The sequence below is a fragment of the Amycolatopsis roodepoortensis genome (assembly GCF_014873915.1).
In the GTDB taxonomy this organism is placed as follows: Bacteria; Actinomycetota; Actinomycetes; order Mycobacteriales; family Pseudonocardiaceae; genus Amycolatopsis; species Amycolatopsis roodepoortensis.
The window spans coordinates 1,654,635-1,990,285 of the sequence record NZ_JADBEJ010000001.1 but is presented as its reverse complement, the minus strand read 5'-3'; the positions used below and the strand labels follow the sequence as shown (position 1 = coordinate 1,990,285).

The 335,651-nt window shown below is 68.5% G+C and carries 310 protein-coding genes and 2 pseudogenes (1 of these 312 only partly in view); 149 read left to right on the top strand and 163 right to left on the bottom strand.

Features of this window, described 5'->3' with window-relative positions:
• Both H4W30_RS09080 and H4W30_RS09075 read right to left on the bottom strand, forming a co-directional pair.
• Nucleotides 1-309 (bottom strand): helix-turn-helix domain-containing protein (locus tag H4W30_RS09080; protein ID WP_192742361.1); only part of this gene is annotated, 309 nt, incomplete at its 3' end.
• 529 nt (nt 310-838) lie between these two features.
• Nucleotides 839-994 (bottom strand): hypothetical protein, encoded by a 156-nt coding sequence (locus tag H4W30_RS09075; RefSeq protein WP_192742360.1) that lies wholly within the window; start codon nt 992-994, stop codon nt 839-841.
• A gap of 272 nt (nt 995-1,266) precedes the next feature.
• Between H4W30_RS09075 and H4W30_RS09070 the strand changes: the two genes are divergently transcribed.
• Complete coding sequence (locus H4W30_RS09070; protein WP_192742359.1) at nt 1,267-2,286, top strand: hypothetical protein; 1,020 nt, start codon at nt 1,267-1,269, stop codon at nt 2,284-2,286.
• A gap of 11 nt (nt 2,287-2,297) precedes the next feature.
• On the opposite strand, the gene H4W30_RS09065 is transcribed toward H4W30_RS09070, so the two are convergent.
• The gene (locus H4W30_RS09065; RefSeq protein WP_192742358.1) at nt 2,298-3,167 is read right to left on the bottom strand and encodes a 1-aminocyclopropane-1-carboxylate deaminase/D-cysteine desulfhydrase; all 870 of its coding nucleotides are present in this window, start codon (nt 3,165-3,167) and stop codon (nt 2,298-2,300) included.
• A gap of 643 nt (nt 3,168-3,810) precedes the next feature.
• Between H4W30_RS09065 and H4W30_RS09060 the strand changes: the two genes are divergently transcribed.
• From H4W30_RS09060 to H4W30_RS09045, 4 genes are all read left to right on the top strand, one after another.
• Entirely contained in the window at nt 3,811-5,118 is a 1,308-nt protein-coding gene (locus tag H4W30_RS09060; protein WP_192742357.1) for a hypothetical protein, read from the top strand.
• Nucleotides 5,108-6,541 carry a type IV secretory system conjugative DNA transfer family protein gene (locus H4W30_RS09055; RefSeq protein ID WP_192742356.1) on the top strand — a complete coding sequence of 478 codons (1,434 nt, stop codon included), beginning with the start codon at nt 5,108-5,110 and terminating at the stop codon, nt 6,539-6,541. The genes H4W30_RS09060 and H4W30_RS09055 overlap by 11 nt, the downstream gene beginning before the upstream one ends.
• Before the next feature lie 151 nt (nt 6,542-6,692).
• Nucleotides 6,693-7,553, top strand: a complete 861-nt coding sequence (locus H4W30_RS09050; RefSeq protein ID WP_192742355.1) for a replication-relaxation family protein — start codon at nt 6,693-6,695, stop codon at nt 7,551-7,553.
• Nucleotides 7,550-8,233 (top strand): hypothetical protein, encoded by a 684-nt coding sequence (locus H4W30_RS09045; RefSeq protein ID WP_192742354.1) that lies wholly within the window; start codon nt 7,550-7,552, stop codon nt 8,231-8,233. Before H4W30_RS09050 ends, H4W30_RS09045 begins: the two co-directional genes overlap by 4 nt.
• A gap of 141 nt (nt 8,234-8,374) precedes the next feature.
• Here H4W30_RS09045 and H4W30_RS09040 read toward each other — a convergent pair whose 3' ends face one another.
• On the bottom strand, nt 8,375-9,889 hold the full coding sequence (locus H4W30_RS09040; protein WP_318780563.1) for a recombinase family protein: 1,515 nt from the start codon (nt 9,887-9,889) through the stop codon (nt 8,375-8,377).
• A 122-nt stretch (nt 9,890-10,011) separates the two neighbouring features.
• The gene (locus H4W30_RS09035; RefSeq protein ID WP_192742352.1) at nt 10,012-12,792 is read right to left on the bottom strand and encodes a M36 family metallopeptidase; all 2,781 of its coding nucleotides are present in this window, start codon (nt 12,790-12,792) and stop codon (nt 10,012-10,014) included.
• A gap of 154 nt (nt 12,793-12,946) precedes the next feature.
• On the opposite strand from H4W30_RS09035, the gene H4W30_RS09030 reads away from it, so the two are divergent.
• From H4W30_RS09030 to H4W30_RS09015, 4 genes are read left to right on the top strand one after another with little or no spacing between them, the layout of a single operon-like run.
• Complete coding sequence (locus tag H4W30_RS09030) at nt 12,947-13,861, top strand: RNA polymerase sigma-70 factor (protein ID WP_192742351.1); 915 nt, start codon at nt 12,947-12,949, stop codon at nt 13,859-13,861.
• A 13-nt stretch (nt 13,862-13,874) separates the two neighbouring features.
• Nucleotides 13,875-14,633 carry an SDR family oxidoreductase gene (locus H4W30_RS09025; RefSeq protein WP_192742350.1) on the top strand — a complete coding sequence of 253 codons (759 nt, stop codon included), beginning with the start codon at nt 13,875-13,877 and terminating at the stop codon, nt 14,631-14,633.
• 55 nt (nt 14,634-14,688) lie between these two features.
• Complete coding sequence (locus H4W30_RS09020; protein WP_192742349.1) at nt 14,689-17,769, top strand: GH92 family glycosyl hydrolase; 3,081 nt, start codon at nt 14,689-14,691, stop codon at nt 17,767-17,769.
• Nucleotides 17,766-19,862, top strand: coding sequence for an FUSC family protein (locus tag H4W30_RS09015; RefSeq protein WP_192742348.1), 2,097 nt, complete (start codon nt 17,766-17,768; stop codon nt 19,860-19,862). Before H4W30_RS09020 ends, H4W30_RS09015 begins: the two co-directional genes overlap by 4 nt.
• Nucleotides 19,863-19,911: 49 nt before the next feature.
• Here H4W30_RS09015 and H4W30_RS09010 read toward each other — a convergent pair whose 3' ends face one another.
• Both H4W30_RS09010 and H4W30_RS09005 read right to left on the bottom strand, forming a co-directional pair.
• Nucleotides 19,912-20,556 (bottom strand): DUF4360 domain-containing protein, encoded by a 645-nt coding sequence (locus H4W30_RS09010; RefSeq protein WP_192742347.1) that lies wholly within the window; start codon nt 20,554-20,556, stop codon nt 19,912-19,914.
• 228 nt (nt 20,557-20,784) lie between these two features.
• Nucleotides 20,785-21,366, bottom strand: a complete 582-nt coding sequence (locus H4W30_RS09005; protein WP_378234884.1) for a DUF4360 domain-containing protein — start codon at nt 21,364-21,366, stop codon at nt 20,785-20,787.
• A gap of 464 nt (nt 21,367-21,830) precedes the next feature.
• On the opposite strand from H4W30_RS09005, the gene H4W30_RS09000 reads away from it, so the two are divergent.
• Nucleotides 21,831-22,820: a malate dehydrogenase gene (locus H4W30_RS09000; RefSeq protein ID WP_192742345.1), complete on the top strand. Its 990-nt coding sequence runs from the start codon at nt 21,831-21,833 to the stop codon at nt 22,818-22,820.
• 12 nt (nt 22,821-22,832) lie between these two features.
• Here H4W30_RS09000 and H4W30_RS08995 read toward each other — a convergent pair whose 3' ends face one another.
• Nucleotides 22,833-23,216 (bottom strand): MerR family transcriptional regulator, encoded by a 384-nt coding sequence (locus tag H4W30_RS08995; RefSeq protein ID WP_192742344.1) that lies wholly within the window; start codon nt 23,214-23,216, stop codon nt 22,833-22,835.
• A gap of 52 nt (nt 23,217-23,268) precedes the next feature.
• Here H4W30_RS08995 and H4W30_RS08990 point away from each other — a divergent pair, with 52 nt between their 5' ends.
• Nucleotides 23,269-24,105, top strand: a complete 837-nt coding sequence (locus H4W30_RS08990; protein WP_192742343.1) for an NAD(P)-dependent oxidoreductase — start codon at nt 23,269-23,271, stop codon at nt 24,103-24,105.
• On the opposite strand, the gene H4W30_RS08985 is transcribed toward H4W30_RS08990, so the two are convergent.
• A complete protein-coding gene (locus tag H4W30_RS08985) occupies nt 24,102-25,538 on the bottom strand; it encodes a helix-turn-helix domain-containing protein (protein WP_318780562.1) in 1,437 nt (478 codons plus the stop codon). The genes H4W30_RS08990 and H4W30_RS08985 overlap by 4 nt on opposite strands.
• 180 nt (nt 25,539-25,718) lie before the next feature.
• Between H4W30_RS08985 and H4W30_RS08980 the strand changes: the two genes are divergently transcribed.
• The 4 genes from H4W30_RS08980 (at nt 25,719) to H4W30_RS08965 (ending at nt 31,155) form a co-directional block, all read left to right on the top strand.
• Complete coding sequence (locus H4W30_RS08980) at nt 25,719-26,732, top strand: amidohydrolase family protein (RefSeq protein ID WP_192742342.1); 1,014 nt, start codon at nt 25,719-25,721, stop codon at nt 26,730-26,732.
• Between the two features lies 1 nt (nt 26,733).
• Nucleotides 26,734-27,450 carry an iron-sulfur cluster assembly protein gene (locus tag H4W30_RS08975; RefSeq protein WP_192742341.1) on the top strand — a complete coding sequence of 239 codons (717 nt, stop codon included), beginning with the start codon at nt 26,734-26,736 and terminating at the stop codon, nt 27,448-27,450.
• A complete protein-coding gene (locus H4W30_RS08970) occupies nt 27,447-28,472 on the top strand; it encodes an NAD(P)-dependent alcohol dehydrogenase (protein ID WP_192742340.1) in 1,026 nt (341 codons plus the stop codon). The genes H4W30_RS08975 and H4W30_RS08970 overlap by 4 nt, the downstream gene beginning before the upstream one ends.
• A gap of 232 nt (nt 28,473-28,704) precedes the next feature.
• Nucleotides 28,705-31,155 carry a DUF6493 family protein gene (locus H4W30_RS08965; RefSeq protein WP_192742339.1) on the top strand — a complete coding sequence of 817 codons (2,451 nt, stop codon included), beginning with the start codon at nt 28,705-28,707 and terminating at the stop codon, nt 31,153-31,155.
• Here H4W30_RS08965 and H4W30_RS08960 read toward each other — a convergent pair.
• Nucleotides 31,138-32,271, bottom strand: coding sequence for an SWIM zinc finger family protein (locus H4W30_RS08960; RefSeq protein ID WP_192742338.1), 1,134 nt, complete (start codon nt 32,269-32,271; stop codon nt 31,138-31,140). The two genes, H4W30_RS08965 and H4W30_RS08960, sit on opposite strands and share 18 nt — an antisense overlap.
• A 285-nt stretch (nt 32,272-32,556) precedes the next feature.
• The gene (locus H4W30_RS08955) at nt 32,557-33,426 is read right to left on the bottom strand and encodes a TetR/AcrR family transcriptional regulator (RefSeq protein WP_192742337.1); all 870 of its coding nucleotides are present in this window, start codon (nt 33,424-33,426) and stop codon (nt 32,557-32,559) included.
• Between the two features lie 88 nt (nt 33,427-33,514).
• Between H4W30_RS08955 and H4W30_RS08950 the strand changes: the two genes are divergently transcribed.
• A complete protein-coding gene (locus H4W30_RS08950) occupies nt 33,515-35,314 on the top strand; it encodes a right-handed parallel beta-helix repeat-containing protein (RefSeq protein WP_192742336.1) in 1,800 nt (599 codons plus the stop codon).
• Here H4W30_RS08950 and H4W30_RS08945 read toward each other — a convergent pair whose 3' ends face one another.
• From H4W30_RS08945 to H4W30_RS08930, 4 genes are all read right to left on the bottom strand, one after another.
• A complete protein-coding gene (locus tag H4W30_RS08945) occupies nt 35,315-36,181 on the bottom strand; it encodes a helix-turn-helix domain-containing protein (protein WP_192742335.1) in 867 nt (288 codons plus the stop codon).
• Between the two features lie 23 nt (nt 36,182-36,204).
• Nucleotides 36,205-37,020 carry an alpha/beta fold hydrolase gene (locus H4W30_RS08940; protein ID WP_225948834.1) on the bottom strand — a complete coding sequence of 272 codons (816 nt, stop codon included), beginning with the start codon at nt 37,018-37,020 and terminating at the stop codon, nt 36,205-36,207.
• Between the two features lie 88 nt (nt 37,021-37,108).
• Nucleotides 37,109-37,705, bottom strand: coding sequence for a hypothetical protein (locus H4W30_RS08935; RefSeq protein WP_192742334.1), 597 nt, complete (start codon nt 37,703-37,705; stop codon nt 37,109-37,111).
• Between the two features lie 106 nt (nt 37,706-37,811).
• Nucleotides 37,812-39,194, bottom strand: a complete 1,383-nt coding sequence (locus H4W30_RS08930) for an aminotransferase-like domain-containing protein (protein ID WP_192742333.1) — start codon at nt 39,192-39,194, stop codon at nt 37,812-37,814.
• Between H4W30_RS08930 and H4W30_RS08925 the strand changes: the two genes are divergently transcribed.
• Nucleotides 39,193-40,416 carry an aminotransferase class V-fold PLP-dependent enzyme gene (locus H4W30_RS08925; RefSeq protein WP_192742332.1) on the top strand — a complete coding sequence of 408 codons (1,224 nt, stop codon included), beginning with the start codon at nt 39,193-39,195 and terminating at the stop codon, nt 40,414-40,416. The two genes, H4W30_RS08930 and H4W30_RS08925, sit on opposite strands and share 2 nt — an antisense overlap.
• Before the next feature lie 53 nt (nt 40,417-40,469).
• Here the strand turns inward: H4W30_RS08925 and H4W30_RS08920 are convergent, their stop codons facing one another.
• From H4W30_RS08920 to H4W30_RS08905, 4 genes are all read right to left on the bottom strand, one after another.
• Nucleotides 40,470-42,512 carry a M3 family metallopeptidase gene (locus tag H4W30_RS08920; RefSeq protein ID WP_192742331.1) on the bottom strand — a complete coding sequence of 681 codons (2,043 nt, stop codon included), beginning with the start codon at nt 42,510-42,512 and terminating at the stop codon, nt 40,470-40,472.
• Between the two features lie 102 nt (nt 42,513-42,614).
• On the bottom strand, nt 42,615-43,325 hold the full coding sequence (locus H4W30_RS08915; protein WP_126733119.1) for a histidine phosphatase family protein: 711 nt from the start codon (nt 43,323-43,325) through the stop codon (nt 42,615-42,617).
• Between the two features lie 62 nt (nt 43,326-43,387).
• Nucleotides 43,388-44,227, bottom strand: coding sequence for an undecaprenyl-diphosphate phosphatase (locus H4W30_RS08910; protein WP_034318569.1), 840 nt, complete (start codon nt 44,225-44,227; stop codon nt 43,388-43,390).
• Nucleotides 44,227-45,273: an LLM class F420-dependent oxidoreductase gene (locus H4W30_RS08905; RefSeq protein ID WP_192742330.1), complete on the bottom strand. Its 1,047-nt coding sequence runs from the start codon at nt 45,271-45,273 to the stop codon at nt 44,227-44,229. The genes H4W30_RS08910 and H4W30_RS08905 overlap by 1 nt, the downstream gene beginning before the upstream one ends.
• Nucleotides 45,274-45,410: 137 nt before the next feature.
• Between H4W30_RS08905 and H4W30_RS08900 the strand changes: the two genes are divergently transcribed.
• The 3 genes from H4W30_RS08900 to H4W30_RS08890 all read left to right on the top strand — a co-directional run bounded on the left by H4W30_RS08900 (nt 45,411) and on the right by H4W30_RS08890 (nt 47,721).
• Complete coding sequence (locus H4W30_RS08900; protein WP_185927109.1) at nt 45,411-46,376, top strand: aldo/keto reductase; 966 nt, start codon at nt 45,411-45,413, stop codon at nt 46,374-46,376.
• Nucleotides 46,377-46,489: 113 nt separating this feature from the next.
• Entirely contained in the window at nt 46,490-47,503 is a 1,014-nt protein-coding gene (locus tag H4W30_RS08895; RefSeq protein ID WP_192742329.1) for a YncE family protein, read from the top strand.
• Entirely contained in the window at nt 47,500-47,721 is a 222-nt protein-coding gene (locus H4W30_RS08890) for a DUF5703 family protein (protein ID WP_016334446.1), read from the top strand. The genes H4W30_RS08895 and H4W30_RS08890 overlap by 4 nt, the downstream gene beginning before the upstream one ends.
• On the opposite strand, the gene H4W30_RS08885 is transcribed toward H4W30_RS08890, so the two are convergent.
• From H4W30_RS08885 to H4W30_RS08865, 5 genes are all read right to left on the bottom strand, one after another.
• Nucleotides 47,714-48,457, bottom strand: coding sequence for an SRPBCC family protein (locus tag H4W30_RS08885; protein ID WP_192742328.1), 744 nt, complete (start codon nt 48,455-48,457; stop codon nt 47,714-47,716). The genes H4W30_RS08890 and H4W30_RS08885 overlap by 8 nt on opposite strands.
• Entirely contained in the window at nt 48,458-49,054 is a 597-nt protein-coding gene (locus H4W30_RS08880; protein WP_007029600.1) for a winged helix-turn-helix domain-containing protein, read from the bottom strand. It lies immediately after the preceding gene.
• Between the two features lie 31 nt (nt 49,055-49,085).
• Nucleotides 49,086-49,976 (bottom strand): alpha/beta fold hydrolase, encoded by an 891-nt coding sequence (locus H4W30_RS08875; protein ID WP_192742327.1) that lies wholly within the window; start codon nt 49,974-49,976, stop codon nt 49,086-49,088.
• On the bottom strand, nt 49,976-51,298 hold the full coding sequence (locus H4W30_RS08870; protein WP_037338283.1) for a M20/M25/M40 family metallo-hydrolase: 1,323 nt from the start codon (nt 51,296-51,298) through the stop codon (nt 49,976-49,978). Before H4W30_RS08870 ends, H4W30_RS08875 begins: the two co-directional genes overlap by 1 nt.
• 95 nt (nt 51,299-51,393) lie before the next feature.
• Nucleotides 51,394-52,629 carry an MFS transporter gene (locus H4W30_RS08865; RefSeq protein WP_192742326.1) on the bottom strand — a complete coding sequence of 412 codons (1,236 nt, stop codon included), beginning with the start codon at nt 52,627-52,629 and terminating at the stop codon, nt 51,394-51,396.
• A 146-nt stretch (nt 52,630-52,775) separates the two neighbouring features.
• Here H4W30_RS08865 and H4W30_RS08860 point away from each other — a divergent pair, with 146 nt between their 5' ends.
• From H4W30_RS08860 to trpC, 5 genes are all read left to right on the top strand, one after another.
• Nucleotides 52,776-53,612 (top strand): helix-turn-helix domain-containing protein, encoded by an 837-nt coding sequence (locus H4W30_RS08860; protein WP_192742325.1) that lies wholly within the window; start codon nt 52,776-52,778, stop codon nt 53,610-53,612.
• A gap of 475 nt (nt 53,613-54,087) precedes the next feature.
• Nucleotides 54,088-55,242, top strand: a complete 1,155-nt coding sequence (locus H4W30_RS08855) for an NAD(P)/FAD-dependent oxidoreductase (RefSeq protein WP_192742324.1) — start codon at nt 54,088-54,090, stop codon at nt 55,240-55,242.
• Nucleotides 55,243-55,294: 52 nt separating this feature from the next.
• Entirely contained in the window at nt 55,295-56,254 is a 960-nt protein-coding gene (locus tag H4W30_RS08850) for a cucumopine synthase-related protein (protein ID WP_192742323.1), read from the top strand.
• A gap of 48 nt (nt 56,255-56,302) precedes the next feature.
• Complete coding sequence (locus tag H4W30_RS44500; protein WP_192742322.1) at nt 56,303-57,484, top strand: cytochrome P450; 1,182 nt, start codon at nt 56,303-56,305, stop codon at nt 57,482-57,484.
• Between the two features lie 20 nt (nt 57,485-57,504).
• Nucleotides 57,505-58,314, top strand: a complete 810-nt coding sequence (gene trpC / locus H4W30_RS08840) for an indole-3-glycerol phosphate synthase TrpC (RefSeq protein ID WP_192742321.1) — start codon at nt 57,505-57,507, stop codon at nt 58,312-58,314.
• A 7-nt stretch (nt 58,315-58,321) separates the two neighbouring features.
• Here trpC and trpD read toward each other — a convergent pair whose 3' ends face one another.
• Nucleotides 58,322-59,389, bottom strand: a complete 1,068-nt coding sequence (gene trpD, locus H4W30_RS08835) for an anthranilate phosphoribosyltransferase (protein WP_192742320.1) — start codon at nt 59,387-59,389, stop codon at nt 58,322-58,324.
• 107 nt (nt 59,390-59,496) lie between these two features.
• On the opposite strand from trpD, the gene H4W30_RS08830 reads away from it, so the two are divergent.
• Complete coding sequence (locus tag H4W30_RS08830; RefSeq protein WP_192742319.1) at nt 59,497-60,882, top strand: aminotransferase-like domain-containing protein; 1,386 nt, start codon at nt 59,497-59,499, stop codon at nt 60,880-60,882.
• On the opposite strand, the gene H4W30_RS08825 is transcribed toward H4W30_RS08830, so the two are convergent.
• Nucleotides 60,860-61,444, bottom strand: a complete 585-nt coding sequence (locus H4W30_RS08825; RefSeq protein WP_192742318.1) for an anthranilate synthase component II — start codon at nt 61,442-61,444, stop codon at nt 60,860-60,862. The genes H4W30_RS08830 and H4W30_RS08825 overlap by 23 nt on opposite strands.
• Entirely contained in the window at nt 61,441-62,889 is a 1,449-nt protein-coding gene (locus H4W30_RS08820; protein WP_318780561.1) for an anthranilate synthase component I family protein, read from the bottom strand. Before H4W30_RS08820 ends, H4W30_RS08825 begins: the two co-directional genes overlap by 4 nt.
• 142 nt (nt 62,890-63,031) lie before the next feature.
• On the opposite strand from H4W30_RS08820, the gene H4W30_RS08815 reads away from it, so the two are divergent.
• The 8 genes from H4W30_RS08815 (at nt 63,032) to H4W30_RS08780 (ending at nt 73,686) form a co-directional block, all read left to right on the top strand.
• The gene (locus H4W30_RS08815) at nt 63,032-64,360 is read left to right on the top strand and encodes a class II 3-deoxy-7-phosphoheptulonate synthase (protein WP_192742317.1); all 1,329 of its coding nucleotides are present in this window, start codon (nt 63,032-63,034) and stop codon (nt 64,358-64,360) included.
• A gap of 137 nt (nt 64,361-64,497) precedes the next feature.
• Nucleotides 64,498-64,728 (top strand): hypothetical protein, encoded by a 231-nt coding sequence (locus H4W30_RS08810; RefSeq protein WP_192742316.1) that lies wholly within the window; start codon nt 64,498-64,500, stop codon nt 64,726-64,728.
• Nucleotides 64,729-66,126: 1,398 nt separating this feature from the next.
• Entirely contained in the window at nt 66,127-69,003 is a 2,877-nt protein-coding gene (locus tag H4W30_RS08805; RefSeq protein ID WP_225948831.1) for a type 2 lanthipeptide synthetase LanM family protein, read from the top strand.
• A gap of 12 nt (nt 69,004-69,015) precedes the next feature.
• Nucleotides 69,016-69,210: a hypothetical protein gene (locus tag H4W30_RS08800; RefSeq protein WP_192742314.1), complete on the top strand. Its 195-nt coding sequence runs from the start codon at nt 69,016-69,018 to the stop codon at nt 69,208-69,210.
• 89 nt (nt 69,211-69,299) lie between these two features.
• The gene (locus H4W30_RS44495; protein ID WP_192742313.1) at nt 69,300-72,188 is read left to right on the top strand and encodes a helix-turn-helix transcriptional regulator; all 2,889 of its coding nucleotides are present in this window, start codon (nt 69,300-69,302) and stop codon (nt 72,186-72,188) included.
• Nucleotides 72,189-72,191: 3 nt separating this feature from the next.
• Nucleotides 72,192-72,431: a glutaredoxin family protein gene (locus H4W30_RS08790; RefSeq protein ID WP_126733136.1), complete on the top strand. Its 240-nt coding sequence runs from the start codon at nt 72,192-72,194 to the stop codon at nt 72,429-72,431.
• A complete protein-coding gene (locus H4W30_RS08785; protein ID WP_192742312.1) occupies nt 72,428-72,640 on the top strand; it encodes a putative acetyltransferase in 213 nt (70 codons plus the stop codon). Before H4W30_RS08790 ends, H4W30_RS08785 begins: the two co-directional genes overlap by 4 nt.
• Before the next feature lie 59 nt (nt 72,641-72,699).
• The gene (locus H4W30_RS08780) at nt 72,700-73,686 is read left to right on the top strand and encodes a YihY/virulence factor BrkB family protein (RefSeq protein ID WP_225948830.1); all 987 of its coding nucleotides are present in this window, start codon (nt 72,700-72,702) and stop codon (nt 73,684-73,686) included.
• Nucleotides 73,687-74,004: 318 nt separating this feature from the next.
• On the opposite strand, the gene H4W30_RS08775 is transcribed toward H4W30_RS08780, so the two are convergent.
• Together H4W30_RS08775 and H4W30_RS08770 are read right to left on the bottom strand one after the other, a co-directional pair.
• On the bottom strand, nt 74,005-74,886 hold the full coding sequence (locus H4W30_RS08775) for a manganese catalase family protein (RefSeq protein WP_192742310.1): 882 nt from the start codon (nt 74,884-74,886) through the stop codon (nt 74,005-74,007).
• Between the two features lie 33 nt (nt 74,887-74,919).
• A complete protein-coding gene (locus H4W30_RS08770) occupies nt 74,920-75,375 on the bottom strand; it encodes a DUF4383 domain-containing protein (protein ID WP_192742309.1) in 456 nt (151 codons plus the stop codon).
• Between the two features lie 186 nt (nt 75,376-75,561).
• On the opposite strand from H4W30_RS08770, the gene H4W30_RS08765 reads away from it, so the two are divergent.
• Together H4W30_RS08765 and H4W30_RS43665 are read left to right on the top strand one after the other, a co-directional pair.
• Nucleotides 75,562-76,044, top strand: a complete 483-nt coding sequence (locus tag H4W30_RS08765) for a hypothetical protein (RefSeq protein WP_225948829.1) — start codon at nt 75,562-75,564, stop codon at nt 76,042-76,044.
• Nucleotides 76,041-76,241 (top strand): hypothetical protein, encoded by a 201-nt coding sequence (locus H4W30_RS43665; protein WP_225948828.1) that lies wholly within the window; start codon nt 76,041-76,043, stop codon nt 76,239-76,241. The genes H4W30_RS08765 and H4W30_RS43665 overlap by 4 nt, the downstream gene beginning before the upstream one ends.
• 1 nt (nt 76,242) lies before the next feature.
• Here the strand turns inward: H4W30_RS43665 and H4W30_RS08760 are convergent, their stop codons facing one another.
• The 3 genes from H4W30_RS08760 to H4W30_RS08750 form a co-directional block, all read right to left on the bottom strand.
• Nucleotides 76,243-77,601 carry an aldehyde dehydrogenase family protein gene (locus tag H4W30_RS08760; protein WP_318780569.1) on the bottom strand — a complete coding sequence of 453 codons (1,359 nt, stop codon included), beginning with the start codon at nt 77,599-77,601 and terminating at the stop codon, nt 76,243-76,245.
• 81 nt (nt 77,602-77,682) lie between these two features.
• Nucleotides 77,683-80,016: a chitobiase/beta-hexosaminidase C-terminal domain-containing protein gene (locus H4W30_RS08755; RefSeq protein WP_192742307.1), complete on the bottom strand. Its 2,334-nt coding sequence runs from the start codon at nt 80,014-80,016 to the stop codon at nt 77,683-77,685.
• A 189-nt stretch (nt 80,017-80,205) separates the two neighbouring features.
• Entirely contained in the window at nt 80,206-80,661 is a 456-nt protein-coding gene (locus tag H4W30_RS08750) for a hypothetical protein (RefSeq protein ID WP_192742306.1), read from the bottom strand.
• A gap of 170 nt (nt 80,662-80,831) precedes the next feature.
• Between H4W30_RS08750 and H4W30_RS08745 the strand changes: the two genes are divergently transcribed.
• From H4W30_RS08745 to H4W30_RS08735, 3 genes are all read left to right on the top strand, one after another.
• Complete coding sequence (locus tag H4W30_RS08745) at nt 80,832-81,659, top strand: peptidoglycan-binding protein (protein WP_192742305.1); 828 nt, start codon at nt 80,832-80,834, stop codon at nt 81,657-81,659.
• Between the two features lie 121 nt (nt 81,660-81,780).
• Nucleotides 81,781-82,404: a cyclodeaminase/cyclohydrolase family protein gene (locus H4W30_RS08740; protein WP_126735132.1), complete on the top strand. Its 624-nt coding sequence runs from the start codon at nt 81,781-81,783 to the stop codon at nt 82,402-82,404.
• A complete protein-coding gene (locus tag H4W30_RS08735) occupies nt 82,401-83,234 on the top strand; it encodes a bifunctional 5,10-methylenetetrahydrofolate dehydrogenase/5,10-methenyltetrahydrofolate cyclohydrolase (protein ID WP_192742304.1) in 834 nt (277 codons plus the stop codon). Before H4W30_RS08740 ends, H4W30_RS08735 begins: the two co-directional genes overlap by 4 nt.
• A gap of 199 nt (nt 83,235-83,433) precedes the next feature.
• Here H4W30_RS08735 and H4W30_RS08730 read toward each other — a convergent pair whose 3' ends face one another.
• Nucleotides 83,434-84,006 (bottom strand): TetR/AcrR family transcriptional regulator, encoded by a 573-nt coding sequence (locus H4W30_RS08730; RefSeq protein WP_192742303.1) that lies wholly within the window; start codon nt 84,004-84,006, stop codon nt 83,434-83,436.
• Nucleotides 84,007-84,056: 50 nt separating this feature from the next.
• Here H4W30_RS08730 and H4W30_RS08725 point away from each other — a divergent pair, with 50 nt between their 5' ends.
• On the top strand, nt 84,057-84,860 hold the full coding sequence (locus H4W30_RS08725) for a class I SAM-dependent methyltransferase (RefSeq protein WP_192742302.1): 804 nt from the start codon (nt 84,057-84,059) through the stop codon (nt 84,858-84,860).
• A gap of 44 nt (nt 84,861-84,904) precedes the next feature.
• On the opposite strand, the gene H4W30_RS08720 is transcribed toward H4W30_RS08725, so the two are convergent.
• From H4W30_RS08720 to H4W30_RS08710, 3 genes are all read right to left on the bottom strand, one after another.
• Nucleotides 84,905-86,350, bottom strand: coding sequence for a cellulose binding domain-containing protein (locus H4W30_RS08720; RefSeq protein ID WP_192742301.1), 1,446 nt, complete (start codon nt 86,348-86,350; stop codon nt 84,905-84,907).
• Nucleotides 86,347-88,674: a cellulose binding domain-containing protein gene (locus H4W30_RS08715; RefSeq protein ID WP_318780560.1), complete on the bottom strand. Its 2,328-nt coding sequence runs from the start codon at nt 88,672-88,674 to the stop codon at nt 86,347-86,349. The genes H4W30_RS08720 and H4W30_RS08715 overlap by 4 nt, the downstream gene beginning before the upstream one ends.
• 99 nt (nt 88,675-88,773) lie before the next feature.
• On the bottom strand, nt 88,774-89,961 hold the full coding sequence (locus H4W30_RS08710; RefSeq protein ID WP_192742300.1) for an MFS transporter: 1,188 nt from the start codon (nt 89,959-89,961) through the stop codon (nt 88,774-88,776).
• A 48-nt stretch (nt 89,962-90,009) separates the two neighbouring features.
• Here H4W30_RS08710 and H4W30_RS08705 point away from each other — a divergent pair, with 48 nt between their 5' ends.
• Nucleotides 90,010-90,999 carry an ArsR/SmtB family transcription factor gene (locus H4W30_RS08705; protein ID WP_192742299.1) on the top strand — a complete coding sequence of 330 codons (990 nt, stop codon included), beginning with the start codon at nt 90,010-90,012 and terminating at the stop codon, nt 90,997-90,999.
• Here the strand turns inward: H4W30_RS08705 and H4W30_RS08700 are convergent.
• Nucleotides 90,985-91,350, bottom strand: coding sequence for an RNA-binding S4 domain-containing protein (locus tag H4W30_RS08700; protein ID WP_034318646.1), 366 nt, complete (start codon nt 91,348-91,350; stop codon nt 90,985-90,987). The two genes, H4W30_RS08705 and H4W30_RS08700, sit on opposite strands and share 15 nt — an antisense overlap.
• 173 nt (nt 91,351-91,523) lie before the next feature.
• On the opposite strand from H4W30_RS08700, the gene H4W30_RS08695 reads away from it, so the two are divergent.
• Nucleotides 91,524-93,065 (top strand): GMC oxidoreductase, encoded by a 1,542-nt coding sequence (locus H4W30_RS08695; RefSeq protein WP_192742298.1) that lies wholly within the window; start codon nt 91,524-91,526, stop codon nt 93,063-93,065.
• A gap of 42 nt (nt 93,066-93,107) precedes the next feature.
• Here the strand turns inward: H4W30_RS08695 and H4W30_RS08690 are convergent, their stop codons facing one another.
• Nucleotides 93,108-93,587, bottom strand: coding sequence for a carboxymuconolactone decarboxylase family protein (locus H4W30_RS08690; RefSeq protein ID WP_192742297.1), 480 nt, complete (start codon nt 93,585-93,587; stop codon nt 93,108-93,110).
• Entirely contained in the window at nt 93,584-94,663 is a 1,080-nt protein-coding gene (locus H4W30_RS08685) for an NAD(P)H-dependent amine dehydrogenase family protein (RefSeq protein WP_192742296.1), read from the bottom strand. Before H4W30_RS08685 ends, H4W30_RS08690 begins: the two co-directional genes overlap by 4 nt.
• A gap of 353 nt (nt 94,664-95,016) precedes the next feature.
• Here H4W30_RS08685 and H4W30_RS08680 point away from each other — a divergent pair, with 353 nt between their 5' ends.
• From H4W30_RS08680 to H4W30_RS08670, 3 genes are all read left to right on the top strand, one after another.
• Nucleotides 95,017-96,153, top strand: coding sequence for a Cmx/CmrA family chloramphenicol efflux MFS transporter (locus H4W30_RS08680; protein ID WP_192742295.1), 1,137 nt, complete (start codon nt 95,017-95,019; stop codon nt 96,151-96,153).
• Between the two features lie 61 nt (nt 96,154-96,214).
• Nucleotides 96,215-96,811, top strand: coding sequence for a formylglycine-generating enzyme family protein (locus H4W30_RS08675; protein ID WP_192742496.1), 597 nt, complete (start codon nt 96,215-96,217; stop codon nt 96,809-96,811).
• 81 nt (nt 96,812-96,892) lie between these two features.
• Nucleotides 96,893-97,156: an amphi-Trp domain-containing protein gene (locus H4W30_RS08670; RefSeq protein ID WP_192742294.1), complete on the top strand. Its 264-nt coding sequence runs from the start codon at nt 96,893-96,895 to the stop codon at nt 97,154-97,156.
• 115 nt (nt 97,157-97,271) lie between these two features.
• On the opposite strand, the gene H4W30_RS08665 is transcribed toward H4W30_RS08670, so the two are convergent.
• Nucleotides 97,272-97,997 (bottom strand): SDR family oxidoreductase, encoded by a 726-nt coding sequence (locus H4W30_RS08665; RefSeq protein ID WP_192742293.1) that lies wholly within the window; start codon nt 97,995-97,997, stop codon nt 97,272-97,274.
• Nucleotides 97,998-98,090: 93 nt separating this feature from the next.
• Between H4W30_RS08665 and H4W30_RS08660 the strand changes: the two genes are divergently transcribed.
• A complete protein-coding gene (locus tag H4W30_RS08660; RefSeq protein ID WP_192742292.1) occupies nt 98,091-98,774 on the top strand; it encodes a TetR/AcrR family transcriptional regulator in 684 nt (227 codons plus the stop codon).
• A 1-nt stretch (nt 98,775) separates the two neighbouring features.
• Here the strand turns inward: H4W30_RS08660 and H4W30_RS08655 are convergent, their stop codons facing one another.
• Both H4W30_RS08655 and H4W30_RS08650 read right to left on the bottom strand, forming a co-directional pair.
• Entirely contained in the window at nt 98,776-99,624 is an 849-nt protein-coding gene (locus H4W30_RS08655; protein WP_192742291.1) for a fructosamine kinase family protein, read from the bottom strand.
• Nucleotides 99,625-99,712: 88 nt separating this feature from the next.
• Nucleotides 99,713-100,531 carry a helix-turn-helix domain-containing protein gene (locus H4W30_RS08650; protein ID WP_192742290.1) on the bottom strand — a complete coding sequence of 273 codons (819 nt, stop codon included), beginning with the start codon at nt 100,529-100,531 and terminating at the stop codon, nt 99,713-99,715.
• Between the two features lie 58 nt (nt 100,532-100,589).
• On the opposite strand from H4W30_RS08650, the gene H4W30_RS08645 reads away from it, so the two are divergent.
• Nucleotides 100,590-101,453 (top strand): alpha/beta fold hydrolase, encoded by an 864-nt coding sequence (locus tag H4W30_RS08645; protein ID WP_192742289.1) that lies wholly within the window; start codon nt 100,590-100,592, stop codon nt 101,451-101,453.
• Here the strand turns inward: H4W30_RS08645 and H4W30_RS08640 are convergent.
• Nucleotides 101,450-101,827 carry a hypothetical protein gene (locus H4W30_RS08640; RefSeq protein ID WP_126735117.1) on the bottom strand — a complete coding sequence of 126 codons (378 nt, stop codon included), beginning with the start codon at nt 101,825-101,827 and terminating at the stop codon, nt 101,450-101,452. The two genes, H4W30_RS08645 and H4W30_RS08640, sit on opposite strands and share 4 nt — an antisense overlap.
• Before the next feature lie 162 nt (nt 101,828-101,989).
• On the opposite strand from H4W30_RS08640, the gene H4W30_RS08635 reads away from it, so the two are divergent.
• Both H4W30_RS08635 and H4W30_RS08630 read left to right on the top strand, forming a co-directional pair.
• Nucleotides 101,990-102,745: a thioesterase II family protein gene (locus H4W30_RS08635; RefSeq protein WP_192742288.1), complete on the top strand. Its 756-nt coding sequence runs from the start codon at nt 101,990-101,992 to the stop codon at nt 102,743-102,745.
• A gap of 12 nt (nt 102,746-102,757) precedes the next feature.
• The gene (locus H4W30_RS08630) at nt 102,758-103,009 is read left to right on the top strand and encodes a hypothetical protein (RefSeq protein WP_225948827.1); all 252 of its coding nucleotides are present in this window, start codon (nt 102,758-102,760) and stop codon (nt 103,007-103,009) included.
• Here the strand turns inward: H4W30_RS08630 and xylA are convergent.
• Nucleotides 102,993-104,162, bottom strand: a complete 1,170-nt coding sequence (xylA, locus tag H4W30_RS08625) for a xylose isomerase (protein ID WP_192742287.1) — start codon at nt 104,160-104,162, stop codon at nt 102,993-102,995. The genes H4W30_RS08630 and xylA overlap by 17 nt on opposite strands.
• 93 nt (nt 104,163-104,255) lie before the next feature.
• Here xylA and H4W30_RS08620 point away from each other — a divergent pair, with 93 nt between their 5' ends.
• Nucleotides 104,256-105,431 carry an ROK family transcriptional regulator gene (locus tag H4W30_RS08620; protein ID WP_192742286.1) on the top strand — a complete coding sequence of 392 codons (1,176 nt, stop codon included), beginning with the start codon at nt 104,256-104,258 and terminating at the stop codon, nt 105,429-105,431.
• Here H4W30_RS08620 and H4W30_RS08615 read toward each other — a convergent pair.
• Both H4W30_RS08615 and H4W30_RS08610 read right to left on the bottom strand, forming a co-directional pair.
• Nucleotides 105,388-105,849 (bottom strand): hypothetical protein, encoded by a 462-nt coding sequence (locus tag H4W30_RS08615; RefSeq protein WP_192742285.1) that lies wholly within the window; start codon nt 105,847-105,849, stop codon nt 105,388-105,390. The genes H4W30_RS08620 and H4W30_RS08615 overlap by 44 nt on opposite strands.
• A 294-nt stretch (nt 105,850-106,143) precedes the next feature.
• On the bottom strand, nt 106,144-106,626 hold the full coding sequence (locus tag H4W30_RS08610; protein WP_192742284.1) for an Lrp/AsnC family transcriptional regulator: 483 nt from the start codon (nt 106,624-106,626) through the stop codon (nt 106,144-106,146).
• A gap of 135 nt (nt 106,627-106,761) precedes the next feature.
• Here H4W30_RS08610 and pdhA point away from each other — a divergent pair, with 135 nt between their 5' ends.
• The 6 genes from pdhA to H4W30_RS08580 all read left to right on the top strand — a co-directional run bounded on the left by pdhA (nt 106,762) and on the right by H4W30_RS08580 (nt 112,530).
• A complete protein-coding gene (gene pdhA / locus H4W30_RS08605; protein ID WP_192742283.1) occupies nt 106,762-107,853 on the top strand; it encodes a pyruvate dehydrogenase (acetyl-transferring) E1 component subunit alpha in 1,092 nt (363 codons plus the stop codon).
• Nucleotides 107,850-108,848 (top strand): alpha-ketoacid dehydrogenase subunit beta, encoded by a 999-nt coding sequence (locus H4W30_RS08600; RefSeq protein ID WP_192742282.1) that lies wholly within the window; start codon nt 107,850-107,852, stop codon nt 108,846-108,848. Before pdhA ends, H4W30_RS08600 begins: the two co-directional genes overlap by 4 nt.
• Complete coding sequence (locus H4W30_RS08595; protein WP_192742281.1) at nt 108,841-110,034, top strand: dihydrolipoamide acetyltransferase family protein; 1,194 nt, start codon at nt 108,841-108,843, stop codon at nt 110,032-110,034. Before H4W30_RS08600 ends, H4W30_RS08595 begins: the two co-directional genes overlap by 8 nt.
• 81 nt (nt 110,035-110,115) lie before the next feature.
• Nucleotides 110,116-111,384 carry an MFS transporter gene (locus tag H4W30_RS08590; RefSeq protein ID WP_192742280.1) on the top strand — a complete coding sequence of 423 codons (1,269 nt, stop codon included), beginning with the start codon at nt 110,116-110,118 and terminating at the stop codon, nt 111,382-111,384.
• The gene (locus H4W30_RS08585; protein WP_192742279.1) at nt 111,338-111,688 is read left to right on the top strand and encodes a VOC family protein; all 351 of its coding nucleotides are present in this window, start codon (nt 111,338-111,340) and stop codon (nt 111,686-111,688) included. The genes H4W30_RS08590 and H4W30_RS08585 overlap by 47 nt, the downstream gene beginning before the upstream one ends.
• A gap of 74 nt (nt 111,689-111,762) precedes the next feature.
• Nucleotides 111,763-112,530: a PE-PPE domain-containing protein gene (locus tag H4W30_RS08580; protein WP_192742278.1), complete on the top strand. Its 768-nt coding sequence runs from the start codon at nt 111,763-111,765 to the stop codon at nt 112,528-112,530.
• Between the two features lie 96 nt (nt 112,531-112,626).
• Here H4W30_RS08580 and fusA read toward each other — a convergent pair whose 3' ends face one another.
• Complete coding sequence (fusA, locus tag H4W30_RS08575; protein ID WP_192742277.1) at nt 112,627-114,663, bottom strand: elongation factor G; 2,037 nt, start codon at nt 114,661-114,663, stop codon at nt 112,627-112,629.
• 389 nt (nt 114,664-115,052) lie between these two features.
• Here fusA and H4W30_RS08570 point away from each other — a divergent pair, with 389 nt between their 5' ends.
• The 3 genes from H4W30_RS08570 to H4W30_RS08560 all read left to right on the top strand — a co-directional run bounded on the left by H4W30_RS08570 (nt 115,053) and on the right by H4W30_RS08560 (nt 118,292).
• Nucleotides 115,053-116,069: a sigma-70 family RNA polymerase sigma factor gene (locus tag H4W30_RS08570; protein ID WP_192742276.1), complete on the top strand. Its 1,017-nt coding sequence runs from the start codon at nt 115,053-115,055 to the stop codon at nt 116,067-116,069.
• A gap of 67 nt (nt 116,070-116,136) precedes the next feature.
• On the top strand, nt 116,137-117,552 hold the full coding sequence (locus H4W30_RS08565; RefSeq protein WP_192742275.1) for an MFS transporter: 1,416 nt from the start codon (nt 116,137-116,139) through the stop codon (nt 117,550-117,552).
• The gene (locus H4W30_RS08560) at nt 117,549-118,292 is read left to right on the top strand and encodes an isocitrate lyase/PEP mutase family protein (protein WP_192742274.1); all 744 of its coding nucleotides are present in this window, start codon (nt 117,549-117,551) and stop codon (nt 118,290-118,292) included. The genes H4W30_RS08565 and H4W30_RS08560 overlap by 4 nt, the downstream gene beginning before the upstream one ends.
• Nucleotides 118,293-118,366: 74 nt before the next feature.
• Here H4W30_RS08560 and H4W30_RS08555 read toward each other — a convergent pair whose 3' ends face one another.
• Nucleotides 118,367-119,503 (bottom strand): serine hydrolase domain-containing protein, encoded by a 1,137-nt coding sequence (locus tag H4W30_RS08555; protein WP_192742273.1) that lies wholly within the window; start codon nt 119,501-119,503, stop codon nt 118,367-118,369.
• Nucleotides 119,504-119,716: 213 nt separating this feature from the next.
• On the opposite strand from H4W30_RS08555, the gene H4W30_RS08550 reads away from it, so the two are divergent.
• Entirely contained in the window at nt 119,717-120,211 is a 495-nt protein-coding gene (locus H4W30_RS08550; protein ID WP_192742272.1) for a hypothetical protein, read from the top strand.
• Here H4W30_RS08550 and H4W30_RS08545 read toward each other — a convergent pair.
• Complete coding sequence (locus H4W30_RS08545; protein ID WP_225948825.1) at nt 120,208-120,561, bottom strand: hypothetical protein; 354 nt, start codon at nt 120,559-120,561, stop codon at nt 120,208-120,210. The two genes, H4W30_RS08550 and H4W30_RS08545, sit on opposite strands and share 4 nt — an antisense overlap.
• 79 nt (nt 120,562-120,640) lie before the next feature.
• Between H4W30_RS08545 and H4W30_RS08540 the strand changes: the two genes are divergently transcribed.
• The 4 genes from H4W30_RS08540 (at nt 120,641) to H4W30_RS08525 (ending at nt 122,781) form a co-directional block, all read left to right on the top strand.
• Nucleotides 120,641-121,036: a GntR family transcriptional regulator gene (locus H4W30_RS08540; protein WP_192742270.1), complete on the top strand. Its 396-nt coding sequence runs from the start codon at nt 120,641-120,643 to the stop codon at nt 121,034-121,036.
• Entirely contained in the window at nt 121,033-122,058 is a 1,026-nt protein-coding gene (locus tag H4W30_RS08535; protein WP_192742269.1) for a DUF1648 domain-containing protein, read from the top strand. The genes H4W30_RS08540 and H4W30_RS08535 overlap by 4 nt, the downstream gene beginning before the upstream one ends.
• Before the next feature lie 27 nt (nt 122,059-122,085).
• A complete protein-coding gene (locus H4W30_RS08530) occupies nt 122,086-122,355 on the top strand; it encodes a PASTA domain-containing protein (RefSeq protein WP_257486408.1) in 270 nt (89 codons plus the stop codon).
• Between the two features lie 75 nt (nt 122,356-122,430).
• A complete protein-coding gene (locus H4W30_RS08525; RefSeq protein WP_225949187.1) occupies nt 122,431-122,781 on the top strand; it encodes a DUF5997 family protein in 351 nt (116 codons plus the stop codon).
• Between the two features lie 114 nt (nt 122,782-122,895).
• Here H4W30_RS08525 and H4W30_RS08520 read toward each other — a convergent pair whose 3' ends face one another.
• From H4W30_RS08520 to H4W30_RS08495, 6 genes are all read right to left on the bottom strand, one after another.
• Nucleotides 122,896-123,648: a LysR family substrate-binding domain-containing protein gene (locus H4W30_RS08520; protein WP_192742267.1), complete on the bottom strand. Its 753-nt coding sequence runs from the start codon at nt 123,646-123,648 to the stop codon at nt 122,896-122,898.
• Between the two features lie 83 nt (nt 123,649-123,731).
• Nucleotides 123,732-126,455, bottom strand: coding sequence for an AbfB domain-containing protein (locus H4W30_RS08515; protein WP_192742266.1), 2,724 nt, complete (start codon nt 126,453-126,455; stop codon nt 123,732-123,734).
• Nucleotides 126,456-126,464: 9 nt separating this feature from the next.
• Entirely contained in the window at nt 126,465-127,457 is a 993-nt protein-coding gene (locus H4W30_RS08510) for an ABC transporter permease (protein ID WP_191252469.1), read from the bottom strand.
• Nucleotides 127,454-128,410 carry an ABC transporter permease gene (locus H4W30_RS08505; RefSeq protein ID WP_192742494.1) on the bottom strand — a complete coding sequence of 319 codons (957 nt, stop codon included), beginning with the start codon at nt 128,408-128,410 and terminating at the stop codon, nt 127,454-127,456. The genes H4W30_RS08510 and H4W30_RS08505 overlap by 4 nt, the downstream gene beginning before the upstream one ends.
• A 34-nt stretch (nt 128,411-128,444) precedes the next feature.
• The gene (locus tag H4W30_RS08500) at nt 128,445-129,920 is read right to left on the bottom strand and encodes a sugar ABC transporter ATP-binding protein (protein ID WP_192742265.1); all 1,476 of its coding nucleotides are present in this window, start codon (nt 129,918-129,920) and stop codon (nt 128,445-128,447) included.
• Between the two features lie 2 nt (nt 129,921-129,922).
• The gene (locus H4W30_RS08495) at nt 129,923-130,990 is read right to left on the bottom strand and encodes an ABC transporter substrate-binding protein (RefSeq protein WP_192742264.1); all 1,068 of its coding nucleotides are present in this window, start codon (nt 130,988-130,990) and stop codon (nt 129,923-129,925) included.
• 161 nt (nt 130,991-131,151) lie between these two features.
• Here H4W30_RS08495 and H4W30_RS08490 point away from each other — a divergent pair, with 161 nt between their 5' ends.
• The 5 genes from H4W30_RS08490 (at nt 131,152) to H4W30_RS08470 (ending at nt 135,863) form a co-directional block, all read left to right on the top strand.
• Nucleotides 131,152-132,150, top strand: coding sequence for a LacI family DNA-binding transcriptional regulator (locus tag H4W30_RS08490; RefSeq protein ID WP_034318806.1), 999 nt, complete (start codon nt 131,152-131,154; stop codon nt 132,148-132,150).
• 90 nt (nt 132,151-132,240) lie between these two features.
• Nucleotides 132,241-133,344 carry a sensor histidine kinase gene (locus H4W30_RS08485; RefSeq protein WP_192742263.1) on the top strand — a complete coding sequence of 368 codons (1,104 nt, stop codon included), beginning with the start codon at nt 132,241-132,243 and terminating at the stop codon, nt 133,342-133,344.
• Nucleotides 133,341-133,982: a response regulator gene (locus H4W30_RS08480; RefSeq protein ID WP_192742262.1), complete on the top strand. Its 642-nt coding sequence runs from the start codon at nt 133,341-133,343 to the stop codon at nt 133,980-133,982. The genes H4W30_RS08485 and H4W30_RS08480 overlap by 4 nt, the downstream gene beginning before the upstream one ends.
• Nucleotides 133,983-134,094: 112 nt before the next feature.
• Complete coding sequence (locus H4W30_RS08475; RefSeq protein WP_192742261.1) at nt 134,095-134,493, top strand: hypothetical protein; 399 nt, start codon at nt 134,095-134,097, stop codon at nt 134,491-134,493.
• Nucleotides 134,494-134,495: 2 nt separating this feature from the next.
• Nucleotides 134,496-135,863, top strand: coding sequence for a DJ-1/PfpI family protein (locus H4W30_RS08470; protein ID WP_192742260.1), 1,368 nt, complete (start codon nt 134,496-134,498; stop codon nt 135,861-135,863).
• On the opposite strand, the gene H4W30_RS08465 is transcribed toward H4W30_RS08470, so the two are convergent.
• From H4W30_RS08465 to H4W30_RS08455, 3 genes are read right to left on the bottom strand one after another with little or no spacing between them, the layout of a single operon-like run.
• The gene (locus tag H4W30_RS08465; protein WP_192742259.1) at nt 135,799-136,158 is read right to left on the bottom strand and encodes an antibiotic biosynthesis monooxygenase family protein; all 360 of its coding nucleotides are present in this window, start codon (nt 136,156-136,158) and stop codon (nt 135,799-135,801) included. The two genes, H4W30_RS08470 and H4W30_RS08465, sit on opposite strands and share 65 nt — an antisense overlap.
• Before the next feature lie 58 nt (nt 136,159-136,216).
• Nucleotides 136,217-136,867, bottom strand: a complete 651-nt coding sequence (locus tag H4W30_RS08460; protein ID WP_192742258.1) for a response regulator — start codon at nt 136,865-136,867, stop codon at nt 136,217-136,219.
• Nucleotides 136,864-138,114 carry a sensor histidine kinase gene (locus H4W30_RS08455; protein WP_192742257.1) on the bottom strand — a complete coding sequence of 417 codons (1,251 nt, stop codon included), beginning with the start codon at nt 138,112-138,114 and terminating at the stop codon, nt 136,864-136,866. The genes H4W30_RS08460 and H4W30_RS08455 overlap by 4 nt, the downstream gene beginning before the upstream one ends.
• A 120-nt stretch (nt 138,115-138,234) precedes the next feature.
• On the opposite strand from H4W30_RS08455, the gene H4W30_RS08450 reads away from it, so the two are divergent.
• The 4 genes from H4W30_RS08450 to H4W30_RS08435 all read left to right on the top strand — a co-directional run bounded on the left by H4W30_RS08450 (nt 138,235) and on the right by H4W30_RS08435 (nt 142,800).
• On the top strand, nt 138,235-139,008 hold the full coding sequence (locus H4W30_RS08450; protein ID WP_192742256.1) for an ABC transporter ATP-binding protein: 774 nt from the start codon (nt 138,235-138,237) through the stop codon (nt 139,006-139,008).
• Nucleotides 138,993-140,570 carry a hypothetical protein gene (locus tag H4W30_RS08445; protein ID WP_192742255.1) on the top strand — a complete coding sequence of 526 codons (1,578 nt, stop codon included), beginning with the start codon at nt 138,993-138,995 and terminating at the stop codon, nt 140,568-140,570. Before H4W30_RS08450 ends, H4W30_RS08445 begins: the two co-directional genes overlap by 16 nt.
• A gap of 61 nt (nt 140,571-140,631) precedes the next feature.
• Nucleotides 140,632-141,399 carry a DUF1206 domain-containing protein gene (locus H4W30_RS08440; protein WP_225948822.1) on the top strand — a complete coding sequence of 256 codons (768 nt, stop codon included), beginning with the start codon at nt 140,632-140,634 and terminating at the stop codon, nt 141,397-141,399.
• 51 nt (nt 141,400-141,450) lie between these two features.
• The gene (locus tag H4W30_RS08435; protein ID WP_192742253.1) at nt 141,451-142,800 is read left to right on the top strand and encodes a DUF2252 domain-containing protein; all 1,350 of its coding nucleotides are present in this window, start codon (nt 141,451-141,453) and stop codon (nt 142,798-142,800) included.
• A gap of 18 nt (nt 142,801-142,818) precedes the next feature.
• Here the strand turns inward: H4W30_RS08435 and H4W30_RS08430 are convergent, their stop codons facing one another.
• From H4W30_RS08430 to H4W30_RS08420, 3 genes are all read right to left on the bottom strand, one after another.
• Nucleotides 142,819-145,389, bottom strand: coding sequence for an FtsX-like permease family protein (locus tag H4W30_RS08430; protein WP_192742252.1), 2,571 nt, complete (start codon nt 145,387-145,389; stop codon nt 142,819-142,821).
• Nucleotides 145,390-145,393: 4 nt separating this feature from the next.
• Nucleotides 145,394-146,134 (bottom strand): ABC transporter ATP-binding protein, encoded by a 741-nt coding sequence (locus H4W30_RS08425; RefSeq protein WP_192742493.1) that lies wholly within the window; start codon nt 146,132-146,134, stop codon nt 145,394-145,396.
• Nucleotides 146,135-146,249: 115 nt separating this feature from the next.
• Nucleotides 146,250-147,656, bottom strand: a complete 1,407-nt coding sequence (locus H4W30_RS08420) for an amidase (protein WP_192742251.1) — start codon at nt 147,654-147,656, stop codon at nt 146,250-146,252.
• A 159-nt stretch (nt 147,657-147,815) separates the two neighbouring features.
• Here H4W30_RS08420 and H4W30_RS44490 point away from each other — a divergent pair, with 159 nt between their 5' ends.
• Both H4W30_RS44490 and H4W30_RS08410 read left to right on the top strand, forming a co-directional pair.
• Nucleotides 147,816-149,138, top strand: coding sequence for an MFS transporter (locus H4W30_RS44490; protein WP_192742250.1), 1,323 nt, complete (start codon nt 147,816-147,818; stop codon nt 149,136-149,138).
• The gene (locus tag H4W30_RS08410) at nt 149,135-149,704 is read left to right on the top strand and encodes a nuclear transport factor 2 family protein (protein ID WP_192742249.1); all 570 of its coding nucleotides are present in this window, start codon (nt 149,135-149,137) and stop codon (nt 149,702-149,704) included. The genes H4W30_RS44490 and H4W30_RS08410 overlap by 4 nt, the downstream gene beginning before the upstream one ends.
• Before the next feature lie 336 nt (nt 149,705-150,040).
• Here H4W30_RS08410 and H4W30_RS08405 read toward each other — a convergent pair whose 3' ends face one another.
• The 5 genes from H4W30_RS08405 to H4W30_RS08385 form a co-directional block, all read right to left on the bottom strand.
• A complete protein-coding gene (locus tag H4W30_RS08405; protein ID WP_192742248.1) occupies nt 150,041-150,682 on the bottom strand; it encodes a response regulator transcription factor in 642 nt (213 codons plus the stop codon).
• 85 nt (nt 150,683-150,767) lie between these two features.
• Entirely contained in the window at nt 150,768-152,006 is a 1,239-nt protein-coding gene (locus H4W30_RS08400; protein ID WP_192742247.1) for an amidase, read from the bottom strand.
• Nucleotides 152,003-152,263 carry a hypothetical protein gene (locus tag H4W30_RS08395; protein ID WP_192742246.1) on the bottom strand — a complete coding sequence of 87 codons (261 nt, stop codon included), beginning with the start codon at nt 152,261-152,263 and terminating at the stop codon, nt 152,003-152,005. The genes H4W30_RS08400 and H4W30_RS08395 overlap by 4 nt, the downstream gene beginning before the upstream one ends.
• The gene (locus H4W30_RS08390; protein WP_192742245.1) at nt 152,260-152,760 is read right to left on the bottom strand and encodes a flavin reductase; all 501 of its coding nucleotides are present in this window, start codon (nt 152,758-152,760) and stop codon (nt 152,260-152,262) included. Before H4W30_RS08390 ends, H4W30_RS08395 begins: the two co-directional genes overlap by 4 nt.
• Nucleotides 152,761-152,830: 70 nt before the next feature.
• Nucleotides 152,831-154,318 carry a PAS domain-containing sensor histidine kinase gene (locus H4W30_RS08385; protein ID WP_192742244.1) on the bottom strand — a complete coding sequence of 496 codons (1,488 nt, stop codon included), beginning with the start codon at nt 154,316-154,318 and terminating at the stop codon, nt 152,831-152,833.
• A 159-nt stretch (nt 154,319-154,477) separates the two neighbouring features.
• Between H4W30_RS08385 and H4W30_RS08380 the strand changes: the two genes are divergently transcribed.
• From H4W30_RS08380 to H4W30_RS08350, 7 genes are all read left to right on the top strand, one after another.
• Nucleotides 154,478-155,617 (top strand): acyl-CoA dehydrogenase family protein, encoded by a 1,140-nt coding sequence (locus H4W30_RS08380; RefSeq protein WP_192742243.1) that lies wholly within the window; start codon nt 154,478-154,480, stop codon nt 155,615-155,617.
• 38 nt (nt 155,618-155,655) lie between these two features.
• Nucleotides 155,656-156,027, top strand: coding sequence for a hypothetical protein (locus H4W30_RS08375; protein WP_192742242.1), 372 nt, complete (start codon nt 155,656-155,658; stop codon nt 156,025-156,027).
• Nucleotides 156,028-156,032: 5 nt separating this feature from the next.
• On the top strand, nt 156,033-157,340 hold the full coding sequence (locus tag H4W30_RS08370) for an aromatic ring-hydroxylating oxygenase subunit alpha (protein ID WP_192742241.1): 1,308 nt from the start codon (nt 156,033-156,035) through the stop codon (nt 157,338-157,340).
• Nucleotides 157,333-157,827 carry an aromatic-ring-hydroxylating dioxygenase subunit beta gene (locus H4W30_RS08365; protein ID WP_192742240.1) on the top strand — a complete coding sequence of 165 codons (495 nt, stop codon included), beginning with the start codon at nt 157,333-157,335 and terminating at the stop codon, nt 157,825-157,827. Before H4W30_RS08370 ends, H4W30_RS08365 begins: the two co-directional genes overlap by 8 nt.
• Nucleotides 157,824-158,573 (top strand): SDR family NAD(P)-dependent oxidoreductase, encoded by a 750-nt coding sequence (locus H4W30_RS08360; RefSeq protein WP_192742239.1) that lies wholly within the window; start codon nt 157,824-157,826, stop codon nt 158,571-158,573. Before H4W30_RS08365 ends, H4W30_RS08360 begins: the two co-directional genes overlap by 4 nt.
• 15 nt (nt 158,574-158,588) lie before the next feature.
• Nucleotides 158,589-159,542, top strand: coding sequence for a PDR/VanB family oxidoreductase (locus H4W30_RS08355; protein ID WP_192742238.1), 954 nt, complete (start codon nt 158,589-158,591; stop codon nt 159,540-159,542).
• Nucleotides 159,543-159,634: 92 nt separating this feature from the next.
• Nucleotides 159,635-160,858, top strand: a complete 1,224-nt coding sequence (locus H4W30_RS08350) for a cytochrome P450 family protein (RefSeq protein ID WP_192742237.1) — start codon at nt 159,635-159,637, stop codon at nt 160,856-160,858.
• 185 nt (nt 160,859-161,043) lie between these two features.
• Here H4W30_RS08350 and H4W30_RS08345 read toward each other — a convergent pair whose 3' ends face one another.
• Together H4W30_RS08345 and H4W30_RS08340 are read right to left on the bottom strand one after the other, a co-directional pair.
• Nucleotides 161,044-162,549 (bottom strand): FAD-dependent oxidoreductase, encoded by a 1,506-nt coding sequence (locus H4W30_RS08345; RefSeq protein WP_192742236.1) that lies wholly within the window; start codon nt 162,547-162,549, stop codon nt 161,044-161,046.
• A 1-nt stretch (nt 162,550) separates the two neighbouring features.
• Nucleotides 162,551-163,468, bottom strand: coding sequence for an AurF N-oxygenase family protein (locus H4W30_RS08340; RefSeq protein WP_192742235.1), 918 nt, complete (start codon nt 163,466-163,468; stop codon nt 162,551-162,553).
• A gap of 108 nt (nt 163,469-163,576) precedes the next feature.
• Between H4W30_RS08340 and H4W30_RS08335 the strand changes: the two genes are divergently transcribed.
• Entirely contained in the window at nt 163,577-164,440 is an 864-nt protein-coding gene (locus tag H4W30_RS08335; RefSeq protein WP_192742234.1) for an alpha/beta fold hydrolase, read from the top strand.
• On the opposite strand, the gene H4W30_RS08330 is transcribed toward H4W30_RS08335, so the two are convergent.
• A complete protein-coding gene (locus H4W30_RS08330) occupies nt 164,424-164,750 on the bottom strand; it encodes a putative quinol monooxygenase (protein WP_192742233.1) in 327 nt (108 codons plus the stop codon). The two genes, H4W30_RS08335 and H4W30_RS08330, sit on opposite strands and share 17 nt — an antisense overlap.
• Before the next feature lie 65 nt (nt 164,751-164,815).
• Here H4W30_RS08330 and H4W30_RS08325 point away from each other — a divergent pair, with 65 nt between their 5' ends.
• Both H4W30_RS08325 and H4W30_RS08320 read left to right on the top strand, forming a co-directional pair.
• A complete protein-coding gene (locus H4W30_RS08325) occupies nt 164,816-166,015 on the top strand; it encodes a sensor histidine kinase (protein ID WP_192742232.1) in 1,200 nt (399 codons plus the stop codon).
• Nucleotides 166,003-166,650 (top strand): response regulator, encoded by a 648-nt coding sequence (locus tag H4W30_RS08320; RefSeq protein ID WP_192742231.1) that lies wholly within the window; start codon nt 166,003-166,005, stop codon nt 166,648-166,650. The genes H4W30_RS08325 and H4W30_RS08320 overlap by 13 nt, the downstream gene beginning before the upstream one ends.
• Before the next feature lie 2 nt (nt 166,651-166,652).
• Here the strand turns inward: H4W30_RS08320 and H4W30_RS08315 are convergent, their stop codons facing one another.
• Entirely contained in the window at nt 166,653-167,099 is a 447-nt protein-coding gene (locus H4W30_RS08315; protein WP_192742230.1) for a VOC family protein, read from the bottom strand.
• Between the two features lie 109 nt (nt 167,100-167,208).
• Between H4W30_RS08315 and H4W30_RS08310 the strand changes: the two genes are divergently transcribed.
• Entirely contained in the window at nt 167,209-167,403 is a 195-nt protein-coding gene (locus H4W30_RS08310) for a hypothetical protein (protein ID WP_192742229.1), read from the top strand.
• On the opposite strand, the gene H4W30_RS08305 is transcribed toward H4W30_RS08310, so the two are convergent.
• The 12 genes from H4W30_RS08305 to H4W30_RS08250 form a co-directional block, all read right to left on the bottom strand.
• A complete protein-coding gene (locus H4W30_RS08305; RefSeq protein ID WP_192742228.1) occupies nt 167,372-168,286 on the bottom strand; it encodes a serine hydrolase in 915 nt (304 codons plus the stop codon). The genes H4W30_RS08310 and H4W30_RS08305 overlap by 32 nt on opposite strands.
• A gap of 227 nt (nt 168,287-168,513) precedes the next feature.
• A complete protein-coding gene (locus H4W30_RS08300; protein ID WP_192742227.1) occupies nt 168,514-169,782 on the bottom strand; it encodes an MFS transporter in 1,269 nt (422 codons plus the stop codon).
• A gap of 141 nt (nt 169,783-169,923) precedes the next feature.
• Nucleotides 169,924-171,594 carry a PucR family transcriptional regulator gene (locus tag H4W30_RS08295; RefSeq protein ID WP_192742226.1) on the bottom strand — a complete coding sequence of 557 codons (1,671 nt, stop codon included), beginning with the start codon at nt 171,592-171,594 and terminating at the stop codon, nt 169,924-169,926.
• A 76-nt stretch (nt 171,595-171,670) separates the two neighbouring features.
• Nucleotides 171,671-172,777 (bottom strand): o-succinylbenzoate synthase, encoded by a 1,107-nt coding sequence (gene menC / locus H4W30_RS08290; RefSeq protein ID WP_192742225.1) that lies wholly within the window; start codon nt 172,775-172,777, stop codon nt 171,671-171,673.
• Entirely contained in the window at nt 172,774-173,658 is an 885-nt protein-coding gene (locus H4W30_RS08285) for a GNAT family N-acetyltransferase (RefSeq protein ID WP_192742224.1), read from the bottom strand. The genes menC and H4W30_RS08285 overlap by 4 nt, the downstream gene beginning before the upstream one ends.
• Nucleotides 173,659-173,689: 31 nt before the next feature.
• Entirely contained in the window at nt 173,690-174,832 is a 1,143-nt protein-coding gene (locus tag H4W30_RS08280; protein WP_192742223.1) for a M20 family metallopeptidase, read from the bottom strand.
• The gene (locus H4W30_RS08275) at nt 174,829-176,304 is read right to left on the bottom strand and encodes an amidohydrolase family protein (protein ID WP_192742222.1); all 1,476 of its coding nucleotides are present in this window, start codon (nt 176,302-176,304) and stop codon (nt 174,829-174,831) included. Before H4W30_RS08275 ends, H4W30_RS08280 begins: the two co-directional genes overlap by 4 nt.
• A gap of 161 nt (nt 176,305-176,465) precedes the next feature.
• A complete protein-coding gene (locus H4W30_RS08270) occupies nt 176,466-177,797 on the bottom strand; it encodes a GH1 family beta-glucosidase (RefSeq protein ID WP_192742492.1) in 1,332 nt (443 codons plus the stop codon).
• A 32-nt stretch (nt 177,798-177,829) separates the two neighbouring features.
• Complete coding sequence (locus tag H4W30_RS08265) at nt 177,830-178,669, bottom strand: carbohydrate ABC transporter permease (protein ID WP_192742221.1); 840 nt, start codon at nt 178,667-178,669, stop codon at nt 177,830-177,832.
• On the bottom strand, nt 178,662-179,618 hold the full coding sequence (locus H4W30_RS08260) for a carbohydrate ABC transporter permease (protein WP_192742220.1): 957 nt from the start codon (nt 179,616-179,618) through the stop codon (nt 178,662-178,664). The genes H4W30_RS08265 and H4W30_RS08260 overlap by 8 nt, the downstream gene beginning before the upstream one ends.
• Nucleotides 179,618-180,931: an ABC transporter substrate-binding protein gene (locus H4W30_RS08255; protein ID WP_192742219.1), complete on the bottom strand. Its 1,314-nt coding sequence runs from the start codon at nt 180,929-180,931 to the stop codon at nt 179,618-179,620. Before H4W30_RS08255 ends, H4W30_RS08260 begins: the two co-directional genes overlap by 1 nt.
• Nucleotides 180,932-181,063: 132 nt before the next feature.
• The gene (locus tag H4W30_RS08250) at nt 181,064-181,720 is read right to left on the bottom strand and encodes a GntR family transcriptional regulator (RefSeq protein ID WP_192742218.1); all 657 of its coding nucleotides are present in this window, start codon (nt 181,718-181,720) and stop codon (nt 181,064-181,066) included.
• A 101-nt stretch (nt 181,721-181,821) separates the two neighbouring features.
• Here H4W30_RS08250 and H4W30_RS08245 point away from each other — a divergent pair, with 101 nt between their 5' ends.
• Entirely contained in the window at nt 181,822-182,253 is a 432-nt protein-coding gene (locus H4W30_RS08245) for a VOC family protein (RefSeq protein WP_192742217.1), read from the top strand.
• A 319-nt stretch (nt 182,254-182,572) separates the two neighbouring features.
• Nucleotides 182,573-183,052, top strand: coding sequence for a cupin domain-containing protein (locus H4W30_RS08240; protein ID WP_192742491.1), 480 nt, complete (start codon nt 182,573-182,575; stop codon nt 183,050-183,052).
• A 4-nt stretch (nt 183,053-183,056) separates the two neighbouring features.
• Here H4W30_RS08240 and H4W30_RS08235 read toward each other — a convergent pair whose 3' ends face one another.
• Complete coding sequence (locus tag H4W30_RS08235) at nt 183,057-183,464, bottom strand: RidA family protein (protein WP_126735045.1); 408 nt, start codon at nt 183,462-183,464, stop codon at nt 183,057-183,059.
• 94 nt (nt 183,465-183,558) lie between these two features.
• On the opposite strand from H4W30_RS08235, the gene H4W30_RS08230 reads away from it, so the two are divergent.
• On the top strand, nt 183,559-183,948 hold the full coding sequence (locus tag H4W30_RS08230; protein ID WP_192742216.1) for a winged helix-turn-helix transcriptional regulator: 390 nt from the start codon (nt 183,559-183,561) through the stop codon (nt 183,946-183,948).
• Nucleotides 183,949-184,000: 52 nt separating this feature from the next.
• Here H4W30_RS08230 and H4W30_RS08225 read toward each other — a convergent pair whose 3' ends face one another.
• Nucleotides 184,001-184,852 (bottom strand): maleylpyruvate isomerase N-terminal domain-containing protein, encoded by an 852-nt coding sequence (locus tag H4W30_RS08225; RefSeq protein ID WP_318780559.1) that lies wholly within the window; start codon nt 184,850-184,852, stop codon nt 184,001-184,003.
• A gap of 210 nt (nt 184,853-185,062) precedes the next feature.
• Between H4W30_RS08225 and H4W30_RS08220 the strand changes: the two genes are divergently transcribed.
• A complete protein-coding gene (locus H4W30_RS08220; RefSeq protein WP_192742215.1) occupies nt 185,063-186,511 on the top strand; it encodes a DHA2 family efflux MFS transporter permease subunit in 1,449 nt (482 codons plus the stop codon).
• A 117-nt stretch (nt 186,512-186,628) separates the two neighbouring features.
• On the opposite strand, the pseudogene H4W30_RS08215 reads toward H4W30_RS08220, so the two are convergent.
• The 3 genes and pseudogenes from H4W30_RS08215 to H4W30_RS08205 form a co-directional block, all read right to left on the bottom strand.
• A pseudogene (locus H4W30_RS08215) lies at nt 186,629-187,642 on the bottom strand (acyltransferase family protein); the annotation flags it as partial.
• A 57-nt stretch (nt 187,643-187,699) separates the two neighbouring features.
• Complete coding sequence (locus H4W30_RS08210) at nt 187,700-189,094, bottom strand: sensor histidine kinase (RefSeq protein WP_192742214.1); 1,395 nt, start codon at nt 189,092-189,094, stop codon at nt 187,700-187,702.
• Nucleotides 189,087-189,764, bottom strand: a complete 678-nt coding sequence (locus H4W30_RS08205) for a response regulator transcription factor (RefSeq protein ID WP_192742213.1) — start codon at nt 189,762-189,764, stop codon at nt 189,087-189,089. Before H4W30_RS08205 ends, H4W30_RS08210 begins: the two co-directional genes overlap by 8 nt.
• Before the next feature lie 235 nt (nt 189,765-189,999).
• Here H4W30_RS08205 and H4W30_RS08200 point away from each other — a divergent pair, with 235 nt between their 5' ends.
• Nucleotides 190,000-191,736 (top strand): glycoside hydrolase family 6 protein, encoded by a 1,737-nt coding sequence (locus H4W30_RS08200; protein ID WP_192742212.1) that lies wholly within the window; start codon nt 190,000-190,002, stop codon nt 191,734-191,736.
• Between the two features lie 48 nt (nt 191,737-191,784).
• Here the strand turns inward: H4W30_RS08200 and H4W30_RS08195 are convergent, their stop codons facing one another.
• Nucleotides 191,785-193,245, bottom strand: a complete 1,461-nt coding sequence (locus H4W30_RS08195) for an SDR family oxidoreductase (protein ID WP_192742211.1) — start codon at nt 193,243-193,245, stop codon at nt 191,785-191,787.
• Nucleotides 193,246-193,257: 12 nt separating this feature from the next.
• Nucleotides 193,258-193,731: a MarR family winged helix-turn-helix transcriptional regulator gene (locus H4W30_RS08190; protein WP_192742210.1), complete on the bottom strand. Its 474-nt coding sequence runs from the start codon at nt 193,729-193,731 to the stop codon at nt 193,258-193,260.
• Nucleotides 193,732-193,837: 106 nt separating this feature from the next.
• On the opposite strand from H4W30_RS08190, the gene H4W30_RS08185 reads away from it, so the two are divergent.
• Together H4W30_RS08185 and H4W30_RS08180 are read left to right on the top strand one after the other, a co-directional pair.
• On the top strand, nt 193,838-195,868 hold the full coding sequence (locus H4W30_RS08185) for an MMPL family transporter (protein ID WP_192742209.1): 2,031 nt from the start codon (nt 193,838-193,840) through the stop codon (nt 195,866-195,868).
• Between the two features lie 29 nt (nt 195,869-195,897).
• The gene (locus H4W30_RS08180) at nt 195,898-196,119 is read left to right on the top strand and encodes a hypothetical protein (RefSeq protein ID WP_192742208.1); all 222 of its coding nucleotides are present in this window, start codon (nt 195,898-195,900) and stop codon (nt 196,117-196,119) included.
• Here H4W30_RS08180 and H4W30_RS08175 read toward each other — a convergent pair.
• Nucleotides 196,106-197,296 carry an MFS transporter gene (locus tag H4W30_RS08175; RefSeq protein ID WP_192742207.1) on the bottom strand — a complete coding sequence of 397 codons (1,191 nt, stop codon included), beginning with the start codon at nt 197,294-197,296 and terminating at the stop codon, nt 196,106-196,108. The two genes, H4W30_RS08180 and H4W30_RS08175, sit on opposite strands and share 14 nt — an antisense overlap.
• 66 nt (nt 197,297-197,362) lie before the next feature.
• Between H4W30_RS08175 and H4W30_RS08170 the strand changes: the two genes are divergently transcribed.
• Nucleotides 197,363-198,343 carry an ArsR/SmtB family transcription factor gene (locus H4W30_RS08170; RefSeq protein WP_225948821.1) on the top strand — a complete coding sequence of 327 codons (981 nt, stop codon included), beginning with the start codon at nt 197,363-197,365 and terminating at the stop codon, nt 198,341-198,343.
• A 3-nt stretch (nt 198,344-198,346) separates the two neighbouring features.
• On the opposite strand, the gene H4W30_RS08165 is transcribed toward H4W30_RS08170, so the two are convergent.
• The 5 genes from H4W30_RS08165 to H4W30_RS08145 form a co-directional block, all read right to left on the bottom strand.
• A complete protein-coding gene (locus H4W30_RS08165; protein ID WP_192742206.1) occupies nt 198,347-198,649 on the bottom strand; it encodes a DUF1905 domain-containing protein in 303 nt (100 codons plus the stop codon).
• A gap of 50 nt (nt 198,650-198,699) precedes the next feature.
• Nucleotides 198,700-199,326: a TetR family transcriptional regulator gene (locus tag H4W30_RS08160; RefSeq protein ID WP_192742205.1), complete on the bottom strand. Its 627-nt coding sequence runs from the start codon at nt 199,324-199,326 to the stop codon at nt 198,700-198,702.
• 175 nt (nt 199,327-199,501) lie between these two features.
• On the bottom strand, nt 199,502-200,710 hold the full coding sequence (locus H4W30_RS08155) for an NAD(P)/FAD-dependent oxidoreductase (RefSeq protein WP_192742204.1): 1,209 nt from the start codon (nt 200,708-200,710) through the stop codon (nt 199,502-199,504).
• Between the two features lie 2 nt (nt 200,711-200,712).
• Nucleotides 200,713-200,907 carry a ferredoxin gene (locus tag H4W30_RS08150; protein ID WP_192742203.1) on the bottom strand — a complete coding sequence of 65 codons (195 nt, stop codon included), beginning with the start codon at nt 200,905-200,907 and terminating at the stop codon, nt 200,713-200,715.
• Nucleotides 200,904-202,304, bottom strand: coding sequence for a fatty acid desaturase (locus H4W30_RS08145; RefSeq protein WP_192742202.1), 1,401 nt, complete (start codon nt 202,302-202,304; stop codon nt 200,904-200,906). Before H4W30_RS08145 ends, H4W30_RS08150 begins: the two co-directional genes overlap by 4 nt.
• 192 nt (nt 202,305-202,496) lie before the next feature.
• On the opposite strand from H4W30_RS08145, the gene H4W30_RS08140 reads away from it, so the two are divergent.
• The 3 genes from H4W30_RS08140 to H4W30_RS08130 all read left to right on the top strand — a co-directional run bounded on the left by H4W30_RS08140 (nt 202,497) and on the right by H4W30_RS08130 (nt 204,948).
• Entirely contained in the window at nt 202,497-203,507 is a 1,011-nt protein-coding gene (locus H4W30_RS08140) for an SdiA-regulated/phytase-like domain-containing protein (protein WP_192742201.1), read from the top strand.
• Nucleotides 203,508-203,599: 92 nt separating this feature from the next.
• Nucleotides 203,600-204,496: a hypothetical protein gene (locus tag H4W30_RS08135; protein ID WP_192742200.1), complete on the top strand. Its 897-nt coding sequence runs from the start codon at nt 203,600-203,602 to the stop codon at nt 204,494-204,496.
• Nucleotides 204,493-204,948 carry an ester cyclase gene (locus H4W30_RS08130; RefSeq protein WP_126735028.1) on the top strand — a complete coding sequence of 152 codons (456 nt, stop codon included), beginning with the start codon at nt 204,493-204,495 and terminating at the stop codon, nt 204,946-204,948. Before H4W30_RS08135 ends, H4W30_RS08130 begins: the two co-directional genes overlap by 4 nt.
• Nucleotides 204,949-204,955: 7 nt before the next feature.
• On the opposite strand, the gene H4W30_RS08125 is transcribed toward H4W30_RS08130, so the two are convergent.
• Complete coding sequence (locus tag H4W30_RS08125) at nt 204,956-205,708, bottom strand: ZIP family metal transporter (RefSeq protein WP_192742199.1); 753 nt, start codon at nt 205,706-205,708, stop codon at nt 204,956-204,958.
• Nucleotides 205,709-205,963: 255 nt separating this feature from the next.
• On the opposite strand from H4W30_RS08125, the gene H4W30_RS08120 reads away from it, so the two are divergent.
• Complete coding sequence (locus H4W30_RS08120) at nt 205,964-206,425, top strand: DUF4383 domain-containing protein (protein WP_192742198.1); 462 nt, start codon at nt 205,964-205,966, stop codon at nt 206,423-206,425.
• A 52-nt stretch (nt 206,426-206,477) separates the two neighbouring features.
• On the opposite strand, the gene katG is transcribed toward H4W30_RS08120, so the two are convergent.
• The 4 genes from katG to H4W30_RS08100 all read right to left on the bottom strand — a co-directional run bounded on the left by katG (nt 206,478) and on the right by H4W30_RS08100 (nt 211,439).
• Nucleotides 206,478-208,712 carry a catalase/peroxidase HPI gene (katG, locus tag H4W30_RS08115; RefSeq protein ID WP_126735025.1) on the bottom strand — a complete coding sequence of 745 codons (2,235 nt, stop codon included), beginning with the start codon at nt 208,710-208,712 and terminating at the stop codon, nt 206,478-206,480.
• A gap of 32 nt (nt 208,713-208,744) precedes the next feature.
• Nucleotides 208,745-209,176 (bottom strand): Fur family transcriptional regulator, encoded by a 432-nt coding sequence (locus H4W30_RS08110; RefSeq protein WP_192742197.1) that lies wholly within the window; start codon nt 209,174-209,176, stop codon nt 208,745-208,747.
• 240 nt (nt 209,177-209,416) lie between these two features.
• Entirely contained in the window at nt 209,417-210,874 is a 1,458-nt protein-coding gene (gene hpaB / locus H4W30_RS08105; protein WP_192742196.1) for a 4-hydroxyphenylacetate 3-monooxygenase, oxygenase component, read from the bottom strand.
• Nucleotides 210,875-210,905: 31 nt separating this feature from the next.
• Entirely contained in the window at nt 210,906-211,439 is a 534-nt protein-coding gene (locus H4W30_RS08100) for a flavin reductase family protein (RefSeq protein WP_192742195.1), read from the bottom strand.
• A 59-nt stretch (nt 211,440-211,498) separates the two neighbouring features.
• On the opposite strand from H4W30_RS08100, the gene H4W30_RS08095 reads away from it, so the two are divergent.
• Complete coding sequence (locus H4W30_RS08095) at nt 211,499-212,188, top strand: IclR family transcriptional regulator (protein ID WP_192742194.1); 690 nt, start codon at nt 211,499-211,501, stop codon at nt 212,186-212,188.
• A gap of 18 nt (nt 212,189-212,206) precedes the next feature.
• Here the strand turns inward: H4W30_RS08095 and H4W30_RS08090 are convergent, their stop codons facing one another.
• A complete protein-coding gene (locus tag H4W30_RS08090) occupies nt 212,207-213,580 on the bottom strand; it encodes an MFS transporter (RefSeq protein ID WP_192742193.1) in 1,374 nt (457 codons plus the stop codon).
• A gap of 148 nt (nt 213,581-213,728) precedes the next feature.
• Between H4W30_RS08090 and H4W30_RS08085 the strand changes: the two genes are divergently transcribed.
• From H4W30_RS08085 to H4W30_RS08055, 7 genes are all read left to right on the top strand, one after another.
• The gene (locus H4W30_RS08085) at nt 213,729-215,210 is read left to right on the top strand and encodes a fumarylacetoacetate hydrolase family protein (protein WP_192742192.1); all 1,482 of its coding nucleotides are present in this window, start codon (nt 213,729-213,731) and stop codon (nt 215,208-215,210) included.
• Complete coding sequence (locus H4W30_RS08080; RefSeq protein WP_192742191.1) at nt 215,192-215,863, top strand: GntR family transcriptional regulator; 672 nt, start codon at nt 215,192-215,194, stop codon at nt 215,861-215,863. The genes H4W30_RS08085 and H4W30_RS08080 overlap by 19 nt, the downstream gene beginning before the upstream one ends.
• Before the next feature lie 16 nt (nt 215,864-215,879).
• Nucleotides 215,880-217,385: a 5-carboxymethyl-2-hydroxymuconate semialdehyde dehydrogenase gene (gene hpaE / locus H4W30_RS08075; RefSeq protein WP_192742190.1), complete on the top strand. Its 1,506-nt coding sequence runs from the start codon at nt 215,880-215,882 to the stop codon at nt 217,383-217,385.
• Between the two features lie 31 nt (nt 217,386-217,416).
• Nucleotides 217,417-218,511, top strand: coding sequence for a 3,4-dihydroxyphenylacetate 2,3-dioxygenase (gene hpaD / locus H4W30_RS08070; protein WP_192742189.1), 1,095 nt, complete (start codon nt 217,417-217,419; stop codon nt 218,509-218,511).
• A 117-nt stretch (nt 218,512-218,628) separates the two neighbouring features.
• The gene (gene hpaH, locus H4W30_RS08065) at nt 218,629-219,414 is read left to right on the top strand and encodes a 2-oxo-hept-4-ene-1,7-dioate hydratase (RefSeq protein WP_126735016.1); all 786 of its coding nucleotides are present in this window, start codon (nt 218,629-218,631) and stop codon (nt 219,412-219,414) included.
• Nucleotides 219,399-220,166, top strand: a complete 768-nt coding sequence (locus tag H4W30_RS08060; RefSeq protein WP_192742188.1) for an HpcH/HpaI aldolase family protein — start codon at nt 219,399-219,401, stop codon at nt 220,164-220,166. Before hpaH ends, H4W30_RS08060 begins: the two co-directional genes overlap by 16 nt.
• Nucleotides 220,167-220,175: 9 nt before the next feature.
• Nucleotides 220,176-221,114 (top strand): prenyltransferase/squalene oxidase repeat-containing protein, encoded by a 939-nt coding sequence (locus tag H4W30_RS08055; RefSeq protein WP_192742187.1) that lies wholly within the window; start codon nt 220,176-220,178, stop codon nt 221,112-221,114.
• Between the two features lie 156 nt (nt 221,115-221,270).
• On the opposite strand, the gene H4W30_RS08050 is transcribed toward H4W30_RS08055, so the two are convergent.
• Together H4W30_RS08050 and H4W30_RS08045 are read right to left on the bottom strand one after the other, a co-directional pair.
• Nucleotides 221,271-222,524 (bottom strand): HNH endonuclease signature motif containing protein, encoded by a 1,254-nt coding sequence (locus tag H4W30_RS08050; RefSeq protein ID WP_192742186.1) that lies wholly within the window; start codon nt 222,522-222,524, stop codon nt 221,271-221,273.
• Between the two features lie 330 nt (nt 222,525-222,854).
• Nucleotides 222,855-224,201, bottom strand: a complete 1,347-nt coding sequence (locus H4W30_RS08045) for an MFS transporter (RefSeq protein WP_192742185.1) — start codon at nt 224,199-224,201, stop codon at nt 222,855-222,857.
• A 39-nt stretch (nt 224,202-224,240) separates the two neighbouring features.
• Here H4W30_RS08045 and H4W30_RS08040 point away from each other — a divergent pair, with 39 nt between their 5' ends.
• Nucleotides 224,241-224,795, top strand: coding sequence for a hypothetical protein (locus H4W30_RS08040; protein ID WP_192742184.1), 555 nt, complete (start codon nt 224,241-224,243; stop codon nt 224,793-224,795).
• Here H4W30_RS08040 and H4W30_RS08035 read toward each other — a convergent pair.
• The 16 genes from H4W30_RS08035 to H4W30_RS07960 form a co-directional block, all read right to left on the bottom strand.
• On the bottom strand, nt 224,773-225,177 hold the full coding sequence (locus tag H4W30_RS08035; RefSeq protein ID WP_126735010.1) for a hypothetical protein: 405 nt from the start codon (nt 225,175-225,177) through the stop codon (nt 224,773-224,775). The genes H4W30_RS08040 and H4W30_RS08035 overlap by 23 nt on opposite strands.
• A gap of 105 nt (nt 225,178-225,282) precedes the next feature.
• The gene (locus tag H4W30_RS08030) at nt 225,283-229,017 is read right to left on the bottom strand and encodes a glycoside hydrolase family 2 TIM barrel-domain containing protein (protein WP_192742183.1); all 3,735 of its coding nucleotides are present in this window, start codon (nt 229,015-229,017) and stop codon (nt 225,283-225,285) included.
• Nucleotides 229,018-229,039: 22 nt separating this feature from the next.
• On the bottom strand, nt 229,040-230,497 hold the full coding sequence (locus H4W30_RS08025; protein ID WP_225948818.1) for a family 43 glycosylhydrolase: 1,458 nt from the start codon (nt 230,495-230,497) through the stop codon (nt 229,040-229,042).
• Nucleotides 230,498-230,499: 2 nt separating this feature from the next.
• Nucleotides 230,500-233,034: an alpha-L-arabinofuranosidase C-terminal domain-containing protein gene (locus tag H4W30_RS08020; protein WP_192742181.1), complete on the bottom strand. Its 2,535-nt coding sequence runs from the start codon at nt 233,032-233,034 to the stop codon at nt 230,500-230,502.
• Between the two features lie 89 nt (nt 233,035-233,123).
• Complete coding sequence (mmsB, locus tag H4W30_RS08015) at nt 233,124-234,371, bottom strand: multiple monosaccharide ABC transporter permease (protein ID WP_192742180.1); 1,248 nt, start codon at nt 234,369-234,371, stop codon at nt 233,124-233,126.
• A 3-nt stretch (nt 234,372-234,374) separates the two neighbouring features.
• A complete protein-coding gene (gene mmsA, locus H4W30_RS08010) occupies nt 234,375-235,898 on the bottom strand; it encodes a multiple monosaccharide ABC transporter ATP-binding protein (protein WP_007032200.1) in 1,524 nt (507 codons plus the stop codon).
• A 4-nt stretch (nt 235,899-235,902) separates the two neighbouring features.
• The gene (gene chvE / locus H4W30_RS08005; RefSeq protein ID WP_192742179.1) at nt 235,903-237,030 is read right to left on the bottom strand and encodes a multiple monosaccharide ABC transporter substrate-binding protein; all 1,128 of its coding nucleotides are present in this window, start codon (nt 237,028-237,030) and stop codon (nt 235,903-235,905) included.
• A 26-nt stretch (nt 237,031-237,056) separates the two neighbouring features.
• A complete protein-coding gene (araA, locus tag H4W30_RS08000; RefSeq protein WP_192742178.1) occupies nt 237,057-238,562 on the bottom strand; it encodes an L-arabinose isomerase in 1,506 nt (501 codons plus the stop codon).
• Complete coding sequence (locus tag H4W30_RS07995) at nt 238,559-239,245, bottom strand: L-ribulose-5-phosphate 4-epimerase (RefSeq protein ID WP_192742177.1); 687 nt, start codon at nt 239,243-239,245, stop codon at nt 238,559-238,561. Before H4W30_RS07995 ends, araA begins: the two co-directional genes overlap by 4 nt.
• Nucleotides 239,242-240,915, bottom strand: coding sequence for a ribulokinase (gene araB / locus H4W30_RS07990; protein WP_192742176.1), 1,674 nt, complete (start codon nt 240,913-240,915; stop codon nt 239,242-239,244). The genes H4W30_RS07995 and araB overlap by 4 nt, the downstream gene beginning before the upstream one ends.
• A 130-nt stretch (nt 240,916-241,045) precedes the next feature.
• Nucleotides 241,046-242,029: a galactofuranose ABC transporter, permease protein YjfF gene (gene yjfF / locus H4W30_RS07985; protein WP_192742175.1), complete on the bottom strand. Its 984-nt coding sequence runs from the start codon at nt 242,027-242,029 to the stop codon at nt 241,046-241,048.
• Nucleotides 242,026-243,063: an ABC transporter permease gene (locus H4W30_RS07980; RefSeq protein ID WP_192742174.1), complete on the bottom strand. Its 1,038-nt coding sequence runs from the start codon at nt 243,061-243,063 to the stop codon at nt 242,026-242,028. Before H4W30_RS07980 ends, yjfF begins: the two co-directional genes overlap by 4 nt.
• The gene (locus H4W30_RS07975) at nt 243,060-244,580 is read right to left on the bottom strand and encodes a sugar ABC transporter ATP-binding protein (RefSeq protein ID WP_192742173.1); all 1,521 of its coding nucleotides are present in this window, start codon (nt 244,578-244,580) and stop codon (nt 243,060-243,062) included. The genes H4W30_RS07980 and H4W30_RS07975 overlap by 4 nt, the downstream gene beginning before the upstream one ends.
• A gap of 35 nt (nt 244,581-244,615) precedes the next feature.
• Nucleotides 244,616-245,536 (bottom strand): ABC transporter substrate-binding protein, encoded by a 921-nt coding sequence (locus H4W30_RS07970; protein WP_192742488.1) that lies wholly within the window; start codon nt 245,534-245,536, stop codon nt 244,616-244,618.
• A gap of 129 nt (nt 245,537-245,665) precedes the next feature.
• Nucleotides 245,666-246,679, bottom strand: a complete 1,014-nt coding sequence (locus H4W30_RS07965; protein ID WP_192742172.1) for a LacI family DNA-binding transcriptional regulator — start codon at nt 246,677-246,679, stop codon at nt 245,666-245,668.
• Nucleotides 246,680-246,926: 247 nt separating this feature from the next.
• Nucleotides 246,927-247,973, bottom strand: coding sequence for a LacI family DNA-binding transcriptional regulator (locus H4W30_RS07960; protein ID WP_192742171.1), 1,047 nt, complete (start codon nt 247,971-247,973; stop codon nt 246,927-246,929).
• A gap of 229 nt (nt 247,974-248,202) precedes the next feature.
• Here H4W30_RS07960 and H4W30_RS07955 point away from each other — a divergent pair, with 229 nt between their 5' ends.
• The 6 genes and pseudogenes from H4W30_RS07955 (at nt 248,203) to H4W30_RS07930 (ending at nt 256,181) form a co-directional block, all read left to right on the top strand.
• Complete coding sequence (locus H4W30_RS07955; RefSeq protein WP_192742170.1) at nt 248,203-249,504, top strand: ABC transporter substrate-binding protein; 1,302 nt, start codon at nt 248,203-248,205, stop codon at nt 249,502-249,504.
• 3 nt (nt 249,505-249,507) lie between these two features.
• Nucleotides 249,508-250,488, top strand: coding sequence for a carbohydrate ABC transporter permease (locus tag H4W30_RS07950; protein ID WP_192742169.1), 981 nt, complete (start codon nt 249,508-249,510; stop codon nt 250,486-250,488).
• The gene (locus H4W30_RS07945) at nt 250,485-251,342 is read left to right on the top strand and encodes a carbohydrate ABC transporter permease (protein ID WP_192742168.1); all 858 of its coding nucleotides are present in this window, start codon (nt 250,485-250,487) and stop codon (nt 251,340-251,342) included. The genes H4W30_RS07950 and H4W30_RS07945 overlap by 4 nt, the downstream gene beginning before the upstream one ends.
• Nucleotides 251,343-251,344: 2 nt before the next feature.
• Nucleotides 251,345-252,748 (top strand): GH1 family beta-glucosidase, encoded by a 1,404-nt coding sequence (locus H4W30_RS07940; protein ID WP_192742487.1) that lies wholly within the window; start codon nt 251,345-251,347, stop codon nt 252,746-252,748.
• 245 nt (nt 252,749-252,993) lie between these two features.
• Nucleotides 252,994-254,612 (top strand): annotated as a pseudogene (gene abc-f / locus H4W30_RS07935) (ribosomal protection-like ABC-F family protein).
• A 315-nt stretch (nt 254,613-254,927) separates the two neighbouring features.
• Complete coding sequence (locus H4W30_RS07930) at nt 254,928-256,181, top strand: HNH endonuclease signature motif containing protein (protein WP_192742167.1); 1,254 nt, start codon at nt 254,928-254,930, stop codon at nt 256,179-256,181.
• A gap of 1,137 nt (nt 256,182-257,318) precedes the next feature.
• Here H4W30_RS07930 and H4W30_RS07925 read toward each other — a convergent pair.
• Nucleotides 257,319-257,663: an MmcQ/YjbR family DNA-binding protein gene (locus tag H4W30_RS07925; protein ID WP_125683301.1), complete on the bottom strand. Its 345-nt coding sequence runs from the start codon at nt 257,661-257,663 to the stop codon at nt 257,319-257,321.
• Between the two features lie 124 nt (nt 257,664-257,787).
• Here H4W30_RS07925 and H4W30_RS07920 point away from each other — a divergent pair, with 124 nt between their 5' ends.
• Entirely contained in the window at nt 257,788-258,417 is a 630-nt protein-coding gene (locus H4W30_RS07920) for a class I SAM-dependent DNA methyltransferase (RefSeq protein ID WP_192742166.1), read from the top strand.
• 2 nt (nt 258,418-258,419) lie between these two features.
• Nucleotides 258,420-259,214: a glycosyltransferase family 2 protein gene (locus H4W30_RS07915; RefSeq protein ID WP_192742165.1), complete on the top strand. Its 795-nt coding sequence runs from the start codon at nt 258,420-258,422 to the stop codon at nt 259,212-259,214.
• Here H4W30_RS07915 and H4W30_RS07910 read toward each other — a convergent pair.
• Entirely contained in the window at nt 259,132-259,728 is a 597-nt protein-coding gene (locus tag H4W30_RS07910; RefSeq protein ID WP_192742164.1) for a TetR/AcrR family transcriptional regulator, read from the bottom strand. The genes H4W30_RS07915 and H4W30_RS07910 overlap by 83 nt on opposite strands.
• A gap of 99 nt (nt 259,729-259,827) precedes the next feature.
• On the opposite strand from H4W30_RS07910, the gene H4W30_RS07905 reads away from it, so the two are divergent.
• Together H4W30_RS07905 and H4W30_RS07900 are read left to right on the top strand one after the other, a co-directional pair.
• The gene (locus H4W30_RS07905) at nt 259,828-261,204 is read left to right on the top strand and encodes a cytochrome P450 (protein WP_192742163.1); all 1,377 of its coding nucleotides are present in this window, start codon (nt 259,828-259,830) and stop codon (nt 261,202-261,204) included.
• An 83-nt stretch (nt 261,205-261,287) separates the two neighbouring features.
• Nucleotides 261,288-261,740: a carboxymuconolactone decarboxylase family protein gene (locus tag H4W30_RS07900; protein ID WP_192742162.1), complete on the top strand. Its 453-nt coding sequence runs from the start codon at nt 261,288-261,290 to the stop codon at nt 261,738-261,740.
• 4 nt (nt 261,741-261,744) lie between these two features.
• Here H4W30_RS07900 and H4W30_RS07895 read toward each other — a convergent pair whose 3' ends face one another.
• Nucleotides 261,745-262,470 (bottom strand): helix-turn-helix transcriptional regulator, encoded by a 726-nt coding sequence (locus H4W30_RS07895; RefSeq protein WP_192742486.1) that lies wholly within the window; start codon nt 262,468-262,470, stop codon nt 261,745-261,747.
• 135 nt (nt 262,471-262,605) lie between these two features.
• Here H4W30_RS07895 and folE point away from each other — a divergent pair, with 135 nt between their 5' ends.
• Nucleotides 262,606-263,202, top strand: coding sequence for a GTP cyclohydrolase I FolE (gene folE, locus H4W30_RS07890; RefSeq protein WP_192742161.1), 597 nt, complete (start codon nt 262,606-262,608; stop codon nt 263,200-263,202).
• Here folE and H4W30_RS07885 read toward each other — a convergent pair.
• Complete coding sequence (locus H4W30_RS07885) at nt 263,192-264,430, bottom strand: MFS transporter (RefSeq protein ID WP_192742160.1); 1,239 nt, start codon at nt 264,428-264,430, stop codon at nt 263,192-263,194. The two genes, folE and H4W30_RS07885, sit on opposite strands and share 11 nt — an antisense overlap.
• A gap of 105 nt (nt 264,431-264,535) precedes the next feature.
• Between H4W30_RS07885 and H4W30_RS07880 the strand changes: the two genes are divergently transcribed.
• On the top strand, nt 264,536-267,091 hold the full coding sequence (locus H4W30_RS07880) for a P-loop NTPase fold protein (RefSeq protein ID WP_192742159.1): 2,556 nt from the start codon (nt 264,536-264,538) through the stop codon (nt 267,089-267,091).
• Here the strand turns inward: H4W30_RS07880 and H4W30_RS07875 are convergent.
• Nucleotides 267,022-267,672: a flavin reductase family protein gene (locus H4W30_RS07875; protein ID WP_318780567.1), complete on the bottom strand. Its 651-nt coding sequence runs from the start codon at nt 267,670-267,672 to the stop codon at nt 267,022-267,024. The genes H4W30_RS07880 and H4W30_RS07875 overlap by 70 nt on opposite strands.
• Before the next feature lie 318 nt (nt 267,673-267,990).
• Between H4W30_RS07875 and H4W30_RS07870 the strand changes: the two genes are divergently transcribed.
• The gene (locus tag H4W30_RS07870; RefSeq protein WP_192742158.1) at nt 267,991-270,060 is read left to right on the top strand and encodes an AMP-binding protein; all 2,070 of its coding nucleotides are present in this window, start codon (nt 267,991-267,993) and stop codon (nt 270,058-270,060) included.
• A 125-nt stretch (nt 270,061-270,185) separates the two neighbouring features.
• Here H4W30_RS07870 and H4W30_RS07865 read toward each other — a convergent pair whose 3' ends face one another.
• Nucleotides 270,186-271,811, bottom strand: a complete 1,626-nt coding sequence (locus H4W30_RS07865) for an AMP-binding protein (RefSeq protein WP_192742157.1) — start codon at nt 271,809-271,811, stop codon at nt 270,186-270,188.
• 108 nt (nt 271,812-271,919) lie between these two features.
• Here H4W30_RS07865 and H4W30_RS07860 point away from each other — a divergent pair, with 108 nt between their 5' ends.
• Nucleotides 271,920-272,735 carry a helix-turn-helix transcriptional regulator gene (locus tag H4W30_RS07860; protein ID WP_192742156.1) on the top strand — a complete coding sequence of 272 codons (816 nt, stop codon included), beginning with the start codon at nt 271,920-271,922 and terminating at the stop codon, nt 272,733-272,735.
• Nucleotide 272,736: 1 nt separating this feature from the next.
• Here H4W30_RS07860 and H4W30_RS07855 read toward each other — a convergent pair whose 3' ends face one another.
• Complete coding sequence (locus tag H4W30_RS07855) at nt 272,737-273,354, bottom strand: hypothetical protein (RefSeq protein WP_192742155.1); 618 nt, start codon at nt 273,352-273,354, stop codon at nt 272,737-272,739.
• 149 nt (nt 273,355-273,503) lie between these two features.
• Here H4W30_RS07855 and H4W30_RS07850 point away from each other — a divergent pair, with 149 nt between their 5' ends.
• Together H4W30_RS07850 and H4W30_RS07845 are read left to right on the top strand one after the other, a co-directional pair.
• Entirely contained in the window at nt 273,504-274,481 is a 978-nt protein-coding gene (locus H4W30_RS07850) for a GlxA family transcriptional regulator (protein ID WP_192742154.1), read from the top strand.
• Between the two features lie 64 nt (nt 274,482-274,545).
• Nucleotides 274,546-275,535: an alpha/beta fold hydrolase gene (locus H4W30_RS07845; protein WP_192742153.1), complete on the top strand. Its 990-nt coding sequence runs from the start codon at nt 274,546-274,548 to the stop codon at nt 275,533-275,535.
• A gap of 168 nt (nt 275,536-275,703) precedes the next feature.
• On the opposite strand, the gene H4W30_RS07840 is transcribed toward H4W30_RS07845, so the two are convergent.
• Nucleotides 275,704-276,663 (bottom strand): DUF6528 family protein, encoded by a 960-nt coding sequence (locus tag H4W30_RS07840; RefSeq protein ID WP_192742152.1) that lies wholly within the window; start codon nt 276,661-276,663, stop codon nt 275,704-275,706.
• A 78-nt stretch (nt 276,664-276,741) separates the two neighbouring features.
• Entirely contained in the window at nt 276,742-277,698 is a 957-nt protein-coding gene (locus H4W30_RS07835; protein ID WP_192742151.1) for an Acg family FMN-binding oxidoreductase, read from the bottom strand.
• 159 nt (nt 277,699-277,857) lie between these two features.
• On the opposite strand from H4W30_RS07835, the gene H4W30_RS07830 reads away from it, so the two are divergent.
• Nucleotides 277,858-278,154, top strand: coding sequence for a dsRBD fold-containing protein (locus H4W30_RS07830; RefSeq protein ID WP_192742150.1), 297 nt, complete (start codon nt 277,858-277,860; stop codon nt 278,152-278,154).
• A gap of 6 nt (nt 278,155-278,160) precedes the next feature.
• Here H4W30_RS07830 and H4W30_RS07825 read toward each other — a convergent pair whose 3' ends face one another.
• Complete coding sequence (locus H4W30_RS07825) at nt 278,161-279,903, bottom strand: sensor histidine kinase (protein ID WP_192742149.1); 1,743 nt, start codon at nt 279,901-279,903, stop codon at nt 278,161-278,163.
• 130 nt (nt 279,904-280,033) lie between these two features.
• Between H4W30_RS07825 and H4W30_RS07820 the strand changes: the two genes are divergently transcribed.
• On the top strand, nt 280,034-281,011 hold the full coding sequence (locus H4W30_RS07820; RefSeq protein ID WP_192742148.1) for an Acg family FMN-binding oxidoreductase: 978 nt from the start codon (nt 280,034-280,036) through the stop codon (nt 281,009-281,011).
• A gap of 15 nt (nt 281,012-281,026) precedes the next feature.
• Here the strand turns inward: H4W30_RS07820 and H4W30_RS07815 are convergent, their stop codons facing one another.
• Nucleotides 281,027-281,659 carry a response regulator gene (locus H4W30_RS07815; RefSeq protein WP_192742147.1) on the bottom strand — a complete coding sequence of 211 codons (633 nt, stop codon included), beginning with the start codon at nt 281,657-281,659 and terminating at the stop codon, nt 281,027-281,029.
• 188 nt (nt 281,660-281,847) lie between these two features.
• On the opposite strand from H4W30_RS07815, the gene H4W30_RS07810 reads away from it, so the two are divergent.
• Nucleotides 281,848-282,153, top strand: a complete 306-nt coding sequence (locus H4W30_RS07810; protein ID WP_192742146.1) for an ANTAR domain-containing protein — start codon at nt 281,848-281,850, stop codon at nt 282,151-282,153.
• A gap of 71 nt (nt 282,154-282,224) precedes the next feature.
• On the top strand, nt 282,225-282,629 hold the full coding sequence (locus H4W30_RS07805; RefSeq protein ID WP_225948817.1) for a response regulator: 405 nt from the start codon (nt 282,225-282,227) through the stop codon (nt 282,627-282,629).
• An 8-nt stretch (nt 282,630-282,637) separates the two neighbouring features.
• On the opposite strand, the gene H4W30_RS07800 is transcribed toward H4W30_RS07805, so the two are convergent.
• From H4W30_RS07800 to H4W30_RS07790, 3 genes are read right to left on the bottom strand one after another with little or no spacing between them, the layout of a single operon-like run.
• Entirely contained in the window at nt 282,638-287,140 is a 4,503-nt protein-coding gene (locus tag H4W30_RS07800) for a HAMP domain-containing protein (RefSeq protein WP_192742145.1), read from the bottom strand.
• Between the two features lie 22 nt (nt 287,141-287,162).
• The gene (locus H4W30_RS07795; protein ID WP_378234881.1) at nt 287,163-288,233 is read right to left on the bottom strand and encodes a PAS domain-containing sensor histidine kinase; all 1,071 of its coding nucleotides are present in this window, start codon (nt 288,231-288,233) and stop codon (nt 287,163-287,165) included.
• A gap of 32 nt (nt 288,234-288,265) precedes the next feature.
• Nucleotides 288,266-288,940, bottom strand: a complete 675-nt coding sequence (locus H4W30_RS07790; RefSeq protein WP_192742144.1) for a response regulator — start codon at nt 288,938-288,940, stop codon at nt 288,266-288,268.
• 291 nt (nt 288,941-289,231) lie between these two features.
• On the opposite strand from H4W30_RS07790, the gene H4W30_RS07785 reads away from it, so the two are divergent.
• The gene (locus H4W30_RS07785) at nt 289,232-289,501 is read left to right on the top strand and encodes a hypothetical protein (RefSeq protein WP_192742143.1); all 270 of its coding nucleotides are present in this window, start codon (nt 289,232-289,234) and stop codon (nt 289,499-289,501) included.
• Nucleotides 289,502-289,515: 14 nt separating this feature from the next.
• Here H4W30_RS07785 and pspAB read toward each other — a convergent pair whose 3' ends face one another.
• The 7 genes from pspAB to H4W30_RS07750 all read right to left on the bottom strand — a co-directional run bounded on the left by pspAB (nt 289,516) and on the right by H4W30_RS07750 (nt 294,923).
• On the bottom strand, nt 289,516-290,073 hold the full coding sequence (gene pspAB, locus H4W30_RS07780) for a PspA-associated protein PspAB (protein WP_225948815.1): 558 nt from the start codon (nt 290,071-290,073) through the stop codon (nt 289,516-289,518).
• Nucleotides 290,074-290,207: 134 nt separating this feature from the next.
• Nucleotides 290,208-290,885 carry a GAF and ANTAR domain-containing protein gene (locus tag H4W30_RS07775; protein ID WP_318780558.1) on the bottom strand — a complete coding sequence of 226 codons (678 nt, stop codon included), beginning with the start codon at nt 290,883-290,885 and terminating at the stop codon, nt 290,208-290,210.
• Nucleotides 290,886-291,002: 117 nt separating this feature from the next.
• Nucleotides 291,003-291,863 (bottom strand): spermidine synthase, encoded by an 861-nt coding sequence (locus H4W30_RS07770; protein ID WP_192742142.1) that lies wholly within the window; start codon nt 291,861-291,863, stop codon nt 291,003-291,005.
• Nucleotides 291,863-292,234: an adenosylmethionine decarboxylase gene (gene speD, locus H4W30_RS07765; protein ID WP_192742141.1), complete on the bottom strand. Its 372-nt coding sequence runs from the start codon at nt 292,232-292,234 to the stop codon at nt 291,863-291,865. The genes H4W30_RS07770 and speD overlap by 1 nt, the downstream gene beginning before the upstream one ends.
• The gene (locus H4W30_RS07760; RefSeq protein ID WP_192742140.1) at nt 292,224-293,366 is read right to left on the bottom strand and encodes a type III PLP-dependent enzyme; all 1,143 of its coding nucleotides are present in this window, start codon (nt 293,364-293,366) and stop codon (nt 292,224-292,226) included. Before H4W30_RS07760 ends, speD begins: the two co-directional genes overlap by 11 nt.
• A gap of 45 nt (nt 293,367-293,411) precedes the next feature.
• Nucleotides 293,412-293,600: a hypothetical protein gene (locus H4W30_RS07755; RefSeq protein WP_192742139.1), complete on the bottom strand. Its 189-nt coding sequence runs from the start codon at nt 293,598-293,600 to the stop codon at nt 293,412-293,414.
• Nucleotides 293,601-293,738: 138 nt separating this feature from the next.
• Nucleotides 293,739-294,923: an MFS transporter gene (locus tag H4W30_RS07750; RefSeq protein WP_192742138.1), complete on the bottom strand. Its 1,185-nt coding sequence runs from the start codon at nt 294,921-294,923 to the stop codon at nt 293,739-293,741.
• A gap of 93 nt (nt 294,924-295,016) precedes the next feature.
• On the opposite strand from H4W30_RS07750, the gene H4W30_RS07745 reads away from it, so the two are divergent.
• Together H4W30_RS07745 and H4W30_RS07740 are read left to right on the top strand one after the other, a co-directional pair.
• Nucleotides 295,017-295,520 carry an Lrp/AsnC family transcriptional regulator gene (locus H4W30_RS07745; RefSeq protein ID WP_192742137.1) on the top strand — a complete coding sequence of 168 codons (504 nt, stop codon included), beginning with the start codon at nt 295,017-295,019 and terminating at the stop codon, nt 295,518-295,520.
• Between the two features lie 147 nt (nt 295,521-295,667).
• On the top strand, nt 295,668-298,052 hold the full coding sequence (locus H4W30_RS07740; protein ID WP_192742136.1) for an ATP-binding cassette domain-containing protein: 2,385 nt from the start codon (nt 295,668-295,670) through the stop codon (nt 298,050-298,052).
• Nucleotides 298,053-298,314: 262 nt separating this feature from the next.
• On the opposite strand, the gene ligD is transcribed toward H4W30_RS07740, so the two are convergent.
• Complete coding sequence (gene ligD, locus H4W30_RS07735) at nt 298,315-299,253, bottom strand: non-homologous end-joining DNA ligase (protein WP_192742135.1); 939 nt, start codon at nt 299,251-299,253, stop codon at nt 298,315-298,317.
• 74 nt (nt 299,254-299,327) lie between these two features.
• On the opposite strand from ligD, the gene H4W30_RS07730 reads away from it, so the two are divergent.
• On the top strand, nt 299,328-300,008 hold the full coding sequence (locus H4W30_RS07730) for a TetR/AcrR family transcriptional regulator (RefSeq protein ID WP_192742134.1): 681 nt from the start codon (nt 299,328-299,330) through the stop codon (nt 300,006-300,008).
• On the opposite strand, the gene H4W30_RS07725 is transcribed toward H4W30_RS07730, so the two are convergent.
• Both H4W30_RS07725 and H4W30_RS07720 read right to left on the bottom strand, forming a co-directional pair.
• Nucleotides 299,947-300,282 carry a sporulation protein gene (locus H4W30_RS07725; RefSeq protein WP_192742133.1) on the bottom strand — a complete coding sequence of 112 codons (336 nt, stop codon included), beginning with the start codon at nt 300,280-300,282 and terminating at the stop codon, nt 299,947-299,949. The genes H4W30_RS07730 and H4W30_RS07725 overlap by 62 nt on opposite strands.
• 5 nt (nt 300,283-300,287) lie before the next feature.
• The gene (locus H4W30_RS07720) at nt 300,288-300,947 is read right to left on the bottom strand and encodes a GntR family transcriptional regulator (RefSeq protein ID WP_192742132.1); all 660 of its coding nucleotides are present in this window, start codon (nt 300,945-300,947) and stop codon (nt 300,288-300,290) included.
• 103 nt (nt 300,948-301,050) lie between these two features.
• Here H4W30_RS07720 and H4W30_RS07715 point away from each other — a divergent pair, with 103 nt between their 5' ends.
• Complete coding sequence (locus H4W30_RS07715; RefSeq protein ID WP_034307677.1) at nt 301,051-301,851, top strand: carbon-nitrogen hydrolase family protein; 801 nt, start codon at nt 301,051-301,053, stop codon at nt 301,849-301,851.
• A 106-nt stretch (nt 301,852-301,957) separates the two neighbouring features.
• Here the strand turns inward: H4W30_RS07715 and H4W30_RS07710 are convergent, their stop codons facing one another.
• The 3 genes from H4W30_RS07710 to H4W30_RS07700 form a co-directional block, all read right to left on the bottom strand.
• Nucleotides 301,958-303,280 carry an alpha/beta hydrolase family protein gene (locus H4W30_RS07710; protein WP_192742131.1) on the bottom strand — a complete coding sequence of 441 codons (1,323 nt, stop codon included), beginning with the start codon at nt 303,278-303,280 and terminating at the stop codon, nt 301,958-301,960.
• A complete protein-coding gene (locus H4W30_RS07705; RefSeq protein WP_192742130.1) occupies nt 303,277-305,598 on the bottom strand; it encodes a penicillin acylase family protein in 2,322 nt (773 codons plus the stop codon). The genes H4W30_RS07710 and H4W30_RS07705 overlap by 4 nt, the downstream gene beginning before the upstream one ends.
• A 95-nt stretch (nt 305,599-305,693) precedes the next feature.
• Nucleotides 305,694-306,272 (bottom strand): ArsR/SmtB family transcription factor, encoded by a 579-nt coding sequence (locus tag H4W30_RS07700; protein ID WP_126737323.1) that lies wholly within the window; start codon nt 306,270-306,272, stop codon nt 305,694-305,696.
• Nucleotides 306,273-306,522: 250 nt separating this feature from the next.
• Between H4W30_RS07700 and H4W30_RS07695 the strand changes: the two genes are divergently transcribed.
• Together H4W30_RS07695 and H4W30_RS07690 are read left to right on the top strand one after the other, a co-directional pair.
• Nucleotides 306,523-307,716, top strand: coding sequence for a lytic transglycosylase domain-containing protein (locus tag H4W30_RS07695; protein ID WP_192742129.1), 1,194 nt, complete (start codon nt 306,523-306,525; stop codon nt 307,714-307,716).
• Nucleotides 307,717-307,845: 129 nt separating this feature from the next.
• The gene (locus H4W30_RS07690; RefSeq protein WP_126734573.1) at nt 307,846-308,274 is read left to right on the top strand and encodes a pyridoxamine 5'-phosphate oxidase family protein; all 429 of its coding nucleotides are present in this window, start codon (nt 307,846-307,848) and stop codon (nt 308,272-308,274) included.
• Nucleotides 308,275-308,318: 44 nt separating this feature from the next.
• Here H4W30_RS07690 and gcl read toward each other — a convergent pair whose 3' ends face one another.
• The 6 genes from gcl to tgmA all read right to left on the bottom strand — a co-directional run bounded on the left by gcl (nt 308,319) and on the right by tgmA (nt 314,617).
• The gene (gene gcl, locus H4W30_RS07685) at nt 308,319-310,013 is read right to left on the bottom strand and encodes a glyoxylate carboligase (protein WP_192742128.1); all 1,695 of its coding nucleotides are present in this window, start codon (nt 310,011-310,013) and stop codon (nt 308,319-308,321) included.
• A gap of 3 nt (nt 310,014-310,016) precedes the next feature.
• A complete protein-coding gene (locus H4W30_RS07680) occupies nt 310,017-310,904 on the bottom strand; it encodes a 2-hydroxy-3-oxopropionate reductase (protein WP_192742127.1) in 888 nt (295 codons plus the stop codon).
• Nucleotides 310,901-311,728 carry a hydroxypyruvate isomerase family protein gene (locus H4W30_RS07675; RefSeq protein WP_192742126.1) on the bottom strand — a complete coding sequence of 276 codons (828 nt, stop codon included), beginning with the start codon at nt 311,726-311,728 and terminating at the stop codon, nt 310,901-310,903. Before H4W30_RS07675 ends, H4W30_RS07680 begins: the two co-directional genes overlap by 4 nt.
• 440 nt (nt 311,729-312,168) lie before the next feature.
• Complete coding sequence (locus H4W30_RS07670; protein WP_192742125.1) at nt 312,169-313,323, bottom strand: methyltransferase domain-containing protein; 1,155 nt, start codon at nt 313,321-313,323, stop codon at nt 312,169-312,171.
• The gene (tgmB, locus tag H4W30_RS07665) at nt 313,320-314,273 is read right to left on the bottom strand and encodes an ATP-grasp ribosomal peptide maturase (RefSeq protein WP_192742124.1); all 954 of its coding nucleotides are present in this window, start codon (nt 314,271-314,273) and stop codon (nt 313,320-313,322) included. The genes H4W30_RS07670 and tgmB overlap by 4 nt, the downstream gene beginning before the upstream one ends.
• Entirely contained in the window at nt 314,273-314,617 is a 345-nt protein-coding gene (gene tgmA, locus H4W30_RS07660; protein ID WP_192742123.1) for a putative ATP-grasp-modified RiPP, read from the bottom strand. Before tgmA ends, tgmB begins: the two co-directional genes overlap by 1 nt.
• Nucleotides 314,618-315,484: 867 nt before the next feature.
• Here tgmA and H4W30_RS07655 point away from each other — a divergent pair.
• Genes H4W30_RS07655 through H4W30_RS07645 form a run of 3 tightly spaced genes read left to right on the top strand, consistent with a single transcriptional unit; the run spans nt 315,485 to nt 317,542 of the window.
• A complete protein-coding gene (locus H4W30_RS07655) occupies nt 315,485-316,804 on the top strand; it encodes a helix-turn-helix domain-containing protein (protein WP_192742122.1) in 1,320 nt (439 codons plus the stop codon).
• A complete protein-coding gene (locus H4W30_RS07650) occupies nt 316,801-317,385 on the top strand; it encodes a GNAT family N-acetyltransferase (RefSeq protein ID WP_318780557.1) in 585 nt (194 codons plus the stop codon). Before H4W30_RS07655 ends, H4W30_RS07650 begins: the two co-directional genes overlap by 4 nt.
• On the top strand, nt 317,375-317,542 hold the full coding sequence (locus H4W30_RS07645) for a hypothetical protein (RefSeq protein WP_192742121.1): 168 nt from the start codon (nt 317,375-317,377) through the stop codon (nt 317,540-317,542). The genes H4W30_RS07650 and H4W30_RS07645 overlap by 11 nt, the downstream gene beginning before the upstream one ends.
• Nucleotides 317,543-317,582: 40 nt before the next feature.
• Here the strand turns inward: H4W30_RS07645 and H4W30_RS07640 are convergent, their stop codons facing one another.
• The 4 genes from H4W30_RS07640 to H4W30_RS07625 all read right to left on the bottom strand — a co-directional run bounded on the left by H4W30_RS07640 (nt 317,583) and on the right by H4W30_RS07625 (nt 320,417).
• Nucleotides 317,583-318,221, bottom strand: coding sequence for a hypothetical protein (locus H4W30_RS07640; RefSeq protein ID WP_192742120.1), 639 nt, complete (start codon nt 318,219-318,221; stop codon nt 317,583-317,585).
• The gene (locus H4W30_RS07635) at nt 318,199-319,404 is read right to left on the bottom strand and encodes an MAB_1171c family putative transporter (protein WP_192742119.1); all 1,206 of its coding nucleotides are present in this window, start codon (nt 319,402-319,404) and stop codon (nt 318,199-318,201) included. Before H4W30_RS07635 ends, H4W30_RS07640 begins: the two co-directional genes overlap by 23 nt.
• Nucleotides 319,405-319,917, bottom strand: coding sequence for a hypothetical protein (locus tag H4W30_RS07630; RefSeq protein WP_192742118.1), 513 nt, complete (start codon nt 319,915-319,917; stop codon nt 319,405-319,407).
• 68 nt (nt 319,918-319,985) lie between these two features.
• Complete coding sequence (locus tag H4W30_RS07625) at nt 319,986-320,417, bottom strand: hypothetical protein (RefSeq protein ID WP_192742117.1); 432 nt, start codon at nt 320,415-320,417, stop codon at nt 319,986-319,988.
• Between the two features lie 283 nt (nt 320,418-320,700).
• On the opposite strand from H4W30_RS07625, the gene H4W30_RS07620 reads away from it, so the two are divergent.
• From H4W30_RS07620 to H4W30_RS07600, 5 genes are all read left to right on the top strand, one after another.
• The gene (locus H4W30_RS07620) at nt 320,701-321,036 is read left to right on the top strand and encodes a hypothetical protein (protein ID WP_192742116.1); all 336 of its coding nucleotides are present in this window, start codon (nt 320,701-320,703) and stop codon (nt 321,034-321,036) included.
• Nucleotides 321,033-321,467: a hypothetical protein gene (locus H4W30_RS07615; protein WP_192742115.1), complete on the top strand. Its 435-nt coding sequence runs from the start codon at nt 321,033-321,035 to the stop codon at nt 321,465-321,467. Before H4W30_RS07620 ends, H4W30_RS07615 begins: the two co-directional genes overlap by 4 nt.
• A 77-nt stretch (nt 321,468-321,544) precedes the next feature.
• The gene (locus tag H4W30_RS07610; protein WP_192742114.1) at nt 321,545-322,795 is read left to right on the top strand and encodes a hypothetical protein; all 1,251 of its coding nucleotides are present in this window, start codon (nt 321,545-321,547) and stop codon (nt 322,793-322,795) included.
• A complete protein-coding gene (locus tag H4W30_RS07605; protein ID WP_192742113.1) occupies nt 322,792-323,343 on the top strand; it encodes a hypothetical protein in 552 nt (183 codons plus the stop codon). The genes H4W30_RS07610 and H4W30_RS07605 overlap by 4 nt, the downstream gene beginning before the upstream one ends.
• Nucleotides 323,340-324,047: a DUF7341 domain-containing protein gene (locus H4W30_RS07600; protein WP_192742112.1), complete on the top strand. Its 708-nt coding sequence runs from the start codon at nt 323,340-323,342 to the stop codon at nt 324,045-324,047. The genes H4W30_RS07605 and H4W30_RS07600 overlap by 4 nt, the downstream gene beginning before the upstream one ends.
• Before the next feature lie 310 nt (nt 324,048-324,357).
• Here the strand turns inward: H4W30_RS07600 and H4W30_RS07595 are convergent, their stop codons facing one another.
• The 6 genes from H4W30_RS07595 to H4W30_RS07570 form a co-directional block, all read right to left on the bottom strand.
• Nucleotides 324,358-324,741 carry a single stranded DNA-binding domain-containing protein gene (locus H4W30_RS07595; protein WP_192742111.1) on the bottom strand — a complete coding sequence of 128 codons (384 nt, stop codon included), beginning with the start codon at nt 324,739-324,741 and terminating at the stop codon, nt 324,358-324,360.
• 1 nt (nt 324,742) lies between these two features.
• Entirely contained in the window at nt 324,743-325,801 is a 1,059-nt protein-coding gene (locus H4W30_RS07590; protein WP_192742110.1) for a DUF932 domain-containing protein, read from the bottom strand.
• A 215-nt stretch (nt 325,802-326,016) separates the two neighbouring features.
• Nucleotides 326,017-326,286 (bottom strand): hypothetical protein, encoded by a 270-nt coding sequence (locus H4W30_RS07585; protein WP_192742109.1) that lies wholly within the window; start codon nt 326,284-326,286, stop codon nt 326,017-326,019.
• Nucleotides 326,287-326,410: 124 nt separating this feature from the next.
• Nucleotides 326,411-326,818 carry a hypothetical protein gene (locus H4W30_RS07580; RefSeq protein WP_192742108.1) on the bottom strand — a complete coding sequence of 136 codons (408 nt, stop codon included), beginning with the start codon at nt 326,816-326,818 and terminating at the stop codon, nt 326,411-326,413.
• A 101-nt stretch (nt 326,819-326,919) separates the two neighbouring features.
• Entirely contained in the window at nt 326,920-327,402 is a 483-nt protein-coding gene (locus H4W30_RS07575; protein ID WP_192742107.1) for a hypothetical protein, read from the bottom strand.
• A 60-nt stretch (nt 327,403-327,462) separates the two neighbouring features.
• Complete coding sequence (locus H4W30_RS07570) at nt 327,463-327,912, bottom strand: hypothetical protein (protein WP_192742106.1); 450 nt, start codon at nt 327,910-327,912, stop codon at nt 327,463-327,465.
• A 690-nt stretch (nt 327,913-328,602) separates the two neighbouring features.
• Between H4W30_RS07570 and H4W30_RS07565 the strand changes: the two genes are divergently transcribed.
• From H4W30_RS07565 to H4W30_RS07540, 6 genes are all read left to right on the top strand, one after another.
• Complete coding sequence (locus H4W30_RS07565; protein WP_034317562.1) at nt 328,603-328,836, top strand: hypothetical protein; 234 nt, start codon at nt 328,603-328,605, stop codon at nt 328,834-328,836.
• A gap of 69 nt (nt 328,837-328,905) precedes the next feature.
• Entirely contained in the window at nt 328,906-329,610 is a 705-nt protein-coding gene (locus tag H4W30_RS07560) for an adenine nucleotide alpha hydrolase family protein (protein WP_192742105.1), read from the top strand.
• On the top strand, nt 329,594-330,010 hold the full coding sequence (locus H4W30_RS07555; RefSeq protein ID WP_192742104.1) for a hypothetical protein: 417 nt from the start codon (nt 329,594-329,596) through the stop codon (nt 330,008-330,010). Before H4W30_RS07560 ends, H4W30_RS07555 begins: the two co-directional genes overlap by 17 nt.
• A 900-nt stretch (nt 330,011-330,910) precedes the next feature.
• Complete coding sequence (locus H4W30_RS07550; RefSeq protein WP_192742103.1) at nt 330,911-331,372, top strand: phage terminase small subunit P27 family; 462 nt, start codon at nt 330,911-330,913, stop codon at nt 331,370-331,372.
• Nucleotides 331,332-333,077 (top strand): terminase large subunit, encoded by a 1,746-nt coding sequence (locus H4W30_RS07545; protein ID WP_225948813.1) that lies wholly within the window; start codon nt 331,332-331,334, stop codon nt 333,075-333,077. The genes H4W30_RS07550 and H4W30_RS07545 overlap by 41 nt, the downstream gene beginning before the upstream one ends.
• Before the next feature lie 21 nt (nt 333,078-333,098).
• On the top strand, nt 333,099-334,616 hold the full coding sequence (locus H4W30_RS07540; protein WP_318780556.1) for a phage portal protein: 1,518 nt from the start codon (nt 333,099-333,101) through the stop codon (nt 334,614-334,616).
• A 470-nt stretch (nt 334,617-335,086) separates the two neighbouring features.
• Here the strand turns inward: H4W30_RS07540 and H4W30_RS07535 are convergent, their stop codons facing one another.
• Complete coding sequence (locus H4W30_RS07535; RefSeq protein WP_192742102.1) at nt 335,087-335,272, bottom strand: hypothetical protein; 186 nt, start codon at nt 335,270-335,272, stop codon at nt 335,087-335,089.
• Nucleotides 335,273-335,331: 59 nt separating this feature from the next.
• Here H4W30_RS07535 and H4W30_RS07530 point away from each other — a divergent pair, with 59 nt between their 5' ends.
• Nucleotides 335,332-335,651, top strand: the start of a protein-coding gene (locus tag H4W30_RS07530) for a hypothetical protein (protein WP_192742101.1). The gene runs 337 nt beyond the window's last position; 320 of the gene's 657 nt are visible here — the first part of the coding sequence; it begins with the start codon at nt 335,332-335,334; the stop codon falls past the right edge of the window.

Sequence of the window (335,651 nt, the reverse complement as noted above, 5' to 3'; positions counted from 1 at the left end):
GTTGCCGGGTCGCAGGGGTTGAAGTGATTCACTTGGCTTGTCGTCGCCGTTGGCGATGACAAGGACTCGGAACGTGTAGCCGAGTACTCGCGCGTACATTTGAAGTTCAGTGATGTTGCTTGCGTAGGCCGGGCTGTTCTCCCACCGCCAGACAGTTGACGGATGCACGTTCAGCTTGTTTCCCACGTCAAGCAGGGACCAGCCCCGAGACTTGCGAATCCGGCCAAGTTGAGACTGAACCCGGATCACTTCGTGCATGGCTTCCGCATCGTCGTTCGCATCGTCCACACCGGCCACCACGTCGCACACCCTCATATTCTGTCCTGTTCTGTTTCTATTTGTGGGTTACCGACGAGAGGTCGAGAGGGATGATCTACCGTCCAGAGTCATGGCCTGACCTCGGCAGTCTTGTGCTTGTCACTGTCGATCGCTGCCAAGGCCGGGAAGCAGCGGCAGCCGACTGAACATTGGCCAGCTATCCAGCGAATACACTTCGAACGCGTGTCGCGCATGGCCCGAGAATGTACGTGCAAGGCACGATTAGAAATCTTTGTCATCTTCAGGCCAATCATTAGTGCAAAGAGTCAGCCTCTTGTTGCATTCGTGCGCGAATGCAAGTGCATTTAAGGCCAAGCTGATCGCGAATTCTCTGGCTGCTTGCGCTTCATGTCGCCGCGCTCCCGCCGTGAAAGTAACTTGCGTCAGGCCATCCGACAGCATCAGTCCTGGTAATGCCCGCCGGTAACGCGGGAGGCACTGTGACCACGTCAGGCCGTCCACTGCGACCTCAAAACGGTCGCCCGGAGGCTCGTGGGTTGCCGCCTGACCCCCGAGTGCTTCAGCACTGCTCACGGCGCCGTCCCGCTTCCCACTCGCGAAGCATCCGAGCAGCGTCCGCCCAATCCTCGGGGGTCATGTCCGCGATCGTCGTGGCGTGCTTGCGGTTCGCGATGTCTATCTCGCCACCTACCCGATGGCCTCGATTGTCGAACATGAAGCACAGCGGCCCGTCGGTCGCAGAACTCGCCTGAGTCATCCTGTCCGCCCTCCTAAAGAGTTATCGGTCGAGCCGTACTTGCGTCTACGAAACAGCAGGTCAGCGCGACAAGACACCCCGTAGTACCGTGATCTTGTGGGACACTATGTCCCTGTTCAACCGGTACGTCTTGCAAGGGTGGACGTGGTACTACGGTCCATGTTCACAGGCGAGAGGAGACAGCCGTAATGCCATCAGCTCTGCGAAGTCTGCGACAAGAGCAGCGAGAAGTGGTCGCCGCTCAACGTGCCGACCACAAAACGTGGGTCGAAATCGCCGCCATATTTTGTAGCCGCTATGGCGTTAACCTTAGGGCTGCGATGCGCATGGTTCACGATTGGAGTCAACGCGATGCGGCCGATCAATGGAACGCCCGCTGGCCAGCAGACCCAAAGACTTTCAAGAATTTTTCATACTGGGAGCTGTGGCCTGGCTCAACCGGTCATGCGCCATCCCTTGATGTTCTAGGGCGCCTCGCGGAACTTTATGAATGCAGTATATCCGACCTGCTCGGCGATTGTGCAAACTTCCGCTCAAATGACTCAGCTTACAAAAGCAATGCAAATGGACTAGTTCGCATTCCAAGGATTCCAAAGAAAGATGTTCCATCGCTCGACAACGATGAAGCGCAAGACCTCGGAGAGCTAATATCAACCTTGGAGCTGACCGACGTGAATGAATTGGCGCGCCTTGCTGCTGAATGGTCTAACACGCTCGGCGAATCATCTAATCGGCGGGCATTATTACTGAAGCTGAGCGCCGGTCTATCCCTTGCCGCCGCTTCGCCCGCCCTGGCGGACGACGTAAAACCGGCCGATTCTTCGCTGGAATTATCTTCGCAAAGGGAAGGAATGACGGGAATTTGGCGTAGCCGGTATACATATCCCAGCAGTGGTCGTGGCAAGGATTTCGTGGGCGAACACTTTATTGTTATCCGCCAGCAGGGAAACAAGCTAGTAGGCCAGAGTCTTCCGCATTCCACTGGTTCTAGTCTTCGAATTGAACTTGTAGTTGACGACTCCGTGGCAACCGGAAGTTGGCGAGAAACTACATCACCGCATGGCTACTACAAAGGAGCAACTTATCACGGCACCTTGCAACTATTTGTCGACCCGAGTGCGCAACGCATGAACGGCATGTGGCTTGGGTTCGGCCGGGAGTTTGTCATCAATAGCGGTCAGTGGTCGCTCAGCCTGGAAAGCTCTTCTATTGGGAAGAACGCTCAGCGGGAATATCGCAACAGAAAGTAGCTTTATGGCAACTAGGATATCAGGGCCACTATCGACGCTCCGGCTTTGAAGTGGTTGCGGTCGATTAGATCCATCAATCCGTACATCATCTTCGCCTCGTAAACCCAGTCTAATTTAAGACCAAGACGCGACTCGAAGTCGGCAATGAAAAGCCCTAATGTCTGATCCACTTTGGCGTACCCACCAAAGTGGTATCCCAGCTCGATTGACCAGCCGTCGCTACTGTACCCGAATGCCTGCTCTTGAAGTTCGCGAACGTTGTCTACCAGGAATCCTGCGCCTTTAAGTACCGCAAACCCTATGGCTTGCTGATCTCTGCGCAATGCGCTAGCGATGCCAGCTAGAGTGCCGCCCGTGCCACATGCACAGCAAATAACGTCGAAATCGACCGCAATTTCTTCAATCAACTCCGCACAACCAGGTAGAGCGAGAGCGTTACTCCCGCCTTCTGGTATTAGATAGAATCGCCCAAACTCGGCATTCAGGCGCCCAATTACATCCGATTCATCTTTGTGCCTATAGGTCTCGCGGTCCATGTACGTCAGCGCCATTCCGCAATCGACGGCGTACTCTAGCGAGGAATTGAGCGGATTGTGTTCCTCGCCCCTTATGACACCAACGGTACTAAATCCAAAGTGTTTGCCCGCCGCCGCCACCGCTCGAACATGATTCGAGTAGGCGCCGCCGAAGGTCAAAAGTTTAGAGTGGCCATCCTTCGTTGCCCTATCCAGATTGTATTTCAACTTGCGCCATTTGTTGCCTGGAAACTCCGCATGAATAAGGTCATCGCGCTTGAGGTGAAGGCGAACGCCTTTGGCGTCCAAACGGCCGTCGTGGACCTCGATAAGGGGCGACGGTAGCCGCAAGTTCAAGCCGGTCATAAAGACACATGCTATGGGACTCTTGCCGTCATGCCACGGTGCAGATGACCTGACGATCCGACCCGTGAGCCGGTTGCACGCCCCAGCGACGGCCGTAACGCACAGTGACAAGAATCATCGTCATGATCACTCGAATGATCTATTGCGCATCAGATTTGATCATGGGAATACTGGAGGGTCCTAGGTTGCGTCGGCGAGTTGCCCGCGAGAGGACTGGAAGGAGCGTAGCAGGGTGACCGGGCTAGCGCGACCGGGCGTCACTTTGGTTGATCGGCCGGAATAGCTCCGGAGTAGAGATCCCAGTGGCGCGCAGCGTCCGATCTTGTCCACGTGCACGGCGGTACCCGCGCATATATCGGGGTTCCCGTTGCCGGATGGTTCCCTCCACGCTGCTGAACATGTCCCGCCGAACGGCGTTCTGCTGACCGATGTCCACGTCTGATGTGCGTGTGTTCCGGTCATCTTCTGCCGTGGTCGGCTGATCCCCTTTTGTGCCAAGCGAAACAGCTATCCCGCTGTTGTCGGCTTGCTGTACCCGCGCACTGTCGTGCGCTGGTTCGGCGTCGATACGGGCGGGGTTGCATCGTGCTGCGCCGCATTCTGCATGGCTGCAACGCGATGCCCTAAGAGGAGTTGATGCAGCATGTTCAAGACAGAACAGCAGTGGGACGCGTTTGCGCTGGCGGACCCGTGTACGGGGTCGCCATTGGCGCGGTTGGTGTGTGATCCCTCCGGCGAGTTCAACGCGTTCATGGCGTGGGTGTCCTACACCCTGTGGGCGTGGATCACGGTCTGGTGGCCGCTGCTCGTGGTGGGCGCCGTGCTGGCGTTGGTGGCGGGTGCGGTACTTGCCCAGGTGGTGCGGTTGCGCCGTGAGCGGGAGATGGCGGGAGCGCGGTTTTACGAGATCACTCCGCCGCATCGTCTGCCCGCTGACGGGGCGGTGCCGTTGTGGCGGCTGATGGCTTCGACGCTGGCCGGGGTGTCGGCACGAGCGCGGGTCGCGATGGTGTTGTGGGCCGATGATCCGGATGGCCGGGTTCGCGCGGGGATGTGGGTTCCGGGTGGTGGCCCGGCGCGGTCGGTGGCACGTGCGGTGGAGCACGCGTGGCCCGGTTGCGGGCTGGTCCCGACCGTGGCACCCCGGTTGCCTGCGGGCGTGCTCGGTGCGACGGAACTGGTGCCGAGTGAGGGGCCGTGGGCACCGTTGGTCGATCACCTGCATCGCCCTGAACGCGGTGTGGTGGCAGTCGAGGACGAACCGTTGCGCGCCGTGCTGGAGGGGATTTCCGACCACGCGGTGGCGGGTCGTTTCGCGTCGGTTCAGGTCGTGATTTCCCCATCCCGCGGAAGTCGCCGGCGTGGCCGCGGGACGGGTCGCCGGCGGGGTCTGACCAACCTGATCGGCGCCGCTCTGCTCGCGGTCCCGCGCGGCGTGGTCGGCGCGGTGGAACTCATGTTGTCGTCGGCTTCGTCGCACGATTCTCGACGTGACACGCGGTCGTCCGCGCGGCGTGAGGATGACCCGGTGACCGTGGCGCGTCGGCGGGCGCGGGAGGCCAAGCAGAAGGCCGGGCCGCATCTGCGGACGACGGTCCGGTTGGTCGTCGCAGGCGAGGGCAACCCGCGCACGATGCGGCGCGCGTCCGGTGGGCTGGCCGCCGTGTTGGCGGCGTTGGCGACTGATGAACACGACACCGCGCGGCTTCGGGTGTGGCGTCCGGCGGGCAAGGTGGCGCGGTACGCGCACGGGCGCGGTTTCGTCGCGAGCGTGCGTGAGCTGGCGTCGGTGTGGCACCTGCCGCACCAGCCCGGTAGCCATGGCTTGCCCCACCCGGAGGCGCCGTTGCGGAAGGCCGACCGTGCCTTGCCTCGGCTCGACGGTGACCGCTACCGCCGCCCCGGACGGCGCGGGTTCGACGGGTTCGGCGGTGGTCGCAATGCGGCCTGACACCACCCTCCACAGTGACGGCGGGAACGGTCGGCGCGGGCTCATCGTGTCGCGATGGGACGACCCGCGCCGCCAGTCACCGAAGCTGCTCGGTGCGACCACCACCGGGGTGTCAGAACTGGTCGGCGTGAGCGTTGCCGACGCCCGGCATCACCTTCACGTGCAAGGCGTGACCGGGGTGGGCAAGTCCACCTGGCTCGCCCATCACGTCCTCGGTGAAGCCGAAGCCGGACGCGGTGTGGTGCTGCTCGATCCGCAAGGCGACCTCGCCTCGAACGTGATCGACCGGCTGCCCGCCGACTGCGGGGATCGGCTGGTGATCCTCGACCCGGACGAACGCGACGCCCCCGCCGCGTTCAACGTCCTCGACGCCACCGACCCCACGCAACGGGAACTGGTCGCGGACGGGGTGGTGTCGGTGTTCCGACGTCTCTACGCCGCGTCGTGGGGACCGCGCATGGATGACCTGATGCGCGCCGCGTGCCTGACGCTGATCCGGCGTGAGGGTTCGACGCTGGCCGATATCCCGCCGCTGCTGCATCACGCGCCGTTCCGGCGCGCGGTGCTGGCGGAGGTCGGCGAACCGGACGGGCTGGAAGGGTTCTGGACGGCGTTCGATGAGGCCACCCCGGCACAGCGTGCCCAGTTGTGCGCGCCCGTCGTGTCACGGCTTCGCGGGGTGCTGACGCGACGGTTCGCCCGAACCCTGCTCGGCGCTGCACGGTCGAGTTTCACGCTGGCCGATGTGCTCGACGGCGGCATCCTGATAGCCCGTCTGCCGAAAGGGAACATCGGTGAGGACGCGTCGCGGTTGGTGGGGTCGCTGCTGATCGCCGGACTGTGGCAGGAGATCACCCGCCGTGCCGTCCGGTCGCCCGAGCGGCGGCCGGACGCGACGGTCGTGGTGGACGAGTGTCACAACTTCCTGCACCTCCCGATCGGCGTGGAAGACGCCTTGGCTGAGGCACGGGGATACCGGGTGTCACTGGTGCTGGCACACCAGCACCAAGCACAGTTACTGCCGGATGTGCGGGAAGGGATCGACGCCAACGCCCGCACCAAGGTGTACTTCACCGTGTCGCCGGACGACGCCCGCCGCCTGGTGCGGCACGTCGCCCCCGATATCGACGAACACGGCCTGCGGCGGCGCCCCGCGTTCCAGATCGTGGCCCGCGCCGTGGCGGGTGGCCGGGACACCCCGGCGTGCACGTTGGACACGCTCCCGATGCCGCCCGCCCCGCCCGGCCGTGGCGAGCTGGTGCGGCGTGCGGCGCGGGCTCGGACCGGGCTGTCACACCGGCTGCGGGACGGCAGCGCTTCGGCTCGCAGGCTCGACACCACGCCCGCCGCCAGCGGCGCGGCGCAAGCCCTGCGGCAGCACTGGAACAGCGATCACGACAACGCTTTCGGCGACAGCAACTGAGCAGGCAACTCGGTGGGCAATTCGGTGGGCCTCTTATGAGTTGCCTGCCGAGTTGCCGCCCGAGGCGCCTTAAACCCCTGCGCACGTCCACTGTGGAGGACCCATGCCCGCGCCCCTACTTCCTAGGAACACCAACCCCCAACCCCCAAGGGTGCAACTACAGCCCGCCAGTACCGGTGAGGCGCTGGCCCGCTCACGCGGGCTCACCGACCGGGATCTGTACCTGATCGGCTACCTCGATCGGCACCGTGTGCTGACCGCACTTCAGATCACCCGATTGCTGTTCGGCTCGCCGCACCACGCCCGTCACCGGCTGGCCGCGCTGTATCACCGTGGCGTGCTCGCGCGGTTCCGGCGCGAAGTCTGGCCCGGCTCCCAGTCGTGGCGCTACACCCTCGGGCACGTCGGCGCGGCGGTGCACGCTGCCGCGACCGACGCGCCGCTACCGAAACCGTCGGCGGTCACGGAGAAGGTTCTCCGGCTGGCGCACTCGCCACACACCGAACACCTGCTCGGCGTGAACGAGTTCTTCACTGTCCTCGCCGGACACGCCCGCACCCGCCCCGGATGCGCCTTGCGGAAGTGGACGCCCGAAGCCGTCACCGCTGACGCGTGCGGCGGCATCGTCCGCCCGGACGGCTACGGCGAATACAGCGACCCGCACGGAACCATCGGGTTCTTCTACGAACACGACACCGGAACCGAAACCCTCGACACCCTCACCGACAAGATCACCAAATACGCCGAACTCGCCCGTTCCGGAATCCGTCGTCCTGTCCTGTTCGGACTTCCCAGCATTGCGCGCGAACGCAACCTTCACGACGCGTGGGCGCGCCGCTGGCCGACCGGGCCACCGGTCACCGTGGCCACCACCGCAACCGGCGATACGGCGGTCGCGACGGACGCGGTATGGCTGCCCGCAGGACACCAGCAACGCCGGACCTTGACCCAGCTCGCACCCCGGCGCGCCACGTCCGCACGCCGTCACACACCGCGCCGGGAGGCGGCATGAACCAGCACACCCACAACCACGAGAGCACGACCAGCACAGGCGGGTTGTCGGCGGCGCGGCTGGCCGCGATTGCCGACGCGCTGACCGTGCCGGACGGCGGGTTCACCGTCGATCCCGCGACCGGTGACGCCGCCCGCACCGGCTACGCCGTCGCCGTGCACCCCGAGTACGAACACATCTGCGACGGCCATGTCACCGCCGAAGATCTCGCCGACTACCTCATCCGCACCCGGCACGTCCTCGCGCTGCCGGGGCGGGTGTTCGGCGGATGGTGCGACCCCGGCACACGGCGGGTGTACCTCGACGTGTCCGCCGTCGTCGCCACACTGCACGCCGCGCTGGAACTCGGCCGCGACGCCGGGCAACGCGCCGTGTTCGACCTCGACGCCGCCACGTCGATACCCGTACCTCCCGCACCGTTGCCCGTCGTAGGAAAGGAGCCGCCAGTCGACCCCACACCTCCGATTCCCGCACCACGCGCCGAGAGGACACCGCCGCCATGCCCACCCGGCAATCACGCCCGCACCGCCACCTCAAGACCACCCAGCAAGCCACCCGCAGGAGGGAAACCTACGCCGAAGAACAGGCCCGGCTCGACGCCGAAGCGGTTGACCGGTGGGCCGCGAAAGTCGCCGACCTCCCGCCGCTCACCGAAGAACGGATCACCTCACTCGCGGTGATCCTGAACCGCATCGACAAACGCCGCCGCGCCGCCAACACTGAGAGGAACGACGAAGGCCGCCGCGCGGCCTGACACACCGACGACCCGAGGACACACCCGCCCCGTTTCCGGGGTGGTGTGGCCTCGGGTCGTTGCTCTATCAGGCCGCGTGCTGGCCGCGCGTACGGCGCTTGGGCTTGCGCGGGTCGATTCGCACCCGCTTCGGGTCGAACTGCCGTTTCCCGTTCTTGGCGGCAGGGTCCAGATAGAGGGTGTCGCCGCTGAGTGCGTCGGTAAGCATCGCGCGGCGTTCATCGAACTCGGCCGCGTCCCACTGCGCCGCCGCGTCCTCACGGCTCATCGCCTCGGTAGGACCGTCCGGGTTCCCGCCGGTCAGTTCGTCCCGCTCCGCTTCCAACCGCGCGCGTGTGGCCATCAGCGGTTCATTGGCCGCGTCATAGGCGTCCTCGGTCATCTTCCCCGCGCCGAGTTTCGCCGCGATCGACTTCAACAAGCGCTCACACTCACCGAGTTCCATGTGGATCTCGGCCAACCGTTCCGAGACACGCGCACGCGCGGCCCGGATCGCCGCCGCGTGCTTGGCGTCCGACAACCGCGAAATCACCAGCCCGCGCAATTCACGATCCACCCGCCGCATATCGGCGCCGACCTTGCCGCACCCGCCCGAACTCTTCGAGCACCCGTACTGCCGTCGCCGCTCACCATCTGGGTAGTTCCCCGAATGCGGGCGCCCGCTCACACCTCGCCCACATAACGGGCAGCGCAAGATCCCCGACCCCACGTAGACCCCGCTCGGATGCTGGCCCTGCGTCCGCCCCGCACACAACGCGCGCAGCTTGGTGAACGTCTCCGGTTTCACGATCGGCTCACCCGGCATCGTGCCCACCACCACGCCGTCATGCTCGATCAGACCAGCATTGATCGGCCTGAGCAGTACCTCCCCGACCTGGCGCGGCAGCCACCTCTTACCCGTGATCGTGAGCAGTCCCGCCGCGTTCCACTCATCCGCGATCGTGGATTGGAACACCCCCGCCAACACCGCATCCGTGGCGTCCCTCAACGCCCTGCGTTCGCGTTCCACCAACTCCGCCGGAACCGGCTTACGGGTGTCCTTCCCGTCCTCGTCAAGCCACTGTTCACGCGGCACCGTCCGGTCCAGACCGGGGAACCCGAACCGGCGCCCCTGGTGATGCGGGATACCGCGCTTGCGCAGCACCTCGAACCGCCGTGAGATCCGCTGAGACGCCTCATCGGAGTTGCGCTGATTGTGCGCGACCTCCTGCCGTAGCTGGTACCGGTCGTTGTAGTCGGTGAGGTCGTAGCGGCCGTGTGAGGACGCCACCGTGTACGAGTCATAGCCCGTGCCCTCGATCAGCTTGAACAGGTCCTCAAGATCCTGCGACTGCCGCCAACCCCTGTCGGTGTTCCACAACACCACCCCATCCGACGCCCGCGCCGCGACCCGTTTCATGATCCGTTCCCAGCCCGGACGATGCACCTTCGGGTTCCAGGCAGACAGCTTCGGGTCCGAGATCTCCTCACCCAGCACGCCGCCCAACCGGTCGATCACATCCCGGTTGTCGGCGTGCTGGGTCTCGCACTTCTCCAGCTTCCCAGCCTGATTCCGCGACAGGCGCGCATACGAGTCCAACACCGGCTGACGCCCGCCCTGACCTGCACTAACCTGATGACTGAATCCCATGTGATCCACAGTAGGTACATAAGACAGGTTCAGCTAGAACCGTCCTTACCACTCACGAGGCCGATCGCGGCAGGTCAGGCGGAAGCGCCCCGCACCGCCAGTTTCTGCACGTCCAGGTACAGGCACCCGGCCGTCGTGGGCTGCGGCGAACAGGTCCTGTCCGGATAGAACGACAGCTGGTTGGACGAAACGGTCAGCCGCACGAACCGCACACCGGTCGCGCTGCCCGGCGCGAGCCGGAGCGCGGTGAGCTTGTTCAGATCGGCGGGCTTGAAGTCACCGGTGCCCGCCTTCACCCAGGTCGTGCCGTCAACCGAGGTTTCGACGGTGACGTCCTTGGCCGCGGCGGGCGGGTCGTCGCCGCAGACGTTGGCCGGGTCGATCTCGATGGCGCTGACGTCGACCGGTTTGCCGAGTTTGATCGTGACGAACCGCGACTCGACCGTGCCGTCGGGGCGGACGACCTTGTCGGTCGACCAGCCGCCCCCGCCGAGCACCGACGAGGCCAGCAGATCGCCGGGACCGCAGCCGTACTGGGTGAAGTCCTCGCCGTTGAAGGCGGTGACGCCGGCCCCGGCGCCGCTGGAGGCCCAGTTGAACCGCAGCGACCAGTCGACCCTGGTGGTCCCCGACCGCACCGAGACCGCGCGGATCTCGCCGTCCGCGCCGCCCCCGTGCGCGTAGACCTTCGGATAGGTGCCGGGGAGCACGCCGGGGATGGTGTAGACGCCGGCCGCGTCGGTGACCGCGGACAGCGATCCGGCGAACCCGGAGTCGTGCCCGCTGAACCGGACGGCGACACCGGCGATCGGCGCCCCGCCTTCGCGGTCGGTGACCTTGCCGGTCACGGTGCCGGTCGGCGTTCCCGCGGGCGGCGGCGTGGAGAAGTCCTCGGCCGGTGCGGTGTCGGCGCCGGTGATCGAACCGGCGAAGTAGCCCATGCCGCGTGCCGCGAAGGCCTTCCACAGTTTCGCGTGCGCACGGCCGCCGTTGATCACCGTGTCGGCCTGCAGGATCGAGTTCCGCATGTCCAGGAAGGACGGCGACGCGGGCGAAAGCTCCATCGCGCGGGTGACCAGCGCCCGCGTCAACTGCACACCGAGCGCCGAACGGATGTCCCACAGCGTGCTCGCCCAGATCTCGCCGTCGGCGTGGACCTCCGGGAAGCCGATGATCCGGCCGAGGTCGCCGTAGGTGTAGCCACCGGGCCCGGCCCCCGGCGTGCCGGGGCACTGGGGCGCACCGGCGCCGACCGGGCAGTCCAGCGGCTGGGTGCGGGCGAGGGGGACGCCGTTGCTGACGTAATCGCCCCCGAGCAGTTCACCGGGTGCCAAGGTGTCCTTGACCGCGTTCCGCCCGACGAGGTAGTCGAAGGCGTACCAGTCGCTCCACGCTTCGCCCATCGCGCCGGACTGGAAGGAGTTGAGCGTGGAGTTGCCCTGCGCGTCGACGACGAGCCGGTTGGACAGGCCGTGGGTGTACTCGTGGTGGATGATCGTGGCGTCGTCGGCGGAATTCGCGGCGAGGAACGGGTCGTCGGGATTCCTAGGGTCGTGGAACAGGAACATCCCCATCGTCGGCGGCTGCCCGTCGGGCGGGGTGCCCATGAACGCGTTGTCGTAGTAGCCCGGTTCCTGCGCGCCGAGCAGGGTGTGGACCTGGACGGCGTCGCCGTCGACCTTCTCGAAGTTGCCCGCCTGCCTGGTGAAGCCGATCGGGAAGGACGCGAGGTGGTCGTGGAAGCTCCCGACGTAGGCGAGTGCCTGCACGGCGTTCTGTTCCCGGTTCTTCGCCCAGGAGCCCGGGGTTTTCGGGTCCCAGGAGCACGGCCTCGCTGCCGAGCACGGCGGGCCGACGACGGCGGTGAAGTCGGTGAACCTGTACCGGAAGGTGCCGTCGGTGTTCCGGCCGATCTCTTCCTGCGGCTGGAATTTCAGGTCGCCGTTGACGTCGGCGGCGACGTGCGCGACGTTGCCGTCCAAGGTCTTGGCGTCGGCGGGCAGCCAGCCCCTCTGGCTCAGGTCCACCTGCTTCTGCGGGCCTGGCTGGGCTTCCCAGGCGAGTCCTTTGGCACCGGCAGTGTCGTCGTTGGCGTGGTTCACCAGGTTCTTGCGGTAGAGCAGCTTGCCGGTGCCGGCGTCGGTCACCTCCTGGAACATCTTGTCCACGGCGGGTTTGGTCAGCGTGTACCAGGCGGGGCGCAGCCCGTCGCCGGTCAGGAACGCGACCTGCTTGGAGTCCGGGGCCGGGGCGGCCAATGTGCTCGCGCCCAGCGAGGCGGGAAGATCGCGCACGGGCGCGCCGTCCAGCTGGATCAGCCTGCCGTCCTTGGTGACGTGCGCCTTCAACCCGTTGCCGAACACGGGAACGCCGCCGACAGACTGGGTGAAGGAGAGATGGTGCGTGCCTTCGACGTCGACGTAGTCCTTGCGCAGGTTCAGTTTCGCGGTGTCGCCGGCGCTGAGACCGACGAGTCCTTCCTTCTCCCGCAGGTAGTTCAGCACGATGTCGCGGGGTGACGCGCCGCTCGGCCCGGTGAGGAAGCCGTCAGTGCGGGCCAGGACGCGGGGTGTGCCGGTCAGCTCGTCGAAGTCGAGCAGTGCCTGGTGTCCCAGTTCCGCCCGTGCCTTCGTGACGGACGTCGCACGGGACGCCGTGAGCCGGTCCCGCGCGGCGAGGACGCGCGGGCTGGTTCTCGCCGTGTCGCGGACATCGACGTCCTTCCCGGATCTGTCCGGCGTGGTGTGCACCGCGCCCGGTGCCGCGCCGACTTCGGGCGCTGTGACCAGCGCTAACACTGTGATGGCGGTCGCGGCGCACAACGAGGCACGCGAACGCGACGAACGTGACGTCACTCCAGACCCCTCTCTCGGTGGTGACGCAGACGTTCCATTCGTACCGATACGGTCACGGGTGGCATCAGCGCCGATCAGGTACGGCGATCCCGGTGAGCGGTACCCTCACCGAACGGGGTGTCCACAGTGGATTGAGCGGGATTCGTAGGGGAAAATGGACGGCGCGACGGAATTCGAGCGGCTGCGGCCCGTCATGTTCGGGCTCGCGTACCGCCTGCTCGGATCGGCCGCGGAGGCGGAAGACGTCGTTCAGGACGCCTACCCGAAGTGGGCGGGCGCCGAACGGGAGTCGATCACGTCGCCGCGGGCGTGGCTGGCGAAGGTGGTCACCAATCTCTGCCTGAATCGGCTGACTTCGGCCAGGGCACAGCGGGAGCGGTATGTCGGGCCATGGCTGCCCGAACCGGTCCTGACTTCGGACGACGTGCTCGGCCCGCTGGAGACGGCGGAGCAGCGGGATTCGGTGTCGCTGGCGATGATGGTGTTGCTGGAGCAGCTCAGCCCGGTGGAGCGCGCGGTGTTCGTGCTGAAGGAGGCCTTCGCCTACAGCCATCGCGAGATCGGCGCGATCCTCGACGTCTCCGAGGTCAACTCGCGCCAGCTGCACCGCCGTGCGCGAAAGGCGCTGGACCGATCGCCTGAGCGACGGGTTTCGAACCCGCGACAGCTTGAAAAGCTGGTCGAGAGCTTCCTGTCGGCGGCACGGGACGGGGATCTGCCCGCTTTGGAGAGTCTGCTGACCGCCGACGTCACGGCGTGGTCGGACGGCGGCGGAAAGGCCACCGCGGCCCGGCGTCCGGTGCACGGCGCGGCGAAGGTCGCGCGGCTGTACGCCGGGATGTTCGCCGGTGCCGGGCAGGTGTCGATCGGGATCCTCGAGGTCAACGGCGAACCCGCGGTGGTCGCGAGGGCCGGTGACGTCCTGTTCGGCATCCTTGGGTTCGAGGTCGTGGGCGGGCGGATCCGCGGGCTCCGCGCGGTCGCGAATCCGGAGAAGCTCGCGTTCCTTTCCGGACAGCTGTCACGTTCCGGGTGGCCCGCCGGTTCTGGAGGGTGGAAGCTCTCGTGAACGGAGGACCAAGGTGACGAACCCGATTCTGGTGACCGGCGGTACCGGCGATCTCGGCCGCGAGGTGGTGCGGCGGCTGGTGGCCGGAGGAAGGCCGGTCCGGATCATGAGCAGGCGGTCACGTCCCGCCGATGAGCCGAACGAATGGGCGCGGTGTGATCTGAAGACCGGTGACGGCCTGGTCGAGGCGGTCACCGGTGTCTCGGCGATCGTCCACTGCGCGTCGACGCTGGGCCGCGGGGACGAGCAGGTGACGCGGAACCTGGTCGAGGCGGCGAAGCGGGCGGGCGGTCCGCATCTGGTGTACATCTCGATCGTCGGCATCGACGTGATCCGGTTCTTCTACTACGACGAGAAGCTGGCCTGCGAGAAGGTGATCGAGGAGTCCGGTCTGCCGTGGACGGTGCTGCGCGCGACCCAGTTCCACGAGCTCGTCGCGCGGATGTCGTCGGCGCAGCGGCGGCTGCCGGTGACGATCGTGCCGTCGGGGTTCCGGTTCCAGCCGGTCAGCACCGGTGACGTCGCGGACAGGCTGGTCGCGCTGGTGTCGGGTCCGCCGTCGGGGCGGGTGCCGGACATGGGCGGCCCCGAGGTGCGGAGCGCCCGCGACCTGGCGGAGGCGTATCAGCGGTCGGCCGGGCGCCGGAAGCCGATCGTGTCGCTGTGGCTGCCGGGCAAGGCGGCCCGGGCGTTCCGGGCGGGCGGCAACCTGACGCCGGAGAACGCGACCGGTGCGGGCACCTTCGAGGAGTTCCTTTCCTCACGCGTTTAGTCCTCTCGATGCGGCACACCGAGCCGTGCTCACGCGTCCGAGTTACGGTGGCCTGGTGACGATCACCGGGTTCTTCTCCTCCTTCGAAACGGGTGATCCGCAGCCGGTGGATCCGGCCCTGCGCGTCGGCACCGGCCCGGCGTCGTCGCCGACCGCGAAGACCGGTGTCGGGTTCACCGGCGCGCACGCCCTCCGCTACGAGAACACGCTGCGCGCGACCGTGTTCGAAGTGGACGTCGAGGTCACCGGGTGCACCGAACTGTCCTATGTGGTCTTCCCCGAGTCCGACTCCGACGTGCCCGACTACCGCGGCACCTTCGTGGCGCTGGACGTCGAGTTCGCCGACGGGACGTCGGCCGGGTTCAGCGCCACGGAGCAAGGCCTGGACAAGACGCTGTACGTGGACCAGTGGAACCTCGTGCGCCGCGGCCTGGGCGGGTTCGCCGGACGGCGGATCGCCCGGATCGTCCTGGTCAGCGAGCCGCCGGACGGCGAGGGCGCGGGCTGGGTGGACGACGTCCGGATCACCGAACGCGCGGGCGGGATCCGCGAGCCGGTCGACCACGTCCGCACCACCCGCGGCACGCATTCCAGCGACAAGTTCTCGCGCGGCAACAACTTCCCCGCGACCGCGGTCCCGCACGGCTTCAACTTCTGGACCCCGGTCACCGACGCGGGTGCCACGAACTGGATCTACAGCTACCACCGGCACAACGACGCCGCGAACCGGCCGGCGTTGCAGGCGTTCGCGCTGTCGCATCAGCCGAGTCCGTGGATGGGCGACCGGCACACCTTCCAGGTCATGCCGGGGATCGGCCCGGTCGAGGCCGATCGGGCCGAACGCGCGCTCGCGTTCTCCCATGACGACGAGATCGACCGGCCGCATCACTACGGTGTCCGGTTCGCCAATGGCGTCACCACCGACATCGCCCCGGCGGATCACGCGGCGCTGTTCCGCTTCACCTTCCCGGGTGATCGCGGGTGGCTGTTGTTCGACAACGCCCGCAACCGGGGCGGATTGCGGCTCGACGCGGCGAACGGCGTGGTCACCGGCCACACCTGGGTGCGCAGCCGGCTGTCGGCCGGCGCGCGGCGGATGTTCGTGCACGCCGAGTTCGACGTCCCGGCCGAGCGCGGTGGAAGGATCCGGCGCCCGGTGTGGCGCACGGTGACCGGTTTCCTGGAGTTCGCCACGGGCGAGGTGACGATGCGGATCGCGACGTCGCTGATCAGCCTCGCGCAGGCCAAGCGGAACCTCGACCAGGAGATCCCGGCGGGCACGACCTTCGAGCAGGTCCGTGACCAAGCCCGCGCGCAGTGGGCTGAGCTGCTGGACCGAGTGGAGATCGAGGGCGCGACCGAGGACCAGCGCACCACGTTCTACTCGAACCTCTACCGGCTGTTCCTGTATCCGAACTCCGCGCACGAGGTCACCCCGAAGGGTGTGCGTCACGCGAGCCCGGTCGTCCGCCGCCTCTGGCCCAGCACGCGCACCAGTACCGGCGCGAAGGTCGTCGACGGCGAGATGTACGTCAACAACGGCTTCTGGGACACCTATCGCACCACGTGGCCCGCGTACGCCCTGCTCACGCCCGCCCGCTGCGGGAAGATGATCGACGGGTTCGTCCAGCAGTACCGCGAAGGCGGCTGGATCTCGCGCTGGTCCTCCCCCGGCTACGCCAACCTCATGACCGGCACCAGTTCCGACGTGGCGTTCGCCGACGCGTACCTCAAAGGCGTGCGCGGCTTCGACGTCGAGGCCGCCTACGAAGCGGCGCTGAAGAACGCGACGGTGACGCCGCGCGGGCAGAGCGTCGGCCGCAAGGGCCTGCACGAGTCGATCTTCCTCGGCTTCACGCCGACGTCGGTCCACGAAGGGCTGTCGTGGGCACTGGAGGGCTGCGTCAACGACTTCGGGCTGGCCAATTTCGCCGAAGCGCTCGGGCGCCACGACGACGCCGCGTACTTCCGGCAGCGTTCGCGGCAGTACGCGAACCACTTCGATCCGCTGATCGGGTTCTTCCAGGGCCGCAACCGTGACGGCAGCCGCCATTTCGCCGCCGAGGGCTACGACCCCGAGGCGTGGGGCGGCGACTTCACCGAGACGAACTCCTGGAACACCGCGTTCTCCGTGCCCCACGACGGCGCCGGCCTCGCCGCGCTGCACGGCGGCACCGAAGCGCTGGAGTCCAAACTGGACGCTTTCTTCGCGACACCGGAGACCGGCCGCAAACCGGGTTCCTACGGTGGGCTGATCCACGAGATGACCGAGGCCCGCGACGTCCGGATGGGACAGTACGGACATTCCAACCAGCCGTCCCACCACATCCCGTGGATCTACCACTACGCGGGCGCGCCTGCCAAGACGCAGCGGATCGTGCGGGAAGTCCTGCGGCGGCTTTACGTCGGGAGCGACCTCGGCCAGGGCTATCCGGGCGACGAGGACAACGGCGAGATGTCCGCTTGGTACGTCTTCGCCGCGCTCGGGTTCTATCCGCTGGCGATGGGCGGCCCCCAGTACGTGATCGGCGCGCCGCTGTTCACGAAGGCGACCGTCCATCTGGAGAACGGGAAGGACCTGGTCGTCGAGGCACCCGGCAACACCGGCGACACCGTGTACGTCCAGGGGCTCACGATCGACGGACGCCCGCACGACAGCGGCACGCTCCCCCATGCCGCCATCGCCGACGGCGCCGTGCTGAAGTTCACGATGGGCGAGCAGCCGTCGGAGTGGGGCCGCTCCCCCGTCGAGCCCGCCGCCCCGCGACCGCTCATGGACATCACGGTGCCCGACGGTCCCCTGTTCGACGACACCACCAGGACCGAGGTGACCTTCCCCGAACGCGAACCCGTCATCGAGTTCCCCGTCGAGGACGGGTCGCGGGACGTGGTGATGTACACGCTGACCTCGGGCAGCCGCCGGGGTGACCCGCGTTCGTGGGTGCTGGAGGGATCCGACGACGGCGAGCACTGGACGCTGCTGGACCAGCGTGAGGGCGAGAAGTTCCGGTGGCGCCGTCAGACGCGGCCGTTCGCCCTCGCCGGGCCGGCGCGGCACGCCAGATACCGTCTTCGCGTCACCTCGTCCACCGCCCGGCGGGTCACCCTCGCCCAAGGAGAGCTGCTCGCCCGATGATCTCCCGCATCACCCAGGCCACGACCGACCGCCTGGTCGCCTCCGATCCCGGTCTGGTCAGGCTCCGGCTCGGTTTCTCGGCCGTGCTCAGCATCATCGTCGCGGTACTGGCGATCCTGCCGTTCCACCAGCCGCTCACGGTGATCCTGGTCGCCGCGATCGCGGCGATGACCTCGGCGTTCACCGTCAACGACGAGACCCCGGGGCAGCAGGCGGTGACGCTGGTGCTGGGGCTCGTCCTCGGTGCGGCGTCGCTCACGGCGGCGAGCGTCGGCTCGGCGGTGCCGCCGCTGGACAGCGTCGTGTTCGTCCTGCTGATCTTCGTCGCGGTCTACGCCCAGCGGTTCGGCTCACGCGGGATCGCGCTGGGTTCGCTGTCGTTCTTCCTCTTCTTCTTCGCGATGTTCCTGCAGACGCATTTGAAGCAGGTCCCGGCGCTGTTGCTGGCGCTGACCATCGGGATCGCGGCCAACGCGGTGGTCCGGTTCGTCCTGCTGCGCCGGCATACCGACGCGGAGTTCCTGCGGATCCGGCGGGCGTTCCGGGCCCGGCTCGCCGCGGTGGTGCGCGCGGCCGAGGATCACCTGGCGGTGGGCGGCAGCGAGCGCACCCGCAAACGGCTCCGCAGGACGAACGCCCGGATGCACGAGTCCGTGCTGCTCATCGAGGACACCGCTCCGGAGGTGATCGGGGCGGACTCGGTGAACCGGCTCCGCCGCCGGGCGATCGAGGTCGAGCTGGCGGTGCAGTGGCTGACGATCACGGTGCAGCGCACCTGCGCCGAAGACCTCGACGAGGACGTCCGCGACGACCTGATCGCGCGAATGCGGCGGTTCCGGTCGCTGATCGAGCGCGACCCGCGCGAGCTGCCGCTGATCAGCGAGACCGAAGAGTTCAGCAAGATGCTGGTGGAAGGCAGCCGGATCGACGAGCACGCCGCGCCCGGCGACGGGGTCCGTCGCGCGCTCGCCGAGCTGGCGCTGGCCGACGTGCGGGCGCAGCGGGTGGCCGAGCACGACGTCTCCGATGCCGTCGACGATCCCGAAGACCCCGACGAGGAGAAGTCGTCGGCGTTCGCCTACGACAACCAGACGCGCAGCGCCATCCAGGCCGTGGTGGGCGGCGGGCTGGCCGTGCTCGGCGGGGAGCTGGTGTCGAGCCAGCGGTGGTACTGGGCGGTGCTGACCGTGTTCGTGGTGTTCATCGGCTCGTCGACCGCGGGAGCGACGTTCGTCAAGGGTGTCCGGCGGCTCGGCGGCACGCTGATCGGCATCGTGGGCGGGCTGGTGCTGACGCTGCTGGTGTCGGGAAGTGTGCCGGCGACACTGGCGCTGATCCTGGTGTGCGTGTTCGGCATGGTCTACATGGCGCGCGTGTCCCAGGTGATCATGGCGTTCTTCATCACCAGCATGCTCGGGCTGCTCTACAGCCTGCTGGGGACGTTCAGCATCGAGGTGCTCTGGATCCGGGTCGCGGAGACCGCGGTGGGCGCGGCGGCCGGGGTGCTGGCGGCGGTGGTGATCGTGCCGGTGCGCACGCGGGCGGTGATGCTGGACGACGTCTCGGCGCTGCTGGAGGAGCTGGACGAGTTCGTCGAGAAGGCCGCGGGCCTGCTGTCCGGCGCGGAGAACGTGAGTGTCATCGAGAAGTCGCGTGACCTGGACCGGGCGGTGGACAAGGTCCGTACGACGATCGAGCCGCTCACCCATCCGGTGAATCTCAGCAGCCGTCGTGACTACGGCTGGCACGTGCTCACCACGGTGGAGACGATCGCCTTCCGCGCCCGACACGTCGCGGCGCGGTCGCAGGCCGGGCTGCTGCTCAACGAGGCGGACCGGCTGCTGCTGTACACCGGGCGGATCCGGGAGAACATCGCGGTACTGAGGAAGGCGATCGGGGATCCCGGCGGTTCGGGGCACGGGACGCTGATCCGGGACGACGGTACGCCGGTGGCAGACCGGATCGACGATCCGCGGGCGCGCTCGGTGCTCACCAGCCTCGGGCACCTCGACGAGACGGTGATCGCGCTGGGCCGCGCGTTCGGAGTCGAGGCCACGGATCCGGAGCCCTCCGGTAAGCCGAAAGCCTCGTGAGTGGTAAGGACGGTTAGAACCGTCCTTACCACTCACGAGCCGTCAGGGATCAGTTCTTCGGTTTGGGGCAGTTCTTCCACGAGAAGTGGTACGTGGTCTTGATGGAACCGTCGGTCGAATCCATCGTGACGAAGCTGGTGGTCTTCTTCGGATCGGAAGTGCCGACCGCGGCCCGCAGTTCGGTGTTGATGTTGAAGTTCCGGTCCTCGCCGCAGGGTTTGTAGACGATGGCGCCGACTTCGATATCGTCGGTGAACTGCCAGTTGTCCTCGAACGGGCCTTTGAGGCTGTGGGTCACATAGGACGTCGGTGAATTGCCCTGGAAGTAGTAGTTGGCCCGTTCCAGTCCAGTGGCCCCGGCGGCCAGGGAGGCGAAGCCTCGGTAGTCCGTGCCCGCGATGCCGTAGGTGAATCCTTGCGGCACGTGCACATACAGGTTGAGCTGGCAGTTCTTGCGCAGATCGGTCGGTTTCGCGCCGACGCCGACCTGGGCGGTGTATTCGCTGTAGGTGACGGTGAACGCGGTGTTGTCCGGTGAGACGGAAACGGCCGCCGTACCCGGTTTGCATCCGGTTCCGTTGACGGTCACGACGTCGATGACTATTTTGTCCGACGGCAACGGAGGCGGCACCCAGGCGTTCGGAGTGACGACCGAAGAGGAAAGCATTACGGCAGCAACCAGCGCGTTGAGCATGGGATCCTTCCCAAAGGATTCGATCTCAGCGAGACGATCTGACGAAACGGATTCGGTCACCGGACAGGGGTGACCGCCGAAAACTAGGTCGTCGAGAAGGCTCGTCGCCGCCGGGCGGGCGGTGACGAGCGCTGAAGCCCTCTTCCAGGGCGGCCAAGACCCTGACCGGGCATGGGTGGGACGGCCTTCTTCCGAACCGGGAAGCAGGCCGTCACCCGGGAGCGGCTGTCAGGAGGTCGGGCAGGTCTTCCACGAGAAGTGGTAGGTGGTCTTGAACGCGCCGTCGGTCGAATCCATCGTGATGGAACTGGTGGTCTTCTTCGGATCCGACGAACCGGCGCCGACCCTCAGTTCCGTGTTCACGTTGAGGTTCCGGTCCTCGCCGCACGGCTTGTAGATGATGACGCCGCCTTCGGCCTCGTCACGGAATTGCCAGTTGTCCGAAATCGGCCCGTTGACGGGATGGCTGACGTGTGCGGTCGGCGAATTCCCCTGGAAGTAGTAATTCGCCCGCTGCAGCGCCTTGGCGCCGGATTCGAGAGAGGCGAAACCGCGGTAGTCGGCACTGGCGATACCGTAGGTGAATCCCTGCGGTACGTGGATGTTGAGGTTGAGCTGGCAGTTCTTCCTGAAGTCGGTGGGTTTCGCGCCGACGCCGACCTGGGCGGTGTATTCGCTGTAGGTGACGGTGAACGCGGTGTTGTCCTTGGCGACGGCGACCGCGGACGAACCCGGCGGGCATCCGGAACCGTTGACGGTGACGACGTCGATGACGACGCGGTCGGGCGGCGGTCCCGGCGGCGGAGACATGCCGTTCGGCGTTATTATCGACGAGAAAAGGGATACGGCGGCGACCATTGCATTGAGCATGGTGTCCTTCCCGGAGACTTTCACACGGGGGCGGGGAACTGGGCGGACTCATGTTAGCGAAACGATCTTCACGATACCGCCCGCCGATCGGACGCAAACATCCCGGCAATCGGTTCATGAAATTGAGTTATGGTCTGTAACCGTTTTCCGGATCCAATAGGAAGGCCGCGGACCCGGGAAAACACCATTCACTTCGCACGATATGGAAAAGGCTTTCGCGGATTCGCGGTTGACGATTCCGGCGAGACACGGCCTTCCCGGCGTGAGCCAGGTCACCCGGTGGTGTGCCGCGGGCGCGGACCGCATCGATCAAGAAAACAGTGACTGGACGCACCCGAACGGCGACTCCGGACAGGACTAGCATCTCGGTACAAGTCGATGTCGCCTCAAGCTGGAGAACCGCAATGACCCAAGCCCCTGTCAACGTCACCGTCACCGGTGCGGCCGGCCAGATCGGCTACGCGCTGCTCTTCCGCATCGCGTCCGGCCAGCTGCTCGGCCCGGACACCCCGGTGAAGCTGCGGCTCCTGGAGATCCCGCAGGCGGTCAAGGCGGCTGAGGGCACCGCGATGGAACTCGAAGACGGCGCGTTCCCGCTGCTGTCGGGTATCGACATCTTCGATGACGCGAAGCAGGCCTTCGAGGGCGCGAACGTCGCCCTGCTGGTCGGCGCCCGTCCCCGCGCGAAGGGCATGGAGCGCGGCGACCTGCTCGAGGCCAACGGTGGCATCTTCAAGCCGCAGGGTGAGGCCATCAACGCCGGCGCGGCGAGCGACATCAAGGTCCTCGTGGTCGGCAACCCGGCCAACACCAACGCCCTCATCGCGCAGGCGCACGCGCCCGACGTCCCGGCCGAGCGCTTCACCGCGATGACCCGCCTCGACCACAACCGCGCCCTCGCGCAGCTGTCGAAGAAGCTCGGCGTTCCGGTGACCGAGCTGAAGAAGGTCGCGATCTGGGGCAACCACTCCGCGACCCAGTACCCGTCGATCGCGCACGCCGAGGTGTCCGGCAAGCCCGCGACCGAGGTCGTCACCGACCAGCAGTGGCTGGCCGACGACTTCATCCCGACCGTCGCCAAGCGCGGCGCGGCGATCATCGAGGCCCGCGGCCTGTCCTCCGCGGCGTCGGCCGCCTCCGCGGCGATCGACCACGTCCACACCTGGGTCAACGGCACCCCCGAGGGTGACTGGACCTCGGCGGCGGTCGTGTCCGACGGTTCCTACGGTGTCCCGGAGGGCCTGATCTCCTCGTTCCCGGTCACCGCCGCGAACGGCGAGTACAAGATCGTCCAGGGCCTGGAGATCGACGACTTCTCGCGTGCCCGCATCGACGCTTCGGTCAACGAGCTGGCCGAAGAGCGCGACGCGGTGAAGAAGCTCGGCCTCATCTGAGCCTGATCCGCTTCACGAAGGCGGCCGTGTCCCCCGGGACGCGGCCGCCTTTTCGCTGCCGATGATCGTGTCGAGGTTCGCGCGGGTGGTCTCCAGCTCACCGATCGCGTCGTCGATCCGGCTCCGCTGCTGCCGCAGCGCCTCGACCAATTCCGGGCAGTCCGGCGTCAGCCAGCCGTCCTCGTCCACGATGCAGGGCAGGATCTCGAGGATCTGCGCGGTGTTCAGCCCGGCCGCGAGCAGGATCCTGATCCGCCGGACCGCGGCCACGTCAGCGTCCCCGTAGACGCGGTAGCCGCTCGGACGCCGCTCCGGAGTGAGCAGACCCTGCTCCTCGTAGTACCGCAGCGCGCGTTCGCTGACGCCGGTCCGCCGCGCGAGTTCCCCGATCCGCATCCACACTCCCGACTTGACTCTCACGTCAATGTCAAGGTTTAGCTTAGCCGCCATGACCACCGTGACCGTCCTCGGACTCGGCCCCATGGGCCACGCCCTCGCCACCGCTTTCGCCGCCGTCGACCACCCCACCACCGTGTGGAATCGCACTCCTGGCAAGGAAAACGGCCTCGACGCCACCGTCGCCGCCACCGCTGCCGAGGCGATCGAGGCGAGCCCGCTCGTGATCGTCTGCGTACGCGACTACGCCGTGGCACAGTCGATCCTCGACACCGGCGCGCTCAAAGGCCGCACCCTCGTCAACCTCAGCGGCGGATCACCACGGCAGGCCCGCGCGATGGCGACCTGGGCCGCCGACCACGGCATCGACTACCTCGACGGGGTGATCATGGCCACGACCGACGCGATCGGCGGCCCGAACGCTGCCCTGTTCTTCAGCGGCCCCGCCGACGTCTACGAAACACACCGGCCCACCCTGGCCGCACTCGGCGAGAACGCACAGTACGTCGGCGACTCCCCCGGCCAGGCCGCCGCGTTCGACGCGGCCCTGCAGGACATGCTCTGGACCTCCATGAGCGGGGTGATCCACATGCTCGCGCTCGCCAAGGCCGAGAACATCGCCGCCACCGACATCGCCGCGCACGCCAAGGCATTGCTCGGCTTCTTCCCCGACATGATCGACCTGCTCGCCGAGCAGGTCGCCACCGAGAACTACTCCGGCGACGCCGGCACCCTCGAATCCACCGCCGCGACGATGGACCACATCCTCGACGCGATCCGAGCGCAAGGCCTCGACAACGGCGTCCTCAGCGCGGCGCGAGCCCATGTCGGGCAGGCGATCGACGCCGGCCACGGCTCCGACGGCTTCGCCAGGCTCGCCGCACTCTAAGACCGGAACTGCCGCGCCTTGATCCCGTACTGGCCCATCTTCCGGTACAACGTCGCCCGGCCCATCCCGAGCTTCTCCGCCGCACCGACCACGGTGGCCCCCGGCTCGGCGAGACAGCGCACGATCTCGTCCCGCTCCATCGCCTGCAACCGGCCCAACCGATGCCCCACCCCGGAGAACACCTCCGCCGGCAGATGACGGCTGTCGATCACATCCGACCGCGACGCCGCCTCCCGCACCACCCGGCGCAGCTGCTTGGCGTTCTCCGGCCAGTCACAAGCGGTCAGCGCCCGCACCGCTGCCGGGGTGAACGCGACCTCGCGCCCCCGGTCGCGGCGGGCGAAATGACGAGCCAGCGGCACGATGTCGTCCGGCCGGAACCGCAACGCCGGAACCTCGACCACCACCTCCACCAGCGGCGCGAGCGCCTCCGGAATCGCGCCGGCGTCCTCCGCCGTCAGCACGAACGGCGGCGGCTCCCCCTCCCGCCGAGCATCGGCGAACAAGCCGGCCAGCTCCGCGGCCGCCCACGCCGGAAGCGTGTCCACCCCCGAGACGATCACGCACGTCCCGTCCTTCACCAGCTCCGGCGTCCACAACGTCAGCCACGTGTCGACGTCGTCCGGCGCGGGCGGACGCGCGTTGAGCACCCGATCCCTCGGGCGCGTCGCCCGCCGCGCGGCCGACGCCAGCGCCGTCTTCCCCGCCCCGGCCTCACCGACGACAGCGACCACCCGCCCACGGCTCAACGCCGAACCCACCTCGCCGAGCGCGTCCGACCAGCCCGGCGACAGACTCGGCACGTCGGCCGGATCGAACCGATCCGGCCGCACCCGGAAAACCTCACCACGCGGCGCCGGCCGCGGAGTCCGCCCCGACGCCCGTGCCAGCATCAACGCCGCCGTGTTCCCGGCCGCCGCCTGCGCCAGCGCCAGCAGCAACTCCGACGACTGATCCGACCACGTCGTCAGATTCACACTCCCCGCCAACGCGCCGGTCAGCGGATCCAGCACCGGCACCGCCGCGCACGTGTACCCCCGCAAACCCGTGCAGTAATGCTCCGCGGCCCGCACCAGCGTCGGCGCACGATCGGCCAGCGCCAAACCCAGCCCATTGGTCCCCGCGTTGCTCTCCGCGAAATAGAACCCCGGCGCCAGATGGACCCGATCCAACGACCGCACGATCGACGCGTCCGTGCACAGCCTGCTCAGCACCAGGCCTTCACTGTCGGTGATCATCAAACTGACCGGCTCGTTCGCCAGCGTGGCCTGCAAGCCGCGCAACACCTCGTTACCGCACTCGTACAGCAGCGAACCGGTGTCCAGCGATCCGGTGAACACCGGCCGCACCTCGTCCTCGGGCGCACCGTACCGGGCGCTGCGCTGCCAGGACGCCCGCAACCGCGGCGCGATCACCGCGTTCGCGCTCTCCACATCGACCTCCCGGGACGCCACACTGCGTTCGGACCTCCGCCCAGCGTACGTCCGCGACCACCGGCACACAGGCCCGCCGATGTCTCAAACTGAGACACCGCGCGCCTCCCTGACCTGCGCCGACACCCCTACCGTTCACCTCCAACGTGCCAACGGCGGTCACGAACGCGGAGGAAAGCCATGTACACCAAGGACGGCGAAAGCTACTTCATCGTGGACGCGCACGTCGCGCTCTGGGACGCCCGGCCGGAGAACCAGGCCAACATCCACGGCAAGCAGTTCATCGACTGCTTCTACGACTACCACCGCAACCTCAGCCCCGAATCCGAGCTGTGGTCCTACGAGGAGTACCTCTACTACGGCGGCGAGCGACTGATGAAGGACCTCTTCCAGGACGGCTACGTCGACCACGCCATCTTCCAGCCCGCCCACCTCGGCGCCTTCTACAACAACGGCTTCGGCCAGACCGAAGAAGCCTTCGCCCTCACCAAGAAACACCCCGACAAACTCACCTACAACCACTGCTTCGACCCACGCCTCGAACAAGCGGGCCTCGACCAGCTCCGCCGCGACGCCGAACGCTTCGGCCTCAAAGGCGTCAAGCTCTACACCGCGGAATGGCGCGACGAGTCCCGCGGCTACAAACTCGACGACCCCTGGTGCCGCCGCTACCTGGAAACCTGCCTCGACCTCGGCATCCGCAACATCCACATCCACAAGGGCCCGACCATCCGCCCCCTCGACCGCGACGCCTTCGACGTCGCCGACGTCGACAAGGTCGCCACCGACTACACCGACCTCAACTTCGTCGTCGAACACTGCGGGCTCCCCCGGCTCGAAGACTTCTGCTGGATCGCCACCCAGGAACCCAACGTCCACGCCGGACTCGCCGTCGCGATGCCGTTCATCCACACCCGCCCGCGCTACTTCGCCCAGATCATCGGCGAACTTCTCTACTGGCTCGACGAAGACCGCATCCAGTTCTCCAGCGACTACGCGCTCTGGACCCCGAAATGGCTGGTCGAACGGTTCGTCGACTTCCAGATCCCCGAGGACATGACCGAATACGCGCCGCTGACCACCGACCAGAAGCGCAAGATCCTCGGCCTCAACGCCGCCGCGATGTACGACCTCCCCGTACCCGAAGAGCTCCAGGTCCGCCGCATCGAAACCCAAGCCGTCTCGGTGGCCTGACATGCTCGAACACGACGCCTATACCGCACTCCACGCCGTCTACGACCCCGAACTCGACGAACCCGTCACCGACCTCGGTTTCGTCCGCTCCCTCACCGTCGACGGAACCGAGGTCACCGTTCACCTGAGGCTCCCGACGTCGTTCTGCTCACCGAACTTCGCCTACCTCATGGCCTCCGACGCCAAGGACGTCCTCACCGCGCTCGACGGCGTTTCCCGGGTCCACGTCGTCCTCGACGACCACCACGACTCCGACCTCATCAACCGCGGCCTCGCCGCCGACGCCGGCTACCGCGGCACCTTCGGCGACGAAGCCGACCAGGACCTCGACGAACTCCGGCTCACCTTCCGCCGCAAAGCCCACACCGCGGCCATGGAACGCGCCCTCACCCGGCTCCTGCGCGAGAACCGGGAACTGACCGAAGACCGGCTCCACGACATCACCCTCGCCGACCTGCCCGACCACCGCACCACCCACGCACTCCTGCGCCGACGAGCCGCCCTCGGCCTCGACACCGCGCCGGAGGCACCGGTCCTCGTCGACGACCACGGCACGCCGTATCCCCGCGAAGAAATCCCGCTCAGGCTCCGGTTCGCCCGCTCCGTTCGCATCTCGATCGACGGCAACGCCCACTTCTGCCGCGGTCTGCTGCGCACCCGCTACCCCGAATCCGCCGCCGACCAGACACCCCGAAACCAGGAGGTCCACGCATCGTGAAAGCGATCCAGGTCATCGGTTACCACGAAAAGCTCCAGCTGACCGAGGTCGCCGAACCCGAACCCACCGGCCCCTACGACGTCGTCGTCCGCATCGGCGGCGCCGGCGTCTGCCGCACCGACCTCCACATCCTCGAAGGCCAATGGGCCGAGAAGTCCGGCGTCACCCTCCCGTACACGATCGGCCACGAAAACGCAGGCTGGGTACACGCCGTCGGCAGCGCGGTCACCAACGTGACCGAAGGCGACAAGGTCATCGTCCACCCCCTCATCACCTGCGGCCTCTGCCGCGCCTGCCGATCCGGCGACGACGTCCACTGCGCCCAATCCCAGTTCCCCGGCATCGACACCGCGGGCGGCTACGCGGAGTACCTCAAGACCTCCGCCCGCAGCGTCGTCCGCATCGACGACAGCCTGGAACCCGCCGACGTCGCCGCCCTCGCCGACGCCGGCCTCACCGCCTACCACGCCGCCGCGAAAGCCGCCCGACGGCTCAGGCCCGGCGACCGCTGCGTCGTCATCGGCGCCGGCGGCCTCGGCCACATCGGGATCCAGGTGCTCAAAGCCCTCACCGCCGCCGAACTCGTCGTCGTCGACCGCAACCCCGACGCCGTCGACCTCGCCGTCACCATCGGCGCCGACCACGGCGTCATCGCCGACGGCACCCAGATCGACCAGGTACTCGACCTCACCGGCGGCGAAGGCGCCGAAACCGTCATCGACTTCGTCGGCGAAGGCGGCGCCACCAAAGACGGCCTCGCCATGCTGCGCCGCGCCGGCGACTACCACGTCGTCGGCTACGGGGAGAACATCGACGTCCCCACCATCGACGTCATCTCCACCGAGATCAACCTGATCGGCAACCTCGTCGGCTCCTACACCGACCTCTGCGAACTCATGGTCCTGGCCGCACAAGGCCGCGTGAAACTCCACACCGCGCGCTACCCGCTCGAAGAGTTCCAAGCCGCGCTCGACGACCTCGACGCCGGACGCATCCGCGGCCGCGCCATCCTCGTCCCCTGACCTCGTGAGTGGTGGGGATGGTCGGAACCGACCGTGCCTTGGCGTGACGTCCGCCTGATCACGCGTGTCGTCCATCCAGTCACGTGACCTCCGGTCGGAAGTGAGGTCGCGAAAGCCACTTTCGGGACATCAGACGTCCCGAAAGTGGCTTTCGCGTCACCCGGCGGCCCGCGCCGGTCGCGAACTCCCGGTTGGCTCTGACCGTCCCCACCACACACGACACAATGAGCCCGTGCAGCTGAACGCGCTCCTCACCGGCCAACCCTCGGAAGTCCTCACCCGGGTCCTCGCACTCACCCGCGCCGAGCGGAAAGCCCTCGTCCCCGAACTCCTGGCCGCGTTCAACGACAGCAGCGAGTTCATCGAGATCAAGCCCAACACCTACGGCGTCCGCAATCCGCTCAGGGGCCAGCAAGCCGCCACCGCACTCTGGGCCGCCCTCCCCGCGAGCGACCCCCTGCTCGCCAAACTCTGGATCGCCTCACCCACGATCCTCGAACGTGTCCTGCAGGATCGGCCACTCGCCGAGCGCAAGACGATCGCGCTGCGCATGATCGGCCACCAGACCGGCTGGGAAGCTGTCCGCCGCATGATCCTCGACGGCGACCTCGACCCCATCCGGACACCGGACTACCACGCCGGCTGGTTCCGCTGGGCCGGACGCTTCGGCGGGAAACCCCTGGCAGAACGGCTCCGAACCGAACCCGAAGCCCTCACCGAACTCTGGGAACTGCTCGAGATCGAAGGCAACGGGGACGCCAGTTTCGCCGCCTTCGACAAGTACGTCCGCGACCAGGACAAATGGTCCACCGCCCTGCTCGAACTCACCGAGACCGGCGAAGTCGACCGCACCAGACTGCTCGACCTCACCCTCGACATCCTCGCCCGCGACTTCGCCGCCTTCCGCGCCCAGTGGTACGCCGCGCTCCACGAAGCACTCGCCCCCACCCCGGACGAACGCACGAACGCACAACACCGCTACGCCCGGCTGTGCGGAAGCGGCCTCCCGCGCACCGTCTCCTTCGCCGTCAAAGCACTGTCCCTTGTGGACAAACAAGGCACGCTCGACGACGAAGTCGCGCTCCAGCACCTCCCCGCGGCAGCGGCCGGACGCGGCGCCACCACCGCCGAACGCGCCCTCAAACTCGCCGGCCGCATCGCCGACCGACGCCCCGAACTCAGCGACCTCGCCGATCAGGTCTTCGAAGCGGCACTCACCCACGAGGCCTCCGACGTCCGCGCTCTCGCCATCGCCCGACTCGGCGTCACCCCGGACGAGACACCCGCCATCGAGACCGCCGAATACCCGGAACCCACGCGACCGCCATGGGACCAACGCAAGACCCTGACCATCCCACTCGACATCCCCGACACCCCGGCCGCGGTCGCCGAAGCCCTCTCGTCCCTGCTCGCCGACCCCGACCAACCCGACCTCCTCCTGGCCGCCCTCGACGGCGCCCACCGCGTCGCGGACGAACTCCCGGACGCCCTCAAACCACTGGTGAAACGCGCGGCCAGAATCGACGGCCAGCGATACAGCCCGGCCGTGCCGAAGATGATCGCCACCCTCGTCCTCGGCCTTACCGGCCACGACGTTCCGCACCCACCCAAGGTCCGCGGCTGGCGACGTCCGCTCCACCACCGGATCACCGCCCTGCTCCAAGGCACCGCCACCCCCGTTTCCGCCGCCACCCACCAAGGCGGCTGGCTCGATCCCGTCGTGTTCGTCTCCCGCATGCTCGAACACCCCGGCGCGGCCGAAGACGACGTCGTCGACGCCCTCCTGAGACTCGCCCCGGACACCAGACCCGAAGCCCTCGCCCTCGCCTCGGAACTCACCGGGCCTCACGCCGACAGCATCCGCTACGCGCTCGGCGGACCGGCCAGCCGAGAAACCGGCTGGATCGCCCTCGCCGCCGCCCGCGCCCGGCACCCGGAATCCGCCGACCCGGCCGCCTCGCGCCGTGGAAAACCCGGACCGCCGCTCATCTGGACGGCGAAAGCCGGACCCAGCGGCCGCCACAACCTGATCACACTGGACATCGAACCGACACCGGAAGCGGCCTCGCCCAAAGTTCCCTGGCTGGGCGTGCCGTTCGACAGCCCGGCCACCGAATGGCTCGGCTTCACCGAATGCCACGAAGCGGTCGCCTCCCCCTACGACCGAGACCACATCGAAGCCGCCGTCGCCGGAAGCCTCTTCTTCAACGACACCGAATTCGGCGAGCCCGTGGAGAAGGCCGCACTGCCCCCGTTCCTGGACAGCCCCTCGATCCCGGGCTACCCCGGCACGATGCTCCTCGCCACCACCCTCACACTGAAACGCTCCACCGCCGTCCAACTGGGCACGGACGCCGTGCTGACCCTCCTCGACCGTCGGATGCTCGGCCCCCGTGCGCTCGGCGCGGCCCTCGGAGTGCTCGGCCCGTACCTCATCGCACCCCGGCTGGCATCCCGGCTTTCGATCATCGCGAACGAACACCCGGTAGCGGTCCTGTCCACACTGGACACTCTGCTGCCGGAGCTGGAGCATTCGCAACGCGGCATCTTCGCGCTTCTGGAACTCGCCGCGGACCTCGTGGAACGCGGAGCGGGAACGATCAGCGCCGAAACGAAGGAATGGCTGGCCCGCTTCAAAGGCAGTTCGAAAGCGGCGAAGGCGGCATCACGACTCCGCCGATGACATCCGGGCCGCCAGGACGTGCGAACACGGGCCTCGGGTCTCCTGATGCTTGGCCCACCACGCACACGTGCACCCGGCCGGCGAAAGCCGGACGCGTTGCACGGAGCCGCCGCGCGTGATCTCGTAGCCACCGTCCGGCAGCAAGCGGACCGCTCCGGCGGCGACGAGCTCGCGGGCCTTCGCCAGGCGGCCGTTCGCCGGGGCTTTCCCGCTCGGGAGTTCACGCGGGAACCACGTGCCGTCGACGACGTCGTGACCGGCGCGACCCGCGACGAGATCCGGTGCTTCGAGCCCGGCGGCCAGCGAGTTCAGCCACCCGCCTTCGCCCGAGAAGCCACGGGACGGCTCCGGCGACAATGTGACGACGAGCCGCGCTCGGTCCAGCTGGAGCACCCAGGTGGCGACCTCACTGTCCGGTCGCGTGTAGACGGTCAGCCCTTGGGCGAACCGGACGAGGGGCTCGATCACTCGCAGCCGATGCAGCCCGGTCGCCGGGATCGAGTCACGTCCCGGCCTTGAGGTCAGCCGGAGCCCGCGGCCGGACGGGACCGCCCACGACCGGCCGACGGCGGTGGGAAGCCGCCTCAGGAAGTTCCGCGTCTCCGCCTTGTCCAGCTTCGCCCTCTCGGCGGCACCCTCCGTGACAGCGGCGACCTCGGCGAACCCCGCCACCCAGCGGTCCGGCAGTGGCACCACGGACTCGTCGTTCCGCCCGTCCAGCGTGCGAAGGCGGATTCCTTTACCACGAACGGTCAGGTGCAAGGGATCCTGGGCCACGACTCCCGCGAGGACGGTCCTCGTCGCGTCGGACAGATCGACGTTCGTGCAGCCCTCGCCGAGATCTCCCACGTCCGGCAGATCGAGCCTGGCGTACAACCCGCAGCACGGGGAAAAGGCTTCCACACGCAGAGTCGTCCTGTCCGCGGTGAACACCGGATCGGACTCGGCGATGAGCCGGTTCACCATGGACGGCGGCATCCAGAACCGGGTGCGGGCGACCTTCCCCAGCACGAGCAGCGCTTGGGCCGCCTGCGCTCCGGGTTCCAGGAAACCCTTGAAGAGCACTGGCGTCCGAACGTCCTCTTCGGGCTGCTCCAGCAAGACCTCGGTGATCACTCGCCAACCCTAGCCAGGATCCCCGACAGTCTTTGCGGATCTTTTCCAGATGAGTGGAATGATCTTTTTCAATGCCATGCTGAATAGGTCGTTATACACTTTGATAGACGGATCGAAGGCTTCAGCGGCAGGCCCCGGCGCGGGTTTCGAGGCTGCCGTCTCCCTCCCCCACCCGGAGGCTTCACCCGTATGGGGTGCTCCCCTCCCCTGGGTTCGGCCTAGCGGGCAAATCTCCGGACACTCGCCTCTCGGCGGCAGGTCCGCCCCGCCGCGGGACGGACCACCTCAGGAAGTCCCAGCCTGACGGCGGCGATAGGCCCGCTGCTGGCAAGCCCTGGAGCAATAGTCCCGAGGCCTGCCCCGCCCGCCCCCATCCAGCTCCTTGCCACAGACGGCACACTCACCGAGCTCGGTTTCGTCACGCATTACCTCACGTCCCCGGCTTTCGACGAGCGCCTGCACGCCGTCGAGAGTGCGCTGCAACCCGAATTCGAACGGGTCGAGCGGAGCGTCCATCCCTCCGTCCTTCCACAGCCGCTCCAAGGCCGGATAGGCGTCCATCCGCTCGAACAGGGACTCACGTTCGCTCCACCAGCGCTCATGGGACACACCGGTGCCCCGCTGGAGTTCCGCGGTCTCCCCCGCCTGACGCGCGACGGACTCCACGAATCCGCCGACCAGGTTCACGACCGCGATCACCTGCGCCGGCGCCAGGCCACTCCGCGAGGCGACATCCAGCGCGTGGTCGTATTCGGCCATGATGTTCGGCCCTGGCAGCCGCCGGCTCCCGGCGCTGTCGACCAGCCACGGGTGATGGCGATGCATCTCCCATGCCCGCCGCGCCCACCGTTCGAGCCCCGCCCGCCAGCCGAGACCATCCGAAGGCTCCATCGGGAACCTGCCGTACACGGCGTCGCGCATGAGCTCGACCAGCTCCGCCTTGCCGGGCACGTACCGGTAGAGCGACATGGTGGTGGTGCCGAACCGTTCCGCGACCTTGCGCATCGACAGGGCGGCCAGCCCTTCCGCGTCCGCGACTTCGACGGCCGCCGCGACGATCCGGCCGAGGCTCAACCCCGGGCGCTCCGGCTCGGGAGTTCCCCACAGCAGCTCGATCGCACGCTCCGGATCAGGCTGCGCGTCGTCTTCCGCCACCCGCACTCCCTTGACGCTCGTCGCTCGTTCGTGTTTAGCTGATAAACCTCAGTATATCCCATAAACCACTCCACAGGAGCGCTTCAGCATGCCTGAGATCAGGTTCTTCGTGTCCCCCCAGGGTAGAGACGACTGGGCAGGCACCGCCGACCGGCCGTTCGGCACCCCGAAAGCAGCACAGGAGGCCGTCCGCGCCATCACCGCCGGAATGACCGGCGACGTCATCGTCACCTTCGGCACAGGTGTGCACCATCTTGAGGCACCCCTTGTCTTCGACGACGCACTCGGCGATTCCGGCTCGAACGGTTTCCGCGTGATCTACCAGGCGGACGGCTACGGAACCGCGGGGCAGGCGAAGGTAGAACTGAGCGGCGGCCGCGAAATCACCGGCTGGACAACGGGCCGCGGCGGCATCTGGACGGCACCGATCGGAGACCACGCCCCGCGACGGCTCACCGTGGACGGCCGGCCCGCCGGAAGGGCGACCCGCATCGAGGGCCTCCCCGGAACCGTGACGAAAACAGCCACTGGTTACGTCACGGACAGCACCGAGCCGCAATCGTGGCCGGACCCGTCCGGCCTGGAGTTCGTCTACTCCGGCGTCTACCCGTGGTCCGAAGCCCGCCTCGCGGTCGCGTCGATCACCGGTGACGCCACCTCAACCACCGTCACCATGGCTCAGCCCGCCTTCGACCACGCCAAATCCCTCTACGACTCCAAGTGGTACGGCGCGGGCGGAGACGGCACCTGGGACGGGCTCGCCGCGCCTTCCGCACTCGAAAACAACGTGGCCTTCCTGACCGAACCGGGCACCTTCGCCGTCAGCCGCACCGAAGGGGACGGCCACGTCCTGCACTATCGTCCCCGCCCCGGCGAGGAGATCGGCAAGACCAGGGTCGTCGCCCCGATGCTCGAGTCGCTCATCACCGGACAAGGCGTGCACGACCTCGTGCTGCGTGGCTTCACCTTCGCCGACGCGACCTGGTCCGGCGTCGCCCGCACCGGCGGCTACCTGCACTATCACGGCAACGCCCGCTATGAACGGGGCGAATTCCAGAAGATCGACCTCGGCGCCGAAGTGGGCTACGTCCATGTGCCCGCCGAGCCGGTCCAGCTGCCCGCCAACGTCAGCCTCACGTCGGCGAACCGGGTCACCTTGGAGGGCAACCACTTCACCCGGCTCGGCGCGGGAGCACTCCTGATCGAGGGCGGCGCCGACGTCGGCATCCGGGCGAACGTCTTCGACGAGATCTCCGGCAGCGGGATCGCCGTCCACGCCGGTACCCGGGTCTCCATCGAGGACAACCTCGTCCACCACATCGGCACCGAGTACCACGGCTCCCCCGCCGTCCTCGTCGTCGAGTCCGAAGAGACCACCGTGGCCCACAACGAGATCCACGACGTCCCGCACAATGGCATCGTGATCACCGGCGGCGAGAAGGCCAAGGCCACCCAGGTGCTCTCGAATCTCGTCGAACGCAGCATGGGGAGGCTGATGGACGGCGGCGGGATCTACCTGTCGGCCCCACAGGGCTCGTCGTTCGCGGGCGGGGCGCTGGTCCGCGGGAACGTGATCCGCGACGTCCTCACCTCCTACAACTTCGGGCTGTACGCCGACTACGGCGCGGCGTGGATCACCGTGCTGGGCAACATCGTCTGCCGGGCCGACACCCCGATCGTGCTCCAGGTGGGCCCGCCGATGGAGAACGTCGCCTTCGTCGGCAACTTCTGGGACGTCCTGCCCGACGGCTACGACACCCCGCCCGAGACAGTGACCGTGGCCGCGAACACCGTGCTGCCGAAGGAAGGCTTCGACGAGGCCGTCCGCGCCGATCCGGCCGGCGCCGACATCCTCGCGCGAGCGGGGCGCCGCGGTCTGGAGCGCTGATCATCGCTCCGGCCGGGCGCAAGTCCCGGGGAGCCGATCCGGCCACGCGACGTCGTCGATCGCGAGCCACGGCGCGGCGGCCACGGCGGCGGGCGCGGCTCCGGTGATCGCCTTGACCTCACGATGGAGGTGGGACTGGTCGACGTAGCCGCTGTCGGCGGCAACGTCGGCCGGTGCGCGCCCGGCCGCGAGCAGGTGGGCGGCATGGTCGAAGCGCACCAGCCGGGCGGCGCGTTTGGGTGTGGTGCCGAGCTGGGCCCCGAAGCGGGACCATAGGCGCTTGCGGCTCCAGCCTACCTCGTCGGCCAGGCCGTCGACCCGGATCCGCCCTCGGCTGGTGTGCATCCGCCTCCAGGCGTAGGCGACCTCCGGATCGACCGGCGGGCGGGAGTCCAGCCGACGGCCGAGGATTCCCCACGCGATCGTGAACCGTTCGTCCCACGTCACGGCGGCGCGCAACCTGCCCTCGACGCGCTCGGCGTCGCGGCCCCAGACATCCTCCAGCGACACCACCGTCCCACTGAACCCGGTCGACGCGCCGAGCACCTTGGCCGCGACCGGCGGCGACAGCCGGATCTGGAGGCACTCGATCGCCGGACCCGAGCCGGCGACCCGAAGCTCGCCGGGGAAGAGCCCGATCACGACAGTGCCGCGCTCGCGCCGGTCATGGGTTTCGTAGACGAGACCCGCTCCCTCGGTCAGGTCGACGAGCAGGCTGACGGATGGGTGCGCGACCATGGCGATGTCGGCGGCGCCGGGGACGCGTCGCCGGAATCCGGCCATGCTGATCCCCGGCAGCCGCACTGACCGGCGCGGAACGGCGATGTCCACCTCCGCCCAGTCGGGTGGTGTCCCGGTTGACGGCATAAGACCAGATTAGGCCTCGGAAATCACCGACGGTGAACCGTGGCCGCGAAGTCCAGCAGCAGCCTGCTGGTCTCCTCCGGCGCTTCGAGTACAGGCAGGTGCCCCACGCCGGGCAGCAGCTCGACCCGCGCGGTCGGCACCGAGTCGTACTGGTGCGCCGACGACGGATCCCAGCGGGGGTCGGCGGCGCCGAAGATCACCAGCACCGGGGCGTCGAGGGCGGTGAGACGCTCGGGCATGCTTCGCTCGGTGAGGTACGCGCTGTTCCGGCTCAGCACCGCCCTCATCGTGCGGTAAGTGATGCCCCGAAGGTCGGCGATCAGGTCGTCCGGGACGTCCACCGGGCGAACGGCCGTCGCCCTGATCCCGCCGCGGATCATCGCGTTCGAACGCCTCGCCCAGAGCAGCCTGCCGAGCGGCGGGGCCAGCAGGACCCGAAGGATGACCGGCTGCGGAAGCAGCGCATCGGGACTCGGGCCCGTGCTGATCAGCGCGAGTGAACCCACCAGGTCGGGGCGCTGTTCGGCCAGCGCCGTGACGACGTAGCCGCCGCTGGAATGCCCGACCGCGGCGACCTGGCCGAGGCCGAGGCCATCGAGTACCGCCGCCAAGCGATCCGCCTGCGCGGGCACGTCGTATGACGCCGCGGGCGGAGACTGGCCACAGCCAGGAAGGTCGACTCGAATGACGTGGTGATGCTTGGCGAGCGCCGGGACCATCGGCCCCCAGCAGGCGCCCGAAGCTCCCGAGCCGTGGACGAGCAACAGCGGCGGCGCCTGCCGCGGGCCCTCATGGACCACGTACATCCTGTGCGACTGCTCGACGTCGTACTCACTCATACCCGGGACGATGCCCGGGCTGCCGGGCTTCGGTCTTGGACAAATGTTCCCCGCGACGCCGACTCGGGCCGGGAAAGGCGTGTGAGCGCTATTTGTACAAGGCCTGGACATTCGTGAAGGTGATGTCGTCCGTGGTGGCGCTGTCGGGGTTGAACCGGAAAACGACGTTGTCCGCGCCCCCGGCGCGCATCGTGAAGGTCGACGTCATCGTCACCGAGCCGCCCGCGACGAGCTGCCCCGGCAGGTCGGTGGAGTTGCCCTGCTGAACGGCCGAGTTCGTCGCCTTGCCGTGGTTGGCGCCGTACCACAACTCCGTGCGGACGTTGGTCTTCACCGGCGGGAAGACGAACGGCGCGTTGCCGGTATTCGTGATCTCGATGGTAATCATCACCACGACGTTCACGGTCGGGCCGGAGTCGTAGGCGTTCGTATCCGTGGTCTCGGACCTCGCGGAGACGATCCGGACCTTCAAGCCGTTGGGCAGGATGGCGGCATCGGTCGCCGGGGTTTCCGGGGTGGCGGCGTTGCCGGCGCAGAACTCCGTGTGAGTACCGGCGAAATTCGGGTCGGCGCACTTCGCGGGGTCGAGCGCGGCAGCGTCCGGCGCGGCAGAGCCGTCGCAAGCGGCCAGTACGAGCGCGCCGGCCACAACGAAGAGGCCGACCGACAGTCTTTTGTCAGGCACGGCGGTCCAGCCTACGTGACATGAGTTGCTTGGAGGGTCGTGCGATACAGGAGGAATTCAAGTTGCCCTTAAGATGATCTTGACTTGAGCCACGCCGTATAGGTCGTTATACATTGGGGTCGAGCCGCCGGATGCCTTCGGTGAGTTCGGCGATGTCGGCGGCGGCCGCGAAGTTCAGCCGGAGGAACGGTCCGGACGGCTCGGTGGCGAAGAACCTCTCCCCTGCCCCGACCACGACCCCTCGCTCTCTCGCCACGCGAGCGAGCGCGTTCGCATCGCTCCCCGGCGGCAGCCGCACCCACAGGTGAAGGCCCCCCTCGGGGAGCCGCGCGATAGTCCACTCAGGACACTTCCCCGCCAGCGCCGCGGCCGCTTTCACGCGCCGTTCCCGCAGTTCTGAACCGAGCCTCCGGACGTGCCGTTCCCACGAAGGCGCGCTGAGCAGTTCGAGGGCGGCCTCCTGCAGTGGGCGGGAGACGAAGAAGTCGTCGACCCGCCGGATCGCCTTCATCCGGTCGAGAACAGGCCCTCGCGCGATCAGCGCGCCGATCCGGAGGCTCGGCGCGGCGGCCTTGGTCACCGAGGTCAGATGGACGACCGTGCCGTCCCGGTCATCGGTGATCAGCGGACGTGGCGCGGCCGCACCGTGGGAGAGATACCGGGCGAAGTCGTCCTCCAGGACGAACGCGCCCGCCGCCCGGGCGACGTCCAGTACCCGCGTACGCCGTTCGGCCGCGAGCACCGTCCCGGTCGGGTTGTGAAAGGCCGGCTGGCAGTAGAACAGCCGGGCTCCGGTCATCGCGAACGCCTCGGCCAGCAGGTCCGGGCGGACCCCGTCCTCGTCGATCGGGACCGGCACCGGCCGGAGCCCCGCCGCCCGCGCGGCGGCGAGCGCCCCCGGGTAGGTCGGCGATTCGACGAGGACCGGACTGCCAGGAGCCGCGATGGCACGGAACGCCATGGACAGCCCGCTCTGTCCGCCGGCGGTGATCAGGACGTCGTCCGGTGACGCACCGGACGGGCCCGCGAACACCGACCTCAGCGCGGGCAGACCGGCGGCGGGTGCGCGATCCCAGGCGTCCGGGCGGCGGCCCGCCCGCGCGAGTGCCGCGCTCAGGAAGCGAGTCGCCTGCAACGACCGATGCGGATAGCCGCCGTCGAGCAGGATCGCGCCCTCCGGTGGCGGGCCGAGGACTCCGGTGAGGGATCTGGTGTCGACGCTGCGATCGGTCAGCGCGACCGTCTGCCATGCCGTGTCGAGCGGTTCGCCCGCGGCCGCCGGCTTCGTCGCGACGTATGTCCCGCTCCCGGGACGGGTCACGACCGTGCCCTCGGCGGCCAGCAGGGCGATGGCGCGAGAAACCGTTCCCGGGCCGACCCGATAGCGCTCGATCAGCTCCCGGCTGCTGGGCAACCTCTCCCCCGCGGCCGCCGAGCGGATGAGGGAACGCAGCTGGGCGACGAGCGCGGAAGTGCTACTATCCGACATGAAGCTACATGATAGTGCTACTGGAAATCGGGCGGAATCACTACTGGACGTCCCGGCCCTGCGAGCCGACACACCGGGCAGCGAGAAGGTCGTCCACTTCAACAACGCCGGCTGCGGGCTTCTGGCGAAACCGATCCTGGCCGCGATGCTCGATCATCTGAACCTCGAAGCCGAGATCGGCGGATATGAGGCCGCCGCGGCCCGCGCGGCCGAGGTCACCGGTTTCTACGACCAGATCGCCGCGCTCATCAACGCGCGGCCCCGCAACATCGCCTTCGCCGCGAGCGCCACCCACGCCTACTCCACGGCGTTGTCGTCGATCCGGTTCGAATCCGGCGACGTCGTCCTCACCACCCGCAACGACTTCATCTCCAACCAGATCGCGTTCCTGTCGCTGCGGAAGCGCTTCGGCGTCGAGGTCGTGCACGCGCCGGACTCGCGGGAGGGCGGTGTCGACGTCGCAGCGATGGCGGCTCTGATGCGCGCCAAGAGGCCGAAGCTGGTCGCCGCCACGCATATCCCGACCAACTCGGGCCTCGTCCAGCCCGTCGCCGAGATCGGGCGGTACTGCCGGGACCTCGGCCTGACCTACCTGGTCGACGCCTGCCAGTCGATCGGCCAGTACCCCGTCGACGTCGAGGAGATCGGCGCCGACCTGCTCACCTCGACGTGCCGGAAGTTCCTGCGCGGGCCGCGTGGTTCGGGCTTCCTGTACGTCTCCGACCGGTTTCTCGACGCCGGACACGAGCCGTTGTTCATCGACATGCACGGAGCCCGCTGGAGCGCGCCAGGCGCGTACGAACCGGCGAAGTCCGCTTCCCGGTTCGAAGAATGGGAATTCCCCTACGCCACCGTGCTCGGATGCGCCACCGCCGCGAGGTACGCCCGCGAAGTCGGCCTGGAGGCGATCTCACGGCGCACCCCCGCACTCGCGGCGAGACTGCGGCACGGGCTCGGCGCCATTCCCGGTGTCGAAGTGCTCGACCGGGGGCCGGAACTGGGCGCGCTGGTGACGTTCTCCATCAAGGGCTGGGAAGCCGTGCCCTTCAAGGCGGCGATGGACGCCCGCCGGATCAACTCGGCGCTCAGCTACCGGGAGTTCGCGCAGTTCGACTTCGGGGACAAGGACGTCGACTGGTGCCTGCGGCTGAGCCCGCACTACTACAACACCGAACGGGAGGTGGACGACGTGGCCGCGGCCGTCGCCGAACTGGCCGCCTGAGCGCGGTTCCCCGCCTGGACACTGGGGGTGTCCGGGCGGGAACCGTCAGCGGGTCAGGCGCCCGCGAGGCCGCGCCGCTTCAGGAGCGGCTCGATCTCCGGGTCGCGGCCGCGGAACGCGCGGAAGGCGGCCATCGGGTCGACGCTGCCGCCACGTCCGAGGAGTTCGCGGCGGAAGTGGTCGCCGTTCTCCCTGGTGAGCCCACCGTTCTCCCGGAACCACTGGACGGTGTCGGCGTCGAGGACCTCGCTCCAGATGTAGGAGTAGTACCCGGCGCTGTAGCCGCCGCTGAAGATGTGCGCGAAGTAGGTGGTGCGGTAGCGCGGCGGCACGGCTTCCAGCGCGACACCGGCCTTGGTCAGCGCCTCGGCCTCGAACCGCTGGACGTCCTCGACGTTGTCCTCCGTGCCCAGCGCGTGCCACGCCTGGTCGAGGAGGGACGCCGCGAGGTACTCGGTGGTCGAGAAGCCTTCGCCGTACTGCTGCGACGCCAGGAGCTTGTCGATCTGCTCCTGCGGCAGCGGCTCACCGGTCACGTGGTGCTTGGCGTAGTTGGCCAGCACCTCGGGCCAGAGCATCCACATCTCGTTGACCTGCGAGGGATATTCGACGAAGTCACGCGGGACGTTGGTGCCCGAGAACATCGGGTACTCGACGTCGGAAAGCAGCGAGTGCAGCGCGTGCCCGAACTCGTGGAACGCGGTGACGACCTCGTCGAAGGTCAGCAGGGTCGGCTCCCCCGCCGGCGGCTTGGCGACGTTGAGCACGTTCACCACGACCGTCTTGGTACCCAGCAGCCTCGTCTGGTCGACGAAGTTGTTCATCCAGGCGCCGCCGCGCTTCGAGTCCCGGGCGTAGTAGTCGAGCAGGAACAGGCCGAGTTCCGCGCCGTCGGCGTCGAAGACCTCGAAGATCCGGACCTCGGGGTGGTACTTCGGCAGGTCTTCCCGCTCGGTGAAGCTCAGGCCGTACAGCTTGGACGCGGCGAAGAAGACGCCGTCGGTCAGCACCCGGTTCAGCTCGAAGTACGGGCGCAGCGCGGCGGTGTCGACCTCGAACCGGTCCTTGCGGACGCGTTCGGCGTAGAACGCCCAGTCCCACGGCCGCAGGATCGCGCCGGGGATGTCGGCTTCGAGGTACCGCTGCAGTTCTTCGGCCTCCGCCTTGGCGTTGGCGACCGCGACGGGCGCGAGCCGCTCCAGGAGACCGACTGCGGCCTCGGCGGTCTTCGCGGTCTCGTCCTCGATGACGTACGAGGCGTGGTCGGGGAAGCCGAGCACGGCGGCCCGCTCGGCACGCAACCGGACCAGCTGGGCCACGACCTCGTTGTTGTCGAACTCGTTGCCCCGGTTGCCGCGGGAGACCGACGCGGTGAAGATCCGCTCGCGCAGCGCGCGGTCTTCCAGCGAAGCCAACGCGGCCTGCGCGGTCGGCAGGGTCAGCTTGAGGACGTACTTGCCCTCCTCGCCGGCGGTTTCGGCCGCCGTGGCGATCTCGTCCTCGCCGAGACCCGCGAGTTCGGCGACGTCGTCGACGACCACGGCCAGTTCGTTGGTGTCCTTGAGCAGGTTCTGCTGGAATCGGGTCGACAGCGTCGAAATCTGCTCGTTCAGCTCACGCAGGCGCTTCTGGTCGGCTTCGGGGAGACCGGCGCCGGCGCGGCGCACGTCGGTGTGGTGCCGCTCCAGCAGGCGCAGCGACTCGGTGTCGAGCCCGAGTTCGTCCCGGCGCTCGAACAGGGAGTTGATCCGGGCGAACAGCGCCGGGTTCAGGTTGATGGCGTCGGCGTGCGCGGCCAGCCGCGGCGCCATCTCGGCCTGCACGCGCTGGATCTCGTCGTTCGCGTTCGACCCGGCGAGGTTGAAGAACACGCTGGACACCCGCGACAGCAGCCTGCCGGACTTTTCGAGCGCGACGATGGTGTTCTCGAAGGTCGGCGGCTCGGCCGAACTCGCGATCTCCTCGATCTCCGCGGCGTGCTCGGCCAGGCCCGCTTCGAAGGCGGGAAGGAAGTGCTCGTCGGCGATCCGGTCGAACGGTGGAAGTGCGTAGGGCAGCTCACTCGGCGCGGCGAACGGGTTGTCCTGCGAAATCATCGGTGTTGCTCCCGGGTCGTCGAAACTGCTGGTCTGGCCACCTTACGGGCAGCGAGGGGCCGGTGGATGCCGTCCGTGGCGGTGACGCCACGGCGGAAGTGGTCACGCTCCGGTGGTACCGCCCACCACCGCGTCGGAGCTGCGTTTTCCCTTGCCGCGCTTGGCTTTGGCCGGGGGTTCCGGTGGGGCGATACCGGCCAGGTCGCCGCCGTTGTCGTTGACGCGCAACACGAACGGACGAGTCTCGGTGTACCGGACGACCGAGACCGACGCCGGGTCGACCACGATCCGCTGGAAGGAATCGAGGTGCTGGCCGAGCGCGTCGGCGAGGATCGCCTTGATCACATCGCCATGGCTGCATAAGAGCCACACCGCGTTTTCACCGTGCTTCGCGGTGATCCTCGCGTCGTGCGCGCGAACGGCGGCGACCGCGCGCGCCTGCATCTCGGCGAGCCCTTCCCCGCCGGGGAAGACCGCCGCCGAGGGATGCGCCTGCACGACCCGCCACAGCGGTTCCTTGAACAGATCCTTGAGCGCGCGTCCGGTCCATTCGCCGTAGTCCACTTCGGACAAACCGGGCTCTTTGAGCTTGTCCAGACCGCGTGCCTCGGCCAGCTTCGCGACCGTCTGACGGCAGCGGAGCATCGGCGAGACCACCAGTTCCGCGAGCGGGACCGGCGCCAGGCGCTCGACGAGCGCGGCCGCCTGCGCCCGGCCGGTGTCGTCCAGGCCGACCTTGGGCGTGCGCCCGGCAAGGACGCCCGAACCGTTCGCCGTGGACTTGCCGTGGCGCAGAAGGATCACAGTACTCACGTGGCCCACCCTACGTGTCGTGCTTTGCCCCCTCCCGCGTTCAGTCCTCTGGATGCGCGGGATCAGATGTGCGGACCCGCGCCCGGGTCGAGGACCCCGGTGAAGATCAGCACGAACAGCAGGACACCGAGCACGAGCCGGTAGATCACGAACGGCACGAAGCTCTTGGTCTTGATGTAGGACATCAGCCAGGCGATGACGGCGTACCCGACGCCGAACGCGACCAGCGTCGCCAGGATCGTCGGCCCCCACTGCGCCGGGGCGCCGTCCTTGCCGATGTCGGTCAGCTTGTACAGCCCCGAGCCGAACACCGCGGGCAACGCCAGCAGGAACGAGTACTCCGCCGCCTCCGCGCGGGTGTAGCCGAGCAGCAGCCCGGCGCTGGTGGTGCCACCGGAGCGGGAGACGCCCGGGATCAGCGCCAGCGCCTGGGCGAATCCGAAGCCGAGGCCGTGCGGCACGGTCAGGTGGTCGAGGGTGCGCTGTTGCTTCCCGATGCGGTCGGCCACCAGGAGGATCAGGCCGAACACGATCAGTGTCGTCGCGGTGATCCGCAGGTCACGGAAGGTTTCGTCAATGGCGTCCTGCAGCAGCAGGCCCAGCACCACGATCGGCAGCGAGCCGACGATGATCAGCCAGCCCAGCCGGGCGTCGGGGTCCTGGCGCCAGTCCTTCTTGTAGATGGAGAAGAACCAGGCGCGGAGGATCTTCCCGATCTTGGCCGAGAAGTACAGGATGACCGCGAGTTCGGTGCCGATCTGGGTCACGGCGGTGAACGCGGCGCCCGGGTCGTCCCAGCCGGCGAGCGCCGCGGTGATCCGCAGGTGCGCGCTGGAGGAGATCGGCAGGAACTCGGTCAGGCCCTGGACGAGACCCAGGACCAGCGCTTCGAACCAGCCCATCAGGCGACACCGGCCGTTTCGATCGCCTCGGCCGCGACCTCGAGGGCACGTGCGGAGCCCTCCGGATCCGGCATGGCGGGCGCGACGGTCAGCGTCGTGACGCCGGACCCGGCGAAGGCCTGCATCCATTCGGCGATGCGCTCCTTCGGGCCCAGCAGCGACGTCGCGTCGATGAACTCCAGCGGGACGGCCTTCATGGCGCCCTCGTAGTCCCTGCCCAGGTACTTCTGCTGGACGTCGGCGGCTTCGCGCTCGAAGCCCATCCGGCAGGCGAGCTGGTTGTAGAAGTTCTTCTCCCGGCTGCCCATCCCGCCGATGTACAGCGCCGCGTACCCGCGGACCGCGTCGGCGCAGGCCTTCCAGTCGTCACCGACCACGAGCGGGACGGTGGGGACGACGTCGAAGCCGTCGAGGGTGCGCCCGGCCTTGTCCGCCCCGGCCTGGATCAGCTTCAGCTGCTCACCGGCGTGTTCGGGCGAGTAGAACACCGGCAGCCAGCCGTCCGCGATCTCGCCGGTCAGCTCGAGGTTCTTCGGGCCGATGGCGGCCAGGTACACCGGGATCTCGTCACGGACGGGGTGCACGGTCAGGGTCAGCGCCTTGCCCGGCCCGCCGGGCAGGGGCAGCTGGAAGTGGTCGCCGTCGTACCGGACCCGCTCGCGGCTCAGCGCCTTGCGGACGATCTCGACGTATTCGCGGGTGCGGCCCAGCGGGGACGCGAACTTCACGCCGTGCCAGCCCTCGGAGACCTGCGGGCCGGAAACACCCAGGCCGAGGCGGAACCGGCCGCCCGAAAGCGTGTCCAGGGTCGCGGCGGTCATCGCGGTCATCGCCGGTGTCCGCGCGGGGATCTGGAGCACCGCGCTGCCCACGTCGATCCGTGAGGTCTGCGCCGCCACCCACGAGAGCACCGTCGGCGCGTCCGACCCGTAGGCCTCCGCGGCCCAGACGACCGCGTAGCCCAGTTCGTCCGCCTTCTTCGCCAATGCCAGGTTGGCCGCGTCGTTCCCCGCGCCCCAATAGCCCAAGTTCAGTCCGAGTCGCACGGCGTGAATGTATCCACCGGAGAGTCACTCCTCCGTTCAGGGTGTTGACACGGTGATGACCCGCACGGTGGTACTCGATCACGACACGCTCACCTGCTCCGCGTCCCGCACTTGCCTTCCGGCTAGGCTCGCCCGTCGTGGAAAAGCGACAGCTCGGCCGGTCGGGACTTCGGGTCTCGCGGATGGCCCTCGGGACCATGACGTGGGGTGGCGACACCGACTCGGAGGAGGCGGCCAGCCAGCTGGTCGCGTTCGTCGACGCCGGGGGCACCCTGGTCGACACCGCCGACATCTACGGCGAGGGCGAGAGCGAACGCGTCCTCGGCGCGCTGCTCGGCGACCTCGTCCCCCGGGACGACATCGTCCTCGCGACCAAGGCCGTTGCCCGCCGCACCGACGGCCCGTTCGGTGGCGGCGCCTCGCGAGGCGCCCTCTTGAGCGCGCTCGACGGCTCGCTCCGGCGGCTCGGCACCGATCACATCGACCTCTGGCAGCTGCACGCGTGGGACACCACCGTGCCGGTCGACGAGACGCTCGCCGCCCTCGAGTACGCCGTGACCTGCGGAAAGGTCCGCTACGTCGGCGTCTCCAACTACTCGGGCTGGCAGCTCGCGACCGCCGCGGCCCGCAGCTCCGCCGTCGCCCCGCTGGTCTCGACGCAGGTCGAGTACTCGCTACTGGAGCGCGGGGTCGATCGCGAAGTCGTCCCGGCCGCGGAGCACCACGGCATCGGGCTCCTGCCGTGGGCACCGCTCGGCCGGGGTGTGCTCACCGGTAAGTACCGCACCGGGACACCCGCGGATTCGCGTGGTGCTTCGAGTGTTTTCGCCGGCTATGTCGAACATCACCGGACCGATCGCGCCGCCCGGATCGTGCAGGCGGTCGCGACGGCCGCGGACGGCCTCGGGACGTCGCCGCTGGCCGTCGCGCTGGCGTGGGTCCGCGACCGGCCCGGAGTGGTCGCGCCCGTGGTCGGAGCCCGTGACACCGGTCAGCTGACCGGTTCGCTCACGGCCGAGGAGATCACCCTCCCGCCCGCCATCCGCTCGGCGCTCGACGACGTCAGCGCGATCGAGGTCGGATACCCGGAACGCGGCCTGTGAGCCGTCTCGAATACTGGATTAGGTGACTGTTGGGTGACGCGGACGTGACGTGGTGGAGTTCCTGGAGGATGCTGGACAGGTCCGTACGACGAGTAGCAGGTGGAGGCACCAAGGTGGGTCGGCTGTCCGCCGTTTCCCGGATCGCGATCCCGCTCGCCGGTGTCCTGGTGCTCTCGTCCTGTAGTACGGACGACACACCGAACGACACCTTGCAGATCGTGCAGAACCCCGTCGCGGCGACCGCGGCGGTCTCCCCCGTGGTGACGGTCAAGCCCGCGGGGTCGGTGTTCGCGGCGCCCGGTGTGAAGGCGCTGGTGACCGACGAGGCGAGCAAGACGCTGGTCGTCGCCGTTTCCGAGCCACCGTCGCTGCGTATCTACGATCTCGCCGCCCTGGACGCCCCGAAGGCGACCGTGGCCCTGCCCGGCCCGGCCGAACGACTCACGGTCTCGGGATCCCAGGTGCTCGCCAGCGTCCCTGGCAAGAGCCTGCTGGCGAAGATCTCGCTGCCCGGTGGCGCGCTGGAGACGGTCCCGGTCGCGGGGCAGCCGTCGGCCGGTCTCGCCGCCGGTGACGCGACGCTGGTCTCGGTGCGGGACCGCAAGGCCGTCGAGGTGCTGTCGAAGAACGCGGGGCCGAAGACCATCACCGGCCAGATCTACAGCGCCGACGACGTGCTGAACACCGGCGACGGCGTGGTCGTCCTCGACAAGCTCCGCACCGCCCTGTTCGCCGTCGACCTCGACGAGGGCAAGATCGGCGAAGGTCTGCGGGCGGGCGACGGTGCGGCCAACGCCGTCACCGACGATCTCGGCCGCGTCTTCGTCACCGACGCGCGGGCGGGCGCGCTGCTGGCGTTCTCCACGACGCCGTTGCTGCTGCGCCAGCGTTATCCCGTTCCCGGCGGCGCGTACGGCATCGCCTACGACCGACCTCGTGGCCTCGTCTGGGTCACGCTCACCGGACGCAACGAGGTCGTCGGTTTCGACGTCCGCGGTGGGGAACCGATCGAGAAGCACCGGTTCCCCACCGTGCGGCAGCCAGATTCGGTCACCGTCGACGAGCAGGGCGGCCGTGTGGTCGTCGGCTCGGCCATCGGAGAAGGGATCCAGGTGATCACGCCATGACAGTCGTGGACGAGGCGGTGGTCGAAGGGGATTGGGAGTACCGGCGGTTGCAGCTTCCGCCCGGTGTTTCCCGGCGGGCGGCGGCGACGCAGCTGTCGATCCACGCCGAGTTCGCCGGTTGGGAGCTGTCGACCGTCCGGCTCTACTCCGATGGGACGCGGAGGGTGTGGTTGCGCCGCAAGCGCACCGCCACACCCCTGCCCGGCCTCATCACTTGAACACCCGGCCGAGCCACTCGGCCCAGAGCGCGTCCTGTTCCGCGGAGTCGACGTCGCCGAACAGGTGATGCATCGCGCAGATCGGCCCGGCGAAGCCGCGGACGAACCTCAGTAGCGCGTCCTCGGTCCGGATCCCGACCGTCTGCGCGTTCGTGAAGTAGACCTCTCCGTCCACAGTGGACACCGGTCCGGTGGACAGCCGGACCCGGTCCCCCGTCTCCGGCCGCCCAGCCAGGCCCAGCTCCCGGCCCAGCGTCAGCCACGCGCTGTCCCAGTCCGAGATCATCGGCCCGAACACCGTCACCGGAACGGCCTTCCGGCCGGCGAAACGGTTGAGGTACTCGACAAGGGTGCGAAGGAACAGCTGACCGCCGGCGGTCATCGCCTCGAACTCGTCTTCCCAGTCGTCGCCGGGCAGGAAGCCGCTCGTCACGGTCCGCAGCACGGTGCTTCCGCCGGACCGGCCCTCGATGAGGAACTCGTAGGCGACGAAACGCCCGTCCAGCGCGGGTTCCGTGCCGTAGACGAGCCGTTCCAACGGATCCCACGACGTGATCGCCGAGGTGGGCTCGAAGCCCCCGAAAGCGGTCTTCACCGTTCCTCCGACGCCTCCGTCGACCTCGTTGCGTCCCATGAACCACGACGTGATCCCCGGCCCGGTCGCGATGGCGTCCCAGACCTGTTCCGGGGTCGCGTCGACCTCGACGCGATCGGTGATCTCGAATTCGTGGCCCATTCAGCGCTCCTCGGGCTCGGTGCGGACGCTCGGGTGGACGGCGACGACGATCCGGTGGTCCCGGCCCTGTTCGGCGCCTTCGTCGTGGTACTTGCTCACCAGGTTCGTGATCGCGACGGTCAGCTCTTCGGCGAACGCGGCCCGGTCCGCGGCGGAGGAGAACCGCACCTCGCCATCGATCGCGAAGGTCGCGACCCGTTTGCGCGCCTTGGTCGCGCCGGTGATCAGGAGGCCGACGTCGCGCACCAGCCTGCCCGCCACGGCGAGCAGCCAGCGCGCGGACAGCCGGTCGGGTGACTGGGCCGGATCGGGTTGCACGGCCGAGAGCGCCGTCGGCGAGATGACGTACGAAGACGCCGTCGCGCGCATCATGCGCTCGGTGACGTTGCCCTTCCGCCGCTCCTCGACGAGCTCGACCAGCCCATGCTTCTCCAGGGCGCGAAGGTGGTAGTTCACCTTCTGTCTCGGCAGGTCCACCCGCGCGGCGAGCATCGTGGCCGACGCCGGTTCGGCGAGTTCGGCGAGCAGCCTGGCCCGGACCGGATCCAGCGACACTTCGGCCGCTTCCGCGTCCTCGATCACCGCAACGGAGAACATGCCAAGACGGTGTCACCGAAAACAGAACTTGTCAAGACAGTCCAGGTTGTCGGCGAGCCTCGTTCGCCAGCGCCAGAAGACGGGGAATCACCTGCGGGGCCGCCTCGAGCGGGACGACATGCCCGACGCCGGGCAGCACCACAGCCGTCCCGTTCTCCACCGCGCCCGCCAGCTCCTCGACGTCCGCTGTAGGCACGAGCTTGTCGCGCTCCCCCACGATCGCCGTCACCGGCACCGCCCCGACCTGCGACAACGCCGATTCCCGCGTGTAGGCGTCCAGCGCGGGGCGGAACGCGGAGACCGTCTGTGGCCAGTTGCCGCGGATCATCCGCACGGTCAGTTCGACGTCGGCGGGCACCGGGTCGTCGCCGAAGAGCCACCACCGCAGCCCGGCGGTCACCGCCTTGCTCGTGTGCTCCCGCACCAGGCCGATCAGCTTCGTCCCGAAGACGATCTCCAGGTCGCGGCCGAGTTTCCCGAGCGCGTTCGGCCAGATCGCGTCCGGCGTGACACCGCCCGCCGACATGGCGAGCAACCCGATTCCGGCCACCCGCGCCGCGAAGACGTCCGGATGGCGCTGGGCGAGCGACAGGATCGCGAGGCCGCCCATGTCATGACCGACCAGGACCACCTTGCCGCCGGGGATCACCTTCTCCAGCACCTCTGCCAGATCGTCGGCGAGGTGCCCCATGGTCGCCGACGAGGCGCGGACCTCACCGGATTCGCCGTGGCCGCGCTGGTCGTAGGCCACCACGGCCAGCGATTCCTCCGCGGACGCCTCGGCCAGCACCGGCGCGATGGCACGCCAGCTTCGCCTGTCGAGGGCGTACCCGTGGAGGAGCACCACGGTCACCGGCGCCGACGGATCACCCCAGCGCTCGAAGTGCAGGGGTGTTCCGTCGGCGGCCAGCAGACCGGGCATCAGGCAGAGCGGAGGAAGCGGTCGAGTACCCGCACGCCGAACTTCAGCGCGTCGACCGGGACCCGCTCGTCGACCCCGTGGAACAGCGCCGAGAAGTCGAGGTCCGCGGGCAGCTGCAGCGGGGCGAAGCCGAAGTTGCGAATCCCGAGGGACTGGAACGACTTCGCGTCGGTGCCGCCGGAGAGCATGTACGGGAGCGTGCGGGCGCCCGGGTCCTCGGCGAGGACCGCGTTGGTCATCGCGTCGACCAGGGCGCCGTCGAAGGTCGTCTCGACCGGCGGCAGCTCCATCCATTCCTTCTCGATGTCCGGGCCGAGGATCTCCTCCAGTTCGGCGTTGAACGCCTCCAGCCTGCCGGGAAGGATCCGGCAGTCGACCGAAGCCTCCGCCACGGACGGGATGACGTTCGACTTGTAGCCCGCGGTGAGCATCGTCGGGTTCGCCGTGTCGCGCAGGGTCGCGCCGATCATCCGGGAGATGTTGCCGAGTTTGGCGACAGAACCCTCGATGTCGTCCTCGGGGAAGTCCCAGCCGGTGATCTCGGTGACGCCGTCCAGGAATTCGCGGACGGAGTCGGTCATGACCAGCGGGAACCGGTGGTTGCCCAGCCTCGCGACGGCCTCGGACAGCTTGGTGACGGCGTTGTCGCGGTGAATCATCGAGCCGTGACCGGCGGTGCCGCGCACCCGCAGCTTCATCCAGCGGATGCCCTTTTCGGCCGTCTCGATGAGGTACGCGCGGACGTTGTCCTTCAGCGTGATCGAGAAGCCACCGACCTCGCTGATCGCCTCGGTGACACCTTCGAACAGCTCGGGCCGGTTCTCGACCAGCCACTGCGCCCCGTACTTGCCGCCCGCCTCTTCGTCGGCCAGGAACGCGAAGACGAGGTCACGCGGCGGGACGATGCCGTTGATCTTGTAGTGGCGGGCCAGCGCGAGCGCCATGCCGCACATGTCCTTCATGTCCACCGCGCCGCGGCCCCAGACGTAGTCGTCCTGGATCGCACCGGAGAACGGGTGCACCGACCACTCCGAGGCGTCGGCGGGAACGGCGTCGAGGTGACCGTGGATCAGGAGCGCGCCGCGCGACGGGTCGGCGCCCGGCAGCCGGACGATCACGTTGTGGCGGTCCTTGCCGCCGGACTCGACATAGGTGATCTCGTAGCCCGCGTCGGTGAGCTTCTCGGCGACGTACTCCGCCGCGGCGCGTTCACCGACCAGCGTGTCGGGGTCACCCGTGTTGGTGGTGTCGATGCGGATCAGTTCACTGGTGAGGGTGACTGCCTCTTCGGCGGCTGCTTCGATCAAATTCGGTTCGGTCACCAGGCATTCCTACCATTGGTGGAGCCTGTCGACCCGCTGCCACCGCGTGGTGGACGGCGTGTGACCGCCCACCCCCGCGGTGGCACCGCGTCTGATCACCGAGCAGGCGCTGGAGTTTGATCGGGTGCCTGGTGATCGCCGGAGGGACGCACGGTGCCCTTCCCCGCCACCATCGCGACGACAGCCTGGCCGAACGCGGCGACGCACATCAGGATGAGCGGTGCCTGCCAGCCCGAGCTGACGGAGTGCAGCAACCCGAAAAGGACCGGCCCGACCGCCGCCAGCAGATAGCCGACCGACTGCGCCATCGCCGACAGCGCTCCCGCTCCGGCCGCGTCGTGAGCACGCAGGCCGAGGAAGGCCAAGGCGAGCACCAGGCAGGCGCCGCCACCGAAGCCGAGGACGATGGTCCACACCACGGCCCATTCCGGCGCCAAAAGCAGTCCGACGTAGCCGGCGAGCATGATCAGCGAGTTCACCGTCGCCAACCCGCGCTGGTCACGCGCTCGGCGCAGCAACGCGGGTGCGGCCAGGCTCGTCAGCACCGCGACCACCTGGAAGAGGAACAGCAGCCACCCCGCCGAGGCCGGGCTGATCCCGGTGTCCTGGACCACCCCCGGAAGCCATGTCACGACGACGTAGAAGCCCAGCGACTGCAGTCCCATGAACGCCGTGACCGCCCATGCCAGGCCCGATTTCCAGGGCAGCCGATGTCCACCGTGCACCGCCGCCGCGACCGGCGGAGGCGTCCGCAGTTGCGGCGACCACAGCGCGATCGCCAGCAGCGCGAGCACGATCCAGCAGCCCAGCGCGGTCGACCACCCACCGGGCGCGACCTCGCTGATCGGCACGGCCACTCCGGAGGCCACCGCCGCGACACCACCCATGACCGTGGCGTACGCGCTCGTCAGCAGGCCCACCTTCGTGGGGAAGTCGCGTTTGATGAGGCTCGGCAGGAGCACGTTGCCCACCGCGATACCGGCCCCGATCAGTACGGTCCCGCCGAACAGACCGGCCACCGTCGGGATCCACCGGATCGCGATCCCCACCGTCAGCACCAAGAGCGCGCCCGCGAGTACCCGCTCGGGCCCGCGGCGCGCGGCCAGCCGCGGCACCAGCGGGGAGATCACCGCGAAAGCGAGGAGGGGCAACGTGTTCAACAGGCCGGCCACGGCAGCCGACAGCCCGAGGTCGGCCTGCACTTGATCCAGCAGCGGTCCGACACCGGTCAAGCTGGGCCGCAGGTTCGCCGCGATGACCAGCAAACCCCAAAGCAATAGCGCCTGACCGGAACGACGCGTCGGCCGTTGTGCGTCCAATGCGGAACTCATGTCAGCCGGCCGCCCTAGTGCAACAGTTCTTCATGCGCCCATATTCGGGTCATCCCGCGTCGGCAACCAGGCCATGCTTAGGCTGGCCCCCACAGGGCTACCCTGACTGGTACGCCCTTGGCGAATGGCACCGTAAGCTGAGGGTCATGGGTACGCCGTTGGGTGACTTCATCCGAGCCAAACGAGACGCTATCCAGCCGGAATCCCTGGGGCTGCCGGACCGAGGCCGTCGCCGGTCACCAGGACTACGCCGTCTGGACCTCGCCGCTCGAGCGGGCATCAGCATGGAATACCTGGCCCGCATCGAGCAGGGGCGCGACCGCAACCCGTCCACCGCGGTCGTGAACGCGATCGCCGACGCGCTCAGCCTCGGCACCTCGGAGCGTAACCACCTGCGTTATCTCGCGAAGATCACCGGGGACGAATGCTCCGCCCATTTCAAGCCCGCGCCGCCGCGCCGTCAGGTGCGTCAGTCCATCATGGACACCTTGCGCATGCTCGAACAGGGAATCGCCATCGTGACGAACAGGCTGGGCGACGTACTCGCCTACACCGGCACGTACGCGACGGTCACCAGCGGAACCGGTCTGCTCGACGCCGAAACACCGAACATCACGCGCTACGTCTTCACCGATCCACGCGCGCGCACCTTCTTCACCGACTGGGACGCCATCGCCGACGAGCAGGCGTTCGACCTGTGGCTCGCGCCCTCCGTCGAAAATCTCGAATGGCTCACCGCCGAGCTGATTCCGCTCGCGGGCACCGACTTCACCCGCAGGCTGAACCGCCATGAGGTACCACGACGAGGCGTGCTGCGACTCAAGCATCCGGCCGGCCCTGAACTTCGGCTGACGCGCGAAACACTGGAGTTGCCCGCCGATGATCAGCAGATCGTCGTGTTCCTGCCCGCGGACGACCAGACGGCACAGGCCGTCGACCAGTTGCACCGGCAGTCCCGAGGTCGACTGCGTTCCATCTCGTGAAACTTGCCGGGACCGACGAAGTCCCGGTATCCGTTTCGATCCGGCACAACGGCGTGCGGCTTCGACAAGAAAGCAAAAACCAGGGGGATCACTTTGCGCCGAGCCGAATAATCACCGTGCCAGCTGATCGAATCGGATAACTGCCTTCGAGCCGACAGGACGAGCATTCGTCCCGTCGCTTTGTCGTGCCGATGAACATCGTGCCCATATCGCACACGTCGGACCGAAGAGTTTGTTCACCATAAGTTCCAAATGGGGATTCTCCTGACCCTGGCGGCGCTCATCGCCGTTTTCGCCACGGGTCCATTCAGGCATCGCATGAAAAGATCGAAATCCCGGTCGCCCACATAGTGGTAACCACTCGATCGGACCAGTTGGACCTGCCGATCATTGGTTAGCATGGGAGCGACTGGGGCTGAGGAATTCAACTGGGGATGTCTTTTGCCGAGATGGCTTTTGCACTGGGGTCGATGGCGTGCGCCATCAACGAGGAGGGAATTTGCCAACCGTAGGAGTAGTAGGGGCAGGCGTCATCGGGTCTTGCGTTTCCCTGTTTCTGGCACAATGCGGCGTGCGCGTGCATTGCGTGGATCGTGGCCGGCCAGGGGGACTCACCACGGACGCCAGTTTCGCGAGGCTGAGCGCCTATCAGCAGCCGACCTACCGGCGTTTCGAATTGAGCCATGCGGGAATCATCGAGCACGCGCATTTCGCCGGACTGTTCGATTCGGCACCCTGGTGGCATCCGACCGGCAGCCTGGCCTGGGCCGGCGCGGACGGCAGATGCGGCGTCAGCACCCGGTCCTTCGTCGAGGAAGCCGAGCGACTTCGTTCCTGGGGGTACCGCGTCATCTGGCATGACGCGGCGAAAGTGAGCCGGGAGCTGGAGCCCGCCATCCCCTTCTCCCCAGCCCAGACGCCGGTCGCGCACCTGACCGAGGAAGGCTGGATCGACGGGCCGCTCATGGTCTCGTCGGTGCTGGACGCGGCGAAATCCATCGGCGAGGTGACCTTGTCGAACGCCGGCGTCCAGGAGATCGAACTCCGTGGCCGGCAGGTGACGGCGCTCCGGTTGGACGACGGGGAACGCCTCGAGGTCGACGCCGTCGTCAACGCGGCCGGGCCGCAGGCCCCAGCCGTGGCGGCGACGCTCGGGTCCCCCATGGTCAGCGGTATCGCCGACCGCAGCAGTCTCGTACTCGACTTGGCCGGTGACAGTGATCCGTTGCGGCACGTCCTGCGTGGGGCGGAACTACACGCGCGTTCCGCCGGTCCAGGCAGGGTGCGGGTACGGTCCGAACAGGTCGACGCCGTTCTGACCGGTGAGGCCGAGTCCGACCTCGGCCGCGACAATGTCGAGAACCTGCTGGATCGCGCCTACCGCACGATTCCGGCACTGAAAGCCTTCACCATCGAACGAAAACGCATCGGTACCGCGGTGTTCCCCGCGGATGGCCTGCCCAGCGCCGGAGCGTTGTCGACCGTGTCCGGATACTACGAGGCGTTCGCCAACAGCGGCGTCATTCTCGCTCCGCTCATCGGGCGGGCATTGGCGACCCAGATAACCACCGGCGAAATCCCTTCACTCTTGCGCGACTGTTCACCCGATCGTCTCCGGGTAGCCGCGTAAACGTCAATCAAACCATCGAGTAGTTCATTGCCATACGTCCCTAGGGGGAAGCATGTCCACCGCATATCCAGATCTCAGGGAATCCGCGTTTTCCGATCTCAAGGAATTGACCCGGAAGCTGGCGGCCGAGGAACCGTCGGAGATTCGACAGATGCGCACCGGAACGCTCAGCGAAGCACCGGGATCCTACGATCAGTACTTCACCACGTGGGATTTCGCGAACGGCATCGTTCGTGACTATTCGATGAATCTCTATCAGCTGGTCCGGATGGCTCACGACGAGAGCCTGCCCGTCGAGAACGTGTTGACGGTCTTCCGGACGTGGGACCCGATCTACAGCAAGTACCTCGGCTACAGCGGTTTCCCGACGCTGGCGGAGTACGCCGAGCGGATCCACGCCCCCGTGGCGGACCGCCGTGAGCTCGTGGACAGGTTGTCCACCTTCACCGAATACGTCAACCGGCTGACCGCCTGGTCGCACCACTATTTCCCCTGGCACGTCGGCGAGCACTATCGCTACAACTCGAGCGACCTCGCGCTGCGGCAGCAGTACAACCCCACGCCGGTCAGCGTCGAGGAGGAGCCGTCCCGGCGCGTTCCCATCCGGCTCACCTGGGAGCCACTCGGCCTCAGCGTCGACGCCGAGCTCGCCTGCGACCTCAACGAGCAGCTGTGCGGGGACTTCCTCGACTGCCTGCCGTTCACGGTGCTGCAGGACCATGCCGTGGTCAGCGGCGAATCCATGTACGCGTGGGCGCCGTTGGTCAGCGTGGCACCGACACCGGTGACCGAACGCATCTGCGACGCGCCGCCCGGACGGCTCCGGTTCAGCCAGGCGACCGGCAACAAGCTGATCGTCCAATACGGACCGACGACGGAGACACTGCGTGGCCCCGTTCTCGGCAAGGTGGCCGACGAGCACATCGACCGGCTGCCCAAGGTCGGCCAAGCGGTCTGGGAAAGCACCTTCCGTACGAAGGACCTCATCTGGATCACCGCGGAACGCCTCTGACCGCCGGGCTCCGGCGGACACGCACCGAAGTCGTAGGAGAGGCAAGAAGTGACCAGTACCTCCAGTAAGCCGACCAGGGATCTGTTGTTCCCCGATCTGAGCGACTCGATCGAGGAACGTATCGCCTGGTTCCAGCACCAGCACCGGGTCGAGCCACTGCGGCACCGTCCGGAATACAACCTGTGGGAGGTGTTCCGATACGAGGACGTCCAACGGGTGCTCAAGGACCCGGACACCTTCTCGGTGACCAACAAGACCCACATGGGTCTGCCGTTCTCGTTCGGCCGGGCCGACATCCAGGAGCACCGCTTTCTGCGCAGCTTCGTGGCCCGTTCCTTCGTGCCGGGCAACATCGAAGCCCACGCGTCGGACTTCGCACCGATGGTCGACGCGTTGCTGAAGCCCGCACTGGCTTCCGGTCGCCTGGAGGTACTCGGCGACCTCGGCTACCCGTTGATGGAGCACGTGATCGGGCATCTGTTCGGGCTGCAGATCCCCGGGCCCGACCGCTTCCGGCAATGGTCGGACCAGATGTTCGGTCAGCTCGTCGGGATCTTCCAGCCGGATCACGCCGAGGTCGTCGGCATGCTCACCGATCAGCTCGACCAGCGTAAGCGCAAGCCGACCGGCGACCTGATGAGCGCGTTGCTGCAGGCACGGGCGAAGGACGACCGGCTGCCGGAAGAAAAGATCATCCACATGTGCCTGGACCTGGTGACGGCGGGCAACGCGCCGACGTCGCTGCTGCTGTCCTACATGTTCGCCAGGTTCTGCCGGAATCCGGAGTTCTACCAGGCCCTGCGGAGCGACCCTTCGCTGATCCCCGGGGCGATCGAGGAGGTCTTGCGCTTCGACTTCTCGTGGTTCAACCTCTGGCGCACCGCGCGGCACGACACCGAACTGGGCGGACGCGAGATCAAAGCGGGCAGCTACATCGTGGTCTGGGACTCGGCGGCCAACTTCGACGAGGCCCGGTTCCCGCAGGCGCACCGGTTCGACATCACACGCTCGCCGAACCCGCATCTGACCTTCGGGCAGGGAATGTACATCTGCCTGGGGCTGCCGCTGGTACGCACGCTCGGCCGTGTCGTGGTGGAGCGAGTGGTCGAGACCTTCGAGGAGATCCGCTTCGATCCTGAACGTCCGATGCGGAGTCAAGAGCAGATGATCGACTACGTGGTCTCGCTCGACACGCTCGTGTCGCCGGCGAACACGACCGTTTCCCGGTAAGCGCGGCAGGGGGCGACAAGGTGAACGTGTTGGCGGAGATCGTGGCCGGAGTTCGCACGGACCTGCCTGCTCGGATGGCCGAGGTGAGCCCGGCGGTCCTGCGCCGCCGCGCCGAGGCCCGTGGCCCCCGGATGACGCCGGACGCCGTGGGGGCCGCGTTGCGCGGCACCCACGGCGTTCGGCTGATCGCCGAGGTCAAACGGGTCAGCCCGGCCATGGGCAGGCTGGCGGCGATCGAGCGGCCGGAGGCGCTCGCCGCCGAATACGTCGCGGGCGGGGCGGCCGCGATCAGCGTGCTGACCGAACCGAGACACTTCGGCGGCTCGCTGGCCGACCTGCGCGCCGTCCGTGATTCGGTCAGTGTTCCCTTGCTGCGCAAGGATTTCATCGTCGATCCGTACCAGCTGGCCGAATCCGCCGCCGCCGGCGCCGACCTGGTGCTGCTGATCGTCGCGGCGTTGAGCGGGCGGCAACTCGACGGACTGCTGAAGGAGGCGGCCGAGTACGGGCTGGCCGTATTGGTGGAGACACACACCGAACAGGAGGTCGCGACAGCGGTGGCCGCCGGTGCCCGGATCATCGGTGTGAACGCCAGGAATCTGACGACGCTGCAGGTCGATCGGGACACTTTTCCCCGGCTGGCAGCCGGGATACCCGCCGACGTCGTCACGGTCGCCGAGTCCGGCGTACGAGGGCCGGCCGACGTCGGCTCGTACGCCGGAGCCGGTGCCGACGCGGTGCTCGTCGGCTCGGCTCTCGTCATCGACGACCGTCCCGCCGACGCTGTCGCGGCGATGCTGGCGGCGGGACGGAGGGAGGAGGCGGAATGACCGAAGGCTATTCGGCCAGCTTGCCCGTCACCCTGACCCACTGGCCGAGCAGGGCCCCGGCGTCACCACTGTCGACTGCGCTAGAGGCCTTCTCGAAGCACACACCCAACCGCTCCGTGATCGGCGCGGTGCCGGGCGCGGCCGCGGCGAGTCCCGCGGCGGCGGAAAGGAGGACCGCGTCACGAACCGGACCTGGTGCGCCGTCGAGGAAATCCAGGGTGATCTCGGCGTTGCGCGCCGGCCCTCCCCCACGCAACCGGTCCGGTGACACCAGCGGGATACCGAGGTCGCGCGGGTCGAAGGTCTCCTGCCGTACGGTTCCGTCGTACACGGTCCACACCTGGGAGGTCGTGGTGACCGTCAGCTCGTCGAGCCCATCGTCCCCGCGGAAGACCAGGGCGGAGCGTCCTCGACGGGACAGGACCTCGGCGACGATCGGCGCCATCCGGGCTTCGGCCACACCGATGGCGGACGCGGCCGGCGCGGCGGGATTCGTCAACGGGCCCAGTACGTTGAAGACCGTCGGAACGCCGAGTTGCCGGCGTACCTGGGAAGCATGGCGCATCGCGGGATGGAACACCGGGGCGAAGCAGAATGCGATACCCACCTCGGAAAGTACCTGGCGCACCGTCGCCGCCGGAAGGTCGATGACGACGCCGAGCGCTTCGAGCAGATCGGCGGAACCACACTGCGAGGACGCCGACCTGTTGCCGTGCTTGACGATCCGCGCTCCCGTCGCCGCGGCGACGATCGCCGACATGGTGGAGATGTTCACCGTGCCCGCCTGGTCGCCACCGGTGCCGACGATGTCCAGCAGGGGCCCGTCCACCGCGATCCGGACCGCATGCGCGTCCATCGCCCGCACCAGGCCGTCGAGTTCCGGGGCGGTCTCCCCTTTGGACCGCAAGCCGATCAGGAGGCCGCTCAGCCTGGCCTCGCCTGCCGCGCCGCGCATGACCTCTCCCAGCGCCCACTCCGTGTCCTCAGCGGCGAGGTCATGCCCCTGGGTGAGCGCCGAAAGTATTTCCGCCCACCGCTTCCGATCCGTCTCGATCGTGGTCTCCCCGCCCGCCATCGTTCCTCCTCCGCTCGGATGCCGGGTTCAGCGTTCCAGGCGGCGGAGGTGCCGGCCTAGACCATTCGACACCGCTTGAAGCGGACCATTTCCGTCGTGGGGGAAGAATGTTGCCGATCACCATCGACCGTGATTCGCCGTTGTCCTTGACCGCGCAGGTCGAATCGGCGATCCGTGAGCGGATCACGGACAGCACGTTGCATCAAGGGGTGCGGCTACCGTCGAGCCGTACCCTCGCCGCGGATCTCGGGGTCTCACGCGGTGTCGTGGTCCAGGCCTACGAACAGCTGATCGCCGAGGGATACCTCAGAGCCACTCAGGGATCGGGCACCCAGGTGGCGACACATCTGCCTCGTCTCGGCACGGCTGGGGTGAGGCGACCGTCCGAGCTCGTGGACGTGCGGTTCGACCTTCGGGTCGACGCGACGAGTACGGCGTTCTTCCCCGAGCGTGAATGGCTGCACGCCTACCGGCACATGGCTCGATCGATCGGGGGCACCGGTCCGCGACGGCACCCGCTCGGTGTCGCGGAACTGCGTACCGAACTCGCCGCGTACCTCGGCCGTTCGCGAGGGGTACTGACCGGTGCTTCCGAGGTCGTCGTCGCCGCGGACTTCGCGCATGTCTTCGAGGGCCTGTGCCACGCCCTGCACGACCTCGGTGCCGGACACATCGCCGTGGAGAACCCCGGTACGCCGTGGCTGGCCGGGATCGCGGAACGCGCGGGCCTGCGAGTGACCGGAGTGCCGGTGGACCGCGAGGGCATCGACGTCGAGGCGCTCGCTCGTTCCGAAGCCCGGGCGGTGCTGATCACGCCGGTCTCACAGGTACCGACCGGCGTCATGCTCTCGGCGAGCCGCCGGAAAGAGCTCCTGCGCTGGGCCGACCAAGTGGACGGCTGGGTGGTCGAACACGACCGGGACGGTGACCTGTGGTTCGGCGCCGGCAGTGGTCCGCTCGCCCTGCAACGGCATCGGACACACCGGGTGATCTACGCCGGGTCGACGCGTGGCCTGCTCGGTCCCGGCCTGCGGCTCGGCTGGTCGGTGGTACCCGGCGTGGTCGCCAAGCGGCTCAGCCAGGCGCAGCTGGGGGCACCGGACGCGCTGACCCAGCTGGCGTTCGCCCACTTCGTCTCGTCGGGTCTGCTCGACCAGCACATCCGGCAGATCCGCGGCACCTGCAGGGCGAGGCGCGCGGCCTTGGGAGACGCCATCGAGGAACACCTGCAGGGCGCTCGGATGACCGGTGTGCCGGCGGGCACCCACGCGTACGTCGCGTTGCCCGCCGGAATCGACGACGGACGGGTGTCCGCCGAGGCCAGGCGGCGATCGGCTCTCGTCCAACCGGTCCGGTACTTCCAGCTCGACCGCCGTCCTGCCTCGTCCGGGTTGGTGCTCGGTTATGGCGCTGTGCGGCGCGGGCGGCTCGCGGACTCCGTCAAGTTGCTCGCGAGCGTGATGGACGAGGTCAGCGGTCTGCTCGCGTCGTGACAGCGGCCAAGAAGTTCGCCATCATTCTCGTGCCGTCGACGGTGGCGACACTCTCCGGGTGGAACTGCACGCTTTCGATGGGCAGTTCCCGGTGCCGCATTCCCATCACGTAGCCGTCGTCGAGGGACCGTGCCGTGCGGACGAGATCGCCGGGCAACGGCTCGGCGACGACTATCGAGTGATACCGGGTGACCTCGTGCCGCTCGGGCAAACCCGTGTACACACCTCGGCCGTCATGCTCGATCACGCTCGTGCGTCCGTGCATGAGGTTGTCCGCGAGCCGGACCGCTCCACCGAAGGCCAAGGCGATGGCCTGGTGCCCCAGGCACACACCGAGCAGCGGCACTTCGCCCGCGAACCGCCGGACCAGATCCACGTGGCCGGAGTCGGCGGGATGACCGGGGCCCGGGCCGAGCACGACCGCGTCCGGCCGCGTCGCCGCCAGCTCCTCCGGTGTGCGCGTGCCGGATCGCACGACCGCGGTGTCCGCACCGAGCTGTCGCAGATACTGGTCGATGATGTGGACGAAGCTGTCGAAGGCATCCACCACGAGCACCTTCACGCCGGCTCCTCCCCGGTGAGCGCCCAATAGGTGGCCCCCATCTTGGCCAAGGTCTCGTCCCATTCCCGCTCCGGTTCGGACAGCGCCACCACACCCGCGCAACTCTGCGTGGAGTACCGGTGTTCACCCGGCGATGGCTCGTGGTGCGTGATCGTCCGGATGCACAACGCCAGCTCGGCCCAGCCCCGAAGGTCGACGAGACCGACGGCACCCGCGTACACGCCGCGGCGCTCGACCTCGATCTCGTCGATGATCTCCATCGCGCGCAGCTTCGGCGCCCCGGTCATCGTCCCGGCGGGGAAAGTGGCGCACAGTACGTCCCAGACGTCATGCCCACCCGCCATCGTGCCCGTCACCGTGGACACCAGATGGAACACGTGGGAGAAGGCCTCGACCGCCATCAGGTCGTCCACCGAGAGGGTGCCCGGACGGCACACCCGGCCCACGTCGTTGCGACAGAGGTCGACCAGCATGACGTGCTCGGCCTGTTCCTTGGTGCTGGCCACCAGTTCCTTGATACGGCGCTCGTTGTCCGACCCGGCCGGGTCACGGCGTGTGGTGCCCGCGATCGGCCGCATGGTGATCCTGGCGTCGTCGTCGACCCGGAAGAGCACCTCCGGGCTCGCTCCGACGAGCGTCTTGCCCGACTGGGTGACGAGATACATGTAGGGCGAAGGATTTCGATGCCTCAAGCGGCGGTACACGTCTTCCGGTGTCAGGTCGCTGTGCACGTCGATCCGGTGACCTACCTGGATCTGGTAGATGTCCCCGACGCGGATGTGCTCGAGACAGCGCTCGACCCAGCCGAGGAAGGTGTCCTTTTCGACGGAATCGCGCACCGACCGCGGCTTGGTCGCTTCCGGCATCGGACCATCGACACCGGGGATGTTCCGCAGGACATCCTGGGGCGAGGACTCCGGGAGGTCGGGCCCGGTGGCCACGTGCAAGACCGGCGGTGCGTCCTCGCGGTCGAACCACAAGGTGTGCTGGAACAGGGTGAGAGTCAGGTCCGGAACATCGGGTCCGCCCCTGCGTGGCGGCAAGTCCTCCATCAACGCGGCGGCGTCGTAGCCGACGGTGGTGAGAAACCCGAAGGCGAACCCCGGCACCTCCGTCCGTACCCGGAACGAGCCGGTGACCTCGCGCAGCGTGTCCCAGACGTTCGCCGCCGGCCGGCCGCAGAGAACCCGGACCAGATCCGCCACCCGGCCGTCGCCCCGGACGGTCACCTCGTCGCCGAGCACGGAGATCTCGACGAGCCTGCCGAACCCCACCACGGTTCCCGTACTCCGGCGGGTGTCGAGATTGCCCGGATGCAGGTCTTCCAGTAGGTAGACGTCTTCCGCACCGAACCGACGGCACAGTTCGTTCCTCACCGCCAGCGCGGACGCGGTGGTTCGCACGGTGATCGCGTCGACGGCGACGTCCACGAATTGCGTCCTCACGCTATCGCACCTCCCTGATTCAGCCGCTGGAAAAGACAACCAAGCCGGGAGCGCCCGCGCCCAGACCACTTCGACTCCGCTCGACCGGACCACTCGGCGAATTCGTTGCGCACAAGCGCGAAATCGTGGTGGTCTGCCTTTCGTGACGAATTCCGAAGTACTCGTCCCTTGGCGGGACGCGCCCGCGGCGCACCAGCCGGAATGGCCGGATCGCGCCGCCCTGCGCGAGGTGCTCGCCAGGTTGTCGGCCGCGCCCGGGCTGGTCACCCCGCGCGCGTGCGACGACCTGCGGCACCGCCTCGCGGAGGTGGCTTCCGGCCGGGCCTTCGCGCTGCAGGGCGGCGACTGCGCGGAGACCTTCGACGGTGCGACACCGAGGGCGATCCAGGACAAGACCAAGACCCTGCTGCAGATGGCCGTCGTGCTGACGCACGCGGCCGCGATGCCGATCGTCAAGATCGGCCGGATGGCCGGGCAGTACGCGAAGCCGCGGTCGAGCTCCACCGAGACTCGCGACGGCCTCGCCCTGCCGGTGTACCGGGGCGACGCGGTGAACGGCTACCCCTTCGACGCCGCGGCGCGGCGACCCGATCCGGCCCGGCTGTGGCGGATGTACGAGGCATCACGAGCCACATTGGACATCGTGGACGGCTACGCGCGTAACGGATACGCGAGCCTCGATCAGCTGCATCGATGGAACCGGGACTTCGTGGCGAACTCACCGTCGGGTGCCCGGTACGAGGAGGTGGCTTACGAAATCGATCGCGCGTTACGGTTCATGCGCGCCTGCGGCGCCCAGCCCGAAGAACTGCGCTCGGCCGAGATCTTCGCCAGCCACGAGGGCCTGCTGCTGGACTACGAGGACACGCTCACCCGCACCGATCACAGCACTGGGCGCGATTACGCCACCAGTGGCCATATGTTGTGGATCGGCGAACGCACCCGCGCGTTGGACGGCGCCCACGTCGCCTACTTCAGAAGCATCGCCAACCCCATCGGGGTCAAGCTCGGTCCGACGACGACCCCCGCCGAAGTGCGATCCTATGTGGACATTCTCGACCCGGACCGCGAGCCGGGCAGGCTGACCTTCATCACCAGGATGGGCGCGCGGCAGATCCGTGATCGGCTCCCCGCCCTGATCCGGGCCGCCCAAGCCGTCGGCGGAGTGTCCGTCTGGATCTGTGACCCGATGCATGGCAACACCTTCACGGCCTCGAGCGGCCACAAGACGCGGTTGTTCGCCGACGTCGTCGACGAGGTGCGCGGCTTCTTCGAGGTCCACCGCGCACTCGGTACGCATCCCGGTGGCGTCCATGTGGAGTTCACCGGAGAGGACGTGACCGAGTGCGTCGGGGGCAGTAACGAAGTCCTGGTCGACCACCTGCACCACCGCTACGAGTCCACGTGCGATCCCAGGCTCAACCGCAGCCAGTCGCTCGACCTCGCGTTCGATATCGCCGAGCTGCTGTGAACGGGCGGGCGAACCTCTTGACCATCGCCTCGGCCGACGGCCAAGGTCACGAACTCGCCCGTTCGGAGGACAAGTGACCCCGATCCATGATTACTTGTGCACGCAAGTGTTCCAAGAAGAGAACTGGGGCTACACAAGTGAAGAGGAAGATCGCGGCGACCGCCGCCGTCCTGGGCGCGCTGGCGTCGACGATCGCGTTCGCGCAGCCTGCCGGCGCGGGTGTCGATCCGAGGTACTACTACGAGTCCAGCTGGTCCACAGAGGGCGACTGCCGGATCAATGGCCACTCCGGCCAGCAGGCCGGCCGCTGGTCGGCCTACTTCTGCTCCGCGTCGACCTGGACGTGGGATCTCTACATCAAGCGGTAAGGCGCGACGCCGGCTCCGGTGGTGCGGATCCGCACCACCGGAGCCGGGCGGTCAGATCACCGTCACGGTCGCGGCCTCGGCGGCTGCTGGTCCGCGGGCAAGGCGCACCACCAGTAGGTGAGCGGCCTGCCGAGCGATGAAGGCCGAGGGTGACCGTGCCTCGAGCCGAGAACGTGACCTGCTGTGTGCCCTCGACGCTGAAGTGCCCACCGATCGGGATCGTGGCCGGGTTCTTCCGTGAGTCGATCTTGACCTCGCCGGTGCCCGCTCCTCCCTGTCTCAGGAAGCAACCCGGACCCGGATAAGGCCTGACGTTTTCGACCTTGACGAAAACAGCAGCCTCCACATTCTTTTTCACGACGGCGGGCGCGGTGACGGTCACGTGCACGGTCTGGCCGGCAAGCCTCGGATGACAGCTCCAGGTCTGGGTGACGGTGCCGGCCGCGGACGAATCCGCCGCGACGGTCAGCCCGAACGCTGTCGCCAGCACGACGGAGACGGCCGCGATTGTTCGACGAAACACCGGAAAACCCCATTTCCGGTGAGTGCGTGAACGATCACCGTCCCGCAATCGGCCGGAGCGAAGCGTCTTCCTTCGTGCTATCGGACGCGGGGTGGCGTCACCCGTATCGGTGATTCTCACCGACTCACCATTCGTGGCGTGTGGATCACCGGTTCGTGTCACTCGCCCGCCCACTTGCCGTAGCGGAGGCTTAGATTCCACATCGGCCGACCTGGGGCTCGCTACGCACAGTGTCATCGCCCGCGAGGCCCACCCCTGGCGCAAAACACGAAAGACTTACGTGTTTATCGTAGGAAGATTCACGACCCGCCGACGGCCCGGGAAATCGTTTTTTGACAGCGTGCCAACGTGGTGAAAATCTTCGATCGCTCCTCGCGAGAGCACAACCGAACACGAAATCCGATACAAGGAGCCCCTCAATGCAGATGTTCACCCAGCACGTGCACCACGGCCACGACCTGATCTCGGGTCTGCTCGCGCACCTGGCCCACGTGCTCGGATGGCTGGTCTGACGCTCTAAGCACAGGGTTTGACGGGGGCCAATCTGTTGGCGCGGGTCGGCCCCTCGTGTTTGCGACCCGGTAAAGGGACATGACCGTGTCCCTTTACCGGGTTCCGGTTTTTCACCACCGAAAAGGAAAGCGCGTCGATTCTCAAGGGTTCCGGGCGGGCGCGGGCCGGACCCCCAGTAACCGGCCCGCGCCCGAGTTCCGCGCCACCCGACCATGGTGCGGCCGGGACCGGTCCCCGCGCATGGGTGCCTGGACCCCATATTCCGCTGAAGACTCTCTCGTCCGTCACTCTCCGGACACCTTCGTGCGTGCGCTGAATGTGGGGGTGAGGCCCCCATGTGCGTGCGACGCCGGGCTGAAACCATGACTTCCGTGACGCCCCGACCAGCCGCGCCGTCCCTGCCGCCGAGGTGGTGGGTGCCCGGCCAGACCCCGCGCGAACGGACAGCGGACAAGCCCGCCTGGGCGGACTTCGCCGAACACGCGGTCGCCGCGCTTCTGCCGGAGCGTCCCCCAGCCGGTGACTGGCGTGTCGACTTCGCCGGGGTCTTCAGGCCGCTCGTCCACGCCGCTTCCCATGACGCGGTCCCGGACGATCTCCCGGGCGCCGACGTCGAAGCCCTCCGCCGGGGTTTCGCGGCTCAGCTCGACCAGCATCTGCTGAAGCTCGCGGTCCGGACACTGGTCCTCGAACTCCACCGCGACCGCAAGGCCGGACACCTCCAGGGTGAGACGGCCGAAGAGCGCTTCTCGGATTTCGTGCGCCGGCAAGCCACTCCGGCCGGGCTCGTCCGGTTGTTCGGCGAGTACCCGGTGCTGGCCCGGCTCGTCGCCCAGGCGTGCCTCCACGCCGTCGAGGCCCACGCCGAAACGCTGGCCCGGTTCTCGGCCGACGCCGCCTTGCTGCCCTGCTCGGTCGTCGACGGCGAGCTCGGCACGCTCGTCGAGGTCGCGGGCGGGATCGGTGACTCGCACGCCCGCGGCCGTTCGGTCAAACTGCTCCGGTTCTCCAGCGGCGCCAAGGTGATCTACAAACCCCGGCCGCTGATCCTGCACGAGCGGTTCACCGACGTCGTCACCCTGCTGAACAAACGGCTGCCCGGACTCGAACTGCGGACCGCGGACGCGCTACCGCGTGCGGGCTACGGCTGGCTCCGGTTCGTCGAGCACCGGCCGTGCGCCGATATCGGTGACGTCGACCGTTTCTACCGGCGGCAAGGCATCCTCCTGGCTCTCCTGTACGCGCTCGACGCCACCGACGTCCACTACGAGAACATCATCGCCTGCGGCGACCAGCCGGTGCTGATCGACATCGAGACGCTCTTCCAGCCATCGCCGCCCGATCCGCCGGAGGGCGACCCCGCGGCGGCGATGCTGGCGCGCTCGGTCCAGCGCACGCTGCTGCTCCCCCAGCTCTTCGCGGGCGAACACGGTGCCGTCGACATCTCCGGCCTCGCCGGCCGCGGTGGCAAGCTGCCCACCGACCGCGTCGACTGGGCCGATCCGGGCACCGACCGCATGCGACTGGTCCGGGTGCCCGGCGAACTCGCGGGCGGGAACAACCTGCCGCGTCTCGACGGCCGCGACGTCACGCCCGCCGAGCACAGTGCCGCGCTGCTGGCCGGATTCCGGCTCGGTTACGACGCGATCTCCAGCGCGCGGGACGAGCTCGCCGAGCACCTCCGGCGCTGCGCCGAGGATCCCATCCGGGTGCTCATCCGGCCGACGAACTTCTACTTCCGCTTACTGGACGAGACCACCCATCCCGACCTGCTTCGCGACGCCGCCGACCGCGACCGCGCGTTCGACCTGCTCGAAGAGGATTCCGCCGACGAGGAGAAGCTGCTCCGCCTGGTGCCCCACGAGCGGGACGATCTCTGGGCGGGCGACGTGCCGATGTTCACCTCGAACCCCGGCTCGACGTCGCTGGTGGATTCCCGCGGCGAGAACGTCGAAGGCGTGGTCGAACGGCCGTCGCTGGACACCGTGCTGGCCAAGCTCGCCGACATGGACCCGCTCGACCAGCGCGACCAGGAATGGCTGATCTCGGCCACCCTCGCCATCAGCATGGCGACCGTGGGCCATCTCGGCGGCGAGACCGCGGAGACGGCGGCGCCGAACCAGGCGCCCGACGCGGAACGACTGCTGGTCACCGCGTGCGGCATCGCCGACCAGATCGTCGCCAACGCCTTCTCCGACGAACACCGCTCCAACTGGCTCGGGATCGAACTCGTCGACGACCGGTACTGGACCGTACTGCCGATGGGCGCCGGGCTCGGCGAGGGCTACTGCGGTGTCGCGTTGTTCCTCGCCCAGCTCGCCGAACTGACCGGGATCGCGCGATACCGCGACCTGGCCGCGTACGCGATCAGCCCGCTCCCCGGCCTCTTCGCCACGCTCCGCGCCGACCGGGAGCTGGCCGCCACAGCCGGATGTGGTGGCCTTCTCGGCCTCGGCGGCGTCGCATACACGATCGCCCGGCTCAGCACCCTGGTCGGCCTTCCCGCGGGCGATCTCATCGAGCAGGCCGTCGACCTGATGCCCGACGCCACCCCGGAAACACCGTCCGGGTTCACGACGGGACTGGCGGGCGGTGTCGCGTCGATGCGGTCGGTGTATGTCCAAACAGGACTGGACACGGCGCTGGCGCGGGCCGACCGCTACACCGGAGAACTGCTCGGCCGTGAACGTCCGCGAGAGAAGTCGTTCGCCCGCGGTTCGGCCGGGATCGACTGGGTGTTGCGGGCACACGACCGTTCCGGCGAAGAACCACCCGGAAGGGCGGACGATCGGGCGGAAAGCACCGGCGGCTGGTGCGGAGGTCTCGCGGGTGACGCGCTCGGCCTCGCCGCCCACCTAGCCGATCCCGGGCACGCCAGGGACCTCGACCGGACGATCAAACGGCTGGCCGACGGGGCACCGCTCAAGGATCTCAGCCTCTGCCACGGCGAGTCCGGAGTGCTGGACGTGTTGTGCGTGCTGGCGGAGAACGGGCACACTGGCGCCGCCGCCGCGGTACGCCGCCGGACCGGTCATCTGCTCGCCGCCATCGACCAGCGCGGCGCCCGCTGCGGGACACCCGGCGCGGTGCCCTCGCCAGGGCTGCTGAGCGGTCTGGCGGGAATCGGTTACGGCCTGCTGCGGCTGGGATTCGGTGACCGGGTCCCCTCCGCGCTCCTGCTCCGCCCAGACCGGCCGCATCCCGCGGCCAGCGTAGTTCCGCCGGTAAATCGAGTATGAGGAGAAAACCGCATGTACGACAGAGAACTGCCCGCCACCGAAGACGTCCTCGGCGCCGTGAACCTGCCGCGCGCCCTCGAGGTCGGCTCGCGCAACCACGCGCTGGCGGGCGGCAAGCCCCGGCTGAGCGCCAACCCGCTCGCCACCCTGTCCACGGACCCCGGCTCGCCGTCCGTCGTCAGCGTCTTCACCGGCGGCTGGATCTGAGACAGGCTCACGGAGGCGGGTTCGCGCCGCCCGCCTCCGTGATCATTTCGCGCCGGTGACGGGGGAATCCGCTCGCTATAGTCACGGCGGTGGGTATCCGTTCGTCGCGGGTGATCGGCCGCGACGCCGAACTGGCCGAGCTCTCCGGAGCTCTCGATCGCGCCATCGCGGGTCGCGGCGGCGCGATCTTCCTCGTGGGTGAAGGCGGGATCGGCAAGTCCCGGCTCGCGATCGAAGCCGCCGCACGGGCGGTCTCCGCCGAAATCCCGGTGCTGCAGGGACGAGCCGGTTCGATCGGCCCGCTCGTCCCGTTCCGTCCGCTGGCCCAGGCACTGTGGTCGCATTTCCGCGGCGGAGGGCCGCCGTCGGCGGCCGAACTCGACCCGTTCATCCCCGTGCTCGCCCAGCTCATCCCCGACTGGGGCCGGGGCGACCGGCCACGGGAGTCGGGCTCCCTGCTGGTGCTCGCCGAAGCGGTGTTCCGGCTGCTGGCCGTCACCAGCCGCGACCGCGGCGCCCTCCTGGTCCTCGACGATCTCCAGGACGCCGACGCGGAGACACTGTTCATTCTCGAATACCTCGTCGACAACCTGTCCGCGGCGCACGTCCTCTTCGTGGGCACGCTCCGCAACGAACCCTCCGACGCCCTGCGCCTGGCGACCTCCGGCGCGCAACGGATGAGCTGCGCCGTCGTCGAACTGGGCAGGCTCGGCCTCGCCGACACCCGCGCCCTCGCCGCCGCCTGCCTCGAGACCGAGCCGGAGCGGCTTCCGCCGGCCGCGGCGGAACTGTTGTGGCGCAACAGCGCCGGTCTTCCCTTCGTCGTCGAGGAACTGCTCCACGGCATGGTGAACGACGGACTGCTGGTCGAGGGCACCGACGGCTGGCGCGTCATCGGCGAACTCCGCGCCCGCGTTCCCGCCGCGCTGGTCACCAGCATCGGCGTCCGGATGGAGCAACTCGGCGAGCAGGCGGGCGAACTGCTGTCGGTCGCGGCGATCATCGGCCGCCGCTTCCCGCTGACGGTGGTCCAGACGGTCACCGGCACCAACGACCGGACCCTCCACAACCACCTGAGCGCCGCGGTCTCGGCGAACCTGGTGACCACCGACGAGACGACACCCGGCTGGTACGCCTTCCGTCATCCGCTGACCGCGGAGGCGTTGCTGGCCCGCCAGTCACCGGCACGGAAGGCCGCGCTCGCCCGCCAGGCCGCCGACGCCGTCGAAAAGCTCTACCCGGGGCTGCCGGGTGACCTGTGCGCGCTCGTCGCGTCGCTCCGGCTGACCGCGCTGGACGAACAGGCGGCCGGACGCCTGTTCGCCGAAACCGGCCGCCGCGCCCTCGACGCGGGCGCCGCCGACTCCGCGGTCACGATGCTCACCAAGGCCGTCGACCTGCTCGCCGGGGCCGACTCAGGTGATCGGGCCGAAGTGCTGGAGACGCTGGTGCACGCGCTCGGGCAGACCGGTCAGTTCGACCGCGCCGTCGAGCTTTCCGCCGGCTTCGGCGAGATCGGCACCCTCGAACGGGCCGCGAAACTGCATACCCAGCTCGCCTGGGCCGCCTACATCGCCGGGCGGCACGACGAATGCCTCGCCCAGATCGAACGCGCCCGCGCTCCCCTCGGTTCGGCGATCTCGCCGGCTCAGCGAGCCGCGCTCGACGCCGTCGAAGCGAACCTCTGGCTGGACGTTCCCGGCCGGACGGACACGGCGGAACGGCTCGCGCGCCAGGCCTGGAAGGTAGCCGAGGCGACCGATCAGCCGTTCGTCGTCTGCCAGGCCCTGCAGGTGCTCGGCATGCTCGCGCTGTCGCGGGACCTCACCGAATCCGAGCACTACATGCAGCTCGCGCGGCGGACCGCCGAGGACAACCACCTCCACCATCTGCGCACCCAGGCGCTGGTCCGCCTCGGCGGCCACCGCGTGCTGATGAACGGCGACGAACAGACCCTGTTGCTCGCCCGCGCGGACGCCCAGCGCACCGGATCGATCACGCTGCACTGCGCGGTCGATTCCGTGCGCACCATGCACGCGATCCTGCGCTGCGAATTCGGCATCGCGCACGCGCTGCTGGCGGAGAACCTCGCCGTGCTCGGCAGGCTCCGGTTGACCGCGTTGCTGCAGTACGCCCATATGACCAGGGCGATGTCCGCCGGGCACCGGGCGGACCGCCCGGCGATGGAGCAGGCGCTCGACGACTTCCGGGAGAGCGGCGGCGAGAACGCGCAGGAGATGGTGCTCAGCATCGGGCTCGCGCGGGTCTTCTGCTCCCTGCTGGAAGAGGACTTTGACCGGGCTCGCCGCGAACTCGGCCAGGTCGTCGAGCTGGAGGAACTGCGGCCGAGCCGCTTCCACCTCGCCGGCAGGCACGGGCTCCGGACGCTGGTCGAGACCCTCCACGGCGCGCCCTGCCCGGAGGACGGCTCCGCCGTGAGCGGGATGCGGTGGAACCGGCAGTTCGTCGAATTCGCGCACGCGGTCGAGCACGGCAGACGAGGAGACGCGGTGGCGGCCGGACAGGCGGTGGCCTCCGCGCTGGAGACGTCGGCGCCCTATCCCCTCGCCCGGCATCTCGGGCTCCGGCTGATCGCCGAACCGGCCGCCGCCGACGGCTGGGGTGATCCGGCCGGCTGGCTCAAAGAGGCCGAAGAGTACTTCCACCGCAGGGAGATCCCGGCGGTGGCGGCCGCCTGCCGGACCCTCCTGCGCAAACTCGGCGCACCCGTCCGGCAGCGCCGCTCCGGGGTCGACCGCGTCCCCGGGGATCTGCGAGCGTCCGGCGTCACCGTGCGCGAGTACGAGGTCCTGGTGCTGCTCGCCGAGCGGATGGGCAACAAGGACATCGGCACCCGCCTGCACATCTCGCCGCGGACGGTCGAGAAACACGTCGCGAGCCTGCTCGCCAAGACCGGGCTCGCCGACCGTGCGGCACTCGCCGAACGCGCCGCCGGACCGCGACCTGGCATGCTGTGATCCATGAGCGACCTCATCGTGTACGGCGCCGGCTGGTGCCCCGACGTCAAACGCAGCCGTGCCCTCCTGGACTCGAAGGGCATCGAGTACGACTACGTCGACGTCGAAGCGGATTCCGGTGCGGAGGAGACCGTGCGGGCGCTGCAGAACGGTGAGCGGCGGATCCCGACGATCGTCTGGCCGGACGGCACCCATCTGGTCGAGCCGAGCGACGACGAGCTCACCGCCCACCTGAACCGGTGACCCTGCCGGACGTCCCGCTCGGCACGAGGGTCGTCGTGCGGTACCGGATCGAGGGCGGGTGCACCGACGCGCTCGGCTACCTCCGTTCCCGCGGCGACACGGAATGCACGGTGGAGACCAAACGCGGACTCGCCACGATCCGGCTGGCCGACATCGTGCTGGCGAAGACGGTCCCGCCCCCACCACCGCCGCGTGCCCGCCCGGCCTGACCACCCGTTTCGCCCCGGCGTCACCGGGTACGCCAAGGAATCCCCAGCAGGAGGTTCCCTTGGCTGCCACAGCGAAAGACCCGGACGGTCCCACCGAATTGTCCCGACGATCGTGGTGGGCGGTGCTCAAGCGGACATTCGCCCAGTTCAACCGCGACAACATGCTGGACTGGGCGGCCGCGCTCACCTACTACGGCGTGCTCTCGCTCTTCCCCGGTCTGCTCGTGCTGACCGCGATCCTCGGTCTGATGGGTCCGTCGGCCACCCAGGCACTGGTCGAGAACGTCGGCCGGATCGCACCCGGTCAGGGCCGGGACATCCTGATCGGCGCGATCGAAGAGCTGTCCAAGACCGGCGGGCTGGCCGGAACGGCGGCGATCATCGGCACCGCGGGCGCGTTGTGGTCCGCTTCCGGCTACATCGGCGCGTTCATGCGAGCGTCCAACGTCATCTACTCGATGCCCGAAGGCCGCCCGATCTGGAAGACCGTGCCGTTGCGGATCGGGCTCACCATCGCCGTGCTGATCGTGCTCGCCCTGTGTGCCGCCGGGGTGGTGGCGACCGGCGGGATCGCCCGCTACCTCGGCGACCTGATCGGTCTCGGCTCGACCGGCGTCCTCGTCTGGGACATCGTGAAATGGCCGGTGATCGCGCTGCTGGCGGGGCTCGCGTTCGCGATGCTGTACTGGGTGAGCCCCAACGTGCGGCAGCCGAAATTCCGGTGGCTGACGCCGGGCGGCATCGTTGCCGTGCTGCTCTGGGCCGCGGCCACCGCCGGCTTCGCCTTCTACGTCAGCAACTTCGGCTCGTACAACAAGGTCTACGGCTCGCTCGCCGGTGTGATCGTGTTCTTGATCTGGCTGTGGATCTCGAACATCGCGGTCCTCCTCGGCGCCGAACTGGACGCCGAACTCGCGCGCGGCAAGGAGCAGGCCTCCGGATACCCCGCCGACGACGAGCCCTTCCTCCCGCCGCGTGACACCGCGGCGATGGACGACGACGAAGCGGCCGCGGTCGCCGAAGCCGAAACGAAGAACGCCGACTGACACACGACCTGGACATCGTCGCGGGTCTCGCCGAAGAGGCACTTCCTGACTGTCCATAAGGGACACTTCCACGGCGCCAGAGCCCGAGTTGAGCGATTTGTACGGTGTGCGCGGGGGTCGTGAGTGGCAAAGAGGGTTCTAACCCTCTTTGCCACTCACGACCCCCTCGTAAAGCACCCATATCGGATATCGCCGATCCCGGAACAGTCCCCTGTGGACAGTCAAGGAAGCGCCCGCGCCCCTGTGGCAAGGCCATCACCCACGCATGTGAAGGGCTCCTCCCCTCGGCCGCGGGGAGGAGCCCTTCACATCGGAGCGCTAGCTCTTGCTCGACTTGGTGGCCTTCTTCTTGGCGTCCTTGACCTTGCCCTTGACCGTCCCGACCGCGTCCTGCAGCGGGGCGTAGGTGCCGTAAAGCGCGGGATCGGGCTTCGGAGCGGTGCCCGGTCCGCCGAGCGGCTCAGGCTCCATCAGGTACTCGATGCCGTCTTCGCCGAAGCTCCAGCCGCCCTTCGAGCCGTCCGGGCCGTCGGACAGATGCCAGATGGTGTTGTTGTGCTCCTGGTTCTCCTCGTCGAACAACGCCGTCGGCGCGATGTCGCTTTCCAGGCCGTCGGCCTTGAGTTCCTCGATCGCGGCGAGCCACTGCTTCTGGTGCACCGTGTCCCGCGCGAGGTTGAACTGCAGCATCGCCTTCACACCGGGGTCGTCGGTCATGTTGTACAACCGGGCCGTCTGCAAGCGACCCTGTGCCTCGGCCGCGGCGTTCGCCCGGAAATCGGCCAGCAGATTGCCCGACGCCACGACGTAGCGGCCGTTCCAGGGGTAGCCCTGACTGTCGCTCGGTGTGGCGCCGCCACCGGAGATGATCGCCTGCTGGGGATCCATCCCGCCGAGGATCGCCGCGGTGGCCGGATCCTTCACGGCTTCGGCCATCGTGGTGGCCGGCGCCCCTTCGAGCAGCCGGGCGACCATCGTCGCGAGCATTTCGACGTGCCCGATCTCCTCGGTCGCCGTATCCATGATCAGATCCTTGTACTTGCCTTCGATCCGGCAGTTCCAGCCCTGGAACAGGTACTGCATGGTGACGGTCATTTCACCGTAGGCGCCGCCGATGAGCTCCTGCAGCTTACGGGCGTACAAAGCGTCCGGTTTTTCGGGTTTGGCCTCGAATTGGAGCGATTTGGTATGACGGAACACAGAAAACCTCCAGAGAATTCAGGGGAGAACAGGTCAGCGCGAGTCGGCGATCGGCGCCTTGGAACCGGAGAGCGGAATGAGCCCGAGTGCGATCATCCCGATGGCGAGCCCGAGGTGCAGCCAGTTGTCGGCGGTGTTGACCGGCACGAAATTCGCCGCCGACCCGTGGTCGATCAGCAGCCCGTACAGCCAGAGCACGAGGTAGATCACCCCGCCTCCGACAAGGAAGGCCTTCGCGCCGCTCACCGTCCGGGCCAGCAGAATGCCCGCGACGCCGAACGCCAGGTGGACGATGTTGTGCAGGATCGACACCTGGAACACGCCGAGCAGCAACGCACCGGACTCGTGCCCGGCACCGCCCAGCTGGTCGTAGTTCGTGGTGACGCCGGGGATGAAGCCGAGAATGCCGACGAGCAGGAAGACCGCGCCCACGCCGAGGGCGATGAGCTGGCGCGGTGCCCGCCGAACAGTGGCCGGCGATGCAGTCATGATTTCCTCCGATCCAGGTGGAACAGGACTGTCGGACGCCCGATGGGCGAACAGCACGCGAGTACCCGGGGGAAAGCCCGTCACACCGGGAAACGGGGGTTTTCGATTCCGTGCGAATTCCCGTGTAACCCGGCCTGTCCGGGGTAGCCCCTGCGGAGCACATACGTCATCAGGAGGGTGGAAATCGTGGCCGAGGACGACACACCGCAGGCCGGGCCCGCCGGCAGGCTTTTCCGCGCCGGATTTCACGCGCTGGCGGCACTTCGCGGCGCCAGGGCCTTCCACCCGAACGGTCTACTGCTCAATGGTGAATTTCAGGCTTTACGACGCGATGAGCTCGCCCTGCCGGAGGAACCGGTCGCCGTCACCGTGCGGATGTCCAAGGGCGCCGGTCTTCCGGGACGCGTGCCTGACGCGCTGGGGCTGGCGGTGCGGATCCCCGCCGTCGGAGGCCATCCGTGGGATCTCACGTTGACCACTTCGGGCACCGGTCTCGTCGGCCGCGTGCTCCCGCGGCCGGCTCGCACCTGGACCGCCGGCCGCTACAGCACGTTGCTGCCCTACCGCACCAAGGGCGGACTGGTCTGGCTGTCGGCCCGCGCTGAGAGGCCACGGCACGCCGAAGCGTCGCTGGACGGATTGAGGCGGCTGGTGACCGAAGGCCGGTGACCTTCCTCTTCGAGACCGTCCGCGCGAACGGACATCGGAACCCCTGCGCGAGGCTGACCCTCGACGAGGTCGACGACGACTCCCCTCGTCCCGCCATCGATCCGATGCTCAACCCACCGCCCGGCTGGGAGCTGCGGCCCGGCTGGATCAGCGGGCTCCGTGAGCGCGCCTACGAGGGCAGCCGGGCAGGCCGCTGATTCACCCCGCGAGCGGCTTGTCCAGCACGGCCTTCACATGGCTGAAGTTGTCGATCGAGTAGCGCCCGTGGTAGCGGCCCATCCCGCTCTCCCCCACACCGCCGAACGGCAGTTCCGGCGCCGCGAGGTGGATGATCGCGGCACCGAACACCAGCCCGCCCGACGACGTCTCCGTCTCGATGCGGCGCTTCGTCTCCTCCGATTCGGTGAAGGCGTACAACGCCAGTGGCTTGTCGCGCTCGTTGACGAACGCCAGCGCCGCGTCGACGTCGGGAACGTCGATGATCGGCAGGATCGGGCCGAAGATCTCGTCCCGCATCACCGGGGCGTCCGGAGAGACGCCGGTGAGCACGGTGGGCGCGATGTACTTCTCGTCGCGATCGGCCTGACCGCCGACGACGACCGTTCCGTCACCAAGCAAGGCGGCGAGCCGGTCGTGATGGCGCGTCGAGATGATCCGGCCGTAGGAGTCGCTGGTGGCCGGGTCCTCGCCGAACATCGCACGGACCGTCTCGGCCAGGTGCTCAGCCAGTTTCGGGCCGGTGTCACCGATCGCGAGGACGTAGTCGGGCGCGACACAGGTCTGGCCGGCGTTGGCGAACTTGCCGTACGCGAGCCGCTGCGCGGTCACCGCGAGATCCGCACCCGGCTCGACGATCGCCGGGCTCTTCCCGCCCAGTTCCAGCGTGACCGGCGTGAGATGCTTCGCCGCCGCGGCCATGACGATCCGGCCCACCGTGCCGTTCCCGGTGTAGAAGATGGTGTCGAACTTCTGCTCCAGCAGCGCCGTCGTCTCGGGGATCGCCCCCTCGACGACCCGGACGCCCTCGACGTAGTCCGGCAGATGCTCCGCGATCGCCGCCGAGGTGTTCGGGGACAGTTCGCTCGGTTTCACGACCGCGCAGTTGCCCGCCGCCAACGCCCCGACGAGCGGCGCGAGCACCAGCTGCAACGGGTAGTTCCACGGCCCGATGATCAGCGCGACCCCGAGCGGCTCGCGTACGACGCGGCCTTCGCCCGGTCGCAGCGGGTTCGGGAGACCGGCGGGCTCCGGGGTCAGCCAGGCGTCGAGATTCTCCAGCGTGTGGTCGATCTCGTTGCGCACGAGCGCGATCTCCGCACGTTTGGCCTCGACGGCGTTCTTGCGCAGATCGGCGTAGAGCGCCTCTACGAAGACGTCGGCCTGCTCGGACAGGAGCCTCTTGAGGCCTGCGAGCTGCGTCCGCCGCCAGTCCACCGGCTTCGTGACGCCGGATCGGAAGAAGTCACGCAATTCTCCGACGACGGCTTGGGCATCCTTGCTGATCATGGTCCTGAGCCTAACCGCGGGCGCTTGTCGCCGCTCGGTATAGGGCGTTATACAGACTACGTGAAGGCCCCCTTCATTGCGTCTAGCGCAGTGAAGGGGGCCTTCACGTACTTCTGGCGCCCCAGGCCGGCGCTACGGGTAGCTCACCAGGTTGCTCGGCCGCGTGTCCGGTGGCGTCACCGCCCCGGCGTCGTTGATCACGTGCGTGATGGTCCCCTTGTAGTTCAACGAGACCGTCACCATGTTGTGGAACCGGACGCCGGAGCGGTTCGGCACCTCGAACGCGTGATACAGGTTCACCGACGGGTTGTCGTTGAAGAAGCAGTAGCTGCCAAGACCCCACGCCTCGTGCGAGGTCACGTTGTCCCCCACCTTGTACGCGGCGTATCCGTTGAGCCCGTTGGGGCTCTTCCAGCCTGCCTGATCCGGGACGTCGTACGGGATCTCGTTCTGGAAGAAGATCGTCCTGCCGTTCTGGCCGTTCCAGATCACCTGGTACTTCTGGTAGTGCTCGACGAACAGGCCGGTGGCCAGCACGTTGTCGCCGTTGACGACCACGCCGGTGTCACCGGTGTTGATCGTCCAGCCGTAGGTGCCCGCGTTGCCGTGGTCGGCCCGCCAGGCCCAGATGTGGTCGATGATCGTGTCACGGCTGTTGACGATCAGGCTGTTCGTCGCCTTCCCGGCGATCTGGCCGCCGATCCGGAAGAACACGTCCTGCAGGGTGGTCGGGTTCGCGGAGTGGTTCGCCGTCGAGCCCGCCTGCCCGACCGTGAGCAGCGACTGCGAGTTGGTCGTCCCGGCGTCGAACAGGAGGCCCTTGATCCGGACGCCGTCCACGTCGGCGACCTTCATCGCGTCGACACCGTTGTCCGGCACCAGCGTCGGGTAGCCGACGCCGAGGACGACGGTGTTCGCCTTCGTCACGTTGAGCGTCTGGTTCAGGTGGTAGACGCCCGGCGTGAAGAACAGGTTGCAGCCCTGGGAGAGCGCGGTGTTGATCGACGCCGCCGTGTCCCCCGCCTTCACCACGTAGAACTGGCTCATCGGCAGCGAGCTGCCGGGGGTGCCGCCGTTGGCCCAGCTCGGCCCGGAAGCGTTGGTGCGCAACGAAGGCAGGAAGACGCGGTACTTGCCGGAGCCGTCGAGGTACAGATACGGGACGTCACGGGACACCGGCGTGGTGCCGAGCGTCGTCTCCGGCGGGTTCGGGAAGGTGTTCGCGGGCGCGCCACTCGTCCCCGAGAAGACCATGTTCCAGACCCCGCCGTCCCAGCTGCCGTAGCTGCTGTCCCGGGTGTACCACTGCTGCTGCGAGATCGACGCGGTCTGTCCGGACACCTTGCTGTCGGCGGTGTAGCCACCGCTGGCGAACCCGTAGCTGGCCGGATAGAGCTGGAGCCCGCCGCGGATGTCCATCCGGCGGAACGGCGCGGCCTGCGCGACGGCCCAGCGGGTCGATCCGCTGCTCGGGACGACGGCCAGGTTCTCCGCCGAGCGCCAGAAGTTCTGCAGCGCCACACCCTTGTCCGACTCGTTGAACGCGTCGACGGTCACGTCGCCGTTGATCACCACGTCGCCCGGGTTCTGCCCGAGCCCCGCGACGGAGGTGTAGTAGCCGATATTGTCGTGGATGCCGTTGTACACGCCTGGCTTGAACAGGTGCGCGTACCGGCGTTCGGTGAACTGCGCGGTCAGGGTGTCCTTCTGCGCGTTGAAGTCCGCGTCGAGCCTGGCCTGGATCGACGACGCCGACATCCCGGGGTCGAAGATCCGCACGTTCGGGCCGAAGTCCGGGACCTCCGCCTGCGCCGGGCACGTGGCCTGCGTCGATCCGATGGTGTAGCTCGCCGACGCCACCGGGGAGTTCGCCGAACCGGACTTGAGCGCGATCGCGGAGATCGTCGAGGTGGCGGAGACCGTGATCGGGCCGGTGTACACAGTGGACGACGCGGTCGGCGTGGAACCGTCCACTGTGTACCGGATGGTCGCGCCGGCGGTCGCGCTCGACAACGTCACCGAGCGGGCGCTCGGATAGCTGCCACCCGGTGGATCGAACGTCGGCGAGGCGACGGTCGTGCCGCTGCCGCCGTGGGTGTACGTGAAGTGCGGGGTGTCGTACTGCGGCCCGCTCTTCTCGTAGGTGAACCAGTAGTCGAGCACCGTGCCCGCCGACAGCGAGCCGACGGTGTGCCGCCACGTCCCACCGTTTTCCGTCATCCGTACGTTCTGCTGCCCCACCCCCGGGACGCCGGTGTAGTGGATGTCGACGTACCGCGCGGGTGTCGACGGCGTGAAGGAGAACTGTGCCTGACTCGTGTTCAAGGAGGCGGCACTCTGGCTGTAGTCGGCGGCCGCGGCGGTGGCACCGCCCAGCCCGCTCGCGATCAGGAGCGCGGAAAGGCCGGCGGCGAGCACGCCGCGCACCCCTTTCCGCCGTGGGGGCCGCACAAGGATCCGGTTCACGTCGTGACACCTCCGGCGTTGGAAATCCACGGGCGAAGCAATTCGTTGCGCGCCACAACAAAGTAGCCGTCCGTGCGATATGTCCAGATCACGCTTCGGTAACAGTGGTGGTCCAAACCATTGGCTGCCCCGGACGACGCAAGGCGATACGGCCGTTCGGCGGCCGCCGAGGGTGCGATCGGGTGCCGGTCAGCGGTCGGGGACGACGTAGAGCGTCGACGCTTCCCCGCCGTGCATGGCGCTCAGACTGGTCCGGCAGGCCAGGAGGACCTCGCGGTTCGCGACGGTGTCCGGCGGGACACCGCAACCGTCGCAGAAGAGCTCGACCGAGCCCGGGAAGGCCTCCTCGACCCGGACTTCGACCGTGCGATCGCAGCGGCGGCACCAGCGATGCCCGGTAACGACCAGGACGTGCATCGGATCCGAGATGCACTGATGCACCCAGCCGCGGTGGACGTAACACGTCGTCCGGACGTGCGCGCTCAGCCCGTGTTCCTCGGCCACGTCCTCCGCGGCGAGGATCGCGGCGAGCCGCCGGTCGGGAATCTCGCTGTACCGGTCCCGGCGCCGCGCCGGCGGGGCCGAGTCCGCCGCCGAGAGCAGTCTGAGATGAGCCCTTGAGGGTGGCTGAGTCCGTAGCACCATGTGGGTCTCGACCTTTCGGCGTCCACCGGAAGTCTTATCAGCTCGTTTCCGATTTCGCCGGAGTGACACCCGTCCGGGGGACAGGGACCTGAGAAAGGTTCGTTTGTACGGCCCTTGTATTCACGCTGCCCATGCTGCCCGGACAACCGAATCCGCTCAGGAGGCAGGAATTGTTGACCAAGGTAGCCGTGCTCGCGACAGCGACCGCGCTCTCCCTCGGCGTGGCCGCCGCACCGGCCGGCGCCGAAGTGACCGCGTTGCCCGCGGCCAGCATGGAAGCGGTGCTCAAGGCCGCACAGATCGACCCGCGCCGGGCCGACAGCGCCCTGACCCCCGGCGCCAAGGACAGCGTGGTGCTGGTGGAGCAGGCGCTGGCCGACAAGGGACTGCTCGCCCAGCAGTACGTCGACGGCCATTTCGGGACGTCGACCATCACGGCGTACTCCAGCTACCAGAAGTCGCTGGGCTACACCGGGATCGACGCCTCCGGCCTGCCGGGCAAGACGTCGCTCGAGAAGCTGGGCGAGGGCCGGTACACCGTCACCGCGGTGGTTTCGGCGGGTAGCCGCCTGACCTACCACGGCAAGACGATGAACACGCGGACCAAGGCGATGCTGGTGAAGGCCGAGGGTCTGCTCGGCAGGCAGCTCACCATCACGCAGGGCTCGTACAACCCCGGCGGCGTCGGCGCTTCGGCCGGGACGCACGACGGTGGCGGCGCGCTCGACATCGGCGTCGAGGGCATGTCCTCGACCACGCGGACCGACGTCGCCCGGAAGCTGCGTCAGGTGGGCTTCGCGGCTTGGGTCCGGACCCCGGCGCAGGGTTTCGCCTACCACATCCACGCCATCGCGCTGTCCGATCCGGACCTGTCGTCGGGTGCGCAGCACCAGGCCGGTGACTACTACCTCGGCTACAACGGCCTCGCCGGCCGCGGTTCCGACGACGGCCCCGCCGTCACGCCGAAGCTGACCTGGGAGGAGTACCAGCGGTCCTGACCCCGCTGGCCGAAGGCCACCTTCGCCGACGTCGATCGTCGCGAAGGTGGCCTTCGGGCTGTCCGGGAACCCCCGGGTAGGCTTCGGCGCGACGGCAAAACCAGCGGGAAGGGAACATCGCGTGGAGGCTCAACCGGTCGGTCAGTGGCTCGACGAGCTGGCATCGAAGGCCTCGACGCCCGGTGGCGGCGCGGGCGCCGCGATGAACGCCGCGGTCGGTGCCGCCCTGGTCTCCATGGTGTGCAACCTGACCATCGGCAAGCCGAAGTACGCCGAGCACGAGGCCACCATGACCGAGGCGCTGGCCAAGGCCGAAGACCTCCGTGCGCGCGCTCTAGGCCTCGCCGCCGACGACGCCGCCGCGTTCGACGCCGTGGTCGCCGCGTACAAGCTCCCCAAGGCCACCGACGAGGAGAAGCAGGCGCGCACCGCCGCGATCCAGGCCGCGCTGGTCGGCGCCGCCGAGGTCCCGTTGCGCACGGCCGCCCTCGCCGCCGAGGTCATCGACGTCGCCGCGTCGATCCTCGAAGGCGCCAACACCAACGTCATCTCCGACATCGCCGTCGCGGCTTCGTCCGCCAAGTCCGCGCTCGAATCCGGCGTGGTCAACGTCGAGGTGAACCTCGCGTCCATGGCCGACGAGCAGCTCCGCAAGGAGACCGAGGCCCGCCTCACCGAGTACACCCCCGCCGCCGGGCGCGCCGACGCCCTCATCGCCCAGGTTCGCGAAAGGCTCGCCCGATGACCCTGATCGACGGACGCGCGATCGCCGCCGCCATCACCGCCGAGGTCACCGAGACCGCCGCCAAGCTCCGCGAATCGGGCACCGCCCCGACGCTCGCCGTGCTCGTGCCGACCGACGACGACGCCACCGCCTGGTACGTCCGCTCGATCGAGCGTGCCGCGAAGAAGGTCGGCGTCGACTGCCGCGTGGTCCAGCTCGAAAAGCCGACCGGCGAGGACGTCACCCGCGAACTCGACAAGCTCTCTGCCGACCCGTCGGTCCACGGCATCATCTGCCAGACCCCGTTGCCCGAAGGGGTCACGCTCGACCACGTCGGCGCGCATATCGATCCGGCCAAGGACGTCGACGGCGCCAACCCGGTCAGCCTCGGCCGTCTCACCGCGGGCCTCCCGACCTACGCGCCCGCCACCGCCGCCGCGGTGCTGGAGATCCTGAAGCGCGAGCAGGTCGCCCTGTCCGGTGCCCAGGTCGCCGTGGTGGGCCGCTCGACCATCGTCGGCAAACCCGCCGCGCTGCTGCTGCTCGGCGAGCACGCGACGGTCACCGTCTGCCACTCCCGCACCAAGGACCTCGCGGCGGTCACCAAGACCGCCGACGTCCTGGTCGTGGCCGTCGGCCGCGCGCACTTCATCGGCGCGGACCACGTCAAGCCCGGCGCCGTGGTGATCGACGTCGGCACCAACCCGACTCCCGAAGGCGGTCTCGTCGGCGACGTCGACCAGGCCACGGTCCAGGAGATCGCCGGTTCGATCACGCCGGTCCCCGGTGGCGTCGGCCCGGTCACGACGTCGCTGCTGCTGCGGCACACCGTCACCGCCGCGCAGTCCTGATCCACCGGAGGCGGCGAGTCCACTGAGGACTCGCCGCCTTTCGCTTGCCCGTGATCAGGCGCCGCACTCGCGTGATCAGACGCGTAACTCGCGTGATCAGAGACAGCACACGAAGTTACGCCTCCAATCACGCCAGTTACGCCTCCAATCACGTGAGTTACGCCTCCAATCACGTGAGTTACGCCTTCAAGCACGTGAGTTACGTCCCGATCACCGTCTCCACCACCTTCCGCACCTGGGCCACCTCCGGCGCCGGAGCGGTGCGGTCGGCGTAGAGCAGGTGTGTCGCACCGATGAGCGTCGCCGCGAGGGTCTCGACGTCGGCGTCCGCCGCGACCCGGCCCTTCGCCCGTTCCGCGTCGAGATAGCCGCCGATCATGACGGCGGCCTGGGTCAGCACCGGAACCCCCGCTGGCCACTCGCGGCGCAAGCGGGCGCGTAGTTCGTCGCGGAAGATCACGAGCGGGACGATCGCGACCGCGACCGACTCGAACACCGCGGTGAGCGCCGAGGTGAGGTTGTCCACCACCGTTCCGGTACCGACGGCCTCCCGCAGACCCTTCTCGTCCAACTTCTCGATCCGGTCCAGCACGAACTCGGCCAGGAATCCGTCGAAGTCGTCGAAATGCCGATGGAGCACGCCTTTCGCGCAGTCCGCCTCAGTGGTCACGGCGCGGCTGGTGAGCCCGCTCGGCCCGTCCCGCAGCAGGACACGCTCCGCCGCGTCGAACAGTTGCGCGCGGACGGCGCGCAGGGCTACCCCGGTCGGCATACGGCTCCCTTGCGTTGACGAGTGGGCAAGTGCCCACTTAAGGTGGGCGCATGCCCACTCTACCCTCGGGGCAAGAGCCTCACCGCTATCGACAGGCCGCGGAATCCTTCGGCGCGGACGTCGAACGCTACGACCGGACCCGGCCCGCCTATCCCCCGGAACTCATCGGTCACCTCATCGCCGCCGCCCCCGGCCGCGAGGTCCTCGACGTGGGCGCCGGCACCGGAATCGAAGCGCGCCAGTTCCAGGCCGCGGGTTGTCGCGTGCTGGGCGTCGAGCCGGACTCGCGGATGGCCGAGTTCGCCCGCCGGAGCGGCATCGACGTCGACGTCGCGAAGTTCGAGGAATGGGAGCCGGCCGGACGCCGGTTCGATCTGCTCGTCTCCGGGCAGGCCTGGCACTGGGTCGACCCGGTGGCGGGCGCCGCGAAAGCCGCCGAAGTACTACGGCCCCGCGGACTCCTGGCCGCGTTCTGGCACGTACCCGAACCGCCGGAAGAGGTCGCGAACGCCTTGGCGGACGCGTACCGGCGGCTCGTGCCGGATTCCCCGATCGACCTCGACAGCGTGCCGAAACAACCCTCTGACCCGTACGGGCCACTCATCGTGAAGGTCGCCGACGGCCTGCGCGAAGCGGGCGGGTTCGCTGAGCCGGAACGAAGCCGCCACGACTGGGACCGGGTCTACACCCGGGACGAATGGCTGGACCAGCTTCCGACGTTCGGCTCGCTGACTTGGGTCGAATCCGCAGTGCGACAAGAGATCCTCGCTGAGGTCGGCGCGGCGATCGACAAGATGGGAGGACGGTTCACCGTCCGCTACGCCACCGTCGCGATCACCGCGGTCCGGGACTGACCCGCCGGTGACGGGAGCCGCGCCGCTCCCGTCACCGGCGCCCGTCAAGGCGTGACGGGGATATTGGTCAGCCCGTTCACCGCCCTCGACACGGTGTTGGACGCATGGACGACGTTGGGCCGGTCCGAGCACTTCGACGTCGACGTGATCTTAATGGCGTACTGGCCGACCCCGCCGAGATCGGACTTGTTGTCCCGCCACACGTTCCCGCACCCGTTCGGGAACGACGGGGTGGTCCCGGGATTGTGCGTCTCGTAGCCGTTCGCGAACGTCCCCGGCGAAGCGAAGGTGCCGGTGTTCCCCTCGATCACGTAACCGGATCCCTTGACGTCGACCCAGGAATCGGCCGAGTTCTGCCCGGAAACCCCTTGGCCGTCGAAGGTGTTGCCCCGGATGACACCGTCCACGGTGCCCTCCTTGACATCGATGGCCTCCGCCGCGACGTACGGTCCGATGTGGTTGTCAAGCACTTGGATCCGGTCGCTGCGGTCGGCCCCGCCGGAGTTCCCGTGGCACGCCCAGTTGGAATTCGCCGAGCCGAGGTAGACGCCCTCGCCGTAACCCGCCTGTACGAGGCCGGTGTGGCTGATCGTCGAATCGCGGATGACGCTGTCCGCCGAGGAACGGCGGAAGTGCACGGCCTCCTCGTCGATCCGGTGCACTCGCACTCCCTCGATCACGGTGTGGTGCGAGTTGTCCGCGACGATGCCCTTCTTCGACTCCTGCACGGTGAAGCCCTTGAGGTGCCAGTACGGCGCGCCGTAGAGCCAGAACCCGTACCCGGAGTCCCAGCCCGCGGTCGGCGCCGGGCAGGAAGGCGCTTCACCGGACGGGCCGTCGTTGATCAGGACCGCCGTCGCCGGTCCGGTCACCGTGATCGGCGCGCCCGCCGTGCCGGGTTTCGTGGCCACGAACGAACCCCGATAGGTTCCGGCGGCCAGCCGGATGGTCTGGCCGGGCCTCGCGGCGGCCAGCGCGGCCTGTAGTTCCGCCGCCGTGCTCACGTCGATCACGTCTCCCGCGGGGACGCTGGTGGTCGTGGTCGGCGGTTTGGTCGTGGTCGTGGATGGGTTCGTGGTGGTGCTCGGCGCCCCTCCCCCGCACGGGCTGCCGTTGACCGTGCAACCGGTCGGCAGGCCGAGCCCTTTGGTGTTGAAGCCGAACGACGCGGTGCCGCCGGGTTTGATCGTGCCGTTGAAGCCGGCGTTGGTGACCTTGTAGTGCTGGCCGGTCCTGGTGAGCACCGAACTCCACGACGTCGTGATCGTGGTGCCTTCGGGTAGATCGAACTCGATCGTCCACTGTGTACTGTTCGCGTCACCCGCGTTGGTGAGTGTGTACTTGCCGCCGTATCCGCTGTCCCACGCCGAGCTCTGGGCGAAGGTCGCGGTCAGGCTGGGCGCGGCGGCCTCGGCGGTGACGACAGCGCCGAACAGGCCCGCCGCCGACGCCGTGGCCGCGATCGCGGCGAGCAGTCGTTTCCTCGTCATTCCGTGCCTCCGCATTTCGTTCCGGCGATCGAGCACGCGACCGGCAGTCCCTGACCGGCGGCGTTGAAGCCGAACGTCGCCGTGCCGCCGGGTTTGACGCTCCCGTTGTGGGCCGCGTTCCCGAACCGGTAGTGCTGGCCGGTCCTGGTCAGCACCGAACTCCACGAACCGGTGATCGTTGTCCCGGCGGGCAGGTCGAACTCGACCGCCCACGAACCGACGGCGGCCGAACAGGTGTTGCTGATCGTGAAGGCGCCTCCGTAGCCGCTGTCCCATACCGACTTGCGGGTGAACGTCGCGTTCAGGCACGCGCTCGGTGTCTGGGTCGTCGTCGAAGTGGTGGGGCTCTGGCTCGTCGGCGAGGTCGGTGAAGTCGGGGAAGACGGCGGGGTGCCGTCGACGGACTTCAGGAACAGCGACGACGCGGCGTCGGTCTTGCTCGCGTCGACGCCGTGCCCTCCGGTGTAGTCCCGCTGCTCGTTCTTCGCCCAGTCGGCGATCGGTGTGCCGCCGATGTCGAGGTGTTTGTACGCGGCGCCGTCCCAGCCGAAGGAGTAGACGCGATGCCGGTCGGCGTAGAAGTCGTTATACGGGCCGTTGTCCGCGAGCTGCTTGGTCATGGCGTTGTTGAAGAACACGTTGCGGTACCCGGAAGCGCCCGACCACTTGACCGCCTTCTTGCCCGCGCCCCACCAGATCGGGAACCAGTTCGAGTCGTCGGGACCGCCGCCGCCCTCCTCACCGCAGTTCGCCCGGCAGTTCCCGGAGCGGTGCGCGTACGGGACCTTGACCGTGTTGAGCTCGAACAGGTTGTTGCGTTCCCAGCCGCCGTGCAGGTTCAGATCGGAGTCGAACGAGTTGCCGATCACCACGTTGCCCGCGGCGGACCACTGGAAGGTGAAATGCCGCAGCAGGGTGGAGGTGTTGCCGGCGTAGAGCGAATCCCAGACCCGGGAGCCGCGGAAATAGCCGTTGCCGCCCTTGCCCTTGTTCCACGATCCGTGGAGTTCGTTGTCGACGATCTGGAGGTTCTTGGCCTCCTCGGTGACGATCGGATGCGATCCCGTCATATCCGCGCGGATACCGCGGACCCAGGAGTTCGCCGCCCATTTGAAGACGATCCCGTGCATCTCCGCCGCCGGCGCCATGTTCCCGTAGTTGTTGTTCGCCTCCGCGGGGTGCAGGCCCGGCATATCCTGGGTGAAGCCGAGGTTCTCGAACCCGACACCGAGCACCGGGTCGACCAGCGGTGCCGCCTTCGAGTCGTAGGTGGCACCGTCGATCGGGGCCGAACCGTCCGAAGTGGAGTTCACCGGGACGTCGTACTCGAGCGGTTTGTCCAGGGTGATCGTGCGCGCGGACGTGTCGAGCGCCGCGATCGTGAAGATCTGCTGGCGCATGTGCATGTTCAGCAACGGGAACGTGGTCGGCGTCGCCTGTTGCTGCTCGTAGAACTTCCGGGAGTTGGCCGCCCTGATGTTGACCAGGTTCCCGGCGGCGAGCGCGGTCAGCGCCCCACTGCTCGCCAGATGGACGACCTTGTCCCCCGTCCGCGCGGCGAACGCGGTGTCGCCCGGTTTGCCCCGCAGCTTCACCCCGGCCTTCCAATGGACGTTGATCGTGCCCTCGAAGATGTCCTTGCGGTTCGCGGGCGCCGAGGCGTGGTCGCTCGCGTAGGACGTGTGCACTCCCCGGGACTGGACACGGAACAAGCCGCGACCGGGCCACAGCCATCCGCCCTTGCCCGCACCCGAGGTCATCCCGTCCTCGTCCCAGTCGGAACCGTCCGGGGTGAGGGTGTCGTAGAGGGTGTTCGCGTCGGGTTTGTAGACGAACTTCGTGGCGTCCTTGCCCGCACCACGCAGGATCAGGTAGTCGGCGTCGACGTGAATCTCGTGCGTGACGTCGAACCGGCCCGCCGGGAAGGTGATCGTGCTCAGTTTGGTGTAACTCCCGGACGGCGAGCACGCGCTCTTGACCCCGTCGATCGCCGCCTGGATCCCGTTCGTGTCGTCGGCGCCGTCGTCCGGTTTGACGTTGTACTGGCTCGCCAGCTCGGCCGCGGTGACCTGGCAGGTGGCGTTCGGATTCACCTCACCAGAGCCGGGCAGCGCGGCACCGCCGCGATACCCGGCCTTGGACCAGTCGTAGAGGCCAGGGACCGGCGCGCGGCGATTGGCCGCTCCGAGGTCGAGGCCGAGGAGCGCGCCGGGGCCCGGCGCCGCGTACGCCACCTGGGGCGGTACCTGCAGGAGCGCGGCGGTGGCGACCACGGCGGCGACCGCCGGGAGAACGGCACGACGAAGAGGACTTTTTCGGGACACCCGAAACCTCCGTGACGGACTGACGGAAGGTGTTGCGGCGTGTACACCCGGACCTCGTCTTTATAGTTCACGTCCCTGTCGCTCGTCAACGGATGTGAATCATGTCCATGTATGTGAACGGAGCCGCACCGGCCCGCCCAGAGCGATCGACCCCAAGGCCGCGGCCATCCCCACCGCGGCGACACCGCCCCAAAGCGGGCCCGGCCCCAACGGCAGCAGCAGGGAACCGAGCACCGGCGCGAGAACCGCGCCCACCGACCAGCTCATCCCGGACACCCCCGCGTACGTGCCTTGCAGCGCGGGCGGCGACAGGAGGGACACGATGGTCGGGATCGAGCCCGCGACCGCGATCTCCCCCGCCGTCCAGACCACCACCGTGACCGCGAGCCCTCCCTCATCGTGCACGAAGGCCGTCAGGGCGAACCCGGTGGCCACGATGGCCGTCCCCGCCGCCAGCACCCGGTTGGGGTCGAGCCGCGAGAGCCGCTTCCCGGCCAAGGGCTGCACGGCGACGATCAGGACACCGTTGAGCGCCATGACCAGTCCGAAGTGGACTCCGCTGATCCCCTGGCCCGCCATGGCGAGCGGCAAGGTGGTGAACGCCTGCGCGTACATGGCGCCGTAGGCCGCCGTCACAATACTGAAGGCGAGCATCACCGGGTCACGGAGCACCGACCGCCAGGCGCCGCCCGTCGGTGCGGCCTGCCTGGACTCCGGCACCGCCCGCCAGACGAGCACCGCGAAGGCGACCGCGACGGCGGCGTTGACGCCGAACATCGCCGTCGCACCGCGGTCGGCGAACCAGCCGCCCGCCACCATCGCGACGGCGTAACCGAGGTTCACGCCCCAGAAAAGCAGGCCGTACGCCCGCGGCCGGACCGAAGGCGGGACCAGATCGGCCACCATCGCCTGCGACGCGGGACGGTAGGACTCGATGGTGAGCCCGAGCAGGAACGCCGTCACCGCCACGAACGCGAATCCGCTCGCGGCACCCATGAGGACCATCGACACCGACGTCGCGAGCATGCCGCCGGTGAGCGTCGCCCGGCGGCCGAACCGGTCGGCGAGCCTGCCCGCGACCATATGCGAAAGCACCGAGCCGACCCCGAACGCGGCCATCACCGCGCCGGTCTCGCCGATCCCGAAGCCCTGCACGCGGGTCAGGTAGACGGACAGGAACGGTTGCACCATCGCGCCGGCCCGGTTGACGACGATCCCCAGCCACAGCATCCAGAACGGACGCGGGAGTGACCGCGACCCGGCGAGCGGGGAGGTGTGGGTGATCATGCGGTCCATCGTTGACCGGAGGTACCGGAGCCGATAAAAGTTTCAATCGTGGCTGAATCCTCGTGGGCGGAGTTCGACTTCACGTCCAGCGACCTGGCCCGGTTGCGCTTCGCGTTCTCCCCCGCTTCCGAGGCGATCGCCAGCCTGCGGCTGCTCCAGGACCCCGGCAGGCATGCCGTGCACTTACCGTGGATCCGCGCCGTTCGTCCGCTCCTCCGCGACCTCGACCTGCGTCTGCTCTTCGCGCTGGTCCCGCTCGGCGCCTACTTCGCGGACTTCCTGACTCCGCCGCCGTCCAGTCCGGTTCCCGACATCGACGCCGAACTCGACCGGATCGCCCGCGCCGATCTCGACGAGGCCGTCGCGGAGGCCTCCCGGGTCCCCGCCGCCGCGAGCGACGTCGTACAGCGGTTCCTGGCGGACCCCGCCGCGGGGGTCGCGCGCGCCACCGAAGAGCTGCGGCTGTACTGGGACGTCGCGCTGGCCCGGTTCTGGCCACAGATCCGGGGACTGTTCGAAGCCGAGATCCTCCGCCGGTCCCGCCAGCTGGCCTGCGACGGAGCCGGGGCACTGTTCAACGACCTGCACCCGAACATCTCCTGGGATGGCGGACGGCTGCGGGTGCGGACCCGCGCATGGAACCGCAGCGGGCCGCTGGGCGGCGACGGGCTCATCCTGATCCCGAGCGTCTTCCACTGGCCCGACACCGCGGTGATGGCCGAGCCGTATCAGCCGATCCTGGTCTATCCCGCGCCCGGCGTCGCCACCGTGTGGACGCGGGACGTCGTCCCGACCACCGGCGCACTGGACGCCCTGATCGGGCGGACCCGCGCCCGCGTGCTCGTGGCCCTCACCGAGAGCGTGACGACGACCGCGCTGGCCCGGCGGCTCTCGATGGCGCCCGGCGCGGTCAGTCAGCATCTGAAGGTGCTGCACGACACCGGCTTGATCACCCGGCGCCGGACCGGGCGCGAGGTGTTCTACGCGCGCTCGGCGCTCGGCGACACCTTGTGCGCCAACGGGTCAGTGCTCACCTGAGCGGAACCGGTCGAGCACGCGGCGCTCTCGTTTCGTCGGACGCCCAGCGCCACGCTCCCGCCGCGCGACCGGAATGGCGGCCTCGGGCGGCGGCGCGGGCGTCCGGTCGATGAAGCAGGTCGCGGCGTCGGCGGCGCCGACCCGTTTCTGGATCACGCGCGTGACTTCCAGGATCCGCGTCGTGTCGTGCACCCGCGCACGCACCTCGTCACCGGCCACGACCGTGGTCGCGGGTTTGGCCGGTTTGCCGTTCACGCGGACATGGCCGCCACGGCACGCCGCCGCGGCGTCCGGGCGCGTCTTGGTCAGCCGGACGGCCCACAGCCAGCGATCAACTCGAGTGGACTCCACAACCGTACATAGTGGCCCATCCGTCCGCTTTATTGCCACCCGGCATAGCCGCAGGTATAACTTGTTCTAAATCCCTCAACGGTGAGGAAGATCACGTGAGCGACGAAACCATGCGGAGAAGCGCTTCCGGACAGTTATCCCGCCGCCTCTTTATTGCAGGAACTGGTTCTATCTTGGGCGCGGCCGCCCTCGGCGGGACCGCTTCCGCGAAAAGTTCGATCGCCGATGCCGCCCGAATCCCGGCACTCGTCGTCGGTTCCGGATACGGCGGCTGCGTCGCCGCGCTCCGGCTCGCCGAGGCCGGCGTCGACGTCCATCTCGTCGAACTCGGCATGGCCTGGGACACACCGGGCACGGACGGCAAGATCTTCGCCAACACCACCAAGCCCGACTACCGCTCGTTCTGGCTGAGGACGAGGACCAAGCAGCCGTTGAGCAACTTCCTCGGCTTCCCGCTGGACAAGGACGTCCCGCGCCACACCGGGATCCTCGACGCCGAGGAGTTCGGCGGCATCACCGTCTATCAGGGCCGCGGTGTCGGCGGCGGCTCGCTGGTGAACGGCGGCATGGCCGTCACACCGAAGCGCGAGAACTTCGGCTCCGTCCTTCCCACGGTGAACGCCGACGAGATGTACGGCGTCTACTACCCGCGCGCCAACGCGGGTCTCGGTGTCGCCACCATCGACCCGGACTGGTTCGAGACCGCCGAGTGCTACCAGTACGCGCGGGTCGGCCGGAAACACGCGCAGCGGTCCGGTTTTCCGTTCCTGTTCGTCCCGGACGTGTACGACTGGGAGTACATGAAGAAGGAGCAGGCGGGCACGGTGCCGAGGTCGGCGCTCGCCGGGGAGATCCTCTACGGCAACAACGCCGGCAAGAAATCGCTGCAGCAGACCTATCTCCCGCGGATCAAGGCGACCGGCCGGGTGACGATCTCGCCGCTGCACCGCGTCACGTCGATGACGCCCGCGTCCGGCGGCGGGTACACCGTGGTGATGGAGCAGCTCGACACCGGCGGCACGGTGACGGCGACGAAATCCGTCACCGCGGACAAGGTGTTCTTCGCCGCCGGCAGCGTCGGCACGAGCAAGCTGCTGGTCATGCTCAAGGCAACCGGCGCGCTACCGAACCTCAGCAACGAGGTCGGAAAAGGCTGGGGCGACAACGGGAACGTCATGTGCGGCCGGGCGAACCACATGTGGGACGCCACCGGGGCGCTCCAGTCGTCCATCCCGACCGCGGGTATCGACAACTGGGCGGCGGGCGGCGCGTTCGCCGAGGTCGCGCCCCTGCCGACCGGCATCGAGACCTACGCCTCGTTCTATCTGTCGATCACCAAGAACCCGCACCGCGCGACGTTCTCCTGGAACCCGAGCGCGAACAGGGTCGACCTCGACTGGCAGACCGCGTGGAAGCAGCCCTCGATCGAGATGGCCAAGACGATCTTCGACAAGATCAATTCCAAGGAAGGCACGATCTACCGGACCGACCTCTTCGGCGCGTACAAGATCTGGGGCGACCACCTCACGTACCACCCGCTCGGCGGCGCGATACTCGGCAAGGCGACCGACAATTACGGCAGGCTGCACGGATATCCGGGGCTTTACGTGATCGACGGCGCGCTGATTCCGGGGAACACCTCGGTCAATCCGTTCGTCACCATTACCGCGCTGGCGGAAAGGAACATAGAGAAGATCGTCGCCACCGATCTGTGACGACGATCCGCAATAGGCCGGGGCCGCCACCCCGGTCTATTCTCAAATTTTCGGAAGAACGCAGACGGTGTCGATTCCCAAAACGTGGTTCAGCCGCCCGAAGGCGAGCCAGGAGCCGATGCTCATACTCAGTTCGACGATTTCCTTCTGGCTGTAGTGCTCGGCCATCCGCTTCCAGAATTCGTCGTCGATGCCGTGGTGGTCGAGCGCGTAGCGTTCGGCGTACTCGGCGGCCAGCCGGGTCCGCTCGTCGAACGCGTCGGTGGTGCGCCATTCGGTCACCGCGTCGGCGAACTCCTCGTCGACCTTCACCCCGTCGCGTTCGGTCCGCCAGTCCAGGCAGAAGACGCAGCCGTTGATCTGCGCGATCCGCAACCGCGCCGCCTCGAACTCGCGGAGCCCCAGCGTGGTGTGCGAGTACACCGCGAGCGAAAGTTGCGAGGCCGCGACGCCGATCCCGGGCACCATCTCGCCCCACACGTAGCCGATCGGGTCCTTGCCCTCGGGAATGTCGATGTTCATCGCGCGCTCCTTCCGAGCTTGCCGGTCGCCGGTCGCAGGGGGACGTCGAGTGCGTCGTAGAGGCCCGGTTTCGCGTCCGCGAGCCAGTCGATGGCGCCGACCAGCCTGCCGACCGCGGTCGCGTTACCGCCGGCGGACCGGTTCTCGTCCTCGTCGACGGCCTCGACCGAGACTTCGATCCTGGGACGGCCCTCGATGATCACCTTGTGCGCCCCGTCGCCGCTGGGCGGCATCGGCCAGTCCGGCGCGCACGACGAGTGGATCCGGGTGACGTGCTCGATGACGATCCGGGGCTCACCGGCCACGATCCCCTGCACTTCGAAGCGGACCGCGCCCTGAGTGCCCTCTTCGAAATCGCCCATCGCCCGCGTGGTCACGGTCTTCTCCAGCGGACGGCGGTCGAGCGTCTCGCGGATCTCGTCCAGGTCGACGCCGAGACCGCGGGCGATCAGCCGTACCTGCCCGCCCCACACCATCGTGGGTACCGACGGGGCCAGCATCGGCGGCTCGTAGTCCATCGGCTGCCCCATCCCGACCAGGTAGCGGACGGAATCCGGCTGATCGTAGGTGGAGTAGTCGAAGATCTCCTGGCAGCGGACGACGTCCACGGTGGTGCCGAACCCGCTGATCAGCAACGGCAGGATGTCGTTGCCCCACCCCGGATCCACCCCGGAGACGAAGAGCGACCCGCCGCCCTCCGCGATCGCCGCCAGCACCGGCTCGCGCAGTTCCGCGGGCGCGTTGCGCTGGTCGTACAGCGCGTAGAGCGCGGGCGTCACCACCACCGCCCCGGCCCGGACGGCGCGCACGATGTCGGCCAGCGCGTCGGCGGGCCGAATGTCTCCGGACGCCGCGTACACCACCGCCCGGGGGCCCGCCGCCAGAATCGCTTCGACATCATCGGTCGCAGCCACACCCAGTTCGCCGTCGATTCCCGCGAGCGCGGCCGCGTCACGACCGACCTTCGCGGAATCGTGCACGAGCACCCCGGTGAGTTCCAGCGCCGGATGCGCGTCGACGGCCCGGATGGAGGCACGGCCGATGTTGCCTGTACCCCAGACAACGGTGGGAATCATGAGGTCGAGGTTAACCGAATCCAAGTACCGAAACAATTAGGAAAACCGCAGGTCAGAGCGCATTACTCGGGTTCATTCCGGCGGGCAACGAAAGCGTTCCGGTACGCGGAACGGAGGCTGTTCCAATCCGGTTGAGACGCGACGGCGGACGTGTGTAGTGTGCGTCCCGTGACGAGCCCCGAGTCGGACAGAACCTCGCCGCCGGTCATCCGGCGGCGAGTCGTCGTGTCCGGCCGTTAGGGGTCGGTCCTCTCGCTTCCCGGTGACCGGAGCGCTGTTTCCGTGCGCCCGGCCGGGTTCCCCGCTGCCTCGCGCGCGGCTCCTCCTGCTCACTTTCCCTTGGGAGTCGTCCGTTGCCCCTGTTCGTCTATGTCCTCGGCCTTGCCGTCTTCGCGCAAGGCACCTCCGAATTCATGGCTTCCGGTCTCGTGCCGGGGATCGCCGGTGACCTGTCCGTCCCGGTGGGTGCCGCCGCCGCGCTGACGTCGGCCTACGCCGTCGGGATGATCGTCGGCGCACCAGCCATGGCCGTGCTCAGCGCGCGATGGCCTCGCCGCCGGGCCTTGGCCGGTTTCCTGACCGCCTTCGTCGTGGTGCACGTCATCGGCGCCGTGACGACGAGTTTCCCGCTGCTGTTCGCCACCCGGATCGTCGCGGCCATCGTCAACGCCGGCTTCCTCGCCGTCGCCATGCCCGTGGCGGTCGCCCTGGCGCCGCCGGGAAAGCAAGCGCGGGCGACCGCGGTGCTGCTGGCGGGTATCACGCTGTCGTGTGTCGCCGGAGTGCCGGCGGGTGCCGTGCTGGGCGACCTCGCGGGCTGGCGTTCCGCGTTCTGGGCCGTCGCCGCGTTGTGCGTTCCCGCGCTGGTGCTGGTGTTCCGTTCCGCGCCGGCCGGCGCGGCGGAGCCACACGAAGTCTCGATCAGGCGCGAAGCACGTGAGCTGAAGGCTCCTCCCGTGCGGCAGGCGATGCTCCTCGGCGCATTGGTGAACGGCGCCACCTTCGCGACGTTCGCCTTCCTCGCGGTCATCGCGACGGATGTCGCCCACCTCCCAGCAGGGGCGGTTTCCGGCCTGCTGGCGGCTTTCGGCGTCGGCGCGTTCCTCGGCGTCACCGTCGCGGGTCGCAAGGGAGACGGTGAGCTCCGGCGCGGCCTGGTGGTCGGGTTGTGCGCCCTGCCGGTGGGCTGGGCGGTGCTGGCGATCGTCGGCACGCACCCGGTCGCCCTGTTCGTCGTGACGGCCGTCCAAGGTGGACTTTCGTTCGGCTGTGGTTCCGCACTCGTCGCCCGGGTCATGCACGTGGCTCCGGGAGCTCCGACGCTCGGTGGCTCGTTCGCGACGGTCGCGCTCAACGCGGGCGCGTTCCTGGGCCCGGTGCTCGCCGGTTTCGTCACGGAGTCGACCGGTGACTACCGATACGCCATCTGGATCAGCGCGGCGATCACTCTCCTCGCGCTGCCGCTCGTCCTGCGAGAGAAGCGCTCGTGAACCGTGCGGGCGGGTGGACGTCGAGCCACCCGCCCGCACGCTGGGTAGCATCGGCCGCATCATGGAGATGATCACTGTGCCCGCGGGCGAGGTGACGCTGACGGACCGGCGGACACAGCGGAACTGGACCGTCGAGGTCGCGTCCTTTCTGCTCGCCCCGGTTCCGGTCACCCGTGAGACCGGCAGGCTCCCCCTCGTCGACGTCTCCTGGCAAGACGCCCTCGCGTTCTGCAACACCCTGTCCGAACGCGAAGGCCTGACTCCCGTCTACCAGCTCGATCCCCCGGCCTGGGATCGGGCAGCGAACGGCTACCGGCTGCCGTCCGAGGCGGAATGGGAGCACGCCTGCCGCGCCGGCACGACCGGCCCCCGCTACGGGCCGCTCGACGAAATCGCCTGGTACCGCGAGAACTCCGCGGAGTCCCTGCACGAAGTCGGCCGCAAGGCGCCCAACGCCTGGGGCCTGCACGACATGCTCGGGAACGTCTGGGAGTGGTGCTGGGACGTGTACGACGCCGAGGTGTACGGCGAGTACCGCGTCCTGAAGGGCGGCGGCTGGTTCGACGAGCACTGGAGCTGCCGGGCCTCGGTCCGGCGCCGCAGCCACCCGACCTTCCGTGTCGACGACGTCGGCTTCCGCCTCGCCCGGTCACTGTGACCCCGCCGCCACGGCATGATGATCACGCGATTGAATGACGGCACGGACACCCGGCCAGGGTGTCGGACCCTGGAGGAAACCGTGACCGGAACCGCTCCCCGAGACGTCGAACGCGTCTACTCCACCGCCGACGTCGTCGCGAAACTGCGCCGGCTCGCCGACGCGCTCGAATCCGAGACCTCTTTCCGCATCCAGATCGCCGGGGAACGGTTCCGCGTCCCGGCCCGCGCGCAGTTCTCGATCGAGCACGAGCGCGGTGACGGCGAGGAAGAGGTCGAGTTCCAGCTGAAGTGGAAGATCGACGAGACCGACTCGGACGACGACTCCGAGGGCACCGTCGTCTGATCTACCGTCTACAAAGGACTCGGGCGGGCTCGTGCTTCGGCGGCGGGCCCGCCCGCTTTTCATGTCGCGAAAGCGACTTTCGCGACGCGCCCGGGCCCGGAATCCGGGTCACCGCTCAGACGATGCCACCGTTGGCACGAAGGACCTGGCCGTTGACCCACCGCGCCGGTCCGGCGAGGAACGAGACGACCTCGGCGATGTCGGACGGCGTGCCGAGGCGTTCGAGCGGGGGCTGCGCCGCCATGCTCGCGATGGTCGCTTCGTCCTTGCCGTCGAGGAACAACGCCGTGGCGGTCGGACCGGGAGCGACCGCGTTCACGGTGATGTCGCGACCGCGCAGCTCACGGGCCAGGACCAGGGTGATCGCCTCGACCGCGCCCTTCGAGGCGGCATAGGCGGCATAGCCCGGCAGCGCGAGGCCGAGCACCGACGTGGAGAAGTTGATGATCGCGCCACCGTCGCGGACGCGGCGGGCGGCCTGCTGATCGACCACAAAGGTGCCGCGGATGTTGGTGCGGTGCAACCGGTCCAACTGGTCGAGGTCCAGTTCGGCCACCGGCGCGAGGTGCAGGGCGCCCGCGGCGTGGACCACGACGTCGACTCCGCCGAAGGTCTTCTCCGCGGTGTCGAACACGGCCGCGACGGCCTGCTCGTCGGCGACGTCGGCCTGCGCCGCGATCGCCTGACCTCCGCCGGCGGTGATCGCGTCGACCGCGGCCCGCGCCTCGTCCTTGTTGCCGCCGTATACGACGACGACCGCGAACCCGTCGGACGCCAGCCGTTCGGCCGACTGCCTGCCGATGCCCCGCGACCCGCCGGTGACGATCGCTATGCGTGCCATGTCAGTACTCCCATCAGGGGTTTCCGTTGCTAACGAGATCACTTTATCAGCGATATCGAACCACCGCTACCTGATCGGTGTTATCATCGATACATGAGTTCGACGACGAAGGACCGGCTGATCCGCGCGGCGGCGGAGCTCCTGGAGGAGGGCGGGCGCGAGGCGCTGTCGACGCGTGCGGTCAGCGCCGCCGCCGGGGTGCAGGCGCCGACGCTCTACCGGACCTTCGGCGACAAGAACGGTCTTCTCGATGCCGTCGCCTCATACGGCTTCAAGAGCTACCTGGAGGGAAAGCACGCTCTCGGGCAGACCGGCGACCCGGTGCGCGACCTCCGGAGAGGCTGGGACCTGCACGTCGAGTTCGGCCTGCACCAGCCCGCCTTCTACATGCTCATGTACGGCGAGCCCCGGGTCCGCGAAGCGCGCCGGGAGGCCGACGCGATGCTCCGCCGGATCATCGAACGCATCGCCGAGGCGGGCAGGCTGCGCGTCCCGGTCGAACAGGCCGCGCAGCTGGTGCACGCGACCGGGATGGGGGTGATCCTCTCGTTCCTCGCGAGCCCGCCGGAGCAACGCGATCCGGACCTGATCATCGCCGCGCGCGAACACGTGATCGCGGCGATCACCACCGACAGCGACGACAAGGCGGACAAGGCTTCGGACATCCCCAGCCGCGCGATCGCGCTCAAAGCCGCGCTGGACAAGGAACCCGTTGACGCCCTGACCCCCGCCGAACAGGCGATGCTCGGCGAATGGCTCGACCGGCTCGCGCGCTGAGCTACCGGCCGACGGCCTTGGCCGCCGCGACCGCCTGCCCGGCGTAGGACCGTCCGAAAAGGACGGTGTGCACCAGTAGCGGGAACAGCTGGTGCGCGCCGATCCGGTCGGTCCAGCCGTCGGCGAGCGGGGCGACCTCCTGATAGGCGGCGAGCACCCGGTCGAGCAGCGGACAGCCGAACAACTGCAGCATCGCCAGATCGGTTTCGCGATGCCCACCATGAGCGGCCGGGTCGATGAGCGACGCCTCGACGGCTCCCCACAGCACGTTGCCGTTCCACAAGTCGCCATGCAGGCGCGCGGGAGGTTCGGACACTTCGGGGAGCCGCGCGCATGCCCGCTCGATGACAGCGGCTTCGTCACCGGTCAGCGTGCCCTCGTCGACCGCGCGACGGACGTAGGGCAGCACCCGATGTTCGGCGTACCACGTCGGCCAGTCGTCGCCCCGCGTGTTCTCCATCGGGGCCAGGCCGATCCACGCGTCGGCGGGCCCGTCCGGCGGCGCCGCGCCGAACGACGGCGCGCCCGCCGCGTGCAGCTCCGCGAGCCCCCTCCCCAGCCGCTCCGCCGCGTGATGCGTCGGCCGTCCGCCACCGACCAGTTCCGTGACCAGCCACTCGCCGTCGTGCCCGCGAACCTCGGGCACCCGCACCGCGCCGGGTTCCCCCAACCACCGCAGGCCCGCGGCCTCGGCCGGTGTCGCGTTCCGGGCGTGGCCTCGTTTGACGACCACGGTGTCGCCGCTGTCGAGTACCACCTCCGTCACCCCGCTCGACAGGCTCCGTTGCCCGGCGACGGCGCGTCCGGTGATCTTCGTGGCAGCCTCGGCAGGAGTCGAAACCTGGGTCATGCTCGCAACCTACCTCCGCCGATCGGGTGAACGCTCGTTGTACGGCGGGAAATCCGCGTGCGTGTGCTTTCGAGAGACGAACGGCCTTTCACCGGGGCGGAACGAACAACCCCGCCGGTTTCCCGGCCTCGGTCGGGCTGTGTCCGGTCAACGCCCGGAACTCTCGGACGAGGTGCGCCTGGTCACTGAAACCCCTCGAATGCGCGACCTCCGCCCAGGACAGCGACGGTGCCCTGTCCAGCAGTGCCAGCACGCGATTGAGCCGGGCGATCCGTCCGACCTTGCGGAGGTTCAGGCCGATCTGTTCCCGGAACCGGACGTTGAGGTGCTGTCTGCTCCAGCCGATCTCGTCCGCGAGGACGTCGACACGGACAGGGCCAGCGCAAAGCCTGTCCCACGCGTATCGGACAGGTGGTGCCAGTGCGGGGCCGCGAGCGAGCCTCGCCGCGAGGTACTCGTCCAGCAGCCGGAATCTCTCCGGCCAGTCCGCGGCCTCGGCCAGTTGTTCGGTCAACGACGCCGACGGCAGCAGATCCGACGCCGCGACAACCGAATTCGACAGTTCCCGCAACGGAATTCCGAACAACGCGTACGAACCGAGCGGCGTCAGGGTGACGACGATCCCACGCGAAGCGCCGGCCTGGTCGACCCGCAACGGCCGGTCTCGCAAGCCCATTACCGGCGAAACGGGGATGTCCGGCCCCCTGGCCGGCGCGTCGAGGTCGATCACCCAGGTGAGCACGGACAACGGGGTGACCTGCCAGGAGTTCGTTCCCGCGTCGGGAAGATCGTGCGCGACATAGCTCGACACATGAGCGCCGAGGGCGGGGTGCGGCCATCGGAGGACCCGCTCGCCGGGCGCGCGGACGATGTCCCGCCGCGGCACCACGAGTCCCCACCCGCCCATGCCCGTCATCTTACTTTCGTTCAAGACCAGGATGACGGCCTTTCCTACCGTTCCGCTCATGAACAAAATCGGGGGTTTCAGAAATCCTGCGGCCGAAAAACGCTACTTCGCCGCCTATGACCGCGCCATGGCCGAATGTCCGGAACCGGGCGCGGTCTTCGACGTCGAAACCCGTCACGGCACCACGCGGGTCTACCGCTACGGCGACGGTGGCACTCCGATCGTCCTGCTGCCTGGACTCCTGGCGACCTCGGCTTGCTTCGCGGCACTGATCCCCGCCTTGGCGTCACGGCACACCGTCTACGCGATCGACACTCTCGGCGAAGCGGGTCGAAGCGTGCAGAAGGTTCCGTTCAAGGAGGTCCGCGACCGCGCGAGTGCCCTCGACGACGTCTTCGAGAACCTGGGGCTGACCGGAGTGCGTCTCGTCGGCGGTTCGACCGGTGGCTGGCACGCGATCAACCAGGCGATCCACGCGCCCGGAAGACTCGACTCCATCGCGTTGCTGGACGCGACCACCGTCTCGGCGCCCTTCACCCGGAAGGTGTTCCTGTACGGGCTGGTCGCCGCCGTACTCGACAGCGACCGGCTGTGGCGCCGGTTCTTGACGTGGTCCGCCGGCGAAGACGTCTTCGATCAGCCCGCCGCCCGGCTCGTGCTCGCCGGGATCCGGTGCTATCGCGCCCGGGTGCCGTTCCAGGCCTGCCCGGCCGAGGAGGCGTTGCGGTCCATCGAAGTTCCCACGCTCGCGTTGTTCGGCGGGCGCAGCGTCGTGCACGATTCCGCCGCTGCCGCGGCCCGGCTGGAAAGCCTGCTCCCCCATGCCGACGTCGAAATCCTGCCGGACGCCGGTCACTACCTCTATCTCCGCCCGCGGGATCGCGAGCTGATCATCGAGCGAATCCTCGGCACGGTTGCCTAGGCCGCCCGCGCGCCGGCGCCTCGGCGTGCCGCCGCCAAACTCGCGCGACAGGCGGCGATCAGCCGGGCCGAGGCGGCGCTTTCGCCGTGGCCGCACCGAGGACAGGACATCGTGACGTCGCCGGACAGTTCGTCGACCGAAACGGTCAACGCGGTCGCGCACGAACGGCACCAGCGGTGCCGCGTGATCGGGTTGACGTGCAGCGGAGAAGCCACGCACTGGTGGATCCAGCGGCCGTGCACGTGGCAGGTCAGGCGGTCGTCCGGGGACAGGCGGCCGACGTCTTCGGCGTCGTCCTCCATCGCCAGCAGAACCGGCAGGGTGCGGCTCACCGGGTTCAGCCGCGTGGTCGAGGCCAGTGTCGTGGTGTTCATCGCTTTCTCCTTCCGGCTCTTATCAGGACGTCGAACGGGAAGCGCCAGATACGACACGGCCGGGCAACCTTCTCGCCGAAACCTCCCTCAGCCGGGTGAATTGATCTTGGTCGAATCCGAACCGTTACCCCGTTCGGGTTAATCGCGCGTATCTTTCGGATCATGACGGCCGCATTGGTTTCACTGTCCACATCAGACAGTCGCGGACCCGGCTACCTGCTGTTTCCGCCCGCGGGCGGCATCAGCCGGGCGTTCGACGCGCTCGCGGGCGCGGTCGACGCGGACATCCGAGCCTTCGAATATCCCGGACATGGCGAGCGGCTCGCGGAATCCCCGGCGTCGTCTCTCGAAGAACTCGCCACACACCTTGCCGCCGCGACACCGACGGCGTGGTTCTCCCGTTCCGTGGCGATCGGCTTCGGCATGGGTGCCTTCGTGGCGTTGGAGACCGCTCAACGGCTCGGCGTCGCCCCCGGCGCCCTGATCGTCGTCGACGCGTGTGCGCCGCAGCGGCGCTCACCGGACAAGAACGCCAAGGCGGGCGCGTCGGCGATGGGACGGGTGTTCGGCCGCACCGGGCTCACCCCCGTCGCGGGCTACCGCGACTCGCCCGAAAGCTGGGAGTACGCCCTGGACCTGCTTCTCGGCGACCTCCAGTTGCTGAACGCCTACCGCGGGCCCGCCAGGACGCGGCTCCCGTGCCCCATCGCGGCGATCCGCGGCACCGACGATCCCGCGTCCGCTTCGGGCGACGACGCCACGGGCGGCTGGCGGGTCTGGACGTCCGGTCCGTTCGTGGGGCGCGTCGTACCCGGTGGATATCTGGGCGTACTCGAATCAGGCCGGGAGTCCGAGTTTTGGGCCCGGATCCGCAGGCTGGAAGCGGCCTTCGTGGCCGTCGAGCCGGAAGTCGCCTAGTGACTTGCACCGGTGACGTCGTCCGACGGTCGCCGCACCAGCAGGAGAAGGTTCGCGCAGGGGCCGGCGGTCTCGGTGCCCACCATCACCATCGGCGGCGATTTCGACGGCCCGAACACCGACGGGAAGGCGTACCGGCCGAAGTTCTCCGGCAAGTCCGAGCACTGCGTGCTGAGCGGGATCGGCCACAACGTCCGCAGGAGGCCCCGGCGGAGTTCGCCAAGGCCGTCCTGGACGTCGACCGGTTCTAGCGTGCCCCGGTGAGGTGTTCGAGGGCCAGCTGGGACAGGCGGATGAAGCCGTAGCCGCGTTCCGCGGCCTTGTCCGGATCGAAGTCCTCGAACGCCGATCGATCGGCCAGCAGATCCGCGGCCGTCTCGCCCTCGCCGAGGGTCGGCGTCGCCAGCTCGGGGACGAGCGCGGTTTCCAGCGCGGCACGCACCTCGGGATCGGCGCGGAACGCGCGGGCGCGTTCCGCGAACAGGAGGTAGCTCGCCATGTTGGCCTCGGCACTGGCCCAGACGCCGTCCATGTTCTCCGTGCGCAGCGGCTTGTAGTCGAAATGCCGCGGTCCGTCGTAGCCGCCGTGCTCCAGCAGGTCGACCAGGAAGAACGACGACAGGACGTCACCGTGCCCGAACACAAGGTCCTGGTCGAACCGCGGGCCGCGCTGGCCGTTGAGGTCGATGTGGAACAGCTTGCCCTGCCACAGGGCCTGCCCGATGCCGTGGACGATGTTGAGCCCGGCCATCTGTTCGTGCCCGACCTCCGGGTTCACGCCGACGATCTCGTGGTTGTCCAGCGTGGAGATGAACGCCAGCGCGTGCCCGATGGTCGGCAGCAGGATGTCGCCGCGTGGTTCGTTCGGCTTCGGTTCGAGCGCGAGCCGGAGGCCGTAGCCCTGGTCGAGGACGTACTGGGCGAGGAAGTCGATCCCCTCGCGGTAGCGGTCCATCGCCGCGCGGACGTCCTTCGCGGCGTCGGTTTCGCTGCCTTCGCGGCCGCCCCAGAGCACGAACGTCGACGCGCCGAGTTCGGCGGCGAGGTCGAGGTTCCGCAGCACCTTCCGCAGCGCGTACCGGCGGACGTCGCGGTCGTTGCTGGTGAGGCCGCCGTCCTTGAAAACGGGGTGGCTGAACAGGTTCGTGGTGACCATCGGGACGACGAGACCGGTCTCGTCGAGCGCACCCTGGAAGCGCTTGAGGTGCCGTGCGCGGTCCGCGTCGGCCGAGCCGAACGGGACGAGGTCGTCGTCGTGGAAGGTGATCCCCCAGGCGCCGAGGTCCGAAAGGCGGTGCACGGCTTCGACCGGATCGAGCGGCGGCCGGCTCGCCGGGCCGAACATGTCGTTCGCCTGCCAGCCCACGGTCCACAGCCCGAAGCTGAACTTGTCCTCACGCGTCGGCGCCTGAGCCATCTCGCCTCCCAATTAGTTTGATGCCTGAACTTATCGGCGGCGCTCCGGCGGGTCAAGGCTTTCGTTCAGGCATCGAACGAATACAATCGCGCGATGATCGGCACGCGCCCGGCGGGACAGCACACCGTGCGGCAGCACAACGCCGCCCTCGTCCTCGGCGCGATCGCGGACGGGCCGGGTACTTCGCGGGCAGGCCTCGCCGCCGCCACCGGACTCACGAAGGCCACCGTGTCGACCGTGGTCGACCGCCTGATCGCGGCGGATCTCGTGGCCGAAGGCGAGCCGGAACAGCGCGTCGGCCCCGGACGGCGCGGCACCGTGGTGTCGCTCTCCCCCACCGGCCCGCATGGGCTCGGCATCGAGATCGGCGTCGACTACCTGGCGTCCTGCCTCGTCGACCTGACCGGCACCGTCCGGGCGCAGGAGGTCCGGTACGCGGACAACCGGACCCCGCGCGTCTTCCAGCGTGTTTCGGCGTTCCTGCGCAACGCGCGGAAGCAGGCCGACGCGCTGGGCGTGCCCGTCGGCGGCGTCGGTATCGCGGTTCCGGGCCTGGTCGAATCCGGGCTCGTGCGGCTCGCGCCCAACCTGGGCTGGCGCGACGTCGATCTCGCCGACCGGCTTGGCGAGACGTTCACCGTCGCCAACGAAGCGAACTTCGCGGCCCTCGCCGAGCTCTGGCACGGCTCGGCGTTGCCGGATTTCGTCCACGTGTCCGGGGAGATCGGGATCGGCGCGGGCATCGTGCTGGACCGCGCCCTGTTCGAGGGCGTCCGCGGCGCGGGCGGCGAGATCGGCCACCTGCCGGTGGCGCCCGACGGCCCGCCGTGTTCGTGCGGCGCGAACGGTTGTCTGGAACGGATGGCGGGACAGGAGGAGATCCTGCGGCTCGCGGGCGCGGACACGGTGGACGATCTCGTCTCCGCACTGGAATCCGGCGACGGCGCGGCGGTTTCCGCGGTGACCACCGCCGCCGGGCACCTCGGCGTCGGACTGTCCACTGTGGTCAATCTGATGGACGTTCCGGCGGTGGTGCTAGGCGGAACCTACGCGCGACTGGAGCCGTGGCTGCGTGAGCCACTCCTCGCCGAGCTGGAACGCCGCGTGCCCAGCACGGCGTGGTCGCCGGTGCGGGTCGTCCGCTCGGCGCTCGGCACCGGAGCCGCCGTTCGCGGGGCCGCCGGCTCGGTGATCCGCGGCATCCTCGCGGACCCCGAGCACCATCTCACGACTCACTGGCCATCCGATCAGGACGCTCGGGATCGGTGACCCCAGGCAACGACGGCTCGATGGACTGCGCGCGCTCCTCGATGTCGGCACGCTGGACGCGCCGGGCGTAGGCGATCAGTTCGTCGCGATCCGCGTGCGGGAGCCAGCCCTGCTCGCAGCCGGTCTCCAAACGCACGAGGTACCGCACCAGCTCCACCGATTCGGCACCGAAATCCCGCATGCGCCGCGTCAGCAGCTCCGCCGCCGCGAGGTAGCCGTTGTTCCACGCGTGGACCGCCAGCAGTTGCGCCGTCGCGGCGAGGATGTCACCGAGGTGGAACCCGCCCTCCGCCGCGAGATGCCCCGCGATGCGGAAACTGCGCCTGCCCTCGCCGACCGGCCCCTCCTCGCGAATCGCTTCGAGCAGAGCCCCGATCTGCCGCGTCAGGTAGTCCTGACCCGCGCCCTCCACCGTCACCGCATTCCTCCACCCAGTCGCCGCGATCGTAGGAAGGTGTCAATGGGGAGTGGGTCAGATACATCGAATGCCGAACCGTTATCACCCGAATGGGGTGTTCGGTGGCGCGTCTCGGTCAACAGGGTGCCACGGCTCCGGTCTCCCCCGCGGCGCACCGACCCGGATGCCGACGGAGCCACCGGCCTGGCATGCACGCCATGATCCCTCCATCTCCGCCATCGAACCCGCCTGTATTCGGCGAGTAGGCGAAGAGCGTTACAGGCTCGTGAGTGGCAATGACGGTTAGAACCGTCCTCACCACTCACGAGGGGCAGCGCCCGGCTGTTCCTCGAAGATCAGCCAAGTCCGCGTCGACCGCACGCCGTCCAGCGCCTGCAGCCGTTCCAGCACGACGTCCCGCAGCGAAGCGTTGTCCGGCGTCCGCACCAGCAGCAGGATGTCGAAGTCGCCGCCGACGAGCGAAACGTGCTCGACGAACGGGATCTGCCGCAGTTCGGCCGACATCGTCCGCCATGACGTCTGCTCGACGGTGATCAGGATGTACGCGCTCGTCCCGAGTCCGGCGCGCCGCGGATCGATCCTCGCGCCGAAGCCCGTGATGACGCCTTCGGACATCAGCCGGTCCAGTCTCGCGTAGGCGTTGGTGCGCGAGATGTGCAGCCGTTCCGCCAGGGCGCGGACGGCGAGCCTGCCGTCGGCGGTCAGTTCGGCGAGGATCGCGCGATCGATGTCGTCGAGGGCAAGGACCGTTCGTCCCGGATCCGGCCCGTGAGCCACGCCACTACTGGACGGTTGGCTCGACTGAACCGATCCGGCGGACAGTTTGTCGCTCATTTCGCGTGCCTCTTGAACACTGGGACTCCGGAAACCACCATCTCAGCATCATATGTCTGTGAAAGGTGGTGCTGCGCCATGTCGCGGGAGACCCCTGCCGCCGCGTTGCTGCCGTCCGAAGTCCCGGTGCGGTTCCTCGCCGAGGACGGCACACGCGTCGACGAGCACGGTCACTACTCCGAGCCGCCGTCCGAGCGGCTCGTCGAGGCCTACCGGCTGATGGTGCTCGGCCGCCGGTTCGACGCCCAGGCGACCGCATTGACGAAGCAGGGTCGCCTCGCGGTCTACCCCTCGAGTGCCGGCCAAGAGGCTTGCCAGGTCGCGAGCGCGCTGGCCCTCACCGGCGCCGACTGGCTCTTCCCCACCTACCGTGACTCCGTCGCGCTCGTCGCCCGCGGGCTCGAACCGGGCGAGATCCTGACGCTGCTTCGCGGCGACGCGCACTGCGGCTACGACCCCGCCGAGACCCGTGTCGCTCCCCAGTGCACCCCGCTGGCCACCCAGACCCTCCACGCGGCCGGGCTCGCCCACGCGATGCAGCGCCGCGGCGAAGACAGCGTCGCGTTCGCGCTCATCGGTGACGGCGCCACCAGCGAAGGCGACTTCCACGAGGCGCTCAACTTCGCGGCCGTGTTCAAGGCGCCGGTGGTGTTCTTCGTGCAGAACAACGGTTTCGCGATCTCGGTGCCGTTCGAGAAGCAGAGCGCCGCCCCCGCGCTCGCCTACAAGGGCGTCGGTTACGGCGTCCGCTCCGAGCAGGTCGACGGCAACGACGCCGTCGCGGTCCTTTCCGTGCTGGACGACGCCGTCGCGCACGCGCGGTCCGGTCGCGGGCCCGTCCTGGTCGAGGCGCACACCTACCGGATCGACGCGCACACCAACGCCGACGACGCGACCCGTTATCGCGACCAGGCCGAGGTCGAGAAGTGGCGCGCGGCCGATCCGGTGCGCCGTCTCGAAACGTATCTGACCACCAAGAACCTGTTGTCCGGCAACGATATCGAGCGATTCCGGGCCGAGGCCGAGACGTTCGCCGCCGGGGTGCGCGACACCCTCAACGCCGATGTCGAGCCCGACCCCTTGTCGTTGTTCGAGCACGTGTACGCCGTCCCGACCCGCCAGCTCGCCGCCCAGCGCGCGCTGGTCGCCGCCGAACTGGAGGCCCGATGACCGAGATCTCGATGGCACAGGCGCTCAACGCCGCCCTGCGCGACGCGGTCAAGGACGACGACCGCGTGCTCATCTTCGGCGAGGACGTCGGCCCGCTCGGCGGCGTGTTCCGGGTGACCGACGGCATCACCGCCGACTTCGGTGAGGAGCGCTGTTTCGACACGCCGCTGGCCGAGTCCGGCATCGTCGGGTTCGCGGTCGGGATGGCGATGGGCGGGTTCCGTCCGGTGGTCGAAATGCAGTTCGACGCCTTCGCCTACCCCGCTTTCGAGCAGATCACCTCGCACGTCGCGAAGCTGCGCAACCGCACCCGCGGCGCGCTGTCGCTGCCGATGGTCATCCGCATCCCCTACGCGGGCGGGATCGGCGGCGTCGAGCACCACTGCGATTCGAGCGAGGCCTACTACACCCACACCCCCGGCCTTCGCGTCGTCACGCCCGGCACTCCGCAGGACGCCTACGACCTCCTGCGTGACGCGATCGACTCACCGGATCCGGTGGTCTTCCTCGAACCCAAATGCCGCTACTGGTCGAAGGAGACCGTGTCCTTCACCCGGGAGGGGGCGGCCATGGACCGCGCCGTCGTGCGCCGCGAGGGCAAGGACGTCACGCTGATCGCGTACGGCCCGATGGTCGCCACCGCATTGGAGACCGCGGAGGCCGCGACCGCCGAGGGCTGGGACGTCGAGGTCGTCGATCTCCGGTCGCTCAGCCCGTTCGACGACGAGACCGTGACCGCTTCGGTGCGCCGCACCGGGCGCGCGGTCGTCGTCCACGAGGCCGCCGGGTTCGGCGGCTACGGCGCCGAGGTCGTCGCCCGGGTCACCGAGCAGTGCTTCCACCAGCTGCACGCGCCGGTCCTGCGGGTCACCGGCCTCGACATCCCTTATCCGCCGCCGAAACTGGAGCGCCATCAGCTTCCGGACGTCGACCGGATCCTGGACACCGTCGCCCGGCTGCAGTGGAACGACGAACCGGTGGTGGCCGGTGCCTGACTTCCTGCTCCCGGACCTCGGCGAAGGGCTGACCGAAGGCACCATCGTCACCTGGCTCGTCGCGGAGGGCGACACCGTCGGCGTCGACCAGCCCGTCGTCGAAGTGGAGACCGCGAAGGCAGCGGTCGAGGTGCCGGTGCCGTTCGCCGGCGTGGTCACCCGCCTCCACGGCGAACCCGGCCAGTCGCTGCCGGTCGGCGCTCCGCTGCTCACCATCGGCCCCGGTTTCGCCGAACCAGGCGTGACGACCGCGAGCGAAGGCAGCGGCAACGTCCTCATCGGCTACGGCACGACCACCACGACGAGACGCCGCCGCACCCGTACCGTCGTGACCGCTCCGGACAAGCCGTCGAAAGCGCCCGGCGTGATCTCCCCGTTCGTCCGCAAGATGGCCGCGGACAACAAGATCGACCTGACGAAGCTGACCGGCAGCGGTCCGGGCGGGATCATCCGGCGCGCCGACGTCGAAGCGGCGCTCACCGTCCCCGAGCAGAGGGACGGCGAAACGCGGATCCCGCTGACCGGCGTGCGCAAGGCGGTCGCCGACAAGCTGACGACTTCGCGCCGTCAGATCCCCGAAGCGACGGTCTGGGTCGACGTCGACGCGACCGGGCTCGTCGCGGCGCGCAAGTCGCTCAACGCCTCCGCACCGGATCGTCCGGTGAGTCTTTTGGGTCTCGTAGCCCGATTCGCCGTGGCGGGCCTGCGGAAGTACCCGGAGCTGAATTCGCGCGTCGAGGGCGACGAGATCGTCCAGCTGCGGGACATCAACCTCGGTTTCGCCGCGCAGACCGACCGCGGTCTCGTCGTGCCGGTGGTCCGTGACGCGGGCTCACTGTCCACAAGGGAGCTCTCGGCCGCGATCGGAGAGCGGACCACGCAGGCCAGGGAAGGGAAACTCGGCCCGGCGGGCCTCACCGGCGGAACCTTCACGGTCAACAACTACGGCGTGTTCGGGGTCGACGGCTCGGCAGCGATCATCAATCACCCGGAAGCGGCGATCCTCGGCATCGGCCGGATCATCGACCGCGCCTGGGTGGTCGACGGCGCACTCGTGGCGCGCAAGATCTGCGAGCTGACCCTGGCGTTCGACCACCGGGTGTGCGACGGCGGAACCGCCGGCGGATTCCTGCGGTTCGTCGCCGATTGCGTCGAATCGCCGGTCACCGCGCTCGGGGAGCTCTGAGCGGGTCGCACAACCCGCGGTTGTGACCCGCCAACGAACCGTTGTTCGACTTGCGGGTCCCGGCTTGCTTGGATCTCGCGAGTGGGTGGGAGATCGCTGGGGCGACGGTTCGGCTGGCTGTGGGCGGCGTACGCGGCGAGCGCGTTCGGCACGAGGTTCGCGTTCGACGCGTTCAGCCTGATCGCCATCGTGGCGCTGGGCGCGGGCACCACGGAGGTGTCGCTCCTGGCGTCCGCCGGGCTCGTCGCCGGCGCGGTGGTCGCGCTGCCGCTCGGCCCCTGGGTCGAGTTCCGCCGCAAACGGCCGGTGATGATCGCGATGGACCTGGTCCGGTGTGCGGCGCTGCTGACCGTCCCGGTGGCGTACGCGTTCGGGCTGCTCGGTTTCGGTCAGCTGCTCGCCGTGTCCGTCGTCGTCGCGGCGGCCGACATCACCTTCCTCGCCGCCAGCGGGGCGTTCCTGAAAACCCTGCTGCCACGGGAGGACTTGCTGGTCGCGAACGCCCGGTTCGAATCGACGACCTGGACGGCGACCGTCCTCGGCCCCCCGCTGGGCGGGTTCGCGGTCGGCCTGTTCGGTCCGGTGGTCACGATCGCCGCCGACGCGGTCAGCTATCTGCTTTCGGCGCTCGGGATCCGGGCGGTCGGTGGTTCGGAGCCGCCACCCGCGAAACCGGAAGGCCTCCGGCTGACCGGCCGCGACCTCCGGGAAGGCTGGCGGTTCATCCTCACCCACCCGTTGCTGCGGCCGCTGTTCGTCAACACGATCGTGGTCAACGGCCTGATCATGGCGACCGCGCCGCTGATGGCCGTTCTGATGCTCGGGCAACTGGGGTTCGCGCCGTGGGAGTACGCGGTGGCCTTCGCCGTGCCGTGTCTCGGCGGGCTGCTCGGGGCGAGGCTCTCGCGGACCGTGGTCGCCCGGTACGGCCGGGACAGGGTCCTCTTCGGCGCCGGTTGGCTTCGGGTCTGCTGGCCCGTCGGGCTGGTGTTCATCCAGCCCGGTGTTCCCGGTCTGATCCTGGTCATCGTCGTCGAGTTCGCCTTGATCACCTGCATCGGCGTGTTCAACCCGGTGCTCGCCACCAGCAGGCTCGAACAAGTTCCCATCGACCGCGCGGCGCGCACGCTGTCGGCCTGGTCGATCGCCGGCAAACTCACCACCGCCTCGCTGACCGCGCTGTGGGGCCTGCTCGCCGCGATCATCGGACCGCGTGCGGCGGTCGGCATCGCGGGGGCGCTCATGCTGGCGACCCCGCTCCTGCTCCCCCGAAACCGTCGGACCCCTGTGCCAGTATCCGCACATGCCGATCAAGAGAGTGGTAGCCGACCTCGAGACCAAGTCACTTGAGCAGACGAAGACCTTCTACGAGCGGGTGCTCGGCTTCGAAGTGGTGATGGACCACGGCTGGATCGTGACCCTGGCCGATCCGGAGCGGCCGGAAGTGCAGCTGAGTCTCATGACCCACGACGAGACGGCGCCCGTCGTCCCGGCCGTCTCGATCCAGGTGGACGACGTCGACGCGGCGTACGAGGAAGCGAAGGCGTCCGGTGCCGAGATCGTGCACGAACTGACCGACGAACCTTGGGGCGTCCGGCGGTTCTTCGTCCGCGACCCCGGTGGTCACGTGGTCAACGTGCTCGCGCACCGCTGAGGGGGTTTCATCAAAATTTCATGACTCGTCCCTAGCGTTCGGACACGCACCGTAATCGAACGAAAGGACGATGAATGAAGAAACTCAGGGGGGTACTGGCCGCCACCGCACTGGCCGCCGGCCTGCTCGGTGCCGTCGCGCCGACGGCACAGGCCGACCAGGCGCGCTACTACATCCTCATCGGCGGCACCTGCGACGGGGCCGCGACCGTCTACAACGACGCCTGGTTGCGGGGCGGGATCAAGAAGGTCGTCCACTACCCGGCAGGGGCCGCCGGAGCACCGAACTGCGACCAGACGCCGATGGACCAGAGCGTCGCGCGCGGGCACGAAGAAGCCCGCCGTGTCGCCCAGAGCTCCTTCGACGAGAACCCCGGCGCCGAATTCGTCGTCGTCGGCTACTCGCAGGGCGCGCTGGTCGCGAACCTGGTGCTCAATGACATCGCCGACGGGAAGCTGGCGGTGGACAAGTCGCGGTTCAGGGCGAAGATCTTCGCCGACCCGATGCAGCCCGTCGGTCCGCCGGGACGCGGGATCAGCGCGGTGCTCCCGCCGGGCACCGGGGCGCCGTCACCGTTCGGCGGCTACGTGTCGTTCGGCTCCGGCCGCACCGACTTCGGCGGTATCCCGTACATCCGCTACTGCATCGAAACCGACGGTGTCTGCCACTTCGACACCATCGAAGCGCCGGGTGGGTACTTCGCCCAGCACCTGTGTTACCAGTGGGCCCGGCCCACCGATCGGCGCTCGATCATGGAGGACACGATCGCGGACGGCGTGTACACCAACGGATCGCACGCGCTGCCGCGGCAGAACTGCCGTCCGCCGTGGCCGGTGGCTTGACCGGCTGAAGACGGCTGTCACCCGGCGCCCGATCGCCGGGTGACGGCGGTTCGGGCGATGGCCCGCCCACAGTGCCGTGGGCGGGCCATCGTCGAGCTACCGGACCGGCTCCACCGGTGCCGGGGCGTGCCCGGTCGGCCGGGCGGTGAACGTGCCCCGGCCCTGGGTCCGGCTGCGCAGCCGGGTCGCGTAGCCGAACAGTTCGGCCAGCGGCACGGTCGCGGTGACCACGGACGTTCCCGCGCGCACCGCCGAATCCAGCACCCGGCCACGCCGCGCCGCGAGGTCACCGAGCACCACGCCGACGGCGCTTTCGGGCACGGTGACGGTCACTTCGGCGACCGGCTCCAGCAGTGTCATCGCTCCGGCACGCAACGCCTCCCGGAGCGCGAACCGCCCGGCCGTCCGGAACGCCATCTCCGACGAGTCCTTCGAGTGGGTGGCCCCGTCGGTCAGCGTGACCCTGACACCGGTCACCGGATGACCGCCGAGCGGCCCTTCCGCCAAGGCGTCACGGCAGCCCGCTTCGACGGCGCGGACGTATTCCCTCGGCACCCGGCCACCGACCACAGTGGACTCGAACTCGAATTCCCCGTCCGCCAAGGGTTCCGTGTCGATGACGACGTGGGCGAACTGCCCGGCGCCGCCGTCCTGCTTGACGTGGCGGTAGACGAAACCGGACACGCCGCGCGCCACCGTCTCCCGGTAGGCGACGCGAGGCCGTCCGACGCCGACGTCGAGCCCGTGGTCGCGCCGGATCTTCTCCACCGCCACCTCCAGATGCAGTTCACCCATTCCCGACAGCAGGGTCTGGCCGGTCTCGCGATCGGTCCGGATGCCCAGCGACGGGTCCTCCTCGACCAGCCGCGCCAGCGCCGTCATCAGCCGTTCCGTCTCGGTTCCCGTCCGTGCCTCGACGGCGACCGACACGACCGGATCGGCCACGACGGGCGGCTCGAGCAGGAGCGGCTCCGACGGCGTGCACAGCGTCGCACCGGCCCGCGCGGTCTTCAGTCCGACCACCGCGACGATGTCGCCCGCGACGGCACTGTCCACCCTGGTGTGCCGGTCCGCCTGGACTCGCAGGATGCGGCCGACGCGCTCGACACGACCGGCGCCCACGTCCATCACCGCCTCCGAAGTCCGGATCGTGCCCGAATACACCCGCAGGTACGTCAACCGCCCGGTGGCGGTCGAGGTCACCTTGAACACCAGTGCCGCGAACGGCGCCGACGGATCGGCCGGCCGTTCCTGGGCCGTGCCTTCGTACTCGCCCCGCACCGGCGGAACGTCCGACGGCGAGGGCAGGTACGCCACCACGGCTTCCAGCAACGGCTCCACACCGCGGTTCCGGTAGGCCGAGCCGCACAGCACCACGACGCCGTCTCCCGTGCGAGTCAGCTCGCGCAGCGCCGAGACCAGCGTGTCTGTCGACACCGCCGAAGACTCGCAGAACTCCTCCAGCGCGGCCGGATGGAGTTCCGCCACGGTCTCTTCGAGCAGCCGGCGGCGCCGGTTCGCTTCGTCCACAAGGGACTCCGGAACCGGTCCGTCCTCGGCCTTCCCGGCGCCGTCGGCCCAGACGAGCGACCGCATCCTCAGCAGGTCGACGACGCCCACGAAACCGTCTTCCACACCGATCGGAAGCTGGACCACCAGCGGACGCGGATGCAGCCGCTCCCGAATGGACTCGACGGCCGCGTCCAGATCGGCGCCCGCGCGGTCGAGTTTGTTGACGAACGCGATCCGCGGTACGCCGTGCCGGTCGGCCTGGCGCCACACCGATTCGCTCTGCGGTTCGACCCCGGCGACGCCGTCGAACACCGCGATGGCGCCGTCGAGGACCCGGAGCGACCGCTCGACCTCGTCGGAGAAGTCGACGTGGCCGGGCGTGTCGATCAGGTTGACGAGATGGCCGTCCCAGGTACAGCTGACGGCGGCGGCGAAGATGGTGATGCCACGGTCGCGCTCCTGGGAATCGAAGTCGGTCACGGTCGTGCCGTCATGGACCTCACCGCGTTTGTAGGTGGTGCCGGTGACGTACAGGATCCGTTCGGTGAGGGTGGTCTTTCCGGCGTCGACATGGGCGAGGATGCCTAGATTGCGGACAGCGGACAGCGGAACGGTGCGCATGGCGCGGGCCTTTCGAAAGTGATCTCCAGAGCTCGGATCGCGCGATTCGGGCGAACGCGGGCAGGCGCCCTCGCCGTCGAGGCACGACGGGAAGAGGGCGCGAAAAGTCAGGCGTTCGTCAGCGGGCCGGTGCTAGCCGCGCGGCAGGCACCGGACGCGCGGAGACACGAGGATCACCTCGTAGCGGGCCGAGGGGACGACGACGGCGTGGTGATGACGCACTGTCCTGTCCTTCCTCGCCGGGATGATTCGCGAGGAGTGTAGCCAGCCGGAGGTGGGCCGGGAACCGGTTTTCCGCGGTTTCGGAGGAAACTGGGCGACGACCGACCAGTTTCCGGCGACGCCGGTGTCCATCCTTTCGAGGGACACCACAGGAGGAAGGAACCGGCATGGGGGCGGACGAGCTGCTGACCTTGGCGAAGACCGGTGACGGCGAGGCGTTCCGTGACCTCGTCGCGCCGTACCGCCGTGAGCTGCAGGTGCACTGCTACCGCATCCTGGGCTCCGTACAGGACGCCGAGGATCTGCTGCAGGAGACGTTGCTGGCCGCGTGGCGCGGGATCGGCACGTACGAGGAACGCGCCTCCGTGCGGACCTGGCTGTACCGGATCGCGACCAACCGCTGCCTCAACGCGCTGCGTGCGGGCGACCGCCGCCCGCACGACCACGCGGCCTACCGACCGGAGGTCGAGTTGCCCGAGCCGTCGCGCCGCCGCCCTGAACCCAGCTGGCTGGAGCCCTACCCCGACGTCCTGCTCGACGGGATCGCCGATCAGCTTCCCGGCCCGGAGGCGCGCTACGAGACAAGGGAGTCGATCTCGCTCGCTTTCCTGGCGGCGCTCCAGCAACTTCCCCCGAAGCAGCGGGCCGTGCTGGTGCTGCGGGACGTCCTCGGTTTCCGCGCCGCCGAGGTGGCCGGGATCCTCGACACCACGGAGAACGCCGTGACCAGCGCGTTGAACCGGGCTCGTTCGGCGTTGGCCAAGGAGATGCCCGGCGGCCGCGAGACCGCTCCCCTGCCGGATTCGCCGCGGGAACGCCGCGTCGTCGACGAGTTCACCCGCGCCTTCGAAGCCGGCGACGTCGAGGCCATCGTGGCGCTGCTGACCGACGACGCGTGGCTGACCATGCCCCCGCTCCCCCTGGAGTATCAGGGTCCGGACGCCGTCGGGCACTTCCTGGCGACCGTCGCGTACTGCGACGGCCGCCGGTACTCGCTGGTCCCGACCCGGGCGAACGGCCAGCCCGCCTTCGGTTGCTACCTCCGTGATCCGGGGACGCCGATCGGCCACGCGCACGGGGTGCTCGTGCTGGAACTGGCCGGTGACCGGATCACCGCGGTGACCCGGTTCCTCGACAATTCGCTGCTCGCCGCCTTCGGCCTTCCGCGCTCGCTGCGCGGCTGACCACCCGCTCTTCCGTGGCCACGCCCGCCGGGCGTGTGTCCCGTCATGCCCGGAACAAGGAGAAACCTTGACACCCAAACAGGCTTGGACCCTGGGCCTCGCCTCACTGGCGTCGTTCATGATGGCGCTGGACAGCCAGGTCGTGACGACGGCGCTGGGCACGATCCGCCAGGACCTGACCGCGTCGATCGAGCAGCTCGAATGGACCGTCAACGCCTACAACCTCAGCTTCGCCGTCTTGCTGCTCACCGGCGCGGCGCTCGGCGACCGGTTCGGCCGCCGCCGGATGTTCGTCACCGGCCTCACGGTGTTCACCCTCGCCTCGGTGGGCTGCGCGCTCTCGGCCGATATCGACACGCTGATCGTCGCGCGGACCGCGCAGGGCGTCGGTGCCGCGATGGTGCTGCCGTTGTCGCTCACCCTGATCAGTGCGATCTTCCCGCCCGAACAGCGGGGCAAGGCGATGGGGCTCTATCTGGGACTCACCGGACTGGCGACGTTCAGCGGCCCGTTCATCGGCGGTGTCATCGCCGAAGGGCTGTCCTGGCAAGGGATCTTCTGGCTCAACCTGCCGATCGGCGCCATCGCGGTGCTGCTGACCCTCCGGCGCGTCGACGAGAGCGTCGGACCGGCCACGCGATTCGACATGGGCGGCGTCGTCCTGGTGACACTGGGATCGCTGGGCATCGTGTGGGGCCTGGTCCGGGGAAACCTCGCGGGCTGGGGCAGTGGCGAAGTACTCGGCTCACTGGCGCTCGGCGTCGCCCTGGTGATCGCGTTCGTGTTCTGGGAACGGCACAGTGAGGCGCCGATGCTGCCGATGCGGTTCTTCCGGCTGCGAGCCTTCTCCACGGCGAACGCGGCGAACTTCTGCGTATTCGCCTCGCTGTACGGCACGTTGTTCTTCCTGCCGCAGTACTTCCAGACCGCGCAAGGACTCGGGCCGTTCGAGGCGGGACTACGCCTGATGCCGTGGACCGCGACCCTGATGATCTGCGCGCCCGTCGCGGGCAGACTGGCGGACAAGCACAGCGCGCGCACGTTCGTGGCCGCCGGGCTGCTGCTCCAGACCGCGGGTATGAGCTGGATCGCCCTGGTCGCCGCGCCCGGCACGAGCTACGCCACCCTGTTGCCAGGACTGATCGTCAGCGGCGTCGGCCTCACTTCGGCCATGCCCGCCGCACAGCGTTCGGTCGTCGGCGCCGTCCGGCCGCCCGAGATCGGGCAGGCGTCGGGCGCGTTCATGACGTTGCGGATCTTCGGCGGGGTGTTCGGCGTCGCGGTGGCGGTCGCCGTCTTCGCCGGCTCCGGAAGCCATGGGTCACCGGAGGAATTCGGCGGAGGTTTCACCGCGGCGATGGGCACCGTCGTCGCATTCGCCTTCACGGGACTGCTGGTCGCCTTGGGGATGCCGGGCAGGCGACCGGCCGAAGCACCACGGGCACCCGCCCTGTCCGGTACCGATCAAGGAGGACACCGATGACCGATCTGAACGCTGGAGCCGAAACGCTCCGTGCCCTGCACAGCGGGGAAATGCTCGTCCTGCCGAATGTCTGGGACGCCGCGAGCGCCGAAGTCGTGGCGGAGGCGGGGTTCCCCGCGATCGCCACCGCCAGTGCCGCCGTGTCGGCGATGCTCGGCTACCCCGATGGTGAAGGCGCGCCGTGGCAGGAGATGTTCGCGGCCGCGGGCCGGGTCGCCCGCGCGGTCTCCTTGCCGGTCACCGTGGACGCGGAAGCGGGCTACGGCCTGGCGCCGCGGGAGTTCGTGGACCGGTTGCTGGAGACCGGCGCCGTCGGCTGCAACCTCGAGGACACCGATCACCGGACCGGTGAGCTGATCGATGCCGACGAACACGCCCAGCGGCTCGCGGACATCCGCTCCGCCTCGACCGAGGCGGGCGTCCCGATCGTGATCAACGCCCGCGTCGACGCGTTCCTGGGCGACCGCGGGATCCCGGAGCGGGAAAGGCTCGCCGAGGCCATCCGGCGGGGCAGGCTCTACCGCGACGCCGGTGCCGACTGCGTGTATCCGATCGGCGTGCGACGCCGCGCCGATATCGCCGCGCTGGTCACCGAACTTGCCTGCCCGGTGAACGGCAACGTCGGCGAGGAACTGGATCTGGCCGCGCTCAGGGAAATCGGCGTGGCACGGGTGTCGTACGGCCCCCGCTTCTATTTCGCGGCCCTGGCGGGTTTCCGGACGGCCATCGAGAACCTGTAGCCCGTGGGTCGGGGTGGTCGTGAGTGGCGATTCGGGTTAGAACCCGAATCGCCACTCACGACCCCCTGTACCCATCACTTGCAGAACGCCGCGTCCACGGTGGCCATGACCGCTTTGGAACCCTTCTCCCCGTCGCCGAAGGTGCCCGGCATCGCGGTCACCGCGAGCCCGACGATCCGGCCGTCTTCCGTTGCCCCACCACGGGTTTCGAAACCGTGGATGTCCCCGCCGTGGCCCCAGTACACGCCGCCGCAGCTGAGCGGATTGCTCATCAGGCCGAGGCCGTACTTCGTGCCGGGGAACAGCGGCGCGTCGACCGTCTTCCGCATTTCGGCCAGCTGCGCGGCGGGCAGCAGCCTGCCTTCGAGCAGCACCTTGAAGAACTTGCCGAGGTCACTGGGTGTCGAGATCAGCTGCCCGGCGGCGCCGCCCCAGGACGGGTCCAGCTCGGTCGCGTCGATCACCTTTCCGGTGGCGGTGTTGCCGATGGCGTAACCCTGCGGATGCCGTCCCTGGATGGTCTGGTCGCCGACCTGCGGCCAGTAGGTGTGCTTCAGGCCCGCCTTCTTGATCACGCGTTCGGTGATCTGCTCCTGGATCGGGCGTCCGGTCACCTTCTCGATCAGCATGCCCGCCAGCAGGTAACCGGTGTTGCTGTACTCCCATTTGGTGCCGGGCGCGAACTTCGCCGGGTGACTCAAGGCCGCGGCGAGCAGTTCGTGGGCCGGGAAGTAACGGTGCTGCACCTGCTCGAAGTTCTCCAGCCCGAGGTACTCGGTGTAGTTCGGCAGCCCGCTCGTGTGCTGCAGCAGCTGCCGGACGGTGATCTTCGTGGCGTCGATGCCCTCGCCGCGCACGATCCCGGGAAGGTACTTCTCGATCGGCGCGTCCAGTTCCACCTTGCCCTCGGCCACCAGCTGCAGGACCGCGACCGCCGTGAAGGTCTTGGTGTTGCTGCCCGCCCGGACCGTGCCGTCCCGGGGAACGGGGACCTGGCGATCGATCCGCGAAGACCCCGCGACCAGCGACGCCGTCCGCCTTCCATCCGCCACGTAGGCGAGCGCGGCCGGGAACTTCTCCTGACGCACCAACGAGTCCAGGCCCTTCTGCAGTTCAGTCCCCTTGGCCGGGGCCGCGTCCGCCGCCGTGGTCCACGCGGCGCCCATCAGGCCCGCGACCGTCAGGACCACGACACTCTTGCGTACTGTCATTCGCACTCCTCGCTCGATCGGATCGACATCCACGACCTTGGCCGAACCGGGCGCGAAGATCAGGAGTGCCGGCTACCGAATCCCGGGTAGCGCAGGCGCTACCCCGCCGAAAATTTTCGGACCAGAATTCGTCCCACCATTGTCGGCGCGGGATGCGGCTGACTAAGGTCAGTTCGGTAAGTGGACTAGACCACCCGAGGCCGGGAGGCGACGATGCCCCTCGACGAACAGCAGACCTGGGCACTGCTGCGCGAGCTGGACCAACCCGGCCACTGGGAGGTGCCGCACGACTTCGACGGACCGGCCGAACGGGCCCGCTTCGAGCGACTGGCCGAACGGCTCGGCCACCGATTCGGCTGCACCTGCGAAGTCGACCGCCACGTCCAGGACGCCAGCCACCTCGGCCGGATCGTGATCCCGGCTAGCGCGATCGCCGCGCGGGACCAGGTGACCGTCACGGTCAGCAATTTCGGCGGTCTCGTCGCGGTGACACTGGGAAATCCGGGCAGCTACGACGAAGACGAGGGCCGGGAGTTCTTCCCGGCACCGGTCCGGGCGCAGGTCGAAGACGAGCTGGCAGCGCTCGGCTACCTGCCCGTCTCCGAGCACCCGTTGTGGACCAAGTACACCGGGATCAGCGGATTCGACGCCCTCTATCCTCCGGACCGGCCGCCGTCGTGGTGGAACCGGTTCTTCGACTATCTCTAGGCGTTGCTCGGCGTGAGCGCGCCGGCGAGTTCCGCCGCGTTCGGCACACTGACGAGCACCTCGTCGAACGGGAGCCCGGCGGCCCCGCGATCGATCTCGATCCGCAACCCCGGCATACCTCTGCGGGCCGACACCAACTGACGGACCCCTGCGCCCAGGCCCCAGTAGCCCACCTTCAGCACTCCGCTGATCAGCGCGCCGGCCCGTCCCCCGCGCGTCCGCCGCAAGGGCGCGTCGACGTATTCGACGACCTTGATCGCCGCTTGCGGCACGACCACTTCGTCGCGCCACACGGCCAATCGCTCCCAGGCCGAGAACCTCACCCGCACTCCGCCCTCGGTGACGTCCATCGTCGCCATCGTGACCACTTCCCTCCATAGCCAGCTGATGTAGTTGTTATAGCAAGTGTATAGCAGATATCCTTGCGGGGTGTTGCTGACTCTCGACCTCGACAGCGAGGTTCCGATCTACCAGCAGATCCGCGACCGGATCGTCGAAGCGGTCGCCGACGGCGCGCTGGCCGAGGGCAGCGCCCTGCCCTCCACCCGGCAGCTCGGCGCCGATCTCGGGATCAACTTCCACACCGTCAACAAGGCCTACGACCTGCTGCGGACGCAGGGCTTCATCCGGATCAATCGCAAGACCGGCGCGGTCGTCCGGCGGGACGCGTCCTCCGGTCCGGCGGAAGACGGCTACGCGGACGAATGGCAGGAGCGCCTGCGCACCTTGCTCGCCGAAGCCGTCGCTCTCGGCCTCAGCCCGCGCGAGGTGACCGGCCGGTGCGAGTCCGTGCTGGACTCCTTCGCCGTGAGCGCCCGGCGATGACCGGACCGCTTTGGCTGAACCTGGCCCTGATCGCGTTCACCGCGGCCACTTTCGCCTCGGCACCCGCGCTGGCACGGCCGACCCTTCCCTTCGGCGTCCGAGTCCCGGCCCGGCGCACCGGCGAGGCCGTCATCCTCCTCGCACGCCGTCGCTACAACCGGGGAATCGCGGTGGGTGCGATCGCCGCCTGCGGCGTCGTCCTCGTCGGCGGGCCCGGCCCCGAGATCGTCCTGATCGGTCTCGTCGCGGTCTATTCGCTGCTCGGCGGCCTGGCCAGTCGTTCGATCGCCGCCGCGAAACGCGAAGAGGGCTGGTACACCGGAACACGGCAGGCGGTCACCGCCGACACGACGCTGCGCTCCGATCCGGTCCGTCCACAGTGGATCCTGCTGGCGCCGGCGGTGCTGCTCACCGTTGTCACGGCGGTCATCGGCCTGTTCGAGGGAACGACGAACTTCTCGACGGTCCTCACGCAGCTTCTGGTCTTGGTGCTCGTCCCGCTCCTGACCATCGCCATCTCACGGGCCCGGCCCGAGATCGACGCCGCACAGCCGTCCGCGTCGGCGTCGCGGTACCGGGAGTACCTGCATGGGGTGCTCAGCCTGCTGCTGATCTCCGCGGGCTGTGTCAACGCGACCATGCTCGTCGTTTCGCTCCAGCTCTGGCAGGTCGTCGAGACGACGGTGCCGACCACGATCGTGGCCTACCTGCCCCTCCTCGCCGCCTTCGTCGCGTGGATCGTCTTCTCCGTCAAGGCGGGCGACGCCGGCCACCGGTTGTCGCCAACCGGCGACGGGCCGGAAACCCGGTACGAACAACGCGACGACGACCGCTACTGGCACGCCGCCGGAATGGTCTATCTGAACCGGAACGATCCCGCGCTCCTGGTGCACCGGCGGGTCGGGACCTACTGGACACTCAATCTCGGGCATCCGATCGCCTGGGTCGTGCTCGCCGCGGTCGCCGTGACCGGGGTGCTCGCCGGGCTCGGTGTCGTGACCCTCCCGGCGAAGGGCGGCTGAGAGTACCCTGGTCGTGGGTGAGGAATCGTGGCCGTGGTGCCGGACTTCGTGGGAAAGCAGGCGCTCGACGCCTGGCTGGCCGGGCACGACGCGGGCCTGTCGCTGCAAGGCCCCGATCCGGACAGCCCCCATCCCCTGCTGAACGGCCAGGTCGTCGCGCAGGTGCCCGCGGCCGGGACGCGGCTGCCGCGGTGGAGCGTGGTGACCGTCTGGATCACCGGCGGCGGCGACCCCGCCGGCGTCCGCGAGCCGCGGCGTCCGCTGCCGAACCTGCTCGAAGACCAGGCCGAGGGCTGATCACCGGGTGTGATCGGCGGTGCCCGGGCCGCTCGTTACCCTGAGGGAATGACGTCGCAGAAAACCCCTCAAACCATGAAGCCCGCGACAGCGGCGAAGAAGCTGGGGGTGTACCTCGAGGCGACCCCGGCGGAGTTCCAGGAGGGTGTCGTCTCCCGCGACGAGCTGAACGCACTGCAGGCCGAGCCGCCCGAGTGGCTGCGGGAACTGCGCCGCAACGGGCCGCATCCGCGTCCGGTCATCGCGGCGAAGCTGGGCGTCTCCATCAGCGGTCTGGCGCGGGGCGGGATCACCGGCGCCCTCACCACCGAGGAGATCGACGCGATCAAGAACGAGAACCCCGATTGGCTGAAGCGGGAGCGCGAGACGCAGGCCGAGGTCCGCAAGGAAGAGGCGCGGCTCAAGGCCGCCCGCAGCGACGGCTGACCTCGGCTCAGGCCGTGCCGGAGGACGTCGCGAAAGCCACTTTCGCGACGCCTGATGTCCCGAAAGTGGCTTTCGCGACGTCCTCCGCGGCCAGGAGTTGCCCCGCCCGCACCGCTATCCGCGTCGACGGGGCTTGCCGCGCTTCCCGCCCTGGGGAGCGCGGCGATTACCGGCCTGCGGCTTCCGGCCGGCGGGCTGAGGGCGTTTGCTCTTCGGCGGAGTCTTCTTCTCCGGCGCCTGCTTCTCCGGAGCCTGCTGCCGCCCGCGCGTGCTGTTGACCGTGCGGCCACGCACGATCCCGATGAACTGCTCCATCAGGTCGGAGGTCTCGTCGTCCGGCCAAGACAACGCGACGCCGGATTCCGGCGTGCCGGAGATCGGGCGGTAGGTCAGATCGCGCCGGTGGTGCAGCCGTGCGAGCGACTGCGGGACGACGAGGAGCCCGACACCGGCGGCGACCAGCTCGATGGCGTCCGCCGTGGTGGCGGGTCGCTCCAGCGCGGGCTTTCCCGGAGGCGCGTCCCAGTCCAGCGTGTCGTCGAGCGGGTGCAGCACGATCTCGTCGGCGATGTCGTCGACGGAGACCTCGTCCGCGGCGGCGACCAGGTGGTCCTTGGGAACGACCACGACGGTCGTCTCGGTGTAGAGCGGGATCGCGTGCAGCCCCTCGCGGTCGATCGGGAGCCTCAGCAGGACGGCGTCCACCTCGCGCTCCCGGACCAGCCCGGCGGCCTCGGCCGCGGTCGTCTGGACGAGTTCGAGCGGCACGTCGGGCGACCGCTCGTTCCAGATCCGGACCCACTTCGAGGGCGTCACGCCGGGGACGTACGCGAGCTTGAAGGAGGCGGGTGTGTCCGGGCCGGTCATGGGGGCAAGGTTACCGGGAGTGGTCATCGCCCTCGTGAGTGGCAAGGACGGTTCTAACCGTCCTTGCCACTCACGAGACCCCGCTACGGAGCCCAGGCCGCGGAGACCGCCCAGGTCACGTCCTGGTCGTACGAGACCGGATTGTCGAACGCGTGACCACCACCGCTGACGGCGACGTAGACCTCCTCGGCGTAATGCCGCATGTTCGTGCCCAGTTCGTTCACCGACGCCAGCCGCACTCCACCGGCCCCGGGCTGGGCGCAGAACGTCGCGTCCTTCCGGAACAGGTCGGTGTTGTCGTTCCCGCCCAGCCGCACCCGGAAGTCCGCGTGCCGCAGGAACTGGCCAGGATAGTTGCGCGCCTCCAGCGAGTAGCACGACGGATCCGCGAGACCGCGTCGCACGACGAACGTCGCGTCCGCCTTTAGCAACGCCGCACTCGACGCGTTCACCACGTCCGTTCGCGCGAGGCCGTCACGGTGCCGCAGGAACCGGTCGGTGAAGCCGGGAGTCGTCACCTTGAACGACCGCGCCTGGTCCAGCGGCAGATCCGCGCCGCTGCGCCAAAGCGGGACCGAAGCCGCCCACGTCGTGTCCGCCGCGAAGCTCGACGGCGTGTCCCACGGGTTCGGCCCGCCGCTGCGCGCCAGATAGACGGTCGCGCCGTAGTGCCGCAGATACGCGCCACGCTGGTTGAAGGACTCCAAGGCCGTTCCGCCTGCGCCTTCCCTCGCGCAGAAGGTCGCGTCCCCGGCGAACAGCGCCGAGCCGTCGTTCGCGTCCTTGCGGATCCGCGAAGACGCGTGCCGCAGGAAGTGCCCGGGGTAGTTCCGCGACTCGAACGACAGGCACGACGCGTCGGCCAGCCCCTGGCGCGCCCAGAACGTCGCGTCCTTCTTGGCGAGATCCGCGCTGCCCTCACCCAGGACGTCGGTCCTCACGAAGTCGTCCTGGTGCCGCAGATAGCGATCCGTGTACCCCGCCGTGGTGACCCGCAACGACACGAGTTCGCCCCGGCCGACCTCGGTGCCCTTGGCGATGGCGAGCACCTTCTGGTTGATCTCGCGCACCCGCGCCTCGGTCATCTTCAGCACGCGGCGGTCGTAGGTGTAGAAGCCGTTGACCTCGTTCTCGACGTCGTACGGCTCGGTGTAGACCGACGCGGAAAGCCCTCGGCCGTGCACGAACCGCCCCACCTGCTTGGTGATCTCCACGTACCGGTTCGTCAGCGACGTCTCGTCCGGGTACAGGGCGCCGTACGCGAAACCCTTGCCCGGTTCCCATTCGTGGCCGATGACGCGTCGCCCGAGGCCGCCGTACTCACCCAGGACGGCGATCCGGCGTGCGTCGGGTTGCCGCGTACCGGTGGAGACCTGGTACGCGTGATCGTCGATCACGTCGCCGTTGCCAGGGTCCGGATCGGACACGCAGCAGTTCGAGCCGGAGTTGTGGTTGATCAGCCTGGTGTCGTCGATCGAGCGGACCAGGTCCACGATGCGCCCGGCCTCGTACTCGCCCCAGCCTTCGTTGAACGGCACCCACTGCACGATCGACGTGATGCCCTTGTGCTGCTCGATCATCCGCCGCAGTTCGGCCTCGAAGTTGGCGTGCCCGTTCGGGACCTCGCCGACCGAGTCGAGCGACGGCATGTCCTGCCAGACCATCAGCCCGAGCCGGTCGGCGTGGTAGAACCACCGCGCGGGCTCGACCTTGATGTGCTTGCGGACCATGTTGAAGCCCAGCGCCTTCTGCCGTTCCAGATCGAACCGCAGTGCCTCGTCGGTCGGCGCGGTGTAGATGCCGTCCGGCCAGTATCCCTGGTCCAGCGTGCCGAGCTGGAAGACGAACTTGCCGTTGAGCAGCGGCCGCATCACGCCGCCGACCATCGCCTTGCCCAGCGACCGCATGCCGAAGTACCCGGTGACGACGTCGCCGCCCGGCAGCCGGACACGCAGGTCGTAGAGGAACGGATCGTCCGGTGACCACAGCCGCGCGTTCGGAACCGGGACCCGCAGGTGGGAACCGACCGCGCCGGTGGCGGTCCCGACCACCTGGCCACCCGAAAGCACTTCGGCGGTCGCCTGCTGGCCGGGTGTGCCCTGGACGACGAGGTCGAGCGCGCCACCAGGAACGTCGGAAGTGGTGTCGAGCCGCGTGATGTGCTCCGCACGCACAGGCTCCAGCCAGACGGTCTGCCAGATTCCCGATGCCGCGGTGTAGAAGATGCCGTCGGGTGTCTTCCGCTGCTTCCCCACCGGGTACCGGCTTCCGTCGACCGGTGACGCCACGCCGACGACGATCTCGTTCTCCCCCGCCTTGAGCGCCGGCGTGATGTCGAACGAGAAGGCGTCGAACCCACCGGTGTGGCTCCCGATCGCCGTCCCGTTGACCCAGACCCTGGTCTCCCAGGTGACGGCACCGAAGTTGAGCTTCACCCTGCGACCGTCCCAAGTGGACGGAACGGTGAACGTCCGGCGGTAGAACATGTTGTCCTCATGCCGTTTGATCCCCGAAAGCATCGACTCGATCGGGTAGGGCACGAGGACGTTCTCGCTCAGCGGCCTGCCGATCGGCGGCGAGTTCAGGTTCGGCGCGCCGGTGAAACCCCAGGTGCCGTTGAGGTTGAGCCACTCCGACCGCACCAGTTGCGGGCGCGGGTACTCGGGCAGCGCGTTCGACGGGGAGACCTGGTCGGTCCACGGGGTCGGGAGCGGGACGGGGGCGGCTTGGGCGACGGGGACGAGTGTCGTCGCGGCGGCCAGCAGACCGGCCACGACGCTCAGGGCGCGCGCGGTTCTTCGGTGCATGCGATCTCCCTATCTCCGGGCGGTCGTACGGGCCAATGACCGTTGCAGCACAACGACCACCAAGAGGAACGCACCGCTGACCACCGACTGGTAGTTGCTGTCGAGAGTTCCGATCTGGTTGATGACGTTCTGGATCACCGTCCGGATGCCCACTCCGATGACCGTGCCGAGAATCGTGCCCATTCCGCCGGTCAGCAGGGTGCCGCCGATGACGACCACGGAGATCGCGTCCAGTTCGAGGCCGACCCCGATCACCGTGACGCCGGATTGCAGGTACGCAGCGGTGAGAGCGCCCGCGAGCCCGGACAGGACGCCGCTCATCACATAGACGGTGACCTTCGTGCGGGCGACCGGCAGCCCCATCAGTTTCGCGGACTGTTCCGACCCCCCGGTCGCGAACACCGACTGCCCGAACCGGGTCCGCCGCAACAACAGCCCGCCGATCAGGCAGAGCGCCGCCGCGATGAACACCGGATAGCCGAACCCGAACAGCGTGCCGCGTCCGAGTTCGACGAACGCCTCGCCTTCCGGGATCTTGTACGTCGTCGCGCCCTCGGAGGTGATCGCGAGCAGCAGCCCGCGGGCGAACAGCAGCGAAGCCAGCGTGACGATGAACGGTGCCATCCCGGTCTTCGCGACGAGCAGCCCGTTGATCAGGCCGATCAGCCCGCACACCGCCAGCGGCAGCAGCAGCGCGACGAGGAAACCCCATTGTGACCCGTAGGCGGCGAGGACCCCGCCGAGCGCGTAGACCGACCCCACCGACAGGTCGATCCCGCCGGTGATGATCACGAACGTCATCCCGAGCGCGATGATGGCGAGGAAGGAGCTCTGCAACGCGATGTCGCGCAGGTTGTCCAGGCTGCCGAAGCGCGGGAACAGCAGCCACGCGACGGCGACCATGAGCACCAGCGCGATCGCCGCGCCCTGTTTCTGCAGGACCCCGGTCATCAGCTCGCGCCGCGTCGAGTCCTGAGCGGCCATCGTGGGCGCCGCGGTCATCGGCTGCTCCGTTCCCGTGCGACGTACACCGCGACGACGATGATCGCGGCCTGGATCATCTGCGCGGTCGAATCCGGCAGGTTGTGCTTGATGAGCGTGGCGCGGACGAGCTGCATGAGCAGGACCCCCATCACCGTGCCGAGGATGCGGACGCGCCCGCCGGTCAGCGGGGTGCCGCCGACCACGACCGCGGTGATCGCGGACAGTTCCATCAGCAGGCCGGCGTCCGCGGGGTCCCCCGCGCCGAGCCGGGCGGTGGAGAGCACTCCGGCCAGCGCCGCGAGCAGCCCGCAGATCGCGTAGACGCCGATGAGGACGCGGGTGACCGGCAGCCCGGCGAGCACGCTGGCCCGCCGATTGCCGCCGATCGCGACCAGCCGCCTGCCGAACGCCGTCTTCCCGACCAGCGCGGCCATGAGCACGGCGAGGACGGCCGCGATGAGCACGCTCACCGGGATCCCGAATACCTCGCCGGTGCCGAGCGCGAGGAAACCCGGATCGTGCAGCTGGATCAGCTGGCCGTCGGCGAGCACCAGCGCGAGGCCGCGCCCGCCGACGAGCAACGCCAGCGTCGCCACGATGGGTTGAATCCCGACTCTGGCCACGAGAACCCCGTTGAACGCCCCCGCCGCCAGCCCCGCGGCGAGCGCGATGGCGACCGCGGGCAGCGTTCCGTAGCCGAGGTACAGCGGGACGAGCGCGGCCGACAGCGCCATCACCGCGCCCACCGACAGGTCGACCCCCTCGGTGCCGATCACCAGCGCCATTCCGAGCGCGACCACCAGTACCGGCGCGGCCTGGATGAGCTGGGTGCGGAAGTTGCCGACGGTCAGGAAGTTCGCCGTGAACGCGATGTTGAACAGTACGAGCGCGACGACGGCGACGTACACGCCGTACTCCTGGAGCCACCGCGCCGCCCGGGTCCGGTCCACCGTTTTCGCCGTATCCGTCATGGTGGGCCCCGGTTCCTCCGTTCTCCGCTGGGTGCTAGTCATCCGCGCCTCCCGAAGCGATCGCGGCCAGCACGTGGTCCTGCGTCAACTGCTCCCCCGCCAGCTCCCCGACCACCGCGCCGTCCTTGAGCACGATCAGCCGGTCGGCGCCATCGAGGAGTTCGTCCATCTCCGACGAGATCAGCAGGACGGCGAGCCCGTCCTTCGCGAGTTCGTCGATGAGCGCCTGCACCTCCGCCTTCGCGCCGACGTCGATCCCCCGGGTCGGCTCGTCGAGCAGCAACACCTTCGGTTCGGTGCAGAGCCACCGGGCGAGCAGCACCTTCTGCTGATTCCCGCCGGAGAGCTCCGCGACCTTCTGATCCGGGCTGGACACCTTGATCCGCAGGCGTTTCACGAACGTGTCGACGATCCTGTCCTGCCTCGCCCGGCTGACCAGACCGAACCGCGACAGCTTCGGCAACGCGGCGAGCACGATGTTCTCCCGTACCGACAGATGCGGGATGATGCCCTCGGTCTTGCGGTCTTCAGCGAGCATGCTGACGCCCGCGCGCATCGCGGCGGCCACGTTCCCTTGCGGGACTTGCCTTCCGCCGACGAGGACGGTGCCGCCGGACAGCGGTAGATCGCCGACGATCGCGCGGGCGGTCTCGGTCCGGCCGGAGCCGAGCAGGCCCGCCAGGCCGACGATCTCGCCGGGTCTGATCTCCACCGAGACGCCGCTGAGCCGGTTCCCGCTGGTGAGGTCCTCCGCGCGCAGCACCGGCTCCCGGCCGGCCTCGTGGTCGCCCTCGAACGCCGTCGCGCCGTGGGAGCGGATGTCGCCCACACTGCGGCCGAGCATCATCGACACCAGTTCCAGCCGCGGCAGGTCTGCGAGCGGTCCGGTGTGGACCCGTTTGCCGTCCCGCAGCACCGTCACGCGTTCGCAGATCCGGTACAGCTCGTCCATCCGATGGCTGACGTACACGATCGCGATCCCGCGTTCGTGCAGCCTGCCGATGACCTCGAACAGCGTCTCGACCTCACGCGGTTCCAGCGAGGACGTCGGCTCGTCCATGATCACGACATCGGCGTCGACCGACACCGCGCGGGCCAGCGCCACCATCTGCTGCGCGCCGACCCCGAGTGTCCCGAGTGGACGGCGGACGTCGGCGTCGATGCCGTAGTCCTTCAGCAGTGCCGCCGCGTCGGCGTTCATCCGCGCCCAGTCCACCAGCCCGAACCGCTTCCGCGGCTCGCGGCCGAGGTACACGTTGCTCGCCACGCTCATCAGCGGGATGAGGTTGACCTCCTGGTAGATCGTGGAGATCGCGCCCCGCGCGTGGATCGTGCCGGAGTCCGGCCTGTGCACGCCGGTGAGCACCTTGATCAGCGTCGACTTCCCGGCGCCGTTCTCGCCCACCAGCGCGTGCACCTCGCCCGGCCCTAGCGCGAACGACACGTCGTCGAGCGCGCGCACCCCGGCGAACGTCTTCGTCACGCCTTCGACCTCGAGAACCGGTTCCATCGTCAGTACGCGTTCCCGAGCTTCTGGGCCGCGTTCGCCGAGTCGTACTGGTCGTCGGAGATCACCACGGTCGGCGGGATCTCCTTGCCGGCGGCGAAGTCCTGCAGCGTGGAGAAGGCGAGCGGACCGAAGCGCGGGTTGGACTCGATCACCGCGTTGTAGCTGCCGTCGGCGATCAACTGGACGGCGTTGCGGGTGCCGTCGATCGAGACGATCTTGACGTCCTTGCCCGGTGTCTTGCCCGCGGCCTTGAGCGCGGTGACCGCGCCGATGCCCATCTCGTCGTTCTCGGCGTAGACGGCGGTGATCTCGGGGTTGCTCTGGATGAGCTGCTCCATGACCGCCTGGCCCTTGGACCGGTCGAACTCGCCGGTCTGCTCGGCGACGATCTGGATCCCCGTGGTCGAGGCGATCTCGTCCTTGAATCCCTTGGTGCGATCGGTGGTCACGTTGTTGCCGGACGCGCCGAGCAGGATCGCGACCTTGCCGGTGCCGCCGGTGGCCTTCACCATCTCCTGCGCGGCGCGCTTGCCCTGCTCGACGAAGTTGGAGCCGATGAAGGTCAGGTAGTCGGTGCACGGTTGGGAGGTCACCTTGCGGTCGATCGTGACGACCGGGACCTTCTTGGCCTTCGCCGCGTCGAGGGCGGGCTGCAGGCCGTCGGAGTTGAGCGGGGCGACGATGAGCAGCTGCGCGCCCCGGTCCAGCAGCGACTTGATGTCGCTGACCTGCTTGTTGAGGTCGCTCTGCGCGTTGGTGATCAGGAGTTTGTCCGCCGGGACGCCGAGCTTCGTCGCTTCGTCCTTGATGGACTGCGTCTCGGCGATGCGGAACGGGTTCGCCTCCTTCTCCGACTGGGAGAAGCCGATGACCGCGTTCTTCACGTCCACCTGCGGGTAGCCGGTCTTCTCGCGGGCGCATCCCGGCCCGGCGGCCTGGCTCGGCGCCGCCGAGGCGGCCGGTCCCGCCCCCGACGGGGCGGATTGCTGGGTCTCGCGGCTGGTGCAGGCCGTCAGCGCGAGCGCGAGGCCGGTCACCAGGAGCAGGGTGCGGCGGATGGGCAGGGACATCGATCGCTCCTCGGGGAAGTCGAGCACACGGATCTGCGGTGACCCATGTCACTCATAGGGACGATGCCAGATTTACATCGTTGGTACAACGTTGTAAATCCGCCGTTCGCGCGGCTAGGCTGTGCCGGATCTGTGCCGGAGCACTGCAGAGGGGAGCGAGGGTGGCCACGCTCAAGGACGTCGCCAAGCTGGCGGGCGTCTCGGTCAAGACCGTGTCGAACGTGGTCAACGGCTACGACTTCGTCAAGCCGGAGAACCGCAAGCGCGTCGAGGAGGCACTGGCCTCGACCGGGTACCGGCCCAACCTCGGTGCCCGAAACCTCCGCCGCGGCCGCACCGGGTTCCTCGGGCTGATGCTGCCCGAGCTGAGCATCCCGTACTTCGGCGAGCTGGCCGGCCTGGTGCTGCAGGCGGCGCAGGAACACGAGTGGAACGTCCTCATCGAACAGACCCTCGGCACCAGGGAGCGGGAGCGCAACGCCCTGTCCGCGCTGGGGCCGCATCTGATCGACGGCGCGATCATCAGCCCGGAAGCGTTGCACACCAACGACTTCGAAGACCTGGCGCCGGGCGTGCCGCTGGTGATGCTCGGCGAGCACGTCGTCGACGTCCCGATCGACCACGTCGGCATCGACAACGTCCAGGCGGCCCGGATCGCGGTGCGGCACCTGATCTCGCTCGGCCGCCGGCGGATCGCCGCCATCGGCGCGCATCCGCAACGCCACACCGCCGCGCAACGGCTGGAGGGCTACCACTCCGCACTGGAGGAAGCCGGTCTCACGCCCATTCCCGAGCTGGTCCTGCCCGCCCTGCGTTACCACCGCGCCAACGGCGCCGAGGCGATGGCGCATCTGCTCGCGCTGCCGGAGCCGCCCGACGCGGTTTTCTGCTTCAACGACCTTCTCGCCATCGGCGCCCTGCGCGCCGCGGCCGAACGCGGCGTCCAGGTGCCGTCGGACATGGCGATCGTCGGCTTCGACAACAACGAAGAGAGCGCGTACAGCCTGCCTTCGCTCACGACGATCGCGCCGGACAAGGCGGCGATCGCGCGGGCCGCGGTCGATCTGCTGCGGCGACGTATCGCGGGCGGGAGCGACCTGGAACCGGAAGACGTCCAGACCCCGTTCTCGCTGGAGATCCGGAACAGCACCATCGCCTAGCCCCCGCATTTCGTCCTCTGGATGCGGTAGTTGCGTGTGCTAGGACCGCATTCAGAGGACGAAACGCGGGACTCGTGGCATTGTGTGTCCGTGAACCGGGCCCTGGCCGTGCTGACCCTCGTCGCGTACGTGACGTTGCCGCTCGGCTCGGCCCGATACGAGACGCTCGTGCTGCCGACGCTCCTCGCCGGGCTGGTCTACGCGGCGATCGCGATCGCCGGCTTCCCCTGGGTGCAGAAACACGGGCGCGCGTGGGCGATCGCGTACGTCTGCGTTCAGTTACCGCTCGGCTTCACCCTGTTCTCGCTTTCGGGCGCCGCCGTCGGCGCCGTCCTGCTTCTCGTGGTCCTCGTGTGTCACACCGTGTTGCTGCTGCCGCTGCCGGTGGCCTTCGGGGTCGCGGTGGTGATCCCGTTGATCCACCTGCCGATGGCGCCGCTTGACGGGCTCCGCGAGGGGCTCGGGACGCTGGCGGTCATGGTCTTCGCCGCCGTGGTGACCGAGCTGGTCGTCCGTGAGAAGCGGGCCCGGGAGGAACTGGCCGAGGCGCACGAACGTCTCCGCGACCAGGCAGCGCAGGCCGAACAACTCGCCACGATCCAGGAGCGCAACCGCGTCGCGCGCGACATCCACGACGGGCTCGGTCACCATCTCACCGTCGTCCAGATGATGTTGCAGGCCGCCCGCGCGGTGATCGGCACCGGCGACACGGAGCGGGCCGACGGGATGCTCGCCAAGGCACAGGACCAGTCGCGCGAGGCGCTGGCGGAGGTCCGCCGGTCGGTGTCGGCGTTGCGGGAGCCGCGTTCCGAACCACTCGCGGACGCGGTGCGGGCGCTGACGGAGGAAACTTCCACGGCGGGCGTGCCGACCGGATTCGAGGTCAAGGGCACCGCGAGGGAGACCCGCGCCGACGTGGAGGAGTCGCTGTTCCGGGCGGCCCAGGAGGGACTGACCAACGTGCGCAAGCACGCGCGAGCGACCGCCGCGACCGTAGTGCTCGACTACGCCGTGACCGATCGAGTCCGGCTCGAGGTCCGCGACGACGGTATCGGGTTCACCGGAGATCCCCAGCCGGACAAGGGTTTCGGCCTCGTGGGACTACGCGAGCGGGTCGCCGGGCTCGGCGGAAGTGTCTCGGTCGACTCCGCGGAAGGGCACGGCTCGACGCTCACCGTGGAGGTGCCGGGATGAGCGTCCGGGTGCTGATCGTCGACGACCAGGCGTTGTTCCGCGAAGCGTTGGCGACCCTGCTGGAGGTCCAGCCGGAGATCGACGTCGTCGGCGAGGCGGGCGATGGTGAGGAGGCCGTCCGGCTCTGTGCCGAGCTCCGTCCCGACGTCGCGCTGATGGATCTGCGGATGCCGGTGCTGGACGGAATCGCCGCCACAGCGCGGCTTCGCGCCGAGCAACCGGACGTGCGCGTCCTGGCGTTGACGACGTTCGACGACGACGAAGACGTCTTCGCCGCGTTGCGCGCGGGCGCGGTCGGCTACCTGCTCAAGGACGTTTCGTCGACGCGGCTGGTCGAAGCGCTGGTCGCGGCCCAACGGGGCGAATCGGTGCTGCAGCCGTCGGTCGCGGCGAAACTCGTCGCACACGTGGCGCGACTGCCCGCCGAGACGCCCCGGCCGTCGACGACGCCGCTTTCGGAGCGTGAACTGGAGGTCGTCCGGCTCCTGGCGGACGGCCGCAGCAACCGTGAGATCGCCAAGACGCTGTTCCTCGCCGAGGGCACCGTGAAGAATCTCGTGACGAGTGTCCTGTCCAAGCTTCAGGTGCGGGATCGCACCCAGGCGGCCCTGCGCGCGAAGGAACTCGGCCTGTTCTGAGAGGCGGGTCGCACGCACCGGTCACATGACCTCGGGCATGACTTCCGGCACCTGCCCGCGTGACCCGCCCCGCCCGAACATTGCTCCCATCGCACCGACCGAGGGAGCCGAAATGAAGCACACGACCGAACCGAAGACCCGTAAGCAGGCCGTTCTGCACTTCGTCCGCCACGCCGTGGAGATGCTGATCGCGATGGTGGCCGGGATGATCGTGCTGGAGCCGGTCTGGTCGTTCCTGTGGCCGGGCCTTCCGGGCAACGTGACCGCGAACGCACTGGTCATGGCGACGAACATGTCGATCGGCATGGCGCTGTGGATGCGGATCCGGCGCCACGGCTGGGTTTCGATCGCCGAGATGTCGGCCGCGATGTACGTGCCGTATCTGCTGTTCCTGCCGTTCTTCTGGACCGGCCTGATCTCGGGATCGACGCTGATGACGGCCGGCCACGTGCTGATGGTGCCCGCGATGCTCGCCGCCATGTTCCGCCGCCGCTCCGAGTACGGGCTCTGACCATGCGATCTCTCCTGCGTGTCACGCTGACCGCGCTGGCGTTCACCGTCGCCGCCCTGGCCCTGCCGGTCACCCTCGGCGCGGTCACCCTCAACGCCAGCTTCGAAGACCGGTACACGCCGAGAAACGACGGCATCGTGCCGCGTCCCGCCCACCGGCCGCACGATCCCGCGAAACCGACCGCGGTGGTCGTGGTGGGCAACGAGGGTGCCGTCGTCTCCGACGCGCTCGCGCCCTACGAGGTCCTGGCGGCGTCCGGCGCGTTCAACGTCTACACCGTCGCGCCGGAGGTCCGGCCGGTCACGCTGACCGGCGGGCTCGACCTCGTCCCGGACCTGGGTTTCGCCGATCTCGACAGGCTGCTCCCTTCCGCTGCGCCGGACGTCGTGGTGGTGCCCGCGTTGCCGGATCTCGGCGAGCCGACCACGCGGCCGGTGACCGAGTGGCTGAACCGGCAGTCGGCGCGGGGCTCGCTGCTCATGAGCGTCTGCAACGGTTCGGGCGTGCTCGCCACGGCCGGGCTCCTCGACGGGCGGAAGGCCACCTCGCACTGGATCCGCATCGACGGCTTCGACGACGAGTTCCCCGCCGTGGACTGGATTCGCGGCACACGCTACGTCGACGACGGGAACATCCTGACCACGGCCGGGATCCTCTCCGGGATCGACGGGGCGCTCCGGCTCACCGAGCGCTTCGCCGGCACCGAGACCGCGCGGAAGACGGCGGAAGCCGTCGGCTGGGCCCACTACTCCCCCGGCTCCAGCCCGCCGATGGAGCTGAACAGCTTCGAAGCGGCGGACACCGTGGTCGGGTTCAACACCGCCTTCCGGTGGGACAAGCCCAGGCTGGAAGTCCTGCTGACGACCGGGATCCGTGAGCTGGAACTGGCCGCGGTGTTCGACACCTACGGCCAGTCCCTCGCGGTCGAAACGCGGGCGGTCGGCCTCGACGGCACGCCGATCCGGTCGCGCCACGGCCTGACCTTCGCGCCGCGTGGCACCCCGAGCCCCGGCCTCGACCGGCTGATCGTGCCCGGCACCGACGCGGCCGCGAGTCACGCCGCCGACCGATACTCCGGGCGCTCACCGGTGTACCTGCACGCCGAACCGGGATTCCCGTTCGACGCCGTGCTCGAAGACCTGGCACGCACGACGGACGCCGCGACCACGCGATGGACGTCGAGGACGCTGGAATACCGGCCGGCCCACCTCGCGCTCGACGGCGAAGCGTGGCCGTGGACGGTCACACTCCGGCCGTTCGGGCTGGCCGTCCTCGGCCTGCTCGTGGCCTTCGGGATCCGTGCCGTCAGCCGGCGATTCGCGGGCCGGGGCCCGTCTCCCTTACGACGCGGTAGCGGGGATTCGCACTGACCAGCGACTCGACCTCGCCGGGCAGGCCGTCGAGCGCCGCTTGGATGGCCGCCAGCCGTCCCGCGGTATCCGAGGTCTCTTCGAAATGCCGGTAGTCCGCTTCACTCGCCCAGCTGACGACGTTCACGACCCTCGTCCCGTCCACGCTCGCGTGGAAGCGGGCCGAAACGTAGCCCGGGTAGAACCGGACCCAGCGGTCCTGGATCTCCGCGAAGGCCTCCACCAGTGCCGCCTGGGTCTCCGGTCCGTCGACCGCGTACTCGATGATCGAGTAGAAACCCTTGTCCTCACCCATGTTCACTCCTTGACGCAATTCGGTGAACACCAGGCTTCACCCTCCACCTAACTGGAGATCAAGGCCTGCCCGCCTCATGGGCGACGATCGCGAGCTGGATCCGGTTGGTCAGGTCGAGCCGGGTCAGCGCGCTGGAAACGGTCGCCTTGATGCTCGACCGGGAAAGATGCAGCCGTTCGGCGATCTCCGCGTTGCTCAGCCCCTCCGCGACGGCGTGCGCGACATCACGTTCCCGCTCGGTCAGCAGCTCCATCCGGTTCCTCGCGGTTCCGCGATCCGGGCCCCGCCGCGCCGCCATCGCGATCACGGTCCGGGTCACCTCCGGCGACAGCACCGGTTCCCCGGCCGCCGCGCGCCGGACCGCCTCGACGATCTGCTCGGGCGGGGTGTGCTTCAGCAGGAACCCCGCCGCGCCCGCGCGTAAGGCGGCGAGCACGGTCTCGTCGGCGTCGAACGTCGTCAGGATGACCACGGCCGGCGCGTGCTCCCCCGTCCGCCCGGCGAGCGCGGCGGTGGCGGCGATCCCGTCGAGCACCGGCATCCGGACATCCATCAGCACGACGTCCGGCCGCAGCCGGGCCACGGCGCCGGCGACGTCGGCTCCGTCGGCCGCCTCACCGACGACCTCGACGTCGCCCGCTCCGCCCAGCATGAGCCCGAGCCCGCCACGCACGAGAGGATCGTCGTCGACCACCAGTACCTTGATCACGACGCACACGGTATCCGGGCCCGCACGCGGAACTTCCCGTCGCTGATCTCCCTGCTCAGTTCCCCGCCGTGCAGCGCGATCCGCTCGGCGAGCCCGATCAGTCCCGCGCCCGCGCCGGGGATCTCGCTCGTGGTGACGCCGATCGGCGCGGCGTTGGCCACCTGCACCAGCACCTCTCCCGACGCCGAGCCGCTCACCACCACGTCGACGGCCGCACCGGGAGCGTGTTTCCGCGCGTTCGTCAGTCCTTCTTGGACGATGCGGTAGATCGTGCGCTGTAGCTGCGGTCGCAACTCCTCGAGTCCCTCGGCGAAATCGGCCCGCACCTGCTGCCCGCTGAGGCGGGCTTCGTCGACCAGGGCGGGCAGCCGGGCCACCGTCGGCTGCGGTGCCTCGCGGCCGTCCTCGCCGTCGGGTGGCTGACGCAGGAGGTCGAGGACCTCGCGCAGTTCGTCCAGCGCCTGGTTGGCGTTGGACCGCACGACCGCGACGACGTCGCGGACTTCGGCCGCCGTCGGTTCCGGCGCGGCACCGCGTTCCGCCTGCGCCGTGCGGTATTCCAGCGCTCCGGCGTGCACCGCGAGCAGCGAGATCCGGTGCGCGAGGACGTCGTGCATCTCGCGCGCGATCCGCTGGCGTTCGGCCAGGCGGCTCTCCTCCAGTGCACGGCCGTGCGCCCGCCGCTCGGCGTCCGCGCGCATCCGCAACGCCAGCACGACCTGACGGCGGGCGCGCACGCCGATCCCGGCCGTCACCACGAGCGCGGCCCCGAGCACCAGGCTGATCAGCCAGGGCAGGGGCTGCGCGGACGCGCCGGGGAAGTACGCGTGGATGTACGGGACGCTGATCAGCACCGCCACCGACGTGATCGGGACGGCAGGCTTCCAGCCCCGGTGCAGGGCGAGGGAGAACAGCAGCAGGATCATCGCCGCCGCCGCGGTGTTCGCGAGCGCCCCGGCCGTCGCGGCCAGGACACCGCCCGTCACCGGGAACCGCCGTCGCCACCAGAGCGCCAAGCAGACGATCCCGCCAAGGACCGCATCCGCCACCTGCGTCCAACTCGGCAGCCCGAGCACGTTGGGAAGGACGAAATACCGGAACTCGAGGAACCAGACGAGGGCCGCGACCGCGAACATCGTCACGTCCACCGCCCAGTCGCGCGGCGTGCGCGTCCCGGACCACTCCCCCGGCTCGTCGGCACGGGCGAGCTCACCGGGCAGCATCCAGCGGTCCACCGTCACGGCCATCGTCGCAGTGTAGATACCGACAGACCGGACAAGTGGCCACGATCTTCCTGGTCACCCGGCCATCGAGCCGGTCCCGTCGACCGAAGCGGCGGGCATACCCCCGCGGCCATCGTGGAGCCCATGCTGAGCGAAACGGCGCCCGCCCTGAGACTCGACGGGCTGACCAAGGCGTTTTCCGGGAAGACCGCCGCCGATCACGTAGGGCTCACCGTGCCGCCCGGATCGCTGACGGGGCTGGTCGGCCCGAACGGCGCGGGCAAGACCACCTCGCTGGCGATGGCCGTCGGGCTGCTGCGCCCCGATTCGGGGACCGCGCTGGTCCACGGTGTCGACGTCTGGGCCGAACCGGCCACGGCGAAGGCCATGCTCGGTGTCCTGCCCGACGGCCTCGCTTTGCCCGAGCGCCTGACCGGCGCCGAACTACTGACCTACTGGGGGCTTCTCCGGGGCATGGACGCCGCCGTCGTCCGTTCGCGGGCGGCCGAGCTGCTGCGGATCCTCGAACTCGAAGAGGCCGAGGAACGCGGGGTGCTCGTCATCGAGTACTCGACCGGGATGCGGAAGAAGATCGGGCTGGCGACGGCGCTCCTGCACGCGCCGAAAGTGCTCGTGCTCGACGAACCCTTCGAGGCCGTCGACCCGGTTTCGGCACGGGTGCTGCGGGCGATGCTGCGGCGGTTCGTCGCGGCCGGCGGGTCGGTCGTCCTCTCGTCGCACGTGATGTCGCTGGTCGAGGATCTGTGCGATCGGGTGGCGATCATCGCGGACGGGCGGGTCGTGGCGAGCGGCACGCTGGCCGAGGTCCGGGGCGATTCGACGCTCGAAGACGTGTTCGTGCGGCTCGTCGGCGAGCGTTCGGTCGGAGCGGAGGACCTGTTGTGGTTGGCGACCTGATCCGGCTGAAACTCGCGATCCAGCGGCATACGGTCAGCTGGAAGCGAGTGCTCGGCCTGGTCGCCGGAGTGCTGGGCGCCGCGGCGACCTGGGCGGCCGTGTTTGTCGCGGAACCGGCCTCCCGCACCGACGTGCTGCTGCTCGTCCTGGCCTGCTGGACGGCGGGCTGGCTGGTCGGGCCCGTGCTCACCTCCGGCGCCGCGATGCTGCGCCCGGAGTACTTCACCCTGCTGCCGCTCGCGCGGCGTGGGCTCGGAGCGGGGTTGCTGGCGTCCGCGTTCGCCGGAGTCGGCGGTGCCGTGACGACGATCGCGGCGCTGGCGTTGATCCCGTACGCCCTCGCCACGGCGACCGGCGGGACCGCGATCGCCTCGGTCGCCGTGGCCCTCGTGGGCGCGGTGCTCCTGGTCGTGTTCCTGGTGGCGCTCTCCCGGACCGTCTACGCGTTGCTGGGCGCCGCGATGCGCACCCACCTCGGCGTGGAGCTCGCCGCGGTCCAGTACGGCCTGCTGTTGTCGTCGATGACGGCGGGCTGGGCCATCGTCCGGCCGGTACTGGAGTCGATCCCGGCGTTCCTGCGTGACGGTTTCGGTACCGTTCCCGCCCGTGCGGCGCTGGAGTGGACGCCGTTCGGGCTGCCGCTGCGCGCCGTCGGCGAGATGGCCGCGGGACGGCCGATACCCGCGCTGGGCTCGCTCGCGTTGCTCGCCGGGGCGACGGCCGCCGTGACGACGGCCGCGATCGTGCTGCTGACCCCGCATGTCGGCGCCCGCACCGCGCGACGCCGCCGCCGTCCCCTCGGCGGCCGCGTGCTCACCCGCGCCCGGCTGCTCCCCGCGAGCCCGCTCGGCGCCGTCGTGGGCAAGGAACTCCGTACCTGGTGGCGGGATCCCTGGCGGAGCCTGGAGGTCCGCTCGGCCATCTGGTTCGGGGTGTTCATCGCGATCTACGGCGCGATCGCCGGAGTACCGGAGATCGCCGGGCTCGCCGGTGCGGCCGTCGCGCTCACGGTCGCGCTCAGCGGCGCGAACCTCTACGGCCAGGACGGCACCGCGCTGTGGCAGCTCGTGGTGGCCGAGAGCCCGGCGACGGTGCGTGCCGACGTCCGCGGCCGCCAGATCGCCATCACCGTCCTCTTCGGACTGCCCGCCCTCGTCCTGTCCGCGGCGATGATGGCCGTGACGGGGATCTTCACCTACGCCGTGCCGATCCTCGCGGTGCTGATCGCGCTGCTCGGGGTCGGCTGCGGTACCGCGCTGGTGATGTCGGTGCTCGGCGCGACACCCGGCGTCGACCCGCACCGCCGCGTCAACGCCACGGACGCCGGCGAGAACACGGCCGGGATCTTCGCGGCGTTCCAGCTCCAGCTGTGGGCGACCGCTCCGACGTCCGCGATGGCCGCGACGCTGACCTTCGCGGGCGATTCGCTCCCGGCCTGGTTCGGGGCGGCTACGCTCGCGGTGGCACTGGTCAACGCCGTCGCCGGAGCCTGGCTCGGGGGTGCCCTCGCGACCCGCAGGCTGGCGGCACGGCTCCCCGAAACCTTCGCGAAACTACGGTGAACCGGGCACGTTGCTCCGGCCGGGTCTGGCGGGCGGGCGTCGGCTCGACAAGGATCGGCCGATGCGCGAAAGCAAGACGTTCGGCCTGATCGCCCGAGGCGGGCTCGTCTGCTACGCGATCGTGCACCTGCTCGTCGCCTGGCTCGCGGCGCAGGTCGCGCTCGGCGACAAGGCGAAGGCGGACAAGGCGGGCGCACTGCAGATGGTCGTCGCCGAGGGGGGCGCGTGGCTGCTGTGGTTGATCGCGGCCGGCCTCGCGGTCCTGGCGTTGTGGCAGCTCAGCGAGGCGATCACCGGGCACCGGCACGTCAAGGCGCGGCGGCGGACCGTGCGCAGGATCGTCAGCGCCATCGAGGTCGTGCTGTACGGCCTCGTGTCCTACAGCGCGGTGAAGCTCGCCACCGCGGGCGCCGACGACGGGCAAGGCTCTCTCGTCGCCGGGATCCTCGCTGAGTCGTACGGACCGGTCCTGGTCACCGCCGCCGGGATCGCCGTCGTCGCGGTGGCCGTGTTCCTCGCCCAGCGCGGATTCCGGAAGACCTTCGTGCGGGAGCTCGACTTCGGCGGCGCCTCCAGCCATACCCGGACCACGACGATCCGGCTCGGGCAGATCGGCTGGATCGCGCTCTCCGCCGCGTACGGCACCATCGGCGTGCTGACGGTCGTCGCCGCGGTGACGTTCGATCCGGCCAAGGCGAGCGGCCTCGACGCCGCGCTGAAGACGCTCTCCGCCCAGCCGTACGGCGGCCCGATGCTCCTCGCGCTCGCGGCCGGTATCGCCGCGTTCGGCGCCTTCGCGCTGCTGGACGCGCGCTTCCGCAAGATCTGATCTGCCCGCCGACCCGACCTGTGGCACCGTGAACGACGTCTGGAGGTCGTGATGGCAGGTGTGATCGAACTGATCCGCGAGGGCGGCGAGGACGACCGTCAAGCGCGGATCGTCGAAGTGCTGGTGGAGGCCTTCGAGGACCTCATGTGCGCGGACGCCGACGCGTTCCGCCGCAAGTTCCGCAAGATGGCCGCCGCCCCGTTCGCCTTCTACCGGGGTTCGGCGTGCCTGTTCTACGCGGACATGGCGCACGAGGAAGACCCGTGGGCGAACGCGGAGACGAGTCGCGTGTGGATCCAGGGCGACCTGCACGCCGAGAACTTCGGCAGCTACATGGATTCTTCGGGGACCCTGGTGTTCGACGTCAACGACTTCGACGAGGCGTACCTCGGCTGCTTCACCTGGGACCTCAAACGACTCGCCGCCAGTGTCGCGCTGCTGGCGTGGAGCAAGGCGATCTCCGACGACGACATCGAGACGCTGATCGGCACCTATCTGCGCGCCTACGTCAAGCAGGTCCGCGAGTACGCCGAGCGTCCCGGCGACGAACTCGTCCGTCTCCAGCTGGACAGCACCGAGGGCGCGCTGCACCAGGTCCTGCTGAGGGCCCGGCTCAAGACGCGGATCGACCTGCTCGACGAGCTGACCACCGTGGAGGATTACGACCGCAGGTTCCGGCACGGGCCGGGCGTCCGGGTACTGGACAAGGCCGAGCACGAGATCGCGGCCAAGGCCTTCGAGTCCTATTTGGACACCATCCCGGAGAACAAGCGGTTCGGCAGCATCACCTACCGCGTCAAGGACATCGTCGGCCGGACGGGATTCGGCATCGGCTCGGCCGGGCTGCCCGCGTACAACATCCTCGTCGAAGGCCGCACCCAGGCGTTGGAGAACGACGTCGTCCTCTCGATGAAACAAGGCAACGTCGCGGCACCGAGCCGGATCGTGTCCGAGGAGAGCATCCGCGGCTACTTCACCAACGAGGGGCATCGCACCGCCGTCTCCCAGCGCGCGTTGCAGGCGCACGCGGATCCCTGGCTGGGGTACACGGAGATCGACGGGACCGGGTTCGTCGTCTCGGAGCTCTCGCCCTACGTCGACGACCTGGACTGGTCGGATCTGACCGAACCGTCGGAGATGGGGCCGGTCCTCGACTACCTCGGCCGGGCCACCGCGAAGATGCACTGTGTGTCCGATTCGGACTCCGAGCAGACCCTCGTCGATTTCCAGAGCGAAGCGGCCATCGCCGCAGTGATCGGCGACCGCGAGGAGGAGTTCGTCCGCACGCTGACCGAATTCGGGATGGCCTACGCCGAGCAGTCACGGAACGACCACCGGCTGTTCGTGGACGCCTTCCGCGGCGGGAAGATCCCCGCCGTCCGGCCCGCCGCGGAGGGCTGACCGGACGACGGGGGCGCGCTACTCGCGGAGACCGATCGCCTCGATCGGCTTCGACCGCAAGGCCACGCGGGTGGCGAGGCCGAGCGACAGGACGCCGAGCAGGATCGCCCCGGCGATGACACCGCCGAAGACGGTGATCGTGCCGGACGGGAGCGGCGTGCCGCGCAGGCCGAGGTTCAGCAGTACCAGCGGAACCCCCGCCACCACGGTCCCCAGCAGGGCCGCGATGCCGGCCGTCGCCAGCGCTTCGAAGCGCATCATCCGCACCACCTGGCGTTTCGACGTGCCGACCAGGCGCAGGAGCGCGAACTCCCGGGAGCGCTGCGCCGTGCTCATCACCAGCGTGTTCGCCACGGAGATCACGACGTAGCCGAGGATCACGCCGACCGCGACCAGGTTCACGTAGAACTGGGCCTGCTGCTGCCCGCCCACGGGAGCGGCCACCGCCGATCCCGGTGTCACGGCCAGTCCCGGGTAGCGGGTCGCGAGGTCGTTCAGCGCGGCGGTGACGGTGGCGGCGTCCGCGTCGGGCTGCTGCCGCACCAGCACCGCGTCGTCCATCCGGTCCCCGGTGTGTGCCCTGGCGAGATCCGCGGGCAGCACGTAGCGGCCGAAAGCCTGGTCGCGGGTGTAGGTGGCGACCAGCCGCAGTTTGGCCGGAGCGCCGTCACCGAAGTAGAACTCGACCTCGTCACCGATCTTCTTCTCGTACCAGCCTGCTTCCGATTCGCTCATCGCGACGGTGTTCCCGGTCAGGTCGGTGATCTTGCCCGACACGACGCCCAGTTCGAGGTTCCCGCGGATCTGCGCGCCGTCCAGTCCTTGCGCCGCGTACCGCTCGACGCGCAGGCTGTCCTGTTCCCGCACCGTGTTGATCACCTCGGTGCGGACGACCGGGGTCGCGGCCGCGACGCCGGGGATCCGCCGCGCCGCCTCGGCGACCTCCGGCGAGAGCCCGCCCGTGGCACTGGCGAGCACGTGATCCGCGGTGGTCGACTCGACGGTCTCCTCCTGGCGCGCGGCGGCCGCGGAGGTCTGGCTGTAGAACATCGTCAGCGCGAACGAGACCGCCAGCATCACCGGCGTCACCGCGGCGGCGAGACGACGCGAATTGGCCTGGTTGTTCGCCGCGGCCAGGTAGCCGCTGATCCGCGACGTCCGGTTGAGCACCGGCGCGATCAGCCGCGTCATTACGGCGACCACCTTCGGGCTGACCACGGCGAGCCCGATCACGATGATCAGCGACGAACTACCCGAAGCCGCGAGACCCGCGTCGCCGCGGACGAAGATCGGGACCATCGATCCGGCGAGGCCGGCCACCACCAGCGCGCAGCCGATGAGGACGCGCACGCGCCCGAGTTCGCGCCGCTCCACCGCGGCCTCCCCGAGCGCCTCCACCGGACGGATCGACGACGGGCGCCGCGAAGCCGACCAGGCGGCAAGGCGCGCCGTGCCGAGGCCGAGCGCCAGCGCGGCGACGAGCGGGATCGGGCTGATCGCCAGTTCGAAGTCGGGCGGGATCACGCCGATGGCCCCGAACGCGTTCCTCAGCCCGAATCCCACGGCCACACCGAGACCGCTGCCCAGTACCCCGGCGACCACCGCGACGATCATCGTCTCGGCGCCGATGAGCTTGCGAATCTGCTGCGGGGTCGCCGCGATCGCCCGCAGCAGCGCGAACTCCCGGCGCCGCTGGTTGATGACCAGCGCCAGCGTGCTGGCCACGACGAACACCGCGATGAGGAGAGCGAAACCGCCGAAAGAGCCCGCGAGCGCCATCAGCAGCATCCGGGTCTGGCTGACGTCGAGGAACTCGACCGTGCTGCGCTCGACCCCGGTCGTCACCGTCACCTTGTCGGTGCCGACCGCGGCGCGGATCCGGTCGGCGAGGTCGCCCGGTGTGACACCAGGGTCCGCCAGTACACCGATCGCGTGCGCCTGCCCTGGTGTCCCGGCGAGTTCGGCGGCCTTCTCCGGCGAGAAGAACACCGCGGATTGCCGGGCGAGTCCGTCACCCGACTTCGGCGCGGCGATACCGGAAACCAGGAACTCCACCGGCGCCGAGCGGACGGCGATCTTCACCCGCTGGCCGGTCGACACCCCGCTCCGCGACGCCAGGTCCGCGTCCAGAACGACCTCGTCGGCGCCCGCGGGTGCCCGGCCGTCACGCAGCGAGAACGGCGCCAAGGCCGCGGCGTCCCAGTTGTGCCCCAGCGACTGACCGCCTTCGGGCCCGGTCAGCGTCCGGCCGTCGGCCGTCACCACGGTCGCCGGGAAGCTCTGCTCCGCCACCACGTCGCGGACCCCCGGCACCGCGGAGATCACGCCGGTGAGGCTCACCGGCACCGAAGCCTGCTCGGCGACCTGCTGGGTCTCGAGCGGACCGGCGCCCGGCGGGTCGACCGTCTGCTGACCGCCGACGACGACCGCCGCGTCCGTGTACCGCTGCGTCGGGACACCCGCGCGCAGACCGGACTCCATCAGGATGCCGCAACCGGCGACCAGCGCCGTCCCGCAGAGGATCGCGACGAACGCGCCGACGAAACCACTCAGGCGGGTCTTCGTCGTCTGCCAAGCCAAATCCCACATGACGTCACCACTCCCCGAGGTGCGTCATACGCTCGGCGACCCGCTCCGGAGTCGGCTGCGGAAGATGGCCCGCCAGCTTGCCGTCGGCGAGGAACAGCACGCCGTGCGCGGCCGACGCCGCGACCGGATCGTGGGTGACCATCAGCACGGTCTGGCCCATACCGTCCACAATGGAGCGGAGCAGGTCGAGGACCTGGCGCGCGGTGCGCGTGTCCAGCGCCCCGGTCGGTTCGTCGGCGAGGACGACCTCGGGCCGGGTGATCAGCGCGCGGGCGATCGCGACCCGCTGCTGCTGGCCGCCGGAGAGCTCCGACGGGCGGTGTTCGAGCCGCTTCGCGATCCCCACTCCCTCGACGATCTCGCGCAACCACTGCGGATCCGGCTTCTTCCCGGCCAGCCGCGTCGGCAGCGTGATGTTCTGCAGCACGTTCAACGACGGCAACAGGTTGTAGGCCTGGAAGATGAACCCGATCCGAGTCCGCCGCAGCTCGGTGAGCGCTTTCTCGCGCAGCCTGTTCAGTTCCGTGTCCCCCAGCAGCACCCGGCCGGAGCTCGGCTTGTCCAGCCCCGCCGCACAGTGCAGGAAGGTGCTCTTGCCCGATCCCGACGGTCCCATCACCGCGGTGAACGAGCCCTTGCGCACCTCGACGGTCACCCCGTTCAAGGCCGTGACCGCGCCGTCGCCGGATCCGTAGACCTTGCTCACGGATTCCAGCGTCAAGGCGCGTGTGCCCCCTGAATTCATCATTTCCCCTTAACCGGTGGTGATCTCTCTCGAGGAAACCTACGGCCGGCGAGGGTCCGGATCGATCCCGCGTGAGGGAAGACTCGTGGTAGCGCTGGCACCACCATGACGCCGGTCACCCCGGTCTGCGGGCGGTGTGACCACCGGCCTTCTCCAGCGCGTGCGCGATTCCGAGAGCGCGCAGGTCGGCGCGGTGTGCCGTGACCACCTGGACCCCGACCGGCAGCCCTTCGCCGGTGAAGCCCGCCGGGACGGCGGTCGCCGGGCATTCCGTGGCGGAGATCAGGTAGGCCGCCCGCATCCAGTGCAGGTAGTCCTCCACTTCGGACCCGCCCACCGATTTCGGGTACTCCAGTCCCGCGTCGAACGGAAGCGCCTGGCTGGCGGGAAGAACGACGGCGTCCACAGTGGAGAAATAGGCGCGGACACGGTGGAAGAGTTCGGTGCGCAGCCGGTTGGCCGTGGCGACGTCGGCCCCGGTGAGCGCGCGTCCTTTCGCGACATTCCAGTGGATGGCCTGCTTGACTTTGCCCGGTTCGGCGTCGATGAGGTCACCGACCCCTTGCGCGTAGTACAGAGCCCGGAAGGTCTGGAAGACCTCCTCGGCACCGGTCAGGTCGGGGCAGCCGGAGACGACTTCGGCACCGAGGCCGCGCAGGACGTCCACCTGGGCTTCCACGATCGCCGCGACCTCCGCGTCGACGGGCACCCGGCCATCGAGGTCGGGTGAGACCGCGATCCGCAGGCCGTCCAGCCGCGTCGGCAGTCCGGTGGCGAACACGGAACCGGGTTCGGGCAACGACAGCGGCGCGCGTTCGTCCGGTCCCGCCTGGACGGACAGCAGCAGGGCCGTGTCGGTCACGGTGCGCCCCATCGGGCCTTGGACGCCGAGGGTGAACCAAGCGTCTTTCGACGGCCACGCCGGAACTCGCCCCGGACTCGGGCGGTGGCCGACGACGTTGCAGAACGAGGCCGGATTCCGCAGCGATCCGCCCATGTCGCTGCCGTCGGCCAGCGACGTCAGCCCAGCCGCGAGCGCGGCGGCGGCGCCTCCGCTCGAACCGCCCGCGGAACGGTCCGGCGCGTAAGGATTGCGGGTCAGGCCGAACACCGGGTTGAAGGTGTGCGAGCCCGCGCCGAACTCGGGAACGTTCGTCTTGCCGAAGACGATCGCCCCCGCCGCCCGCATCCTGGCGACGACGAGCTCGTCCGCGTCGGGCACGTTGTCCTCGAACGCGGGCGAGCCGAAGGTGGTACGCATCCCGGCGGTCGCGTGGAGATCCTTCACCGCGAGCGGGAGCCCGTGCAGGGGCCCGAGCGACCGCCCGGCCGCGTGCGCTTCGTCGGCCGCCGCGGCTGCGGCCCGCGCGCTCTCCTCGTCGATGCTGACCACGGCGTTCAGCGTCGGGTTCAGCTCGGCCACGCGGTCGAGGGTGGCGTCGAGCAGTTCCCTCGCCGACAACTCGCCGGAGGCGAGCATCCGGGCCTGGGTGGTGGCGGGCAGATCGTTGATCGCGCTCACGCGCGGACCTCCTCTTGGTCGGGGACTCGGTAGGGAAATCCTTCAGTCCGGCAGCGGGTTCCTCCAATAGGCGGGGCACGCGGAGCTTCCTACGTTGGGACGAACGTTGCCGGGAGGGGCGCAACGTCGACCGTCCCGTCACCGTTCAAGGAAGAGCGCATGACAGCATCCACCGCTCCATCCAAGACCACCTCCGCCCAGACCCGCAGGCTCGCGATCGGCGCGGGCGCCGGAACCTCGCTGGAGTTCTTCGACTTCTCGATCTACACGGTCGCCTCCGCGCTGGTCTTCCCGAAGGTGTTCTTCTCCGGCGACACCGATCCCTGGTTCGCCTCGTTCATGAGCCTGGCGACCTACACGATCGGCTACGTCGTCGCGCCGCTGGGCGCGATCGTGATGGGCTGGGTGGGCGACCGCTACGGCCGCCGCCGCGCCATGCTCATCACCTTCTACCTCATGGGCGCGGCCACCGTCCTGATGGGACTGCTGCCCGGCTACGCCACGATGGGGGTGGCCGCGCCGTTGCTGCTCGTCCTGTTGCGCCTGGTGCACGGGTTCTCCCGAGGCGGGGAACTGGGCGGCGCTTCGGTGCTCGCCGTGGAGCACGCGCCGCCGTCACGGCGGGCGGCGTTCGGCGCGTTCGTCGCCTTGGGTTCGCCGGTGGGGGCGCTGCTGGCGAACCTGGCCTTCGTGCTGATCTTCTACTTGCCGCCGGGGGTGATCACCAGCTGGGGCTGGCGGATCCCGTTCATCGCGGGCGCGGTCGTCCTGGCCATCGGTGTCTGGGCGCGGCGTGCCCTCGAGGAATCGCCCGTGTTCCACGAGCTCGCGGCCAGCAAACTGGACAAGAAGATCGTCAAGCTGCCGATCTGGAACGTCATCCGGGACAACTGGGGCAAACTGCTGCTCGCCGCGGGCGCGAACACCGGGCTCAACGGCGTCATGTTCGTCCTGGCCGGGTTCATGCTCTCCTATGCCGCCGGTCCCGCGCCGAAGGGCCTCGGCCTCGACATCCAGGACGTGCTGTGGGGCACCCTGCCCGGCCTCGCGCTCCACGCGGTCACGGTCGTGATCGGCGCCCGGCTCTCCGACAAACTGGGCCGCAAACCCGTGATGCTCGCGTCGGCCGTCGCGGTACTGGCTTACATGTTCCTGCTGTTCCCGATCGCGCGGATCGGCACGCTGACCGCGTGGGCGCTCGCCATCGCCGTCGGTTTCGCCCTCACCGGCTTCCTGTTCGGCCCGCTGATCACCTACCTGACGGAGCTGTTCACGCCCGAACAACGGCAGTCCGGCGCCGGACTCGCCTACCAGCTCGGCGCGGTGCTCGGTGGTGGCCTCGCGCCGTCGATGGCGAACCGGCTCATCGAATGGACCGGCTCCTCGACGTCGGTCGGCTACTACCTCGCCGGCGGGATGGCGCTGACCGTCGTCTGCCTGCTGGCCCTTCCCGAAACCGCACCAGTGAGGACCCGCCGATGACCGACGAACTCGCCGAGCTGCGTCACCGCGTCGAGGTGCTGGAGGCCGAGGCCGAGATCCGCCGGATCCAGGCCCGCTACATGTTCCTTTGCGACACCCCCTGCCCGGAGTACGGCGTCACCGGCGACGACCACCGCATCGAGCTGATCCTCGAGCTCTACACGGAGGACGCCGCGTGGGAGGGCGTCGGCGAGTACTACGACGGGCAGTTCGGCCGCGCGGTGGGCAAGGACCGGATCCGGGCGCATTTCGAGCGGTTCTGGGGCGAGAAGCGGGATCCGGCGCTGGTCCTCAACGCCCACTACCTGACGTCCGAGCAGATCCACGTCGACGGCGGCCGGGCCGAGGGGCAATGGATCCACGTCCAGCCGTGGCTGTACGCCGACGGCACCGGCCTGCTGCGATCGAGCAGGCTCAACAACGCGTTCCGGCGCCAGGACGGCCGCTGGCTCATCACCCGCACGCGGACCGAGAACGTCTTCATCGCCCCGCTGCCCGGGGGTTTCGCGTCGGACTTCCCGGCGTCGTCGGTGCTGATGGCGCCGGGCCCGGTGCCCGGTCCGTGAAGGCCTCCTTGAGGGGACTCTGGGTCCCGCAAGGAGGCCTTCACTGACTCCACAATCGTCACGTTCGCCCCATAGGCACCAACAGTCACAGCGGCTGCGCGTGAAGGCCCCCTTCCCTCGGCTCAGCCGAGGAAACTCGACCTTCACACCTCACGAAGTACATGAAGGCCCCCATCCTTGCGCCTAGGTACAGGAAGGGGGCCTTCATGTACTTCCGGCGGGCAAGGGCCTCGCGTGTCTTGGCGACCTACTGCCGATGCGCGTGTCGTCCATCCAGTCACGCGTGTCGTCAGCCGGATCACGCGTGTCGTCCAGTCAGTCACGAGCCAGCTGCGCCTAGACGGTGACCTGGTGCTGCAGGACGTCGCGCACGAGGGTGCCGAGGCTGTCCGACTCGGTCTTGGCCTTGATCCGGGCCCGGTGCACGTCGACGGTCTTCACGCTCGTGCCCAGCTGCCGCGCGATCAGCTGGCTGGGCAGGCCGTCGATCACCAGCCGCAGCACCTCCCGCTCACGCGGGGTCAGGGTCGCGATCCGCTCGGCGACGGCTTTGCGGCAGGCCGCCGCGGAGAACCGTTCCGACGCGACCACCAGCTGCGCCTGGACGACTTCCAGCATCCGCTGCGGCTCGTACGGCTTCTCGAGGAAGTCCACGGCGCCCAGCCGGAGCGCCCGCACCGACATCGGGATGTCGCCGTGCGCGGAACAGAAGATCACCGGGGCCGGGAATTCGCGCGCGACGAGCTTCTCCTGCAGTTGCAGCCCGCTCAGGCCGGGCATCCGGACGTCGATGATGAGCACGCTCGGCTCGTCGGGGTCGAACTCCTCCAGGAACGTCGGCCCGTCCGGGTAGACGAGCGCCTGGATGCCGACGCTCTCCAGCAGGAACACCAGGGATTGGCGGATGGCCTCGTCGTCGTCGACGATGTAGACCACCGGCGACGTCTCGCCGCCGGACGCGGAATCAGTGGTGGTCATGCGGAGCTCCTCCTGGTCGAAGGGTAAGCCAAGGGCCGGACGCGCACGGTCGGAGGCCATGACGCGAAAGCCACTTTCGCAACGTTCAAGGTTGCGAAAGTGGCTTTCGCAACACCCGCTCCACCCAGCAGGCGTGCCCGAGCAGTTCGGCGTCCCCGCCGTGGCGCCCGACGAGTTGCAGACCCAGCGGCAGCCCCGCCGCGTCGGTGAACCCGGGCAGCCCGACCACGGGAAGCCCGAGCGCCTGCCAGCCTCGGCTCAGCACGGGATTCCCGGTCGCGTCCAGCCCTCGCGGCGCCGCGCCGGGCGCGGCCGGGCCGAGCACGACGTCGTAGGCGTCGAACACCTCGGCCAACCGAACAGAGCCCGTAGCGATGGTCGCGCGGGCGCTTTCGTACTCGTCGGACGACGTCGCGGCACCGGTCCGGAGCAGTTGCGCCAAGGGAGCGCTCAACCGGTCGGCCGAGGCGAGCTCGGCGGCCCTTTCGCGGGCCGCTTCGTAGGCCATCACCACGGGATGTGCGGCCGTGAGCTCGGCCATCAGCCGTTCGCCCCGGAAAGCCGAGACGGTCGCCCCTGCCTCCCGCAGCCGCTTCGCCGCTTGTGTCACGGCGTGCCGCATCGGCGCTTCGACGACGTCGAGCGCGTCGGCGGACCACACCAGGATCCGCGGCGGCCGCGGTTCCGGATCGGGATCGGCGGTCAGCGCCGACCAGGCGATCGCGAGGTCGGCGACGGTGGCCGCGAAGACGCCGTGGCTGTCCAGGCTGGGACTCAGCCCCGTCACCCCGGTGACCGGATACCGGCCACGGCTCATGACCAGCGACGCGACCCCGCAGTACGACGCCGGTCTGGTGACCGATCCGGCGGTCTGCGAGCCCAGCGCCAGCGGAACCTGCCCGGACGCGACGGCGACGGCCGATCCACTCGACGAGCCGCCCGGGGTATGACCGGGAGCCGTGGGATTGCGCGTCGGGCCGGGGGCGAAGAACGCGAACTCGGTGGTGACCGTTTTCCCGAGCGGCCTGGCGCCCGCCGCGCGCCACGCGGTCACGATCGCCGCGTCCGAGGTCGCAGGAGCGGCTTCCGCGCGCAGCGCCGAACCGCATCGGGTGGGCACACCCGCCAGATCGATGATGTCCTTGACCCCGAGTGGCACGCCCGCGCCCGGCAGGAATTCCGTCCGGTCGACCCAGGCGTGCAGTTCCGCGTCCGTCTCGGCGATCCGGGCCAGCGCGCGCTGGTGAGCGTCCTCCGGGGTTGTCCGCCCCTCACGCAGATCCCGGACCAGCTCCCGCAGCGACCACGGGCGCGCCGGGCTCATTGCTCCACCCACGCGGCATCCGCTTCCCAAAAGTCCACGCCACCGGCGCTCACCCCGTGCCGCCACTCCGAGGTGCGCCTCAGCAGGGGTTCGACCCGCGCGGTCACCTCGTCGGCGGCGTCGGGACCGTCGGCCGGGACCTGCCAGTGGACCCACTCCAGTTCGCGGCCCTCGGCGTCGTGCACGAACAGGTCCACATGACGCCAGCCGTACCCGTGGTTGTCGTTGTAACACATCAACGTCGTGCGTTCGCTCATGGCGCGATCCGGTGGAATTCGCGGCGGAAGTAGGCGAGGCCGCCGGCGCCCTCGTCGACGAAGACGTCCTCGACCTCCACGAAGAGCACGGTGTGCGTGCCCTGGGTGAACTCGGCGCCGACGCCTCCGATCAGGACGGCGGCCGCGTCGCGGACGACGGGGATGCGGAACCGGTCGTGGTCCCAGACCTCGGACCGGAACCGGTCGAGCATCGGCACGTCCGTCGCACCGGCGAACTGCAGGGCGAGGTCCTGGTGCTGGGGCGCCAGGACGTTGATGGCCATCCGCCCGTTGGTGCGGAAGATGTCGTGCGTGTAGCTCGACTGGTTCACGCAGACCAGCAGGGTCGGGGGCGAGTCGGTGACCGAGCAGACCGCGCTCACCGTGATGCCGGCGCGGCCGCTGACGCCGTCGGTGGTGACGATGTTGACAGCCGTCGAAAGGTTCGCCATCGCCGCGCGAAACCGTCGCTGGGTCGTGGTCAGCTCATCGGGCATACCCCGACGCTAGAGCCGTGGCCGAAACCGGCGATATCCCGAGTTCCACCGCGCCGCCTGAGGATTTCCCTTACGTGGCCAGCGGCAGCGCGAACCCGAACCGGGAGCCACCGCCGTCGCGCCGCTCCGCCCAGATGCTTCCGTGCTGCCGGGTGATGATGCGGTGGCTCAGCGCCAGTCCGATACCGCTCCCGCCGGGTTTGCTGGTGAACGACTCGGCGAAGGGATCCCTGGCGACGCCGCGCCCGTGATCGTCCACGGTGAGGACGCCGACGCCTTCCTTGGCGCGGGTGCCCACCGTGATCCGCCGTTGCACCGGTTCGCATTCCGCGGTCTCGTCGATCGCGTTGAGGCACAGGTTCATCACCACCTGACCGGTGAGGACGCGTTCGCACCGCACCAGCACCGGTGCCGGATCGAGCCGGACGCGGACCTCAACCGCGTGCGGCGCGGCGCTCAGCTCGATGAAGTACAGGCATTCCCGGACGATCTCGTTCAGGTCGACCAGCTGCTCGACCTGTTCCAGATGCCCGACGAAGGACCGCAGTGAACCGACGATGTCCTTCGCCCGGTCGATCTGGCGGGCGACGCTGTCCAGGCCGTAGCCCATCTGCTCACGGACGTCACCACCGGTCGCGATCGTGGCGGCACGCGCGCGGATGCCCGCGATGAAGTTCGCGGCTGCGGCCAGCGGCTGGCCGAGTTCGTGCGCGATCGCCATCGCCATGTCCCCCATGGCGTTGTAGCGAGCCAGATAGTTCTCGTGCCGCAGTTCCAGCTCTCGCCGCGCCTCGCCGCGCACCCGTTCGGAGACGTCGTGCAGGATCATCAGATACGCGTCGACCTCGGACTCCGACAGCCGCTCGAGGCTCCCTTCCAGCCAGGTCGCGTTCTCCCCCGGCAACTCCAGCTGCACCGGCCCGACCGGATCCGCGCCGGCCACCACCTCGGTCCAGCGCACCGGCCTGCCGCCCAGATGCAGCCGCGCGTACTCGGTCAGCGGCTCGCCTGCCAGCCGATCGTCGTCACCGGTCAGGCCGAGGAAGGCCAGCGCGCTGTCCGTGGCGAACCGCACCGCCCCGGCGGCGTCGAGCATGAACGCCACGGTCGAGGTGTGCCGCGCCAGCGCGTCGACGTACGACGTCGTCAGCTTCAGCTCCCGCTCGACCTCCTCCGCGCGCTGGATGTCGCGGAACTGGACCATCACCGCGGGTCCCCGCTCCAGCTCGACCCGGATGGCCACCGCGTCGGTGGGGATCACGCGGCCGGATTTGCTCCGGTAGTGCCACACGATGCGGCTCGAACCGTGTTCCACCGCGGCCTGGAGCCAGGCTCGCCCGATGACCCGGTCGTACTGCTGCGCGGAACTGCTCATGTGGTTGGCCTTGAGCGGCCGCAGCTCCGAAAGACTGAATTCGAGCATCTCGCACGCGGCGGGATTGGCCCACAGGATGTTCTTGGTCGCCGCGTCGTGGACGAGCACGCACACCTTCGAGGCGTTCATCATCGCCACGAAGTCGCCGGTGGCCAGCTCGGGCGCGATCGGATCGACCTCCACGGCCTCAGCATAGGAGTTCGCCGCCGGGTCCCCGGGTAAGGATTTCCCCTACCGCCCTGCGTGGGAATCCCCCGCCGTCGGCAGGCAATGACCAATGGCCACGCGCGGCGGTGATCCCTAGCGTCGGAGACATCTTCCCTACGACGCGAGGAGCGCCAGATGGCCCAGATCCAGGAGAGCCCGGCCACGACGCTCGAGGATGTCCTGGCCGAACTCCTCGAGCGCCGTCAGGAGTTCCGCGACCAGCGGTACGTGCCCCGCGACTTCGTCACCCGGCTCAAGGAAGCGGGCGTCTACCGCTCCGCGACACCCGAACGGTTCGGCGGCGAGCCCCTTCCCCCGGCCGACTTCCTCCGGATCGTGGAGCGGATCTCCGTCGTCGACGGCTCCACCGGCTGGGTGGCCAGCTTCGGTTCCGCGCTCGTCTATCTCGCGGCCCTGCCCGTCGAGACGCAGGCGGAGCTGTACGCCGACGGTCCGGACGTGTGCTTCGCCGGTGGTCTCTTCCCCGTGCAGCGGGCCGAACCCACCGCCTCCGGCTTCCTGGTCGACGGACGCTGGAAGTTCGCGAGCGGCTCCATGGGCGCGGATGTCCTCGGCGTGGGGATCCCCGGTGACGACACGACCGCCGGAAAGCCGCGCACCGCGCTGCTGCGGCCCGAGCAGGTCAAGATCGTCCAGGAGTGGGACGTCGTCGGGATGAAGGGCACCGGTTCCTTCGACCTGGTCGTCGACAAGGTCGAGGTTCCGCGCGAGTGGACGTTCATCCGCGGCGGTGAGCCCACCATCGACGAGCCGCTGTACCGCTACCCCACCCTCGCCTACGCCTCCCAGGTGCTCGCGGTCGTCGGCGCGGGGGTCGCTCGCGCGGCGCTCGACTTCGCGACCGAGGTCGGGAGCGGCCGTTCGGGTGTCACGGGCGCGCCGAAACTCGCCGACCGCGCCTACTACCGGACGGGCCTTGCCGAAGCCGAGGCGACGATGCGTTCGGCGCGCGCGTACTTCTACGAGGTCACCGACGAGGCATGGCGGACCGTGCTTGACGGTGACCCCGTGACGCCGGAGCAGAACGCGCATCTCCGCCTCGCCTCGACCCACCTCGCCAAGACCGCCGCGGAGACCGTCAACCGGGTCATCGGCCTGTCCGGGACCGGCGCCATCGCCAACGACCACCCACTGCAGTGGCTGCTCGGCGACGCACTGGTCCCCCAGCAGCACGCCTTCCTGTGCCCGGCCATGTACGACGCCGCGGGTGCCGTGCTGATGGGACATCCGCCCACCGTTCCCGGCTTCCAGTGACCACCACCGACCGCTGACGAGGAGTTGGACCAACCACCATGAGCGATACCCCGCTGCGCGTGCTGTTCTGCATCGGTATCAACCAGAACTTCTTCGACCTTCCCGAAGGCGGCGTCGCCGCGAGCGACGTCTGGACCGCCTTCGTCGCTTTGATGGACGGCATCAAGGGCCTTCCCGGCGTGGACTTCATCGGCGACATCGACGACGACTCGCATATGGTCGGCCCGTCCGACGGCTGGCCATGGACGTGTTACCTGCTCTGCGACGTCGACACGCAGGAAACCGTCAAGCAGGCGTGCGACTTCCTGCGCTCCACGCCGGTCGGCGACAGCCCGTGGAAGCTGTGGAAGTACGCCAAGATCGAAGCGCGTATCGGCCGCGCCCTCACTCCGCGCGAATACCGGGGCTGATCGCGATGACTATCGAAAACACGACATTCACCGCCGCGACCGTGCACGACCTCCCGCCCGCGGACCTCGTCCTCGGCGACCGCGTCGCCGGCCGGATGTACACCGACCCGGCGATCTTCGACCAGGAGATGACGAAGATCTTCGAGCGGTCCTGGATCTGGGTCGCGCACGAATCGGAGCTGCCCAAGGCGGGCAGCTTCAAATCGACCCACGTCGGACGGCATCCGGTCATCGTCACCAAGGACCGCAAGGGCGAGATCCGCACGCTCGTGAACCGCTGCCGTCACCGGGGCGCGTCGCTCTGCGAGAAGAAATCGGGCCACGCCAACGGGTTCACCTGCCCCTACCACGCCTGGTCCTACGGCCTGGACGGCAAACTGCGCGGCATCCCGTACCCCGACGGGTACGAGGGCGTCATGGACAAGGCCGATCTCGGGCTGAAGACCCTGCGCACCGAGTCCTACGGCGCGATGATCTTCGCGACCTTGAACGCCGACGCCGAACCGCTGGCTGATTTCCTCGGTGACGTCAAACTGTGGATCGACCGCTTCATGGCGCAGGGCGGCGGCTATCCGGTGAAGGTGCTCGGCACGCACCGGTTCACCTACCGCGGCAACTGGAAGATCCAGCTGGAGAACACCACCGACGGGTACCACTTCCCCATCGTCCACCGCTCCTGGATGGCCTCGGTCGACGCGGAGACCGCCGAGATGATGTCGTTCATGACCGACCCGACGGCGGTCACCCACGATCTGGGCAACGGCCACTCGGTGATGCAGATGGTCCCCGAGCACTCCGATCTGGAGGCGGACGACGGCAGCGAGCCGCTCCAGCCCCGGTTCGACGGACTGGTCGCCCAGCTGGAAGCCGCCGGAGCGGACGAAGCCGAGGTCCGGAGGCTCGTCCGTGCCGTGCACGGCACCGGGTTCAACCTCAACCTGTTCCCCAACGTGTCGATGTCGATCTCGTTCTTCCGGGTTCTGCGGCCGATCAGTGTCGACGAGACCGTCATCGAGCACGTCGCGCTCGGCAGTGACGGCCCGCCCGAGATCGTCGGCCCGGTCAACCGGGAGCGGTTGCGCGCCCACGAGCATTTCCAGGGCCCGTTCGGTTTCGGCACGCCGGACGACTCCGAGGGCTGGGACCGGGTCCAGCGCGGCGCACAGGGCGCGCCCGAGATGCCGATCATGGTCAACCGCGGTCTGGGTCGCGAGAAGCCCTCCGCCGAGGGCTGGCCGACCAGCCATGTCACCGACGAGACCGGAATGCGGGCGGCGTACGCCCAATGGAAGCGGATGATGAGCGATGACTGAGACCCTCACCGATCCGCGGGTGGTCCGCGCGATCGAGCTGGCCTGGCGCGAAGCCGCACTGCTGGACGCCAAGGACTACGAGGCCTGGCAACGGCTTTACGCCGACGACGGGATGTACATCATCCCGATCGACCGCGACGCCGAGGCCTTCGACGACGTCCTCAACATGGTCCACGACGACGCCCGGATGCGCGGGCTGCGAGTGCGGCGGATGACCGAGGGTTACGCGCTCGCCGCGGTCGACTCGGCGATCACCGTGCGGACCGTCTCCCGGTTCATCCCCGCCGACGTCGACGACCGGACGGTCACGCTTAGGGCCGCCCAGATCATCGTGGCGTACAAGCGCGGCCGCCACGATCTCTGGGCCGCGGACGTCGATTACGTCGTCCGCCTCGGCGCCAGTGGCGACGAGGATCGCTTCGCCCGCAAGGTCGTCCGGCTCGTGAACGCCGACGAAGCCGTTCCCGCCGCGGGATTCCTGCTGTGAGCGGCACCGCGCCGGTCGCCGTGGTCACCGGCGGGGCGACCGGGCTGGGCGAGCAGATCGCGCGGCGTCTGCACAGCGGCGGTCATCGGGTGGCGATCGCCGACCTCGACGAAGCGGCCGCGAAACGCCTCGCGACCGAACTGGACCGGAGCGGGGCACACGCCCAGAGCTACCGCGTCGACGTCGCCAGCCGTCCCGACATCGACCAGCTGCTCGCGTCGGTGCTCGGTGACTTCGGCGGTGTCCAGGTGCTGGTCAACAACGCCGCCCGCACCCAGGCGCGGCCGTTGCTGGAGATCACGCCGCAGGAGCTCGACGAGGTGATGGCGGTGAACTTCAACGGCACCTTCCACGCCTGTCAGCTGTTCGGCGCGCATATGGCCGAGGCCGGGTACGGCCGGATCGTCAATATGGCCTCGCTGGCCGGGCAGAACGGCGGCACCACGACCGGCGGGCATTACGCGTCGTCCAAGGGCGCGATCCTGACGGCGACCAAGGTGTTCGCCCGCGAACTCGCCGCACGGGGAGTCACGGTGAACGCGGTCTCCCCCGGCCCGCAGGACAGCCCTATGGTCCACCGGCTCGTCGGCGAGGAGAACCTCGACCGGCTGGCGGCCGGGATCCCGGTCGGACGGCTGGGCAGTATGACGTTCATCGCCGAAATGGTGGCGTTGCTCGCCTCCCCCGAAGCCGCCTCCGTCACCGGCGCCTGCTGGGACGCGAACGGCGGCCTGTTCATGCGCTGACCTGGAGGCACCTGGATGACGAACGTCCTCTTCCGCGTCGTCGAAATCACCGAAGAGACGCCGGAGATCCGTACCCTGCGGCTGGTCCGGCAGGACGACGAGCCGCTGCGCGTCCGGTACCGGGCGGGGGCGCACGTCGACGTGGTCGGCCCGACGGGGGTGTTGCGGCAGTATTCGTTGTGCGGCGCCCCCGACGATCCGCGTTCGATCCTGATCGCGGTCAAACGGGAGCCGAATTCGCGGGGCGGTTCCGCGGCCATGCATCAGGTTTCGGTCGGCGATCACCTGAAGATCAGCGAGCCGCGCAATCTGCTGAAGGTTGCCGAAGACGCGGACCGGCATGTCCTCGTGGCAGGTGGTATCGGGATCACTCCGCTGCTGTCGATGGCCTACGAGCTCTACACGTGGGGCAGCGAATTCGAGCTCCATTATTTCGCGCGCTCACGGGAAACCGCGGCGTTCGTGGAACTGCTGGAAGAACGCGTGGAGTTCGCCGACCGGATCCGGCCGCATTTCGGCGTCCCCCGCGGCGAACATCCCGCCGTCCTGCGGGCGATCGCCGAAGACCTGACGCCGTCGGCCCACGTCTACACCTGTGGCCCGGACGGTTTCATGCGGCAGGTCGGTGATGCGCTCGGCCCGGTCGTCGGCGCGGACCACGTGCATGTCGAGCATTTCGAAGCCGCCGAGGTGGACACGTCGGCCGACCGGCCGTTCACCGTCGAACTCGACACCGGTGAGGAATTCGAAGTGCCGGCGGGGAAATCGATCCTGTCGGTCCTCGAGGACAACGGCATCGAGGTCTTCAAGTCCTGTGAGGAAGGCATTTGCGGCTCCTGCGTGTCCGGCGTGCTGGAGGGCACCCCGGACCATCGGGACAACTGCCTGACCGCCGCCGATCGCGAGAGCCAGATGGCGCTCTGCGTCTCACGCGCGCTCACCGACCGGCTCGTCATCGAGCTGTACTGAGCGAAAACTCGCCACCGAATGGCGAATAGCCGGGCGATCGCTCCGCTGGCAGGGTGGATTCGGTCCGCTCCGCCGAGAAAGGGTGATCCCCGGTGACGCGTCCCCTGGTGCTGGACCCGAACGGCCACGACATCCACGCCGAGAACGAGCGATTACGCGAGCTCGGCCCGATCACCCGGGTGGAGTTGCCGGGCGGTGTGGTGGCGTGGTCGGTCACGGGTTACGAACTCCTGCGCGAACTGCTCAGCGACCCGCGCGTGTCCAAAGACGCTCGTCAGCACTGGCCGGCGCTGGCCGAAGTCAGCGCGGACTGGCCGTTGCTGGTGTGGGTCTCGGTGCGGAACATGTTCACCGCTTACGGCGCCGACCACAAAAGGCTGCGTTCGCTGGTGACACAGGCCTTCACGGCACGCCGGATCGCCACGCTGGAGCCCTGGATCACCAAGGTCGTCGACGACCTGCTGACCGGGCTCGAAGCCCTGCCCGCCGGCGAACCCGTCGACCTGCGGGAGAATTTCGCCTACCCCGTGCCGATCGAAGTGATCTGCCACCTGTTCGGCGTACCGGACTCCGCGCGCGGCGGACTGCGCCACTCCGTCGACGCCTTCTTCCGGACTTCGGCGAGCCAGGAGGCGATGCTGGCCGCCTATCAGGACATCCACTCGGTGTTCACCGAACTCGTCGCCGAAAAGCGGGCGAATCCCGGTGACGACCTCACCACCGCATTGATCGCCGCGCGGGACGACGGCGCCCGGCTGGACGAAACCGAACTCATCGACACCCTGATCCTGTTCATCTCGGCGGGCCACGAGACCACCGTGAACCTGCTCGACCAGGCCATCACCGCCCTGCTGACCCAGCCCGGCCAGCTCGCCATGATCCGCGACGGCCGCGTCTCGTGGGCCGACGCGATCGAGGAAACGCTGCGCTGGCAAGCACCCGTGGCCAACCTGCCCCTGCGTTACGCCGTCGAGGACATCGCCGTCGCCGACGTCGTCATCCGGAAGGGCGACGCGATTCTGGCCGGCTACGCCGCCGCTGGACGCGACCCGGCGGTGCACGGGCAGGACGCCGACGCCTTCGACGTCACGCGCGCCGACAAGGCGCATGTCGCGTTCGGCTACGGCGCGCACTACTGCATCGGCGCTCCGCTGGCGCGATTGGAAGCGGCGATCGCCCTTCCGGCCTTGTTCGCACGATTCCCGGGCATGACGCTCGCGACCCCTCCCGGAGGGATGAGGCACCTCGACTCGTTCATCTCCAACGGGCATCGCGCCCTGCCGGTCTCGCTGCACCGCGGGGTGGCCGGCTCGTAGCTCAGTCCTGGCGCGCATGTCGCGAAAGCCACTTTCGGGACATCAGACGTCGCGAAAGTGGCTTTCGCGACGTGCTCCCGAAGCCGCCACGCCTTACGCCAGGGTCGGCCCGTCCAGCGGCGTTGCGAAAGCCACTTTCGCAACCTTGAAGGTTGGGAAAGTGGCTTTCGCAACCCGCCAGGGCGTCAGCGCCGTCGGAACCGCGCGGCCAGCGCGGCCACCGGCGACCGCCGCTCCCGCACCGGCAACCTGCCGGACGTGATGTCCTCCAGCAGCGTCGCCACGGTCTCCCGCGCACAAGTACGGTTCGCGCCGATACCGCCCGAGGGACCACGTTTGATCCAGCCGACCACGTAGGCGCCGCTGCGCCCGTCGACACGACCGGCGGTGTTCGGGATCGTGCCGCGGTCGTCGTCGAACGGAAGACCCGGCACCGGAACACCCCGGTAGCCGACCGCGCGGACGACCTGACCCGCCGCGATCTCGACCGGCTCCTCCCGGCCCGTGACGCGAAGGCCTCGCACCTGGGTGTCGCCGATGATCGCGGTGGGCGCGGAGTGGAAGCGCAGGACGATCCGGCGCGCGTCCGAGGCCGGCGGAACGGTCCACTCGACGGTCTCGCGGCCGAGTTCGCGTAGCAGAGCCGCTTTGCCGGTGCCCGCGTCGATCGCGGCCGTGGTGCGCGGGTCCACGTCGTCGACGACGAGCGGCACACCGGCGCGCCCCGCCAGCGCGAGCAGCTCCGGCGAGGTGTACGCCGCGTCCTCCGGGCCACGCCGGGCGAGCAGCACGACTTCCCGGATCTTGCTGGTACGCAAGCATTCCAGCGCGTGCGGGGCGATCGTGGTCCCGGCGAGGTCGTCGGGGTCGGCGGTGAGGATCCGGGCGACGTCGAGCGCGACGTTCCCCGTGCCGACCAGCACGACTCGTTCCGCGGACAGGTCCACCGCGTTCGCGGGCACGTCCGGATGACCGTTGTACCAGGCGACGACGGTGGTCGCGGCGATGCTGCCGGGCAGTTCCTCACCCTCGATGCCGAGACCTCGCGCGGAAGAGGCACCGATCGCGTAGACGACCGCGTCGTGACGCTCGGCCAGTTCGTCCACGGACACGTCGCGGCCGACCTGGGTGCCCAGGCGCATCCGCAACCGCGGATGTTCGTGAAGGCGCGAGAAAGTCTCACCGATCCGCTTCGTGGCGGGGTGGTCCGGGGCGACGCCGTAGCGGACGAGCCCGCCCGCGACCGGGAGCCGGTCGATCAGGGTGACCCGCGCGTTCGTGTGGAGGAGCAGGTCCTCCACCGCGTACATCCCGGCCGGGCCGGTGCCGACGACGGCGATGTCCGGCGGCGCGAAATCGCTCGGGATGGCCCGGTCGAACGTCGGCGGCGCCCACCGATGGAAGTTCGGCGCGGGATCCGCCGAGGGGACGGGCTCACGGTCGGCGTAGAAGGCCGCGTTGATCCCCGCGTAGACCTCCAGCGGACCGGTCAGCAGATCCGCCGGGAAGATCGCGTCCACCGGGCAGGCGTCCGCGCAGGCTCCGCAGTCGATGCACGAGGCCGGATCGACGTAGAGCATCTCGGTGGTGCCGAAGTCGGGCTCGTCCGGCGTCGGGTGGATGCAGTTGACCGGGCAGACCGACACGCAGGTGGCATCGTTGCAGCAGGTCTGGGTGATCGCGAAGGCCATGTCAGATCAGGTTCGCCCGCTTGTAGAACACCAGCGCGGGGCGGGTGAGCAGACCGCACGAGCCGAGGAACTCCATCAGGCCCGCGCAGCTCGACCGCATCATCGCCTTGTGGTGCTCGTTGGCCTTCGCCTCGCGCAAGGCGCGCTTCGTGTCGAGCCCCGCGTTCTTGTAGACGTCGCGGTTGATCATGCTGCTGACGATGAAGTACGACGCGATCGCGATGACCAGCGCGTTGATCCGGCGGCGCACGAAACCCGCGCCCTCCAGCTGTTCCCGCGTCTCCTCACGGGCGAACTTCATATGCCGCGACTCTTCGACCACGTGGATGTTGTTGATGGTGCGCACGAACGGGACCACGCGCTCGTCACGCATCCAGTCGCGCTGCATCACGTCGAGGACCTCTTCGGCCACGAGGATGGCCGCGTACGCCGCTTCGCCGCCGGCCGTCGCCTTGAAGACCCGGCCGAGTTCGACGGCGAGCCTGCGCGGGCGGTACGGAGGCGCGCCGAGCTTCTCGGCGCCGCGTGCGAACATGATCGAGTGGCGGCATTCGTCGGCGATCTCGGTGAGCGCCCACTGGAACGCCGGGTCGGTCGGGTCCTTGGCGTAGAAATCCCGGAGCACCATCTGCTGCAGGATCATCTCGAACCAGATGCCGGTGCTGGCGACCGAAGCGGCTTCCTGACGCGTGAGCTCCTTCTGCTGCTCCGTGCTCATCTCGGCCCAGTAACTCGTGCCGTAGAGCGTGCTCCACTCCGGGCTGGCGCCGTGGAAGTTCTTGTCCAGCGGCGTCTCCCAGTCCACCTCGGTGGCGGGGTCGTAGGACAGCATCGCGGACGAATCGAGGAGCCGCTGCGCGGTCTCGTGGCGGCCTGCCCCGGCCGTTGCCGCGGTGCGTGGCACATCGGTGCTGGTCATACGGACCTCCCTGACGACGTCGACAGAGTGCGCGGCTACCTGTTACCGCGATTCACTGTTACTCAAGGTAACATATAGCCGCAGTCGACGAAAGAAGGGGAACCGCCCATGACCGCGCCCCGCCGCATCGCCACCTTCGACCACGACGGACTCATCTTCGACGTGCGGGACACCGGCCCGCTCGACGGCGCCGTCGTCGTCCTGCTGCACGGTTTCCCGCAGACCGGCGACTCCTGGACGGAGACCGCCACCCTGCTCCACCAGCGGGGATACCGCACGATCGTGCCCGACCAGCGCGGCTACTCACCCCGAGCCCGCCCGCGAGGCCGCTTCGCCTACCGGTCCGGCCGCCTCGTGGCGGACACCGCCGCCCTCATCGAGACCCTCGGCTCCGGGCCGGTCCATCTCGTCGGACACGACTGGGGCGCCGTCGCCGCCTGGTCGACGGCGGCACGACGGCCGGACCTGGTCCGCTCGCTGACCACCGTGTCGGTGCCGCATCCCGGAGCGTTCCTCCGCGCGATGCTCAGCAGCGACCAGCTCCTCCGGTCCTACTACATGTTCTTGTTCCAGCTCCCCTGGCTGCCGGAATTCGTCCTCCGGCGCCTGCCACGCGTACTGGAGCGCACGCTGGCGGGCACCGGGATGAACCCGGCCCAGATCGACCAGGTCCGCCGGGAAATCCTGCTCGGCGGGGCCCTCACCGGCGGGCTGAACTGGTACCGCGCGATGCCCTTCCAGCACCCGGGCGCCCTCCGCGCCCGGGTCACCGTGCCGACGACGCACGTCTGGAGCGACGGCGACGCCGCGCTGTCCCGGCGCGGCGCCGAACTCGCCGGCCAGTACGTCGACGCCGGCTACCGGCTCGAGATCCTGACCGGCGTCAGCCACTGGGTCCCCGAAGAAGCCGCGACGACGCTGGCCGCGATCATCGACCGCACCGCCGCGGAGGCCGCTAGTCGACCGGCGTGACCTCGGCCATCTCCGACCACGCGTCGCCGTCGAGGTTCTGGTAGTTGATCCGGGGCTTCTCGGCGACGACGGTCGCCATGAACGGGAAGAAGTCCTGGGCGTGCTGGGTGGCGACGTGCGCGTCACCGGCGGCGCTGTCGGCGAACACCTCGACGAGGACGAATTCGTTCTCGTCGCCGGCGTTCTGGTAGTAGTCGAACGAAATGTTCCCGGGTTCGCTGCGCACCTGCTGCGTGTAGCGCTCGATACCCGCGAGCCATTCGGTGCGCTTCTCGGGACGGATCTGTGCTTTGAGGACGATCAGGATCATGGCCCGAGTATCGCAAAGCGGACCTTCACGCGCTCCGCTCCGAGGCCGGATGAAAGACTGTCCCCGTGATCACGCGGCTCCAGTCCTGTTGGTCCGCGATCCGGTACCTGGCGGTCGGCGCGGTCTCGTCCATGGTCGCCTGGTTCGTCCTCGTCGGCATGCTCTTCGTGCTGCTGATGTGCCCGTTCGGCGTCGGGATCCCGGCGTTGCCGATCGCGCTCCAGCTGATCCGCCGTCCGGTCGGCTTCGAACGCCGCCGGGCCGCCCGCCTGCTGGGTGAACCGATCCCCGAGCCGTACCGGTCCGGCAACCCGGTGACCGATCCGGCGTCGCGCCGCGACCTGGGCTGGCTCCTCTTCCACGGCGCCACCGGTTTCGTCGTCGGCATCTTCGCCATCGCGCTGCCGCTCGGCGGGCTCCGGCAGATCGTCACGGCGTTCATCTGGCCGATGGTGCCCGGCGGGGTGGAAAGCTCGCTCGGCTTCATGGTGACGTCGTGGCCGATGGCCGCCCTCAGCCTGGTCACCGGTGTCGGCATGGTCGCGCTGATCTTCCTGTACCCCCGCGTGGCCCGATGGCAGGCCGCCGTCGCGCGCAGGTTGCTCGCGCCCGCGCCGGGTGTAGTGCTGACCGACCGCGTCGTCGAACTGGCCGCGTCGCGTGCCGCCGCGCTGGAGGCGCACGGCGCCGAACTCCGCCGCCTCGAACGAGACCTGCACGACGGGACGCAGGCGAGGATCGCCGCGGTGGTCCTGCAGCTGGGGATCGCCGATTCGCTGTTCGACAAGGACCCTCAGCGGGCCAGGGAGCTGCTCGGCAAGGCGCAGGACACCGCGACCGGCGCGCTGGCCGAACTCCGGACCGTCGTGCGCAGCATCCACCCGCCGTTGCTGTCCGACCGCGGCCTCGACGGCGCCGTCACCGCGCTGGCCGATCGCTGCCCGGTGCCGTGCAGCGTGGACGTGCGCAGCCGCAGCCGCCGTCCCGCCGCCGTCGAAGCGGCCGCCTACTTCGTGGTCGCCGAGATGCTGGCCAACATCACCAAACATTCCGGCGCCGAACACGCCTGGATCACCCTCGACGGCACCGCCGACACCCTGCTCATCGAGATCCGCGACGACGGCCACGGCGGCGCGGACGAAGCCGCGGGCAGTGGCCTGTCCGGGATCCGCAAACGGGCCGAGGCGTTCGACGGGACCTTGAAACTGTCCAGCCCATCCGGTGGGCCGACCGTAGTGAAAGTGGAGTTGCCATGCGGGTCGTGATCGTCGAGGACGACGCGCTGCTGCGCGAAGGCCTGGTGATGCTGCTGAACACCTCGGGCATCGACGTCGCCGCGGCGGTGGACGACGTGGACCAGTTCCTCGAACTGGTCACCAAGGACCGCCCCGACGCGGTCATCACCGATGTCCGGCTGCCGCCGACCCACACCGACGAAGGCCTCCGGGCCGCCGTCAAAGCGCGGAAGATGTACCCCGGGCTGCCCGTGCTCGTGCTGTCCGCGCACGTCGAAACCGGCTACGCGGCGGAGCTCCTCGCCGACGGCAAGGGCGCCGTCGGGTATCTGCTCAAGGAGCGGGTCGGGAAGGTGGAGAAGTTCCTCGACGCGCTGGACCGCGTCGTCAAGGGCGGGACGGCCATGGACCCCGAGGTCATCACCCAGCTGATGGCGCACCGCCGGGCGACCGACCCGCTCGAAGGGCTGACCGCGCGGGAGCGCGAGGTGCTCGGGCTGATGGCGGAGGGCTACAACAACACGACCATCGCCGAACTGCTCGTGGTGAGCGACGGCGCGGTGCACAAGCACATCCGGAACATCTTCGCGAAACTCGGGCTGCCGGAGGACAGCGGGCACCGGCGGGTGCTGGCGGTGCTGGCCTACTTGGGCGGCAAGGGCTGAACTCACGAGCCTCCGAGTTCTTCCGCCAGCCCGACGACGATCCCCTCGGGACCTCGGACGTAGCAGAGCCGATAGATGTCCTCGTACCGTTCCACCGCCCCCACGAGTTCCGCGCCATGGCCACGCAGGCGGGCGACGACGTCATCGATGTCGTCCACGGCGAACATGACACGGCGGATCCCCAGCGTGTTCGCCGGAGCGTCCTTCGGTTCGGGCGTGATGGCCTTCGGCCGATGGAACTTCGCCAGCTCGATCCGGCCGGGGCCGTCCGGGACCCGCAGCATCGCGATGTCCTGGCGGACGTCCTCGAGCCCGACCACCCGTTCCGCTCCGGGCCAATCGAGTGGTCCCTTGCCCTCCAGTTCCATTCCCAGTTCGACGAAGAACGCGATGACCGCGTCAAGGTCTTCGACGACGATGAGCACGTTGTCCATCCGCTGGATCGCCACGCTGGGCCTCCTTCTCGCTCGGCGCGGTCGCGAAGGTAGCGCCAGCACCACCTCGCGACGGGGGTCACTCCCCTGTTCGCCCGCGCCGCCCGACCGTAGCGTCTTTCTCATGAACGACACCGAAAAGTCCAGCGGCGCACTGGTCACCGCTTCCCTCTGGCTCGTCCTCCTCGTCAGCGCGGCCACCAACGCGATCGGCCAGTTCGCCGGGATGGACTACACCTTCCGCATGATCGCCGGTGCCATCGCGATCGTGTGCATCGTGCTGCTGATCATTCGCCATCTGGCTCGCCGGAAAGCCTGAGCCATTCGACGGCCCGCGCCGCGGCGAACCCGATGAACGCGTCCCGCTCCGGCACCCGGGACCGTGCGTCGACGGCGTCGGTGAAGACTCCGACCGCGTAACGGCCGCCGTCGGGATACTCGACCACGCCGACCTCGTTGCGCACCGACGGAAGTGTCCCGGTCTTGCCGCTGACGCGGATCCCGTCGTCCGGGAACCCGGACCGGAGCCGGTGCGGCCACACCTGGAGTTCCATCCAGCGCCGGACGTCCGCGCACGCGGACGGCGACGCGGCCTCGTCACGCCAGATCATCCCGAGCAACCTGGTGATCTCCTCGGCCGTCGTGGCACAGGTGTGCTCCGGCCGGAGCGCGTGCAACGACGCGATGCGCTCCATCGGGAGTTCGGTCAGCAGTCTTTCGTCGTCCTCGTAGGAGATCCCGAGGTCTTCGCCGATACCGCGGAGTACCTCCCCGCAATCCTGTGACACGGTGGTGTGCTCGAAACCGAGGCCGCGCAACGTTTTCTCCGTCGCGGCCTTCCCGACGCGGTCGAGGATCAGGTCGGTGGCGACGTTGTCGCTGATCCCGATCATCAGGATCGCGAGGTCGTACCAGGACATCGAGATCTCGTGCCGGAAGGTGGCGAGGCCGTACGGGCTCGGCGTGGGGTGTCCGGGTGGGACGGTGATTTGCTCGCCGAGGTCGAGCCCGCCCTCGGCGCCCTGCTTCGCCAGCTCCAGCGCGATCGGGACCTTGAAGACCGACGCCGTGACGACCGGGGCGTGCTCGTCGACGCCGATCCGCCGGGTGCCGTCGATTTCGGCCGCGTGCAACCGGACGCGGACGCCGGCCTCCTCCGCTCGTTCGGTGATCGTTTCGATTACTTCGGACTCGGTGGGCATGGGACTCCTGTCTGGTCGAGGCGAGGTGGGCCGGGGCGGTGATGCGAAAGCCACTTTCGCAACGTTGAAGGTTGCGAAAGTGGCTTTCGCAACGTCTTCCGGTGGCTCACGTGGCAGGTGGGCATAGGGCCCAGGTGGTCGTGAGCACGCCGTGTCGCGAAAGCCACTTTCGGGACATCAGGCGTCCCGAAAGTGGCTTTCGCGACACGCGCCGAACTACCGAACACTCACGCGGCCGAGCTGGTTTTGGCTGGCGCGAAAGAGAACTGCCCCGGGTTCTGCGGCACCCAGAACGCCATCACGGCGGTGAGGAACGTGGTACCGATGAGGAATCCGAACGCGGCGGTGTAGGAGAAGGTGTCGGCGAGCCACCCCATCGCGACCGGGGCGACAGCGCCCGCCACCTGGCCGCCGAAGTTCATCACTCCCATACCGATCCCGGTCACCGCGGTGGGCAGCACTCGTAGCGGCAGGCCGAAAACGGCCATCGTCGCCATACCGAACACCGCGAGGGCGAGCGTCTCGTAGAGGGTGAACTCCGCGGTGCTGTCCGCGTTCACCATCAACGTCAGCAGGACCACGGTCACCAGCGAGATCGAGCCGAGGTACCAGCGGCCGTGATCGTGGAAGTACCGGTCGAACAGCCAGCCGCCGAGAATGGTCGTACCGATGCTGACCAGCATCGGGATCGCGGCCAGGATCCCGGTCTGGCTCAGCGACAGTCCCCTCGACTCCAGCAGGTAGCTGGGCACCCAGGTGATCATCCCGTAGTTGAGCATGTTGGTGACGCAGAACAGCAGGGTGAACTTCCAGATCACCGGCGACTTCAGCACCTGTTTCCGGGACACCTCGGGGGTTTTGACCTCGTCGCGCGGAAGGCTGCTCAGCCTTTCGGGCAGTGCCTTCGGCAGGATCGTCCACACGGCCACGCCGATGAGCGCGCCGACGCCTGCCATCCAGAAGAACGTGTGCCGCCAGCCGACCGCCATCAGCAGCGGGCCGACGATCAGCGGCGCCAGGCCGGCGCCGATACCGCCCGCGGACAGCATCACGCCGGTCACCGTCGCGCGATTGCCGGGGGTGGTCCGTTCGGCGATCGCCTTGAACGACGCCGCCGGGAAAAGTCCTTGGCATACACCGAAAAGGCCACGGACGACGAGCAGCATGCCGAAGGTGCCCGCCATCCCGGTCATCGCGGTGAACGCCGACCAGAGCAGCAGCGTCACCAGCATCGGCCCGCGTGAGCCGTATCGGTCGGCGAGGAAACCCGCCGGGATCTGGCAGACCATGTACACCAGCGCGAACACGGTGACGAGCCAGCCCTGTTCGGTCTTGCTGAGCTCGAATTCGGCGCCGATCATCGGCAGCGCCATCCCGATCGAGAACCGGTCGATGTAGTCGACCGCCCACGCGCACACCATCACCACCATCGTGATGAGCGCCGTCCGGTTGATCCGCCGTGCTGTCCAGGTGTCCTCGTCGACCACTGCCGTCATGGCGCCTCCGCGGGATCTTCGGGAGAGAAAGGAAGAACGGCGCGAGCGTGGCGCCGATCACTCATTCTGAAACGCGGTCGCCGGGCGGAGTTCGTCCGATCACACGAACATCGGCCGTCCTTTCGGGACAGGAGACCAAGGTCAGTCTTCGGCGCCCGGCGGCCCGGTCCGCGCGTCACGGGGCAGCAGCCGCAATTGCAGCATCGCGGCGAACCGCTCCCCCGCGTCGTCGAGGTCGATCTCGCCGACTTCGGCGAGGCGCCGCAGCCGGTAGCGGAAGGTGTTCGGATGGACGTAGGCCGACGCGGACGCGGCCCCGATGTCACCGAAGGCGTCGAGCCAGCACCGAAGGGTGTGCACCAGTTGTGACTGGTGCTGGGCGTCGTAGGCGAGCAACCGCGCGACCGGTCCGGTCGCGACGTCTCCCCTGGCCGTGGCGAGGTCGGCCAGCTCCAGCATGAGCGCGTCGACGTGGACGTCTTCGGCGGTCGCGACGCGTTTGGCGCCGCCGTTGGTGAGCAGCACGCGCAACGCCCGGTCCGCCCCGTCGCGGGAGGCGTGGAGTCCGGACGCGTCGAGTGCGAGCGGTCCGATGCCGATCGCGGCCGCCGCCCGGCGGCCCGTGCGCTCCAGGAAGGTCGACGCGACCCGCACCGAACGCTCCTGGCAGTCGGTCTGACCGCCGGGCATCGGCAGGATGCCGTAGGCGACGTCGCCGACCAGGGCCACGGCCGAACGCGGCTGGACGGCGCTCAGGTGCATGGCCAGCGCGTCGGCGACCCGCTGGCGATCCGCGACCAGCCGGAGGTCGTCCTCGGGGTCGGGCGCACCGAGCAGGCCCATCGCGAGCACGATCGACGGCTGGCCGAGCAATCCGAGCCGGGCGATGGCCTCCGGCGCGCCGGAGCCTCCTTCGAGTGCCGTGCTCACCAGATCCGCGCGCAACCGCCGTTCGACGTCGGCGCCCGCGCGCAACCGGAGCAGGTGCAACGCGACGAGCTTGGCGGCGTCGATCAACGCCTGGGTGCGCTCCGCGCTGAGCGGTTCCCTGACCGCCGCCCAGATCGAGCCGAGCACCTCGTCGCCGGCGCGGACGGCGAGCGCCACGCGGGGAAGCGCGATGGCGTTGTCGTCGTACCGCTGCGGATCGACGTACACGGGCGCGTGGTCCCGGTACAGCTTCTCGAAGACGCCGTCCTGTTCGAGGCCGCGGGCGAACCGCTCCGGCACCTGCCTGCCGAGGATGGTTTCCACCCGGGACGGGTCCGCCTCGTCCTGGCGTCCGGAGAACGCGAGAATCCGGTTGTTGCGATCCTCGATGGTCACCGGCGCGTCGATGAGCGCGGCGATCGCGTTGGCCAGCGCGAACAGATCACCCGAAGGCATTCCGCCGAGGGTCTGCGGCGAGACCTCGCCGACGTCCTCTTCGGCGAGCAACGTCCTCAACATGGCGGCGAGCTGCGCCCAGGAAGCGCCGCGCGCGAGCCCGAGCAGGGCGACGCCGGACGACTCCGCGGCCCGCCGGAGTTCCGGCGCCGGGGTGACGGGAGACCGGACGACGAGCGCCGCCGCTCCTCGCGCACCCACGTCGTGCAAGAGGCGGACGACCTCGTCCCGGTCCCGCACCCCGACGCCGAGCACGACGGCCCCGCCAGGGATTTCGGATTCGTCGTGCGGATCGTGGATGACCACCCCGCCGAGCTGCTTGCGGGTGGTCCGGCCGACCACGACCGGCTCCAGGAGCACGTCCCCGAGGTCCTCGAGGACGCGTCCCAAGCTCGTGTGCGGCTTGCTGGGCACCGGTGTCAGCACCCCCCGAAGTTAAACCCGGCCTCACCGAACCGACTGGTCCGATCCGACCAAATCTAGCCCCGGATTTCGTAGCCCGCTACGAACCGATCCACGCTTTCTCCGTGGTGACCTCGTCCAGAAGATCGGGAATCGGAGTCACGCCGAGTCCCGGTCCGGTCGGTACCGGCAGGTGCCCGGCGTCGAGCACGAACGGTTCGGTGATGTCGGTGCGGTAGAACCGGCCGGACGCCGAGGTGTCACCCGGCAGTGTGAATCCGGGCAGCGAGGCCAGCGCGACGTTGGCCGCCCGGCCGAGGCCGGTCTCGATCATCCCGCCGCACCACACCGCGACGCCGTGCGCCGCGCAGACGTCGTGCACCCGGCGGGCTTCGAGGTACCCGCCGACCCGGCCCGGTTTGATGTTGACGATCTGGCAGGCGCCGAGCTTGATCGCGTCCGCGGCGGCCTTGGCCGAGACGATCGACTCGTCGAGGCAGATCGGTGTCCGGATCCGCTTGGCCAGTTCGGCGTGGCCGAGCACGTCCTCCTCTTCGAGCGGCTGCTCGATCAGCAGGAGGTCGAACGGGTCGAGCCGGGACAGCAGGGGCGCGTCGCCCAGGGTGTATGCGGTGTTCGCGTCGACCTGGAGCAGCACGTCGTCGCCGAAGCGCTCACGCACCCGGCGGACCGGCTCGACGTCCCAGCCGGGTTCGATCTTGAGCTTGATCCGGACGTAGCCCTCGTCGAGGTAGCCGCCGACGACGTCGAGCAGATGCGGGATCGAGTCCATGATGCCGACCGAGACCCCGCAGGCCACGGAGTCCCGGGTGGACCCCAGCTCGGCCGCGAAGGACCGTTCGTGCGCGCGGAGTTCGGCGTCGAGGACCGCCATCTCCAACGCGCCCTTCGCCATCCGGTGGCCCTTGAACTTCGCCAGCGACGGCGTCACCTTGTGCGCGGTCACGTCCTCGGCGGCCAGCAGGGCCGGGATCAGGTGGTTCCGCAGCACGTGCTCGGCGGCGTCGTTGTACTCCGACGAGTAGAGCGGCGCCTCCATCGCCACGCATTCGCCCCAGCCCTCGCCCGCCGGGGTCACCGCGCGGACGAGCAGCAGTTCCCGTTCGGACTGGGTCCCGAACGACGTCCGGAACGGGGCCACGAGCGGCATCCGGACCCGGCGCAGTTCCACACCGCTGAGTTTCACGACTGCTCCTTGGAGATCACGTACCAGCCGGCACGATCGAAACCGGCGACCCGGGCGTTGTCCGCCATCAGTCCGCCGAGGACTTCGCGTAGGGCGACGCGCCACGCGTTGCCGCGACCGGGATCGGTGCGGCGCAACCGTTCGATGTCGGGCGGGACCGCGACGAGGACGGTCGGCCCGGCGGTGGATCCGATGCTCGGGCCGCCGTCGGGGCCGACCGTGAGCGCCTTCGCCGCGCCCAGCGCTTCCGCGTCGATCAGGACCGGCTCGCCGAAGGCGGCGGCGCGGACCTCCGGGCTCCGGAGGTTCCAGCCGACCATCAGCCGGTCGGTATCGCCCGAACCGTTGATGTCGTCCTCCATCGGACCGTAGAAGTCGCGCAGGTAGCCGATCGGGCGCGCGCCGAGTTTGCCGAGGTTGAAGTAGGCGTTGCGCCGCACCAGCGGGTCGAACGTCCAGGTGATCACCGAGACGTCCTGCAGCAGTGCCCACCCGCGCTGGTGCAGTTTGAGCGCGTGCCCGATCCCGCGGCCCGCGCCCGCCTTGGCGACACCGGCGATATGGCTGTGCAGGCTCGCCTTTCCGGGGCTCCCGAAGAAACCGAAACAGGCGCCCAGCAGTTCACCGTTCGCGAACGCGCCCGCGACGTAGTTCCCGGCCGTGGACATCGCGCGCAGCAGTTCCGTGCTCACCGGTCTGCCGCCCGGCCCGGACCGCCAGATCGACTCGAACAGGCCGACCACCGCGGCAAGATCGGCGATTTCGGTCAGTTCGCGGATTTCGACGCCCGAAGCCACGGCCGCGGCCCGCGCGGCGGCGACAGCCTCGTCACGCACCACCGCCGGTGCCGGGCTGTCCGCGTTCGTAGCGAGATTCGTCACGGGGCAATCCTTTCCCGGTGCGTCGGCCGAGTCACCGTCGTGCCCGACCAGATTCGCCCGCGGGATTCGTCGCGCCGGACGGACCCCGCTTCGCGAGGACGTTCTCCACGAGCGCGGCCAGCAAAGCGGTCCGGCGCGGCAGTTCCGCCACGACGACGTGTTCGTGATCCGCGTGCGCCCCGCCACCGACGGCGCCAAGGCCGTCCAGGGTCGGGACGCCCATCCCGGCGGTGTAGTTGCCGTCCGAAGCACCGCCGACCGACGCGGAACTCAGTTCTCCGAGACCGAGCTCCTCCGCCAGCTCCTGCGCCAGGGCGAACAATGCCGCCGACGAGCCTTCTTCGAGCGGCGGGCGGTTGATCCCGCCGGTCACCCGGACCTCGGCGTCCGCCAAGACCGGGCGAAGTTCCCGCATGGCCCGGTCGACACGGAGTTGTTCCGCCTCGTTCCAGACACGGACGTCCACAGCCACACGTGCGGCAGCGGGAACGGTGTTGACCGTCGTTCCCGCCGAGACGACGGTGGGGGTCACACTGGTCCCTGCACCGGGATCGGCGAGCGCGGCCACCGCGAGGATCTGGTGGGAGATCTCGATTCCCGCGTTGACGCCCTTCTCCGGTTCGAGCCCGGCGTGCGCGGCGCGGCCGGTCACCTCCACCCGGTAGTGGGAAACGCCCTTACGGCGGCACTTCAGCGCGCCGCCGTCCGCCGAGGCCTCCAGCACGAAGGCGGCGTCGCACCCCGCGGCGCTCTCCTCGATCAGCGCGCGGGAGGACGGCGAGCCGATCTCCTCGTCACCGGTGACCAGAATGGACAGTCCGTCACGATCGGGCACGGTCGCGGCGGCATGCAACGCCATCACGACTCCCGCCTTCATGTCGAAGCATCCGGGTCCACGCAACACTCCGTCCCGCACGGAGAACGGATGGGTCTCCAGAGAACCGTGCGGCCACACCGTGTCATGGTGACCGAGCAGCAGGACACGCGGCGGTCCGGCGCCGAAGCTCCAGCGCAGATGGGTGACGCCGTCGACGACGATCCTCTCCGGATCCACGCCGAGCAGCCTCCGGCCGAGGCCTGCCACCACTCCGGCGCTGCGGGCCACCGCTTCGTGGTCCGACGACGGTGATTCGCAGCGGACGAGCGTCTCGATGTCCGCGAGCAGGTCGCTCATCGCGGCTCACCCCGCAGCGGTTTGCCGGGGAAGGCGTCCGTGCGCAGATTCCCGTCGGTGACGACCGGGACACCCGAGACGAACAGGTGCCGGACGCCGACGGAGGGCCTGGTCGGGTCGAAGTAGGTGGCCGCGTCGGTGATCGCGTGCGGGTCGATCACGACGATGTCCGCGTCGGCACCGACGTTGAGCCGCCCCTTGGCCAGCGCCCCGGGGGCGACCTCGTCGAGCACCCGCGCCGGCAGGTAGGAGCAGCGCCGGAACGCCTCCAGCCAGGTCCAGGCCTTGCTCTCACGCACCATGAGACGCAACGTCTTGGCGTACGTGCCGGCGGTGCGCGGATGTGTCGCGCCGCCGGGCGGGAGCGGCCATTCGGTGCTCTCGCTGGTGCCGTTCTTCCAGTACACGGGCAGCGCGTCGCTGGCGACGATGGCGTCCGGGAACGCGAGCGCCTGGTGCAGCAGGCCGAGGTCGTGCGGGCTGCTCTCGTCGAGGAACTCCAGGATGCACGGCGCGCCGGGATCCTCGGCACGCACCTGGAGCAAGCGGCCTTCGTCGGCGATGCGCTCCCCCGACTCCAGCATGATGACGCTGGACGGGGACAGCCCCTTCATCTTCAACCGCTCGGGCGAAAGGAAGGCCGCGCCGATCCCCGTGCTGCCCGCCCCGTACGGATAGGCCTCGACGGTCACCCGCGACCCGGCCGCCCGTCCCGTTTCGAGCGCCGCGAGCACCCGCTCGATCTGGTGGCCGGACGTGCTGTTCACGTGACAGTGGTGCATCGCGGCACCGGTCTCGGCCGCGACGATCGCGATCTCGGCCGAACCGTCGATCGGTGTCGCCGGGTTCACCTCGACCAGTTCACGGACGTGGGTGTATGTCGGCGCACCGGCCTCCTTCGCCAGCCGGGCCAGCGCGAGGAACTCACCGGGGTCGGTGTCGGGCGCGTAGCCGAGCAGCACGCCGACGCCGAGCGCGCCCGCGGCCAGTTCACCGTCCACAAGGGACAGCCAGGCGGCGAGCTCCGTCGGCGACGAAGACCGTTGCCACACCGGGTTCCCGAGCACGGCGAGGCCGCTGTCGATATTCGCGTCCGGCTCGATCCCGGCGAGCACCTGCGCCCGCGCGGCGCCCCAGGACGCGGAAAAACCGTAGTGCAGCGGGCGTCCCGCCGCGGCCGCCTCGGCATAGGCACGCTCGATCGGCATCAACCCGGCTTCGAGGTCGAGCGCCGTGGTCACCCCGTCCATCGCCTGGAGCCGCTGGCCGGCGATGGTGTGCACGTGGCTGTGCAGGTCGATGAAACCCGGGCCGACGACCAGCCCGGCGACGTCGATCTCCACGTCACCCGGCTCCGCGGTCAGCCCCTCGCCGACGGCGGTGACCACCCCGTCGGATACCAGCACGTCGGCCGTGCCGTCGAACCCCGTCGCCGGATCGATGACACGACCGCCACGCAAGAGTGTCCGCATGCTTCGCCTCCTAGGATCGCCTCGTTCATGGCGACCCTAGGAGGTTTCGGCGGGCGTCCGTTCGTACCGCGCGACGAATCCGGACCCCTCGATCCATCCGCCCGCACGAACCCTCGTGAGTGGTGAGGACGGTTCTAACCGTCCTCACCACTCACGAGCCCTCAGCGGTTCCGGTGCTCCGCGATGATCTCCGCGTACCGGCGCCCACTCGCCTTGACCGTGCGGACCTGCGTGTCGTAGTCGACCCGCACGAGCCCGAACCGTTTGCTCAGCCCGCTGTCCCATTCGAAGTTGTCGAGCAGCGACCAGGCGAAGTAGCCCTTCACCGGAGCCCCCGCTTCGGCGGCGCCCGCCACCGCTCCCAGATGTTCCTCCAGGTAGGCGATGCGGTCCGCGTCGTGGATCGATCCGTCCTCGGCGACCTTGTCGTCGAAGGCGGCCCCGCTCTCGGTGACGTAGATCGCGCGGGCCCCGTACTCGTCGGCCAGCCGATGGATCAGGTCCGCCAGCCCCTGCCCGTGGATCTCCCAGCCCATCGCGGTGGTGGCCGCGCCCTCGACCGGCACCTGCCGGGCACGCGGGACCGGACCGCCCGGGTCGTCCTCGACGATCTGCCGGAAGTAGTAGTTCAACCCGTGGAAGCCGACCGGTGCCGAGATCACCTCCAGGTCGTCACCGACCACGGGTGGTTCGACGCCGTAGACCTCGATCATGTCCGCGGGATAGCCGCGGCCGTTCGACGGGTCGAGCCACCAGCGGTTGACGTGCCCGTCCATCCGCTCCGCCGCCTCGACGTCCGCGGCGGAGTCCGACGCCGGCTCGATCCCGCTGAGATTGACCACGAGGCCGATGTTCGCCGGCTGGACGGCGTTCGCGGTGATCGCCTGCACGCCGAGGCCGTGCGCGAGCAGGAGATGGTGCGACGCGTGGACGGCCTGCTTGAGATCCTTGACGCCGGGGGCGAAACGGCCTTCGAGATAGCCGAGCCAGGCCGAGCACAGCGGTTCGTTGACCGTGTTCCAATCCTTCACGCGGTCGCCCAGCCGGGCCGCCACGACGGCGGCGTAGTCCGCGTAGGCGTACGCCGTGTCACGCTCGGGCCAACCGCCCTCCAGCGCGGAAGGCAGGTCCCAGTGGAACAGCGTGGCGAACGGCCGGATCCCGGCTTCGAGCAGCGCGTCGACCAGCCGGTCGTAGAAGTCGAGACCCGCCGCGTTGACGGCGCCGCGCCCGGTCGGGATCACCCGCGGCCACGCGACCGAGAAACGATAGGCGTCGAGGCCCAGCTTCTTCATGATGGCGAGATCCTCCGGCCAGCGCCGGTAGTGATCACACGCGACGTCGGCGGTGTCGCCGTTCAGGACGGCACCCGGGACCCGGACGAAGTCGTCCCAGATGGACGGGAGGCGGCCGTCGGCGTCGACGGCGCCTTCGACCTGGTACGCGGCGGTGGCCGCACCCCACAGGAAATCGGCGGGCAGGTGCAGATTCAAGGCGGACCTCTCGGTACGGAGCGACGGGCGGGTCATTTCACGGCACCGGCGGTGAGCCCGGCGACGAGATAACGCTGGAGCAGCAGGAATCCGGCGACGACCGGGACGGAGACGAGCAGGGACGCGGCCATGACCTGGTTCCAGTACACCTGGACCTGGGTGGAGTACTCCTGGAGACCGACCGCGAGGGTCCGCGTGCCCGAATCGGTCATCACCGACGCGAACAGCACCTCGCCCCAGGCCGTCATGAACGAGTAGATCCCGACCGCGACGATGCCCGGCATGGCCGCGGGGATGACCACCCTGATCAGAGCGCCGAGTGGCCCCGTGCCGTCGACCATCGCGGCCTCGTCGAGTTCCTTGGGGATCGAGTCGATGTAGCCGGCCAGCATCCAGATCGCGAACGGCAGCGAGAAGGTCAGGTAGGTGATGATCAGCCCGAGCCGCGAGCCGTACAGGACGATGCCGGTGGTGTTGCCGATGTTGACGAAGATGAGGAACAACGGCAGCAGGAACAGGATGCCGGGGAACATCTGCGTGGACAGCACGGTCATCTTGAAGAAGTTCTTGCCCCGGAACCGGAAGCGGCTCAAGGCGTAGGCCGCGAAGATCGCGATCACCACCGAGAGGATCGCGGCCGAGCCGGAGATGACCAGGCTGTTCACGAAGTATTCGGCGAGCGGGATGGTCTCCCAGATGTCGAAGAACGGCTGGATGGTCAGCGTCGTCGGCACCCATTCCCAGGCGCCCTGCACATCCCCGAGCGGCTTCAGCGACGACGAAACCATCGCGTACAGCGGAATGAGGGTGAACAGGGCTAGGAAGCCGAGGACGAATCGGCGGGCCCACGGGACCCAGCGGGGCTCAGACAACGGCGTTCCTCCTCCGCGCGGTCAGTCCCAAGTAGACGGTGCTGACGATCAACAGGAACAGCAGCAACAGCACCGACATCGCCGAGCCGAGGCCGAAGTTCCAGGTCACGAAGGAACTCTGGTAGATGTGGATCGAGATCAACGACGCCTCCCTCGGCGCGGACGCTCCGAAAAGGACATACGGCGTGTTGAAATCGTTGAAGGTCCACAGGAACAGCACCAGCAGCAGCACTTGGTTGACCGGCCGCAGCATCGGCTGGGTGATCGCCTGGAACTGGCGCCACCAGCCCGCGCCGTCGATGGCCGCCGCTTCGTACAGTTCGCCGGGGATGTTCTGCAGCCCGGCCATCACGATGAGGAACGCGAACGGCCAGTTCCGCCAGACCGAGACCACCACCAGCGACCAGAAGCTGTTGTCCCCGATGAGCCAGAAGGAATCGGTGCCCAGCAGATCGTTCACCAGGCCGGTGTCCTTCTGGAACATGAAGGACCAGGTGATCACGGCGGCGTACATCGGCAGCGCGTACGGCACCAGGAACAGGGTCCTGAGCAGGCCGCGTCCCCGGAAGTTCTTCTGCATCAGCACGGCGACCGACGTTCCGAAGAGCCAGCAGAACCCCACCGAGAGCACGGTGTACAGGATGGTGATCCAGAACGAGCCGAGCAGCGACTTCCCCGCAGCGGAGTTGAAGTCGAGGACGAACTTGTAGTTGTCCAGGCCCGCGGCCGGGGCGGACGAGAAGTCCCGGATGTAGAACTGCGTCAGCTTGAAGAAGCTCATCACGAGCCCGGCGATCATCGGGATCAGGTGGACGAGCAGTTCGAGCAGGATCGCGGGCAGCAGGAGCAGATACGGCAGCGCGACCATCCGCCGTTTGCGCCGGACACGCCGCGGCCGGGGCACCCCGGCCGCCCTCACGGCCGGGGCGTCGTCGAGAGCGGTCGGCATCAACTACCGGCCGCGATCTGCTGGTCCGCCTGGTTCAGCTGGTCACGGATCTTGGCTCCGTCGACCGGCTTGCCCGCGGCGACGTCGGCGAACATCGCCTTCATCGCGGTGCCGATCAGGGTCTCGAACTGCGACTCCTGAGGAACCTGCGGCATCGGCTCGGCCGAATTCGCGAGCACGTTCTGGAACACCTTGACGTCCTCGGTCTGGAACGCCGCGTCGCCATAGGCGTCCTGGACGGTCGGTAGCGATCCGTAGGTCTTGTTGAGCAACGCCTGCTCCGGCGCCGAGACCATGAATTTCACGAAGTCCAGTGCGGCGTCGGGGTTCTTGGTGTTCTTGAAGACCGCCATGTTGATACCCGCGACGAAGCTGGTCACCTTCCGGCCGTTCGGCGGCATGGCGGCGGGCAGCGGGATCGGCGCGACGCCGAGGTTCGCCATGTCCATCCCGATGTTCTTGAACGACCCCGCGGAGGCCTGGTTCATGAACATCGCGGCCTTGCCGTCCGACAGGTCCTTGAGGGATTTGGCGGTGTCGGCGTACTCGGCGTTGGCCGGGTCGACGATCTTGTCCTTCTGCATCAGGTCGACGAACTGCTGCACGGCCGCGACCGACGGATCCGAAGCCAGCTGCGGCTTGCCTTCCGGCGTGAAGAACTGCGCACCGTGCTGGGCGCCGAGGATCGCCGCGTGGTGGCTGTTCTCGGTGACCTGACCGGCCTGCAACGAGAGCCCCCACTGGCCCTTGTCGGGTTTGGTGAGCTTTTTGCCGTCCTCGACGAGTTCCTCCCAGGTGGCGGGCGGCTTGGTGATGCCGGCCTCCGCGAAGAGTTTCTTGTTGTAGTAAAGGCCGTACGCCTGGCCGTAGAGCGGTACGCCGACCGGCGGCTGCCCGCTGGCCCCGGTGGCCGCCAGCGACGGGCCAAGGAAGCGCGATTTGCCGCCGACCTTCTCCAGCGCGGTGTCGTCGAACGGCAGGAACGCCCCGGTCGCCTGCAACGAGGCGGACCACGTGTTGCCGATGTTGAGCACGTCCGGCCCCTTGCCGGAGGTGGTGGCCGCGAGGATCCGGTTGAGCAGATCCGTCCACGGGACGACCTCGAGCTTGACCTTGATCCCGGAGGCCTTCTCGAACTTGTCGAGTTCGGGCTGCAGGACGGCCTTGTCGTTGTCGAGACTGGTGCCCTGGTTGGACGCCCAGTACACGAGCTCCTTGGGGGCACTGGACGACGTGTCGCCGCCGCCGCACGCCGTCGTGGCGGCGGCCGCCAGCGCCAGGACGAGCGCGGGAGCGATCTTTCCGATTCGCATCGATGGTCCTCGGGGTGAGTGGCCAAGCCGCGCCCGGAGCCTGTGACCCGGGACACGTCTTATTTCAGGGCTTGAGTTAAGCCTTGGCCAACCTTGCCGTCAAGACCTTGAACGCCAATTCGTCCGGCTCGTTCACTCCCTCGTCAGCACGGCGAAGGCCTCGCCGCGATGGACGGCGAACAGTTCGAGCGCCTTCTCGCCGTCACGAGCACGAAGAGCGACCGCCAGCCGGCGATGTTCGGCCGGGATGCTCGCGAGGTAGCCGTCGGAGCTCACGCCGATCCGGGTCAGCAGGAACAGGTGCACCTGCGACCGGATCGCCTGCCACGCCTCGACGAGCCGCCGATGACCGGACGCCGCATAGACCGCGTCGTGGAAGTCGATGTCACAGCGGACCATCTCGTGCTCGTCGCGCGCCCGGTCCATCCGGTCGACGACCTCGTCGATCGCGGCCAGGTCCGCGTCCGGCGCGTTCGCGACCACGAGCCGGACGGCGAGCTGTTCCAGCGCCGACCGCAGGCTGTCGAGTTCCGCGACGTCCACATCGGACAGGGCCGTGACGATCGCGCCGCGGTGCCATTCGCTGCGGACCAGGCCCTCGCGCTCCAGTTTCAGCAACGCTTCGCGCACCGGACCGCGGCTGACGCCGAGCGCCTCCGAAAGCTCGACCTCGCGCAGCTGCGCGCCGGGCGGATAGGCGCCGCCGAAGATGGCGTCCCTGACCCTGTCGGCGACCTCGTCCGCCAGCCCGCGACGACGTGCCGGCACCACCCTGCCGGGTTCGCTCATCCTCATCCTTCCGACCGGAACGCCCGATACTAGCGAGCCCGCTCTTGTCCTAATGTTAACATTGCGACAACCGCCGTCACGCTGGAAAGGATGCCCCGGATATGACCGTCCTCGACTCCCCCATCCCCCGCTTCCACCTCGCCATGCCCGTCGACGACCTCGCCGCCGCACGCACCTTCTACGGCGAGGTCCTCGGCCTCGAACAGGGCCGCAGCTCCGACACGTGGATCGACTGGAACCTCCACGGCCACCAGTTCGTCACTCACCTCGCGCCGGAGCGGCCGCAGAGGATCCACAACCCCGTGGACGGACACGACGTTCCCGTGCCCCACTTCGGGTTGATCCTCACCGTGCCGGAGTTCCGGAAGCTCGCGGACCGGCTGCGGGCGGTGGACACCTCGTTCGTCATCGAGCCTTACGTCCGTTTCGAGGGCCAGACCGGGGAACAGTGGACGATGTTCCTTCTGGACCCCGCGGGCAACGCGCTGGAGTTCAAGGCCTTCGCCGACGATTCGCAGGTCTTCGCCGCCTGACCGCGGTCCGTGAAGGCCTCCTTGCCTACCCTGGCGGGTAGTGAAGGAGGCCTTCACTACCCGCCAGGGTCGCCACTCTCGGCCCAGGTACACCAGCGACCACAACAGCCACAGCGGCCGCGCGTGAAGGCCCCCTTCCCTCGGCTCAGCCGAGGAAACTCGACCTTCACACCTTCCCAGCACATTAAGGCGGGCACGCAATCGATAACCTCCGAATTATCGATCGGTGTGGTTTTCCGCGTTGATCAAGGGCAGCCGCGGCGAGAAGCTGGTCCTGTCAGCGAGCCCGCTGATCACGAAGGACCAAGGAGACGCCGCCATGTTCGACCCCATCCTGCTCCGAGCCGCCGACGCCGAGATCGTCAGCGACGCGCCGGGCAGCGAAATCACGCTGCTGGCCGACTCGGAAACCACCGACGGGGGCTTCACCGCGAACCGCGCGACCCTGAAGGACGGCGTCTTCGGTACCCCGGCCCACTTCCACACCCGGGCGACCGAATTCTTCTTCGTGCTCGAAGGGAAACTCCAGGTCCTCGTCGAGGAAACCCTGCACACGCTGGAGAAGGGCGACTTCCTCGCGGTGCCGCCCAAGGTGCCGCACGCGTTCGGCCCCGCCGCCGGATCGGACGCCGACGTCCTGGTCACCTTCACGCCGGGCATGGCCCGTTTCGACTACTACCGGCTCCTCGACCGGGTCGCGCGCGGTGAAGCCGACCCGGCGGAGATCGCGGCGTCCTCGAAGCAGTACGACAACCACTACGTCGACAGCCCGGTCTGGCGCGCCGCGCGCGGCCGGTGAACGCTCAGTCGACGACCGCGGTCGCCTCGACCTCGACGAGGTGCTCGGGCACGTCGAGGGCCGCGACCCCGATCAGTGTTCCCGGCGGGACCGGGGTGCCGCCCAGCTTGGCGGCGGCCCGGTCCACGCCTTCGAGGAACAGCGCGAGTTTGTCCGGCGTCCAGTCGACGACGTAGACGGTCATCTTCGCGACGTCGTCGAACGTGGCGCCGGCCTCGGCGAGCGCGGTGCCGATGTTGAGGTAGCACTGTTCGACCTGCGCGGCGAGGTCGCCCTCGCCGACAAGGGCGCCGTCGGCGTCCCAGGAGACCTGCCCCGCGACGAAGACCAGCTTCGACCCGGTCGCGATCGAAACCTGCCGGTAGGCGGGGATCTCCGGCAGTCCCGCGGGATTCACCAGGGTGATGCTCATCCGTACTCCTCTTAGTCACTTGTGGTTACCCAGGAACTGTAGGAGAGTGTGCGGCGACCTGGAAGAACGCACTTTTTCGTGACTGGGGAACCTCATGGTGACCAAGCAGCTCAACGGCTCGGACGACGCCGATGTGATGCGGGCGGATTCGCTGGCGCGGGAGATCTTCTCCGACGTCGCCAACAAGTGGGCGCTCCTGATCATCGAGACGATCGGTGACCACACCCGGCGGTTCACCGAACTGCGGAACGAGATCGAGGGCATCAGCCACAAGATGCTCACCCAGAACCTGCGCATGCTGGAGCGCAACGGCCTGATCGAGCGGACGGTGCACCCGACGGTGCCACCGCGCGTCGACTACACCCTCACCGAGGCGGGGCACGGCCTGCGCGCGACGGTCGACGGGATGTGCGACTGGACCCATCGGTTCCTCGGCCACATCGAAGACTCGCGACGGCGGTTCGACGCGCCCGTCATCAGTTGACGAGGTCCCGAACCGGCGATGTCACGTGATCGGCCGGACGACACGAGCGGCACTACGGCAAACGCACGACTCGCAGGAAGGCGGGCAACAGCCACGGTCGCGGACCGCTGACGACGATCTTGCGCGTCAGCGCGGAACGCACCTTGCCGACCCGGTGGAACAACATCAGGTTCAGCGTCGGCGGGTCGAAGGAGATCCGCACGTCGACCGGCCCGCCGGGCTCCTCGGCCGTCGCCCGTCCCCGCTGCAGCACCAGCACGACCGGGGACGTGTACGCCGACCGGAACGCCACGGCGATCCGCCGATCCCGCGGTGGTTCGTCGGTGTCGAGAAGGTGCCCGACATCGTGGCTCAGCACACCCACCAGGAAGAGATCGAAGAACAACGCCGCGTCAGCCGGGTCGATCGTCCATGGCAGCTTCAGCGCCTTGGCGATGTCCCAGCCGTGGATCTGCAGTTCGTTGACCAGATGCGCGAGGACACCGGCCAGCGGCACCTTCGAGCTCCCGAGCCAGTCGAGCGGGGTGCCGGGGTCCGCGTCCTCGGTCACCCGCAGTACTTCCTCGATGTCCGCGAGCAGTCCGGCGACGAGCACCTCGGTGTCGCGTTCGCGAAAATCACGTAACACCAAGGTGTTCAGCACGGAAACGGTGTCCACAGTGGTCTTCTCGACCTGGTTCTGTCCGCGGTCGTCCAAAATCGACGCGCTTTCCGGCCGCACCAGGGAGGTGTACATCTTCGCGATCATCGCGACGTGGGCGACGGTTTCGGCCACCGTCCAGTCCGCGGTGACCATCGCGTGCGGATCCGGAACGCGGGCGACCAGTTCCGCGAATCGCGCGCCCGTCACCCGATAGGCTCGCCGCACCGACTGCCACCGATCCGCCGTGATCGCTCTGGTCACCTCCCGATTTTATCGTGCCGCCACCGGAAAACCGTTCCGCTCACGTGCGGTCCGCCGCTGCCCGAAAGCGCAGTGACCGTACTCACTACGGAAATTCACGTGACACACCCCGACCGGCACGGGCAGACTGAACGAAAGACTCAGCCTCGCCTTCGCTGTGCCCGAAGGCGGCCCAACGCGGACCCGCGCCCTTCCAGGAGCCCTTCACTGATGACCGAGACCCTGCCCGAAACCGCCCATGACCAGCAAAGGGCACCGGCGAAAGCCGGCCTCCTGATCGGGGTCCTGGTCCTTTCCGCGTTCGTGATGATCCTCAACGAGACCATCCTGAGCGTCGCGCTGCGTGACCTGACCGTCGACCTCCAGGTCCCGACCACCACCGTCCAGTGGTTGACCAGCGGCTTCCTGCTCACCATGGCGGTCGTCATCCCGACCACCGGGTTCCTGCTCGAGCGGTTCACCCCGCGCCAGGTGTTCCTCGCCTCGCTCACCCTGTTCAGCACCGGCACCCTGGTCAGCGCGCTCGCCCCTGGCTTCGCCCTGCTGCTGACCGGCCGCGTCATCCAGGCCTGCGGGACGGCGGTGATGCTGCCGCTGCTGATGACCACGGTGATGCGCCTGGTCCCGGTCGAGAAGCGCGGCGCCACGATGGGCACGATCACCATCGTCATCGCGGTCGCCCCGGCGATCGGCCCGACCATCGGCGGCGCCGTGCTCTCCTCGCTCGGCTGGCGCTGGATGTTCTGGATCGTGCTGCCGCTCTCGCTCGCCGCCCTGGTGGTCGGCATGCTGCAGCTGCGGCTGGACAGCGACACCCGCAAGGTGCCGCTCGACGTGCTGTCGGTGGTCCTGTCCGCGCTCGGTTTCGGTGGCGTGCTGTACGGCCTGTCGGTGTCCGGCGAATCCGCGGGCGGGCATCAGCCCGTGCCGCCGTGGGCGCCGATCGCCGTCGGTGTCGTGGCGCTCGTGGTGTTCACCTGGCGCCAGCTGCGCCTCCAGAAGGAAGACCGCGCGCTGCTGGATCTGCGTCCGTTCACCCACCGCAGTTTCGTCGTCTCCCTGGTGCTGACGGCCCTGCTGTTCATGTGCCTGCTCGGCGCCGCGGCGATCCTGCTCCCGCTGTACCTGCAGACCGTCCTGCACACCACCACGTTCGTCAGCGGGCTCGCGGTGCTGCCCGGCGGGCTGGTCCTCGGCCTGCTGGGCCGACCGGTCGGCGCGTTGTACGACCGCTTCGGCCCGCGGCCCTTGGTGATCCCCGGTGCGGCCGCGATGGCGATCTCGCTGTGGCTGTTCGCCCTGCTCGGCGCGGAATCACCGCTGATCGCCGTCATCGCCATCCACGTCCTGCTGATGGGCGGGCTCGGCCTCATGATGACGCCGCTGATGACCGAATCCCTCGGTTCGCTGCCCGAACACCTCTATTCACACGGCAGCGCGATCCTCGCCACCCTTCAGCAGCTCGCCGGCGCGCTCGGCACCGCCATGTTCATCGCGGTGGCCACGGCCAGCACGACCACGGCCGGGGCGGTCAGCCCCGACGCGGGCGGTATCCGCACGACGTTCATGGTCGCCGGTTGCGTCGGTCTGGCCGCGTTCGTCGGGTCGCTCTTCGTCAAGAAGAGCGCCGGCACCGGTGCGGTGGCCGCGCACCACTGACGTTCGCCTCGCGCCCGCCGTCGCCTCCGCCGGAGGAACGGCGGGCGCGCGTCGTCCGATCACCTTCCGGCCGTAGGCGATGGCGGGCTGTTCGACCCAGCGGCGCAGCGCGCAGGCGAACACCAACGCGACACCGGTGGTCGCGGCGGCCTTGGCGAGCCCGCTGGGCAGCAGCCAGCCCGTGACCCCGGCCGCGCCGGTCTGGGCGAGGTAGAGCGCGTACGAACGGTCTCCGACGAAGGTCAGCGGCCTGCTCGAGAGCAGCGTCCGGACCGGGCCCGGCGACACGACGGCCACGAGCAGCAGCGCCGAGCCCGCCGCGTAGACCGGCACCACGGACTGCCAGTGCCCGCCGAGCGCCTTCGACAGCGGGCCGACGGAGAACTGCAGCACGACGAACCCGCAGCCGATCGCCGTGGCGACGGCCGGGCTGGTCAGCGGCCGGACGAGGGCGAACCCGCGCGGATGGTGGAGCGTCATCGCCAGCAGGCAGCCGATGACCAGCGAGCAGTAGTGCACCGAAAGGCTCGCCCACGTGTGCGAGGGCGCCAGCGGCAGCGCGAACAGCGCGACACCCAAGACGGCCGAGGCGCCCAGCAGCAGGCGCAGCGCCGTCTTCCCGCTTCGCGCGAACGAAGTCAGCACCAGCAGGGCGGGCCAGACCAGGTAGAACTTCTCCTCCACGCCCAGCGACCACGACGTCGGATAAGGCGTGTTGAAGTCGACGAGTTCGTTGCCGAAGACGAGGTAGTACGGCATGGCGTCGGCGAGCCTGCTGCTCTGGTACGTCCCGCCGAGCAGGACCGCGACCGTGGTCAGCGCCAGGAGCAGGAAGTACACCGGCATGATCCGGAAGACCCGGCGAAGGTAGAACCCGCGCAGTGAGATCCGGCCGTCACGGTCTTCCTCGCGCAGGGCCAGCGTCGTGATGAGGAAGCCGGACAGCACGAAGAACAACTGCACGGCGATCCAGCCCTGGAGGCGGTCGACGACCGGGCCTCCGTAGTGGAAGAACACGACGGCCACGGCGGCGAGCGCGCGTACGCCGGTCAGGCCGGGGAACCACGACGAGGCCAGGTAGTCGGCGTGTCCGAGGGGGCGCCACCACGAGCGGCGTGCGGGAGCGAACATGCCCCGAAGGTTCGTGCGCGGACGCTGAACCGAAGCTTAAGGAAGCTGAAGACGTCTTCAGCTTCGCGCTTTCGCCAAGGGCAGGCGGACGACGAGCCGGGCACCGCCGTCGTGGTCGGCGACTTCGACGGTGCCGCCGTGCGCGTGGGCGATCTCGGCGACGATCGCCAGCCCCAGACCCGCGCCACCGTCGTCACGCGCACGTCCGTCGTCGAGACGCACGAAGCGATCGAACACCCGCTCACGGTCCGCGGCGGGAATGCCCGGCCCGTCGTCGGTCACCTCGACCACGGCGAACTCGTCCACAGTGGACACCCGCACTTCGACGCCGGTGCGGGTATGGCGTTGCGCGTTGTCCACCAGGTTGCGCAGCAACCGCTCCAGCCTGCCGCGGTCGCCGAGGACCATCGGATCCTCGTCGATCCCGGCCCGGACACCCTGCCGCCCGGACAGACAGGATTCGACCACTTCGGACAGTCGCACCGGGGTGGTCCGTTCCGGTTCCGCGTTGTCCAGCTTGCCCAGCAGCACTAGGTCCCCGACGAGGTCCTGCAGCCGGGTGATGTCGAGGAGCGCGTTGCGGCAGGCGTCACGCCAGTCCAGCCGGTCCGGATGCGCGAGCAACACCTCCAGCTGGGTCCGCAGGGAGGCCAGCGGGGTACGCAGTTCGTGCGACGCGTCCGAGGTGAAACGGCTCTGCCGGGTGACCGCCGTGTCCAGGCGGGCGAGCATCGTGTTCATCGTTTCGGCGAGCTTCGCGATCTCGTCGGCGCTGTCCGGGGCCGGGACCCGGCGGGAGAGGTCGTGCGCGCCGATCTCCGCGACCTCCGAGCGGATCGCCTCGACCGGCCGCAGCGAACGGCGTACGGCGAGCCACGCGACCGCCCCGATCAGCAGCGCGATCACCGGGACACCCACCAGCAGCGTCACGCGCACCGCGTCGAGCGCCGCCTGCCCGGACTCGTCGACCACGGCGGCGCCGTAGATCCGGTACTTGCTGTCGCCGCTCGTCTCGGCCGCGACGTGCACGCGTGTCTCGGTGGTCTCGACCTCACGTCCGAGCACTCCCCGGCAGCCGACCGAGCCCGCCATCGACTCGTCGACCGCACCCGCCTCGAGAACCGACACGGAATCACCGCGCTGATAATCGTCCGCCTGGACCAGCAGACCGTGCCGCAGGCCCGGGCATCCGACGACGCGCCGGCCGGACTGGTCGACCACCTCGTAGGCCGAATCCCGGACGAGCAGGAGCAGATCGGCCGGTGCGGCGCCGGTGTTCAGCAGCTGCACGATCGCCGCCGCGCGCGCCCTCGCCACCTGCGCGGCCCCCGCCCCCAGCCGGTTCTCGGCGTCGAGCACGAGCCAGGCCGAAACGACGCCGAGCGCGACGAGCGACGTCACGAACGAGGTCAGCGCGACCCGGAAGCGGGTCGTCCGCAGGAACTCACGCACCGGAGCCCACCACGTGATAGCCGGCGCCGCGCACCGTGCGGATCGTCTCGACCCCGAACGGCAGATCGATCTTGCGCCGCAGCGCGCTCACGTGTACCTCGACGAGATTCGCGGTCGCCGACGCGGCGAAATCCCAGAGGTTCTCCAGCAGTTCGGCCTTGGTGACCACCTCGCCCTGCCGTTTCATCAGATACGCCAGCAGCGCGAACTCCTTGGTGGTCAACGGGATCTCGGCCGTACCGCGACGGCAGACGCGGCTCGCCTGGTCGAGTTCGAGGTCGCCGAGCCGCAGCGTGCCCGGCCGGGTCGCTCCCCCGCGCCGGATCAGCGCCCGGAGCCGGGAGAGCAGGACGCCGTAGGAGAACGGCTTCGGGAGGAAGTCGTCGGCGCCGGTGTCCAGCGCCTCGATCTCGTCGTCCTCGCCGTCCTTCGCGGTCAGCATGAGGATCGGCATGGTGTCGCCCCGTTCGCGCAGCCTCCGGCATACGCGGTAGCCGTTCAGCCCCGGCAGCATGATGTCGAGGATCATCGCGGAATACGGATGTTCGGCCGCGTACCAAAGCGCGTCGCGGCCGTTGTGCGCGACGTCCACGGCATAGCCCTCGGCACTCAGCCCCGCGCGCAGCGACTCGGCCAGCCGTCGCTCGTCCTCCACGAGCAAGATCCTCATCCGCTCACGATCCCATACGGCCCGGCCACATTCGGTCACCGCCCGCCCGCTGTCCGGGTGAAGGCTTCGCCGCCGTCAGGACGAGTCTTCCGCCGGGCGGCTCAATCCTTTGGTCGTATTCTGGGAGCGATCCCACATTTCGGATCGCTCGGCCTTGTCACGGCCCGGCAGCCCCTTTACGGTCCTCGATGGGAGCGCTCCCACAAATCGGATTCCGGTCGCAAGGAGGCGACGTATGAGATTCCGCAGAAAGGGTGTTTCGGCACCATCGGCCGTCTGCGCGGTACTCGCGATGGTGGCGGTGCCGGTGGTGCTGGGCTCGAACGCCGAAGCGGCGCCGGGCTGCAAGGTCGACTACACCATCACCAACCAATGGGACACCGGTTTCGGGGCCACCGTCACCGTCACCAACCTCGGCGACCCGATCACCGGCGGCTGGACGCTGAGCTGGGACTTCCCCGGAAACCAGCAGGTGCAGCAGGGCTGGAACGGCAACTTCGCCCAGCAGGGCGCACGGGTGACGGTCCGGGACGCGGGGTGGAACGGCTCGCTCGGCACCGGCGCCACCGTCTCCCCCGGCTTCAACGGCAGCTACTCCGGCACCAACGGCAAACCCGCCGTCTTCACCCTGAACGGCACCACCTGCACCGGTTCCACCGTCCCCACGACCACCACCACCCCGACCACGACCACGACCACGACGACCCCCGGTCCCGGCGGCCCCAAGGCGGACAACCCCTACGCCGGCGCCGGGGTGTACGTGAACCCGGATTGGTCGGCGAAGGCCGCGGCCGAACCGGGCGGCACCCGGATCGCGAACCAGCCGACCGGCGTCTGGCTCGACCGGATCGCCGCCATCGAGGGCACGGCCACGAGCCGAGGGCTACGCGGCCATCTCGACGGAGCGCTCCAGCAGGCCGCCGGGAAACCGCTGGTCGTCCAGCTGGTGATCTACAACCTGCCCGGTCGTGACTGCGCCGCGCTCGCGTCGAACGGCGAGCTCAAGGCGGACGAACTCCCGCGCTACCAGGCCGAGTACATCGACCCGATCGCCACGATCCTCGCCGATCCGAAGTACGCGGCGTTGCGGGTGGTGACCGTGATCGAGATCGACTCCCTGCCGAACCTCGTCACCAACGTGACACCGCGGCCGACGGCCACGCCCCAATGCGACGTCATGAAGGCCAACGGGAACTACGTCGCCGGTGTCGGCTACGCGCTGGCGAAGTTCGGCGCGATCCCCAACGTGTACAACTACATCGACGCCGGGCACCACGGCTGGCTCGGCTGGGACGACAACCTCGGCCCGTCCGCCGCGCTGTTCGCGCAGGCCGCGAAGAGTTCCGGCAGCACGCTGGCCAATGTGCACGGCTTCATCGCGAACACCGCGAACTACGGGGCGCTCAAGGAGCCGTACTTCACGGTGAACGACAGTGTCGGCGGCACTTCGGTGCGGACGTCGAAGTGGGTGGACTGGAACCGCTACGTCGACGAACTGTCCTACGCGCAGGCGTTCCGGCAGGAGGCGATCCGGGCGGGCTTCCCGGCGGACGTCGGCATGCTCATCGACACCTCCCGCAACGGCTGGGGCGGCGCCGCACGGCCGACCGGGCCCGGGCCGTCCACCACGGTCGACGCCTACGTGAACGGGAGCAAGACGGATCGCCGCATCCACCTTGGGAACTGGTGCAACCAGGCGGGCGCGGGACTCGGCGAGCGCCCCAAGACCGCGCCGGAACCCGGGATCGACGCCTACGTCTGGATCAAGCCGCCGGGTGAATCCGACGGTGCCAGCAAGGAGATCCCGAACACCGAGGGCAAGGGTTTCGACCGGATGTGCGACCCGACGTACACCGGCAACCCGCGGAACCAGAACAACATGTCCGGCGCGCTGCCCGACGCGCCGCTCTCCGGGCACTGGTTCTCCGCCCAGTTCCAGGAACTGATGAGGAACGCTTACCCGGCTCTGTAGGTGGTGGGTCTCGTGAGTGGCAAGGACGGTTCTAACCGTCCTTGCCACTCACGAGGCTTCTCCTTGCGCCGCACCGGTGATGTTGCGGACCATGCCGCCGAAGACGACGCCGTGGAACGGCGCGATCCCCTTCCAGTACGCGTGCCCGGCCAGTCCGTGCGGCTCGAACACCGCCCGCTGCCGGTACACGGTCCGACCGTCCTCATCGGACTCGACGCCGAGTTCGAGCCAGGCGCGCCCCGGCAGCTTCATCTCCGCCCGCAACCGCAGCAGGCGCGGCCGGTCGAGGTATTCGACGCGCCACCAGTCCAGCGCCTCGCCGAGGTGCAGCCGCCGCGGATCCCGCCGTCCGCGTCGCAACCCGACGCCGCCGACGAGCCGGTCGGCCCAGCCGCGGACCGACCAGGCCAGTGGGAACGAGTACCACCCGTGCTCTCCGCCGATGGACTCGATGACGTCCCACAACGCCTCCGGCGAGGCGTCCGTCCGCTGTGCCCGATCGTCCTCGTACACCGTCCCGCCCGCCCACTCCGGATCACTCGGCAGCGGGTCCGAAGGCGCCGCGGCGCTCGACGCGTCCGACCAGCGGGTCGGCACGTCGGCGTTGCGGATCCGGGTCAGCGCCAATTCGACGGCGTGCTCGTAGTGCGTCAGCCCGTCCTCGGGGTCGGGGATGTGCTCGGCGATCGAGTGGTCATGACAGACCACCTCGTGCACCAGCGATTCGATCAACGGTACGGCGATCGACTTCGGCACGGGAGTGACCAGGTTGACCCATTGCGCGGACAGCCACGGTGTGAGCACCGGGACCGGTACGACGGCTCGCCTCGGCAGACCGGCGACGACGGCGTACCGGCGCATCATGTCCAAATAGGTCAGCACGTCCGGCCCGCCGATGTCGAAGGCGCCGTTCACCTCGGCCGGGAGATCGGCCGCGTGCACGAGATAGTGCAGCACGTCCCGGATCGCGATCGGCTGGATACGGTTGCGCACCCAGCGCGGGGTCACCATCGCCGGGAGCCGCTCGGTGAGGTAACGCAGCATCTCGAAGCTCGCCGAACCCGAACCGATGATCACCGCGGCCTGCAGGACGACGGCGGGCACTCCGGAATCCAGCAGGACCCGGCCCACTTCGGCACGCGACGCCAGGTGCGGCGACAACTCCTCGTCGTCCGGCACGATGCCGCCCAGGTACACCAGCCGCCGCGCGCCCGCCGCCTTGGCCGCCTCGGCGACCGTGCGCGCCCCTTCGCGGTCGACGTCGACGAAGTCCTTGCGGGCCAACGAATGTACGAGGTAGTAGACGACCTCGCAGTCGCTCAGTGCCGTCTCGATGGAGGCCGGATCGGTGACGTCGCCGCGTTCGACCTCGACACGGTCACGCCACGGCTCCTCGGCGACCTTCTCCGGCGAGCGCGCCACCACGCGCACCTCGTGACCCGCGTCCAGCAATTGGGGTACCAGCCGTCCGCCGACATAACCCGTCGCTCCCAGCACCACACATCGCATGTCCCCGAGTGTTCACGGTGCCAGGCGACCGCGCACTTCGACGGTCGCGGCGATACTGCTCCGGAGGAACCGGGCGACCGTCCGCCGCTCGTCCTCGCCCATGTCTCGCCACGCTTCGGCGTAGCGCCGTCCGAGCGGCTGGAAGAACTCGGAGCCGATCTCCCGCGCCTTCTCGTGCATCCGCAGTTCGACCTTGCGGCGGTCGGTCGCGCTCCGGTCCCGGAAGAGGTGCCCCGCCCGCTCCAACCGGTCCAGCACCGCCGTCGTCGCCGACGCGCTCAGGTGCAGAGCGCTCGCGAGCCTGCTCGGGCTCATCGGGTCCCCCATGCGGGCGGCGTCCATGATCACCGCGAGCGCGTTGAGGTCGGTCCGGTGCAGGCCGTGCGCCTCGCCGAACATCTCCGCGAACCGGTCCGACTCGACCGTCAGCTGCCGCAGGAGGAGAACGAGCAAGTCGTCCGTGACGGGCTCCGTGTCCTCAGGCATGTCCGAAACCTCCCCTCACGCTGCCCCGTCCGGGCCACCACTCTACTATTTCGATGGTCGAACTATTCACTCGTCGAAGTAGCACTGCCACGGGAGCCATCCGTCCATGATCTCGGAAGTCGAACGCCCCGCCCGCACGCGGTCACGTCTGCGGTGGCTGCTCCCCGCCCTGATCGCGGTCGCGTGGCTGATCTTCGGCGGATTCAGCGGCCCGTACGCGGGCAAGCTGAGCCAGGTCACCGAGAACGACAGCAGCAGCTTCCTGCCGGCGTCCGCCGAGGCGACCGAGGTCGGCGAGCTCCAGAAACAGTTCTCCAGCGCCGCCGTCATCCCGGCGATCGTGGTCGCCGAACGGGCCTCCGGCCTGACCGAGGGCGACAAGCGGTTCCTCGCCGACCGGACGTCGAACGCCCGGCTCTTCCCCGCCCCGCAGAGCGACGCGGGCGCCCAGGTCGTCGTGCTCCTGGACGCCACGGGTGACCCTGGGGACGGCGTCGAGGCGCTGCGGGAAGCGCTCGCCCGTGACACCCCGGACGGGTTGAAGGTGCTCGTGACCGGCCCGGCCGCACAGGTCGCCGACCTGAAGGAGGCGTTCGGCGGGATCGACGGCCTGCTGCTCCTGGTCGCGGGCGCGGTGGTCGCGGTCATCCTGATCGTCGTCTACCGAAGCCCGTTGCTTCCCCTGCTCGTCCTGCTGTCGGCGGTGTTCGCGCTGGGAACGGCGAGTCTCGCGGTGTACCTGCTCGCGGATCACGACGTGCTGGCGCTGAACGGGCAGAGCCAGGGCATCCTGTTCATCCTCGTCTTCGGCGCCGCCACCGACTACGCGCTCCTGATGGTCTCGCGGTATCGCGAGGAACTCCGGACGACCGACGACGCGCGCTCCGCGCTCCGCACGGCCTGGCGCTCGACCATCGAACCGATCGCGGCGTCGGCCGGGACCGTGATCCTCGGCGTGCTCTGCCTGCTGTTCAGCGATCTGAACTCGAACAAGGGACTCGGCCCGGTCGCCGCCATCGGCATCGGCGCCGCGTTCCTCACGACCATCACGTTCCTTCCCGCGGTCCTGGCCTTGTGCGGCCGCAACGCCTTCTGGCCGTTCCGCCCAGTGGTGTCTCCGCCGCGCGAGGAGAACGGAGGACTCTGGAGTCGCGTGTCGGGCTGGGTCGCCCGCGCACCGCGCACGATCTGGATCGTCACCACGGTCGTCCTGCTCGCGGGCGGCGCGTTCCTCCCCCAGCTCAAGGCCTCCGGCACCGCGCAGTCCGACGTCTTCCTCACCCCGGTCGATTCCGTCGCGGGGCAGGAAGTCCTCTCGCGCTACTTCCCCGGCGGCTCCGGTTCGCCCACGGTGATCATCACCCCCGCCGGCCAGGCCCCGGCGGTCACCGCGCTTGCCCGTGTCCCCGGCGTTTCGGACGTCCGCCAAACTGGCGAAGCGGGCGGGCTCGCGAAGATCGACGCGGTCCTCGTGGATCCCCCGGACTCCGACGCGGCGGTCGCGACGGTTCAGCGGATCCGCGAAGCCGTGCACACCGTCGACGGCACCAAGGTCGGCGGCCCCACCGCCACGCTGCTCGACACCAGGGAGACCTCCGAGCACGACCGGTTGCTGATCATCCCGATCGTCCTGGTCGTGATCTTCCTCGTGCTCGCCCTCCTGCTGCGGTCACTGCTCGCGCCGCTACTGCTGATCGGCACCGTGGTGCTGTCCTTCGCCGCGACGATGGGCGTCTCGGCGCTGGTGTTCAACCACGTCTTCGACTTCCCCGGCGCCGATCCGGTCGTCCCGCTGTTCGGCTTCGTATTCCTTGTCGCACTGGGGATCGACTACAACATCTTCCTGATGACCAGGGTCCGCGAAGAGGCGGGCAGGATCGGCACGCGGGACGGGACGCTGCGCGGCCTCCGCGTCACCGGCGGCGTGATCACGTCCGCGGGAGTCGTGCTCGCCGCGACCTTCGCCGCACTGGCCGTCCTGCCGATCCTCTTCCTGGCGCAGCTGGCGTTCATCGTCGCGTTCGGCGTCCTTCTCGATACGCTCCTGGTGCGCTCGCTGCTGGTACCGGCTCTGGCGGTGGACGTCGGGCGGAAGATCTGGTGGCCGTCGAAGCTGGCGAAGACCGGCCGGGAATGAAAGCCGCGAGCTGCCCGTAACCTGGTGACATGGGCGAGGAGCAGGACGCCATCGACGAGCGGATCCAGGACGCCGGGGAACGTGGCGACCTGGACGAACTGCGGCGACTGGCCGACGCCGGCAGCAGCGACGCGGCGGACCAGCTGATCGAAACGGCGACCGAACTCGGCGCGCTGGACGAACTGCGTCGGCTGGCGGAACGTGGCAACCGGGACGCCGCGGAGCAACTGGCCGAACTCACCGAGGAGTAGGCCGGTCTCGCATCGCCGGAATCAGCACGGGAAGCGCGGCCAAGAGCGCGAGGCCACGCACGACACCCGCGACCGGATACGGGACGCGAAGCCCGAACCTGTGCGCGAGCAGTCCCCCGGTCAACGCGCCGAGCGGCATCAGTCCCCAGCCGAGCAGCCGGTAGACGCTGTTGACGCGGCCGAGCAGCGACGCGGGGACGTCTCGCTGCCGGACGCTGACCGTGACGACGTTCCAGATCGTCGTCACGAAACCGCTCACCGCCAGGAGCCCGCCGAGCACGAAGACGTTCGGGCTGAACCCCATTCCGACGAAGATGGCGGCGTTCACGGCGAGCGAGACGAGGAGCGCCCGGAGGTCGCCGAGCCGGGCGGCCAGGCGCGCGATCACAAGTCCGCCCACGATGCCGCCGAACGCCGCACCGGCGAGCAGCAGACCGAACACTCCCGCGCCGAGATGCAGCACGTCGGTCACGAACAGGACGAGAGTCGCGTTCCCGAACTGACCGCAGAACGTGTTGACGCCCAGCAGCAGAGCAAGAGTGCGGAGCAAGCGGTGTTTGCTCAGCCAGCGAAGTCCGTCGAGAACCTTCACTCGTTCCGAGGGCGCAGGTCGTCGCTTGGGCAGCCCGGCCAGAAGTAAGGCGGCGAGGACGAAGGACGCGGCGTCGATGGCGAACGGGAGCGTCCAAGCGAGCGCGAAGAGCAGGCTCCCCAGGGGCGGGCCCACGAACTGCCTGCCGACGACCAGCGCCACCTGCTGGCTGCCATTCGCTTGGTGCAGCAGGCTTTCCGGGACGAAGTCCGGGAGTGTCGTCTGCGCCGCGTTGTCGTAGAAGACATCGCATGATCCCAGCGCGAACGCGAGTACGACGAGCACCGGCACGGTGACGGCCTCGGCCGCGACGAGCGCGGTGAGCACGCCGACGATCAGGGCTTGGAGCGTCTGCGTTCGCCACATGAGGGTGGTCCGGTCGACCCTGTCGACGACGGAACCGGCGGTGAGGGACAGCAGAAGCCACGGCAGGTACGTCGCGGCGGAGACCAGGGCGACATCCCGCGCGTCGCGGCTCACCGTCACCGCCAGCAACGGCAGTGCCGCCGTGAAGACGCCGTTCCCGAGGCTGTCGATTCCGGTGGCCCACCACAGTCGTCGGTAGGCGCGGGGCAGGTTGCGCATGATCGGATCGTGGCCGGGTCCGGTGTTCCAGATACACCATTTAGCTCCCGCCTACATACTCGGGCGATGCCGATGACCATCGAAGTCGGTGTCGCCGAACTGGCCGCGACCCGGTTCGCGATCTCGCCGCTGTCCGAGACCGTGGCCGGCGTGCAGCAGCTCGCCGGGATCGACCGGAACGCGGTCAACCTGCCCTGGCTTCGGTGGGCGCGCGAAGAACTCGATCGCGAGCCACTCGACCTTTCGCGGACGTGGCCGTTGCTCGTGACCGGCAGGCTCGGCTGGCCGGAGTTCCTCGTCCCCGCCCCGCGAGACTCGGGGGATTCCCTCGACAACGACCTCGACGCGCTGCGGCGAACCCCGGTAGACCGGGTGAGGGCGAGCCTCGGCCGGGTCTTCGGCGCGAACCTTCCGGGTGCCGTCGCGGCCCTCGCCGACGACCCCGCGTCCGTCCTGCCGGAGGTCGCCGAGGAACTACGCGCCGCCCATGACCGTCTTGTCGCGCCGCATTGGCCGCGGATCCGAGCGGTACTCGACGCCGACGTCGGTTACCACGCCCGTGCGCTGACCGCGGGCGGTGCCGAGCGGTTGTTCGCGGACCTGCATCCGGATCTGCGCTGGCACGACGACCGGGTGATCCTGGCCGGCGAGCGGTGGCGCGATCAGCATCGTGTCGTCGCGCGCGGGCCGGGCGGTCTCGTGCTGATTCCGGTCGTCCTCGGGTCGCCGTATGTCCTGGTCAAGGAGAACACCTCGACCCAGACCACGATCCGCTATCCGGCGCGGGGAACCGGCGCCCTTTGGGCCGCCGGGACCCGGCCGCCCGGTTCCGCCACGGTCCGGCTGTTGGGCCGGACGCGGGCCGACCTTCTCTCCGCGCTGTCGTCCCCCGCGACCACGACCGATCTGGCCCGGGCTCTCGGCGTGACACCGAGCGCCGTTTCCCAGCACCTCAAGGTCCTGCGGGACAGCGGCCTGGTCGCACGGCAACGGTCCGGCCGCAGCGTTCTCTATCTCACGACACCGCTCGGCGAACGCCTGCTCTGACGGTCAGAGGTCGATCAGCTCGACGGTCACCTTCGCCACATCACCCTCCTCGATCCCCTCGGCTTTACGAACGGCTTTCTTCACCGGCAGCACGTACGCGCCTCGTTTGGCGTCCGGGAAGATCGACGTCTTCCATTCACTGCCACCGATACCGGCCTGGACCCGGACCGCGCCGAACCCCCGGCGCGGTCCGTCGGTGATCTCGCGGATCTCCTCGGAGACGTCCTGGGGCAGGCTGACGAAGGTCCAGGTCTCCCCGCGGCGGGCGTCCCAGACCCAGAGCTCGGCATCGAACACGACGATCATCGGTGGAGCTTCGCACACGGGTCCGACAGTTTTCCGCGAGTGGCAGCGCCCTAATCCTGCGAAGGATGCCGCAGCGACCGAGCCGTCGTCGCGCCCAGCACACGCGAAGCCATCCATGCCAGCGCATCGGCCGTGCGCGCCGGGGTGTCCGACGGTTGCATGATGTGGCTCAGCACGGTCCGCACCACGACGTCGATCGCCACATCCAGCTGTGAAGCGTCCAGCGGCGGGCCGTAGGCGCGGACACGACCGCGCAGCATGACCGTCGCTTCGCTCAGCAGGCTCCCTGCCCGCGACGTCAGCAGCGGCAGCAATTCGGTGTCGGCGCCGTGCGTCGCCGAGACGATGGCGCGCAGCAGGAGGTTGTCGTCGGCGAGTTCGAGGACGCCGCGGACGGCGTCGTGGATAGCCTCGACGAGGTCTTCGGGGTGCCGTTCGAAGGCTTCCCGGACCACGGAGAGGAACCGGGCGAGTTCGTGCGAGATCATCGCTTCGGCCAGCCGGCTCTTCGAACCGAGTTCGTTGTACACGGTCTGACGGCTGACGCCGACGATCTCCGCGAGTTTGCTCATCGTCACCGAGGACCAGCCGGAACGCACGGTCAACTCGATCGCCGCCGAGACGATCGGTTGACGGTACGGACCTCCCGTGACCGGTGCCTCGCTCATGATCGTCATTCTAAGCTGTGCCTCTCCAGGCGCGTTTTCGGATTTCCGCAGCCGGGCCGCGGCATCCGCTGATCACTCACCCGGCCAGGCCGGCGGCCCACCTCCACAAATCCGAGGCCTTCGGCCGAAAAGAGACGCGCGCCTGCCCTCACCCTCGTCGTCGAACTCTTTCCGAGTGGCACTTCTAAGCCGCCGTTCCCGCCGCGAACGCCAGCGCCTCCGGCCACGGCGCCCGCCCCGCGATCTGGCGGCGGTACTTCATGATCTCGCGCGGCCGGTCGATCGTCAGCGCCCCGACGACCCGGTCCCCGCGCCGGTACAGCGCGGTGAAACCGCCGGCCTCCGGGACGGCGGCCACCACCTCGTCCGCCCGCGGGATACCGACGAATTGGATCCGGCGGTCGTACCAGTCCGACCAGAAGTACGGCACCGGCGCCAGCTCGCGGGCCGACTCCGGGGCGAGCGCGTGACGAGCGGCCGCGGCACCCTGCTCCGCGGCGTTCGTCCAGTGCTCCAGCCGCATCAGCTCGCCGTCGAACAACGGGTTCGAGGCGTGCGCGACGTCCCCGGCGGCGTACACGCCGGGGACCCCGGTCCAAAGCGTCGCGTCGCACACCACGCCACCGTCGCGCTCGTGCAGCGGGACCCCGCTCCCCGCCAGCCAGCCGGTGGCCGGGACGACACCGATGCCGGCGACCACCAGATCCGCGGGTAGCACCTCGCCGGTCGAAAGCCGGACACCGGTCACCGCGCCGCCGCCGGCTTCCAGGCCGGTGACCGTCGTGGACAACCTCAGTTCGGTGCCCGCCTCGCGATGCAGCGAAGCGCACACCGCGCCCGCCTCGGCCCCGACGGACCTGGTCAGCGGGACGTCGAGCGCCTCCACGATCGTCGCCGGCAGCCCGCGTTTCCGAGCCGCGGCGGCGACCTCCGAGCCGATGAAACCCGCCCCGATCACGACCGTGCGCGCGCCGTCGTCGAGCGCGGCACGGACGGCGAGCGCGTCCTCGGCGGTCCGCAGCGCGTGGACCCCCGTGATCCCGTCGCTTCCGGGGAGTCGCCGCGCGGTGGCGCCGGTCGCGATCACCAGTGCGTCGTAGGGAACCGTCGTCCCGCCGACCGACACCTCACGAGTGGCGGTGTCGAGCCCGTCCGCCGGCGCGCCGAGCAACAGTTCGACGCCGAACTCGTCGCGCAGCGCGGCTTCGGTGTGGAAGGGGTCGACCCGCCCTGGGCCTTCCGTGGCCAGGAAGGATTTCGACAGCGGGAGCCGGTCGTAGGGCGGGTGGTCCTCCGCGCCGATCAGCACGATCCGCCCCCGGTACCCGTCCCGGCGCGCGGCCTCGACCGCGCGCAGTCCGGCCAGCGACGCTCCCACGACGACCAGTGCCACGGTCAGTCCCGCAGCTTCAGGGCGAGGACCGGGCAGGAGTCGACGGCGGCCGACAGGTCCTGGCGGTGTTCCTCACCGGGCCGCTCGTCGAGCACGACGACCGTCCCGTCGTCGCCGACCTCGAAGAAGTCGGGCGCCATCGCCTCGCACATGCCCAGCCCGTCGCATTTCGCGCGGTCCGCCTCGATCCTCATCATGCTCCGACCCTTCCCGGTGCCACGAAATCGACCTTCTCCCGCACGCCGCAGTCCGGGCAGCACCACGTGTCCGGGATCGCCGACCACGGCGTTCCGGCGGGGAAACCCTCACGCGGGTCGCCGAGTTTCTCGTCGTAGACGTAGCCGCAGCCCGGGCACATCCCGCCTTCGGTCGCGTCGCCGTGCGTGTCGGTGACGACCCGGGAGGGCGCGGTGACGCGTGTTCCATAGCGCGCCAGGATCTTGGCCCGTTTCGAGGGCTGGATGTTGGCGCGGGACATGTCGCCGTCGAAATGCGCGAGGACGCGCGGGTCCATCACGCGCCGCCACACCGGCGGGAACAGCGCCAGCACGATCATCCCGGCGTAGCCCGTCGGCAGCACCGGTGATTCGGCGAAGTCACGCAGCGTCTGGTAGCGGCGGGTCGGGTTGGCGTGGTGATCGCTGTGCCGCTGCAGGTGGTAGAGCAGCACGTTGGTGGCGATGTTGTTGGAGTTCCAGCTGTGGCTGGGGTCCACCCGTTCGTAGCGGCGCCGGTTCGGCGGGCCGACCTTCTGCCTCCGCATGCCGTAGTGCTCCATGTAGTTCACGACCTCCAACAGCGAGAAGCCGATCACGGCCTGGATCACCAGATACGGCAGGATCCCCGGCCCCAGCCACACGGTCATCGCCGCCCACAGCACCGCCGACATCAGCCAGGCGTTGAGCACGTCGTTGCCGATGCGGAACGGGTGCCGGTCGCGCCGGGCGTACCGCTTGCGCTCCAGACCCCACGCGGATTTCAGCGAGCCGAACACCGTGCGCGGCCAGAACCGGTAGAAGCTCTCCCCCACCCGGCTGCTGGCCGGATCCTCCGGGGTCGCCACCCGGACGTGGTGGCCGCGGTTGTGCTCGATGTAGAAGTGGCCGTAGAAGCTCTGCGCCAGCGCGATCTTCGACAGCCAGCGTTCGTGGCTCTCCTTCTTGTGCCCCAGTTCGTGCGCGGTGTTGATGCCGATACCGCCGATGCAGCCGATCGAGATCGCCAGCCCGATCTTGTCCGCCACCGAAAGGTCGCCGCGGGCGATCAGCCAGAACGCGACCACGAACCCCGCGTACTGGATGGGCAGGAAGGCGAAGGTGATCCACCGGTAGTAGCGATCCTTCTCCAGCCGTTCGATCACGTCGTCGGGCGGATTGCTGCGGTCCAGCCCGGCGAGCAGGTCGATCAGCGGCACGATCACCAGGATCACGATCGGCCCGATCCAGAACCACACACCCCAGCCGGTGGCCGCGTGCAGCCCGATGGCCAGGAAGGCGAGCGAGGGGACCACCAGGCCGATCAGCCACAGGTACCGCTTGCGGTCGGTCCACCGTTCGGTCGAGCCCGCCGGGATCGTGCCCGTCATCTCGCTCATCGCACCCTCCTCCGTTGGCTGGGTTTACAAAACTGTAGTTGATGTACACCCAGTTTGACAAGTGGACATCATTTGTAAATCCGGCGTTGCTTCATTTCGTGAGAACCTGGCGATATCTTGTATTCGTAAGGAAACTTACTTAACTTGTGACGACACGCCGCGACCCACTTCGTCCGCCCCGAAGGAGCGCGAATGCCCCGATCACCCCGCCGGATCCGGCCCGCCGCCGCGGCCACCCTCGCCGCCGCCCTGCTGGTCCTGCCCGCCACGCCCGCCGCCGCGAGCACGGTGGCGAACAGCCCCTGGCCAGGCGCTTCGGCCGTCACGAACGCCGACGGATCGAATGTCCTCGGCGGCAACATGAGCGGCCTGTCCTTCGGCGGTCCCGACGTCCTGTGGGCGGTCAAGAACGGCCCCGGCACGCTGTACCGCCTCGTGCGCGACGGCGCCAAGTGGCGGCCGGACACCGCCAACGGCTGGTCGTCGGGCAAGGCGCTGCGCTACCGCGACGGCAAGGGCGACCCCGACGCCGAAGCCGTCGTCGCCACCCCGGACGGCGTGGTCGCGGCCACCGAACGCGACGGTGACAACAGCAAGACGAGCGCCCTCAAGGTGCTGCGGTACGACGTGTCCGGTTCGGCCAAGACGCTCAGCGCCAAGGCCGAATGGAACCTGACGGCGGACCTGCCGAAGGTTTCGGCCAACGACGGCCTCGAAGCCGTTTCGTGGATCCCGGACAGCGCCCTCACCGCCAAGGGATTCGTGGATCAGCGCACGAAGGCGCCCTACAACCCGAGCAGCTATCCCGGCCACGGCACCGGGCTCTACCTCGTCGGCCTCGAAAGCAACGGGATGATCTACGCCTACGCGCTCGACCAGACGGGCGGGAAGTACACCCGGGTCGCGAGTTTCGCGAGCGGGCTCGGCTCGATCATGGAACTCGAGTACGAGGCTTCGACCGGCAAGCTGTGGGCGGTCTGCGACGACACCTGTGGCGGTGACTCGACGACGCTGGCCGTCGACGCGCAGGGCAAGTTCGCCGTCACGGCCACCTACGACCGGCCTGCCGGGATGCCGGACTACAACAACGAAGGGTTCGCGATTTCGGCGACGTGCGCGGCCGGGAGCAAGCAGGTCGTCTGGGCCGACGACGGCAACGAGGGCGGCCACGCGCTGCGCGCCGGCACCCTGTCCTGCGGCTGAACCGGTACTCCATTCCGGCGCGGATTCGCGCCGGAATGGAGTGCACCGATTCCGGCCTTTCTCCCGCCCGCTTCCTGGACTAGTTTGTCGGCATGAAATTCGCCTCCCTCGCGATTCTCCCGGCCTTGACCGTTCCCCTGTTCCTGCCATCCGCCGCACTGGCGGACGACGGCTGGGAATCCATCGGCACCGGCATGACGTCCGGCGCCAGCGGTATCGCCGTCCTCGACCGGGACGACGACCGGATCGACGCGCTTGTCCTACGGGACAACAAGAAACCCGGCGAGAATCGCGCCGTCCGGGTTCGTCTCGACCACGGCAACGTGTCCAAGGTGGACACCATCGACTGGCCAGGCGAACTCCCGGTCGATCTCGAAGCGGCCGAACCCGTACCGGGGAAGAACGGCGAATTCATCGCACTGGCCAGCGACGGCAAAGGCTTCCACTTCACATTGAAGGACAGGCGCCTGAAAGTCCTCGGCACTTTCCAGGTACCGAAGGGCGACCCGGAGGACAATTACGAGGGTTTCGCGCTGAAAAAGGTGAATGACCGATTGTTCGCGGTCTGGGCGGACCGCGGCCAGGACGCCCGCCCGGCCACGCTCTACTCGGCGGAGTTCTCGGTCTCGAAGCTGTCCTTCAAGAAGCCGAAGTCGATCCCGTTCCGCGTCACGTACCCGGCCACCCACGTCCGGCACACCTCGGACGTGGAGATCACCGCGGACGACCGAGTCCTGATCTCGGCAGCCTCGGATCCCGGCGACGAAGGCCCCTTCGACTCGGCCGTGTACGAGGCCGGTGTCCTCCGTTCCGACGGCTCGATCGCCCTCTCCCCTGTCCCGGTGAAGATCGGCGACTTCCCCGGCCACAAGATCGAGGCCATGACGTGCCTGTCCCGCTCGTGCGGCAGCCTGCTCTACGGCACCGACGACGAGGCCGCGGGCGGTAGGCTCCGGATCGCGACCAGGACCGACCCGGAGGACCAGTGATCAGCGAAGACCTGCGCGAGCGCCGCCTCAAGATCATCGAAGAGCACATGGACACCGAGGTGGCCCACGAGTTCGACCGCACCCTGGGCACCTTCAACGGCCATCCGCACTACGAGATCATGGCCACCGGGCAGATCTTCGACGGTGACGAAGAGGTCATGGCGTACTACCGCATGACCCGGACGGCGTTCCCGGACCAGCGGCACGACAACGTCCGGTACCACTTCGCCGACGAGTCGGTCATCGTCGAATTCGACCTGCTCGGCACCAACCTCGGCGAGTTCTACGGCCGCCCGCCCACCGGCAAGGCGTTCCGGGTGCCGATCATCGCGGTGTTCTTCTTCGACGAGGACCGGATCACCAACGAGCGCATCTACTTCGACGCCGCCAGCCTGATCACCCAGGCCGGGCACGCCGAACTGCTGAGCTTGCTGGCTTCCGGCGAGGTCTGATCGCCGATCACCCGAGGTGGGAAAGGCCGAAAGCGGTCAGAAAGCCCGCGACCGTGATCAGCCCGGTCCACAACTGCGCGTCCTCGAAGGCTTCGGGGATCATCGTGTCGGCGATCATCGCGAGGATGGCACCTCCCGCGATCGCGGTGATCACCGCGAGGGTGGCACCGGAGGCTTCGCCGAGGACGCCGTAGCCCAGCAACGCGGCCATACCGCTGAGCACGGCGATGCCACTCCAGAGTGCGAAGACATAGCGCGGGCTCCGGCCGGCCCGCTTCATCCCCGCGGCGCTGGACAGCCCTTCCGGGACGTTGCTGATGAACACCGCGGCCACGGTCACGACGCTGACACTTCCGCCGCCGAGCAGGCTGGTGCCGATCACCATCGATTCGGGGATTCCGTCCAGCAGGGCGCCGAGCGCGATGGCGGTTCCGGAGCCCGCCTGCTCGGCCTCGGACGGTTGCTGGTCACCCGAGCGTTTGCGATGCCGGGCGCCTCGCCGGGCGAGCCCGACGTTCGCGACGGTGTAGACCAGCGCACCGCCGAGCGCGCCGAGCGCGGTCGGCAGGAAGCCGCCCCTTTCGTGCGCCTCGGCGATCAACTCGAAGGAGACGGCGGAGATCAGCACGCCGCTCCCGAAGGCCATTACGCCTGCCACCACCCTGCCCGGAATCCGGATCAGGAAACCGGCCACGGCACCGAGCAGCAACGCCGACCCGGCCAGCAGACCCCAGCCTCCCGCCGCCAGCAGATCCGGCACCCGTTCCTCCCGCTCCCCGCTCGCAACCCGGATCCCAGTCTGGCCGAACCGGTGGCCGGCCGCGCGCCGGAAGCCGAGGATTATCCCCGCACACCAGGGGTACCCGGCGGATATGGAACGAGAAGACACGGCGCGCGACTCCCGCCCCTCGGACCCGGCCGAAGGCGCTGACCACCGCGACGACCCGAACTCGCCGTCGGAACAACGCAAGAGCGTCGAGCAGGACGAGACCCGGGGACCGGGTGGTCGGGCATCATGACCGCGACCGCGCGGCGCCCGCCGCAACTGGCCGCGCTGGTCGTCGGCGCGGTCTTCCTCGTGGTCGGCGTACTCGGCTTCATCCCGGGCATCACCACTGGCTACGAGGGGCTCGAATTCGCCGGACACCATTCCGAAGCCCGGTTGTTCGGCGTCTTCGCCGTGTCGATCCTGCACAACCTGGTTCATCTGCTGTTCGGCGTGGTCGGCGTACTGGCCGCCCGGAAACGCGCCGCTTCCCGGATCTTCCTGATGATCGGCGGCGGGAGCTATCTGCTTCTGTGGATCATCGGCCTGGCGATCCCGCAGAGCAGCCCGGGGAACTTCCTGCCGTTCAACGTCGCCGACAACTGGCTGCATCTCGGCCTCGGCGTCGGCATGATCGCGCTGGGTGTCTTCACCACCGCGCTCGAACGCAAGGCGGGCGACTACCCGGAACCCGATATGCAACACCAATGAAAACGTCCGGGCCCGCCGCGGAATGCGACGGGCCCGGACGTTCGGATCAGCTTCAGACCAGGTCGTACCGGTCGAGGTTCATGACCTTGTCCCACGCGGAAACGAAGTCACGGACGAACTTCTCCTTCGCATCGTCGCTGGCGTAGACCTCCGCCACCGCGCGAAGCTCGGAGTTGGACCCGAACACGAGGTCGGCGCGGGTACCGGTCCACTTGACCTCGCCGGTCGCGGAATCGCGGCCTTCGAAGGTCTCGGCGTCCTCCGACGTGGCGGTCCACTGGACGCCCATGTCGAGCAGGTTCACGAAGAAGTCGTTGGTCAGCGACCCCGGCTTCTCGGTGAACACGCCGTGCTTGGACTGCTGGGCGTTCGCGCCGAGCACACGCAGACCGCCGACGAGGACGGTCATCTCGGGCGCGCTCAGGTTCAGCAGGTTCGCGCGGTCGATGAGCAGGTACTCCGTCGGGAGACGGTGCCCCTTGCCGCGGTAGTTGCGGAACCCGTCGACGGTCGGCTCCAGCGGGGCGAACGACTCGGCGTCGGTCTGCTCCTCCGTCGCGTCGGTGCGGCCCGGGGTGAACGGCACGGTGACCTCGAAGCCGCCCTCCTTCGCGGCCTGCTCGACGGCGGCGACGCCGCCCAGCACGATCAGGTCGGCGAGCGAGACCTTCTTGCCGCCGGTCTGGGCGCTGTTGAACGCCTCCTGGACACCCTCGAGGGTCCGCAGCACCTGGGACAGCGTCTGCGGGTCGTTGACCTCCCAGTCGCGCTGCGGCTCGAGGCGGATGCGGGCACCGTTCGCGCCACCGCGCTTGTCGCTGCCGCGGAAGGTCGAGGCCGACGCCCAAGCGGTCGAGACCAGCTGCGAGACCGAAAGGCCCGACGCGAGCAGCTTCTCCTTGAGGGAGGCGATGTCCGCGTCGTCGATCAGCTCGTGGTCGACGGCGGGCACCGGGTCCTGCCAGATCAGCGTCTCCTGCGGCACCAGCGGGCCGAGGTAGCGCTGGATCGGGCCCATGTCACGGTGGGTCAGCTTGAACCAGGCACGGGCGAAGGCGTCCGCGAACTGGTCCGGGTTCTCGTAGAACCGGCGCGAGATCTGCTCGTAGACCGGGTCGAAACGCAGCGCCAGGTCGGTGGTGAGCATGCCGGGCGCGCGGTTGAGCTTGCCGTCCTCGGGGTCCGGCACGGTGTTCTTCGCCTTGCCGTCCTTCGGGACCCACTGGTGGGCGCCCGCCGGGCTCTTGGTCAGCTCCCACTCGTACTCGAAGAGGTTGTGGAAGAACCAGTTGCTCCACTGGGTCGGGGTCGGCGTCCAGGTGACCTCGAGACCACTGGTGATCGCGTCGCGGCCCTTGCCGCTGCCGAAGGTGTTCTTCCAACCGAGGCCCTGCTCCTCGATCGAAGCGCCTTCGGGCTCTGGGCCGACGTACTTGTCCGGGTCCGCCGCGCCGTGCGTCTTGCCGAAGCTGTGGCCGCCGGCGATCAGCGCGACGGTCTCCTCGTCGTTCATCGCCATCCGGCCGAACGTCTCGCGGATGTCGCGAGCCGCGGCCAGCGGGTCCGGGTTGCCGTTCGGGCCTTCCGGGTTCACATAGATGAGACCCATCTGCACGGCGGCCAGCGGGTTCTCCAGCTCACGGTCGCCGGTGTAGCGCTCGTCGCCGAGCCAGGTGCGCTCGGGACCCCAGTACACGTCCTCGTCCGGTTCCCAGACGTCCGCGCGGCCACCGGCGAAGCCGAAGGTCTTGAAGCCCATGGTCTCCAGGGCGCGGTTGCCGGTGAAGATCATCAGGTCGGCCCACGAGATCTTGCGGCCGTACTTCTTCTTGACCGGCCAGAGCAGGCGGCGGGCCTTGTCCAGGTTGCCGTTGTCCGGCCAGCTGTTGAGCGGGGCGAACCGCTGCATGCCCGCGCCCGCGCCACCGCGGCCGTCCTCGATGCGGTAGGTGCCCGCGCTGTGCCACGCCATGCGGATCATGAAGCCGCCGTAGTGGCCGAAGTCCGCGGGCCACCAGTCCTGCGAAGTCGTGAGGACGGCGTCGACGTCCTTCGCGAGCTCGGTGAGGTCGAGGGTCTTGAACTCGGCGGCGTAGTCGAACCCGGCGTCCATCGGGTCGGACGCGGCCGAGTGCTTCCGGAGGATCTTCAGGTTGAGCTGGTTCGGCCACCAGTCGCGGTTGCCCGCGCCTTCGGTGGGGTGGTTGCGGCGGCCCGACGAGACGGGGCAGCCGCCCGCGCTCTCTTCGTTCATTTCGCCGATGACGGCGTCCGGGCTGTCAGACACGGGAATCCTTCCGGGAATCAGAACTGCAGGGCTCAGGAACGGGGTTCGGTGGCGCAATCGGGACACAGGCCCCAGTAGATGACCTCGGCCTCTTCGATCACGAAGCCTTGGTCGTTCGACGCGGTCAAACAGGGTGCGGGACCGACGGCGCAGTCGACGTCGGCGATGGCACCACAGGTCCGGCACACGACGTGGTGGTGGTTGTCCCCGACCCGGGACTCGTACCGTGCCACGGATCCGGACGGCTGGATCCGCCGAAGGAGACCCGCGGCGGTCAGTGCCCGCAACACGTCGTAGATGGCCTGGTGAGAGACCTCGCCGAGTTCCGTGCGCACGGCCCCGATGATCGAGTCGGTGTCGGCGTGCGGGTGGTCGCGTACCGCTGTCAGCACGGCCACCCGGGGACGCGTCACGCGCAGGGAGGCCCCGCGCAGCATCCGCTCGAAGTCCGGGGTCGTGGGCACGGCCGCAGTCTGGCCCATTTTCTGGAATGAATCAAGTTCTTGCATCCCGGGCGTGTCCCCGCCCACGCCGGCATCGTGGTGGCTAGGACGGTTCGGTGGCGCGTGCTGGGCTTGGCCGGGGTCGCGAAAGCCACTTTCGAGACGTCTGGTGTCCCGAAAGTGGCTTTCGCAACGCCGCCTCCAGACCCCTGGCGCAGGATCAACAACGGCCGGGAGCCAGTGGACACCGAGGGGAACCCGTCACTCGTCGCGCGCCAGCAGTTCCCGGACCCGTTCCTGCAGCGCCTCCCTCGGGTACGCGTTCACCTGGGCGCCCGCCATCCGCACCGGGTCGCCGAAGAAGAAGTACTCGTACAGCGACTCCCGTCCGGCGAAGCTCGAGACCGACGCGTCGAACGCCAGCTTGAACAGTCGCGCGCGGTCCTTGGCCGGCAGCGTGGCCGACTGGAGGTACGTGTCGATGTCGGGACGGCCTTCGGCCTCGAAGTCCGCCTCACCCGGCAAGGCCATGAGGCCGGAGGCGGAGAACTTGCGGATGATCTCGGTCAGCCGCGGCGAGACCTTCGTGGGGTACCAGTTGCGGGCCGCGTTGAGGACTTCCCACTTGGGCAGGAAGACGCCGTCCTCGCTGAGTTTCCCGTCGGCCTCCGCCGCGCGCAGCACGGCCTTCTCGATCTCGACGTAGGAGATCAGTTCCGACAGGTCCTGCTGGATGTGCTGGAAGCCGCCGATGCCGATCGCGGCGGCGATCTCGCTGGCGAGACCGAGGTAGAACTCCGTCTTGGCCAGCGTGCGCGTGACGACCTGGTGGGTCATGAGCGCACCGGCGCCGGTCTCGGAGTACCAAGCGTTGCACAGTTCCGGGTGCCCCAAGAGGAAGACGCGCTCGTTCGGGACGAAGACGTCGTCGAACACCACGACCGCGTCCATCTCCTCGAACCGGGAGGCGAGCGGCTCGTCGAAGTGCGATCGGCCGTGGTCGAGCCCGGCCCGGCAGAAGTACTTGAGGCCGGGCGCGTCGTTCGGGACGGCGAAAGCGTACGAATACGGCGCGTCCTCGGGGGTTCCGCGCAGGACCGTCGACGGGAAGACCAGGAGTTCGTCCGCGATCGGTGCGATGGTGGCGAGCATCCGGGCGCCGCGGACGACGATGCCGTCTTCCCGTTCCTCGACCACCTTCGCCGACAGGTTGCCGCCACCCTGCTGGCCGCCCGACACCGAACGGTTGACCTGCGGCGGGATCAGGGTGTGCGTCGCGAGGAGGTCGTTCTCGCGCGCCATCTCGTAGTACTTCTGGATGCGTTCGCCGTAGACGGGATCGGCCTGGGAGAAGAACTTCTTCGCGGTCGAGAGCGCGGTGAGCGACGAGTTCATGTAGTCGCCGGTGCGGCCGAGGAAGCCGTTCGAGTACTGGGCCCACACGGAGAAGGCGGCGCGACGGCGCTTGAGGTCTTCCTCGCTGCGCGGCACCAGGAACGACGTGCCGACCCGCTCCCCCGTGGTCGGCGATTCGTAGGTCAGGACGTCACGGTGCGCCGGATCGTGCTGGAGGTCGAACAGCTTCGCGTAGGTCAGCGCGTTGTTGCGGAACGCCGGGTGCTCGGCGACCTTCGAGGTCACCTTCTCGCCGTCGACGTACAGCTCCGGCGTCATCGCGTTGAGCTTGTCGAGGTACTGCTGTCCGGTACGGGCTCCCATGTCGTGCTCCTTCTCGGGGTGGACGTCGTTGTCAGAACAGGGATTCGTGGCCTTGCGCGGATTCGTGGATGGTCGAGAACTGCCCGTTGACGAAGCCGAGCGCGTCACCGGAGCGGTAGTCGAACTCCCGCACCTCGCCGAGGAACAGGGTGTGGTCGCCACCGTCGTAGGCGGCCCACGGCGTGCAGTCGAACCAGCTGAGGACGCCGGCGAGCCGCGGCGCGTGCCCGCCTTCGACCCACGTCGGCGCGCCTTCGGGGGTCGGACGGCCGGCGAAGTTCATCGCCAGCGCCTCCTGCTCGGCGCCGAGGACGTTGACCGCGAACGGGCGCCCGGCGAGCAGGTCGTGACTTCTCACGGTGCGCTGGATCGAGACGAGAACGAGTGGCGGATCCATCGAGACCGCGGTGAAGGAGTTCACCGTCAGGCCGTGCCGTTTGGTGGCGGCATCGAAGGTCACGACGGCCACTCCCGTCGCGAACCGGCCGAGACAGCCTCGGAAGAACTGCGCGGGCGGCCGATACAGGCTCGAACCTGGCGAGAAACTGGTTTCGCGTGACATCATCGTCTGTTCCTGTTCTATAATCGAACAGCCAGTTCAACTATCGAAATGGATCGTATACGATGATTTCGGAGTCCCGCAAGACCGCGAGCACGTCCCAGACGCTCAGCCGCGGCATCCGTGTCCTCGAAGTCCTTGCCGACGCCCAAGAACCGCTCAGCGTCGACCGGATCGCCGAACGGCTCGGCGTGCACCGGTCGATCGCGTACCGGCTCATCCGCACCCTCGAAGAGCACGGGCTCCTCACGCGGGAACCCAGGGGGAAATACGAACTCGGCGCCCGGTTGGCCGCCCTCGCGGCGGGGATCAAACACGATCTACAGGCCGCGGCATTGCCCGAGCTGACGGCGGTCGCGAACGAACTCGGCATGACGTGTTTCGTGGCGGTGATGGACCGCGAGGAATGCGTGACCCTGGTCAGCGTGGAACCCCGGCACGCCGTCGCGTCCGTCGCGCAGCGCCCGGGGTCCAGGCATCCGTTCACCGCGGGCGCCCCCGGCCGCGCGATTCTTTCCCAGCTACCGGAAGAGGACTGGCCGGAGGGGATCGAGGAAGTCACCGACCGCGGCTACGCGGACAGCCACGGCGAGGTGATCGAGAACCTCAGCTCGGTGGCCGTGCCGCTCCCCCTGCGCGGGCACGCTCCCGCCGCCCTCGCGGTCGTCTACCTGTCCAGCACGCGAACCCCCGCCGAGCTCGCGGAGCGGCTCAAGGCGGCGGGGAAGGCCGTCCGTGACGCTCTCGGCGGGTGAGCGTCACGGACGGCGGGATCACTTCGAGAAGCGCAGCGGGCTGACCGCCTGCTCGGCTTCGTGATCCGGCCCGAGCGGGATCCCCGATCGGTCACGCAGCAGCAAGGTGGCGATGAGGCCGATGACGGTCATCCCGCCCAAGTAGACGGCCACGGACACCGAAGTTCCGGTCGCGTCGACCAGCGCGGTGGCGATCGTCGGCGCGAACGCACCACCGAGGATCGCGCCGAGCGCGTACGAGATCGAAACACCGGAAAAGCGGATCGACGCGGGGAACAGCTCCGCGTAGAACGCCGCCTGCTGGCCGTAGGTGAACCCGAGCCCGACGCTGAGGATGATCAGGCCCAGCGCCAGCAACACGATGTTCCCGGTGTCCACCAAGGGAAAGAGCAGCGCGACGCCGGCGAGCTGCGCGATCCAGCCGACCACGTAGGTACGCCGCCTGCCGATCCGGTCGGACACCGCGCCCGCCGCCCAGGTCGACAGCAGCCAGGTCGCCGCCGACGCGGTCACCGCCCACAGGACCGGGCCGCGATCGAGCCCGATCGGCCCCTTCGGGTTGGTCGCGTAGTTCTGGATGTAGCCGCCGGTGGTCATGTAGCCGACGGCGTTGTTGCCCGCGAACACCAGCGCGGCCACCAGAACGAGCACGGCGTGCTTGCGGAACAGCTGGATGATCGGGGTCCTGGTCTGCTCGCGGCGTTCGGCGATCTCCCGGAAGACCGGGCTCTCCTCGACGCGGCGCCGTACATAGTGGCCGACCAGGATCAGCCCGACACTGAGCAGGAACGGGATCCGCCATCCCCAGTCGAGGAAGGCCTGACCGGGGACGAGCAGGCTGGTCAGCGCGAGAACACCGGAGGCCAGCAGCAGCCCGAGCGGCACACCGATCTGCGGCGAGGCGCCGAAGAGCCCCCTCCGCTTCGACGGCGCGTGCTCGACGGCCATCAGCACGGCGCCGCCCCATTCACCACCCGCCGAAACGCCCTGCAGGATCCGCAGCAGGATCAGCAGTACCGGCGCGAGGACACCGATCTGATCGAACGTCGGGAGCACGCCGATCAGCGTGGTCGCGACGCCCATCAGGATCAGGGTGAGCACCAGGACCACCCGGCGGCCGTACTTGTCACCGAAGTGCCCGGCGAGGAACGCGCCGAGCGGGCGGAACAGGAAGCTCACGCCCACCGTGGCGAAGGAGACGAGCGTGCTGTTGGCACCGAGGCCGGAGAAGAACAGCTTGCCGAAGACGAGACCGGCGGCGGACGCGTAAACGAAGAAGTCGTACCACTCGACCGTGGTGCCGACGACGGTCGCGAACGCGACCCGGCGCCGATCGGAAGACGGTGGAGCGGTCCGGCCGGGCGTGCGTTCATCCTGCGCTGGATTCGACACCTTGACTCCTTTGACATAGGCCTGACGCGAGTGGCGGCCCGCAGGGATCCCGGGCGAGGCGAAGGCCACTCGGTGACCGCCTTGCCACTGTGGCACGGAATCATATACGTTATTAGATACGAAGCAAGGGTCGAGGATTCAGGGGAACATGGGCACTTACGAGGCAGCATCGCCTTCCGGCCGCGCGTCCGGTCCGCTGGACAGCCGGCCGGGCAAGATCATCGCCGTCCATCTCAGCTACGCGTCCCGCGCGGAGCAGCGCGGACGGCGGCCGGCGAACCCGTCGTACTTCTTCAAGCCGTCGAGCTCGATCGGCACTTCCGGTGGCACGGTCGAACGTCCGGCGGGCACCGAACTGCTGGCCTTCGAAGGCGAGATCGCGCTGGTCATCGGCACGACGGCCCGGTGGGTGAAACCGGACAAGGCATGGGAGCACGTCGCCGCGGTCACCGCCGCGAACGACTTCGGCCTCTACGACCTGCGCGCCGCGGACAAGGGCTCCAACGTCCGTTCCAAGGGCGGCGACGGCTACACCCCGCTCGGCCCCGGCCTCATCGACGCGCGCGACATCGATCCCTCGTCGCTGCGCGTCCGCACCTGGGTGAACGGCGACCTGGTGCAGGAGGACAGCACGGCCGGGCTGCTGTTCCCGTTGCGGCAGTTCGTTTCCGACCTTTCCCAGCACTTCACGCTCGAACCGGGCGACGTCATCCTCACCGGGACCCCGGCCGGGTCGACGGTGGTCTCCCCCGGCGACGTCGTCGTGGTCGAAGTGGACGTTCCGGGCACATCGCTCAGTAGCGGACGGCTCCACACCACCGTCACCCAGGGCATCCGGTCCTTTTCGGACATCGGCAGCCTGCCCGAGGTCGACGACAAGCAGCGCGCCGAAGCTTGGGGAACTCCCGCCGAAGCGGTCGAAGAGAACTCGCCAACGCTCAGCGAGGAACTGCGCGCCAAGCTTCTTCGTGCGCCTGTCGCGGGATTGTCCGCCCAGCTGCGCAAACGCGGGCTGAACAACGTCGCGATCGATGGCGTGCGGCCCAATCTGCCCGGTTCGAAGGTCGTCGGCACGGCGAGGACTTTGCGTTTCGTCCCGAACCGCGAGGACCTATTCAAGTCCCATGGCGGCGGTTACAACGCGCAGAAGCGCCTCTTCGACTCGGTCGGTGCCGGCGAGGTGATCGTCATCGAAGCACGCGGTGACAAGGGTTCCGGAACGCTCGGGGACATCCTGGCGCTGCGGGCGCGCTACCTCGGCGCCGCCGGGGTGATCACCGACGGCGGGGTCCGCGACTTCGAGGCAGTCGCCGCGACCGGCTTGCCGGTGTTCTCGCAGGGCCCGCATCCGGCGGTCCTCGGCCGCAAACACGTGCCGTGGGACACCGACGTGGCGGTCGCCTGTGGCGGGGCCACCGTGCTGCCCGGCGACCTCATCGTCGGTGACGACGACGGCGTGGTCGTCATCCCGCCGTCGCTGGCCGAAGAGATCGCCGACGCGGCGCTCGTCCAGGAGGACGAAGACGCGTGGATCGCCGAGCAGGTCGGACAGGGCCGCCCGATCGAGGGGCTCTTCCCGCTGAACCCGTTGTGGCGGGAAAGGTATGAGGCATGGCAGAAGAAGCAGTGAAGACGACCAGCAAGTCCGAACTCGCCTACGAGTGGCTGCGTGAGCGGATCGCCCGGCACGAGTACGGACCCGGCTACCGGCTGGTGCTCGCCGAGATCGCCGGCGCGCTCGACATGAGCGTCGTCCCGGTGCGCGAGGCGATCCGGCGGCTGGAGGCCGAACGGCTGGTGACCTTCGAACGCAACGTCGGCGCGCGCGTGGCGATGGTGGACCAGAACGAGTACGTCCACGCGATGCAGACCCTCGGCGTGGTCGAAGGTGTCGCCACCGCGCTGTCCGCGCCGCAGCTGTCCGAAGAGAACATCGCGCGGGCGCGGCGGGTGAACGAACGCATGATCACGCTGCTGGACCACTTCGACGCGCACGAGTTCACCGCGCTGAACCAGCAGTTCCACTCGCTGCTCTTCGAATGCTGTCCCAACCCGCAGATCCTCGACCTCGTGCACCAGGGCTGGACCCGGCTGTCCGGGCTGCGCGACTCCACGTTCGCGTTCGTGCCCGACCGCGCGCACCGGTCGGTCGAGGAACACGAAGAGATCCTCCGGCTGATCACCGAGAAGGCTGATCCGCTCGACATCGAATTCGCCGCGCGCAATCACCGCTGGGCCACCATGCAGGCCTTTTTGGACGCTCGAGAGCGCGCGAACCGCTGACTGAGGAGGGCTAGTCTTGACCACCACCACTCCCCGGCCGATCCCGGACGGTGTCCCGGAGCGGATCCGGCACTACATCGGCGGCGAACTCGCCGATTCGGCCGACGGCGCCGTCTTCGACGTGATCGACCCGGTCACCAACGAGGTCTACGTCCAGGCCGCCGCGGGGAAGAAGGCCGACATCGACCGCGCCGTCGCCGCCGCGCGGAATGCGTTCACCGAGGGGCCTTGGCCGAAGCTGCTGCCGCGCGAGCGGTCACGCGTGCTCAACCGCATCGCCGATCTCGTCGAGTCGCGGGACAAGCGGCTGGCCGCGCTGGAGAGCTTCGACTCCGGTCTGCCGATCTCGCAGGCGCTGGGCCAGGCACGCCGGGCTGCGGAGAACTTCCGGTTCTTCGCCGACCTGATCGTCGCGCAGGCCGACGACACCTACAAGGTGCCCGGCCGTCAGATCAACTACGTCAACCGCAAGCCGATCGGCGTCGCCGGCCTGATCACGCCGTGGAACACGCCGTTCATGCTGGAGTCGTGGAAGCTCGCGCCCGCGCTCGCGACCGGCAACACCGTGGTGCTCAAACCCGCGGAGTTCACCCCGCTTTCCGCTTCGCTGTGGGCGGAGATCTTCGAGGAGGCCGGGCTGCCGCCGGGCGTGTTCAACCTCGTCAACGGCTTCGGTGAGGACGCCGGCGACGCGCTGGTGAAGCATCCGGACGTCCCGCTGATCTCGTTCACCGGCGAGAGCGGCACCGGCAGCCTGATCTTCGGCAACGCCGCGCCGTTCCTCAAAGGACTGTCGATGGAGCTGGGCGGCAAGTCCCCCGCCATCGTCTTCGCCGACGCCGATCTGGAGACCGCGATCGACGCGACGATCTTCGGCGTCTTCTCGCTCAACGGCGAACGCTGCACCGCGGGCAGCCGGATCCTGGTCGAGCGCGCGATCTACGACGAGTTCGTCGAGCGCTACGCCGCGCAGGCCAAGCGGGTCAAGGTGGGCGACCCGAGCGACCCCGAGACCGAAGTCGGCGCGCTGGTGCACCCCGAGCACTACGACAAGGTCATGAAGTACATCGAGATCGGCAAGACCGAGGGCAGGCTCGTCGCCGGCGGTGGCCGCCCGGACGGCTTCCCGACCGGGAACTACGTGGCGCCGACGGTGTTCGCCGACGTCAAACCGGACGCCCGGATCTTCCAGGAGGAGATCTTCGGCCCGGTCGTCGCGATCACGCCGTTCGACAGCGAAGAAGAGGCGCTGGAGCTCGCGAACAACACGAAGTACGGGCTCGCGGCCTACGTCTGGACCAACGATCTCAAGCGGGCGCACAACTTCGCGCAGTCCGTCGAGGCGGGCATGGTCTGGCTCAACTCGAACAACGTCCGTGACCTGCGCACGCCCTTCGGCGGGGTGAAGGCGTCCGGGCTGGGACACGAGGGCGGCTACCGCTCGATCGACTTCTACACCGACCAGCAGGCGGTGCACATCAACCTCGGCGAGGTGCACAACCCCGCCTTCGGCAAGGGCTGACCCCGTTCCCCCGTCCACAAAGGATGACGCAATGAAGCCGATCCCCACCCCGCAATCGCCGCCGCCGGACGTCCTGCGCTGCGCGTACATGGAACTCGTCGTCACCGATCTGGCGCGGTCGCGCTCGTTCTACGCCGACGTCCTCGGCCTGACGGTGACCGAGGAGGACGAGACGACGGTCAGCCTCCGTACGATCGACGAGTTCATCCACCACAACCTCGTGCTGCGCCAGGGTCCGGTCGCCGCGGTCGCGGCCTTCTCGTACCGGGTGCGGTCGCCGGAGGACCTGGACAAGGCCGTCGCGTTCTACACGGAACTGGGCTGCCGGGTCGAGCGCAACGAGAACGGGTTCACCAAAGGCATCGGCGACTCGGTGCGCGTGCAGGACCCCCTCGGCTTCCCGCTCGAGTTCTTCCACGAGGTCCAGCACGTCGACAGGCTCAGCTGGCGCTACGACCTGCACGTCCCGGGCGCGCTGGTCCGGCTCGACCACTTCAACCAGGTCACGCCGGACGTCCCGCGCGCGGTGAAGCACATGGAAGACCTCAACTTCCGCGTCACCGAAGACATCCAGGACGACCAGGGCGTCACGTACGCGGCCTGGATGCGCCGCAAGCCGACCGTGCACGACACCGCGATGACCGGCGGAGACGGGCCGCGGATGCACCACGTCGCCTTCGCCACGCACGAGAAGCACAACATTCTGTCCATTTGCGACAAACTCGGCTCGCTGCGGATGTCGGACCACATCGAACGCGGCCCCGGCAGGCACGGCGTCTCGAACGCGTTCTACCTGTACCTGCGCGACCCGGACGGGCATCGCGTCGAGATCTACACGCAGGACTACTACACCGGCGACCCCGACAACCCGGTCGTCACCTGGGACGTGCACGACAACCAGCGCCGCGACTGGTGGGGCACGCCGGTGGTCCCGTCCTGGTACACCGACGCCTCGCTCGTGCTCGACCTCGACGGCAAGCCGCAGCCCGTGGTCGCGCGGACCGAGGAAAGCGAACTGGAGGTCACCATCGGCGCCGACGGCTTCTCCTACACCCGCAAGGGTGACGACGAAGGTGAACTGCCGGCCTGGAAACAGGGCGAGTACAAACTCGGCAACCAGCTCTGAGGCGGGTTGGCGGAGCTGCAGATGTATCTGGAAGGCGACAGTGACGGCGATGACCGGGTGCTTCCTGCCGGCGTCGATCGCGGTCGCGGGTTCACCAGCAGACCATAGGGCGGGGACATGCTCGAACAGGAAACGATCGCCGCGATCGCCGACGAACTGGCGGCCGCGGAGGAGGCACGGGAGACGATCCCGCTGCTGACGGCGCGCTATCCGGACATGACCGTCGAGGACTCGTACGCCGTGCAGAACGAATGGCGGCGCCGGGGTATCGCGGCGGGGCGCCGTCCGGTCGGGCGCAAGATCGGGCTCACGTCGAAGGTCATGCAGGCCGCCACCGGGATCACCGAACCCGACTACGGCGCCATCTTCGCGGACATGGTGTTCGAGAACGGCTCCGTGATCGAGCACGGCCGGTTCTCGAACGTGCGCATCGAGGTCGAGCTGGCCTTCGTCCTTCGTGACTCCCTGTCGGGGCCGGACGCCACGGTGTTCGACGTGTTGCGGGCGACCGAATACGTCGTACCCGCACTGGAGATCCTGTCGTCACGGATCGAGATGGCGGGCCGGACCATCGTCGACACGATCAGCGACAACGCCGCCATGGGCGGGATGGTCTACGGCGGCAACCCGGTCGCGGTGGACGCCGTCGACCTGCGGTGGGTTTCGGCGCTGCTGTACCGCAACGAGACCATCGAGGAATCCGGGGTCGCCGCCGCGGTGCTGAACCATCCCGCGAACGGCGTCGCCTGGCTCGCGAACAAACTCGCCCAGCACGGTGACAAGCTCGATCCGGGCGACATCGTGCTGGCCGGCTCGTTCACGCGGCCGATGTGGGTGCACCCGGGCGACACCGTGACCGCCGACTACCGGGATCTGGGGGCGATCACATGCCGCTTCGTCTAGATCCGCCGTTCCGGGATCGGCTGGGCGAGCGGCCGCTGATCGGCATGTGGGTCACGTCGGGCAGCCCGGTCGTCGCGGAGATCTGCGCGGGTTCCGGGCTCGACTGGTTGCTCGTCGACACCGAGCACTCCCCCGCCGGGCTCGAGACGGTGCAGTCGTTGCTGCAGACGATCGCCGCGTATCCCATTACGCCGATGGTGCGTGCCCCGTCCGGTGACGCGGTCGCGCTGAAGCAGCTGCTCGACCTGGGCGCGCAGAACCTGCTGGTGCCCATGGTCGACAGCGCGGAGGAGGCGGAGGCTGTCGTGCGGGCCGTCCGCTATCCGCCTCGCGGCGTGCGTGGTGTCGGCAGCGCTTTGTCTCGGTCGGCGCGCTGGAACCGGGTCGAGGACTATCTCGCGAAGGCCGAGGAGTTCACGTCACTGTTCGTGCAGATCGAGTCGACGGCGGGAGTCGCGGCGGCCGCCGAGATCGCCGCTGTCGACGGCGTCGACGGGGTGTTCGTCGGGCCGTCCGACCTGGCCGCCTCGATGGGCTTGCTCGGAAAACAGACGCACCCCGACGTCACCGCGGCCGTCTTGGGCACCTTCGAAGCGGTTCGCGCGCAGGGAAAACCGGTCGGCGTCAACGCTTTCGACCCCGCACAGGCTCAACGGTACCTCGACGCCGGCGCTTCGTTCGTGCTGGTCGGCGCCGACGTCACCCTGCTCGCTCAAGGTTCGGAGGCGCTCGCGCGGCGGCACCAGGCTTAAGGTCTTGGCATGCTCCCGTGGCTGCTCGACTCCGACCCCGCCCTGCGCTGGCAGGTGGAACGCGACCTCGCGCACGAACCGCCCGAGGTCTGGGAGGCGACGCGGGCGCGGATCGCGACCGAAGGCTTCGGCGCGCGGCTGCTCGCCCACCAGGACCCGGACGGCCAGTGGGCGGGCGGCGCGTTCTTCCCCGCCGGGTTCACCGGCGCGGAAGGCGAGCAGCCGTGGACCGCGACGACGTGGTCGCTCAACACTCTGCGTGAGTGGGGCATGGACGCCGCGGTCCTTACCGGGACGGCCGAACTCCTCGCTCGGAACAGCCGGTGGGAGTACGACGATCTCCCGTACTGGGGTGGCGAGGTCGACTGCTGCATCAACGCGTGGACCCTCGCGAACGGCCTGTGGCTCGGTGCCGACGTCGCCCCGCTCGTCACCTGGTTCTCGGAGCATCAACAACCCGACGGTGGCTGGAACTGCGAGTGGGTCTCGGGTTCCCGGCGCTCGTCCGTGCACTCGACGCTGAACTCGCTCAAAGGCCTGCTCGCCTTCGAGACCGCGACCGGTGGCACTCCGGCTTCGCGGGCCGCGCGGCGCTCGGGTGAGGAGTACCTGCTGGAGCGAGGCCTGTTCCGGCGGCTGTCGACGGGTGCGGAGATCGCGCCGTGCACCACGGTCTTCGCGTATCCGTTCCGCTGGTTCTACGACGTGCTGAACGCGGCGGACTACTTCCGGGAGGCTTCGCTGCACGATGGTACGGCTCCGGATCCGCGAATGGCCGAAGCCGTCGAACGCATCCGTGCCGCACGGCAGCCGGACGGGACTTGGCTACAGGCCCATCGGCACGCCGGGCAGGTGTGGTTCGAGGTCGACGTCTCGGCGGGCGAGCCTTCGAAGTGGCTGACGCTGTATGGCAGCCGGGTGCTGAACTGGTGGGATTCCGCGGCTTAAGTGGGGGTTTCGGCCGAGCTGGACGAGGGCTTCGCAGACTCGGTGATCGCCAAGCACCAGCATCCACAGCGATTCGAGTTGGAACACGAACGCCGTTCTGCCCAGTGGGCATGCCGAAGGGCCCGTCGCCGGTGTGGCTGGCGGGCTCTTCGGGGTTCAGCGGTGATGCAGGGTGTTGCGGCGGGGTTGTCGGAGCGGATCTCGGTACTGGGGTGGGATGAATTCCGGTAACCCATCGGCCGCCATCCGCACTTCCCAGTCACCGTGGTGAATCAGCCGGTGGTGGAATCCGCACAACAGCACGAGGTTCCGCAGATCCGTCGGCCCGCCGTCCACCCAGTGCTCAATATGATGAGCGTGGCAATTCTTCGGCTTCCGATGACAGCCCGGGAACGCACAGCCACCGTCACGAATGTTCAACGCCCGTCTTTGCCCGGGCGTGACGAATCGTCGCAGCCGTCCCACGTCGAGGGGTTCACCGGCGGCGCTCATCACGACCGGCAACATCAGGCAGTCGCAGGCGGCCAGCCGGGCTTCCCTCGCGGTCATCATCCCCACGAAATCCAGGCACGCGCTCCCGAGGCCGGACTTCAGTTCCTCAAGCCCGATGGTCACGTTCACCAAAGTCCGATAGCCGCTGGTGCCGGGTTGGTCGGGGCAGGCGATGGCGAGGTCGAGGAGTTCGGCCCAGGCGTCGCCCAGGCGTTCGCATTTCATCCGCAGGTCGGCTTGGCCGAATTCGTCGACCGGTCGCGGCTGGGCATAGGCCTCCAGCGCGGCGGCGGTTCGGGCACCGGTCTCGTCGTCCAGCAGCCCGGTCAGTTTCCAGAATCCGTCTCTACGGCGTTCCAGGGTGAGTTCCCGGCGTGGTTCCTTGGGTTCGGGCTCCTTGGGTTCGTTGCCGTCGGGGTCCAGCCAGCCCAGCAGGTTCGCTTCAGCCTTGGCGAGCTGGTGCGGACCAGCATTCGGGGCGAGGTCGGCGAGGATCTTCTCCGCGACCGCCCGATCCTCAACCGAGGTATCGGCAGGGAGTCTCTTCAAGATCTCCAGGATCTGGTCGATCCGTTCATCCCCGACCAACCCCTCCGCCGCCACCGCAGCGGTCGCAGGCGCCACAGGAGGAACATCCGTGCCATCCAAAGCACGGGTCGGGTTCAACGCGATGGCCCGCTTGACCACCGCACCCGCTTCACCCCGCGACAGTCCCGCCATCTCCGCGAGCCAACTCGCCGTACTGCCATGCCCATATAAGTCTTTCGCGCCCCGAGACTCGACCTCCGCCAAAAACCGCCCCAAACCAGCGGTGGCCACCCGAATCACCCGCAAAGACTGCAGCACGCCATGGGCAAGCTCCAGCTTGCCGGCGCGCCACAGTTCTTGCGGCAACTCGGGGAGGAAGGTCTCGGACACGCCTCCATAATACCGAACTTTATCGAACATGTGTTCGTAATTTTAAGCGACAAGCGAACTGCACTAACAACACTGGAGAGTGATTCCACCACCAAGGGCGGCTCACTCTGAGCAAGTCTCGCAATTAGCCGACTAATTGCGACGTCAAGGCGAGCGCGTCGAGCCCGCGGCCACTCGCCCTCTCTCCGATCAGTGTTGCGAAAGCCACTTTCGCAACCCCACCGCGAGGACCGCCGGAGGCGACATCACCCGATCCAACAGGGCATTAACGTGTCAGGCCCAAGCAAAACCCCCAAACCACCGCAATTAGCCGACTAATTGCGGGTGACCTCAAGCCACCGCGATCACCCGAGAGCGCCCAGGCAGCCGGAGCGCGGCCGCGACACCGCCAACGGCGACAAGACCGACGAACCCGAACACGACACCGAAAGCCAAGCCCGGCCGCGATTCGAGGCCCGTCAGGATCGCGCCGGTCACCGCCACCCCGGCCACCGCACCCACCTGCCTGACCGTGTTGAACAGACCGGAGGCACCGCCCGCGACAGCGGGGTCGACGGACGCCATCGCGATGGCGGACAGCGGTGACCACGCCATCGCGTTGGCAGCGCCCAGCAGCGCGGCGCCCACCGAGATCCACCAGGGATTCAGGTTCAGTACCACTACCAGCCCGATGAGCAGGAGGCTCGTCGCGAGAAGGCTCATGCCGAGTATCGCCGGCCGGCGCCCGCCCACCCGGTCGACCCAGCGGCCGGCCGGTGGCGAAAGCAGGATCGCGACGACGGCGTCCGGCGCGAGGACGATCGCGGCTTCCATCGGGCCGAAACCGCGGCCGTCTTGGATGTAGAGCATCGTGGGCAAGGCCATCGCGAGAACCGTCGCACCGAGCGACGCCATCGCGAGGCTCGCGGACAGATACCCGGACGAGCGATAGAGCCGCAACGGCGCGAGGGCGTCCTCACCTTGCCTGCGCTCTCGGAACCAGAAACAGACGAGCAGCGCGACGGCGAGGGCGGTCGCAGGCAGCGAAAGCGGGCTCCATGACAGCAATGCCCACACCAGCAGACTCAAACCCGCCGTACTCGACACGGCTCCGAGCAGATCGAAGCATGTCGCACTTCCTTGACTTCCCGGAATCAGGCGGATACCCACGACCACGGCGATGGCGCAGAGCGGCACGTTGATCCAGAAGATCCAGCGCCAATCCAGGCTCGCTGTCAGCAGCCCACCCAGAATGGGCCCCAGCAAGGTGGCGGCCGCCGCCACCGAGCCCCAGATGCCGAACGCGCGACCCCGCTCGTCTTCGGCGAAGAGCCGCCGGATCAACGTGAGTGGTTGCGGTGACATCGCGGCCGCCGCCAGGCCTTGCAGGATCCGGAACGCGATGAGCCAGCCGATCGACGGCGCGATCCCGCACAGCGCCGAGGCGACGCCGAAACCTCCCATGCCGAACAGATAGACCCGCTTCGGGTCGAAGAGATCGCCGAGACGACCGGCGACCAGTAACGGTACCGAAAACGCGAGCAGATAACCCGCCGTCACCCAGAACAACGCGGCGACGTCCCCGCCGAGATCGGCTTGGATGCTCGGGCTCGCCACCGCGACAATGGTCGTGTCCAGCAGGAGCACGAAGAATCCCGCGAGCAGGGCCGCGAGCCCACCCCACCTCGAGGAACCCATGTCACACACCTTATCCACGCGAAACAGCGAGTCTTCGCCATGACCGCTCTTCCGCGCGGCGGCCGCCCCGCCGAGGCCTTGACGGCCGTCGAAGCGACTATCGAGGACCGCTGGCGGCTGTTCCTCGCGGAATACGGGGTGGCCGCCGGTACCACCGAAGAAATCGACCTCGCCGAATCGGTCGTCGCCGACACTTCCGTGTTCGAATGGCGGGTCGTCGACGCCGCTTTCGACAGGTTGACCTGCTCCGACTGCGGCAACAGGCTCGGCTCGGGTCCCGTTGGCTGCGAGAAATGCGACCAGGCCGATGGGTTCCGTTTCGCGGCGATCGAAACCGACCGGCCTGCCACACCGCCAGGCACGGAGCACGGACTCCGCGTCGCCACCGCGGTCGCCCGCACCCGGCACCGCTACGGCGCGCGGGCCCGCTGCGGTTTCGAACTCGGCCTTCCGCTTCTCCTCGACGGCGAACTGCCCGGTACGCCTCAAGCGCAGGCGTACCGGGCAGCGATCAACAGGCTGACGGAAGAGGAATGCGAACGCGTGACCTCGTTCGACGAGGTCACGCGGCTCAGTAGTCGTCGCGTCCGGTGAACTGCTGCTCCAGCAATTCCGCCGAGCCCGCGACGAGTTCCAGCGGGTCGGTGAACTCGTTGATGTCGAGGTTCACCAACGGCAGGGAATGGCGCAGCACCAAGTGCTCGCCCATGACCACCAGTCCCCCTACGACGATCGTGTTGCCGATCTCGGTCAGCACGGTCGTGAGGTCGACCTGGTCGACGCGCGCGAACGGCGTCGCGATCTGCACCCAGTCCTCGCGGCGGTCGAAGACCTCCCGCGCGATGACCACGGTCTGGGCTCGCTCTTCGTAGTCGTCGTCACCGTAGGACAACCGGATGCGGATTTCGTCCGGTTCGTCCTTAACCACCCGATATTCGTGCCGTACGAACGCGACCAGATCGGCCCATTCCGCCATGAATTCAGTCTCCCTCGCAGTCGAAGATCAAGACTAGCGACTGCCGCAACTCGTGAGTGGTAAGGACGGTTAGAACCGTCCTTACCACTCACGAGGCGCATAGGGTCACCCGCCGGTCGGCAGCCCCGCCCGCGCTTCCTGCTGCGTCAACGGCCGAAGCGACAGCGTGTACTCGTACGTGCTGTCCGGTTGGACCTGGCTGCGTTCCCGCACCGGGTTCGGCGTGTCACCGACCCCGGTCACCGCGTGGCTCGCGTGCAGGGTGAACCAGCCCTTGTTGCGCTGCAGCTGGAAGGGATACGCCGCCCGATCGAGGTCGTCGAAAGGCGTCACGCTGACGTCGTTCGCACCGCCGACCAGCAGGCCCCCGGTCCGGCCATCGGTCAGCAGCGCCCACCGGCTGTCGGTGTGGTTTCCGTGGTCCTGCGGCCGGTGGTACTCGACGTACTGCTGGTCCACCGTGCTCGACTGCACGCCGATCGGCGTCCCGTCCTTCCGGTCGACGTAACTCTCGGCTTTCCGCCCATACCAGGCGAACCGGTCGTATCGGTCCGGGACCGCGAGCGAGACACCGATCCGGGGCAGATACGGCAGTGTGCGCACACTCCCCTGCGGAATCACCCGATTGCCGAGGCTCAGGGTCCCGGTCCGGTCCACCGCGTAGGTCATCGTCTGGTCGAACCACGCCCCGGCGACGTCCGGCGCCGCGACCCGGCTGTCGACGATCACCCGCACACCGCGCGAGCCGTCCTTCTCGACCCGCACGCCGGTGACCGTGGTCTTCAAACGGTCCAGGCCGGCCTTGCGCCAGTCCTCGCCCTCGGCCCTGCCCCAGGCGAAGGTCTCGTTGCTGATGGGCGCTCGCCAAGCGTCGAGCTTCGGCCCGGCGGTCAGCAGTTCCTTGCCCTGGTGCCGGATCGACGCCAGCGCACCGGTGGCCTTGTCCACCCGGTACGTGACGCCGGCCGCCGACGCCGTCACCGAACCCGCGTCCTCGACGACACCGACGGACTTCCCGTCGAGCGGCGACCTGTCCAGGCCCGGCACCCGCTTCCCGCCGAGGGAGAACTGGTCGTGCGCCAGGACATGTCCCCGCGCGAGCATCGGCTCGCCCTGGGTCGTCACCGCCTCGACGGTGAGGAACCGCTCCCGGTCCGCGGGGTTCGGCGGCACGGGTACGGCGACCCGCCCGGTCGTCCCGGCGCCGACCCGCAACGGCTGTTCGCCACGAGCGACGATCCGGGAGCCTTCCTGGACCCGCCACCGCAGGTTCAGCTCGTCGGTGCCCTTGAATTGACGCTCGTTGGTCACCGACAACGAACCACCCGAGTAGGCGAACCGGAGCGGTTGGTGCGCCCACGCCATCTGCGCGGTCTCCGGCTGCGCCGAACGATCCGTGCCGATCAGGCCGTCCACACCGGACAGACTGGAGCCGTAGGAAAGGTGGCTCCCCCGATCCGCGACGCTGTCGAAGTCCAGCGCCAGGACGGCACCGCCGGCCGGAGTGGAGCCGGACAGCTCCGCGGCGGACAGCGGCTTGTCATAAATACGGACGTCGTCGACGGCGCCGCGGCCCATCCAGCCGATACTCGACGGGTCGTTCCACGACGTCTCGAAGTCACGCCCGATGTTGACCTCCGCCGAGGACGAGTCGATCGCGCCGGTGAACGGTTTGCTCCCGATCTCCTTGCCGTCGAGGTAGAGCCGCAGCGCGGTTCCGTCGTAAGTACCGCTCACCCGGTGCCAGTTGCCGTAGAAGTCGGCGGGCACCTTCGCCTGCACCGCCTGCCACGTTCCACTGTGGATGAAGAACTCCAGCGTGTCCTCCGTCTTCATCTTGAGCGCGTACTGGTGATCGCCCTTGCCGAGGATGCGGAAGTCGCCGGTCCACTTCCCGGGCTTCACCCAGGCGTCCAGGGTCAGCGCCTTCCCGGTGATGTCGAGCTTCCGGTCGCGGTAGACCTCGACGAAATCGTCCAGCCCGGACAGCGCCAGCGCCTTGCCGCGATGGCCGTCGACCAGCTCCGGCTTCCCGCTGAGATGCGCCGAGATGTCGTTACCCGACGAATCGGGCGTGATCCGGATCCGCTGCCGGATGTTCTGCTCCGCCCAGTCCCAGATGAACCCGCCCTGGGTCTGCGGATTCGCCCGGATGGTGTCCCAGAACTCCCGGAAGTTGCCGAGGCTGTTGCCCATGGCGTGGGCGTACTCGCCGAAGATCAGCGGTTTGGTGGTGTTCTTCGCCTGCTCCTCGAACTTCTCCGGAGACGGATACCGCGGCCCCCACACGTCCGCGAACGGCGCGTCCCCGTCCGGGCTGTTCGACTGGTGGTAGATCGGCCGGGTCGGTTCGTTCGCGTCCAGCCATTCCGCCAGCGCGAAGTGATGCGCGCCGAGTCCTGCCTCGTTGCCGGTGTCCCACAGGAAGACGCTCGGGTGGTTCTTGTCCCGCTCGACCATGCCGATCATGCGGTCGAAGAACGCGTCCCGCCAAGCCGGGTCGTTCGCCTGACAGTACCGGGCGCAGTTCTCGTGGTTGTGGGTCTCGATGTCGATTTCGTCGTCGATCCAGAGCCCGTGCCGGTCGGCCAGTTCGTAGAAATAGGGATCCGACGGATAGTGCGAGGTGCGGACCGCGTTGACGTTGAGCTGCTTCATCAGCGCGACGTCGCGTTCCTGCGCGCGCCGGGGCACATGCCTGCCGTGGTCGGGGTCGGTCTCGGCGCGGTTGACGCCCTTGAACAGCACCCGTTTCCCGTTGACCAGCAACTGTTTGTCGCGGATCTCGATCTCACGGAACCCGACCGTCTCGCTGGTGATGTGCGTGACGCGGCCGTCGGGCGCGGTCAACGTGAGCACCGCCGTGTACAGGTTCGGCGTCTCGTCGGTCCACTTCGCCGGATTCCGGACGGGCAGGCTCAACGCGGTCTTGCCACCCGCGTCGACCTCCCCGCTCGTGGCCCCGACCTCCTTGCCCGCGGCGTCACGCAGGCTCAGCCCGGCACGGTGCTTGCCCGTGGCCCCACCGGGTTTGGTGGCGACCTCGACCGCGGCCTTGAGGGTGGCGTCGGTGTAGGTCGCGTCGAGATCGGTCGTCAGCCCGACGTCCTGGATGAACGTCCCCGGCGTCGAATGCAGGGTCACCGAGCGGAAGATGCCCGAGTACCGCCACTGGTCGACGTCCTCCAGATAGGCGCCCGCGCTCCAGCGGTGCACTTGCACGGCGATCCGGTTCGGGCCAGGGCGCAGCGCGGAGGAGATGTCGAACTCCGCCGGCGTGTAGCCGCCCTGGTCGTAGCCGATGTACTTCCCGTTGACCCAGACGAAGTACGCCGACGTGACACCCTCGAAGCGCAGGAAGGTCTCACGTTCCGCCCAGTCCGCGGGCAGGGTGAAGTCACGGACGTAGGCGCCGGTCGGGTTGACGTCACGCGGGACGCGCGGCGGGTCGTCGGGCTGGATCTCGGTGGCGATGTTGCGGAAGATCGGGTGGTCCAGACCGTCCGTCTGCCAGGTGTGCGGGACGGACACCTCACGCCAGCGCGAGACGTCGTAGCCGTCCTCGTGGAATCCCGCCGGGACCTGAGACGGGTTGTCCGCCATCGCGATCCGCCACTTGCCGTCCAGCGACTGGGTGTACGGACTGCGTTCATCGCGGCGGGCCGCGGCGGAGACGTCGGCGTAGGGGCGAAGGAATGCGTGCGGTGGCTCCTGGCCTTCGGCGACTTTGCGTGGATCGTCGAGATAGGACTGGACATCGGCGGCCGCCGGAGTGACGGCCGCGACAAGGGTCCCGGCGAGCATTGCCAGGACCAGGACGATGGGGCGTGTTCGCAGCACTGCGTTCAACCTCCCAGGGAATTCAGCTGAGCCGGAAGCTGACCCGTTGACGATCCCGCACCGCGGTACCGGGGCGGAAGACCAAGATCCTTCCCTTGTCGTGGGCCAAATAGGTGGCAGGTTCACCCGCGAGGCGGAACGACACCGCCAGCCGGTCGGAAAGGCCCGGCACCTGGGTGAAACTAGCCGCCCGGCCGTACGCGTCGCTCTCGTCGTACGGATCGATCCGCACGGTCGCCGGGTCCACGACCCGGACGTACCGATCCGGGAAGTTCACCGATTGCAGTGCGACGGTGCCCGCTCCGCGGAACCCCGCGACGATCCGGAACTGCGAGTCGGCGAGCTCCCGGACGTTGCCGTCGGCGGTCAGCCGGTACTCGTAGTGCCGCACGTACAACGCCGGATCGTCCATCGGGGACAGTCGCACACAAGGACCGCCTTTGCCCACCGGGACACCGAAACTTGGCGTGCCATCGTCGTTCCAGTACAACCGCTGCACCCGGGTGTGCCGGTTCGGGTCGTACAACGGGTCGCCGGTGATGTCGCGGTAGTCGCGGGCGTGGTACACGAGCACGTCCGAGCCGTCCTCGGCGACGGTGAACGAGTTGTGCCCCGGCCCGTACTGCCGGGTGGCCTCGTTCGTGGTGAATACCGGCTGCGGGGACTTCGTCCACGAACGCGGGTCGAGCAGATCCGAACGTTCGTCCGCGGTCAGCAAGCCCATGCAGTACCGGGCGTCGGTGGCGCTCGCCGAGTAGGTCATGAACACCCGCCCGTTGCGGATGAGCACCGCCGGCCCCTCGTTGACCTTGAAGCCCTGAACTTCCCAAGGCAGGGTCGGCACCGCGAGCCGGACAGGGTCACCCTTGAGCGCCAGCGGCGAGGCCATCTCCGAGAGGTACAGGTTGCTGTTGGTCGCGATCCCCGGTTCGCTCTGCGCCCAGGCGAAGTAGCGTTTGCCGCGATGCTCGAACGTCGTCGAATCGAGGGTGAAGGTGTCCCATTTGGTCACCATCTGCCCGCGCAGCACCCACGTTCCCGCCCGCGGATCGTCCGAAGTGGACTCCAGGACGTAGGTCCGGATGCGGAACACGTCGTCGGAGTCACCCGCGGCGAAGTAGACGTACCAGCGCCCGTCGATCCGGTGCAGTTCCGGCGCCCAGATATGGCCGCCCATCTTCCCCGACGACGGACGTCGCCAGATCGTCGTCTCCCTGGCGGTGGCCAGGCCGTCGATCGTGGCGGCACCACGCACGACGATGCGGTCGTACTCCGGCACCGAACCGGTCAGGTAGTACATCCCGTTCACCGGCCGGGTGATGAACGGGTCGGCCCGCTGTTCGACCAGCGGATTCCGGGTGGTCAGCGAGGCGGGAGAGGCCTCGGCGGCTTGGGCCGTACCCGGCGCCAGGCTGCCGACGGCGGTGACGGCCAGGAGCCCGCCTCCGGCTCTGAACAGGTCACGACGGTCGATGGTCATGGTCATCCCCTCACTCGGGCCGGGAACCGCAGGAAGGTCACGGAGTTCGGTGGGAAGGTGTAGGTGAAGCTGTTCGACACGCCGGAGAACCGCGATTCGCGTGGCGCGATCGGCGTGCTGAAGGCGGTGTTGACGTCGTCCGGCGAGCCCTGGAGCGTCGTCACGCGGGCGGTCGACCCCGGCTGGACGCGGGTACCGAGATCGACCCGGGTGCGGGCGGCCGCGGCCTGGGCGTTGACGACCTTGACCAGAAGTTCGCCGGTCTTGACGTCGCGCGTGACGACCTGCCGGAACGGCTCGGCGACCTTGTCGTCGGTGAACGAACCCCACTTCTGTCCGTCGAGGAACAGCGTGACCTGACGGCCGCGGACCTCGACCCGCAGGTCGTACTGCCTGCCGGTCTCGATCTTGGTGTCGTTCTGGAGCAGGGTCGTTTTGCCCCCGCCTTCGGTCTTCTCGACAGCGGACACCGTGTTGTTCCAGCCGCCGAGGTTCCACCAGTAGTTGTTGCCGGTGTCCTTGACGCCGAACGCCACCAGGAAGCCTTCCTTGCCCCCGGTCTTGGTCGCCTTCACCGAGAAGTCGTAGTTGCTCCACGAGGGGTCACCCGCGGTTACCAGCGTGTTCTCGGCGGCCTGGTCCGATTGGACGTAGGCGCCGTTCGACACAGCCCAAGAACCCCGTCCGGCCACCTTCGACCAGCGCGAGTCGTCGCCGGAGAAGTCGTCCGAGAACAGCTGCGCGCCGTCGGCCGACGTGACCTTGACGTCGTCGTACGCCGCGCTCGTCGCCCAGGTGGACAGTCCGATCGCGCCCGAGATCGGCGCGACCGTGGCAGGCGTGGCCGAGGCCTTGCTCGGGACGACGTGGTCGCCGACGTTGGTCATGAACAGCTTCTGCGTCTCGTAACTGGCCGAACCCCACGAACGCTGGTTGTCGAACCAGATCATGTCCGGTTTCCACTGCACGTAGTCGGTGTTCGCCAGCAGCGGCGCGTACGACGCGAGTTTGACGATGTCGGCGTTCCGCTCCAGCCCGGTCATGTACGCGGCTTCGGCCAGCGCGTTGCCGAACTTGTTGTCCAGCGACGCGTACTCGCCGAGGAACACCTTCGGGCCGTTGCGGTCGTAGGTGTCGTACCGCTGGTTGTTCTGCAGGAACCACTGCGGGCTGTTGTAGTAATGCTCGTCGACCATCGAGACCTTCGCGTTCCGGTTCAGGTCCCACAGCCGGTCGAACGTCGAGCCGGTGTCGTCCGGTCCCGAGTTGCTGATCACCGTGATCCCCGGGTACTTCGCCGCGATCGCCTTGCGGAACTCGGTGAAGCGGGCGAAGAACTCGTCGGGCAGGTTCTCCTCGTTGCCGACGCCGACATGCGTCAGGTTGAACGGCGCCGGATGCCCCATCTCGGCTCGCTTCTTTCCCCAGGTCGAGGTGACCGGGCCGTTCGCGAACTCGATCAGGTCGAGGGTGTCCTGGATGTGCCGCCGCAGCAGCGCCGGATCGTCGGTCGCCTTGTTCTGCCCGCAGCCGGTGACCAGCGCCGGCACCACGGGCAACGGCATCGCGCCAATGTCCTCGGAGAACTGGAAGTACTCGTAGTAGCCGATGCCGTAACTCTGATTGTAGCCCCAGAAGTTCGCGTTCGTGGCCCGCTGCTCGACCGGGCCGATGGTGTCCTTCCACTGGTACGAGCGCTTCCGTTCCCAGTTCGGCGCCTCGTAACCCTGGTGGCTGCCGGTGTTGACCAGGCAGCCGCCGGGGAACCGCACGAAACCGGGTTTGAGCGCGGCGATCTTCTCCGCGAGATCGGCCCGCATACCGTTGGGCCGGTTCTTGTAGGTGTCGCGCGGGAACAGCGACACCATGTCCAGCCGCAGCGTGCCACCACCGGACGCGGTCAGCGCGAGCCTGCCCAGCGCGCTCGACTCCCGCGCCCGGAAGGCGCCGGTGTACTTCACCCAGCCGTCGCCGCGGACCTGCACCCGCAAGGGATCGGCGAGCGCCTTGCCCGCCGGATCGGTGACGGCGGCTGTGAGCGGGGTTCCCGCCGCGCGATCTGACCGCGCGAACACCGAGAAGTCGTACTGCTTGCCCTTCTCGACCCGGATGCCCGAGTTGTAGCCCGAATTCGCGACGCCGTACTCGCCACGGGTGAGGTCGAGCTTGAGATAGCGGCGGTTCCGCTCGTTGAGCCGCCGGTCGTCGTCGGCCACCGTCGCCGTACCGGTCCCGCCGTTGAGCGACGTGGGCGCCCATGCGGTCAGCGGCGTGTACGACGCGTTGTCGGCCTTGTCGTACTCGAAGGACCGGTTCTGCACGAGTTCGGCGTACAGGCCGCCGTCCGCCGCGCGGTTGATGTCCTCGAAGAAGACGCCGTACATCGAACGGTCGATCGTGGCGCCGCGTCCCGCCGCGTCCACGGCGAGGCTGTAGTCGGTCGTCGGTGTCTGGCCCGAAGCGGTCTGAACGGGCACGAGGACACCGGCGGCGATGGTCAGGGACAGCACACTGATCCGGGTTGACCTGCTGCGCACAGCACTTCCTTTCGCGACGTTGCGAGGAATGGGTCGAGCGGGTCGTGAGTGTTTCGGGCCGTCGGAACGACCCGAAACACTCACGACCGTCAGGCGGCGGTCCGGGCCCGCCGTTTCGTCCAGATGTCGTAGGCGACGGCGGCGAGCAGCACGAAACCCTTGACCAGGTTCACGCTCTCGGTCGGCGCGCCGATGAGGGACATGCCGTTGTTGATCACGCCCATGATCAGGCCGCCGGTGATCGCGCCGACCACCTTGCCGACGCCGCCCTGGACCGCGGCGCCGCCGATGAACGCCGCGGCGATCGCGTCGAGTTCGAACATGTTGCCCGCGGTCGGTCCGGCCTGGTTGAGCCGTCCGGCCACGATGATCCCCGCGAGGGCCGACAGCACGCCCATGTTGACGAAGATCCAGAACGTCACGGACTTGACCTTGACGCCGGACAGCGTCGCGGCCTGGAGGTTCCCGCCGATGGCGTAGATGTGGCGGCCGAACACCGCGCGCGTCGTCACCAGCGAGTAGCCGATCACCAGCACGGACAGCAGGATCAGCACCCACGGCAGGTTCTTGTACCGCGCCAGCTGCACCACCACGAACAGCACGACGGCGGCCGCCGCGACGATCTTCAGCAGGAACATCGGCAGCGGGTCCACCTCCTGCAGGTAGTTCAGCCGTGCCGTCCGCTTGCGCCACCGCGAGACGACCGCGCCCGCGATGGCCAGGGCGCCCACCAGCAGGCTGACCACGTCGGCGCCGCCGAGCGGGCCGAGCCCGATGTTGCCGAGGTAGCCGCCGGTGAACCCGTTCGCCAGCGTCCGCACCTCGTCCGGGAACGGGCCGATGCCCTGGTTACCGAGCACGGTGAGGGTGAGGGCGCGGAAGATCAGCATCCCCGCCAGCGTCACGATGAACGCGGGAATGCCGAAGTAGGCGACCCAATACCCTTGCCACGCCCCGATCACCGCGCCGACGGCCAGCGTGATCAGCAGCGCGAGCGGCCACGCCATGCCCATGTTCACCATCAGCACGGCCGAGATCGCGCCGGTCAGCGCCACCACGGACCCCACCGACAGGTCGATGTGCCCGGCGATGATGATCAGGATCATGCCGATCGCGAGGATCAGGACGTACGAGTTCTGCACGATCAGGTTCGAGATGTTCTGCGGTTCCAGCAGCGCGCCGCCGGTGAGGATCGAGAACAACACGACGATCAGCGCGAACGCGACGTAGATGCCGCTCTCTCGCGGGTTGAACGAGATCCGGCGCGGCGCCCTGGCCGGCGCGGCTCCCTGCTGGTCACCGACACCGGTGACGGTGTCGGCGGAGGCGGTGCTCATGTCTTACTCCTGTTCCCTGGTCATCGCCCGCATGAGGACCTCTTGGGTGGCCTCGGCCCGGCCGACCTCACCGGTGATCCGGCCCGCCGACAGCGTGTAGATCCGGTCGCACAGACCGAGCAGCTCCGGCAGCTCGGAGGAGATGACCAGCACGGCCTTCCCCTCGTCGGCGAGCCGGTTGACGATCGTGTAGATCTCGTACTTCGCGCCGACGTCGATGCCGCGGGTGGGCTCGTCGAGGATCAGCACGTCCGGATCGGTGAGGATCCATTTGGACAGCACGACCTTCTGCTGGTTGCCGCCGGAGAGCGTGCCGGTCACGCTGCGCACGTCCGGTGCCTTGATGTTCATGCTCTTGCGGAATTCCTCCGCGACACGATGTTCTTCGTTCTCGTCCACCCAGCCGCGCCGGGCGAGTTTGCCCAGCGCCGCGCCGGAGATGTTGCGCTGGATGTCCTCGATGAGGTTGAGCCCGTAGCGTTTGCGGTCCTCGGTGGCGTACGCGATCCCGTTGGCGACGGCGTCGCCGACCGTGCGCACCTCGATCTCCTTGCCGTCCTTGACCAGGCGACCGGAGATGTCCTTGCCGTACGAGCGGCCGAACACGCTCATCGCGAGCTCGGTCCGCCCGGCGCCCATCAATCCCGCCAGCCCGACGATCTCGCCGCGCCGCAGCGTCAGGCTCGCGCCGTCGACCACCACCCGGCCGTGTTGCGTCGGGCTGTGCACGGTCCAGTCCTCGATCCGGAGGACCTCGTCGCCGATCCGCGGTTCCCTCGGCGGAAACCGGTTCTCCAGCTTCCGGCCGACCATCCCGGCGATGATCCGGTCTTCGGTCACCGTGCTCGCGTCGAGCGTCTCGATCGTCCTGCCGTCACGCAGGATGGTGATCGAATCGGCGATCGCGGCGATCTCGTTGAGCTTGTGCGAGATCAGGACGCAGGTGACGCCGTCGTCGCGCAGGCCGCGCAGCAGTTCGAGCAGATGCGCCGAATCGTCGTCGTTCAGCGCCGCCGTCGGCTCGTCGAGGATCAGCAGTTTGACCTCTTTGGACAGTGCCTTGGCGATCTCCACCAGCTGCTGTTTGCCGACGCCGATGTCGAGCACCGGCGTCACCGGGTTCTCCCGCAGGCCGACGCGCCGCAGCAGCTCACCGGCCTCGGAGTTGGTCCGGTTCCAGTCGATCAGCCCGCCGCGCGCCTTCTCGTTGCCGAGGAAGATGTTCTCCGCGATGGACAGTTGCTGGCACAGCGCGAGTTCCTGGTGGATGATCACGATGCCGCGGCGTTCGCTGTCGCGGATCGCGGAGAACGCGCACGGCTCGCCGTCGAAGACGATCTCGCCGTCGTACGAGCCGTGCGCGTAGACGCCCGAGAGCACCTTCATCAGCGTGGACTTGCCCGCGCCGTTCTCGCCGCAGATCGCGTGGATCTCTCCCCGGCGCACCGACAGGTTGACGTCCTGCAGCGCCTTGACGCCGGGGAAGGTCTTGGTGATCCCCCGCATCCGAAGGATTTCGTCGGTCACGTCGCTACCTCAGCTGTTCCGCTTTGTAGTAGCCCGAGTCGATGAGTTCCTTCTGGTAGTTCCCCTTGTTGAGGATCACCGACTCCAGCAGGAACGCCGGCACGACCTTCTGGCCGTTGTTGTAGTCCGTCGTGTTGTTGGTCTCGGCCTTGCCGCCCTTGAGCACCGCGTCGGCCATCTTGACCGTGGTCTCGGCGAGCTTGCGGGTGTCCTTGAAGATCGTCGAGTACTGCTCGTTCGCGATGATCGACTTCACCGACGCGACCTCGGCGTCCTGGCCGGTGACCACGGGGTACGGCTGACCCGGGGTACCGTAGCCGTTGCTCTTCAGCGCCGAGAGGATGCCGATCGAGAGCCCGTCGTACGGTGAGAGCACGCCCTGCACCTTGTCGCCGGAGCTGTAGGTCTTGGTCAGCAGGTCTTCCATCCGCCGCTGCGCGGTCGCCGCCTGCCAGCGGAGAATCGCCGCGACGTTGAAAGCGGTCTGGCCGCTCTTGACGACCAGCGTGCCGTTGTCGAGGTACGGCTTCAGCACGGACATGGCGCCGTTGAAGAAGAACGTCGCGTTGTTGTCGTCCGGCGAACCGGCGAAGAGCTCGACGTTGAACGGTCCCTTGCCCTCGCCGGGCGTGCCGTCCTCCTTGAGCACCTTGAGCCCGGTGAGCAGCGACGTCGCCTGCTGCACGCCGACCTTGAAGTTGTCGAAGGTCGCGTAGTAGTCGACGTTCGGGGTGTTGCGGATCAACCGGTCGTAGGCGATGACCGGGATCTTCTTGTCCGCGGCCTCCTGCAGCTGGGTGGTGATCGCGGTGCCGTCGATCGAGGCGATCACGAGCAGCTTCGCGCCCTTGGTGATCTGGTTCTCGATCTGGTTCACCTGGGTGGGGATGTCGTCCTCGGCGTACTGCAGGTCGACCTGGTAGCCCAGCTTCTCCAGCGCCGCCTTGATGTTGTCGCCGTCGTGGATCCAGCGCTCCGACGACTTGGTCGGCATGGTGACGCCGACCAGGCCGCCCGCGGCACCGCTCGCGGCCGCCTGCTGATCGACGGTCTTCTCACTCGAACCGCAGGCCGTGAGCGCGGCACCGAGGCCGACCGCCACGGCCAGTGTGGCCAGTTTCGTGAACTTCATTGTTCCTTCTCTCCGGTGGGGACCGATCAGAATCCTTGTGCGAGCCGGTAGTAGGCCTGGTTCCAGCGCATCCGGTCGGCGATCGAGGCAGGGGTCGTGGCCTGGTCGATCACCAGCAGTTCGACGTCGAGCATGGTGGCGAAATCCCGGATCGATTCGGCGCCGACGGCCTGCGTGAGCACCGTGTGGTGCGGCCCGCCCGCGGTGATCCACGCTTCGGCGGACGTCGCCAGCGACGGCGCCGGCTTCCAGACCGCACGCGCGACCGGCAGGTTCGGCAGCGGTTCGTCCGGCGCGACGACCTCGACATCGTTGGCCACCAGGCGGAACCGGTCGCCGAGGTCGGCGAGGCCGATCACGACGGCGTCACCGGCGGCGGCGTCGAACACCAGCCGGACGGGATCTTCGCGGCCACCGATCCCGAGCGGGTGGATCTCGCACGAAGGCTTGGCGGCGGCGATGCTCGGGCAGACCTCGAGCATGTGCGCGCCGAGGATCTTCGGTTCACCGGGCCCGAAGTGGTAGGTGTAGTCCTCCATAAAGGACGTTCCGCGTTCGGAGTCGCGGCCCATCGCCTTCACCGCGGTCAGCAGGGCGGACGTCTTCCAGTCCCCCTCGCCGCCGAAGCCGTAGCCGTCGGCCATCAGCCGCTGCACCGCGAGACCCGGGAGCTGCCGCAGGCCGCCGAGATCCTCGAAGTTCGTGGTGAACGCGCCGAAACCGCCGTCCGTCAGGAACGTGCGAAGCCCCTTCTCGATCCGGGCGGCGTACCGCAGCGACTCGTGCCGCTCCCCCGCCTTGGCGAGCTCCGGCGCGAGCGCGTACGTGTCGGCGTATTCCTCGACGAGCGTGTCGACCTCGGTGTCGGGCACCGCGTCGACCAGCGCGACGAGTTCGTTGACGCCGTAGGTGTTCACCGAGACACCGAACTTCAGCTCCGCCTCGACCTTGTCCCCGTCGGTGACCGCGACGTCGCGCATGTTGTCACCGAACCGCGCGAGTTTGAGCGAGCCGATCGTCTGGCGGCCGACCGCGGCGCGGACCCAGGCGTCGATCCGGTCGGCGACCGACGGATCCGCCGCGTGTCCCGCGATGGTCTTGCGCGGCACCCCGAGCCGGGTCTGGATGTAGCCGAACTCGCGGTCGCCGTGCGCGGCCTGGTTCAGGTTCATGAAGTCCATGTCGATGGACTGCCACGGCAGTGCCTCGTTGAGCTGGGTGTGCAGATGCAGCAAGGGTTTCCGCAGCGCGTCGAGGCCGGAGATCCACATCTTCGCCGGCGAGAACGTGTGCATCCACGCGATCACGCCGACACAGGCGTCGTCCGCGTTCGCCTCGAGCATCACGCGCCGGATCGCCGACGGCTCGGTCAGCACCGGCTTCGCGACGATCCCGGCCGAGATCCGGCCGGTGTCGGCCAGCATCCGCTGGATCTGCAACGACTGGCCCGCGACCTGTTCGAGGGTTTCCTCGCCGTACAGCGCCTGGCTCCCGGTGAGGAACCAGACCTCGGTCTTCCGCTGTGTGCTCACTTCTCTCCCTGCTGGCCGTAGACGTTCTGGTAGCGCGCGTAGAGCCGGTCCACGTCCTGTTCGGACAGTGGCTCCGGCGTTCCCAGCGCGGAAGCGATGTGGACCGTCTTCGCGACGTCCTCGACCATCACCGCGGCCTTGACCGCGTCCCGTGCGGTGCGGCCGACGGTGAACGGGCCGTGGTTGCGCATGAGCACCGCGGGCGAGCGGCTGGACCGCAGCGTCTCGACGATGCCCCGGCCGATCGAGTCGTCGCCGATCAGCGCGAACGGCCCGACGGGGATCTCGCCGCCGAACTCGTCCGCGATCATCGTGAGCACGCATGGGATGGGCTCCCCGCGCGCCGCCCAGGCAGTGGCGTAGGTCGAATGCGTGTGGACAACGCCGCCGACCTCCGGCATGTGCCGGTAGACGTAGGCGTGCGCGGCCGTGTCCGAAGACGGCGCCAGGTCACCCTGGACGACTTCGCCGTACAGGTCGGTGACGACCATCGTGTCGGCACTCAGCTCGTCGTAGGACACCCCGGACGGTTTGATCACCATCAGGTCGTGCCCGGGGACCCGCGCCGACACGTTGCCCGCGGTCCAGATGACCAGTTCGTACCGGGTCAGCTCGCTGTGCAGCCGCGCGACGGTGTCCCGCAATTCTTCGAAGGTGTCCGTGATCTCCACGGCGAGGCTCATCGGTGCTGTCCTTTCCTGGCGGCACGGCGGCGGGCGGCGAGCCGGTGCATGACGTCGTTGGTCCCGCGGCCGAAGTAGTCGTGCAGCGCGGCGTATTCGGCGTAAAGGTCGTCGTAGGCCTCGACGTTCTCGGGGATCGGCCGGTGGACCGAGCGGCGGACCGAGCCCATCGCGAGCGCGGCGGCCGGGACGTCCGGATGCGCGCCGGCGGCGACGGCGGCGTGGATCGCGGAGCCCAGCGCGGGACTCTGCGCCGAGCCCGCCACGGAAAGCGGCAGGTTCGTGACGTCGGCGTAGATCTGCATCAGCAGCGGGTTCTTGACCAGGCCGCCGGCGACGATCAGCTCGGTGACCGGGACCCCGGCGCGGTCGAAGGTCTCGATGATGGTCCTGGTGCCGAACGCGGTCGCTTCCAGAAGCGCGCGATAGGTGTCCTCGGCGCGGGTCGCGAGGGTCTGCCCGACGACGACGCCGGACAGTTCGTGGTCGACCAGCACCGACCGGTTCCCGCTGTGCCAGTCGAGCGCGACGAGTCCGTGCTCGCCGATCTCCTGCGTCGCGGCGAGTCGGGTGAGCAGTTCGTGGACGGAGATCCCCGCTTCCCTGGCGTCGTCTACATAGGACGCCGGAACGCCGTGTTCGACGAACCACCCGAAGATGTCGCCGACTCCGCTTTGGCCCGCCTCGTAGCCCCACTGCCCGGAGACGATCCCGCCGTCGACGACGCCGCACATCCCCGGCACCTCGCGCAGTTCGGCGCCGTTCATCACGTGACAGGTGGAGGTGCCCATGATCGCGACCATCTGGCCCGGCTCCACGGCCTGGACGGCGGGCGCGGTGACATGCGCGTCGACGTTGCCGACGGCGACCGCGATCCCTTCCGGCAGCCCGGTCCATTCCGCCGCCTGGGCGCTCAGGCTTCCCGCCTTGGCACCGAGAGCGCCCAGCGGATGCACGAGCTTGTCGTCCACAAAGGATCCGAAGCCGGGCGCGAGCTCCTCCAGGAACTCCGTGCTCGGGTAGTGGCCGTCCTGGAGAATGCCCTTGTACCCGGCGGTGCACGCGTTGCGGACGTAGGTCCCGGTGAGCTGCCAGACGATCCAGTCGGCGAGTTCGACCCAGTGCCGCATCCGGTCGTAGACCTCAGGCGCCTCTTCGAAGACCTCCAGCGCCTTGGCGAACTCCCACTCCGAAGAGATCAGCCCGCCATAGCGCGGAAGCCAGGACTCGCCACGCTTGCGCGCCAGCGCGTTGATCCGGTCGGCCTGCGGCTGCGCGGAATGGTGCCGCCACAGCTTCACGTAGGCGTGCGGATTCCCGGTGAACTCGGGCAGCTCGCACAGCGGCGTGCCCTCGGCGGTGGTCGGCACCATCGTGCAGGCGGTGAAGTCGGTGCCGATGCCGATCACGTCGGCGGGGTCCGCCCCGGCGGAGCGGATGGCTTCCGGCACGGCGGTGCGGAGGACGTCGACGTAGTCCGACGGCACCTGTAGCGCCCAGTCCGGCGGCAGGCCGTGCCCGGTCTCGGGCAGGATCCGGTCGATCACGCCGTGGCGGTATTCCGAAACCGCGCTGCCCAGTTCCGCGCCGTCACGGACGCGGACCACGACGGCCCGGCCGGACAGCGTCCCGAAGTCGACGCCGACGACCAGCGGCTCCCCTGTACTCACTTCTTCTCCCGCATTGTTAGCGTTCACATTTCTGGTTGGAAACCACGATCACGCGTGTTTGAAGCCGTAACTCTCGTGATTGAAGGCGTAACTCACGTGATTGGAGGCGATCCGGCTCCGATCACGCGAGTCACGTGGTCCGCCTGCCCACGAGGCGTTGCAGGACGATGAAGGCGAACAGCAGCGCGCCGGTGATGATCGAGGTCCACCACGAGTTCAGCGTGCCGTCGAAGGTGATCAGGGTCTGGATGATGCCCAGCACCATGATCCCGAGCACCGTTCCGAGGACGTAGCCGGAACCGCCGGTGAGCAGCGTGCCGCCGATGACGACGGCCGCGATCGCGGTCAGTTCCAGCCCGACACCGTTGAGCGGATCGCCGGAAGACTTGTACAGCACCAGGAGCAGGCCGCCGAGCGCCGAGCAGAACCCGCTCAGCGTGTAGACCGAGATCCGCGTGCGGCCGACGTTCAGCCCCATGAGCAGCGCCGACTTCGGATTCCCGCCGATCGCGTACACCGTCCGGCCGAACCGCGTTCCGTACAGGACGTACGCGGCGGCCGCGACCACGACCAATGCGACGACCACGCCGATCGAGATGTGCAGTTCCCCGCCGAGCGGGATCTGCGTCTGCGCGAGGCTCGCGACCGTCGGGTCGTCGATCGAGTACGCCTGGGTGCTGATCGTGTAACAGAGCCCCCTGGCGAAGAACATCCCGATGAGCGTCGCGATGAACGGCTGGATCTCGAAGACCTGGATCAGCACGCCCATCCCGAAGCCCAGCGCCGCGCCGATCGCCAGTACCGCGGGGATCACCGCGAAAACCGGCCAGCCCTGGTTCTGCAGCAGGTCGGCGGAGACCACAGTGGACAGCGCCACGACCGAACCCACGGACAGGTCGATCCCGCCGGTGAGGATCACGAACGTCATCCCGACGGCGACCACCAGCAGGAACGCGTTGTTGATGAACAGGTCGAGCACGACCTGCCCGGAGCCGAACGCCGTGTAGCTCGACGCGCCGTAGAGGTACGCGGCGACGAGCATCGCCATCGTCGCGAGGATCGGCAGGTGCCGCTGCCGAGGCCGATAGCCCTTGATGCGGTCGAGTGTGGTCATACCCCGGCCTCCACCTTCTCCGGCACGACGGCGGTGGGCGGCGGTGCCGTCTTTCGCCGCCGGGCGAGCTTCTTGCGGAACACCGGCGACTGCAGCAGGCAGACCGCCAGCACGACGACGGCCTTGAACAGCATGATCGCCTGCGGTGCGATCCCGAGCGCGTAGACGGTGGTCGTCAGCGTCTGGATGAGCAGCGCGCCGATCACCGAGCCGGTGAGCGAGAACCGGCCGCCGGTCAGCAGCGTCCCGCCGATGACGACGGCGAGGATCGCGTCCAGTTCGATGAACTGCCCGGCGTTGTTTCCGTCGGCGCTGTGCACGTTCGCGCTGATCATCAGCCCGGCGATGCCGGCGCAGAGCGCGCAGAAGACGTAGGTGAGCCAGATCAGCCGTGCCGAGCGGAGCCCGGCGAGCCTGCCCGCCTCCGGGTTCCCGCCCACCGATTCGACCAGCAGCCCCAGCGCCGACCGGCGCACCAGCACCGCGGCGATGGCGAACACCGCGAGCGCGATGAGGATCGCGCTGGGCAGGCCGAAGGTGAACCCGCTGCCGATCCACTCGTAGGGATGCGAATTGACGGTGATGATCTGGCCGCCGGTGATCAGCTGGGCGATACCGCGGCCCGCGACCATCAGGATCAGCGTCGCGATGATCGGCTGGATACCCAGCACCGCCACGAGCCAGCCGTTCCACACCCCGAGGGCGAGCGCCAGCCCCAAGGCCATCCCGACCGCGGCGAGCGTCCCGCCGAGGCTGTTCTGATCACCGAGCCCGCTGATGTGCAGGCAGGCGAGCGCGCCGCTGATCGCCACGACCGCGCCGACGGAGAGGTCGATCCCCCGCGTCGCCACCACCAGCGTCATGCCGATCGCGATGAGGATCAGCGGGGCGCCGTTCTTGAGGATGTCGATCAGGTTGCCGTAGAGATGCCCATCGCGGAACTCGATCGCGAAGAACGCCGGATGGACGATGAGGTCGCCGAGCAGCAGCGCCAGCAACGCGACGACAGGCCAGAACAGACGATGCTTGGTCATCGTGCGACTCCTTCGGCCATCGTCGCCATGACGCGGTCCGCGGTCAGCGATTCGTTGTCCAGTACGGCGACCACCGCGCGGTCGCGCAGCACGACGACCCGGTGGCTCAATCGCAGCACCTCCTCGAGTTCTGCGGAGATGAACACGACGGCCATCCCCTCACTCGAAAGCCGGGCGACCAGCCGCTGGATCTCGGTCTTGGCCCCGATGTCGATACCGCGCGTCGGCTCGTCGAGGATCAGCAGCCGGGGTTCGGTGATGAGCCACCTCGCCAGCAGCACCTTCTGCTGGTTGCCACCGCTCAGGTCACCGACCTTCGCCTCCGCGTTCGCGGGCCGGATGTCGAGCATTTCGATGTAGCGCTCGGCGATCTCTTCCTGCCGCTTCCGCGGGATCGGCCGTGCCCAGCCCCGTGAAGCCTGCAGCGCGAGCACGATGTTCTCCCGCACGGTGAGCTCTTCGACGAGCCCCTCGGTCTTGCGGTTCTCCGAGCAGAACGCGATGCGGTGGTCGAGCCCGGTACGCGGCGTCTTCAGCGACACCGGCGCACCGTCGATCCGCACGGATCCGCTGTCCGCGTGATCGGCGCCGAACAGCAGCCGCGCCAGTTCGGTGCGGCCCGAACCGAGCAACCCCGCGAGGCCGACGACCTCGCCCGCCCGGATGTCGAGCGAGAACGGCGCGACACCGCCCTTGCGGCCGACGTCACCGGCTTCGAGGAACACCGGCGCTCCGGCGAGGTCGGACCGGCTGTGGCCCGCGTCCTCGATGTCTTCGAGTGCTTCGAGTTCCTTGCCGATCATCCTGGTGACCAGGTCGACCGGGGTGATCTCCTCGGTGCGGTACTCGCCGATCAGCTTCCCGTTGCGCAGCACCGTCATCCGGTCGGCGACGGCGAAGACCTGCTCGATGAAATGGGAGACGAACAGGATCGCCATCCCCTGGTCCCGCAACGAACGCACCACGTTCAGCAGTTGCTCGACCTCCCCGGCGTCCAAACTGGACGTAGGTTCGTCGAGCACGAGCACACGGGCGTCGACGTCGAGCGCCCTGGCGATCGCGACCAGTTGCTGCACCGCGATCGAGCAGCTGCTCAGCTCGGCCGAAACGTCCACCTCGACGTCCAGCCTGGCCAGCAGCGCGGCCGCCCGGCGGCGCGTCTCACGCCAGTCGATGCGGCCGCGCCGCCGCGGCTCCTTGCCGAGGCAGATGTTCTCCGCCACCGACAGGTTCGGGCAGAGGTTCACTTCCTGATAGACGGTGCTCACGCCGGAGCGCTGTGCTTCTCCCGGGCCGCTGAACGCGACCGGGGAGCCGTCGAGTTCGATCGTGCCCGCGTCCACCCCGTACACGCCGGTGAGCACCTTGATCAGGGTGGACTTGCCGGCGCCGTTCTCGCCCATCAGTGCGTGCACTTCGCCGGGGAACATCCGGAAGGAGACGTCGTCGAGGGCGACCACGCCGGGGAATTCCTTCCGGATATGGCTCATCCGCAGAATCGCAGGGGGTTCTGTCATCGCTGACCTTGTTCTCGGGGGGACGCGGGTCCGGATCAGTACTGGCGTTGCGGCAGGGCGGCCTTCGCGGCGGCCTGGTCGAATTCGGTCTCGGTGGTCTCGATGCGCGGGGGCACCTGCTCACCGGCGGCGACCTTCTTCACCAGCTCCATCAGCTGCGGGCCGAGCAGCGGGTTGCATTCGACGACGTGGTTGATCTTGCCGTCGGCCAAGGCCTGCAGGGCGTCGCGGACACCGTCGACCGAGACGATCTTGATGTCCTTGCCGGGTACCTTCCCGGCCGCCTCGATCGCTTCGATGGCGCCGAGGGCCATGTCGTCGTTGTGCGCGTACAGCACGTCGATCTTGGGCTGGGACTTCAGGAAGGCCTCCATGACCTCCTTGCCCTTGGCCCGGGTGAACTCACCGGTCTGCGACGCGACGACCTTGAACTTCGGGTTCGAGGCGATGACGTCCGCGAAACCCTTCTTGCGGTCGTTCGCCGGCGCCGAACCGGTGGTGCCCTGCAGTTCCACGATGCTGACGTCGCCCGCCGCGGAGCCGAACTCCTTGGCCAGCCACTCGCCCGCCTTCTTGCCCTCGGCGACGAAGTCCGAGCCGAGGAAGGTCTTGTACAGCGACTTGTCCGGCGAGTCGACGGCCCGGTCGGTCAGGATCACCGGGATGTTCGCCGTCTTCGCCTCCTTCAGCACGGTGTCCCAGCCGGATTCCACGACCGGCGAGAAGGCGATCACCTTGACCTTCTGCTGGATGTAGGACCGGATCGCGGCGATCTGGTTCTCCTGCTTCTGCTGCGCGTCGGAGAACTTCAGCTCGATCCCGGCCGCCTTCGCGGACTCCTGGATGGACTTCGTGTTCGCCGTGCGCCAGCCGCTTTCCGCGCCCACCTGGGCGAAGCCGAGGGTGAGGGCGCCGCCACCACCCGCCCCGCCGCCACCGCCGCACGCGGAGAGCATGAGCAGCCCGGCCACTCCGGCCACGATCGCCGTCCACGGTTTTCTTGCCACATCGACTCCTAGATCCGCACTGATCAGTTGAGTTAGCGTTAACACTCACACCTCGAGCCGCGGAAACGGCTCCCGGTGCTACGAAAGACCGGTGCTCTCCCGCACGATCAGTTCGGGGACCACCAGGTCGCGATCACGGTTCTCACCGCCGTTCATCCGGCGGCGGAGCAGGTCGAACGTGCGCCTCCCGACTTCGACGAAGTCCTGGCGCACCGTCGTCAGCGGCGGCGTGTAGTAGGCCGCCTCGGGAACGTCGTCGAAACCGACGATCCGCATCTCCCCCGGCACGTTCACCCCGGCTTCGGTGCAGGCGCGGAGAAAACCGAGGGCCATCTGGTCGTTCGCCACGAACACCGCGTCCAGCCCCTGTTCGCCGACGAGGGATCGCCCCGCCGCGTACCCGGAACGCGCGCTCCAGTCGCCGCGGATGACGGGCGGGATCCGTGCGCCGTGCCGCTGCAGGGTTTCGCGCCAGCCACGTTCGCGGTCGAGCGCCTCCAGCCAGTCTTCGGGCCCGGCCACATGCCAGACCGTCTCGTGGCCGAGGCCGAGCAGGTGCTCGGTGGCGCGCCGTGCGCCGTCGTACTGGTCCACCGAGATCACCGGGACCGGCGCCTTCTGCCCACCGCCGACCGCGACGAGCGGCACGTCGCTGGGCGCAGCCTCCAGCGCGCGTGCGGCCGTGACGTGCGGCGCGATCACGACGATGCCCTCGACGGCCTGGCGGCGCAGGCGCTCCACCGCGTCCGCGATGGACGACCGGCCAGGACGGCTGATGCTGGTTATGGTCGTCGCGTAGCCGGCTTCGCGGGCGGCGTGCTCGATCCCGCTCAAGGTGCTGGCCGGACCGTAGAGGTTGGCCTCCAGCGCGACCACGCCGAGCGTGCCCGAACGACCGGTGACCAGAGCGCGGGCGACCGAGTTCGGCCGGTAGTCCAGCTGCTCGATGGCGGCGTTGACCCGGACCCGTGTCTCGGCGCGGACCGGCCCGGTGCCGTTGATGACCCGCGAGACCGTCATATGCGAAACACCCGCGAGCGCGGCCACGTCGGTGAGACTGGCCTGCTTGCTCTCGGTGGTGTCGCGCGCCATCGCCTGTCTCCCAATCCCAGTACCGTGTGACGAGTGCCGCAAGTGTTAGCGATAACACGAGCCGGGTCAAGCGCTCACCGAGTCACAGTCGGGTCACGGAGCCGGGCTCGCGGCGATCCGGCTTGCGGAGGGGTGAGTCGAATGTGGCGTGTCGCGAAAGCCACTTTCGGGACATCTGACGTCTCGAAAGTGGCTTTCGCGACGCCGCCCGCTGGGCTGCCACGTCCGGCGCGGAAGCGGTGCCGCGTCAGCTGGAGGCGCGATGCGTGAGCGAGACCGGCAAGATCCGCTGGCGGGGCTTGAGCTCCCGGTCGTCCATCACCGCGAGCAGGGTCTCGACCATCACGCGCACCTGTTCGCGCGGGTCCTGGTGGACCGACGTCAGCGGCGGGTCCATCTCCGGCGCGAGGGTCGCGTTGTCGTCGAAGCTGACGACGGCGACGTCCGACGGGATCCGCCGCCCGGCGGAATGCAGGGTGCGGAGCGCGCCGAGGGCCATCATGTCGCTGGCCACGAAGACGGCGTCGAGGTCGGGGCGCCGGGCGAGCAGGTTCGACATCGCCTTCGCCCCGCCGGTCAGGGTGAAGTCGCCTTCCTCCATCAGGTCCGCCGGGTCGAGCCCGGCATCGAGGAGGGTCTTGCGCCAGCCGGAGAGCCGGTCGATCGCCGCGCTCTGGTCCTGCGGGCCCGCGATCGTGGCGATCCGGCGGTGGCCGGCCTCGACCAGATGTGCGACCGCGAGCTTCGCGCCGCCCTCGTTGTCGAAGTCGACGACGTGGACACCGCGTTTCAGCCCGGCCGCCTGCCCGCCGTACACCACCGGGATCCTCAGCTGCCGCAGTGCCTTGGGCAGCGGATCGGTCCGGTGCGGCGCGAAGACGAGCACGCCGTCGACGTGCCCGCCGTCGAGGAACCGGACCGTGCGGTCGAGATCCTCGCGGGTGTCACTGAAGATCAAGACCATCTGGCAGCCGACGTCGGCGAGTTCGCGGTAGCCCGCGCGCATCACCGCGGTGCGGTATGGGTCGTCGAGCAGCCGCGCCTCCGGCTCCGACAGCACGACCGCGACCGCGCCGGTCCGCCTGGTGACCAGCGACCTGGCCGCCTGATTCGGGGAATAGCCGAGTTCGCGCGCCGCGGCCTGGACCTTCTCGCGGGAGCGCGCGCTGACGTACCCGTCGTCGTTCAGCGCACGGGACGCCGTCGACCGGCTGACCCCGGCGGACGCGGCGACGTCCTCCAGCGTCGGCCTGCCGTCTTCCTCTGGTCGAGGCCCCACCCGCGCCACCTTCACTCTTCAGCTCCATCCGGACACCGACAGCTTAATGCTCGGCGGGCGCCGACACTGAGAGCGCTCCCCTGATGGAAACACTCTCATTACAAGCCCTTGACACCGCCATACCTTGGCGACAGACTCGGCGCATCCTGGGAGCGCTCCCATTTTCTCCTCACCCCCCACCAGCAAGGGACACAAAGAGCGTGAAAAGAGTCCACCAACCCATCGGCGCAAGGGGCTAAAAACCGTGAAGAGCATCCGGAACGGCCTGGTGCTGGCACTGGGTATCACGATGACGACGTTCGGCCTGGCGGCGTGCGGCGGTGACGACGGCGGCGCCCCCGCCGCGTCGGACCCGAACGCGAAGGTCGAACTGTCGCTGGCGACGTTCACCGAATTCGGTTACGAGGAGCTGATCCCCGAGTACGAACGGCTGCATCCGAACATCAAGATCACCCACCGTAAGACCGGTCAGGGCGGGCCGTACCACCAGGACCTGATCACGAAACTGGCCGCGGGGTCCGGCCTCGCCGACGTCACCGCCGTCGAGGAAGGACACCTGTCGAACGTTCTCGACAAGGGCTCGAAGTTCAACGACCTGACCAAGATCGGCCCGCCGGAGGCGTCGCCCGACCGCTGGCTCGGTTGGAAGTACGACGCGGCGAAGACCAAGGACGGCAAGGTCATCGGCTACGGGACGGACATCGGCCCGCTGGCGATGTGCTACCGCAAGGACATGCTCGAAGCGGCGGGGCTGCCGTCCGATCCCGAAGCGGTCAAGCCGCTGTTCGCGACCTGGGACAGCTACTTCGCCGCCGGTGACCAGTACGTCTCCAAGACCGGTGGGAAGGCGTGGTTCGACTCGGCCGCGCAGAACTTCAACGCCATGGTCAACCAGCTACCCACCGGCTACATCGGCAACGACGACAAGCCGACGCTGGAATCGAACCAGGGCATCAGGGATGCCTGGACCAAGGTGACCGGCGCCGTCGCGAAAGGACAGTCGGCCAAGCTGACGGCGTTCAGCAACGAGTGGAACTCCGGTTTCAAACAGGGCGCGTTCGCCACGAAGGTGTGCCCCGCGTGGATGCTCGGCGTGATCGAGGAGCACTCCGGTCCCGAGAACGCCGGCAAGTGGGCGGTCACCGCGGCCTTCCCCGGTGGCGGCGGGAACTGGGGCGGCTCGTATCTGACCGTGCCCACGCAGTCGAAGCACCCGAAGGAGGCGGCCGAACTCGCCGCCTGGCTGACCGCGCCCGAGCAGCAGATCAAGGCGTTCAAGGCGAAGGGCACCTTCCCCAGCCAGGTCAAGGCGCTGGAGGACCAGGCGCTGCTGAGCGAGACCGACGCCTACTTCGGCGGCGCCAAGATCGGCCAGCTGTTCGCCGAGCAGGCGAAGAAGGTCGCGAAGCCGCAGTACAAGGGCCCCGGTGACGGCCAGATCCAGGAGAACGCGTCGAGCCCGGCGCTGCAGGCCGTCGAACAGGGCAAGTCCGCGGACGAGGGCTGGGCGCAACTGATCGACGCCGCGAAGAAGATCACGCGCTGACCGATGACCGTCGTCGACAAGATCGCGCCGGACGAGGAGAAGGCCGGGGTGCGCACGTCGCCCCGGCCCACCCTCCGCCATCGGCTGAGCCGGTGGGACGTCAAGGTCTCGCCGTACCTCTACATCGCCCCGTTCTTCGTCGTGTTCGGGATCGTCGGGCTGTTCCCGCTGCTCTACACGGCGTACGTCTCCCTGTTCAGCTGGGAGGCGGGTGACGACAACCCCGTCTTCATCGGGTTGGACAACTTCAAGGAGTTGTTCGCCGACACCCAGTTCTGGAACGCGCTCGAGAACACGGTCAGCATCTTCCTGCTCTCCAGCGTTCCGCAGCTGATCATCGCGGTGCTCCTGGCGGCGCTGCTCAGCGCCAGGCTGCGCGGGGCGACCGGCTGGCGTGTCGGCGTCCTGCTCCCCTACGCCGCCAGTCTGGTGGCGCTCGGGATCATCTTCGCGAACCTGTTCGGGCCGAAGTACGGGCTGGTCAACGGCCTGCTGCAGACGATCGGGCTGGATCCGGTCGACTGGCAGGCCGGCCGGTTCAGCAGCCATGCCGCGATCGCGATCATGGTGAACTGGCGCTGGACCGGGTACAACGCACTGATCGTGCTCGCGGCGATGCAGGCGATCCCGAAGGAACTGCACGAGGCCGCGCTGATCGACGGCGCGGGTGCCACGCGCCGGTTCTTCAGCATCACGCTCCCCTTGCTGAAGCCGACGCTGATCTTCGTCACGATCACCTCGACGATCGGCGGCCTGCAGATCTTCACCGAGCCCAAACTGTTCGACGCCATGCCGGGGTCGAACAACGGCGGCTCGTCCAACCAGTTCCAGACCGTGACGCTGTACCTGTACCAAACGGCCTTCGAGAACTACGAACTCGGTTATGCCTCGGCGATCGCGTGGGTGCTGTTCGTGATCATCGTGCTGATCGCGCTGGTGAACTTCTTCCTCACCGGCAGGCTCACGGCGGTGAAGAAGAAATGACAGTGATCCACAGTGGACTCAAGCGAAGCGTTTCGGCGCTGGGTAAACCACGCAGGGCGACCTATGTCGTGCTCACGATCTTCGTGCTGGGCTCGCTCTTCCCGTTCTACTGGTCGTTCCTGGTCGCCAGCCGGGACAGCGGGATGCTCACCGAACGGGTCCCGCCCTTCCTGCCCGGCGGGAACTTCTTCGCCAACGCGGCGAGGGTGTTCGACACGGTGCCGTTCTGGAAGGCGCTCGCGAACAGCCTGATCGTGTCCGGCACGGTCACCCTCACCACGGTGCTGTTCTCGTCTCTGGCCGGGTTCGCCTTCGCCAAACTGCGGTTCCGCGGGCGGAACGGCTTGTTCGTGTTCATCGTGATCACCCTCGCCGTACCGACCCAGCTCGGCATCATCCCGCTGTTCATGGCGATGTCGGAGTTCGGCTGGGCGGGCGGGTTGCAGTCGGTGATCGTGCCCAACCTGGTGACGGCGTTCGGTGTCTTCTGGATGCGTCAGTACACAGTGGACGCCGTACCGTACGAACTGATCGAGGCGGCGCGGGTCGACGGCTGCAGCATGATCCGGATCTTCTGGAACGTCTGCCTGCCCGCGGTCCGCCCGGCGGCGGCGATCCTGGCGATGTTCACGTTCATGACGTCGTGGAACGACTTCCTGTGGCCGCTCGTGGTGCTGGACGCCGGCAACCCCACCGTCCAGCTGGCTCTGGAGAAGCTGCAGAGCGGCTATTACGTCGACTATTCGCTGGTGCTGGCCGGAACGACCCTGGCCACCATCCCGATCCTCATCGTCTTCCTCCTCCTCGGCCGTCAGATCGTGGCCGGGATCATGCAAGGTGCCGTGAAAGGGTGACCATGTCAGCTCATCCCGACAGTGTCCGGGCGAAGACCGCGCTGCTGTTCCCGCCCGGATTCGTGTGGGGCGCCGCCACCGCCGCCTTCCAGGTCGAAGGGGCGACGACCGCCGACGGCCGGACCGACTCGATCTGGGACGTCTTCGCCCGCCGTCCCGGCGCCGTCGTCGGCGGCGACACCGGGGAACCGGGCGCCGATCACTACCGGCGCTACGCCGAAGACGTCGACCTCATGCGGCGGCTCGGGCTCGGTGCGTACCGCTTCTCCCTTTCGTGGCCGCGGATCCGGCCCGACGGCGGCGCTCCGAATCCCCGGGGTCTCGCGTTCTACGACCGGCTCGTCGACAAGCTGCTCGAAGCCGGAGTGGAGCCGTGGGCCACGCTGTATCACTGGGATCTTCCCCAGTCGCTGGAAGACGAGGGCGGCTGGGCGGTACGGGATACCGCGTTCCGGTTCGCCGAGTACGCCGAAACGGTCGTGGCGCGCCTGGGCGACCGAGTGCCACGCTGGTCAACCCTCAACGAGCCGTGGTGCGCCGCGATGCTGGGCTATGCGCGCGGGATCCACGCGCCCGGCAGGCAGGAACCCCGCGCCGCCGTCGCGGCCGCGCACCACCTGCTGCTCGGACACGGACTGGCGATGGACGTCCTGCGTCGGCACGCGCCGGCCGCGTCGTCGGGGATCACGCTGAACCTGTACCCGGTGTCGGCGGTCGACCCGTCGTCCACTGTGGACTCCGAAGCCGCGCGCCGGATCGACGGCCTGCAGAACCGGCTGTTCCTGGACCCGGTGCTCCGGGGCTCCTACCCCGAGGATCTGCTGACCGATCTGGCGCACCTCGGCATCGGTGAGCTGGTGCGGGACGGCGACCTCGCGACCATCGCCGCACCGATCGACTGGCTGGGCATCAACTACTACCGCGGCTACCAGGTCGCGGGCACCCCGCTGTCCGGCAGTGAACCGGCGGGCGCCGACTGGCTCGGCTCCCCCGACGTCCATTTCGTGCCCGACGAAGCGGCGCCCCGCACCGACTCCGGCTGGGAGGTCCAGCCCTCGCGGCTCACCGAGTGCCTCCTCCAGGTCCATCGCGACTATCGGCCGATCCCGTTGTACATCACCGAAAACGGCGCGTCCTATCCGGACGCGCTGATCGGCGGGGACATCGCGGACACCGACCGGATCGCCTTCCTGGACTCGCATCTGCGCGCCGCGTACGAGGCGATCGAGGCGGGCGTCGACCTGCGTGGTTACTTCTACTGGTCGCTGCTCGACAACTTCGAGTGGGCCGAGGGGTACGGCAAGCGGTTCGGGCTCGTCCACGTCGATTACGCGACGCAGCGGCGGACGCCGAAACAGAGCGCGCTCTGGTATGCCCGGGCGATCAGTCTCAACGGGCTGAGCTGACGGCATCGCCGTCACCCGCCGGGATTGCGGTGGCCGCGTCCCGGCGGGTCTTGTTATCGTGGACGTGGACCTGATCAACGAGCAGTGGAGACCAGACGTGGCAGGTGAAGACGACATCTCCGGGTGAGCCGGAGTAGGCAGGCCACCGGCGTCGACGCCGAGGTGGCCTTTTTGTCGTCCCCTCAAGCCACGTCCACCGCGGTGCAGCCTTCGAGGCGCCCGCTGTCTTTCACGAGGTCATTTCCATGTCAGACGCCTTCGTCGTCGTGTCCGCCCTGTCCTTCTCCTGGCCGGACGACACCCCGGTCTTCGACGACCTGTCCTTCACCGTGCCCGGTGGCCGCACCGGACTGGTCGCGCCGAACGGGGCGGGCAAGAGCACGCTCCTCAAGCTGATCGCCGGCGAACTGCGTCCGACGTCCGGGTCCGTCTCCGCCCAGGGCGTCCTCGGCTACCTGCCGCAGTCGCTGCCGCTCACCGCCGACCTGACCGTGGCCGAGGTGCTGGGCATCGCGCCGCAGCTCGCGGCGCTGACCGCGATCGAGTCCGGCGACGCGAGCGAAGAGCACTTCACCACCATCGGAACCGACTGGGACATCGAGGAACGCACCCGCGCCCAGCTCGACCGGCTCGGCCTCGACGGCATCTCGCTGGACCGGAGCCTGCGCACGTTGAGCGGCGGGCAGATCATCTCCCTCGGCCTGGCCGCGCAATTGCTGAAGCGGCCCGACATCCTGCTGCTGGACGAACCGACCAACAACCTCGACCTCGACGCGCGCCGCAAGCTCTACGGAGTGCTCGAAGACTGGTCCGGCTGCCTGCTGCTGGTGAGCCACGACCGGGAACTGCTCGACCGGATGGACCGGATCGCCGAACTCGACCGCGGCGATCTCCGGTACCACGGCGGGAACTTCACCCAGTACGAAGCGGCGGTCAAGGCCGAGCAAGAGGTGGCCGAGCGCAACGTCCGCAGCGCCGAACAAGAGGTCAAACGCGAGAAGCGGGAGATGCAACAGGCCCGCGAGCGGGCGGCGCGCCGCGCGGGCAACGCCGCCCGGAACCTCGGCAACGCCGGCCTGCCGAAGATCTTCGCCGGCACCATGAAGCGCAACGCCAGGAGTCCGCGGGCAAGGCGAACGAGACGCACGCCGCCCGGGTCAGCGAAGCGAAGAACCGCCTCGACGAGGCCGAACGTTCACTCCGCGACGACCAGAAGATCGCGCTGATCCTGCCGGGCACCAACGTCCCCGCCGGGCGCACGATGTTCCAGGGCGAGCACATCCAAGTCCGCTACGGCGACCGGAACGTCTTCGCGGGCGACGGCGTCGACCTGACGATCCGCGGCCCCGAACGGATCGCGCTGACCGGCGGGAACGGCACCGGCAAGTCGACCCTCCTGCGGGTGCTCAAGGGAGATCTCACGCCGGACAGCGGCGTGGTGAAACGCGCCGAAGGCCGGATCGCGTACCTCTCCCAGCGACTCGACCTGCTGGACCTCGACCGGACGATCGCCGAGAACTTCGCCACGTTCGCCCCGAGCCTCCCCGAGTCGCAACGGATGACGCTGCTCGCCCGCTTCCTGTTCCGAGGCGCGCGAAGTCAGCTTCCCGTCGGCGTGCTCTCCGGGGGCGAACGCCTGCGAGCCACCCTGGCCTGCGTCCTGTTCGCCGAACCCGCGCCGCAACTCCTGCTACTGGACGAGCCGACCAACAACCTCGACCTGGTCAGCGTCGGGCAGCTGGAGAGCGCGTTGGGGGCGTATCAAGGGGCTTTCGTAGTCGTGAGCCACGACGAGCGGTTCCTCCGGGAGATCAAGGTGGACCGGCGGGTGCGGCTGACCGATGGAACGCTCGTGGAGTCGTGAGGCTCGCGTTCCCTCTCGCGCCGGATCTGCTCGTGATTTGAGGTGTTTCCTTGCTGCACGAGTAGGTCCGGTGTTCCAGCCTGGCAATTGACACCCGGCCGGTCACTCGAACGCAAACGGCGCGGCGAGGCTCCTAGATCTACACGGGATTCTCCCTGGACACTACGGGTTCGTGGAGAACGCGCAATTAGTCGGCTAATTGCTTTCGGGTAATCAGTGCTTCTCGATCGAATCACTCTTCAGTGTTGTTCGCGCGTTTCACTGGTAGCGCAAAATTACGAACATCTGTTCGTTAAATCGCGGTATTATTGACGGGTGTCCGAGACCTTCCTCCCCGAGTTGCCGCAGGAACTGTGGCGCGCCGGCAAGCTGGAGCTTGCCCATGGCGTGCTGCAGTCTTTGCGGGTGATTCGGGTGGCCACCGCTGGTTTGGGGCGGTTTTTGGCGGAGGTCGAGTCTCGGGGCGCGAAAGACTTATATGGGCATGGCAGTACGGCGAGTTGGCTCGCGGAGATGGCGGGACTGTCGCGGGGTGAAGCGGGTGCAGTGGTGAAGCGGGCCATCGCGTTGAACCCGACCCGTGCTTTGGATGGCACGGATGTTCCTCCTGTGGCGCCTGCGACCGCTGCGGTGGCGGCGGAGGGGTTGGTCGGGGATGAACGGATCGATCAGATCCTGGAGATTTTGAAGAGGCTGCCTGCTGATACCTCGGTTGAGGATCGGGCGGTCGCGGAGAAGATCCTGGCCGACCTGGCCCCGAATGCCGGTCCGCACCAGCTCGCCAAGGCTGAAGCGAACCTGCTGGGATGGTTGGACCCCGACGGCAACGAACCCAAAGACCCCGAACCGAAGGAACCACGCCGGGAAATCACGCTGGAGCGCCGCAGGGACGGATTCTGGAAGCTGACCGGTCTGCTGGATGACGAGACCGGTGCCCGCACCGCCGCTGCGCTGGAGGCGTATGCCCAGCCACGGCCGGTGGACGAGTTCGGCCAAGCGGATCTGCGGATGAAATGCGAGCGGATGGGCGACGCGTGGGCCGACCTCCTGGATCTGGCGATCGCGTGCCCGGACCAGCCGGGCACCAGCGGTTATCGGACTTTGGTGAACGTCACCATCGGGCTTGAGGAACTCAAATCCGGCCTCGGCACCGCCTGCCTCGACTTCGTCGGAACGATGACCGCCCGCGAAGCCCGACTCGCCGCCTGCGACTGCCTGATGCTCCCGGTCGTGCTGAGCGCCGCCGGTGAACCCCTCGACGTGGGACGACTCAGACGATTCGTCACCCCAGGGCAACGCCGGGCGTTGAACATCCGCGACGGCGGCTGCGCGTTCCCTGGCTGTCATCGCAAACCCAAGAATTGCCACGCCCACCACATCATCCACTGGGCAGACGACGGCCCCACCGATCTCCGGAACTTGGTGCTGCTGTGCGGATTCCACCATCGGCTGATTCATCACGGTGATTGGGAAGTGCGGATGGCGGCCGATGGGTTACCGGAGTTCATCCCACCCCAGTATCGAGATCCGCTCCGACAACCCCGCCGCAATGCCCTGCATCACCGCTGAACGTCGAGGAGCCCGCCAGCCACACCGGCGACGGGCCCTTCGGCATGCCCACCGGCGGCCCCACGTCCCGCCGTTCAGAGGCTCCTGCCTGACCGGACCGATCACGCACGACTGTGTGGATTTCGGGACGTCAGATGTCCCGAAATCCACACAGTCGTGCAACAGCGGAACCCCGGTGCGACACCACTGAACGCGAGAAGCCGCCAGCCATCAAGGCGACGGGCTCCTCGGCAGCCAGCCAGTCAGATCGCGCACTACTCGCCACGACGCGATCGCACTCGATCCTGAGGCCGCGGTGGTGGTAAGAGCATGAACGTGCCCGCTCAGCCCCTCCGAAGGCGGGCCACAACCGGACAACGCGAGTTCTCCTGCCATGACGCACAACCACCCGAGCGGAGAGCGAGACGGCATCCAGGTCGGGCAACGACCCAAGCACCGGCGCTTCAAAAGCACCCGACAACGAAAACGCCCGCCGCCGAACCGGCGACGGGCGAGGAAAAGAAAAGGTCCCGCTTCCGCTCAGCGAAGGCTGGGGGTTCCTGCGAGCAGGAAGCGGGAGTTTGTGGCCGGTACGGGGGCCGCCTCTCGGCGAGTGGCTCGACACGGCTCCGGCCGGACCGGTATTCCGTGAAGGCGAAGGGTGAGGCCCGGGGGCACCATCCGTACCGACACTCTCTACAACGCACCACCGGTCGAAATGTTCCCCGGCGCCGATCCCGAATAGGTGTGACCCGCGTCTACACTCGAATGCACGAAAAAGGTCCGCCCCCGCTCAGCGAAGGCCTGGGGGTTACCTGCGAGCGGAAGCGGACAATTCTTATAACGCGACGACACACCGAATTGTTCCCCTGGGCCGAGTGATCTGGGTCAACCCGAAAACGGCCGGGCAAAAAAGACCCGCTCCCGCTCAGCGAAGGTCTGGGGGTCACCTGCGAGCGGAAGCGGGAGCGAAGGCCGATACGGTGGGCCGCCTCTCGGCGAATGGCACGACATGGCTCCGGCCGGACCGGTATTCCATGAAGGCGGAGGTTGAGGCCCGGGGGCACCATCCGTACCGACATCCTCTACAACGCCACGGCCCGGAAAACGTTCCCCGCGAAAGAAGTGACGCGCGTCAACACCCGAATGCGGTAACCCTCAGCAGGGCGGCGGAACCTGATCGACCAGTTCTTCGGGAGCGGACAGCCGCCATGCCTCGTAGACCAATTCGTTCAGCTCGTCGGATTCGATGCCGTCGAGGTACACCACCACCCAGCCGAATCCCCCGGCCGTGAACTGCACCTCGAAGACGTCCGGCCGCTCGGCCACGAGGGCTTCCTGTTCCGAGAGCGTCTGCTTCAGGCCGACGGTCTGGGTGCGCGGCCAGTAGTAGCCGAACCGCTTCCCCCGCACACTGAACGACTCCCACTCCTTCGCGTCGGATCGCTCGACGTCGGCGAGCGACTTCAGCATCCGGTGGAACTCGTCACTCGACACGCTCATCGTGAACCCCAAACCCCAGTAACTCCGTCGGCTTCAGTCTAGGTGCCCGGGTCTGTCCGGCTTTTGAGGACGTCGATCGGTAGATTCGCCGGAGGAAGATCCACTCGATCCGGGGAGCTGTGCGATGGACCGTCCGGCCACGGCGGCAGAGTTGTTCGACGCCATCGGTTCCGCCTACGAAGACGTCTTCGGACGGGCGCCGGTGGTCGACAGGGCGGTGCGGCAGCTGCTGGACGGCCTGCCGCCGTCATCCAGGGTGCTCGACCTCGGCAGCGGCACCGGCAGGCCGGTGGCCGAGGAGCTCTCCGCCGCGGGCCATCGGGTGACCGGGCTCGACGTGTCGCCGGTGATGATCGACCTCGCGCGTGAGCAGGTTCCCGCCGCCACCTTCGTCCACGCCGACGTGCGTGACTGGACCTCGCCGCCCGAGTCGTGGGAGGCCGTCTGCGCCTTCTTCCCGTTCCTCCAGATGCCGCGCAGGGACACCGAAGCCGTGCTCGCCGACATCGCGCGCTGGCTGGTACCGGGCGGGCTCTTCGCGCTCGTCACCGTTCCGCGTGACGCCGAGGACGCGCCCGCGGAGTTCTTCGGCCGCACCTTCCGCGTCACCAGTTTCGCCCCGGACGACCTCGTCCGGCGAGTCGAAGCGGCCGGGATGGAGGTCACCGGCACCCATACGGAGGTCTTCACCGCGGATGAACCGGGGACACCGCCGGAGGAACACCTCCTGATCACGGCTCGGCGCCCGGTCTGACCATGCGCGTCGTCAGCGTGATCACGCCGGTCCACCCGCCGAGCCTGCCGTACCTGGCCGAGACGTACGAATCCCTCGCCGCGCAGGAACTCCCGCCGGGCTGGGCCTGGGAATGGCTGGTACAGGAGGACGGCGAGACCGGTCTGCTCGACGGCGTCCTCCCCGCGGACGAACGCGTACTGGCCGGCTCGGGGCGGCGGGGCGGCCCCGGGGTCGCGCGGATGCTGGCCCTGTCGCGCTCCACCGGCGAGCTGATCAAGGCACTCGACGCCGACGACCTCTTGGCACCCGGCGCGCTCGCGCGGGACATCGCGGCACTGGAGGATCCCGAGGTCGGCTGGACGACCTGCCGGGTGCTCGACCTCTTTCCCGACGGGACCACGGCCGGCGTCGACAGCGACCCGGAAGAGGGAAGGATCGAACGCGGCGCGATCCTGCGCCACTGGCAGCGCAACGGCTACGTGTCGTCGGTGGTGGCCGGGACGCTGTGCATCCGCCGTGAGCTGCTGCTGGAACTCGGCGGCTGGATGGCGTTGCCCGCGTCGGAGGACACCGGGCTGATCCTCGCCGCCAACGCCAGCTCCGACGGCTACTTCGTCTCCACGTGCGGCATGTTCTACCGGAAGTGGGCCGGGCAGGTCACCCGGTCCGCGGCGCACAACGACGACGGCGAGCGGCTCGCGCGGATGAAGCTGATCGAGGAGCGCGCCGAGGTCATGTTGGCACGTCGACGAGGTCGAGCAACGCCTTCGCGCACAGATCCCGGATCTCTTCCCGGGTCAGCTTCCGGTACTTGAGCCAGTCGAGACAGACCGCGACGACGAAGGCCAGCCATCCGCGGACGAGCACCCGCAGGGTCTCCGGCGGCTCGCCGTCCGGGCACAGCACCTCCAGGATCCGGCGTCCCTGTTCGGCGAAGTTGTTGTCCAGGACCTCGCGCACGCCGTCGACGGCGATCGACGTGCCCGAGTGCAGCGCCCGGTAGCCGTCCTCGTTGGCTTCGACGTAGCGCAGGTAAGCGTCGAGACCAGCGGTCAGCTGCTCCGCGACGGGGAGCGTGGGATCGGACTTGGTCATCTCGAGCAGGCGTTCACCCTGCGCCTTGATGACCTCGGTGACGAAGTCCCGTTTCGTCGGGAAGTAGTGGTACAGCAGCCCCCGGGACACCTCGGCGATGTCCGCGACCTGCTCGATCCACACGTCGTCGTACGGCCGCTCCGCGAAGAGGCGGGCGCCGATCCGCAGCAGCTGTTCCCGCCGCTCGGCGGTGCTCAGCCTGCTGCGGGGTTTCCCGGAGGTACTAGGCGCCATCTGGGCATCGTACTTACTTGACACGAGTTCAGTAACAGGCCACGCTCGCTATTGGATACCGGTTCAACAGTGCTCGCAGTGCTCACCTGGAGGGGCTCGATGGCCACCGCTCTCCCCCATCCCCCGCGACGGATCCCGCTGATCGGCGACGTGCTCGGCGTGTCGCCGAAGACGCCGGTCCAGGACTCGATGCGCCACGCGGCCGAGCTGGGCCCCGTCTTCGAGCGCAAGGTGTTCGGCCGGAGCATCGTGTTCGTCAACGGTGCCGAGATGGTCGCCGACCTCTCCGACGAGAAGCGCTTCGCGAAGCACGTCACGCCCGCGATCTCGAACCTGCGCCCACTCGGCGGCGACGGTCTGTTCACGGCCCACAACGAAGAGCCGAACTGGCGGCGCGCGCACGAGATCCTCGCGCCCGCGTTCAGCCGCAACGCCATGCAGCGTTATCACCCGACGATGCTGGCGATCACCCGCCAGCTGCTGGACACGTGGGACAGGGGTGGCGAGGTCGACGTCGCGGACGACATGACCAAGCTGACGCTGGAGACCATCGGCCGGACCGGATTCGGTTACAGCTTCTCGTCGTTCGAACGCGCCGAGCCGCATCCGTTCGTCGCCGCGATGGTCCGCACGCTGCGGCACGCGCAGCGGATGGCCATCCAGCCGCCGGTCATCGGCCCGCTCCTCAGCCGCAAGGCGAACCAGCGCAACGAAGCCGACCTGGCGTTCCTCCACTCCGTCGTCGCCGACGTCATCGAGGCGCGCCGGAACGACACGAGCACCGAAGACCTGCTCGGGCTCATGCTGAACACCACGCAGCCGAGCACCGGTGAGGCGCTGGACGAGGACAACATCCGGCACCAGATCATCACGTTCCTCGTGGCCGGGCACGAGACCACCTCGGGCGCGCTGTCGTTCGCCCTGTACTACCTAGCCAGGAATCCGGACGTCCTGGCCCGCGCACAGTCCGAAGTGGACAAGGTCTGGGGCGCGAACCCGGACCCGTCCTACGAGGAAGTCGCGAAACTCCGTTACGTCCGGCGAGTCCTCGACGAAGCGCTCCGGCTCTGGCCGACGGCGCCGGCCTTCGCGCGCCAGGCCCAGGTGGACACCGTCGTCGGCGGTGAGTATCCGATGCGGAAGGGACAATGGGCGCTGGTGCTCATCCCGGCGCTGCACCGTGATCCCGTGTGGGGAGACGATCCCGAGTCGTTCGATCCGGACCGGTTCTCCCCGGAACGCAACCGCGCCCGTCCGGCTCACGTCTACAAACCCTTCGGCACCGGCGAGCGGGCCTGCATCGGGCGGCAGTTCGCCCTGCACGAGGCGACGCTGGTGCTCGGGATGCTACTGAGCCGGTACGAGCTGCGCGGCGACCCGTCTTATCGGCTGAAGGTGCAGGAGCTGCTGACCCTCAAGCCGGAGGGCTTCAAGCTGGAGGTCTCGCTCCGCGACCGGGCGTCGGTGGCCGCCTAAGACTTTCAGCAACCGGTCACATCTCCGTGCCGGGATCCGTCAGTGCGATGAAAGCAAGACGGAAACCCCGAAGGAGAACGAATATGGAAACCCGCATCCCGAATCCCGCCCTCGCGAACCCCTCCACCTTGAAGGCCTTGATCGCGCTGGCGGAGTCGACCGGCGACACCGGTGTCCCGAAGACCACGCACTACCTGATGCACGTCCGCGCGAGCCAGATCAACGGATGCAGCGGCTGCCTGGAGATGCACACCAAGGAGCTGCGCAAGGCGGGCGAATCCGACGAGCGGATCTTCACCGTGGCGGCGTGGCGCGACACGGCCTATTTCACCGACGCCGAACGGGCGGCGCTCGCGCTGGCCGAGGCCATCACCCGGATCGCGGACCGGACCGACCCGGTCGACGACGAGGTCTGGAACGAGGCGGCCCGTCACTACGACGAAGCGCAGCTGTCGAGCCTGGTCCTTTCCATCGCCGCCATCAACACCTGGAACCGGCTCAACGTCGCCACGCGGCAGATCGCCGGCGCCGCCTGACCGGCTACTCCGCCTGCCGTAGTTCCACACAGCACTCGGCCGCGCCGGGAACGAGGGCCGCCTCCACGTTCCCGGCGCGCACGCCGTTCAGGAAACCAGCCAGGAAGGCCTGGTTGATCCCGCAGACCAGCTCCGGGGCCTCGGCGGCCAGCGGATGGAACGGGCAGTTCCGCAGCCGGACACAGGTCCTGCTGTCCCGGCTCGGCTCGAAGCCGTAGCGGCGAAGCACCCCTTCCGCGACGGTGAGCGCGCGTTCCGCGCCGAGCCTGCCCGGCCGCGTTCGCGCGCGTTCCTCTTCGCCCGCCGCGAAACCGCGCTCCCCCGCGACCCGCAACACCGCTTCCCGCGCTGTCTCACCGCTCCCTTCGGCGAGCACGGCCTCGGCGAGGATGCCCGCCAGGATCTCGTGCCGCCGGGCGGGAAGCTGCACCTGGATGGCCTCGTCGACGGGTTCGTAGACCTTCGGCCTGCGCCCCACCTTCACCACCGGGCCCGCCGCGAAGCCGAATCTGAGCAACCCGGCCGCCACGAGCTTGTCGAGATGGAAGGCGGCCAGCTTGCGGGAGATCCCGACCGCCGCCGCGGCTTCGTCACGTGTGACAGGCCGCCTCGCGCGCCGGGCGTAGGCGTACATGCCGCGACGGAGGTCGTCGTCGAGCGCCGCCACCGCGGCGATGGCGGGGGCGTCGAGGCCGTCCGGGTCTGGCGGGTCGGACACTGTCACGTTCACCACGATATCGCCTATCTCAACCGGCGGAACATTCTGGAGTGTCGATCTACCATGTAAGATGAGCCACCGGGTGGCAAAACACCCAAAAGTCTTGGTTTAATCCACCGGGGGATCGGTTTCAGCCTAGGAGGCCCAATGTCCACTCCTGCCTTGCGCGTCGTGCACGAATCCGGGCCGGGGCCGGACCTGGCGGCGGCCGAGACCGCGGCCGCCGATCTCCTCACCGCACTGGGCATCCCGCTGGACTCCGAAAGCCTCCGCGGCACGCCGGGCCGGATGGCGCGCGCGTACGCCGAGCTGTTCACCCCCCGGCCGTTCGATCTCACGACGTTCCCCAACGACGAGGGCTACGACGAGCTCGTCCTCGCCAGGGGGATCCCGGTCCGGTCGGTCTGCGAGCACCACCTGCTGCCGTTCGTCGGGGTCGCGCACGTGGGCTACCTGCCGGGAGAGCGGATCCTCGGCCTGTCGAAGCTGGCCAGGATCGTCGAGCACTTCGCCTGCCGTCCGCAGGTTCAGGAACGGCTCACGAAACAGGTCGCCGACTGGCTCGAAGAGCAGCTCGAACCGCGCGGCGTCGGCGTGGTGATCGAAGCGGAGCACTCGTGCATGACGTTGCGCGGGGTCCAGGCCGTCGGGTCGAGCACCGTCACCTCGACCCTGCTCGGCACGCTTCGCGAAGACGCTCGTTCGCGCCAGGAGTTCTTCGCGCTCACCGGGATCAACGGCTGACAGTGGGCTCTTGCGCGTAGGCCGCCGAGACGACCTCGCGATCGAAGACCCGCCAGGTGAGCGCGGAAACGATCACCGCCACCACGAAACCGGCCCAGTACGGCGTCGTCAGCCCGAACGTCGACGCCACCGCCCCACCGAGCAGCGCACCCACGCAGTTGCCGCCCGCGATTACGAACAGACTGGTGCTGCCGACCCGGCCCAGCATGCCGGGCGGGGTGAGCCGCTGACGCAGGGAACTGCCGACGATTCCCCACAGGGCGCCGTGTACCCCGAAGAGGAACAACGTCACCCCGACGACCGGTGCGCTCGTGCTCGTCGCGAGCACCAGATGGGTCCCGGCCTCGATCAGCAGCCCGATCCGCAACGTCCAGGTCGGCGTGCACCAGGCGATCAGCCGGTCGCCCATGACCGAGCCGAGTAGCCCGCCCACCGCCATGCAGGTGAAGAGCAGGCCGTACCCGACGGAACCCAGCTGGAGCCGCTCCTTCGCGAGCAGCACCAGGACCGAGGTGGCCGCGACGAGCGTCAGGTTCAGCATCCCGATCAACCCGATCATGGTCCGCAGCAGACGCTGGCCGGCGAGCCAGCGGAACCCCTCGGCCACCTCCGATCGCATCGACCGGCGCGCGGCCGGCTCGACGGGCCGTGACCGGTAGGCGCCGGCGATCAATCCGAGCAGCAGCGCGCTGACCGCGTACGTGCCGGCGTTGACGTAGAACGGGATGCTCGCCGCGACGCCGAACAGGAATCCGCTCAGCGGCCCGGAAAGCATGCCGTGGGCCAGCGTCGTCCCGGCGTACAGCCGCCCGTTCGCCCGCTCCAGCAACGCCTTCGGCACGATCGCGGGCAGCATCGCCCCGCTCGACGTCCGGAACACGACCTCGCACGCGTTGATCACGAAGAGCACGGCGTACAGCAAGGCGATACTGACGTCGCCCATCGAGATCGCGACGGCCAGCAGCGCGACAGCGGGTACGCGGATCCAGTCGAGGGTGATCATCAGCTTGCGCCGGTCCACCCTGTCGGCCAGCACTCCGCCGGGCAGCGAGAAGAGCAGCCAAGGCAGCCACGCCACGGCGAACCCGCCCGAGACCACGAGCGGCTCGTCGGTGCGGGAGGCGATCAGCAACGGCGCCGCCACCGTCGCGAGACCGCTGCCGAGCGCGGACGTCGTACTCGCCGCCCAGAGCTTCGCGTACCTTCCGTCGAGCCTCTCCCCCGTCATGGGACCAACGTAGCGGCCGGTGACCGAGCGGATGCGGAGTTTCACCCACAGCTGAGCGACTGCCCCCTAGACTGCCCTTCCGTTCGGCCTTGGGAGGGAGCACGGATGGTGCTGGTGCGCGACGTCGATCCGTCGGTTCTGCTGATGAACAAGGCGCCGGGCGAGAAACCCGGGGCCTATCTGCCCAGGGATGTCGACGGTCCGCTCAGGTCGGCGCTCGCGACCACGCCGTTCACCCTCCTCGTCCACGAGGTCTACTCGGGTGCGAGGCGTTCGGCCCTGGAAGCCTTGACGACGATGCACGCCGGAACGGAACTGGTCATCGAGCCGGAACTCGACGAGCTCGCGACGGACCGGCAGGACAGCGACGCGGTGCTCTGGCTCGACCGGAAACTGCCCCAGACCCTCGGACGCGACCCCGCCGCGGTGGCCAAGTGGCTCGACAAGGATCCTCGGCGCCGCCTGCTGGGGCTGGTCGGCGAAAGCCAATACGATCATCCCGAACTGCGTGCCGCCATCGATCGCCTCGGACCGACCGTCCTCCGTATCGGCCCGGCGCTCTCCGCCGTCGAACGCGAGGAAGCCAAGGCGATGTTCCCCGGCTCGGGGCCCATCCGCACGATCGACGAGATCGCCGTCGCACGAAACCCGGTGAGTTCCGGAAGCGGGGAGCCTGATCCGTTCGCCGCCCACGTCGCGGACTACCGGCCCGACACCGACGACGGCGTCGACCGCCTCGGCATCGGTCCCGACGTGCGCATGCTCGCCGACCTGGTCGTCTCCCGGATGATCACCCCTCCCCTGTCGATCGGCCTGTTCGGCAGCTGGGGTTCGGGCAAGAGCTTCTTCATGCGCCAGATGCAACTGCGCGTCCGCGAGCTCGCCGATTCCGCGCGAGTGGCCGAAACCGAGGCGGGCACGCACGGGAAGTCCGTGTCCTCCTACTGTTCGAGCGTTCGCCAGATCAGCTTCAACGCTTGGCACTACAGCGAGGCGAACCTCCTCGCCAGCCTCGCGACGCACATCTTCGACAACCTCGCCGCGAGCGGCGCCGAGAACGACCTTCAGCGCCAGGCCGACCTGCTCGCCGAACGCCGCAAGGCAGAGAAGACCCTGCTCGGCAGGCTCAGCGCGGTCCGCCTCGAACGCAGAACCTTGACAGCTCAACAGAAGCAAGCGAAGCGAAGGCGACGGAAGCCGCGCGAATACGTCCGCGCGGTGTTCGACAGCCTCACCGAGGCGGACAAGGCGTGGATCGCGTCCAGGATCGGCGTCGACCGGCCCACCGCCGAAGACCTCGAACGGCTGGCACAGGAAACCGGTGGGCTGCGGTCGGACGTCGCCGAATTCTGGCGACGCCTGCGGCAGGACCCGGTCCCGCTGCTGGTCCTGATCGGTGGGCTGGTGACGGTCCTGGTGGTGACGCTGCTCGTCGGCCGGTCGCAGGTGTCCGGAATGCTCGGCGGGCTCACCGTGGTGAGCTCCGTGCTGACCGTCGTCCTGCGGATGCGCGCCAGCGCGGACCGGATCCACCAGGCGCTGGACAAACTCGGCGGACCGTCCGAAGAGGACGAAGAGACCGAGCGTCGCCTCGCCGAACTGGACGCCGAATCCGACCGGCTCGAAAAGGCGGTCGCCGAACTCGCCCCTGGGCTGGACCTCGTCTCGTTCGCCGAGTCCCGGGTTTCGGACTACGTCGAACATCTGGGCGTGGTCTCCTTGCTGCGCAAGGATCTCGAGACCTTCGCGACCATGCTCGCCGAGGTACCGCACGGTTCGGGGAAGATCGAACGGACCGTGCTGTACGTCGACGACCTCGACCGCTGCCCGCCCAAGGTCGTCGTCCAGGTCCTCGAAGCCATCCATCTCCTGCTGGCGCTGCCGGTGTTCGTCGTCGTGGTCGGTGTCGACTCCCGCTGGCTCAAGAAGGCCGTCGAGCAGCATTACGAGGAGATGATCGGCGACGATCCCGAATCCTTCGCCGAGAGCTACCTCGAGAAGATCTTCCAGGTGCCGTTCACGTTGTCCCCCATGGACGATCCAGGGTTCGCGGGGCTCGTGCGCGGGCTCGCCGATACCGAGATCCCGGACGCGGGCCCGGCGCCCGCCCCCGCCGGAACGGATCAAGCCACCGGCGACCGTCTTCTCCTGGCCACGGTCGCTCCGTCTCCTCGTGCGGAAGCACCGAAACCGTCGTCCGAACAGTCCACAATAGACGTCCGACCTCCTCGACTGGTGATCTCACGGGCGGAACTGGATTTCCTGCCGACGCTCGCCCCGCTCATCCGGTCCCCGCGGGCCGCGAAGAGACTGCTGAACCTGTATCGCCTGCTGCGGGCGCGTTTCGCCGGTGAGGAACTGGCCGAATTCCTCTCCGACGGCGACCGCGAGGCACCGTTCCGCGCGGTGCTGGTGCTGCTCGCGGTCCACGTCGGGCATCCGGACGCCGTCCGATGGTTCTCGAGCCTCGAGGGGACGGACCCCGAAGACAAGGCCGTCGAGATCGTGTCGTCGATGAACGACCACGAACTGCGGCCGAAGCTCGAACGCGGCCTGTCCGGCGAACTGTGGCCGCAGCTGGCAGTGTCCTATCAGCGCTGGCTGCCGCTGGTGAACCGGTTCTCGTTCGCCCGCGATCGCTCGATGTCCGGCCCGCGGTAGAGCCGTTCCGGGATCCGCGCCAGTGTCGACGGATGGACCTGCGGGCCAAGGCCGTAGAGCTTCTGGAAGCTCATGATCAGCGGCCGCCACCGGTCCGGATCGATCCGGTCTTCGGTGCCCGGCATCCGCACGTCGTCGTGGACGTGGACGCGCCGCACGCGGACCTCGAACACGAGTACGCCGCCGCGTTGTTTCGGGTCGTCCTCCGCAAGTGGGTGGACGGCCTCGACGACGGCCTCCATCGTCACCGGGCATTCCGCGACACGCGGCGGCCGGACCGTCTCGGAATCCACCGGCGTGAGACCCGCGCGGGCGAACTTGTCGGGTTCGTGGCGGTAGCCGCGTTCGTACTTGCGGGCCGGCACGGGATCCGATCCGGTGGTCAGCGCCAGCCTGTCGACGGCGGCGGCCAGCGCGTCGGAAGGGAGATTCAGAACACATTCGCGGTTACGCATGAGATTTTGCGCGGTCTTCGATTTCGCGCCCAGTCCGAGCATGCCCCGCCAGCCGAGCCAGAACGCCGACGACATCGGGGCCAGGTTCGGGGTGCCCGCTTGGTCGACCGTCGAAAGGAGCACCACCGGAGTACCGAAGTAGAGGATTCCCGGCTCGATACGGGTGTGCGCGGCCTCGGCCGCCGTCGTGGAAACTGTCACGTCCGTCAGCTTCGCCGCCTCGCGCGCCGGAGGCTGGCGAGAATCGGACGTCGCGATCAACACCGTCGGCGGACGGCATCGCGCCGCCGGAGCACTTACCCTTTCCTGGTGGCCTTTCCGGGCACGCGATCGTTCGGAGTATTGCGTTCGGCCGATTGCTGGTAGGTTCGCCGAACTTGACGACGAAGGAGGCGCCGGCAGCGGCCCGGTCAACACCCGAACGCGCGTGGTGAGGCGAATCGCATGCGAGACGATGTGGTCCAGGCGAGCTCGATTCTCGGGCATTCCCCCGGCCAGGTTTGGGAAGTGATCGGCGATCCCGAGTCCTACTCGAGGTTCGTCGCGGAGATCAGCTGGTGCGAGATCCAGCGCCCCGCCGAACGCGGGCGCGGTCCGAAATGCCTCGTCCGGCTGGAGCCGCGGCCGGGAACACTCGTCGTCGGTGACATCGAAGCCCGCGTCTGGCGCCCTGGCGAGCACGTCGTCTGGTGCGGCGTCGAGGAGGACGGGAACTGGGTCTCGGTCGAGCTGCGGCAGGCTCCCGGCGGCGGCACGGAACTCATCGCTCAGCTGATGCTTCCGGCGCCGCACGCCAGTCTGGTGTCCGCCGCGTCCTTCAAACGCACCGTCCGCGCGACGGCCCGCCGGATCGATCTACACCTTTCGGGCCGGGCGGCGACGCCCCAGGAGGAACCGGCGCACAGCAAGGCCACCACGCTGCACACGGCGAGCACGCTGATCAAGGCCGGGGTGCTCGCGGCCGCGCGCCCGGACAAGATCGCCCGGCAGCTCACGTCGTTGTCGCAATGGGGCGCCACCGTCGCCGGCGGCTACACGGCCAACGCCGCCCGCGTGCCGGACGACGTCGCGTTGCGCGACGAACGCAACGTCCGGACGTTCAAGCAGACGGCCGATCGCAGCAACCAGCTCGCGCACGCGCTCGCGGCCCGCGGCGTGCGCGCCCGTGACCGGATCGCCTTGCTGTGCCGCAACCACGCCGCGATGGTCGAGTCACTGATCGCGTGCAGCAAACTCGGTGTGGACGCGATCCTGCTCAACACCGGGCTTTCCGCCGGCGCGGTCGCGGACGTGATCGGGCTGCACAAACCGGTCGCGGTGCTCGCCGACGACGAGTTCTCGCAGATCATCGCCGGCATCCCCGGCGATTTCCTGCGGCTGTCCACCTGGCCGGAGACCGAGAACGGCTACCCGACCATCGATCAGCTGATCGCCGGGGTGCCAGCCACCAAACTCAAACCGGTCGACCGGATCGGCAGGCTCGTCGTCCTCACTTCGGGCACCACCGGAACCCCGAAAGGTGCACGCCGTCCGACGCCGAAAGGACTGTCGACGTCGGCCGCCATGCTCGACCGCATCCCGCTCCATTCCGGAGACCGTTTCGTGGTGGCCGCGCCGCTGTTCCACAGCTGGGGGCTCGCCGGGATGCAGATCGGGATGGCCGTGCGCGCGTCCCTGTCGCTGATCCGCCGGTTCGACGCCGAGGAGATCCTGCGGACGATCGCCGAACACCGCTGCGGTGTGCTGTTCGCCGTTCCGATCATGTTGCAGCGCATCCTCGACCTGCCGGAACGGATCCGCGCCCGCTACGACCTCTCGTCGCTGCGGATCGTCGCCAGCAGCGGATCAGCGCTGCCCGGCACGATCGTCACCGAGTTCATGGACACCTTCGGCGACGTGCTCTACAACTTCTACGGCTCCACCGAGGTTTCGTGGGCCAGCATCGCCACGCCCGAGGACTTGCGCGCCGCGCCGACGACGGCAGGCCGGTGCCCGCCCGGCACCCGCGTCGCCATCCTCGACGACGACCACAATCGGGTCCCGCCGGGCTGGGAGGGACAGATCTTCGTCGGCAACGACATGCTCTTCGATGGCTACACCGACGGCGCCAGCGTGCCCCGCGCCGAGAACCTGATGGCGACCGGCGACGTCGGCTACCAGGACGCCGCCGGACGGCTCTTCGTCACCGGGCGGGCGGACGAGATGATCGTGTCCGGTGGGGAGAACGTGTCCCCTCGCCCGGTCGAGGAGGCCATCGCCGCCCTGCCCGGCGTCCACGAAGCCGCGGTGATCGGCGTGCCGGATCGCGAGTTCGGGCAACGGTTCGCGGCGTACATCGTGCCGAAACGCGGTGCCCGCATGAGCGCGGACGACGTCCGCGCCTACATCCACCACCGGCTGGCCCGCTTCGCGGTCCCGCGGGACGTGTACTTCGTCGAGGAACTACCCCGCAACGCGACCGGCAAGGTACTCAAGCGGTTGCTGAGGGACGAAACCTGGCCGATCGACCAGTGACCCGACGTGCGCCGGGGCGTAACTCGCGTGATCGAAGGCGTAACTCGCGTGATTGGAGGCGTAACTCGCGTGATTGGAGGCGGAAGAGCGTGTTACCTCTCCAATCACGCGAGTTACGCCTCTGATCACGCGTGTTGCGCGTTCGAATGCCGCTCCCGCAGGAGAAAGCGCTGGATCTTCCCGCTGGGCGTCTTGGGGAGCTCCGTCACGAAGTGCACCTCACGCGGGTAGGCGTGCGCGGCGAAGCGGGTCTTCACCAGCTGCTGCAACTCGGCCACCAACGCGGTGTCGGCGGAGGCACCGTCCCGCGCGACCACGTACGCCACGATCACCTCGCCGCGCAACGCGTCCGGGACACCGACGACGGCGCATTCGGCCACCGCGGAATGCTGCTGCAGAACGCTTTCCACGTCGAACGGGCCGATACGGTAGCCAGCCATCAGGATGACGTCGTCGTCCCGCGAAGCGAAGGTCAAGTAACCGTCGGCGTCCTTGGCGGCGACGTCGCCGGTGTAGTACCAGCGACCATCGGGGCTGAAGCGCGCGGCGGTGCGCTCGGGCGCGTCACGGTAGCCCCGGAACCACACCAGCGGGCTCGCCGGGAGGTCCACGGCGACGCGTCCCCGTTCTCCCGGCTCGGCCACCACGTCGGCGTCTTCGCGGAGGACCTCGACCGCGAAGCCCGGCAGGACCCGCCCCATCGAGCCGGGTTTGACCTCCGAGCGGAGGTCCGGATGCCACGCGTTGCCCACCACCATGCCGAGTTCCGTCTGTCCATAGTGGTCGTAAACGCCGACGCCGAGCTTCGACGACGCCCACTCCAGGACGTCCGGGGTCAACGGTTCCCCCGCCGAAGAACAGTGCCGCAGGCGGAGACCGTCCGGCACCGGCGCGGCCGAGTTCCGGAGCGCGCGATACACCGTCGGAGCGGCGGCGAAGTTGGTGACACCGAACCGCTCCAGTACCGCCCACGTCAGTTCGGCCGAGAAACCCGCGTGCAGCAACAGACTCCGCCTGCCGGTCGCCATCGGCGTCATGATCGCGTAGTACAGACCGTAGGCCCAGCCGGGGTCGGCGGCGTTCCAGAAGACGTCGTCGGCGCGGACGTCGAGCGCGAAGTCCTGGTACGCCTGGAAACCCGCGAGCGCGCGGAGCGGAATCGGGACGGCTTTGGGCGTTCCCGTGGTCCCGGAGGTGAACAGCTCGACCAGGACACCGGCCCCACCGGTCACCGCGGCTCCCCGCAGCGGCGCGGCGCCGGCCAGCATCTCCCGGAACGACAGATCACCCGGCTCGCCGTCACCGACGACCACGATCCGCCGCGAAGGGTCGTCCGGCAGATCAGCGGACGGCGTCAGCTTCGAGCGCTGGCCGGCGTCGGCGATGACGACCTTCGTGTCGTTGCCGGTGACGCGCAACGCGATGGCGGGCGGCGCGAACGCCGTGAACAGCGGGACGTGCACCGCGCCCAGCCGCCAGATCGCCAGCAGCGCCACGACCAGCTCCGCCGACTTTCCCATCAGCGTCGCGACGCGGTCCCCCGGCCCGACCCCGAGGCCGAGCAGTGCCCCGGCGAAGCGTTCCGACTGCTCGCGCAGCTCGCCGTAGGTGAGAGCGTGGCTGGTCAGATCCGCTTCGACCACGGTGAACGCCACCGCCTCCGCCGGATGCCGGTCGCACAGCAGCGTCGCCGCACTGGCCCGCTCGTCGTCGTAGACCTCGAGCAACCGCCGGACGTGAGCTTCGGTCATCGTTTCTCCCGGGACGTTGGCGAAGGCGTACAGTTCCCGGAATCGTGCGGGCGGGCCCGATCCGTCCACCACCCCCGATCGAGGGGGATCACCAAGGAGGGTGAGCCGATGCCGGTCGACGACGCCCAGCTCCTCGGCGCGGTCTCGGACCTGCGCCGCGACACCGGCCTGCCGGTCGGCTTCGCCGGGGTCGCCGGCACGTCACCGCGGATGCGGCTGACCGCGTTCCTCGGCAATCGGGGCACCGCGTTGAACGGCCTGTCCGTCCGCGCGGGCCGCGGCCTCGGCGGCAAGGCGCTCGCGCTGACCCGGCCGGTGGTCGCCAACGACTACCACAGCGCGACCACGATCAGTCACGACTACGACGAGCCCGTCCGCGACGAGGGCATCCACTCGGTGGTCGCGATCCCCGTCGTCGTGCGCCGCCGTGTCCGCGCCGTGCTCTACGGCGGCCTGCGCGACGAGGCCACCCTCTCCGACCGGACGATCACCGCCGCCCTGCACGCGGCGCGCGATCTCGAACAGACCCTGGCCGTCGAGGACGAGATCGAGCGGCGGCTGGCGGAAGCACGGCCGCTGGCGGAGCATCGCGAGGAGGCCGCGCCGCGGGAACGGCTGCGTGAGGTCTACGGCGAGCTCCGGGCGCTCTCCGGACAGATCACCGACGGCGTTCTCCGTGACCGCCTCGACGAGGTGTGCGCCAACCTCACCGGCGCCGCTTCCCCGGCGGTGCGCCTCGCGCCGAGGGAACTGGACACCGTCGCGCTCGTCGCGCTCGGCCTGACGAACGCCGAGATCGCGCACCGGCTGGGGCTGACCGCGGAGACGGTCAAGAGCTACCTGCGGGACGCGATGCGCAAGCTCGACGCGACCTCCCGGTTGCAGGCCGTCACGCACGCGCGGCGGATCGGCCTGCTCCCCTGACTCAGGACGGCGGCGGGAGCGGTGACACCGAGGCGATGCAGTACTTGTCGGCGCTTTCCCGCCGGACCTCCATGGTCGCGGTGAAACTCTCTTCGTAGTTCAGCGTCCCGGACATGGTCACCGAGATCAGGTCCGGACCCGCCTGCTTCGGCTCCTCGGCCGTGAGCGACGCGTTCCGGTCGCCGAACGCCTTCGCCGCGGCCCGGATCTTGTCCTTCGAATCCGCGCAGGCCGACTCGGCGGCCTTGGCCGGCTCGTCGCCGAACACCGCGAGCATGAACTTGCCCGCCAGCACCGGGCCCCAATTGAGGTGCAGCGGGGCCTGCGTCGGGCTCGCCGACTTCGAGGATTTGCTGTCGCTCAGCAGGAATCCGGGAGCGACGAACGCGAGGATCACGAAGACGACCACCACGAGCGCGCCGCCGCCGGCGATCAGCCCGATCAGCAGGCCGTTGCCCTTCTTCGGCGGCTGCTGACCCGGATACTGTGGCCCGCCGTAGCCCGGCGGCGGGTAGCCCTGCTGCGGATATTGCTGCTGGGGGTACTGCTGCTGGGGATGTTGTTGCTGGGGATAGCCCTGCTGCCACTGTGGCCCTTGCGGTCCCTGTGGGTACGACATCTACGCTTCCTTCCCCCGGCAACCTGTGCGGGAGGAATCTACCGTCCCCTTCGGACAGTCGATCACCGGCTCCGCCGCAGGTCAGGTCTCGTGAGCGGTAATGACGGTTAGAACCGTCCTCACCACTCACGAGTCTCTAGAATCGCCCCATGAGACGGCTGGCCGTGGTGGTCTTCGACGGGGCGTCGCTCGGCGCGATGTCCTTCGCGTTCGGCGTGTTCGAGATGGCTTCGGCCTTCGGGGAGTTGCCCGACCTCGAACTCAAGGTAGTCGGCGGCGAACCGGGGACCGCGTTGCGTGGCGGCGGGCTGACCGTGCCGGTCCCCGAAGACCTCGCCGCGGTCCGGGACGCCGATCTGGTGCTGGTCCCGAACTGGCGGTCACCGATGGAGGATCCGCCGGAAGCCGCCCTGGAGGCGCTCCGCGCGGCACACGACCGCGGAGCCAGGGTGGCCGGGCTGTGCAGCGGGGCCTTCGTCCTGGCCGCGGCCGGCCTGCTCGACGGACGTCCCGCGACCACCCACTGGGCGATGGCCCCGCTGCTCGCCGCCCGGTTCCCGGCCGTCCTCCTCGACGAATCGGTGCTCTACATCGACGACGGCGACATCCTGACCGCGGGCGGCGGCGCGGCGGGGATGGATCTCGGCCTGCACCTGATCCGCTCGTGGTGCGGCGCGGAGGTGGCGAACCGGCTGGCGAAGGGCATGGTCGTCCCGCCGCACCGGCCCGGCGGGCAGGCGCAGTACATCGAGTCGCCGATGCCGGATCTCGACGAGGGCGACCCGGTGTCGGAGACGATGGCCTGGGCGCTGACCCGGCTGGACACGGCTCTCCCGGTCGACGAACTCGCCAGGCGGGCGCATATGAGCAGGCGCAACTACGACCGCCGGTTCCGCGAGATCACCGGCGCCGCCCCCGGCACGTGGCTCACCCACCAGCGTGTCATCCGCGCGCAGCAACTGCTCGAATCGACCGACCTCCCGGTCGACGAGATCGCCAGGTACTGCGGGTTCTCCTCGTCCGCCGCGCTCCGCCCGCATTTCCGGCGGCAGGTCGGGGTCACGCCGGTGTCCTACCGCGAGACGTTCGGAACCAGGCTGGGCGTGCCCGAACCCATCCTGTCCTGAAACGAACCTCGTTTGGCGAAAACACCGCTCACGGCCGGCGCCTCGGTCCGGCGACGATCGAAGCATGACCGAGAACAGCCGTTCCTTCCTCAACCGCCGGTCCATGCTCACCCTCGGCGCGGGTGCCGCGGCCGCGCTGGTGGCCTCGGGTGGCATCGCCGAGGCCGGCCAGTCCGGCGTCCCGGGCGACGCGGACCTCGCCCGGTCCCTCCCCGGCGGTTTCCGCAGCGAGTACACCCACGTCAACGGGACGCGGCTGCACTACGTCGCGGGCGGCCGCGGCGAGCCGCTGATCCTGCTGCCGGGCTGGCCGGAGACGTGGTGGCAGTACCGCAAGGTCATGCCCGAGCTGGCGAAGCGGTACCGCGTCATCGCCGTCGACCTGCGGGGTATGGGCGGTTCGGGCAAACCCCAAGGCGGGTACGACAAGAAGACGATGGCCCGCGACATCTTCGAACTCCTGCGCTCGCTCGGCCTCCGGCAGGCGCATATCGCCGGGCACGACGTCGGCGCCATGGTCGCGTTCGCCTTCGCCGCCAACCACCCCGAGGCGACGAAGACCGTCACGCTGATGGACGTCTCGCATCCCGACGAAAGCCTGTACCAGCTCCCCATGCTGGCTCCGCCCGGGCAACCGGTGAACGTCTGGTGGTTCGCCTTCAACCAGGTCGCGGCCCTGCCCGAGCAGCTGCTGGCCGGCCGGTCGCGTTTCCTCGTCGACTGGATGTTCGACCATCTCGCGGCCGATCCGGCCTCGATCGGTGCCCGGGACCGGGCGATCTACGCCGCCGCGTACGACCGTCCGGACGCGATCCGCGCGGGGAACGGCTGGTACCAGGCGTTCGGAGCGGACATCGAGGACCAGAAGGCCTACGCGAAGATCACCGCCCCGATGCTGGGGCTGGGATCGGAGTTCAACTACGACTACCTCGCCGCGGTCCTGCCGTCGAAGGCGGCCGACGTCCGGGTGCGGAAGATCTCCGGTTCCGGGCACTTCGTCGCCGAAGAACAGCCGCGGGCGGTCGTCGAAGAGCTGCGCACCTTCCTCGGGTGAGCCCTATACCCCGAATGGGTCAATTCCGCCCGCCGAACGGACCGATTCACTCGGTCAGGTGAAAGACGCGGCCACGCGTCATTCTCGCGACGGGGTCCCCTCTTCTCTGGTGTGTCGGTACCGGCCGTAAAGCCCCCCGAACGGCCGGTACCGACACGGAAGTTCAGCTCAACCGATCCACCAGCGGGCCTTGTAGATCCACGCGCCGTGCAGCGCCAGCTCGGCGCGTGGAAAGGCCAGCCGGACGGTGTCCGTGCACCACGTGCACAGGTGCCCGTCCTGCACCGAGGCGGTCACGACCTGCCCGGTCCGGGGGTTCGTCGACACACTCTTCACATGCGGCCGGTCGATCTCCCGCGCGCCCGCGTAGCGCTGGGTGAACCCGCCGCTCGTCTTCGAGAACTGGTACACCCCCGTTTCGTTGGTCACCCACAGCAGATCCGGCCGTCCCGGGACCGGCTGGAGATCGTGCCCGCCCTTCGTCGGCACCGGCACGGAGCGCTGCTCGGTGAGCACCGGCGCGGCGGGCGTGCCGCCGACGGTCAACGCGACGAGCGCGTCCGTGCCCAGCGCCCACAACACGTTCCGGCCGGCGTCCCACACCACGCCGTGCGCCCCCACCAGCCGGTACTCGGTGTAGGTCGTCGAACGCTGCCCCTGCGAAGCGGTGTAGATCCGCACCCAGCCGCCGGTGCTGGCCGCCACGGCGACGTTCCCGTCCGGCAGCAGTTCGATGCTGTGCGGGTTGGCGGGCCCGCCCACGTTCGCCGCCCAGTACGCCCGGTCACCGGCCGGATACGGTACGACGGCGGCGAAACCGCCCGACGCCGACGTCAGCAGGTACTTCTCTCCGCCTCGCTCGGCGAGCTTCGCGTCGCTCGGGTTGCTCCACGAACCCGCCAGATCCGCCAGGCCGTTGGCGGCGTTCGGCGCCCACGCCCAGCTCACCTTCCGGTCCCGCCAGGAGGCCCGGTCGGCGGGCAGGACCAGGATCCGCTTGGACGCCTGCTCGGTGATGACGATCGAACCGCGATCGCGTGCGCCGGCGTCCGCCACCGCCGGCGCGGACGCCGCGACCGAGAGGCCAGCGATGACCAGCGCCACCCAGGATTTCCGCATGATCTTCATAAGGGAGACCGAACCCGCCCCGGGTGACGGGTGGGTGGCGGCGGCCCGAAACGTGGATGTCGACGAGATGACCCCGGATCAGAGGCTCGCCTCGGACCGCCGGAGCAGGACTTCACCGACCTCGCGGCGGGCGGTCATCGGCACCGGGCGGCCGTACCCGAAGCGAACCATGGCGTGCGGCCGGCCGAGGTCGGCGAAGATCCGGTCCATCGCGGCCCGCGTCTCGGGGGTTTCGAACGGCCTGCCGACGAACGACGTCGCGAGGCCGGCGGCCGTCGCCGTCAGCAGGACCCGCTGCAGCACCATTCCCGCCCGCAGATCCGCGGCCGGTCCGCCGTCCGCGGTCAGCACCGCGCCGAGCACTGGATCACCGCCCTCGGGCTCGGCGGTGAAGAAGGGCTCCTGCGCGGGAACGGGATGGGGTGACGGCGGCCTGGTCGGAGCCGGGACGCCGTCCGGCGCGTGCGGCGTCCGCCTGGTCCACAACGCGACCTCCGCCTGGAACGCTCCGTTGCGTGCCTGTGCGGTTTCGGCCCGGTGCAGCACGCGGGCGACCGCGTTCGCCCGGTCACCACGCCCGAACAGCTCCAGCAGCCCGCCTTCCACGAGCGCGGCCGCCCGCAGCGTCGTCCGCGCCCACAGGGGCACCGGCCGGTCCAGGAACGGACGGCGGTTCGTGTGACGGCGGAAGACGACTTCGGCCAGCCGTCGCTCCTCCGGCGAGGAGAACCGGTCGCCGTCGATCTCGAGTTCGGCGAGCAGATCCGGCTCGTCCGGCTTCGGCATCACCCGCAGCGAAAGGGTCTTGCCGTTGGATCGCAACGAAATCATCAGGTTGAACATCGCCGCGCCGCACGACAGCCGCGCCTCGCGGGCGTCCGGGTCGGCGATCCGGAGCACCCTCGTGCGGTCGAGCCACACCTCGATCCGGTCCCGGTCGGCGACGAACCGCCACGGCTGGGTGTTGAGCGGGGACGGCGCGCGGACGGCGGCCGCCACCGCCTGGTCGACATGGGTCGGCAGCGGGATCTTCATCGTGGCCTCTCTCCGGAAGACGAGGGTTGGTCCACCTTCGGCCGGGGTACCCGGCGACCGCAGCGGCCGCCGGTCACGACTTCCGAGGACTTTCGCCCCCGATTCGCGGGAGCGAGGACTTAGGACCCTGTGCCACGAACGGCGGTGATGGGAGTCTCGATGACCGGAACGGAGCCGACGATGACGGACAAGTGGACGATCGACGTGTCCCTGCAGCACGAGCCGTACCGGGTGCGCGCGGAAGCGTTGCTCCGGCTCGAAGACGGCGGCGAGTTCGTCGGTGTAGGAATCGCGGAAGCCGGGCTGAGAAACGGCTCGGCCTCCCAGATCGGCTCGTACCTCGCGGTGACGCGGGCGCTTTCGGACCTCACCGCCGAACTGCTGGAGACCGTCGCCTCCGACGTCGCCCGCTCGGTCGAAGTCGACGGGGTCCTCACCACGCAGTCGACGAACTGACCGCGGTCAGCGCAAGGGGGCGGACCACTCGATCCTGGTTCCGCCCTCTTTCCGCGTCTCCGCCCGGAAGGCTCCGCCCGCCTTCTCCGCGCGATCGCGCAGGTTCCGCAGCCCGCCGGGCTCGACGGGCTCACCGCCGATACCGGTGCCGTCGTCGGTGACGACGATCCGCAGAACGTCGTCCTTCACCGCCACGCTCACCGAAACCCCGCTCGCCCGCGCGTGCCGGGCCACGTTGCCGACCGTTTCCCGCACCACCGCTTCGGCGTGTTCGGCGAACGCGAGCGGCATGGAGTCGAGCGGCCCGGACAGGCTGACCGTCGGGTGGATGGGCGTGTCGTCGGTGAGTTCGGTGATCGAGTCGTAGAGCCGGTGCCGCAGCCGCACTCCCTGCTGGCCGGCCTCGCCACCGTGGAGATCGAAGATCGCCGTGCGGATCTCGTGCACGATCTCGTGCATCTGGTCGATGCTCTCGCCGATCCGCCGCCGCAGTTCCGGCGAGTCCGCCCGGCGGTGGGTGCTCTGCATGGCGAGCCCGACCGCGAACAGCCGCTGGATCACGTGGTCGTGCAGTTCCCTGGCGATCCGGTCGCGGTCGGCGAGCACGTCGAGTTCCCTCGCGGTGCGCTGCCGCGCCGCCAGTTGCAGCGCCAGCGCGGCCTGGTCGGCGAACGAGGCCACCACCGGCAGCTGGGAGAGCTCGAAGGGGACGGCACCCGGATTCCGGACCGCCATCAGCACGCCGGAGGTCCGCTCCCGCGCCCGTAGCGGCACCACGAGCGTCGGCCCGAAGCGCAGCTCCTCCTCGGCGCCGAGCGCGAGTTCGGGCACGCTGCGCGGGGTCCGGTCGCGGTAGACCGCCCCCGGCAACGAGGTGGCGACCTCGATCCGTGTCCCGGTCAGCTCCGCCGCCCGCGTGCCCGCGCAGACGGCGATCGTGAGTTCGCCGGCCTCTTCCTCTTCGTCCGGGCCGACGTCGAGCCTGCCGGAACCGGGCAGTGCCAGCAAAGTGAGGTCGGAACCGGTGAGTTCCAGGGCCCGGCCCGCGATCAGGTTGAGCGCGTCCACCGGGTCGGTGCCGCCCAGCAGTTCCGTGGTCACCTCGCTGGTGGCGGCCTGCCACTGTTGGCGGATCCGCGCCCGCTCGTAGAGATGGGCGTTCTCGATCGCGATCCCGGCCGCGGCGGCGAGGGCCTGGACGACCACCTCGTCGTCCTCGGTGAAATTCTCCCCGCGTTTCTCGGTGAGGTAGAGATTCCCGAACACTTCGTCGCGCACCCGGATCGGCACACCGAGGAACGAGCTCATCGGCGGATGGCGCGGCGGGAACCCGGCCGACGCGGGATGCCGCGAGATGTCGGCCAGCCGCACCGGTTTCGCCTCGTCGATGACGAAACCCAGCAGCCCGTGCCCCTTCGGGAGATGCCCGATCTGTTCCTTCGTCTCGCCGTCGATACCGAGGTAGACGAATTCGGCGAGGGAACCGTCGTCCGCTATCACCCCCAGCGCGCCATAAGTGGCTTCGCCGAGATCGATGGCCGCCTGCACGATCCGGCGCAGCGTCGCGTCCAGCTCCAGCCCCGAGGCGACCGCGAGCACCGCTTCGAGCAGGCCGTCCATCTTGTCGCGGGTGCCGACGAGCCGTTCGACGCGGTCCTGCAGATCCCGCAGCACCTCACGAATCCGCAGCTGGGAAAGGGCGCCCGTGATCCGGTCGTCGTTTCCGCCCAGCCGGTCATGAGCCGACATCCTGCCGCGCCTCCGAAGATCGGGACGACTTGCTGCCGTGGTGACTTTCTCCTCTTTCGGCCCCGCACCGCGGGCGGGGACCGTTTCACGAGACAACCTTATTGCCCGTGGCGCGGCGGCGGGGGAAACCATGACCATACAAGTCACCAGGGTCGGCCGTTTGAACTCCGAACAGGTGAATTCGGTGCTCCGGTCGGCGACGCTGGCCCCGTCGACGCACAACACCCAGCCGTGGCTCTTCCGGTGCACCGCCACCGGAATTGAAATCCACTCCGATCCGCGCCGGCTCCTGCCCGCCACTGATCCGGACGGCCGGGAAATCGTTCTCTCGTGCGGCGCGGCCCTGTTCACCCTTCGGACGGCGATTCACGCACTGGGCTTCCATCCGGCGACGACGCTGATGCCGAGCCGCGCCGATCCCGATCTGCTGGCCGTCGTCCGCCCGCTCGCCGAGCGCACGCCTGATCCGAAGGTCGTCCGGCTCGCGCGTGCGATCCCCCGACGGCGGACCAACCGGCGGCCCTTCCTGTCCAACGCGGTCCCGGAACCCACGCTCACCGCGCTCCGCCACGCGACCGAGCTGGAGCACGCGTGGATGTCGAGCCTCGACGCGGACCAGTGCCATCTGCTGCACGACCTCACCTCCCGCGCCCGGCGCGAGCAGCTCTCCGACCCGGCGTTCCTCGCCGAACTCGGCCGCTGGACCGGGCTGGCCGCGAGCACTCGCGACGGAGTGCCGTCCTACGCGACCGAGGGCTCCCCCATCGACGAAAGCTGGCTCCTCGACGAATTCGGCGAAGGCCACAGCGGCACGCTGCCACTTCCCCTCGTGGTGGTGATCGGTTCGCTGACCGACGAACGGCTCGACCGGCTGCAAGCCGGCCAGGCGCTGCAACGGGTTCTGCTGACCGCGACCTCCGCGGGCCTGGACGCGTCGTTCATCTCGCCGCCGATCATGGTCCGCGGGGCACGCGCCGAACTCCGGCGGCTCCTCGGCTGCGGGGTGTGGCCGCAGGTGCTGCTGCGGCTCGGCTACGGGTCGCGGCTGCCGTGGACGCCGCGGCGCCCGCTGGAGGACATGCTGCTCGACACGCTCATCTCCGCGTGAGCCAGGACAGAGCCTTCACTGCCGCCGCAGTTCCGTGGCCAGCACGGCCGCCTGGGTCCGCCGCTGCATCCCGAGTTTCGTCAGCAGCCGGGACACGTAGTTCTTCACGGTCTTCTCCGCGAGGAACATCCGCTCGGCGATCTGCCGGTTGGTCAGTCCCTCGCCGATCAGTTCCAGCAGGGTGCGTTCCTGGTCGGAAAGCCCGGCGAGCGGCCCCTTCTTGACCGCGTCGTCGCGGAACTTCGCCATCAGCGTCGCGGCGGCCCGCGTGTCCAGCAACGACCGGCCGAGGCCGACCTCCTTGACGGCCGCCACCAGGTCCATCCCCCGGATGTCCTTGATGACGTATCCGCTCGCGCCCGCCATGATCGCGTCCAGCATCGCCTGCTCGTCGGTGTAGGACGTGAGCATCAGGCATTTCAGCTCGGGCATCTTGGAGCGCAGTTCGCGGGCGAGTTCGACGCCGTTGCCGTCCGGCAGCCGCACGTCGAGCACGGCGACATCCGGCCGCAACGCCGGGATCCTCGCCAGCGCTTGGGAAAACGTGGCGGCCTGACCGACGACGCACAGGCAGGCGTCCTCCTCGAGCATGTCCGCGACCCCGCGACGGACCACCTCGTGATCGTCGACCAGAAACACCCGGAGCATTCCGACCTCCACGGTTTCCCCCTCGGCTATGAGCGTACGGCGCACGGCCGGTCACTGCGACAGGCCAAAGGGCCCTGTTCGGCGCCCGTTCGAGTGGCCGCCACCGGCCGGACCAGGTCCATTTGCATCATTCGAGTCAGGACGTTCTCTTCTTCCGGAGCAATCCGGCCGCTGCGACGATCGACCTCATGTCCGAGACCACGCTTTCGACGGCCCCTCCGGCCGGATCCCCCGACCCGGCCGACGACCTCGTGGCCATGCGCGATCGCATCCGCTTCTACCGTGCCCGCGCCGAGCAGCTCCAGTACGCGCTCGACAACCGGCTTCCCATCGAACAGGCGAAGGGGATCCTCGCCGAGCGGTACCAGATCGACGTCGACGCGGCGTTCGAACTGCTGCGGTCGTTCTGCCGCAACAACAACATGAAGATCCACGACGTCGCCAGGAAGCTCATCGAGCAGCCGGGCGAGGGCGACCGCCGGATCTCTTGCTGAGTCACGCCAAGTTCGGCGGGGGGCCCGCGACCACCACCGGCACCGCAGACCGCGCGGGCTCGGACCGGGTGATGAACCGAACGCCGCCCCCCAGGCTCCGGGTGCTCGTCGCGGACGACAACCCGGTCATCGGGGACGCCCTGCGGGCCCTCTTGGAATCCGAACCGGACATCGAGGTGGTCGCCGTCGCGGTCGACGCCGGAGAAGCGGTCGCGCTCGCGGAGCTGCTGGTCCCGGAGGTCGCGCTGCTGGACGTGCGGATCCCCGGCGGGGGCGGCGCGTGGATGGCGCGGGAGATCCGGCGGCGGGTGCCCCATACGCGGCTGATGGCGTTCTCCGCGCACAGCGACACCCGGTCCATCGCCCAGATGGCGTCCGCGGGTGTCACCGAATACCTCGTGAAGGGCAGCCCCAACACGGAGATCGTCGCGGCCATCCGCCGCGTCTGCGCGAGCGGCGCCAACGGGACCGAGTAGCCCACCGTTCACTCCGCGAGCCAGCGTTCCATGCACGCCAGCAGTTCCTCCGCGTTCACGGGTTTGGTGACGTAGTCGCTCGCCCCGGCGGCGAGGCTCTTCTCCCGGTCCCCCTCCATCGCCTTCGCGGTCACCGTGATGATCGGCAGGCCGGCGAACTTCGGCATCTCGCGGATCGCGGCGGTCGTCGCGTGGCCGTCCATCTCGGGCATCATCACGTCCATCAGTATCAGGTCGATACCGTCGTCGGCCAGCAGTTCCTCGATGCCCTTGCGGCCGTTGGGCGCGTGCACGACCGACAGTCCGTGCAGTTCGAGCATCCCCGAGATCGCGTACACGTTGCGGGGATCGTCGTCGACGAGCAGCACCTTGCGGCCCTGGAGCCGAGGCCGTCCGGCGGGCAGGCCGGACGGCCGGTCCGGCGACGGCACCGTCTCCTCGGGCTGCTGCATCAGCGGCAGGATGCCTTCGAGCTCGCTGGCCGAGATGTGCAACATGATGCGTTCCCGCAGCATGTCCAGCGACGGCAGCAGCTCGACCGGATGCACCTTCGCGTGCCCGTGCAGCAATCGCTCCTGTGCCGCGCTGAGCTTGCGGGTCGCGTGCGCCAGCACCGGGACCTCGACGGGGCCCGGCCCCTCCGCGAGCCGTTTGAGGAATGTCAGCGCGCTCGTGCCGGGAATGCTGGTGTCGAGCACGACGCACCGATAGCTTTCGCGCTTCACCTCCTCGTACGCCTCCACCGGATCGGCCACCGCCCGGACCTGGACCGAGCCGTGGCTGTCCGCGACGTCGGCCGCGACACCGCGCGCGAGCAGGGTCAGCAGGCTGTTCCGTTCGTCCTCCACGACCAGCACCCGCCGCTCCGCGCCGACGTTGTCCACAGTGGACTCGTCGAGGGTCGCGGGTGCGGCGAACCTGGCCACCGGCAGGTAGAGGGTGAACGTACTGCCCGTCCCCAGCACGCTGTCCGCCCGGATCTCCCCGCCGAGCAGGTACGCGACCTCACGGCTGATCGACAGGCCGAGCCCGGTGCCGCCGTACTTGCGGCTGGTGGTGCCGTCGGCCTGCTGGAAGGCCCCGAAGATCGATTCGAGGTTCTCCTCGGCGATCCCGATCCCGGTGTCGATGACACTGAACGCCACCAGCGCTTCGTGCGGGAGCGCGCCCGACGGCGAAACGACGGTGTCGACCAGTTTGACCCGCAGTTCGACGCTGCCGCGTTCGGTGAACTTGACCGCGTTCGACAGCAGGTTCCGCAGGACCTGCCGGAGCCGCTGTTCGTCGGTGAAGAGCAGTTCCGGCACGTTGGGTTCGACGGTGACCTGGAAGTCGAGCCCCTTCTCCGCGGTCAGCGGCCGGAACGTCGTGCCGACGTAGTCGAGCAGCTGCCGCAGCGGGAACGGCTCGTGGTGGATGTCCATCTTGCCCGCCTCGACCTTCGACAGGTCGAGGATGTCGTTGATCAGCTGCAGCAGGTCGGTGCCCGCGGACTGGATCACCTTGGCGAACTCGACCTGTTTGGGCGTCAGGTTCTGGGTCGAGTTCTGCGAGAGGACCCCGGCGAGGATCAGCAGGCTGGTCAACGGCGTGCGGAGTTCGTGCGACATGTTCGCCAGGAACTCCGACTTGTACTTCGAGGCCAGCGCCAGCTGCTGTGCGCGTTCTTCGATTTCCTGACGTGCCTGCTCGATTTCGAAGTTCTTCACCTCGATGTCGCGGTTCTGCCGCGCGAGGAGTTCGGCCTTCTCCTCCAGTTCCGCGTTGGACACCTGGAGTTTCGCCTGCTGCGCCTGAAGCTCCTCGGAGCGGGCCTGCAGTTCCTCGGCGAGCCGCTGGGACTCCTCCAGCAGGGAGTCGGTCCGCGCGTTGGCGATGATCGTGTTGACGTTGACCCCGATGGTCTCCATCAGTTGTTCGAGGAAATCCTTGCGGACGGCGGTGAATTCGCCGAACGAGGCCAGTTCGATGACGCCGAGCACCTGGTCCTCGAAGACGATCGGCAACACGATCAGGGTGACCGGCGGGGCGGAGCCGAGGCTCGACGAGATCTTCACGAAACCCGGCGGCGTCCGGTCGACCACGATCGGTTTCTTGGTCTGCGCGGCCTGGCCGATCAGCGACTGCCCCATCGCGAAATCCGAGGGCGTGTCCGGGTCCTCGCTGTGCCCGTAGCTGGTGATCAGCCGCAGCCGGGTGCCGTGTTCACCGGATTCGGTGAGGAACAGCGTCCCGTGCTGGGCGCCGACGAGCGGGGTCAGCTCGTTCATGATGAGCGTGGCCACCACCCGCAGGTCCCGGTGCCCCTGCATGAGGCCGGAGATCCGCGCCAGGTTGGTGTTGAGCCAGTCCTGTTCCTCGTTCGCCCGCGTCGTCTCGCGCAGCGACTGGACCATCGCGTTGATGTTGTCCTTCAGCTCCGCGACCTCGCCCTGCGCCTCGACGGAGATCGACCGGGTGAGGTCGCCGGTGGCCACCGCGCTGGTGACCTCGGCGATCGCCCGGACCTGGCGGGTCAGGTTCCCGGCCAGCTCGTTGACGTTCTCCGTCAGCCGCTTCCAGGTGCCCGAAACGCCTTCGACCTCGGCCTGGCCGCCGAGCCGCCCCTCACTGCCGACCTCGCGCGCGACGCGGGTGACCTCCGCGGCGAACGCGGAAAGCTGGTCCACCATCGTGTTGATGGTGGTCTTGAGTTCCAGGATCTCGCCCCTCGCGTCGACGTCGATCTTGCGGGACAGGTCGCCCTGCGCGACCGCGGTGGTCACCTGCGCGATGTTGCGGACCTGGCCGGTGAGGTTGTTCGCCATCGAGTTGACGTTGTCGGTGAGGTCCTTCCAGGTTCCGGCGACGTTCGGCACCCTCGCCTGCCCGCCGAGGATGCCCTCGGTGCCGACCTCGCGCGCCACCCGCGTGACCTCGTCCGCGAAGGCCGACAGCGTGTCGACCATGGTGTTGATCGTCTGCGCGAGCGCGGCGACCTCGCCCTTGGCCTCGACGGTGATCTTCTGCGACAGATCTCCCCTGGCGACCGCGGTCGCGACCTGGGCGATGGACCGCACCTGGTCGGTCAGGTTGTCGGCCATGACATTGACCGATTCGGTCAGGCCCTTCCACGTCCCCGACACACCCTTGACGTCCGCCTGACCACCCAGCCGCCCCTCGGTACCGACCTCGCGGGCGACCCGTGTGACCTCGTCGGCGAACGACGACAACTGGCCGACCATCGTGTTGATGGTGTCCTTGAGTTCCAGGATCTCGCCGCGGGCGTCGACGCGGATCTTCTGCGACAGATCGCCTTTCGCGACCGCCGTGGTGACCTCGGCGATCGACCGCACCTGATCGGTCAGGTTGTCGGCCATGACGTTCACCGATTCGGTCAGGCCCTTCCACGTCCCCGACACACCCTTGACGTCCGCCTGACCACCCAGCCGCCCCTCGGTACCGACCTCCCGCGCGACCCGCGTGACCTCGTCGGCGAACGACGACAACTGATCCACCATCGTGTTGATCGTGTTCTTCAACTCCAGGATCTCGCCCCGCGCGTCCACGGTGATCTTCTGCGACAAGTCACCTTTCGCCACCGCTGTGGCCACCTGGGCGATGGAGCGGACCTGCGCGGTGAGGTTGCCGGCCATGAAGTTCACCGACGTCGTCAGATCCCGCCAAGTGCCGGCGACCCCGGGAACCTGGGCCTGCCCGCCGAGCGCTCCTTCGGTGCCGACCTCGCGCGCCACCCGCGTGACCTCGTCAGCGAACGACGACAACTGATCCACCATCGTGTTGATCGTGTTCTTCAACTCCAGGATCTCGCCCCGCGCGTCCACGGTGATCTTCTGCGACAGGTCGCCTTTCGCCACGGCCGTGGTGACCTCGGCGATCGACCGCACCTGATCGGTCAGGTTGCCCGCCATGAAGTTCACCGACGTCGTCAGATCCCGCCAGGTCCCCGCCACCCCGGGGACTTCGGCCTGCCCGCCGAGCCGTCCTTCGCTGCCGACCTCGCGCGCCACCCGCGTCACCTCGTCCGCGAACGACGACAACTGATCCACCATCGTGTTGATCGTGTTCTTCAACTCGAGCATCTCGCCCTTGACGTCGACGGTGATCTTCTGCGACAGATCACCCTTCGCCACCGCCGTCGCGACCTCGGCGATGTCGCGGACCTGGCCGGTGAGGTTGCCCGCCATCGCGTTCACCGAATCGGTGAGGTCCTTCCACGTCCCCGAAACCGAGGGCACCGCCGCCTGTCCGCCGAGCTTCCCGTCGGTCCCCACCTCGCGCGCGACCCGCGTGACCTCGGAGGTGAACAGCGCCAGCTGATCGACCATCCCGTTGAAGACGAGCGCCATCTCGTCCATCAGGACGTCGTCCACCTGAGGCAGCCGGGTGCTGAAATCACCGTCGCGGACGGCTTTCAGCCCCTCCAGCAGGCGCTGCAGGCCCTGGTCGTCGATCGCCCCGGCGGCCCGGGCGGTCTCTCGCGATCCACGCTTGCTTCCCGGTTCCGGCATCGGGATGTCTCCTTCGTTCTGCCTACCCGCGGGGAGGGCCCAGCGGAATCCAGAAGGTCACCGACGTACCTTCGCCGGGTCTGCTGGAGATCCGGAACCAGCCTTCCGCCGCTTCGGCACGTTCACGCATCGACGCCATGCCGATGTGCTCGCCCGACAACGTTTCGTGCCCGCTCTCGCCGTCCGGTTTCATGCCGTCGCCGTCGTCGGCGACCGTCACCAGCAGACCGCCGTCCTGCCCGGTCAGCGAGACCACGACGGAGGTGGCGTTCGCGTGTTTACGCACGTTCACCAACGCCTCCTGCAGGATCCGGAAGGCGGTGACGACGAGATCGGGCGGCGGCCGGACCGCGAGGTCGTGCCGCAGCGTGCATTCGAGGCCCCAGCCCGCGACGACCTCGTCGAGATAGTCGCGGACGGAAGCGATCAGATCCTCGTCGTTCAACGCGGGCGGCCGCAATTGGGCGACGAGGATCCGCAATCGCCGGATCGCCCCTTGAATCGCTTCGTCGAGTTGCTTCAGTGCGGGATCCCGGCGTTGCGCGGCGAGCATCTGCAACCGCATGCTCACCGCGATCATCGACTGAATGGAATCGTCGTGAACATCCCACGCGATACGGCGACGTTCGGTTTCCTGCGCCCGGACCAAATGCGCGAAGGCCTGACGGCGTTCGGTCCTTTCCTCCAGTGTTTTCCGGCGTTCGGTGAGATCGCGGGTGACTTTGCCGAAACCCACGAGGTCGCCCTGTTCGTCCCGCAAGGCGGTGATCACGGTGTTGGCCCAGAACCGTTCGCCGTCGCGCCGGACGCGCCAGCCCTCGTCCTCGTGACTCCCCATCTCGGCGGCGACCAGCAGTTCCGCGGCGGGTTTGCCGTCGGCGACGTCGTTCTCGGTGTAGAAGACGGAGAAATGACGGCCGAGGATCTCCTCCTCGGAATAACCCTTGATCCGCTCCGCCCCCGGATTCCAGCTGATCACCCGGCCCTCGACGTCCAGCAGGTAAATGGCGTAGTCGACGACGCTGTGCATGAACAACTCGAAGAGCACAGCGCTGCGGTGATCGGGCGCCTGTTCCGATGGCAGCATGGCCATAGTGCAGCTTGGCACTCGGATACGTCTCGCCGCTACGGCCGTTCGAGGAGGCCATTCTTGCGCGCGTGCGCCACGGCTTCGAGTTTCGAATGGGTCCCGGTCTTCACCAGGATCCGCTGCACGTGATTCCGCACGGTATTCCGCGCCAGCCGCAGCTCTTCGGCGATCCGGTCGGTTCCCGCGCCTTCGGCGATCAGCCCCAGCACCTGTCGTTCCCTCAGGGTCAGCACCGGCCCGAGCCTGCCCGGGCTGCCGGCCAGCATGGCCAGCGCGCCGCTGAGCAGTTCGGGGTCGATGACCACGTCGCCCGCCGCGATGGTCCGGATCGCCGTGACCAGTTCGTCGAGGAGACCGGATTTCAGCAGCAGCCCCGCCCCGCCGACCTCCAGGATCCTGGCGGCGATGGCGCTGTTCGCGTCGCCGGTCAGCACCAGCACCCTGCTCGACGGCGAGATCTCGCGGAACCCGGCGATCGCCTCGATCCCGTCGCCGTCCGGCAGCCGCCGGTCGAGCAGCACGATGTCCGGCAGCTGCTCCCCGGCCGCGATCATCCCGTGCGCCAAGGACTCCACCGACGCCACCAGGTCGATCTCCGGGAATTCCTCGAAGGCCGCGCCCAGCGCTTCGGCCACCATCTTGTGGTCCTCGACGAGCAGCACCCGGATCGGGGCCGGGGGCACGGGCCGCGGGGAGTTCGGGTTCGGCATGCACCTTCTCCGTCGATCGTCGTCTCGCCGGGCCATTGTCCGGCGGATTCCCGGAAATCGATCCCGCCCGCGGCGGCTTTCACCCTGGTGCGAACTCGCGAAGCCCGGCGCATTGTCCCACCGGGTCCGGCCCGGCCGTCGTTTCGAGGCCAACCCGTGACCCGCCGTACCCGCCTGGCGACCGAGTGGGGTCTTTGTGCCCTCGACGGCACAACCTTCGGCGCTGACCGGAACGGCCCTCGGTGAGCCATCGTCGTACGTGACGACATCGGACCGAAGGGTGAGCGGGACGTGACCACGAGAATCTGCGAGACCCGCCGCCGTCCCGGGATGCACGCCGCCGGACGCCGGGCACGGGGCGCGGCCGAACCCGAGCGGCTGCCGAGGGTCGTGGTGAAACCCGATACGCACGCTTCGCTGCTCGACGACGTCCTCATCGCCATCCGGCATTTCGACGGCGCCGCCCTGGCCACGCGGTCACGGCGACGTCTGCCGGGATGGAGCCCGCGAGACCGCCGCGTCCAGCGACTGCGCGGCTGGCTCAGCGGCGCCCCCGGCTGACCGGCGGGCGACGGTCACACCGGGCGCCACCGGCCGATGTCGGACTCCATCGGCACGATCCGGGTCAGCGACGAGCGGATCTTCAGTTCCAGCGCCCTGTCCCGGCCCCTGGATCCGCGGGGCGCGTACGGGTAGAAAGTGCCGCGCTCCCGGCGATAGACCATGGTCAGCTTCGGATGACGCATGTCCCGCAACTCGGCGAAGTCCACCGTCGTGTGCAGCAACCAGGAAGCGAACCCGGCCTGGGCCAACCGTTCGTTGACGTCGGCGAGATCGTCGAGCAGCCAGCCGAGGTCCCCGTTCTCCCGCCAGCAGCGCACGATCGTCCGCCCGAGCGCGTCGTGATCGACCACGTTGCGGCGGACGGGATCCCCGGCGAGCCCGGCGACGATCTCGGCATCCGTCCCCCGGCCCGGACGGCCTTCCGCGACGAAGCAGACCGTCCCCGATCCGGTGGGCGCCAGCCCGTACCCGGACCGCAGCGCCAATGCCGCGGACCTCAGCTCCAGCAACGGAAGCAGGCTCAGCCGCACCGACCGGCCCCGCCCACGCAGACTTCCCAGCAACGCCATGACCTCACCGCACCCTTCTGCTGCGTGAAGCCTTTCCGATGCCGGCCTCACCCCCTAGGGCGCACGGTCACGCGTCGCCCGGGACAAGTCCCCGGTTCCGGTGACCAACGGCCCTACCAGCGTTTCGGCCGGGGTTAACGGGTGTCCAGCGTGCCGTCGACGACGCCGCGCGCGACCTCCGACAGCTTCCTGTTCGTGCTGCGGGCGAAGGAACGCAAGCGATGGAAGGCGGTGCCGACGTCGACCCCGCCGCGTTCGGCGAGCATGCCTTTCGCCTGTTCGATGACGACCCGGCTGTCGAGCGCGGTCTGCAGCTGCTCCGAAAGCGTTCGATAGTGCCGCAGTTCCCGCTGCTGCAGGAGACACGACGTCGCGACGTCGGCCAGTGCCCGGCCCAGACGGCGGTCTTCGACGCTCAGCACCACGGTTTCGGCACTGAGGAAGGCGATCGCACCGACGGTTTCGTCCATCGCGCGCAACGGCAGCGCGGAAACCGCGGCATAGCCCTTCCTCGCCATTCTGGCGGCATAACCCGGCCAGCGCGAAACCTCCGCGGAGAGGTCGTGGACGGCGATGTCGTTCCCGGTTTCGAACGACTCGCGCGCGGGCCCTTCCTCCACCACCGCGGGATGACGTTCGAGCTCCAGGCCCGGCAGGAAGATCTCCGTGGAAGCGATCGGAAGCAGCCGCGCGCATTCGCTGGACAAGGTGTCCACCACCCGGTCCGGCCCGAGGTCTTCCGCGACACTCGCGGTCAAACTCGCGAAGGCGGCACAGACCGCGGGTTCCCGGTCCGCTCGCCAGCTGCTCACCCGAGCGATTCTGGCCTCCACCGCGACCAGCGGCAACGACCAGATGGAGGATCCTGTACCGACGGTGTCACGCACGGCGACGACCGTTGATCTCGGCGGGATAACGGGCGAAGGTTCTCAGTTCCGCCGCAACGAAAACGGCGGGACCGTGTTCGCCCTCAACGCGTCCTCGTCCATTGTGGACTCCCCGATGCCCGCCTTGCCGATCTTTTCCGCGACGAACGCGCCGGGATCCTCGAGCGCGTCCGCCCTGCCGGTCAGGAACGCCCACTCGTGCTCGTCCGAACCGTAGTAGAGAACGGTCCCGAACGACTCGGTGAACCGGCGCCACGACGAGATCAGCGTCTGGTTGCGCCAAAGCGTCGGGCAGCCCGCCTGACACCCGACCACGCCGCCATCGGTGAGCAGATCCGCGCACCGGGCCAGGAAGTCGGTACCGTACAACCGGTTGTGCTGCGCCTCCGGATCGTCGTTCTCGTCCGGCAGGTCGATCACGACCACGTCGTAGGAGTCCCCGCGTTCACGCGCCTCGGCGAGGAACTCCCACCCGTCGCGGTAATGGATCCGGATCTTCCCCTCCCCGCGCTCGGCTCGGGCCAGATCGTCGAGGGTGTAGCCGTAGGGAAGGTGTTCGGCGCAGGCACGCACCGCTTCCGCGTCGATGTCGACGTGATCGACCACCTCGGCGCCCGCGGCGACCGCCAGCTCGGAAGCGACCCCTTCGCTGGAGCCGATGATCAGCACCCGCTCGACGCGCTCGGCGAGCAGCAGCGACGGGACCATCAGCGCCTCGTGGTAGACGAGCTGGCTCAGCTCGGTGCTCTGCCGTTCGTCGTCGCAGAACAGGGAGATCCCCTGCGCCGTCCGTCCGATGAGGACGTTCTGGAACGCGGTGCGGCCCTCGAACAGGACCTCCTCGACGTCCCAGTTCCGGGTGAGCCCCGCGCCCATCGGCTCGACGATCACTCGCTGCGCCATCACTTCTCTCCTCGTTCCACTGTGGACATCCGGACCGTCCCGGCGCCCAGCATCTTCGCCAGCAGCGCGACCGCGCGTTCCGGATCAGCCCGGTCCCCGCAGGTGAACACGTCCACGAACACCGAGCCGATCTCCGGATAGGTGTGCACCGACGCGTGCGATTCCGCCAGTAGCGCGAGCACGGTGACCCCTTGCGGGGCGAAGGAATGCGACACGACTTCGCAGACCGTCGCCCCCGCCTCGGTCACCGCTTCGGCGAGTGTCTGCTTGAGAAGCAGGGCATCGTCGAGCAACGACGGCTCGATCCCCTCGAACTCCGCGAGTACATGGCGGCCGGCGAACCGGCCGACGAGTGGTACTTCACCCGGCATCGGCGAACCTCCCCACACAATAAGTACGCAACGGCTCGATTCCGTTGAACGCGACGGACGAATAGCTGGCGGTGTACGCACCGGTACCCGGGATGTCCAGCCGGTCGCCCGCCTTCAACGACATCGGCAGGGCGCACGGCGTCCGCTGGTAGAGCACGTCGTCACCATCGCAGGTCGGTCCCGCGAGGACCACCGGCCCTTGCGGTCCCTTGACGCCGACGGCCTCCAGCCGATACGCGACGGCTTCGTTCTCGCACTCCGCCATTCCGTTGTACCTGCCGACGTCGAGGTAGACCCAGCGGCGTTCGTCGGCGGCGGCGCGGGTCGTGACCAGGACGACCTCGGTCCTGATGAGCCCGGTGTCACCGACGATCACGCGACCGGGCTCCAGCAGCAACTCCGGCCCCGGCAGATGCTCGCGGCGGGCGTCGTGGATCACCGCGGCGTAGTCCGTCAGCGACGGCACGGGCTCCCGGTGTTCGGTCGCGAACCCGCCGCCGATGTTGAGCCGCTCCAGCACGACGCCCGCGTCGGCGGCGACCTTGGCCGCGGTCGCGATCCCGATCTCCCAGGCGGCCGGATCCGGCTGCTGCGAGCCGACGTGGAACGCGATCCCCGGCCGCAGCCCGGCTTCCGCGACCTGGCGGAGCAGGGCGGCGGCCACCGCGGGCTCGCAGCCGAACTTGTCGCCGAACGGCGTGACCGAGTCCGGGCCGCCGGTCAGGAGACGGACCGAGACCAGCGAACCGGGCGCGTGCTCGGCCAGGTTCGCCAGATCGCCGGCGGAATCCGTGGTGAATTCACGGATTCCGCGCCGGTGGGCGAAGGCGATGTCCGCCGGTTTCTTGATCGTGTTGCCGTAGGCCAGGTCCGCCGCCCGCGCGCCCCGGGACAGGCACAGCTCGATCTCCGCCGTGCCCGCCACGTCGAATCCGGCGCCGGTCGACGCCACCGCGTCGAGGACTTCGGGAGCCGGATTCGCCTTGACCGCGTAACGGATCAGCGCGTCCGGGAAGGCCGCCGAGACCGCGGCCGCACGCTCCGCGACCAGGTCGGTGTCGACGACCAGGCACGGCGTCGGCGGCTCGCGGTCCGCCAGGAAGGCGCGGATCCGGTTCAGGCTTGCGGTCACACGCCCCAGGGTGTCAAATCCCGATCACCGGCCCGGAACCCGGGGTCACGCCCGGACGTCACCAGAGGGTTGCTCCGGCAGTTCCACGCCGTGCTCGGCGGCCAGTCGCTCCAGGTTGGCCAGATCGGCGCCGACGGCCGAAGCCCTGTCCTCATCCGAGGCCTGTTTGGCGATCTGGACGTCCTCCCTCGCCTGCCGTACCCGGTCCCGCAGATTCACCGCGAACTCGCTCATCGTGCACCCCCGATCTCCCGCACCTTGTCTGCTTTCACCCTAGGACCCTCCGAATCGGTCACCCACGTGATCTGCGTCATCACGGGTTCGTTCGTGTCGGAGTGAAGCAGTATGACGGCAGGCCCCGGGTTTCGCAGATCAGCGGAGCCCGGCTTTTTCGGCGGGTTCCGGCGCGGGCACCCGGCGGCCGATCACCGCGAGCGGGGCGAGGGCGCACAGCCCGCCCGCGACCGCGACCAGAACGTATCCGCCCAGGCCGAAGAGCTGCCCGGCGAGCAGGCTCGCGGCGGCCGAGGTCCCCCAGACGAAGGCGTCGACCGTGCCCTGCGCCCTCGTCCGCTGAGCGGGCGGGAGATCGCGGCTGAGCAGGCTGCTGCCGCCGACGAACACCAGGTTCCAGCCGTAGCCCAGCAGGAACAGCGCGACCGGGATTCCCACGTGATGCGAAGCGGGAGCGGCGATGACGGTCATCGCCGCGACGGCGAGCGTGCCGATCCCGCCGAAGATGGTCGCGCGGCCGCCCCAGCGGTCGGCGATCCAGCCGGACAACGGCGCCAGCGCGAACATCCCGGCCAGATGGGCGCTCAGCACCCAGCCGACGACGTCGAGTCCCTGACCGTGCTGGTGCAGTTGGACCGGTGTCATCGTCATCACCGCCACCATGGCCAGCTGCGCGCCGACCATCGCCACGAGCGGCCCGAGGATCGCCGGGTTCCGCACGGACATCCGCTCCCGCCTCGGCACCCCCTCCGCCGGGGCGGCGAGGCCGCGCGGCAGGGTGGCGACGGCGACCACGGCGATGGCCACGACGACCGCGCCCGCCACGATCGGGCCGGACAGGGCAGGCAGGTCCGCGGCTTCCGCCTTCGCCGCCGCCGGTGCGATCAGCGCAGGACCCGCGATCGCGCCGACGGTCCCCGCCCAGACCATTGTGGACAGTGCGAATCCCTTGCGGTGCTCGGGCGACAGGTCGGCGGCGGTGTACCGGGACAGCTGCGCGCCGCTGTTGCCGAAGCCGATCAAGGGCATCCCCGCGACCAGCGCGAGCACGGATCCGCCGAGCACGCCGGCGAACGAGATCAGCGCGCCCGCCACCGCGGCGCCGTACATCAGCACCAGGACGAGCCGCCTGCCGTAGCGGGCGGCCAGTGCCCCCGACCACAGCGAACCCGCCGCGGAACCGAGTACCAGCACGGCGTTCGGGAGCCCGCTCCACGCCGCGCCGGCGTGCTCGACCACGATCAGCGCCGCCGTGGTCGACAGGCCGACGACCGCGGTACTGAGACAGGCGACGCCCACGAAGAGCGCCAACATCGGTTTCATGCTTCAAACCTAAGGATTCCGGGCGCCGCGGCGAATAGGCTGTCGAAGGCCTCGCGGGGGTGCGAGGCGCATGATGGAAGGAATCCGGGCGGTATGACCTTACGATCGGAAAGGGCGCTGGACGACCTCGACTGGCGGCTCCTCGAAACGCTCCAGAGCGACGGGCGGCTCTCGTTCAAGGAACTCGGCCGCCGCGTGAACCTCTCCGCCCCCGCCGTCGCCGAACGGGTCCGGCGGCTGGAGGAGGCGGGGGTCATCACCGGGTATCGCGCCAAGGTCGACGCCAACCGCGCCGGGTACGGCCTGCAGGCGTTCGTCGAGATGCGCTGCTCGCTCGGCAGCTGCCTGCTGCGGACCAGCAAGTCCGAGGACTATCCCGAGGTCGTCGAGCTGCATCGGCTCAGCGGCGACCGCTGCACCATGCTGAAGGTGCGGGCCGTGTCGCTCGAACACCTCGAAGGTCTCTTCGAACGGCTGGGCAAACACGGCGAGATCCGCTCGTCGGTCGTGCTGTCGACGCAGTACGAGGGCAGGCCGGTCGGCCCGCCGGTCGAGGACTACCTGAAGGCGACGAAGAGCGAGGGCTGGAGCGTCTGAACGTCACCGGTCAGGAATCGAGAAGCGGGCGGCGCCCGAACTCACCTAGCGTGACCAACGTCGAGGACGAACGGCTCGAACCTGGTTAGATCGAGCCCGGTGAGGCTGACGGACAGTGCACGCGGCCCCCATGAGGATGGAGAGAAGATGCGCAAGACCACCAGGCCGCAGGCGCCCGAGGTACACCCCGCCGACAGCCACGACCTGATTCGCGTGCTGGGCGCGAGCGAGAACAACCTCAAGAACGTCGCCGTCGAGCTGCCGAAGCGACGGCTGACGGTGTTCACCGGGGTTTCCGGCTCGGGCAAGAGCTCCCTGGTCTTCGACACGATCGCGGCCGAGTCGCAGCGGCTGATCAACGAGACGTACAGCACCTTCGTCCAGGGCTTCATGCCGACGCTGGCCCGGCCCGAGGTCGACGTGCTCGACGGCCTGACCACGGCGATCATCGTCGACCAGCAGCGGATGGGCTCCGACCCGCGTTCCACGGTCGGCACCGCCACCGACGCCCACGCCATGCTGCGCATCCTCTTCAGCCGGCTCGGGAAGCCCCATATCGGCTCGCCGCAGGCCTTCTCCTTCAACGTCGCGTCGATCTCCGGCGCTGGCGCGGTGACCGTCGAGAAGGGCGGGCGGACCACGAAGGAACGGCGCGAGTTCAGCATCACCGGCGGTATGTGCGCCCGCTGCGAAGGCCGGGGGCAGGTCAACGACATCGACCTCACGGCGCTGTACGACGACAGCAAATCCCTCAACGAGCACGCGCTGACCATCCCCGGCTTCTCCATGGACGGCTGGTACGGCCGCATCCTGCGCGGCTGCGGCTTCTTCGACCCCGACAAGCCGATCAAGAAGTACACCAAGCGGCAGCTGGACGACCTGCTCTACAAGGAGCCGGTCAAGCTCAAGATCGAGGGCATCAACCTGACCTACTCGGGTCTGATCCCCACGATCCAGAAGTCGTTCCTGTCCAAGGACCGCGAGGCGATGCAGCCGCATATCCGCGCGTTCGTCGACCGGGCGGTCACCTTCGCCACCTGCCCCGAATGCGACGGGAGCAGGCTCAGCGAGCTCGCGCGTTCGTCGAAGATCAAGCGGATCAACATCGCCGACGCCTGCAAGATGCAGATCAGCGACCTGGCCGACTGGGTCCGCGGGCTCAAGGAGCCGTCGGTCGCGCCGCTGCTGGAGAAACTCCAGCACACGCTCGACTCCTTCGTCGACATCGGTCTCGGCTACCTCTCCCTCGACCGGCCGTCCGGCACGCTTTCGGGCGGTGAGGCGCAGCGCACGAAGATGATCCGGCACCTGGGCTCTTCGCTCACCGACGTCACCTACGTCTTCGACGAGCCCACCATCGGGTTGCACCCGCACGACATTCAGCGGATGAACAACCTGCTCCAGCAGTTGCGGGACAAGGGCAACACGGTGCTGGTCGTCGAGCACAAACCGGAGACCATCGCCATCGCCGACCACGTCGTCGACCTCGGACCCGGCGCGGGTACCGCGGGTGGGACGATCTGCTTCGAGGGCACCGTCGAGGGCCTGCGCGCCAGCGACACCATCACCGGCAGGCACCTCGACGACCGGGCGTCGCTCAAGGACAGCGTCCGCAAGCCGACCGGCAAACTGGAGATCCGCGGCGCGGACCGCCACAACCTCCGGAACGTGGACGTCGACGTCCCGCTCGGCGTCCTGTGCGTGGTCACCGGTGTGGCCGGTTCCGGCAAGAGTTCGCTGATCCACGGCTCGATCCCGGCCGCCGAGGGCGTGGTCTCGGTCGACCAGACCCCCATCCGCGGCTCGCGGCGGAGCAACCCGGCCACCTACACCGGCTTGCTCGAACCCATCCGCAAGGCCTTCGCGAAGGCCAACGGGGTGAAGCCGGCGCTGTTCAGCGCCAACTCCGAGGGCGCCTGCCCGAACTGCAACGGCGCGGGCGTCATCTACACCGACCTCGGCATCATGGCGGGTACCGCGACCACCTGCGAGGAATGCGACGGCAAGCGGTTCCAGGCGTCGGTGCTGGAGTACACCTTCGGCGGCAAGAACATCAGCGAAGCGCTCGAGATGCCGGTGTCGGAGGCCGTGAAGTTCTTCGGCGAGGGCGACGGGCGCATCCCGGCCGCGCACGCCATCCTCAGCAGGCTCGACGACGTCGGGCTCGGCTATCTCAGCCTCGGCCAGCCGCTCACCACGCTTTCCGGCGGCGAGCGACAGCGGCTGAAGCTCGCGACGCATATGGGCGACAAGGGCGGTGTCTACGTCCTCGACGAGCCGACCACCGGTCTGCACCTCGCCGACGTCGAGAACCTGCTGGGCCTGCTGGACCGGCTCGTCGACGCGGGCAAGTCCGTGATCGTGATCGAGCACCACCAGGCGGTCATGGCGCACGCCGACTGGATCATCGACCTCGGCCCCGGCGCCGGCCACGACGGCGGCAAGATCGTCTTCGAGGGCACGCCGTCCGACCTCGTCGCGAGCGCTTCGACGCTCACCGGCGAGCACCTGGCGGCCTACGTCGGCAAGTGAGCCCTCCTCCTTCCGCATTTAGTCCTCTAAATGCGGAAGGGGGTCACACGCGTCGCGAAAGCCACTTTCGGGACATCTGGCGTCCCGAAAGTGGCTTTCGCGACAGCCGAAGCCGGCGCCGGCGAGGGGCGGGCTCCACGGGAGGCGGCGGCAGGGCACGTTGCGAAAGCCACTTTCGCAACCTTCAACTTTGCGAAAGTGGCTTTCGCAACCCTCACCCGGCCCCACCCGACCCGCATTTAGAGGACTGAATGCGGGGAGGTCACTCGCCGTCGGTGTCGAGGCCTTCTCGGTCCGCCCACTCGAGCAGGGTGTCGAGGGAGTAAGCGGTGTCGTCGATACCCGCGTGCAGGTCCCCGAGTTCGGCGAAGCGCGCGGGCACCGTGGCGATGGTGAACTCGCGCGGTTCGACGTCGTCGATCTCGTCCCACCGGATCGGCGTCGAGACGACGGCTTCGGGCACCCCGCGAACCGAGTACGCGCTCGCGATGGTGTGGTCGCGGGCGTTCTGGTTGTAGTCCACGAACAGCTTCGAGGGGTCACGGTCCTTGCGCCACCAGGTGGTGGTGACCTCGTCGGGCATCCGGCGCTCGACCTCGTGCGCGAAGGCCAGCGCCGCCCGGCGGACCTCCTGGAAACCCCAGCGTGGCTCGATCCGGACGTAGACGTGCAGGCCATGCCCGCCGGAGGTCTTCGGCCAGCCGGTGATCCCGAGTTCGTCGAGGATCTCGTGGACCGTGTGGGCGACCTTCCGCACGGTGGAGAACGGGCAGTCGGGCATCGGGTCGAGGTCGATCCGCCATTCGTCGGGGCGTTCGGTGTCGGCGCGGCGGGAGTTCCACGGGTGGAACTCGACGGTCGACATCTGTACCGCCCAGATCACGTCGGCGGGATGGGTGACGCACAGTTCGTAGGCGTGCCTGCCGGAGGGGAAGTCGACGCGGACGGTCTGCAACCAGTCGGGAGCGCCGTTCGGCACCCGCTTCTGATGGACCTTCTCCCCCGAAACGCCGGACGGGAACCGGTGCAGCATGCACGGCCGTTCCCGCAGTGCCCGCACGATCCCGTCGCCGACGGCGAGGTAGTAGCGCACGAGGTCGAGCTTGGTCTCGCCCCGTGCCGGGAAGTAGACGCGATCCGGGTTCGAGATGCGCACCGTCCGGTCGCCGACCTCGATCTCCACCGCCGAGCTTTTCGCCATACAGGGAAACTAGCCCGAAAGCCGCCGGTCCGCGTCCGCTCGACGGCGATCCTGGCTCTGCCAGGATGACCGGCATGGCACCACGGACCCGCGCGGAGGCACTGTCACGCGAGCGCATCGTCGAGGCCGCCGTCGAACTGCTCGACGCGGCGGGCGAGCGCGGGCTGACCTTCAAGACGCTGACCGAACGCCTCGCCACCGGCCCCGGAGCGATCTACTGGCACGTGCCGAACAAGGGCGCGCTGCTGGACGCCGCGACCGCGTCCGTCATCGCCACCGCGCTGAACGTCGAGGCCGGCGGCTCGCCGGAGGACGAGATCCGGGCAATCGGACTCGGCCTGTTCGAAGCGATCGAGCGGCACCCGTGGCTCTCCCCGCAGCTCGCCCTCCAGCTCTCCCGTAGCCCTCGTGGCTCGGTGACCCCGCGCATCTTCGAAGGGATCGGACAGCGGGTCAGTGCGCTGGGCATCCCCGAAACCGCCTGGTTCACGGCGACCTCGGCATTGGTGCACTACATCTTCGGCGCCGCGGGCCAGAACGCGGCGAACTCCCGGGTGCTCGGGCCCGGAGTGGACCGCGCCGAATTCCTCCACGCGGCGGCGAACGCCTGGGAAGAACTGGACCCCGGCGAGTTCCCCTTCCTCCGGGCCGTCGCCGCCGAGGCCCGCGATCACGACGACCGGGCGCAGTTCCTCACCGGGATCGAGCTGATCCTCGCCGGGATAGCCGGCGCCGGTGGATCGCGGCGACCGTGATCGCGAAGACCGCGCCGAGGAAGGTCACGTCCACCGCCGGGACCCAGCGGACCTCGCCGCCTTTGAGGACGTACGCGCCGACAGGCCGCGCGGCGAGGATGAAACCGCCGCCCTCCCCTTCCTTGTCCTGCTCCGCGCCGTGCCCGCCGCCTCCGCCGCCGATCACCCTCGCGGCCGGGATGACCACGACGCCGTCCTTCTCGACGGGTTCGCCGTAGACGCGCCGGACGGTGAGGTTGTCACGCATGGCGCCGACGACCTTTTCGAGTCCCATCGAGGTCAGCCCTCCTGCGGCAGCGCCGACATCACTTCGGACACCGGGCGCAGATGCTCCTCCAGCAGCCGTGACGCCTCTTTGACGTCATGGGCGTTCAGGGCGGCGACCAGCGCCCGGTGTTCCTCGTTGATCACCGTCAGCCGCTCCGGGCGGGCTTCCAGCGCGCGGACCGTGACCCGCTGCTGCCGTGACCGGAGCGTGTCGTACAGCTCGGTCAGGACGGTGTTGCCCGCGGCGTTCACGATGGCGCGGTGGAACCGGCGGTCGAACCCCGAAACGGCGAACCAGTCGCGTTCGGCGCCGGAGCTCACCATCGCCTCGATGAGTTCCGGCAGTTCGGCCGGAGCGCCCGCCCGGTTCGCGCAGAGCGCGGCGATGGCATGGCCTTCGATCAGCCGCCTGCTCTGGTACACCTCTTCAAGTTCCCTGGCGGTGACCGTGCGCACCTGGGCGCCCTTGCGGGGCAGGAGGCTGATGAACCGCTCGGCGGCCAGGCGGTGGAACGCCTCGCGCACCGGCGTCCTGGAGACGCCGACGACGCCGGAAACCCACATCTCGTCGAGGAAGCGGCCGCCTTCCAGCTCACCCGAGATGATTCCGTCGCGCAGCCACGTGTAGACCCGCTCGCGCGCCGGGCCGCCCCCTTCGGCGGTCACAGTCATCTCGTTCCCCCTCTATTCCGTCACTTTCCGCGACAGAGCCTACACCTGGACCAGCCAAGTATCCATCATGTATACAAGAGTTCCACTGATTGGAAGGGGTCCCATGGTGCACGTCGCGGTGGCGCAGTTCGCGCCTGGCAACGACAAAGAGGCCAACCTCGCCCGAGTCGCCTCCCTCGTCGGCGAAGCGGCCGACCGCGGTGCGCGGGTGGTCGCCCTGCCCGAGTACTCGCTGTTCACCGTACCGACGATGAGCCGGGAATTCGTGACCTCGGCCGAAGAACTCGACGGGCCGTTCGTCACCGAGCTGCGCGGCCTCGCGAAGGACCGGCAGATCACCGTCGTCGCGGGCATCAACGAAGCGCTCCCCGGCGGCGAGCGGATCTCGAACACGCTGGTCGCGGCCGGCCCCGACGGCGCGATCGCCGCGCTCTACCGCAAGCTTCACCTGTACGACGCCTTCGGTTTCCGCGAATCGGAACTGGTCCGGCCCGGCGACATCGAAGCGCCGGAGACGTTCGAGGTCGACGGGATCACCTTCGGTCTCCAGACCTGCTACGACCTGAGGTTCCCGGAGGTCACCCGCCGCCTGGTCGACGCGGGCGCGGACGCGGTGCTGCTGCCCGCGGAGTGGATGCCCGGCCCGCTCAAGGAGGACCACTGGACCACCCTGGTCCGGGCCAGGGCGATCGAAAACACGATCTACCTCGTCGCGGCGGGGCAAGCCGCGCCGGCGGGTTCGGGCCACAGCATGATCGTCGACCCGATGGGCGTCGTCGTCGCCTCGCTCGGCGAGCGCACGGGCACCGCGACCGGCGAGGTCTCCGCCGAGCGGATCTCCGAGGTACGCGCCAAGAACCCGGCGCTGCAGCTGCGCCGGTTCGCCGTCACCCCGAAGTCCTGAGTATCTTCTGAACCGGAGGTCCGTTCGTGAAGACACGCCCTCGGGCGTGGTGACGCGGCTTCCGTTCGCCTGGGTGCCGGGTGGCCGCCCGGCACCCAGGCTCATTTCACGGCACCAGCAGTCCCCAGTGGACGGCCCACGGGACGAACAGCACGGCCCCGGCCAGCAGCAGGCCGACACGCACTCCCCCGCGTTCCTTCCTCCGCCACCACGAGACCGCGGTCACCGCCCCGGCGGCGACCCCGACCGCGATCAGCTGCAACGCGAGCCATGGCAACGTCCGTCCTAAAAGGACCGGGCCCGGCGCCATCGCCGCCCCCGTCGTCAGCACGACGTAGTAGACGAGAAATCCCACCGTCCCGAGCAGGCCGGCCGACGCCAGCCAGCGTGCGGGCCCGGCGAGCGGAACCTCCTTACGACGGCGGAACAACGCCGTCACCGGGTAGGCCGCGAACGCCAGCAACGCCAGCGCCCAGACCCCGATCTGCAGCCACGGCGCCTCGTACCAGGCGAGCGGTGCCAGCGCGGCACTTTGGCTCGCCTGGACCGGTGGCGGGTCGGCGGACGGCCCTTCCTTCGCTCCGGTCACCCAGTTCGCGACGAGGTCGAGGTAGCCGGGAGCGAAGCCGTCGAGCTTGTCGAAACCGTCAGTGGTCCGCCGGAGCCCGTGTTGGGCCTGCGGGAACACCTTCAGCGTGTACTGGCGGTTCCCGGCCCGGTCCAGCGTCTCCCGGAAGATCCGGACGGCCTCGCCGGGCGGGGTGAGCCGATCCAGTTCACCCCACAGCCCGAGCACCGGCTGACGCACCTTCTCCAGCACCGGGACCGGGTCGTAGCCGGCCTCGGGGAACACGCCCGCGCCCGCGAGGGTGCGCATGTTCGTCGACGACACCATGTCCACCATCGAACCGGTGACACCGCCTCGGCGCAGGTAGGTCTCGAAGGCCCACGACTGCTGGCGGTCGGGCGAAACGCCATTCGCCCCGACTGTGACCACGAAGGCGACGTCCTTCGACTTCGAGGCCGCCAGCGGCGCGACCCAGCCTCCTTCGCTCAGACCCCATACGCCTACGCGGGCCGGATCCACTCCCGGGCGCGAACGCAGCGCCTGGACGGCCGCGAGAGCGTCCTCGGCCAGTACCGAGTAGTCCCGCTCGAACAGCGAATAGCCCTCGGTCCGCTTGTCGTAGATCAAGGTCGCGATCCCCGCCTTGGCGAAGGATTCCGCCTCGGCGCGGTAGTCTTCCCGGTCGTGTTCGCCGGATCCGTGCACCATGACGATGCCCGGCGCCGGACCGCCGCCCGCCGGCGCGACCACCGTTCCCCGCAGGGTGACCCCGTGGCTGGTGAACGAGACTTCGCCGTCCGGAGCCGCGGCGGGCAGCGGTGACGAGACCGCCACGACGGCCGCGAGCAACGCGGCGATCATCGCCTGCTCACCCGGATGACCTCCAGCGACGGCGACGCGAGGATGTCCTTCTCGCAGTACCGTTCGGTGACCCATCGCTTGCGCGAGTACAGCTCCGTCTGGTCGCTGTGGTGCGCGGACTCCGGGTTCGCGGACTGCGAGTAGGTCATCAGCGTCGTCGTGTCCGGGCAGCCGGTCCCGTTGAACGCCACGACGTGCAGGTACGTTCCGCCGTGCGTGAACTCGGTGTACCCACGGGCCGGATCCCAAGGGCCGCCCAGGGAGTCGTAGACGCCGCGAGCCGCGGTTCCGCCGCCCAGCGGGATCTTCCGGCCGTCACGGACGACGTAGTGGTTGTCGCCGTACGGCGCGTCGAGCGGGATCTTCGCCGCCTGCAACTCCGCGACGGCAGCGGAAAGCGCCTGGCGGATCGCCGCGTTACCCGTGTCGAGGGTGTTCGGCGTGTGGACCGGATCCTTGGCGTCGAACGGGACCTTCCAGATCGACGAACCCATGCGATCGACGAGAGCCCAGAACCGGTCGAACAGCAGCGCGCCCCGGCTGTCCGCGTCCGAACGGCCGTCCCAAGCCGCCAGCGCGGCGCACGCGGCCTCCATCCCCGGCATCGCGCGGCACATCGCGACGACGTCGGCCCGGACGAGTTCGGCGGCGTGGTCCCGGTGCGAGAACATCAGGTCCCGCATCGCTTGCCCGGTGAAGCCGCCCTTCTTCAGCTGATCCGCGATCTCGACGAAGCCGCCTCGCGTCCGCATGTTCTGTTCGTAGCGGGCCGGGCCCACGATCCGGGGGAAACCGGTCTTCGGCACCGCGGGATTGGGCAGCCAGTAGCTGTCGTTCGAGTTCGCCACGTAGTCGGTGCGGCTCAGGCTCGGCAGGCTGGACGGGCCGAAGACACCCGGCCGCAGCGCGTCCCTGTCACGCCCCCAAGCGCAGGCAGTCTTGGAGCCATCGAGCACCGCGACGCCGTCAGCGTCGAACAGTTCCTTGCCCAATGGGGTGTTGCAGCGCGCCGCCTTCTCGTCGGTGACGTGCGGGACCCCGTGGATCTGGCTGAACTCCACCCGGCCGCGGTCGTCGGTGGCGAGGATGTTCATCCAGGGCAACCCTTGTGTCTCGCGGACCGCGCCGATCATCTCCCCCGCCGTCCGGCCGCGGGCGATCGCGAACATCGAGTTCGTCATCCCGAGGTTCGTGGCGTTGGCGTCCGCGATGGTGAACGCCGTCGATGCCGTCCACGGCAATTCCCGTTGCCCGAGCCGGGTCGTCACCGGTCCGTACCTGGTCGTCCACTGTGGACGTACGACCCGTTCCAGGGTGCCGTCCGCCTTGCGGGACAGGACACTCACGTCATGGCGGCGCATCCGCTCGGGCTTCCCGTCGACCAGATACGTCGTCGGCGAGCCGGGCACGAGCTTCAGCTCGAACAGCGTGTACGTACGCGTGGTGTCGGTCGCGGTCCCGCTCCAGGCGGCGGTTTCGTTGTGTCCCAGCCACATGAGCGGAATGCCGGGGATACCGGCGCCACTGACGTTCAGCTTGCCGGGCAGCGTCATCTGCGACTGCCACAGCCTGGTGCCGCTCAGCTGCCACGGCAGGTGCGGGTTGGCCAGCGAGACGCCACGTCCGTTCGCAGACGCGGCCGAACCGACCGCGATCGCGTTGCTGCCGATCCCGGTCTCTCCCAGCATCTGTTCGGTACCGCGGCCCGCGGGCGGCGCACCCGGCGCCGACGCGGTGATCGAGTCCGCGACACCGCCCTGACCGAAGATCATGCCGACCGCGTGGGCGTGCCGGTGGACGTCGAGTTCGGTGATCGGCTTCAGCCAGCCGGCGCCCCGGCAGGCCGGATCGGTGATCTCACCGGTGCGCAGGTACTTGTTGACCCCCTCGACGTACCCGCGGATCAGTTCGCGGACCTCCCGGTACGGCCCGCGCGGCGCGGGCGCCGAAAGGAGCCGCTCGATCACCCCGCTGTCGTTCAGGCCTTGGAAGTACAGGTCGCTCGCGAGGTTCGTGCTCGCCTGGCTCACTCCGCTCGTCGGCGGCGCGTCGGGCCCCAGCCAGCGGGAACGCTCGGCCCGCGTGGTGACCGCGACGTCCGCGATCGCGCAGATGTTGTCCTTGGCCGCGGCGAACCCCTGCCCGAAGCCCAGGTCCGCCCAGTCGTTCGCGACGATATGCGGGATGCCGTATTCGGTGTAGCGGATGGTGGCGTCCGGCCGGGATACCCCGTCCGGCGGTTGCGCGGCCGTCGCGGTCCCCGCCGCGAGCAGGCCCGCCGCGGCGCAGACGGCCGCGATCCTCTTCCAGAGCAGCATGCTGCTCCCCCTTGTCTGTGGAGTCGTTCGTGAAGACACGCCGTCCGGCGTGGTGACGCGTTACCGGTGGTCGAGTGGCCGCTCTCCCACCGGTTTTACTTCCCTTCCCTCACCTCCCCGTCGGCGTCCGGGAACGCCGTCCAGCGCACGAGCACCTTCCGCGCGTCCGGACCGGGTTCCGGCCGCCAATAGCGGCGCAGCAGGTCCAGGTACTCGTCGAAGAACTCCTTGAGCTCTTCGAGGTTCAGATAGACCGAGCCGCGGGAGAACACCAGCGCGTCACCCCATTCGCCCAGCTCACCGCGTCGCTCGAGGAAACGCGCCAGCTGTTCGAGGTCCTCGGTGAACGCGGCGCGCTGCGCCTCGTCGAACACGGCGCGCATCTCGTCGTTCTGCTCGCTGTGCCGAGGCCAGCGGATGTCGCGCGGCCGGGCACGCCACCAGCGCTCCTTGCCGTGCGCGAGCTCCGGCGCCTCGTCGACGAAGTCGTATTTCGCCAGTTCCCGCAGGTGGTAGCTAGTCGCGCCCGAACTCTCCCCCAGTTCCTTGGCCAGCTTCGTCGCCGTCGCGGGTCCGCGACCCAGCGCCTCCATGATCCGGCGGCGCAGCGGGTGCATCACCGCCTTGAGCACGGCGGCGTCGGCGATCTCTTCGGGTGGCGGCGGACCGGTCATGACACCAAGGTAGCCGTGCAAAGAAGATTGTGCAAAGGTCTCTTTGCACGCGGTTCAGACCACCTCCGCGGAGCGAGCGAGGATTCTGCTGACGGTTCGGTGAACTCAGCGTGAAATTGACAACTTCACTACGAAGGTCTTGTGCCGGGCGGACGAAAACTCGACAGGTTCGCGGGTTTTTCGTTGCGTCGTCCCCGAAATTCGGTTGTATCGGATAGTTTTGCCCGGAGTCGACCTAGCGGGAGAGAACATGCCGAAGCACCGCCCTCGACAGACGGACAAGTTGTCCGCCCGGCACCGGACGGCCTTCGCGCTCGCCGGTGGCGCGCTCGCCGTCCTGCCCGCGGTCACCGCGTCGGCGGGCCCGGACGCCCCGGTCGCCGCGCCGAAACCGGCCGCGCCGCAGAACCAGGCCGCGGCCTGGCAGCCGCCCGCGGGCACGGTCCCGGAGATCGCCGTCGACGGCAGCCTCCCCCAGCCGCCCACGCCGGATCCGCTGACCGTCCCCGGCTACAGCGGCAACGTCGGCGGCGCGTTCGCCCCGTCGGGCGCGCTCGGCATCCCCGCCAGCATGATGAAGGCGTACAAGAACGCGGCCGACATCCTCGCGAAGGAACTGCCCGGCTGCCACATCGACTGGGCCTTGATCGCGAGTATCGGCCGCATCGAGTCCAATCACGCGCGCGGCGGTTACGTCGACGCGAAGGGCGACACCCTCGAACCGATCCTCGGGCCGCAGCTCAACGGCGCCGGGCCGTTCGCAGCCATCTCGGACACCGACGGCGGCAAGTACGACGGCGACACGGTGTGGGACCGCGCCGTCGGCCCGACGCAGTTCATCCCGTCGACGTGGAAGGGCTACGCCTCCGACGGCAACGGCGACGGCGAGTCCAACCCGAACAACATCTACGACGCGACGCTCGCCTCGGGTCGATACCTGTGCTCCGGCGGCGTCGACCTGACGTCCGAGCAGACGCAACGCGTGGCCGTGTACCGCTACAACCACTCACTGTCCTATGTGGACACCGTGATCCGCTGGGCGGTCGCCTACCGCGGCGGCGTCGCGACCACGCCGGACAGCCAGGTGCCCGTCGGCGCTCCCGACTCCCCGGACGTCGCCGCCGGCACGCCCGGCGGCGAGGTCCCGGTGCCGACCCTGCCCGGCGCTCCCCCGCCCGGCACGACCACGCCGCCGCCGACCTCCCAGCCCGGCACGTCGCTCCCGCCGAGCAGCACCACACCGCCGAGCAGCACGTCGCCCTCGAAGCCGACCAGCACGCCGCCTTCGTCGACGCCTCCCTCGTCGACACCGCCTTCGAGCACGCCTCCGCCCTCGACGACGCCTCCTCCGTCCAGCACGTCTTCCGCGCCGCCGGCCTCGACCCCGGCCGAGAACACCGGTGAGACGAGCCCGACCAGCACGACCCCTTCCCCGACCCCGTAACGCCTCGTGAGTGGTAAGGACGGTTAGAACCGTCCTTACCACTCACGAGTCCGAGCGCCCGGAATGTCACGAAGACCGGCCGCGTTATCGCTTCTCGTAGCTCACCGAACCGAGAGAAGCGAGACACGGATGTCGTCTTTCGTCATGACCGCCGAAGAACGGGAAGCCTTCCTGAGCGAGGTCCACATCGGGGTCTTGGCCGTGGAGCGGGAAGGCCGGGCCCCACTGGCCGTGCCGGTCTGGTACGACTACGAGCCCGGCGGCGAACTCCTGATCTGGATGGACGGCGGTTCGGTCAAGGACAAGGCGATCAAGAAGGCGGGCAGGCTCAGCCTGGTCGCGCAGACGGAGACCTTCCCCTACAAGTACGTGACGGCCGAGGGGCCGGTCGTCGCCAACGACGCGCCGCCGACCAGGGAGCAGGCGCTGAAGATCGCGCATCGCTACCTGCCTGGCGAAGAGGGCACGAAGTACGTCGACGGCGCGCTCAGCGACAACTCCGTGCTGGTGCGCGTCCGGCCGGAGAAGTGGCTGAGCAACGACCAGAGCAAGGCCTGACCGCATGACGGTGTCCCGGCGGGCGGGCCGCCGGGACACCGTCATCAGCCCGCGATCGGTTCGAACTCGACGACGCTGTCGAGCGCCTTGCCCATCGCGGCGTTCCCTTCGCGTTCGATCATGATCTCCACCAGCACCGGCCGCGACGTCCGCTCGGCCTCCTTGCGCGCCCACTCCAGCGACGTCCGGATCTCGCCCGGTTCGGTGACGCGGGTGCCGGAGCAGCCGTAGGCCTCCATGACCTTCACGTTGTCCGTGCCGATCTTGTCGTAGTGGATGTCCACCTCGAAGTTCATCTCGTAGCCGGTCTCGGCCTGCCGGATGAGCCCGAGGTACTCGTTGTTCAGCATGATCAGCACGAAGCCGACGTCGTACTGCGCGGCGACCGCCAGCTCCTCGACCAGGAACTGGAACGAGTAGTCCCCGACGACGCCGACGACCTCGGCCTCCGGTTTCGCCTTCTTGACCCCGATCGCCGCCGGGATCTCCCAGCCGAGCGGGCCCGCCTGGCCGCACACCTGATAGTGCCGTGGCTTGTGCGCGCGCTGGAACTGGCCGGACCAGATCTGGTAGAGCCCGATCGCGGTGACGAAGTAGGCGTCCTCGCCGTAGAACTCGTTGATCTCCTTGAACACCCGCGGCGCCTTGATCGGCGTGTCCTCGAAGTCCTCGCGGCGCGGCAGGCTCTCCTTGAGCTCGCCGATCCGCCGCGGCCACGCCCGATCCCGCACCGGCGAACGCTTGGACGCCGCCTCGATCAGCGCGTCCAGGAAGGCGCCCGTGTCCGACACGATGCCGAGGTCCGGCCCGAACACCTTGCCCAGCTGTGTCGGCTCGATGTCGACGTGGATGAACTTCCGGTTCCCCCGGTAGACGTCGAGATCACCGGTGTGCCGGTCGCCGAACCGCGCGCCGAGCGCCAGCACCAGATCCGCTTCGAGGAAGGCCGCGTTCGCCCATCGCTGCGACGTCTGGATACCCGCCATGCCGGCGAACAGTTCGTGGTCCTCGGGGAAGGTCCCCTTGCCCATCAACGTCACACCGACCGGGACGCCGAGCAGTTCGGCCGCGGTGCGCAGCCGGTCGCTCGCGTCGCCGAGCACCACGCCGCCACCGGCGAGGATCAGCGGCCGTTCGGCGGCGAGCAGCAGGTCCAGCGCCCGCTCGACCCTGGCGGGCGACGGCGTCGCCCTCGTGACCGGCAACGGCGAGTCGATACTGGAGTCCCACTCGATCTCCTGCCGCTGGACGTCGATCGGCAGGTCGATCAGCACCGGCCCCGGACGGCCGGACCGTGCGATCCGGAACGCCTCCCGGAACACCCACGGCAGCTGGGCCGCCTCCTTGACCTGCACGGCCCATTTCGTCACCGGTTTGGCGATCTCGACGATGTCGACGGCCTGGAACGCCTCGGTGTGCAGCTTCCGCGAGTCGGCCTGCCCGGTGATGCACAGGATCGGGATCGAGTCGGCCTGTGCGGTGTAGAGGCCGGTGATCATGTTCGTCCCGGCGGGCCCGGAGGTGCCGATCGCGACGCCGACGTTGCCGGTGGTCCTCGCCCAGCCGTCGGCCATATGGGTCGCGCCCTCTTCGTGGCGCACGATCAGATGCTCGATCCCGCTGTCCTGCATCGCGTGGTACAGCGGGAGGATCGCGGCGCCGGGGCAGCCGAACGCGGTGTCGACGCCCTCACTGACCAGGACGTCGACGACGGCCTGCATGGCGGGGATTCTTGGCATGCGTCACTCCTTGTTTTCCGCGCCGGACAGCGTTTCGACGACCTTCAGCAGCGCGGAGTGATCGAGCGAGCCGTGGCCCATCGCCCGTCCGGCGGCGACGAGCTGGGCGACCAGCCCGGTGAGCGGCAGCGCGACCTCGGCCTGCCTGGCGGCGGCGAGCGCGATGCCCATGTCCTTGTGGTGCAGGTCGATCCGGAAGCCCGGCGCGAATTCCCGCGCCACCATGGACTTCCGCTTCAGTTCGAGGATCCGGCTGCCCGCGAGGCCGCCCGCGAGGACGTCGAGCCCGACACCGGCGTCCACGCCGGAGGCTTCGAGCAGCACGATGGCCTCGGCGATGAGCGCGTAGGTTCCGCCGACCACCAGCTGGTTCGCGGCCTTGACGACCTGGCCGGCGCCGTGCGGTCCGACGTGGACGATCGTCTTGCCGACCGATTCCAGGATCGGGAGCGCCGCTGCGAAATCCTCGGCATCACCACCGGCCATAATGGACAGTGACGCCTGCTCGGCCCCGGCCTGGCCACCGGAAACGGGCGCGTCCAGCACGCGAATCTCCCGTTCGGCCGCCCGCTCGGCCACCTCGATGGAGGTCTCCGGCCGGATGGTGCTCATGTCGATCAGCAACGTGCCCGGTTTCGCCGACTCCAGCACCCCGCCCGCCGCGAGCACGACGGCCTCGACCTGCGGGTGGTTCGGCAGCATGGTGATGACGACCTCCGCGTCCGCCACGGCGTCCGTCACCCCGTTCGCGGCCCGGCCGCCCGCGGCCTCCAGCCTCGCGAGCGCGTCCGCGTTGGTGTCGAATCCGCTCACCTCGTGGCCGGCGGCGACGAGATGTCCCGCCATCGGCCCGCCCATGATCCCCAGGCCGATGAATCCCAGCTTGGTCATGCCAGTCCCCTTCGTTCGAAAGGCAGCCACGACAGCGATTCCGCGCTCGGCCCGTCGGGTTTGTACTCCACGCCGACCTGCCCGCGGTAGCCCGCCGTCTGCAGCTTTTCCAGGTATCCCTCGATGTCCAGCGTTCCGGTCCCCGGCTGGTGGCGCCCTGGGGCATCGGCTATCTGCACATGGCCGATCCGTCCGGTGTGGACGGTGGTGACCGTGTCGAGGTCGTCACCGTTGACCGCCAGGTGGTACAGGTCGGCCAGCAGCTTCACGTTGTCCCGCCCGAGTTCGTCGAGCACCTTCAGTACGTCGTCCGCGGTCTTGAGCGGGTACTTCTCCGCCCCCGACAACGGCTCCAGGACGATCTCGGCGCCGATGCGCGCGGCCGCGTCCGACGCGAGCGCCAGATTCGAGAGCCCGAGCTTGTCCTGCGCGGCCGGATCCGCGCCATCGATCCGGTTGCCGTAGAGCGCGTTGAACCGGCGGCAGCCGAGCCGCTCGCCCAGGTCGATCGCCGAGGCGATGCCGCGGGCGAACTCGTCCTCACGACCGGGCCAGGTGACCAGGCCGCGATCGCCGCCAGCCATGTCACCGGGGAAGAAGTTCAGCCCGGTCACCGCGACGCCCGCCCGCTCGACCGACGCCACGAAGGCGTCGACCTCGGCGTCGTCCGGCACCGGCGTCTCGAACGGCCACCAGTACTCGACCGCGGTGAAGCCCGCCGCGCGCGCCGCCTCCGCACGGTCGAGCAGCGGCAACTCGGTGAAGACCAGCGACAGGTTCAGCACGTAAGGCAGCGCGTGGCGCGAACCGGCAAGATCAGCCATCGAAACCTCTGTTATTTCGCTATGCGGAAACTTTCTTTCGTATATCGAGAATAGCCCGCTGACCAGTCCTCGGTCAACGGGCTTGTATCGGGGTGAAGACGCGCGCGTGTCGCGTTCGGGTAGGCGGTCGGTTGCCTGGCGCCGATGTCCCGAAAGCCACTCTCGGGACATCAGAGGTCGCGAAAGTGGCTTTCGCGGCACGCGCGCCAGCGCCGCGGGTCATGTCACGATCGGCCCGCACCCTGCCCCAGCGACGCGTTGCGAAAGCCACTTTCGCAACCTTCAACGTTGCGAAAGTCAAGTTGACACTGAGGTACCTAAAGAGGCTGGCCGAATAACCGCAGCTCAGGGACACTTTTTGGCCGCGTCGCACCTAGCAGGGTTCAGGCTTTGAAGCCGATTTGACGGGGGGGGTGGAGTCCAACTCCACCCCCCATCCCTTATCGAGCGGCTGGAACGTCCGGCAGATTCCAGCGGGTCGAACTGTCCGGTTGGTCGAGCCAGAGCCGGTGCCTTCCGTCTTGGGTCACCGTGAGCCCCAGCCGTTCCCACGTCGGGCTTCCCGCCGCAGTCCATTGATCATGGGCCCACTCGACGGCTTCCCATAAGCCTGTCTCGCCTGCCTCAGTCACAGTGCCGTCCGCAAGACCCACCTTGGCCCAGGAGCCGTCCGGCGCCGAGAGCGTGCTGAAGGTGGGTTGGAGGGTGTCCGGGGCCAGTTCATACCCGAACGTCGTTCCGGGCGGCAACCGCAGCTGAGCCAGGAACCACACAATCGGAACATCGTTCCACGGCTTCCCTGGCGTGTTCGTCGACCGGCTCTGCCCGCTTCCCGATACCCGATCTGCCTGGTTAGCATGCGGCGGGTTCTCGCTGTGCCGCATGGTCATGAAGGCCGCCCAACGGGCTGTGAACCGTCCTTCCAGCCGATCGCCGTTACGTCGGAGGTGAACCAGGTTGCCTGCACTGATCGCTCGTTTGAGATCGACAAGGACGGCACCGCCGTCGGCGAGTTGGTCCGCCCACGCCCAGGGCACCGCCGGGACGGAGCAGGTGGCGATGATCCGGTCGTAAGGAGCGAATTCGGGCAGCCCGTCGGCGCCATCCACGGCCCTCAAGGTCGGGAAGAAGCCCGCGGCGCTGAGCCTCGTCCGAGCCAGGTCGATCAGATCGGCGCCAACGTCGACCGAGAACACTTTGTCGTCGCCGAGCCTGTAGGCGAGCAATGCGGCGTTGTAGCCCGTGCCGGTGCCGATCTCCAGGACGCGCTGGCCGTTGCGCACGTCCAGCGTTTCGAGCATCCGCACCATGAGGTCCGGCTTGGTGCTCGATGAGATCGGCGTCCGGTGAGGCTTGTCGTTGGTGAGCGCCGTGATCAGGGTTTCCGGCGAGTAGACCCTCTTCAGGTGGCCAGCTGTGGCGAACTCGGTCCATTCGCCGGCGCTGTCCTGCTCGAAGGCGGTCGGGACGAGCAGGTGCCGAGGCACAGCCGAGACGGCCCGGTGCCACTCCGGCGAACGCAGGTCGCCACGTTCCCGCAGAGTGTCCGCGAGGCGTTCGGCGTAACTTGTCCAATCGGTGTCTACGGTGCTCATGGTTGGCCCCCTGCAAGTAGGTCGGCGAGTTGATCCGTCAGCGGCGCCCCGGTGGCATCTTCGAGCCATCCGTACTGCCCGCCCGCGTTGATCTCCAGGAACGTCCATGCACCGTCAGGATGAACAACGAAGTCGAGCGAACCGTATACCAGGCCCATCGACGTCATGAGCCGACGCACGCCGTCCACCACATCGGGTGGGGGCTCGATCAAGCTGTAGTCCAGGCTGTCGTAGTCAGTTCGCCAGTCGATGTACGCGGTCGCGCTCCTGGTGTGAATGGAAGCTGCGGTGATGTGGTCACCGATGACCACCATGCGAACCTCGAATGCCTTGGGCACCCAGCGTTGGAACAGGTGAGTTGTCTGATCGAGCCCCCGAAGGTCATCGAGGTCGGACTCCTGGACCAGTCGGGTGAAACTGATCTTGCGGACTCCTTCCTCCATGATCGTGTTGGTGCCGAAGGTCTTGGTGACCGTCTTGCCGCCCTTGACGAACGCATGAACTACGTCGGGATCGTTCGTGATTGCTGTCTCCGGTACATCGAGACCGCAACGCGCCGCCGTGACGAGCTGCACCGGCTTGTATGCCGCGTCAGCGAGCCGTGCTGGGTGGTTGACCCAAAGCACCGGCAGAGAGCTGAGTACACCACCCAGGCCGTATTTCGCCTCCAGGTTGGCGTGCGCCCGCTCGGCCGGGTTCATGTCGTCGGGGAACCGGTATGCGCGCGGCGACCTGTACCAGGCCGCTGTGATGCCCTCCAGGTCAATCACCCGCGCGGGGGTGTTGATCCGTCCGGCCCAGCGCTCGCCGCGCAGCTCAGCGGTGACGCTGAGCTGCGCAGGGAACCAAGCAGTGTTGACCCGGTGGACCACCACCTCACGATCCATCAACGCACGGACCATGAGATCGGCTGTCGCATCGATGTCTTCCGCAAGGATCAGGACGGACATTAGGCAGCGAAGGGCGAATCGGGGCAGTAGTCGTAGGTGAAGTCCTCCGACGGTCCTTCGTCGCCATCGTTGTTCGTGACCTTGTTCGCGGTAGCCGCGGTGATAGTCAACGGCACCCCGGTCTGGCTCACTGCCACCTGCAGGTCGTGGTCGTAGGTGAATGCCTCACGGATCGGGTTGCCTTGGTGGCGAGCCGGGCGCATCCCGCCGAGAACCCACGGCCGGACACCGGCGGGTGACGGGCTGCTGTGGTCGGCTGTCTCCTCCAGGCGCCCGAGCGGGAACTGTCCGCTGTGGCTCGTTACCGGATCACTCGCGAAACGCTCCAAAACACTTGCGGTCATGTCACTACTTTCTTTATCTGCCGACTGCCCCTTTGGCATTCGGAAATCTCTAAATCACATAATTGAACTAGTCTGAAGACGCTAACGGTCCTGCCGACCGGGACGCGGTCTGCGAACGGGTGATGGGTGACGGCTTACCAAACCTGCCTTGGCCGTTGTGGCGTGTCCCGCGTTCGATGCCTCGGCCAACACTTGCGCTCTCGTCATCCATTGGACCGCAACTTCACTCATGCCCTCTGAAGCCGCAGCCAACGCGGCTATGCACCACCAGTCGAGCCCCGGAAGCAGCGACAGTTCGTGCCATGCCCGCGCCACTCGACGAGCCGCATACGAGGTCTGCATAGCAAAGTCAGCGATTTCCGGTGCATTTATGGCAACTGTTCGCGCTTCTCGGTACTCCTTGTAGGCCCGAGTCCACGTGTCCCTCAACCGGTCGAACGTGCCGGGCGCGGTTCGTTCGTCAGACACCAGTGTCAGCACCCCTGTGCCACCTTCACCAAATCCAGCCCAACCGCAGCGCTCGCGATTGGGCACACCGCAGGCCCGGAAGGCTTGATGTCCGGTTCCGGACCTGCGGCGTGCGGTCCGAGGTCGCCCTTGGCGGGCATCACGGTGTCGCCTACGACGTGGCCTGCGGCGGCGCCGTGCTTCTGATCATGCAGCTGAGACATGTGCTGCTCCTGGTCGTTCGCCTATCGCCGCTGGTAACGCAGCGTGTTGGATACCTCCAGGTTGGCGCGCCGGACTCTGACTTCGGAATGCCGTGATCCCTGACTTCTTCTGCCTTCTTCTGCCTTCTGCCAGCTGAGCTCGCTCCAACGAGCGCACTCGCCCTAATGTGGAGGCATCGGGATAGAGGAGGGCGTGATGGTCGACAGCGAGTTGCCGCGTACCCGCCTTGACCAGCTGATGAAGCAGAAGCGCATGACGCTCAGGGATCTCATGGACCGGTACCGGGAGATCACTGGAACCGAGATGTCCGAGCGCCAGGCGTACCGGTGGGTCAACGGCGATCTGAAGAAGCGGCCCTATGCCCACGCTCAGGCGGCACTCGAACAGATATTCGGCGAAGCCGCTTCTCGATTGTTGGGTCCGGCCGTGGGAAGCGGACTCGTCCTCCAGGCAAGCCCGATGGAGACAATCGGTTTACCGCCTGACCACGAGCGGTACGACTGGCAACGACAGGTGATCGCGAGGAGCGCAATGCGGGCACGCGAGTTCCTGAGCAGGACGGAGGTATCGAACGTGGGAACAGAAACCTTGGACCAACTGACCGACGACGTTCGCCGGTTGACAGTGGCCTATCAGCAGGAGCCACTGGAAGCCCTGGTGGGCGACATGAGCGAAACGCAGAACCAGGTCTTCGGTCTGCTTGAGGGCCGCCAGCGCCCGAAGCAGAGTCGGGATCTCTATCTTCTTGCTGGTGTCGCATCCGGACTCATGGCACGTGCTTCGCACGATATCGGCGCGTCGGACGAAGCAATGGTCCATGCGCGAGCGGCCTTCGCGGCCGCAGACAATGCCGGACACGATGGCTTGAAGGCTTGGGTTAAGGGCTTACAGTCACTCATCGCTTATTGGGCTGGTCGCTACTCCGACTCCATCAAGTACGCCCGCCAAGGTGGGGAGTTCGCGGAGCGGAGCAGGAACACGTCTGCGGTGTGGCTCGCATCCGGGGAAGCACGGTCGCTAGCGGCACTCGGCCAGTTTGATGACGCCCGCGAGGCAGTCGATAGGGCGACTGAGGCGCGCGAGCTCGTTCGCAGAGATGACCTGGACGACTTGGGCGGGTTTTGCACGTTCAATCGGCCGCGCCAGCTCTACTACGCTGCGGAAGCGTTGGCTTGGGCAGGAAGCGACGCTGCCGCATCGACCGAGCGGTTTGCGCTCGAAGCGATCGCCGCATATGAGACCGCTCCCGCCGGCGATCGGGCGTTCGGCGACGAGGCGGGAACACGGTGCGCCCTCGCCGTCGCAAGGATCGCCAGAAGCGAATTCGATGGGGCCGCCGACGCGATGACCGAGGTTCTGGAGTTGCCCACCGGTCAGCGAACGCACGGCGTCGTTACGGCCGTAGGGCACGTACAGCGAAGTCTCGCCGCGATCGAAGCAGAAGGCCGCGCCCTCAACGAGTTAGGTGATTCGATGCGTGCGTTCACCTCTCAGCGATTGGCGCTGCCCCAGTGACCGCCAAGGGCACAGAAGAAACGTGGACGGGCGTTCACTTGATGGGCACCACGACCCGGCTTCGGGAGTTCCGAGCGTCCGACGGGCCCGCCGCGCACCGGATCGTCGGCGACGATCGGGTGACGCATTTCCTCTCGTTCGACAGCCGCGATGAAGCGGCTGCGCAAGCCATGGTCGACGGAGCGGTCCAACGTGCGCGATCTCTGCCTCGGAACGAGTACTACCTTGCGATCACGCGCACGGACGACGACAGTCTGATCGGCTTCTGCCGACTCGCCCTATCAGGAGTGCAGGCCGCGAAGCTCGGATACGCCGTGGCCGCAGACTGCTGGGGCCGGGGGTTTGCATCGGATGCGGTCTCGACCATGCTTGACTTCGCGTTCGCCAACCTGGAACTGCACAGGGTCACCGCAGCGATCGGCCCGGACAACCCTGCCTCTCAGCGGGTTGTAGACCGACTCGGGTTCAAGCAGGAGGGCGTCCTCCGCGATCACGTCTTCACCAATGGGGCCTGGCGCGATTCTGTCCTCTACTCGATTCTCCGCAGCGAGTGGACAAAGGGACGCTCTCATGTGGACTGACCGTGTGGACCGTGAGCCCATCGAGATGGCGAACGATTCGTCTCTTGTGGACGTTCCCGCGGATTGGTGGCGGACCGAGTCCACGAACCCCAACACCGAAGACGAGTTCGAGGACACCCGCAGGGAAGAAGAGCAGCAGGGCCAGAAGTCGGCGTGACTGAAGTGGGGCGCTGCTACTAACAGCGCCCCACTCCTGTCTAGGCCAGCGCGGCGGCAAGTGCGATGTAGATTCCGCCACCGGCGAGAAGACCGGCGACGGCGCCGAAGCTGACTTCGGCTGTTGTGTGGTCCTTAAGTTCGACGCGGGACCAGCAGACCCAGGCGACGCCGAGGAATAGCAGGGCGAGCCATGGGCCGTAGACGCGCATGAGCATTACGGTGGCACCGGCCGCGACGATAGCGTGCATCGAGATCTTGAACTTCCACCCGAAGGTGATCGCGAGCGCGAGGACGAGGCAGGCGAGTTCGGCGGCCGCGAGAGCGATCATCTGGTGCGGCGCGTTGCCGACGATGAGGATGACGAACCCGAGTGCGAGCGAGCCGATGCACGCGGCGAACGGGACGAGCCGTCCGGCGCGGTTGGTGACGTGGTGGCTGTCCCACTTCCCCTGTTTTGCCCCGCGCACGATGACAGCCATCGGGATCAGCGAGCCGGTGACGCCGACGATGAGCCCCCACAGCAGGCTCTGGCCGAGGTGGTAACCGGTGACTTTCCAGGCAACGACGAGCGGCAGGCCGAGGACCCAGACCCACGGGGCGAGAACTTCGGTGGCGATGCGGGCCGCGCGCCGCCGGGTCTCGCTGGTGGCGGTCTCAGTGGACAGGGTCGGCGGCATGACTGCTGGTCTCCTTCAGGATCTCGGCGACGGTGGTGGACGTGCTGTAGGCGGTGGCGACCGTCGCGAGCCACGCGGCTTCCTCGCGGTAGTCATCGGTGGCCTCGTCCGGCGTGAACGCTACCGGGTGCTCGGCGTGCACGGGTGCGCCGTGCTCCGCAGTGACCAGGGCCGTGGCGATGGTCACGGCCTGCGCGTGTGCCCGGTTCGCGCTGGAGGCACCAGCCTCGGCCGACTGGAGTGCGGCGGTGTAGGCCGCCGGGTCCAGGTACGGCTGCAACGGCCCGACCAGCACGTCGTTGATCTCGGTCAGGCGGGTGCGGACCAGATCGGTGACGTCGGGCCGTCCGAAGACTCGCCGGGCTGGTGGTGCGTCGTACCGCAGCTCGGGGGCGAAGGTGGTCAGGTCGCGCCACAGCGGTTCGAGTGCGCGGTAGTGGCGGCGGAGCTGTCGGCGAGGGACGACGGCGGGCACGGTGACCCCGGCCATGAGCAGCAGGATTCCGGCCGTGGTGAGCACGCGGCTAGCGCCGATGTTGCCGAGTTCGGCCCACGGCGGATTGAGGTTGAAGCGGACCGCGAGGGAGTACAGCGCTTTGTGCGCGACGAAGGCCAGGCCGCAGATGCCGCCCCAGCGCAGGAGGCGGAGGCCGGTGCGGAGGTAGCCGCGGGGAAGGTCCTTGGCGTGGCGGCCGACGTAGACGACGTCGAACATGGCCAGTCCGAGGTACAGCTCGAATACGGCGAGGTAGGCGACGACGAAGGTGTGGTTGCCCGCCTCGGCGGTGATGGCGGGCAGGTTGCCCGGCAACAGCCCGAGCAGGTACAGGACGCACAGTGCGAGCTGCGCCCCGATGAGGATGCGGGTCCGGGTCCGGACCTTGGCGGGAATGGTCTCGACCGGGTGAGCGAGGTAGAGCACGAAGACCTGGAGCCAGTAGGCCGAGGACAACGTGAGCACGTGAACGATGTAGTTCGGCAGCGTGGGGATGCCGAACAGCCAGTCGTGCACGCCCCAGTCGGTGCCGAGGATCAACGCGACGTCGAGCGCGGCGAGCGCCTTGACCATGGCCAGCAGGCCGGGGGTGCGGGAGCGCCGCCAGGATCTGATCCAGTAGAGCAGTGCGGCGGTCACGGCCAGCCAGGTCAGGAGCTGCTGGACCTGGGCGACGGGGATGGGCATTCAGTCCTCCAGGAGGCGGTAACGCGCGGCGGGCGTTTCGCCGGTCGCGGAAAGGTTGGGCCTGGTGTGGCGCTCGATCAGGTAGGCGAATGTTTCGGCGGCCTGCTCCTGATCCGCAGCGAAGCCCCCGGCGCGCTTTACCGCGCGGGTGATCATGGCGTGATCAGGCTCGCCGGAGTCGGCCTCGCCGGCGTCGTCCCCGACGTGACGGCAGACGATGTGCCCGACTTCGTGCAGGACGATGTGCCGCCGGTGGCTGTGCGTGGTGTCGTCTCGGAAGAAGATGAAGTCGGTAGCGGCACCAGAAACCCAGACACCGTAAGGCAAAGGCTCGCCGGATCGGCGGGCCTCGGCCACGATGTTCGGCGGGTAGGGCTGGATCTGGATGGGGCGGCGGCGCACTGTAGACAGACGGGCTGCGAGCTCGTCAGGCGTGGCGGTGGCGGGCAGGTCGAGAGCGCTCACCAGCGCCCGGACGTCATCGAGCTGCGTGACCGGCGCGCTGCCGGTCACGACGCGTTGAGTCCGTCGCTGTCCCCGTCGTATCCAGTTCAGAAGTACCCGCCCGATGGCGGGCCAGGTCATGTGCCGTGCCCACCGTCCCGGGCTTCGAGTCCGCGCACGTGCTCGGTCAGCTCCTGGATCAGGCTCGCGCTGCGGTCCGATATGGCGAAGCTGCGCAGCATCGTCGTCGCCCCCGAGTCCACGCGCTGGCGCGGCATCTCAGGTTCGCCGGACAGCTTGTGCCGCCAGTCGTCGTAGACGTCGCGGTCGAGAAAGAACCCTGCTGGCACATCAAAGAACCTCGCCAGCCCCACGATGATGTTGGTGCGCGGGTGTGGCTGCTTTCCCGTTCGCATCTGCCACAGCGACGAGTACGACACGTCGACACCCGCCGCCGTTAGAGCGTCTGCAACGTCCCGGTCGCTGTGCGGTTTCCCGTCTTCCCTTCGTCGATTCTCGTACAGGAAACTCAGGGCTTCCTGGATCGAGACGACCCCCTCAAGCGTCATCGCATCCTCTTTTTGTTTACGGCTGTCAACACTTTCCAGCGATCTCGCGAATCGCGTTGACAAACTTGCACCTCACCCGGCTATGGTCGGGTTACCGCGCTGCTTCGCCAGCACACACGCAAGACTCGAAAGTGTTTACGCCCATAAACATTCTTTAGTTTTCCGGCGCTCGTTCCCCTACGAACGCCCGCCGGTACTCACACACCTTTTGTTGATCAAGTCGTGTCTTAGTTGATCGCAGGTGTCGCGCCCTGCGTTAACGAGTTTGAGGGGATCGCTGTACGTGAAGCATGACACACCCACTTGCACTAACGAGCACGCCGAGCAGCCCACGAGGCCGGTCGACGCCTTCGCTCACCTGATCGCCTCGCTGCGCCGGATCAAGCGCAAGCAGGCGAAACTGTCCCAGGAACGCAAAGAGCATGAGGCAGTGATCAAGGCCGCCTTAGTGGCGGCCGGAGCAGAGGTCGGCACGGTCAACGGCGTCCCGGTCGTGAGCTTCACCCATGCTCTGCGAATCGCGCTGGATCAGAACCTGCTCAAGGAGCGCTACCCGGAGATCGCGAAGGAGTGTGCCGACATTTCGGAGGTCGCCACGTTCCGCCTGCTGGGCGTATGACGGTTCCGTTCGGTGAACTGGTCGCGCTGGCCAGGGCCATGGTTGCCCAGGCCCGCGCGACCAGCCCAGCCGGTGTGCCCGGCGACGGCGAGACCGCCGCGACCGTGGCCGCTCTGCTCACGGCCGAACCGCGGAATGAGGCCCAGATCCTCGCGATCGTCACCGTCATCGTCCGCGACAGCCTTGCTGATCCGTTCCGCGAGACCACCGCGAACCGCTGGCGGTCGCTGCTGCCGAGCTGGGTGCAGCCGCAACTGATCGGCTCGACCGTGAACCGTCTTCGCGCCGCCGGGCTGCTGGTCCACACCGGCCGCTACGTGCGCTCGACCGACTCGACAGGCCGCAACGTCGGCAAACTCCAAGCTGTCTACGCCTTCGACGCCGAAGCCCTGCGCGACCACGAGCTACAGGCGCAGGCCACCGCGTCCTGACCAACCCGCTTCACACCGCCACGCGGACGCGTGGCGGTGTTCACCGTGCCCATTTTGTCCTGTAGGGGGATTTCTTCATGGCGCGTGATCACGCACGCCTCGATCTGAACATCTGGGACAAGGACGACTTCCGCGCGCTCTCGCGCGAAGCGAAGCTCTTGTATATCCAGCTTTTCTCCCAGCGGAAGCTCTCTTACGCCGGGGTTCTCGACCTGGCGGTGAAGCGCTGGAACCGGCCGCACGCAGACCTGGATCTGACGGAGATCCGCGCAGCGCTGTCAGAGCTGGACGCCGCCCGGTTCGTGGTGATCGACCAGGACACCGAGGAACTCCTCGTCAGGTCGTTCATTCGCAGTGACGAGCTGTACAAGCAGCCGAACATGCTGCGCGGCGCGCTGCGCGTCGCGTTCGACATTGAGTCCCCGATCCTGCGGGCCGCGCTCGCCGCCGAACTGCGGCGGTTGCCCGCGCACGTGACCGGCCCCGCCCCGGCGATCGCGGCGAACGAACTGGAGGCCGGAGCGCCTGAGCTGCCACCGGTCGTCAAGGCCGCCATGACGGTCCGCCCGTCCGGCCGCCCCTCGCCGGCGGGCCGACCCCCACACCAGGACGGAGCGTCCGAACCGGACTCCGGCGGGGCGATCACACCTGGCATCGACCGGCCCGCGCCCAGCTCACGGGGTTCGGCGAACCCTTCCGCGACCCCTTCGCTGAACCCTTCGGCGAAGGACCTGGGAGAAGGGAGTAGGGAGCGGGAGACTGGAGAACCTTCTTTCGTTTCTCGTAGTGAGAAAGTGGGGTTACCCGCGCGTGACGCGCACGGCGCCCGCGCGACGCGGATAGCAGCCGAGACCCCGGCGGCGCAAGAGGACAGCCCCGGCGATTCCGCGGGCGCTGCCCCGCCGGGCTCGGTGCGTCGGCGTCGACGGGCCGAGGCCGAGCGGCTGGTGGACTTCTATGGCTCGTCGGTGCCCGCACCTGTCCGGGCCCAGCTCGTGGCGCAGGTGATCCCGCTGATTCGAGAAGGCATCGGCAGCAACGTGATCGGCTCGGGCTTGGCGGCCTGGTCAGGCAAGGCGCTGCCGCCGACCTTCCTGCCGATGCTCGTCGGGGAGCGGATGCGTGCGGCCCGTATCGCGACCGATCCGAAAAAGCGTGCTTGGGACGCGGAGATGGTGGACCGGTTCGAGAGCCTGCGCTCAGCCGCGATCGCCGAGGACGAACAACACGGGGTCGGCCTGCTCGTGCGGCAGGCTCAGCCGCAGCACGCGGACGCCGACCAGCTGACCGCGATCCTCGACGCCGCACTCGATCAGGCGATCGCGTGAGCACGCTGCACGCGGTGATGAGCCGCTCCGACGTGCGCGGCCTGCTGATCCGGCACACCGGCGTACACGCGTCGGAGGACGTCGTCTCGGCTTGGGAGTCCGGCCTCGCCGGCTACAGCCTCGCCGAGTGTCATCGTGCCTTCGCCGCGTTCGGCCCAGCCGCGCGGCGGGCGACACCGTCCGAGATCGCCGGTCGGTGCGACGCGGCCCGCGACCGCGCTACGGGCGAACCCGCGCCGGTTCAGTCCGCGGCTTCACCACGCGCCAGCACCCGCGACTACTACCGGCAAGCCGGGATGCTCGGAATCCGAGCGGTGTACGCGGCGATGGGCTGGAAACGCAACCCGGATCACGATCTCGCTCGATCCGTGGCCTGCCCATTCTGCAAGGCACGGGCCTGGGCGGTGTGCGGGCCGCTCTCGCGCAACCGGGCGGGTGTCCGGGAGATGCGCGACCCCGTGCACCGGATGCACCCCTCCCGCCTCCGCCGCGCCCAAGCCGAACTCAAGCGCGCCAACGGCACCCCCGAACAGGAGACCACCCGATGACCAGCACCCTCACCCCTCACACGGCCGAGGAGCATCAAGCCGACCCGCTGGCCGCGCGGCTGGCCTTCGACGCCGCGATCGATCAACTCATCCAGCCGAACATGCACACCCTGCTCCGCGACTCCGGAGCCGTGGAACGCGCTCTGGCACCGTGCCTGATCGACCAGCTGGTGACCGCGACCCAGCCGGGCACCGAGCGCACGGGCGGTTCCGCGCGAGGATCACGGCCACCCGCATCGTTGAACGCGCTCGCGTTGGTAGCCGAGATCAGTCAGACCCTCCGGAGTGCGCTGGCGGCTCTGGGACACGATCTCTTCGGAACCGGCGCGCGACCGTCTCTCGCCGGACAGCTGAGGTTGTGGGCCTCGCACGCGGGGTCCTGGCAGCTGGAGGACGTCGATTACCTCGCCTTCGCGGCCCAGGAGGCAGAGCGGTGGGTTGCCGCTGGCAGGTCGGTGCTCAATCCCGCTCCGGCGTATCGGCTGCGCGGGCACGCGTGCCCGACCTGCCAACACACAACGGTTCTCGTGTGGTCCGACACCGAACAGGAATGGCTGCGCCGACCCGCGCTCTCTGTGGACACTGACCGAGTGGAGACGGTGTGCGCGGCCTGCGATTCGCGTTGGGGACTGGAACATTGGGCACATCTCGGCCAGGTGCTGGCCAGCCAGCGGGCGGAAACCCTTGCCCTGGACTGTGAATAGCCTTGACACGATGATCACGAACCAGCGATACTGGCAGGGCTTGGCGGAGCTATACCCACCAAGTAGTCAGCTTTCTTGAAGGCCCCGCGCTCCCTCCCCCTCCGGCGCGGGGCCTTCTTCATGTGCGGACAGCGGCCACCGGACGCTGGCCCCGGCATCCCTCACTGAGCAGGCCGCACGCGGTGAGCCGCTGTCCGCACAACCCCCTCAAACCTCCGACTGTTCCGGGCCGCCTAGAGGCCCCGGAGAGCCGGGAAAGCCCCAGGGGGCCGGGAATCCGGCCCCCTGGGGCTGTTGCCGTTCAGTGCAGCTAGGGCCGATAAGGGCCGTAGTGGTGAGGCAGGTACCCCGACTCGGGCACATCATCCGGCCCGTCCGCCCAGCCCGCCCGCCACCACCGGGCCGCGATCTCGGTCACCGCCCCATCGCGCCCAATCGGCGTGTTGTAGGCGTGGACTTCCAGATCACCTTCGATGTACACCACGAAGGCGTAGACCATCGTCTCGAAGCTGTCCCACAACGCGATCTGCATATACGGCCACTTCCCAAGGTTCCAGCCGCCACGCCCCCACGAGCCGGGGACGTACCAGCCGAACTCCGTCGCCTTCTCGCGCCACTCGTGACCGTCGTAGGAGTCGACGTACTGACGAGGGATCCTCGGAAGCTTCACGGTCTGCGGGTCAAGTTCAGGCATGTCAGACCGCCAGCTTCTCGAACGCCGAGGCGCACAGCTTGGCGGCCGGTCCGAACAAGGTCGACTCCGCGCGTGCCCGCGCGGTCTCGGCGGGGTCGTCGTCGTTCTTGAGCTCGACGTGCGGCAAGTGCTGTGCAACCGTGAGGATGGCTTGAAGCGCGCCCCAGCGGGTCTTGCCGATGCCCGCGAACATGTCCAAATCGCCGTTGAAGATCACCCGCAGCATGGCCTTCCGGCGCTCATGCTGCTCTTTGAGCCACGTGTTCGCCGTCTCTGCCGGAGACGTCCACAGCTTCTCGCACACAGCCTCGAACTCGGCCAGCGTCATGCGCTTGGCCTTGAGCTTGTTGGCCACCTCGGCGATCTGCTGCGGAGCGGATTCCGCCCAACCCGTGATCGCCTTGACGTGGGAGCCGTCCATACCCACGGAGAAGGCGGCACCCATCTGGGATTCGGGCAACGTAATGGGCTGCACCGTGTTCGAGGCCGAGCGCACAACAGAGAACTTGATCACCGACTGGCGACCGGGAGTCAGCGAGGCGAGACATACAATCCTCAGCTCCAATTGGTCGACCTTGCCGATCTTGATCGGCTCGGGCATCCGCAGCGACATGAACGCCCCGGTGTTGTTCCACAACGGACCTGCGGCTGAACACTTCGCCTTGAGCTCCTTCGCGATCTCCGCGAGGACGCCCGCGCGGCGCTCGAACGACTCCGGCGTGAACTCACGCGCCACCGCCCCGATCGACTCGATACCCCCGGTCTCAGGGTTGTTCCGCACCAGCGCATACCAGCCGGGGACCTCCACTGACTCCGTGGTGTCGTCGGCGTCCACCAGGCCGTCACTCTCCTCGCCGGGCTCGACCCCGCCAAGGAAACACTTCGCCGCGTGTTTCGTCCCCACCTGCTTCCCGCACTCGCTGCACGTGCCGGTGGGCACCCAGGCAAACACCGGCTCCGGCCGAACATCCCAGCCTTTCAGGCCAGCCTTGCCCAGAAGCTCCAGAGGGGTCCTGGAACCATTGACCGCCGTTGCCAGGGCCGACCAGGCATCTTTCACCTTGGGCAGGACAGGAGCCGCTACAGGGGCCTCAGAAGCCTTGCTAGCTGCCTCCGGGGCAGCCTTCACCGCACTAGACATGAACAGGTTGCCTTTCCTCCGGGGTCTGACCGGTGTTGCTGCACCAGCCAGACCCGTGAATCCAACCCCTCCATAGTCTCAGGGCACCTGATACTAGTAACTAGGCCAAATGGGTGAAACCCGCAGGTCAGGGACTACGAGCCAGCGGGAGGCTTGCGGGGCGCGTTCTTGCCGCCCACCACTCCGGCGCGTTTGAGAATGGTCGCGATCGTGTCGTGCGACCAGCCGGTGTCCGCGATCAAATCCTTCGTGAGCACTCCGGCGCGGCGATCATCGACCACGATGGCCCGCAGTTCGTCTTCCGCGTCCGCGAGCTGGCGGCGGAGCCCGTCGACGCGGGCGAACTGACGTTCCCGGCGGGCCTTGCGTTCCTGGGCGGTCAGGCCCTGCGACGGCGCGTTCATGGTTCCATCCTCCCTCATCATCTCCCGTCGATGGGTCGATGCGCCGAACACGCGAAAGGCCGACGACGGGAGGGCGCCAGAACCTTTCTTGCCCCTTCCCGTCGCCGGCCTCAGCCTTCGCGTCTTAGACCACGGTCACCCGCGCCCAGAGGTCCGCGAAACGCGGGTGTTCCTTGAGCCATTCCATGAGCTCGGTCCACCGGTCGAGAGCCGTGCGCCCTTGCGGGGTCAGGACGTACACCCTTGAGCCGGAGTGGAACTCGATCATGCCGAACAAGCTGGCTTCACGCTGATCGGTGGATGTGGTTGCCCGGTAGAAGGTGGGCGTGCCGGAGTAGCCCACGGCGATCAGATACAGGATGCGCACCATCTGCCAGTCCCTGTTGAACCACTCGTACAGGGCCTCGCGCAGCTCCGGGTCCTCGCGAACCGCCGCTGCCGTCTCTCTGGCCAACGACTGGCGGGCGGCCCGGATCAGTGTGACGCCCTGGAGTAGGCGTTCTGCGTTACGATACTGAGCGTCGGAACTCATTTTCGGTTTGCCTTTCTGGGTTCCGCGCCGTGCCCCCGGAAGGTGTTGCTGCACCGTTTGACCGGGGGCACGGTCACATCAGGATGGGTTACGTGGTCGAGTCAGGCGGTCGCGAGGGGCAGGAACGGCTGAAACCGCGGACTGAGCAGGCGCCGCCACGACCGGTAAATCCAGACCTTCCCGCGCTTTTGTCGGAAGTCCTGCTCGGCCTCGTTGCACAGGAAGACCTCGGCGCCGAAGAACCGGCGGTCATCCTCGACACCCTCGCGGGTCCAGTTGTAACGAGACACGAAAGCCGCGAAATCCTCGCGGGCGGCCATCACGAATTCGGGTTCCGCCAGCTCCGCGTCACGAAAGCCGGACACCTCGAAGTCCACGAAGCGGCCGTCGTACACCCAGGCGTTCACACCGAAACGCTGCCGAGAAACGAGCGGAAACGCCTCCGCATACTCGTCCTGAATGTCATCCACGATGCAGCGCGCCAACTTTGACAAGCGGCGAATGTTGCCAGTGGCGAACACTCGGTCGCCAAACGACCTAGCTTGCACCCACTCGGCATGATTGGGCAAAAGAAGAGAAGACACGGTTCACCTTTCACTGGTCCCGATTCGGTGTTGCTGCACCAAATCGGGAGATCGAATAACTCAGAATTTCCGGACAACCCCAGTTGTCCACGCGGGATCGCGGTGATCGTCTTCGCTGACGAGGACGATGCTCGCCCTGAAGCGTCGATCTGACAGGTCTTGCAGGTTGCGCCAGTTGTACAGCTCCAGCATCTCGGACAGCTGGTAGATCAGCGAGTTCGCCCAATCGCTATACCTGTCAGTGCCGATGCTCGCGAAGATCTTTGAGTCCGGGATGCCCGCGATGTAAAGGCGCAGCAATTCACCTTCCTCGACGTGAAGGCTCGATTCGATTCGGCAAGCGGCACCATTGGAGCGCGCCCACAGTGAAGCGGCCGCCTCGCGCCGCAAAGCCCAGATCTCCTCGCCCAGGTCTGCGAGGATTCTTTCCGCCAAGACGGGCAGATCTACGAGACTGGCGGTCGCGTTGTATCTGCTTCCATACTCACGTGTTGGCTTTTCGTCGTTCATTGGTTCACCTTTCGATTTCGGGGTTTTGCTGAACCCCTGCCGAACAAAATTGAGAGTGTCAGGCAATCTGAAACTAAATCAAGAATTCCGGAAAAGTTCACCCGATTGGACTAATTAGAGGTATTGACAATGGTCTCGTCGGCAGTTCCAAAGGGGCGTGGCTTGCCTGATCGCCCACGGCGTCCCTGTACCGGTGTCGGCTGCTCAAATTCAACCCGGACCGGCGGCCGTTGCCCCGATTGCAAATCGAGAGCCCGAGCGGCCTTCGGCACCTCTGCGCAGCGGGGGTACTCCGGCGCTCATAGATCCCGGTTCAGGCCCGGCGTCCTCGCTCGTGACCCTGTCTGCCGATGTGACAGCACAACCTGTCCGCACCATGCCGAGACTGAATGCACTGAACCGTCCACAGTGGCCGATCATTGGCCACTGATCCGCAGAGACCTTGTGGTTGCTGGCCTTGACCCTGACAACCCGGTGCATGGGAGAGGGTTGTGTTCCCGCTGCCACAGCCGAGTCACTGCACTCACCGGCACGACGCGCGGCGGCTGGAACCAGCGCTGAACGTTTCGCGATATCGACGGCCGCGTCTCGGGCAGGGCGCGTACCGTCCACTTGCGACCCCAGGGGGAGGTCCCCTGGACGAGGTCTCGGCGCACAAGCCCCTGAACCCCGGAGGGGTGGTGCCAGGTTTTGAGCGCCCCTTCCCCTACGTCTGACCCGATCGCTCGCGCCGAGCAGCGGCGCGCTGACCTCGCCCACGAACTGGAGCGCGCCGCCGAGCAGGCGGACGCGTGGCACGCGGAACGAAATCGCCTGGTCATCGAGCTGGTAGCGGCGGGTGAGTCCTACCGCGACACCGCAGTGCCCGCGCGGCTCTCGGCGTCCGGCGTCGGCAAGATCGTCCGCCGCGACCGGGACGGCTGAGACCGGAGAAACCGTTGCCCTGGTGCACATTCGTGCACTCGGTGCCCGCCATGAGCTACGGAGGTGCCCGTGATCACCATCGACGGCTTGCCGTCGTCAGACAGCATCCTCGGCGAGATGGAGGCCGAGGGAAAACCGGTTCTGCTCGCTTTCTCCCGAGGTAAGGACTCGCTGAGCGCGTGGTTGGCGTTGCGTGAACGCGGCATCCCCGTGGTGCCGTATCACCTCTACAGCGTGCCCGGCCTGCAGTTCGTCGCCGACAGCCTCAAGATGTATGAGGACTTCTTCGGGCAGAAGATCTACGATCTGCCCCACCCCAGCCTCTACCGGTGGCTGGTCAACTACGTGTTCTGCCCGCCTGAGCGGTGGCGGATCATCGACGCGGCCGGGCTGACGGAGTTCACCTACGAGGACGTGGCCGCGACGCTGCGCCAGGACGTCGGCCTGCCCGCCGACGCGTGGAACGTCGACGGCGTCCGGGCCACCGACAGCCCGATGCGTCGCATGGCCATGTCCACCCACGGCCCGATCCGCCAGGACACGCGCAAGGTCTCGGCCATCTGGGATTGGCAAATCGCCGACGTCCGGGCCGCGATCACCCGGCACAGTTGCCCGCTGCCGATCGACTACGAGTGGTACGGCCGATCCTTCGACGGCCTGGACTACCGGTTCATCGAACCGCTGAGCCGTCACGCACCCGAGGACTACGCCCGCGTCCTGGACTGGTTCCCCCTCGCCGAGCTGGAGTTGCTGCGCCATGACCTCACCCGCTGACGATCCGAACGCCGCGCTGCTCGCGCAGCTCAAAATGTCGTCGTCCGTGTCCGGCATGAAGTCCAATGACGACGTGCTGGCCCTGCTCACGGCCGAGCCGGACCCCGATCCGCTCGCCGGCGTCGAATACACGGGCGACGAAGAGGACGACGCGCGCGCCGAGCTCGACGCGCTGCACCGCGGCTTCCGCGAACGCACCGCCCGCGAGCTGGAACGGATGCAGCTCGCGACCGAAAGCGAGTACTGGTTCTGCGTCTGCTTCAAGAGCCAGGACGACAAGGACGCCTTCCTCTCCGCCGCCGGTCTCGTCGTCATCGGGGACAAGTACCTCGACGGCTACGCCACCGCGGAACTGCTCGGCGTCACGATGCCCGAACCCGACGACACCGAGAGGGGGTGAACTGAATGCCTCCACGCAAGCGACAGACCGCCGCCGCAGCCAAGCGACGCGGAGCCGCCCGCAAGAAGGCCACCACCGCCCCCAAGGCGAAGGGGCGCGGCAAGGCGTCGAGCGGCTCTAGCTGAGTTCTAGCGGCAGCGCCCAGCGTTAGGGCGCCGTGAGGGCTACGCGTAACTACGCGGTAGTCTCAGGCCATTGCTGCTTTGACACTTAAGTGTCAAAGCAGCAATAACCCAGGTGAGGGCGACGTTCGTCTAGGACGAACGCCGCCTCCTGCCTAGCCCAGCAGTCTCCATAACTCGTGGGCCAGGTCAGCCAGCACCTTGAGGAGCTGGGTCACCGTGATGAGGTTGCGTCTCCAGTTGGGATTTTTGTCCCGACTGGAGACGTGATCCAACGGCGGGCCACCGGTTTTCTCCGGCGACGAGCCGCGACACTTGTCCGGCGGTGGTTCACCGGAGCCGTCTCCATCCTTTCGGCTTTCACTCATTCGTGTTCTCTCCTTTCCGGCGATCTGCCGATCTTCCGATCGCCTACCCCGGACGATCGAGAACGAGGAGACCACGAAGCGAGTGACGCCGCGCACGAGAATAACCGACCCCAAACGGCCCGGTGACGCGGGGTCGTTCCCGACGGTGCAAACTTGTTGCAGCGCAACAAGTTTGCTCTCTGCGATGTTAGATTTGGTTGACGCTAAGGTCGATGTAACTTCTAGTTGACAGCTAAGTTGGCGTGTAATTTATAAGCTACAGCCACACTAGGATCTTAAGTCTGCTTACTCTTCGGGTTTAAACCTGGACTAGTACGCGTCTCTATAACTAGTTCAGAACTAGTCTTTGACTAGTCTTTCGTAAGACTAAAGCGTTGCTCGCTACACGTCCCGCTGGTGGTGGTTGCCACATGGGAAAGCGCGGACCTGCGGGGAAGCCAACCTCGCTGCGGATTTTGCACGGTGACCGCAAGGACCGGATCAACGATGCGGAGCCGGTGCCGCCTGTAGTGGAGGTCGTGCCGCCGGAGTGGCTGTCGGAGAAGGGGCGGGCGGTCTGGGATCGGCTCGCGCCGAGCATGATCACCCGCAAGGTGCTGACCGCGTGGGACGTCGACGCGTTCGGTGTGCTGTGCGAGGCGTTGGCTCGCTATGCCGTGGCGACCGCGCTGGTGAACGGCTCGGCGCTCCTGGTGCCTGGTGGCGGTGGCCTGGTGCCGAATCCGGCGTTGAAGGTGCAGGCCGATTCTGAGCGCACGTTCTTGACGTTCGCGGCGCGGTTTGGGCTGACTCCGTCGGACCGGCAGGCGATTAAGGCCGAGGTGAGCGCCGATGGCGGGACCTCGGGCGACGCGGGCCGCCTCCTCTCCTAAACCCCGTTCCCGCACGCGGAAACCCAGTTCCAAGACCGGCACGCCGAAGGCCCCGCGGCTTCCGGTGTGCGGCTGGTCGTTCGACGGACGTGCCTGCCGCCAACGCGGCGACCACCTCTGCCACCAGCGCGCCGACCATGCGCAGGCGTTCGCCGAAGAGATCTGCGTGCACACCAAAGACCGGTGGGCACGAACCCCGTTCATCCTCGCCGACTGGCAGCGCGACGACATTGTCCGGCCGCTGTTCGGCGAGGTCCGGTGGGATCCGGAGTGGCAGACCTACGTCCGCCGCTACCGGTCCGGCTGGATCGAACTCGCGCGGAAGAACGGCAAGTCCGAGCTGCTGGCGTTCGTCGCGCTGTACATGCTCGTCGGGGACGGCGTCGAGTCCGCCGAGGTCTACGGCGCTGCCCGCGACAAGGACCAGGCGCGGCTGGTGTTCAACGTCGCCGCCCGCATGGTCGCGCTGTCCCCGGTGCTGTCGAAACGGCTACGGGTGGTCGAGCACGCCGCCCGGATCGTGGACGAGAAAACCAACTCGGTCTATCAGGTCGTCGCGGCCGACGCGCTGGGCAACCTCGGGTCAAACCCGTCGTGCGTGATCTTCGACGAGGTCCTGACCCAGCCGAACGGTGACCTGTGGGCCGCGCTGCGGACCGGCATGGGAACCCGCGTGCAACCGCTGCTGCTCGCGGCCACGACGGCGGGCAACGACCCCACCAGCTTCGCCAAGTCCGAGCACGACGAGTGCGTGAAGATCGCCGAAGACCCGTCCCGCGCACCGCACCGCTTCGTCTACCTGCGCAACCTGCCCGCCGACGCGGACCCCTGGGACGAAGCGAACTGGTACTACGCCAACCCCGCCCTGGGGGACTTCCTCTCCCTGGCCGCGCTGCGCGAAGAAGCGCTGGAAGCGCGCAACGACCCGGCGCGGGAGAACAGCTTCCGGCAGTACCGGCTGAATCAGTGGGTATCGCAGTCCACGCGGTGGATGCCCATGCACCTCTACATCGCGTGCACCGGAACCGAGTTCGCCGAACCGGCGCGACTGCGGGAGCTGGTTGCTCGCCGGCCAGCGTGGGGCGGGCTGGACCTTGCGTCCAAGCTGGACCTGACGGCCTGGTGCCTGATAGTGCCGGACGGCATCGACGGCCACGTCTCGGCGCTGTGGCGGTTCTGGCTGCCCGAGGCCGGAGTGGATTTCCTCGACGAGCACACCGACCACCGTGTCTCTCAGTGGGTCGATCAAGGGTGGATCACCACCACGCCCGGCGAGGTCATCGACTACGAGGTGATCGAGGCCGACGTCGCCGCCGACTGCGCGGCGCTGCGGGTCGCCGATATCAACTACGACGAGTGGAGCGGCGAACCCGTCCGCCAGCGCCTGGAACGGGTCACGCGAGTACCGATGTATCCGGTGCCGCAGACGTTCCGCGGAATGACCCACGGCATGACCGAACTCATGACGCTCACCCGCTCCCGCTCGTGGTCGCACCACGGCAATCCCGTGGCGGCGTTCTGCTTCGACTCCGTGGAGGTGCGCCATCCACCCGGAGAACCCGACCTCATCCGACCCGACAAACCCCAGCGCGGGAAGACCGGCAAGCGCATCGACGCGGTACCCACCGCCGCCATGGCGGTCTCCGGGTGGCGGCTGCGCGGCCAGAAGCCGAAGAAGTCCGGCCGGATGGTCGTCATGGGCTGAACGCGACGGACGGAGGTCGCCGTGGCTGTGAACCTCGCTGAGCTGACGTCTGAACAGTGGATCACCCGCATCACTCGCCAGCACGACGCGCAGATCCCGGGTCTGGAAATCCTCGATGCCTACTACGAGGGCGAGCAGTCGCTGTCGTACATGCACCCGGAGCTGCTGCGCCGCCTGGACACCCGCGTGCGCCAGGTCGTGATCAACTGGCCTGAGCTGGTCGTGGACTCACTCGATGAGCGCCTCGACGTGACCGGGTTCCGGCTCGGCGGCGAGCAGGCCGCCGACCGCGAGCTGTGGAACATCTGGGCGGCGAACGAACTGGGACTGCACTCCGAGCAGGCGCACATCGACGCCCTGGTGCTCGGCCGGTCCTTCGCGATCGTCGGCACGAACGAGGCCCGGCCGTCGATGCCGCTGGTGACGGTCGAGTCCCCGTTCGACGTTCATGTGGACATTGACCCGCGTACCCGCGAGGTCCGGGCCGCGCTGAAGCGGCAGTTCTCCGAGGACGGCGACGGGGACCAGTCCGAGGCTTACGCCACGCTGTACCTGCCGAACGAAACCATCTGGTACTCCTCCGACAACGGCGGCGGGGTCTGGGAAGAGACCGACCGTGACGGGCACGGCATGGGCGTCGTGCCCGTCGTGCCGCTGGTGAACCGGCCCCGCACGCGGCGGCGCCGCAGCGCGCCCCCGCGGCTTGGTCGCTCGGAGCTGGCGAGCGTCCTTCCGCTGTCGGACGCGGCCTGCAAGATCGCCACCGACATGATGGTGAGCGCGGAGTTCCACGCGATGCCGAGACGGTACGCGCTCGGTTTCGACAAGGACGATTTCGTTGACAGCAAGGGAAACCCGCTCACTCCGTGGGAGGCCGTCGCCGGCGTTCTCTGGGCGTCCTCGAAATCGCCGAAGGATGACGGGGTGGCGGTCGGGCAGTTCCCCGAAGCCGACCTGTCGAACTTCCACAACACGCTCAACACCCTGGCCCGTCTCGTGGCCAGCCTGTCTGGGCTCCCGCCGCACTTCCTCGGCTACAGCACGGAGAACCCCGCCAGCGCGGAGGGGATCCGGTCGTCGGAGTCCCGTCACATCAAACGGGCCGAGCGGCGGCAGCGCTCGTTCGGCAGCGGCTGGAACCGCGTGGCGCAGCGCATCCTGCACGTGCGTGACGGCAAGGTGCCCGACGAGGCGCTACGGGTCGAAACCCAGTGGGTCGATCCGGCTACGCCGACGTTCGCCGCGCAGGCCGACGGCGTGGTGAAGCTGTACTCGGCGGACAAGCTCCTGCCGCGTCGCTCGGCCCGCCGTGCACTCGGCTACTCCGACGCGCAGATCCGCGACATGGAGACCGAGGACCGCGAGGTCAACACCCAGCACGGCGACCGAGATGCTTCGACCGAGAACGGCTCGACGCAGGATCGAGATCCCGCAGAGCTGCCGGACCGTCAGGAACAGGACCGGCCGAGCGTGCTTGCCGGATCACGGCTTCGGCCCGCGCTGGCGGTGCAGTTCCGCGAACCGGCAAGCGCGTCGTAACGCTGGCTGGCCAGCGTGGACATACCAGGCGCGCGACGTATCAGCGCAGCTCAGGCCGTATAGCCTGCCACCGGAGGGCGTTGCATAATCGAACACATGTCCGATCGCAGAGGCGTGCCGTACCTGCACACGGTTGACCCAGGTCAACCCGTGTGGGTCGACCTGCGCCACGTCTTTCCGATCGGGACGCCCAAGGGGTCTGTCCCCGATGGACTGGACCTCACTGGCCTGGTTCCGGGAACGCTCAGCGCCTGGATCGCAACGACCACCGGTCACTGGGTCGGCTGGGTTAGCTTCACGCTCGGAACACCCGGCTCGGGCGGCACGCCACACCGACAATGGATCTTGGCGGACGCGCTACTTCCGCGTGTCAAAGTCTCAAACAAGCCATAGCTAGATGGTCACATGCGCTGTTCAGAACGCTTCCGTGGCGGCTTTGTAACGCAAACTACGGAGCAAACATCGTCGTTTTAAAGGCTTTTTTTTGAAGGTGCAGCAGCAATCGCGCCGCCTGCGAACGTGATCATGGCGGCCAGCATCCAGGTGAGCTGCCACGCGGTGATGCCGTTGCTGGCACCGGCGACGACTTGAGCTCCGACCGAGCACGCGCCAAGGACGGCCACAGCGGCCTGGGTTCGCGTCGGCTTGGCGTTCACGCCACGAGTTTTTCATACGTGCCTCTGTGGCACTCAGCGCATCTCCATGAGGACAGGTAGTGACTGATTCCCGCGTACCCGGCGACAACGCCCCCACCTCGCAGACCCCGCCGGGGCCGAGCACGACCCCGCCCGAAACCGGGCAGACCAGCACACCGGCCGAGGCCGGACCGGCCGCCGAAGTGGATTACAAGGCCCTGTTCGAGCAGGCTCAGGCCAAGCTGAGCAAGGCCGAGAAGGCCGCTAAAGACCACAAGGCGAAGGTGGCGAAGCTCGACGCGATCGAGGCCGAGCAGCAGACCGACGCAGAGAAAGCCGCCAAGCGCGCCGAGTCCGCCGAGAAACAGGTGGCCGTGTTGCGGCGGCGGGCGGTGGACGC

Excerpts from the sequence above, each read along its gene's own strand:
- H4W30_RS08730 (WP_192742303.1), bottom strand. The coding sequence starts at position 84,006 with ATGCCGACCGGGGTAGCCCTGCGCGCCGTCCGCGCGCAACTGTTCGAC.
- H4W30_RS08135 (WP_192742200.1), top strand. The coding sequence starts at position 203,600 with ATGAAATTCGCCTCCCTCGCGATTCTCCCGGCCTTGACCGTTCCCCTG.
- H4W30_RS07725 (WP_192742133.1), bottom strand. The coding sequence starts at position 300,282 with ATGGGACTCGAAAAGGTCGTCGGCGCCATGCGTGACAACCTCACCGTC.
- H4W30_RS08975 (WP_192742341.1), top strand. The coding sequence starts at position 26,734 with ATGCTCGAACACGACGCCTATACCGCACTCCACGCCGTCTACGACCCC.
- H4W30_RS08060 (WP_192742188.1), top strand. The coding sequence starts at position 219,399 with ATGCCGCTTCGTCTAGATCCGCCGTTCCGGGATCGGCTGGGCGAGCGG.
- H4W30_RS07950 (WP_192742169.1), top strand. The coding sequence starts at position 249,508 with ATGACCGTCGTCGACAAGATCGCGCCGGACGAGGAGAAGGCCGGGGTG.
- H4W30_RS07585 (WP_192742109.1), bottom strand. The coding sequence starts at position 326,286 with ATGAACGCGCCGTCGCAGGGCCTGACCGCCCAGGAACGCAAGGCCCGC.
- H4W30_RS08580 (WP_192742278.1), top strand. The coding sequence starts at position 111,763 with ATGAAGAAACTCAGGGGGGTACTGGCCGCCACCGCACTGGCCGCCGGC.
- H4W30_RS08195 (WP_192742211.1), bottom strand. The coding sequence starts at position 193,245 with ATGCGATGTGTGGTGCTGGGAGCGACGGGTTATGTCGGCGGACGGCTG.
- H4W30_RS08405 (WP_192742248.1), bottom strand. The coding sequence starts at position 150,682 with ATGACCACCACTGATTCCGCGTCCGGCGGCGAGACGTCGCCGGTGGTC.
- tgmB (WP_192742124.1), bottom strand. The coding sequence starts at position 314,273 with ATGTCCGTCCTGATCCTTGCGGAAGACATCGATGCGACAGCCGATCTC.
- H4W30_RS07740 (WP_192742136.1), top strand. The coding sequence starts at position 295,668 with ATGCGCAAGACCACCAGGCCGCAGGCGCCCGAGGTACACCCCGCCGAC.
- H4W30_RS08150 (WP_192742203.1), bottom strand. The coding sequence starts at position 200,907 with ATGATGAGGATCGAGGCGGACCGCGCGAAATGCGACGGGCTGGGCATG.
- tgmA (WP_192742123.1), bottom strand. The coding sequence starts at position 314,617 with ATGACCGCAAGTGTTTTGGAGCGTTTCGCGAGTGATCCGGTAACGAGC.
- H4W30_RS07795 (WP_378234881.1), bottom strand. The coding sequence starts at position 288,233 with ATGGCCATGCTGCCATCGGAACAGGCGCCCGATCACCGCAGCGCTGTG.
- H4W30_RS08635 (WP_192742288.1), top strand. The coding sequence starts at position 101,990 with ATGACGGCCGCATTGGTTTCACTGTCCACATCAGACAGTCGCGGACCC.
- H4W30_RS08790 (WP_126733136.1), top strand. The coding sequence starts at position 72,192 with ATGAGCGACCTCATCGTGTACGGCGCCGGCTGGTGCCCCGACGTCAAA.
- H4W30_RS08750 (WP_192742306.1), bottom strand. The coding sequence starts at position 80,661 with ATGGTGCTACGGACTCAGCCACCCTCAAGGGCTCATCTCAGACTGCTC.
- H4W30_RS07860 (WP_192742156.1), top strand. The coding sequence starts at position 271,920 with ATGCCGGTCGACGACGCCCAGCTCCTCGGCGCGGTCTCGGACCTGCGC.
- H4W30_RS07885 (WP_192742160.1), bottom strand. The coding sequence starts at position 264,430 with ATGACGGGGGAGAGGCTCGACGGAAGGTACGCGAAGCTCTGGGCGGCG.
- H4W30_RS07810 (WP_192742146.1), top strand. The coding sequence starts at position 281,848 with ATGTCCGAGACCACGCTTTCGACGGCCCCTCCGGCCGGATCCCCCGAC.
- H4W30_RS08080 (WP_192742191.1), top strand. The coding sequence starts at position 215,192 with ATGGCAGAAGAAGCAGTGAAGACGACCAGCAAGTCCGAACTCGCCTAC.
- H4W30_RS08600 (WP_192742282.1), top strand. The coding sequence starts at position 107,850 with ATGACCGAGATCTCGATGGCACAGGCGCTCAACGCCGCCCTGCGCGAC.
- H4W30_RS08335 (WP_192742234.1), top strand. The coding sequence starts at position 163,577 with ATGACCGCGCCCCGCCGCATCGCCACCTTCGACCACGACGGACTCATC.
- H4W30_RS08330 (WP_192742233.1), bottom strand. The coding sequence starts at position 164,750 with ATGATCCTGATCGTCCTCAAAGCACAGATCCGTCCCGAGAAGCGCACC.
- folE (WP_192742161.1), top strand. The coding sequence starts at position 262,606 with ATGTCCACTCCTGCCTTGCGCGTCGTGCACGAATCCGGGCCGGGGCCG.
- H4W30_RS08710 (WP_192742300.1), bottom strand. The coding sequence starts at position 89,961 with ATGATCACCCACACCTCCCCGCTCGCCGGGTCGCGGTCACTCCCGCGT.
- H4W30_RS08245 (WP_192742217.1), top strand. The coding sequence starts at position 181,822 with ATGACCGTCCTCGACTCCCCCATCCCCCGCTTCCACCTCGCCATGCCC.
- H4W30_RS08495 (WP_192742264.1), bottom strand. The coding sequence starts at position 130,990 with ATGTCCCTGCCCATCCGCCGCACCCTGCTCCTGGTGACCGGCCTCGCG.
- H4W30_RS07840 (WP_192742152.1), bottom strand. The coding sequence starts at position 276,663 with ATGAAGATCATGCGGAAATCCTGGGTGGCGCTGGTCATCGCTGGCCTC.
- H4W30_RS08475 (WP_192742261.1), top strand. The coding sequence starts at position 134,095 with ATGAAGCACACGACCGAACCGAAGACCCGTAAGCAGGCCGTTCTGCAC.
- H4W30_RS08435 (WP_192742253.1), top strand. The coding sequence starts at position 141,451 with ATGGCAGGTGTGATCGAACTGATCCGCGAGGGCGGCGAGGACGACCGT.
- H4W30_RS08370 (WP_192742241.1), top strand. The coding sequence starts at position 156,033 with ATGACTATCGAAAACACGACATTCACCGCCGCGACCGTGCACGACCTC.
- H4W30_RS08145 (WP_192742202.1), bottom strand. The coding sequence starts at position 202,304 with ATGAGCGAGATGACGGGCACGATCCCGGCGGGCTCGACCGAACGGTGG.
- H4W30_RS07820 (WP_192742148.1), top strand. The coding sequence starts at position 280,034 with ATGACCATACAAGTCACCAGGGTCGGCCGTTTGAACTCCGAACAGGTG.
- H4W30_RS07555 (WP_192742104.1), top strand. The coding sequence starts at position 329,594 with ATGACCTCACCCGCTGACGATCCGAACGCCGCGCTGCTCGCGCAGCTC.
- H4W30_RS08095 (WP_192742194.1), top strand. The coding sequence starts at position 211,499 with ATGATTTCGGAGTCCCGCAAGACCGCGAGCACGTCCCAGACGCTCAGC.
- H4W30_RS07720 (WP_192742132.1), bottom strand. The coding sequence starts at position 300,947 with ATGACTGTGACCGCCGAAGGGGGCGGCCCGGCGCGCGAGCGGGTCTAC.
- H4W30_RS07745 (WP_192742137.1), top strand. The coding sequence starts at position 295,017 with ATGACCTTACGATCGGAAAGGGCGCTGGACGACCTCGACTGGCGGCTC.
- hpaH (WP_126735016.1), top strand. The coding sequence starts at position 218,629 with ATGCTCGAACAGGAAACGATCGCCGCGATCGCCGACGAACTGGCGGCC.
- H4W30_RS08345 (WP_192742236.1), bottom strand. The coding sequence starts at position 162,549 with ATGGCCTTCGCGATCACCCAGACCTGCTGCAACGATGCCACCTGCGTG.
- H4W30_RS08805 (WP_225948831.1), top strand. The coding sequence starts at position 66,127 with ATGACTTCCGTGACGCCCCGACCAGCCGCGCCGTCCCTGCCGCCGAGG.
- H4W30_RS07850 (WP_192742154.1), top strand. The coding sequence starts at position 273,504 with ATGAGACGGCTGGCCGTGGTGGTCTTCGACGGGGCGTCGCTCGGCGCG.
- H4W30_RS07610 (WP_192742114.1), top strand. The coding sequence starts at position 321,545 with ATGGCGCGTGATCACGCACGCCTCGATCTGAACATCTGGGACAAGGAC.
- H4W30_RS07805 (WP_225948817.1), top strand. The coding sequence starts at position 282,225 with ATGAACCGAACGCCGCCCCCCAGGCTCCGGGTGCTCGTCGCGGACGAC.
- H4W30_RS07825 (WP_192742149.1), bottom strand. The coding sequence starts at position 279,903 with ATGTCGGCTCATGACCGGCTGGGCGGAAACGACGACCGGATCACGGGC.
- H4W30_RS08470 (WP_192742260.1), top strand. The coding sequence starts at position 134,496 with ATGCGATCTCTCCTGCGTGTCACGCTGACCGCGCTGGCGTTCACCGTC.
- H4W30_RS08725 (WP_192742302.1), top strand. The coding sequence starts at position 84,057 with ATGCCCACTCTACCCTCGGGGCAAGAGCCTCACCGCTATCGACAGGCC.
- chvE (WP_192742179.1), bottom strand. The coding sequence starts at position 237,030 with ATGAAGTTCACGAAACTGGCCACACTGGCCGTGGCGGTCGGCCTCGGT.
- H4W30_RS08310 (WP_192742229.1), top strand. The coding sequence starts at position 167,209 with ATGAACGACACCGAAAAGTCCAGCGGCGCACTGGTCACCGCTTCCCTC.
- H4W30_RS07830 (WP_192742150.1), top strand. The coding sequence starts at position 277,858 with ATGACCGGAACGGAGCCGACGATGACGGACAAGTGGACGATCGACGTG.
- H4W30_RS07695 (WP_192742129.1), top strand. The coding sequence starts at position 306,523 with ATGCCGAAGCACCGCCCTCGACAGACGGACAAGTTGTCCGCCCGGCAC.
- H4W30_RS07595 (WP_192742111.1), bottom strand. The coding sequence starts at position 324,741 with ATGCCTGAACTTGACCCGCAGACCGTGAAGCTTCCGAGGATCCCTCGT.
- H4W30_RS09045 (WP_192742354.1), top strand. The coding sequence starts at position 7,550 with ATGAACCAGCACACCCACAACCACGAGAGCACGACCAGCACAGGCGGG.
- H4W30_RS07545 (WP_225948813.1), top strand. The coding sequence starts at position 331,332 with ATGGCGGGACCTCGGGCGACGCGGGCCGCCTCCTCTCCTAAACCCCGT.
- H4W30_RS08525 (WP_225949187.1), top strand. The coding sequence starts at position 122,431 with ATGAAGCCCGCGACAGCGGCGAAGAAGCTGGGGGTGTACCTCGAGGCG.
- H4W30_RS08865 (WP_192742326.1), bottom strand. The coding sequence starts at position 52,629 with ATGAGTTCCGCATTGGACGCACAACGGCCGACGCGTCGTTCCGGTCAG.
- H4W30_RS09055 (WP_192742356.1), top strand. The coding sequence starts at position 5,108 with ATGCGGCCTGACACCACCCTCCACAGTGACGGCGGGAACGGTCGGCGC.
- H4W30_RS07670 (WP_192742125.1), bottom strand. The coding sequence starts at position 313,323 with ATGAGCACCGTAGACACCGATTGGACAAGTTACGCCGAACGCCTCGCG.
- H4W30_RS07975 (WP_192742173.1), bottom strand. The coding sequence starts at position 244,580 with ATGACAGAACCCCCTGCGATTCTGCGGATGAGCCATATCCGGAAGGAA.
- H4W30_RS08205 (WP_192742213.1), bottom strand. The coding sequence starts at position 189,764 with ATGAGGATCTTGCTCGTGGAGGACGAGCGACGGCTGGCCGAGTCGCTG.
- H4W30_RS08300 (WP_192742227.1), bottom strand. The coding sequence starts at position 169,782 with ATGACGGCAGTGGTCGACGAGGACACCTGGACAGCACGGCGGATCAAC.
- H4W30_RS08425 (WP_192742493.1), bottom strand. The coding sequence starts at position 146,134 with ATGAATTCAGGGGGCACACGCGCCTTGACGCTGGAATCCGTGAGCAAG.
- H4W30_RS08570 (WP_192742276.1), top strand. The coding sequence starts at position 115,053 with ATGGGGGCGGACGAGCTGCTGACCTTGGCGAAGACCGGTGACGGCGAG.
- H4W30_RS08995 (WP_192742344.1), bottom strand. The coding sequence starts at position 23,216 with ATGCGGATCGGGGAACTCGCGCGGCGGACCGGCGTCAGCGAACGCGCG.
- H4W30_RS07645 (WP_192742121.1), top strand. The coding sequence starts at position 317,375 with ATGTGGACTGACCGTGTGGACCGTGAGCCCATCGAGATGGCGAACGAT.
- H4W30_RS08140 (WP_192742201.1), top strand. The coding sequence starts at position 202,497 with ATGCCCCGATCACCCCGCCGGATCCGGCCCGCCGCCGCGGCCACCCTC.
- H4W30_RS09000 (WP_192742345.1), top strand. The coding sequence starts at position 21,831 with ATGACCCAAGCCCCTGTCAACGTCACCGTCACCGGTGCGGCCGGCCAG.
- H4W30_RS08255 (WP_192742219.1), bottom strand. The coding sequence starts at position 180,931 with ATGCGAATCGGAAAGATCGCTCCCGCGCTCGTCCTGGCGCTGGCGGCC.
- H4W30_RS08085 (WP_192742192.1), top strand. The coding sequence starts at position 213,729 with ATGGGCACTTACGAGGCAGCATCGCCTTCCGGCCGCGCGTCCGGTCCG.
- H4W30_RS07915 (WP_192742165.1), top strand. The coding sequence starts at position 258,420 with ATGCGCGTCGTCAGCGTGATCACGCCGGTCCACCCGCCGAGCCTGCCG.
- H4W30_RS08585 (WP_192742279.1), top strand. The coding sequence starts at position 111,338 with ATGCCGATCAAGAGAGTGGTAGCCGACCTCGAGACCAAGTCACTTGAG.
- H4W30_RS08950 (WP_192742336.1), top strand. The coding sequence starts at position 33,515 with ATGCCTGAGATCAGGTTCTTCGTGTCCCCCCAGGGTAGAGACGACTGG.
- H4W30_RS07995 (WP_192742177.1), bottom strand. The coding sequence starts at position 239,245 with ATGAGCCTCGCCGTGGAGATCACGGACACCTTCGAAGAATTGCGGGAC.
- H4W30_RS08375 (WP_192742242.1), top strand. The coding sequence starts at position 155,656 with ATGAGCGATACCCCGCTGCGCGTGCTGTTCTGCATCGGTATCAACCAG.
- H4W30_RS08885 (WP_192742328.1), bottom strand. The coding sequence starts at position 48,457 with ATGGGCCACGAATTCGAGATCACCGATCGCGTCGAGGTCGACGCGACC.
- H4W30_RS08100 (WP_192742195.1), bottom strand. The coding sequence starts at position 211,439 with ATGATGTCACGCGAAACCAGTTTCTCGCCAGGTTCGAGCCTGTATCGG.
- H4W30_RS08945 (WP_192742335.1), bottom strand. The coding sequence starts at position 36,181 with ATGCCGTCAACCGGGACACCACCCGACTGGGCGGAGGTGGACATCGCC.
- H4W30_RS08665 (WP_192742293.1), bottom strand. The coding sequence starts at position 97,997 with ATGGCACGCATAGCGATCGTCACCGGCGGGTCGCGGGGCATCGGCAGG.
- trpD (WP_192742320.1), bottom strand. The coding sequence starts at position 59,389 with ATGGCGGGCGGGGAGACCACGATCGAGACGGATCGGAAGCGGTGGGCG.
- H4W30_RS08455 (WP_192742257.1), bottom strand. The coding sequence starts at position 138,114 with ATGGCCGTGACGGTGGACCGCTGGATGCTGCCCGGTGAGCTCGCCCGT.
- H4W30_RS09030 (WP_192742351.1), top strand. The coding sequence starts at position 12,947 with ATGGACGGCGCGACGGAATTCGAGCGGCTGCGGCCCGTCATGTTCGGG.
- H4W30_RS07770 (WP_192742142.1), bottom strand. The coding sequence starts at position 291,863 with ATGGCGCAGCGAGTGATCGTCGAGCCGATGGGCGCGGGGCTCACCCGG.
- H4W30_RS07855 (WP_192742155.1), bottom strand. The coding sequence starts at position 273,354 with ATGTCGTACCCACAGGGACCGCAAGGGCCACAGTGGCAGCAGGGCTAT.
- H4W30_RS08260 (WP_192742220.1), bottom strand. The coding sequence starts at position 179,618 with ATGCCGACCGCTCTCGACGACGCCCCGGCCGTGAGGGCGGCCGGGGTG.
- H4W30_RS08250 (WP_192742218.1), bottom strand. The coding sequence starts at position 181,720 with ATGAGCGAACCCGGCAGGGTGGTGCCGGCACGTCGTCGCGGGCTGGCG.
- H4W30_RS07690 (WP_126734573.1), top strand. The coding sequence starts at position 307,846 with ATGTCGTCTTTCGTCATGACCGCCGAAGAACGGGAAGCCTTCCTGAGC.
- H4W30_RS07635 (WP_192742119.1), bottom strand. The coding sequence starts at position 319,404 with ATGCCCATCCCCGTCGCCCAGGTCCAGCAGCTCCTGACCTGGCTGGCC.
- H4W30_RS08160 (WP_192742205.1), bottom strand. The coding sequence starts at position 199,326 with ATGACGATCATGAGCGAGGCACCGGTCACGGGAGGTCCGTACCGTCAA.
- H4W30_RS08390 (WP_192742245.1), bottom strand. The coding sequence starts at position 152,760 with ATGCCCGATGAGCTGACCACGACCCAGCGACGGTTTCGCGCGGCGATG.
- H4W30_RS08890 (WP_016334446.1), top strand. The coding sequence starts at position 47,500 with ATGACAGTCGTGGACGAGGCGGTGGTCGAAGGGGATTGGGAGTACCGG.
- H4W30_RS08515 (WP_192742266.1), bottom strand. The coding sequence starts at position 126,455 with ATGCACCGAAGAACCGCGCGCGCCCTGAGCGTCGTGGCCGGTCTGCTG.
- H4W30_RS08535 (WP_192742269.1), top strand. The coding sequence starts at position 121,033 with ATGACCGGACCGCTTTGGCTGAACCTGGCCCTGATCGCGTTCACCGCG.
- H4W30_RS09075 (WP_192742360.1), bottom strand. The coding sequence starts at position 994 with ATGTTCGACAATCGAGGCCATCGGGTAGGTGGCGAGATAGACATCGCG.
- H4W30_RS08055 (WP_192742187.1), top strand. The coding sequence starts at position 220,176 with ATGCTCCCGTGGCTGCTCGACTCCGACCCCGCCCTGCGCTGGCAGGTG.
- H4W30_RS07800 (WP_192742145.1), bottom strand. The coding sequence starts at position 287,140 with ATGCCGGAACCGGGAAGCAAGCGTGGATCGCGAGAGACCGCCCGGGCC.
- H4W30_RS08280 (WP_192742223.1), bottom strand. The coding sequence starts at position 174,832 with ATGAGCGACCTGCTCGCGGACATCGAGACGCTCGTCCGCTGCGAATCA.
- H4W30_RS08165 (WP_192742206.1), bottom strand. The coding sequence starts at position 198,649 with ATGATCGTCGTGTTCGATGCCGAGCTCTGGGTCTGGGACGCCCGCCGC.
- H4W30_RS08645 (WP_192742289.1), top strand. The coding sequence starts at position 100,590 with ATGAACAAAATCGGGGGTTTCAGAAATCCTGCGGCCGAAAAACGCTAC.
- H4W30_RS08025 (WP_225948818.1), bottom strand. The coding sequence starts at position 230,497 with ATGACCATCGACCGTCGTGACCTGTTCAGAGCCGGAGGCGGGCTCCTG.
- H4W30_RS07835 (WP_192742151.1), bottom strand. The coding sequence starts at position 277,698 with ATGAAGATCCCGCTGCCGACCCATGTCGACCAGGCGGTGGCGGCCGCC.
- hpaB (WP_192742196.1), bottom strand. The coding sequence starts at position 210,874 with ATGGGAGCCCGTACCGGACAGCAGTACCTCGACAAGCTCAACGCGATG.
- H4W30_RS07970 (WP_192742488.1), bottom strand. The coding sequence starts at position 245,536 with ATGCTCTCCGCGTGCGGCGGTGGCGGCGGGGCGGGTGGTGGCGGCGCC.
- H4W30_RS08650 (WP_192742290.1), bottom strand. The coding sequence starts at position 100,531 with ATGGGCGGGTGGGGACTCGTGGTGCCGCGGCGGGACATCGTCCGCGCG.
- H4W30_RS09060 (WP_192742357.1), top strand. The coding sequence starts at position 3,811 with ATGTTCAAGACAGAACAGCAGTGGGACGCGTTTGCGCTGGCGGACCCG.
- H4W30_RS07680 (WP_192742127.1), bottom strand. The coding sequence starts at position 310,904 with ATGACCAAGCTGGGATTCATCGGCCTGGGGATCATGGGCGGGCCGATG.
- H4W30_RS07625 (WP_192742117.1), bottom strand. The coding sequence starts at position 320,417 with ATGACGCTTGAGGGGGTCGTCTCGATCCAGGAAGCCCTGAGTTTCCTG.
- H4W30_RS08620 (WP_192742286.1), top strand. The coding sequence starts at position 104,256 with ATGATCGGCACGCGCCCGGCGGGACAGCACACCGTGCGGCAGCACAAC.
- H4W30_RS09015 (WP_192742348.1), top strand. The coding sequence starts at position 17,766 with ATGATCTCCCGCATCACCCAGGCCACGACCGACCGCCTGGTCGCCTCC.
- H4W30_RS07655 (WP_192742122.1), top strand. The coding sequence starts at position 315,485 with ATGGTCGACAGCGAGTTGCCGCGTACCCGCCTTGACCAGCTGATGAAG.
- H4W30_RS07845 (WP_192742153.1), top strand. The coding sequence starts at position 274,546 with ATGACCGAGAACAGCCGTTCCTTCCTCAACCGCCGGTCCATGCTCACC.
- H4W30_RS08430 (WP_192742252.1), bottom strand. The coding sequence starts at position 145,389 with ATGTGGGATTTGGCTTGGCAGACGACGAAGACCCGCCTGAGTGGTTTC.
- H4W30_RS07600 (WP_192742112.1), top strand. The coding sequence starts at position 323,340 with ATGACCAGCACCCTCACCCCTCACACGGCCGAGGAGCATCAAGCCGAC.
- H4W30_RS07920 (WP_192742166.1), top strand. The coding sequence starts at position 257,788 with ATGGACCGTCCGGCCACGGCGGCAGAGTTGTTCGACGCCATCGGTTCC.
- H4W30_RS08185 (WP_192742209.1), top strand. The coding sequence starts at position 193,838 with ATGATCTCGGAAGTCGAACGCCCCGCCCGCACGCGGTCACGTCTGCGG.
- H4W30_RS07750 (WP_192742138.1), bottom strand. The coding sequence starts at position 294,923 with ATGAAACCGATGTTGGCGCTCTTCGTGGGCGTCGCCTGTCTCAGTACC.
- H4W30_RS07705 (WP_192742130.1), bottom strand. The coding sequence starts at position 305,598 with ATGCTGCTCTGGAAGAGGATCGCGGCCGTCTGCGCCGCGGCGGGCCTG.
- H4W30_RS08550 (WP_192742272.1), top strand. The coding sequence starts at position 119,717 with ATGCCCCTCGACGAACAGCAGACCTGGGCACTGCTGCGCGAGCTGGAC.
- H4W30_RS08560 (WP_192742274.1), top strand. The coding sequence starts at position 117,549 with ATGACCGATCTGAACGCTGGAGCCGAAACGCTCCGTGCCCTGCACAGC.
- H4W30_RS08980 (WP_192742342.1), top strand. The coding sequence starts at position 25,719 with ATGTACACCAAGGACGGCGAAAGCTACTTCATCGTGGACGCGCACGTC.
- H4W30_RS08275 (WP_192742222.1), bottom strand. The coding sequence starts at position 176,304 with ATGCGGACACTCTTGCGTGGCGGTCGTGTCATCGATCCGGCGACGGGG.
- H4W30_RS08685 (WP_192742296.1), bottom strand. The coding sequence starts at position 94,663 with ATGATTCCCACCGTTGTCTGGGGTACAGGCAACATCGGCCGTGCCTCC.
- yjfF (WP_192742175.1), bottom strand. The coding sequence starts at position 242,029 with ATGACCACACTCGACCGCATCAAGGGCTATCGGCCTCGGCAGCGGCAC.
- H4W30_RS07640 (WP_192742120.1), bottom strand. The coding sequence starts at position 318,221 with ATGCCGCCGACCCTGTCCACTGAGACCGCCACCAGCGAGACCCGGCGG.
- xylA (WP_192742287.1), bottom strand. The coding sequence starts at position 104,162 with ATGGCTCAGGCGCCGACGCGTGAGGACAAGTTCAGCTTCGGGCTGTGG.
- H4W30_RS08655 (WP_192742291.1), bottom strand. The coding sequence starts at position 99,624 with ATGACCCAGGTTTCGACTCCTGCCGAGGCTGCCACGAAGATCACCGGA.
- H4W30_RS08320 (WP_192742231.1), top strand. The coding sequence starts at position 166,003 with ATGCGGGTCGTGATCGTCGAGGACGACGCGCTGCTGCGCGAAGGCCTG.
- H4W30_RS08640 (WP_126735117.1), bottom strand. The coding sequence starts at position 101,827 with ATGAACACCACGACACTGGCCTCGACCACGCGGCTGAACCCGGTGAGC.
- H4W30_RS07880 (WP_192742159.1), top strand. The coding sequence starts at position 264,536 with ATGGTGCTGGTGCGCGACGTCGATCCGTCGGTTCTGCTGATGAACAAG.
- H4W30_RS08400 (WP_192742247.1), bottom strand. The coding sequence starts at position 152,006 with ATGAGCCCGGCGCGCCCGTGGTCGCTGCGGGAGCTGGTCCGGGATCTG.
- H4W30_RS08355 (WP_192742238.1), top strand. The coding sequence starts at position 158,589 with ATGACGAACGTCCTCTTCCGCGTCGTCGAAATCACCGAAGAGACGCCG.
- H4W30_RS08660 (WP_192742292.1), top strand. The coding sequence starts at position 98,091 with ATGAGTTCGACGACGAAGGACCGGCTGATCCGCGCGGCGGCGGAGCTC.
- H4W30_RS08380 (WP_192742243.1), top strand. The coding sequence starts at position 154,478 with ATGGCCCAGATCCAGGAGAGCCCGGCCACGACGCTCGAGGATGTCCTG.
- H4W30_RS07925 (WP_125683301.1), bottom strand. The coding sequence starts at position 257,663 with ATGAGCGTGTCGAGTGACGAGTTCCACCGGATGCTGAAGTCGCTCGCC.
- H4W30_RS08770 (WP_192742309.1), bottom strand. The coding sequence starts at position 75,375 with ATGACTGCATCGCCGGCCACTGTTCGGCGGGCACCGCGCCAGCTCATC.
- H4W30_RS08720 (WP_192742301.1), bottom strand. The coding sequence starts at position 86,350 with ATGACGAGGAAACGACTGCTCGCCGCGATCGCGGCCACGGCGTCGGCG.
- H4W30_RS08500 (WP_192742265.1), bottom strand. The coding sequence starts at position 129,920 with ATGGAACCGGTTCTCGAGGTCGAAGGCGTGACGAAGACGTTCGCCGGG.
- H4W30_RS08800 (WP_192742314.1), top strand. The coding sequence starts at position 69,016 with ATGTACGACAGAGAACTGCCCGCCACCGAAGACGTCCTCGGCGCCGTG.
- H4W30_RS08450 (WP_192742256.1), top strand. The coding sequence starts at position 138,235 with ATGCTGAGCGAAACGGCGCCCGCCCTGAGACTCGACGGGCTGACCAAG.
- gcl (WP_192742128.1), bottom strand. The coding sequence starts at position 310,013 with ATGCCAAGAATCCCCGCCATGCAGGCCGTCGTCGACGTCCTGGTCAGT.
- fusA (WP_192742277.1), bottom strand. The coding sequence starts at position 114,663 with ATGCGCACCGTTCCGCTGTCCGCTGTCCGCAATCTAGGCATCCTCGCC.
- H4W30_RS08860 (WP_192742325.1), top strand. The coding sequence starts at position 52,776 with ATGGGTACGCCGTTGGGTGACTTCATCCGAGCCAAACGAGACGCTATC.
- H4W30_RS08830 (WP_192742319.1), top strand. The coding sequence starts at position 59,497 with ATGTTGCCGATCACCATCGACCGTGATTCGCCGTTGTCCTTGACCGCG.
- speD (WP_192742141.1), bottom strand. The coding sequence starts at position 292,234 with ATGCCGGGTGAAGTACCACTCGTCGGCCGGTTCGCCGGCCGCCATGTA.
- H4W30_RS08045 (WP_192742185.1), bottom strand. The coding sequence starts at position 224,201 with ATGGGTTCCTCGAGGTGGGGTGGGCTCGCGGCCCTGCTCGCGGGATTC.
- H4W30_RS07945 (WP_192742168.1), top strand. The coding sequence starts at position 250,485 with ATGACAGTGATCCACAGTGGACTCAAGCGAAGCGTTTCGGCGCTGGGT.
- H4W30_RS07870 (WP_192742158.1), top strand. The coding sequence starts at position 267,991 with ATGCGAGACGATGTGGTCCAGGCGAGCTCGATTCTCGGGCATTCCCCC.
- H4W30_RS08170 (WP_225948821.1), top strand. The coding sequence starts at position 197,363 with ATGCCGATGACCATCGAAGTCGGTGTCGCCGAACTGGCCGCGACCCGG.
- H4W30_RS08505 (WP_192742494.1), bottom strand. The coding sequence starts at position 128,410 with ATGACGGATACGGCGAAAACGGTGGACCGGACCCGGGCGGCGCGGTGG.
- H4W30_RS07900 (WP_192742162.1), top strand. The coding sequence starts at position 261,288 with ATGGAAACCCGCATCCCGAATCCCGCCCTCGCGAACCCCTCCACCTTG.
- H4W30_RS07700 (WP_126737323.1), bottom strand. The coding sequence starts at position 306,272 with ATGACCGGTCCGCCGCCACCCGAAGAGATCGCCGACGCCGCCGTGCTC.
- H4W30_RS08190 (WP_192742210.1), bottom strand. The coding sequence starts at position 193,731 with ATGCCTGAGGACACGGAGCCCGTCACGGACGACTTGCTCGTTCTCCTC.
- H4W30_RS07675 (WP_192742126.1), bottom strand. The coding sequence starts at position 311,728 with ATGGCTGATCTTGCCGGTTCGCGCCACGCGCTGCCTTACGTGCTGAAC.
- H4W30_RS07580 (WP_192742108.1), bottom strand. The coding sequence starts at position 326,818 with ATGAGTTCCGACGCTCAGTATCGTAACGCAGAACGCCTACTCCAGGGC.
- H4W30_RS08240 (WP_192742491.1), top strand. The coding sequence starts at position 182,573 with ATGTTCGACCCCATCCTGCTCCGAGCCGCCGACGCCGAGATCGTCAGC.
- H4W30_RS08465 (WP_192742259.1), bottom strand. The coding sequence starts at position 136,158 with ATGGGTGAGGACAAGGGTTTCTACTCGATCATCGAGTACGCGGTCGAC.
- H4W30_RS08410 (WP_192742249.1), top strand. The coding sequence starts at position 149,135 with ATGACCGACGAACTCGCCGAGCTGCGTCACCGCGTCGAGGTGCTGGAG.
- H4W30_RS09065 (WP_192742358.1), bottom strand. The coding sequence starts at position 3,167 with ATGACCGGCTTGAACTTGCGGCTACCGTCGCCCCTTATCGAGGTCCAC.
- H4W30_RS08230 (WP_192742216.1), top strand. The coding sequence starts at position 183,559 with ATGGTGACCAAGCAGCTCAACGGCTCGGACGACGCCGATGTGATGCGG.
- H4W30_RS08875 (WP_192742327.1), bottom strand. The coding sequence starts at position 49,976 with ATGCCCGGTCTGCTGGCCGCCGACGGAACACCCCTGCACTTCGAGCGC.
- H4W30_RS08520 (WP_192742267.1), bottom strand. The coding sequence starts at position 123,648 with ATGACCGGCCCGGACACACCCGCCTCCTTCAAGCTCGCGTACGTCCCC.
- H4W30_RS07865 (WP_192742157.1), bottom strand. The coding sequence starts at position 271,811 with ATGACCGAAGCTCACGTCCGGCGGTTGCTCGAGGTCTACGACGACGAG.
- H4W30_RS08690 (WP_192742297.1), bottom strand. The coding sequence starts at position 93,587 with ATGAACATCGACATTCCCGAGGGCAAGGACCCGATCGGCTACGTGTGG.
- H4W30_RS07715 (WP_034307677.1), top strand. The coding sequence starts at position 301,051 with ATGGTGCACGTCGCGGTGGCGCAGTTCGCGCCTGGCAACGACAAAGAG.
- H4W30_RS08235 (WP_126735045.1), bottom strand. The coding sequence starts at position 183,464 with ATGAGCATCACCCTGGTGAATCCCGCGGGACTGCCGGAGATCCCCGCC.
- pdhA (WP_192742283.1), top strand. The coding sequence starts at position 106,762 with ATGTCGCGGGAGACCCCTGCCGCCGCGTTGCTGCCGTCCGAAGTCCCG.
- H4W30_RS08040 (WP_192742184.1), top strand. The coding sequence starts at position 224,241 with ATGACCGCTCTTCCGCGCGGCGGCCGCCCCGCCGAGGCCTTGACGGCC.
- H4W30_RS08925 (WP_192742332.1), top strand. The coding sequence starts at position 39,193 with ATGAAGCTACATGATAGTGCTACTGGAAATCGGGCGGAATCACTACTG.
- H4W30_RS07815 (WP_192742147.1), bottom strand. The coding sequence starts at position 281,659 with ATGCTCCGGGTGTTTCTGGTCGACGATCACGAGGTGGTCCGTCGCGGG.
- H4W30_RS08940 (WP_225948834.1), bottom strand. The coding sequence starts at position 37,020 with ATGAGTGAGTACGACGTCGAGCAGTCGCACAGGATGTACGTGGTCCAT.
- H4W30_RS07550 (WP_192742103.1), top strand. The coding sequence starts at position 330,911 with ATGGGAAAGCGCGGACCTGCGGGGAAGCCAACCTCGCTGCGGATTTTG.
- H4W30_RS08990 (WP_192742343.1), top strand. The coding sequence starts at position 23,269 with ATGACCACCGTGACCGTCCTCGGACTCGGCCCCATGGGCCACGCCCTC.
- H4W30_RS08365 (WP_192742240.1), top strand. The coding sequence starts at position 157,333 with ATGACTGAGACCCTCACCGATCCGCGGGTGGTCCGCGCGATCGAGCTG.
- H4W30_RS07615 (WP_192742115.1), top strand. The coding sequence starts at position 321,033 with ATGACGGTTCCGTTCGGTGAACTGGTCGCGCTGGCCAGGGCCATGGTT.
- H4W30_RS08035 (WP_126735010.1), bottom strand. The coding sequence starts at position 225,177 with ATGGCGGAATGGGCCGATCTGGTCGCGTTCGTACGGCACGAATATCGG.
- H4W30_RS08850 (WP_192742323.1), top strand. The coding sequence starts at position 55,295 with ATGTCCACCGCATATCCAGATCTCAGGGAATCCGCGTTTTCCGATCTC.
- H4W30_RS08510 (WP_191252469.1), bottom strand. The coding sequence starts at position 127,457 with ATGACCGCGGCGCCCACGATGGCCGCTCAGGACTCGACGCGGCGCGAG.
- mmsB (WP_192742180.1), bottom strand. The coding sequence starts at position 234,371 with ATGAGCACCGCCTCCGCCGACACCGTCACCGGTGTCGGTGACCAGCAG.
- H4W30_RS07905 (WP_192742163.1), top strand. The coding sequence starts at position 259,828 with ATGGCCACCGCTCTCCCCCATCCCCCGCGACGGATCCCGCTGATCGGC.
- H4W30_RS07570 (WP_192742106.1), bottom strand. The coding sequence starts at position 327,912 with ATGAACGACGAAAAGCCAACACGTGAGTATGGAAGCAGATACAACGCG.
- H4W30_RS08735 (WP_192742304.1), top strand. The coding sequence starts at position 82,401 with ATGACCCTGATCGACGGACGCGCGATCGCCGCCGCCATCACCGCCGAG.
- H4W30_RS08920 (WP_192742331.1), bottom strand. The coding sequence starts at position 42,512 with ATGATTTCGCAGGACAACCCGTTCGCCGCGCCGAGTGAGCTGCCCTAC.
- H4W30_RS08395 (WP_192742246.1), bottom strand. The coding sequence starts at position 152,263 with ATGAGCGAACGCACGACGTTGATGTGTTACAACGACAACCACGGGTAC.
- H4W30_RS07910 (WP_192742164.1), bottom strand. The coding sequence starts at position 259,728 with ATGGCGCCTAGTACCTCCGGGAAACCCCGCAGCAGGCTGAGCACCGCC.
- hpaD (WP_192742189.1), top strand. The coding sequence starts at position 217,417 with ATGAAGCCGATCCCCACCCCGCAATCGCCGCCGCCGGACGTCCTGCGC.
- H4W30_RS08440 (WP_225948822.1), top strand. The coding sequence starts at position 140,632 with ATGCGCGAAAGCAAGACGTTCGGCCTGATCGCCCGAGGCGGGCTCGTC.
- H4W30_RS07940 (WP_192742487.1), top strand. The coding sequence starts at position 251,345 with ATGTCAGCTCATCCCGACAGTGTCCGGGCGAAGACCGCGCTGCTGTTC.
- H4W30_RS09010 (WP_192742347.1), bottom strand. The coding sequence starts at position 20,556 with ATGCTCAACGCGCTGGTTGCTGCCGTAATGCTTTCCTCTTCGGTCGTC.
- pspAB (WP_225948815.1), bottom strand. The coding sequence starts at position 290,073 with ATGGCGTTGCTGGGAAGTCTGCGTGGGCGGGGCCGGTCGGTGCGGCTG.
- H4W30_RS08880 (WP_007029600.1), bottom strand. The coding sequence starts at position 49,054 with ATGTTCTCCGTTGCGGTGATCGAGGACGCGGAAGCGGCCGAAGTGTCG.
- H4W30_RS08220 (WP_192742215.1), top strand. The coding sequence starts at position 185,063 with ATGACCGAGACCCTGCCCGAAACCGCCCATGACCAGCAAAGGGCACCG.
- H4W30_RS08480 (WP_192742262.1), top strand. The coding sequence starts at position 133,341 with ATGAGCGTCCGGGTGCTGATCGTCGACGACCAGGCGTTGTTCCGCGAA.
- ligD (WP_192742135.1), bottom strand. The coding sequence starts at position 299,253 with ATGGCGAAAAGCTCGGCGGTGGAGATCGAGGTCGGCGACCGGACGGTG.
- H4W30_RS08340 (WP_192742235.1), bottom strand. The coding sequence starts at position 163,468 with ATGACCAGCACCGATGTGCCACGCACCGCGGCAACGGCCGGGGCAGGC.
- H4W30_RS08305 (WP_192742228.1), bottom strand. The coding sequence starts at position 168,286 with ATGCCCACCGAGTCCGAAGTAATCGAAACGATCACCGAACGAGCGGAG.
- H4W30_RS08910 (WP_034318569.1), bottom strand. The coding sequence starts at position 44,227 with ATGGGCTGGTTCGAAGCGCTGGTCCTGGGTCTCGTCCAGGGCCTGACC.
- H4W30_RS08545 (WP_225948825.1), bottom strand. The coding sequence starts at position 120,561 with ATGGACGTCACCGAGGGCGGAGTGCGGGTGAGGTTCTCGGCCTGGGAG.
- H4W30_RS08200 (WP_192742212.1), top strand. The coding sequence starts at position 190,000 with ATGAGATTCCGCAGAAAGGGTGTTTCGGCACCATCGGCCGTCTGCGCG.
- H4W30_RS07710 (WP_192742131.1), bottom strand. The coding sequence starts at position 303,280 with ATGATCGCCGCGTTGCTCGCGGCCGTCGTGGCGGTCTCGTCACCGCTG.
- H4W30_RS07965 (WP_192742172.1), bottom strand. The coding sequence starts at position 246,679 with ATGGCGCGCGACACCACCGAGAGCAAGCAGGCCAGTCTCACCGACGTG.
- H4W30_RS08555 (WP_192742273.1), bottom strand. The coding sequence starts at position 119,503 with ATGACAGTACGCAAGAGTGTCGTGGTCCTGACGGTCGCGGGCCTGATG.
- H4W30_RS08175 (WP_192742207.1), bottom strand. The coding sequence starts at position 197,296 with ATGCGCAACCTGCCCCGCGCCTACCGACGACTGTGGTGGGCCACCGGA.
- H4W30_RS07980 (WP_192742174.1), bottom strand. The coding sequence starts at position 243,063 with ATGACCAAGCATCGTCTGTTCTGGCCTGTCGTCGCGTTGCTGGCGCTG.
- H4W30_RS07755 (WP_192742139.1), bottom strand. The coding sequence starts at position 293,600 with ATGAGCGAGTTCGCGGTGAATCTGCGGGACCGGGTACGGCAGGCGAGG.
- H4W30_RS07790 (WP_192742144.1), bottom strand. The coding sequence starts at position 288,940 with ATGCCGAACCCGAACTCCCCGCGGCCCGTGCCCCCGGCCCCGATCCGG.
- H4W30_RS09005 (WP_378234884.1), bottom strand. The coding sequence starts at position 21,366 with ATGTCTCCGCCGCCGGGACCGCCGCCCGACCGCGTCGTCATCGACGTC.
- H4W30_RS08120 (WP_192742198.1), top strand. The coding sequence starts at position 205,964 with ATGACCGCGACCGCGCGGCGCCCGCCGCAACTGGCCGCGCTGGTCGTC.
- H4W30_RS08180 (WP_192742208.1), top strand. The coding sequence starts at position 195,898 with ATGGGCGAGGAGCAGGACGCCATCGACGAGCGGATCCAGGACGCCGGG.
- H4W30_RS07730 (WP_192742134.1), top strand. The coding sequence starts at position 299,328 with ATGGCACCACGGACCCGCGCGGAGGCACTGTCACGCGAGCGCATCGTC.
- H4W30_RS44490 (WP_192742250.1), top strand. The coding sequence starts at position 147,816 with ATGACAGCATCCACCGCTCCATCCAAGACCACCTCCGCCCAGACCCGC.
- H4W30_RS08675 (WP_192742496.1), top strand. The coding sequence starts at position 96,215 with ATGGAGATGATCACTGTGCCCGCGGGCGAGGTGACGCTGACGGACCGG.
- H4W30_RS08930 (WP_192742333.1), bottom strand. The coding sequence starts at position 39,194 with ATGTCGGATAGTAGCACTTCCGCGCTCGTCGCCCAGCTGCGTTCCCTC.